Source organism: Paenibacillus sp. FSL H8-0034, assembly GCF_038000305.1.
Classification (GTDB): domain Bacteria; phylum Bacillota; class Bacilli; order Paenibacillales; family NBRC-103111; genus Paenibacillus_S.
Map to the genome: position 1 here is coordinate 5,918,560 of NZ_JBBOBS010000001.1, position 461,373 is coordinate 6,379,932.

At 46.5% G+C, this 461,373-nt stretch carries 394 protein-coding genes, 1 tRNA gene, 1 other RNA gene, 1 pseudogene and 2 riboswitches (2 of these 399 cut by a window edge); of the genes and pseudogenes, 107 read left to right on the forward strand and 290 right to left on the reverse strand.

What is annotated here, in order from left to right; genetic code table 11:
* Positions 1-353 carry the 5' portion of a DUF1499 domain-containing protein gene (locus tag NST47_RS26725; RefSeq protein ID WP_076229203.1) on the reverse strand. The gene continues 34 nt to the left of window position 1, outside the view, so 353 of the gene's 387 nt are visible here — the first part of the coding sequence; its start codon is at positions 351-353; the stop codon falls past the left edge of the window.
* Between the two features lie 266 nt (positions 354-619).
* Between NST47_RS26725 and xylB the strand changes: the two genes are divergently transcribed.
* Positions 620-2,152 carry a xylulokinase gene (xylB, locus tag NST47_RS26730; protein WP_341157847.1) on the forward strand — a complete coding sequence of 511 codons (1,533 nt, stop codon included), beginning with the start codon at positions 620-622 and terminating at the stop codon, positions 2,150-2,152.
* 167 nt (positions 2,153-2,319) lie between these two features.
* Here xylB and ssrS read toward each other — a convergent pair.
* The 3 genes from ssrS to NST47_RS26745 all read right to left on the reverse strand — a co-directional run bounded on the left by ssrS (position 2,320) and on the right by NST47_RS26745 (position 5,197).
* Positions 2,320-2,500: non-coding RNA, 6S RNA (ssrS, locus tag NST47_RS26735), on the reverse strand.
* 77 nt (positions 2,501-2,577) lie between these two features.
* Positions 2,578-3,444, reverse strand: a complete 867-nt coding sequence (locus tag NST47_RS26740; protein WP_341157848.1) for a YesL family protein — start codon at positions 3,442-3,444, stop codon at positions 2,578-2,580.
* 127 nt (positions 3,445-3,571) lie between these two features.
* Entirely contained in the window at positions 3,572-5,197 is a 1,626-nt protein-coding gene (locus NST47_RS26745; protein WP_076229201.1) for a DEAD/DEAH box helicase, read from the reverse strand.
* A gap of 293 nt (positions 5,198-5,490) precedes the next feature.
* Between NST47_RS26745 and NST47_RS26750 the strand changes: the two genes are divergently transcribed.
* The 4 genes from NST47_RS26750 (at position 5,491) to tatA (ending at position 7,601) form a co-directional block, all read left to right on the forward strand.
* Positions 5,491-6,024 carry a DUF4178 domain-containing protein gene (locus NST47_RS26750; RefSeq protein WP_341157849.1) on the forward strand — a complete coding sequence of 178 codons (534 nt, stop codon included), beginning with the start codon at positions 5,491-5,493 and terminating at the stop codon, positions 6,022-6,024.
* A 48-nt stretch (positions 6,025-6,072) separates the two neighbouring features.
* A complete protein-coding gene (locus NST47_RS26755; RefSeq protein WP_341157850.1) occupies positions 6,073-6,939 on the forward strand; it encodes a DUF4247 domain-containing protein in 867 nt (288 codons plus the stop codon).
* 124 nt (positions 6,940-7,063) lie between these two features.
* Positions 7,064-7,258 carry a hypothetical protein gene (locus tag NST47_RS26760; RefSeq protein WP_076229199.1) on the forward strand — a complete coding sequence of 65 codons (195 nt, stop codon included), beginning with the start codon at positions 7,064-7,066 and terminating at the stop codon, positions 7,256-7,258.
* A gap of 118 nt (positions 7,259-7,376) precedes the next feature.
* Positions 7,377-7,601, forward strand: a complete 225-nt coding sequence (gene tatA, locus NST47_RS26765; RefSeq protein ID WP_076229198.1) for a twin-arginine translocase TatA/TatE family subunit — start codon at positions 7,377-7,379, stop codon at positions 7,599-7,601.
* 72 nt (positions 7,602-7,673) lie between these two features.
* Here the strand turns inward: tatA and NST47_RS26770 are convergent, their stop codons facing one another.
* On the reverse strand, positions 7,674-8,831 hold the full coding sequence (locus tag NST47_RS26770; protein WP_341157851.1) for an MFS transporter: 1,158 nt from the start codon (positions 8,829-8,831) through the stop codon (positions 7,674-7,676).
* Between the two features lie 131 nt (positions 8,832-8,962).
* On the opposite strand from NST47_RS26770, the gene NST47_RS26775 reads away from it, so the two are divergent.
* Positions 8,963-10,159, forward strand: coding sequence for a putative glycoside hydrolase (locus NST47_RS26775; RefSeq protein ID WP_341157852.1), 1,197 nt, complete (start codon positions 8,963-8,965; stop codon positions 10,157-10,159).
* A gap of 664 nt (positions 10,160-10,823) precedes the next feature.
* Here the strand turns inward: NST47_RS26775 and NST47_RS26780 are convergent.
* On the reverse strand, positions 10,824-11,498 hold the full coding sequence (locus tag NST47_RS26780) for a uracil-DNA glycosylase (RefSeq protein ID WP_341157853.1): 675 nt from the start codon (positions 11,496-11,498) through the stop codon (positions 10,824-10,826).
* A gap of 25 nt (positions 11,499-11,523) precedes the next feature.
* Positions 11,524-12,069: an NADPH-dependent FMN reductase gene (locus NST47_RS26785; protein WP_341157854.1), complete on the reverse strand. Its 546-nt coding sequence runs from the start codon at positions 12,067-12,069 to the stop codon at positions 11,524-11,526.
* Positions 12,070-12,294: 225 nt separating this feature from the next.
* Between NST47_RS26785 and NST47_RS26790 the strand changes: the two genes are divergently transcribed.
* Positions 12,295-12,738, forward strand: a complete 444-nt coding sequence (locus tag NST47_RS26790) for a peroxiredoxin (RefSeq protein ID WP_341157855.1) — start codon at positions 12,295-12,297, stop codon at positions 12,736-12,738.
* 82 nt (positions 12,739-12,820) lie between these two features.
* Here NST47_RS26790 and pfkA read toward each other — a convergent pair whose 3' ends face one another.
* From pfkA to NST47_RS26810, 4 genes are all read right to left on the reverse strand, one after another.
* The gene (gene pfkA / locus NST47_RS26795) at positions 12,821-13,789 is read right to left on the reverse strand and encodes a 6-phosphofructokinase (RefSeq protein WP_341157856.1); all 969 of its coding nucleotides are present in this window, start codon (positions 13,787-13,789) and stop codon (positions 12,821-12,823) included.
* A gap of 29 nt (positions 13,790-13,818) precedes the next feature.
* A complete protein-coding gene (locus NST47_RS26800; protein WP_341159760.1) occupies positions 13,819-14,844 on the reverse strand; it encodes a tetraprenyl-beta-curcumene synthase family protein in 1,026 nt (341 codons plus the stop codon).
* A 43-nt stretch (positions 14,845-14,887) separates the two neighbouring features.
* Positions 14,888-15,490, reverse strand: coding sequence for a hypothetical protein (locus NST47_RS26805; protein WP_341157857.1), 603 nt, complete (start codon positions 15,488-15,490; stop codon positions 14,888-14,890).
* Between the two features lie 123 nt (positions 15,491-15,613).
* Positions 15,614-15,931: a hypothetical protein gene (locus NST47_RS26810; protein WP_341157858.1), complete on the reverse strand. Its 318-nt coding sequence runs from the start codon at positions 15,929-15,931 to the stop codon at positions 15,614-15,616.
* 169 nt (positions 15,932-16,100) lie between these two features.
* On the opposite strand from NST47_RS26810, the gene NST47_RS26815 reads away from it, so the two are divergent.
* From NST47_RS26815 to NST47_RS26840, 6 genes are all read left to right on the forward strand, one after another.
* Positions 16,101-17,444: a multi antimicrobial extrusion protein MatE gene (locus NST47_RS26815; RefSeq protein ID WP_341157859.1), complete on the forward strand. Its 1,344-nt coding sequence runs from the start codon at positions 16,101-16,103 to the stop codon at positions 17,442-17,444.
* A gap of 5 nt (positions 17,445-17,449) precedes the next feature.
* A complete protein-coding gene (locus NST47_RS26820) occupies positions 17,450-18,619 on the forward strand; it encodes an MFS transporter (protein ID WP_341157860.1) in 1,170 nt (389 codons plus the stop codon).
* Between the two features lie 203 nt (positions 18,620-18,822).
* Complete coding sequence (locus tag NST47_RS26825) at positions 18,823-19,515, forward strand: ABC transporter ATP-binding protein (RefSeq protein WP_341157861.1); 693 nt, start codon at positions 18,823-18,825, stop codon at positions 19,513-19,515.
* Positions 19,512-20,909: an ABC transporter permease gene (locus NST47_RS26830; RefSeq protein ID WP_341157862.1), complete on the forward strand. Its 1,398-nt coding sequence runs from the start codon at positions 19,512-19,514 to the stop codon at positions 20,907-20,909. The genes NST47_RS26825 and NST47_RS26830 overlap by 4 nt, the downstream gene beginning before the upstream one ends.
* 12 nt (positions 20,910-20,921) lie before the next feature.
* Positions 20,922-22,016 carry an efflux RND transporter periplasmic adaptor subunit gene (locus NST47_RS26835; RefSeq protein WP_341157863.1) on the forward strand — a complete coding sequence of 365 codons (1,095 nt, stop codon included), beginning with the start codon at positions 20,922-20,924 and terminating at the stop codon, positions 22,014-22,016.
* A 127-nt stretch (positions 22,017-22,143) separates the two neighbouring features.
* Positions 22,144-22,791, forward strand: a complete 648-nt coding sequence (locus NST47_RS26840; protein WP_341157864.1) for a nitroreductase family protein — start codon at positions 22,144-22,146, stop codon at positions 22,789-22,791.
* Positions 22,792-22,953: 162 nt separating this feature from the next.
* On the opposite strand, the gene NST47_RS26845 is transcribed toward NST47_RS26840, so the two are convergent.
* The 3 genes from NST47_RS26845 to NST47_RS26855 all read right to left on the reverse strand — a co-directional run bounded on the left by NST47_RS26845 (position 22,954) and on the right by NST47_RS26855 (position 24,851).
* Positions 22,954-23,694, reverse strand: a complete 741-nt coding sequence (locus NST47_RS26845) for a YebC/PmpR family DNA-binding transcriptional regulator (protein WP_076229183.1) — start codon at positions 23,692-23,694, stop codon at positions 22,954-22,956.
* Between the two features lie 148 nt (positions 23,695-23,842).
* Positions 23,843-24,040: a cold shock domain-containing protein gene (locus tag NST47_RS26850; protein WP_076229182.1), complete on the reverse strand. Its 198-nt coding sequence runs from the start codon at positions 24,038-24,040 to the stop codon at positions 23,843-23,845.
* A gap of 109 nt (positions 24,041-24,149) precedes the next feature.
* Positions 24,150-24,851 (reverse strand): class I SAM-dependent methyltransferase, encoded by a 702-nt coding sequence (locus NST47_RS26855; RefSeq protein WP_341157865.1) that lies wholly within the window; start codon positions 24,849-24,851, stop codon positions 24,150-24,152.
* Positions 24,852-25,162: 311 nt separating this feature from the next.
* Between NST47_RS26855 and NST47_RS26860 the strand changes: the two genes are divergently transcribed.
* The 6 genes from NST47_RS26860 (at position 25,163) to NST47_RS26885 (ending at position 31,974) form a co-directional block, all read left to right on the forward strand.
* On the forward strand, positions 25,163-25,354 hold the full coding sequence (locus NST47_RS26860) for a hypothetical protein (protein ID WP_341159761.1): 192 nt from the start codon (positions 25,163-25,165) through the stop codon (positions 25,352-25,354).
* A 261-nt stretch (positions 25,355-25,615) separates the two neighbouring features.
* Positions 25,616-26,413 carry a TerC family protein gene (locus NST47_RS26865; RefSeq protein WP_341157866.1) on the forward strand — a complete coding sequence of 266 codons (798 nt, stop codon included), beginning with the start codon at positions 25,616-25,618 and terminating at the stop codon, positions 26,411-26,413.
* A gap of 102 nt (positions 26,414-26,515) precedes the next feature.
* Positions 26,516-26,695 carry a hypothetical protein gene (locus NST47_RS26870; protein ID WP_076229178.1) on the forward strand — a complete coding sequence of 60 codons (180 nt, stop codon included), beginning with the start codon at positions 26,516-26,518 and terminating at the stop codon, positions 26,693-26,695.
* 339 nt (positions 26,696-27,034) lie between these two features.
* The gene (gene pepF, locus NST47_RS26875) at positions 27,035-28,825 is read left to right on the forward strand and encodes an oligoendopeptidase F (protein WP_256711191.1); all 1,791 of its coding nucleotides are present in this window, start codon (positions 27,035-27,037) and stop codon (positions 28,823-28,825) included.
* 82 nt (positions 28,826-28,907) lie between these two features.
* A complete protein-coding gene (locus tag NST47_RS26880) occupies positions 28,908-29,252 on the forward strand; it encodes a LapA family protein (RefSeq protein ID WP_341157867.1) in 345 nt (114 codons plus the stop codon).
* A gap of 175 nt (positions 29,253-29,427) precedes the next feature.
* Positions 29,428-31,974 carry a beta-propeller domain-containing protein gene (locus tag NST47_RS26885; RefSeq protein ID WP_341157868.1) on the forward strand — a complete coding sequence of 849 codons (2,547 nt, stop codon included), beginning with the start codon at positions 29,428-29,430 and terminating at the stop codon, positions 31,972-31,974.
* Between the two features lie 90 nt (positions 31,975-32,064).
* Here the strand turns inward: NST47_RS26885 and NST47_RS26890 are convergent, their stop codons facing one another.
* Positions 32,065-32,922 (reverse strand): DUF92 domain-containing protein, encoded by an 858-nt coding sequence (locus NST47_RS26890; protein ID WP_341157869.1) that lies wholly within the window; start codon positions 32,920-32,922, stop codon positions 32,065-32,067.
* Positions 32,923-33,037: 115 nt separating this feature from the next.
* On the opposite strand from NST47_RS26890, the gene NST47_RS26895 reads away from it, so the two are divergent.
* Positions 33,038-34,234, forward strand: a complete 1,197-nt coding sequence (locus tag NST47_RS26895) for an HD domain-containing phosphohydrolase (protein WP_341157870.1) — start codon at positions 33,038-33,040, stop codon at positions 34,232-34,234.
* A 26-nt stretch (positions 34,235-34,260) separates the two neighbouring features.
* On the opposite strand, the gene NST47_RS26900 is transcribed toward NST47_RS26895, so the two are convergent.
* On the reverse strand, positions 34,261-34,890 hold the full coding sequence (locus NST47_RS26900; RefSeq protein ID WP_341159762.1) for a fumarylacetoacetate hydrolase family protein: 630 nt from the start codon (positions 34,888-34,890) through the stop codon (positions 34,261-34,263).
* A gap of 199 nt (positions 34,891-35,089) precedes the next feature.
* Between NST47_RS26900 and NST47_RS26905 the strand changes: the two genes are divergently transcribed.
* The gene (locus NST47_RS26905) at positions 35,090-36,013 is read left to right on the forward strand and encodes an AEC family transporter (protein ID WP_341157871.1); all 924 of its coding nucleotides are present in this window, start codon (positions 35,090-35,092) and stop codon (positions 36,011-36,013) included.
* On the opposite strand, the gene NST47_RS26910 is transcribed toward NST47_RS26905, so the two are convergent.
* A complete protein-coding gene (locus NST47_RS26910) occupies positions 36,007-36,912 on the reverse strand; it encodes an AraC family transcriptional regulator (RefSeq protein WP_341157872.1) in 906 nt (301 codons plus the stop codon). The two genes, NST47_RS26905 and NST47_RS26910, sit on opposite strands and share 7 nt — an antisense overlap.
* A 277-nt stretch (positions 36,913-37,189) precedes the next feature.
* Here NST47_RS26910 and NST47_RS26915 point away from each other — a divergent pair, with 277 nt between their 5' ends.
* The gene (locus NST47_RS26915) at positions 37,190-39,373 is read left to right on the forward strand and encodes a family 78 glycoside hydrolase catalytic domain (protein ID WP_341157873.1); all 2,184 of its coding nucleotides are present in this window, start codon (positions 37,190-37,192) and stop codon (positions 39,371-39,373) included.
* 54 nt (positions 39,374-39,427) lie between these two features.
* Complete coding sequence (locus NST47_RS26920) at positions 39,428-40,435, forward strand: LLM class flavin-dependent oxidoreductase (protein ID WP_341157874.1); 1,008 nt, start codon at positions 39,428-39,430, stop codon at positions 40,433-40,435.
* Between the two features lie 20 nt (positions 40,436-40,455).
* Here the strand turns inward: NST47_RS26920 and NST47_RS26925 are convergent, their stop codons facing one another.
* Positions 40,456-42,003: a CapA family protein gene (locus NST47_RS26925; RefSeq protein ID WP_341157875.1), complete on the reverse strand. Its 1,548-nt coding sequence runs from the start codon at positions 42,001-42,003 to the stop codon at positions 40,456-40,458.
* A gap of 281 nt (positions 42,004-42,284) precedes the next feature.
* Here NST47_RS26925 and NST47_RS26930 point away from each other — a divergent pair, with 281 nt between their 5' ends.
* From NST47_RS26930 to NST47_RS26950, 5 genes are all read left to right on the forward strand, one after another.
* Complete coding sequence (locus NST47_RS26930) at positions 42,285-43,061, forward strand: ABC transporter permease (RefSeq protein ID WP_341157876.1); 777 nt, start codon at positions 42,285-42,287, stop codon at positions 43,059-43,061.
* Positions 43,058-43,849 carry an ABC transporter permease gene (locus tag NST47_RS26935; RefSeq protein WP_341157877.1) on the forward strand — a complete coding sequence of 264 codons (792 nt, stop codon included), beginning with the start codon at positions 43,058-43,060 and terminating at the stop codon, positions 43,847-43,849. The genes NST47_RS26930 and NST47_RS26935 overlap by 4 nt, the downstream gene beginning before the upstream one ends.
* Positions 43,850-43,887: 38 nt before the next feature.
* On the forward strand, positions 43,888-44,856 hold the full coding sequence (locus NST47_RS26940) for an ABC transporter ATP-binding protein (protein ID WP_341157878.1): 969 nt from the start codon (positions 43,888-43,890) through the stop codon (positions 44,854-44,856).
* Positions 44,857-44,981: 125 nt separating this feature from the next.
* Complete coding sequence (locus tag NST47_RS26945; RefSeq protein WP_341157879.1) at positions 44,982-46,229, forward strand: MFS transporter; 1,248 nt, start codon at positions 44,982-44,984, stop codon at positions 46,227-46,229.
* Positions 46,230-46,386: 157 nt separating this feature from the next.
* Complete coding sequence (locus NST47_RS26950; RefSeq protein ID WP_076229163.1) at positions 46,387-46,572, forward strand: hypothetical protein; 186 nt, start codon at positions 46,387-46,389, stop codon at positions 46,570-46,572.
* A gap of 141 nt (positions 46,573-46,713) precedes the next feature.
* On the opposite strand, the pseudogene NST47_RS26955 reads toward NST47_RS26950, so the two are convergent.
* From NST47_RS26955 to NST47_RS26965, 3 genes and pseudogenes are all read right to left on the reverse strand, one after another.
* Positions 46,714-47,220 (reverse strand): annotated as a pseudogene (locus NST47_RS26955) (MFS transporter); the annotation flags it as partial.
* A 10-nt stretch (positions 47,221-47,230) separates the two neighbouring features.
* Complete coding sequence (locus tag NST47_RS26960) at positions 47,231-47,746, reverse strand: VanZ family protein (protein WP_341157880.1); 516 nt, start codon at positions 47,744-47,746, stop codon at positions 47,231-47,233.
* A gap of 410 nt (positions 47,747-48,156) precedes the next feature.
* Entirely contained in the window at positions 48,157-48,792 is a 636-nt protein-coding gene (locus NST47_RS26965; protein ID WP_341157881.1) for an O-methyltransferase, read from the reverse strand.
* A 244-nt stretch (positions 48,793-49,036) separates the two neighbouring features.
* Here NST47_RS26965 and NST47_RS26970 point away from each other — a divergent pair, with 244 nt between their 5' ends.
* Positions 49,037-50,188, forward strand: coding sequence for a THUMP domain-containing class I SAM-dependent RNA methyltransferase (locus NST47_RS26970; protein WP_076229155.1), 1,152 nt, complete (start codon positions 49,037-49,039; stop codon positions 50,186-50,188).
* A 48-nt stretch (positions 50,189-50,236) separates the two neighbouring features.
* The gene (locus NST47_RS26975) at positions 50,237-51,586 is read left to right on the forward strand and encodes a TrkH family potassium uptake protein (RefSeq protein WP_341159763.1); all 1,350 of its coding nucleotides are present in this window, start codon (positions 50,237-50,239) and stop codon (positions 51,584-51,586) included.
* A gap of 98 nt (positions 51,587-51,684) precedes the next feature.
* Here NST47_RS26975 and NST47_RS26980 read toward each other — a convergent pair whose 3' ends face one another.
* The 11 genes from NST47_RS26980 to thrC form a co-directional block, all read right to left on the reverse strand.
* Positions 51,685-52,599: an exopolyphosphatase gene (locus NST47_RS26980; protein ID WP_341157882.1), complete on the reverse strand. Its 915-nt coding sequence runs from the start codon at positions 52,597-52,599 to the stop codon at positions 51,685-51,687.
* Between the two features lie 207 nt (positions 52,600-52,806).
* Positions 52,807-53,103, reverse strand: coding sequence for a hypothetical protein (locus NST47_RS26985; RefSeq protein WP_341157883.1), 297 nt, complete (start codon positions 53,101-53,103; stop codon positions 52,807-52,809).
* Positions 53,104-53,188: 85 nt separating this feature from the next.
* A riboswitch (cyclic di-GMP riboswitch) is annotated at positions 53,189-53,281 on the reverse strand.
* 225 nt (positions 53,282-53,506) lie between these two features.
* Complete coding sequence (locus NST47_RS26990; RefSeq protein ID WP_341157884.1) at positions 53,507-58,846, reverse strand: carbohydrate binding domain-containing protein; 5,340 nt, start codon at positions 58,844-58,846, stop codon at positions 53,507-53,509.
* A 271-nt stretch (positions 58,847-59,117) separates the two neighbouring features.
* The gene (locus NST47_RS26995) at positions 59,118-61,325 is read right to left on the reverse strand and encodes a beta-galactosidase trimerization domain-containing protein (RefSeq protein WP_341157885.1); all 2,208 of its coding nucleotides are present in this window, start codon (positions 61,323-61,325) and stop codon (positions 59,118-59,120) included.
* On the reverse strand, positions 61,312-62,994 hold the full coding sequence (locus tag NST47_RS27000) for an extracellular solute-binding protein (protein ID WP_341157886.1): 1,683 nt from the start codon (positions 62,992-62,994) through the stop codon (positions 61,312-61,314). The genes NST47_RS26995 and NST47_RS27000 overlap by 14 nt, the downstream gene beginning before the upstream one ends.
* A gap of 56 nt (positions 62,995-63,050) precedes the next feature.
* On the reverse strand, positions 63,051-63,926 hold the full coding sequence (locus NST47_RS27005; RefSeq protein ID WP_341157887.1) for a carbohydrate ABC transporter permease: 876 nt from the start codon (positions 63,924-63,926) through the stop codon (positions 63,051-63,053).
* A 13-nt stretch (positions 63,927-63,939) separates the two neighbouring features.
* Complete coding sequence (locus tag NST47_RS27010; protein ID WP_445667401.1) at positions 63,940-64,917, reverse strand: ABC transporter permease; 978 nt, start codon at positions 64,915-64,917, stop codon at positions 63,940-63,942.
* A gap of 259 nt (positions 64,918-65,176) precedes the next feature.
* Entirely contained in the window at positions 65,177-67,450 is a 2,274-nt protein-coding gene (locus NST47_RS27015) for an AraC family transcriptional regulator (RefSeq protein ID WP_341157888.1), read from the reverse strand.
* Between the two features lie 144 nt (positions 67,451-67,594).
* Positions 67,595-67,816: a DUF1450 domain-containing protein gene (locus NST47_RS27020; protein WP_076229152.1), complete on the reverse strand. Its 222-nt coding sequence runs from the start codon at positions 67,814-67,816 to the stop codon at positions 67,595-67,597.
* A gap of 37 nt (positions 67,817-67,853) precedes the next feature.
* Positions 67,854-68,156, reverse strand: a complete 303-nt coding sequence (locus tag NST47_RS27025; RefSeq protein WP_076229151.1) for a heme biosynthesis protein HemY — start codon at positions 68,154-68,156, stop codon at positions 67,854-67,856.
* Positions 68,157-68,245: 89 nt separating this feature from the next.
* Positions 68,246-69,529 carry a threonine synthase gene (gene thrC / locus NST47_RS27030; protein ID WP_341157889.1) on the reverse strand — a complete coding sequence of 428 codons (1,284 nt, stop codon included), beginning with the start codon at positions 69,527-69,529 and terminating at the stop codon, positions 68,246-68,248.
* Between the two features lie 175 nt (positions 69,530-69,704).
* Here thrC and NST47_RS27035 point away from each other — a divergent pair, with 175 nt between their 5' ends.
* Positions 69,705-70,592, forward strand: a complete 888-nt coding sequence (locus NST47_RS27035; RefSeq protein ID WP_341157890.1) for a LysR family transcriptional regulator — start codon at positions 69,705-69,707, stop codon at positions 70,590-70,592.
* Positions 70,593-70,614: 22 nt separating this feature from the next.
* On the opposite strand, the gene NST47_RS27040 is transcribed toward NST47_RS27035, so the two are convergent.
* The 7 genes from NST47_RS27040 to NST47_RS27070 all read right to left on the reverse strand — a co-directional run bounded on the left by NST47_RS27040 (position 70,615) and on the right by NST47_RS27070 (position 79,752).
* Positions 70,615-72,834, reverse strand: coding sequence for a helix-turn-helix domain-containing protein (locus NST47_RS27040; RefSeq protein WP_341157891.1), 2,220 nt, complete (start codon positions 72,832-72,834; stop codon positions 70,615-70,617).
* A 533-nt stretch (positions 72,835-73,367) separates the two neighbouring features.
* Positions 73,368-75,005 carry an extracellular solute-binding protein gene (locus tag NST47_RS27045; protein ID WP_341157892.1) on the reverse strand — a complete coding sequence of 546 codons (1,638 nt, stop codon included), beginning with the start codon at positions 75,003-75,005 and terminating at the stop codon, positions 73,368-73,370.
* Positions 75,006-75,041: 36 nt separating this feature from the next.
* On the reverse strand, positions 75,042-75,917 hold the full coding sequence (locus NST47_RS27050) for a carbohydrate ABC transporter permease (RefSeq protein ID WP_341157893.1): 876 nt from the start codon (positions 75,915-75,917) through the stop codon (positions 75,042-75,044).
* A 12-nt stretch (positions 75,918-75,929) separates the two neighbouring features.
* Positions 75,930-76,784 carry an ABC transporter permease gene (locus NST47_RS27055; RefSeq protein ID WP_341157894.1) on the reverse strand — a complete coding sequence of 285 codons (855 nt, stop codon included), beginning with the start codon at positions 76,782-76,784 and terminating at the stop codon, positions 75,930-75,932.
* Positions 76,785-77,160: 376 nt separating this feature from the next.
* Positions 77,161-77,574 carry a hypothetical protein gene (locus NST47_RS27060; RefSeq protein ID WP_341157895.1) on the reverse strand — a complete coding sequence of 138 codons (414 nt, stop codon included), beginning with the start codon at positions 77,572-77,574 and terminating at the stop codon, positions 77,161-77,163.
* Positions 77,575-77,698: 124 nt separating this feature from the next.
* Positions 77,699-78,385 carry a PIG-L deacetylase family protein gene (locus NST47_RS27065; protein WP_341157896.1) on the reverse strand — a complete coding sequence of 229 codons (687 nt, stop codon included), beginning with the start codon at positions 78,383-78,385 and terminating at the stop codon, positions 77,699-77,701.
* A 95-nt stretch (positions 78,386-78,480) separates the two neighbouring features.
* Complete coding sequence (locus NST47_RS27070; protein WP_341157897.1) at positions 78,481-79,752, reverse strand: alpha-L-fucosidase; 1,272 nt, start codon at positions 79,750-79,752, stop codon at positions 78,481-78,483.
* Between the two features lie 135 nt (positions 79,753-79,887).
* Here NST47_RS27070 and NST47_RS27075 point away from each other — a divergent pair, with 135 nt between their 5' ends.
* Positions 79,888-80,706 carry an AraC family transcriptional regulator gene (locus NST47_RS27075; RefSeq protein WP_341157898.1) on the forward strand — a complete coding sequence of 273 codons (819 nt, stop codon included), beginning with the start codon at positions 79,888-79,890 and terminating at the stop codon, positions 80,704-80,706.
* Positions 80,707-80,859: 153 nt separating this feature from the next.
* On the opposite strand, the gene NST47_RS27080 is transcribed toward NST47_RS27075, so the two are convergent.
* From NST47_RS27080 to NST47_RS27145, 14 genes are all read right to left on the reverse strand, one after another.
* Positions 80,860-83,367 (reverse strand): beta-mannosidase, encoded by a 2,508-nt coding sequence (locus NST47_RS27080; RefSeq protein ID WP_341157899.1) that lies wholly within the window; start codon positions 83,365-83,367, stop codon positions 80,860-80,862.
* 20 nt (positions 83,368-83,387) lie between these two features.
* Positions 83,388-84,953, reverse strand: coding sequence for a helix-turn-helix domain-containing protein (locus tag NST47_RS27085; protein ID WP_341157900.1), 1,566 nt, complete (start codon positions 84,951-84,953; stop codon positions 83,388-83,390).
* Complete coding sequence (locus tag NST47_RS27090; RefSeq protein ID WP_341157901.1) at positions 84,931-86,691, reverse strand: sensor histidine kinase; 1,761 nt, start codon at positions 86,689-86,691, stop codon at positions 84,931-84,933. Before NST47_RS27090 ends, NST47_RS27085 begins: the two co-directional genes overlap by 23 nt.
* A 67-nt stretch (positions 86,692-86,758) precedes the next feature.
* Positions 86,759-87,637, reverse strand: coding sequence for a carbohydrate ABC transporter permease (locus NST47_RS27095; RefSeq protein WP_341157902.1), 879 nt, complete (start codon positions 87,635-87,637; stop codon positions 86,759-86,761).
* An 18-nt stretch (positions 87,638-87,655) separates the two neighbouring features.
* Entirely contained in the window at positions 87,656-88,534 is an 879-nt protein-coding gene (locus tag NST47_RS27100; protein ID WP_076229138.1) for a carbohydrate ABC transporter permease, read from the reverse strand.
* Between the two features lie 133 nt (positions 88,535-88,667).
* Positions 88,668-89,996, reverse strand: a complete 1,329-nt coding sequence (locus NST47_RS27105) for an extracellular solute-binding protein (RefSeq protein ID WP_341157903.1) — start codon at positions 89,994-89,996, stop codon at positions 88,668-88,670.
* Between the two features lie 253 nt (positions 89,997-90,249).
* Positions 90,250-91,092 carry a carbohydrate ABC transporter permease gene (locus NST47_RS27110; RefSeq protein ID WP_341157904.1) on the reverse strand — a complete coding sequence of 281 codons (843 nt, stop codon included), beginning with the start codon at positions 91,090-91,092 and terminating at the stop codon, positions 90,250-90,252.
* A complete protein-coding gene (locus tag NST47_RS27115) occupies positions 91,082-92,026 on the reverse strand; it encodes a carbohydrate ABC transporter permease (protein WP_341157905.1) in 945 nt (314 codons plus the stop codon). Before NST47_RS27115 ends, NST47_RS27110 begins: the two co-directional genes overlap by 11 nt.
* 69 nt (positions 92,027-92,095) lie before the next feature.
* The gene (locus NST47_RS27120) at positions 92,096-93,406 is read right to left on the reverse strand and encodes an ABC transporter substrate-binding protein (RefSeq protein ID WP_341157906.1); all 1,311 of its coding nucleotides are present in this window, start codon (positions 93,404-93,406) and stop codon (positions 92,096-92,098) included.
* Positions 93,407-93,561: 155 nt separating this feature from the next.
* Entirely contained in the window at positions 93,562-94,305 is a 744-nt protein-coding gene (locus NST47_RS27125; RefSeq protein ID WP_341157907.1) for a response regulator transcription factor, read from the reverse strand.
* Between the two features lie 342 nt (positions 94,306-94,647).
* Positions 94,648-95,022, reverse strand: coding sequence for a Rieske (2Fe-2S) protein (locus NST47_RS27130; RefSeq protein WP_341157908.1), 375 nt, complete (start codon positions 95,020-95,022; stop codon positions 94,648-94,650).
* Between the two features lie 4 nt (positions 95,023-95,026).
* Positions 95,027-96,154 (reverse strand): amidohydrolase family protein, encoded by a 1,128-nt coding sequence (locus NST47_RS27135; RefSeq protein ID WP_341157909.1) that lies wholly within the window; start codon positions 96,152-96,154, stop codon positions 95,027-95,029.
* A gap of 138 nt (positions 96,155-96,292) precedes the next feature.
* A complete protein-coding gene (locus tag NST47_RS27140) occupies positions 96,293-98,038 on the reverse strand; it encodes a sensor histidine kinase (protein ID WP_341157910.1) in 1,746 nt (581 codons plus the stop codon).
* A gap of 226 nt (positions 98,039-98,264) precedes the next feature.
* Positions 98,265-99,206, reverse strand: a complete 942-nt coding sequence (locus NST47_RS27145; protein WP_341157911.1) for an alpha/beta hydrolase — start codon at positions 99,204-99,206, stop codon at positions 98,265-98,267.
* A gap of 216 nt (positions 99,207-99,422) precedes the next feature.
* Here NST47_RS27145 and cysK point away from each other — a divergent pair, with 216 nt between their 5' ends.
* The 4 genes from cysK to NST47_RS27165 all read left to right on the forward strand — a co-directional run bounded on the left by cysK (position 99,423) and on the right by NST47_RS27165 (position 101,527).
* Positions 99,423-100,358 (forward strand): cysteine synthase A, encoded by a 936-nt coding sequence (gene cysK, locus NST47_RS27150; protein ID WP_341157912.1) that lies wholly within the window; start codon positions 99,423-99,425, stop codon positions 100,356-100,358.
* 99 nt (positions 100,359-100,457) lie between these two features.
* The gene (locus tag NST47_RS27155) at positions 100,458-100,619 is read left to right on the forward strand and encodes a hypothetical protein (protein WP_341157913.1); all 162 of its coding nucleotides are present in this window, start codon (positions 100,458-100,460) and stop codon (positions 100,617-100,619) included.
* Positions 100,620-100,669: 50 nt separating this feature from the next.
* Entirely contained in the window at positions 100,670-100,819 is a 150-nt protein-coding gene (locus NST47_RS27160) for a hypothetical protein (protein WP_240419130.1), read from the forward strand.
* 156 nt (positions 100,820-100,975) lie between these two features.
* On the forward strand, positions 100,976-101,527 hold the full coding sequence (locus NST47_RS27165) for a GNAT family N-acetyltransferase (RefSeq protein ID WP_341157914.1): 552 nt from the start codon (positions 100,976-100,978) through the stop codon (positions 101,525-101,527).
* 37 nt (positions 101,528-101,564) lie between these two features.
* On the opposite strand, the gene NST47_RS27170 is transcribed toward NST47_RS27165, so the two are convergent.
* The 12 genes from NST47_RS27170 to NST47_RS27225 form a co-directional block, all read right to left on the reverse strand.
* Positions 101,565-101,738 carry a DinB family protein gene (locus NST47_RS27170; RefSeq protein ID WP_341157915.1) on the reverse strand — a complete coding sequence of 58 codons (174 nt, stop codon included), beginning with the start codon at positions 101,736-101,738 and terminating at the stop codon, positions 101,565-101,567.
* 114 nt (positions 101,739-101,852) lie between these two features.
* Positions 101,853-103,496 (reverse strand): response regulator, encoded by a 1,644-nt coding sequence (locus tag NST47_RS27175; protein WP_341157916.1) that lies wholly within the window; start codon positions 103,494-103,496, stop codon positions 101,853-101,855.
* Between the two features lie 37 nt (positions 103,497-103,533).
* On the reverse strand, positions 103,534-104,907 hold the full coding sequence (locus NST47_RS27180; RefSeq protein ID WP_341157917.1) for an ABC transporter substrate-binding protein: 1,374 nt from the start codon (positions 104,905-104,907) through the stop codon (positions 103,534-103,536).
* Positions 104,904-106,676, reverse strand: coding sequence for a cache domain-containing sensor histidine kinase (locus NST47_RS27185; protein WP_341157918.1), 1,773 nt, complete (start codon positions 106,674-106,676; stop codon positions 104,904-104,906). Before NST47_RS27185 ends, NST47_RS27180 begins: the two co-directional genes overlap by 4 nt.
* A gap of 85 nt (positions 106,677-106,761) precedes the next feature.
* Positions 106,762-107,604, reverse strand: a complete 843-nt coding sequence (locus NST47_RS27190) for a carbohydrate ABC transporter permease (RefSeq protein ID WP_341157919.1) — start codon at positions 107,602-107,604, stop codon at positions 106,762-106,764.
* Complete coding sequence (locus NST47_RS27195; RefSeq protein ID WP_341157920.1) at positions 107,604-108,542, reverse strand: carbohydrate ABC transporter permease; 939 nt, start codon at positions 108,540-108,542, stop codon at positions 107,604-107,606. Before NST47_RS27195 ends, NST47_RS27190 begins: the two co-directional genes overlap by 1 nt.
* A gap of 72 nt (positions 108,543-108,614) precedes the next feature.
* On the reverse strand, positions 108,615-109,943 hold the full coding sequence (locus NST47_RS27200) for an ABC transporter substrate-binding protein (protein ID WP_341157921.1): 1,329 nt from the start codon (positions 109,941-109,943) through the stop codon (positions 108,615-108,617).
* 211 nt (positions 109,944-110,154) lie between these two features.
* Complete coding sequence (locus tag NST47_RS27205; RefSeq protein WP_341157922.1) at positions 110,155-113,703, reverse strand: carbohydrate-binding protein; 3,549 nt, start codon at positions 113,701-113,703, stop codon at positions 110,155-110,157.
* Positions 113,704-113,791: 88 nt separating this feature from the next.
* Positions 113,792-115,378, reverse strand: coding sequence for an extracellular solute-binding protein (locus NST47_RS27210; RefSeq protein ID WP_341157923.1), 1,587 nt, complete (start codon positions 115,376-115,378; stop codon positions 113,792-113,794).
* A gap of 87 nt (positions 115,379-115,465) precedes the next feature.
* Positions 115,466-116,338 (reverse strand): carbohydrate ABC transporter permease, encoded by an 873-nt coding sequence (locus NST47_RS27215; protein ID WP_341157924.1) that lies wholly within the window; start codon positions 116,336-116,338, stop codon positions 115,466-115,468.
* A gap of 16 nt (positions 116,339-116,354) precedes the next feature.
* On the reverse strand, positions 116,355-117,284 hold the full coding sequence (locus NST47_RS27220) for an ABC transporter permease (RefSeq protein ID WP_341157925.1): 930 nt from the start codon (positions 117,282-117,284) through the stop codon (positions 116,355-116,357).
* A gap of 36 nt (positions 117,285-117,320) precedes the next feature.
* The gene (locus tag NST47_RS27225; protein ID WP_341157926.1) at positions 117,321-118,988 is read right to left on the reverse strand and encodes an extracellular solute-binding protein; all 1,668 of its coding nucleotides are present in this window, start codon (positions 118,986-118,988) and stop codon (positions 117,321-117,323) included.
* A 327-nt stretch (positions 118,989-119,315) separates the two neighbouring features.
* Here NST47_RS27225 and NST47_RS27230 point away from each other — a divergent pair, with 327 nt between their 5' ends.
* From NST47_RS27230 to NST47_RS27245, 4 genes are read left to right on the forward strand one after another with little or no spacing between them, the layout of a single operon-like run.
* Positions 119,316-119,684 carry a GntR family transcriptional regulator gene (locus NST47_RS27230; RefSeq protein WP_076229122.1) on the forward strand — a complete coding sequence of 123 codons (369 nt, stop codon included), beginning with the start codon at positions 119,316-119,318 and terminating at the stop codon, positions 119,682-119,684.
* A complete protein-coding gene (locus NST47_RS27235) occupies positions 119,681-120,382 on the forward strand; it encodes an ABC transporter ATP-binding protein (RefSeq protein WP_341157927.1) in 702 nt (233 codons plus the stop codon). The genes NST47_RS27230 and NST47_RS27235 overlap by 4 nt, the downstream gene beginning before the upstream one ends.
* Entirely contained in the window at positions 120,369-121,043 is a 675-nt protein-coding gene (locus tag NST47_RS27240) for an ABC-2 transporter permease (protein WP_341157928.1), read from the forward strand. Before NST47_RS27235 ends, NST47_RS27240 begins: the two co-directional genes overlap by 14 nt.
* Positions 121,040-121,609 (forward strand): class I SAM-dependent methyltransferase, encoded by a 570-nt coding sequence (locus tag NST47_RS27245; protein WP_341157929.1) that lies wholly within the window; start codon positions 121,040-121,042, stop codon positions 121,607-121,609. Before NST47_RS27240 ends, NST47_RS27245 begins: the two co-directional genes overlap by 4 nt.
* A 20-nt stretch (positions 121,610-121,629) precedes the next feature.
* Here the strand turns inward: NST47_RS27245 and NST47_RS27250 are convergent, their stop codons facing one another.
* The 13 genes from NST47_RS27250 to NST47_RS27310 all read right to left on the reverse strand — a co-directional run bounded on the left by NST47_RS27250 (position 121,630) and on the right by NST47_RS27310 (position 139,561).
* Positions 121,630-123,165 (reverse strand): response regulator, encoded by a 1,536-nt coding sequence (locus NST47_RS27250; protein ID WP_341157930.1) that lies wholly within the window; start codon positions 123,163-123,165, stop codon positions 121,630-121,632.
* Positions 123,143-124,984, reverse strand: coding sequence for a sensor histidine kinase (locus NST47_RS27255; RefSeq protein ID WP_341157931.1), 1,842 nt, complete (start codon positions 124,982-124,984; stop codon positions 123,143-123,145). Before NST47_RS27255 ends, NST47_RS27250 begins: the two co-directional genes overlap by 23 nt.
* 128 nt (positions 124,985-125,112) lie before the next feature.
* On the reverse strand, positions 125,113-126,108 hold the full coding sequence (locus NST47_RS27260; RefSeq protein ID WP_341157932.1) for a glycoside hydrolase family 130 protein: 996 nt from the start codon (positions 126,106-126,108) through the stop codon (positions 125,113-125,115).
* A gap of 282 nt (positions 126,109-126,390) precedes the next feature.
* A complete protein-coding gene (locus NST47_RS27265; protein WP_341157933.1) occupies positions 126,391-127,248 on the reverse strand; it encodes a protein phosphatase 2C domain-containing protein in 858 nt (285 codons plus the stop codon).
* Between the two features lie 55 nt (positions 127,249-127,303).
* Positions 127,304-128,554, reverse strand: a complete 1,251-nt coding sequence (locus NST47_RS27270) for an extracellular solute-binding protein (RefSeq protein ID WP_341157934.1) — start codon at positions 128,552-128,554, stop codon at positions 127,304-127,306.
* A 138-nt stretch (positions 128,555-128,692) separates the two neighbouring features.
* Complete coding sequence (locus tag NST47_RS27275) at positions 128,693-130,360, reverse strand: ABC transporter permease (RefSeq protein WP_262685789.1); 1,668 nt, start codon at positions 130,358-130,360, stop codon at positions 128,693-128,695.
* Complete coding sequence (locus NST47_RS27280; protein WP_341157935.1) at positions 130,347-131,447, reverse strand: ABC transporter ATP-binding protein; 1,101 nt, start codon at positions 131,445-131,447, stop codon at positions 130,347-130,349. Before NST47_RS27280 ends, NST47_RS27275 begins: the two co-directional genes overlap by 14 nt.
* Positions 131,448-131,524: 77 nt before the next feature.
* Positions 131,525-132,586, reverse strand: a complete 1,062-nt coding sequence (locus NST47_RS27285; RefSeq protein ID WP_341157936.1) for an extracellular solute-binding protein — start codon at positions 132,584-132,586, stop codon at positions 131,525-131,527.
* A gap of 215 nt (positions 132,587-132,801) precedes the next feature.
* On the reverse strand, positions 132,802-133,869 hold the full coding sequence (locus NST47_RS27290; RefSeq protein ID WP_341157937.1) for an ABC transporter substrate-binding protein: 1,068 nt from the start codon (positions 133,867-133,869) through the stop codon (positions 132,802-132,804).
* 219 nt (positions 133,870-134,088) lie between these two features.
* Positions 134,089-135,675 (reverse strand): response regulator transcription factor, encoded by a 1,587-nt coding sequence (locus tag NST47_RS27295; protein ID WP_341157938.1) that lies wholly within the window; start codon positions 135,673-135,675, stop codon positions 134,089-134,091.
* On the reverse strand, positions 135,668-137,485 hold the full coding sequence (locus NST47_RS27300; protein ID WP_341157939.1) for a sensor histidine kinase: 1,818 nt from the start codon (positions 137,483-137,485) through the stop codon (positions 135,668-135,670). The genes NST47_RS27295 and NST47_RS27300 overlap by 8 nt, the downstream gene beginning before the upstream one ends.
* A 132-nt stretch (positions 137,486-137,617) precedes the next feature.
* A complete protein-coding gene (locus NST47_RS27305; protein WP_341159765.1) occupies positions 137,618-138,544 on the reverse strand; it encodes an MsnO8 family LLM class oxidoreductase in 927 nt (308 codons plus the stop codon).
* 144 nt (positions 138,545-138,688) lie between these two features.
* A complete protein-coding gene (locus NST47_RS27310; protein WP_341157940.1) occupies positions 138,689-139,561 on the reverse strand; it encodes an NAD-dependent epimerase/dehydratase family protein in 873 nt (290 codons plus the stop codon).
* A gap of 174 nt (positions 139,562-139,735) precedes the next feature.
* Here NST47_RS27310 and NST47_RS27315 point away from each other — a divergent pair, with 174 nt between their 5' ends.
* The gene (locus NST47_RS27315; RefSeq protein WP_240418947.1) at positions 139,736-140,107 is read left to right on the forward strand and encodes a winged helix-turn-helix transcriptional regulator; all 372 of its coding nucleotides are present in this window, start codon (positions 139,736-139,738) and stop codon (positions 140,105-140,107) included.
* Positions 140,108-140,139: 32 nt separating this feature from the next.
* Positions 140,140-141,219 carry a sporulation integral membrane protein YtvI gene (gene ytvI / locus NST47_RS27320; protein WP_341157941.1) on the forward strand — a complete coding sequence of 360 codons (1,080 nt, stop codon included), beginning with the start codon at positions 140,140-140,142 and terminating at the stop codon, positions 141,217-141,219.
* 59 nt (positions 141,220-141,278) lie between these two features.
* Here the strand turns inward: ytvI and NST47_RS27325 are convergent, their stop codons facing one another.
* From NST47_RS27325 to NST47_RS27355, 7 genes are all read right to left on the reverse strand, one after another.
* Positions 141,279-142,118 (reverse strand): MBL fold metallo-hydrolase, encoded by an 840-nt coding sequence (locus tag NST47_RS27325; RefSeq protein WP_341157942.1) that lies wholly within the window; start codon positions 142,116-142,118, stop codon positions 141,279-141,281.
* A 75-nt stretch (positions 142,119-142,193) separates the two neighbouring features.
* Complete coding sequence (locus NST47_RS27330) at positions 142,194-142,430, reverse strand: hypothetical protein (RefSeq protein WP_076229102.1); 237 nt, start codon at positions 142,428-142,430, stop codon at positions 142,194-142,196.
* 105 nt (positions 142,431-142,535) lie between these two features.
* Complete coding sequence (locus NST47_RS27335; RefSeq protein ID WP_341157943.1) at positions 142,536-143,417, reverse strand: M14 family metallopeptidase; 882 nt, start codon at positions 143,415-143,417, stop codon at positions 142,536-142,538.
* Between the two features lie 59 nt (positions 143,418-143,476).
* Positions 143,477-144,286, reverse strand: coding sequence for a glutamate racemase (racE, locus tag NST47_RS27340; protein ID WP_341157944.1), 810 nt, complete (start codon positions 144,284-144,286; stop codon positions 143,477-143,479).
* A 103-nt stretch (positions 144,287-144,389) separates the two neighbouring features.
* Positions 144,390-145,478, reverse strand: coding sequence for a polysaccharide deacetylase family protein (locus NST47_RS27345; protein ID WP_341157945.1), 1,089 nt, complete (start codon positions 145,476-145,478; stop codon positions 144,390-144,392).
* Positions 145,479-146,248: 770 nt separating this feature from the next.
* Complete coding sequence (locus NST47_RS27350) at positions 146,249-147,547, reverse strand: alpha-glucosidase/alpha-galactosidase (protein WP_341157946.1); 1,299 nt, start codon at positions 147,545-147,547, stop codon at positions 146,249-146,251.
* A gap of 121 nt (positions 147,548-147,668) precedes the next feature.
* On the reverse strand, positions 147,669-148,100 hold the full coding sequence (locus tag NST47_RS27355) for a disulfide oxidoreductase (protein WP_341157947.1): 432 nt from the start codon (positions 148,098-148,100) through the stop codon (positions 147,669-147,671).
* A gap of 76 nt (positions 148,101-148,176) precedes the next feature.
* Here NST47_RS27355 and NST47_RS27360 point away from each other — a divergent pair, with 76 nt between their 5' ends.
* Positions 148,177-149,037, forward strand: coding sequence for an AraC family transcriptional regulator (locus tag NST47_RS27360; protein WP_341157948.1), 861 nt, complete (start codon positions 148,177-148,179; stop codon positions 149,035-149,037).
* A gap of 36 nt (positions 149,038-149,073) precedes the next feature.
* On the opposite strand, the gene NST47_RS27365 is transcribed toward NST47_RS27360, so the two are convergent.
* Complete coding sequence (locus NST47_RS27365; protein ID WP_341157949.1) at positions 149,074-149,511, reverse strand: hypothetical protein; 438 nt, start codon at positions 149,509-149,511, stop codon at positions 149,074-149,076.
* A 191-nt stretch (positions 149,512-149,702) separates the two neighbouring features.
* Between NST47_RS27365 and NST47_RS27370 the strand changes: the two genes are divergently transcribed.
* The 8 genes from NST47_RS27370 (at position 149,703) to NST47_RS27405 (ending at position 156,713) form a co-directional block, all read left to right on the forward strand.
* On the forward strand, positions 149,703-150,371 hold the full coding sequence (locus tag NST47_RS27370; RefSeq protein WP_341157950.1) for a helix-turn-helix domain-containing protein: 669 nt from the start codon (positions 149,703-149,705) through the stop codon (positions 150,369-150,371).
* A gap of 241 nt (positions 150,372-150,612) precedes the next feature.
* Positions 150,613-151,272 carry a hypothetical protein gene (locus NST47_RS27375; RefSeq protein WP_341157951.1) on the forward strand — a complete coding sequence of 220 codons (660 nt, stop codon included), beginning with the start codon at positions 150,613-150,615 and terminating at the stop codon, positions 151,270-151,272.
* A gap of 60 nt (positions 151,273-151,332) precedes the next feature.
* On the forward strand, positions 151,333-152,037 hold the full coding sequence (locus NST47_RS27380; protein ID WP_341157952.1) for a hypothetical protein: 705 nt from the start codon (positions 151,333-151,335) through the stop codon (positions 152,035-152,037).
* Between the two features lie 357 nt (positions 152,038-152,394).
* The gene (locus NST47_RS27385) at positions 152,395-152,934 is read left to right on the forward strand and encodes a hypothetical protein (protein WP_341157953.1); all 540 of its coding nucleotides are present in this window, start codon (positions 152,395-152,397) and stop codon (positions 152,932-152,934) included.
* Positions 152,931-153,485 carry an accessory gene regulator B family protein gene (locus tag NST47_RS27390; protein ID WP_341157954.1) on the forward strand — a complete coding sequence of 185 codons (555 nt, stop codon included), beginning with the start codon at positions 152,931-152,933 and terminating at the stop codon, positions 153,483-153,485. Before NST47_RS27385 ends, NST47_RS27390 begins: the two co-directional genes overlap by 4 nt.
* Position 153,486: 1 nt before the next feature.
* Entirely contained in the window at positions 153,487-153,609 is a 123-nt protein-coding gene (locus NST47_RS27395) for an AgrD family cyclic lactone autoinducer peptide (RefSeq protein WP_341157955.1), read from the forward strand.
* 84 nt (positions 153,610-153,693) lie between these two features.
* Positions 153,694-155,502 carry an EAL domain-containing protein gene (locus NST47_RS27400; protein WP_341157956.1) on the forward strand — a complete coding sequence of 603 codons (1,809 nt, stop codon included), beginning with the start codon at positions 153,694-153,696 and terminating at the stop codon, positions 155,500-155,502.
* Positions 155,503-155,603: 101 nt separating this feature from the next.
* Complete coding sequence (locus NST47_RS27405; protein ID WP_445667402.1) at positions 155,604-156,713, forward strand: phosphodiester glycosidase family protein; 1,110 nt, start codon at positions 155,604-155,606, stop codon at positions 156,711-156,713.
* A gap of 109 nt (positions 156,714-156,822) precedes the next feature.
* On the opposite strand, the gene NST47_RS27410 is transcribed toward NST47_RS27405, so the two are convergent.
* On the reverse strand, positions 156,823-157,209 hold the full coding sequence (locus tag NST47_RS27410) for a YtxH domain-containing protein (protein ID WP_341157957.1): 387 nt from the start codon (positions 157,207-157,209) through the stop codon (positions 156,823-156,825).
* 14 nt (positions 157,210-157,223) lie between these two features.
* On the reverse strand, positions 157,224-157,685 hold the full coding sequence (locus NST47_RS27415) for a DUF948 domain-containing protein (protein ID WP_341157958.1): 462 nt from the start codon (positions 157,683-157,685) through the stop codon (positions 157,224-157,226).
* A gap of 178 nt (positions 157,686-157,863) precedes the next feature.
* On the opposite strand from NST47_RS27415, the gene NST47_RS27420 reads away from it, so the two are divergent.
* A complete protein-coding gene (locus NST47_RS27420; RefSeq protein ID WP_341157959.1) occupies positions 157,864-158,502 on the forward strand; it encodes a bifunctional 4-hydroxy-2-oxoglutarate aldolase/2-dehydro-3-deoxy-phosphogluconate aldolase in 639 nt (212 codons plus the stop codon).
* A 66-nt stretch (positions 158,503-158,568) separates the two neighbouring features.
* On the opposite strand, the gene NST47_RS27425 is transcribed toward NST47_RS27420, so the two are convergent.
* The 3 genes from NST47_RS27425 to thiD form a co-directional block, all read right to left on the reverse strand.
* Positions 158,569-159,180: a helix-turn-helix domain-containing protein gene (locus NST47_RS27425; protein ID WP_083689119.1), complete on the reverse strand. Its 612-nt coding sequence runs from the start codon at positions 159,178-159,180 to the stop codon at positions 158,569-158,571.
* Between the two features lie 178 nt (positions 159,181-159,358).
* On the reverse strand, positions 159,359-159,796 hold the full coding sequence (locus NST47_RS27430) for a DUF86 domain-containing protein (RefSeq protein ID WP_262685768.1): 438 nt from the start codon (positions 159,794-159,796) through the stop codon (positions 159,359-159,361).
* Positions 159,797-159,905: 109 nt separating this feature from the next.
* The gene (gene thiD, locus NST47_RS27435) at positions 159,906-160,748 is read right to left on the reverse strand and encodes a bifunctional hydroxymethylpyrimidine kinase/phosphomethylpyrimidine kinase (RefSeq protein WP_341157960.1); all 843 of its coding nucleotides are present in this window, start codon (positions 160,746-160,748) and stop codon (positions 159,906-159,908) included.
* Positions 160,749-160,940: 192 nt separating this feature from the next.
* Between thiD and NST47_RS27440 the strand changes: the two genes are divergently transcribed.
* The 4 genes from NST47_RS27440 (at position 160,941) to NST47_RS27455 (ending at position 164,012) form a co-directional block, all read left to right on the forward strand.
* Entirely contained in the window at positions 160,941-161,612 is a 672-nt protein-coding gene (locus NST47_RS27440) for a thiamine phosphate synthase (protein ID WP_341157961.1), read from the forward strand.
* Positions 161,613-161,614: 2 nt separating this feature from the next.
* Positions 161,615-162,724, forward strand: coding sequence for a glycine oxidase ThiO (thiO, locus tag NST47_RS27445; RefSeq protein WP_341157962.1), 1,110 nt, complete (start codon positions 161,615-161,617; stop codon positions 162,722-162,724).
* A gap of 114 nt (positions 162,725-162,838) precedes the next feature.
* A complete protein-coding gene (locus NST47_RS27450) occupies positions 162,839-163,120 on the forward strand; it encodes a hypothetical protein (RefSeq protein WP_341157963.1) in 282 nt (93 codons plus the stop codon).
* A gap of 265 nt (positions 163,121-163,385) precedes the next feature.
* Entirely contained in the window at positions 163,386-164,012 is a 627-nt protein-coding gene (locus NST47_RS27455; RefSeq protein WP_341157964.1) for an FMN-dependent NADH-azoreductase, read from the forward strand.
* A gap of 108 nt (positions 164,013-164,120) precedes the next feature.
* Here NST47_RS27455 and NST47_RS27460 read toward each other — a convergent pair whose 3' ends face one another.
* Positions 164,121-164,402 carry a hypothetical protein gene (locus NST47_RS27460; RefSeq protein WP_076229076.1) on the reverse strand — a complete coding sequence of 94 codons (282 nt, stop codon included), beginning with the start codon at positions 164,400-164,402 and terminating at the stop codon, positions 164,121-164,123.
* A gap of 180 nt (positions 164,403-164,582) precedes the next feature.
* On the opposite strand from NST47_RS27460, the gene NST47_RS27465 reads away from it, so the two are divergent.
* Both NST47_RS27465 and NST47_RS27470 read left to right on the forward strand, forming a co-directional pair.
* Positions 164,583-164,801 (forward strand): hypothetical protein, encoded by a 219-nt coding sequence (locus NST47_RS27465; protein ID WP_341157965.1) that lies wholly within the window; start codon positions 164,583-164,585, stop codon positions 164,799-164,801.
* A gap of 252 nt (positions 164,802-165,053) precedes the next feature.
* The gene (locus tag NST47_RS27470) at positions 165,054-167,705 is read left to right on the forward strand and encodes a CHASE3 domain-containing protein (RefSeq protein ID WP_341157966.1); all 2,652 of its coding nucleotides are present in this window, start codon (positions 165,054-165,056) and stop codon (positions 167,703-167,705) included.
* An 83-nt stretch (positions 167,706-167,788) separates the two neighbouring features.
* Here NST47_RS27470 and NST47_RS27475 read toward each other — a convergent pair whose 3' ends face one another.
* From NST47_RS27475 to NST47_RS27490, 4 genes are all read right to left on the reverse strand, one after another.
* Positions 167,789-168,556 (reverse strand): sugar phosphate isomerase/epimerase family protein, encoded by a 768-nt coding sequence (locus tag NST47_RS27475; protein WP_341157967.1) that lies wholly within the window; start codon positions 168,554-168,556, stop codon positions 167,789-167,791.
* Between the two features lie 202 nt (positions 168,557-168,758).
* Positions 168,759-169,580, reverse strand: a complete 822-nt coding sequence (gene fdhD / locus NST47_RS27480) for a formate dehydrogenase accessory sulfurtransferase FdhD (RefSeq protein ID WP_341157968.1) — start codon at positions 169,578-169,580, stop codon at positions 168,759-168,761.
* Positions 169,581-169,601: 21 nt separating this feature from the next.
* Entirely contained in the window at positions 169,602-171,953 is a 2,352-nt protein-coding gene (locus NST47_RS27485; protein ID WP_341157969.1) for an FdhF/YdeP family oxidoreductase, read from the reverse strand.
* A gap of 186 nt (positions 171,954-172,139) precedes the next feature.
* Positions 172,140-172,502, reverse strand: a complete 363-nt coding sequence (locus tag NST47_RS27490) for a DUF2294 domain-containing protein (RefSeq protein WP_341157970.1) — start codon at positions 172,500-172,502, stop codon at positions 172,140-172,142.
* A 111-nt stretch (positions 172,503-172,613) separates the two neighbouring features.
* Here NST47_RS27490 and NST47_RS27495 point away from each other — a divergent pair, with 111 nt between their 5' ends.
* Positions 172,614-173,660 carry a LacI family DNA-binding transcriptional regulator gene (locus NST47_RS27495; protein WP_341157971.1) on the forward strand — a complete coding sequence of 349 codons (1,047 nt, stop codon included), beginning with the start codon at positions 172,614-172,616 and terminating at the stop codon, positions 173,658-173,660.
* A 140-nt stretch (positions 173,661-173,800) separates the two neighbouring features.
* Here the strand turns inward: NST47_RS27495 and NST47_RS27500 are convergent, their stop codons facing one another.
* The 5 genes from NST47_RS27500 to NST47_RS27520 form a co-directional block, all read right to left on the reverse strand.
* Positions 173,801-174,760 carry a dihydrodipicolinate synthase family protein gene (locus tag NST47_RS27500; protein ID WP_341157972.1) on the reverse strand — a complete coding sequence of 320 codons (960 nt, stop codon included), beginning with the start codon at positions 174,758-174,760 and terminating at the stop codon, positions 173,801-173,803.
* Positions 174,761-174,913: 153 nt separating this feature from the next.
* The gene (gene htpG / locus NST47_RS27505; RefSeq protein ID WP_341157973.1) at positions 174,914-176,794 is read right to left on the reverse strand and encodes a molecular chaperone HtpG; all 1,881 of its coding nucleotides are present in this window, start codon (positions 176,792-176,794) and stop codon (positions 174,914-174,916) included.
* Between the two features lie 602 nt (positions 176,795-177,396).
* Positions 177,397-179,121: an assimilatory sulfite reductase (NADPH) hemoprotein subunit gene (cysI, locus tag NST47_RS27510; protein WP_341157974.1), complete on the reverse strand. Its 1,725-nt coding sequence runs from the start codon at positions 179,119-179,121 to the stop codon at positions 177,397-177,399.
* Positions 179,122-179,157: 36 nt separating this feature from the next.
* A complete protein-coding gene (locus NST47_RS27515) occupies positions 179,158-181,014 on the reverse strand; it encodes an assimilatory sulfite reductase (NADPH) flavoprotein subunit (RefSeq protein WP_341157975.1) in 1,857 nt (618 codons plus the stop codon).
* A 341-nt stretch (positions 181,015-181,355) separates the two neighbouring features.
* Entirely contained in the window at positions 181,356-182,645 is a 1,290-nt protein-coding gene (locus NST47_RS27520; RefSeq protein WP_341157976.1) for a Gfo/Idh/MocA family protein, read from the reverse strand.
* A 279-nt stretch (positions 182,646-182,924) separates the two neighbouring features.
* Here NST47_RS27520 and NST47_RS27525 point away from each other — a divergent pair, with 279 nt between their 5' ends.
* Positions 182,925-183,659, forward strand: a complete 735-nt coding sequence (locus NST47_RS27525; RefSeq protein WP_341157977.1) for a WecB/TagA/CpsF family glycosyltransferase — start codon at positions 182,925-182,927, stop codon at positions 183,657-183,659.
* A 46-nt stretch (positions 183,660-183,705) separates the two neighbouring features.
* On the opposite strand, the gene NST47_RS27530 is transcribed toward NST47_RS27525, so the two are convergent.
* The 6 genes from NST47_RS27530 to NST47_RS27555 form a co-directional block, all read right to left on the reverse strand.
* Positions 183,706-184,446: a class I SAM-dependent methyltransferase gene (locus NST47_RS27530; RefSeq protein ID WP_341157978.1), complete on the reverse strand. Its 741-nt coding sequence runs from the start codon at positions 184,444-184,446 to the stop codon at positions 183,706-183,708.
* A gap of 497 nt (positions 184,447-184,943) precedes the next feature.
* On the reverse strand, positions 184,944-185,408 hold the full coding sequence (locus NST47_RS27535; protein WP_341157979.1) for a DUF1801 domain-containing protein: 465 nt from the start codon (positions 185,406-185,408) through the stop codon (positions 184,944-184,946).
* Between the two features lie 64 nt (positions 185,409-185,472).
* Positions 185,473-185,724: a hypothetical protein gene (locus NST47_RS27540; RefSeq protein WP_341157980.1), complete on the reverse strand. Its 252-nt coding sequence runs from the start codon at positions 185,722-185,724 to the stop codon at positions 185,473-185,475.
* A gap of 18 nt (positions 185,725-185,742) precedes the next feature.
* The gene (locus NST47_RS27545; protein ID WP_341157981.1) at positions 185,743-185,940 is read right to left on the reverse strand and encodes a DUF4177 domain-containing protein; all 198 of its coding nucleotides are present in this window, start codon (positions 185,938-185,940) and stop codon (positions 185,743-185,745) included.
* Positions 185,941-186,109: 169 nt separating this feature from the next.
* Positions 186,110-187,288, reverse strand: coding sequence for an MFS transporter (locus NST47_RS27550; protein WP_341157982.1), 1,179 nt, complete (start codon positions 187,286-187,288; stop codon positions 186,110-186,112).
* A gap of 112 nt (positions 187,289-187,400) precedes the next feature.
* Positions 187,401-188,294, reverse strand: a complete 894-nt coding sequence (locus tag NST47_RS27555; protein WP_341157983.1) for a LysR family transcriptional regulator — start codon at positions 188,292-188,294, stop codon at positions 187,401-187,403.
* 294 nt (positions 188,295-188,588) lie between these two features.
* On the opposite strand from NST47_RS27555, the gene NST47_RS27560 reads away from it, so the two are divergent.
* Both NST47_RS27560 and NST47_RS27565 read left to right on the forward strand, forming a co-directional pair.
* Positions 188,589-188,903, forward strand: a complete 315-nt coding sequence (locus tag NST47_RS27560; RefSeq protein ID WP_076229279.1) for a winged helix-turn-helix transcriptional regulator — start codon at positions 188,589-188,591, stop codon at positions 188,901-188,903.
* Between the two features lie 16 nt (positions 188,904-188,919).
* Complete coding sequence (locus NST47_RS27565; protein WP_341159767.1) at positions 188,920-189,858, forward strand: DsbA family oxidoreductase; 939 nt, start codon at positions 188,920-188,922, stop codon at positions 189,856-189,858.
* Positions 189,859-189,936: 78 nt separating this feature from the next.
* Here the strand turns inward: NST47_RS27565 and NST47_RS27570 are convergent, their stop codons facing one another.
* Complete coding sequence (locus tag NST47_RS27570; RefSeq protein WP_341157984.1) at positions 189,937-191,151, reverse strand: MFS transporter; 1,215 nt, start codon at positions 191,149-191,151, stop codon at positions 189,937-189,939.
* Between the two features lie 74 nt (positions 191,152-191,225).
* Entirely contained in the window at positions 191,226-191,777 is a 552-nt protein-coding gene (locus NST47_RS27575) for a MarR family winged helix-turn-helix transcriptional regulator (protein ID WP_341157985.1), read from the reverse strand.
* Between the two features lie 190 nt (positions 191,778-191,967).
* On the opposite strand from NST47_RS27575, the gene NST47_RS27580 reads away from it, so the two are divergent.
* Entirely contained in the window at positions 191,968-192,816 is an 849-nt protein-coding gene (locus NST47_RS27580; RefSeq protein WP_341157986.1) for an Rpn family recombination-promoting nuclease/putative transposase, read from the forward strand.
* 268 nt (positions 192,817-193,084) lie between these two features.
* Here NST47_RS27580 and NST47_RS27585 read toward each other — a convergent pair.
* Positions 193,085-193,160, reverse strand: a tRNA-Ala gene (locus tag NST47_RS27585).
* A gap of 176 nt (positions 193,161-193,336) precedes the next feature.
* Positions 193,337-193,813 carry a transcriptional regulator NrdR gene (gene nrdR / locus NST47_RS27590; RefSeq protein WP_076229045.1) on the reverse strand — a complete coding sequence of 159 codons (477 nt, stop codon included), beginning with the start codon at positions 193,811-193,813 and terminating at the stop codon, positions 193,337-193,339.
* Positions 193,814-193,936: 123 nt separating this feature from the next.
* On the opposite strand from nrdR, the gene NST47_RS27595 reads away from it, so the two are divergent.
* Positions 193,937-194,161, forward strand: a complete 225-nt coding sequence (locus tag NST47_RS27595; RefSeq protein ID WP_076229044.1) for an alpha/beta-type small acid-soluble spore protein — start codon at positions 193,937-193,939, stop codon at positions 194,159-194,161.
* 41 nt (positions 194,162-194,202) lie between these two features.
* Here NST47_RS27595 and NST47_RS27600 read toward each other — a convergent pair whose 3' ends face one another.
* The 5 genes from NST47_RS27600 to polA form a co-directional block, all read right to left on the reverse strand.
* Complete coding sequence (locus NST47_RS27600; protein ID WP_341157987.1) at positions 194,203-194,820, reverse strand: lytic transglycosylase domain-containing protein; 618 nt, start codon at positions 194,818-194,820, stop codon at positions 194,203-194,205.
* Positions 194,817-195,413 carry a dephospho-CoA kinase gene (coaE, locus tag NST47_RS27605; protein ID WP_341157988.1) on the reverse strand — a complete coding sequence of 199 codons (597 nt, stop codon included), beginning with the start codon at positions 195,411-195,413 and terminating at the stop codon, positions 194,817-194,819. The genes NST47_RS27600 and coaE overlap by 4 nt, the downstream gene beginning before the upstream one ends.
* A 59-nt stretch (positions 195,414-195,472) precedes the next feature.
* Positions 195,473-196,297 carry a manganese efflux pump gene (locus NST47_RS27610; RefSeq protein ID WP_341157989.1) on the reverse strand — a complete coding sequence of 275 codons (825 nt, stop codon included), beginning with the start codon at positions 196,295-196,297 and terminating at the stop codon, positions 195,473-195,475.
* 61 nt (positions 196,298-196,358) lie between these two features.
* Positions 196,359-197,219 (reverse strand): DNA-formamidopyrimidine glycosylase, encoded by an 861-nt coding sequence (gene mutM, locus NST47_RS27615; RefSeq protein WP_341157990.1) that lies wholly within the window; start codon positions 197,217-197,219, stop codon positions 196,359-196,361.
* A 24-nt stretch (positions 197,220-197,243) separates the two neighbouring features.
* Positions 197,244-199,910 (reverse strand): DNA polymerase I, encoded by a 2,667-nt coding sequence (polA, locus tag NST47_RS27620; RefSeq protein ID WP_341157991.1) that lies wholly within the window; start codon positions 199,908-199,910, stop codon positions 197,244-197,246.
* Positions 199,911-200,068: 158 nt separating this feature from the next.
* On the opposite strand from polA, the gene NST47_RS27625 reads away from it, so the two are divergent.
* On the forward strand, positions 200,069-200,824 hold the full coding sequence (locus NST47_RS27625; RefSeq protein ID WP_341157992.1) for an HAD family hydrolase: 756 nt from the start codon (positions 200,069-200,071) through the stop codon (positions 200,822-200,824).
* Here NST47_RS27625 and NST47_RS27630 read toward each other — a convergent pair.
* The 6 genes from NST47_RS27630 to NST47_RS27655 form a co-directional block, all read right to left on the reverse strand.
* Complete coding sequence (locus NST47_RS27630; RefSeq protein WP_341157993.1) at positions 200,813-202,642, reverse strand: GGDEF domain-containing protein; 1,830 nt, start codon at positions 202,640-202,642, stop codon at positions 200,813-200,815. The two genes, NST47_RS27625 and NST47_RS27630, sit on opposite strands and share 12 nt — an antisense overlap.
* 173 nt (positions 202,643-202,815) lie before the next feature.
* Positions 202,816-203,475: a phosphate signaling complex protein PhoU gene (gene phoU, locus NST47_RS27635; RefSeq protein ID WP_076229036.1), complete on the reverse strand. Its 660-nt coding sequence runs from the start codon at positions 203,473-203,475 to the stop codon at positions 202,816-202,818.
* A gap of 18 nt (positions 203,476-203,493) precedes the next feature.
* Positions 203,494-204,312 carry a phosphate ABC transporter ATP-binding protein PstB gene (gene pstB, locus NST47_RS27640; RefSeq protein WP_076229035.1) on the reverse strand — a complete coding sequence of 273 codons (819 nt, stop codon included), beginning with the start codon at positions 204,310-204,312 and terminating at the stop codon, positions 203,494-203,496.
* The gene (gene pstA / locus NST47_RS27645) at positions 204,258-205,115 is read right to left on the reverse strand and encodes a phosphate ABC transporter permease PstA (protein WP_076229034.1); all 858 of its coding nucleotides are present in this window, start codon (positions 205,113-205,115) and stop codon (positions 204,258-204,260) included. The genes pstB and pstA overlap by 55 nt, the downstream gene beginning before the upstream one ends.
* Positions 205,112-206,044, reverse strand: coding sequence for a phosphate ABC transporter permease subunit PstC (gene pstC, locus NST47_RS27650; protein ID WP_076229033.1), 933 nt, complete (start codon positions 206,042-206,044; stop codon positions 205,112-205,114). Before pstC ends, pstA begins: the two co-directional genes overlap by 4 nt.
* A 463-nt stretch (positions 206,045-206,507) precedes the next feature.
* Positions 206,508-207,428 carry a phosphate ABC transporter substrate-binding protein gene (locus NST47_RS27655; protein ID WP_341157994.1) on the reverse strand — a complete coding sequence of 307 codons (921 nt, stop codon included), beginning with the start codon at positions 207,426-207,428 and terminating at the stop codon, positions 206,508-206,510.
* A 249-nt stretch (positions 207,429-207,677) separates the two neighbouring features.
* Here NST47_RS27655 and NST47_RS27660 point away from each other — a divergent pair, with 249 nt between their 5' ends.
* Positions 207,678-209,726: a methyl-accepting chemotaxis protein gene (locus NST47_RS27660; protein WP_341157995.1), complete on the forward strand. Its 2,049-nt coding sequence runs from the start codon at positions 207,678-207,680 to the stop codon at positions 209,724-209,726.
* Between the two features lie 74 nt (positions 209,727-209,800).
* Here NST47_RS27660 and NST47_RS27665 read toward each other — a convergent pair whose 3' ends face one another.
* On the reverse strand, positions 209,801-211,117 hold the full coding sequence (locus NST47_RS27665; protein ID WP_445667403.1) for a voltage-gated chloride channel family protein: 1,317 nt from the start codon (positions 211,115-211,117) through the stop codon (positions 209,801-209,803).
* A 193-nt stretch (positions 211,118-211,310) separates the two neighbouring features.
* On the opposite strand from NST47_RS27665, the gene NST47_RS27670 reads away from it, so the two are divergent.
* Positions 211,311-211,724: a hypothetical protein gene (locus NST47_RS27670; protein WP_341157996.1), complete on the forward strand. Its 414-nt coding sequence runs from the start codon at positions 211,311-211,313 to the stop codon at positions 211,722-211,724.
* An 83-nt stretch (positions 211,725-211,807) separates the two neighbouring features.
* On the opposite strand, the gene NST47_RS27675 is transcribed toward NST47_RS27670, so the two are convergent.
* Positions 211,808-211,996 carry a Spo0E family sporulation regulatory protein-aspartic acid phosphatase gene (locus tag NST47_RS27675; RefSeq protein ID WP_076229029.1) on the reverse strand — a complete coding sequence of 63 codons (189 nt, stop codon included), beginning with the start codon at positions 211,994-211,996 and terminating at the stop codon, positions 211,808-211,810.
* Between the two features lie 35 nt (positions 211,997-212,031).
* A riboswitch (cyclic di-GMP riboswitch) is annotated at positions 212,032-212,118 on the reverse strand.
* A gap of 252 nt (positions 212,119-212,370) precedes the next feature.
* Here NST47_RS27675 and NST47_RS27680 point away from each other — a divergent pair.
* Both NST47_RS27680 and NST47_RS27685 read left to right on the forward strand, forming a co-directional pair.
* Positions 212,371-212,490: a sporulation protein YjcZ gene (locus tag NST47_RS27680; RefSeq protein WP_262685730.1), complete on the forward strand. Its 120-nt coding sequence runs from the start codon at positions 212,371-212,373 to the stop codon at positions 212,488-212,490.
* A gap of 174 nt (positions 212,491-212,664) precedes the next feature.
* Positions 212,665-213,408: a DUF3153 domain-containing protein gene (locus NST47_RS27685; RefSeq protein WP_341157997.1), complete on the forward strand. Its 744-nt coding sequence runs from the start codon at positions 212,665-212,667 to the stop codon at positions 213,406-213,408.
* A 77-nt stretch (positions 213,409-213,485) separates the two neighbouring features.
* On the opposite strand, the gene NST47_RS27690 is transcribed toward NST47_RS27685, so the two are convergent.
* The 16 genes from NST47_RS27690 to NST47_RS27765 all read right to left on the reverse strand — a co-directional run bounded on the left by NST47_RS27690 (position 213,486) and on the right by NST47_RS27765 (position 232,220).
* A complete protein-coding gene (locus NST47_RS27690; RefSeq protein WP_341157998.1) occupies positions 213,486-214,391 on the reverse strand; it encodes an aldo/keto reductase in 906 nt (301 codons plus the stop codon).
* A 245-nt stretch (positions 214,392-214,636) separates the two neighbouring features.
* A complete protein-coding gene (locus NST47_RS27695) occupies positions 214,637-215,809 on the reverse strand; it encodes an asparaginase (RefSeq protein WP_341157999.1) in 1,173 nt (390 codons plus the stop codon).
* 186 nt (positions 215,810-215,995) lie between these two features.
* Positions 215,996-216,805, reverse strand: a complete 810-nt coding sequence (locus NST47_RS27700; protein ID WP_341158000.1) for an inositol monophosphatase family protein — start codon at positions 216,803-216,805, stop codon at positions 215,996-215,998.
* Positions 216,802-217,611, reverse strand: coding sequence for an HAD family hydrolase (locus NST47_RS27705; RefSeq protein WP_341158001.1), 810 nt, complete (start codon positions 217,609-217,611; stop codon positions 216,802-216,804). The genes NST47_RS27700 and NST47_RS27705 overlap by 4 nt, the downstream gene beginning before the upstream one ends.
* A 27-nt stretch (positions 217,612-217,638) precedes the next feature.
* Positions 217,639-218,406, reverse strand: a complete 768-nt coding sequence (locus tag NST47_RS27710) for an MgtC/SapB family protein (protein WP_445667404.1) — start codon at positions 218,404-218,406, stop codon at positions 217,639-217,641.
* A gap of 29 nt (positions 218,407-218,435) precedes the next feature.
* Positions 218,436-219,575, reverse strand: coding sequence for an ABC transporter ATP-binding protein (locus NST47_RS27715; RefSeq protein WP_341158002.1), 1,140 nt, complete (start codon positions 219,573-219,575; stop codon positions 218,436-218,438).
* 4 nt (positions 219,576-219,579) lie between these two features.
* The gene (locus NST47_RS27720; RefSeq protein ID WP_218638997.1) at positions 219,580-221,415 is read right to left on the reverse strand and encodes an ABC transporter permease; all 1,836 of its coding nucleotides are present in this window, start codon (positions 221,413-221,415) and stop codon (positions 219,580-219,582) included.
* 44 nt (positions 221,416-221,459) lie between these two features.
* The gene (locus tag NST47_RS27725) at positions 221,460-222,344 is read right to left on the reverse strand and encodes a sugar phosphate isomerase/epimerase family protein (RefSeq protein ID WP_341158003.1); all 885 of its coding nucleotides are present in this window, start codon (positions 222,342-222,344) and stop codon (positions 221,460-221,462) included.
* Between the two features lie 36 nt (positions 222,345-222,380).
* Positions 222,381-223,607, reverse strand: a complete 1,227-nt coding sequence (locus tag NST47_RS27730) for an ABC transporter substrate-binding protein (protein ID WP_341158004.1) — start codon at positions 223,605-223,607, stop codon at positions 222,381-222,383.
* A gap of 38 nt (positions 223,608-223,645) precedes the next feature.
* Entirely contained in the window at positions 223,646-224,863 is a 1,218-nt protein-coding gene (locus NST47_RS27735) for an ABC transporter substrate-binding protein (protein WP_341158005.1), read from the reverse strand.
* Positions 224,864-224,897: 34 nt separating this feature from the next.
* On the reverse strand, positions 224,898-226,124 hold the full coding sequence (locus tag NST47_RS27740; protein WP_341158006.1) for an ABC transporter substrate-binding protein: 1,227 nt from the start codon (positions 226,122-226,124) through the stop codon (positions 224,898-224,900).
* A gap of 69 nt (positions 226,125-226,193) precedes the next feature.
* On the reverse strand, positions 226,194-227,075 hold the full coding sequence (locus tag NST47_RS27745; RefSeq protein ID WP_341158007.1) for a hypothetical protein: 882 nt from the start codon (positions 227,073-227,075) through the stop codon (positions 226,194-226,196).
* A gap of 103 nt (positions 227,076-227,178) precedes the next feature.
* Positions 227,179-228,195, reverse strand: a complete 1,017-nt coding sequence (locus tag NST47_RS27750; RefSeq protein ID WP_341158008.1) for a LacI family DNA-binding transcriptional regulator — start codon at positions 228,193-228,195, stop codon at positions 227,179-227,181.
* Positions 228,196-228,321: 126 nt separating this feature from the next.
* The gene (locus tag NST47_RS27755; RefSeq protein WP_341158009.1) at positions 228,322-229,683 is read right to left on the reverse strand and encodes a sulfatase family protein; all 1,362 of its coding nucleotides are present in this window, start codon (positions 229,681-229,683) and stop codon (positions 228,322-228,324) included.
* A gap of 214 nt (positions 229,684-229,897) precedes the next feature.
* A complete protein-coding gene (locus NST47_RS27760) occupies positions 229,898-230,890 on the reverse strand; it encodes a metallophosphoesterase family protein (RefSeq protein ID WP_341158010.1) in 993 nt (330 codons plus the stop codon).
* Positions 230,891-231,020: 130 nt separating this feature from the next.
* Positions 231,021-232,220, reverse strand: a complete 1,200-nt coding sequence (locus NST47_RS27765) for an MFS transporter (RefSeq protein WP_341158011.1) — start codon at positions 232,218-232,220, stop codon at positions 231,021-231,023.
* A gap of 179 nt (positions 232,221-232,399) precedes the next feature.
* Here NST47_RS27765 and NST47_RS27770 point away from each other — a divergent pair, with 179 nt between their 5' ends.
* On the forward strand, positions 232,400-233,254 hold the full coding sequence (locus NST47_RS27770; protein ID WP_341158012.1) for a polysaccharide deacetylase family protein: 855 nt from the start codon (positions 232,400-232,402) through the stop codon (positions 233,252-233,254).
* Between the two features lie 21 nt (positions 233,255-233,275).
* Positions 233,276-234,556, forward strand: a complete 1,281-nt coding sequence (locus tag NST47_RS27775) for an MFS transporter (RefSeq protein WP_341158013.1) — start codon at positions 233,276-233,278, stop codon at positions 234,554-234,556.
* Positions 234,557-234,639: 83 nt separating this feature from the next.
* On the opposite strand, the gene NST47_RS27780 is transcribed toward NST47_RS27775, so the two are convergent.
* The 25 genes from NST47_RS27780 to NST47_RS27900 all read right to left on the reverse strand — a co-directional run bounded on the left by NST47_RS27780 (position 234,640) and on the right by NST47_RS27900 (position 268,793).
* On the reverse strand, positions 234,640-235,545 hold the full coding sequence (locus NST47_RS27780) for an amidoligase family protein (protein WP_341158014.1): 906 nt from the start codon (positions 235,543-235,545) through the stop codon (positions 234,640-234,642).
* 113 nt (positions 235,546-235,658) lie between these two features.
* Positions 235,659-236,213, reverse strand: a complete 555-nt coding sequence (locus tag NST47_RS27785; protein ID WP_076229012.1) for a DUF1273 domain-containing protein — start codon at positions 236,211-236,213, stop codon at positions 235,659-235,661.
* Between the two features lie 110 nt (positions 236,214-236,323).
* Complete coding sequence (locus tag NST47_RS27790; RefSeq protein ID WP_341158015.1) at positions 236,324-237,262, reverse strand: U32 family peptidase; 939 nt, start codon at positions 237,260-237,262, stop codon at positions 236,324-236,326.
* Positions 237,263-237,315: 53 nt separating this feature from the next.
* Positions 237,316-239,502 (reverse strand): dihydroxy-acid dehydratase domain-containing protein, encoded by a 2,187-nt coding sequence (locus NST47_RS27795; RefSeq protein ID WP_341158016.1) that lies wholly within the window; start codon positions 239,500-239,502, stop codon positions 237,316-237,318.
* 72 nt (positions 239,503-239,574) lie between these two features.
* The gene (locus NST47_RS27800) at positions 239,575-240,273 is read right to left on the reverse strand and encodes a FadR/GntR family transcriptional regulator (RefSeq protein ID WP_341158017.1); all 699 of its coding nucleotides are present in this window, start codon (positions 240,271-240,273) and stop codon (positions 239,575-239,577) included.
* A 114-nt stretch (positions 240,274-240,387) separates the two neighbouring features.
* A complete protein-coding gene (locus tag NST47_RS27805; protein ID WP_341158018.1) occupies positions 240,388-240,567 on the reverse strand; it encodes a hypothetical protein in 180 nt (59 codons plus the stop codon).
* 23 nt (positions 240,568-240,590) lie between these two features.
* Positions 240,591-241,772 (reverse strand): oligogalacturonate lyase family protein, encoded by a 1,182-nt coding sequence (locus NST47_RS27810; protein WP_341158019.1) that lies wholly within the window; start codon positions 241,770-241,772, stop codon positions 240,591-240,593.
* 7 nt (positions 241,773-241,779) lie between these two features.
* Positions 241,780-242,943, reverse strand: coding sequence for an oligogalacturonate lyase family protein (locus NST47_RS27815; RefSeq protein WP_341158020.1), 1,164 nt, complete (start codon positions 242,941-242,943; stop codon positions 241,780-241,782).
* Positions 242,924-245,281 (reverse strand): AraC family transcriptional regulator, encoded by a 2,358-nt coding sequence (locus tag NST47_RS27820; RefSeq protein WP_341158021.1) that lies wholly within the window; start codon positions 245,279-245,281, stop codon positions 242,924-242,926. Before NST47_RS27820 ends, NST47_RS27815 begins: the two co-directional genes overlap by 20 nt.
* A gap of 184 nt (positions 245,282-245,465) precedes the next feature.
* On the reverse strand, positions 245,466-247,013 hold the full coding sequence (locus tag NST47_RS27825; RefSeq protein WP_341158022.1) for an extracellular solute-binding protein: 1,548 nt from the start codon (positions 247,011-247,013) through the stop codon (positions 245,466-245,468).
* A 49-nt stretch (positions 247,014-247,062) separates the two neighbouring features.
* Positions 247,063-247,938 (reverse strand): carbohydrate ABC transporter permease, encoded by an 876-nt coding sequence (locus NST47_RS27830; RefSeq protein ID WP_341158023.1) that lies wholly within the window; start codon positions 247,936-247,938, stop codon positions 247,063-247,065.
* A gap of 90 nt (positions 247,939-248,028) precedes the next feature.
* Complete coding sequence (locus tag NST47_RS27835) at positions 248,029-248,946, reverse strand: ABC transporter permease (RefSeq protein WP_341159770.1); 918 nt, start codon at positions 248,944-248,946, stop codon at positions 248,029-248,031.
* Positions 248,947-249,230: 284 nt separating this feature from the next.
* Positions 249,231-250,313: a mandelate racemase/muconate lactonizing enzyme family protein gene (locus tag NST47_RS27840; protein ID WP_341158024.1), complete on the reverse strand. Its 1,083-nt coding sequence runs from the start codon at positions 250,311-250,313 to the stop codon at positions 249,231-249,233.
* Between the two features lie 3 nt (positions 250,314-250,316).
* Positions 250,317-253,640, reverse strand: a complete 3,324-nt coding sequence (locus tag NST47_RS27845) for a glycosyl hydrolase (RefSeq protein ID WP_341158025.1) — start codon at positions 253,638-253,640, stop codon at positions 250,317-250,319.
* Positions 253,637-256,042 carry a helix-turn-helix domain-containing protein gene (locus tag NST47_RS27850; protein ID WP_341158026.1) on the reverse strand — a complete coding sequence of 802 codons (2,406 nt, stop codon included), beginning with the start codon at positions 256,040-256,042 and terminating at the stop codon, positions 253,637-253,639. Before NST47_RS27850 ends, NST47_RS27845 begins: the two co-directional genes overlap by 4 nt.
* A gap of 66 nt (positions 256,043-256,108) precedes the next feature.
* Positions 256,109-256,969 (reverse strand): carbohydrate ABC transporter permease, encoded by an 861-nt coding sequence (locus NST47_RS27855; protein ID WP_341158027.1) that lies wholly within the window; start codon positions 256,967-256,969, stop codon positions 256,109-256,111.
* A 16-nt stretch (positions 256,970-256,985) separates the two neighbouring features.
* Positions 256,986-257,933 carry an ABC transporter permease gene (locus NST47_RS27860; protein ID WP_445667483.1) on the reverse strand — a complete coding sequence of 316 codons (948 nt, stop codon included), beginning with the start codon at positions 257,931-257,933 and terminating at the stop codon, positions 256,986-256,988.
* A 122-nt stretch (positions 257,934-258,055) separates the two neighbouring features.
* Entirely contained in the window at positions 258,056-259,624 is a 1,569-nt protein-coding gene (locus NST47_RS27865; RefSeq protein WP_341158029.1) for an extracellular solute-binding protein, read from the reverse strand.
* A gap of 360 nt (positions 259,625-259,984) precedes the next feature.
* A complete protein-coding gene (locus NST47_RS27870; RefSeq protein WP_341158030.1) occupies positions 259,985-260,527 on the reverse strand; it encodes an FmdE family protein in 543 nt (180 codons plus the stop codon).
* Positions 260,528-260,773: 246 nt separating this feature from the next.
* Entirely contained in the window at positions 260,774-261,733 is a 960-nt protein-coding gene (locus NST47_RS27875) for a helix-turn-helix transcriptional regulator (protein ID WP_341158031.1), read from the reverse strand.
* A gap of 222 nt (positions 261,734-261,955) precedes the next feature.
* On the reverse strand, positions 261,956-263,509 hold the full coding sequence (locus NST47_RS27880) for an alpha-L-arabinofuranosidase C-terminal domain-containing protein (RefSeq protein ID WP_341158032.1): 1,554 nt from the start codon (positions 263,507-263,509) through the stop codon (positions 261,956-261,958).
* A 71-nt stretch (positions 263,510-263,580) separates the two neighbouring features.
* Positions 263,581-265,086: an FAD-dependent oxidoreductase gene (locus NST47_RS27885; RefSeq protein WP_341158033.1), complete on the reverse strand. Its 1,506-nt coding sequence runs from the start codon at positions 265,084-265,086 to the stop codon at positions 263,581-263,583.
* Between the two features lie 43 nt (positions 265,087-265,129).
* On the reverse strand, positions 265,130-266,647 hold the full coding sequence (locus NST47_RS27890) for an extracellular solute-binding protein (RefSeq protein WP_341158034.1): 1,518 nt from the start codon (positions 266,645-266,647) through the stop codon (positions 265,130-265,132).
* Positions 266,648-266,917: 270 nt separating this feature from the next.
* The gene (locus NST47_RS27895) at positions 266,918-267,790 is read right to left on the reverse strand and encodes a carbohydrate ABC transporter permease (protein ID WP_341158035.1); all 873 of its coding nucleotides are present in this window, start codon (positions 267,788-267,790) and stop codon (positions 266,918-266,920) included.
* 13 nt (positions 267,791-267,803) lie between these two features.
* Positions 267,804-268,793 carry an ABC transporter permease gene (locus NST47_RS27900; protein WP_341158036.1) on the reverse strand — a complete coding sequence of 330 codons (990 nt, stop codon included), beginning with the start codon at positions 268,791-268,793 and terminating at the stop codon, positions 267,804-267,806.
* Positions 268,794-268,979: 186 nt separating this feature from the next.
* On the opposite strand from NST47_RS27900, the gene NST47_RS27905 reads away from it, so the two are divergent.
* The 3 genes from NST47_RS27905 to NST47_RS27915 all read left to right on the forward strand — a co-directional run bounded on the left by NST47_RS27905 (position 268,980) and on the right by NST47_RS27915 (position 273,384).
* Entirely contained in the window at positions 268,980-270,590 is a 1,611-nt protein-coding gene (locus tag NST47_RS27905; protein WP_341158037.1) for a response regulator, read from the forward strand.
* Positions 270,587-272,437, forward strand: coding sequence for a cache domain-containing sensor histidine kinase (locus NST47_RS27910; RefSeq protein WP_341158038.1), 1,851 nt, complete (start codon positions 270,587-270,589; stop codon positions 272,435-272,437). Before NST47_RS27905 ends, NST47_RS27910 begins: the two co-directional genes overlap by 4 nt.
* Positions 272,438-272,544: 107 nt before the next feature.
* Positions 272,545-273,384 carry an SDR family oxidoreductase gene (locus NST47_RS27915; RefSeq protein ID WP_341158039.1) on the forward strand — a complete coding sequence of 280 codons (840 nt, stop codon included), beginning with the start codon at positions 272,545-272,547 and terminating at the stop codon, positions 273,382-273,384.
* A 42-nt stretch (positions 273,385-273,426) separates the two neighbouring features.
* Here NST47_RS27915 and NST47_RS27920 read toward each other — a convergent pair whose 3' ends face one another.
* The 10 genes from NST47_RS27920 to NST47_RS27965 form a co-directional block, all read right to left on the reverse strand.
* Complete coding sequence (locus NST47_RS27920; RefSeq protein ID WP_341158040.1) at positions 273,427-274,602, reverse strand: MFS transporter; 1,176 nt, start codon at positions 274,600-274,602, stop codon at positions 273,427-273,429.
* 34 nt (positions 274,603-274,636) lie between these two features.
* The gene (locus tag NST47_RS27925; protein WP_341158041.1) at positions 274,637-275,623 is read right to left on the reverse strand and encodes an ABC transporter substrate-binding protein; all 987 of its coding nucleotides are present in this window, start codon (positions 275,621-275,623) and stop codon (positions 274,637-274,639) included.
* 208 nt (positions 275,624-275,831) lie between these two features.
* Positions 275,832-276,839 (reverse strand): helix-turn-helix transcriptional regulator, encoded by a 1,008-nt coding sequence (locus NST47_RS27930; protein WP_341158042.1) that lies wholly within the window; start codon positions 276,837-276,839, stop codon positions 275,832-275,834.
* A gap of 36 nt (positions 276,840-276,875) precedes the next feature.
* A complete protein-coding gene (locus tag NST47_RS27935) occupies positions 276,876-277,871 on the reverse strand; it encodes an ABC transporter substrate-binding protein (RefSeq protein WP_341158043.1) in 996 nt (331 codons plus the stop codon).
* A 191-nt stretch (positions 277,872-278,062) separates the two neighbouring features.
* Positions 278,063-279,082 carry a Gfo/Idh/MocA family protein gene (locus NST47_RS27940; protein ID WP_341158044.1) on the reverse strand — a complete coding sequence of 340 codons (1,020 nt, stop codon included), beginning with the start codon at positions 279,080-279,082 and terminating at the stop codon, positions 278,063-278,065.
* A 27-nt stretch (positions 279,083-279,109) separates the two neighbouring features.
* Complete coding sequence (locus tag NST47_RS27945; RefSeq protein ID WP_341158045.1) at positions 279,110-280,681, reverse strand: hypothetical protein; 1,572 nt, start codon at positions 280,679-280,681, stop codon at positions 279,110-279,112.
* A gap of 51 nt (positions 280,682-280,732) precedes the next feature.
* Complete coding sequence (locus NST47_RS27950) at positions 280,733-281,620, reverse strand: carbohydrate ABC transporter permease (RefSeq protein WP_341158046.1); 888 nt, start codon at positions 281,618-281,620, stop codon at positions 280,733-280,735.
* A 30-nt stretch (positions 281,621-281,650) separates the two neighbouring features.
* Positions 281,651-282,511: an ABC transporter permease gene (locus NST47_RS27955; RefSeq protein ID WP_341158047.1), complete on the reverse strand. Its 861-nt coding sequence runs from the start codon at positions 282,509-282,511 to the stop codon at positions 281,651-281,653.
* A 215-nt stretch (positions 282,512-282,726) separates the two neighbouring features.
* Positions 282,727-284,427: a sensor histidine kinase gene (locus NST47_RS27960; RefSeq protein WP_341158048.1), complete on the reverse strand. Its 1,701-nt coding sequence runs from the start codon at positions 284,425-284,427 to the stop codon at positions 282,727-282,729.
* A gap of 14 nt (positions 284,428-284,441) precedes the next feature.
* The gene (locus tag NST47_RS27965) at positions 284,442-285,983 is read right to left on the reverse strand and encodes a response regulator (RefSeq protein ID WP_341158049.1); all 1,542 of its coding nucleotides are present in this window, start codon (positions 285,981-285,983) and stop codon (positions 284,442-284,444) included.
* A gap of 114 nt (positions 285,984-286,097) precedes the next feature.
* On the opposite strand from NST47_RS27965, the gene NST47_RS27970 reads away from it, so the two are divergent.
* On the forward strand, positions 286,098-287,855 hold the full coding sequence (locus tag NST47_RS27970) for a sulfatase-like hydrolase/transferase (protein ID WP_445667405.1): 1,758 nt from the start codon (positions 286,098-286,100) through the stop codon (positions 287,853-287,855).
* A 15-nt stretch (positions 287,856-287,870) separates the two neighbouring features.
* Here NST47_RS27970 and NST47_RS27975 read toward each other — a convergent pair whose 3' ends face one another.
* The 9 genes from NST47_RS27975 to NST47_RS28015 form a co-directional block, all read right to left on the reverse strand.
* Positions 287,871-289,022, reverse strand: coding sequence for a serine hydrolase domain-containing protein (locus NST47_RS27975; protein ID WP_341158051.1), 1,152 nt, complete (start codon positions 289,020-289,022; stop codon positions 287,871-287,873).
* 42 nt (positions 289,023-289,064) lie between these two features.
* Entirely contained in the window at positions 289,065-290,669 is a 1,605-nt protein-coding gene (locus NST47_RS27980) for an ankyrin repeat domain-containing protein (protein ID WP_341158052.1), read from the reverse strand.
* Between the two features lie 53 nt (positions 290,670-290,722).
* Positions 290,723-290,989 (reverse strand): YkgJ family cysteine cluster protein, encoded by a 267-nt coding sequence (locus NST47_RS27985; protein ID WP_341158053.1) that lies wholly within the window; start codon positions 290,987-290,989, stop codon positions 290,723-290,725.
* Positions 290,990-291,138: 149 nt separating this feature from the next.
* A complete protein-coding gene (locus NST47_RS27990) occupies positions 291,139-291,342 on the reverse strand; it encodes a hypothetical protein (protein ID WP_341158054.1) in 204 nt (67 codons plus the stop codon).
* Between the two features lie 255 nt (positions 291,343-291,597).
* Positions 291,598-292,491 (reverse strand): peptidylprolyl isomerase, encoded by an 894-nt coding sequence (locus tag NST47_RS27995; RefSeq protein WP_341158055.1) that lies wholly within the window; start codon positions 292,489-292,491, stop codon positions 291,598-291,600.
* Between the two features lie 359 nt (positions 292,492-292,850).
* Entirely contained in the window at positions 292,851-294,059 is a 1,209-nt protein-coding gene (locus NST47_RS28000; protein WP_341158056.1) for a multidrug effflux MFS transporter, read from the reverse strand.
* A 51-nt stretch (positions 294,060-294,110) separates the two neighbouring features.
* Positions 294,111-294,911, reverse strand: a complete 801-nt coding sequence (locus NST47_RS28005) for a polysaccharide deacetylase family protein (protein ID WP_445667484.1) — start codon at positions 294,909-294,911, stop codon at positions 294,111-294,113.
* Between the two features lie 172 nt (positions 294,912-295,083).
* On the reverse strand, positions 295,084-296,031 hold the full coding sequence (gene trxB, locus NST47_RS28010) for a thioredoxin-disulfide reductase (RefSeq protein ID WP_341159771.1): 948 nt from the start codon (positions 296,029-296,031) through the stop codon (positions 295,084-295,086).
* A gap of 313 nt (positions 296,032-296,344) precedes the next feature.
* Positions 296,345-297,154 carry a phytanoyl-CoA dioxygenase family protein gene (locus NST47_RS28015; RefSeq protein ID WP_341158058.1) on the reverse strand — a complete coding sequence of 270 codons (810 nt, stop codon included), beginning with the start codon at positions 297,152-297,154 and terminating at the stop codon, positions 296,345-296,347.
* A 205-nt stretch (positions 297,155-297,359) separates the two neighbouring features.
* Between NST47_RS28015 and NST47_RS28020 the strand changes: the two genes are divergently transcribed.
* The gene (locus NST47_RS28020) at positions 297,360-298,187 is read left to right on the forward strand and encodes a helix-turn-helix domain-containing protein (protein ID WP_341158059.1); all 828 of its coding nucleotides are present in this window, start codon (positions 297,360-297,362) and stop codon (positions 298,185-298,187) included.
* On the opposite strand, the gene NST47_RS28025 is transcribed toward NST47_RS28020, so the two are convergent.
* The 11 genes from NST47_RS28025 to NST47_RS28075 all read right to left on the reverse strand — a co-directional run bounded on the left by NST47_RS28025 (position 298,184) and on the right by NST47_RS28075 (position 308,953).
* The gene (locus NST47_RS28025; protein ID WP_341159772.1) at positions 298,184-298,888 is read right to left on the reverse strand and encodes an MgtC/SapB family protein; all 705 of its coding nucleotides are present in this window, start codon (positions 298,886-298,888) and stop codon (positions 298,184-298,186) included. The two genes, NST47_RS28020 and NST47_RS28025, sit on opposite strands and share 4 nt — an antisense overlap.
* Positions 298,889-298,986: 98 nt before the next feature.
* On the reverse strand, positions 298,987-300,036 hold the full coding sequence (locus NST47_RS28030) for a galactitol-1-phosphate 5-dehydrogenase (RefSeq protein WP_341158060.1): 1,050 nt from the start codon (positions 300,034-300,036) through the stop codon (positions 298,987-298,989).
* A gap of 17 nt (positions 300,037-300,053) precedes the next feature.
* Positions 300,054-300,821 (reverse strand): glycerophosphodiester phosphodiesterase family protein, encoded by a 768-nt coding sequence (locus NST47_RS28035; RefSeq protein ID WP_341158061.1) that lies wholly within the window; start codon positions 300,819-300,821, stop codon positions 300,054-300,056.
* A gap of 128 nt (positions 300,822-300,949) precedes the next feature.
* Positions 300,950-302,290, reverse strand: a complete 1,341-nt coding sequence (locus NST47_RS28040) for an ABC transporter substrate-binding protein (protein ID WP_341158062.1) — start codon at positions 302,288-302,290, stop codon at positions 300,950-300,952.
* A 61-nt stretch (positions 302,291-302,351) separates the two neighbouring features.
* Complete coding sequence (locus NST47_RS28045) at positions 302,352-303,182, reverse strand: carbohydrate ABC transporter permease (protein WP_341158063.1); 831 nt, start codon at positions 303,180-303,182, stop codon at positions 302,352-302,354.
* Positions 303,183-303,275: 93 nt separating this feature from the next.
* Positions 303,276-304,154, reverse strand: coding sequence for a carbohydrate ABC transporter permease (locus NST47_RS28050; protein ID WP_341158064.1), 879 nt, complete (start codon positions 304,152-304,154; stop codon positions 303,276-303,278).
* A gap of 4 nt (positions 304,155-304,158) precedes the next feature.
* Positions 304,159-305,202, reverse strand: a complete 1,044-nt coding sequence (locus NST47_RS28055) for an ABC transporter ATP-binding protein (protein WP_341158065.1) — start codon at positions 305,200-305,202, stop codon at positions 304,159-304,161.
* 28 nt (positions 305,203-305,230) lie between these two features.
* The gene (locus tag NST47_RS28060; protein ID WP_341158066.1) at positions 305,231-306,310 is read right to left on the reverse strand and encodes an NAD(P)-dependent alcohol dehydrogenase; all 1,080 of its coding nucleotides are present in this window, start codon (positions 306,308-306,310) and stop codon (positions 305,231-305,233) included.
* A gap of 20 nt (positions 306,311-306,330) precedes the next feature.
* The gene (rbsK, locus tag NST47_RS28065) at positions 306,331-307,275 is read right to left on the reverse strand and encodes a ribokinase (protein WP_341158067.1); all 945 of its coding nucleotides are present in this window, start codon (positions 307,273-307,275) and stop codon (positions 306,331-306,333) included.
* Between the two features lie 32 nt (positions 307,276-307,307).
* On the reverse strand, positions 307,308-307,970 hold the full coding sequence (gene rpe, locus NST47_RS28070) for a ribulose-phosphate 3-epimerase (protein ID WP_341158068.1): 663 nt from the start codon (positions 307,968-307,970) through the stop codon (positions 307,308-307,310).
* A gap of 188 nt (positions 307,971-308,158) precedes the next feature.
* A complete protein-coding gene (locus NST47_RS28075) occupies positions 308,159-308,953 on the reverse strand; it encodes a DeoR/GlpR family DNA-binding transcription regulator (protein WP_341158069.1) in 795 nt (264 codons plus the stop codon).
* Between the two features lie 275 nt (positions 308,954-309,228).
* Between NST47_RS28075 and NST47_RS28080 the strand changes: the two genes are divergently transcribed.
* Positions 309,229-311,247 carry a phage baseplate protein gene (locus NST47_RS28080; RefSeq protein ID WP_341158070.1) on the forward strand — a complete coding sequence of 673 codons (2,019 nt, stop codon included), beginning with the start codon at positions 309,229-309,231 and terminating at the stop codon, positions 311,245-311,247.
* Positions 311,248-311,492: 245 nt separating this feature from the next.
* Positions 311,493-312,578 carry a phage baseplate protein gene (locus NST47_RS28085; RefSeq protein WP_341158071.1) on the forward strand — a complete coding sequence of 362 codons (1,086 nt, stop codon included), beginning with the start codon at positions 311,493-311,495 and terminating at the stop codon, positions 312,576-312,578.
* A 179-nt stretch (positions 312,579-312,757) separates the two neighbouring features.
* Here the strand turns inward: NST47_RS28085 and NST47_RS28090 are convergent, their stop codons facing one another.
* The 3 genes from NST47_RS28090 to NST47_RS28100 form a co-directional block, all read right to left on the reverse strand.
* Positions 312,758-313,486, reverse strand: coding sequence for a glycerophosphodiester phosphodiesterase (locus NST47_RS28090; RefSeq protein ID WP_341158072.1), 729 nt, complete (start codon positions 313,484-313,486; stop codon positions 312,758-312,760).
* Positions 313,487-313,518: 32 nt separating this feature from the next.
* Positions 313,519-314,475, reverse strand: coding sequence for a sugar-binding transcriptional regulator (locus tag NST47_RS28095; protein WP_341159773.1), 957 nt, complete (start codon positions 314,473-314,475; stop codon positions 313,519-313,521).
* Between the two features lie 230 nt (positions 314,476-314,705).
* Positions 314,706-315,860 carry a mannitol-1-phosphate 5-dehydrogenase gene (locus NST47_RS28100; protein WP_341158073.1) on the reverse strand — a complete coding sequence of 385 codons (1,155 nt, stop codon included), beginning with the start codon at positions 315,858-315,860 and terminating at the stop codon, positions 314,706-314,708.
* A 369-nt stretch (positions 315,861-316,229) separates the two neighbouring features.
* Between NST47_RS28100 and NST47_RS28105 the strand changes: the two genes are divergently transcribed.
* Entirely contained in the window at positions 316,230-318,035 is a 1,806-nt protein-coding gene (locus NST47_RS28105; protein ID WP_341158074.1) for a sensor histidine kinase, read from the forward strand.
* Positions 318,016-318,789 (forward strand): response regulator transcription factor, encoded by a 774-nt coding sequence (locus tag NST47_RS28110; RefSeq protein ID WP_341158075.1) that lies wholly within the window; start codon positions 318,016-318,018, stop codon positions 318,787-318,789. The genes NST47_RS28105 and NST47_RS28110 overlap by 20 nt, the downstream gene beginning before the upstream one ends.
* Positions 318,790-318,992: 203 nt before the next feature.
* Here the strand turns inward: NST47_RS28110 and NST47_RS28115 are convergent, their stop codons facing one another.
* The 7 genes from NST47_RS28115 to NST47_RS28145 all read right to left on the reverse strand — a co-directional run bounded on the left by NST47_RS28115 (position 318,993) and on the right by NST47_RS28145 (position 328,249).
* On the reverse strand, positions 318,993-319,778 hold the full coding sequence (locus tag NST47_RS28115; RefSeq protein WP_341158076.1) for an HpcH/HpaI aldolase family protein: 786 nt from the start codon (positions 319,776-319,778) through the stop codon (positions 318,993-318,995).
* A gap of 3 nt (positions 319,779-319,781) precedes the next feature.
* The gene (locus NST47_RS28120; protein WP_341158077.1) at positions 319,782-321,176 is read right to left on the reverse strand and encodes an FAD-dependent oxidoreductase; all 1,395 of its coding nucleotides are present in this window, start codon (positions 321,174-321,176) and stop codon (positions 319,782-319,784) included.
* Positions 321,170-323,425, reverse strand: a complete 2,256-nt coding sequence (locus NST47_RS28125; RefSeq protein ID WP_341158078.1) for an FAD-dependent oxidoreductase — start codon at positions 323,423-323,425, stop codon at positions 321,170-321,172. Before NST47_RS28125 ends, NST47_RS28120 begins: the two co-directional genes overlap by 7 nt.
* A gap of 197 nt (positions 323,426-323,622) precedes the next feature.
* The gene (locus NST47_RS28130; RefSeq protein ID WP_341158079.1) at positions 323,623-324,465 is read right to left on the reverse strand and encodes a carbohydrate ABC transporter permease; all 843 of its coding nucleotides are present in this window, start codon (positions 324,463-324,465) and stop codon (positions 323,623-323,625) included.
* 16 nt (positions 324,466-324,481) lie between these two features.
* Complete coding sequence (locus tag NST47_RS28135; protein WP_341158080.1) at positions 324,482-325,414, reverse strand: carbohydrate ABC transporter permease; 933 nt, start codon at positions 325,412-325,414, stop codon at positions 324,482-324,484.
* Between the two features lie 31 nt (positions 325,415-325,445).
* Entirely contained in the window at positions 325,446-326,840 is a 1,395-nt protein-coding gene (locus NST47_RS28140; protein WP_341158081.1) for an ABC transporter substrate-binding protein, read from the reverse strand.
* A 485-nt stretch (positions 326,841-327,325) separates the two neighbouring features.
* Positions 327,326-328,249: an N-acetylneuraminate lyase gene (locus NST47_RS28145; protein WP_341158082.1), complete on the reverse strand. Its 924-nt coding sequence runs from the start codon at positions 328,247-328,249 to the stop codon at positions 327,326-327,328.
* Positions 328,250-328,527: 278 nt separating this feature from the next.
* Between NST47_RS28145 and NST47_RS28150 the strand changes: the two genes are divergently transcribed.
* From NST47_RS28150 to NST47_RS28160, 3 genes are all read left to right on the forward strand, one after another.
* The gene (locus tag NST47_RS28150) at positions 328,528-329,562 is read left to right on the forward strand and encodes a tripartite tricarboxylate transporter substrate binding protein (protein WP_341158083.1); all 1,035 of its coding nucleotides are present in this window, start codon (positions 328,528-328,530) and stop codon (positions 329,560-329,562) included.
* A gap of 106 nt (positions 329,563-329,668) precedes the next feature.
* Entirely contained in the window at positions 329,669-330,133 is a 465-nt protein-coding gene (locus tag NST47_RS28155; protein ID WP_341158084.1) for a tripartite tricarboxylate transporter TctB family protein, read from the forward strand.
* 9 nt (positions 330,134-330,142) lie between these two features.
* Positions 330,143-331,630, forward strand: coding sequence for a tripartite tricarboxylate transporter permease (locus NST47_RS28160; protein WP_341158085.1), 1,488 nt, complete (start codon positions 330,143-330,145; stop codon positions 331,628-331,630).
* Here the strand turns inward: NST47_RS28160 and NST47_RS28165 are convergent.
* Entirely contained in the window at positions 331,627-332,526 is a 900-nt protein-coding gene (locus tag NST47_RS28165) for a LysR family transcriptional regulator (RefSeq protein ID WP_341158086.1), read from the reverse strand. The genes NST47_RS28160 and NST47_RS28165 overlap by 4 nt on opposite strands.
* A gap of 156 nt (positions 332,527-332,682) precedes the next feature.
* Between NST47_RS28165 and NST47_RS28170 the strand changes: the two genes are divergently transcribed.
* Genes NST47_RS28170 through NST47_RS28180 form a run of 3 tightly spaced genes read left to right on the forward strand, consistent with a single transcriptional unit; the run spans position 332,683 to position 335,591 of the window.
* Entirely contained in the window at positions 332,683-333,366 is a 684-nt protein-coding gene (locus NST47_RS28170; protein WP_341158087.1) for a carboxymuconolactone decarboxylase family protein, read from the forward strand.
* A 15-nt stretch (positions 333,367-333,381) separates the two neighbouring features.
* Positions 333,382-334,749: an LLM class flavin-dependent oxidoreductase gene (locus NST47_RS28175; RefSeq protein ID WP_341158088.1), complete on the forward strand. Its 1,368-nt coding sequence runs from the start codon at positions 333,382-333,384 to the stop codon at positions 334,747-334,749.
* A gap of 5 nt (positions 334,750-334,754) precedes the next feature.
* On the forward strand, positions 334,755-335,591 hold the full coding sequence (locus NST47_RS28180; protein ID WP_341158089.1) for a sulfurtransferase: 837 nt from the start codon (positions 334,755-334,757) through the stop codon (positions 335,589-335,591).
* Between the two features lie 168 nt (positions 335,592-335,759).
* On the opposite strand, the gene NST47_RS28185 is transcribed toward NST47_RS28180, so the two are convergent.
* From NST47_RS28185 to NST47_RS28195, 3 genes are all read right to left on the reverse strand, one after another.
* Positions 335,760-336,737, reverse strand: coding sequence for an ABC transporter substrate-binding protein (locus NST47_RS28185; RefSeq protein ID WP_341158090.1), 978 nt, complete (start codon positions 336,735-336,737; stop codon positions 335,760-335,762).
* A complete protein-coding gene (locus NST47_RS28190; protein WP_341158091.1) occupies positions 336,724-337,347 on the reverse strand; it encodes a nitroreductase family protein in 624 nt (207 codons plus the stop codon). Before NST47_RS28190 ends, NST47_RS28185 begins: the two co-directional genes overlap by 14 nt.
* A 120-nt stretch (positions 337,348-337,467) precedes the next feature.
* The gene (locus NST47_RS28195; RefSeq protein WP_341158092.1) at positions 337,468-339,099 is read right to left on the reverse strand and encodes an ABC transporter substrate-binding protein; all 1,632 of its coding nucleotides are present in this window, start codon (positions 339,097-339,099) and stop codon (positions 337,468-337,470) included.
* Positions 339,100-339,371: 272 nt separating this feature from the next.
* On the opposite strand from NST47_RS28195, the gene NST47_RS28200 reads away from it, so the two are divergent.
* Positions 339,372-340,256 carry an AraC family transcriptional regulator gene (locus tag NST47_RS28200; protein WP_341158093.1) on the forward strand — a complete coding sequence of 295 codons (885 nt, stop codon included), beginning with the start codon at positions 339,372-339,374 and terminating at the stop codon, positions 340,254-340,256.
* A 38-nt stretch (positions 340,257-340,294) separates the two neighbouring features.
* Here the strand turns inward: NST47_RS28200 and NST47_RS28205 are convergent, their stop codons facing one another.
* Positions 340,295-344,230 (reverse strand): chondroitinase-B domain-containing protein, encoded by a 3,936-nt coding sequence (locus tag NST47_RS28205; protein WP_341158094.1) that lies wholly within the window; start codon positions 344,228-344,230, stop codon positions 340,295-340,297.
* Between the two features lie 154 nt (positions 344,231-344,384).
* On the opposite strand from NST47_RS28205, the gene NST47_RS28210 reads away from it, so the two are divergent.
* From NST47_RS28210 to NST47_RS28220, 3 genes are all read left to right on the forward strand, one after another.
* Positions 344,385-345,488, forward strand: coding sequence for a hypothetical protein (locus NST47_RS28210; protein WP_341158095.1), 1,104 nt, complete (start codon positions 344,385-344,387; stop codon positions 345,486-345,488).
* Between the two features lie 162 nt (positions 345,489-345,650).
* Positions 345,651-346,049, forward strand: coding sequence for a BlaI/MecI/CopY family transcriptional regulator (locus NST47_RS28215; protein WP_076228944.1), 399 nt, complete (start codon positions 345,651-345,653; stop codon positions 346,047-346,049).
* Positions 346,050-346,084: 35 nt separating this feature from the next.
* Entirely contained in the window at positions 346,085-348,331 is a 2,247-nt protein-coding gene (locus tag NST47_RS28220) for a M56 family metallopeptidase (protein ID WP_341158096.1), read from the forward strand.
* Between the two features lie 459 nt (positions 348,332-348,790).
* Here the strand turns inward: NST47_RS28220 and NST47_RS28225 are convergent, their stop codons facing one another.
* From NST47_RS28225 to NST47_RS28250, 6 genes are all read right to left on the reverse strand, one after another.
* Entirely contained in the window at positions 348,791-350,593 is a 1,803-nt protein-coding gene (locus tag NST47_RS28225) for a cache domain-containing sensor histidine kinase (protein WP_341158097.1), read from the reverse strand.
* On the reverse strand, positions 350,593-351,606 hold the full coding sequence (locus tag NST47_RS28230; protein ID WP_341158098.1) for a response regulator transcription factor: 1,014 nt from the start codon (positions 351,604-351,606) through the stop codon (positions 350,593-350,595). Before NST47_RS28230 ends, NST47_RS28225 begins: the two co-directional genes overlap by 1 nt.
* A 42-nt stretch (positions 351,607-351,648) precedes the next feature.
* Positions 351,649-353,208, reverse strand: coding sequence for an extracellular solute-binding protein (locus tag NST47_RS28235; protein ID WP_341158099.1), 1,560 nt, complete (start codon positions 353,206-353,208; stop codon positions 351,649-351,651).
* A gap of 135 nt (positions 353,209-353,343) precedes the next feature.
* Positions 353,344-354,210, reverse strand: a complete 867-nt coding sequence (locus NST47_RS28240; RefSeq protein ID WP_341158100.1) for a carbohydrate ABC transporter permease — start codon at positions 354,208-354,210, stop codon at positions 353,344-353,346.
* 316 nt (positions 354,211-354,526) lie between these two features.
* Positions 354,527-355,429, reverse strand: coding sequence for an ABC transporter permease (locus tag NST47_RS28245; RefSeq protein ID WP_445667406.1), 903 nt, complete (start codon positions 355,427-355,429; stop codon positions 354,527-354,529).
* Between the two features lie 241 nt (positions 355,430-355,670).
* Positions 355,671-356,528: a cache domain-containing protein gene (locus NST47_RS28250; protein ID WP_341158102.1), complete on the reverse strand. Its 858-nt coding sequence runs from the start codon at positions 356,526-356,528 to the stop codon at positions 355,671-355,673.
* Between the two features lie 414 nt (positions 356,529-356,942).
* Between NST47_RS28250 and NST47_RS28255 the strand changes: the two genes are divergently transcribed.
* Positions 356,943-357,992: a hypothetical protein gene (locus tag NST47_RS28255; RefSeq protein ID WP_341158103.1), complete on the forward strand. Its 1,050-nt coding sequence runs from the start codon at positions 356,943-356,945 to the stop codon at positions 357,990-357,992.
* A gap of 105 nt (positions 357,993-358,097) precedes the next feature.
* Here the strand turns inward: NST47_RS28255 and NST47_RS28260 are convergent, their stop codons facing one another.
* The 3 genes from NST47_RS28260 to NST47_RS28270 are packed head-to-tail and all read right to left on the reverse strand — an operon-like array spanning position 358,098 to position 361,377.
* Entirely contained in the window at positions 358,098-358,985 is an 888-nt protein-coding gene (locus tag NST47_RS28260; RefSeq protein WP_341158104.1) for a carbohydrate ABC transporter permease, read from the reverse strand.
* Positions 358,986-358,995: 10 nt separating this feature from the next.
* Complete coding sequence (locus NST47_RS28265; RefSeq protein WP_445667407.1) at positions 358,996-359,919, reverse strand: carbohydrate ABC transporter permease; 924 nt, start codon at positions 359,917-359,919, stop codon at positions 358,996-358,998.
* A 48-nt stretch (positions 359,920-359,967) separates the two neighbouring features.
* Positions 359,968-361,377: an ABC transporter substrate-binding protein gene (locus tag NST47_RS28270; protein WP_341158105.1), complete on the reverse strand. Its 1,410-nt coding sequence runs from the start codon at positions 361,375-361,377 to the stop codon at positions 359,968-359,970.
* Between the two features lie 245 nt (positions 361,378-361,622).
* Here NST47_RS28270 and NST47_RS28275 point away from each other — a divergent pair, with 245 nt between their 5' ends.
* Positions 361,623-363,278: a response regulator gene (locus NST47_RS28275; protein ID WP_341158106.1), complete on the forward strand. Its 1,656-nt coding sequence runs from the start codon at positions 361,623-361,625 to the stop codon at positions 363,276-363,278.
* A 43-nt stretch (positions 363,279-363,321) separates the two neighbouring features.
* Positions 363,322-365,106 carry a cache domain-containing sensor histidine kinase gene (locus NST47_RS28280; RefSeq protein WP_341158107.1) on the forward strand — a complete coding sequence of 595 codons (1,785 nt, stop codon included), beginning with the start codon at positions 363,322-363,324 and terminating at the stop codon, positions 365,104-365,106.
* Positions 365,107-365,195: 89 nt separating this feature from the next.
* Here NST47_RS28280 and NST47_RS28285 read toward each other — a convergent pair whose 3' ends face one another.
* The 23 genes from NST47_RS28285 to NST47_RS28395 form a co-directional block, all read right to left on the reverse strand.
* Positions 365,196-366,323 carry a Gfo/Idh/MocA family protein gene (locus NST47_RS28285; protein WP_341158108.1) on the reverse strand — a complete coding sequence of 376 codons (1,128 nt, stop codon included), beginning with the start codon at positions 366,321-366,323 and terminating at the stop codon, positions 365,196-365,198.
* Between the two features lie 72 nt (positions 366,324-366,395).
* Positions 366,396-367,232 carry a carbohydrate ABC transporter permease gene (locus NST47_RS28290; RefSeq protein WP_341158109.1) on the reverse strand — a complete coding sequence of 279 codons (837 nt, stop codon included), beginning with the start codon at positions 367,230-367,232 and terminating at the stop codon, positions 366,396-366,398.
* A complete protein-coding gene (locus tag NST47_RS28295; protein WP_341158110.1) occupies positions 367,232-368,125 on the reverse strand; it encodes a carbohydrate ABC transporter permease in 894 nt (297 codons plus the stop codon). The genes NST47_RS28290 and NST47_RS28295 overlap by 1 nt, the downstream gene beginning before the upstream one ends.
* A 56-nt stretch (positions 368,126-368,181) precedes the next feature.
* A complete protein-coding gene (locus tag NST47_RS28300) occupies positions 368,182-369,513 on the reverse strand; it encodes an ABC transporter substrate-binding protein (RefSeq protein WP_341158111.1) in 1,332 nt (443 codons plus the stop codon).
* Between the two features lie 374 nt (positions 369,514-369,887).
* Positions 369,888-370,724 (reverse strand): AraC family transcriptional regulator, encoded by an 837-nt coding sequence (locus tag NST47_RS28305; RefSeq protein WP_341158112.1) that lies wholly within the window; start codon positions 370,722-370,724, stop codon positions 369,888-369,890.
* A 159-nt stretch (positions 370,725-370,883) separates the two neighbouring features.
* Positions 370,884-371,858, reverse strand: a complete 975-nt coding sequence (locus NST47_RS28310) for an ABC transporter ATP-binding protein (RefSeq protein ID WP_341158113.1) — start codon at positions 371,856-371,858, stop codon at positions 370,884-370,886.
* A gap of 28 nt (positions 371,859-371,886) precedes the next feature.
* Entirely contained in the window at positions 371,887-372,912 is a 1,026-nt protein-coding gene (locus tag NST47_RS28315; protein ID WP_341158114.1) for an ABC transporter ATP-binding protein, read from the reverse strand.
* A 31-nt stretch (positions 372,913-372,943) separates the two neighbouring features.
* Complete coding sequence (locus NST47_RS28320; RefSeq protein WP_341158115.1) at positions 372,944-374,329, reverse strand: xylulokinase; 1,386 nt, start codon at positions 374,327-374,329, stop codon at positions 372,944-372,946.
* Positions 374,319-375,068 carry a KDGP aldolase gene (locus NST47_RS28325; protein ID WP_341158116.1) on the reverse strand — a complete coding sequence of 250 codons (750 nt, stop codon included), beginning with the start codon at positions 375,066-375,068 and terminating at the stop codon, positions 374,319-374,321. Before NST47_RS28325 ends, NST47_RS28320 begins: the two co-directional genes overlap by 11 nt.
* Positions 375,069-375,100: 32 nt before the next feature.
* On the reverse strand, positions 375,101-376,285 hold the full coding sequence (locus tag NST47_RS28330; protein WP_341158117.1) for an aminotransferase class V-fold PLP-dependent enzyme: 1,185 nt from the start codon (positions 376,283-376,285) through the stop codon (positions 375,101-375,103).
* Positions 376,286-376,305: 20 nt separating this feature from the next.
* Positions 376,306-377,343, reverse strand: a complete 1,038-nt coding sequence (locus NST47_RS28335; RefSeq protein WP_341158118.1) for a glutamate cyclase domain-containing protein — start codon at positions 377,341-377,343, stop codon at positions 376,306-376,308.
* A gap of 50 nt (positions 377,344-377,393) precedes the next feature.
* Complete coding sequence (locus tag NST47_RS28340) at positions 377,394-378,260, reverse strand: ABC transporter permease (protein ID WP_341158119.1); 867 nt, start codon at positions 378,258-378,260, stop codon at positions 377,394-377,396.
* Between the two features lie 14 nt (positions 378,261-378,274).
* On the reverse strand, positions 378,275-379,195 hold the full coding sequence (locus NST47_RS28345) for an ABC transporter permease (RefSeq protein WP_341158120.1): 921 nt from the start codon (positions 379,193-379,195) through the stop codon (positions 378,275-378,277).
* Between the two features lie 101 nt (positions 379,196-379,296).
* On the reverse strand, positions 379,297-380,919 hold the full coding sequence (locus NST47_RS28350) for an ABC transporter substrate-binding protein (RefSeq protein WP_341158121.1): 1,623 nt from the start codon (positions 380,917-380,919) through the stop codon (positions 379,297-379,299).
* Between the two features lie 73 nt (positions 380,920-380,992).
* The gene (locus NST47_RS28355; protein WP_076228924.1) at positions 380,993-381,889 is read right to left on the reverse strand and encodes a MurR/RpiR family transcriptional regulator; all 897 of its coding nucleotides are present in this window, start codon (positions 381,887-381,889) and stop codon (positions 380,993-380,995) included.
* Positions 381,890-382,176: 287 nt separating this feature from the next.
* On the reverse strand, positions 382,177-383,328 hold the full coding sequence (locus NST47_RS28360; RefSeq protein ID WP_341158122.1) for a Ger(x)C family spore germination protein: 1,152 nt from the start codon (positions 383,326-383,328) through the stop codon (positions 382,177-382,179).
* A gap of 1 nt (position 383,329) precedes the next feature.
* The gene (locus NST47_RS28365; RefSeq protein WP_341158123.1) at positions 383,330-384,805 is read right to left on the reverse strand and encodes a spore germination protein; all 1,476 of its coding nucleotides are present in this window, start codon (positions 384,803-384,805) and stop codon (positions 383,330-383,332) included.
* Positions 384,802-385,896, reverse strand: a complete 1,095-nt coding sequence (locus tag NST47_RS28370) for an endospore germination permease (protein WP_341158124.1) — start codon at positions 385,894-385,896, stop codon at positions 384,802-384,804. The genes NST47_RS28365 and NST47_RS28370 overlap by 4 nt, the downstream gene beginning before the upstream one ends.
* 147 nt (positions 385,897-386,043) lie before the next feature.
* A complete protein-coding gene (locus NST47_RS28375; protein ID WP_341158125.1) occupies positions 386,044-387,570 on the reverse strand; it encodes an extracellular solute-binding protein in 1,527 nt (508 codons plus the stop codon).
* 38 nt (positions 387,571-387,608) lie between these two features.
* Positions 387,609-388,487: a carbohydrate ABC transporter permease gene (locus tag NST47_RS28380; RefSeq protein WP_076228920.1), complete on the reverse strand. Its 879-nt coding sequence runs from the start codon at positions 388,485-388,487 to the stop codon at positions 387,609-387,611.
* Positions 388,488-388,530: 43 nt separating this feature from the next.
* Positions 388,531-389,475, reverse strand: a complete 945-nt coding sequence (locus NST47_RS28385; protein WP_341158126.1) for an ABC transporter permease — start codon at positions 389,473-389,475, stop codon at positions 388,531-388,533.
* 29 nt (positions 389,476-389,504) lie between these two features.
* Positions 389,505-389,876, reverse strand: a complete 372-nt coding sequence (locus tag NST47_RS28390) for a Rieske (2Fe-2S) protein (protein ID WP_341158127.1) — start codon at positions 389,874-389,876, stop codon at positions 389,505-389,507.
* Positions 389,873-391,012 carry an amidohydrolase family protein gene (locus tag NST47_RS28395; RefSeq protein WP_341158128.1) on the reverse strand — a complete coding sequence of 380 codons (1,140 nt, stop codon included), beginning with the start codon at positions 391,010-391,012 and terminating at the stop codon, positions 389,873-389,875. Before NST47_RS28395 ends, NST47_RS28390 begins: the two co-directional genes overlap by 4 nt.
* A gap of 238 nt (positions 391,013-391,250) precedes the next feature.
* Here NST47_RS28395 and NST47_RS28400 point away from each other — a divergent pair, with 238 nt between their 5' ends.
* Positions 391,251-392,027 (forward strand): AraC family transcriptional regulator, encoded by a 777-nt coding sequence (locus NST47_RS28400; RefSeq protein WP_341158129.1) that lies wholly within the window; start codon positions 391,251-391,253, stop codon positions 392,025-392,027.
* A 305-nt stretch (positions 392,028-392,332) separates the two neighbouring features.
* Here NST47_RS28400 and NST47_RS28405 read toward each other — a convergent pair whose 3' ends face one another.
* The 12 genes from NST47_RS28405 to NST47_RS28460 form a co-directional block, all read right to left on the reverse strand.
* Positions 392,333-392,752 (reverse strand): Rieske (2Fe-2S) protein, encoded by a 420-nt coding sequence (locus tag NST47_RS28405; RefSeq protein ID WP_341158130.1) that lies wholly within the window; start codon positions 392,750-392,752, stop codon positions 392,333-392,335.
* Positions 392,749-393,885 carry an amidohydrolase family protein gene (locus tag NST47_RS28410; protein WP_341158131.1) on the reverse strand — a complete coding sequence of 379 codons (1,137 nt, stop codon included), beginning with the start codon at positions 393,883-393,885 and terminating at the stop codon, positions 392,749-392,751. The genes NST47_RS28405 and NST47_RS28410 overlap by 4 nt, the downstream gene beginning before the upstream one ends.
* A 140-nt stretch (positions 393,886-394,025) precedes the next feature.
* Positions 394,026-394,913 (reverse strand): AraC family transcriptional regulator, encoded by an 888-nt coding sequence (locus NST47_RS28415; protein WP_341159775.1) that lies wholly within the window; start codon positions 394,911-394,913, stop codon positions 394,026-394,028.
* A gap of 195 nt (positions 394,914-395,108) precedes the next feature.
* Positions 395,109-396,662, reverse strand: a complete 1,554-nt coding sequence (locus NST47_RS28420) for an extracellular solute-binding protein (protein ID WP_341158132.1) — start codon at positions 396,660-396,662, stop codon at positions 395,109-395,111.
* A 94-nt stretch (positions 396,663-396,756) separates the two neighbouring features.
* Positions 396,757-397,632 (reverse strand): carbohydrate ABC transporter permease, encoded by an 876-nt coding sequence (locus NST47_RS28425; RefSeq protein ID WP_341158133.1) that lies wholly within the window; start codon positions 397,630-397,632, stop codon positions 396,757-396,759.
* Positions 397,633-397,658: 26 nt separating this feature from the next.
* Positions 397,659-398,615: an ABC transporter permease gene (locus NST47_RS28430; protein WP_445667408.1), complete on the reverse strand. Its 957-nt coding sequence runs from the start codon at positions 398,613-398,615 to the stop codon at positions 397,659-397,661.
* Between the two features lie 172 nt (positions 398,616-398,787).
* Complete coding sequence (locus NST47_RS28435; RefSeq protein ID WP_341158134.1) at positions 398,788-401,061, reverse strand: helix-turn-helix domain-containing protein; 2,274 nt, start codon at positions 401,059-401,061, stop codon at positions 398,788-398,790.
* A 342-nt stretch (positions 401,062-401,403) separates the two neighbouring features.
* On the reverse strand, positions 401,404-402,186 hold the full coding sequence (locus NST47_RS28440) for a LamG-like jellyroll fold domain-containing protein (protein WP_341158135.1): 783 nt from the start codon (positions 402,184-402,186) through the stop codon (positions 401,404-401,406).
* Between the two features lie 205 nt (positions 402,187-402,391).
* On the reverse strand, positions 402,392-403,363 hold the full coding sequence (locus tag NST47_RS28445; RefSeq protein WP_341158136.1) for a Gfo/Idh/MocA family protein: 972 nt from the start codon (positions 403,361-403,363) through the stop codon (positions 402,392-402,394).
* Between the two features lie 47 nt (positions 403,364-403,410).
* Positions 403,411-404,241 (reverse strand): sugar phosphate isomerase/epimerase family protein, encoded by an 831-nt coding sequence (locus NST47_RS28450; RefSeq protein ID WP_341158137.1) that lies wholly within the window; start codon positions 404,239-404,241, stop codon positions 403,411-403,413.
* A gap of 144 nt (positions 404,242-404,385) precedes the next feature.
* Positions 404,386-405,195, reverse strand: coding sequence for a helix-turn-helix domain-containing protein (locus NST47_RS28455; protein ID WP_341158138.1), 810 nt, complete (start codon positions 405,193-405,195; stop codon positions 404,386-404,388).
* A gap of 189 nt (positions 405,196-405,384) precedes the next feature.
* Positions 405,385-406,449 (reverse strand): amidohydrolase family protein, encoded by a 1,065-nt coding sequence (locus NST47_RS28460; protein WP_341158139.1) that lies wholly within the window; start codon positions 406,447-406,449, stop codon positions 405,385-405,387.
* Positions 406,450-406,577: 128 nt separating this feature from the next.
* Here NST47_RS28460 and NST47_RS28465 point away from each other — a divergent pair, with 128 nt between their 5' ends.
* Positions 406,578-407,363 carry an AraC family transcriptional regulator gene (locus tag NST47_RS28465; RefSeq protein WP_341158140.1) on the forward strand — a complete coding sequence of 262 codons (786 nt, stop codon included), beginning with the start codon at positions 406,578-406,580 and terminating at the stop codon, positions 407,361-407,363.
* A gap of 186 nt (positions 407,364-407,549) precedes the next feature.
* Here NST47_RS28465 and NST47_RS28470 read toward each other — a convergent pair whose 3' ends face one another.
* The 10 genes from NST47_RS28470 to NST47_RS28515 all read right to left on the reverse strand — a co-directional run bounded on the left by NST47_RS28470 (position 407,550) and on the right by NST47_RS28515 (position 422,510).
* Entirely contained in the window at positions 407,550-409,178 is a 1,629-nt protein-coding gene (locus tag NST47_RS28470) for an extracellular solute-binding protein (protein WP_341158141.1), read from the reverse strand.
* A 60-nt stretch (positions 409,179-409,238) separates the two neighbouring features.
* Positions 409,239-410,096, reverse strand: coding sequence for a carbohydrate ABC transporter permease (locus tag NST47_RS28475; protein ID WP_341158142.1), 858 nt, complete (start codon positions 410,094-410,096; stop codon positions 409,239-409,241).
* Between the two features lie 12 nt (positions 410,097-410,108).
* On the reverse strand, positions 410,109-410,996 hold the full coding sequence (locus tag NST47_RS28480; RefSeq protein WP_144026532.1) for an ABC transporter permease: 888 nt from the start codon (positions 410,994-410,996) through the stop codon (positions 410,109-410,111).
* Positions 410,997-411,372: 376 nt separating this feature from the next.
* Positions 411,373-413,700: a helix-turn-helix domain-containing protein gene (locus NST47_RS28485; RefSeq protein ID WP_341158143.1), complete on the reverse strand. Its 2,328-nt coding sequence runs from the start codon at positions 413,698-413,700 to the stop codon at positions 411,373-411,375.
* Positions 413,701-413,852: 152 nt separating this feature from the next.
* Positions 413,853-414,908 carry an amidohydrolase family protein gene (locus tag NST47_RS28490; RefSeq protein ID WP_341158144.1) on the reverse strand — a complete coding sequence of 352 codons (1,056 nt, stop codon included), beginning with the start codon at positions 414,906-414,908 and terminating at the stop codon, positions 413,853-413,855.
* Positions 414,909-415,063: 155 nt separating this feature from the next.
* The gene (locus NST47_RS28495) at positions 415,064-416,638 is read right to left on the reverse strand and encodes an extracellular solute-binding protein (RefSeq protein ID WP_341158145.1); all 1,575 of its coding nucleotides are present in this window, start codon (positions 416,636-416,638) and stop codon (positions 415,064-415,066) included.
* 111 nt (positions 416,639-416,749) lie between these two features.
* Entirely contained in the window at positions 416,750-417,613 is an 864-nt protein-coding gene (locus NST47_RS28500; protein WP_341158146.1) for a carbohydrate ABC transporter permease, read from the reverse strand.
* A 14-nt stretch (positions 417,614-417,627) separates the two neighbouring features.
* Positions 417,628-418,551 (reverse strand): ABC transporter permease, encoded by a 924-nt coding sequence (locus NST47_RS28505; RefSeq protein ID WP_341158147.1) that lies wholly within the window; start codon positions 418,549-418,551, stop codon positions 417,628-417,630.
* A 267-nt stretch (positions 418,552-418,818) separates the two neighbouring features.
* Positions 418,819-421,149: an AraC family transcriptional regulator gene (locus NST47_RS28510; RefSeq protein ID WP_341158148.1), complete on the reverse strand. Its 2,331-nt coding sequence runs from the start codon at positions 421,147-421,149 to the stop codon at positions 418,819-418,821.
* A gap of 302 nt (positions 421,150-421,451) precedes the next feature.
* Complete coding sequence (locus NST47_RS28515) at positions 421,452-422,510, reverse strand: amidohydrolase family protein (RefSeq protein WP_341158149.1); 1,059 nt, start codon at positions 422,508-422,510, stop codon at positions 421,452-421,454.
* A 155-nt stretch (positions 422,511-422,665) separates the two neighbouring features.
* Here NST47_RS28515 and NST47_RS28520 point away from each other — a divergent pair, with 155 nt between their 5' ends.
* The gene (locus NST47_RS28520; RefSeq protein WP_341158150.1) at positions 422,666-423,442 is read left to right on the forward strand and encodes an AraC family transcriptional regulator; all 777 of its coding nucleotides are present in this window, start codon (positions 422,666-422,668) and stop codon (positions 423,440-423,442) included.
* A gap of 80 nt (positions 423,443-423,522) precedes the next feature.
* Positions 423,523-423,747 (forward strand): helix-turn-helix domain-containing protein, encoded by a 225-nt coding sequence (locus tag NST47_RS37225; protein ID WP_445667409.1) that lies wholly within the window; start codon positions 423,523-423,525, stop codon positions 423,745-423,747.
* Positions 423,748-423,969: 222 nt separating this feature from the next.
* On the opposite strand, the gene NST47_RS28525 is transcribed toward NST47_RS37225, so the two are convergent.
* From NST47_RS28525 to NST47_RS28555, 7 genes are read right to left on the reverse strand one after another with little or no spacing between them, the layout of a single operon-like run.
* A complete protein-coding gene (locus NST47_RS28525; protein WP_240417106.1) occupies positions 423,970-424,722 on the reverse strand; it encodes an amino acid ABC transporter ATP-binding protein in 753 nt (250 codons plus the stop codon).
* Positions 424,723-424,766: 44 nt separating this feature from the next.
* The gene (locus NST47_RS28530; protein WP_341158151.1) at positions 424,767-425,480 is read right to left on the reverse strand and encodes an amino acid ABC transporter permease; all 714 of its coding nucleotides are present in this window, start codon (positions 425,478-425,480) and stop codon (positions 424,767-424,769) included.
* Positions 425,481-425,503: 23 nt separating this feature from the next.
* Positions 425,504-426,205, reverse strand: a complete 702-nt coding sequence (locus tag NST47_RS28535) for an amino acid ABC transporter permease (RefSeq protein WP_076233626.1) — start codon at positions 426,203-426,205, stop codon at positions 425,504-425,506.
* A 5-nt stretch (positions 426,206-426,210) separates the two neighbouring features.
* On the reverse strand, positions 426,211-427,107 hold the full coding sequence (locus tag NST47_RS28540) for a transporter substrate-binding domain-containing protein (RefSeq protein WP_341158152.1): 897 nt from the start codon (positions 427,105-427,107) through the stop codon (positions 426,211-426,213).
* Between the two features lie 28 nt (positions 427,108-427,135).
* On the reverse strand, positions 427,136-428,497 hold the full coding sequence (locus NST47_RS28545) for an LLM class flavin-dependent oxidoreductase (RefSeq protein WP_341158153.1): 1,362 nt from the start codon (positions 428,495-428,497) through the stop codon (positions 427,136-427,138).
* A 2-nt stretch (positions 428,498-428,499) separates the two neighbouring features.
* The gene (locus NST47_RS28550) at positions 428,500-429,813 is read right to left on the reverse strand and encodes an NtaA/DmoA family FMN-dependent monooxygenase (protein ID WP_341158154.1); all 1,314 of its coding nucleotides are present in this window, start codon (positions 429,811-429,813) and stop codon (positions 428,500-428,502) included.
* 6 nt (positions 429,814-429,819) lie between these two features.
* Positions 429,820-430,683 carry a sulfurtransferase gene (locus NST47_RS28555; RefSeq protein WP_341158155.1) on the reverse strand — a complete coding sequence of 288 codons (864 nt, stop codon included), beginning with the start codon at positions 430,681-430,683 and terminating at the stop codon, positions 429,820-429,822.
* 183 nt (positions 430,684-430,866) lie between these two features.
* Here NST47_RS28555 and NST47_RS28560 point away from each other — a divergent pair, with 183 nt between their 5' ends.
* The 9 genes from NST47_RS28560 (at position 430,867) to NST47_RS28600 (ending at position 444,270) form a co-directional block, all read left to right on the forward strand.
* Positions 430,867-432,057 (forward strand): helix-turn-helix domain-containing protein, encoded by a 1,191-nt coding sequence (locus tag NST47_RS28560; protein ID WP_341158156.1) that lies wholly within the window; start codon positions 430,867-430,869, stop codon positions 432,055-432,057.
* A gap of 502 nt (positions 432,058-432,559) precedes the next feature.
* The gene (locus NST47_RS28565; protein ID WP_341158157.1) at positions 432,560-434,884 is read left to right on the forward strand and encodes an AraC family transcriptional regulator; all 2,325 of its coding nucleotides are present in this window, start codon (positions 432,560-432,562) and stop codon (positions 434,882-434,884) included.
* 213 nt (positions 434,885-435,097) lie between these two features.
* Entirely contained in the window at positions 435,098-436,105 is a 1,008-nt protein-coding gene (locus NST47_RS28570) for an ABC transporter permease (protein ID WP_445667410.1), read from the forward strand.
* A complete protein-coding gene (locus tag NST47_RS28575) occupies positions 436,106-436,987 on the forward strand; it encodes a carbohydrate ABC transporter permease (RefSeq protein WP_341158158.1) in 882 nt (293 codons plus the stop codon).
* 127 nt (positions 436,988-437,114) lie between these two features.
* A complete protein-coding gene (locus NST47_RS28580) occupies positions 437,115-438,647 on the forward strand; it encodes an extracellular solute-binding protein (RefSeq protein WP_341158159.1) in 1,533 nt (510 codons plus the stop codon).
* 35 nt (positions 438,648-438,682) lie between these two features.
* On the forward strand, positions 438,683-439,501 hold the full coding sequence (locus NST47_RS28585) for an SDR family NAD(P)-dependent oxidoreductase (RefSeq protein WP_341158160.1): 819 nt from the start codon (positions 438,683-438,685) through the stop codon (positions 439,499-439,501).
* 18 nt (positions 439,502-439,519) lie between these two features.
* Complete coding sequence (locus tag NST47_RS28590; protein WP_341158161.1) at positions 439,520-440,596, forward strand: lactonase family protein; 1,077 nt, start codon at positions 439,520-439,522, stop codon at positions 440,594-440,596.
* 24 nt (positions 440,597-440,620) lie between these two features.
* Positions 440,621-443,275, forward strand: a complete 2,655-nt coding sequence (locus tag NST47_RS28595; protein ID WP_341158162.1) for a hypothetical protein — start codon at positions 440,621-440,623, stop codon at positions 443,273-443,275.
* A complete protein-coding gene (locus tag NST47_RS28600) occupies positions 443,275-444,270 on the forward strand; it encodes a Gfo/Idh/MocA family protein (protein ID WP_341158163.1) in 996 nt (331 codons plus the stop codon). The genes NST47_RS28595 and NST47_RS28600 overlap by 1 nt, the downstream gene beginning before the upstream one ends.
* Positions 444,271-444,443: 173 nt before the next feature.
* Here NST47_RS28600 and NST47_RS28605 read toward each other — a convergent pair whose 3' ends face one another.
* From NST47_RS28605 to NST47_RS28665, 13 genes are all read right to left on the reverse strand, one after another.
* Positions 444,444-444,584 carry a hypothetical protein gene (locus NST47_RS28605; protein WP_179097565.1) on the reverse strand — a complete coding sequence of 47 codons (141 nt, stop codon included), beginning with the start codon at positions 444,582-444,584 and terminating at the stop codon, positions 444,444-444,446.
* A 355-nt stretch (positions 444,585-444,939) separates the two neighbouring features.
* Positions 444,940-445,206, reverse strand: coding sequence for an S-layer homology domain-containing protein (locus NST47_RS28610; RefSeq protein WP_341158164.1), 267 nt, complete (start codon positions 445,204-445,206; stop codon positions 444,940-444,942).
* 13 nt (positions 445,207-445,219) lie between these two features.
* Positions 445,220-446,383, reverse strand: coding sequence for an oligogalacturonate lyase family protein (locus NST47_RS28615; RefSeq protein WP_341158165.1), 1,164 nt, complete (start codon positions 446,381-446,383; stop codon positions 445,220-445,222).
* Positions 446,384-446,596: 213 nt separating this feature from the next.
* Positions 446,597-446,740, reverse strand: coding sequence for an ABC transporter permease subunit (locus NST47_RS28620; RefSeq protein WP_341158166.1), 144 nt, complete (start codon positions 446,738-446,740; stop codon positions 446,597-446,599).
* Positions 446,741-446,805: 65 nt separating this feature from the next.
* The gene (locus tag NST47_RS28625; RefSeq protein WP_341158167.1) at positions 446,806-447,621 is read right to left on the reverse strand and encodes an SDR family NAD(P)-dependent oxidoreductase; all 816 of its coding nucleotides are present in this window, start codon (positions 447,619-447,621) and stop codon (positions 446,806-446,808) included.
* Positions 447,596-448,378, reverse strand: a complete 783-nt coding sequence (locus NST47_RS28630; protein ID WP_341158168.1) for an SDR family NAD(P)-dependent oxidoreductase — start codon at positions 448,376-448,378, stop codon at positions 447,596-447,598. Before NST47_RS28630 ends, NST47_RS28625 begins: the two co-directional genes overlap by 26 nt.
* A gap of 9 nt (positions 448,379-448,387) precedes the next feature.
* Entirely contained in the window at positions 448,388-449,383 is a 996-nt protein-coding gene (locus NST47_RS28635) for a sugar phosphate isomerase/epimerase family protein (RefSeq protein WP_341158169.1), read from the reverse strand.
* Positions 449,384-449,407: 24 nt separating this feature from the next.
* Positions 449,408-450,175 (reverse strand): SDR family NAD(P)-dependent oxidoreductase, encoded by a 768-nt coding sequence (locus tag NST47_RS28640; RefSeq protein WP_341158170.1) that lies wholly within the window; start codon positions 450,173-450,175, stop codon positions 449,408-449,410.
* A gap of 26 nt (positions 450,176-450,201) precedes the next feature.
* Complete coding sequence (locus NST47_RS28645; protein WP_341158171.1) at positions 450,202-451,005, reverse strand: SDR family NAD(P)-dependent oxidoreductase; 804 nt, start codon at positions 451,003-451,005, stop codon at positions 450,202-450,204.
* Between the two features lie 334 nt (positions 451,006-451,339).
* Positions 451,340-451,696 (reverse strand): hypothetical protein, encoded by a 357-nt coding sequence (locus NST47_RS28650; protein WP_341158172.1) that lies wholly within the window; start codon positions 451,694-451,696, stop codon positions 451,340-451,342.
* A 77-nt stretch (positions 451,697-451,773) separates the two neighbouring features.
* On the reverse strand, positions 451,774-451,896 hold the full coding sequence (locus NST47_RS28655; RefSeq protein WP_341158173.1) for a YjcZ family sporulation protein: 123 nt from the start codon (positions 451,894-451,896) through the stop codon (positions 451,774-451,776).
* Between the two features lie 92 nt (positions 451,897-451,988).
* Positions 451,989-452,693, reverse strand: coding sequence for a hypothetical protein (locus tag NST47_RS28660; RefSeq protein ID WP_341158174.1), 705 nt, complete (start codon positions 452,691-452,693; stop codon positions 451,989-451,991).
* 70 nt (positions 452,694-452,763) lie between these two features.
* Entirely contained in the window at positions 452,764-453,435 is a 672-nt protein-coding gene (locus NST47_RS28665) for an O-methyltransferase (RefSeq protein ID WP_341158175.1), read from the reverse strand.
* A 332-nt stretch (positions 453,436-453,767) separates the two neighbouring features.
* Between NST47_RS28665 and NST47_RS28670 the strand changes: the two genes are divergently transcribed.
* The gene (locus NST47_RS28670) at positions 453,768-454,670 is read left to right on the forward strand and encodes a LysR family transcriptional regulator (RefSeq protein WP_341158176.1); all 903 of its coding nucleotides are present in this window, start codon (positions 453,768-453,770) and stop codon (positions 454,668-454,670) included.
* 22 nt (positions 454,671-454,692) lie between these two features.
* On the opposite strand, the gene NST47_RS28675 is transcribed toward NST47_RS28670, so the two are convergent.
* From NST47_RS28675 to NST47_RS28700, 6 genes are all read right to left on the reverse strand, one after another.
* A complete protein-coding gene (locus NST47_RS28675; RefSeq protein WP_341158177.1) occupies positions 454,693-455,781 on the reverse strand; it encodes a Ger(x)C family spore germination protein in 1,089 nt (362 codons plus the stop codon).
* Entirely contained in the window at positions 455,778-456,875 is a 1,098-nt protein-coding gene (locus NST47_RS28680) for a GerAB/ArcD/ProY family transporter (RefSeq protein WP_341158178.1), read from the reverse strand. Before NST47_RS28680 ends, NST47_RS28675 begins: the two co-directional genes overlap by 4 nt.
* Positions 456,872-458,317 carry a spore germination protein gene (locus NST47_RS28685; protein ID WP_341158179.1) on the reverse strand — a complete coding sequence of 482 codons (1,446 nt, stop codon included), beginning with the start codon at positions 458,315-458,317 and terminating at the stop codon, positions 456,872-456,874. Before NST47_RS28685 ends, NST47_RS28680 begins: the two co-directional genes overlap by 4 nt.
* Before the next feature lie 171 nt (positions 458,318-458,488).
* Positions 458,489-459,457, reverse strand: coding sequence for an arsenic resistance protein (locus NST47_RS28690; protein ID WP_341158180.1), 969 nt, complete (start codon positions 459,455-459,457; stop codon positions 458,489-458,491).
* 198 nt (positions 459,458-459,655) lie between these two features.
* Positions 459,656-460,828, reverse strand: coding sequence for an FAD-dependent oxidoreductase (locus tag NST47_RS28695; RefSeq protein WP_341158181.1), 1,173 nt, complete (start codon positions 460,826-460,828; stop codon positions 459,656-459,658).
* Between the two features lie 151 nt (positions 460,829-460,979).
* On the reverse strand, positions 460,980-461,373 hold the 3' portion of the coding sequence (locus NST47_RS28700) for a class I SAM-dependent methyltransferase (RefSeq protein WP_341158182.1). The gene runs 335 nt beyond the window's last position; the window shows 394 of its 729 coding nt (coding positions 336-729); its start codon lies off the right edge, out of view; the stop codon is at positions 460,980-460,982.

Consider the following 461,373-nt stretch of genomic DNA (forward strand, 5'->3'; position numbering starts at 1 on the left):
AACTGTTTGTATATTTCCAGGATGGTGCGGTAATTGGATCCAAGGTCCCCGAGCGACCCTCGAGAAGCCGAATAAATATCGATAGCTGTTTTTAGTGGGTTTATCCCGAATAAGGTTAATGTAATATCTTGCGTCCGACCTGTAACTGTCTTTTTCTCTACAACGATTTCCCCTACATTTCTTACCTCATGGAGAAGCTTGTACCCATTCATTTTCTTAAACATATTAGTAACTTCATCCCAAACTTGATCCATAGAAAGCTTATAATACCGGGTCTTTAATGCCGGATCCTTGGCTTTCTCTCCTGTCCCATCGTGACTGCGAATTAGGCCGATTAAGGTTCGCTTTAACAAAGCTTTCCCCCCTCATGAGAAGTGCAAAATATAATCTGTAAACACTATCTTTAATCATACCATTGTTTGTTCGGTTGAGAAAGTATTATTTCACACTTTAGACAAACTATGTGATTCATATTAAAATTCTTTACAATTTTATGACAGTTATTCTATTTGTATGGCACATGCAGCAGGATTTCATAAATTCATTGCGAATATATGTATAGAATCATTTGTTTATTAAATAAACAAAGTTCCTATATTACATTTCGAGGTGAACCCCATTGACTTACTTTTTAGGTATTGATTTAGGAACATCAGCAGTTAAATGTATTTTGGTTGATGATCAGGGAAAGGTCAAAGCAAGCCACAGCGAGGAATATCCACTTCTGCAGCCTGAACCCGGCTGGGCCGAGCAGCACCCCGAGGACTGGTGGAAAGGTACAGTGGCAAGTGTAGTGGCCTTATTAGCAAAAGCATCGATTGCGGGCGATGAGGTAGCAGGCATCGGATTATCAGGCCAAATGCACGGCTCTGTATTCCTTGATTCCGAGCTGCAGGTTGTACGTCCGGCCTTATTATGGTGCGACCAGCGTACAGCTGCAGAATGCGACTTCATCGAGCAGGCAGTTGGAGGTCAGGCTGAGCTCGGCCGATTAACAGGCAACAAGGCATTAACCGGCTTCACAGCGCCCAAGGTGATTTGGCTTCGAAATCATGAACCTGAGCACTATCGTCAAACCCAACATTTGCTGCTGCCAAAAGACTATGTACGTTTACAGCTGACAGGGGCTCTTGGTATGGATGTAGCGGATGCCAGCGGTACTTTATTGTTGGATGTTGCCGGGCGCAAGTGGTCTGAGGATGTCGTCAATCGTCTTGATATTCCGATGGAGTGGCTGCCTCCCTTATTCGAAAGCAATGAAGTAGCAGGTTATCTACTCGCTGAGATTGCCGAGCTGACTGGACTTAAGACCGGCACACCCGTCGTAGCGGGTGGCGGAGACCAAGCATGCGGTGCAGTAGGTGTTGGTGTTGTGCGTGAAGGAATAGCTTCTGTAGCTCTTGGCACTTCCGGTGTTGTGTTCGTTCATGATGACAGCTATCAGATGGATCCCGCATGCAGACTTCACTCCTTTTGCCATGGGGTTCCAGGAAAGTGGCATCGGATGGGTGTCATGCTTGCCGCCGGAGGTTCATTTCAATGGTGGAAAAACCATTTTGCATTTGAAGAGCTGCAGCAGGCAGAGGCTGAAGGACGCGATGTTTATGAGTTTTTAACAGCACTTGCAGAAAGTGCTCCTTTGGGCAGCGAGGGACTGCTCTTTATGCCATATTTGACGGGAGAGCGCACACCACATCCCGATCCTAAGGCGCGTGGAGGCTTCATAGGCCTGAATCTTCGTCATGGTAAAGCCCATTTAACGAGAGCTGTGCTCGAAGGCATTACATTTGGGCTGAGAGATTCCATGGAGCTCATCAAAGCCTCAGGTATTGAGATCAAGGAGCTTCGTGTAAGCGGCGGCGGTGCGCGCAGCTTATTTTGGAGACAGATGATTGCCGATATATTTGGTTATCCAGTAATTACAGTTAATTCAACGGACGGACCCGCTTATGGCGCTGCTGTCATGGCCGCCTCAGGCGTGCTTCAACAAGAGATTAGCGACCTCTGCGAACGATGGATCGAGACCGTAGAACGGGTGGATCCAAATCCACAGCGGCAGGCTCAATATGAGAAATATTATGAGGTTTATCAGACGTTGTATCCCACATTAAAAAACACGATGCATCAACTCAACGATCTCGTTTCCTCATAATCTCAACCTATGATCTTACTGTTACTCCATTTCCAAACAAACAAAAACCAGTCACAACACCATATTCGGTGTTGGACTGGTTTTTGCGTTTAAAGCAATAATTTCCGAGGAAATAATATGTACTTGGAATATTCGGCTGAATTATATGTATTTGTTAATAGGACGCAAAAAAACCCGCAAATGCCGTCCGGTTTAGCGCTTCAAACCCGCTCTCGCAGGTGGGTGTCCGCAAAACCACTTTTGAGGTCCCTTTTCGAGGGCATGTCAGCCATGGTTTAATATAGGTCTCCCAAGAAACAGTCATTGGTTCAAAACAACTTAAAACCGTAACGAACATCGCAGGATTTTTTTGTACCCTTATTATATGATTTTGAGGCATAATTGTAAACCTCAGTCTCGCATTGATTATATCCAGGTCAGGATAGTTATGGTTTATCCGTTTTGTTTTCTTCTTCCGAGTCTTTTTTATCCAGGTTAATCGTCGGCAGTAAACGGCTATCCTGATCATTCTCTGATGCTCCCAGTGCTTCAACACCCGACTCAGCATTCGCTTTACGAGCAGCCTCCTCGGCTTCCTCAGCAGCTTTCTCCTCCAAAGCCTGCTGCTTGGTTTGCAGCTTGCCGAATATGAGATTAAAGTGCCAAAACGAAATAACCGCGATTAGACTTCCCATAAAGAATGGGATTAAAAAAGTAAATTGTGTAAAGCTGATATACACCACAAATCCGTTACAAATGATCATCGACAAAGAACGAATCGGATGCCCGATCGAAATCAATACCGCATTTTTCAGGACTTGAAAAAATTTCATGTGCAAATGGCTAATGATCGAAAAGAAATGAAAGAACGAAACTCCAATTAAAGCTGTAAGCGTCAACACTAAAAATTTTAAAACTCCAAAGGTTCCTGTCTGACTACCGTAAAATTTAAAGTTCGTATACAGGATGACTGCGATTAAAGCATACACAATACCACCCAGCATGCTCTGTACGAAGTTCTCTTTGTAACCTCTGAAAAAGGTTTTTAATAAAGGTGCATCCTCTTCGCCAGTCAACCATTTCCGAGCAACGGCAAACATCGCAGCGGTCGAAGGAAACAAGGTAAACGGCGATACAATGGCAATCAGAATCAAAGTCGACATCAACTGATCCAACGATTCCGTTTGCAATAAAAGCAGACCTAACAGGAAAAAGGGAAGCGCACATATTACCCATAATACGTTAATAACAGATAACCGCATAATCCATTCCGATATACGGTAAAACCCTCCCATGATACCTCTAAATTCCAAAACAATGCCCTCCTCGTTCATATGCGTAACTGAAAAATTCGTATATCGTATATTATAGCTTATTTTAGCATTGGAAGGTAGCAAAACAAAAGGTGAAGCTTGAAACGCAAGCTTCACCTCGAGAGCATTAGTTTTTCACAAGATCTTCATTGGGACGAGCAGATGTGGTGCGGTTAAAACCACGATCCCGACCATAATCACGGCCTTCATTGCGATTGCTGCTGCCACGGTTGTCGCGACCTTCACGTGAGGAGTAGTCACGGCTTCCACCGCCGCTGCTGCCACTGCGTGGAGGTCTCGAACCGCCACTACTGGAACCAGAAGAACGATCATAAGGTCTGCCGCTGCCACCGCTGCGAGCGCCAGCTGCTGTACCGTAGCTGCCAGTCGGCTTGCGTCCGGAGCTGCGTACATCTTGTCTTCTCTTCTTGGCGCGTAACGGCTCTTCAGGAGTCAATTCAATATTGACTTCTTTCTTGTCGCCAGTTAACAATTTCAATGCTGCTGCCAACAGGTGAACGGAATCGTGCTGCTCCAGCAATTGAATAGCCAGGCCTTTATATTCATTGTGATCGTCTTTGTCCAACAGATCCAGGATACGCTCAGCTGTCATTTTTTGCTTGCCTTCGATAGCTTCAGCAATACTTGGCATTGGCTTCTTGGCGATCTTTTGACGAGTCAATTTCTCGATAAAGTTCAGGTGGTCGATTTCTCTTGGTGTAACGAAGGTGTAAGCTGCGCCTTCTTTACCTGCACGACCTGTACGACCGATACGGTGAACATAGCTTTCAGGATCCTGCGGCAAATCGAAGTTGATTACATGAGTAACACCGGAAACGTCCAGACCACGAGCTGCAACGTCGGTAGCTACCAATACATCAATACTTCCGTCACGGAATTTACGCATTACATTATCGCGCTGATTTTGTGACAAGTCACCGTGTAAACCTTCTGCTGTATAGCCGCGTTTTTGCAAGCCTTCTGCCAATTCGTCAACCCGGCGTTTTGTACGTCCAAATATGATGGCCAATTCAGGTGAGTCCATGTCAATCAAACGACACAAAGTATCGAATTTTTGTCTTTCCTGCAATTCAATGTACGATTGATCGATCAAAGGTGCACTCATTTGCTTAGGAATCACAGATACATGCTCTGGATTGCGTAAAAATTGTTGTGCCAATCTTTGGATGTTGGTTGGCATTGTTGCTGAGAACAGCATCGTTTGACGTTCCGAAGGTACCAGCTTCAGGATGGACTGGATGTCCTCCATGAAACCCATGTCCAGCATTTCGTCTGCTTCATCAAGGATAACCGTTTGTACGTCATCCAGCTTGATTGTTTTTCTGTTGATGTGATCAAGCAACCGTCCAGGTGTACCGATAATGATTTGCGGTCTTTTTTTCAAAGCACGAATTTGCTTCACGATATCTTGACCGCCATAGATTGGCAAAGAGCGAATGCCCTTGAATCTGCCAAGCTTTTCGATTTCTTCTGCAACCTGTATGGCCAGCTCACGAGTCGGGCACATAATCAAAGCGACGATTCTGTCTTCTTTAACGTCGATTTTGTTTACTAATGGAATACCGAATGCTGCCGTTTTCCCTGTACCGGTTTGCGCTTGGCCGATTAAATCGCGATTGTCCATTGCGATAGGCATAGCTTTTTCTTGAATCGGTGTCGATTCCTCAAAGCCCATCTCTGTAATGGCACGCAATACCGTTGGGTCCAAGCCGAATTCACTAAAATTTTTCAAATGTTTTCATTCTCCTTTTAGGGTGTTGTTTGTATATACCCTTAAGTGCGACTCCTATATCCTTTTTTGTATCTATAAAATGCGTCCGAAGCATTCGTAATTACATACGCAAGGCCGTACTTAAGAATATCTTTAGTATTGTACCATAAACTCTAAAAATATTCCAGAAATTTCAGATGACCATGAATAATAATAACCCGTTTGAAACCTGCACTACCTCTTAGTCGTATACATTAGTTATAATGTTGGTTAAGTTGTTATTTATTCAAGGTTGTATAAAGGAGAAATTGCTCATGTCGATTTGGAAAAGAGTCGGCTCTATTCTGAAGAGCCAAAAGGAACAACCTCCTGTGCAGGCATCCAATCCGATGGAGGACACTGTGGTTGGTGACATTGTGAATGTTGACCTTGAGGAGTATATTGTATCGGGAAAGCAGATTTATTTTGACCGCGGCTTCCCTCCCCATCGGATAGCTTATTATTTACAAAATGGCAACACCATTTCCTGCCTGCTGGTCGAGAAAGGCCGCACGTATGAATGCTTTATATGCGAATTCGTTGAAGGGGCTCTGGACAGTCCGAATGATGTTCCAACCTCCTTGGAAGTTAATGGGGGTATCACTTACACTCTGGAAAGCCAGCGAAGTGACCTGGTTCGAATAGAGGGGAACACTGATTTTCGCGGCAGTGAAGAGGTCATGCTCTGGAGATACTTTGGACCGGACGGACAATATTTCTTCCTGCAATGGCAGGATGGTAAGTTTGTTGCGATGGAAGGCACCAAAACACCGGCAGGACAAATCAAATTTATGAAAGGCAGCCGCTAGCAGGCGGTACAATACGGTACTTACCACCGTATGGAGGAGTGATGCTTTTTGAATAAAAGACGGGTTTCGTGGTTAGCTATCGTTCTCGTTTTTTCACTTATATTTCCTTTGCTCGTAGGCTGCAGCGATGCGGGTAACTTTGTAAAAGATAATTATTCGCTTGTTGATGTTCAAGGTCAAGGTAAAACCACAGCCAAGGTTTATTCCGTAGAAGGCAAGGACGTTCCTACGGTATCTAACGAGATTGCAGCCAATGAAAAACCAAAGGAAATGAGCAAGGAATCATTAGATCAAATGTTCCTTGTTTATAATAGTAGAATTATCAATGTACAAAAGGATCCTAACAAAGAAAATACCACTTTAGTTGAAATCGACAGCATTGAATACGCCAAAGAAAACTATGATTCATCCTTTCTTCAAGGGTACGTAGCAGCTTCGGTGCTGCAATCATTACTTGGAAGCGGCTGGTCTAGCGGAAATCGTTCAGGTTCTGATTACAAGGGTTACCGAACGACCCAGCGTTATGATGATTATGGCAAATATCAACAACCAGCAGCCAAGCCGCAGGCCTCACCCAAATCGACTCCTGTACCGACAACGACAGATCGCAAAGGAAGCTTTGGAACTACACCTGCTGCGCCGGCTCCATCTTCCAACAATAGCTCGAACAGCAGCCCGAAGCCAACAACGCCTGAACCAGGTAAAACGACAGCACCATCTGTATCGAATAACAAGGGCAGCTTTACAAGCCCTTCATCTTCATCGAAGTCATCTGGTTCGACATCAACAAAACCGTCTACATCATCGAAAAGCAGCAATATCAGGAAAAATGACGGCTCTACTTCATCCAACAAATCTTCAAGCAGCTCAAAACCCAGTACGAGCACACGCTCGGGGTCTTTTAAAAAGAAGTAATTTTAACCATTTCTATTTAGTTTCCTTGTGCTATAATAAAAGAGTAATCTCATTCATATCTTCAGCTTTACCTTTGTTCATCGTAAGTCAAACCTGATCTTCTCAAATAAGACGAGGAAGGGTGTTGCTTGTGGAAACAGTGAAGTTATCGACGATCGTGATGAGATTGACTCCCGAGTTGTATCCTTTCCTGACAAGGTCCGAGCTCGAATTTGAGATTGTACTTAGGAATGGGATTGAAGCGTTGGAAGCGGGAGATGCTATGGAAATCATTCAACACAGTATTTCGGAACAACAAAAAGACGCCTTTCTCCATTAAGGGGGCGTCTTTATTTTGGATTATGCAGAAATTGTTATGGTTTCGTAATAAATGACTGCTATGATATAATAAAAACATGTTATGATAGGTTTGTTAAACAAAATCGGAGGTGTATTACGTGGGAGCTTTATCTCCATGGCATATCATATTAATCGCTCTTGTTGCACTGCTGCTGTTCGGACCCAATAAATTGCCTGAATTAGGTCGCGGCTTCGGAAAAATGTTTCGCGAATTCAAAGAGGCAACTTCCGGTAACGGGTCTTCCTCAGATGAAACGACACCAACCCCGAAAAAAGAGCTGCATGAGGTCACCCAGGATTCCAGCAATCAGCATACCAAATAATGACGAATTGAATTAGAAAAAGCTTCGTTGAACGTTCAACGAAGACTTATACGACCAGCTGATTTCAAGGAATCAGTTGGTTTTTTTTGCTCTCAGCGTAATAACGTGGGTCCCAAGGAAAAGTACTGCAGCTAAAGCCGTCATACAAGCACCCAGTACATACATCCACTGCCCACCCCACATATCCTTGATGTAACCACCTACAAAACCTCCAGTAATACCTGCCAGCCCTAAAAAAACTGCTGAAAAAAGAGCTAATCCCGTCGAACGCATCTCCTCCGGCACCAATCGAACTGCATACTGCAGAGCCACAATCCAAAAAACCGCAAAAGTAATCGAATGCATTATCTGCATAAACATCAGCGCTGTTGGATCCGTAATCCAGCCGTACAGCAGCCAGCGTATGGTATACAGAATGGACACAACACCGAGCAGCGCCATTTCGTGATAGCGATTCATATATCTGCTCAGCAGGGCAAATGCAGGTATCTCGCCAACAGCAGCTATAGCCCATCCCCACCCGGCCATCGAGTCGCTCCCCCCAAGATCCTTCAAATAAAGCACAAATAGTCCGTCATTCATCCGGTGAGGAACCATCAATATGAAAATCAACAGTAAAAACCAGAGAAAGGGACGATTCTTCACGATGCTGCCTACTTCTTTTAGCGAAATTTTTTTGCCGCTTGTTTTGTCGTCTTTCAAAAACAGCAGCAAAATCAACGGCAATATCCAGGCAGCCCAATAAAGCCAGGCGATATGCTGCACCCCACCCAGTGCTTCAAGAATAAAACCGGATATAACTGCCGCTGCCGTAAATCCAATGGAGCCCCACAGTCTTACTGATCCGTACGACTTCCCATTGTGGGCAGCCCCCTTGATTGTCATACTGTCGAGCAGCGGCACTGCTGACAGCATAAAGAAATAAAGCATCAACATAAAAACAAACGCCCAAACATAAGCGTCCGTCTGAAAGATCCCTACACTAGAAGCAACCGTCAAGGCCCATAATCCGAAAATAATAAATTTGAGTGTGTTATAGCGGTCACTTAAATAACCCCACAACGGCTGCGCGAATATGGCCACGAAAGGACCTACCATCATCAGCAAACCGATTTGTGATGAAGAATAACCTTTTAAGCCAAAATAAAGAGGAAGAAAAGGCATCAGGACAGCTGAAGTTGCATAGTAGGTTAAGTTAAGGCCGCGCAGTGTCCAAATTTGTTTATTCATAACACCTATCCTTTGGGTAATATGTCACTATATCCGAAAATTCAACACAATCCGTTATTTTTCCCTATGATGCACCAAGCTTCTCTATTATAATAGAAAATATCATTCTGGCAAGGAGAGATTAGGCAACCATGGAATTATTACTAACTTCATTATTAATGATGATGAGTCAAACTGGTGCAGATCATCCTGACGTAAGCTTTGATCAGCTCGTTCAGGCATCACTTGATTCGAAAAATGCAGTTGTACAGCAAGTTTCACCACAGGCATCAGCAAATGCAAACACAACAGCTGACCGTTTGCGCCCTGTGAACAAGGTAGACCCGCAAAAGGAAGCCCCGAAGGTAAAAGGCGTATATGTTACAGCTCATAGTGCTGCCGGTGCGCGGATGAGCACGCTTCTGAAGCTGATGGATGACACCGAACTGAACTCGATGGTCATAGATATCAAAGACGATTGGGGATATATTACCTATCCGACAGGAAATCCCGAGCTTGAAGCTCTGGAATCCACTCAAAAAATTATTGCGGATATGCCGAAGCTCATGAGCACACTGCAAGAGCATCAAATCTATCCAATTGCTAGAATCGTAGTTTTCAAGGATACGGTGCTCGCCAAAAAACGACCTGAGCTTTCATTTGTAAACCCGGACGGCACCCTATGGAGTAATGGTAAGGAAAGCTTTGTTAACCCGTATAGCAAAGAAGTCTGGGATTATAATATTAACATTGCCAAAGAAGCGGCTAAAGCTGGCTTTAAAGAAATTCAATTTGATTACGTACGTTTCCCTGAGGGCTTCGAAAAACGTGCTGACATCTTAAAGTATGACAAGGATGAGCGTTCAAGAATCGATGCTGTATCCGAATTCGTTAAATATGCCAGAGAACAGCTGACTCCTCTTGGCGTGAGAGTATCCGTTGATATTTTTGGCTACGCGGCAGCCGTTCCAGCCGCTGAAGGTATCGGTCAGGATTTTGAGAAAATTTCGGAAAATGTAGACGTGATAAGTCCGATGATTTATCCAAGTCATTACAGTACCGGATGGTACGGCTCCAATGTGCCGGATGCTGCACCTTACCAAACGATCAATGGAGCCATGAAGGATACAACCAAGAAATTGGAGCCGATCCAAGCGCTCAATTTAAAGCCGATTGTCCGACCGTGGATTCAGGATTTCACAGCGTCGTGGGTTAAAGGTTATGTGAAATACGGCAAGCATGAGCTGGATGAGCAAATTAGAGCGTTAAAGGATAACGGTGTGGAAGAATATTTATTATGGAATGCAGTCAATACGTATACGGGGAATGTCAACTACTTAGGGGAATAACCCTCCCAAACCCTCCCTGCTAGGGAGGGCCCCAAAGGGCGTTGCCCTCTGGACTCCCATTGGTGGGACGCGGACTTTGGTGTTCTCGGGGCGCTTATCGTCCCTGTGGGACAAGCTTGACTTTGGGTGCGAGGGCTGGAGTTCGGACTTTAGTGTTCTCGGGGCGCTTTGGCCCCTCGGGACAAGCTTGACTTTGGGTGCGAGGGATGGGGCGCGGACTTTGGTGTTCTCGGGGCGCTTTGGCCCCTCCGGGACAAGCTTGACTTTGGGTGCGAGGGCTGGAGTTCGGACTTTGGTGTTCTCGGGGCGCTTTGGCCCCCCGGGCAAGCTTGACTTTAGGTGCGATGGATGGGGCGCGGACTTTGGTGTTCTCGAGGCGCTTTGGCCCCTGCGGGACAAGCTTGACTTTGGGTGTGAGGGCTGGAGTTCGGACTTTAGTATTCTCGGGGCGCTTTGGCCCTCCGGGACAAGCTTGACTTTGGGTGTGAGGGCTGGAGTTCGGACTTTAGTGTTCTCGGGGCGCTTTGGCCCCTCCGGGACAAGCTTGACTTTGGATGGGGTGGTTTTAGTTCGGATTAAAAAGTATGCAAAAGAAGGTCTTGCTGACGCAAGGCCTTCTTTTCGTCGTTACACACGGGTTATAGTGGATAATATTTTAATGAAATTATAAGTTCGGAAGCTGCCAATCGATCTCTGTCTGGCCTATACTTCGCAGAAAGTCATTGGTTTTCGAATAGGGCTTGCTTCCATAAAAGCCTCTGTGTACGGACAAAGGACTTGGATGTACAGAACGCAGTATGAAATGACGCTCATTCGTTATGAGCTGAGTCTTTTGCTGAGCATTACTGCCCCACAGGATAAATACCAGCGGCTGCTCACGCTCGTTAAGCTTGCGTATAATTTGATCCGTGAAGCGTTCCCAGCCTTTGCCTTTATGCGAATTGGCCTCGCCCTCCCGTACAGTCAAAACCGTGTTAAGCAGCAATACCCCCTGATCGGCCCAAGGAACCAAATATCCATTGTTCGGTATCGTGCAGCCAAGATCGTCACGCAGCTCCTTAAGCATATTTTGCAGCGATGGTGGCTGTCTCACCCCCGGTTTTACCGAGAAGCTTAGCCCGTGAGCCTGTCCAGGTCCATGGTAAGGGTCCTGACCGAGAATAACTACCTTGGCTTTTGCATAAGGCGTATAGTGCAGCGCATTAAAAATATCATGCATATTCGGATAAATCGTTCGTGTGCTGTACTCCTGCTTCAAAAATTGGCGCAGCTCCAGATAATACGGTTGTTCAAATTCAATTGCAAGCTGCTCGGCCCAGTCATTGCTTAATATGGTCATTAGCTGATTTCACCCCAAGCTTGAGTTATTGCTTGATCGAACTGAAAGTTTCGACCATTTTCACAAAATATTGCAGCGTATGTAGTACACGTTCACGTGTTTTCTGATTGGCTGGTTCACCCTCAGGTGTAAAGATACGGTTCTCACCACCAATGGAAATCCATTCCGGGCAGTTGATGCCATGTACATTACGCACGATCGTCTGCAGCTGCTGCAGGGAGCTTACTCCTACAGGACCACCAGTCGAGCTCACCGATAGCACCACTTTCCCGTCAAATTGGGCAAACCCCGTATAATCCAACGCATTTTTTAACACACCGGATGGTGCACCGTGGTATTCAGGTGTTGCCAAAATAATGCCGTCCGCTTCATTCAGACCATTTTTGAATATGGCAAGATTCGCGTCATCGCATTCGACATCGGGTGAATAGAGCGGTAACGGTAAGCTGTACAAATCTAGAAAAACAACTTGACATCCTTTATTCTCCAACACTTGTTCCAAATGTCGGCATAGCTGTGTAGTTGTTGCCTGTTTACGATTACTTCCTGAAATGATAGCAATTTTTGTCATGTAATGATATCTCCCTTAATCATCTAGTTTTCATACATTTTAGTACACTCAAATAACGAGGTCAATCTTTGGTTGCTTATTTATTTATAATCTACTATTCTAAAAAGTCCGATATATAGGAAAGTACGGCTAAGAATTTGCTTGAGCAAACGGGCTCAAAACTTGCATGTCATTTCTGTTTATCGTTACAATAGCAGAAGATCTACTTAAAGGAGATGAAGCTCCATGCTGGCAATTGGACAACAAGCACCGTCTTTTAACGCTGAGAGTACACAAGGTCCGTTGCACCTGAGCGATTATTTTGGCAAACAGCCTGTTGTGCTGATTTTTTACCCTAAGGATGAGACGCCGATTTGCACCAAACAATTGTGTGCTGTTCGCGATTCCAAAACCGAGTATGCCGAGTACAATGCATTGGTAGTGGGAGTAAACCCAGGTTCACTAGCTGAGCACAAACAATTTTCTCAAAAGTTTCGATATGATTTTCCGTTAATTAGCGATCAGGGAGACCAGGTGCGTCATTTGTATGATGTTGGTAAAGTATTTCTCCTTGGCCAGCAGCGCTGTGTTTTCGTAATCGACAAGGACGGAATCATCGTGTATGCCAAAAAGGGAAATCGGCCGACAGCGGAAATTCTGGATGCACTGAAGCTGCAGCAAACCAAATAAATAACTCAGATTGATATATCGATCATCAAACAAAAAGACAGTCCTCTTCTTTGGAAGGGAACTGCCTTTTTCGACGTATAGATTATTGGGACAAGCGCTTAGCCAGCTCGTACAACTCCATGTTGAACTGTTTTTTGGTATTAACGACTTTTTCGATATCAGTAATCGTAAGCTCACCCTTGATAATTCCGCAGCCTTTGCCGGACTCACCCTCGATTAACATTCTTACCGCAAAATCTCCAAGGCTGCTGGCCAGAATACGGTCATTATGCGTAGGCGCTCCCCCACGTTGGATATGGCCAAGTACGGTTACACGCGGTTCAATCGAATCCTTGCGTCTGGAAATCTCATTGGCAATATCTTCGCCTTTACATACGCCTTCGGCAACAATAATGATACTGTGACGTTTGCCCATTTTGAAGTTCGTTTCCATCCGATCCGAGATTTCATCCAAATCAAATGGAACCTCCGGCACCAGAATCGTTTCTGCACCGCTTGCCAGACCGGCATACAAGGCAATATCTCCGCAATAACGTCCCATAACCTCAACTATCGAAGAACGTTCATGAGAGCTCATCGTATCACGCAGCTTGTTGATCGCATCTACGACAATACTAACTGCTGTATCGAATCCGATTGTATAATCGGTAAAAGGAATATCGTTATCAATCGTTCCTGGAAGCCCCATTGTTTTAATTCCAAGCTTGCTCAGCTTATTCGCACCTTGATAAGAGCCATCGCCGCCAATGACGACAAGACCGTCAATTCCTCTTTTCATTAGGTTGTCGGCACCCATTTGCTGACCTTCAGGTGTTATAAATTCTTTACATCGAGCTGTTTGCAGTATGGTTCCGCCGCGTTGAATAATATCTCCTACGCTTCTAAGATCCATTTGACGAATATCATCATTGATCAAGCCGGCATAGCCCCGTTGGACTGCATATACCTCCAATCCATGATAAAGCCCGCTGCGCACGACCGCACGGACCGCTGCATTCATACCTTGTGAATCTCCACCGCTTGTAAGCACTGCTATTTTTTTGACTGTCATGTATGGTTTCCTCCCTAGGAAATGAACAATTAGTATCTTTTACGAACCAGTATGCTGTTTGCAAAGAAGAAAAGCCTCGTCAAAGGACTTCCCTTCATTAATTTTCGCGATATTGCCTTCACCTGTCTCTGTTTACTAACCTTCGGATCTGACAAATAGAGCGCGAGCAGTCCCTCAATTATCATCTGATGAAAAGCCGGGTTGATCAGCCGTTTGGTTCTCATTCTGGCTTCAATAACAAACGAAGCTATACGATCTACGGTTTGTTCCATATCCGCATAATAGCTGCAAAAGTTCAAATCGCCTTCAAGCTGATCCTCCTGCTGGTCAATCAAATAATCAAGTAAAATGTGTAAGCCGCAAATATAAGGAAAATAGACTTCCTGGATAATGTCAACAAACCGGAGCGTTAAGTTTGATTCTGAAGCTGCCACAAACATCATAAACACACCTAAAGTGGAGCCTGTTGCCGCAGCAAACTCATTCCAGCTAATGTCCTTATGGCTGCTCTCATACTGCCCCCACCATTCCGCCAGCGCCTGCTCTCTGAGGTCCTGCCTAATATGCTTGTACACCTGTAAATCACAATACAATCCAACCCATTTCAGCACCGAATCAGTGACCAGCGCATAGGAGGGAAGCATGCGAATACTTGCCTGGCATGTTTTGACAAGCTCATTTAAATAACCGCCATCTTCTTGTTCCGTTCGATATGCATAATAGTCATGGAGTGGCTGAGCCGGATTAACAGCATCAAGCATCGATTGATGGAGCCTGCGAAAATCCTGAGGGTCCAGCGAGGTGCTTCGATCACACAAATTATCCAGATAGTCACTGATCGTCTGAAACGCAATAATCAACGGAATTAATACATGACGCATAGGCATATTGGCAGTCGCATATGCCGCTCCGCCTTGACAATGAAATTGTTTGCTTGTCAAGCTGTCAAGTGCTTGCTTCTTTAACTCCTGGTCGGGCATAGCTTCAGCCTTATTACGCCAATACCGAAGCTGCTCCTGAACCTCCGGAAGCACATAGCGATACATACGCAGCATCAACTGCATGGGATGGCGTGGGGCGAGCCGTGTGCGGCCAGCTTCAAAAATCAAAAGCTGTTCCTCCACTCTTATCATAGCAATATTGCAGCAGGAGCTTGATTTCAATCCATTGGATATGCTGCAAAAGCTGTTCAGCATTGTCATCCCTTGCTACCGTTACCTGCTGCTGAACCAGATCGACAAAACCGTAAGGGTCCCATGACGAGCCCGAAACGAGTTTGTCCAGTCGGCCCTTCAGGTTATCGCTGCCAATGGATTCATACTCTGCATGGGATTGTCGGTAAATCTCTTTCACTTGTTGAAGTAATAGAGCAAATACAGGGTGATCCCCTACCTGACGAAACCAATATTTCGAATTGCTGTAGTCGCCCTCCATCCGATGCATGATCCCATGCCAATAGCTCCCTGTGGTATTGTGAATATCCTGCGAGAGCGTGTGTGACTTGTCCAAGCTTTCATTCAACAAGTGCAAACCCGACTGAACGGCATGTACGTAAGTTAATTGATCCGTGTTCGTGCCTTCCTTCGACAGCTTCGCAATTTTGATATCCAGCAGATCATCCCACTCCTCCGTAGGATAGAGCGATGGCCGATGTTCTTTTAACACAAGCCACAATCTACTTACTCCTTCTGTCCACGACAAAACATTTCCACCTTCCTTAACTTGATTCCAGTCGAAACCCATACCCTACATTATAATATAAAGAATCGGCAATGCCCACCATAAATAAACCGAATCGGCAAAATGAATCCTATTTACCTGCCTTCAATGATGCGCAGCGGAGGTCGCAACGTCCTGATTGACTCTAAACCATAGGTTCAATTCATTAATTGTACCCGCCAATTCGGCAATTTCGGAGTTAAGCTGACATGACAGCTTAAAGTTATCCTCTACATTTAGATGATTTTGCTTCTTAATGATGATTTGCTCCAGCCTTTTTATATGATCAGGTATCGTACCGCGTATTTCTTCCCAGCGCAGTAAAATAATCGAACGTTCTTCCTCCGAATAGTCTTCCCAATCGTTATCAAAGTGTGGCAGCGGAATACCGAGGCGTTCATCGGTTATAAAGCTCCAAGCCATACGGAACAACACCTTTCCATGCAATAGAGATGTTTTTATGTACACTAATGTACCATGAACCCCTTTCCTTCTGCCAGAGGCAATAGACAAATTTTCGCATTGAGTTATCGTAAAGTGTGCTATACTGGGAGGAATGATTTGAGAATGGGTTCAAGTAGGAGATCCTTATATGACTAACGATCCAGAAACTAATGTGTCCTTTCGACAGCTATTATCTTTTTTTATCCCGCTTGGTATTTCCGCCAGTTTGATAACAATCTCTCATTTGATCATTAACAGTACGCTGGCAAGGTCCGCACATCCTGAAATAATTATTGCCAGCTATGCGCTGCCCTTCAGTATTTTGGCTATTACCGAGCGACCTGCGCTTTTGCTAAGACAAACCTGCTCCGCTCTCGTCAGGGATCGTGTCTCGTTCAGGGCCGTATCCATCGTGAGCCTATATATCTTCTCCAGTATCCTGCTCATGGGCGCTCTCATCTCCTACACGCCTATTGGCAAATGGGTTTTTTTCTATTTGTTCGGTGTTGATGACGACATGCTTGGACCGATGATTGATGTGTACCGGGTGTTGATGTTTGTGAGCATTTTTTCCGGCCTGCGCTGCTTATTTCAAGGTGTCATTATATTTAACATGCGTACGAAATGGCTGACCATAGGCATGATCGTACGTCTGCTCGTGATGTATCTGGTTTCTTTATATTTCATTAAGACCAATGGCGTAACCAGCGGGCAGGTAGGTGCGATTATTTTCTTATCGGGTATGATGGTGGAAGCACTGATGAGCTTTCTCGAAGGACGCGTGCTTCTGAAAAAAATTCCCGAAAAAGCTCCTGAGCATACGATTGAGCGTCCAGGGCAAATTTTTCAATTTTACAAGCCCTTGCTCTACTCTTCCATTATTGCGGTCATTATTGGACCGGCGATCAATTCCTTTATGGGGAAAACATCCGACTTTCAGCTATCTGTCGCATCGTTTACGATCGCTGCTGGTTTGACTCAGCTTGTACAAAGCTTTTTCTCGTATATTCACCAGATTGTGTTGAACTTCTATAACAAGGATGCCAAGGCTGTCCTTCGATTTACGACTGCGCTGTCCTGTATACCCGTTCTCCTGCTGACGATCTTGTGCTACACGCCTATTGGCATGTGGTTTATGGAGCACGTTATGGGTGTAAATGAACGATTGATGCATGCAAGCTTAAATACATTGAAGATGTTTATGATTATGGTACTGGTCTTTCCTTGGCTCGATTATGGTAATGGCCTAATCATGCTGCGTGGTGAAACGAAGGTGATGGTATGGTCGCAATCGGCAAATGTGCTCATTACGCTAATCACGTTGACCTTGTGCATTGCTGTAAGTCCAGGAATGAACGGAATGATCGGGGCCTTTGCCCAGTCGCTCGGCATGGTAGCCGAGGCTATCGTCGTAGGGCTTGTACTGAGAAATATACGCAAATCGGGAGACCGCTCTCCCTTCCATATGAAACTTAATTCCAGAAACGAGTGATAGGGTTGAACAACGCTTTACCGCACCAGCAGCCGAGGTATGCCATCCTGCGAGGCTTCAGCTTTTCTACTTACATGACCATGGCCGTCATCGTCTCTTACTTTCCTTTGTACTTCAAATCCATGGGTTATTCCACCGTGCAGATCGGTTTGCTGTATTCAATTGGACCGATGATCGGCATTTTTTCCAATTTGTTCTGGGGCTTGATCAGTGACAAATACCGTACGGTTAAAAAGATATTAATCGTCGTTCTGTTCGGGCAGTGGATTATGGCGCTATGTGTATTTCAAAGTACTCAATTCGGCGTGCTGCTAATGCTCATGGCCGTTTTTTTCTTTTTCCAGTCCCCTATCAATTCGCTGTCTGACAGCTTGACGCTATTGACGATTCAGGGCTCTACCAAAAGCTTCGCCTCCTTTCGGGTATGGGGGTCCATTGGTTTTGCCGCAGCTTCCCTGGCATTCGGTATGGTGTTGAAGCAGTATGGTGCGGATCTGACGATTTATTTGTGCCTGGGGACCATTGGCTTGTCACTGATCATATCGACAGTTCTGACAGACGGTCGACGAACATCACATAAAAAGCTCGTATTTGCCGATTTGGCCAAGGTGATTCGCTCCAATGGTTTCCTTATGTTCATGCTTATTGTGCTGATCGCCTCAGTGGCCCACCGCTTTAACGATGGATTTCTGGCTTTGTTTCTGCAGCAATTGGGCGCGGATCAAACCATTATCGGCTGGTCCTGGTTGGTATCGGCGTTAAGCGAGGTTCCTATATTTTTTTTGCTCAGCAAATATGGACATCGCTACAAGGAGCTGCCACTGCTCGTCGTTAGCTCCTTTGTTTATGTGATTCGTTTCCTGTTCATGAGTCAAGTGGAAAATCCGTTGTGGGTCATCGCGATTCAAGCTATGCACAGTATATCCTTCGGCATTTTCCTATTCACCGTTATCCGCTATATTCAGAGTATGATTCCTGATGAATACCGGGCAACCGGACAAGCCTTGTTCGCGGTGACCTGGTCGGGCCTTGCCGGCTTATTCAGCGGTGCCTTGGGTGGCTGGTTGTTTCGCGATTGGGGACCGCATGTTATGTATGGAGTGGGCGCTTGCCTGTCAGCTGTAGCGATGGTGAGCTTTTTCGTGCTGCATTTACGATCCCGGGATGTCGGATAAACCTGTTTTTTTCAAAAAACAACAATTTCTGCAACACAATGGCCGATTCGTTCGTCTTACTATTGTACATACAAAGTCGATAGTAACGGAATTGGCTTCCTACGGAAGCTTAGTCAATGCTTACGAAGTAAGTTTTGCTACGCAAAACTCAGAGCTTAGGCTTACGAAGTTAGCTTCCTACGGAAGCTTTTAGGAGGAATCACGTGCTTGCAGTAGAAAATCTGTCTCACCGTTTCAATAATGGCGCTGAAGAAACGCCAGTACTCAACGATATTCATTTTGTCATTGATAAAGGAGAAATGGTCGCACTGCTTGGCAGCTCCGGCTCCGGCAAGTCTACCCTGCTCAATCTGATGGCGGGGCTTATGAAGCCTACCCAGGGAAGCATCCTCATTAATGGTCATCCTATCGAGAAAATGTCGGAAAATCAGCTCGCCGAGTTCCGTAGAACGCAAATCGGCTTTATTTTCCAATCCTATGAGCTTATCCCCCATCTCACTGTTCGCGAGAATGTAGAGCTGCCCTTGATATTTCAAGGTATCAAAGCCAAGATCCGCAAGGAAAAAGCAATCGCCTTATTAACTAAGGTAGGATTGGAAGAAAAAGGCGATATGTTTCCCTCCCAGTTATCAGGCGGACAGCAGCAGCGAGTCAGTATCGCACGGTCTCTGATCACCTCCCCCGCCATCGTTTTTGCAGATGAACCGACCGGAAATCTCGATACGAAAACCGAAAAGGAAATTATCGATCTGCTGATCGAATTAAATGAAACCTTGTCCATCACCTTCGTCATTGTGACTCACGAGCTGGAAGTAGCCCGACGCACACAAAGAGTGATTCAGCTGCGCGATGGCTTTTTGGTTGAAGGGGAGCCATGGGTCGGTGAAGACGAATGAATATATTTGATTATTTGCGACTCGCCTGGGATCAGCTGAAACGGCGGATCGTAGTTACGGCGTTATGTACAATGGGAATCGCCATCGGATCGGCCTCTATTATCGTTGCGCTGTCGTTCGGCGAGTCCATTAACCATTACAGCCGTGTGCAAATGAGCCAATTTATGAAGACAGACGAAATCACTATACATAGCGGAAACCCGCCATCAAGTACAAGCAGTAGAGATCCGAATGAAACCAAGGCTTATGAAATAACCAAGTCCAAAATTGATATTATGCGAACCTTTCCTAATGTCAAAGCCATTGCGACTTACCAAACACTGAATTCGATGCAATTTGAGGTTGATCACAAATCCGGTTACATCAATAACCTGTTTGCTACAGAACTGGATACATTAAGCGATTTCGGCTTCGAATTTCAGCAAGGCGGCCCAACGGATCAAGAAAACACGATTATTCTGAGCTATGGCGCGACGATGGGACTTTTTGATGAACAGCTCTCACGCTCTAATCAGCAGGCCTACCGCAATGACTCAGATTATGATGGAGGCAGTGCCGCAAGAAATATCCAAACACGTCTGATCGCTTACCCTCTGTATCAAAAACAGGTGATATTGAAGCCTAATCTCTATGGTCCAAGTGGAATAACGTCCACTAATATTCAATTTCCGCTGCGCGTGATCGGCATATTAAAAAAGCCGGAAGGCATGTCTGATCAGAATGCAAGTAATATGAAAACGGCATTCATCTCCCCGTCCTTAGGGAAGAAATTACAGGAAGCGATCACGAATGCAGCTAATGCCAGTGCTAATGGAAGCAATCAGGAACAACAGCCAGTACCTGAGTTCAACGAAGTCAAAATTAAAGTAACGGACAGTACCCATGTGAAGAATATCGAGGATGGGGTCAAAAAGCTGAAGCTCTCGTCCCAAACCAACCTTCATTATGAAGAGCAAATGCAGGGACAATTAGTTATTTTACGGTTTATATTTGGCGGCGTCGGCTTATTCATCCTGTTTGTAGCCTCGATATCTATTATTGTTGCCATGACCATGTCCACCCACCAGCGACGCAGACAGATCGGGATTATGAAGGTGCTCGGAGCCAACCTCAGTCAGATTCGAAATATGTTTATTGCAGAATCCGCGATGCTGGGGCTGCTGGGAGGCGCTTGCGGCATTTTACTATCTTATTGGGTCATCTGGGGCATTAATCTGGCTGTCATTCAATTTTCACCTTCCCAGTCAGGCAGCGATCTGGAAATTTTATTTATCAGCACGTGGATTTTACCTGTCGGTTTATTTTTTGCCGTCATGACCGGAGTGCTTTCAGGCATTTATCCGGCTATCAAAGCATCCCGAACCGATGCCTTAACCGCAATCAAACGAGACTAGGAGAATCTGAGCATGAAAAAGAAAACATGGCTGCTCGCAGCAGCCGGAATATTCATAATAGGGATAACCGTTGCGTTGTATGTATTAAGCCACACTCCCAAGCAGGCTCAGCAAAATGGATCAAAAAGTATGTCCAGCCTTACCTTTAAAGTGACCCGTGAGGATTTGGTTAGCTCCGTAGAAGTCAAAGGGAAATCATCCTATCAAAAGGAAACCTATGTCAATGCGCCCTTTTCAGCTGATGTGAAGGTATGGAAAGTAAACGAAGGCATGCAGGTAGCCAAAGGAGACCTTTTGTTTCAACTGGACGATTCCTTACTAAGTGATGAAATCGCACAGATCGAATCCAATCAAAAGAAAACCGAGATGGATATCCGTTTAAGTCAATTTCAACAGGAAAACCTGAATGGCGTGGACCTTCAAACTGCCGGTATCTCCGAAACGGAAGCGAAGCAAAAATATGCGCAAACTCAAAGCAGAAAAATGCAGGAAGACATCCATCGGCTAAATCTGGAGCATATGCAAACGCAATTAGCTCAAAAACAGGAAAAGCGCAAAGCTGCACAATTTACCTCTCCCGAGAATGGTATCTTTTTGTTCGAAAGCACCAAGGAGCCGCAGTCATTAAAAGAAAATGAACGTGTCGGCAAAATCGTTGACCTCACCAAGCTGCAATTAATCTGCCTCGTCGGCGAATACGATCTATTTCGCATTAAAGTAGGCATGCCAGCAGAAATCAAGGTCGATGCCCTTAGAAATACCGTGCTGCAGGGTAAGGTCGAAAAGCTTTCCAAATTTGCAAAGAGCAGCACCTCCAATTCAAGCAGCACCGCAGCCGCACAATTCGAGGTTATCATTTCCCTGGAGCCCAATGATCAATTAATAGCCGATCTCAGCCTGACGGCAACCATACACGCAGATAAAAAGCCCAATACCTTGTTAGTCCATACACTTGCTGTTCAACGCGACAAGGATAAGTATTATGTGATGAAGGATAATGGACAAGGCGCACCGGTTCGGCAAGACATCACGATCGGCCTGGAAACACCGGAGAAGACAGAAATTCTGAGCGGGTTGAATGAAGGAGATACCGTCGTACTGGAGTAACCTGCAGGTACAGCCATGCTTGCCATTCTTCCTGGTTGTCTTCCAGCATGAAAACCGTTATAATCATCGGTAGATCTTAGTACCAAGTCACAATTAGTGCAGGAAAGCTTAAGGGGATGAACCAATCATGCAATATGAAGATTTCAAAACAATACTCATGGAACGAAGAAGCATTCGCCGTTTTACAGAGCAGGATGTCTCTATTCAGGATATCAAGGAATTGATCGACTGCGCGCGTTATGCCCCAAGCGATACAAATTCGCAAACATGGCAATTTATTGTCGTTGTCAATCGCGAAAAAATTAAAGAAATCGAGCAAATGACCTGGGACCAGCTGCATAAAAAAGCGGCTGAGGCCGAGACGCGCGGATTGAGCCGTGAAGCCCGTATGCTGGTAAAGTCATTCGGTCCTTATGCTACCGCATTCGCCGATGCACCTGTGTTGATCATCTGTTTGGCAACTCCGTATGCATCGAAATTTCGCGATAAAATCTTCGATCCTATCCAGCTTGTCCCTGACTCCGTATGGGATGAGGAAGGCATTAAAAGCAGCTGTCTCGCTGCACAAAATTTGATGCTCGCTGCCCATGCACGTGGTTTGGCCACCTGTCCGATGACAGGCCCAGTCCTGCTTGCTGCCGAGCAAATGCGTACTTATCTGGACATCCCTGCGGAGTGCCAGATCAATATGGTTATTTCCTTGGGCTATCCGGTCGATCGACCAGGACTGATGGCGCGTAAGGAAGTAGACGATATTTTAAGAATTGTCGACTAGATCGGGATCACGAATCATCAAGTCAGTGAAATTAAGCATATATAACCTTAAAAAAGGATGTACGGAGCAGCTCCTGAGTTGAGCTTGTCCGTACATCCTTTTTGCTTCGTGCTTGTACTTGTGTGGCAGGCATCTGCTATCTAGTCTGGAAATCCGATAAGGTTAACCGATGCGGGACATTTCTTCCTCTTCGATTTCGTAGTTGGAGTACACATCCTGTACATCATCCAGATCATCGAACGAATCCATCATTTTGATCAGCTTCTCAGCATTTTCGCCTTCAACCTTGATCGTATTTTGTGGTGTCCAGCTTACCGAAGCCTCGGTGAATGCCAGTCCTTGCTTTTCCAGCTCGGTTTTCACCTTTTCAAACTCATGTGGATGCGTTATGATCTCGAAGCTTTCTTCCTCGGTCCTCACATCTTCTGCGCCAGCTTCCAATGCTTGCATTAACAGCTCGTCCTCATCCAGCGGATGCTCCTCGCGGTCAATGGTAAGCAGTCCCTTCTCGTCAAACATATACGATACACAACCGGACTCTCCCATATTACCACCGCGTTTGTTGAAAACCGCACGAACATCAGCAGCAGTCCGATTACGATTATCTGTCAGACATTTAACCATAATAGCGACTCCACCGGGTCCGTAGCCTTCGTACATGATGACTTCATACTCCACGTTGTCGCCATCGCCCGTCGCCTTCTTAATGGCACGCTCGATGTTGTCCTTGGGCATGTCGATCCGACGTGCGCTCTCGATGGCTACCTTCAAAGCAAAATTGCTATCAGGATTCGGACCACCTGCACGAGCCGCCACGAAAATTTCCCGTCCTAATCGAACAAACTGATTATTTTTCGCTTGGTCTGCTTTACCTTTGCGATCTTTAAATAACTTAAATTTCATAATATAGCGCTCCCTATGGAAAAAGTATCAAAGGTATCTTACCATTTTGCAAGGGTACGGGTCAAAGAAAATGATAAAAACAGCTGGAGAAAACCGAAGTTTTCATCAGCTGTTTGAGGTTTACTAGCTATCGAGAAAAGCCTGGATCTTATAATTTAACGACGTTAGCTGCTTGAGGACCACGGTTACCTTGAGTGATTTCGAACTCAACGGATTGGCCTTCGTCAAGTGTTTTAAAGCCTTCGCCTTGAATTGCGGAAAAATGAACAAATACGTCTTCGCCGCCATCAACCTGAAGGAATCCGTAACCCTTTTCTGCGTTAAACCATTTAACTGTACCTGTCATCAAAAACTACCTCCTAGAAATATCGCCATTCGAGAGCGAATAGGATAATTATAGCATCGTAAATGGCATAAATCAATCTGTAAAGTAGCTCCCCACGCCTCTTTACAGCTTATTTCGTTATGCATAACAGCTCCGAGGAACCGGGGATGAACGGAAGCCCAGAGGGTATCAGCTCCGTCATAAAGCCTTGTTTTTCAAGCGTTGCCCTTAACTGCTCCAGGTGCGGGTAGACGTCCCATTGCAGTGAACGAAGCGGATAAATCCGAACCTGTCCGCCAACACGGCAAACACGCAGCAATTCTTCAACAGCACTGAGGTGGAATTCATAGTCAAACTGTTCGTGATATAGAAATAAAAAATGGCTGCACAGCACAACTGAAAATGCCTCATCATCAAAAGGCAGCTGCGGAAGTCGCGCCGAGTTATATCGCCCTGTCCCTTCCTGCAAGCGGTAATCATCTATGAATTTCTGAAGAGATTGCTCCCTCTGTTTCCTATGATTGTCCAGACTACCGTAATACGTCCAGTCAAAGGAGCTTTCCAAGCGTGCCAGCTTCTCGGTCGAGGCTGCAATTTCCTGCGTTCCGTGCTCGTAGATCGATTCGGGGTTCATATCATACAGCGGGTCTACAGCCTGCGCCTGTATGCCCCTGGCGCATGCCTCTGCAACAAAGGATGACGCACCTCCAGCAACATCCAGAACAGGACCATCCTGCAGGGATAATTGCCTGAGCACAAACATGCTCTCATACTCCGCAAACGATCTGCACGTCATGGCTACACCGATTTGTTCATACCTCTGATTACTCATTTCTCATCTCTCCTCAACTATACTGTACTCAGCTTGGCTTCAAAGCCACAGCCCGCCTATGCGAGCTTAATGGAGATTTTAACACACCCATTTCATACAAACAATACCATTTTATTAATCTGTTGAGCTTTACGGGAATTGCCCTCTTACAGTGGCATATTGCTCAGTAATCATTTAAAATTGCAGGAATAATTGAAATTATGTGAGCAATGATATACACTAAAGCAACAAAAAAGATTTGAAGTGAGGGAAAAGATTTGTCTAATCATGGATTTAAGAAACACACGATATACAAAACGGATAAATGGAACATGATGACGGTTGAGGTACAAGGGAAAACATTGATTTTGCGAGAAATATCCGATCAATGGGGCGAGGAGAGCCATACCTTTTTAAGCCGACCTGAGATGATGCATTGGGCCGAGAATCGTTTCTCTGAGGAGAAATATGCAGATCGTCCAGAAGAACGGGAAGCGATACTCGCTGCCTTCAAGGAAATCTAGACTGCCATAAGCTGGACTTGACTTGGTGCTTGTCCTTCTACTATACTAAAGTTAATTACATAAGGATTTCCTCCAAAGGGGAGTAGCTGTCACAGTAAAGTCGTCATTACGGGTGTAAAAACCCCGGCTTTATTGGCAACGTAACGTTGTTAGCAAGACCTTTGCCTATTAGGTAAAGGTCTTTTATGTTTGAAATGACCTTTACCATTACGGTAGAGGTCATTTTTTATGTAATCAAACCTTATTGAGGAGATGATTCGAATGGAATGGTTGGATGCAGCTTTTTTCACGGCACTGCTAAGTATTATCCTTATTGATTTGGTGCTTGCGGGTGACAATGCAATCGTGATTGGAATGGCCGCGAGGAATTTACCCAAAGAACATCAAAAGAAGGCTATTCTCTGGGGGACTGTCGGGGCGATTGGCATTCGTATCGCGGCTACCTTAGTGGTCGTTTGGCTGCTGGAGCTGCCTGCTCTCTTATTATTCGGTGGTCTTGTTCTCGTGTGGATAGCATATAAGCTGTTAACAGATAAAAAAGATCACAATATCCAGGCTAAATCTCGACTCTGGCCAGCGATTCAAACCATCGTAGTTGCTGATGCGGTGATGGGATTCGATAATGTGATCGCCGTAGCCGGTGCCTCCCATGGTAACTTTCTGCTGGTCGTCCTAGGACTCCTGATCTCCATCCCTATTGTGGTCTGGGGAAGCACTTTATTCATCTACTGGATGGACAAATTTCCTTGGATCATGTATATCGGTGCAGGTGTGCTTGCGTTTACAGCAGGTAAAATGTTGACTGGAGATCCGTTGGTAAGCGTATGGTTCACCGACAACCCTGTCATGAAATGGACGGTTCTCCTTGTGATTACGGGTGGCGTGCTGCTTGCTGGCATGTTTAAAAAAATGCAAAGAGCTTTTGTTTCCATCAATGAAAGCGGACATTTAGCCATCCCACAGGAGCTCGTTGTGGAAGCTGGGATATCTCAGGATGACAGCTTCAAAGCTAGTCGTGATGCAAACGGCAAGCTGGTGCTTATCAAAATGAACAGCTAAAAACAAGGAGTTTGCGACAGCACGGCGAAACCATTAGGAGAGCATCAGCCGATTTCATAGACGGTGCATGCGATTCCATCGTAAGAAGAGGTGTTTTTTTAGGTGAGCAATTCCGCTTCCATCCTTACTTTTATTATTGTTGCATTTTGTTTCGCCTTGATCCTGATCTTAAAAAAGGATTCGTTACCGAGCGGCGTCAAGCGCCCTCTTGCCATTATGGCTCTGGTCATGGTCGCCTTTGCTTTCACCTTGATCGTGTACAGCTTCTTCTCATTGCAGTGAGAAGAAATGATAAGAGCGTCGCGGTCGCTCACCCAAGTTTTACTTCGATAATAAATTCTCTTTATGATGAGAGCGTTACTACCGGGAATTGCCTTCGTTCATCAGCAAAAGAAACTACCTTAAAGGCGCGGTCGCTCACCCAAGTTTTACTTCGATAATAAATTCTCTTATAATTAACTTACAATCGGGTCATACTAGGGGAAAATTGCAGGGAGCGTGAGCATAATGCGTTTTTTCCCCATAGTCATGACAGGTATTCTGCTTACAGGTACGATTCTTTCATCCCCCGTAACGGCGGACGGCAATACCAAACCATCCAAATTATCGAGGAGGGCTCCCATGAGTCAAGTTGTTAAACGTACGGATGTTCCTGTAGAACAGCGCTGGAAGCTGGAAGATCTTTTTCCTAATCAGCAAGCATGGGACACGGAATACAAGGAAGTTAAAGAAGCTTTGCAGCAAATCAGCGAATTTCAAGGAAAGCTGAACAAGCCTGCTGCGATCAAGCAATGTTTTGAATTGGAAGACAAAATTTCTGTACATATGGAACGTCTATACGTATACGCCAACATGAAGCATCATGAAGATACAGCCGAACCAACTTACCAGGCATTGTCCGATAAAGCCAAAAAGCTCAGCGTGGAATCGGGCGAAGCCTTATCCTTCATTTCTCCGGAAATCTTAAGCCTGTCGGACGACGAACTGCAAAAGCTGGTGAGTCATCCCGAACTTAGCTTTTATAAGCGCACCCTGACCGAAATGATTCGTGAAAAACAGCATATCCTTTCCAAATCGGAAGAAGCACTGCTGGCTCAGGTAGGCAACCTCTCACAGGCGCCGAGTACGATTTTCAGTATGCTGAACAATGCCGATCTGAAATTCCCCAAGGTGAAAAATGAGCACGGTGAAGAAATTGAGCTGACACAAGGGCGTTATATTCAATTCCTTGAAAGTCGTAACCGGGAAGTACGTAAAAATGCTTTCAAGACGATGTATGACACGTATTCCAAAAATAAAAATACGATCGGCGCTACACTTTCTGCCAATATTTCAAAAGATATTTTTTATTCCAAGGTTCGTAAATATCCTTCAGCCCTGGAAGCCTCCCTGTATGGAGACAATATTAACAAAGAAGTGTACACCAATCTGATTGATACGATTCATGAGTCATTACCATTGATGCATCGTTATATGGAGCTCCGCAAAAAGCTGCTGAAGGTCGATGAGCTTCATATGTATGATCTGTTCGCTCCGCTTGTAGATGAATACAAGATGGATATTACGTATGAGCAAGCACAAGGCATGGTCAAGGAAAGCTTGAAGCCTCTCGGTCAGGATTACTTGAACATTTTGCAAGAAGGCTTTGACAAGCACTGGATTGACATTTACGAAAATGAAGGCAAACGGAGCGGTGCCTATAGCTGGGGCGCTTATGGAACCCATCCTTACGTGCTGCTGAACCACAAAGATAATTTGAACAGCATGTTCACCCTGACTCACGAGATGGGCCACGCTATTCATTCCTATTTGTCGGATGAAAATCAGGAATATCGCTATGCGCAGTATACGATCTTCCTGGCAGAAGTAGCCTCCACCTTGAATGAAGCGCTGCTTATGGACTACATGCTCAAGAAATCAACAGATCCCAAGGAAAAAATGTATTTGTTGACCTACTACATGGATCAGTTCCGTACGACGGTGTTCCGCCAAACGATGTTCGCCGAATTCGAAAAAATCACTCATGAAAAAGCAGAACAAGGCGAAGCACTCACTCCTCAGGAGCTCAGCAAAATCTATTACGATTTGAACCTGAAGTACTACGGTAAGGATATGGTTGTGGATCAGGATATCGAAATCGAATGGGCGCGCATTCCACATTTTTATAACAGCTTCTATGTTTATAAATATGCGACTGGGTTCTCCGCGGCAACCAGCTTTGCTAAACAAATTCTTGAAGAAGGTCAGCCTGCCGTCGACCGCTATCTTGGCTTTCTGAAAAGCGGCGGCAGCGATTATTCAATCAATATATTGCAGCGCGCAGGTGTAGACATGTCAACACCGGAACCGATCAAGCAAGCGATGGATGTATTCAAAAGCCTCCTGGACCAAATGGAGCAATTAACCAAGTAGTTGACTCACTCAACAAGGCTGCTTACGTTCACCATGTTCGCAGTCTTGTTGGTTATTTGGCACCCAAGGAGGCTAGCTTAGCATGAGGACCCAATGGATATTTATCAGTATTTTATTTTTTGGATTGTTGACTGCCATTTTTGCTGCAATCAATACGGAGCCGGTTAATGTACATCTGATTTTTACAGATATGCAGCTGCCGCTCATTATTATCATTCTCAGCTCCACCCTGCTCGGCGGATTGATCCTCGGATTAATTGGCATGAGCAAGCAGTACAAATTGAAACGGACCATCAAGCAGCTTGAAAAGCAGCTCAATGAGGCACAAATGGCACATGCGGTTCCATCGTCAGCGACTCCAACTGATACTACCTCTCTTCCTTTAACCTATGCAGCATCGGAGAAATTGCCTTCTTCGGAATTGTAAATGTTTGCCTAAAGTAGTCGCGTCAATGCTGGTCGCTTAAGCCGTTCCATAACATGGGACGGTTTTTTTGATTTGAGCAAATTTTAATTGATAGTCATTGGAACATATTCCCTCTTGGTTACGTTAGAGTTTGTAAGAAGTACGGGAATGAAAGCATTTACGAGGAGGGTATAAAATGAAAAAAGCATTAACGTTGGCTTGTCTGCTAGCCACAACGGTTTTTTCGATCGGGGTCTCCGCACCACCTGCAGCTCCTGAAGGTGGCACAGCTATTGGCTTAAACGTAAACGGGAGCAATGTCTCCTTCAGCTCTATGCCGCTTTTAATCGATAATACCCTGATGGTCCCTTTACGAGATTTATCTGAATCTCTGGGTGTGCAGCTAGAATGGGATGAAAGCTCCCAAACTGCAGCAGCTGTTAAAGGAATACACAGTATTAAATTGACAATCGATAATAAACAAGCCTTTCGCGGGGAAACACCCGTAAATCTGGAAGCAGCGCCTCGTATGCACAATGGCAAGCTGTTCGTTCCATTGCGCTTTTTTAGTGAATCGTTCGACTTTAATGTATATTGGGATGGACTGAATAAGTCAGTCGCTATTGTCGATGCTGATAAAAGCCTGCCTACAATCGGCTCTGCAGACCATATGCTGGAGCTGTTCAAAGATTATTCAGGTGCAGGTCGCGGCAGCGGAGGCAGCGTAAGCCTGATGACGAAATCAGATATGGCTACAACGGCCGTGGTACAGGAACAATCGACCTCCAAAGAAAAATCATCGAGTAGTGCTCCTGCAGCAGCCCCCGCTCCTCAAGCAGCGGCAGCGGCAGCCAACCCGGATTATTCAGGTACCAACGTTCAGGTTGAAGGCGTTGACGAAGCTGATATTATTAAAACAGACGGCTCTTATATTTATCAGGTTAATCGCAATCGTGTCATCATTGCTTCCGCTTATCCTGCTGACCAAATGAAGGTCACACAAACCTTGACATTTGAGGATCAAAATTTCCGAGCCAAGGAGCTATACATCGATGATAAGCATATGGTAGTCATCGGTACGACATCCTATAGAACTACCGATGTTGTACCTATGGAGGGTCAAACGTCTCCTGCCATGCCAGTATCCGGACCTGCGGTCCCGCAGTCCTCTTCTTCAAAGTCGGCAGCTCAGCCCCTTTCCGTTTCACCTGTACCTGCTCCTGTTTCAGCAGAAAATATAAAGATCGTATCCTTACCCGGTGTTAATCTTTCACGAAATACAACCAAAGCAATCGTTTACGAACTAGGGGATCGCACTCAGGTGAAGAAGCTTCGTGAGGTCGAGCTCGATGGCAACTATGTATCTTCGCGCAAGATTGGCTCCTCACTATATCTCGTCTCCAATAAAGGCTTCAATGTATATCCACTGCTGCGCGGCGATGTGTCATCAACCGACAAAGCAGCAGCATTAAAAAGCTCAGCACCTTCTTACAGGGATTCTGCTGCGGGTGACGCCTTCATTAGCATTGGCTATGAAGACATTCGTTACTTTCCCACCTCGGTGCAGCCAAACTATTTGTTAATCGGCGGCTTCAATCTGAACCAGCCCGAGCAAAAGCTGAACGTCTCCAGCTACCTCGGCTCCGGTCAGCAAGTATATGCATCAGAAGCCAATTTGTTCGTTACGACCAATGAATACACACCTGCTGCCGTACAGCCCAGTACAGGTGAGGATCCACTGGCAAAACGATTCATAGTCCCAGGAGAAACAAACAGCGTTATTTACAAATTTGCTATGGATCAAGGCACCATTCGCTATACGGGCCGCGGCAAGGTTCCAGGGCGGGCCATTAACCAGTTTGCGATGGATGAAGTGAATGGCAGCTTCCGTATCGCCACAACTACCGGATTTGCCGGACGCGATGATGATATGACATCCAAAAATCATATGTATGTGCTGAACGAATCGATGAATGTGATTGGGCAAATTAATGATATAGCACCCGGCGAGCAGATCTACTCGGTCCGCTATGCAGGCAATCGTGCCTATATGGTCACTTTCAAGACCGTTGATCCTTTATTTGTCATTGATCTGCAGGAGCCGCAGGCACCCAAAATTCTTGGCAAGCTCAAGATACCGGGCTACAGCAATTACCTGCATCCTTACGATGATACCCATCTGATCGGCTTCGGTAAGGATGCGGTCGAGGTTTCAAGCAATAATGGAGCTAATGGCTCTACACAAACGACAGCTTATTATCAGGGTATGAAGATGGCGATGTATGATGTAAGTGATGTGGCGAATCCGAAGGAACTGTTCTCGGAAAGCATTGGAGACCGCGGTACGGATTCCGAGCTGCTGCGTAACCATAAGGCACTGTTGTTCTCCAAGGAGAAGAATCTGCTCGCTTTCCCTGTCACTATAATGGAGACCAAAAGTCATGCAGCTTCAAGCTCAAACCCGGCAGTGTCTGTTAATAATATTCCAAGCTATGGCGACTTTACGTTTCAAGGTGCTTATGTATACCAAGTTGATGTGGCAACCGGCTTTAAGCTCAAAGGAAAAGTCACCCATTTAACCAGTGACGATTACTTGAAAGCTGGACAGGTCGCTTACAATGGCAAACGCAATATCCAACGAATTCTATATATTGGGGATGCGCTGTACACATCATCGGAGCAAATATTAAAAGCAACTGACATATCGTCCATGAATGACTTAAAGTCGATTACTTTACCTTAATCGGTGCAAAGAAACCGTTCTTCACATCTGGCGAATTACAAATATTCGCTGATGGAAGAACGGTTTTCAATTAGGGAGCCTCATCCATTTTCAGATATTCAAGTAAATGAAACCTGCACTTACAGCACCGCCAATTCCTGAGCTGATAATATTGACCGTATCATTCGTCATCCATGAGGCTCCGCGAATACGAATTGCCTGTGTATCGTTGCAATGACGTCTTTTTTCTATTTCCTTACCGCAGACCGGACAGCGATACATGACCTGCCATACCGCTCCCAGCCAGGAGTCCGACAGCGAGCCTGCCATACCGCCAAGAGCACCTAATAAGAGCAGTCCTATAACACCTACAGCCGAAGTAACGACGATGGAAGAAGCAGCCGCGGCCCCACTGATAGGCTGTCCCCAACCCGTGCTTGTGAAAGCCCAGCCCACCACACCGATCAGCAGCCCACCGGATAAAGATGCGGCAAGTCCTGCAGCTGTTATTCCGCCAGAGGTGCCCGCTGGAACTTTTCGCCCACTCACTATGGAACGCGGCAGCGAACGGCTTAAACCGCCGATTTCTGTTGCCCATGTATCTGCATTGACTGCAGCCATAATGCCCATGAAAGCAGCCCACCACAGCGAGTGCGGCCATATGCTGTTACCCAAGCAAAGCAGCGTTCCCAAGCCTCCGTTGGCTGCTACCTGTCCGGCATCCCTCCTGCCAGACTTTGCATAGCTGCTCTCAACGACGGCTTTACGCTTATGCTTCCACTTCGTGAGCAAGGTGGAGGTAAGGAAAAAGACCATAAGAGTTCCATACCACGGCAATCCTCCAAGTGCGTACAATAAGGTCCCTACGATTACCGCGGCGATAGCTCCAGAGACAGATAAAGATTGTTTGCGCCAGGCTGCCCACGCAATGAATGAACTGCACGCCAAACCGATCAACCAGTCCAACATGAATTGTTTTCCTCCATTATTCGATAAAATTCTACAATATATATTTACAGAACTATTGCATTATAATATGATTTTCTTAGTTGAAAAAACGCAAAACCCCAGGGAGGGTATTAACGTGCATGAAGCTGATCCGTTTGGGACACCCAAAATAAAGAAAAATCTCGAGCCCGAAGAAATGCTTCTCGTTATTTTTGATTATGCAGCCAAAATAGCGAACGAGCGACGACTGGATCATTTGATTATGCTAATGGCTGATATGGGCCGCGAGATGGTTGTTTCAGATCGATGTACGGTATGGCTTATAGATAAACAAAATAATGAATTATATTCCACAGTAGCGCATGGCGTTCCCCAGCTCAGACTTCCCCGAGATGCAGGCTTGGTCGGGCACTCGATAACGACAGGGCAACCTATTTTCATAGAGGATGCCTACGTAAATACCGAGTTCAAGAGTGTATTGGAAAGTGGCGCTATTGCCATGGATCTCAAAACCGGCTATCGTACCAAAGCATTGATGGTCATTCCGTTCCGTAATAATGAGGGCGAAATTATGGGAGCTTATCAGGCTGTTAATAAGCTTACCGTAGAGGAGCAATTTTCCAAAAAGGATTTGGAGCATCTCACCTTGGCCTCCTCTTATGCAGGCAAATCACTCGAATCCGCCCTGCTCTCCAATGAAATTGAAGAAACCCAAAAAGAAATCATTTTCACAATGGGAGAGATCGGCGAGAGCCGTTCGAAGGAAACCGGCAATCATGTCAAACGGGTAGCCGAATACTCTTATATTCTGGCCAAACAACTTGGTATGAGCCACGAGGAAGCCGAGTTATTGAAAATCGCTTCGCCTATGCACGACATCGGCAAGGTCGCCATTCCCGACTCTGTACTAAAGAAGCCTGGCAAGCTGACAGATGAAGAATTTGATATCATGAAAGCGCACACCAACATTGGGTATGGGTTATTGAAAAATTCAAGTCGCCGCATTTTGAAAACGGCTGCTATCGTCGCACATCAGCATCACGAGAAATGGAACGGCCGTGGCTACCCACGGGGAATCCAAGGTGAGGAAATCCATATCTATGGCCGTATTACCGCTATTGCCGATGTATTCGATGCACTTGGCAGTGAACGGGTGTACAAGCAGGCTTGGGAGTTGGATCGTATTCTCAATCTGTTCAAGGAAGAACGTGGCCAGCATTTCGATCCATTGGTGGTTGATGCCTTTATGGCACAGCTGCCAGAGATCCTCAAGGTACGTGAGCTGTATTCGGATGCTGCCTTGGCTGAAAAGGACAAAGGAGGAATCGCTTAACAGAGCGATCCTCCTTATTGGTCTTATTACGTTAATCCGATTGTAAACTCGCCCATAGCCTCTGATCCCCACAGCAGCTCGAATTTGTCACCAGAGCTAACTGCACCGACACCAGCAGGTGTACCCGTGTAGATAATATCTCCTTTACCTAAACCATAATGCTCGGCAATATAATCAACAATGACCTGAAGATTAAAAATCATATCATTGATATTACCCCGTTGAGCCTCAGTACCGTTAATTCGCAATGAAAACTCCGTTTGTCTTACTTCCTCATAGCCTTTGAACGGACGGAATACCGTTAAGGCAGCCGAATTCAAAAAGCCTTTGGCCGGAAGCCATGGTTGGCCCTTTTTCTTAATCACAGACTGAACATCACGCAGTGTAAAATCAATTCCAAGCGCCATCGTATCGATCAAGCTGTCTATGGACATACCAGCCTCGTAATTGTGTCCGATATGCACAACCAGCTCGGTTTCATAATGGACCTCTCCTTTGTCCCCGGGTAGCGTGATCGTCTGCCCATGGATTGGGGTAAGTGCATGGGTCGGTTTCGTGAAAATCATCGGTTCATCAGGGATGTCATTCCCAAGCTCCGCAGCATGCAAGCCATAATTGCGTCCAACACAATAAATATTGCGAATCAACTCCATGATCCAACACTTCCTTCGCTCTTATCTAATCGGATACCCACGACTCAAATTATAGAACAGACGACCCCAATACTCAAATAGATATCATCATTTATCGTCTCTTCACAAATACCTATCGCAATTATAGGCTTTATCTCTTGGACAGTTATTTACTTGTAGCGTAAAGTAAAAAGTACAGTCTGTATGTGAAGGGGCTTTCATCATGCTGCAAACATTTTTTTCTACCATTTATCATGTATTTCTACCGATTTCATTACCTGTCATTGGCGGTATGCTGCTCAGACGCTACCGTGGACTGGACACAAAGGCCATATCCACACTCTCCTTATATGTGCTGAGCCCGGCATTGATCTTTGATACGCTGACAAAGGCACAACTGTCGTTTGATGATGTCTACAAAACCGTCGCCTTCAGTGTCCTGAACTTGCTGCTGCTATGGGGAATTGCAAGTATACTCGGACGTGTGCTCAAGCTTCCGCCAGCAGAACGTGCAGGTTTAACCATGGTCTCCACGTTCACGAACAGTGTTAATTATGGCTTGCCGCTGGTGCTGCTGGCATTTGGTCAACTTGGTCTGGAAAAGGCTTCTGTGTATGTAATCGGGCAAATTTTTATCGTGAATACGATTGGTGTTTATTTCGCTGCTCGGTCCCACTTTTCCGTTCGTCAGGCCATGAAATCTATTCTTACCCTTCCCTCCATCTATGCAGCTGCGCTGGCCGTGATCGTTCGCAGTCTTCATATCGGTATTCCCGAAGGTTTGGATAAAGGGATCATGATGCTATCCGCCGCATACGCTCCAGTCGTCCTGACTGTCCTCGGCGCACAAATGGTGAACAGCCGCTCGGCAGCCTGGAAGCCAGGCCTGCAGAAGGCGCTGTGGACCGGTATCTCGATTCGACTGCTGCTTTCACCTCTTCTGGCGCTGCTTGTGTTGGCCATTCTACATATCGACGGAACTTTATTTTCGGTGCTGTTCATCCTGGCTTCAATGCCTGCTGCCGTTAATGCCTTCATGCTGGCTGAGCAATTCGACGCTTCGCCCCAGTTCGTGGCACGCTGCATTTTGTGGACAACATTGGCATCATTCCTCGTATTGCCTTTTGTAATTGCTCTGATTCAATAAGGAGCAGCTGCCTTGGGAGTACCACTACGATATTTGTAGCGATATTCCCTTGGCGGCATCCCGATCTGCTGCTTGAACAATTTATTATAATAGCTCACATCACCCACCCCTACCCGCTCAGCCACGCGAATAACAGGTTCATCCGTCTCTCTCAACCATTTTAAAGAAGCTTGAATGCGAACCTCATTGCGGTATTCGGTAAATGTTTTGCCTATCGTCTGTTTGAACTTATGGGTAAAGCTGGTTTTACTCATCCCGCACATCTGACAAATTTCCTCCAGCTGAAACGGCTCCGCATAATGCAGCTCCAGAAATGCACAAAGCTCACGAATCGCTGAATGCTCAGGCCGAAACCTGATCTGTACCAGCCGCTCTTCGTAGCAGCGACTCAGCCAAACCAGCAGCTCGATCAGCAACGCTTTTATCGAAATCCGATAGCCCAATGCCTTATGGTCAAATTCCTCAATGATCCGCTCCAGACGCTGTTGAACCTCCTTAGCTTCAGGAAGTGACAATTTCAGATGGGATTCGAAATCGGCCTTTTGCCTGAGGAAGGGCTCCACATAAAAAAAGTTCATAAACGAGGAGACCTTCGACAAAGCCTGCAGCTCAGCCTCAAGAAACGACGAAATGAATAAAATATTATAAACCTTGAGCGGAGCCGTTCCAATGACCCGGTAATCATGCTCCACATCCGGCGGTATGACGAAAATATCCCCTTTGGATATCGGATAGGAGTGCCCCTTGTACAAGTGCTCGCCAAAGCCGTCGGCCACATAAACCAGCTCAATAAAATCGTGGGTATGCGGATTCATCACTCTCTCTGGCAAGGTTGGATAAGGGAATGCTGCGAATGGAAATTCCTCGCTCTCCAGGTATTTTTCCTTCGGATAGAGCATGTGCGGTCCTCCTTAAAAATCCGGCAAATACGTCCCGTTACCCTGTTACAAATTGTTCCGGGATATGCTTCTACAATTATTTGTCCGCTTTGCTCATTATTGTAGACGAGCAGCCCTGGCATAACAAGTCCTCCATTCACCTACTTGGTCCACAAGCGGTCAATTGTCCGGGTTTAGGGGTCGATATTCCAAGAAATTCTCATTAAAGTTTCCTATACTTATAAGGAGAGATCGGAGTTATAGTCTCTACAAATCGAAGGCGCAAAGGAGTATAGGAATGAACAAGCAATGGGAAGCTGAGTGGATTGCGGACGCTGCTTTTATCGGTCTGCAGCCGATCGATTTGTTTCATAAAGAAATGGAGCCGAAGGAACTGCCAGATCATCGAGAGGACCTCAAAAATCTGCATATGCTGGCCAGAAAGACTTGGGTGCTGGAGGAGGCTTTCACAGATGCCATACTGGATATTACAGCTGACGATTACTATAAAGTATATATAAACGGACAATTCGTAGGACAGGGCCCTGCTCAAGGTAATTATTTTCATTATTATTATAATCGCTTCGATATCACACCTTATTTGCGAAAAGGTAATAACGTTATTGCCGTTCATGTCTATTATCAGGGCTTGATCTGTCGTTCCTATAACAGCGGGGATTATCGCCAAGGCTTAATAGCCGAGGTGTCGGTCGATGGGCAGCTTGTAGCGAAAACCGATGATACCTGGAAGGTGACCCGAAATAAAGCTTACGTTAGCGGCGAGATTATCGGTTATAACACCCAATATTTGGAGCATATCGATAATCGCCTTCAGCCTGTAGGATGGCAGGAGCTCGACTATCAGGCAGCAGACTGGACCGACGCTTCTGTCCATACTGCAGATGATCACCAATTGCAGCTGCAGCCAACACCACCACTTGCTGTCTACACGGTCAAGCCAGTAAAGATAATCTCGCTTGCAGAGGGAAGTTATGTACTCGATTTTGGCGGCGAATTAACCGGACAGTTCCAGATGCGCGCTCAGGGCAAGGAAGGACAACAGATCGAGCTTCGCTGTGGTGAGGAGCTGCTGGACAATGAGCGTGTTCGTTACGAGATGCGATGCAACTGTACCTACCAGGAGCAGTGGACCTTGTCAGGCGGTAATGATGTGTTAGATATGTATGACTACAAAGCTTTTCGGTATGTTGAGGTGCTCGCCGAATCCGGTGTTCACGTCGATACAGATAGCTTTGCGGCTGTGGTCAGGCATTATCCGCTCAATGAGGAAGCTTGCTCCTTTGAATCGTCCGACTCCATGCTGAACGCGATTTGGGAGATTTGTACAAATGGTCTGAAATTTGGATCACAGGAAAATTACGTAGACTGCCCTTCCCGGGAAAAGGGTCAATATCTCGGTGACAATACGGTCATTACACATGCGCACACTTATGTATCCGGCGATTTACGGCTGTTCCGAAAATCACTTATCGATTTTGCCTTGTTGTCCTCGCATGTGTGTCCGGGTATTATGGCTGTAGCTCCGGGCCACTTTATGCAGGAGATAGCCGATTTTTCGTTCCAATGGCCGATTCAACTGCTTGAATATTATAAGCAGAGCGGTGACGAAGCCTTTTTGCGTGAAATGTATCCTGTGGCTGAGGGGATGCTGCGGCATTTTATAGCTTACCAGCGGGAAGACGGATTGCTCGCCCATGTAACCGACAAGTGGAATCTGGTGGATTGGCCGGAGGGTATGCGTGACGAATATGACTTTCCATTGACTAGACCGGTTGGTGAGGGCTGCCATAATGTTGTTAATGCATTTTATTATGGAGCACGGGTTGCCGTGAGGCAAATTCGCAGTATCCTTCAGGTCGAGGAGACTGACGATTTAGACAGCTTCAAACAGGCGTTCCGCCAGGTGTTCTGGAATGAGCAGACGAGGCTGTTCGTGGATGCAGAGGGATCGAAGCATTCTTCCCTGCATGCGAATGCGCTGCCGTTATTGTTCGGTCTGGTCGATACTGAGGAGAATCAGGCTGTAGTCGAATTACTGCGGAGCAAGCGTTTGAACTGCGGCGTATATATGGCGTATTTTTTATTAAAAGCTTTGGCTGCTGCCGGAGAGTATGCGCTAGTGTATGACCTGATCCGCTCGGAGGAACTGCATTCGTGGGGCAATATGGTCAAGGAAGGCGCAACAACCTGCTTTGAGGCATGGTCGAAGGATTTGAAATGGAATACCAGCTTGTGTCATCCGTGGGCTAGTGCGCCTATACCTCTGCTGATTGAAGAAATTATCGGGCTTAAGCCTGCTGCTCCGGGATGGAAGGAAGTCAGCTTTAACCCTAACGTACCGGATACGCTGGAATGGCTGTGCATTTCGTTTGAAGTGCCTGCGGGTACGATTCGATTCGAGCACAAACTCGGACATTCGAAGCTTATACTTCCTGAGGGTGTTAGCTTGAGACCAAATTGAATGCTTTGACCAACTGAACATTTTCTGTTACAGTTTAAGCTAGAGGTGAAGAAAATGATCAAGCTTGGTATTTTGGATCAATCCCATATAGGTGAAGGTAAAATTGCTTCAGACGCACTTAGAGAAACAACGCTGCTGGCTCAAGAGGCTGATAAGCTCGGCTACTCCCGTTACTGGGTATCGGAGCATCATGCATCCAAGGCACTCGCGCATTCAAGCCCGGAAATTCTGATCGCACATCTTGCTGCAGCAACGGCCAAGATTCGGCTGGGTTCCGGTGGCATTATGCTTCCGCATTACAGCGCCTATAAGGTTGCGGAAAATTTCAGACTGCTCGAAGCTCTGCATCCAGGGCGGATCGATCTGGGTTTGGGGCGCGCTCCTGGCGGCATGCCGCTCGCTACAAGAGCTCTTCAGGAAAATAAATTTGTGGATATTAACCAATACCCGCAGCAGGTTAGAGATTTGACAGGCTATTTGCATCAAGCAATGCCTCCTGAGCATCCGTTTGCCAGACTGCATGCGTCCCCTTCTATTCCGACCGCACCCGAGCTATGGCTGCTGGGTTCCAGTGATGAGAGCGCCAAGATTGCTGCAAGACAAGGTGCTGCTTATGCATTTGCTCAGTTTTTTGGTGTACCCGGAGGTGAGTCTGCGATGCAATACTATCATGAGCATTTTCAGCCGTCCATCTTAAACGATCACCCACGAACTCTAGCCGCTGTTCTGGCCATATGTGCAGATAGCGAGGAAGAAGCCAATATGCTGGCAACCAGTACAGACTTATTTTTCCTTCGCCTGGAGTTGGGTTTGGAGCTCAATACTTTTCCTTCCGTTGAAAGCGCCATGGATTATCCATACACAGAAGCAGATCTGGAGCGCATACGAATACGCCGTCAGCGGCGCATCGTAGGCACTCCAGGGCAGGTAAAGAGCAAGCTGCTGGAAATTAGTGAGCTGTATAAAACCGATGAATTGCTCGTTGTCACCCCAACTCATGATTTCGAAGCACGGTTAAAATCTTACAGACTTCTTGCTACAGAATTCGGATTGTATAGTTAGTTTGCTTACAGGTTTTAAAGCTATGGATTCACCGCTCCGGATTGCGACGGCTTGGTCGTTCCTGGAGCGGTATTTGCTTTGGGAGTCTGCGCAGGCTGCTGTGTCGATGGCTTGGCAGGCTGTGCAGGTTTTGCAGGTTTTGTCTCTCCTGTCTTCTTATCTGCAGGTTTATCTGCAGCAGGCGGTTTGGCTGGAGCTGCTGGAGCCACTATATCTGATATCGGCTGTTTGGTTGGGCCTGCAGTAATTTTGCCATCGTTCGCAACAATGGCATTAAAGGATATTCTTGACATCCGTTCAAACAGCTTTAATCCTTCCGCTTCCGGCATGCGGACGGGCTGGGCACCTTTGGTCAGTACAGGCAGCATCTGCAAATTGCACTTGCGATCCTTCGTACATTCAGCATCAAGCACCATCGTCTCCCAGGTCATCGGCTCCGCATTGGTCGTGAAGATAAAGTTACCCAGGCTGTAGGCAATCCATTTACCATTGTACTGCTCAAAGCCTTGAAGCACGTGCGGATGGCTGGCCACAACCAAATCGGCACCCTGATCAATATATTTGTGCGCGAGCTCTGTCTGTTCCTTGGCTGCAACGTCCTGGCGTTCAATACCCCAATGAGCGATGACTACAACGAGATCTGCCACCTCGCGAGCATTCGCAATAGCCTCCAAGGGAAGCTTCGTTGAATAGGTTTCGGCTACGCCAGGTTTCTGTTTGCCTGCATACCATCCGGCATCCGGCGCATTGCGGCTGAAGCCGAGAAAAGCAATCTTGATGCCATTACGCTCCATAATAACCGGTTTGTAGGCTTCTTCAATATTGCGGCCCGTCCCTACCCGCTTGATATCCACTTTGTCCAACGCATCCATCGTATCCAGCAGCGCATCCGTCCCATAATCAAGAATATGGTTGTTAGCTGTATTGACGAGATCAATACCGGCATCTTTTAGTGCAGGCAGTGCTTCAGGTGATGAACGATATATGTACTCCTTGCTTTGTGCCGTTCCCCGTGACGAGATCGGTGTTTCCAGATTGGCTACGGTAATATCAGCTTTCTCCAGATATTCCTTCATGTACCGATAAGGATAATCCCAACCGTTCTTAATTAATAATTGTTCTACATTGCCTGCAAACATCACATCGCCGACAAACGTAAGCTTAACGCTTGAACGATTCGCACTCGTACTGCCGCTCGAATTCACCGCAGGCTTGGTACCAGGTGCTTGACCGTTGACATTGCTATCGCTTGGCTTGTCCGTCGTTCCATTGCTGCTTGTGCCATTCCCAACGTTACCACTCGCTGCAGCATTTGATGGCTTAGCGACTTCCGTTTTACCTGTAGTGCCACCAGACGCCGCTACAGGCGCCGTTGCAGCTGGCGGAGCGGGAAGCGCCTTATCTGCCTCCTTGCCAAACAGCCAAACTAACAAATAACTAAAACATGCTATCGTTACTAATCCTATAATTCCGAGAGTTATCCACGTATTTCTCTTGATCTTATTGACATCGCGATGTTTGACAGCTCGAGTTTCTATGACAATCTTCTCCTTCTGTAACAGGTTCATTGGGTTTGCAAACAGAAACACCTTGCTAGTATACCAAATTTTCATTCACCGAGCATGAATCTAAACTCACAAAAAAACAGTTGCCAAAGTCAACCCAAATTTGCTATTATGATTGTCCGTCCTCTTTGCACCCTTACATAACAACCCTCTTGATATTATCTTCAACAGCTGTACTCACCCTTTACGCACGTGTCTCAGAACTACCCTTTTCAAACAGAAAGTCATTGATGTGCTTGCTGCCGTTACCAGCAGGTGCGACAACTTCATTACAGGAGGTGTGTATGCTTTTTGCCGTTTTAATAAAAAAAGCGTATGACCGCAACTTGCAGTACCGAGCCTCGCATGCAATCAATACGGTTGCCAGTGCGATCTTCGGGCTTATTTACGTCTCTATTTGGAAAGGCGTAGGGACAACTGGCGGTGCAAGCGGTTATACACTGGAAACTGTCATTCATTATGTAGCATTTAATCAGGTCTGTTTATGGATTACAGTTTTTATGACCAAAGGACTCGGTATTGACCAATCCGTACGTACCGGACAAATCGCGCTTGATCTCATGCGGCCTGTTCACCTTTTTTATCATTTAATGTGCCGGGAATGGGGACAAATCGCCTACCAGCTTCTCTATAAATCTTTACCAATCTATCTGCTCTATGTGTGGACACTGGACTTACCGGTTCCGCGCAGCGCTTCCACATGGGCTTTAACTATCACAGCACTCATTTTGGCCGCCTATATGAGCATTTGCATCAACTATATGATAGGTGTAGCTGCCCTATGGACGACCGAATCGCAATGGTTGTTCTGGGTACATATCTCACTCTCCTCCGTTTTATCCGGCTTCCTGATCCCGAATGACTGGCTTCCCGTCTGGCTGCAAGGTATAGCGAGAATGACTCCCTATCCGTATATGCAGTATGTGCCCACCAAGCTTTATCTCGGTATGGAGGGTGCGTCCGTTCTCCTGGGAAGCTTGATCTGGTCCTTATTTCTGACTCTACTATGCTTTGCCGCTACAGCGATCGTTCGCCATAAAGTGGAGGTGCAAGGAGGATGAATACATTTCGGATGTACGCCCTTCTGATCCGTGCCAGCATCGTCAGCAAGATGCAATACAAATTTAATTTTTGGTTCTCGACGATGCTTGCTTTTGTGGTCAATACGATGGAATTTTTGCTAATCTCCATCATTTTATGGAAATTCGGCAGTATCAAGGGCTGGAGTTTGTATGAAGTGGGTTACTTGTACGGGACTATTTTGTTGTCCAAAGCCATTTACCGAACATTGGCCAGTGATGTCCATCACCTGGAAAAATATCTGGTTTCCGGTGATCTCGACCAGCTGCTTATCCGCCCCATCCCGCTGCTGCTGGCGCTCATGACTCAAAATTTCCGAATTATGCTGGCAGAATACATTCAAGGCGGTATCATCCTGACGGTTTGTGTTCACGAGTTGTTGCAATCTGGACAAATTGAACTTTGGGCTATTCCGCAAACGGTTGTGGTTATTGTCATCGGAGCCGTCATTTTGTTTGCAATCGGACTTGGTACTGCCACCTTTGGCTTTTGGATTACAAGGGTCAGCGATTTGCAAAATGTAACTGAAGACGCGGCTCGCACAGCTGTACAGTATCCGATGAGTTTATATCCAAAGTGGCTTCAAGGTATTTTACTAACCGTGATTCCTGTCGGAGCTGCCAATTACTTACCTGCCCTGTACGTGCTTCGCCATGAATTCGGGTTTTGGCTAATCCCGGCTATAGGCTTGTTCGCCGCTCTATTCTTATTCGCCATGCTGCAGTTCTGGAAGCTGGGCATGTCCAGATATCAAAGTACGGGAAGCTGAATCCAACATAATAAACGATCCACTAAAGGAGCTGTTCCATGATTGAAGTATCGGGTTTAAGTAAAACATTTCGGATTCCGCTTGTTGGTCAAGGACGCTGGCAGCGGATTCGGTCTTATATGAGCGGTGCTCATCAGGAAAAAATCGCGGTCAACGACATTAGTTTTATCGTCGAACGCGGTGAGTTTGTCGGCTATATCGGTCCGAATGGTGCTGGCAAATCGACCACGATCAAAATGCTGACCGGCATTCTGCATCCCTCCTCCGGCGAGGTGTTAATCGATGGGCACAGCCCACACAAATTCAGGCGGCAGGTTGTACGCAAGCTTGGAGTCGTGTTCGGACAGCGCAGCCAGCTGTGGTGGGATCTGCCTGTGAAGGATTCCTACGATATATTGGCTGCGATGTACGGCATCGAACGAATGCAAAAGGAACGTACATTGGCTGAGCTAAGCGAGCTGCTCCAGCTTAAGGAATTTATCGATACGCCTGTCCGTAAGCTATCGCTTGGACAGCGTATGCGCGCCGATCTGGCTGCATCGATGCTGCATAACCCGGATATTTTGTTTCTGGATGAGCCCACCATCGGACTGGATGTCGTAGCCAAAAAATCGATACGCAAGCTGCTTAAAGCCATGAACCGGGATTTTGGAAAAACAGTGCTGCTGACCACTCATGATATGGACGATATCGAGCAGCTATGTGAACGTGTAATGGTCATTAACCACGGCCAGCTTGCTTATGACGGAACCATTGATGGCTTGAGAGAGAGAATCGGCTTGCCCACATTAATGAGAATCAGCTTTGCCGAGCCGATCCACGTGCCTCCTGAATGGAGCGGTGCTTTTCTGATTGTCGGCCAAACCGATAATGAGCTCACTGTTCAGTGCAATCGTAGGACTATTCAGGCAATGGATGTATTGAGGCAAATTGAGGAGTGGGGTACGATCTCCGATGTTCATATGGAGGAGCCCGATTTCGAGGAAGTCATTCATCGAATTTATTAGAATTTCATGCCTATACGGGAGATACTCGAGTCTGAGTATCTCTTTAAGCTGCTTGATGAGTTGGAGCAATCGAGTCCGTTTATGTTATACTTCAACGTACATAGCAGGAAAAGAGGAGAACGGCCGTGGCACGTTGGAAGGTTAATTTAGCTGTCCTATGTATAGGCCAGTTTTTGGTAATGAGCGGAATGACGATGATTACACCCTTTTTACCTTTATACATACAGGAAATGGGTGTTACGGATCCTCATCACATTGCACTTTGGTCAGGATTTATTTTTGCAGGGAATTTTGTTACCTCATTTTTTTTCCAGCCGCTCTGGGGACGTTTGTCGGATCGATATGGACGCAAGGTGATGCTGCTTCGCTCCTCATTCGGAATGGCCGTCGTCATGACATTAATGGGTTTTGCCCACGATCCGACACAGCTGCTGCTGCTCAGGATTTTGAATGGCGTCATCTCTGGATTCATGCCGGCAGCGGTGGCCTTGATCTCAACCAACACCCCCCGCGAGAAAAGCGGCTTCGCCATGGGTATGCTGCAATCGGGTGGGGTTGCAGGCTCGATTCTCGGTCCATTCATCGGTGGATTGATGGCGGAATGGCTTGGATTTCGTTCTATTTTTTATGTGACCGGTGCTTTGTTATTCGGTGCCTCGATGGTGGCTCTGTTTCTCGTTAAAGAAAAATTCGATTTGGCCGAGGCCAAGAAGAAAACGAATATTACGATTGTCGAAGGCTTCCGTGTATTAATGAAGGTGAAGCAGCTGCCAGCGCTGTATGGAGTCACATTTGTTATTCAGTTTTCGATGCTTGCTGCCATGCCCCTTATCCCCCTCTTCGTTCAGGATCTGCATGGGAAAGGCGAGCTGCTTGCTTTTTACGCGGGGCTTGTCGGATCGGTGACCGGCTTCTCTAATATGATAGCGTCTCCATTGCTTGGCAGATGGAGTGATCGAATCGGATCTGTTAAGATCCTGGCGGTTTGCTTGATTGGAGCAGGGCTATGCTATATTCCACAAGCACTCGTTACGAACATATGGCAGCTGTTTGCCGCGAGGTTTATGCTCGGTGTGTTTATGGGCGGTATGCTGCCCTCGGTCCAAACACTAATTCGCAGCTACACCCCTAATGGCATGGAGAGCCGCTCCTACGGCTTCAACTCCAGTGCGCTCAGTCTTGGCAACATGATGGGACCGATTATAGGTGGAGCTTTGTCCGGTTGGGTGAGCATTCGTGGGATTTTCATCATGTCCTGTATTATGCTGCTCGGCAACGCACTGTGGGTTCGTCGCACTTTGAGTGATTCACAGCTTCCAAAACAGACAATCCAAAAAGCCGGAAGCGCCCCTCACTCTGGAGAAGATACCTAATACGGCCCGCATGACTCCATACATACCGACATATCCTTAGTAAAAGCTTTTGTCGACTTGCAAGCAAACTGTTTACTGTCATACGAAATAGCCCAACCTATGCAATACCTACAACAACAGCTTGCCACAGCAAGCTATTAGGAGGTTCTCGCCCTGCATGAAGCTGGACATTAAAAAAATCCTGTTTATTATCGTTTGTGCCGAGCTGCTGCTCTGGTATCGTTCTGTGATTGAGGTAAGGAATACGCACTATGAGATTGTGTACCATAATAATGAAGCTTATCATTGGAAGACACCCCAACCCGCAAGCAATCCAGCCGTATCGTTAAAGCAAGCATCATAAAACAGCTGGTAGAGGTTGTTCAAAAAGCCCGTTTCGCACTTCAAGGTTGACGTTATAGTTAATATGGATTCAAAGAGCATATTATTGGTAGAACCCTCCTTTAGGAAATAACAGGAGGGTTATTTTTTGAAAATATAGTGTCTACGACTGGCTGGTGCCCTCCCACATATCCGGCTCTTTCTGTCTCATGATCGGAATCATGACAAACGCTCCGAGAATGAACAGGATACCTGCGCCAGTATAAATCGTTACGAGCGGGTAGGCGTCTTTCAGCGTGCCGGCGAATGACATGGAAATGACCATCGTGCCAATGAACATCGGGGACAGTACACCATTGACCCGGCCCACGATAGATTGGTGTGACCATTTCAGGATCATCGTACTGATCCCGATATGGATGCACGGGAACACGAGTCCGTTCACAAACTGCACAATCAACGTTAATGGTACATTCGTTGAGTAACCCACGATGACCGTACAGATGGCCTCCACCAGCATACCGACGGCGAGCAACAATTGCGGTTCGACCTTCTTCGCAAACACGGCAACGATGCCGCCTCCGATCAGCATTGCGGCACCATTTACCATCAGGATGTACGGCAGAAATTCCTTCGGCTGGCCGAGGCGCTCAGTTACGATATAACCATTGAAGCATATATCATATGGGCCTTCCTTTTGTTTGGAATGTAGCTGCCATAAGCTTAGCGCATACTTTGCAAACGATGAAGCCAATCAAGCCCCCACTGGAATTTAGTATAAGATCATCGACATCAAAACTTCCAATAGAGAATAAGGCCTGCGCACTTTCCAAGATTAGACTTAAGCCTAAAGAAAGTGTGAACGCGCCTATCAAAGATATTTTTTTGTTGCTTAGCATGAAACCAAGAAAAACACCGAATGGCATGAATAACGCAACATTCCCAATCATGTTAATTAGATCATGAATCGATAAAACATGAATCGATCTCGATATTTCTTTAAAGGGGATCAGATTACCCTTTTGCAATCGCCTGGCGATATCTTCCGGGTTTCCCAGACTCTGCTTAAGTTGCTGCCCAAGAAATGTCATATCGATCGCACCGAACTTTAACAGAATAATTTTGAACAATGCGTACACATATAAGACAAACAGTGCATGGATTTTAAAGTTATTCAACGTTCTCTTACGTTTCATTCCCATCTCACCTTCTGGAGTTTCCCGAGCCACAAAAAAACCATTTCTTCATCCTTAGTTTCCTCCTAACCATTCGTACACTTTCAGGATAAAGAAAACTATTTAAAAAGAAATGGGGTTAAAAATAAAATTTTTCTTAAACTTCTACATCTATTTAGGTCATTTAAAGACTGTACGAATCAAGCTGCCTTAGATTACCTTAGGCACGGGAAAGCAGGGAGTCGGTATTTGTGGTCGTGCCCTTCTCTAACGGTTGTTCCAAACTTTCATCAAAAGGAATAACTACATGCCAGGGAACAAATCAGACCGATAGTCCGGATGTAGCATTTTAAGTCCCTAACAAAAAGACCATGCTTCGACAGCCAATAATGACGGCTTGTGAGGCATGGTCTTTTTAATGGAGCTGTCTGCTAGCGTACACGTGCAATAGCCAATCCATCATATGCCGGTAGAACAACGCCCTCCAGCCGTGGATCACTTGCCATGCTTTGATTGAACTGACGCATCTTGGTCACTGCATTCCCGTTCTGCTCCGGGTCCATGGCCCGACCATGCATCAGCGCATTGTCACCCATAATAATAGCCCCTGGATTGGCCAGCTTGATCGCCCATTCCAGGTAGTTCGGGTAGTTCCCCTTATCCGCATCGATAAAAAAAACATCAAATTTCTGCCCTTCATCTGCAAGCTGCTGTAAATGATGCAAAGCCTCTCCCACCCGGTACTCGACCTTGTCCCCAAGTCCAGCCTCATTGAGATGCTGCTGAGCAACATCAGCATATTCCTGCTTAAGCTCCAGCGAAATCAGCTTACCTTGATCACCCAAGCCGCGAGTCAAACAAATTCCACTATAGCCGCCCAAAGCACCGATTTCCAAAATACGCTGAGCTCCTGTCATTTTGACCAGTAAAGTCAACAGCTTGCCATAACCTGGAGCTATGGAAATCTCCGGCATGCTGCGGTTCCGTATCCCTTCCTTTACTTGTTCCAATTGCTCGTCACGAGTCAACAATGATTCCACATATTCCTCAGCAGATAACTGCGTCATCCTATAATTCCCCCTTATATTGTATAAACCAACCTTATCACCTATAATATCAGAAGCATATGTTTTAACCGGAGGTTAAACGGACTGATATTTCAAGGAAACATACCTTTGTAACGCGGTCGCCCATCCTTGATTGACTTCGATCCTTGTTTACTTATATTATCAGAAGCATATGCTTTAACCGATGGTGTTTATAACATCATTGTATGGCTTTTCCAATAAGAGTTCAACTGGAGTGTGTAAGATGTCTGAAATTCAATTAATCGCCACTTGTCCTATGGGTCTTGAGGCTATTCTAGCTCGCGAGATACGCGATTTGGGCTATGAAAATACAACTGTCGAAAATGGCCGGGTTAACTTTACAGGTGACGAGCTGGCGATATGTCGTGCCAATTTATGGCTGCGCACAGCGGATCGCGTGTTAGTCAAAATGGGCCAGTTTGAAGCCCGCACCTTCGATGAGCTGTTCGAGGGCACCAAGGCACTGCCATGGGCAGACTGGATTCCCGAAGATGCCGAATTCCCTGCGCAAGGACGCTCTCACAAGTCACAGCTATCCAGCGTCCCTGCCTGTCAAGGTATTGTGAAAAAAGCCGTCGTCGAAAGCCTGAAGCAGCACTATCATACCGAATGGTTTCCCGAGACGGGAGCTCGCTTCGTAATGGAAGTCTCACTATTGAACGATATTGCCACACTGACGCTTGATACAACGGGTCCAAGCTTACATAAGCGCGGCTATCGCAAAATCGCTACTGAAGCACCGCTAAAAGAAACAATGGCCGCAGCTATCGTACTGCTCAGCCGTTGGCGAGTGGAGCGTCCGCTGTACGATCCATTTTGCGGCTCGGGAACCATCCCTATCGAGGCTGCTATGATCGGCTGGAACATCGCTCCGGGACAACGACGCTCTTTTGCTGCTGAGGCGTGGCCGATTATTCCCGCATCATTATGGGATCAAGCCAGAGATGAGGCTTATGATCTGGTAAAAGACGATGTGCCGCTTGAAATTATCGGCTCGGATATCGATAAGGATGCGATTGACATCGCACTCGCCGCGGCCAAGTCAGCCGGACTTGCGCGTGAGCTAAGATTCCAGGTGCTTCCAGTGGCCAAAGCCAAACCACAAGGGGATTACGGCTGTATCATTACCAATCCTCCATATGGAGAGCGTCTGGGAGATCTGAAAGAAGTGGACAAGGTTCTCCGTGACCTTGGCTTGCTGGCCCTTCATCTGCCAACATGGTCCAGCTTTATTTTGAATCCGAACAAGCAGGTAGAGCACTTCATGAGCCGGCCTGCTGACAAAAAGCGCAAGCTGTATAATGGACGGATTGAGTGCCATTTGTTTCAGTATTTTGCTCCGGGTGGATTGTACGGGCCACGTCGGGAATCTTAAGAATACAATCACCCTGATGCTTTGACATCAGGGTTTTACTATGAGGTGATTGATCTGAGTCGTATCCATTGGAAACCTATCAAGCTAAGCCCTCAACAAACACTTGCCTTGGGGTTTGCGGTCATTATCGTCCTGGGCTCGTTCTTGCTGTGGATACCAGCTGCTTCAGTTGAAGGCAGTTCGCTCAGCTATATCGATGCGTTATTTATGGCTACATCGGCAACCTGTGTAACTGGATTGATCCTCGTCGATACGGCAACCCATTTCACTCATTTTGGACAAATTGTCCTGCTAGTCATGGTGCAGCTGGGCGGATTGGGATTCATGACCATGACCACCTGGTTCGCGATCGTCGTCAGAAAACGAATCTCCTTGAAGGAACGACTTGTCCTGAAGGAATCGTTGAACCAAATATCGATCGAAGGCATCGTCCGACTGATCAAAAATGTGGTGGTCTATTCCTTAGTTGTAGAAAGTATAGCCGCCTTCATTTTTGCGATACGCTGGTCCTTTGAAATGCCCTTGGGCAAAGCCATATATTATGGAGTGTTTCACGCTGTGTCATTGTTCAATAACGCCGGATTCGAGCTAGTTGGTGACTATAGGAACCTGACGCCTTATGTCGACGATTTTGTGATTAATACGGTATCGATGATCCTCGTCATTTTGGGTGGAATCGGCTTCATCGTGATGTCCGAGCTCATTGATTATCCAAAAACACGACAGCTTTCCCTTCATAGTAAAATTGTGCTTTCCGTTTCAGGCTTTTTGGTCGTTTTTGGAGCGCTTGTCATATTTATTTTTGAATTTTCCAACACACATACGCTGGGTCCTTTACCTGTATTCGATAAGATCCTCGCTGCTTTTTTTCAATCGGTCAGTACAAGATCCTCAGGAACCAATACGGTAGACATAACGAGCTTGAGGCAGGCTACCCAGTTTTTCATGGTCCTCCTGATGTTTATCGGTGCAGCACCTGGATCAACGGGCGGTGGAATTAAAGTAACTACCTTTGCCATACTGATTGGAGCCATGATTACGATGATCCGGCGCAAAGAGGATGTCGTGCTGTTTCGCTACCGTTTGGCGCAAGAGTATACACATCGTGCTCTTACCGTAACCTTCCTTTCCCTGCTGCTCATCTTCATTGTAACCATGCTGCTGCTTGCTACACACGACTATTCTTTTTTAATGATCTTGTTTGAAACCACCTCAGCTTTTGGAACGGTTGGACTGAGTATGGGACTCACTCCGCATCTAACATTCACTGGAAAAATACTGATTATTCTGATGATGTATGCCGGAAGATTAGGACCCGTCACGCTCTCCTACGCCTTGCAGCCCAAAAATAAAAAGGAACTGTACCACTACCCTGAAGGTAAGATCACAATTGGATAAACGCAGCAAAAAAAGAATCAGGCTCACGGAGCAGCGCAACCAAACGGCGCAGCTCCGGTACCTGATTCTTTGTACGTTTAATGCCAATTCTAACTACATTATCCGTTCTGCTTCATCGTTTCAACCAGCTCATGCAGCACCTTGCCGGCATCATCATAAGGAACCTGGCACGTTCCTGCCGCCTTATGCCCACCGCCGCCATTTGCAAGCATCAAAGCGCCTACGTCGGTGTTGGAGGTACGATTGATAATGCTGTGACCGCAGGCAAACACACAATTTTGCTTATTTCGGCCATCGACAATCCAAATCGAAATATTTTGTTCCGGATATAAGGCGTACACCATAAATCGATTGCCCGGATAAATCGTTTCCACGTTGCGCAGATCGGTAACAATTACATTGCCATCTGCATATGTATGCTGCTTTAACATCGCTTTATAGTCGACGTCCAGTTCAAAATAACGCTTTGTCCGCTCTACAACATCCGGCAGCTGCATAATCTCGTCTACCGTCATTGTCGCACAGTGATCGACCAAATCCTCCATCAGCTGATAATTGCTGATTCTATAATCTCGGTAGCGTCCTAATCCAGTGCGGGCATCCATAATGAAGGACAACAAATCCCAGCCCGAAGGATTCAAAATATCATCTGCAGAAAACTGCGCGGAATCCGCTTTATCCACACCCTGCATAATGTTATCGATGTCACCAAAACGTTCCTTGCCACCATAGTAATCATATACAACACGGGCAGCGCTTGGGGCCACACGGGTCTCGCCTTTATATACGATTTCTGGTCCTGTCCGCTCCAACTCACTCGAATGGTGGTCAAACCATAAACCGCAGCCGGGTACATACGGGACATTCGCCAAAATATCATTGTCATTGACTTCAACCAATCCATCCTGCATATCCTTCGGATGAACGAATTTCATTTCGTCGATCATGCCCATTTTTTTAAAGAGCATTGCACATACCAAGCCATCAAAGTCGGATCGTGTAATTAAACGCATGGTCTTTCCTCCTATATAGTCCCGTTGAACTATAGTAATCTATCTATTATTATAAACAATGGACCTAATAGAGACAATAGCTGGAAGCAGAAAAAAGCATACCTTTGGCCGTGTCAGCTCCAAGATACACCTGCATAATCTCCTAAATATAACCAGATTCCATTTTATTTATCTACATCGCATGTCAATATTATTTCCATTCTCTGCTTAAGCGAGACTCTGCTCATTAGTACGAAAGCTTAAATAGTGATATAAGCTGACAAATAAGTCATTTTCCAGATCGCAGCGAATCGATAGCTTGACCTCTCCGCGCCAGTAGAATGTTATCAGATGACCGGTTTTCCCCATCACCATTTCCACATCCCACCATGGATTCCGCAAATCAAATATCTCACGGTTAATAAACATCTTGGGGCCTTCATTCGACAAATAAATGCCGATCATGTCGGTGCCAACCTTCGTATAAAATCCGGTTCTTGTCATCATATTTCTATTTTCGTTCATCTATGATCCACCTCTCTTATCTCTCAAACAAAAAGACTCCTGATCCATTGGTCAGGAGTCGCAGTTATATGCGCATCACAGTACCTTCGGCAGCTGGCTGGCTGGGTGCATCTTGCTTGCACCGTAAGCCCCTATAGTTTTGCGTCACAAGCTTCCACTTGCTTTGCCATTATCGAGAATTGAGCTATAATTATTCGACAAGTTTAAGCATATAAGATAAGAAGCTCATTATAAATGAATCTGTAGACCCAATTAATCAAATTATACAAGTCTAATTACCTAAATTATCATTTATGATAGATGACACTAAGACATTACAATGCCACTATCGTACTCTTTGATGAAAAAAGAAGCCTCGACCACTATAAAAGTGACGAAAGCTTCTACTAAGCTTTACTCCAAATTAAGGCTCATTTGGGGTGACCGTGAGTCTATATTCAGCATGAAAGGTTCCATATACGGCCGTTATCACGGAGGTTCCCGCACGCAGCGTGCTCACCGTTCCCTCGGCAGATACCGTTGCTACACTCACGTTACTGCTGCCATAGGTTACTCCTGTTACCCCGTTCACTACAGTGCTGTCATTGTAGCTTGCGCTCACCGATAACTGGGTTGAGCCTCCGGCCTGCACAGCTGTAGAGCCGGCAAGCGAAATACCCGACAATGCGGGACTGCGCTGCTGCTCAAACGCTTCCACTGCCTGAAGAAGAGTAATGTAAGCTGTGTTCAGCTGCGATGTGTTAACGGCGCTCAGCTTCATGGGTGAAGTGGTCGAGTAAACGACAAAGTATCCCGGACCTGTTAAAGGATTAATGCTGTCAACCTCGTCAAACACGAGTTGATCGTCGACATACATGACCAGGCGGATACTCCCGCTTACCTCTATCGCTCCAAATTTCAGTTTATGCTTGGTGCCGCTTGTAATCTGGGTATTGGGCAGTACGCCAAAGCGTGGTGTGAAACCAGCCAGTTCCCCAAACAGCATTTCCCTCGTGCCATTGACCCACTTCTGTACCTCCCACACATCTTCCTTCACAATGATCATATAGCTGCTGGCTCCTGTTCCCATCGCAATTGCGGGATTCGAGGAACGAATGGCAAAGCTGGGCCAATCCCCTTCACTGTACGTATACTGCATATTGAGCTCGAACAAATCGCTGCCAAAGGTTTGCCTCTCATAGCCTACACCTCTGCCGAATACTTCCACGTAACCATCCTTAGGCGTAATCGGAGAGGTCCATCGATCCAGATCCCGCAGCATTTCATTACTGACGGCACTTCCGGGATTCAGGCTTTGCAGGTAGTCTTCTGCCGAATCTATTGCATTCTGCAAGCCAGTCTTGGAACCTGCGGCATACTCCCCATAGTCTGCTCCTTCCGATGCATTGTCGTGCATCTGCACGGCTTCTGAAATCGTGCGCTGCAATATTGCCTCATTTACAGATATTACCTTATAGGAGTAGCCCAGCATCGCGGAGTTAAGCGCAGACAGCGCCGAATCCACCGCCTCCTGCGTGGAATTCGCAGCATTGCTGACAAGAAGAGCGGCTGCAATTGCTGTGGACAACGCCTCTCTGACCTCGCCCGTATATTGACCTGGCTGCGTTCCCTCCGAGGTAGTGCTGTACAGCTGTTGTGCCTGGCTGATGGCTGTATGCAGCCCGTTGAAATCAGCTTGCTGATTTTGCTGGTGGATGAACCAGAACGTAATAGCGCTCAGCTTGTCGAGCGCACGATAGTAGCTGTTTGGCAAAGCACCCGTCTGATTCGCTGTAACGTCCGCTTCGGAGACTGCAGTCTGGAGCACCAGCCTGGAGCCCGGCGCATACTGCCCGATGATTTCGCCTTCTACAGCCTGGGCGTGCAAATTTTGTGCCAGTAACACCGCTGCCTGCAGTGCTGCCTGATCTGCTTCAGCGACTTCAATAACCTCAAACTGGTCCAGGTAATAGGAAGCTGTGCCAGTACCCGCTGCGAATTCAAAGTAAACATAGGGCTCTGCTCTTACTTCACTGCCATTATACGAGTAAACTCCGGATATTACCGTCCATCCGTCGCTACCGACCGTTCCCTCTGCTACGGTGACGATTTCATTGGCAGGAATGGCTTGAGGCCCGAAGCCCAGCTTGATGGCTCCCTGCTTGCTACTGCCGGATTCCAGCTTCACCCGCACCGACAGCTCGTAATTCATTCCTTTTTGCATAACGATTTGCTGTTGGATATGTCCATCCTCCGCTGTTCTGTTCACCTTGGCTGCATAGACCCCTTTGAACCGTGCAGAGGCTGTCTTGGCAAAAGTGGCGTCGACGGGCAGCCATACATTGTCCTGTCTCGTTTCAAAGCTGGAATTCCGCACGACATTGTAATGCTCTGGATCAGTGAGATCGCGATATTCGGGCTGGAGGCCAGCCTGCGCAATAATATCAACAGCTTCCGAAGGCCAGATGGCGTCGGGAACCACATGCATTTGGGCAAAGGTATTATTCGTTCCTTTATCGTTGATAGCCCCAGTCGTCGTGTAATTTCCAATAAACCGGTTGTCAGACATGACCGCACGGCTCAGGTGGGCAAAAAGCGGTGCCAGCGGTTTGTTTTTCGTGCCATGGTCCTGCCATACCGGACTTTTATTTAAATCAATCACGTTGTTTTGCGCCAGCCACCAGTTGGAGTAATTGTCCGGGAAAAACACACCGCCGTTATTCAACTGGTCCCTCACATAATTGCCAGTAATCCGGTATGCAGGCTCGTCAATCGAGCCGGCTGTCCTTCCCAGCGAATAAAAAGCACCGCCGTCGTAAAGCCCCGTACCCATCAGATTATCGATATAATTGTTCTGGATATAAACATTTTTCGTAACAACAGGCTGATCTACCTCGTGATGCCAGCCGAGATGAATGGCCGTATAGGGAATATTTCTGATCTCATTAAAACTGATGTTCAAGTCGCTTCCATGAGCAACCGATATCGCGGATGCCGGTTCATACTCGATCCCGATCGTATCGATATAATTGTTGACGATATCTACATGGGATAAAAGCAGATTTGGATTGTCGGTCGCTTTTTGCGGGGTCGAGGTATAAGGTTCTTCGACATTCACCGCACTGCCGGAAATATCACGGAAGGTGTTGCCTCGAATCGTGCTGTTCTTGATGCCATTTTTCATGAACAGGCCGGTGCTTCCCAGATGCGTAAATTCATTTCGTTCAAAACCGATATTCCGGGCTGACTGTACGGTTATAGCAGACTCCGGAAGCCTGCTGCCGGCATCCCGCACCGTATTATTCTGATTGGCATGATTGCCGTGGATAAATTCAGGTCTTAGCCACCCCGCATGCTGGAAGCTCAGATTCTCAAATACAAGATCGTGGACAGGCTGCTCCGGGGAAGCTCCCTTCAGCGTCAGCAGTTCATCGACTACAGGCCGGATCACCTCAACATTCAGCATATTCTCGCCTGCTCTGGGCTTATAGTATACATATCCCGTACCACGGTTCAGGTACCACTCGCCTTCGGAATCCAGCAGCTCATAGGCATTCTCATAATACTTCAAATGGTAATCGGCGTAGAGCTTCGGTCCGGCCGTACCGACGGCATACTGCCATCTGACCGGATTCATCCGGATCGTGGCAAACCCGTCGGCTGCCGTAATTGTATCTACCTTGATCCGATGCTGCATCCAGTGGGATTGGTAGACGAACTCCAGGTCCTGCGGCCGGCTCCAGCCCGCCAGAAAGGTATCCGTAGTTGTGTGCCCGTAGTCGGGCTGGAAGGTGACTTCAGCGGGAGCCAGTTCACTCCTTGCCCTCACGGCACGCTCGCCATTAACATACAATTGGCGGGTATCGACATCGGTGCCGACAAATGCCTTGTAAATGGATTTTTGTTCATCATGAAGTGTCCAGCCGGTTATCTGCTTGCCACCGCTGATGACGGGCTTTTCGCCGGGATAGGCACGGTAAATGACCTTGTGGCCGTTAAATCCGGAATCACCGGCGTTGAAGGTAAGCGTGCTTGTTTTTATTGTGTAATTTTCATAAGTGGCCGGCACCACTCTCGATGTGTAGCTGGACGAATAATCGTACTTTCCGCCACGCAGGTATACGGTTATATCGCTGAACATGTTCGTATTCATCGTCCGCACTTCATCCCTGGCTCTTTCAATCGTCTTGAATGGCGCCATCTCGGTTCCCGCATTCGTATTGCTGCCATTGACCGGATCTACGTACAGAGCTGTTCTGGTATCATAATGGATTTCGAGAGGCTGACTTAGTACGGGACTGCCTGCCAGTCCATAATGGTCAACCGGGGTAACCTCGAACTTCACATATTTGCCGCTGTAAGCTGTGGCGACCGTCAGCGTTGCAGCATTCTGCCCCTCCAACACAGAGTAGCTGCCGTTTGCCGTATCCGCCATATGCCACCGATAAACTGAACTTCCTTCCGAATCGCCATTAGGATCGGCGTACTCATAGGTACCCGTCAGCAGTTGGCCCGGAATTGTAACGCCATACACAGCAGCATGAACAGCCGTAGGCGCAGTGTTGGTCGCTGAAATATAAACCGGAGCACTGTAAACCGCTTCTCCGACGGATGGAGCCGCACTGCTGCGCGGAATAATTTGCAGACGGATGTATTTCTCGGCATCGAGAGCAGTCAGCGTGTACAAGCTTCCTGTCTGCTGATCGGTTATCCCCGATGCGCCGGCAATTGCCGTAAGTGGACTCGCAGGCTGCTCTGACCTCCACCATTGGTAGGTCGTGCCCTGCTCACCATCTCCATTCGGATCGCTGTACGTATAATGCCCCGACAGGGTTTCTCCGATGACGAATCTTCCTGTTATAGCCGTGTTGAGCGCTGCAGGAGGAATTTCGCCTACAGCCACGGGTAAATATCCGGCAACAAGACTATCGGAAGCCAGTGTGGCCTTTAGCGTGTATACGCCAGCCGTCACGGTCGGGGAAACTGAGAGCACCCCTGCTCCGCTTATAGCGAGTCCCTGAGCAGGAGCCGACTGCAGTGACCAATTGACAGTCTCGGTCTCCATCCCCGCTGTAGTACCATATTGATTGAATACCGTCGATTGGTAAGTGATAGCGGTTTGCTGTCCTGTCTCCGGTACAGCTACCCTCACAGGCCCGGAAATCGATATGCTGGCTGGAAGCAGCAGTTCGGTTACAGATACATCATCGACATTAAAGGTATTCGTTGAATTGTAATCGGTTTCAAAATACATGCCCACGTTGACCTGCTCCAGCTGACCCGTATACGTATGCGTGCCTGTAATCTGTACCCATTGACTGCCCAGCGTACCGGTTACTGCTATTTTCGGATAACCGCTGCCACCTGATGTATAGGTGGGATCGGAGGAGGTGGGATAATCCAGTTTGATGTAAATGTACTTTTTGCCTTGGCTGGCCGGGTTGAGACGTACCCAGGCGGAGAAGGCATAGGTTACATTTTTCTTTAATACCAGCTCCTGCCTCAGGTGGCTGTATGAGGTATCACGCGGCGTGAATTTGCCTGAGGCGCTTCCGCTGTGCTTAAGCACCGTATCCTTTTCAAGCAGGGCGGGACTTCCCGGCTTAGCCAGCCACGGAGAAAGGGCAGCGTCCTCAAATCCGGGATTTTGCACGATGTTGCCGACTGTTTCACCTGCGGCATATGTCTGGGAATTCCAGGCCTGCGGCATTAGCAGGCTGCAGATGACAGTAAAAATGATTAGAAATCGAACGCTTTTCTTCATGCTTGATTAGCCTCTTTTCCTTTGGAATAAACCTTTGTGTTAACAGGAGTCAACGTTAATATCCACTCCTCTTGTCATCTTCCATGATTCCATACTGGATCTGATACTAATGAAAAGCAGATACCCCTCATCGGTCAATCCGTTTGCTGTATGTAAGCAAGTGATCATCGAATGAGGGATATCTGTTGGCATATGTACAAGCTGTGCAAAGCGGGAATCCCCGTTGTCTACTGATCAATGCCGCTATCAGGACTGCCCGGTAAGCCGCCTCTTAGGGAGTCAACGCAATAACTGCATGCTGCTTCAGACATTGCAAGCGAATACGAGTTGAGCGCCCGCCTTCCGCCCTCGTAAGCTCCACCAATCCGCCCGATGGGGAATGTGCTTCACGCCATACACCCGGAATCTCGATGGTGATTGGTCTTGTCGGTGTAAAATCCTCCGGATACATCAGCGTTTCCTTACCTGACGGCACATGCAGAAAGCTGTGCGGAACATTAAGCAGATGGAACGTAATCCGTTCCTGCTGCTGCCAAACCGTAACAACAACGTTCGCTGGAGCATCTGTCGTGAACGGCGGCGTCACGCGCTCTGCCAGCAGTGAACGGACGGCCTCACGGGTACGACGGCTCGGCTGCTCCGCGTAGCCCGCGCCGATGTTGGCAGCCATCCACACGGCCGCCCCCTTGCCCGCCTTGCGGCGTACAATCGCTTCCCCCTCAATGAGTGGGTGCGCATCTTCAGGCAGCTGGCTGTGCCGGGGCTGCGGCACGCGATATTGCCCGTAGGCCAGCACCTCGCAGCCTACCGTGCGGATCAGGGACGACGCACCGGACAGCATTACCCGCGTCGGCAGTCCAGCTCTCAAGAGCGCCTCACTGCCGGCAGCATCACGTTCAGCACCTGCGCTGCTATCGATTTCTGCATTTCCAACATGTCGAGTAAACCCGTCAGCCTCGCTTAAATCGCGCAGAGCTAGCAGTGGACGCGAAAGCTCACTATCCCGCCAGGTCACACCGAACCAGGCATCCAGCGCTCCTGCTCCGCTATCCCGCAGCTCGCCCCATTCGTCCAGGATGCCGCTAGCGCCCGTTATGAGCAGCAGTCCTCCCTGCTCGACGTAATGCCGCAGCTCAGCTGCCGACGCATCAGACAGGCAGCGCACATCAGGAAGCACGACCGCTTGATAGCGGCTCAAGTATTCGCCTGTCAGCATGTTATCGAGCAGCACCTCTGATGGCAAATGCAGCGAGTTCAGCAGATTATGCATGCCATGGACTGCTTTCCAGGTCTGCCATGTATCCGGCAGGCCGTCATTCCCGCCGATATGGGCGTAATCCTTCGTGGCTCCGGACAGCACCAGCCCTATGCAGCCAGGCTGTACGCCGCCCACATAATCGGCAATTGGATTAAGCGCTGCCGAAAGCTCAGTAATAAGCTCTGCATACTCGGTCGGGAACGCTTCGAAGCCGAAGCTGGCAAATCCGCCGGAGGCAGCAGAGCACTGGGCATGAAACAGCATGCTGGCCGGCTCGGGTTCCGGTATCGCTGCCGAGTTCTGTGCCGCGTCACGGAAATAATCCCATATTTCCGTTGGGTAATTATCGTTCAGTGCGTGTAATATTTTGTGCTGCAGCAGCACCTGGTAAGGGCGCGAGCAGGACTCGGAGGCAATCATGCCCTCCATCGGCATACGCCGCAGCGGCGATCCGCTCCGCTGATCATGCCCAATTCGGTTGAAATAATTAAAAACGACAATCGCCTCCGGCTTCCGTTGGCGAACGTAACCACTTAGCGAGCGCCAATAATCAGTGAAGTTCTCATAGCGCCATTCTATAAATCGGCGGAAGGACGGATCGCGAAAATCAATCGCGGTCGGAATCTCCCTGCCGGATTCCCGTAGGTACAGCTCAGCGCAGTAGGGGCAGCGGCAGGCCATCCGACCGCTGCTATCGCTGTGCAGGTAGCAGCCGTCAAACCAGATCCCGTCAAAACCGAGATCGCCGACAACCTCCAGGCAGTACTCCTTCAGCATTTCGCCATAGGGAGAGTTATGGCAAATAAATTGATCGTCGCGGGGCGTATTGCCTCCTTCTCTCTCCTCCCAATATACGTAGCGCCACTCCGGGTGCTGCTCCGTAAGCAGTGGGGCTGTGTTCAGGTATTCCCAGCTGAACAGGGCAATTCCGCGCAAATGCGCCTCCGATACGAGCCAACGGTATAATTCCGTATCCGCATCCTCCCTAAAGGGCAGTGTCCGGCTCTCAAACAGTGGAAACGAGCATTTGGCCGACACGCTGTACCACCATGCCTTCACTCCTTTAGCCTTCAATAGATCGAGAATCGTGATGAGCTCCTCGCGCGTATGCATGCTCCGCCTTGGACGGAACTCCAGCCTGTAGGGGGTGTAGGCATACCCACCGCCATCCTGTTTGCCAAACTGCTTCATCCTGTGCTCACTCCCGTTATTTTTGTTCATAAAGATCCTTCATCAGAATCGCCTTGTCCTTGTTCTCCTGATACCATTTATCAATAAATTCATCGACCTTCGCTCCGCCAGCCTTCTCCCATACAGCCTTGCTCTCCTGGATGAATTGATCAGCCGTATAGGCGCTGCCGCTAACGATCATCTTGTTGGCCAAATCAAGAATCGTTTTGTTGGCATTGCTGTTAATTTGCTCCAAATCCTGAGGAAGAACCGGCAAAAACTCTTTTACGGTAATACCGGGCATTGGCGTCTGCGGGTTCACGTAGATCTCACGAGCTTTTTTCAAAATTTCGCCCATATCCTTCTCCGCAGGTGTCGGGTTCAGCTTCTTGTCCAAACCGCTGCAGTTATCCGGTGCAAAATTGGCCAGCATATTCATATCTAGCGCATAGCTGACTTCTTTTCTGAATTTGTCGTAATCGATTTGCTCCGGGCAGCCGTTGGCAGCCTTGTTATAGTGGACCCCTTCCGTACCGTTGGCAATCATCGTTTCAAACGCCTCGGTCGACATAAAATCAATCGTTTTCATAACGGCGACGGGATCCTTAGCTGCAGCGTTAATACCTCCCGTAATTTGAATTGGCGTGTTCAGCATCGGACTGAACTGTCCGAACTCGGTTTTGGGCAGCGGGATCACGATAACTTCAGCATCGGGCACATTTTTCTTAAGCGTTTCATAAGCTTTTACATCTGTGCCGCCTATCGTGCCGCCACGGATTCCGACCTTACCGTTGATCCAGTCCTGGAACAGCTTCTGCCCGTTTTTATCAGATACGAAATCTTTATCGGTGTAACCCGCGTCATAAATCCTTTTCTGGTAGGACAAGGCTGCTTTCAGACGGTCCCAGTCATGAACCACCTTGCCGTTGTTCAGAACCCAGGGATTCTGCCCCGTCCCGTTCAGCGTAAATCCATTGCCGAACATAAAATTCAAGACGATGCCCGATACAAAGCTGAGTCCGATCCCCTGCGTATCCTTCTTGCCGTTGCCATCAGGATCCTGTTCGGTGAACGCTTTACCTACAGCCAGCATCTCCTCGGCTGTAGTCGGTACCGGCAGATTCAGCTTCTTCAGCCAGTCTGCACGGACATAAAGAAACTGCTGTGGATCATTATTGTAGGGACGAGCCAGGAAATACATTTTACCATCGGGCATACTTGTCGCCTTTTTAATCGCCGGGTACTGCTCCAGCCGCTTTTTGTATTCGGTGCTGCTCTTGGCGATCAGATCATCCAAAGGCATTAATTGCTTTTGGGTGTAGAGCTGGCCCAGGTAGGAACGGTCGAACTCCAGGATCAGGTCAGGTGCGGAGCCTGAGGCAAACAGCACGTTAAACTTTTGCAGCGATTCGAAGCGCGGGATCGGTACATACTTGATGTTCGCCGGCCCCTTTTCCGTCAGGTATTGGGTCCAGCGGTTGTTATCGATCGTACCTTCCTCGGCAGGCACATTACCCCGGTCATAGATGGACATAGAGATCGACCCGCGTTTCTCGGGTGCCGCCGTGCCTTCCTTCTCCCCAGCCTGTCCAGATGGCGCTTGGCTCCCACTGCAGCCTGCAGCTGCCAGAGCGGATGTCGCCAATACCGCCACTGTTAAAGCTAATCGTGTATTCATTCGTCCGGCCATTTTTCCGATTAAGCCTGATTTGATTTTCATTGGTCAAGACCTCCCATATCTGATTAAACGGCAATTAAAATTCCCAGCTCTCGAAGCTATCCTTTGACCGCCCCGATCATCACCCCTTTCACAAAATATTTTTGCAGAAAAGGATACACGGCCAGCATCGGAATGATCATGACCATAATACCAGCCGCTTTAATGCCCTCGGGCGTTACATCCAGCGTCTCCCCTGCAGCCATTTTGTTAACCTCCTGCAGCAGTGACTGGCTGCGGACCATTTGCTGGATCATGACCGTAAGGTTATACTTTTCCGGGCTGTTGATATAAATCAGAACATTGAAAAACGAGTTCCAATACTGTACTCCATAGAACAAAGCAATCGTCGCCAGCATCGGCAGCGACAGCGGCAGCATGATACGCATCAGCAGCTTCCACTCTCCACAGCCATCCATGCGTGCCGCTTCCTCAAGCTCCTCGGGAATATTTTCAAAAAAAGAGCGCATGATCAGCATATTGAACGTACTGATTAAGCCCTGCAGCCACAAGGAGCCATAGGAATCGATCAATCCCAGCTCCTTGATGACCAGATAGGTCGGGATCAGCCCGCCCTGAAACAGCATCGTGAACACGATCGCCAAGGTTAAATAGCGGCGGCCGTAAAATGCTTTGCGTGATAACGGGTACGCGGCAAGCGTTGTAAACGCCATACTAAGAGCAACACCCAGAAGTGTAATCACCACATTGTTCATAAATGCCCTTACGACCGGCGTGCCTCTAAGCAGCATCACATACGACTCCAGTGAGCTGTCGATCGGCCACAATGTCACGAAGCCGGACAGCACAGCATCCTTGCCGCTAAGCGACAGCGAAGCCAGATGCACCAATGGAAGCAGGCACAGCAAGCCTGCGGCTGCCATCAAGATATAATTAACGGTGTAAAATAACCTTTCGCCGAATGTGTCCTTCATCTCCGTTTCCTCCTCACCATAATTGACGGTTGAACCGCCGGGCTATCGTATTGGCGAGCAGGACCAGTACCAGTCCGACCAGCGATTCGAATAGTCCAAGCGCAGCCGTCAGGCTGAATTGACCTCCCTGCAGCCCGGTACGATAAATGAAGGTGCTGATCACCTCGGATACGTTGGACACGATCGAATTTTGCAGCACATACACCTGGTCGAAGCCGACCTCCATGATCCTGCCCATTGCCAGAATCAGCATCAGCACAATCGTTGAGCTTAAGCCTGGCAGCGTAACATGACGGATCTGCTTCCATTTGCCGGCTCCGTCCATGCTCGCCGCTTCATACAAGCTCGGATCGATGGTCGTTAATGCGGCCAAATAAATGATTGCGCTAAAGCCCGCTTCCTTCCAGATACCGGAGCCGAGGAAGATGGATATCCACGACCATTCATGGAACAGGAAGGCATACGGTTCTCCCCATATCGCCCCAACACCGCTGTTGACGACCCCTCCCTGCGAAAACAAAGTGATCACGATGCCGCCGACAATGACCCAGGAAAAAAAATGCGGCATATAGACGAGCGTCTGAACGGTTCGTTTAAACCAGGTTCGACGTACCTCGTTTAGTAAAATAGCCAGCGCAATCGGAAAAGGGAATCCAACAAATACCGAGAGCACGCTGAGCAGTAACGTATTGCGAATAATTTGCACCGACTGGGCCTGTGTGAATAAGTTGTCAAAATTGGACATCCCGACCCACTGACTTCCCCAAATCCCTTCATAGAACGTGTAATTTTTAAAAGCAATGACCAGCCCCAGCATCGGCGCATATTTGACGATCAGATAAAAAGCAACCACCGGGATAAACATGATCCAAAGTGGAATGTTTTGTCTAAACCTGCGACCGTGCCAAAAAGGGCGCCGCTTCGCTGCCAGTCTGCGGCTCTCGTGTCCCGTCAGCTTTACGGGTGTGCGGCTTGCCTGCTTCGCTTCCATGCAAATCCTCCTTTCCTTCATCCATGTGTCTGATTCGTTCTGCTCCCTGCTCTTGGCACTTTGCGTACTTGCTGCCTGCCCTCGCTGAACGATACCAACATAACCCCAGGTCCCGCCCTCTGGCAATAAACCGTTTTCTCGTAAGTGAATTTGACGCTTTACGGTATTCGTGTATATCCGCTGCCACGCTTTTCCTTATGGAAATAGCAAAAAGCTGCCTGGCAAAGCCTCGGCAGCCACATGAATTTCTTTGATTCTCTCACAGCCTCCGCAATTCCTGCTCCTTACGGAAATCGCCTGGCGTCATGCCAACGAGCTTTTTAAAAACGCGGATAAACGAAATCGATGACAAGTAACCCGTACGCTCGGAAATTTTCTGTACAGATTCACTCGTTTCCGCCAGTAACCGCTTCGCGTGCTCGATTCTCACCCGGGCAACATAATCGACGAATTTCTCGCCGATCTCCTCCTTGAAGATGCGGCTGAGCGTCTTGATGTTAACCTGATACGCTTCGCTGATATGGGTTAAAGACAAATCAGGTTCGGTGTAGTGGTCGCTGACATAGGAGCATACCTGTGCCGCAAGCGTATACTGCTCACGCTGCATACGCAGCGCTTGCAGCGGCTGATCCGCTTCCCGCAGCAGCGGAAGCAGCGCCTGACGCGCCGCCTCTGCCCATTCAAATTCATCTGGTATTTCATGAATACGGTCAAGCACAACAGATGCCCATACCTCCTGTTGTTCCTGCGGAAGCTCATATTGCTCCCGCTTCAGCTGTGCTTTAAAGGTACGTATGGAAGCAGTCAAATCCTGACGTGAATAGATGCCTTCAGCCAGCGTTTGAAAGGTATGACCAAGCAGCATTTCCCAATCGGCATTCCCCAGCCGGAACCATTGGGCGGCTTCCCTCATTTCCTGCAGCAGTGGGTCAATGTCTGTTCCTTCCGATAACAGCTTCAGCTGTGGATCATACACAGTCACCCGGTTCGGACCCAAGGATACCTTGCGCTCGGCTGCGACAGCAGATTGCTGAAAGGACAATGCTAAATCCGCAATATCCTTCACCAGTCCGCCAATACCAATCGTAACGGTAAATTTGAGATACTGCTCTACCCATGCCCTTGCTTTTTCGGACAAGGCTTTAATCTTGAGCAGCATATGCCGCTCACCCGCCGCTTCGCCAAAGCGGTATAACAATCCGAGTCGGTGAGGCGCCGTCCATTCTGTCCACAGGTTTTCCCCTTCCTCTTCGGCGATTTCCTGAATCGCGCTGCGCAGCGTGAACTTGAACAACGCCAGATCCCGCTGTGAATATTGCCTGGAAAAATCGGGAAATAGATCAATTTCCACAATGGCAGCCACGGCAGACCCCACAGGTCCGGGCATCCCCACCTTTGCAGCTTCCCGCTGCCACTCTTCCCTGGAAAGCATCCGCGAACCTTCCATAACCTCCTTATACAGATGGATGCGTCTGTATTGGATGCCTTCCTCCTGCTGCTGCTCGAAGCTGTTGGTCTGTTCAATCAGACTCTCGAGCGCACTGTCTATAAAAGCAAATTCGTCCTCACCTTTGCCGCGGCTCACATGGCTGTTCTTCTTCTCGGCAAACGTATGAATGCGCCCCAGAATTTGCTCCAAGGGTCGATAATGCCTATGGCTGATATAGGTCATGGCCGCGATTCCGGCAATAACGGCAGCTAGACCAAGCACGAACCAGATATAGGAAAAGGTCGATATATATGAAACCAAGCTTTCCGATTGCAGTCCGACATGCAGAGTCCAGCTCGTATAAGGTGAGTTCAGCTTCATATCTTCCGTATCTGCCAGGGAGCCATTGGCCTGCTCACCCGTACAATAACGGTCAAAGCCAGCAAAGCTTCTTCCAGTCTCATCAGACATGCATAACAAGGGACTGCCCTCCGGATTCATATCCCAGAGTAGACCGGCCAGCGAGCTTGCTCTGACATTGATGACGATCAATCCCTGTTCACCTGAATAATAAGGAACCTTCTTGATCAGCGAGACGACACTTTTGGGCTGATTCTCCTCTGCAAACAAATACAAGCTGCGGATACCGCTCCACATATAAGGACGATCATCCTTCATCACACTCTGTATAAATTCCTTATCTCCGAACTGCGGAAGCTCCGACACAAAATGGTGCATCAAAACCTTATTATCCGCAGCTCTGTACAAATAAACGGAATCAATCATCGGCAGTGGTGTCATAAAGTCACGAACAGCTCCTGTTACCTCATAATATTCATAAGGAGCTTGCCCACTCGGGCTCTTGAAATAGGAAGCTACCTTATCGTTTAACAGCAAGTTTTTGCTGGCCAACGTATCGATATTATGCAGCGTGCTATCAACAATTTGCATGACCTGTCCGGCGAACAACAAGTTTCCCCGCAGGGTTTGCTTTTTCATCATTTCGCTCGTCGTCAAAAAAAACACCAGCATCAGGCAAAAGACCACAGCGAAGAAAATGGGAATATAGGATAAGATTAATCGATAAAGCCATTTTTTCTGCATCCTGTTCCTCTCCCGTATTCATTGGACATCTTTATCCCTTCATTGTATACGGATACATCTCCAATGAACATATACGATATTCTTGCTAACCGGACTAAAGCAAAAAAGAGGGCTTTCGCCCCCTTCTTATAAAAGCACATTCAATTATTTTACATATTTCTTAACCTTTTCAATCGCCTCGTCCTCAGTAGCCCCAGTCACATAACGCCCATTAATATATATAAAAGCAAATCGTGAGCAGGGACCGCAATAAGATTTGCAGGCTACTTTGATGTCAGCGTCCGGGGCCAGCTTTTGCAGCTTGGATACGGCCGTCTTCATCTTCATATGCTTGCACTTATCACAGACGCGAATATCGTTTGCCATAACTTACAAATCCTCTCATATCCCATGAATGCACAGCTTAGTGATCGCCGTGATTCCCTTTACCCGGATTGGTGACTGCAAAGCCTTCCTCCGGTGTGTAGAAATAATCGATGCGGATTCCATCCAGTAAAGGCTCGTCCTTCTTCAAAACCACATCAATTCCTTTATCAGTGCTAACTACAACGTCATCCTCAGTCGGCTTGTCCATCCCCATACCATAATGCGCATGGTCACCATGGCTATGCGTAATATAGATGCGAACCTTTAAATCTTTGTCTTCTTCTTTTTCCAGCTCAGCCAGTAAGACTTTCGCTGCATTACGTGAAATTTTAACGTTCATTTCCACTGCCCACTCCCTGTATGCTTTTCTCCCTATTGTAAAGAAACCACTCTCGGAAATCAACCCATTATACAGCTATTTGACTGTTATTACAGTTCTGTAATAAATCGGCGCACCTCGTCCAGAGTCAGATCGGGTGTATGCAGGATGGAAGGAGCTGCTTCTGAAGATGCCAAGGTGCCTTGATACAATGCCTCTATCGCCTCCGTATCCTTCAAAATATGCCCGGTAAGCAGACACACCGCTGTGCATTCCTTATCGATAATACCGGAAGCAGCAAGCTTTTTCAGCCCTGCTACTGAAGCTGCAGATGCAGGCTCACAACCGATACCGCTGCGGTCGATGCGACCTTTGGCCAGCATGATTTCCTCGTCAGTCACCGATACGGTCACACCTTCCGTATACTTGATGGCATACTGCAGTGCCTTCTTCCAGCTCGGCGGATTCCCGATATTCATTGCCGTTGCCCGTGTATAGGGGTTCCGTACAGGCTTAAGCCGGGCATCTCCATGAGCAACCATCCGGTGAAACGGACTGGCCCCCTCCGCCTGAACAACGGCAACGCGTGGCAGCTTGTCAATCATCCCGAGCTCCTTCAGCTCGTACAAGCCTTTGCCCAATGCAGTTGCATTGCTTAATGCGCCTCCCGGCACTACGATCCAATCCGGCATTTGCCAACGCAGCTGCTGGGCAATTTCAAATACAATGCTCTTCTGACCCTCGATTCGGAACGGATTGATCGAATTGCATACATATAAGCCGAGCTGCTCACTATGAAGCTCGCTAAAACGGATTCCATCATCATAAGTACCTTCAAACGATATCACCTGAGCGCCATAGGCGAGCGTCTGCAAAACTTTATTCATCGAAATATGGTGTTGGGGAAGAAAAACATACGAAGAGCAGCCCGCCCATGCAGCGTACATAGCGAGTGAGGACGACGTATTTCCTGTTGATGTGCAGGTAAACCGTCTATAGCCCAACGAACGGCCATGGGAAACCGCAACCGCCATGCCGTTATCCTTAAACGAGCCGCTCGGATTCTCGCTCTGTGCCTTCAACATCAGCCAGCGTACACCGGCAAATTCAGCCAAGGTCGCTGATGGGTATAGGCCTGTATTCCCTTCATATCTGCTCGTTATATACTCATCCGGCAATTCCGGAGCAATCAATTCCTTATACCTCCACACACCACTTGCCCATGATGACATTCGATCGGCCAATCTGTTGTCGAACTCCAGCTTTAACCTTTCCCCATCTACGCCCCGATAATCTTGCCTGACCTCCAGCAAGCCGCCGCAATCACATAAAAAAGGGTTCCTTCTTTCCTCCAGCCTATAAGCCTTCACGCAATCTATACAAACGAATTTCATCGGTTACACCGTCCCCTTCTATGAAGTGATGCCAGCCCTTGCAGCTCGACTGTTTATCTCTTACAATAGAATAAAACAACTCATAAATATAATATTCTGATTTTATGAATTCATCAATTATATTGATGAATTCAACTAATCGCATGGAATGGTAGGAAGGGAGGAGCCACCCAGGATGAATCTGCATGCATTAAGGCTTTTTTATGAGGCTGCTTCCCGAGGCAGTGTCACCAAGGCTGCTGAAGCTATGCATATCAGCCAACCAGCCGTAACTGCACAAATCCGCAATCTGGAGCAGGAGCTTGCCCTTACCCTGTTGTCACCACAGGGACGAGGTGTATGTTTGAGTGAAGCCGGAGAGCTCGTATATACTCACGCAGCAAAACTGTTTGCTTTAGAGCTGGAGATGACCCGACAGTTTACCGCGTATCGGGACGGTTCACTGGGTAAGCTGCGATTAGCTGCAACCTATCTCCCTGCCAATCATTTATTGCCAGCCTGGATGGCAGCCTTCAAGAGCAGTCACGAGCAAATAGAGCTATCCTTGACCACATCGAACTCACGCGCGGCCTTTAACAAGCTGCTGCACTATGAGGCGGATTTGGCCTTCATTGGGGGCAGCAAAGAAGCTCCCGCAGGCTTGCTGCGCGAGGAGCTTCTGATGGATGAGCTATGGTTCGTCGTTCCGGGCCAACACCCTCTTGCAGGCAAGACGGTTTCTTTGGCTGAGATGCTGCTGCAGCCATTCGTGCTGCGCGAGGAAGGCAGTTCCTCACGGGAAACGTTGTTCGCAATTTGTCGGCAATATCAAGTTCAGTTCCCACAGATTGGCTTACAATTCAATGGCCAACACGAAACGATGCGTGCGGTGATGTCAGGCTACGGAGCCAGCTTCATATCCGCTCTGGAAGCAGCTGAATACATCCATCAGCAAGCATTGGCCAGAGTACATGTAGAAGGTATCCATGCACCCAATCCGATTGCCGTTTACCGCAGGTCTGATGACGATCTCTCCCCTGCATGTGAGCAGTTTCTGGCGCATGTGCATGCACACATCTGCTGAATTTCAATTCTTAATCATTTTCTTATTTTTTTCGATAATCGCTTGGAGAAATCCCGATCAATTTTTTAAAGGCACGAATAAAGGTAAAATAATGCACATAGCCAATTTGAACCGCGATATCCTGAATGGGCAGCTGTGTATCCTCAAGCATTTGCTTGGCGTGCTGAATGCGGATACCAGCTAAATAATCCACGAAGTTCTCCCCAAATTCATCCTTGAAGATTCGGCTTACATAGCTTTTGTTCATTCCGAATTGCTCGCTTAACAATTGCAGTGACATATCGGAGTTGGCGTAATTTTGCTCAATATACTGCCTCACCTGATAAATAAGATGACGGTTATTGCGGCTCTCACGAATCCCTTTCCAGTTCTCCTCCACCTGAATCAATACAGCGAAATAGGTTTGTTTGATTTCTTCTGCCGTTTCATAAATTTGGAGCGCTTCGGTCATCGGGCCAAGCGCTGTTTGCTTCCACATCTCCACATATTCTGCCGGAAAATCGGAAAGCTCCTTCGTAAAGGTAAAACACATATAATTGATTAAATTAATGATTTCCTTCGAGGTATGTCCGCCTTTGCCCAATACCGTAAAAAAATACTCGAACTGCTTGCGCCAATCCTCATTCCCACTTTTATACAGCTGCGTGATGGACCTCGTAAGCTCCAATAGATCAAATAGCTCAGCTTCCGTTTGACGAACTGTTTCTTTATAGACGATGACACGGTTGTTCCCAATTGAAGTCTTAAGCTGCAGCGCCTCCTTGGCCTGCTGAAAGGATTTGCGAATACCTGACAGCTGCTCAAGCATTGTACCGACGCCGATCGTTACCGTGAATTTCAGATTGGTCTCCACCCACGCCCTCAGCTGCTCCCCAATTGCGATCATTTGCGCCGACTGAGCCTCCTCGAAACGATTCTCCGAGCTAAACATAACTCCCAGCGTTTCCGCAGACATCCATTCACTCCATACCTTCAAATCCTGCTCGGCAGCCAGCTCATCCCACACATTCGTAATAACAAACTTCAATAAATATTGGTCTCTGTACGAGTAGTTATGCGAAAAATCACTCATACGATCAATTTCCACCAGGATAACGGCAAAATCCACACCATCCGTCTGCAGGCCGAAGCTCTTCATTTCCTCACGATATTCAACCTTGTCAATTTCCCGATCCCCATCCAACAACTCATGGAAAAAATGCTTCTTCCTATATAGTAGATTGGTGTCGCTTTGACTCTGATATCGATTCGCATAATCAATGATTTGATCCACAGCGGAATCGACAAAATGCAAAAGCTCCCGGCTCGTATTATCGATTTGCTGTTTACTGAAAAAGTCCGAAATTCGGTTAACGCTGGCATCAATCGGTCTGGCGTATCTTTTGGATAAATAGATAGTACCAATTGTCGCCAGCAGCACGAGAATCATGCCAGCAATGATCCAATTTGAATACAACTCAGATAGAAGTCCATATTCGTAGCCGTCCTTTAACCCGCTGCGGATCTCCAGATTGGAGACGCTTGAACGAAGCGAATACAAATCTCGTCCCCCTGCCTCATTACTCGAAGCCAACAGGTTTTCTTGCTTATCAAACAGCTTCACATAGCTGACAGTTTGCTTGGACATATCCTGCAAAAGCGCTTGGAACGCATTGATATCGATATTAATGACTAACATGCCGTACGGATTGGTGAACATGGGCAGTTTTTTGACCAGTGAAAGCACGGGAACTGCCGAGGCTTGAGTTTCAAACTCCTTATATGGTCTCTTGTCTGTCCAGTAGCTGGAAAAAGGCTTTTCGATTTCCTTAGTAATAAAATCTCGATCGGGAAAACGATCCAGCGTATGCATCGATTCGAGACTCAATATGCTTTGATCAGATATCCGGTAAAAATAAATAGAATGAATCATCGGAAAGCTCATTTTGATTTTACTGAAGCGATTGGAGATCGCGCTATTCAATAAGTACGGACTCGCATCGTCATATTTTTGAAACATATAGTTTTGCAGTTCTTTATCGCTGTTGATCTCGGTGATCGTAATTTGGTCAATATTTTCAAGTAAGGAATCCAGCCGCTGGGTTACGTACTTCGTGAAAGCCTCGTTGGACTTTACGGTTTGTTTATTGGACAGATCGCTAAGCGTCATGAAAAACAGAAAGCTAAGAGCGAGCACAACCACATAAAGAATCGGCAGGTAAGTCGTGATCAGCTTAAAAAACCAAGGATTTTTTGTCCTCATGGGGTGCCTCCTCAAAGTGTGGTGAATAAGTCCCGCTACGCGGCCAAATATCCATCCGATCGCTGTTGTTTCCATATTTTTTGATTTTATAAGAGATTTAGCGGTAAAAATACAGAAACAAAGGCGAGCGCTGACGCTTCTCCAGGATTATTTGGCCGCTCCGCTCTTTATTCACCGCACTTCTAAAAGTTTTAGAAGAAAACTTACTTCGTAAGCATAGGCTTTGTTTTCGGAGAAAGCCGAAAAAAGCGAACAGAAGCTGCCGACCGTAAATCCTGTCGACAGCCTTGTGACTCGATAGCCCCTCTTTAGAATAATAAGCGTATTCAAAAGGAATAGCGGAGGAGAAGGGGGTGCTGGAGGAGCGTAGTGTTCGCCTTTGAAATCGTGAATATACCACTCAATATCATAATCATTCTTCACGATTTCAACAGCTAAGAGTTTGCGAATGCAAACTAGCATCGTAAGCATAAGCTTGGAGGCATCCCCCTTCTCCATAGCGACCTAACTTTTTGAATACGCTCGTCAGGGAATTATTTGAAATTCATATCCAGCAAATCCTTTGGCGTAACCAATTGATCTTTATTTTTGCTGTACCAATCCTGATACCATTTCTCCAGCTTATCGCCATCTGATTTTTTCCACAGCGATTTGGCTTCCTGATCGGCCTGTTCAACGCTGTATCCGCTTCCGCTAACAATCGCTTTATTGTATAAGTCCTTAATCGGATTCGTCGTGTCGTTTAACGTTTTATTAATGAAATCCATATCGGAAGGCAGCTGCGGCATGTAGCTCCCCAAGGTGATGTTGGCTAGAGGCCGATCTTTAGTAATATTAATCTTGTACATCTCATTCATCAGATCCACAAATTCTTTTTCCATAGGCTTGCTTGTATCGAAGGATTTGATTTGCGTATCAAACTCGTTATACAAATATTGTCCGCCGAGCATCCGCAAATCGCTAAGCCAATCAACTTCTTTTTTATTTTTATCGGCATTGATGATCGTTTCTTTACCGTTCTCAACCTTATAATGCACACCCTCCTGACCAAAATAAGAAGCCTTAATCATCTCAGGTGAGCTTAGGAAATCAACCAGCTTCATCACACCCTCCTGATCCTTCGTATCGGTATTGACGACCGAGGTCATTTGCACGGGAGGATTAAACGGCGGAGTGAATTGGCCAAATGAGCTTTTCGGGAGCGGAATGACGATCAGCTTCGCGTCAGGCACATTTTTTTTCAATGTTTCGTAAGCACTGCTGTAAAAGCCACGAATACCTCCACCGGTGCCATAGATGCCTGTTTTACCTTGTACAAAGTCCTGCTGTGCCTTTTTGCCGTTTTTATCGGTTAAAAAGTCTTTGTCAATGATCCCCTCATCGAACAGCTTTTTCTTAAACTCGGTTGCTGCCTTAAGACGGTCCCAATCCTTGACCCATTTGCCATCCTGCAAAATCCATGTTGTATTCTGGAATATATAATCAACCCACAGATCATTGCCGGGATTCGTTGTGCTTAAGTTCAAGCCGTATGTATCTTTTTTACCGTTGCCGTCCGGGTCCTGATTAGCGAATGCTTTGGCGATTTGATACAGATCCTCGGTCGTTTCGGGTGCCTTCAAATTCAGTTTTTTCAGCCAATCCTCGCGTACCAGCACATAATGATAAGGTACATAACCTAGCACGCGGCCGAATTCATACAGCTTTCCGTCTTCCTTCATACCCAATTTTTTGAGCAGCGGAAACTTGGTCAATTGATCCTTGTACACGGTGCTGTATTTATTGATCATATCATCAATCGGCATAATTTGCTTTTGATTATAGAGCTGATTTCGGAACACACCATCATACTCCTGAATCAGATTGGGAGCGGAGCCCGATGCAAACAGCGTATTAAATTTTTGCACGGATTCCCCCCGCGGCACGGGCGAGAACGTAATGTTCATGTTCGTTTTTTCCTGTATCCATTTGGTCCACAGGTTATTTTCAATCGTTCCCACCTCAGGTGGTATACTACCGCGATCATACATGGACAGGCTGACGGTTTTTTTGGCTTTGGACGCGTCTCCGTCTGTCGTACCCGCTGATGGTTTGCTCTCGGAACAGCCGGCTAACGCCGTAGTCAGAGATAAGCTGATAATCGAAGCGACATAGATGGTTTTTTTGTTCATGAATAGTTGCCTCCTCATTTTTCTGATGCCTGTGCTCTACCCTTTCACCGATCCAATCAATACCCCTTTAACAAAATATTTTTGCAAAAACGGATAAACAATTAACATGGGTACGGTCATTACGAATACACCGGCCGCTTTGATCGATTCTTCTGTAACCGAATTCAAATCCTCAGGCGATTGATTCGCTACATCCTGAAGCACCGTCTGGCTTTGTATCATTTGCTGCACCAATACGGCTACGTTGTATTTGGCGGTCGAATTAATATAAATCATCACGTTAAAGAATGAATTCCAGTGCGATACCGCATAAAATAAGATTAACGCTGCCATGACCGGCATCGATAATGGCAATATAATCCGCACCAGCAGGCCCACCTCGCTGCAGCCATCCATCCGCGCCGCTTCCTCAATTTCCTCCGGCAAGCCCATAAAAAACGAACGCATAACGAGCATATTGTACACGCTGACCAGTGCCGGAAGCCAGAGCGCCCCGTAGGTATCAATTAACCCCAGCGATTTAACGACCAGATAGGAAGGAATCAAGCCTCCGCTAAACAGCATCGTGAAGATGATCGCCAGCGTGAAAAACTTGCGGCCATACATAAATTTTCTGGACAACGGATAAGCACAGCAAATCGTAAAAATCATGTTGAGTACCGTACCGACAATGGTGATAACCAAGCTGTTCTGAAAGCCGCTCAAGATCCGGGTGCCGAAAAAAAGCTTATCATAAGATTCAATGTTCCAGCCAATGGGCCAAAGCGTCACACTGCCGGACACAATAGCCGCGTTGTTGCTGAGCGATAATGCGAACAAGTGCACCAAAGGCAGCAGGCAGCTTAACCCGATTATAGACAAAATGACATAGTTAAACGCGTAAAACCACTTTTCACCTAAAGTATCCTTCACGATACCACCCCTTTACCACAGTCCTTGATCGAATCGTCTAGCAATACGGTTGGCCATAACCACGAGGAACAAGCCTACAAAGGATTCAAAAAAACCCATCGCCGCAGCTAAGCTGAAACGTCCACCATTGATGCCGACCTTGAAATTCCATGTGGAAATAACCTCGGACACGTTGGAAACCACTGAATTTTGCAGCACATACACTTGGTCAAACCCAACCTCCATGACGTGACCTACAGAGAGGATAAACATAATGATAATGGTCGGTCGGATTGATGGAAGCGTAATATGCCATATCTTTCGCATTTTCCCTGCTCCATCCATAGAAGCCGATTCGTATAGCGCCGGATCAATTGCAGCTAGAGCAGCTAAATAAATAATTGCGTTCCAGCCTGCGCTTTTCCAAATACCTGAACCTACAAAGATCGTGATCCATGAAGTTGGGTTATACAGAAATGGAAATGCGCTTCCAAGCAGCGGCGCTAGCCAGTGATTCACAATCCCTTTTTCCTGTGAAAAAATAAGGATAATCAAGCCCCCGATAATAACCCAATGCAAAAAATGAGGTAAATACACAACCGTTTGAATGATACGTTTGAACCACATCTTTCTGGCTTCATTCAAAAAAATAGCGAGCAGGATCGGAAACGGAAATCCGACAATCACCTGCAGAAAGCTTAATACAAATGTATTGCGAATGATCTCAATCATCTTCGGTTGGGTAAATAACAGTCGGAAGTTATCCAGTCCTACCCAGGGGCTTCCCCAAATGCCATCATGAAAGTTATAGTTCTTGAAGGCTATGACAAGCCCTGCCATAGGTGCATAACGAAAGATGAGAAAATAAAGGACAACCGGTGCAAACATAAGCAGGATCGGAATATTTTGCCGGAATCTCTTTTTATCCCATTTCCTTGAGCTGGAACGCACTTTGATCGATTCTGATTGTACTTGTGATTGGATGACTTCCACACTCCTTCCTGTGGGATCGTGTTGAATCGGCTGCAGCCTATCTTCAAGTTAGCGGAACAGCTTCATTTATTCAATTCACCATTTTCCATATGCCCCACATATCTTTACTGAAGCCTTATGGAGCGCATAATCACCTATTTTGCACACCACACGTTTCTTGCTTTTGTGGGCGCAACAAAAAGAGAGTACCCTATCCTGTACCCTCTGAGAGCAAGCTTATTATCAAGTTATACGGCTGTAAGTAAAGGCTTTATGTATCACGTGCACCTTGTTATGACGAATAATCATCCGTGCTATACACATAAAACCCTGACACTCTATTCGCGGCAACACCTGCCCAGCTGTGGAACAGATGGCTGTCAAAAGGGTGTCCTACGAGCCATGGAGCCGCTGCGATCTGCAAGATTAAGCCAGCACCCAACATGAGCCAAACGAGCAGAACTTGGTTGGCCTCAGTAATCTCAGCTGGCTTACGAACAAATCTGTAATAAGCTGCAGAACCAAACCCATACAATAGAACAGCCAGCACAGCAAAGGGTATCGTGTAGGAGGACGAATGTTGTCCTGTCTCTCCCCATAGACTATCGTTATAATAACTCCAAATAGAACATAAACTCAGGTCGATGAGTAGCAGTGATTGTGCAGACAGGGTTGCCTTCAGCTTGTAGGCGATAGGATTGCTCATCTCCCGCACTCCTTTATACATTTCGATGAAAGTAAACTTTTCATCTCTTGTGTATAATCATAGCTTTCTTAACTGAAAGCCTTCTGAATGTGGACTGAATAAGCAATGAGAGTTCGCCGTTAAGCTACAAAAGCGCCCCTTGATTATAAGCCAACACAAACGATTCGTATCTTCGTGGCTCAGGACAAACGGTCAAATCGCCAAAATGCCGATGTATAGCCAGAATTTGCGATTGATGCGCCCGCAGTGCTTCAGCCTTCATTGCCCAATGAGGCAAAGTATCGATAATCAAAGAAGGCTGATAGCCATCCTCAGCCAATTTTGCGGTAAAGTAGTAATACAACTGTTCCACGGAAGGACATCTTCCGCTTAATACTGCCGCAGTCGTTATTTGGGAAATAGCGACATGATCCGGGTGGTAGTTACCACCGTCCTCAGGAAAGCTGACAATAACCTTTAGCTGATGCTTGTTAATAAAATCAACAACCGCATCAACGAATGGAGCGGTCTCCACTTCCTTTAGCTTCCCATCCGGGTAACCCAAATGCTCGACAACAGCCAACCCAAGAATTTGTGCGGCACGCTCCATTTCCTGCGTTCTTACTTCCGCAAGCTCTTCAGTCGTCGCATGTGCGAAAGCCCCGTTTTTCTTACCAGCATCCCCTTTGGTTGCCAGCAGCAGTACAGGCTTCTCTCCACGATCTGCCAGCTCTCGGATTAGACAAGCACTCAAAAAAGTTTCATCATCCGGATGTGCATATATAAAACCGACCTTGTGCCATGATTCCATAGACATCTTCCCTTCTCTCATACATCTGCTCCTTTTACTGCTGTAAATGGATCAAACAAATGCAGACCCAGTATATCAATCTTTGGATCGACTTGCCAGAGGGTCGGATTCGTCCTTTATTCAGTCACATCCTCACCGAATTCCAGCTTGATAACCAGCACTTCATCTGTGATCTCGTTAATGGGCAGATTACGGATACGCAAATAAGCACGTTCCTGCCAATACCATGGTAGCAGCTCCACGCTCGACTCGAGTTCTTGACCATTATTGAGCAGTATAGCCCGCTTAGGAAGCACATCGAGCGGCTTCAAGATCACCGTATTGCTCTGAAGGTCGCGATAAGCATGAACATAAACGGTATTGCCCTTGCGCGTCAACAAGACATGATCCCGGAACACCCGGCTCTTCACTTCGTTAGCTGACTCGATCTCATCCTTGCCTCCCATGTACGAAGCCGGTACAGCTCCCTCAAAGGATTCCCGAATCTTCTTGTACCACTGCCCGATTCGTCGAAGCGTGTTTGCGTTCTCACTAGTGATCGTACCGTCAGGCCTGGGTCCCACGTTCAGCAAGTAATTGCCTCCCATAGCCAAAATTTTGTCAACACTCTGCATCAGAAATTTGTCAGAGTAATAATCCTCGTTCTCGCGATAACCCCAGCTTTCTCGTCCAATCGATTGGCAAGCTTCGGTAGGCGTAAGGAAAGAACCTCCTTCGGGAACATGCCGCTCAGGGGTACTGTAATCGCCTTCATCAGGACCGCGGTTATTAATCAAAATACCCGGCTGTAGAGATCGAACCAGCTCATTCAGTGAAGGATCATGGTATTCAGCGACGTTAACATCCCAGAATAGCTGGTATATAGGCCCATAGTTCGTTAAAAGCTCCCGTAATTGCTTGGTCACATATTCGTAATATCGATTGATATCGGGCTCATCTCCTGGACGGGGACCGAACATCTCGTGATGTCTGCCCATATTCGGATAATTGGGATGATGCCAGTCCGGGCAAGAATAGTAAAGACTCAACGGAAAATTACGTTTTCGGCAGGCTTCTGCCAGCATTGCTAATACATCCTTACCATACGGTGTATGGGTAATCTTATAATCCGTATGTGAGGTGTCCCACATGCAGAAGCCATCATGGTGTTTGGTGGTAAAGCACAGGTACTGCATCCCTGCCTCTTCGGCCAGATCAAGCCATGTCTCTGGATCAAACTCGATTGGGTTGAATTCATGAATCAGCTTTTCATAATCATTCCGCTTCACATTACCTCTCCACAATATTTGTTCGTGCCAGGCAGGAATAGCATATAAGCCCCAGTGGATGAATAAACCAAAGCGCATATCGAAAAATCTGTCGCGTGCATCGTTAAATCTTGAAATCATCGTCCATCCTCCTCAAATCGAAATAGTAGCTCGGTTCACCTTTATCATAATCGTTCCATTTACAATGAACATCTGGTTTGTTAACCTATTTGTAGTAAATAGTAACTATCATTTCACTAAAGGTAGGTACAATCCATGCATAATCCATCGAATGATTCCCTACGGACTTTACTATCCAATCTCCAGGTAGATGTCATTATCGCAAATGTTCAAACGGTCGATCTGGACTGGAAGCGGGAAAACTATGTGCACAGCTTTAACCGATTGTATTTCATTATCGAAGGGGAGGGCCAGATTGAGGTCGATGGTATTGTCTACTACCCTAAGCCTGGCCAGCTTGTTGTTATGCCTTGCCATGTTTTGCAGTCCTATTCAACTATTAATGACTATCCGTTTCATAAATATTGGTGCCATTTCACAGCGCGTGTAGGCAACAGGGATTTATTGGAGATGTACCGTTTTCCCGTGTGCATCGACGTCCTTTCAAGCTCCGAGGTTGAGACCTTGTTCAGCCGAATGATCAGCGAAATGAAGAAACAGACGCCCTCATCTATTCTTAATATCCAGGCTTCGATGCTTCAATTGATAGGTTTATTCATTGATCATGGCTTTGAACAAACGGCAGTCCCTTCATCGACCACGCAAAAGTTGAGCCGCGTGTTTCAATTTATCGAACAAAATCTGGAACATAAAATAACGATCGAGCAGCTTGCCAGCTTGGTCGATTATCATCCGAATTATTTCATACGGGCATTTCATTCCGTGATGGGCTGCTCTCCCATCCAATACATCAACCGGATGAGACTTGACAAGGCCAGGCAAATGTTATCTACCGACATGAGCATTGGAAGCATCGCCCGTGCGGTAGGTATCGAGCAGCATAACTTTTCGACGATGTTCAAGAGTTACACCGGATTTTCACCCAGAGACTTTAGACAACTGCTCATGCGATAGCTCGTATTGGGCACTGTGGTATCATCCGTACGGGAATGTACACACAACGCAAAAAGAGGACATGGAAAATCACAAATTCCATGTCCTTCTTCAGCATGAATTTCAGGCCCAACCTCAAATTAACGGTTGACATATTCCCTACAACAACTGACGTTAAACGTTTATCGCCGATACCTTTAAAGCATCCAGTGACACCTTGTCACCTCGTGGATCACGAATATGAACCGTTGCCTGCTCACCAGGCAGCAGGTCAAAGAAATTGTCGCTGAAGCGGACGTTGCCCTGCGGCAGATCAAGCTTCACCATTCGGGCCAGTGAGCCTTCGGCTGTAATGGTCACGGTCTGCTTATTCGCGTCGACTTCAACCTTAAGCGCAGCCGCGGACAGATTCAGATCCTTTTGGTCACGCAGATAGTGCAGATTGTCTGGAGCCTCGAAGTCTACTGCCGTAAGCTTGACGACAACCTCTTCTGCAGCTCTGCCGTTCAATATCTCAGCCTCGGTCAAACTTCCCAATTGGACAGCCCCGTTGCTTGGCACATCAGCTTGTAATAAGGTGCTGTACACTTCACTACCGTTGAAATCATAGACAGCTACCCGGACTTGTCCTTTATAGGCTTCAACACGGTCATTTACAACCCATATATGCAGCGATTGTCCAGGCTCATGATCAACCGAGAGCAGTAGTGGATGATAAAATTTCTTCGCATAATAGAAGGATGCCTTAGGAAGCAATTCATAATCAATCAGTGACCAGCTTGTGCCCGGCCAGCTGTCGTTGTGCTGCCATACGAGCGATCCGCTGATCCGCTTCTTGTTGCGGCGATAATGCTCAATCCCGTATTTCAAGCCTTCGGCCTGCGTCAGCATCGAGAAATTCATATATTCCTCAATATTTTGCGGAATGCCTGTGTAGCCTTCCATCAGCAGGATGCCTTTTTGATGATTCGTATCCTTGTTGCGGTAAGCCATTTCCACGCTGCCCCAGTAGAACTGTCCATCCGGGATATTTTTCTCCAATGTGTAACGGTTGGCTGACGCATGCATACCAAATTCACTGCTGAATAAGGTGAAGTCCTTTTTGTAATTCTTGAACGTAACGCCTTCGATGCTGTAATCAAGCAGCGGCACGTCTCCGAACTTACGCGGATATACCGAGCCATGCCATACCTGCCAGTTGTGCCGGTCTCCGACATCCGGATCATTGGCATCATTACCGCCATAAGGTGATGAAGGCCAGTAAGGACGATTGTCATCCAACGCCTCCAACACTTCAGGAATCAGCTCATGATAAATCTGTTCACCGTAAAATGGTGAAGTAATGTCACCGGCAGCGGATTTCATATCATACAGCCAGTCGATTTCATTATTACCGCACCAGAGTGCTAGCGATGCATGGTTACGAAGTCTTTTGACGTTATACATGACTTCCTCGCGCACGTTATTCATAAAGTTCTTGTTGAATTCAGGGAACAGCGCATTGGCAAAAGCAAAATCCTGCCACACCAGCACACCGCGGCGGTCACATTCCTCATAAAACACATCTTTTTCATAAATACCGCCAGCCCAGACACGCAGCATATTCATATTCGAATCCACAGAAAGAGCGATCAGGTCACGATAGCGCTGATCCGGAATCGCACCGATGAAATTATCCGCTGGTATCCAGTTCGAGCCTTTGGCGAATAGCTTGACTCCATTGATGATAAAAGCAAAAGCATGCTGATCGGCTTCATCCTTCAGCTGCAGCTCAATGGTACGAATACCGAAAGGCTTGCGATAACGGTCTACCCGCTCATCATTGGCAATCAGAACAACCTCCAGCTCGTACAAATAAGGCTCGCCCAAGTCATGCGTCCACCATAGCTCTGGAGATAAGACTACCAGTTCCACAGAGCCCTTATTTTGCTTAATTTCAAGCTGCTCGGATACCGCCGTATGCCCATCCTTCGTCAACAGCTTCACTTCACACAACAAGTCCTGGTCCTTCGCATAAGGCGTCACTTCCGCATCAATATGGATGATGGCTTCTCCCTCATCAACAGATATTGTACGCGCATAGACACTTTCCAGCTTCGCCATGCGATTGCTTTCCAGTCGTACCTTGCCCCAGATTCCGACCGTCACCATCCGCGGACCCCAATCCCAGCCGAAATTCATCGCTGCTTTGCGAAGCCATGGGCGTTCCTTCGTATAGGATGACCATTGAAACTGCTCTTTGTCCCGATTGTGCAAATAGAGCGGATCGAACTTGACGGCAATGCTGTTTTTCCCATCACGCAAAATTTTCGTGACATCAAACGTATGCGCCATCAGCATATTGTCTGTCGTACCGATCTCAAGCCCATTCACATAAACTGTTGCAAATGTATCCAAGCCTTCAAATATCAATTGGTGCCGTTCGTCACTGTTTGCTTGCTTCACATAATCGAACTGCGTGCGGTACCACCATTCCTTTTGCTCAATCCACAAGCTCTTGGCATCATTATGTCCGAAGTAAGGATTATCGATAATATTTCTTTCAATTAATGCTGAATGCACGTCGCCCGGCACTTGAGCCGTAATCCAGAACCGATCGTCCAGATTAGGCGAAGCCATCTCCATCGGTCTCTTCTGCCCCACATCAAAATGCTGAATTCTCCATACGCCCTTAATTTCCATGACTTGGTTCCTCTTTTCCTCTATCCATTATTAGCGGATGTCTCACGAAATTCGCTCGGTGTTTTGCCCGTGTACTTTTTGAAAATTTGGCTAAAATACTTAACATCCTCGTAACCGACCCGAGCCGCAACCTCGCTGATTTTGGCTGGTGAAATCGTTAATATTTCCATCGCTCGTTGTATCTTCTGCCTCGTTACATAATCGCCGAAGGTAATTCCGGTCTCTTTCTTAAATACCTCGCTCAGGTGATTCGGATGCAAATGCACGTGCCTTGCAACCTGCTGCAATCCCACATCACTGCCCAGATGCTCCTCAATGTAAGCCATTGCCTTCTGCGCATGAGTCGCTTGTCCCTCGCCCAGACGATTGTGATACAGTTTCATCACGGAATTTAAATATTGAAACAGCGTGTCCTTCGGGGTAACACTAAGCTTAAGCTGAAAATGCTTCGGGCTCTCCTCCATTGTACTCTCGCGTCCGGTTGCCGACATAACCCGCTCCAGCCAGCGATGAGCCGAGATCGCAACCGAATGAACCAGAGCCTCCAGCGATTCAAGCGTCACCTGCGGATCCTCCAGCTGTACCTGAATAAACCGCTGCACCCAGCCCTTCAGAGCCACCGAATCATCCTCCAGCAAAATAGAAGACAGCTCCAGCTCCTCATCGTGAGTACAGACTGTTTTACCACCCTTGCGTTTGACAATATCCTCATACAGCCAAATGCTCTCATTAATTAAAGTCTTATAGTTAAAAGCATCGTTAGCTGTTGTATACGATTCATGCATATGCTCATGCTGCTGAACGGGGGTACCAAAAGCCGCGTACAGCTTGCATTTCAACAGCCGCTCTATCTTTTGAAAAATAAACCGGAGGTGCTGCATCCCGTTATCGCTGCCATTACCCAAACGGATCGCTGCAATCACTCTTTTTTTCTCCAGCAGTGACTCGCAGTTCAACAAATCCTGCAGCATATTGTCAACTGCAAACAAAAGCAGAGACGCTGATGAAGGCGAATCCTCCCAGCCCTCTGCCGTTACAATAAACACCTGAAGCTCGCTTCCGGGCGTATCACTTTCACCGAACAGTCCGGGTAAGTAGGTATGGAGTAAATGACGGTCAATCGGTCCCGCTTCCCCACTCTTGATCCAACGTTCAAAGGTACGATTACGCGCTTCCTTATTCTTATAATGATCCTGACTATGCGCAGCCCATTTATCTTCAATTCGTTGTCTGGCCTTTAACACGGTCTTGATGATTTCCTCCGGCCTGCTCGTTTTCAACAAATAATCGCTCACACCTTGCCGAATGGCCTGCTGCGTATAGGCAAAATCGTCGTACCCCGAGAGCACAATGACTTCCAGATCCGGGATGATCTGAATCGCTTCTTCAGCAAGCTGGAGTCCTGTCTTGCCCGTCATCCGGATATCGGTCAGCAGCACGTTGGGACGCTCAAGCAGGATCCGTTCAAGCGCTTCCTCCGCTGAGGATGCTGGCTCCAGCAGCTCCATACCGAGCTCATCCCATTTAATCACTTTAGCCAGTCCGGTTCTGATGATAACCTCGTCATCGACGATCATTATTTTCATGTTGTCCCTCCAAAACCGGGATCGAGAATGAAATGCGTGTACCCGCGTTCAGCCGACTTTCAATAATCAGACCTGCATCCAGCCCGTAATGAAGCTGCAGCCGTTCATTCACGTTTCTTAATCCGTAGCTTGCATCGGGATATAGCCCCCCATCCGGCGGATTCAGATTGTTTGTGATCAACTCCAATTGCTCCTCGGTCATGCCGACTCCGTCATCCAGCACCATAAAGCTCATCCGGTTGGCCTTGTGCTCTACGTACACCGATATCATCCCCTTTCCCTCTTTTTTTTGGATACCATGAAGCATGGCGTTCTCAACCAGCGGCTGCAGCAGCAGCTTGAGCATATAACGATCCTGCAGCTCAGGATCTACCACGATATCCATATCAAATTTGTCCGGATAACGAATCGATTGAACCTGCGCATAGTTTTTGATGTGGGCAAGCTCCTGATGAACCGGGCAAAATTCCTTGCCTTTATTCAGACTGAATCGCAAGAAATCGCTCAAGGCACCAACCATATCTGCAATCCGCTTCTCCTCATTCATCAATGCTATCCAGTGAATCGAGGAGAGGGTATTATACAGAAAATGCGGATTAATCTGGGCCTGAAGCGCCCTCATATCCGCTTCCTTCTTATGCGCTTCGTTGCGAATCACTTGTTTCTTCAGCTTCTCGATATGCTTGCCCAGCATGTTATAGCTCTCCGCGAGCTTGCCAATCTCGTCTGATGAAGCAACTGAATACAGCGGTAGCGGTTCTTCCGGATTGACCTTGGCGATTAACCGGGTCAGCACACGCAGCGGATTCGTGATCCGTTGAATGAGGAACAGAATCAAACCTGCTGTAGCCACAATGGAGAGTGCGACCGCGACACCGGTCAGCTGTAAAATATATCGGTTCTGCGCACTGTACAGATCAAACGGAATCACGCCTATTAATACCCACCCGACTAGCGGTTCGCGGAAATACAGGATCGTCTTTTTGGCCCGGCCTTCGCCATGATTCACAACGCCATACAAAGCCGGATTTAATTCATTCAACAGACCAGGCATCAGGACATCCAAGGACTGGGAAAGCCAGCTTTTATCCGTGGCTGAAAGCACGATCCCCTGTTCGTTAAGAAGCGCGACGCTTCCCTTCCCATCACCCAGGTTGGGCTCTGACCAGTACCTGGAGATTACCTTTTCATCCAATGAAATCGTCAGCCAGCCGAGATTCCGATAATTATCAGTGCTGCGCAAAGGTCGAATGAAGGAGATCACTCTCTGGTTGCCGGCATAATTCTGCACGTTATACAGGGTGGTCCACATCTTGCCTGTCACCTCCCGCACATTAACAAGACGGTCCAGATCAGATTGATACAGGCTCGTCGTAGACAACGGCGGATTCGAGTTGGCCGGAATAATCTCAACATTCGAAATGTATTCCTTGGAGCTGATTAGATTGGTCATAAAGCTGCGAATACGTGTCTGAGAGCCTACATCATCATCCAGGCTGTTAACATACTGCTGAACATTGCTCTGACCAATCAAAAAAATGGACATGTTCTCCACGTCCTTGATAATAAAGCGCAAATTGCCATCCATCTGACGAAGGGTATCAATGCCCGCCTGTTCGGTTTTTTCTTCCGTAATTTTCGACGAAATGACATAGGCAAATCCCCCTAGCAGCATAAGGGGAATCAGTGTGGTTATGAGCATAATAACAGTCAGCTTGCGCCCTAAAGAATTTCCCATCCATCGCCACACCGGCATTGATCATCCCCCCTGCTGCATCGTCCTAAGAACACTAGCGAGAACCGGCTTAGCCTTTGACTGCACCGGCCGTCATGCCCTTCATTACCTGCTCCTGAAACACCAAATATACGAGGATCGTGGGAACTACAGCGATCGTCATGGCAGCCAGCGTCAGACTGTAATCCGTTTGAAAGCCGTCCGCGAAGGTCGCAATACTCAGCGGCAAGGTTTTGAGTGTTGATTTGCTAATAAACACGAGAGCAAAGGAAAAATCGTTCCAGAAGTGCAAAAAGCTTAAAATCGTTACTGTCGACAAAGCTGGTGTCGAGATGGGCAGCATAATTTTCAGAAATACACCCCAAAGCCCTGTTCCATCAATAAAAGCCGCTTCCTCTATTTCCTTGGGTATCGAAGATAAATAAGCAACCAATACGAAGATAGCTGTAGGCAGTGCAAAGGCCGTGTAAGGCAAAATAAGTGCCCAGTACGTATTTAATAAGGAAAGCTGCTTCATTAAAATAAATAACGGCACCAAGGTGCTATGAATCGGAATGAGCATGCCAACTACGAAGAAGCCCAGTATCCAGCCCTTGAACCTGAACTGCAATCTGGCTAATACGAAGGAGGACAATGCAGATACGAATAAGGTAATGGCCAATGAAGCCAGGGATACGATCACCGAATTCACAAAAGCCGTACCCATCTTGGACGTACTCCAGGCTTTGACAAAGTTATCGATCTGCCACGTTAACGGCAAGCTAAAAGGACGGTTCAGAAACTCGGCGTTCGTTTTGAAGGCACTGATGAACAGCCAAAATAAAGGGTACAACGTTAAAATACCATAAACCGTCATGAGAGTCCAAAAAATAGCGGGCCTCCATTTTTTCGCGGAAAATCCGGACTTGGCTGGAGCTGCTTGTGAGTATGGAGCCATAGTTTTGTTCATTATGAATGGACCTCCTTTCTATGCGTTCTTTGACTTTCTGCTTGTCAGCCATTGGCTGGTTCCGATAAAGAGCAGACTCAGAATAATAATCGAGGTGGAGATTGCACTTCCGTATCCATAACGATAGGAGGAAAAGGTCGAGTTATACATATAAGTAGCCAGCAGCTCCGTGGCATGTGCCGGTCCGCCTTTGGTCATCACATACACAAGGTCAAACGACTTCAGGCTTCCTGAGATACATAGCACGATGGCAACCTGTATCGTTGTCCAAACCATTGGCAGCGTAACGGAAATCATTTTGCGGGCGCCTGTGGCACCATCTATGAGGGCTGCGTCATGAATTTCACCGGGTATATTTTGCAAAGCCGAAATGAAAATAATTAAATATAAACCGACAAAGCTCCAGGTCAGCGGAGGAATTAGCGCGTAGATCGCAATATTGCTGTCGGAAAGCCACTGCATTTTCCAGCTGCTTAATCCCAAATAATCGAGCAGAAAGTTAAGAATACCGATTTGCGGGTGGTAAATATATTGCCAGATCATCCCGATAACGACCGAGGACATGACCATGGGCATAAACACGGCGGATCGCAGAAACCGCTGCAGCGCATTGTTTTTGAACAGTACAATCGCCAAAATCAAAGCGAGCGGCAGCTGACCGAATACCGAGGCAAGTACAAATATAATATTGTTTTTGAGTGCACGCCAAAATATAGTATCGTGAATAACTTCCACGTAGTTTTTCAAGCCGATAAATTTGGCTTCGCCAATGCCCTTCCATTCAAAGAAACCGTAATAGGCAGACCAAATCACAGGTACAAATACGAATAAGGTATAAATAAGTATGGATGGCAGTAAGCCCATAACGATAAATCTACGCATGTTTAGTGTCTTCATCTCTCTCACTTCCTTTCCAAATAATCAGCCCTCCACCAGGGAGGGCTGATTCGTACCGATGCTCGTTGTGCTCAAATATCTGATTGGTTTAATAAACTTGTTGTCTTGATTGAAATTATTGAAATTATGGTCCTTATTTGCCAAGAGCGCCTGCTTGCGCATCCTGCACTTTTTTGGCGACAACCTCTGGGCTTGTACCCATCAACAATTCCTGAAGTCCGTTGTTGATCACTTCAACTGCAGCAGAGCTTAATTTGGAATCGTAAACCGGGCTGATTTTTACATTTTTCGAAAATTCGCTCAGCTCCACGAACAAAGGATGTGCTTTGCTTTTATCTACATCAATCTTATAGCTGACGAGTGTGCTGCTGCCCAGCGTCGCTTTTTGACCTTCAGGACCGGACAATGCATAAAATAATTCCATCGCCGCATCTTTTCTCGCGCCTGTCAGCTTCTTGCTAACGCCTAAGCCTGTTCCAACTACACCTGCTGTGGATTGCGGATCGCCTTTGCCTCCATCAATTGCAGGAATGATTGTAATGTGTGTTGTATCCAAAACTTCCTTTGGTGCATTGTTTACCAAATTCGCTGTTGCCCAACCGCCATCCATGAACATCGCGGCTTTTCCCTGGAAGAACAGCTGCATCATTTGATTTTCGTCGATACCATTAAAGCCATCCTGGAACGCCTTGGATTTGCCCAGATCCTGAAGAACTGTCAACGCTTTGATAAATTCAGGATCAGTAAATTTGGCGCCATCTTGAGCAGAGGCCTTCAAGAACCAGTCCGTACCGGTTACACGATCACCAATCGTGCTAAATATCGTGGATTGCGCTACCCAGTTGGCTTTGTTGCCCAGTGCGACTGGAATGATATTGTTTTTGTTGAACGTGTCAATGGCTGTTTTCAATTCATCCCAGGTTTTCGGTACCTTCACGTTATATTTGTCGAAAATAGCCTGATTGTAGTAAATAAATGAGCTCAGAGCGAGGTTCATCGGTACAGAGTATACTTTGTTGTCTATCGTGTATCCATCGAGAGCATTCGGAATAAAGTTATTTTTCCATTCCGGTTTGCTGTTCAAAAATTCATCAATTGGCTGCAGCAGCTTGCCATTCACGAATTCCTTGGTCATCGCATCCGGCCACATTACGAACAAGTCCGGCATTTCATCAGCAGCCGCTACTGTACGCAAACGGGTTTTCAAGCCGTCTGTCGGCAATCCCTCTGCTTCGAGCTCAATCTCGGGATGCTGCGTTTTGAAATCATCAAGGATTTTACGCATGGCAATACCTTTGGCGTCCTGGCCTGTCCAGTTATGCCAAATCGAGAGCTTCACTTTTTCTTTATTAGCCCCACCGGCCGCCGCACCCTTATCTTCAGTTGTTTGTCCCCCTGCACATCCGGCAAGCATGGACGCTGAAACCATTGTAGTTAGAGCAATCTTGGTTATTTTTTTCATTTGTAATTCTCCCCTCTCGTTCTATTGTTCATTCTACAAGCTTCATTCTCATTCGGTAAGGGGAATATCATAAGCACAGGGGTAGAATAATATCAGATTGGTCAAGAGCATTGTCATTCTTTACACATAGAAAAAAGGATGAAGCTAGTTAGCTTCACCCTGTATGGAGATAGAATTACCCGTCAGTCTGGAATTCATTCCGATAAACTTCAATAAAAAAGAAGTAACGGATGCCTCATCTATGTGCGTAACCTTATTTCATCCCCGTCATCGAAATACCTTCTATGAACTTCTTCTGAGCCGAGAAAAAAACAGCCAGCAGCGGAACCGTAGCGACCATAGAAGCAGCCATGATAAGATGTCCTTTGGTTCCTCCTTCATCCGTGAACATGGATAATGCCAACGGCACTGTGTAAAGATCACTGGAATTCAAGTAGATCAAGGGCTCGAAAAATTCATTCCAGCTGTGCAGAAACGTCAATATGGACAACGTAGCGATGGCAGGGGTGGCCAATGGCAGCATTATGCTCCAATAGATTCGAAACGGTGTACATCCGTCTATTTTGGCCGACTCACTCAGTTCATCAGGTATGGTAACAAAAAACTGTCGCATTAAAAAGACTCCAAATGTCCCGCCCGCCCCAAGAATCGCCGGAACAATCAATGGAAAATGGGTGTCAATGACCCCGAGCTTACCGAACCAAATGAATAGAGGGATCGCGGTTGATTCTGTTGGAATCATCATGCTGCTAAGCAAAACCAGAAAAATAACGTTCTTGAACGGAAACGATACTTTGGCTATCGCATACCCGGCTAAGGATGCTACCAGACATGTTCCAACAGTCACTAAAACTGCAATATATAAGCTGTTGAAAAGATAAAGATGATACGGGTAACGCTGAAATAGCTCCACATAATTGCTCCACATGACTGGACTCGGTATCCATTGCGGGGGAACTACAAAAACCTGTGAATAATCTTTGATCGATGTGACGGCCATCCAATACATCGGTACAAGACTGATGAAAGCAATAACGGATAATACGATATATTGCGGCAAATAGCTCAGTATTCTGCTGCGAGAGCTATTCTTCATAATGGACCCACCTCTTTCTCCCGTACCATTGAATCAATGTTAACAGCAGAATAATAAAAAACAGAATAAATGAAAGTGCTGAGCCATAACCAAACTCATTAAATTTGAAAGCCTGCTCGTAAATATAAAACACCATCACATGCGTACTCGTTCCCGGGCCACCTTTGGTCATAATATAAATTTGCCCGAACACTTTCATCGAGTTTATCAACGTAATCATAACGACAAGAAACATCGTCGGAGAAATCAGTGGAAGCGTCACATGCAGGAAGGATCGCCAACGGGAAGCTCCGTCAATCCTTGCTGCTTCGTAGTACATAGCAGGAACACCATTCAATGCAGCCAAAAAGATCGCCATATTCATCCCCAAGCTTTTGAGCAAGGTAACCGTAACGATAACCGGAATCGCCAATTCCAAATTATACAGCCAGCTCGGTCCGGTAATTCCAAATACCTTCAATGTTGCGTTAATCAGCCCGTTATCGGTTTGAAAAATATACTTCCAGACGATAGCCCATACCACAATCGAAGTCACTATTGGGGAGAAAATAGCCGTCCTGAAAAAGCCAATTCCAGGGATTGCTCTTTGTGTTAACAGGGCTAAAGCCAAAGTAATCATGATATTAAGCGGGACAAAGAGCAGGGTAAAATATAATGTATTCCATAGGGTCTCCAAGAAAACCGGGTCCTCGAAGAAGGCCATCCGGTAGTTGGCGAGTCCAATAAATATCAAATCGCTTATTAAATTCCAATTGGTGAGGCTCATCGCAAATGATCCGATGATCGGGCCTAATAGAAATAGAACATACCCTAGCAGCATCGGCAAGGTAAATGCGTAACCATACCATTTCTCTCTTCGGTTCAATTGCCGGTTGCTCCGCACAATTGTCCGCCCGTTGCTTTTAACCTGTTGACTTGCATTGAGTACGCTCATGAATATTCCACCTTTCGTCCTTATCACCAAAATCGTATAGGTCAGCGATAAGGACGTGAGTCAAATTTCTTACTTCAAGAGAGGGCTAACCTCTTTTTCCATTCGTTCCAAAACCTGTTTGACCGTAGCATTCCGGGTATACAGCATATCAAGCAAGCTTTGCATTTTCGTATCAATTTGCTGCCAGTTGGACGGAGTAGGTATAACACGCCCTCCGGCAAGCATCGGTTGGGACATGGCCTGCTTAATCCCTTCAGCAGAAGGCTGTGCATTCAAATTGGCGAATTCGGCGGATTCCAGCACCGATTTACGAGTTGGCGGGAACGTCGACTGCAACGTCTTCATCCCTTCCTTGCTGGTAAAAAATTTGAGCAGTTCGAGCGCTTCCGCCTTATTCTCCGAATCCTTCATGACCGAATAACCGGATACCCCATTATAGAACGGAGCATCTGCCTTAGGCCCTTTCGGCATTGGAGCAATATCAAATTCGAGCCCCTCTGCTTTACGGGCGCTTGCGGAATAACTGAAGGGACCGCGGTACATGCCTATTTTCCCGGATTCGAATGGAATTTGGTCGCCCGGCTTCGGATGAATGAGATCTTTAAACATCATGTCGTCATACATTTGGAAAACTTGAGCACCCTCCGGCGAATTCAATAAAAATTGGGATGCATCTTCATTGAAAATATCTGCACCGTAAGACCAAATCGTATCGGTTAATGCATCCTTCCAGTTACCCCCATCGCCGATCTTCACACCATAAACCCCCTTGGACGGGTCTGTTATAGCCTTGGCCGTTTTGAGAAATTCATCGTACGTCCATTTACCTTCTTTCACCAACTCGTTCGGGGTTTTCAAGCCTTTTTCCTTGAACAATTTTTTGTTGTAATACAAGATTTTTGGACCGGCTGAAAACGGGATGCCGTAAAGTTTGTCGTCTTTACGGTAAATATCCATGTTCGACGGATAAATATCATTAAGATCGTAAGCCGAATCTTTCGCCAAATCTGACAAATCCATTAGTTGATTTGAATCACGTAGTTGGGGAATGATCGCATCATACAACCAGGCTATATCGGGCACTGTCTTACTGGCGACCATGATGGACATTTTCTTCGGATATTCTGCGTAAGGAATTAGCATCACTTCTACCTTGATGTTGGGATGGGCCTCGGTGAATTTTTTTCCTAAATCTTCAAACACTCTCTTGCGGTTATCATCCCCCCAAATACTCACCTTGAGGGTGACTTCTTTCTTCGCCTTGTCCATTGTACCGCTCGATTCATTGCTGCTTGATTTGACATTCGCACCGGATGAACAACCTGCCACAATCGACAGAAACATCGCCGTTGCAACGAGAACAGAACCTGCTTTTTTCATGCTCTAGACCCCTTCATTATTTTATTTAGCGTTTGACTGAAGCGCTTACAGTTACTAATTATAAAGATTCTCCTGAGAGTCAGAAATCACCAACAATTGTGAAAAGGTGCGAGATTTTAACATAATCTTATGTAGGTACCAAGTGAATTAGCGGCTCATCCATGATTGCGGTAATCGGAAGGAGTCGTTCCTACTCTTTGCTTGAATACGTTCATAAAATGCTTGGCACTCAAGTACCCGGTCATATTAGATATTTCATGAATTTTCAAGTTAGTTTCTTTTAGAAGCTGCTTGGCTTTGTTCATCCTGCTATCCGTAACAAAATCGGAATAGTTTTGTCCTGCCTCTATTTTGAACAGCTTCGACAAGTAATGATGGGTCAGATTGACCTGCTCGGCCACTCTTTGCAAGGAGATGTCTTCGGCCAAATTCTGCAGCACGATTTCCTTGACTTTACGGATTGCATATCGTCCTTCTTTGGCTTCATCTGTAAGTTCGCTGTCTATCGAGTACGGCTGTCTATGATCATCCATCTTATTTTTGATTCTTTGTAGAGCCTCAGCCAATTCCACACGATTCACAGGCTTCAATAAATATTCCGCAACCTCATATTTGATTGCCTGTTTGGCATATTCGAAATCTCCATACCCGCTCACAATAATAATAAATAATTTCGGGAAATTGCTCCTGACTCTCCGAATCATTTCAATCCCGTTCATTTCCGGCATGCGAATATCTGTAATGAGAATATCCGGAGATGTAACACTGATTAAATCTAACGCATCCTTTCCGTTTGCCGCTTCCGCTATGATCTTAAATCCGCCGATGACGGCTTCTATCGTATTTTTCAAGCCTTTGCGTATATGTTCTTCATCCTCGGCAATCATAATTTTGTACAAACAAACCCCTCCATTCAAAAAACAGGTATGATTAAAAAGAAATGACCAACAAGGAGATGCAGCAAAGGTGAACACTTCGTTTTTACAAAAGGGTCCGCTTTCTCCGCTCGGTACTGTATTTCTTTTGTTCATCTTACTAGCCTTCGGTTCAATTGAATATACACGACCAGCAAAAAATCCCCTCCAAGTAAACTTAGTGTGGGTTCTTAACACTGTCTACTTAAAAGGGATCATTCAAATCACCGAACGTTATGAAAACGATCACACGAAATAACCATGGAGCCGAGAATTCCCGCTATGCAACAGATCGGTAATGTGCTGATATTTTCCATGACTACCTAATCATATTTCAACATAAACTTTTCCTTGGTCTATCGATACATCGAACTTCTCTACGGTTACGTCGTATGTCATTGTCCGCACTTTACGATCCACGACCATACAACCGGTTTGGAGGTCAAACTCCCAACCGTGCCAAGGGCAGCGTACGATTTCCCCTTCCTTATCATACTGGAACTCTCCCGGGCTTGAGGAACTGATCCATGATGTGACCGGTCCTTTGCAAAGCTCGGCTCCCTGGTGCGGACAATAGTTCAACAAGGCGTGGAACCGGTTGTCGCTTAACCGATAAATCCCGATATTGCGGCTATTGATCTGGATCAGCTTGGTTGCTCCAACAGTAAATTGTTCGGTTGTTCCGATAAAATGTCGCGTCATGACTTTATTCCTCCGTAGATTCATGCAGTGGCAGTCCATACAACTTGGCTGCATTGTTGTAAAAGATGTTGTCCGACATGGCTTTGTTCATCTTCGGGAATGTCAGCTTCGGCGAATCGAAATCCCAGTGCGGATAGTCGCTGCAAAACAACATCCGCTCTGAAGCAAAAGACGCCTCCATCATAAGGTCGAACAGTGCCTTATTCGGCACTTCTTCCAGTGGCTGCGAGCCGTAGTACATGTTCGTTTGCAAATATTCGCTCGGCTTCTTCTCCACCCAAGGTGTCTGTGGACGAAGTGCCCTCCAATCCTGATCCAACCGCCAGAAGTAAGGCGCGATCCAGAAAACGCCCGCTTCGATGAACAGCACCTTCAACTGGGGATATAGCTCGAAAACACCCTCAAAGATAAAGCTCGCCATGTGGGCCATGAATACTTGCGGTCGGGCCGCGCGGCCTTCGATATAATAGGAGGGATAACCTGCTCCCGTTGTCGATGCATTGCGCCCTGCTCCTTCGCCGCCGACATGAATGGCGAAATGCAGATCATGCTTCAAACATGCTTCATAGATCGGATGATAGTTTCTCTGGCCGTACGGATGCGCCGCTCCGCCCTGAACATAAGCCTGAACCATCTGCGGATGAGAGCCAACCCGTTCGATTTCTTTGACAGAGGCGGCAATATCATGGTAAGGGATGTTGATGGAGCCGCGCAGGCGCGAATCCTTTTCCAACCAATGCTCGATCGTATAGTCATTGTAGGCAGAACACAAAGCAGCCGCATAATAAGGGTCGGACACCATCGTGCAGCCTACAAATTCGCCGGTCAAAATGCCGTATTTGACGTTGTACTCTTCAAAATGCTGTTTGATCATGAAATCCAGATCGGACCCTGCCTGTTTCTCCTCATTGGGGAATGCATCGTATCGCCGCCCATGGAGACCCCCGTTTAACCCGAACCCTCCATGAAGCGGGCCCCAGATTTCAATCTGCTCCCTGTACTTCCTGGGTAAATAAGGGAATATCGCTTGGATATTCGGGATATTGTGATGAATGTCGCAGTCGATCACACCGATATTTTTTTTATCGGCAACAGATCCGCCTTTCTTTGTATTTTCTTCGAGTAAACTCATGATCACATTACCCCCCGTTTTTATTCATGATAAGCGCTTTCAAGTTCTGATTATAATGGTTCTCTTCATAATCAGAAATCACTGGGAATTGTGAAAAGGTACGAGATTTTAATATTTGTACCTCAGTAGCGCCCCAATTTATACAGGTATTTTAAGCACAAACGATGAACCTGCTTTCACATCTTTGCCGATAAATAGTCCATAGCTGTCACCGTATAAAATTTTCAACCGTTGATTCACGTTTCTAAGACCGAACCCTTTTCTCACAAGCCCAAATTGATCACGCTCGTGCTCCACCGGATGCTTACTGTTTATTTGCTGCTCGACTTGTTGAATTTGCTGCTCTGACATTCCAACGCCGTCATCGTTCACTTTTATAAACAAATCATCATTGTTAAAATAAGCTGTCAACAGAATCGTTACCGTATCTTTTTTCAGCGCATGCTCGATCACATTCTCAATTAACGGCTGCAGAATCAGCTTGGGCACCAGGCAATCTTCATAGGACGGTTCAATGTCGATTACCGCATGAAGCCGGTTTTTCAAACGAAACGATTGGATCTGCAAATAATGGTCCACAAATAAAAGCTCATCCTTCAAGGTTACGGGTCTCTCCATTTTCGCCACCGTATAGCGCAGCAGCTTACCCAAGCTTGTGACAATATCGGAAATTTGCAACTGCTGATTGTGAAGCGCCAGCATATTGACCGTCTCTAATGTATTGTACAAAAAATGCGGATTGATCTGACTCTGCAAGGTGAAAAGCTCCGCTTCACGTTCTCTGATTTGGGTCTCATATACTTCACGTACCAAGCGGTTCAATTCATCCACCATGTTGTTAAAGGCAACTGTCAACTGTCCGATTTCATCGTGGGTGACAACTGCTGCTTTTACTTGAAACGCCCCGCTCTGCACCAGCTTCATGCGGCTCTGCAGATGGCGGATTGGTTTGACTAGACGATTGGATATAATCATCGCAACCCCATATGCGGCGATTAATGAAATAATGGAGATAATAATGGTAAACGTAGTCAGCTCTTGGGCGTCCCTGCGTAAATCATCAAGTGGAATATGCCCAACCAAAGACAACTTGCTGTAATTTGAAAAAACAGTAGAAACGATAGTGTCCGGAGCGTCATGGGTTACTTGTGCAAATGACCGCTCCGGTTGATCGCTAAGCTCAAACGGATAAAGCAGCACCTCATCACGGTTATAAACAAAAAAACGACTGTTGGGTGTAAAATCGACTAACGACAGCACCCGCTGGAACCCTTCCATAGTAAGATCTACTTTGATAATTCCAAGAGGAACCTTGGTCTCCGGATGAATAATTACCCTTGAAAGGGACACGACTTTAAGAGGCTGTAAATAATAATTTGCTGTATGAGGAGGAACGATTTCAAGTCCTCCTCCTCTTTTTTCAACGTCTGCCATCCAATCGTTGTGTGCGGTATTCCAATAAGATTTGATACTATTTACCGTACTGCTGAATATTCCACCGTCATTCGTAAAAATCATAATGCCTTTGATTTCCGTACGTTCGCTTGTAAAAGAGGATAAGAACAGGTTGACCTTACCATGCTCCTCCACAGATAAATAAAGATTCGGGTCATAACTTCCGCCATGATTTGAAAGAATGCCCAGCAATCCCTGATCATAGAGAGGTGCCTGCGTCAACCGGTCGATTTCTTTGACATAGCGATCCAGGTTCAAGTTCATTTGTTCCATAATTTTCAAAGTGGAATCCCGTGTGTTGCGATCGACATCCGAAGAATATTTATGGTAAGTAAAGACCCCACTAATACAATAAGGAACAGTAATTAGCAAAATAAAAAAGATGAAAAATTTCATATGCATTGGCATAAAATAACGGTGTTTGGCCATAGTCAATCTTCCCTTTCCGGATACATAAGTCATTTATAACTTTTGTATATTCTACACGCCATCGAACATCGAGGGAAGGAAAACCACGAATAGCTTCTCAAGATTCCCAGCAATGTTAATAGAATTCCTATGGTATAGTGAAAAATGAGCATGGTAAGTAACCTTCCATACTACTGAGGTGGAAGGTTATTTAATATTTTTCTGTTATCCATAGCTCTGTTATATCTCAGTAAGATACTCGTAGCACTTGCTGCTCCAGCCACTTCAGCACATCGTGGGTAACCTCTTCACGGTTAATTTCATTGAGCATTTCATGCCTGCCATCCGGATACAGCTTGCAGGTAACCTGCTCGATGCCAAGCTGGTCATACATCCCCATCAGTTGAGGAATTCCTTTGCCCATACCTCCAACCGGATCCCGATCACCGGCAAATATGTAAATCGGCAGCTGCTTGGGGATGCGTTCCATGTTGCTCTGAAGGTGAATATCAACTAATCCACGGAAGAAGTCCCTGAAAAATCCTGCGGTAAATATACCACCACAATAAGGATCTGCTATATAACGATCAACCTCCGCATCATCGCGGCTCAGCCAATCGCAACCCGTCCGGTTGGGGCGAAATGGCTTGTTATAGCTGCCCAGCGACAGCTTCATCAAAAGTGGACTGCGGTGCTCACTGCCTTGCAGGGAAGCCAGCAATTGTGCAAGCATGATCCCAACTCTAAGGGTCGGTGGATGCTTGCCGTTTGTTCCTGACAGGATAACGCCCCTAACCTTATCGCTGTATGTATACATATATTGCTGCGCCAGGAACGAGCCCATACTGTGACCGAGCAAATAGACAGGCACACCTGGATGCCTTTTTGCAATAATGTCAGTCAACTGCGCCATCGCCTCCGTCATTTTGGCAAATCCCTCGGTACCCGTAATGCCCACCTGATTCGGATGTCCTGCTGTAAGCCCATGTCCCCTATGATCATTGGCATATACTTCGTAGCCCGCTTGTACTAATGATCGAGCAAATCTCTCGTAACGTGCTGCCGTCTCCGCCATGCCATGAGCAATTTGAATAATGGCCCGGGGCTCTTGTCGATCTTCAAGGTTCCAATGATAAACGCATATCTCCAACTGATCGATATCCTTAAAAGTGAAAGTTTCCGTGTGCACAAGTCATGCCCCCGCTCTTACTTCAGCTGCTGCTGTTCGATTAAGTTCATTATAAAGGAACGTACTTATATTTGCCTTATCCTATTAAAAGAAATCGTTATTCACATCAAAATAACTGATTTGTCAGACAGGTAATGCTAATGATAAGGTTTTAATAAAGTTATCCCACTATGCATAGTGGAGAATGAGGAATATATACAAGGAGGAAATCTACCTATGTCTCGAATTGCTGCAAACTTAACGGACTTGATCGGCAACACCCCTTTGCTTGAGCTGTCGAATTATAACAAACATCAACAGCTTAACGCGAAACTTATAGCCAAGTTGGAGTATCTCAACCCAGCAGGCAGTGTCAAAGACCGGATCGGCTATGCGATGATCCAGGCTGCAGAGGAGCAAGGCCTTCTAAATAAAAATTCAGTCATCATCGAAGCCACCAGCGGCAATGCGGGAATTGCACTCGCCTTCGTAGCTGCCGCCAAAGGATACAGGTTAATTATTGCTTTGCCGGAAACGTTCAGTCTGGAGCGAAGAAAGCTATTGACAGCTCTGGGTGCGGAACTGGTGTTGACATCAGGATCGGAGGGTATGCCAGGAGCGATGCGAAAAGCTGCAGAATTGGCTGCCCAAATACCGGATTCCTTCATGCCTCAGCAATTTGATAATCCGGCTAATCCGCAAATTCATCGTGCCACAACAGCAGAGGAAATTTGGCGGGATACAGAAGGCTCTGTAGATATTTTTGTCTGTGGAGTGGGGACAGGAGGTACGATTACAGGTGTTGGCGAGGTGCTGAAATCCAAAAAGCCATCCGTGCAAATCATCGCAGTCGAGCCTTTTGATTCCCCTGTTCTATCTGGCGGTACCAAAGGCGCGCATAATCTTCAAGGCCTTGGGGCGGGTTTTGTCCCTTCGATCTACAATCCGTCGGTTATTGATGAGATCATGACAATCAAGAGTGAGGATGCCTTCGTAACAGCACGTTTATTGGCCAAAGCGGAAGGACTCGTTGTCGGAATTTCCTCCGGAGCAGCGGTTTACGCGGCTACCCAGATGGCCAGACGTCCTGAGCATACAGGCAAAACGATTGTAACCTTACTCCCGGATTCAGGAGAGCGCTATTTATCCACAAGTTTATTTCAAGAAAAATAGTACGGACTTGGCTCACCTCCCCACCATTCGCCGAGACAACCTGTCAGCGTCCCGAATACTGTAATGGTAGATTCGTTTAAGCCATAAGGAGGTCTACAAGTGAATCGGTCCGAGGTGAAATCATACCGCTACCGTGTTGGAAAAAACCATTTTCTTGTTATTCACATTCATCAAACGGCGACGGCAAGCTCTGTACAAGGCAACGTTCTGGCAAGTAATGCCGTTAATGTGCACATTTCAAAAAAGCAAAAACGGCGTTGATTGGCAGAACACGGATAGGGATGTACCTCTGGAAGGAGGTGAGCGTTACTATGCAGCGTAAAACAGCAAATCGTCAAAAATGGGCCAAAGGAAACACAAAAGTCATTGTCAAGCAAGGTGCCAGAGCTACAATTGGTCAAGGTGGCAATGCTTTTGCAATCAATGCATCGGAAGTAGCTGTGGTCAGAGTTCGTCCTTAGCGGTGATTATAGAATGGCTGTCTTCTAGTCTCGCTCAGACTAAAGACAGCCATTTATATGCTGAACTACATGCAGTTTATTCGCAAAGGATAGCCTTTCGAATTTGGGTTCCATCCCGTATTTCTGATATGATAGAGGTCGGAGGTCGACATACGGATGGAATATCAAACAATCGATTATTGGGACGAACAGATTTGGAACCAGGCGGCACCGATTTACAGACAAGGCTTTGACCCCGAGAACAGCAAACCGACAACAATTATTCGCCGCTCCATTGAGAGAAAGCTGTGCCAGCTGCATATCGCCAGCAATCAGTCTGACATCATCGCCATGGCGTTAACGGGTAAGCTGGAAGGCATCAACGGACTGCTTATCGATTACATGGCAGTTCGTGAGGATTCGCGCGGCCAGGGCATAGGCAAAATGTTTTTGGATTATATCATCAGCTGGTCCAGGTCTGCGCTGCAAAGTACAGGGGCTGTTATTGAAATCGAGTCCGAGGATAATGCTACCAATATACAACGTCTTCACTTCTGGCAGCATTACGGGTTTACACTAACCAGCTATGTTCACACCTACATTTGGGTTCCGGAGAAATATCAGGCCCTGTACCTGATTTGGCAGCCCGGCAGCCAGATTCCCCAAGACGGGGAGATACTATTCGAGCATATCTCACATTTTCACAACAAGGCCTATGCCAAGAAATAAGGCAGCTCATTAATTCAAAATTACAGGTTTACAACTACTACCTGTTCATTTGATCTGCATACAGGTAAAAAATATAGTCAGTGGGCACACCCTTATGCCCTAACTGGCGCAGCATCGCCGTTATATTGCCACGATGATACGTTCCATGATTGACAACATGCTGAACCAGCTCTACAAGCGGGACATTCAGCTTATCGTGCAGGATGCTCACAGGAAATCAGCTTGTCCATGTCCTCCTGCCCGGCAAAAAAAGGCACGGTATTGTTCAGTCATATTGAGGTACATAGCTCGCTTGAATAAGCAGTGTTGAGTGCTTTAACTTTTCTTAATGCTCCGCCTCCATCTGGACCGTCGTCCGATATTCAGATGGCGTCATACCAATCATTTTACGAAACACCTGTGTAAAATATTTGGCGTCCTGATAACCTACCAGGGGCGCTATCTGGTATACCTTGACATCCGTATTGCGCAGGATCGAGCAGGCCCGTTCAATTCGCAGCTTGGTCACATATTCGAGAAACGTAACTCCACTCTCCTTCTTAAATAACACGCAAAAGTGGCTGCAGCTGAGTCCGATGAACTCGGAAACCTCATCAATACTCAGATCATGATGAAACCGTCCGGATATATATTCGATGGCTTTCTGGATGGTACGGACTTCATCCTCACGAGCGGACACCCGCAGGGTTCGGCCTGTGTGCTCCAGCAATGATTGTTTGAGCAGCAGCTCCAATTCATCAAGTGTTCCGCAAAGAGGAATATGTGAAATCAATTCCTTGATACTCATCAAGGGCTCCTCGCTTAAATCGCTCAATCGCCGGGAGATGCCAACAACGAGCTCTATCATCATCGCTGCGGCATCCTCCTGGCCTTTGCTTTTATTACGAAGCTCGTTAATGAGCTCCTCCAGCAGCATGGAAATTCTGCTGCGATCAAAGCCGGCAACCGCTTCGGTCAATCGCTGCTCCCAATACAATAACGCAGCGGAGGCTGACCGATCAGCAAAGGCACCTTCGGCTTCCGCTTCCTGTAACCATGCGGAGGCCGCTGTCGTGTCGGCATCCACATACACCCGCTCCCGCCCACCAGTAAATCTCGCTAACAGCGCCTGCTGTGCGCTGCGATAACAAGCAAACAACGCATCCAGTCCTGAATGCTGTCTGCTGATTCCAACCGAGCAGGACAGCTTCGTGCATATTTTCACCAGCGTGATGATTTCTCCCGCGGTTTGCTCGGTTTCCTGCATATTGCTGTTTTGCAGCAGCAGGACCCATTCCCCGCTTCGAAACGGAAATACGGTCAAAGCACCGCGCTTCCCTCCGTATTCGCTCAGCACATTGCCAACTGCAAAAAACCACAGTCTGCGGTCCTCCTGGCTCCAGCGGTTCACCTCCAGCGTATCATCAAAGCCAACGACAAGCATCACATAAGGATGCTCCAAATCCCAGCCCTGCAGCCAATAAGTCGGATTGTATGGCTTGCTGTTTCCCTCCAGCATACTGCTGATCAGCCGTTCTCTAAGCAAGCTGGATAAAGCCTGTGCAGAGCGGGTCAAGTAATCTTTCTCCGATTGGCGTTCAGCCTCCTGCTCCAGCCTGCTCCTGGCCTCACGCATAACGGTCTCAAGCTCTTCATGATCGACAGGCTTCAGCAAATAATCTGATGCGCCATATCGAAGAGCTTCTCTGGCATATTCGAATTCCCCATATCCACTGAGCAGGACGAAAACTAATGAGGGCTGCTGATGCAGTGCTTCTTTCATCATCGAAATCCCGTCCATGACCGGCATTCGTATGTCGCTGATCACAATGTCCGGCTTGTGGGCTTGAATCAGCTGCAGTCCCTGCTCACCATTTGCCGCTTCTCCTACGATTTGCATCTGCATTTCCTCCCAAGGCAAAGCCACCTTCAAGCTGCGCAGAATAATCGGCTCGTCATCAACAAGAACTACCTTATAGATGCTGGACAATGGAAAACACCTCCTTTGGACACACTCTTGTTACGGGTTATTTGCCAATCAGCTCATAGTACTGCTGCAGATGGGCTTCCAGACTTTGCAGCGCTTCCCGTGCCGATACATTGCCTGCAATCAGCTGCTCGGCGACCTGAAAGAACGGCTCCTGCAAAGCAGGTGGCAGCGCATTATCATACGGAACAAACGCTGTAGGCGATGCCTCCAGCAAATCGACAATTTGTTTGAATACCGGTCCGGTCCGGCGATAATCAACCGCTATTTTCATAGCTGGCAGCCGGAAGCTTTCATATACAATACGCCTCTGCACATCCGGAGCATAAATAGCCTTCACCAAATCGAGCGCAGCTCGGCGCCGTTCACCCTCAAGATTGGCCGACAAGCCCAGACCGAAGGTGTAGCCTCTGGCCAGACCAACCGATGCCTCCTTCGGTCCCGACAGTACAGGGAAATTGAACACCCCTACCTTGTCGGCAAACCCTGGTGTGGAATTTTCACCCTGAAATAAATCAAGCTCCCAGCTGCCGCTCAGGAACATCCCGGCCTTGCCATCCAAAAACAGCTTCTCGGCATATGCAATACTGCGTGTATCCGACATCGTCGGGAATGGATTCAGCTTGGCGAATTCAAGAAAACGCTCTGTCGCCTGCTCATAATCGGCATTCATGAAGCTGCCTTTTCCTTTCACAATCTGATCTATCACCGCAGACCCTGCAAAGCGCTGCAGGAAATAATGATAATGCATGGCCCCCGGCCAGCGCTCCTGATTTCCCAACGAAAATGGAACCAACCCTGCTGCTTTCAGCTTGGTGATCACCTGCACAAGCTGGTCCCAATTGGTGGGAACAGACAGACCCAGCTCGGCAAACAACTGCTTGTTATAATAAACCGGCTCAACAAAACCTTCGATCGGGAGACCGTACACCCCACTGCCAAACTTCCAAAGGCTCAGATCGTAAAAGCCATCGTCCATGCTGTTCTCTTTCAGAAAACCAGACAAATCCAGCAGCCGCCCTGCTCGTGCGTAAGGCTCGATTTCAGCGCCGCTGAACAACACGAAAATATCCGGTGGATTTCCTGTCACCATCTCACTCTTCAAGCGCTGCTCGCGATGAACGGTTTGATCCAATCCTTCAAAGTCAACGCGCACGTTCGGATGGTCCAGCTCAAATTGCTTAATGACTTCAGATACGATCTTTAACATCTGGGCGTTGTGCTCCTGAATCCAGACATGACGAAAGCTCAGCTTGATCTTCTCTGTCGCCTGAGGCTGTGGTTCAGAGGAACAGCCCGCACCTAGAGCGACCAGAATACTTATAAGTATTCCAGCCAGAAGCGCGCGCATCCGTCCTTTCATCGTAGAGCCGTTCCACAGCCCACAACACTTGTTGTCAAGGGACTTGTTCATTGGCCCGCACCTCCTCCCTGACCATCCGCTAATATCCGCGGCATCCGAATCCGTACAATCGTGCCTTCACCACGAGTCGAGCAGACCATAATCCCATAGCTGCCGCCAAAACGAATCCGCAGTCGATCATGCACATTTTTCATGCCTACACCGCGATGCTTGGTCTTGTCCGTGCTCTGCTGCCGTCCGGCAAACAGCTCCTCCAGCCTGCTGGGTTCAATCCCGTGTCCGTTATCCGCCACTTCCACAACAAGATCGTTCCCGACCTCCATGACACGGATACGAATAACTCCTTGCTCCTGCATCGGTTCGATTCCGTGATAGAGCGCATTTTCCACAATGGGCTGAACGATCAGCTTCAGCGTCAGGTGTCTTTTCCATGTGTCCGGCAACTCCATTTCATAATTCAGCTTATCGCCAAAGCGGCACATCTGGATAAACAAGTAATGCTTGACATGCTCCAGCTCGGTAGCAATCGGAACCAGCTCCTGTGTCTCACTGATACTGATCCGCAGCAGCTTGCCGAGTGAAATCACCAGTCTGCTGATTTCCTTATTACCTTGAAGCACGGCCATCGAATTGATCGTTTCCAGCGAATTATATATAAAATGCGGATTGATCTGTGCCACAAGCGCCTGCATCTCCGCTTCCTTCTTCCTCTCCTGCTCCACTTCGACCCGCCGGATCAGCTCCTGAATTTGACCGCTCATCCGGTTAAAGCCCCGCACCAATAACCCTGATTCGTCACGGTACACCTCACTGCCCTGTCTGATCTCCGTGAATTTGCCCGATTCTGCCAATCGCAGCGCTTTCACAACTGAAATTATCGAATGCACCAGCTTGCGAATGAACAGAACATCAAACAATATCACACTGAGCAGGGCAAAGACGAGCAGACCGAGCGCCAGATTACGGATCCCAGCGGTTTCTGCGTACATTTGATTAAGTGGTGTCAGCGCAACCAAATACCACCCGGAAATTTGGGAGGGATAATAGGTGATAAAGGTTTGCTCTCCTTCGTAAGTGTCGACATAAGCATGGCGCTCCTCATGAGACTGGAGAAATGGAAAAGACATCTGTTTCCCCAGATGCTGGCCCGACTTACTGAACAGCACCAAGCCCTGATGGTTCACAACCATCATCTCGCCTTCCTTAATCGTCCCCGCTTCCCAGAAAACATGATCGACTGCATCGGTCTTCACCGTCAATACGAGGGTTCCGATGTCATCGAGTGAATAATAGTCCTTAATCGTACGTACATGGGTAAGCTGCTGATCGGTGGCTGTTGAATTTTCAAAAGGGCCTAGCCACAATGGCCGTCCATTCAAAGCTCTCATCTGCCCATACCAGGGCTGCTGCTTCAGCATCTCATAGGTTGCCGCCGGAGCCGCTCTGGAGCTGTGAACCAGCTCATTTTGATTATATAAGGTCAAAGACGTTATTTTCGGATGGGATAAAAGCAGATTGTTCAACTCGGTAAGCAATTGACGACTGGCAGCTCCTTCATTCTCCCGAAGCTCTCCCGTATACTTGCGCTTCAAAAATTGCTGAATAACCGGTTGGGTAATACTCAAGTCCGAGATCACATTCATTTCGTTCAGCGCATACTGGATTTTGCGGTCCGTTTCCAGCAGGCTGTTAGCGTAAAAATTCTCCGTTTGCTTTTCGATAGCACCGTTAAACAGCTTGTAGGTAATGCTGCCCATCAACACAATCGGTATAAACACAAGCAATATAACGCCCAGCATAATTTTATGGCGCAGCGACATAATGAGTCCTCCAGAGTTGTAGCATACCGTATTTACATATTCTCACCGGAGAGGGGATTATCCTGCTGCGCCGCTTGTGGACCTTTCAGCTTTTTACAGCTCCTGAAGTTAACCCCGATATAAACCAGCGGCTAAATAGCGCAAATACGATTAATAAAGGAAGTGTTGCGAAGAACGTAGCTGACATAATCATGCCATAGTCAATCGAATCGTTGCGGCTGAACAGCTGCTGCAGCGCAATCTGAATCGTAAAATTCTCATTGTTCTTAAGTACAACCAACGGCCAGAAAAAGTCATTCCACGTATTTAAAAAAGTGAAAATACCAAGTGTCGCCAATGCGGGTACGATGATCGGCAGCACGATCCGCCAATACGTATTGAAATATCCGCTGCCATCGATCCGGCTTGCTTCCAGAAGCTCCGTGTGAATACTCGATATAATATATTGCCGCATCCAGAAAATCCCAAACGCTGAAACCATACTTGGCACAATAATTGCTTTATACGAATCAATCCACGACAGCTTCGCCATCAAAATATAGTTCGGCAGCACACTCAGCTGCTGAGGGACGAGCAGAGTCCCAAGGACGAGCACAAACAGCAGCTTTTTACCGGGAAATTCAAATTTGGCAAATGCAAAGCCCGCCAGTGAACAAAAGAACAGTACAGAAACGGTTGTCGCACCTGATACGATAAACGAGTTCCAGAGTGCCCTGAAAAATATAATCCGCTCCAGTGCATGTGTGAAATTGGCGATAAGCTCCGGTCCGGGTATAATGGCGGGCGGGATTTGGTATACTGCATCTCTCGTCCGGGTTGAGATCACCAGCATCCAATAAAAGGGATAGGCCGAAGCGAACGCTCCTGCAGCCAGCAGGATATAAATAATGATTCGTGAAATGATGTTTTGTTTTTCTCCTACCGGCATTACGCTTCCCCTCCCATTCTTTTGGACAACCAGGTATTCAGCAATGAAAAGATGACGGTGAACATAAATAAGATGACGGCCGTCGCAGCCGCAGTGCCAAAGAACGAATTACGGAATGCTTCCGTATACAAATAAATCACCATCGTAATGCCCTCCGAGCGGGTCGAGCCTGAGCCTCCCTGACTTAAGAACACATAAGGCTCGGTAAATAGCTGAATACTGCCAATCGTTGAAATCAGCACGGTAAATAAAATAAACGGTTTAAGCAGCGGGACTGTGATATGTGTAAACAACTGACGACGGTTGGCTCCATCGATACGTGCAGCTTCGTATAAATCGCCGGGGATGCTTTGCAGGCCCGCTAGAAATATAATCGCGTTATAGCCGGTCCAGCGCCATATAACCATCGTCGCAATCGCCGTCTTGAGCGGCCAGTTCTGAATATTCCATGCATAAGGTCCCATTTCCAGAAAAGAAACCAAATAATTGGCCATGCCTTTATTGGCAAATGCTGCGCTAAAAATCATCGTAACCGCAACAATGGAAGTCACATTTGGTAAAAAATAAATAGCTCTCAGCAGCTTCGTTCCTTTAATAAAAGCGGAATTCAAGGCCACAGCAAGAATGAGTGCCAGAATGAGCTGTGGAATCGTACCCATGCCACCCATAATAAACGTATTGCCGACTGAGGTCCAAAAGGTCGGATCGGTCAAAACAAGCTCAAAATTTTTCAAGCTGACAAACTTCATATCCCCCATACCGTTCCACTTGTACATCGACAAATAAAATGTAAAAAAGATCGGATAAATTCCAAAAATAGCGAACAGCACAAAAAATGGTGATATAAACAGATAAGCCGCCAATCGGCTTCTTCGCCGCTCGGTAAGCCATGGACGCGCAGCATCGACGACGGCGGGTGCGGCAGCATGGATGTTCATTTGATCACTCCTATAGGGGAGCAGATTCACCTGATACGATGAACCCGCACCCTCCAGATATTCGTCCAGCAATTAACTGCGTTTATTCAATTCTTTGATCTTCTTAATCGCACTATCCCACTCGGCTTGCGGATCGCTGCCTTTTTGCTGGACATTGCTCAGACTTTCTTTGAAAATGCTGTCTGTTGCATCATGCAGCTTGCCATAGCGGATCGGTTTGACACTTTTCGTAGCTTTGGCAAATTCAACGGAAATCGCTTGATTGTTGTAGAAGGAATCTGTAAGCTCTTTAAACTTGGCTTCTTCATAAACTGCAGGAATCGATGGCATCAGGCCATTCGAGATATACGATTTAAGCTGTCCTTCCTTACTGTCCATCCATGATATGAATTCATAGGCTTCCTTGGCGTTTTTCGATTCCTTGGGAATACTCAGGAACGAACCGCCCCAGTTGCCAGCGCCTTCAGGCATTTGGGTAATCATCCATTTACCCGTTGCATCCTTGGCATTTCCTTTAATAACGCCACTCATCCATGCCGGAGCCAGCATGACAGCAAATCCGCCATCATTGGTTTCTTTTGCCCATTCCGGTGTCCAGAGCACGTTTTTGCCAACCCAGCCTTCTTTAATCCCTTTTACTGTAAAGTCATAGGCTTTTTTCACTTGCGGGTTTTTATCGCCAATGAATTCATCATTATTGTTATAAAAGATTTCGTTGCCTTGATCCCGCACGCCATTAAACAGCAATCCAGGTATATCTACAAACGTTTTTCCAGTTTTTTGCTTGAACTTGTTTGCAGTTTCAGCGAATTTATCCCAGGTTGCAATTTCTTTGTAAAATTCTTCGGGTTTGCTCGCAATACCCGCCTGCTCCAGCAGGTCGGTGCGATAATAAACGACAGTTGGACCTACGTCCGTTGGCAAGCCAAGCTGGAATTTACCGTCCGTGGAGGAAGCCTGCTTCCATTTCCAATCCAGATAATTTCCTTTCAGGCTGCTTGCGCCAAGATCATTCAAATTATTGAACTTATCCTTCGCCTCCATGAATTTTTCCAGGAAAGCAATTTCGACCATGAAAATATCCGGTGCACCCTTATTCGCAGACAGCGCCGTTAACATATTATTGTGATGAGCCGTTTGGTCGGCTGTGTTTTGAATTTTGATCGTGACATTAGGCTTAACGGCCTTATATTCTTCAGCCAGCTTCTCGTAGCCGTTAGTGCCCAAAGACCAAAATGTAAGCTCCACAGGTTTGTCTGTTTTGGCTTCGGTCTTGGCGTCTGTGGCACCTGTTGATTTGGCTGGCTCGGCGGCAGGCGTAACACCGCTGCTGCAGGCGGCCATCGAAGCGGCAAGCAGCAGCGCTACCCCTGCTGTTGACATTTTTGTAGCTAATTTCATTTGAATATTCCCCTTTCAATCTAGTGATCATCTTGACCTCTTTATCGTAAGGGAAACGCGATTATTTGCCGAGGTGGCAATCCTTCGATCTTAGGTTGAAATTAAGATGATGGAAAATAGGAATTCGGACATCACATTAAAAAGAACCAGCATTCCACCTCAATAAAGGGGAAACACTGGTCCTTGATAGCTTAACGTCAGAAATACATAATCAATTGACTCTGGTTAGCATGATTTTATCATTAGCCAAAGTATAATTACCGCTGCTTGGATCTTTACCTGTAACTTGAAATTTAAACTGCTTGTTTCCTGCAGAGCTGAACGTCACATTGCCTAATCCAACGACCGAATAGCCTGGAACACTTTGATACTGGTCTACAGGATTCCCCTGAACAGCACCATCGATATACAATTGCGCCGTGCCGCGGTCGGGATGCTTTTTAACCCGCGCACTTACTGTGTAGGTTCCGGCTGTTGGAACATTGACCGTGTATTCCACCCAGTCTCCCACTGCGTTAAAGTTGCCGTAGCTTAATGCTCCACCGCTGGCGGCGGAATCGCTGCCAATTGCCGTGGTATCTCCTGCTGATACGGTTGTGGTCAAGCTCTCGAATTCATAATTAAGCGGTTCCTTGGTAAGCGAAATATAGTCGGTTGCCAGGGTATAGCTGGCACTGCTTGCATTCTTGCCTGTGACCTGAAATTTGAATTGCTTGTTTCCTGCTGAGCTGAACGTCACATTGCCGAGATCCACTGCGACATAGCCCTGTGCGCTTTGGTATTCATCGATCGGCGTGCCCTGTGCGGTGCCGTCGATGTACAGCTGTGCCGTACCCCTGTCGGGATGCTTTTTGACCTGCACTCTCACCCTGTATGTTCCCGATGCAGGAACATTCACCGTATACTGTACCCAGCCTCCCACGGCATTGGCATTCGCGTAGCTCAATCCACCGTTGCTGGCGGCTGAATCCGCTCCATAAGTAACCGTTGCACCGGTTGATGCCGTCGTGGTCAAGCTCTCTGCTTCATATTTGACGGCTTCCGGTACCGCTGGCGGAAGGATAACATCAGGTGATTTATAGGTAAGCCTTATCGTATCCGTAGCCAAGATATAAGAGCTGCTGCTGGCATTTTTCCCTGTGATCTGGAATTTGAATAGTTTATTGCCAGCTGTTGTAAAAGCGATATGGCCAAGATCGACCTCGACATAACCTTGAGCACTCTGATACTCGTCAATAGGCGAGCCTTGTGCTGCGCCGTCTATATACAGTTGTGCCGTACCTCTGCTTGGGTGCTTCTTAACCTGAACCTTTACATTGTAGGTGCCCGGGCTTGCCACGTTTGCCGTGTATTGGACCCAGTCGCCCACTCCATTCAGATTCCCGTAGCTGAGCGAGCCATTGCTGGCTGCTGTGTCGGCTCCATTCGCAACGTTCGAACCTGATGATGCCGCTGCTGTCAGACTCTCTGCTTCAAGCAAAATGCCGGAACCGAGCGTAACGCTGCCTGTACCGCCTGTGCCAATGACGACGTCGCTGGTAATGGATTTATTGGCGGTCCGGTCAAATACAACCACCTTACCCGTGGTTCCTGCAGTTCCGGTAACATTGACCGTCAGGCTCGATGTGCCGGAAGTTTGCGTGAAGGATGCAATCTTCTCATCTGCATATAGCACCTGCATGGCTGCCGCATTATCCTCCTGAATCCAGAACGCCTTACTCTTGGATGTGTTATCGGCCAGGTTCACAGGAAGTCCTGGCGATTTCAGCTGGCTGCCTGTGAATTTGCCTTTATAGCTGTAGGAGCTGACACCGCTATCGTTCATCGTAATATCCTCAACCAGGTAAGTTTTGCTGCTGTCGAGCCACCTGAGATTGAGGGTCAGATCGTCTGGAACAGCCGTTACATTCGCAGCTGTGGCAATGACCAGCGCCTTACTTTTATCTTCAGACGCATACATCCATGCGTAGGAGCCTGACGTATCAAAATCCGGACCGGCATAAAGCGGCCTTGTCGTTTGCTCCGTTAATGCCTTGATTCTCGGACTCTTCCGCCAGTTGTTGAATTTTTTCAGAGAATCCATACCTGCATTCGTCCAACCGGAAGGGTCTGTATTGAATTTGATCACTCTTGCCAGCATATAGGAATAGTAGTCCTCGACTTTGCCTGACGGGTTACCGCCGTAATAAACGGAATTCATAGGCAAATAGCCAAAGCTGTCCATGCCGATTTTCATGCTGGTGCCCACTCCGCCGTTAGCGGACAGAAATCCGTTATCGGAGATATGCAGCAGTCCGTTGTTTCTGTCACCCTGAGTAGGATATATATCCACTTCGCTGGTCAGCTTGCCAATGAAGTCCGGGTGTCGTGACGTCAGATCGTTCATATAGTTTTTCACCAATACGTTTTTTCGATAAACGCTGTCGCTTGGATGCGAGGTTGAGGTCGCCGCCGTATTGGGCCAAAATTCGGTCAAATCAATCATTTGATGCGATAAATGATATTGAGGAATCATCGTATCCTCAACCTGACTTCTTTTGAACTCAATGTTGGCAGGGTCAGCCAAATCCCTTCCTGCATTATGGTTGTCGCCTGTCATGCTGAACCATAATCCGAAGCGCAGGCCTTGTCCTACAATATAATCGGTCAGGGATGCCATATTGCTTGTAAAGCTGGTCTTCGCTGTCGTGGTATCTCGGGTCGTATTCCATAAATCGTCGATCATCACCATATCCAGACCTGCCTGTACAGCCTTCGGCACGACTGTATTTCTGAAAAATGCATCCGTGCGTTTCCCTATATAGTCCCAGTCGTTGGTAAGAAACAGGGAAGTCACGTCATGATATTTGAAGCGCTTTCTAAAATGCTCCTCGACTGCCATTTTTCCATCAAGGATATCCCCCTTGAATACCGTCATATTCACTGAAATATACTCGAATTCCTCATTAGGAAACAACACCAATTGCAGTGCATCGGTATTGGTGGATAGTTTGACATTCGTGATCCCGCTCCAGGCATTAATGCTGGCAAAGGGCGGCAGCATGCCAGAGGTTCCCTCGGTCTTCCAGTTCATTTCCGGCTGCAGGCCCCAGCCATCACCCGTATTATAGACTGTTATCGCATTTTTCCCTGCATTCGGAGCCAGCGAGCCCGATGTACTGTACCAGGCCATATTCGGTACATAATACAGCGTGTGTGCATCATTGGGCAGGTTCAGCGAGATGATGTCCGAGTTCGTAATCGTCTTCTGGGCAGCCGCATTATTTTTAATGGAGTTGCTGTACTTCAATCCGGATTTCCCGTTATAAATTTCAAATTTCAGATTAATGGTTACATTTTCTGGGGAAGTTCGGGTCACCGGGATAGTAAGCTGCTTACCCCAATTGGTGCCGAATTTGGTAATGTCGGTAATCGTGGCAGTACCCAGCGTCCATCCGCCATCATTGGCATAGAGGTCGCTTCCACCATAGTTATAGTAAAACAAATATTGGCTTCCACTCCCGGTGAGATACTCCTTTCCGGCCTCTTTGTTGTAATAGCTTGTCAGTTGAATACTTCCACTTGCAAAGGACACAACTGACTTCATCACATCATTTTCCAGTGTCCACACATCACCACTTCTGACTACGCTCGAATTAGCGGCATACGCTGTCTGAATGCCACTTGTTGGAACAAACGGAATGCTTGAAAACAGCATACCGAGCACGAGGACGAAACACACGACCCCCCGAGCCATACTTCGGGCTTTACCTTTACCCATTATTCATCACCATCCTTAAAATATGTATGTAAAAAGGTGATATTCGGAAAATTCCCATATCACCTCTACACCCTTCACTTATCCGTTTTTATTTACCTGCCTTATTCATGTAGTCTACATATTCCTTTTCGGCATCGGCTGTAGCCGGATTCCATTCCTTCTCCAGGAAGTCCTTGAACTGCTGCAGGGTAATACTGCCGAGAATATACTTCAATTCCTGGTCGTCCTTTTTCTTGACCATATCGGGAATCGTGCTGTTCAGATTCAGAATTTTGGGCGACCTGACAGCAGGAACATTGATAACGTTCATCTGCTTTAATGCACCATCCAGCTGTGACTTGTAAGCGTTAAGTCTATCCAGGGTATCTGCTCCTTCAATGATGGCAGCGTTTCCATCTATCGCGTTAGCAAGCGTCATGTACGTGCTTGTCACGGATGCAAGCTTGGTAGCCTGATCGGGAGTCCGGGTTATATTCTTCGTAGCCGGATCATAATTGTCGTAGGTCACGCCCTTAATACCAAGCTGGAACAAGGTATTCGCTTCCGTTGTATTGCCCCAATCCAGAAATTTCAGCACACTGTCGATATTTTTGGAATTTTTGGCTATCATCCAGCCGCCCCACGTTGCAGGTGTGACCCAATCGGATGCAACGCCCTTGCTATTTTTTAACACAGCCTGATAGGTGTACTTTTTATCCGATTCCTTATCCTTTGCCAGATTGGCCATAACCGCATATTGATGTGCGTAGATGATACCGACCCGGTTCTGGTTCATTTTTTCCTGATCTACATAGATCTTGTTAATCAGAAACTCGGGATCAATCAGCTTCTCATCATTTAACTGCTTCAGATAGGTCAAGTAAGGAATATAGCCCGACATTTTTTCTCTTATTTTATACGTTCCGTCTGTATCCTTGGCTCCATTCACGATAGGAAGATCAAATGCGGAGGCAAGAAAATTGGAGGCATTCCAGATTGTATTGGCGCCCAGCGTCGGATTGGAAAAGCTTAGGCAATACGTATCCGGCTTTCCGTTTCCGTCAGGATCGTTATGGGTAAAGGCTTTGCATACATTCGTGAACTCGTCCAGAGTCGTAGGCGCTTTGAGATTAAGCTTATTCAGCCATTGCTGATTGATCATATAGCCCCAGTGGTTGACTACATTCGTTCTTGGAATGATATAGGTCTTTCCATCATTAACAGATTTGACCCCATCCCACATTTCTTTCGTAATATTTTTTGTCAGATTCGGATAATTTTTAATTTTGTCGTCCAACGAGGCAATCAGATCATTCTGCGCCCACTTTTCCATATTGGCATCTGCGCCACCCCAATTGTAGATGAGGTCTGGCAGGTCTCCTGACGCCATAAGCACCTGGAGCTTATCCACATAGTTATTGATGGGAGGAGCTTCAACCGATAGCTTGACATTGGCCAGCTTTTCAACCTCCGCTATAACCGGATTATTTTCTACAACGACCGCTGCATTCACTCTGTTAAACATCTTGATTGTGGCAGGTGCTGCTTTGGCTGGGGCTGGCGCCGTAGTACCGGGTGTTGGCTTGGTGGTGGCTGCTTCTTTGTTGTCAGTATTCGGACTGCATCCCACCACGATGGAGGAAAGCAGCGCAATGCTCACTGAGGAACTAACCAGCGTTTTGACGGACCCTTTCAATATAAACATCTCCTTTTTAATTACCATTTATTAAAACTGCAAACAACTGCAGATTTTAATCGTTCGGATGAAGCATAAGAAGCCCTTTTATCCCTTGATTGAGCCTACCAGCACACCCTTCATAAAATACTTTTGCAGGAAGGGATAAACGAGCAGAATAGGTAATGTTGCAAAAATGATGATCGCCATTTTAATCGTAAACACGGTGACCCCCGTATTGTTCATGTCCATCGCATCCTTGGTAATGCCTCCATCGTCAACAACCATTTCGCGTAAGATCAGCATAAGCGGCCAGAGGCTTCTTCTCGACGTGTAGATAATGGCCGAAAAGAACGTATTCCATTGGGTTACCGCATGAAAAATGACAAAGGTGGCTATCGCCGGCTTACACAGGGGAACGATGATCCGAAACAGCACCTTAATTTCATTGGCCCCATCGATAAAAGCCGATTCTTCCAGACTTTCGGGTATCGCACTGACAAAGTTTTTCATCAGAATCAGGTTATAGGCGCCAAGAGCACCAGGTAAAATCATCGCCCACAGTGTGTTATAAATATCCAGGGCTTTAATGAGATAAAAATTCGGTATTAAACCCCCATTAAAAAACATCGTGAACGTGATTAACACCATAATCACATTTCTGCCCTTTAAATCCTTCTTGGAGAGCGGATAAGCCGAAATGATCAGCAAAAAGATGTTGATTGCGACTCCCACAACCGTGATGATGATCGTATTTTTGTATCCGGTCCACATCAACGGCATCTGAAGAATCTGCTTATAGGCGGACAGCTCGATATGACTCGGGATGAGCTTTAATGGATTTTGCAAATATTCCGAATAAGGGGTCACAGAAAAGGATGCCACATAAAAAAACGGGAATAAACAAGCTAATGCGAACAAGGTGACGACTGTATAATTAAAAACGTCAAACAATTTATCTCCGAATGATCTAATACTCAAGCTCTGCTGCCTCCTTTTACCATATCCCGTCCTCTTTCAGCCATTTGGCAATCTGGTTGCTTGCCAGCAGGAAAATCAATCCGATCACTGAGGTGAACAGCCCAACCGTAGTTCCGAAGGAAAACCGGCCACCAATTAAACCGACCCGGTATACGTAGGTTTCAAACACCTCGGAAACACCCAGATTCAAAGGATTCTGGAGCACAAAAATTTGTTCAAAGCCGTTGCCCATAATTTGACCGAGCCGCAAAATAAGTAAAATCACGATCGTTGATTTAATACCAGGCATCGTCACATACCGCATTTTCTGCAATCGGTTGGCACCGTCGATACTGGCAGCCTCGTATAATTCGGTATTGATGCTAACCATGGCGGCCAGGTAAAGAATGCTTTCCCAACCGGACTCCTTCCAAATACTGCTAATAATGACCAAGGGTCGGAAATAATCATTGTCCGCAAGAAAGAAAATAGGTTCCATCCCGATCTGTTTGAGGAAAATATTTACAATTCCCCAGGAGGGTGACAGGAAGTTGACCAGAATACCTCCGATGACAACCCAGGATATAAAGTGAGGCAGGTAAATAATGGTCTGCGTTACCCTTTGGTACGTGCGATTTCGCATCTCATTTAAAAGCAGGGCCAGCAGGATCGGAAAAGGAAATCCGAAAACCAGCCTAAGCATGCTGAGGTAAAGTGAGTTCCAGAACACCGTGTAGAAATCACTTAACCCAAACATGTATCTGAAATTGTCGAAACCGATCCAGGGACTCCCTACAATACCTTTGGCAAAATTGAAATCCTTAAAAGCTATGATGACGCCATACATCGGAAAATAATTAAATATTAGAAAATAAATCACACATGGGATTAACAAAATGTACAAATATTTTTTCCTGTTCAAATAACGCAAGGCATCCTTTGTAGTTTTGGCCCGTACGGTCCCCATCCGTTTATTCACCACCTGATTATCAAATTCTGACTCTTATTTGGTTTGAAGCGCACGCTGCTCTTTGAAAATATCGTAAATATCGTTAGTCCAAATCGTTTTGTCCTTATCGTTGGCATAGAAGCTCCTGTACCAATCGTCAACCTGCTTGCCTCCGGCTTTTTGCCATGCTGCGATTGCATCCTGTTTGGCCATCTCCGGGCTATAGCCAGGCGTCAATATCGACTTTATCCAGATATCGCCCTCGCCGACACCGACCTGCTTCGTCGTGTTGGTCAGAATCTGCTGCAGTTCCTTTGGCAGCTGAGGCATCTGTTCAGAATGAGTCGGTCCCGCTACCGGTAGATCAAAGCGAATAAAGGACGAATTCGCTTCAAACATCTTTTTCACCTGATTTTGAAGAACATCCCGGGCATCGAGCTTTTCCGTACCAAAATAACATTTGCCCGCTAATGTCGGGGAAGCCAGCATAGCAAAATCGCCTGCACCGAAATTAAATTCAGTTTTCCATTTATCCAGATTGATCACCTGCGGGCATGTACCCGGCTCCGACTTGCTGTGCACGCCTTCAAAGCCGTAATACATCGTTTTCATAAAAGTATCGGATGCGGCAAAATCAACGTATTTCATCACCGCTTCCGGATCTTTGACTTGAGCGTTGACAACAGCCGTCATCTGGATCGGATTGACAAAAATCGGGTTAAATTGCCCTACCGGAGTTACCGGATACGGAATGACTGTAACTTCGGCACTCGGAACATTTTTTTTCAATTTCACATAATAATCGTTATAAAAAACAATCGGAACGTTAAACTGCTCCATATATATCCCGATTTTACCGTTCAGGAAATCCTGCTTCGCTTTTGAGCCATTCTTGTCGTTCAAGTAGTCCTTATCAACCAGACCTTCACTGTAGAGTCTTTTTTTAAACGCCGTAACCGCCTTAATGTGATCCCAGCCATGAATAAGCTCGTTGTTTTGCACAATGAAGCCCGGGTAGGTGACGCCAAACATTTCATCCAGAATAGCTCCGGAGCTATAGGACATCGCGATACCGTAAGTGTCCTTCCTCCCGTTTCCGTCCGGGTCCTGCTCCGCGAAAGCTTTGGCTACCTGATACAGCTCCTCAGTCGTTTTCGGGATGTTCAGGTTCAGCTTTTGCAGCCAATCGGTACGGATAAACAAGCCGCGCTGCGGAATCGTTTCATTGATACGCCCGAACTGATACAGCTTGCCATCAGTTCCTGTTCCCGCTTTCCTGAGTGATGGATATTTCTGCAAAAGCGCTTTATATTCCGTACTATACTTGTCGATCATGTCGTCAATCGGACGAAGCTGCTTTTGGTCGATCAGCGGATTTTTGATCTGCGGCGCATATTCCAGAATCAGGTCTGGTGCTCCTCCGCCTGCGAATAACGTGCTCAGCTTTTGCTCCGATTGTGTCCGGGGTACAGCTATGAACTTGACTTGTACCGGTCCTGTTTCGTTAATCCATTGGGTGATTTTATTGTTTTCAATCGTGCCTTCACTGGATGGAATATTGCCACGGTCATAGATGGTTGCCGTAATCATCCTCCGCTGATCGGACTTAGACACACTACTATCACCATTCCCGTCGATCACGGTCGTACAGCCTGTTATCACGAAGATCCAAGCTGCGGAAGCCAGCATCGGAAGGACTACTCTTGCTATTGGATTAGACATTGTGGTTCCCCCTGTTCATTTACAATGTCTATCATACCATCTTCATCTCACCGCACCTTCCATATCTTGTTGTTTGTCTATATAGCTAATTGTAGGGAAATAGGGAGAGAGCAACATCTACGATTTATGGGGAAAAAGATAAAATTTTTAGATCAAATGGAAATCGATAAATGAACGAACCACCGCAAAAATGCCAATACCAGATTGGGCAGCCATAACTTCCTGCTCAGCCCATTTTCGTGTCCATCATTGACATTAAGCTTTTCTATGTGTTACTGTGTTAATTAAATAATACAGTAATACAGATTGTGGTCGATGGAGGAAGCGATGGAATTTAATCAGAAAGAACCGATTTACTCCCAAATTATCGACGAATTTCGCATGAAATTCATCCAAGGCACCTATACACTGGGGCAAGAAATCCCTTCGCGGCGTGAGCTTGCCAAAACGTTGGGAGTCAATCCCAATACCATTCAACGGGCATACAGGGAAATGGAGGACATGAATTTGATTATTACCGTCAGGGGTCAGGGAAGCTTTATGACAAGCGATCGGGATATGCTGGAGTCGATTCGGAAAGAGGCGTTGAACGAGACAGTCGGGCAAAGCGTAGAATTGCTGCGGTCTTTCGGTAAATCCGACCAAGACATTTTGGACACGGTGAAAAAGTATTTGGAAAGGGGAAAAACGCCATGATCAATGTGGAGCATGCCATAAAAACGTTTAGCCGTAAAAAGGCGTTGGACGATATTACGTTTACTGCGGATGAGGGACAAATTATCGGAGTGTTGGGAACGAACGGCGCAGGGAAGTCGACGGTCCTTAAGGCGATAGCAGGTCTTTTACGATTGGATGGCGGCCAAATCATGATTGACGGGAAATCGCCATGCCTATCGACCAGGGGGATGATGACCTTCCTTCCTGATGTGAACGTTTGGTACCCTTGGATGAAACTATCCGACAGCATGAGGTATATGAAAGACATGTACTGGGACTGGGACGATAATAAAGCACGGCATTTGCTCGATTTTTTCGAATTATCGGCAGATTCGTTGATTCATCATGCATCAAAAGGAACGCGGGCCAAGATGAAATTACTGCTCGCTCTAAGCCGGCAGGCAAAGTATATGCTGCTGGACGAACCTTTTTCCGGCATAGATCCTTTCGCAAGACAGCAGATTGCCCAAGCGATCGTAGAAGATTTCATGGAAGAAGGGCAGACGATCCTCGTTACGACGCATGAAATATCGGAGATCGAAGTGATGCTGGATGAGATACGTTTTATTCACGAGGGTAAGCTTCTGCTGGCTGGTAATGTCGAGATGCTAAAACTGGAACGAAACCAATCGTTGATGGAAATGTTGAAAGAGGTGTATGATCATGCACGCGTTTAGGCGATTATTCTTGACCGATCTGCGAAATCGAAGGAATACGCTGCTCGCTACGTTGGCAACAACCGTTCTTTTGAATGCGGCGGTTTCCATCCTCATCTTTTATTTGCACCTGCCTCAGGAAGGACTTGGTCTGATTACGATGCTTGATGTCATAATTTTTGCCGGCCTGCTGTTGATGACGTTTCTTCACTGCTTCTCTACATGGCAAGAGGAGTGGAAGCAACAAGCGATTACCCATTTGTTATCCCTTCCGGTACCCAGAACTTATATGCTGATGTCCAAATATATTGTGATTTTATTGGAGGCACTGCTGATAACGGTGGTTATGATTGTGGGTATGTGGGTACAACTGGGGATGAGCAACGGACAATTGTTTCGAGTCGAACCTTTGCTTTTATTCGATTGGTCGAAAGTTTTGCTCATCGTGAAATGGATTTTCTCTGCGACTGGGCTTATATTTCTATGTTTTACGAGCATATTTCTTGGAAAATGCAGCCGTAGTCATTCTATCCTGATCACTTTTTCAAGCTTTACTGCGGGACTGCTCGTTTGGATCGTAGCCTTTGCCAATTTCCCGTCCTTTCTCACATTGCTCATCTTTTGTCTGGCATATTTTTCAGCAAGCTGCTATTTGCTGGATAAGAAAGTAGGAATCGAATGAAACAGCCGTCGATTTTCGGACAGTTTATACGCCATTCGGGTCAGGTAGGCAGTTTGGTTCCCAGCTCGGTTTTTTTAACCCGCAAAATGCTTCCGCCCTCCTTGCCATGGCACAAGATGGCCCAAATCGCGGAGTTGGGCCCCGGCACCGGTGTATTTACCCGGTATATCAAACGACATATGGATCCTCGAAGCCGGTTATTTTTGTTCGAACAAAATGATTCTTTTCGTGAAAATTTGAATATTCAATTCCCTGATCTCCCCATTCTGAACGATGCATTGAGATTGGGGGAAATCGTTAATGAAACTGGCAGACCGTTCGACTTGATCGTTTCGGGTCTTCCTTTTGCTAATTTTTCTTCCGAACTGAAAGAAAGACTATTTCTATCCATTGAGAACGCATTGGCAAGCAATGGAACGTTTATTGCGTTCCAATATACACTGCTGCTCAAAAAAGACTTTCAGACTCACTTCCCATCTATCGAAACGGGGCATACATGGATGAACGTACCGCCAGCTTGGGTGTTTAAATGCAAAAAAGTGAGGGGAAAGTATGACCCAGTCTAAGCCTGCTGGATGCCGCACAATCAGCTCTGATAAAGCTTGCGGTAATCTTTAGGGGATAGACCCGTGGATTGCTTGAACAGCTTGGCAAAATAATTCGGTAAATCGTAGCCGATTGTGCCGGACACCTCGGTAATTTTCATATCCGTATTGCACAGCAGCTGCTTGGCTTTTTCCATGCGCAGCTCGATTAAATAATCGATAAAGCTGCGTCCGGTTTCTTTCTTGAATAAATGGCTGAAATAGGCTGCATTCAAATGCACCTGCGAGGCTACCTGCTGTAACGGCAGCGGCTCAGAGTAATGCTCCTCCATGTAGCGTGCAGCCTTTAAAATCGCATTCTCGCTGTATTTCTCCTGCCATCTCGTGAAGTTATGGAAAAAACGCTCTGTTTCCGTTTGCATCCAGCTATAGATCTCGTCCTTGCTGCTGCATTCATGCAGCTTGCTGATTCGATCCGTCAAGATTTGAGGCTCATATATCTGCTCAAACTGCTTACGAGCCGTATCCTGAAGCGCAAAGCTCAGCGATAATGCCTCCATTTTCCCGTTTTCCAGAGACATTCCGCTAGCTACTTTCATGAAATGCTCCAGATACTGCTTCAAAGCTTCCATCTGTCCAGATACGATAAAAGCGACCGTCTGCGCACTGATCAGCTGCTGACGCGCCCGATTCATCGGCAGCGTGCCCTCCGTGTCCGTCCCTTTATCCGTATGCTCGGCTATTCTTGCTCCTTCCATACCGGCTTCATAGAGATCGGCGAGCTGCGTCAGGCTGTGGGCCAGGCCGGCATGATGCGTTGAAACCGATAAGCCCAGCAGACGAGGGATCGTTTCACATACCGCAACACAAAGAGCCTGTACCTCGGCAGCATCATCCATGAGCAGAGCATAGCGGCCGTATTCAATAAGCAGCAGCTTGCCTGCTATCCCGTGTGTGTCCAGCAATTCACTGATAATGTTTAAAACAGCAAACTGCAGTAACGGAACATCTCTACGCGTATATTGCTTGTGAGCAGGATAATAATCAGTAATTCGGAACAAGATCAGCTTGCACCCATGCAGTCCTTGCTCCAGTTCTGCTACTGCCTCCGTATGATAAGGAAACCTCAGAAAAATCGCCCTTAATGTATTTTCCAGCAGCAGCTGATGCTCGGTTTCCTCCTTTCTGAGCCTTGCCTGTTTGTCCAGTACAAGGTCATTCACTTTATCCAGCGCGTCATATACATCCTGTTTACTGCAGGGCTTGATAAGCAAATCGAGTGCACCGAAGCGAAGTGCAGTCTGGGCATATTGGAAGTCCTGAAAACCCGTTATAACGATAAACTCAATATCCGGGAACCTGCTTTTTACACGCTTCAACAGCTCAAGGCCATTCAATAACGGCATTCGAATATCCGTGATAACGAGGTCAGGCAGCAGCTCCGCTATCAAGCTCTCCGCCTCTTGTCCATTCTCCGCTTCCCCACATACGCTCCAGTTGGTCGTGGAACCGGTGATCATTTTCGCAAGACCTTTCCTGAATAAAGGTTCATCCTCAACCAGAAGCAGCCGATTCATCTGCTGCACCTCCTTTCATAGGCTGGTAAGCTTCACACGGCAAAATTAAACGCATCATCGTTCCCTGCTGCAGCCGCTGGATATCCAGCCTGTATGGCTCGCCATGCACCAGGTAAATACGTCGTGTAACGTTGCGAACGCCGAGGCTCTCCCGTTCTCCATGCTGATCGTGGACGGAGCGATCCTTCATAATGTGATGGATTGTATCTGCATCCATCCCGCACCCGTTATCCTCGATTTCAATATGCATTTCCGTATGCTGTCGAAAAGCGCGAATGGATAGGCGCTTATTAGCCGTCTGATCACGAAACGCATGAACAAATACGTTCTCAACGAGAGGCTGCAGCAGCAGCCTTTGCATACTACAGCCGCTCAGCTCCTCTTCAGCTTCAATACTGACATGCAGATCTTCCCCATGCCGTGCCTCCTGTATCGTAATATAATTACGGATTTGCGCCAGCTCATCCTGTAAGGTGCTTGGGGTCGACACAGATGCCAGGGAATATCGGAGCAGCTCCGACAAGCTGGTTACGAGAGAAGCCGTTTCCTCATCCTCGTAAAGCAGCATGATTTTCCAATAAATAGAGTTAAGCGCATTATGCAAGAAGTGGGGATTCAGCTGCGCCTGAAGCGCCTTTAATTCAGCCTCCTTCTCACTCAGCTTGCTTACATACACCTCCTGAATCAAGGATTGAATATCGGCTGCCATCGTATTAAAGCTCTCCGCGAGAAAAGCAAATTCATCATTCGACGTTTTGGCAATTTTCACACGCAAATTACCTTTTCGCAGCTGCTGCATAGCCGCTACCAATCCTTGGAGCGGCTGAAGCAGTCTGCCGCTGAAGAAGGAAACACAAACCGCCATGAGCATCACACTGACCAGGCCGGAAATTAAAGCTACCTGATAAACACGCCGTCCTTTTGCCTCGATATCCACCAGGGAAATGCCGCTTACCAGAGTGAACGATCGCGGCTCAAAGACACTTTTGACAAATAAATAATCATTGCCGTCCTCCGTACGCTGGGTAAAAATCCCCTCCTTCTTTTCCCAATCCGGTACGAATCCAGTACTGCCTTCTGGCTCCCGGCTAAAAAGGATGCGGTTATACTGGTCGTAGAGATAGGCCCCTGTAGTTCGACCTGCCATCAATGTTTCGAGAGGGGTGGCCAGAAACGATTCGTCAATGATCATAATAATCATGCCATATACCGTTTGCTGTTTGGTTGATTTCAGCAGCCTCGCGGCCACAAGATGGCTCTTCTCACCGGACGGATCCGAAGAATCCTGAATAAGCATCCGCTGCCACACCAGCTCAGCGGACTCGCTTTTCAAACCGCTTTTGACCCTATTATAAAATTCGGGAAATTCAATCTGCAGCGAAGGACTCATATGACTGAAGTAGCTGTTAGTACCCTGCAAGTCAACGATATACAAGGCGCGAATTTGCGGTGTTTCATTTTTTACAGGAAGCAATATATCTGCCAGATCCCTCTCCAGTATAAAACTGCGATACTCCGTGCTTTCTCCTTCCGCAGGCTCGGCATGCATGTTTTGGACGATTTGCTCTACAAGCGGATGGAAAAAAATAAAGTCAGTGATCCGGTACATATCCTGAATTTTGAAGCCAATCTGCTCAATCGTTTGTTCGCTCGTATTGAGATACTGCTTGCTGATTTCGCTCTCAAACAGGTTCAAATAAATCCTGTAGGAAACATAGCCGGTAACCATGGAACACACAATAATGATCACGGAAAGAATCAATATTAATTTCACTTTAAAATGTTGATTGATGTATTGGAGAACATGTCTATGCTTCATCGCGATGAACTCCCTCTGCAATCAAAGCTGCTACTACTATAAGTAAATACAAATAAAGTAGAGAAGCTGCTGTTACACAGAGCCTCCCTACACCATAAGCACAGTACGTAAACAATGAAAGCCTATAGTTACTTGTTAAGGCACAGTTGAATTAAATCATCAACATGGGCAGTCGCCAAGCATTCCACCGTATCTGCCGCCCCATAATAGATTTTCACCTCACCATCGTCCTCCAATATCATTCCCCCGGGGAAAATGACATCGTTACGGAAGCCGCCATCCGTTTCGTAGCTCACTTCCGGAGCCAGCAAGGGCTCTTGACACATACCGATGATCTTGTACGGATTGTCCAAATCCAACAGCATGATCCCGGCTGAATAACGCTTCTTCCAATACGACTCCCATCCGTTTCGACCACGGGAAGGATCTATATCTACCGCATGAAACAGAGTCAGCCAACCCTTGGAGGTTTTTATTGGAGGCGCTGCCGGTCCAAGCTTATCATTGGCGTACGGTACCTGCTCCAAACCCAACAGCAATTCCGTATTCCCCCAATATTTCAAATCAGGAGAATCAGAAATCCAAATATCAAAGCTGTCTTTGCCCCCTTTACCGTAGACGGGAAATGGCCGCTCCAACCGAATATATTTACCTCCGATTCGTTCAGGGAATAACACCATGTTGCGATTATCCGGTGCAGACATGCTTAGAACCTCGAAGCTTGAGAAATCGTCCGTAACGGCTACACCACCACGTACGCCATGCTTGGTATCAACAGCAAAACAAACATAACAGCGTCCATCAATGACGGTCAGCCGCGGGTCGTAGGTGCGAATAATCTCCTCGCTCTCCATGCCAAAGCAGGGCTTATCCTGCACATTCCAATGAATGCCATCCTGACTGTACGCAAGCCCCAAATTCGTCGTATGAATAGGCAGCAGCGTTTCATTCTCGACGTCGCCATAATCGTTGCGGAACATCATGACATACTGTCCTTCATATTTAGTAACACCCGCATTAAAAACAAGTGCGGGCTTATAAGGCACATCGCTTGCAGTCAGAACCGGATTATTCGGGTGACGCGTAATTATTGGACTGGATTTAAGAATTCCACTTATTGACATCGAAGTTTTCCTCCATAATATACAATATTTCCAACCTTTTCGCTCCATTTTTTAATCACTCAGCAGCGAGCGGCTCGAATCCTCATACAGCCAGTGTAAACCATCCGCACTTATCCAACATCTATAAATCATTGAAAAACAGATACAATTTTTAGAAATCCGGTAAATCCGTCTCACTGTGCGGTGAATTAACACAAAAAACTGCTGTCAAGAAACGAAGCCTCACAGCTCCGTATCCTGCAGCAGCAGCGAATACAGTGTCATTATTCATGTAGGAAAATCTTATTCAAAATGAATCGATATCCCTGTCTTGTCATCGGATATTTTGAAACGCGGATACCTTTGGCAGTCCTTATCCTCCGACTCCAGTTTAAACAGCCAATCCGCATAGGCGGTTAAAGAATCACTTTGAATCCTTGCAGTTAGCTGATGAATCATATCCTCTGGTTCTCTGCCGCTCTCTGTATGCGGGAACAATCCGTCCGTGACAAGCAGCAGCGACTTTAATTGGATTCGGTTTATTCTGCCATACTCAATAAAATCAGCCAGCTCCGGTTCACCGCTCAAAATCGAGTAGCCTTCCATCGTGTTCATTTTGGATTTATTACCCAAAATCACCGGCTTCACAAGCTCCCATAGCTCCTCGCGTTTGGAGATTCCGCGGCCAATGGCCTCTTCCCAGATCGCCTTGGATTGCTGATCGATATGAGCCACCTGATCACGGGAAACGGTACGGATCGTATCGTCCTTATACACAGCTGCGATCATGCAGTCTCCTACCTGGGCGTAATCCACATAATGGTCTGTAATACGAATGAGAGCCAATGCACTGGTCCATAATGCCGTCTTGTCTGAAAGCTGAATTCCGGCCTCAACCATTTTGTCACGCAATCGAATATTCGCCTGAATGACCAGCTGCTTCAAATTGGTGTCTCTGACATCCTCCTCGGCCAATGATTCCAAATATTGTTTAATAATTTGTGAGGCCAGATAACCTCCGGTTTCGTTATTGGGACCGCGGTAAGGATGCAAGGAGGTAGCTCCGTCCAAAACTCCGAATAGCTGTAAAGGCTCATTGATAATCAGTGCATCCTCATTCCACTCCGTAGTCCCCTGCCGCGATAACATCTCCAACTTCATGTTTCCCTTCCTCCTTCTCAACTCATCTGCATCTATATACGGCACATATCCTGCTTTATTTTCCGTTATGGCTTCCATAAATCTCCTCTATTTTCTTATTCAGATTAACGTCCTTATTTTGCTCCAATTGTTCAACAAGGGTTGTCATGCTTACCCATCGTTCATAATCATCTGCTGAAGGCGGTTTCACTGCCAGCATACGGGCCGAATCCAGAATCATTTTTTGCCGTTGACTCCATACATCCTCTTCCTGCAGCTTAACCAGCACATCCGATCGTGACGGAATGAGACCTTTGCTGCGCCATAATGATGCTTGTGTCTGCTCAAGAAGCAAATAAGCTATAAAGCTTTGGGCAGCCTGCACCTTGGCCGGAGCTGCTTGCATAAGAACCATGCCATGAATTTCGGGAACGATCCCCTGCTGTGCGAGGGTCGGTATACGTCCTGCATCAAATTGAAACTTGCCTCCTATATATCTTTCCACAGTAGGCAGCATTTCGGAGGAGCTGAGGAATACGCCGATTTTTCCATTAATGAAATCACTGGCAGCCCTACGGTGAACAAGCGGCTTCATAATCCCTGAGCGATGAATCCAGTCACTCCATGCAGACAATGCTGCATATACACGGCTGCTTTTAACAGAGAAATCCTTTGCACCAGCAGAGTCAGATATAAAGGAAAGATTATCGACAAACCAGGGCAGCTCATTATCAATAGCCAGACCCCAGTGTCCATTGCCACCGAGCTCGGAGCCTTCGGATAACGGTTGTTGGGCCGCTTGAACGATCTGATCCCAGCTGGTAAAGGTCTTTTCCTGCGGATGCTTTAACAGCTCCTGACGGTAATAAATCAACGGTAATCCGCCGCCGAATGGAACAGCCCAGTCGTTCCCTTCGTAATGAAAGGGAGCCGTGAATGTTGGATGCAGTTGGTTCCCACCCTCTATCAGGGCGTGTTCGACGGGAATAACCGCTTTGGTGTCCACGAGCAGAGACAGGCCATAATAGCTGTGCAGCTCGGCTAATTGTGGTGCCGCGTTGGCAGAAATAGAAGCTGTCAGCTCCGTAAATAACTGCTCGCTTGAACGAAAGTTGCGTACATCTACATCTATATTAGGATGAAGCTGTTTGAATTCATTTACATACGTTTCCCAGCCTTCGCTGTACAGCCAGATTGAGATCGCTGTAGTACGATCAGACTCGCTGTTCACTCCGCTGGCTTGATTCATATTCATGCTATAAAAAGCCCCAACCGTAAATATTAACAGAGCGGCTATGCCCCATAATGTCCATTGCTTTAAGCCCATATATCCTCCTGACAGGTCTGCGTCGCCATATCACTATTCCTATACTAACATTGCAGCAAGGCTTTTCCTATATAGCAGGGTGACGCGGCAGCCGACCGAGATTAAGAGAGGGACTTATCAAGCATCCTCCTTAAATGGTTACAGCTGCAGTCCCTTTTTACTCAGCTTGTTGGCAACTATCAAAGAGATCAGCGTGGTAATCGACAAAATCGAAGCAAGTGCTGCGCCCGTACCGTAGTTGGCCGTAAATACTTCACTGTATATCGTAACCGAGATCGTCGCTGTGGAGCCGTAGTAGAGGACAATGGTGGAGCTTAACTCATTAATGGTCGTAATCCAGCTTAGAATCGCACCGGACAGCACACCGGGACCCATCAGGCGCCCTGTTGTTTTGAAAAAGGTTTTCATCGGTGGTACTCCCAGACTGATAGAAGCCTCCTCCACACTGCGATCCAATTGATATAAAATCGCTGTGCTCGAACGAATGGTATAGGGCAGCTTGCGCACCACATAAGCAATGACAAGAATAACCCACGTGCCTGTCAGTACGACCGGCGGTTTATTGAACGCAATGATCATACTGATCCCGAGCACCGTACCCGGCATAACATAGGGAATCATGATCAACCCGTCCAGCATCGCGGTCAGCTTCGATTTTCTACGGACGAGCACGTAAGCAATCAGCATCCCCATCACAACCATGATCACTATCGAGATCAATGAAAAGCTGTACGTATTCAAGATAGCCTTGGGCACACGGAACAATATTTCCTTGTAGCTGTTCAAGCTGAAGCCTGGATGAAATACAGGGCCCTTCGTTTTAATAAAGGAAGTGACAATAACCGTCGCTTGCGGAATAATCGATACACAAGCCACCAGCAAAGCTCCCGCAGTTAACAGCCATTTGGCAAGCGGCCTTAACGTCTGGATCTTCGGTGTGCGCATCCCCGTCATGGTGTAATTTTTACGGGCGACAAAGAAGCGCTGCAGGAATAAAATACTTGTCGAGCATATGATCAGGATAACGCTGAGCGTACTGGCCATAGCCGGATTGCCGCCCATTTCACTAATAAATTGCTCGTAGGCCAGAATTGGCAATACTTTAAAGCCTTGCCCCAGCAGCATAGGTGTACCGAAGTCGGCAAAGGATGCCATGAAGACCATCAGAGCTCCAGCCGATAACGTTGGAAAAATCAGCGGCAGTGTAACCGTGCGAAGCCGATGAAAGCTGGAGCGTCCCAGACTTTCCGCAGCCTCCTCCAGTGAAGTATCGATCGTTTTGAGCGCACCCGAGACATACAAATAGATATGCGGATAGAACTGAAGGGTAAAGACGAAGACAATTCCCTTCCAACCGTAGACTGAAGAGAATGGAATGCCAAGGTCATGCAGAAAACGGGTCAAAAAACCGTTGTTTCCGAGCATCAGAATCCAGGAATACGCACCAATAAAGGGAGGGGAAAGCAAGGACATAATGACCAGAATTTGAATAAGTCCTTTACATTTCACATTATAGCGTGCCGTTACATAGGCAAGTGGAACACCGAGCAGAATGGAAAACAAGGTGGCAAAGGCGGATACCTTCAAGCTGTTCCATAGCGCGCCGTAAAAGTATTTCAGCTTCACGAAGTTCGCATAATTGTCCAGCGTGAGGCTTCCCTCATCGTTATAAAAGCTGTTGAACAGCAAGGTAAATAAGGGATACACAATAAAGGCAAACAGGAATACATAGACAATCAAGGTGACCCAGGACCAGAAGTCCCATTTTTTAAAAGAAAATAGTCGGCCCTTCTTAGTAGGTTGCACGATAAACTACCTCCTTGCCGCCTTTGTCGAACATCGTGGATTTTTCCAGCTGCAGATTCACCTGTACGGCTTGCTTCACCTTACGTAATTGATGAGGCTCTACCGCATGCTCCTGCACGTCGATCACAGGCCCGTTCTGAAGACGGACAAGATAGCTTACCTTTTCCCCCAAATACGTGACATTCTCTATCGTTCCCGGAATGAGAGGTAGTCCATGACCTTCTGTTTCCAAGCGGATGCGCTCCGGACGCAGCGACATCACGACCTTGCCTTCATACGATTTGGCAAGCGGCAGCTGATACGAGGCACCGAGTAAATCGATCTTTGCGAGCCCTGAGCTATCCATCCCTCCATGACAATGAGCTTCGATAAAATTGGAGGTGCCGATGAAATTGGCTACGAACTGATTCGCGGGATAAGCGTATATATCTTCCGGAGGAGCGATTTGCTGTATTTTCCCTTCACTCATAACTGCAATTCGATCGGATACGGCCAATGCCTCCTCCTGATCATGGGTGACGTAAATCGTCGTGATATTCAATTCCTTTTGCAGCATGCGTATATCTGATCTCATCTTGATTCGTAGTTTGGCATCCAGGTTGGACAACGGCTCATCCATCAGCAGTAAACCAGGACGAATGACAATGGCCCGAGCCAATGCAATCCGCTGCTGCTGACCGCCGCTCATATCGGAAGGAACACGATCACGCAAATGCTGAAGCTGTACCATCTCCAATGCTTCCATGACACGCTGTTCCGTTTCTTTCTTGTTCACTTTACGTGCTTTCAGCCCATAGGCGACGTTCTCAAAAACCGTCATATGCGGGAAAATCGCGTAATTTTGAAATACCATCCCAATGTTTCGCTCATGCGTAGGAATATCATTGATTTTGCGCTCCCCGAAGTAAATATCCCCTTCTTCCTGACGATAAAAACCGGCTATCGTGCGCAGCAGGGTCGTTTTCCCGCATCCACTCGGACCAAGCAGGGTAAAAAATTCCCCTTCCTGGATGGTCAGATGAGCGTCATTGACTGCCTTGGAATCGCCAAAATATTTGGTCACATGATCGAATACAATTTTTTGCATAGCTATAACCCTCCATTATCTAAAAGAAAGGTGCCTCCATCGTTCAAGCAAGGCACCGTTGATGGTTTTAAAATGTCTTATTCCTGTCCAGTAACAATTTTACCAAAACGTTTAATGTTGTCGTCTTTCTTGGTTGCCGCCCAGTCAAAATCATAATCGACGAGCTTGATATCTTTTGCCTCAGCAATGCCCTTCACCACTTCAGCATCCTTACGGACGGATCGGCGCTTGAATTCCTTTTGGATCAACGACTGTACATCCTTGCCTACCAGAAAATCAATAAACTGCTTCGCTTGCTCCATGTTTTTGGCACCTTTGATTACTGCGGCGGCATCAGGAACAGCCGAGGTTCCATCCGTAGGGTACATAATGCCTACCTGTGCACCACCCTCGACATAACGGAGAGCTGCATCCTCCAGCGTAACACCGATTGGAAATTCCTTATCCGCCACACCTTTATATACTAAAGCCGAGCCGGACAATACTTTGCCATCGAGGTTTTTAACAAACTTTTTAACGTAATCCCATCCGTTATCTTTGCCGTTCACTGTCAGCATCGTGACCAGCTGTGTATAGGAGGAGCCGGATTTGGCCGGATCCGCGTAAGCAATTTTGCCTTTCCACTTCGGATCCAGCAGATCGTTCCAGCTCTTCGGCTCTTCCCCGACCTTCACCAGCTCTTTGTTATACATAAAAATCATCGGCAAGGCCGCAAACGGTGTCCAGACATTGCTTTTATTCAAATATTGCGGAGCGAGATTGTCGAACTCCTTTGTTTGGTAAGGCTCGAAGTATTTATTGTAGGCCTCCAAGGAATCAGCACCTCCAGCCCAGAATACATCACCAAGCGGATTAGCTGCTTCAGCCTGCACACGCTTCAGCAAGTCTCCTGTACCTCCTGAAATCAGCTGTACCTCAATGCCCGTACGATCCTGAAACTCTTTTAGAATCGGGTTGTTCACCTCGGCTCCATTAGGAGAATACAGATTCAGCTTGCCGCCCGCCTTGGAAGCTGTCGATGGAGACGCAGGCTGAGGCGCAGCTCCCTCCTTCGATTTCGGGGTTTCCGACGTTCCACAGCCCGCCAAAGTTCCTACAAGCAACAGTGAGGCAAGAACACTTGTAAACATTTTTCTCATTGTGTATCCTCCAGTTAGTAAAAGCAGATTTGATTTCTACTTCATACTATAATGTTAGATATACTAACTTTAAATGAGATGAAATTTCTAAATTGTTTAAATTATTGTCGAAACGTCCATAAATATAGACGTTTCGACCTTTAACGGTTATGAATCGTTAGTTTTTTAGAATAAAGTTTCATTAAATGTTATATACATGTTAATTATAATGACTGTTATTCCTGTCCAGTAACAATTTTACCAAAACGTTTAATATTGTCGTCTTTCTTGGTTGCCGCCCAGTCAAAATCGTAATCGACGAGCTTGATATCTTTTGCCTCAGCAATTCCCTTCACAGCTTCTGCATCTTTACGGACAGAACGGCGTTTAAATTCTTTTTGAATCAGCGCCTGTACATCCTTGCCTACCAGAAAGTCGATAAATTGCTTGGCTTGCTCCATATTTTTGGCGCCTTTGATCACCGCTGCGCCATCAGGTACTGACGAGGTGCCTTCAACCGGATAAATGATTCCGACCTTGGCTCCACCTTCAACATACCGCAGCGCCGCTTCTTCCAGAGTCACGCCGAGTGCAAACTCCTTGTCCGCTACACCCTTGTACACAAGACCGGAGCCGGACAACACTTTTCCATCCAGGTTGGTCACAAATTTCTTAATAAAGCCCCAACCATTGTCTTTCCCGTTTGCTGTAAGCATCGTAATAAGCTGTGTGTAGGAGGAGCCGGATTTGGCCGGATCGGCAAATGCAATTTTGCCCTTCCATTTCGGATCTGTCAGATCCGTCCAGCCCTTCGGATCCTCGCCCGCTTTCACCAGTTCCTTGTTGTACATAATGATCATCGGCAAGGCTGCAAACGGTGTCCACACATTCGTTTTATCCACATATTGCGGAGATAAATTATCGAATTCCTTTGTTTTGTACGGTTCAAAATATTTCTTGTAGGCTTCCAGCGAATCTGCACCGCCTGCCCAGAATACATCCCCGAGTGGATTAGCCGCTTCTGCCTGAACGCGTTTCAGCAAATCTCCCGTGCCTCCAGCAATCAGCTGCACTTCAATCCCCGTACGGTCCTGAAATTCCTTTACGATCGGGTTGTTAACCTCTGCTGCATTGGGTGAATACAGCGTCAGCTTACCGCCTGTTTTGGCAGTCGGCTGCTGTGCGGCAGGTTGAGGCGCTGCTCCCTCAGCCGGTTTGGCCTTCGGTGTTTCCGTTGTGCCACAGCCCGCTAATGAACCGACCAAAAGCAGTGATGCCAAAATACTGGTTACCATTTTTCTCATTGTGTATGACCCCCTATTAGTTTGAAAGCGTTTTACTTCTAGTACTACTATATCCACTGATGAAAGTGCTTTCAATGTGATGAAATTGCTCAATTGTTGAAATTTTTGACCACTTCATTCGCCGTACATCCACTCTTTCCGTCTAGCGTTCCCCTTATAAAACACAAAAAAACACAAAAAACCGGCCCAAGGGCCGGACATAGCCTATATAGGCGGTTATTACAACGGTAAACTCTCAATCCCGAGCCGCTTGCGGAACTCTGTCGGTGTTTCTCCGGTATATTTACGAAAAATTTGACTGAAGTAACGTGAATCCTGATAGCCTACCTGAACGGAAACCTCGTATATTTTCAATCTCGGATTCGTTAACAGCTCCTTCGCATGCCGCATCCGAATCTGCGTTATATATTCCAGAAAGCTGGTACCCACCTGTTTTTTAAACAATCGGCTAAAATAGCTTTCACTCATATGATGGCGTTCTGCGATGCTCTGAAGGGTAATATCTTCGGCATAATGTGCTTGAATGAAAGCTTCAATTTCCTCGAATCCGCTTTTCTTATGCGTGTCCGACTGCTCGGTATATTTGCGGTTCCATTCGAATAATGAAGTATTCAGCCGTTTCAGTGACAATTCCAGCGTCTCCTCCACCCGCTCAGCCGAAGCCAGCGAAAAGCTGCTGTCCAGTACGATGCCACGAAGCTCTGAATCTCGCAGCAGCAGCGAATACAGTGTCACCGTATATTCAAAAAAACGCCTTCTGGCTTCCAAGCCATCCGTATGACGATGAATAAGCTGGCTGTACCAGAGCTCTGTCATTTCCTTGATGGATGCAGGATTTCCCCATTTGACCAGATCGATCAATTCCTCCAGTCTCGTATAATTGGCACGAAGAGGTTCCTGCTGCCGATCCATATCCTCAAACCAGATCATGCGCTTCTGACCGACAAATACCGTTTGATACAAGGCGCTCATCGCCTGTTGATAAGCAGTCGGAAGCTGATCGATATCGATACAGGGCTCGCTTGCGCCCAGTACATGGCTTTCTGCAATAAAGGGCAGGAGTGGAGACAACTGATCCAGCATTTCGGTAAGCGGAGTACGGTCTGTAATTCGGTTAACGACTAAGGCATAGCGGTTTTCGTGTATTCTCACTGCAGGCAATGTCGACAGCACGGCTATTTGCTCTTTAATCCCCTGCTTCAGCTGTTCTCCAGCTGCCCCGCTCGTATGCAAGCCATCAAGCTGCAGCAGCAATACCCGGTAGGAGGAAAATTCCTCCGATGAGGATCCCCCGTACTCCAACAGCCACTCCTTCTCCATCGTTCCGGCATAATCCAGCAGCAAATCATAGAGCATTTTCTCCAAAATCAGCGGATGCTCCCAGCTGTAGCGCAGCTCCATACGTTCCTGCAGCGATTGCCGCTGCTTCTCCTCATCCAGCTTGGAGGTGATGCGTCCGATGACACGAATCAGTTCATCTGCATTGGTTGGTTTAAGCACGAAGTCAGCGGCCCCCAGCTTTACTGCTTTTTGGGCATAAGTAAAATCATCAAATCCCGTAAGAAACACGATTTTCATTTTTGGCCACAGCTGGGCTGCTTTTTCGGCTAATTGAATCCCGTCCATTGCTGGCATCCGAATGTCCGTTAATAATATATCGGGCTGCTCCTGTTGTATAACCTCCAGACCCGTCACCCCGTCACTTGCCTCACCAATGATCGTGCAATGCATGTCCTCCCACGGAATCGTCAGCTTCAATCCTTGCAGAACAAGCCATTCATCCTCAACAATGACCACTTTATACATGACGATCCTCCCCTGCTGTGCGCATTACAGGAATTTCAATAATGACCTTGGTCCCCTGCAATGCCTTACTTTCGATGTCAAAACGATAGTTGGAATGGAAATAAAGCTCCAGCCGTCGCTTCAGATTATGCAGTCCGATTCCCGTATTATGCTCATCATTGGATTCGAACTTGCCGTGTAGAAGCAGCTCCACGGTTTCGGGTGGTATACCTACTCCATCGTCGCTCACTTCAAGGCGAACATGCTCTCCCACACGTGAACCATGAATCCGCAGATGTCCCTTGCCCGGCCTAAGCTCAAGACCATGGGTAATCGCATTCTCCACCAGCGGCTGAATGAGCAGCTTCAGGGTATAGAGCGCTTCAATGTCTGGATCGATAATTAATTCCGCTTCCAGCTTTTCGCCGTAGCGCATTTTTTGAATGACCAAATAATTACGAATCTGCTGCATATCCTCTTGTACCTGAATAAAGGGCTGTCCCTTGCGTATACTGAACCGCAGCAGCTCGCCAAGTGAAACCACGGTCTGACTAATATCGTTGATCTTGTGAATACGGGCCATCCAATTAATCGAATCCAGTGCATTATACAAAAAATGCGGGTTAAACTGAGCCTGAATCGCCTTGATTTCAGCCTCCTGTACCATGAGCTGCTTGGTATACACCTCATCGATCAGCTGTTTGATCCGCTGCACCATTTTGTTAAAGCTGATGCCGAGCTGTCCGACTTCATCTCTGTACCTGGACCGAAAGGAGACCTCCATATTGCCATTCTCCACCAGATACATCAGGGATCTCAGCTTCCGGAGCGGATGGGTAATGGTGACAGATAGCACATAAGCGAGCCAGCATGAGACAATACCAAGCATAATGACTATAAAATACGTCAGATTACGGATGCTGCTGCTCTCCTTGGTCAGAACAGCTACAGGAACAACACTAACCATCTTAAATCCGGTAATTTCCGAGGTATCATAAATGACCATGGTTGCAGGAGCATTCTTGCTGTCCAGCTCAAAAAAACCTTTGTTTCCGGCAAGCACATTTTCCAAATAAGGCTCGTTCAGCTTCGTCCCGACGATATGCTTGGATGGGCTGCTGGAGATCACATAGCCGTTGCGATCCAGCAGCAGCATTTGTCCACCGGGCTGGAGTTGAGCCTTATTGTATTTGTCCGCTAGGGCGTCCTCCATAATATCGACGACCATGTAACCAAGCGGCTGGCTCGTCTCGATCTTTTTTAGCAGTCTGCCGCTGCTCAGTACAATACCGAAATCCTCGAGCTTTTTCATACTATAGTGCGTGTCCCAAATGATATTGCCGCCCGCCAGCCGCATCTTGCGAAACAATCCCCAATTTACATTGTAATCATCATATTGGTTCGGCAATAGCTTGCCGGTAAAATAGCGGTCTCCATTGGAGCCAAGCAAATATATCGCAATATTCCAGCTTTTAAAGCCCAGGAACGTGTCCAGAATATCGTTGATCCGTTTCTCATCCTGATGCTTTTCTACCAACGAGCGCTCACCGTCTTTGGAGAGCACATCCTGAATTTCGCGGTTGCTGTAAATGTACATCGTAAGCTGCTCGATATCCTTGACAAAATAGTTGAGGCTGTAATTAACTTGGGATAAGCTTTCCAAAATCGTCTGGCACACTTGCTTTTGAACGACCTGCGAGGATTTATAGTAAGAGAAGGTTCCCAGAATGGATAACGGGATTATGGAAAGCGGAAGTATCAGCAGAATCAGCTTCTGTTGGAGACTTGTTCCGAGCAGGTAGTTCTGTATCCGGTTCAGCACTTGCGCCATTTCGCACCCTCTCTCGCTTCTTATTACACATCATGCCCGATGCAGGTTGCGGTTAACAGCTGACCGAGCATGAATTGTAACTATTGTAATGCGGAGAGTCTGACAGCGTCAATTTATAAAATGATTGTTCATCTATAGCACAGCTTCGGCAAGCAGCTCAAAAGAACGCAGCCGATGTTGATAGTCAGGTATAGGGGTAACGACCAGAAACTCGTCCACACCGTATACTTGTCCAAGCTGGTCCAGCTCGATTTTGATCTGCTGAGGCGTTCCGACCAGCAGCTTGCGCTTGGATGCAGCACTCACTTCCGCACTCTGCCCGGCCTGGTTGAACGCTTTGACCGCCTGAAGGGCGAGCTGTCCGGCCTGTTCTTCGGTCTCTGCACAGACTACGCCTATGGCAACAATTGCACGTGGTTTCGAAGAAAGAGCGGAAGGCACATATTGCTGACGATAGACCGAGAGCATCTCGACCCCATCATTGTCGCTCATAAACTGCCCGAATACATATCCCGTACCATATTGTGCTGCGTAAGCGGCACTCTTATGGTTCGTACCGAGCATCCACACCTCAGGAGCTTCTGTTGGAATTGGTCGTGCCAATACAGGTTCACCGTCTTGCCGATAGGTATGGGTCAGCAGCTCCATTAAAGCTTGCAGCGAGTCAGGCAGCTGTCTAAGATTGTCCAAGAAATTACCGCTTAGAGCCATAGTCACATGTGCAGAACCCCCCGGTGCCCGTCCAATCCCCAGATCGATCCGTTCGGGATACAAGGCTGCCAGCAGATGAAAGCTCTCTGCCACCTTAATCGGCTTGTAATGCGGCAGCAATAGCGCACCGGAACCAAGCCGAATTCGCTTCGTCAACGCGCCAATATGCGCAAGCAGCACCTCGGGGGATGTACAGGCCAAGCCGACCATATCGTGATGCTCAGCAACCCAATAGCGATGGTAGCCCAAGCGTTCAGCGGTTTGAGCCAGCTGCAGCGCTTGCTGTAGAGCAAAGGGCGCACTGACCTCCCCAATTACAGGAACAAGATCCAACACACTCAGCTTGATGTCACCCACTTCTCCTTTCGTAACGAAGTCAGATCAGCAAAAGGGCCACCCCTATTGGGAAGACCCTTCATCTGATTGTGTTCACCTTTTAATTTGCATATGGACCCGATTTCTGCTCCAATGAAGATACATCAGCAGTTCCTTTTACAATTGATCCATAAAATAAATCTGCTGCTCCCAGCCGAGCACCTGCTTGATTTTAGCATTGGACAGCAAGCTTACACGCCCCTCCAATGGAACACGAATATCCGTAACCTCTGACAAATGTGCAGCTACCAGCTCCTGTGTATCCCGATCCGAAGAAGTATCGTCAGCAGCCAGGATAAGCGCTTGCACGCCAAGTCCGTCTTTTTCTATCGCAAGGCGACAAGCACTGGCGACATCACGGGCATCAATATATGACCACAAAATCCGTTTTCTGCCTTCCGTATCGGCGAATTTGGCCTGAATCGTCGCATAGCTTTCAGGAATAAGAATATTGCCCAAACGAAACGAAATGACCTGCATCCCTGTACGGCGATGGAAAGCTTCGGCTGTTACCTCATTCACAACTTTGGACAAGCCGTAGCTGTCCTCAGGAAGCTGTGGATGCGCTTCATCGACAGGCAAATACTGTGGTGCAAAATATTCACTGGCAAATACCATACCGTAAGAAGACTCGCTTGAGGCAAGTACAACCTTTTGAATGCCCAGGTTCGCTGCTGCTTCCAGCACATTATATGTATTCATGACGTTATTGCGGAAACAAACATCATTTGTATGCGTATAAGCCTGTGGAATAGCTGCAAAATGGACAATACCTTCGACTTGGCTGCGGTTCGTGCCACTGAATGGTGCCAGAGCATTATGAACCTGACCCAAATCATTCAAATCTATAATTATCGTACGGCACAAAGGCTCTTCGGGAAGCTTCCAGTCCAGATTGATAACCTCATAGCCCTGCTCTATAAAATGCTTTACCAGCCAAACACCAGCCTTGCCGCTGCCTCCGGTAATAATAATCTTTTTTTTGCTCACAATATGACACTCCTTTGATAGTTTACAGATTCGGTTCCATAGGAACCTGGCTGCTATTGCTATTTTATCCATAGTTCTTTAAAATGGGAAGTAGTGAATTTTTATTCATATTATTACAGGAAATATACCTAGTAACCTTGAGGTAATCCCTTAATAACAGGAAGGATGGTACATATGTCTCTCTTAGAAAATGAAACCAATAATAAACTCACAGAAGCTGGAAGCAATTATATCCCCAAACAACCTGTGTACATCGACTGCTCCATTGAAAGAACGCTGGATGCTATTGGCGGAAAATGGTCTTTTCTTGTGCTGCGTGAATTATTCGGCGGAACGAAACGTTTTGGTGTACTACAAAAGAAAATCAACGGCGTCAGCCCCAAATCGCTCACCGAAACCTTGCGTCATCTGGAGGAGCAAGGCGTATTGGAAAGAACCGCTTATCCGACTGTACCTGTCACTGTCGAATACACCTTGACACCAAAGGGCCATGATCTCCACCAGATTTTGAAAGAAATGAAGCTTTGGTCCGCCAAATGGACTTAATCCCCTATTCCCCTGTATGACGAGGTGACCGGATGATAGCGTTTTACCAAAAATATTGGAAAACCGTTTTTGATATTGCTTTGCTGCTCATAACCATTTATTTGTTCATGCTGCTGTTCAGTTATTTGTATCAGATTGCGGCACCGATTTTTCTCGCCTTTATCATTTACCTGATTATTGAGCCTTTGGCTCGCTTTTTACATAGACGTGGTTTAAGCAAAAGTATTGCCTCCGCCATTTCAACGGGATTGTTTATTCTCGTCATTCTCGGTGTCATCGCCGGTGTCGGAGTCATTTTTACGAGTCAAATTCTGAGCCTTAAAGCCAGCTTGCCCGAATATTCAGCGATTATGCAAAAGCAGCTGATCCTGAAAACAGAATTTCTGCGCAACAGGATGGACGCACTGCCGGATGATGTGATACATAAAATAACCCAGTACTCGACAGAGATTGCAGATAAAGCTTCTCAGCTGGCGGGACAATTACTCACCAGTACATTCTCGATGCTGACCAGCTTTTCCACCTTTGTCGTCAATTTCGTGATTGCGATTATATTGGCTTACTTTTTAAGCATAGAGATTGAAACCTGGAAAAGAATGGCCCGTGATAAAACACCGAAAACATTCAAAGCCGCGTTTACCTTTTTGCGTGAAAACGTACTGCTCGGAATCGTCGGCTACCTGAAAGCTCAGAGCAAGCTCATCGGCTTAACGTTTATCGTTATTTTTATTTCGCTGCTGCTGCTCGGAGTGGACAATGCCTTTTCGATTGCTCTGCTGTCAGCCGTTTTTGATGTGCTGCCGCTGCTCGGCGTGTCTACCCTGTTCATCCCGTGGATCATTTATTTGTTCATTGTCGGACAGACGACGCTTGCGATCTGGTTATGCATTATACTCGGTGTCGTCATCATGGTCAGACAAATTATGGAGCCCAAAATCACAGGAGACTCGCTTGGCGTATCTGCCTTTACGATGCTGTCCTTCATGATCATTTCTCTCTCCTTGTTTGGCATATCCGGCCTGATACTTTCTCCGATCCTCATCATCACCATCAAAGCATTGTACGCGCAGGGATACCTACAGCGCTGGATTCGCTGGCCTGAAGGTGAATAAAACAATAAATAAAGAGCCCAGTGAGCATAAATCGCCGGGCTCTTCGTATATCCAATTCTTTACCGCTCTGTCAAATACAGCATCCGCTCACCCGGGGTCAGCATCTTGAATTTTAACATTGGGTAATAACGCAGCAGGTAATCGACAAAATAAGCCGGGTTTTCCGTGTTGCTGGCGAACATATCATAGTGCATCGGAATGATCATCTCCGCTCCGATTTCAGCTGCCATATCTGCGGCTTCACGAAACGTCATATTACCGTAAATATGATTGCGCAGACGCCGCCAGTCATGACCGTTGATGGGCATACAAGCGATTTCGATCTGATGCGGCTTCAGCGCATCCTCCAGCTCCTGATCCGCAATTGCATCCCCTGCATGATAAAATACAAGTCCATTAAAATCAATCACATACCCCAAAAAGAAATGGTTGCCATCAGCGTCGGTTATGTACTGCTCGTGCTTGCAAGCAACAGGGGTAACGGTGATGCCGGAAGCCAGCTCGAACTTGATGCCCGCCTGTGCCGGTATAATCCGTTCACGGCCAATACCCGCGTCCACAATTCGCTCGATATGAGGCGCCGGACAAATAAACATCGCCTGCGGGGAGCGGACCGCAAGATCTTTTAAGGTTAACGGATCCAGATGATCCGAATGATGATGAGTGATGATGACATAGTCCGCGTTGTAAATCTCCTCCGGCTGGATTGGAGGTGCAAAGGATCGCGCGGGTGAAGCTGACAGATAAGGATCAAAGTAGATGATTAGTCCTGATTGTTTGACAACCAGGCTTTCCTGTCCTAACTGCCATATTCCGATACCATCCTGTGGAACCACAGTTGCATCCATTTGCTCTAATAATTGTTTGCCTGTTTTGCGGATGACGATTTTCTCATTCATAGCTTGAATCCTCCTATTGGCTGTGAATCACTAAGGCGATAACGCCTGCATGAGCTTATTCCATTATACTACAAGCTACTTCACAGCGTACTTGCGTTCAACGCGATCCGTGAAAAAATTCATCAGCAGCAAGGAAACTGCGATATCATCAACCGGCAGGAAAGGAAGCAAATCAGGGGCAACCCAGTATACGACAGCGGGTATGACAAAGAGCAGCTTTTCTCTCAGCGGTACTTTACTGGAAAATAGGAGTGGTATGATTCGTTGGAATACATGACCCCAATTTCGAAATGAAAGCAAACGTCTCCACATGGTATGGTCCCCCTTTGATATGATCCAGGCTGCTGGCTTCAACTACCGTAGGCTTGCCAGCCTGTATACTTCATATACGCAGCAGCCGAATCGGGGTTGCAGGAATTACAGTTTGAGTGCCTCTACCATAATTTTTGAAGCTTTCCCGTACATATCGTCCAATTGCGAGTAAGGCAGTGGGTTGATTCCGAGGCCCGTTTCTACCGTGAAGCCTGGCCTGCGAAATTCCTGAATGAACCAATCCTTATATCCGGCGTCACTACCCGTCAGCTTCACTGCCCGATAACCGCTTACCTCGGCAAAACGCTCAGCGATAGCTTCCGATTCAACAGGCTCATAATCATTGTAATTCCAGTAAATTTCCTCGCCTTGCGTATGAAAGGCTATCACCATCGCAAAGTCCCGTTCTCTTGTAAATGCCTCGATAGCTATCGCTTCCGGCTCGGATAAGGGAGAGCTCCCACTATAGTCCCGGGAGGACGGATTGGCTACTTGGCGACGCGCCCGCTCCAATTCCCAGTTAGCTGGAAACTGATCATTCAGATCAACGCCGTGAATATTGGCCTTCCAGCCTGAGAAATCGGTAGACCCGCCGTTCCATTCCAACAATTCGTGTCGCTGCTGATCCTCCGGCTTGGTTAAGACAAGCTCTACCCCATCCGGATTCACCATCGGCACGACCCATAATGAGGTTTGCTCAAACATTTGCTTGGCATCCACTCCCTGCACCGAATTACCACGCGCATAAGCTTCTGCATATTCACGAATAAACCGAATGAGCAGCGATGTCGTAATCCATTCATTCGCATGAAAGGCCCCATTAAAATGTATGTGTCTGGTACCGCTGCCGATTCTTAGTACCGGAATGTCCCTGTCTTCGACACTGCGGCCGATCGATCCGACCTCGAGAAAAGGATAGTGCTGTTTCAGCTGTAGAATGTCCATAACCATCCCGGCATAATCAAGACCTTTACCATATTCGTTCATCCATATGCACCCTCTCATTAAGAAACGATCCGAAAGCTTATGGCTCCCGAATCGCTGTCTCATAAAATTGTTGGAGATCGCCAAATGACGGGCATGACTCCAATTTGATCATTCAACCAAATTTGTGCTATTTTTTTGAACATCCATGGATCTCCACTGCAAAAAAATTGATGTACTGGCATTTCCTCCGTCGTCGCCAGCATCCCTTTGTGGTACAAAATCGCGCTGATCTCCCTCGCCGTTTCATCTGCGGAGCTAATAAGTGCTACCTGTGGTCCCATCGCTTCCGAAATCGGTTTAATCAAAAAGGGGTAGTGCGTACAGCCCAGAATCAGACAATCCATCGGTACCGTACTTAGCTCCTGCAAAGAGCTTTTAACTACAGCTGCCGTCTGCTCGGCCTCGAACAAGCCCTTTTCCACTAAAGGCACAAACAAGGGACAGGCTTGGCTCGACACCTGAATATGCGGTGATATTTGGCGCAGAGCCAGCTCATAGGCTTTACTTTTAATCGTGCCTTCAGTTCCAATAACGCCGATCTTACCGCTTTTCGTGTTTTTGATTGCAGCACGGGCACCGGGATGAATAACGCCCACTACGGGAATCGATAGGCGGGAACGGATTTCGTCCAATGCTACGGCTGTCGCTGTATTGCATGCGATTACGACCATTTTCGGATTAAAGTGCATAAGATAATCGACAATCTGATGTGTAAACTGAATAACTTCCGCTGAAGATCTGGGTCCATAAGGTGTGCGTGCGGTATCGCCAAAATAGCAGATTCGCTCTTTGGGGAGCTGACGCATCACTTCTCTGGCTACGGTAAGCCCACCCACTCCGGAATCCAGTATGGCTATCGCTTGCTGCACGAATATTCGCTTCCTTTGTATATGAATATATACCGCATACCTCTAAATAAAGTATGTTGCAGGAAGCCAAAACGTACCGCCAGGATGACCCTGTCCGCTCCTATTATCTACCTGGAGGCTGAATATCGGTCAATAAGGCAAGCTCGTAGCCAGCTTTGCGTATCCCTTTAATAATCCGATCCAACGCTTCAATATTTTCAGGGGAGCCTTGATGAATCAATACAATATTGCCATCATGGAGATTTCCCATAATATCATTATATGGATCATCTGCTCCATTAGCACGCGGTACCCAGTCTTTCATTGCCGTGGACCAGAATACCGAGGTATAGCCCATATCCGACACCATGCTTAACAAATGCATGTTATAGCGACCGTAAGGAAAACGGAAGTACGGCTGGATCTCTTGGCCCGTCACTTCTTTATACAGCTTTTCATAATCGTGGATTTCCTTCTTGACCTGCTCGTCCGTCTGTAAATTCATGTCCGTATGCGTCATCGTATGATTGGCAACGAGATGTCCATCCTCGACCAATCTACGGACGAAATCAGGATCTTTTTTGACGTTATATCCGGCAATAAAAAAGTTGGCTTTGGCATTATTATCCTTCAGCGACTTGATCAAGAGCTCTGTATCGCCCATCGGACCGCCTGTATCAATCGTTAAGTATACTTTCTTACCGGTTCCAACCCATAAAGCCTTCATGTTATACGTGTACTGATTGATTTCATTAGGAAAATTCGGGACCTTCCCCTTCGGCTGCTTCATATAGTACCATGAATAATCCTTACGATCATTTGTGATGGGCTGACGCGGTTTATATGTATTCGCAGCTACGGTGCTGCTGCCAGAGGCTCCGTATCCGCTGTCTCCCCCATTGCCTACAATGGCGGCTGCAGGATTACTCGGCTGCTTGAGCGGCGGCTGCGCAGGTGCTTCAACTGGAGCAGCTGGCGATTCCACTGGTGGCTGTATAGGTGACGGCTCCACGGGTGCTTGTACCGGCTCCGGGGCAGGTGTAGGCTTCGTATCTTTAATCGCATCAGCCCCGGAAGGTGTTGGCTTGCCAGTTTCGGCTTGCTGCTGCGCCGACTCCTTCGAACCGCTTGTCCCTGTGCAAGCTGCAAGCAAGGTTCCGCACAGGATTACCGTTAAAGCTGCAGCGCCTGCGCGGCTTCGTTTCTTCATCATGAGGTTCGCTCCATTCGTAGGTTATTCGCTTTCATTTATCATAACATTCCAAGAGTAAGGCATAAAGAAATTGTTGTAAAAAACAGCTTAAAGGCACACGTTCCATCGAAATTCGGTATATGTCCCCGTTCCATTGTTCCGTTCTTAGTATTTATTAAATCAAATGCGGCTCCATACATATAGAGGACTAATGTCATTTTGACAAAATCCCATCAGATTGCGAGTGATGCAAATGGAGGCGCTATATTGTTCAAAATGTAATGAGAAGATCGTTGAGGAACACCTTCCTTGCAAGTATTGCGGAACGTTCGCCAGTCGTACTGAAGGAAATGCTTTAGTCAAGGACAGCACGACCAAGCCTCAAAAAAGCAAGCTGATTATTTTGATCGTCTGCCTCGTTATAGTTGTGATAGCTGCTTTCATTTTTCTGCGATAGCAAGTAGTCTTCTGCACTTTGCCGTGCCCTTTAATGTGCCAAAAGGACCTTCCGATTTCTCTCGGAAGGTCCTTTTCGTTGTTAATCTTTTCTCTTCCTACCCCAAGTGCGGTGAATAACAGCAGAGCGGCCGTAGTGTTCAAAAAGGATAGCGGAAGGGAAAGGGGTATGCTGTAGGAGCGTAGCGTTCGCCTTTGAAATCGTGAATATACCGTAACCCTAAAATTCAAAATTCACGATTTCAACAGCGACCGGAGGCATCCCCTTTCTCTGGAGCGAACTGCCTTTTTGAGCACGGCCCTGCAGCGCCCCATTTTCACCGCACTTCATCTCTTCACACGAATTTCGGCAGCCAATTACCGTGCGCTTCAATCAGATCGTCACACATCGCTACGATATCATCCATCGACAGCTCGGCAGCCGTATGCGGGTCCAGCATCGCCGCATGATAAATATGTTCTTTTTTACCAGTAATCGCCGCTTCCAGAGTCAATAATTGGGTGTTGATGTTCGTGCGGTTCAAGGCAGCCAGTTGTGGAGGCAGATCGCCTACGTAAGTCGGAGTTACCCCACTTGAATCGACCAGACAAGGCACCTCAACGCAAGCCTCACGAGGTAAATTCGTGATTAAGCCTGTGTTCATCACATTACCGCCAATTTTGAACGGATTGTTGGTTTCCATAGCCTCCAGCATGAAGGAAGCGTATTCCTTGGAACGATTATGCTCCAAATTTTTGTTGTTAACGAGCTCTTCACGCATCGTTTTCCATTTTTCGATTTGACGGATACAACGACGTGGATACTCATCGAGTGGAATATTGAAGCGTTCGATCAGCTCCGGATAATTTTTCTTAATAAAATATGGATGGTACTCGGCATTATGCTCGGAGGATTCAGTTACATAATAGCCAAAACGGAACATCAGCTCGTAACGCACCATATCCGTATGCTGTTCTTTTTGTTTTTCTTTGGCACGGCGTTTAATTTCCGGATACAGATCCTTACCGTCCTTGGTCACTTCCAGAAGCCAAGCCATATGGTTGATTCCCGCGATTTTGGTTTGTACGCCTTCCGTATCGATCTCAAGCGTCTTGAACAAATGCGGCATGCACGCCTGAACACTGTGACACAAACCTACCGTTTTGACACCGCCATACGTATTCATCCCGTTCGTCAGAACAGCCATCGGGTTCGTATAGTTCAAGAACCAGGCATCCGGGCAAACCTCCTGAATGTCCTTGGCAAAATCCAGCATCACGGGCAGTGTCCGCAGATTACGGAAAATCCCGCCTATTCCCAGCGTATCTGCTATCGTCTGACGCAGGCCATATTTCTTGGGAATTTCAAAATCTGTAATTGTGCAAGGATCGTAGCCGCCAACCTGGATGGCATTAACTACATATTTGGCTCCGCGCAGCGCCTCCTTGCGATCCGAATACGCTTTCACATTGCATGTGCTTCCGATCGATTGCTTCAAATTATTGAGCATGTTCTCGGAATCCTTCAGACGCTCGGCATCAATATCGAATAAAGACAATTCGAAGCCTTGCAAAGCAGGTGTCATCATACAGTCACCCAACACGTTTTTGGCAAACACGGTACTACCTGCACCTAAAAATGTAATCTTGGACATCGTAACAGCCTCCCAGTTCATTGAATAAGTTCATAACCTTAACTAGAACTATACGTCAAGAAACCGGGAATGCATATGGAGACAAACCATTTTCACATGGATAAATGTAGTACGTTTGTCGTTACCCTTTACGAACTGCTGACCATAGAGCAAGTTGAATAATTGTAATTAATGTAAAAGCCATAAAAGCCAGCACAGGAATTGTAATAAAACCAAGCCAGTTAATATAGTCAACATCACACGGAACAGGCCCACACGTAGTCGCTGCTTCCTTGAACCAGGAAGTCTTTTGCATCAGGATATGATACAGTGAAATCCCCATTCCCCATATACTTAAAGGAAGTACATAGATAAACTGCTTCGTATCCTTGCGAACAGCAGCAATCCCAAGTATAATCGCCAATGGGTACATCAATATTCGTTGATACCAGCACAGCTTGCAAGGTAGATAGTTCAGAATCTCTGAAAAATACAAACTTCCAAACATAGCCATTACGGCAACAATCCAAGACATATGTAGTCCATTTTCTTTAATAAACCGATTCCAACCCATGGTTCAGCGCTCCTTGTTTTCCTTCTAATATAGGTATGTACACTTCATCATATCAAAATCAATCGAGGTGTTCCACATGAGTTCATATCATCATCACGTCTCATTTAATCCGCATCCCAGCAAAGGGGAATTATCTGTACTGTTTAGCGGTCATGCCCAGACGAATCCGCTGCACAAGGTAGGTCCACAGGTGCTTGACTACTACTTGGTGCATTATGTGGTATCGGGTGAAGGAACCTTTCGCTGTATGGGGCAGGACTATCATCTGGAGCGTGGGGGCAGCTTTTTTATATTTCCCGGGGAATTGGTCAGCTATGAGTCGGATGAAATGAACCCGTGGAGCTATCGTTGGGTAGGCTTCAAGGGCAATCGGGCTGATGAATATTTGCACATGCTGGGTCTTTCACAGCACCGACCCGTGAATGTGACCAAGCAGCACCGAAAGCTCAATGCTTTATTTTATCAACTGGATCACAAGCTGCAGGCGCGGCTTCCCAATAGTGATTTGCAGTCCCAAGGCTATCTGCGGCTGATCCTTGCCGAATATGCTCAATCCCATCATGAGACTAATGTTCCGAAGGAAGAGGCATCAGGGATTCAGCAGCAAATTGAACAGGCGATCCGTTGGCTGACCCTCCAGCACAATCAGCCGATATCCATCGAACAAATGGCACAAAGCCTTGGGTATCACCGCACTTACTTATCAAAAATGTTCAAGCAGCACACCGGAATGTCACCCATGAATTTCCTGCTGAAAATACGGATGGAGCGTGCACGACTGCTGCTGCAGGATACATTGACTGTGGAGCAGGTCGCTTCATCTGTCGGCTTCGGAGATGCACTGTACTTTTCCAAGCAATTTAAAAAGTGGTTTGGCCGCTCACCGTCTGAATACCGGCAGGACCAAACCACCAACCCTTATGATTGCAATGAGTAACCGATCGGCATTTTGAGATCATACAACCCTGTACGTTCATTTACGCTTCCTGCCATGCTTCACTAGTGTCATTCGCCGTGAATGCCGCAGCCAGGAATAATACGCTTTCAAATCGCGAAGCTGAATATCTTCCGACAAACGTCCCAAAAAGGTAACAATAATCATTTTATGCAAAGGTTTGCCCGTGATATCCGTTTCATCCTTGAGCACCATAAATTCGGATACCACGGCCAAATCATCATCGATCAAATATACTTCTTTTTCATTTTCGTAATAGGGCTGCATCCGATTGTTTTTCAATACCTCCCATAAAAAGGTGCATATGTGCTCGAAATTGCCTTGATCGCTGTCAATTCTTTCCGACCATCGGGACAGGGCGTGGCTGGTAACGACAATATCAGCAATTTTGTATCCGTTAAACTCAATAAAAAAGGGTTCATAGGTGCTCCAACGCTTCATGCTTTTGTCCTTCAATATGTATCCCCCTCCCGATTCATGTATGGCTCCCCCTGTGATAAATGTAGTATTTATACTACATAACGTCAAGGTTTACTTTAATTTACTGGCAGTATGTGAGAAAATAAAAATAACTTCCAACATTTTCGCATCAACCTATTTCATTTCTATACAGGCTCACTTACAATAACGATTAAGAGGTGATTTTAATGGGACAAGCTATCCCTAATTTTGGCAAATTTCTTGAAAGTCTGCGCGGTTCCATCTCCTTAAGAGAGGCAGCCAAAAAAAGCGGATTATCGCATGCGTATATACGTGATTTGGAATTAGAAAAAAACCGTTCCACCAATGAAAAAATAACGCCTTCCCCCGATACCTTACAAAAGCTGTCCAACGCATACGGCTACCCCTATAAGGAACTGATGATTAAAGCCGGGCATCTTGAGGAGCACGATCTGATGCCTGACGCGGCTACCCCTGATATTGAGGTGGATCTGGGCCAAGTCTATTACATCGAAATTGGTATGAGAGATATTATATATGCGGATCAGCAAGCCCGATTAAAGAAAAGCATTGATTCATTAAGAGACTTCAGCGATTTCCTGGATACCTTGGAAGATAATGGATTCAAAAAGATTGATTCTGATTTATATGTAAATTTTCATAATATCCGCAAATACGATGAACGCAATGGCTTCTTATATTTTGATGCCTCCGGTGAAGGGGTTTGTGTCACGATATCAGCTACCCGCCAGCGCAAATACCACGAGCTTATTGTACGTCATGTAGCCAACAACAATCAGTCAAGCCTTGAATTCTCATTTGGCAAAACAAGCGGCAAAGAAGCATCAATCTCTCCAGCCCGTAACAAAGGCTAAGCAATATGATTATTGAACTGGCTGCGGCCCTATTGGGTGCAAATTATTACAACTTCCATACCGCTGGATTACATATCAGTATTACCTCCTAATTTATTCAATCAATTTCAGCCTTGAAACGATTTTGTATTTTGCCCGTGTCGGTTATTATTAGTGGTTTGCCATGATCAGGGTAGCTTATCGTAGGGAAGCTATGGAATTAATAGCAACGAGGTCCAAAATAATCAGTCGGGGGATCTATATGCTTGCTATTGAACAAGTTCTGGAATATCTTGTCCATTTTCTGGTCTGGCCTACTTTTTTTATGTTAGCCCTAGCATTATTCCGTATGCGATTAAAGCAGTATGTGATACCAATTATTGTGTCGACCTGTATCATGGCCCCAGCTGCCGCCTTATTGCAATCTTCAGAATTGATTTATTTGATAACCATTATTCAACCATTGGTTTTTTTATTCTGCCTTATGGTCGTATTTCACTTCAAATTTATTCATAGCATCATTATGATAGGTTTAGTATTTATTTATGATGTATTCGTAGAATACAGCTATAATATTGTGGTAGCCCAATTTAACTACGAGCAGTTTTTGCTTATTACTCAAAATGAATACATCATGCAAGCTTTTTGGGTAACCTTCATTAATTGTTTAACCATCTACATTTTAACGAAATCAAGATGGGGATTCACATTTATTTCTCCCCGAAGCATTAAAGCCCGTTCCGAAACATTGAACATTCAAAAAAAGCTGTATGTAAGTGCTATGATTTTTATTTTTCCTTTTAGCATGATTGGTTTATGTATTTTTCTGTGGAACGAATTGTTTTTGGTAGTGCTTTCTGTTGCTTCACTTTGGATCGCCATTGTTTTGCATTATTGCTATAAAAGAGAGTTGCTTGATTAGACCGGGAACTTATTCGTTTCGTGATTACAGCTAAAAAGAAAGCTTCTTGTCTAGTCAGGTATGGCTGTCAAGCTGAAAACTATCGCCACAGGAGGTGGAAACTTTATGTTTGCTAATCAACAAATACTGGAATATTTGATTTATTTTCTGGTTTGGCCTTCCTTATTTGTACTGGCTCTCGCATTATTCCGTATGCGATTAAAGCAGTATGTGATACCTATTATTGTCAGCACCTGCATAATGACGCCTGTTGCCGCTTTGCTGCAGTCTTCGGAAATAACTTACCTATTAACAATCATTCAACCGTTAGCTTTTTTATTTTGCCTGATGGTTGTGTTTCGTTTCAAATTTTTCCACAGCGTTATGATGATCGGTTTGGTATTTGTTTACTCTATAGCTGCAGAGTTTGCTTACAATATGATTGTAGCTCAATTCAACTACCAGTATTTTTTGGATATTCTTCAAGATGAATATATCATGCAAGGGTTTTGGGTGTCGTTTATCAATTACATGACAACCTACTTGATTATACGTAGTAGGTGGGGCTTTACTTTTATATCAGCTAGAAACAGTAAAATTCATTCAAATGCCATGATTATACAAAATAAGCTTTACTTGAGTGTTTTAATTTTTCTTGCTTCGTTTAGCATGATCAGTTTATCTATTTATTTGTGGAAAGACATGTTTTTGTTCATCTTTACATCTACGTCTACAATTCTTGCTGTTGTTCTTCATTATAGTTATAAGAGAGAGTTCCTTGATTAGATTCACCTGCTGCTGAATAAATCAATAGATGAGTATACAACTTTTAAAAGATCGCTTCTACATACCGTTTTAAATAAATTGTATGTATTCAGTGATGATTTAAGGTTTATAGTAGTATGAAAACGCTCTATTCGACAAAATTCTACTTGTTATGTAATCGATAGTGTATTAATATATCCATATACTATAATTTGCTAATTTGACTTGACACTAATGCAAAGGGAGCACGTTATGATACTTCTCACAAGAACAGTTTTCACAGTAATCGAGTTCACAGCAATGCTCCTTTTTTGTCTTTCTCTGTTTCGAATTTATTTTCGATATTCTCTGCATAAAGTAGTTGGAATCGCTGTAGTTATGTCATCAATTTCGGTCTATATTAGAGATTACTTAGAATTAACTGACTTTTCATTAATACCTGTTCTTGTAACCGGCGTTGTTATGATTACGATACTCTTCCAACTTCCCATTATTTTTTCATTTTTAGTGTGCGTACTCGGTTTACTTGCAACTGCAACATTTGAAGGACTTGTGATCTATCTGGGCTCTTATTACGATGTTTTTACCGAACAAATGCTCAAAGCCTCTATAATACAATTCAGTATATTCGAATTGGTCAATGCAGCTATTTTACTTTTAGTCATGTACCCCATACAGAGGTATAAACTTGGTTTTCACACAACAAGTAATGATGCGTTAAAAGCTTATAATTTTTGGTTGTCTGCTATTTTAATCATAGCCATCTTCACTATGCAGGTTGCACTTGTCAAACTCTCTACGATCCACATAGTAATTCCAATCATATTAGGTTTAATTTTATTAACTGCCGTTTATCTTGCTTATTTACATAACAAAAAGCTATGGAAAAACAGAAGAGAAAGGTTGTCCAAGCAATGAATTTCATCGATCGATCTGCTGAATCCATAGCCAAAAGCATTCGGAGGAATTATGATAAAGCAGGATCTGAAGCTGTTCTGAAATATTCATTAAATCTTGTGATCAATACGCTTACAGCCATAATGATAGCATTTTTATTTTGTACTTTTACTGGCCATTTATATCAGTTCCTGATCGCCTTTATATCTTTTATTGCTATTCGTTTTGTATCTGGTGGCATGCATATGTCTTCTTCACTTGCTTGTTGCATCATGACAGCAACTATATTTGTACTAACTTCATTTATTGATTTTAACTATAAAGCAATATTTGTAGTTCTAGATATAGCTTCAATCGTTATTTTCCTCGTTACAGTACCTAATGACATACAAGGTCTTAGCAGCCTTGATAGTAAATATTATCCTTTATTAAAACTTATTGCAGTATTATTTGTATCTAGTAATTTTATTATTCACTCCACGGTTTTAACTGCTTCCTTTATTATACAAGCCTTTTTAACTACACCTATTGCTTATAAAGCTAGAGATTTACTAGAAAGGAGGTGTCTATAGTATGAAAACCAAATTTGCTATTATTGCGAACAGTGCTCTAATGGTTCTTGCAACGATTTTTGTAACTACAAATTCTGTCCTCGGTCACCGTCCAGAAACTCCACAAGAGCTTTTAAAAAAATAATGTGTTATTGTAACATGTAGGGGCTGCGCTTTGCCGCGGCCCCTATTGTGCTATCAAATCCTTCTCTTATGGAGCTGAGTCTTTATGCAGAAAATTCCCGTCACGCGAGATGGCAAGAGAGGGTCAGAAATACTGATTATTGATTCGAGCGAAGTTGTCAAAATCGACAAAATTCGTGATCGTGAAATTGTTATTCATACCCAAGAACATCAGTATTACCTTGACTTCTCATTCGACAATTTAGAGGAATGGCTGTTTGAGGATGGCTTTCGATTATTGGATAATGCCAATATTGTCAATATGAATCATGTGGCGGAATATGACAATAAGAAAGGCATCGTCTATCTCAACAAGCAGGACCGTAATAAGTACAAAGTAGCTTCTGCGGCCCGAATTCACCGCGAGCATGTGGAGAATGTGATTCAGCTCATTCGTACATCGGATCCAAGCTCTGCTGAACACAACCCCAAAAAACATGATCAATTGTTTGAAAAAATCATCAGCGAGACTCAGGATGGCCAACTGCTTCGTTCTTATGCAACGATCCGTGCCGTGAACGAACGCAAGCGTGCAGAGGAAAAGATCGTACATATGGCTTACCACGATGCTCTCACCAACTTGCCCAATCGGTTGCATTTTGATCAGCGACTTAAAAGGAGCTTCGCCGAAGCAGAACGAACCAGTGGTAAAATGGCTATTATTTTCTTCGATTTGGATCGTTTTAAAGTAATCAACGATACACTTGGGCACCATGTTGGCGATCTGCTCCTTCATGCTTTATCCAATAAGCTTAAAGATTATGTTCTGGATAAAGATCTTGTTGCACGCTTCGGTGGAGACGAGTTTATTGTCTTATTATCTAATATTGCCAGCATGGATGAAGCCACTCAATTTGCCAAAGGGATTCCGGAGCTGCTCAAGGAGCCTTTTATTTTCGAGGATCAGGAACTGTTTGTAACAGCCAGCATCGGAATCAGTCTTTATCCGAACGACGGTACGGATGCTGAAACCTTATTGAAAAATGCGGATATCGCGATGTATCGTTCCAAAGAGAAAGGTGGGAATTCATACCATTACTATCATCCGGAAATGAACAAACGCTCTATGCATAGATTGAGTCTGGAAATTAATCTGCGAAAAGCACTGGAGCGTAACGAATTCCACGTATATTACCAGCCCTTTGTCGATTTGAGCCATGGTGAAATATTCGGTATGGAGGCGCTCATCCGCTGGTTTCATCCGGAATGGGGAATGGTCTCTCCTGCTGAATTTATACCGCTGGCCGAGGAAACCGGTCTTATTATTCCGATAGGCAATTGGGTGCTCCGGCAAGCTTGCATGCAAAATAAAAAGTGGCAGTCGCTTGGTAACCATCCACTTCGTGTTTCTGTCAACATCTCAGCCATACAATTCCATCAGCCTCAGTTTGTTCAAATCATTGAAGACACGCTGGAGGAAACGGGCCTTGATCCATCATTGCTCTGTCTGGAAATTACAGAAAATGTCGCTATGACGAACGTCCCTTATATTATTGAAACGATGCAAAAGCTGCGATCCATGGGTGTCTTTATTTCGATTGATGATTTTGGCACCGGCTATTCATCATTCAGCTATCTGAAGCGATTTCGAGTACATACGCTCAAAATCGATCAATCGTTCATCCGAGATGTGACCTTTGATGAGGAAAATGCCGCTATCGTCACGGCACTTATCGCCATGGCTCAACAATTAAAAATCAAATCCCTTGCAGAGGGTGTCGAAACAAAGGAACAGCTTGATTTTTTAATTATGCGAGGCTGTGATGAAATTCAGGGCTATGTGTTCAGTAAGCCGATTTCGGCTGATGAATTTGAAATTTTGCTTAGAGAAAATAAACAGCTGTCGATCATCTGAATCATAGAAAAAAGTGTGCGGTCTTGTACTGAAACTTTTTTCTATTTTTTTTCGTCTACTAATTAGTGAACTTAGTATAGAGATAAGGAAAGGAATCGAACATGGCAGCAACAACTGCATTAAGGGGTGTCAAAAAGAAAGTAAAAAAGAAAAGCCGATCTGTTATCCTCACATTAACCTTGTATACCTTTATCGTGCTAATGATGTTTGGGATGATGTTCAGCTTATGGTTCTTTTTGACAGAATCAGGCTCCAATCTTCGTTATATGATGGCTGACACGCTAATTTCTACTCAGCATCGGCATTGGGCCGTCTATTTGATTGGTCAGGAAGAGCTTAACAAACGTGTCGACAATTATTGGAAGCAATTTGATAAATTTGCCGAAATCAAGGATCAGAAGCTTGTCCAGGTGAACAAGCCTGTGGAAACCAAGGTTGTCGAAAAAAAGCCGCTTGTCCAAATCGAACCGATCGAAGGGAAAAATTTTAAAGGTAAGCTGTTGATTGTCAACGACGCCAAAAAGCTTAGAATAGGTGTTCCCGGTAAAGCAGGCAAAGGCGAGAAGGTATCCTCCATGGTCGAACGTCTTGGTGCGGTTGCTGGTGTGAATGCAGGCGGCTTCGTCGATCCGGAATGGAAAGGAAATGGCTTTCAGCCAACCGGGATTGTCATTTCAGGCGGTAAGATTTTTTACAACGATGGCGGCATGAATACAGCAAATCATATCGTGGCGATCGATAAGGAAGGTCGGATGATTGCTGGCAAGTACAAGCCAAGCGAGCTGCTGCAAATGGGCGTTCAGGAGGCAGTTACGTTTGCGCCGCGGTTTATTGTTAACGGTGTAGGCCAGATTAAGAGTCAAGCTGACGGTTGGGGCGTTGCACCACGGACCGCGATGGCACAAAAAGCAGATGGCACGATCATGTTTGCCATTATTGATGGTAGACAGCCCGGTTACAGTATCGGTGCCACGCTCTATGATATTCAACAAATATTTCTGGAAAAAGGTGCGGTGACAGCGGCTAATCTGGATGGTGGCTCCTCTACGGTTCTAGTCCATGACAATAAGATTGTTAACCGTCCTTCCAGTGAATATGGCGAACGGTATTTGCCTACGGCATGGCTCGTTTTCGATAACCCCAATTCGGCCCCGATACGCAATATTTGGGAGGGTCTGGACCCCAGTAAGATTGATGCCTCCAAATGGTGATTATAGCGCTTAACAACAAAAGACACGGGTACGGCAACGAAGTGGCGCTGCTGGAACCATGTCTTTTTGTTGTGGAGGTCAACCAGGCTTTGCTAACGGGTTTGTGTACCTAGCTTACTTTAGACTCGTCCTGAGTCGTTAACTCGTTCTCCGTGGATCCTTCCGATGTCCCTTCCGTAAGGGTCAGTGAAGCTTTATTTTTCCAGGACAATGCCGTTTCCTTTGCTTTTTCGGACCATTCCGATGTATGGCGGCTTACTGTTTGCGCGGCTAGCTGTGTTTTTTCATTTAAGGTACCAGCCAGCTGCTTTGTTTTATCGGCAATCGACTCTGCAGCCTGCTGGGTCTTGGTTGTAACCTGCTGCACACCATCCGCAATATCCGTTCTCAACTCCTTGCCTGATTTGGGAGCAAAGAGCAGTGCAGTCACAGCTCCCAATACAGTACCTACTACCGCTCCGATCAACAAATCCTTGTTTCTGTTATTGGTTGTCAAACTGATCATCTCCTTCACTGTTGTTCATTCGCAGGTGAGCTTGGTTTGGAAGATTTCCGAGATTGCCATTTGTGCCACAGCTCCGCACCCATAGTCGTCATGGCGATAAGATTACGCACCGTATCTTGCTCATTTTGAAGAGTAGCACGGGCCTCTGTTATCGAATTGGACAATACCCCCGATATCCCCTTAATAGACTTGGATAGACTCGCAGAGGCTTCACCCGTGCTCTGTATGGCCTGCATAATTCCATCTGCTGCATGTAAGCGGCGTTGGATATCAACTGTCAGGCTTTGCGTGGTTTGGATTAGCTGTTGAGTGTCCTCCAGCGTGCCCTTCATCTGTGCCTCCATCCGCTCCATCATCGCTAACGACCTGCGGATGGCTCGACGAACCTCAATCCATAAGAGAACGGCAATTCCAATCACCATCACGCTGGTGAGCACGGCTAAGCTAACGATTAATGGCCAATCCATGTATCCGGACCTCCTTCCCAAGCAGCTTCCCAGGACGAACGCCTATGGAATACTACATTATAGGTAGCAGCCCAGCGATTTGACACACATTTCTCAAATTTGTTTGGTGGAGCAATAGCCTGTTCGTGCAAAAGGTGGCATAATAGACTCATAACTTGTGGATGAGGTGGATGGTAGCATGAATCGTGAACAAGGATTACAATGGATTGAAAAAACGCGGATTATAGCGATAGTTCGTGGTGTTGAGGAACGTCATATTAACGATCTGTCCCAAGCGCTGTTGGATGGCGGGATCCGAGCTATGGAAATAACATTGAATACGTCCGGGGCCTTGTCGATGATTACCAAGCTGCAGACGCAGTTCGGCGAACACATGTACATAGGTGCGGGAACCGTACTCGATATGGAAGACGCGAAGCAAGCGATTGAGGCAGGCGCCTCCTACATAGTCACCCCGAACACGGATGAGGATGTTATCCGTTATGCTGTAGAGCAAGGGGTTCCGATTTTCCCGGGAGCGATGACGCCAACTGAAATCGTCAAGGCATGGAAAGCAGGCGCAACCGCGGTGAAGATATTCCCGGGAGCCAGCCTCGGATTAGCTTATATCAAAGAGCTTCAAGGACCACTTAATCATATCCCGATGGTAGCCGTAGGCGGAGTGAATGAGGCCAATATTGCGCAGTTTATTCAAGCGGGCTGCTATGGTCTGGGAATTGGCGGGTCTTTGATCAATTTACAGGAAATTGCCGCAGGTAATTTCTCATGGATTCGTGACAAAGCAGCAGCGTTGACAGCTAATGTGTGGGTGAAGTAACCAGACCGTCATCATATCTTAAAATAAAAACGATCTCCTGCGCGGGTAATGTGCGGGAGATCGTTCCTATTTGGCTTGTATCGAATACGAGCATTTGAGCCCGCCTTTGACCAAGCATTCCGTTCGCTTGACATCGGCACCAAGCAAGGTCTCAAACATCATCAGCTCGCAGTGACAAGCATGGTTATACTGATTGGCTACCTGAGAAATCGGACAATTGTGCTCATTGATGACAAAGGTACCATCCTCGTCAGCAGACCAATTTACCATGTAGCCATTTGCATTCTGAATTTCCGCCAGCGCCTTAACCCGATCCCCGAGCTCTTTGCCTTGCATTTGCTCTTCATAGCGATCAATCATCTTTTCCTTACGACGTTCAAATAACAGCTGTACCTTGGCCTCGCCTGCTTCTTCCACAAGCTCACCTAACAGATCCAATGTCAAATTATAGTAATTCTTCGGAAATAATTCATCTGCACTTTCCGTCAGCGAATATAAATTTGTCGGTCTTCCCATCGCTTGGCGTACCAGCTTCGATTCGATCAGACCATCGCGTTCCAGTGTATTCAAATGCCGGCGTACAGCCATTTCCGTAATTCCGAGCTGCTTGGCTATTTCGCTGACAGCCAAAGGTCCTTTGGTTTTCAACATGGTCAGTACGACTCTACGTGTCGACATATCAAATTCCTGGGTCACTTAGTCTCACCGCCTTATTGTTTACTGTCGTGTTCACCTGACAATCCTGCTCATAAATTGATTGTATATGAAAATCAGCTATAAGTAAATTATTATACTAAAAAGTATCATAACTTTCCAGTTTTCTCACAAGATCTGCGGCAGCAGTTCCTAAGGATTCTTACACCAGCTCACGGCTAATAAACGCGGGAACCACAGCTTCAAAAATGGCAAGTGCAGATGGGAGCGCACCGATCAGCGGGTGAAGAGTTTCTCGGGGATAGCTGGCATACTCCTGCGCTAGCGACTTCCGAAGCTGTACCAACTCGCGAAAAACAACGGCTGTATCTGCTTCAAAAACACGCTCATCCCTTAGAATCTCAATAATATCCTCGTAGCTGCTGGCATCCCGCATCATGAACGCATCAATTAACAAGCTGCCGACGTCGGTAATGGTCTCAATCGATAAATGCAAAATACGTTCCTGGGCCAGATGCAGCAGCAGCCTTTCGGATGATGGTGTCAGCTCCCAGACTTTCTCCAGCTGCTCACATGCCGCGATTAGTGTAGGAATAAACTTCAGTCGCAAATCAATTTGTTCATGATTGACATAATACATGGGTTTTATCTCCGTTTCTTATTTCTCCATTTGGACCACAGCATGATAGCCGGAAAACTGGCCAGCATCAGAATGATTAACATGGCTGCCTGCATCAAATATTCATAGCTCATGATTTCCCTTGCTCCTTTGCCTGCAAACCCGAATGAGCCTGTGCTTCGCGCCAATAAGCCCAATGATTCGTAGGTCCGTGTCCGCCACCAATACCAAGCTCGTGTCGAATTGCCAGTGTGATGAAGGTTTTGGCTGTTTGTACCGCCTCAGTTAAGGTCTTGCCTTTGGCAAGCTCAGCCGTAATTGCAGCTGAGAATGTACAGCCTGTTCCATGGGTATGGCGTGTCTCATAACGTTCTGCGGTGAAAAAATGAAACTGCTTTCCGTCATATAAGACATCGGTGGGATCGCCAATTCGATGCCCTCCTTTAATAATCGCTGCTCCTGCGCCAAACTGTTCAACAATTCGAACCGCTGCTTCCTTCATGGCATCCAAGGAGGATATCTCCATCCCGATAATGACCTCTGCCTCCGGAATGTTCGGCGTCACCAGCGCCGCTAACGGCAGTAGTCGCTTGCGCATCGCATCCTGTGCATGCTCAGCCAATAGCGCAGCACCACCCTTGGCAATCATTACCGGATCGACAACGAGCTTACTCAGCTTATGCTTGGTCACCAGATCTGCGACCAGTTCAATGACTTCCGGCTGCGACAGCATACCGGTCTTAAGCGCATCAACGCCAATATCCGATATAACCGACTCAATTTGCTTCGCTATGCCTTCAATAGGAATATCATAAATACCATGAACTCCGAGTGTATTTTGTGCGGTTACCGCTGTAATCGCTGACATTCCATAAACCTCAAGCATTTGAAAAGTTTTCAAATCAGCCTGAATACCCGCTCCACCACCGCTGTCCGAGCCTGCAATGGTTAGTGCTTTAAAGACTTGGTCCACATTTATTCTCTCCTTCTAGTGCGTGCTCATAAGGTCTGTTGTCACAACCAATAGCTTCTATTACAGGTTAACATGTCTTCCTCTTATCATAAAGTGTATAGGTCTGTTTTCCCACCGTCAAGTCAGCAGCTTATTGAGCATTTTATGACAACTTTCTCAAACGCTTTGACGGTCTGCATAGGCTGCGTTATGATGGTCCTAAATCGATTGCCGCCAAAGGAAGTGCTTCCCATAAGAAAGCATGAGCTTCATGTCCTGACTACAGCTCAGCAGGAACTTGACGAAGTAGCAGCCATTGCTTCCAGGTGCCCGACTGAGCTTATTGATATGTTTCATTTACGGGAAAAACAACGCAGCGCTCACGAGCTGACAGTATGGTACACAACTCTTAAGCCGTTATTCGCCCAATCTGCCATTTATATCAATGATCGGCTGGATGCGGCGCTCGCCGTACAAGCCCCTGGCGTTCAGCTTGGATTTAATAGTCTGACCATTCAGCAAAGCCGCCAGATAATGCCCGCAACCGTCCGTATAGGCCGCTCTGTCCATTCAGCCGAGGAAGCGGTACACGCAGCCAAGCATGGAGCCGACTATGTGTTTTATGGTCATGTCTATGAATCGAACTCCAAGGCCGGACTCGCCCCCCGCGGCGTTGCCACCCTGGCTGCTGTTGTAGCTGCCAGTCCGATCCCTGTCATTGCAATTGGTGGCATTGAAGTGTCCCGAGTTGAGGAAGTGCTGTCGACAGGATGCAGCGGAATTGCCCTGCTGTCTTCCATCCTGCTGCATTCCGAGCCCGCTCAACAAATCATCCGTTATCGAGAAGCATTGAATGTTTCCCAATACAGCCCAAGGAGAGGTTAATATTGAACACCAGGTCTACATCCGCAATCATTATCGGCGGCGGTATTATAGGTTGCACGATAGCATGGGAGCTTGCCCGCAGCGGAATACGCTGCACCCTAGTGGATAAAGGGGCATTAAATCAGGAAGCCTCAACAGCTGCCGCAGGCATGCTGGGAGCACAGGTAGAGACACATCAGCCTGGTGCCTTCTATGAGCTGTGCCGTCTGAGCCAACAATTATATCGCAATTGGAGCGAGGAAATTCATCAAATCAGCGCGATTTCGCCACAGTACATAGCGCAAGGAATTTTGCGTGCCGCACTTCACAGCGACGACGAGCAGGAACTGAAAAGCCGCCTCCCCTGGATTCAGAATGCCGAGTGGTTAGACACATCTGAGATGCTTGCTATGGAGCCAGGTATTTCCCCCCACATTCTGGGTGGTCTTCGCTTTGCGCAGGACCATCAAATTCATCCCGTACAGCTCGCCAAAGCGCTGCAAGCAGCCCTTCATAAGCTTCGCTGCGAAATTCGTGAATGGACACCTGTACTTGGCCTGCTGGAACGGCAGGGTCGCATCGAAGGGGTGCGAACAGCCGAGGGCTCCTTATACGCCGATCATGTCATCATATGCGCGGGAGCCTGGGGATCATCCTTAATTGAGCCACTTGGTCTGAAGCTGCCGATATTTCCAGTTAAAGGGCAGTGTATATCGGTGAGAACCGAAGCGCCTGTCCTACAAGGTACTGTATTTACACAAGGCTGTTATATCGTACCGAAGCTCGATGGAAGCATGATTATTGGAGCTACTCAGGAAGAAGCAGGCTTTAACAAGCGCTGTCATGTGAATGTGGTAAGTGATTTATTCGGCAAAGCCGTCAAGCTGCTGCCATCGTTAGAGCAGGCCGAGCTTGTGGGCACCTGGGCAGGTCTGCGTCCGGGTACAAGAGATGGCCTGCCGTTTATGGGAACATCTGCGCAGGCTCCTGGCTTAACGGTTGCCATGGGTCACTACCGCAATGGGATCTTATTAGCCCCCGCTACAGGCAAGCTGATTAAACAACTGATTCTGGGCGAGCAAACCACAATCGATCTGAGCCCTTTCTCACCCGACCGCGCGAGAGCTGTCTAGCGCAGACCAATCGCTGTGAACGACTTACATGCAGGAGGACTTTGAGCGCTCCATAGCGAATAACTCCAAGTAACAAAATGAATGGATCGAGACCGACTCAGGAGGAGCAGCTTCATGAACGAAATGAACGAACAACAAGCCACTCAGTGGCGCAAAAGAAGAACCATGGGCAAAGGCAAGTATGTGATGTATTTTGGTATATTAACCTGGGGAATCGCAGTAACTGCCATAATTACAGGAATGGAATGGCTGACACAGCATACCTTTCAAATGTCCTGGTTATACATTCGGCTAATCGTGTTTGCTTCAATCGGATTTTTTATATCCGTGCTGCGCTGGGAAGCCCGTGAAAGAAAATTCAAGTCTTATCTGATCAAAAAAGGAGCTTCGGAGTAATCCGATCAGCTCTTTTTTTAGAGTTAAGAATTATACGTTTTCAGCGAAGCTGAGCGATTCTTATCTCGCAAGAAAAGTTACATGTAAAACACGAATGTATCTTCGTCGAATAGGCTCCGATCAGGAGCTTTTTTTATTGTTTCCAAAAGATTATTTCAAAAATCCTTCGCAAATTATTAATTATTAGTCACTTGACAAACGTAAGCTAATTTAATATCATACTAAAGTAAAGTAAGTTAATTTAATTTCAGGAGGCATCATACTTATGTCAAAAGTATTATTTATTAAAGCTAATGGACGTCCGGTTGATCAAGCAGTAAGCGTCAAATTATATTACGCATTTTTGGAAAGCTACAAAGCAGCTAACCCCAATGACGATATTGAAGAATTGGATCTTTTTAATGAAACATTGCCATACTATGATGTAGATACGTTGACTGGCCTCTTCAAGCTTGGCAAAGGTTATGAATTAACAGGAACCGAGCAGGAAAAAGCCGACAATGTTAATAAATATTTGGAGCAGTTCCTTGCAGCTGACAAAATCGTTGTTGCTTTCCCACTCTGGAACTTCACGGTTCCTGCACAATTATTGACGTATTTGACGTATGTTGCACAAGCAGGCAAAACATTTGCCTACACAGCTGAAGGCCCTAAAGGCTTGATTAGCGACAAAAAAGTTGCCTTGCTGAACGCACGTGGCGGAGTTTACAGCGAAGGTCCTGCCGCTGCAATCGAAATGTCCCTGAATTATGTTAAAACGATCTTTAATTTCTTTGGAGTTCAAAATCCGACTACTGTTGTTGTCGAAGGACATAACCAGTTCCCGGATCGTGGTCAATCCATTATTGAAGAAGGCTTGGAAAAAGCTAAAGCTGCTGCCGCTTCTTTCTAAGAATTTAACGAAGAATCATCATAACATAAACCTAAAAAACTCCCGCACACCTATATATTTAGGGACGCGGGAGTTTTTTGTATACATTTTAACAGATGCAAAGACGACTCAAGTACTTTTCTTTCTCATAATAATCAAAGTGAACAGCAGCAGCACTTCAATGTTCACAAATGCAATACCATAGCCTGCCAATCCAAAAGTACGCGGAAATCCGACAAATAAAGAAGCCCACCATAAACTAGCTGCTGCGAATATAATCAAATTGATAGCTAGCGAAACCACTGAAGACATGAGCAGCTTTTGTGTCTTCCACATCAGCCCCACCCCTGCCAAATTTGGAATAATAAATCCGATACCCATAATCAGCCAATAGTAAAAATCGTAGGACAACGTACTCACTCCCGAATGGGTCTATTGTTTGCAGCAATCTTTCATTAGATTACCAAAACGAATTGTCGAACACAACCGATTCACCGTAACGTTGCAAAAATGTCAAACTCTTTCGTTACAAAATATCATCAAATTTAGTATACTAGTAGAAGAATCATTCTTAATGAAGGAGGTGCCATGATGGCACTTAGCAAAGCCAAAAAAATTCGTCAAAAGCAGGCACGTGAGGGGAAATACAATCCCGAGCTGAATCGCTTAAGCTGGAATGGACTTGACCCTGCAGCACGTATAACACCTACTCTGAGAGAACATAAGGAAAAGTTGCAGCGCAAACATAAATGGAACCATTCCCTGGACAGCAGAGATGGTTCCATTTACTTATTATATCGGAACATATGATGATATCCAGCCATTGGAAACTTTGAAATTCAGCTTTTATACCCATCGCTTTTATGATAGAGTTAAGCTTGGAATTCTAACTATTAAACGGTTTAAATATGTCGTTCAGTTCGATGCAGGCTTCAAGGGGAGGTATTAAAGTTGTTCAGCAAAGTAAGATTCAATTTAAGAACAAAAATTATACTGGGCTATCTTATTGTACTAATTGGCCTTAGCATATCCATACTTTTAATCAATGACCGTGTTATGTCAATGAAAGTAGACAGAGAATATATCACGGGACACGATTTCCAGGTTCATAATCTTAGCAATGATATTGAAAAAAACATGCTGGATATGGAGGATAGCCAGCGCGGCTATGTCATAACCGGGGATGCCAAATATTTGATCCCCTATAATAATGGATACAGCAGCTGGAAGGAAAACTATAATAAGCTTCGACAGTTGATTATAGATAATCCCAGACAGGTGCAAAATCTGGAAAAGATCAAAACCAACATCGAGCTTTGGATCGCTGAAGCCGGAGATCCTGTATTATCGATGAAAAAGGACAATAACAACACGGGAATCATTGAATTTTACAAATTAGATGTCGGTAAAAAATATACAGATCAGCTGCGCTCCCAGCTTGCAGCCTTTCGAAGCACCGAGCTCTCCTTAACCGAGGCGCGGAGTCAACAGCTCATCCGTGATAATGAAGTACTTCTCTCGATATTAAACACCATATGGATTGTAGTGTCCGCTATCTCCGTGCTGATCGCTCTAATCACATCCAGCTCCATCGTTAATACAATCAAGCAAGTTACAGGCTCGATCAAACATATTGCGACCTCCAAGGGTGACTTATCCATGCGGGTTGAAGTGAAAACAAAGGATGAGGTTGGCGATCTCGCCGAGATTACCAACGAGCTGTTGTCCAAGCTTGAAGAACAAAATTGGATCAACACCCAAATTACGGACATGGCAACAAATTTTCAAGGTGTGACCGAAATGAAATTGCTAACTCAATCCTTCATCAATAGAATCGCCGGTTTAGTCGAAGCCCACTATGGAGTCTTGTATTTACGCAAGATCGCGGATAAAAAAGACATGTTGCTCCGATACGCCTCTTATGCCGGGCAGGCGGATGGTGTGGGTGTAGAAAGCTTCCGAATGGGTGAAGGTCTGGTTGGTCAAAGCGCATCGGAAAATCGAATTCTGATATTGAATCAATTACCGGACGATTATATTAAAGTCACGTCAGGCTTGGGCCATACAACACCAAAACAAATTATCGTAGCACCCATTATTTTCGAAAAAAATGTGCTTGCTGTCATGGAGCTGGCTAGCTTGAACGAATTTACCAAGCTTCAACGAGAGCTGCTTGAACAAATTGTCGAGCCGTTTGGAGTCACACTGCACAATGCGGCCAGCCGTACGGAAATCGAAAATCTATACAGTGAGTCTCAGACGATGGCTGAAGAGCTGCAGGCACAGACGGAAGAGCTGCAGACACAAGCCGAAGAATTGCAGGTGCAAACAGAGGAGCTGCGTTCCACAAATGAGCATCTGGAAGAACAAAACCTGTTTGCCGAACAAAAATCGTTTGAGGTGGAGCAGGCCAAGAAAGAGCTGGAGCTGTATGCCGAGCAGTTGCAGCAAAGCTCTCAATATAAATCGGAATTTTTGGCTAATATGTCTCATGAGCTGCGTACACCGCTCAACAGTCTGCTTATTTTGTCCCAATTTTTAGTTGAAAATGCCAATGGTACGCTAAATGCCGATGAACAGGAGTACGCAAGAATTATTAATTCCTCCGGGAATGATCTCTTGTCGCTGATTAATGATATTCTTGATCTATCCAAGGTTGAGGCTGGAAAGCTTGAGATCGAGATTGCAGCTGTCAATCTGACAGAGCTTCCTCATGTTATGGAGCGCAGTTTCACACCAATTGCCAAGCAGCGCAACCTTCAATTCCGTATTATTCAACATCCTGGACTTCCTTCTTTGATTTTCTCGGATGAACAGCGGCTGCAGCAAATACTGAAAAATTTGTTATCAAATGCCTTCAAATTTACCGAAAGTGGAGCTGTCACTTTGTCCATTCGAAAAGCAGATCCGCTTGAAGCCAATATTTCGATGCCGGATGCAAGCACAGCCAATGTCATTGCCTTTTCAGTATCCGATACAGGCATCGGTATTCCTGTTAACAAACGTATGCTGATCTTTGAAGCGTTCCAGCAGGTTGACGGGAAAACAGAACGGAAATACGGGGGAACCGGACTCGGCTTGTCGATATCCCGTGAATTTGCCAATTTGCTTGGCGGCCGCATCGCTTTGGAAAGTGAAGAAGGTAAAGGAAGTACGTTTACACTTTATGTACCCTGCCTGCACAACCCTTCATCGATGGAGATGGTTACGATGTATGCTGAATCCTCGGCTACTGCTGTCAGCGCCTTGGAGCTGTCTGAAGCTCCTTCTGAAGCCCCGCCTATCGATAACCTGATCATTCCTGAGACCAAGCCTGCCGTGATCCATCAATCGATATTTGGCGGTAAGCAGGTACTTGTCGTAGACGATGACGTCAGAAATATATTCGCTTTGACCAAGGCACTCGAAATGCAGGGCATGCGTGTACTAACCGCTCATAATGGAAGGCAGTGTCTGGATATGCTGGATCTCCATAAGGAGATTGATATTGTATTGATGGACATAATGATGCCTGAGATGGACGGGTACCAGACGATGAGACATATTCGTCGGGATCAACAGCTGAATGAGATGCCTATTATTGCGCTCACAGCCAAAGCGATGAAATATGACCGCGAAAAATGTCTGGAAGCTGGCGCCTCCGATTATATTAGTAAGCCGATCAATTTAGAGCAATTATTTTCTGTTATGCGCGTTTGGTTAAGCAAATCCTAAAATCAAAAAGAGTACAAAAAGAAGCCACCGTTGATCACAACGGTGACTTTTTTTGTAGCTGTTATATGGAAGTTTGGATTCGTTTATTTCGACCACTGCTCTTTCATAAATCTCAGAGAAGCCGGCAGCTCCTGAGCGCGATCCTTGACCGTACATTCAGCCGACACCATACCGTTATAGCCTGCTGCCTTCAATTGCGCCACAAATTGTTCATACGGATATTGACCTGTTCCGGGAGACAGACGTCCGGTGTCGGCAATATGAATATGGGACAGCCAATCCTTATGAGCGACAATGGTTTCCAATGGCTCAGACTCTTCATCCATATGATAAAAATCGGCTAGTACTCGAATAGCAGGATCATTAATTTGCTTGGCATAATGCACACCTTCAGCTACACTCGTGATCACATTCGATTCTTTGGTGTTTAGAGGCTCGATAACCAGCGTAAGGTTAGTACCCTTAACCTGCTCGGCAATGATCCTTAGCAGCCTTAATAACTGCTCCTCCGCACGCGCATGCTCCCAACCCTCTGGGATGCTGCGTGATCTTCCACTTCCGAATACAAAAATGGACGATCCTGCTTGAGACATCGTATCTACGGCTCTGGCCAAATAGTTCGTGATGATCGTTTCATTAGCCTCTGGACCTACGACTTTAATATCTCCGGGAAATAGCACATTCCAGGCTTTAACCGGAAGTGGGCTATTGATATACAAAGGTAACGCTTTCTTGAAAGCCTCTTCATCTTGACTCAACAAGGGAGCAATCGAACATTCAATATAATCATATCCATATCTTTGAAGCTCCTCAGCATGCTCGATCTGCATGCACCAACCAAATGCGGTCATTACAATACCTCCTTAGGGTATGTTTATCACAAGAAGACGGAAGGAACCCCCGAGAGTGCAGGATCCGGTTAACTCTCATCGCCTACGTTTAATTTTACAGTAAATATATCATCGTTTCAGGACATTTCTTGTCGATTTTTTCAATTAATCAACATATCTTGACCTTGACATCGAACACATCATTTATTTCGCTGAAGAAAATTTAATTATCGATTTCCAACCGTTCCGAATGGGTATACACGTTAAAGGAATGCCCGCGAATAAAGCCGATTACGGCAATACCAAGGTCATGAGCAAGCTCCAGCGCCAGCCCTGTCGGGGCCGACTTGGACAGCAGGATGCCGACGCCAATCTTGGCCACCTTCAGCAGCACCTCTGAAGATACTCTTCCACTAAAAACAATAACCTTCCCTTGAAGCAGGGTGCGATGTCTGATGCATTGTCCAAAAATTTTATCCAGTGCATTATGTCTGCCTATATCTGAACGAACAAGCGAGACAGGCGCTCCAGTGCTGTCAGCACTGCATAAAGCCGCATTATGCACGCCTCCGGTATGATGAAATTCAGCGGAAGCTTGCTGTAGCTGGTTCATTAGCTCCAGACAACGTACAGCACTAATACGAGTCCGTAATGGAATCGTCTTGGCTGTTCTCGCATCATTATGAAAATAAAACTGCCGACTCTTCCCGCAGCAAGAGCCAATGAATCGCTTATTATACGAATCCTTGCTGGTGTTTTGCTTAACCGTGAGCTCGACATCGACAAAACCGCGCTCCACATTCAGCTTTAAGGTACGGATGTCCTCGATGACGCGAATAACCCCCTCAGAGGCGAGAAAGCCAATCGCCATATCCTCCAGATCCGAGGGACTGCATACGATGGTGGCAAACTCCTCTCCGTCTATTCGAATAGTAAGCGGATACTCAGAAGCTACTACGTCTTCTTGCTCATTAAATTGACCGCTGGAATACTTCAATATGCGCCATGTGGCCGTTACTGGCTGTTCTATTGGAGAATCATTCATAAAGTCCATTCCCATTCGGCTTCACCCCATTTCCGTTTCCAGCTCCAGCACTCGTTTTTCCACGTATTTGGTGTCTTTAAGGGCATGGAACGTTTCTGCCTTTTCTACAACTGCAGCTGTATTATATTCAGGTATGCCTGCGTGAGCTTCATAGACACCTTTAGGGATCAGGCTGTTGCCTTCAGGCCAATGAACCTCAATATTACCTTGTTGAATCGGAACCGGCTTCGCCCGCCCATGAAGTAATCCGTATTGGTTATATACTACGATAGCATCACCCGCTTTAAGCTGCAGTGCCTTGGCATCCTGCGGATTGATCAGCACATCGTAACGATCGGCTCCATTAAATGGATCAGTGGCACTATAGATCATGGAATTAAATTGCTTGCCGCGGCGGGTCGTGACACGGAAATGCCCTTCCGGCTTGCGAAGCTCAGGTTGTTCGATGGGGATCAGATTACCGCGGCCATCTGCAGTCGGGCACACTCCATCCTCGCAGAGCCAGGCGCCGCCCCATTGAAATACATCACCACGCTCGGATAAATGCTGAATACCATCATAATACGCAGCGGCAGCCGCAATTTCACGCCGAATATCCTCTGCACTCTGAAAAGCGACCAATCGTTTATACTCTGGATTTACTTTGGCTGCAAGCTCGGCATAGATCGCCCACTCCGCTCGTGCCTCACTGACTCTCGGCCCCTTGATTTCCGGTGAATAATAGACCATCCGCTCTGTGGATGTCGAGGTTCCACCTCCGGGCTGCTCATAGCGAGTCATCGCAGGCAATACGATCACGGCCTCCCTCGCTTCAGCAAGCGTAGACGTATTCAACACAATGTCCTGATGCACCCGAATATCGACATTTTCCAGACATTTGCGAACGAAATCGGGGTCAGGCATCGTTTCCAAAAAATTTCCTCCTGATGTATAGAAAAGCTTCAGCTTACGCTCGTGGTCATCAGGAAGCATCGAATTCTCCAATGAGACTCCGACAATATCCCCCTGCCATTTGGGCAGCTCGAAGCCCCACACCCGTTCCATGCGCGCAATACCATCCGCACTGAATTCGCCGCCAGGCAAACTGAACGGATCTGCACCCATTTCTCCTGATCCCTGTACCCCGCTGTGTCCTCGGATGGGCATCAACCCGCAAAACTCACGGCCCAGAAATCCTCGCAGCAGGGCCAAATTCGCCACCTGTGAAATATTGTCCGTACCAAAACGATGCTGCGTCAGCCCCATGCTCCAGACGAATACAGCTGACTTCGCCTTAGCCAGCAATTGGGCAAATTCCAGCATGCGCTCACGGCTCAATCCTGATGAGCGTTCCAGCAGCTCCCAATCCTGCTCCCTGACATGAGCCTTTAGCTGTTCATAACCGTTCGTATGCGCTTGAATGAAGGCATGATCCACCGCAGAGCCTGGACTCGCTTCTTCCATCTCGAACCAATGCTTCATCACACCGTTCATAAAAGCGATATCCCCACCAATATGAACCTGATAAAAGTCATCGGTCAGCTTGGTCCCAAATAACGCAGACTCTGGGATAGAAGGGATCCAATATTGATCCATCGACGGCTCATGATAAGGGTTAATGACGATAATCCGGGTGCCTTTACGCTTGGCCGCGTACATATATTTGGTCGATACCGGTTGATTATTAGCGGCTACACTGCCCCAGAACACGAGCACATCAGTGCCAATCCAATCCTTATAATTACAGCTGGAAGCTCCGATTCCGACGGAACGCTTGAGCGCTGTTTTGGATGGGGAGTGGCAGATTCTGGAGGCGTTGTCTATATGGTTCGTTCCCAGCAAGCGTGCAACCTTGCCTGCAGCGTAATAGGATTCATTAGTGATGCCACGTCCGGTCAAATAAAACGCAAGCTGCTTGGGATCGATGGCTCGAATTTTTGCGGCGATCAGCTCTAGAGCCTCATCCCATGGAAGTCTGGAAAATCTGTTCTCCCCAGGCCTGCGTATCAGCGGATACGGAATTCGGCCCAGCTTGCGTAGGGCTGCACTGTCCATAGTGCGCAGCTCTGCAATATCCTGATGCAGCACCTCCGGTCTGATCTCCGGCATCGTATTGAGACGCAGAACGTTAAGACGGGTCGTGCAAACATGCGGCCCTGCAAGCGTCCTGTCATACAGTCCGGATACACCAAGTGCACAGCCATCACACACACCTTGTGTCAAAATTCGATAGGCATATGGCAGTTGATCTTTATTCTCCCAGGCAATCTTCAATGATTCTTTAATATGATGTGGCTTGACTTGCCCCAATCCGAAGGGAGCTTTACTCACCCACAGCTTCGGGTCCAGTCGTTTGGGGAGCTTAATGGGTCCTGTATGTTGTGTTTTACCCAACCAGATTACCTCCTTGGTTTCATGCAAAATAATCAGCAAAACCCATACATTTACAAAAAAAGCCGCAGCAGTCCCTCCGTTTTTTGTTGGTACAAAAATAAAGGTTCTGATGCGGCTGTTAGTCTTGAGCAGGATCGCTGCCAAGTGCCAACGGCACATGTATGCAATTATGACGGTTTCAACTATTTATTGTAATGAAAACTTGCTTTCAATATCCTGATCGAACACAAATATCGACATCCCAAAATCCTTTTCCAGATCGATATCTACGAACAGCTCGACAAATTTGGCCCCCAGCAGCTGTTCCATTTCTATCGGCGGATGATTGCGATAAATATCTTTCACCATTTCGGTACGCGCTGTGCGCAATACCTGCTTGCCTTCCGTTCCTGAGGCGATGAACTTTTCCACCGGCGACAAGTTGCCTTCCATCTCACAAATTGCCCACTGCTTGCAAAAGGTGGTCCGAATTTCCCGCGGTCCCTTGCCCATATGTCGTTTTCGAAACGCTTTCACTAAATTGCTGAACTCTGCTTCCTTTTTGTTCATACCGAGAATCCCTCATTTTCGGGTCTATGAAGCAAATTTTATCATGGTCCTGTACAGAGTTCAATCCCTAAGCAAATTAAGCTATAATACGAATAATAAGTATTTCAGTGAATGGTGGTGAGCACACTGTCCAGTATTAAAGATATAGCCAAGCTTGCACAGGTTTCCCAAGGTACGGCTTCACTTGTTTTGAATGGAAAGGGAAACGCACTACGGATCTCGGCGGCAACCCAACAACGGATTTTGGAAGCAGCCCGGACGCTTAACTACAGTCCTAATATCTCGGCTCGTCGTCTGCGCAGTGGTGGAGAAACGGTCGCTCCGATCATTGCGTTATTTTGGACCATGGATACACGCGCTTCACTGATCGGTCGATATTTAAAAGGAATTCAGGAAAGTATGCACGCGCAGGAAACCGAGTATGAGCTGTTAGTTCAACCTTATGTCGGAGGCCGGATTCAAGACGTCAAAAGCCTTGTCACCGGTACCCGCTTCAATGGAGCGATTATTGCGAATGCTACGGATGAGGATGAGGCCTTTCTGCAAACGACACCGCTTCTGGTTCCTGTTGTGCTGTATCAGCGGTATTCCGATAAATTTTGTACGGTTAATGTAGATAATGAGCATACAGGGCAGGAGGTTGCCCGTTTGTTTACAGGCAGAGGTCATACTCATGCAGGTGTCATCGTTCCGAGAGTATCCTCCAGAGCCATCCAATACCGCAAGCAGGGGTTCATGGATAAGGCAGCGGCGCTTGGACTTTTGATTAACCCTGATCATATAACGGAGGGGGAGTTCTCGGAGGAAGGCGGCTATCAGGCGGCACAAGCACTGCTGCAGGCTTCTGAAGATCGGCCTACAGCTTTATTTGTACTTAGTGATCAAATGGCTGTTGGTGTACTTGCAGCCCTGCGAGAAGCAGGAATAGGCGTTCCTGAGGATATGGAGCTTGTTGGACACGATGACAATGAAATCGCCCGCTTCACTGTTCCTCCATTAACCACGATTCATTTTCCGGTCGAGGAAATGGCCAAGGCTTGCTTTCAAATGATCGTCGATGTCCTGCATCATCAGGTTGTTCCACCCGCCGCACGCATGTTCGAGCCTCATCTGGTCATCAGGCAATCCTGCGGAGAATTTACAACAGCCAATCGATAGGTGCTCATGCAGCTGATGCCAATGTTCCTGATAGATAGCTGCAAAACAAAAACAGCAGTTCCGTCATCAACGGTTCTGCTGTTTGCTTTTTCCGATTATGGCATTTCCTTGGATTTAGAATGATTGCTGCCCTACTCAGCCTACTTCGCTATAGAATTCGCAACAGCAGCCTGCCCGTTCACGAATAAGCCTAACCACTGATCCAACTGCTTCATCTGGTCCATAACAAGTCGCTCTTTCGTTATAAAATCTTCCTGATTCCTCGCACGGCATTGAAGCGTAAAGCCCAGCCCCTGCTGCTGCAAGTAGTATTTGGCATTCAATGGATACAGCTGATGCTCAATCATCGAGGAAACTCCCAGATAGCTCTGCACCAGAGCTGCTTTGTCCGTATCCTTGCTCCAATTGTTAAACAACCATGCATATAGATCCGGATGAAAATTCGCCATAATCCCGCTAAATCCTGCCGCGCCGATCTTTAGAGTTTCCAGCAGGGTTGCTGAATTCGCATTGAAAATTTTGAGCTGACTACCTTTAACTGCATCTAATTTGGCTTGAATTTGCTCCACGTCGCAGCAGGTATCCTTCAGGAACAAAAATCTCCCAGTTGATGCGCACCAGGCAAGCAATTCAGGCGACATCAATCTTTTGTAAGGAAATGGACATTCGTAAATGCCGAGCGCTACGTCTGGCACAGCCGCCAATATAATCTCCGCATTGCGCTTCCATACGTCATCCGACTCATCCTGTGCTGCCAGTCGGTTGCTCACCATTACGAAAGCATCGATTCCTACCGCAGAAATCGCTTTAATTTCCTCGATCTGATCCTGTATGGAATCGGATACGTGACCGGAAGCGATCACCGGCACTCTGCCAGCAGCCTGCTTCTTGACGAATACGGCTAGCTGCACTCTCTCCTCCAGGGAGAGCTTGAACATTTCACTTGACTGACATACGGCGAATAAGCCGTCTACCCCTTTGGCAATATACCATTCAACGAGCTTTTCCAATGCATTGAAATCGATTTCATTTGACTCCGTAAAAGGGGTAACCATAGTCGGCCACACACCATCAACGATAAGATTTGCAGGCTGCTCCATTTAAGTATCCTTCTTTCTGATTGGTTTGCTAAAACGTTATTCCTAATATAGATTATATTTTCAAATCTGTGAACTGTCAATTCAAAAGATATGATCCCCCTGAATATGGACACAAAAAAACGGCATCTCTGCCGTTTCATTGTTACACACCTATTAAACCATAATTTTGCAAATATCGTTTGTGAACTCCACCGGATCCTGAATCGGCAATCCTTCGATAAGCAAGGCCTGATTGTATAATAACGCCGTATACAGGTTCAGCTTCTCCTTATCCTTCTCATAGGAGTCCTTCAAGGATTCAAACACGGCATGGTTCACATTTATTTCCAATACTTTATCTGCTTTTACATTTGGATTGTTCGGCATCGCTTGTAATATTTTTTCCATCTCAATTGTGAGCTCGCCTTCTGTAGACAAGCAAACCGGATGCGTTCTGAGCCTTTTGGATGCTCTGACATGGGTTACTTTACCGTTCAACAAGCTTGTCATATGCTCGAACAAAGCTTGATTGTCGTTCTTCTCGGCATCTGTATCCTTTTCGTTCTCATCCACTTCAATACCCAGATCGCCGCTGGATACGGATTTGAATTCCTTGTCTTTATATTTCATAATCATTTTAATCGCAAATTCATCGATATCGTCAGTGAAATACAAGATTTCATAGCCTTTATCGGACACAAGCTCTGTCTGTGGAAGCTTTTCAATTCTTTCATTCGATTCACCGGAAGCGTAATAAATGTATTTTTGCTCCTCCGGCATTCTTGCTACGTATTCATCCAGAGTTACCAGCTTTTTCTCCTTCGACGAGTAGAACATAACCAAATCCTGCAATACGTCCTTGTGGCTGCCATAATCACTGTAAATTCCGTATTTGAGCTGTCTGCCGAACGATTTGTAGAATTGCTCATACTTCTCTCTTTCGTCCTTCAGCAAGCTTTGCAGCTGGCTCTTGATTTTGCTCGAAATGTTCTTGGCAATCAGCTTTAACTGGCGGTCATGCTGCAGCATTTCTCTGGAAATGTTAAGCGACAAGCTTTCGGAATCAACCATCCCTTTGACAAAGCTAAAATAATCTGGAAGCAAATCGGCGCATTTGTTCATGATCAGCACGCCGTTGGAATACAGCTCCAGCCCTTTTTCGTATTCCTTGGAGTAGAAGTCAAAAGGCGTGCTCTCGGGAATAAACAAAATAGCCTGGTACACCACCGCTCCATCCGCACTGATATGAATATGCTTGAGTGGCTTATCGAAGCCGTAATGCTTTTCCGCATAAAACTTGTCGTAATCCTCAGGTGTCAGCTCGCTTTTGTTTTTTCTCCAGATCGGAACCATGCTGTTCACATGCTGCTCTTCCTGGTAGTCCTCGAACTCGCTTTCGCTTCCTTCTTTCAGCCGTTTGCCACTCACGTCCATCTTGATCGGGTAGCGAATGAAATCGGAGTACTTTTTGATAATTGCTTTTAAGCGGTATTCTTCTAAGTATTCGTCGAAGCTCTCATCCTCTGTATTGTCTTTGATTTTCAGGATGACCTCCGTACCGACGGAATCCTTATCGCACGCTTCAATTGTATAGCCCTCAGCACCAGTCGACTCCCACTTATAGGCGCTATCCTCATATAAAGACTTACTGATGACGGTAACTACATCCGCCACCATAAAAGCGGAATAAAATCCAACGCCAAACTGGCCGATAATATCATGACCGTCTTTGGATTGGTTTTCTTTTTTGAAGGCAAGGGAACCGCTCTTGGCAATGATCCCAAGATTATTTTCCAGATCTTCTTTGGTCATGCCAATTCCGGTATCGCGGATCGTTAGTGTTCTGTTCGCTTTGTCGGCCGTAACCTTGATATAGTAGCTGTCTTTATCGAAGACCAGTTTATCGTCTGTTAATGCTTTGTAATAAATCTTGTCGATGGCATCACTCGCGTTGGAAATCAACTCTCTGAGAAATATCTCTTTTTGTGTGTAAATGGAATTGATCATCATTTCCAATAATCGCTTGGATTCTGCCTGAAACTGCTTTTTTTCCATTTGAATCTCTCCTTTGAGTATCGAACAAAAATAGATTAGCACTCTCAGCCTTTGAGTGCTATTCTCTATTTTTATATCATTACTCGCTTTTAATGTCAATATAGCATAGAAGTTATGTATAATCGTAAATTGTCAAATACACACCTTAAGGCGTCATTAATGTGCGATTTACTTTGGTGCGTGGGGAGGGAAGCGACTATGGGATTCCGACCGCTGTCGAAGCCCGTGTTCCATGAATTTAGGCTTGCAGCGGTTGGAACACGAGCTTCAAAGGCGGACGCTGCCGCTTCTCCACCCCACAGTCGTTCCCTCTCTTGTTCTACTCTGAGCTTGGTGCAGCTTACTTCAAAGTCCGATGAAAAAGTTTCTGCTGCGCGGTCAAATATCCTTCCAATCGCTGTTGTTTCTGTATTTTTCTGAACCTATAAGACATTTAGCTGTACAAATACGGAAACAAAGGCGACCGCTGCGCTTCTCCAGGATTATTTGACCACTCCGCTCCTTACCCACCGGACTTTTAAAACTTTAATATGTAAATATGTTTAAAAGACCAGAGCCGAATGTCTCTGGTCTTCTTGATATATGGTTTAAATTAAAGCCAATTAGTCGTGAAAATTCAATCCTGAAGTGACTGCTTTTACATAGCCGGTACGGATAACAAAATCTCCAAAATGCTCGCCTTGCGTCCGTTCTTTCGCATATCGATGGAAAATAGGCTTGAGTGTATCCAGAATTTCAGTCTCACCGATATTTTCCCGATACAGCTTGTTCAGCCTGTCTCCGGTAAAACCAGCACCCATATACATATTATATTTGCCTGGCGCCTTACCAATAAACGAGATTTCACCCAATCCAGGTCTTGCGCACCCGTTAGGGCAGCCCGTCATCCGAATCACAATCTCTTCCTCGCGCAAACCAACTTCATCAAGGATCAGCTCCAGCTTACCCATCAAGACTGGCAAGTAACGTTCGGCCTCAGCCATGGCCAGCCCACAGGTTGGCAAGGCCACACAGGACAAGGAGCTTCTGCGCAATGCAGATTGGTGAGCACCATCAGACAGTCCATACTGCTCGACAAGCTCCATGACTTTACGCTTCTTCGGCGTCGTTACGTTGGCAATGATCACGTTCTGATTTGGTGTCAACCGGAAGTCACCTGTATGAATCTTGGCGATTTCGCGCAGTGCCGTCATCAGAAGGTAGCCCTCTTGGTCTTGAATCCGTCCACTTTGAACGTAAAGCGTCAAGTTCCATCTGCCGTTGCTGCCCTTCACCCAACCATAGCGGTCGCCGTTATGATCAAAATGATACGCACGCGCAGCTTCCAGCTGCCAGCCTAATCTGTTATGCAGCTCGGTTACAAACCACTCCAGACCATGGCGGTCGATCGTGTATTTGAAACGAGCATTTTTGCGGACAGAACGGTTTCCGTAATCGCGCTGGATCGTAACCGTCTTCTCTGCTACATCAATCACTTGCTCCGGTGTGCAGAAGCCAATAACACGACCCAGTTGCGGGTAAGTGCTTGTATCGCCATGAGTCATGCCCATTCCGCCGCCAACCGTAACGTTAAACCCAAGCAGCTTTCCATTTTCAACAACGGCAATGTAGCCCAGATCCTGAGAAAACACATCTACGTCATTGGAAGGTGGAACGGCCATACCGATTTTAAATTTACGCGGCAAGTACACCGGACCATAAATCGGCTCTACTTCTGCCTGGCCTTCTGTGCTGTCGAGAACCTTTTCGCCATCCAGCCATATTTCGTGATAAGCCGGTGTCCGCGGGGACAAGTGATCGCTAATCTTGCGTGCCCAATCGTAAACCTCAGCATGAACCTCAGATTGGTAAGGATTCGGATTGCTCATTACATTACGGTTTACATCACCACAGGCAGCTAATGTAGTCATCAGCGTGTCGTTAATGGTGCGAATCGTCTTTTTCAAGTTCCATTTGAGAACCCCATGCATTTGAAAAGCTTGACGTGTTGTTACGCGCAGCGTTCCATTACCATATTTTTGAGCCAAACTGTCCATAGTCAGCCATTGGGTTGGTGTAGCTACGCCGCCTGGCGCCACTACGCGCAGCATGAACTGGTAAGAAGGCTCCAGCTTCTGCTTTTCACGCTCGTTACGCAAGTCTCTATCATCCTGCATGTAGCTCCCATGAAATTTTAACAGCCGATTATCATCCTCGGGCAAACCGCCGGTTATCGGGTTTCCTATCGTTTCTACGAGCGCTCCACGCAGGTAATTGCTCTCGCTCTTAATATGCTCAACTTCGCTTGGCGGTCCGCCTACAGGCTTCACCAATTGATCATTCGCCATAGTTGCTATCTCCTCTCGCACTCAATCCATCTTCTATTAATACACGTCGCGCTGGTAACGCTGCTGCTGCTGCAAATCGTCGAGATAAGCGACAGCTTCTTCAGGACTCATGTTGCCTTCCTGCTGGAGGATAGTGACCAACGCAGCATGGACGTCATGTGCCATATGCTTCTCGTCACCGCAAACATAGATATGTGCACCTTCTTGAAGCCATCCGAAAACCTCGCTACTTTTTTCGAGCAAACGATGCTGTACGTAGACCTTTTCTTCCGTATCGCGAGAAAACGCAACATCCAGACGTGTCAGCACGCCCTCTTTAAGCATACGCTGCCAATCGGTCTGATACAGAAAGTCGGTAACAAAATGCCGATCGCCGTAGAACAGCCACGTTTTTCCTTGTGCACCAAGCTCCTCGCGTTCCTCCAGAAAAGACCGGAATGGAGCGACTCCCGTACCTGGCCCAATCATAATAACAGGGACATCCGGGTTCGTTGGAAGCTTGAAATTCGGATTATGCTGAATATAAATGGGCAAGGTGCTGCCATTCTCTAAACGCTCTGCACAATGAACGGAGCATACGCCATACCGTTCCCGACCATGGGCTTCATAACGAACTGCCCTGATTGTAACATGCACCTCATCCGGGTTAGCCTTAAGGCTGCTGGCAATCGAATAGAGACGTGCGGGTAATTTCCGCAAAATAGCTGTAAAGCTGCGAGCCGAAACTTGACCCGGTGAGAAATCCTCAACCAAATCCAGCAAATCGCGACCGTCCAGATACGCCTTAAGCTCCTGCTCATGTCCTGGCGCCAACAGCTCGCTCAGCTTAGGGTTGGAGAACAACTGCGCAGCCTGCTCCAATAATGGCTTTGTCAATACCGTAATTTCAAGATGATACAGCAGCGCTTCGCGTAAAGGATGCTCTTCACCCTTCTTGTTCACCGGAACGGACTCCTCAGGATTCCAGTTCATAGCCTTAATCAGTGAATCTACTAATTCCGGGTGATTTTCCGGATAAATCCCTACGCAATCGCCAGGCTCAAACTGCAAATTGGAGCCCTCAAGCGACAGCTCAAGATGACGGGTTTCCCGATCCGAGCCGCGGCCATTCAGATTCAAATTTTCCAGAACCTCGGCTTTAAAAGGGTTCGTACGGGAATATTCAGACTGCTCTTGCCCGATGGTGCTAACCGATACTTGGGCAGCATTCGATGCCGCTGCAGATGTATGTTGGCTTCCACTTAAAGAACTTAGAACATGCTCAAACCATTCTGCTACCGGTTCGTCATAATCCAGATCACAATCAACGCGCGGAGTCAATCGTTGACCGCCAAGCTCCTCCAGACGAGTATCGAAATCCTTGCCGGTTTGGCAGAAAAACTCATATGAAGTATCTCCCAAGGCAAGCACGGAAAAACGCAGGTTTTCTAATTGAGGGGCTCTTTTGCTATAAAGGAATTCGTGGAAGGACCGGGCGTTATCCGGCGGCTCACCTTCACCATGGGTACTTACCAGTACCAACAAATTCTCAACCTTCTTCAAGCCATTCGATTTGAAGTTGTTCATGGAAGACAAGGTTACCTGAAACCCTTGCTCTTCGAGCTTACGGGACAAGCTGCCAGCCAGACGCTGACAATTACCGGTTTGGGAACCAAAAAGAATCGTCACTTCACGGGAAATAACAGGTTGACTGACTGTAGGAAGTGCTTCCACAACTGCGACCGCACTTGCTTGCTGATCAGCGACGATCGGTGCCGATGCTGCCGTTCTTTGTAGGGCGGACAAATACCCGCTGATCCATACCTGCTGTGAATCTGTTAAGGTTGGCAGAAGGCGATTAAGAAGCTCAACTTGCTCCTGATTAAAAGGACTGTTCGTTACCTGAAGTTGCAACAATATCCACCTCTCATAAACATAAAATCTTTTTTTCTATCCAAATTGACATTTCATCAAATACTAACCTAACATATTACAACAAAACGATCAACGGAGACATTTCATCCTGATAAATGATTTTATTACATTAATATCCATTTTAAACAAAAAGACATAGAAATCGGGGTGATTTGCCCTGATTTACCCCATTTCATTATTAAAAATGATAGTTTTCATTAGAAAAAATGATATAGTCTTTTCGCAATATGAACTGTAAAAACAGCTGTATCATAGAAAAACCGCTCGGGCTGTCACCCCGGGCGGTCCAATCGCAGAAGGCAAATCCCACTTAAAGAGCTCTATTTCAATTCGAGTGTTACCAGTTGGTTAAGACGTCTGGATCGTTCCGCTGCAAAGCCGATCCGGTGACCATCTACCGATTGTTCAAGTGTAGTGGAGGAGATAGAGGGCTGTTCTCCGCCCAACGCACGCACGAAATCCTCCACTAATAGTAGATCACCCCCGCCATGACTGTCATCAGCTACATCGACGGCAATCTTGTGCTCCTTGTATTCCCGCCCTTTAACCGGGTCTGGCTGACGCAAATAGAAATAGCCGTCCTCAAGAACCCCTTGAATCTCCCCATGCGTACCGATGATATGCAGGATGCGACAAGATCTTGAAGCGGTACCTACCATATTGTGGGATGCTGTTGCCAAATTATCAAATTCAATAATGACAGACTGGTGGTCTACAACATCGTTATCGCAATGCCATACACAGCGGCCGTAAGGATTATCCGTACGCAACGATTCCAGCTTATCCTCCTCACTCATCCGCATACCCAGGTGATAGTTATTCCACACATAAAAGCCCCAGCGCTCCATATTCAAATAATGCTTACGCGCTGAGTACATACAGGATTCTTCAATGCTGCAATCGGTCAGACAGCGGCTGCCAGCTCCCACAGGTGCTTTCTCCGGTCGGAATTGCATACGACTGCCGAAGCTGCTTACTTGTTGAGGCCGGGCCTCCCCCATCAGCCAGGACACCAAATCCAGATCATGGCAGCATTTGGCCATCAGCATCGAGGACCCGCATTGGGCTTCGGAGCTCCATTTGCCGCGGACAAAGGATACCGCCATATGATGATAGCTCACATGCTCCGAGGTATGCATCGTCAAGATTTCGCCGATTTCGCCGTCAGACACCAACTGCTTCACTTTCTTGTAAAAAGGCGCATAACGAAGCACATGGCATATCATCACAATCCGGTTATATTTGAGCGCAGCAGCTTCCAGCTCCAGCGTCTCCTCCTCCGTCACACCAATCGGCTTTTCCAGCAGCACATGATACCCGTGTCCAAGCAAGGGCAGGGTTGTTGTGACATGAAGCTCGTCCATCGTACCATTAATCACTGCGTCCGCCAGTTGAGCATGGCCTAACAATTCCTCTACGGAGGCAAACGTGTTGTGAGCAGAAATTCCAAAACGCTCCGCAGCCAATTGTCTGCGCTCCGGGTCCGGCTCCACTACACCTTCAATCTGTAATTGGTCGGGATAACGTTCTGCGTAGGATGCATAGACGAGACTGCGTTGTCCCGCACCTACAATGATTACGCTTACAGGCTTGCTTGCATTTGAACTCATTTTGACTCCTCCTCTACCATCTTCAGCATTCAAACGGATTCATGACAAGTCTGACATTATGTGACGAGCTGATATGGCAATCTCCGTATCACCTTGATTATATCGTGAATTCGAAAAGTAACCAGTCCCTAATTTCACCTTTTTCTACTGTTTGTTGTCATCGTGAACCCGTTGCGCATTGGCAGATTCATTCGTATGCTTCTTGGACAGCAGTGTAGCCCCTTAGCTTAAATCGTGTTAATATATAGGGATATCTGAAACGAAGGTGGAGTTTCTTCAATGGATAATGTCGCCACAATCATGGGCATTCCTTTTCCCAAAATGACAATGGACCAAACCGTACAAGTACTTGACGAGGTCATCGATCAACATAAATCAGAGCTTTTCCATGTCGTTACAGGGAACCCGGAAATCGTAATGTCCTGCCAACACGATCAATCGCTGCGTTCCATTGTTGATGAGGCCGGTCTCGTTACGGCTGACGGTATTGGCATCGTCATGGTTTCCCGCTTGAAAGGTGGGCATCTTCCAGAAAGGGTTACCGGATGTGACCTGCTCTTCAAGCTGCTGGAGGCTGGAAATCACAAAAAATGGTCGTTCTACTTTCTCGGCGCAGACGATGCAACAAGTAAAAGAGCAGCGGAAGTGATTAGTCAAACCTATCCGAATGTATCCATACTGGGCAGGCACCACGGTTTTTTTAAACAGGAGGATGATGCAAGGATTGTTCAAGAAATTCAGTCCTTGGCACCTGACTTCTTAATCGTAGCACTTGGGGCTCCATACGCTGAACGATGGATTCATAAATATAAATCAAAGCTGAATGCCAAAATCGCTATCGGTGTCGGAGGCAGTCTTGATGTTATTGCAGGTAAGGTCAAACGGGCACCCGAGGTATGGCAGAAATTACATGCAGAATGGTTGTATCGGTTAATTAAACAACCGTCGAGGTGGCGAAGACAGCTGATTTTGCCTCGTTTTGCCATAAAGGCGCTATTGTTTAGAGAGCATTAGTGTGAAAACAGGGATCGCCTGAACATCGGCAATCCCTGTTTTTGTATTATTTTTTGGTCGCCACTACCATAATCTCCACTTCATCGAGGTTGATCTTTCTTTTCCCCCATCGTCCTGCTGTACCACCCCAGATGCTATCAACGTGAAATCCTGCGTTGTCAAACATCTGTTGAAGCTCTGTTGGAAAATATCTGCGTTCCTTCATCTGTATGTTCTTCTTTCCCTCCGGCAAATCCCATTCAACGACGCTTTGCTCAATCATCGTTACCGGATTAAAAATACCTTGTTCGACCTCTTCTTGAGTAAATTTCCTAATTTTTGAATAGGCATTTAAAGTGGTCAAAATAAAGCGAGCCTTCGGTTTAAGCGCATGACTCACATTGCTGAGGATTGCCATATCATGCTCAAGGGGATCATCATCTTGACCCACTAAACCAAAGGCACCTTCACACAGACAAATTGCAGCGTCATAAGATTCGCTTCTGGTGAATTTTACTGCATCACGATGAATCCACTCGACATGAACCTTTGCTGCTTTGGCTGCTGTCATAGCTTCTTCCAGCATACCGGACGATATATCTATACCTGTAACCTGATACCCACGCTGTGCAAGCTCAATGGAATGTCTTCCTGTCCCACACCCCACATCGAGAATGAAGCTACCAAAGGGAAGTTGCAATTCGTCAAGAACAAAATCAACTTCGGCAGCCGTATTTTTAGTAAAACCATTATTCATATAAAAAGGAGCATGCGTATCAAAAAAAGCTTCCCAGTTATTAGCGCTCAATTTCTTATACCTCTTTTCATACTGCATCGCTCCCTTGTATTCGAATATGTAAAGTGTAGTATATGATTTCCGATCATACAACGGATTAATTCGTTATTAACGATATTGTACAAATCTGCTGTGCATGTTGATAGGCTTATGTTTAAATCCGTTTACAAAAGGCACACTAATTATGGAAAGCTCCCATTTCAATCATTTAAGCTCCTTCGTGACGATAAGTGTGTCTTTCGATCAAAACGTGATATCTGATACATTATTTTATTCAATAATATGATAAGCTAATCGAGACTACTTCAAAGGGTGTGTACAGATGAATAATCAAGGAATAACCAATGAAGAATTGACGTTGTTACTATCCAAGGATGTTTCCGACAAGCCTGAAGAGGGTCCTCTATTTATTCCAAGATCCAAAAAAAGACGAAGAAAACATAAATTGTTTTCCCGCCTATTATTCTTTTCGCATAAATGAAAGCAACCGTCACACTCATGCCAATGTATTACTTTGTTATTGGTTTCACTTCATTCTCATACTTCCTGAGGTAATCCTCTAAGGTTATCTTCTTGCACAGCTTTGCTATCAAGTCATAAGGAATGCTCTCCATCTTCTTAAAACGTATGCATGACTTTCCCATATCAAGCTTTGTATGAACATGCTTGGGATATTCCTGCTGTAACCAGGCTAAAACCTCTGGAAATATATAAATTCCCATATGATAAAGCGCCACATAGTTCTTCTGGGAAGCTATACTTATAAAGGGTAGAGGCTCCTCAGGATTAACATGATACCCAGACGGATACATACTATGGGGTACGACATAACCAATCATTCCATAGGATATGGTTTCTTGAAAGCCTGTTGGAAGATTCTCCTTGATCGTATTTCTCAGCTTGTCCATCGCTTGCTTCCTGTCTTCAGGTAGTTGGCTGATATAGGCTTCTGGACTATTTCCCTCGAACTTCATTGTATCGGTCAGCTCCTCACAATCTCATGAGTACTCATACTAATATACCCACTATGACACTGCCCTAATTGATGCCTCCATGCAAATGATGGGCCAGACTCGATTTGATTCCTAGAATCACAACCTTTTGCTTTCGTATAGTCCTCTTGTAATGATCGATTTGTTGGACATACAGCGCATAGGCTTCCTCAGCTTCTTTTAAAGCAAGTTCAGCCTCAATTAATCGGACCCTCAGCTCTTCTCTTGCCAATTCTTCTTCTTCCATTCCGTAGCTTCCCCTTAAATTCAAGATAATTTGATCCCCAATTGATTTCAAAATCAAATTCACGAACTTTCACTTTTTTCTTTTAAATACGCAAATAACTTCTTTGGAAGAGCCTTGGTGTTGGCTTGTATCAAAGCAAGAAATTAGCTCCCAACCCTGGGAACCCATGAGATTCAGTTCGCTATCAAATTCATCCAAATCCAGCTTTCCCCCTGTGAAAAAACCTTTTGTAAAAAATTTGAGCGTTTGATATTCCCATTGTTCCATCGTAGTTATCGTCCTTTCATTTCAAATACATTCTGCCTACCCTTTCATTTATCATACCAATGTTGACCAAATTAGTATATGATCACACCAGCCGCGTGGCTTCTTCCCATTCATATACAACAAAAAAAAACGACATTTCTGTCGCTTTAATAGTAGACATGTCTTCCAGTTAATTGGCCATACGAGCGGTTCGACGGTGAACCATGAAGTAATAAATGAAAGCCGATAACAGCACGACAACACATGCAACAAGAAACATGATGCGGTAGTTCGCAGCGCCAGCAATCAGACCAAGAATAAACGAACCCAGCCCATAACCAAAATCAAACAATAAAAAGAACGTTGCCGTAGCAGCACCGCGCCGCTCACTGGAAACCGATTGGATGGCGAGTGTCTGAAAGGAGGGAACCAAAGCTCCATGACCCAGTCCAATGATAGCACCGGCAAGCAGCAGCACAAAGCTCGAATCGGCTTGACTCAGTATCAGCATACCTATCGCGAAGCAAAGAACACCCGGATAAGTCAGATAGTTCCCACCGTACCTGTCAAATATTTTACCAACAAGCGGTCTGGAAATAATGATCATCACGGCAAATACGATAAAAAACAGCCCTGCCGCATTGTCTTGATGGAGTTCTATACTATAGGCTGTAATGAAAGAAGTTAAGGAGCTGTAGGAGAACGCAAGTACCATTCCCGAAAACGCGATCGGCAGCGCTTTTTTCTCGATCAGATTCCGCCATGACATTTTTTCTGCTGCCTGCGGAATGGATTGGCGCTTAGTATCCTTTTTGACAAGCATAGTGAATATCAGAGCCAAACACGAAATACCCGCGCTGATGGTGAACAATACAGCTTCACTGTCGAATTGATTCCATAACATGATCCCAAGTGCCGGACCAACAACCATGGCGATGCTCATGAACATGCTAAAATAACCAATGCCTTCTCCTTTGCGGGATTCCGGAATAATATCTGTCGCCAATGCGCTCGTCGAAGTAGCCGCGACTCCAAAGCTTCCGCCATGAATGGCACGAATGACCAATAATAATAAAATACCGGATACCCCAAAGTACACAAAAGATGCCGTTACGAAAACGGATAATGATATTACAGACAGCTTTTTCATGCCGAAGCGATCAACCCATCTCCCTGAGAACAGGCGCATCAGTACGCAGCCAAGAGACCATAGAGTAATGACCAATCCCATTTGCTGCTTGCTGCCATTCAGTACCTCTTTCACGAATAACGGCAGCGCGGCAGCAAGCATATAGAAATTTAGAAAAATAAAAAAACTGCTTATACATATAACCATAAAATCTTTGGTCCAGATCCGGTTGCTATTCAATCAGCTCATCTCTCTTTACTCATGATAAGCTAAATTATAACGAATCCCACTTATAATAATAAATACATTTAGTTGTATATATTCATAGGTTTAGAACTATATGAAACGTGAGTCATGGATGAGTGATTTTGATTTGTTCAAAATGGTCAATAACAAAATCGATAAAATTGTGCACGGTGGAGGTAAGGTAATGCTTCTTATTCAATAATAGCCCGATGGTTCTGAAACAAGAAGGCTCTTCAATCCGCAATTTGACAGTATCTGAAGAAGCGGAGTTAAAGGATGTAATCGATGGATAAAAAGCGACTCCGAGTCCTCTGGCCACTAATTTCTGCGTAATGCCTGCCTCGTCCCCTTCAAACGCGGTAAAGGGTGTGAAGCCGGCTTCCCTGCAAAAATCCTCAGTGATGTCTCTGAACCCGTGACCGGCTGGCATAGCTATGAATGGCTCGGATTTCACTTCATCTAGTCTGATGCTTGTGCGATCCGCCAAACGATGCCCTGGTGGAACCGTCAGCAATACTTCTTCCCTTAACAGCGGAATCCATTGCAAATTCTCACTGATCAGCTCCACCGTTGAAATTCCCAAATCAATCTCAGCACTTTCCAGCTGCTTGCTCATCAGTGCTGACGATGACTGATACTGTCTGAATCTGACCTGAGGATACAAGTTTTTGAATCCGACTATTAAATCCGGCAGGATGCTTGGAATGGTTACTGCGATTGCGATTTTCTCATTGTTTTTCCGGCTAATCTCTTCCATTTCCCTAAGCCCTTCATTTAACTCCATAAAAACATTTTCGATTCTTCGAAGATAGGCTTTGCCGCATTCATTTAATTCAATTTTTCGCCCATTGCGCGTAAACAATTGATATCCCAGGCTCTTTTCCAGACGTGAAATCGTTTGGCTCAGGGATGGCTGAGCAATTCTTAATTCCTCCGCTGCTCTGGATAAATGCTCATATTTGGCTACAGTTTGAAAATACTTAAGCTGAAGTAAATCCACTCTCAACACCTGATCTTTCTGTTATTAGTTAACATCATACTTCGCGCCATTCAATTGTACAGGATTCATCGATTTCATTGAAGCGCTTGTACCCAGGCTTCTTTATTATACTGTTAAGATTGCTGACTTTTGGACCGCAACGGTAGAATGAATGCTCATCTTTGCTGCAGACTTAGCCATTTCCTGTCCAAGAAGGTTCACTGATTTTTCTTCAAATCTGCTTGTTTCCTTCCATTACTCTTGAAATATACTAATTATATCTAGTATACTATATATACCAAGGTGGTGATTGTTATCGACATTTGTCCGTATTTAGAATACTCGTTTCAGATATTGGGTAAGAGATGGAACGGCCTAATCATACATTACCTTTCCCTTTGTCCGAATGGAGCGGCACATTTTTCTGAAATTAAAAGGGATCTTGCTGATATTACTCCAAGAGCACTTTCATTGAAATTGACTGAGCTTGTTGAGCATGCCTTAATCGAGAAAAAAGTAACGACAGGCTCCAATGTGATCATTTCTTATGAATTAACGGAAAAAGGACGATCTCTCACAACTGCACTACAATCCGTCCAGAAATGGGCACAAGAATATAAGAATCTGTAAGGAAGAGGCGATTCTAATCCCTAACAATAAGATGATTTGCGATTTAGAAACAGGCGTATGCGGTACTGCAGATGAAGAGTCCATACCATTTATTGATCTTAAGCCGTCCAAGAAAAAGGTTGACCTCTACTATATCACTGACCCGATCTGCTCCCATTGCTGGGCGCTTGAGCCCGTATTACGGCGTTTTGGGGAGCAATACGGACATTATGTCAATTTCCATACGGTGATGGGTGGTTTATTGGAAGGTTGGGATGGATTTGCTGACGTCAAGAATGGCATTGGCAGTCCAGCCGATGTAGCCGGTCACTGGAAAGAAGTTGGCGCACATTCCCGTATGCCGATTGACGGCTCATTATGGCTTCATAATCCAATCCTTTCTTCATATCCTCCTTCCCGAGTGTTTAAAGTGATCCAACAACAAAATGAGCACCTGGCTACAGTTTTTCTGCGCCGGGCAAAAGAAGCTGTTTTTGCACATAATCAGAACATCGGGGAAAACCTGGTGCTGATTGATATCGTAAATCAAATGGGTCTTGATGGGGAAACAATCGTGGATCATGCAGAGCTTCCGGCCGCCCAGCAATTGTTAGAGCAGGACTTTGACCTTGCCAGATCGCTCGGCGTACGCGGGTTCCCCACGATCATTATGACCAACGGGAGTAATCAAGGCGTCAAAATCGTCGGTGCACGCCAACTGGAATACTATGTAAAAGGACTCGAACAAGTACTGCCGACAGAAACACTTCAAGTCAAACCGTTGCCAAAGCTTGCCCAGCTTCTTGAAAAAGAAACTTGTTTGTTCGCAAAAGAGATTGAGATTATGTATGATCTTGAGCGCAATCAATTTGACTCCTTTCTGCAAAAACACCTTCTGCCCGAAGCGTACACACTCCACGAAATACTGGGTGAACACTATATAGAAGGCAGCTTCAGAGCAAACAGCCGATCCTAGCAGGATCGGTTGTTTGTTTAAATGGAGTTTTTTTGGGACAACCCAAGGTTACACGCAGCCTACGTGCCTTGCCCTGATCTATTTCTGATCAGCATTCGTATCTTCCGGTTTATCTCTGTGAGCAAAACAAGCTGCCAGCAAACCGACACCAAGAACGAGCGCCAGCAATAAAAATGTAACCAAGTAGCTGCTCCATTTCATTAAATAAATCGATACAATCGGACCCAGACTTGTTCCAGTAAACAGGATAAACGTATAAACCGATACGGCAATCCCCCGCGATTTGCCGCCCAATTGACTAATAAGTGAAACCAGAGACGGGACAGCCAACGCAATTCCAGCCACAAATATCAAACTCATGCCAATCACAAGAGGCAAGCTGGGGAACAGCCCTAAGGAGGCCAGACCTGCAATAGCTATGCAAAGTCCACCGCGCAACACGTTGCGAACTCCAAACCGTTTAGCCAATTTACCAGCGAATGGAGATATTAGCATACCCACAACACCGATCGATCGAACAAAAAGGATTTCATTTGTACTCAGTCCAAAATCAGGACCACTCAAATAACTACCCAAAACGGTGTACATACTGACGAATGACATCAACAATACCAACGCAACTATATAGTTTAAAATAAGGTTTTTTTGCGTTAATAAGGTTCCAATTTGCTTGAGCGGAGACCAAATGCTGGCGTAAGATTGATGAACCTCATCTTTGGGCAACAGACGTAGTACCAGAAGTGTAGTCACGGCATAGACGATGGTTAACAGATAAAATACGGCATTCCAACCATATTGCTGACTAATCAGACTGCTGATAACCTGACCAACGATTCCTGCTATCAGAAATCCGGTGCTGATAAAACCGATTGTGGTCACCCTCCTTTCAGTTGGGAACATGTCTACGGCATAGGCAAGCGCAACAGGCGAGAACGTAGCTGCGGCAGCGCCCTGCAATCCTCTAAGTACAAGGACCCATGCGAAATTATCCACCATACCGAGCAGCAAAGAAATCATTGTTAAAGCAATAAGTCCGATAAAAATCACTTTCTTGCGGCCATACTTGTCGGATAACGCTCCATAAATCAGGCACCCCATCGCAAATCCTAACGAAAATACACTGCCTGTCGCTGCAGCTTGAGTGAGAGTGATATTAAAAATATCAGCGAACATCGAAATTAGTGGCAAGGTAACATACAGACTTGACATGACCGCCATGCCAGACCAACAAAGAATAATTGTCATAATTGAATAATTTGGGGAACCAACGGATGGTTTAATGAATCGTGACATGCAGCACCTCTTTTATATACTTTTATCAATCACAAGAAAATAGTAAGACTATCTAACTATATACCCAAAAAAATTTATCTCCCTACCCCCAGCCGCTTCTCTATACTCTCATTTAACTTCATCACTATCTTTTCGAATACCTTTCGTTCATTCGGATCCATCTCAGTAATTAACGAGGAGCATGTAGTCCAGAAAGCGGGTAATACTTGATCAACCATAGCACGGCCCTCAGGCGTAATGCTCACATGAATCATGCGACGATCCATGGGACTTGGCTCGCGAACAATCCAATTTCTCTTTTCCAGCCAATCCAACAAAGCCGTTACAGAAGCTCTCCTAATCCCTAACCTCTCTGCAAGCGCGGAAGGCGTGACAAGCTCCCTACCCTCATGCAGCGTAAGCAGCAGCAGCAAGTCAAATTTGCTCTCGGTAATGCCAAATTGCGATAAATTCAAGTCCATAACATCCAAAATATTATCCCCAAGCCAAAGCATTAATAAGCCGATATAAGCCGATTTTCGGTCCGTGTCCTTCGAAGCGGTTTTGTCCATCAGATTGAGATAAGGCTTGGATCCTAACTTTGGCAGCTGTTCAGATGTATATTCCTTATTATTTTTTTTGCTCATGGGTTCGCACTCACCTCCTAAAAAAATTAGTTAGATTAACTAACTATGAATCAATTTAACCTATTCTTCTCGATAATGCAAGTGTAATTGCAACAAGCAGATTCTCACGCCCATCTATTTAAAGCACAAGCTACCTACAAAAGCGTACTCAAACCATGGTATAATAAAAAGAAATGGAGTTGATGGTCAGATGCCGAATTTGCTTGACCCCCGGAATGATTTCGTGTTCAAACGAATTTTTGGCAGTGAGGACAATAAAGATGTGCTGCTCGCTTTTTTGAATCGAACGTTCGCCGAGTCGGGTGAGTCCCCGCTGACAGAGATCGTTCTCCTGAATCCATACACCGATAAAGATGCCCCACTCGATAAGCAGTCCATTTTCGACATATGGGCCAAGACAATAGAGGACAAATTGATCAACATCGAGATGCAGCTTTTCAATAAATACGATATCGAAAAGCGTACGCTTTATTACTGGAGCAAGCGCTACTCCAGCCAATTGCAGGAAGGGCACACTTACAAGGAACTGAAAAAATGTGTCACCATTAATATCTTAAACTACTCGTTTATTTCTAACAACCGTTATCATAATGTGTTCCATCTGAAAGAAGATCATACTGGTCTTGAACTGAGCGACGATATTGAGATTCATTTTATGGAACTGTCCAAGCTGGACGATCAATCTGTTCCCGTCGAAGGGGGGTTAATCAACTGGTTGTTGTTTTTGAAGGGTGCTGACAAATCGAATTGGGAGGTGCTGAAGATGAATGAACCAACATTGAAGAAGGCGATGGATACGCTGGAGTTTCTAAGCCAGGATCGGGAAGCTCGCCGCTTATATGAGGAACGGCAGAAGTATTTGCATGACGAAGCTTCCATGATTGAATGGGCTACTGAAAAAGGGATGGCTCAGGGAGAACAAAAGAAAGCCATTGAGATTGCTAAAAATATGCTCTCGATGGGAATCGCAGTTTCAGTCATTGTCAAAGCAAGTGGACTATCCGAAGCCGAAGTTGAATCACTAAAGCCTATTCAATAATTGCAATCAACGGTCCACTTTTCAACATTAACAATGATCATCCTGCCCCATGAATAAGGGTAAGTCGATCATTTTTTACTTTAGTTATCGATTCAATACTTCATTTGATCGTGTAATCAATGATAGTATCGACTCCCAAACATTTCACCAAATCTATACTGTGGAGCTGCATATCCCCGTAACTTTTGCCCCAAAGGATTTGGCAAGTCGACACACGTGGAATCAAAACAAAAAAAACGACATCTCTGTCGTTTGAGTTTACATGTTTTGGTGGAATCAAGGGGGATCGAACCCCTGACCTCTTCGCTGCCAGCGAAGCGCTCTCCCAGCTGAGCTATGACCCCAAGTTGATAATACTCCGGAAAAGGTAAGTCATTATGTTTGTCCGTACTTGGGTTAGAATCCATGACCTGCTTTTGCTTCTGGATGATCTAAAACCGCAGTACGTTTGGCGACAAAAATGATCATACCATAGGTACTTTCCGCTTGTCAACAGTCTTTTCTCAACTTATGGTTGTATCTATTTAGTATCGTCACCAACATGATTTTTAGACAAAATTTCGGTGAGCTCTCTCATAAACATATTAATATCTTTAAATTGACGGTACACGGACGCAAATCGAATATAAGCGACCTCATCGACTGGATAGAGCTGTTCCATCATGATCTCTCCAATATCGCGGCTATTGACCTCCGCGTGGGCGGTATTGCGGATTTGCTTCTCCACCTCGGATACAATCATATCGAGCTGCTCAATCGATACAGGTCGCTTTTCACAGGCCCGAATCAAGCCTCTCAACAGCTTTTCACGGCTGAACTCTTCGCGACTGCCATCCTTTTTGATCACAATAAGCGGCGTTTCCTCGATCATTTCGAAGGTTGTAAAGCGCTTTGTGCATTTTTCGCATTCTCTGCGACGTCGTATCGATTTATTTTCATTGGCGGCTCGGGAGTCAAGCACTTTGGTACCATGGTAGTCACAATAAGGACATTTCATCGGGTAACGCTCCTCTTGTTAAACGGAATTAAAAGCTAGGATGTAATTGGCAACGAATACCTGTAATGAAGTTCGCAGAAACGCACATAATAGGTTTACCAACTACAAGGAGGTGAAACACACATGGGCGCAGGACAATCTCGTAGCAGCAACGTTCTTGTAGTACCTCAAGCAGGTCAAGCATTGGATCAACTGAAATACGAAGTAGCTCAGGAATTGGGTATCTCCATTCCTCAAGACGGTTACTACGGTAACATGGCTACTCGTGACACTGGTGCAATCGGTGGACACATTACACGCCGATTAGTACAAATCGCAGAACAACAGCTTGCTGGTCAATTTAAATAACAACTGATTTGATGATGAACAAGAAGTATGGGAGGCCACTTTTACTTAGTGGCTTGTCCTATACTTCTTTGTTTTTCAGCCGGAATGCCCCAGTCCTCTGCATACAGCTTATGATACTTATTATAATAATACAAAACCCGCTGAATGTAATGTCTTGTTTCACCGTAGGGTATGGAGGCAACATTTTCCAGAGTTCCGTCCCACTGCTCGTCATTCAGCCAATGGCTGACATTCCCTTGTCCGGCATTATAGCCGGCTATCGCAAGCACTGCATTTCCCTTGAACTGCTTATGCAGCCAATTTAAGTACCATGAGCCCATTTGGATACTTACAGCAGGATTATGTAGATCATTCTTATATGAAGGTGAAAAGCGAGCTGTATCGACTATCCAATCCGATGTATCCGGCATGAGCTGCATCAGGCCATAAGCCCCTTTTTTGGATTCAATATGGGTCTGATAGTTGGATTCTACCCGAATGATAGCTGCAATCAGAAACGGGTCCAGCTGATAAGCTGCTGCATTTTTTTGAATTTCAGTTTGATATCGAATCGGATATAACATCTTGCTAACTGAACTGCTGGTCAAAAAAAGAAAACATACAAAGGTAAAAAAAAGCAGGGCGAATACCCGTTTTCTCCGCCAAAAGCTGACGCTCATAACAGCCCCCTTTCCCTGAGGAACCTGTCCACCTGACCTTCCGTTAGGATCAAGTCACCCTGATTATCGATAACAATGTCAGCCCTTTCCTTTTTCAATTCAATATCCATCTGTGCCTGCAATCTCTGCTCCGCTGCCTGCAGGGTCATCCCGTCGCGCAGCATTAATCGTTCAAGCTGAACGGCTCTGGGAACGTACACCACCATAATGGCTTCATATTCTGCTTCCAGCCCCGATTCATACAATAAAGGAATGTCAGCAACGACCAGCTTGTCCGGATATAAGTTCTCATATTGCTCCATCCGCTCGCGCATTAATGCCCTGATCGAAGGGTGCAGTAAATTCTGCAGATCCTTTAATGCTTCCGCATTGCCGAAAACCGTTTCTCCCAGTTTCTTGCGGTTCAATGTCCCGTCAGGAAATAATATTTCCTTGCCAAACCGGTCCACTATCTTATCAAGAGCCGGCATTCCAGGCTCTACAACTTCTCGCGCGATCCGATCGGCATCAACCAGCATCGCGCCGCGCTGCACCAGCATATTGCTAACGGTGCTTTTGCCGCAGGCGATGCCTCCGGTTAACCCTATGTTCATGGTGGCTAGTCTCCTCCGAGTTTTGCTTTAGCAAAACTAACTTCGTAAGCATTTGCTTATTATAACAGCTTCATAATTCCCATCACAATCAATACAAAGCCAGGAAAAACAGATAAGCTTCGCATCCATGATAAATCGGCATATTTATAACCAACCCGCAAGCCTGCCGCCAAAAACACCCCGCTTGCCATAGCGATAACCATTGAGGTCAGCCATGGCGTAAAGCCGATCAGGGCCGCGCCAATCCCGGCTCCAAAAGCATCCAAGGATAAAGCGATACCGAGCAGAAAAGCTTCATAAGGAGAAATATTTCCAGATCGATCCATATCCGCCATAGAAGGTGTTCGCAAAATTTGAATGACCAAACCAAAGCGTTTAAGCTCGATGTACAATACTTCCTTGGCGCTTGGCTGTACGTCTGGAGGATCGTTCACCACTCCAGCGGAGGTTTCCATGTCTTGCACCACAGATGTCTTATGACCCGTCTCATCTACAACAGCAGCACGTTCTCCATAACTCGCACCCAACAACACAACCTCATCGCGTTCTTCTGCAACTGCAGCGGGTTGAGTCGTTGCAGGCATTGCTGCCGGTACTGCTTCTGTTGATTCCTGTTTACTTCCCAACACCTGATATAATGCCCACATGCCGATACCGATCAGGATGATGCCACCGATGCTTTTTGCAAAAACCGGATCGACATACGAGCTAATCCAGACACCAATCTGCATCGAAGTATAAATAATAATACCGGAGCAACCTGAAATGATAGCAATCGATACCAAGGGCATCCGAATCTTACGCAGGCCGTACGTCACACCTACGCCAAAGCCATCCAAGCTAACCGCTAAAGCCAGCAGCATTAAGGAGATAAAAGGAAGCATGGCATTCCCTCCCGACCATTTTACCCTACTATATGGCGGATAGGGATGGAGGGTGCAGCTTTTATATAGGCTTTATCTTCTTGCCCCTTGCAGGCTTCAAAGGCTGACATTGTGGACAATAATGGGTACCCCGTCCAGCAACAACGCTTTTTTCAATGGGCTGTCCGCAGGAATAGCAAGCTTCCCCCTTACGCCCATACATCTTGAATTGATGCTGGAACATACCGATCTCACCTTGTCCATTCACAAACGATTTGATCGATGAGCCGCCCGCGGCGACAGCTTCACTCAATGTCTTCACTATGGCTTCGTGCAGAGCGGCAAGCTCCTTGGATGTCAATGAATTGGCTTCACGCTCAGGATGAATTCGAGCGAGATGCAGCGATTCATCCACATATATATTCCCGATTCCGACGATGTATTCCTGATTGAGCAGCAGCGGCTTTATTTTCGTGGAACGATGGGCAATCCTTGCCCGAAACGCAGCCAGATCGAATGCCTCTTCCAAAGGCTCCAGACCGAGCTTTTTGAGCGGCTGCTCCTCAAGCTCCCTTCCCTTGGGAAACAGATGCATCGTCCCGAACTGGCGCACATCCTTGTAGCGCAGTTCACTGCCGTCCGTAAAATGAAATACGACATGCGTATGAAGCTCTAAAGGGTCGCTGCTATCGTACAATCCGTATCTGCCTTCCATACGAAGGTGTGATACAAGAGAGTAATCATCCAGCAGAAAACGTAAAAACTTGCCTCTTCGTTCTACGCTAAGAATCGTTTGCCCAGCCAACTGTATGCAGAACTCGCCGACTTCTTCAGGCTTGATAATAATTCGATTCAAATGAACACTAACATGATCGATCTGTTTACCGATGACCAATTCGTTTAATGTTCGTCTGACGGTTTCAACCTCCGGCAATTCCGGCATGATGTCCTCACCTGTCCTATATGATTATTTCGCTTCGTACCAATTGGAGCCTGTGTCCACATCCACTTTGAGCGGAACGTCCAGCTTGAGTGCGCCCTCCATAACTTCCTTTACGGTTGTCCGCATCACTTCGATCTCGTTCTCAGGCACCTCGAATACCAATTCATCGTGTACCTGCAGCAGCATACGACTAGCCAGCCCATCACGCTTCATACGCTCGTCCATCTGGACCATTGCCAGCTTGATGACATCAGCCGCGGTACCCTGAATAGGAGTATTCATCGCAGTACGTTCAGCAAAGGAGCGCAAATTGAAGTTGGAAGCAGAGATTTCCGGCAAATACCGGCGGCGCTGCAGCAGGGTGGTCACGTAGCCATCCTTACGGGCCTTCAGCACGATATCATCCATAAAACGGCGTACCCCTTGGAATACGACAAAATATTGCTCGATGAACGAAGCGGCATCCTTACGGGAAATATTCAAATTTTGCGACAAACCGTAATCGCTGATTCCGTACACGATCCCAAAATTAACCGCCTTGGCTTGTCTGCGCATATTGGAATCGACAGCCGATTCAGGGACACCGAATACATCCATCGCGGTTTTCGTATGAATATCCATATCGTTCAGGAAAGCTTCCATCAGATTCTTATCCTGTGAGATATGGGCAAGCACACGCAGCTCGATCTGCGAGTAGTCAGCGGTCAGAATCGACCAGCCAGGCTGTGATGGGACGAATACCTTACGGATTTTGCGTCCCTCCTCCAAACGGATCGGGATATTTTGCAAATTCGGAAATTGTGAGCTTAGACGGCCAGTTGCAGCGATCGTCTGTCTGTAATACGTATGCACTTTACCGGTTTCCGGACGTATTTCCTTTAACAAACCTTCGACATAGGTGGATTGCAGCTTGGCAAGCGACCTATAGTTCAGAATATGGCTGATGACCGGATGATAAGGCTCCAGCCTTTCCAGCACCTCAGCATCCGTCGAATAGCCGGTTTTTGTTTTTTTGTAAGCAGGCAGATTCAGCTTCTCGAATAAAATCTCCCCAAGCTGCTTGGTCGAATTGATGTTGAACTCGCCGCCAGCTGCTTCATAGATCGATTTCATGATCTTGTCCAATTGTGCAGCAAGCTCCACACCGTACTGCTTAAGCCCTTCAACATCAACCTGGATACCTTTTTGCTCCATAGCAGCCAGGACGTTCGCAAGCGGCAGCTCCAGATCGTAGAACAGCTGATCCATATCTTTTTGCTGTAGATCCTGCTTCATGAGTATCAAAAGGGTGTGAATCGCGTTAGCCTTACGGCACAGGTGGTCCGTAACGATTTCAATCGCCGGAACCTTGAACTTGGCCCCCTTGCCGAATACGTCCTCATCCGCTTTGAGCGAAGGCAGGCTGTATTTGACCAGCAGTCCATGCAGGGTAAGCGCTGATTCTGTAGGGTCGAGTAAATAAGCCGCCAGCAACACATCGAATGTAGTCCCCCGAAGTGCAATCCCCTGCCACGACAATGCAATCTCGGCACGATGCTGGTCATACACAGCGACAGACTTATCCGGTGATTCCAGCCACGCTTTGAGCTTATCCACCTCAGAGCTATTCTCCTTCAACAGCTCGAATGGCACATAATAACAGGCCTGATCCGTATGAAACGAGAGTCCCAGCACATACCCGACGTGAGGATTGTCACCAATGACCTCGACATGCATCGATTCGACCTTGTCCAGCACATCAGTCAGCTCTGCAAGCTGCTCCAGCTTTTGGATAGCTATCGCCACTAGCTCTGCCTGCGGCTGCTGATCTGCCAGCTTCACATCTCCGCCGGTCAGATCCATTTTTTCCATTAAAGACTTGAACTCCAGCTTGTAGAACATCTCTGCCAAGGCCTGCTTCTCATACCCGTTATAAGCCAGCTCGTCCCAAGGCGTACCGATAGGAACCTCGCGAAAGATGGTTGCAAGCTCCTTGCTCATTCTCGCGTCATCTGCGTGCTCAATGACCTTTTCCTTCATCTTGCCCTTCAACTGATCCGTATTGGCCAGCACACCCTCGACTGAACCGTACTCGTGCAGCAGCTTTAATGCCGTCTTCTCCCCAACTCCCGGAATACCTGGGATATTATCACTCGTATCGCCCATCAGTCCCTTCAGATCAATGATCTGATTCGGGGTCAATCCATATTTTTCCATAATATAGGGTGGGTCGTACAGCTCTACATCACTAACCCCTTTTCGTGTCAAAGCAATCTTCACATGCTCGGAAGCCAGCTGCAGCATATCCTTATCACCGCTAACGACGATGACCTCGATATTGCCAAGCTCATCTGCCATACGCGTCAAGGTTCCGATAATATCATCCGCTTCATAGCCCTCCAGCTCAAACTGGGAAACGCCGAATGCCCGGATCAAATCCTTGAGTACCGGAAATTGCTCGGACAGCTCGGGTGGAGTCTTGGCTCTGCCGCCTTTATAATCCTTATAATTCGAATGTCGAAACGTCACCTTACCCGCATCAAACGCAACGAGGAAATGGGTAGGCTTGTGTTCTTCCATTAGCTTCAAAAGTATCGTAGTAAAACCAAAAACAGCATTCGTGTGCAAACCACTTGAATTACTTAGCGGTGGAAGTGCAAAAAAAGCACGGTACGCAATACTGTTGCCATCAATGACGATCAATTTGGACATTATAGCACCTCATTTTCCATACTACCTCCATGATAGCATAGGACAACGCAATATAAAAAGCTTAATCCCACATTCCAGTACATAGGTGTGACGCCAGACATTCGAGCATAAACATAGGATATCAGGGTGTGCAGTAAGCTTGAACGGAGGAGATACCATTGACAGGGAAAGTTTACAAGATCCCAGGAAAAAAAGCGATTTGTTTTGATCTGAATGAGACGTTAATTCACCAAGGCATTCACTTTGAGCAGGCCTTTCGCTCCGTCTGCAGTGAGTACGCCGCTCGCGGCTTACAGCAGGATCAAGGTGAGGTGGATAACCTATGGGATCGATACCAAGCCAACTGGCAGCTCAACAAAAAAACGAGGGGACCGTCTGTATCGTTTGATCAGCTTCAGGAGCAGTGCCTCCAGCAAGCGATCCAGGAGCAGCAGATTCCGGTTCATCAAGGATTCGCGAAGGATTTTTTTCGGCTCGTGCGACAGAGACGCATGGAGGGCAAAGCTCTGGTACATGGTGTAGAAAACACGCTTCGCGAGCTTTCCCGGCATTTCAAGCTGGCGATTATTAGCAACAGCCCCCATAACGAGGTCATGCATCTGCTCGAGCGCTTTCAGCTTCACGCTTTTTTTCCGTCAGAACGAATATTTACCGCTCATAAGTTATCCGAGAAAAAACCGGGAAGCTCTCTGTTCAAAACAGCTCTGCAGACGCTGGAGCTAACCCCGCGGCAGGCTGTTATGGTCGGCAACTCCTGGAAACACGATGTTTGCGGTGCGGTTAAGGCGGGACTTGATGTGATCTGGCTCCAGACTAGTCAGGAAAACACAAAAAAAATTTCCCGACAAAAGCTCGGGAAACGCAATATTTATTGTATTCAGGAAATTAATCAGCTGCTCGAGCTATTCCAATAAATAAGACTCCATATCTGTTTTGCCTGGTTCCGCTTCTGTCCATTCAGCCAAACCAAGGTACGTACTGCAATACACGCTTCCGATACTTGCTTTGGACAGTTTTTTCAAGGTTGCAGCGGATTGAGAAATCTCTTCAAGGTTGATCGGTGTCTCGGTTTCGCATACTATCAAAGACAAGGAAATCGTCAATCCGCTCGTTTCAATCCGATTTCCTTTCCGATCCTCCACATAGGTCCAGTCATCGCCTTCATAAAATAACGGTACGCTCTGGTCGAACCGGCGGATGATTTCCTTGCACATCCGATCCGGCTCATCCGTAGATGTAATCATGATAAAATCGTCGCCTCCGATATGACCAACAAAATCCAATGGCTTGCCGCACAGTACGATGGCATGCTGGAGCACATCTGCCGTGAACTGAATCAGCTGGTCACCCTTTTGAAATCCATACCGGTCATTAAACCATTTAAAATAATCAAGGTCTGCATACACAACCGCGAAAGGCTTCTTCTCCATCAGCCTTCTGGTCAGCTCACGCTGAATCTGGATATTACCCGGCAGCCCTGTCAGCGGGCTTGCTACCTTGGCATTTTCCATTCGGGTATTTGTGATGCACTCCAGGATCGCCCGGATGGAAGAGGCGCCAGCCATCTTGCCCTGGTTCGTTATGATGACAAAATCATACAGATTCGTATCCCGCGAGGTCGCCAGCTGGGAAACGGTTTCAATCGGAGTATCCTTGTCTACAATCAATGGCTTCGGGTCCATCATTTGATCAATCGAGCGATTCCAGAACAATGAAAAGCCATACTGACCTGCCAGCTTCTGAAACAGACGCTCCCGCATCATTAAGCCAACAGGCTCGTCATTAGATACGATAACAGCTCCCTGTGCCTTGACATTGCTTTTAAAAAAATTAGCAACCTCGGATATAAGCGCTTTGCTGTCGAAGATTTGAATCGGTGCAATCACATCACCAATAGTCAATGTCCCGCCGCCTGTTTCACGGATTTTGCGGTGCTGAACAATTAATTCAATCCACTTCGGATCAATTACCGCAATCTCTGCCGCAGGTCTGCCCAACAAAAAACCTTGAACATAATGGATTCCCATACGCGTCAGCAGCTGCAGCTCTTCCTGCGATTCAATGCCTTCAGCGATCAAACTGATATTCAGCTTGTCAGCGAACGAAACGAATGTTTCCACAATGTATTCTTTATTTTTATGAAGATGGATATGGTGTACCAGAGACCGGTCGATTTTAATAAAATCCGGCTGCAGCTCTGCAATTGCCTGTAAGGAGGAGTAGCCGGCTCCCGCATCGTCAATGGCAATACGATAGCCTTGGTTCCGATAATGGTCGAGTATACGTTTGGTCGTGGTAAAATCCTCAATGGAGCTGCGTTCCGTAATTTCAAATACGATGTTGCCGGGCTGCAGGCCGCGTGCCTGAAGCAGCTCAAGGGTTTTACCAGGAGCAAAATGCGGGTCCTGTAAAATAGCTGCAGAAATATTAATAAACAGCATTTCATTGTTGCGTGAGAAGAAGGCTCCTTTGATCGCCATTTCCCTGGACAATTTCTCCAACGTGTATAAAAATCCTTCTTCCTCGGCAAAAGGAAACAATTTCATCGGGGAATGGAACGGACTGCTCTCCGGACCGCGTGTTAACGCCTCGTAGCCGAAAACGGTACCATCCTTCAATGAAATAATAGGCTGATAAACGGAATGAATGAGCTTGGCTTCCAAAATATTACGAAACTGCTCCTTGAGGAAATCATTATCCGAATGCGCATTCGCAAGCTGGTGAGTGTCCATATTGATCCCTACTTTGAGTAAGTTGCTATATACCCATAACTATAACAGACAACCTTCATCCCTATGTCAAAAATGACCAGGGTTTTGTTAAATTTGTGTAAAACCTTCGTTCAGCGGATATGCAAAAAAGAGCCGTATATAAGGCTCTTTGCTCACGATGCCGGTTGCTTCTATTACACGTTCAAATCTTTTCGCTTGCCGGTAACCATATAAATCACGCCTTCACCAATATTAGTCGCATGGTCCGCAACCCGCTCCAGATAATGAGCTACAAACATCAGATGGGAAAGCTGGCGATTACGTTGGAAATCACTGCTCATCAGGGTAATGATTTCATTCATCAAGGCACTGTACAGCTTATCGATTTCATCATCCTTTTCGGCAAGCGCTGAAGCACGGTGAATATCCAGCTCCATGTAGGAGAGCAGGCTTTCCTGCAGCATATTTCTAACCAGCATGGCCATCCGAGGAATATCCTCAAGCGGTTTGATTAGCTCTTCCCCGGACAATCGAATCGAGATCTTGGCAATATCGACGGCGTGATCACTAATCCGCTCCAAATCCGTGGCAATCTTCAAAGCCATCCCTATGATTCTCAAATCACTTGCCATAGGCTGCTGTAAGGCGATAAGCCTTAAGCAGCGCTCCTCTACCTCCAGCATCAAATCGTCGATGATATCATCCTGATTGACAGTAGTAACGGCCAACTTCTCATCCAGCGTCGCTAACGACTCGATAGCCTTCGATATCGAATCCTCGACCAATGTCCCCATCTTGAGTAAAACCTTCTGCAGCTCCTCCACCGAATGATGAAAGTTATGGCGTGTGTCCATGTTTGGTTCTAGTCCCCTCTAGCCGAAACGGCCTGTAATATAGTCTTCAGTTCTTTGGTCCGACGGAGTTGTAAAAATTTTATCCGTTTGATCCGTCTCAATCAGCAATCCATTCAGGAAAAATGAGGTATAGTCCGAAATCCGTGCTGCCTGCTGCATGTTGTGCGTTACAATGATGATCGTATATTTTTCTTTCAAGGTCTGCGTCAATTCCTCAACCTTCAAGGTGGAGATCGGGTCCAACGCTGAGGTAGGCTCATCCATCAAAAGAACGTCGGGCTCAACTGCCAACAAACGGGCAATGCATAAACGCTGCTGCTGACCGCCGGACAATCCGAGCGCTGACTTGTTCAATCGATCCTTGACTTCATCCCACAATGCCGCTTGCTGCAGGCTCTTCTCTACAATCTCATCGAGAACCGATTTTTTCTTTGTTCCATGAATTCTCGGACCATATGCAATATTATCGTAAATACTCATTGGAAACGGATTTGGGCGTTGAAATACCATGCCTACTTTTTTGCGAAGCGATACGACATCTGTGTCTGAACCATAAATATCCTGGCCATCCACATAGATGCTTCCGTTAATTCTTACAATATCGATAAGGTCATTCATACGGTTCAACGTTCTGAGGAATGTCGATTTCCCGCAGCCGGAAGGTCCGATTAACGCTACGATATTATTGCTTTTAATATCCAATTCCACATTGTGCAGTGCTTGGTTATCTCCATAAAACAGGTTTAGTTTTTCTACTTTGATTTTATGTTTCTCAGCCACGATTATTTCCCCCCGGTCAGTCTTTTTTGAATCATTTTGCTTGGAATGGCAATACATAAGTTGAATATCAAAACTACGATAAGCAGAAGCGCTGCGCTTCCTTGGGCAATCTTCTTGGCGTCAGGAACAATGGCCTCAGACTGCACGTACCATAGATGTGTAGCCAGTGTCTCACCCATAGCCAGAGGACTAAAGTCTGGAAAATGGCGGGAAACCGATAAGCCGGCTGTATAGATCAGAATCGCCGATTCGCCCAAAGCTCGTCCGGCAACTAGCGTAATACCTGTAATCAGGATAGGCATAGCGGCTGGCAAAAGCACCTTGCGAATGGCTTGCCAACGCGTAGAACCCAGCGCGAGCGAAGCTTCCCAATACGATTCTGGCACGGAGCGAAGCGATTCTTCCGTTACCCGGACCAATACAGGCAAATTCAGCAAGGATAGTGTAGCGGCACCGCCGATAATCGAGAATTTCAAGCCAAGCAGATTAACGAATAGCAGGAAACCGAACAATCCAAAAACGATGGATGGCACCGAAGACAAAGCCTCAACAGATATCCGAATGAAATCTGTAAACCGATTTTGCTTGGCATAGATCGATAAGTATACACCTGCACCTATCCCGATTGGCACGGAAAACAGTAAGGATAAAAACAGAATATAGAAGGAGTTGAACAGCATCGGGCCAACCCCGCCGCCTGCCATCACCTCTGAAGGTTTCCCCGTGATGAAGTTCCAGGAGAGCTGAGGAAGTCCATCCCCTAAAATACGAACCAGGAACCAGGCCAGCAGCAGCATAATGACAACACCGGAAGCCCAGAAAAACAAAGTGGCCGCGCGGTCCGTTGTTTTGCTCGTCATTTCACTTCACTCCTTTTGGCAACGATCCGGATGGCGATAATCATGAACAAGGAAATCAACAGCAGCACGAGGGCCATCATGTACAAGGCATTGTTCCATACTGTGCCGTAATTCGTGTTACCCATATCCTTAACGATAGCTGTCGTCAGCACCGTTGTTGATTCTAATAAAGAACCCGGGATTTGCGGCGAGTTACCGATGACCATGAACACAGCCATCGTTTCCCCGATCGCTCTTCCCATGCCAAGAATAATACCCGTAATTATACCGGGACGCGCCGCTGGTACAAGCACTCTCCATATCGTCTGCCAGCGTGTTGCTCCCAGCGCCAATGAAGCCTCTTCAAGCCGACTTGGCAGCGCACGCAGCGCATCCTCAGAGATGGAGAGTATCGTTGGCAGGATCATGATGGCCAGGATGATAGCCGCTGGTAAAATTCCGTATCCAATCGTTCCCGTAAGCTTGGCAAGACCCGGTACCACAACAGTCAAACCGATCAGACCATACACAACGGACGGAATTCCGACAAACAGGTCCGTTGCCGGACGCATAATTTCACGAACCCATCGAGGTGCGATTTTGGCAAGGAATACAGCTCCTGATAGTGCTAATGGAACCGATAGGACTATCGAGATCAGCGTCAACAGCAGGGTGCTGTACAAAAAGGCGAAGATTCCGAATTCCCCTTTGGTCGGTGTCCAATCTGGAGAAAAGAAGAAGGTCCAGGGCGTTACGTCATTAAATGTCTTAACGCCTTGGATTCCGACGAATGCGATGACGGAGAAAATAATGGCCGATACAATAATGGCGCTTCCGACAAAAATTAGTTTCATCATCTGATCGGTCCGATTTTGCCGTTTGGTCCATTGGCTTACTTGTTTGTGTTTTAAAGCAGCTCTTTCAGTGAGTTGATCAGCGAAAGAATTCACAGGATGGTTCCCCCTCAAATAAATTAGCATACGAGCCTTCAAGAATAACGCACAGTGAGCTCGGCCTGAATGTTCTTTAATCATCATAGAGGACAATTGTTAATGCCATACAATTCAATTGTTAAGGGAATGTAAAAAGTATCGGAAATACGGTAAATAAGTGGCGCTGCAGGGACGAAATGTTCTTCCGATCGCTGTTGTTCAAGGATTTCTTCATTATATAAAGGATTTAGTGGTGGAATTTCTTGAACAAAGGCGAACGCTCCGCTTCTACAAAACAATTTCGTCCCCTCCGCTCTTTATTCACCATACTTCCGGGCGTAGGATTAGAGAGCCTGGAAGCATTGCGTTGCTCGCTTCCTTGAGGGCATGGGTAGAACAAGGGCATGGGCAAAACAATAGCAAGCGCACAACACAAAAAGGACACGGAGATCGCTCCGCATCCTACTTGATTGAGAAGTACTTATTTTTTCAAAAGATCGGCTTGTAAGAATTTCAATTCTTCCACTCTTTTGCCTTGGAACTCAGAACCTGTGATGTAATCCAGGAATGCTTTAACAGCATCTTTGGCTTCGCCTTTAGTATACATATGCTCAACACCGTAAAGCGGGTATTTACCGTCTTTAATTGTATCTTTGCTGAAAGCTACATCATTGAATTTCAAAGCTTTAATAGTATCGTTCAGGTAAGGCGTGTCCACATAACCGATAGAGTTTTGAGTAGAGCCTACAGTTGTTGCAACTGCACCGCTGGACTCTTGAGTAACGCCATCTTTAGTGAAGTCTTTGTTGTCAAGCACGATTTGCTTAACAAGTGTTCTGGAACCGGAGCTGTCTGGACGGTGAACAACTACGATTTTGGCATCTGTCTTGCCATCGATGTCTTTCCAGTTCGTGATTTTACCCATGAAAATGTCAGCAGCTTGTTGTTTGGTAAGATTGTCTACAGGAACATTTTTGTTAACGATCAGTGCGAAAGGAGCAATTGCCGCAACGTGGTCAACCAGGTTTTTGTCTTTGTACTCATCGCCAGCAGCAACGTCGGAGTTACCGATATCGGAAGTGCCGTCTGCAACGTTTTTCAAGCCTGTGCCAGATCCACCGGCAGTTACGTTAACGGTTACTTTAGGATTTTTCTCCATAAATTCAGTTGCAGCTTGTTTAACTAATGGAAGAAGTGCGCTGGAACCGGAAGCTGTTACGGTGCCTGTTAATTCTTTAGGAGTTTCTGCTTTAGCAGGAGCTGCCGGTGCTGCTGCATTAGTAGCTGGTGCTTTTGTATCCGTAGTTGGAGCCGCCGTTTGAGTACCACACGCTGCGAGTACCCCCATTAATAATACTGTCATCATTGCAAGACTGCCTTTTCTTGAGAAATGCTTCAACATCTTTGCATGTCCTCCCTTTTATCCTCTAGTATTTTGTTTACTTGAACATCTTAACAAGCGAGTGTAAAGTCTAAACCCTCGAAACGTTAACGGAATGTAAAAGTTTTTAATGTCGAGTTTTAGCTAAATTTAATGATTTTTTTACAAACTATGGACTTGTATTTAATAATCAACTCGCATAATAGGAAACAAATCACAACTACCCACTTGTACCGTTTGGCCTATTGATTTTAATAATGGAGGGATTAAATGAGTATTCTAATAAGTAAGAAGACAATTTCACTTCCTGCGTTGTCCCTAAAATTAAAGCTCATGCTTGGTTTTGCCGGGATGCTGGTATTGTTCCTGGGAATGGCGCTTTATAATTTGCAGCAGGTTAACGACATCAAAATTCAGCTCAGTCAGCAAAATGATAAGGTAGAGCTCAAGCTGATGGCACTAGAGCTTAAAGAGATGGTTCAGGAGCTGAATATTATCGCATCCGGACTCGAAATTTCCAAGAAAGCTGATTACATACCGAAGTATAATGAAAAAAGAACCATTTTTGACAAAATGATCAAACGTGTCGGCGACACAGCTACTACACCTGAACAAGCCAAATGGCGCAGCAAGCTGATCTCGCTGACAGTCGATTATACAAATACATTTGACGTCGCGGCCAAGCTGGTGCAGGAAAACAAGCTGACGGCGGACGATCTTAACAAAAATATGGAATATTTATACAATGAATCTCAAACGCTCATGGGCGACATCTTCGTCAATGTGGATCAATTCTATGTTGCTTATTCAAAGGATGCCGAGAACGCAGTCGCCAATACCCAGCATTTGCTTAACAATACAGTAACAATGATGCTTATCTGCTCCATAATTGTCATTATCTCCAGTATTGCCATCGCATTCTTGCTGATCAGTTCATTTGTTAAACCCATCAAAAGGCTGCAGAATGCGGTACATGCTATGGCTAATGGTGATTTGCGCAATAAAATCAACAGCACCTCGAAGGATGAGCTGGGAGCTTTAAGCAATAGCTTTGATCACATGACTGATCAGGTCCGCAGTATGCTCGCCCATACCCAAGTCATTGCACTCTCGTTATCCGAGCATTCCAAGACATCTCAAGGTTTCTCAGGCTCGACAGCAATTGTAAATGCAGATATCGTGCGAGCCATTCAGGAAATATCGACAGGCGCCGAGCAGCAAGCCACTCATTCCGAACAAAGCACTCACATCATTGCCGAGCTAGGCCAGGAAATCGAGCTGATCTCCGGATTGTCCAAGGCCGTTCATGAAAGAAGCAACGAAGCTGCCTTCAATACACATACTGGCTCCAGCTCCATGGAGGCTCTCCGCAGCGCTTCCCAAATATCTGAAAGCATACTTGATAAAGTACATACAACCATGACATCGCTATCGGCCAGCTCGGTACAAATCAACAAGATTGTCAATACGATTACCGATATCTCTCAACAAACCAATGTGCTTTCTCTGAATGCTGCAATAGAAGCGGCGAGGGCTGGCGTTCACGGGCGAGGCTTCTCGGTTATTGCCGAGGAAGTAAGGCAGCTGTCTCTGCAGACAAATGATTCGTCCAAATCAATTGCCTCGATCATACATTCGCTGCTGGCACAAACGAAAGATTTGGAACTATATATAGAAGAAGCACGTAAATCGTTCATTCAGCAAAATGGTAAAATGAATGAAAGTGTCGAGGCTTTTCAGGAAATCCGCAGCTCGATGGATGCACTCTCACTGGATATTAACCAGATTCAGACCCAAATTGGCCTTGCCCAGAAGAAAAATGAAAGCCTGATTGATTCTGTACAAATCGTTGCAGCCATCGCTCAGGAAACAGCAGCAGGCGTTGAAGAGGTTACCTCGTCATCTATCCAGCAAAATGCAGCCATTCAGCAAATTGCATCACAAGCCGATGACATGATGCTGTTATCGCAAAAGTTATTTAAAGAAGTGAACCGATTTCAGATTGGAGATCTCGGAGATCTCGGAGATCTTGGAGATATCGAAGAACTTGGTTCAGGTCGAGCTGATGAGGTCTTAAGTGAAGAGGAGGTTGTCGCTAATCTTCATAAATTGAGTGAGCTTGAAGCCACCGACCCGGAGCAGGAGCAGCTTCCACAGACAGCAGCCGTCAAAGAAAGCAGCCAAGATTCAACAGAAAAAATAGCGAAACCGGCAGTTGAACAAGCAGCTTCGAAAACTGCAGATACTTCGAATGTAAATTCTATCGAAAATGAAACTAAAGAAGAGGACAAGGAAAAAAAACTCATACCTATTGGTTAACAGAGAAAGCCCCGCACCGGATATCCAATTCCGAGCGGGGCTTTTTGGAAATTAGCATAGAACAACGTCACTCTTTATTGCTTGGACTTTAAAGTGCCAAGCGTTGTATGTTCATCTATATCTTGAAGCCTGCGTCCCTTCGCAACTTTCAACCTCTGAGCCGTGTAAATGCCCGTATGTCCAGAGCATAAATAACTGATCACAACAGCAACAAACATGTAGATTGCCGCCTCGGAGCCAAACAGCTCAATACCCAGCAGAAAGCAAGCGATCGGAGTATTCGTTGCTCCGCTAAACACGGCAATTAAGCCAATTCCCGCCAAAAATGGACCATGCAGCTGCAATAGAGTACCCAGCGTATTCCCCAAAGTTGCACCTATCACAAACAACGGCGTCACCTCTCCACCCTGGAAACCAGCTCCGAGCGTAATCGACGTGAAAATCAGCTTCCATAAAAAAGCGAAAGATGCCGTTGTTTCATGAAAGGAGTCATTGAGCAGCGGTAATCCCAGTCCGAGATAATCCCTTGACCCGATAGCCAATGTCAGCACGATGATCATACAACCGCCGACAAAGGATTTTAATGCAGTATTTTTGAATAGTCGTGTAAATGTAGCTTTCAGCTTATGGGTTAGCTCACTGAACAGCCGGCTTGTCAAGCCAAATAGGATCGCCGCGGCCGCAACCTTCAGCAGTACGACCGCACTGAGCGGCGGCACTTGCCCCATCGAGTAATGAGCGTGCGTCACTCCCCATCCTAACGTCACCGCATGTCCAACCAAACTTGCAATCAGGCATGGAAGTAAAGCTTCATAGCTGATCAGACCGATGATTAACACCTCCATACCAAAGACAGCCCCGGCAAGCGGGGTACCGAACACCGATCCGAAGCCTGCGCTGATACCGCACATTAGCAAAATTTTACGGTCCTCCGGATGAATACGCAGCAGCTTTCCCAGATACTCGGACAAGCTGCCACCCATTTGAACCGCCGTCCCTTCACGGCCTGCCGAACCGCCGAACAAATGCGTCAACACCGTGCCGATCAGCACAAAAGGAGCCATACGCAATGGTATCGTTTCACGTCCATCATGAATTTGCTCTAAAATCAGATTATTGCCTTTTATACTGCTGCTGCCATAGGCATGATACATCCAGCTGACTAACGCACCGCCAAGGGGCAGTAAATATAACAGCCACGGATGCTCATATCGCAAACTTGTAGCCGTATCCAGACTTAACAGAAATAGCGCCGAGGCTGAGCCCGTCATAACGCCCACTACACCCGCCACCACTAACCACCACAGTACATACTTGATGAAAGCCAAGTACTGAAACCTCCGACTGCTAGAGAAAACCCGCTCTCCCCATTTTATCCGCAAGTTGTTCATATTCCTTGTCCACTCCCCGAACACTCTTTCACGTAATAATACCTCTCATGACATACAGGCGCAAGAAATTAATCCGGCTTAGGGCATAATTGATATGACGAATCCCTATCAAACTTTAGCAGGATGTGCTCAATTACCTTTTTATTCCATATAACTAGATGTTAAAATATTACTATGCAAAGGAGGAAGAAAAATGGATGACACTTCTGATCTAAACCCCATCGACTATGCTCAAATCATTATAAAGATTAACGCTTCGATACAGCCTGCAAGCAAGTTCGTCAAAGAGCTGTATGAACATCCTGATAAGAAATGGGATCCCGATAAACGCATTCTGAATTTAAAGGAAGAGTTAATTTCATTGGTGCATTGTCAACATGAGATTTTAGCATTAAATGTGCCTGATCTATTTTTAGTCGAGCACGTACAACTAATGTCGGCCTATCAAGATATAACTAACGGAACTCAAGAAATGATCCATAGCTTTGATGCGAACACAGGTGTACTGAACTCAAATCGTTATGAATCCGGTTATGCATTACAAAAAGAAGCTATCCATAAAATCATACCTGTTTTACAAACCATCATCAGAAAACTAACTCCATAAAGGCACATAGACCCTTAGCACACGCTCATTAAATGGCATCAAAAAAAGAGCTGCATGTCTACAGCTCTAGCATTTATAAGTATTTAATTTTGATATTTAATAAATTTATTCAATTTTCGATCAAGCATTACACTAAGTTGGACCAAGAGAGGGTCATGTAAACTTTCCGTTTGATCATACACATTGACCATGCAATTTTTTAAGGCCTCAATCTCTGCAACAAGCAAAACCAATCTTACTTTTTGAAGCTGTCGACTTTTAGTAAGCTCCATACACATTCCTCCTTTGGTTTTGAAAAAGAGAGTATTTCGGTAACTGGCTGGCATAGTCGAATTGACTTTAGCCCCTAATAGTTTTGCGTCCCCATTTTTCAATGGCTTTGCCTTTTTCGATATTGCGTATGCGATTCTATTATACTACAAATATCGCTATTTTTTATAGAATTAAAGCACTAAATCTTCGACATTATTTGCGTTTTTATTGAATTTTTTGTCATTTATTATCATACTATTTCCTTTATTTAAAGAAGTTTAATATTGGGAGGACTTGCTCTTTTCAATGGCTATTACCCATTTTTGCATCTGTCCAATCACGTATCCGCTGACATTCATAACATGCACTATACAAGGCGCGAGGAGGGATCAACATGGGTGCACTCGGAGTTGGCGGAAGCTGTGCAAGTTGTGCAGGTTATGGTCTTGGAACTACTACAGCTGTTATTCTGGTTCTCTATATTCTGCTTGTTATTATTTTAAGAACATTTTAAAGTAGTGACCTAACCACCTCCCAATCAACTCGGGAGGTGGTTACTGACTACCATTTCGGCGTCTGGACATAAAATATCAGGGTCATCCTCAAATTTTTACTATTTGGCTTCCTAAATAGTAATCGGCGCTATATAATGGTTAATGTTGTGAAATAATAGATATGTGGGGTACATATGAACAAAAAATGGCTGTTATTCGTAATATTGAGTTCTGTTATCATTTTGTTAAGCGGTTGTGTTAAAGGGGATTTTCATGTAACGGTGAACCGGGATCAGTCTGCAGAGTTGGATTACAAATTAGCCTTAAGCTCTCAGCTAATCGGATTAATGAGTATGAATAGTGCAAATAAGACGGATATGTTAGGTGAATTAAAAAAGAATTTTGAAACGGATGGCTATCAGGTCTCGCAGTATAAAGATGGAGATTACCAAGGTGTACAAGCCAAAAAACATGTTAAGGATGTTAAGGAAATTAAAAATGTCGGTGTCAATCAAGGCAATATCAACGCCGAAAACAAGATTGACATGACAGTTGATAAAGGCTTCATCTTTAATACCAATCATGTGATAGGTAATTTTGATTTAAGCAGCATGAAAGCCGATGCCAATGATACGATGGGCTTGCAAAAAATGATGATCAGTCAGATCGATTTAAAATTCACGCTGACACTACCGGATAAAGCGGAGCAGCAAAATGCATCCAGAGTACTGGACGATGGCAAGACCTATCAATGGGATCTGCTGGCAGGAGCCAATAATGAAGTCAAGCTGGACCTTAAAACCCCGAACATGGTGAATGTATCGATCCTGGTAGCGGTTGTTGTAATCCTGATTGCCGCTGTCATTTTCTTATTATTAAGAAGAAAAAAACGCGCACAACCCGTCGAGCCCCTTGCTATAGAAACCCCTATCGAATAATTGAAGCCTCCAAGCACACATTAGAAAAATGTGGTTTGGAGGCTTCTTTATTCAAGCTCATGAAGACAGTATCCCTCTTATTTAACAAAATCAAAATCCGCTGCTCTTGCATTGGATTCCACCTGCTCCGGACTTTTGCAGCCTGGGATTACACTGGTCACCGCCGGATGCTTCAAGCACCAGGCCAAGGCCCATTCTGCCATATTCACGCCTTCCGGCAGTTCATTTTGTTGGATATCCTGTACCTTTTGCAGCTTGATCAAGGTTTGCTCCTTATTATGTCGGGATCGCACGTCGTTATCAGCAAATTCCGCACCAGGCTTGTACTTGCCACTCAAGTACCCGCTTGCCAACGGCACACGAGCAAGCACACCCAGATCCTGACGTTCGCAGGATGGAAACACGCGATTTTCAGGTGTTTGATCCAATCGATTGTATACGACCTGAATCGCTTTGGCATTCACTTTCGACGCCGCATCTGTCTGATGTAAATTATCGTTGCTGCCGATTGAAATGCCGAGATTTCTCACTTTTCCCGCCTGTACCTGCTTGTCCAGCATCGTCCACAGGTCATCGTTATCAAACACTTCATCAGACCCAGAATGAAACTGATACAAATCGACGTAGTCGGTTTTCAAAGATTTCAATGAATTCTCTAATTGAATAAGCACTTGTTCAGGCGACCAGTAATTGATCGTTGTGCTTTCTCTATCTGCATGGTTATGGCCGAATTTGGTTGCGATTACCCAATCTGACCTGCTTTTTCTGCGTGCGATATAATCTCCAATAAAGCTCTCCGAAAGGTGATGACCATAACATTCTGCCGTATCGATCAGATTGATCCCAAGCTCTGCCGCTTTATCGAGAATTGCATCGACTTCATCCTGTGTAAAATCCTTCCCCCAGGCTCCACCAAACTGCCATGTGCCTACGCCTACCACGGAAACCTGTAGCTCCGTCTGTCCAAGTCTGCGGTATTTCATGTAACGTCAGCTCCTTCGAATTGAATGCTAAGTAACAATACCCATTATAGGGAAGTTTCCAAACCTCAACAAGAATGGAAAAAAAGGTGCGCTAGTGAATCTAAAGTAACTGATGGGGCTAATATGCTAGCAATCTCGTCTACAATCAAGCAGCCATGACTGCGCCATCAATGAAAAAACACCCCTTCGAGCCGCAAGAACAGTTAATGTCCTTGCTGCCCAAAGGGGTGTTACCATCCACTATGTTATTTAGCTGGAATCTCAACTTGACCGGAGCCATACGTATCAAACCAGCCTTTAATCGTGTCAAAATCACTGCTGAATGACAGGCTAAGCATTAATAGAATTCTTGCATGTGCCGCGTTCAAGCTGTCACCCGCAATAATACCATCGCCTGTTGTGTAGTTGCTGCCCGAACCAGTGCGAGTGGTGGCCACGAAGATCACGCCTTGCTCCTTGAAAGCCTTCGTCCGAGCATCACCCATAGCCTTGGATACTCCGCCTGCACCTGTACCGGAGGTAACAATCCCTTTGGCACCGTCCATCACAAAGCCTGTAATAGCGCCTGCGCCTGCATCCTGATAAGCATAAGCAATTTCTACCTTCGCCAAGCTGGTATCATCAATTTTTTTCAGATCAAAAGGTGTTTCCCATTTGTCCGCACTCATGAGCGATCTCGCATTGGCGCGATACACACGAATGTTTTTCTCATCGATATATCCAAGCATGCCAAGCTTCGGAGTTTCAAAAGTATCGGTCCGATACGCATTGGTTTTGGTTACGTCTCTTGCCGCATGGAACTCGTCATTCAGCATCAATACGGTACCGTAGTATTTGGTTTTGCCGCTTGCAGCAAGCTTAATCGCATTATACAGATTCGCTTGAGCATCACTCCCGATTACCGTCCAAGGACGCATCGAGCCTGTGATAATAACCGGCTTAGGGCTGCGAACCGTCAAATCAAGGAAATAAGCGATTTCTTCCATTGTATCTGTACCCGTTGTGACAACTACACCATCCTGGGTTTCGAGCACTTCATCTACTTTTAAAGAGAGATTGTATAATTGCTGCATCGTATAAGAGCCGGAGCCTGCATTACCAAATTGAAAGGTGGATACATCCGCGATTTGATCTTTGTTCGGTAGCGCCTTAACCATATCCTCCATCAATAATGTTCCAGCCTTGTAGTTCTGGAAGCTGGTTTCGTCAACAGATTTGCCCGCAATCGTTCCTCCTGTAGCAATAACCTGAACCTTAGGCAAAGCAGGTACCGATGGGACTGGCAAGGTTTGCTCTGCTACTGCTTCAGCCGCATAAGCGCTGGAAATCGGAAGTACCGAAACTGATGGAAATAACAAAGTTAGCGCAAGTCCTGCTACAAAAGTCGTTTTAATCCATGAAGATGGTGTAAGTATCATAAAGCAAACCTCCTAGTTGTATGTATTTTCATTTTTAATGTTATTAAACATAACATTAAATGATGAACACTAAGAGGATTATAGATGTATGTTAGGTTTTATACAAATATATAAACAGACCAATAAAACGCTTTATTGGTCTGTTTTATCGTTATAACCTTAATTTTCGCTGAATATCTCTAATTTTTAAATTCCTATCGGTTTCAAAGTTTCTAATAACATGTCATGAATACTTCCATTAGATCCAACCACATGTTTAACTGTTAGTGAGTATGGACTTCCCAGCGTATCACTGACCTTGCCACCGGCTTCCTCAATAATAAGCACACCTGCTGCAATATCCCAGGCATTGAGGCCATATTCCCAGAATGCCCCCAATCTTCCTGATGCGACATAAGCCAAATGCAGCGCAGCAGAACCAAGCGAACGGATCGAACGACATTGAGGAGCGATACCTTCCAGACTGTCCAGAACGGCTTGACGCATCTTCGTGTTAGAGGGAAATCCAGTTGATACGACGCTTTGTCCTAATGAATCCGCTGCCGACACTTGAATAGGCTCTCCATTCAGAAAAGCACCTTTGCCTTTTTCAGCCCAAAAAATATCGTCTCGGCAAGGATCATAGATGACCCCTGCGATAAGCTCCCCATAAGACGCCAGCGCAATGGAGACCGTAAAACCAGGAATCCCCTGCACATAATTGTTGGTACCGTCAATCGGATCAACAATCCATACAAACGGCTCTGATTTGGCCAGCTCCAGCCTTCCCTGAAGTTCTCCTGTATGAGCAAACGACTCTTCTTCACCCAAAAAAGCATGGTCAGGATACGCTTCAGCCAGACGCTGCCGAATAAGCTGCTCCGAGGCCTTGTCGATTTCGGTAACGACATCGAAGCTCGAGCTTTTTGTCTCCGTAATAAATCCGGTACCCATATGCGACTTAATCATCGCACCCGCTTCTCTCGCTATTGCTTTCGCAGTTTCTATAACACTCATGCCAATTCCCTCCTCTTTTCCGAAAATTCGGCAATGATAGCCGCGATCGCATGACTCTCGTGGTGAACGGTTACCGCATCGGCAACCTGGGTCAGCTGTGAATTGGCATTTTCAACCGCATATCCGCGATCTGCCTCGATAATCATGGTCAAATCATTTAAATTATCGCCTACAGCTACCGTATACAGTTCATCTACCTGCAGGATGCGGATCAGTTCCTTTAAGGCAGTTCCTTTCGTAGCATGCTGCGGTAAAATTTCTAGATAGTTGGACTCGGAATATACCATTTCGCACGGAACGCCATCGTCCAAAACGGCTTGCTCCAGCCTTTTGGCTTTATCTAAATTCGAATTAATAATCATTACCTTAGTCACAGGCTCTGATAATATTCTGTCTTCAAAGGGCAGGCATTGAACGCCATCCTTGCGTTCGTGCTTTTCCAGCAATGCATTTCGCAGAGGTGCGAATACCTGACCATTCTGATAGACAAGCAGGGTGATTTCATCCGATAAGCTCTCCATCAAGACACTCCATAGTGCAGGCGGGATCGTCAGCTGCTTCTCATACAGCACGGTATCGGTGAGCGGACAATAGATTTTGGCCCCATTGTACAGAATCACCGGCAGGTCAATTCCGAGCTTATGGATAATGGGCAGAACAGCTGCCTCCATTCTTCCCGTCGCCAGGGTGAATAAGCCTCCTTGCTCCTTGAATCGTCGGATTGCCGTTTCATTCTCTATACTGATTTGTTGTTGTCTATCCAGTAAGGTTCCATCCAGATCGGTAACCAGCAGTATTTTGTTCAAGTTCTCCAACCACCCAGCCTACTTAAATTATGTGGATAATGAATGCTCTTTTGATGCTTGATTCCTTGTAGAAATATGATGCGACTCCAACGAAAGTACCACGTCCATGGCGGCGATACGTTCCAATGCAGTGGCCAGCTTCTCCTGCTTTTGGATTTTCAGACTGAACTGCATATGCATGGAAAGTGCCGATGTATCGCCACCTGCTTCTTCTTCATGGGGAATCATTTTTAAGTTAACGATTTGTAAATCATACTCCCCGAATATCGTCGCGATCCTGCCCAGGGAGCCGGGATTATCGATAATCTGAATGTCCACTTCCTGGTATCTGCGGTTTCCCATTAGGCTCTTTTCCCATTTATTGAGCAGATACAAGCTGATCAGTACGAGAAAGGTGCAGAGCATGGCTCCCATATAGAAGCCTGCTCCGACACTTAATCCAATGGCCGCCACCACCCATACTGAAGCAGCGGTCGTTAATCCCTTGATCATATTGCCATTGCGCAGAATTGCCCCTGCACCTAAAAACCCGATGCCGCTGATCACTTGAGCCGCGAGGCGTGCGGGGTCCATACGTACACTACCCTCATTAACAAATTGCGAAAACCCGTAGCTTGACAGAAGCATGATCGTAGCCGAGCCGAGACAGACGAGAATATGGGTACGAAAGCCAGCCGCATGATTACTCCATTCCCTTTCAATCCCAATCAAACCGCCAAGCACTACCGCCAATATCATACGAAGCGCCAGCTCCAGATGTGTGATTTCCCAAACACTTGCCGTTGCGAATGACAACCCGGCCCACCCCCAATCTGTTGGATCCATCATGCGTATATTTGCTTAGGAGCAATTGTAGAGGTGTCGATCGGCTCCCGGTTCACCAGAATACCAGTCTGCTTATCATACACATTGACTTTATCCAACGGGAATGTGACCCATACCATCTTGCCAATCTCATAGTCCAGTTCCCCGATTACCTTAACGAGAATCAGGTTTTCACCATTGCTCGTCGTTTGAATTAACGTTTCCGAGCCCGCAGGCATGACCGAATAAATTCTTAGTGGAATGCCGTTCTCCACCTTTTCCGCGGAAATACGAATGTCTTCGGGATAGATGGACAAAACAACCTTACCGGAAGGAGGCTGCGTGCAAGGAATCGCCAGCTTGCCCAGCTCTGATTCCGTCATCAGCATCCCATTGTGGTACGTGCAGTCAGCATCCACGAAATTGATCTTTGGATTTCCAATAAAATCGGCAACTCTCAGGTCAGCGGGATGACGGTATATATTTCTCGGCGTATCGACCTGAACGAGATTTCCTTCGAAAAAGATTGCGATTTTGGTTGACAGCGTCAACGCTTCGACCTGATCATGCGTGACATAAATAATCGTTGTTTTCAACTCACGGTGCAGCCTTTTCAGCTCCGCTCTCATTTCCAGACGCAGCTTGGCATCCAGATTGGATAAGGGCTCATCCAGCAGCAAAATCTTCGGCTCGGTCACAATAGCGCGTGCTATCGCTACCCGCTGCTGCTGGCCGCCGGATAATTCAGAAGGGTACCGATCCTTATATTTGGATATCCGCATTTTTTCCAGCGCGCTTTCCACCTTGGAGCGAATTTCCGATTTGGGCATTTTGTTAATGGCAAGCCCAAAAGCAACATTGTCAAACACGGTCATGTGCGGCCATAAAGCATAGCTCTGAAAGACGAGATTCAAGCCGCGTTTGGATGGTGGTGTGTAGTGGTTTTTGGCGCCGTTGATCATTTCCTTGCCATTGATCGTCATGATGCCTTCCTCTGGATTTTCCAACCCGGTGATCACCCGCAGCGTTGTCGTTTTGCCGCAGCCGGAGGGACCCAGAAGCGTCATGAAGTCTCCTTCCTCAATCGTCAAATCGACATCCTTCAAAATATGGTTTTTATCAAAATATTTATTAATCTTCGACAGTCTGATTCCACTCATATGTTTAGCCTCCTATGCCTTTTGAAAGATCTGCTTTTCCCCACTTCGTTGCCACAAAATGCGTTATCATGATTAATGCGATAATAATAATGACGATAGCGTCCGCATACTGCTGATAGCCCTTCTCTGCGTAGCGGAACGTAAGTGTCGTTAAGGTGCTGGTCTTCGGCGTGACGAGCAGAATGATCAGATCCAGCTCCTTCATCGCACTTATAAACAAGAGCAGGAACGCACTGATCAAGCCCTTGCGGCTGAGCGGCAGCATAATCCTGAAAAACCGCAGCATGAACGATGCGCCGTGCAGCTTGGCTGCCTCCTCAAGCTCTCCGCTGATCTGCAGCATCGTGCTGGTTCCCGATCGCGTGGCGAATGGCAGCTCCTTAACTATCGTGATCAGAATTACGATCGACAGGGTTCCATATAAAGCCGGCAGCAGAAAGTGAGGCTGAGCAAACATGGACAGATAGATCGCTGCGAAGGAAATACCCGGAATCAGGTAAGGCATGAACGATAATTGCTCAACAAGTCTGGAGGAGAGCGCCTTTCTTCCCTTCGAAATCACATAGCCGAATATAAGTCCCATCACCGAGGCAACAGACGCAGCAGCCAATGCGATAAGCAGTGAATTTTTTAAGCCCAACAGAATCGAATCGCTCTTCAGAATACCTACCTCGCCGGAGGCAATCGAGAAATCCGAATCTCCAAACCAGTAGTGCGTGGTCAGGTTGCTCAAGCTGTAGTTGCCGTCCTGCAGCATAAACGTTTGCCAGAACAGCAGCAAGAGCGGGAATATACCGGCAAGAAACATAAACAGAAAGACCAGCATGACCGAAGGAATTTTCCATATGCCAAGCGGGTTCAGATTTTTCCGTGAATCCTTGCCGCTTATCGTCGCATAACTCTTTCTTTTGCCAATTGCACGCTGATTAAAGTAAATCGTCAATGCGGAAATAATGATCAGAATCAAGCTTAAAACATAAGCATCCGAGATCATCCGGTTTTTCATACTGCCGTACAGCATCGTGGCAATCGTATAATATTTGACCGGAAGTCCGAGAAATGCGGCGGCGCCGAAAGTACCCATACTTTTGGAGAACGTTAGAATCAATGCCGATAAAATGGCCGGAAGCACGAGCGGAAATGTAATTTTGCGCAAAATCGTAAACCGGCTCGCTCCGAGAATATCGGCTGTTTCCTCCAGACTGCTGTTGATGGAGCTAAGGGAAACCGCAATAAGCAGGTAAAAGAACGTATAATAATGACCAACCAGCACGATCGAAATCGGTAAAAACCCGTAAGAGATCCAATCCGGTGGATTAATACCAAATACATACTGCAGCATCCCCTGTGTGCCGCCAACCCGGTCATTTTTGAAAACGATCAGCCAGGCAAACGACTTGATCCACGAAGGAAGCATGTAAGGAATGATGGCCAGAAACGCAAACGTTTTTTTGAACGGCAGATCTGTCCGGGTTACAAGCCAGGCCAGCCCTCCCCCAATGACCATGGAGAAAAATGAAACGAATACAGCAATATTAAACGAATTCAACAGCGGCTTATAAAAAATCGATTGACTGATATCGCTGTACAGCACGTGAAGCCAATGATTAAGCGTAAGATTGCCGGGTACGGCTTGCGGATTGGCCCGGATGTCCTCAGGATGCCAGGTCATGGTATGGGACACGATCTCCCACATCGGAATAACGATCGTATAGCCGAGAAATAAAATCGCAAAAATGCTAATTAAATGCAGTGGATTTGTAAAAATACTTTTGAGAATATTAACAGCTCGAGTCATCGTAAACCTGGAGGCAGGTCTCGAATATTCTAGTTTGCTCACTGGCTATGCACCCCTTCTCAGCCATGGGCTGATCCTATGTCGTCTCATGATGTGGCCTCTTTCAATCTGTGGACAGATGCCAGCACATGCTCACCGAGAGATTGATCCTGATCAAATTTGTTCATGGTCAGCTCCAGATTGTACAAGCCTGAATAACCGACCCGCTGAAGGGCATTCACGTACAGCTCCAGAGGCAAGCTCCTGCGGTCTGTCAAAGGATTGTGAGTTCCCGTTGCTCCAAGTCCGTGAATATGCGTGTGGATAACCTTTTCCAGAAAAGCATCCGGCGGAAGCTGCTCCAGATAGGTTTCCGGCGGAAGCTTCAGACCGTGCGTATCCATCAAATTCGAATAAAAATGCCCCATATCCCACGTAATGCCTACATGTGGACTATTCACCTCTTCAACAATTCGCAGCACACCGTCTATCGAATCGCCCGGGTCTACCTTGCTTGACTTCTTGCGGTTATTTTCCACAGCAATTCGCAGAGGAAGCTGCTCGGCATCGATTATCGCCACCCATTCATGCAGCAGCTTGACAGTTTGCTGATGCAGTTCCTCTTCGACACCAGTCTTGGCGTCAAAAGCATGAAGCGCCATGGTCAAGCCGGTTTGGTATTTAGGGTAATTGGTTAATACGTAGCTCATCGACGGATAAATCTCGGCAAAACGACTGCCCGCGAAATCGCCCGCCACATGCCCATGAATCGACAGCTGCAAGCCGGCATTCCAGATTAACTGGATCACTTCCCGATAAGCCGATTCATCGGCACCGCGAGGAAGGATGCGAACCTCAATCGAACCCACACCTGCGGTCTTTAAAACATCCAGCAGCTTCTCTACGTTGTCATAATGCGCAATCAGGTCATTCGTGCTGTCCTTGCTTGCCTTGCCCAAAAATACGGGGGCCTGAATTGAAAATCCCAGCATATTCCTTCATCCCATCTCTCTTGGTTTTTGATCTTCTTATTGATTCTTGATCCAAAAGTTCACAACATCCTGATATACCTTGTAAAATTTCTCGCTATCGTACTGCCATACGTTCAGCTCATTAATATTTTTGCTATTCTTATGCTGAACATCGGTGCGTGTCATCCAGGAGCCTACCTCGTTAAACGGTACCGTTCCTTCACCCTTGCCGTCGGCCTCACCAGCCATCCAGCGGACCAGCAGCTTCGCAGCATTAGGATGCGGTGCCTTGTTGCCTACAAAAAGCAGCCCTTCATCCACCACCGACAGCTTTGGCTTCAAATCCCATATAATGTCTGCCTTCAAGCCTTTTTCCGACATCTTCCGAATATCGCCGGATACCCCGATAAATACAGGAGCCGGTTTGTTAGGTGCCGCTTTACCCACTGCATCCTGGCCGTCCCCGCTGCTTTTGACCAAAATCACGTTCTTATAGAACTGCTGCAAAAATTCATAGCCTGCGTTTTTGGTGCCATTCAGCACGATATCCTTGCCAAATTTTTCTTTGTACGCCTTGGCCATATCCTCTGAATTGACCACAAAGGCAACGAACATATCCATCTGGGCAGGAGACTGGAGCGGATCGACCATCAGCACTCTGTTTTTCCATTCCGGTGTGGTCAGGTCCCACCAGTTGTTGACAGGAGGCGTTTTATTTTGCTCGGTGTTGTAGAACAACGTACGGAATTCAAAGTAGGGCACGAAGGCGATCCCTTCGCTTTTATAAGGCTCAATAATTTTGGCTGCGATGTCACTTGGCAAATACTTGAACAGCATCCCCTTCTTCACCAGCTCCTCTTCGATCGCCCCGCCTACTTCCTTCGTTAAAACGAGATCGGCATTAAAAATTCCGGCTGCCTGCTCGCGAATGACCTTATCCATAATGACATTGGATTTTAAATCGAACGTCTCGACATCAATGCCTGGATATTTCTTTTCAAAAGTTTTTTTAACGTCATTGATTCTGCCAGAGGTGGAGTATACCGACACTTTCCCTTCCTTCTTGGCCTTTTCATACAATTCTTCGACGGTTTCTGTTTTGTACAAGCCGGCGCTTTCTGCCCATTCCGATTTGGGAGCTGCTGCGGAAGCTGCTGGGGCTGCAGAGGCTGCTGCGCCTCCGGCTGGTTTTTCATTGTTGACTACGGGAGCTGTATTGCTGCAGGCGGCTAGCGCGATGGTGAAAGTCATTAATATGGGAAGAGCATTTCTTGTTATCTTCATGAAATTATCCCTGCTTTCCATTTTTTCATCCTTAACCCTCACTGCATCTTCAACCAAAACTCACGAAACTTCACAAAATTTTTATAAAAATAATCCGAGTCATAATTCCATACCTTCAGCTTGTCGATTGATGGTTGATCAGTTCGGCCATTATCCGTCCGGGTTGACCAGGAGCCCATGACATTAAAGGGCTTGAAGCCATCGGATTTGCCATCCGCCTCGCCTGCCATATAACGAATCATTAATTTGGCTGCATTCACGTTCGGTGCTTTATCAGCAACATACAGGTACGAAGGACCAACAACCGAAATTTTCGGCAATACATCATATGTGGCCGCAATACTGAGCTTCTTTTCAATGACATCTCGTAATTTACTGGATGCCCCAATACCGATTGGCGGCTTTCCCTGCGTCGAGACACCAACGGCTTCCACAACCTCATCGCTGGATTTCATCAAAACAGGATCATTTTTGAGAAAACGTTTAATAAATTCATATGAGGCGTTTTCCGTTCCCTCCAGTACAATATCCTTGCCGAATTTCTCCTTATAGGCCTGCTTCATCTCATCCGAATGCTGGATCATGGCCAAAAACAAGTCCATCATATCCGCAGAGTCTATCGGATCATTCATCAGCACCTTGCCCTTCCACTCCGGCATTGTCAGGTCCCACCAGTTCGTAATCGGCGACGTTTTATATACATCCGTATTGTAGAAGATCGCCCGCAAGCTAAAGTAAGGCACCAGGCCGCTGCTGTTGCTTTTATAAGGCTCAACCATGTTCTCGGACAGATCCTTGGGAATGTACTTATGCACCAGCTTTTTCGTTGTCAGCTCGGTCGTAACCGCTCCGCTGGCATCCTTGACGAATATCACGTCCGCGTTATAAATTCCCGCTGTCTGCTCACGAATGACTTTTTCCACGATATCATTCGTTGACATATTAAACGCTTCCACCTTGATGCCTGGATACTTGGCCTCGAATGTCGCCTTTACATCCTTAATCCGGCTGGATTGGGAGTAAACCACGACCTTGCCTTCCTGCTTTGCTTTGTTGTAAAGCTCATCGACCGTTTCCGTCTTGTTCAAGCCGTTGGTCTCAGCCCATGTAACTGCCGCGCTGACATCGGTTTTTGCTGAAGATTTATTGGCTGTATCTGCTGCTTTGGTGTCTGTAGATTTGGGGTTACAAGCAGTAAGCGCTATCATTAAGGATAAAGCAATCAAGCATGAGCCATAAGACTTTCGCTTTTTCATGTATACCTTACCTCCGATTGATTAACGAACCGATTTACTGCTGCATCAACCAAAAATCACGTAATTTAGGAGAATTCTCATAAAAGAATACCGGATCGTACTTCCACACATTGAGCTTTGCCAACGGCAATTCCTCCACAGGTGTAACATCGGACCTTGTCGGCCACGATCCTGATAAATTAAACGGCTTCAAGCCTGCTGACTTGCCATCCGCTTCCCCAGCCATCCAGCGTATTAACAGCTTGGCTGCGTTGGGATGCTTCGATTGGTCGCCGATATACAAAAGCGCCTGCTCAACCTGCGATACCTTAGGCTTGACATCATACGAAACACCGAGCTTGAGCCCCTGGCTTTGTCCTTCCCTAAGCTTGGTGGAAACCGCTAAACCGATAGGCGGCTTGGCCTGACCTGTCTTACCGACCGCTTTTACAATATCTCCACCGGAGTTGGTCAAAATCAGATCATTTTTGGACAATCGTTTAATAAATTCATAGCCGGCATTAGGGGAGCCGTTTAATTCAATTTCCTTGCCGAATTTCTCTTTGTAAGCCTGCTTCATGTCATCGGCATTTTGAATCATCGCCAGGAACAGGTCCATCGTATCCGCTGATTTCATCGGGTCGCTCAGCATGACTCTGCTTTTCCATTCCGGTGTTGTCAGGTCCCACCAATTCGTTACAGGCGGTGTCTTGTATACATCGGTGTTATAGAAAATCCCTCTGACTTCGACGTAAGGCACCAAGCCCTCGACTTGACTCTTGTAAGGCTCTGGCATTTTGGCTACCAGATCGCTCGGCATATACTTGTGCACAATCCCTTTCTTCAGCAGCTCCAACGTGAACGTACCGCCCGTATCCTTCGTAAAAACGACGTCAGCATTGTAAATGCCTGCGCCATGCTCCCTGATCAGCTTCTCCAGCATATCGACGGAGCTGACATTGTACGCTTCCACCTTAACGCCGGGATATTTGGCCTCAAACGAATCCTTCGTATCGCTGATCCGGCTTGACATGGAGTAGATGACTACCGAGCCTTCTTCCTTGGCCTTGGCGTACAGCTCATCTGCTGTTTCTGTTTTATTAAGCCCTGCCTGTTCCGCCCATGCGGACACAGTGCCTGCCTGGCCTCCCGTTGCACCTTTGTCAGAGCCGCTGGCTGCCGGATTCGCTGTATTGGAGCCGCATGCACTTACCATCAATACCGTACTGCACAGCATCACCGCTACAGCCGATTTGACCGTGAATCTCTTTTTCAAATTCATTGTACTGCCCTCCTTTTAGGGTTAAGCGCTTAATCTAAATGTATTTACAATTCCATATAATAGGCTCTATCAGGAATTCGTTTCCTCAAGCCATTGTGACCACGATTTATCAAATTGATTACCGACATGCTCTGAACAATACGTATAAAATGACTTCATGAATGCCAAACGTTCCAGTGCCGCGCCATACTTATAGGTTTCACTCGGATCCATTCTTTGAAAATCCCTGCCACCGATCAGAACTTGACGTTGTGTTATGGTCTCGAAATCTGCCGTATCGGCATTCCTCAGCATATCGTACATACAGAAGAAGGAACTGGCTCTCCCAACCCCGCCTCTGCAATGAAAATGCAGCCATACATCCTTGGGCAGTGTCTTCACCCACTCCACATAACGGTCAACTTCCGCATCGGAAGGACGGTGATGATCCGTGACGAAAAATCGCTTGTAGCCTACCCCCTCTTGCTCTGCCAGCTGCTCTTCACTCATAATCAGCTTAGGCTCGTGCACAGGTCCTCCGATATCTACCGATTTCCCTTTGACCTGATCAAAGGTTATGGAAGGCTGTGCTCTCAAATCGTCCAGCAGCTGCTGCTCCTTGGAGAGTACTTCCTCATTACTCATCCCTTTGTTGGCTCCATTATGCAGGCCGAACCAGTTAACAGCCATTCCGTTGACGAAGCCGTGATTTTCCTGACGCAAGTCAACAAGTATAATGGGAACGTCGCCAATGCTCTTTTTCATCGTTTGCAGCTGTCGCTGCGAATACTGACCACTTGCAGACGCTTTCAATTCAGTAAAACCTTGCAGGTCAGGAAGCATGTTATCGTCTCCGCTGATCTCTGAGGTACACATCCGAAATCTTTTGGGCAAATCGTCCTTATCATTATCCCTCTCTACAACTAAATAAACACCGTATTCCTCTGCTTGCACATTTGTATGTTCAGGCACGAGCATTCTCCTCTCATGAATGTATTTCTTCTGAATCCTCCAACCAAACCACAAGTAAGCGTTCTCATTTCGAGCAAATGAGGGGGTGCCCTCCGGCACCTTATTATCTTGAGCGGACTTGAGCTTCCGAGCAGGTTTGCCGGATAACCAGATTTGTATCCAATAAAATGGATTCCGCTGTCAATTCGTTGGAAAGTAACATCTCCATTAGCAGTTCTGCCGCTTTCCTTCCCATTTCCTTACGAGGCTGGGCAACCGTGCTGAGCTTAATCCAATGCAGGTTTGCTACCTCAAGATTATCAAAGCCAATAACGCTGATCTGTCCGGGAACGGAAATGTTATGCTCAGCCAGCCACTCCAATGCGCCGATTCCAAGCAAATCGTTGGCTGCGAACACGGCTGTCATTGATGGGTATTTGTCCATTAAGCTGTCCATCGCACGGTATCCGCACTGCATGGTCCTTCCATCAAAGGTCACGCCTCTCGGATCAGCTTCAAGTCCGCGCCTGTTCAAGCTATCCATGTAACCACGATATCTTTCTTTACCTGTGAAGGAATATTTTGGCATCCCTATAAACCCGATTTGGGTATGGCCCAGTGAAAACAAGTAGTCCATTGCATGGCAAGCACCTTTGTAATGATCAACGTCGACAAAAGGCACATTCAAGCCCTGCGGAGGTCTTCTGCGAAGAAAGACAACAGGTATGTTCAAGCGATGCAGCAGTTCAATAGCTTCTTCATCCAGAAAATCCGGGGTTACAATAATACCATCCATCTTCCGTTCCAATACGCTGATCAGAAATCTTTTCTCCTTCTCAGGACGTCTGGACGTATTCACGTAGACCACTTGATAACCACTATCTGACAATACTTCTTCAACATCATGCGCCATTGCCGAAAAGAAAGGGTCCGTGATGTCGGGGATCATTAATCCGATCGTATTCGATTTTCGCTGGATTAAGCTTCTAGCTACAGCGTTAGGTGTATAGTTGAAGCGCTTCATCGCGTCAAGCACTTCCTGCTTCGTCTCCTGACGTATATCAGGGTGATTATTTAATGCTCTGGATACGGTAGAGACGGAAATCCCCAGCTCTTTTGCTATGTCTTTTATCGTCGGCATCATCATTCACTTCCTTTTCGGTAACGTTTCCGGTAACGTTACCGAAATTGTAAAACAGAACCCCGTATTTGTCAATTAAAACTTGATTTGCACTTACACCTAAGCTGTACGGACTTATAATTCCACTCAAAATGGATGAGTTCGGGCCGGCAGCGTATTCTCTGTTTGCATAAGCCTCTGCAGCAGCTGCCAAATCAGCTCGGCCTGAATATCCTTATAATCGGGCTCGCCCCATACATTGTTCAATTGCAGCGGGTCTTTATTCAGATCATACAACACACCCTCCTGCCGGCTGCTCCACAGGGTTAAGCGGTAATCCTTGCTGCGATATGTTTTTTCAAAAACTTCGGTCGTATTTATGCGTGAAATCTCCATATTGATTTCCACCAAGGCGAAGGGTGTACGCTCTTCATCCAACTCCCCCCTCAGCAAGGGCAGCAACGATCGGGCCTGCATCGATTGCGGCTTCATGCTGTTCGTTAAGTCGCAGATGGTTGGAGCCAGATCGAACAGTTGAACGACATCGTCAATAACACGCGAATTCCCCTTCATATCCGGAGTTCGAATTATCATTGGAATTCGTATGCTTTCATCCTCCGATCTGCCCTTGCCCCAACGGCCCCAATCACCGAGAAACTCTCCGTGATCGCTCGATAACATTACTGTTGTATGCTCTGCAAGTCCGGATTCGTCCAAATAATGAAGCAGTCTTCCGATACAATCATCAACATGGGATACCAAAGCATAATAAGCGGCTTTTTTGCTGCGTATAGCAGCCTCGTTCTCTGGAGTAACCTCACAGTTTCTGGGTAAAGACAGGCTGTTAGGATCATATTTATTGGCCCAATCCGAAGGTACGATAAAAGGTGAATGGGGATCAAAAAAGCTCGCCCACAGCATAAAAGGCGTACCGCCATGCTCGCGTAAAAACTCGATTGAGGTGTCACTCACCCATCTGCTGTGTGAGACTTTAGCCGGAAAGCTGCCTTCTGAGGACAAATGATCCGTTCCATTTCTTACTCTCGAAGCACCAGGCTCAATTCGAACAGCCTTGGCATATTCAGGGTAGTGCCGTTCCACCCATTGGGTATAGGGATCCCGATAGGTCCCTCGCTCATCGGTCACCTGAAGCGTTCGATAGCCGTAGCTGGGATGCGGGGAAGTATGATCACGATAAGTATGATTCTGCACATGCAGCTTGCCAATATGCGCGGTATGATAGCCACGCTGACTTAATATTTGGGGAAAGGTCACTTCCTGCTCAGATAGTCGCACACCACCTCCCCGGACACCATGCGCATGAGGGAATCTTCCTGTCAGCAGCGATGATCGGGCAGGCATACAGGCTGGCGCATTCGTAAAAGCATGAGTGAAACGGGCCCCTTGGCTGCTGAGCCGATCGATATGCGGAGTTTCAATTTCATGATTGCCGGAGCAGGATATCGCATCCCAGCGCAGTTGATCAACTGTTATAAGCAATATATTCATGGTGACTCTGCAACCACCTTTCATATGAGCGAAGTGCAGCTTTTCACACTCATCTCGGAAGCAATAGCCCAGTATTTAACTGGATTGAAATATGTAGAAATATATAATTGGTAACGTTACCGGAAACGTTACCAAAATCGTAAACCAAATTCCCTTTTTTGTCAATTTACTTTTATACGTTATTTTTCCCACGCGTTTTATGATTTGCTAGTAGTTATTCCTCGCCTTTTTCATTTTTCTCAACTGCTGCTCCCAATGAACGCTTACCGAAACGGTCTATGCCTTCAGGAAGATGTACAGGCACTTCGCTCAGCACACTGCCGTCATCCAGACGCTGCCAGGTTTCAAAGCTGCGCTCTCCTTCGTGAAGCTTGATCACCCGCGCTCCCCGTGGAAAATCCTCAGGAGCTTTGCCGCTGAACCCGCTCAGTCGTGAATAACAAAGCCGAATGCCATGCAAATCCCCATAAAAATCATTGAGGTGGTCATGTCCGACAAAGGTACCCATCACATCGCCCATTTCTACCATGGCTGCAAACAAGCCTGAATTGATTCGAGGACTGTCTATGCCTTTGTTCTGGCTTCCATAGCAAATCCGAAAATCCCATATTTCGTTGTATTCGGGAAGTGGAATATGAAAAAAAGCCAACGCTGGCAGCGGACTACCGCCATTCCTCTCGGTCATTGCCGCTGATTGCTGCAGGTACCAGTCAATCTGATTTCGGTGGACCCATGTCGCACCTCCAAAGGGCATCTTCGTCTTGGCACCTGTATCGAGCAAGTACAACAAGGCGGAAGTTGCCTCAGACCGACTTCCAAGGATAGGCAGCACATAATTGGATAAGCCCTGAATATGTGAGGGTCCAGTCTCGAACAAGCTGTTAGGGAGCTGCTGTAAAATATCAACCAGCTGATCAGGCTCCACCTCCGCCTCCAATTCGTGATTGCCAAATACAAATGCCCAAGGTATCCCGCTATCAGTTATCGCTGATAACGCCTGTCTGAATGCGCTCAAAGGCTGAGGCGTTTCTTTCTTGTGAATAACATCACCGGTTATGACGATAAGGTCCGGCTTTTCTGCAGCAATAACCTCACGTATTAAGGCATCCGAGCGCCAATCGTTAGCGCTTCCATCCTTCCAGTGGATATCGGTGAACTGAACGATGGTAAAACTTCCATCCTGACGAAATTGCAGCTGTGTAGACATGATTGTTTCCTCCTAAAAGTTTTGAGTAGCTTAACTGACTTCGCAAGCTTCCAGATCCAAGTCCGGTGAATAAGTCTCCGCTGCGTGGTCAAGGTGTTCCTCCGATTACTGTTATCTCCAGATTTTCAGATTATTTCGTAAGCTGAACCCCACTCCTTTCCTTGAAAAAGCACATGCCACCCATCACCAGAACTGAAACTGCGAGGCAGAGGCTCCACGGCAGCAGCGGCATGCCTCTGGCTTGCCCCAAATCATAGAACCAGCCGCCAAGACTCGTACTGAGTGCTCCGCCAAGTGCCATCGAATACCCGTTAAAACCATAATAGGAGGCAATGAGCCGGGGTGGAGCAAACATTTGCACCACATCCAGCATCAGGGGAGCAGAGATCATCGTGCCAAGCGCAAATAACACAGAGGCTATACAGAGCATCAGCAGTCCCTTCGATAAGCCAAACAGCATAAGTCCGATTCCCATCAGTAGAGCGCCCAAGCCAATCAAAATAAATCGGTTTGGATAGCGCTCAAAATAACGGGTCACAGCCAATTGAAAGCATATAACGGCTCCTGAAACCGTACCATAGACATAAGCGACACTGGAGGGATCTCCAGTAACAGATACCGCAAGCCTCGGAATGGTGAGGAATAGCTGCATATATAAATAAAAATAGCCGATCAAAATAAGGGTATAGCCAACAAACGGCGCATCTCTGAGAATACTGCCGATATCTTTACGAAAATGACTTTTTGTGATTTCAATGTCCAACGCGGGCAGCACGATATAGATGTATATAGCTAGAAACAAAAATACCGAACCCGCAAAAATCCCCAGATAATGAAAATCTACCGCAAGCAGCATGCTGCCCATTAACGTAGAGGCGATGATGCCGATATTAACAATCATATTTTTCAATGAAAAAAGCTGCTTGCGATGTGCCTCAGGCGCTAATCTGGCAAAGGCAGCCTGGATCGCAGGCTCAAAGAGGGCTCCACCCAAGCCCGCGACTATAGCGGCGGCAAAAAAATGCCACGGATACAGACTAACCGCAAAAGCCATAAATCCAATGGATCGCACAGCCAGACCCAGAACCATCGTTTGCTTGCAGCCCCACCGATCAGCCATCAATCCTCCCATAAAGGTCATCCCCTGCTGGGAAAACTGGCGCACGCCGAGCATAACGCCTGTTAGTGCCATCGACCACATCAAGCTGCCTGTCAGGTATAGCGTCAAATAGGGAATTAGTGCATAAAAGCCCATGTTCATCATAAAAATCGTCACATACAGCATCTTAATCTCTCGTGGTGCAATCGCCCATATTTGAAACAATGTCATACGCGGATTCCATTCCTTTCCCACAGCCTGTTCCAGAAGGGTAGAACCATCTATTATCCATATGCTAGCAATCTTTCTAGCAATGAACAACTATTATATGAGTTTTTATTTTAGTAAACGACATTTTTCTCCAAATCTATTATAATGGTGATATAAGGTTTAAGAAAGAAGATGATTTCATGCAACCTAAGATTATTGCCATAATTATGCTTATGCTCTTGCTCGTACTTACCAGCTGTGGACACCCTGTTGAACCTGCTCCAGCTGCTGCGGTTCCTGCGCCCATCGCGGAAAATCAGCCTATTGAAGGGCCAACACCTGTCTCCGCATCAGCACCGACACCCACGCAAGCCCCTGTTGTCATTGGCCCAGCACTATCCGTCAGCCAGACCTACAACATTAAGGAGCATGTAACTTATTCGGGTGCCCGCAGCAACCAAAAGAAGGTCGTAGCCCTTACTTTTGACGATGGACCTGATTCGAAGTATACGGATCAAATTCTCAATCTATTAAAAAAACAAAATATAACAGCAACCTTCTTTGTCATAGGAGAGCATGCTGCTGCTCACAAAGACGTCATGAAGCGAATCATTAGCGCTGGACATGAGATTGGCAATCATTCATGGAGTCATTCAGACCTGACCAAGCTCGATGAGCGGCAATTGGAAGCGGAAATTGACAAAACCGATGAAATCATCCAAAGCTTAACGAATCAGCCAACAACATTACTCCGACCTCCATATGGAGCATTATCGCAGCAGGTAGTCGAATACGCGGAAAAATCGCATAAAATCGTTAACTGGTCGGTGGATTCCAGAGATTGGGAGGGTATTTCCACGGAACGGATATTGCAAAATATAAAAAAAGAAGTGAAGCCCGGCGCGATTATATTACAGCATTCGGCTGGTGGTAAAAATGGCAATCTGTCCAACACGGTCCAGGCGCTGCCGCAAATCATTGCTTATCTAAAAGAACACGGCTATCAATTCGTGACGGTCTCTAACCTGATTTCACAGAACGGGCCTACCCAATAACAAAGGAATCCAGGTGACTTGATGAAAGCTGAATACAAGGTTCTACGGAATAATATTCATAATAATCTGTGGAACGGAATTGCCTGGTCAATCGGATTCAACTGTGTGACTCCATTCATTGCCGTGCTTGCTGCCCGTTTAGGCGCCACAAACAATGATTATGCCCTGCTTTCTTCCATTCCTGCCTTATTTACCATTTTGCTTGTTATACCAGCTTCCATTATTATCGGGCGCTTTCACAAACAAAAACGGATCATTGCCAGTATAATCATGATCTGCCGTTTGTTTTATTTTTTGTTAATATTCGTCCCCTACATGGGTGTGTCCTCCATAACGGCATTGATTTTATTGGTTGGCCTCTACAATGCTACCAATTCGGTTATTGCCGTAGCATGGCAATCGATGATGGGCGAGATTATTCCCGCCAGCTACCGCAACCGGGTATTTGCCCAGCGTAACATGTGGACGGGATTGTGCGGATGCCTGGTTGCTTTTATTGCAGGCTGGGGCATCGATAGTCTTACTTATCCTTTTGGTTATCAGGTAGCCTTCTCCGTTGGCTTCGTATTTGCCTTCGTTGAAACGTGGTATTTTATGAGACTTCGCATACCGAGTGAAGAAATCATTCCCCACAATCAAATTATTGAACAGATCATCCCGGATAAACAGAGTCTTCAGTCCAATAGCTGGATCGATCGGTATAAGCTGAATCAGGGAAGAACCTACTATTTGTTCTGTGGAAGCGCGATCGTATATATATTTGCCTGGCAGGCGGCTTGGCCGATCTACGCCAAAATCAAAGCGGATACGCTGCTCGCCACCAATACAATGATCAGCATCGACGTCATTGCAGGGGCACTTGGCGCCCTGCTCGGCTATCGCTTATTTGCCCGTTATGCCGATCGCAGAGGCACGGCCTGGACCGTATTTGTCTCAGCATTGGTGCTTGGACTTACCCCTTACTTCTGGCTGCACGCCCCCAATATGAATTGGGTCTATCTGTATGATTTTATAGGCGGGATTGCAACAGCCGGCTTTCAGCAATCGGTCTTTAATCGGCTGCTGGAAATTGTCCCCGAGCAGGGCCGACAAAGAGGCATCGCGATTTATACGACGTTATCGCAGATTTCAGCTATATTTGCTCCAATTGTTGGTATGAAGCTGTTTACTGTGGTTAATTATGACACGAGTATGACCTTAATAGGCACCTTCCGTGTGCTTGGCTCCTTATGCTTTCTACTGATCGTCACACCCAGGCTTATGCGCTGGGCAGGTGCCGGCAGAGCAAAAAGTGTGGAATAAGCAAGCTGAAATAGGTAACAAAAAGAAAGGACCCATCCGTCTTTATATGACGAACGGGTCTATTTTTTTACCATTTATTTACATTAAAATATTTTGCAGATAAGCCTCCACCCCTCTGCAGGTGGTTGAACAACATATTTGGACAGCTTGCCCCCATTGGTTTCTATCGCCATTAGAATCCCGTCAGCTACAGGCAGCACATGATGGATTTCCCCATCCGGTACAAGTTCATTGGCAAGAGTAGTTAATGCGGGAATCAGCGCTTCGTCAAGCCAAGTTCTTTCTTGATACCATCTTGGTGGCGGAATAGGTGCCGGATAACCCTTAACAGGAGCCTCAAGTTCAATTGCCAAGCTGTGCGGATCGCGGGAAAGCTTACGGTCAGCACCTATCGCTGCCACGAACCTTAAATAAAGCTCAATCGTATTGAGGATCTCCGCGTAATCCATCGTCCCATTAGCATAACGAATTTCCACAGTGCCGATATCAAACCAAGCTGCTGTATTGATTCCAGAGCGATGAGATTGTGGACGTCCCCGATGGCGAACTGCCTTTGAACCTGGATTTATAACAAACTCATTTCGCATCTCCGAAGTAAGCGAAGGGCAATACAGCAGCCGATGCTCGCTGGTACGCACTATTTTTTGAATAGCCTGCTGATACAGCAGCGCTGCGTCGATTAGCGGCAGCACAATGTCTTGTCCCCATGGCTCCAAACCAATATGAACATGAAAACCACAGCTCCAATTTACTGTAGCACCTTGCTGCTGCAGCCGGTTCAACATGATTCGTATTTGGTCTCTATCCTCCCACAGGATCGGTGGTGGTTTAAGTTCACTGCCTGACTCAGATCCTGTCTCGTCTATCTGAAGTTCATCCAAGGATATAACCCAATCAGGTAAAAGCTCCAGGCCTTCCGGATTACCACCTACAAACTCAATCTCAATGCCAAATTTCAGGGCTTTCCAATCCACAGATTTAGGCCACATCGCTGTCATCCTCTCCTTATCTTATTGAACAGGTTACAATAATATATAGAAGAGGTGGACCACGAGATTAACGGGGAATTTTTTCTCTAAGCATCGCCATTCCTCCTGACTTATTAATCATATCGATTCTGTTCGTCCTCTGCGATACTTTGCAAGTCAAATGCTGTAATTGTATAAAGTGTATACGCATTGGTTTTTGCCGCCTGGTTTAATGCCTGTTCCCTCATATATTTGGGCGAGCCTTCTGTCTCTTCATCATAGAGCAGTATCATACCATCGGAATTACGTAGTAAAAACCTGTTTTTTTCCTTAAACTGCCACGGTCCCTCGTACTTCGTTTTCGTTACACTATTGACATAATCGGCGTGCTGCAGCACATGATTATAAATTTCTTTTTTATCGTCGCTCCACTTTTCCTCTTGCTCCAGAAATGGGGTGATGACTGCCAGCTGCAGATTGGGATGCTGCTGCTTGAGCTCAATCACCGCTTCAGCGGCCCACACCTCGACACCCCATTGACCACTAACGATGACCCACTCCAGACCTTCGTCCATTAAAGCCGTCACTTGTTTGGCGATTGCTTTCTTGATAATGGCAATTCCCGGATGCTTCTGCGAAAAGATACCCAGCTCCGTTGCCTTGTACCCTGTTATGAGCACCCTTTTCATGGCTTCCACACTTCCTTATCTAAGGGTCTTCTCCACAAAACGCAAACCACATTTTGCCGGTCAGACTCCTAATAACACCTTAGCATAAAGAAGGTAACAATGAAAAGACTCTACGGCCTGGGGGGAATCGGAATTCCCAAATCTGCTGCGCCGAGATCGGAGGATATCAAATCCGGTGCATACTGTTTAAGCAGCTCAAGGCCCATATAAGCTCTGCGAACACGCTCCCGGCATAAATTAATGTTAATCTGCTCCAGATGCTGCCCGCTTGGGTATACATCCGGATGATTACGCAGACCAAACTTGATATATACCGGTGATAAGACACGAATGAATTCCGGTATCTCATAATGACGAATAAACCCACCCAAGCCGTCCGGTGCTTCCACGTAGAGATCCAGCGGAATATCGACAGCCGGACGGATGGAGGCCAGCTTGGGCAGTGTCAATGCGGTAGGTAAATTGTACGTATCTGCGCCAATATCCTCCATCAGCTTGATCGAAACCGGATTCGCCGCCATCATTTGCACCGATACCTTGACGACAAAATCCGCTGCGATTAAGCCCTGCTTTTTCATTTCCTTGGTCAGCAGCAGCAAGCCCTCATCTGCGACCAACGCCCCCCGTACTCCCAAACGGTTAGCCCGCTGTAAATCCTCCATAGCATAAACCAGCTGATCTATACCCTCATGGCGCAGCGCAACGACCTTACCCGCGGGTGTTAACGGCAGCGCGCTAATATCCCATGTTCCACGCGGTCCGACAAATAAGCTGAGCTCAACGCCGCGTGCTGCACAGAGCACGACCATTTCAGAAATTTCCGCGTCGGTAAGCAGCATAATGCCACTCCCTTGAGATACGCGATGAATCACAATCCCGTAACGGTCCGCTTCCTCAAAAACGGCCTTTAACGCCTCCGGCCCTTCAACACTTGGAATTTCCACACGATACTGCGCACCATCGGGAAATCGCTTGGGCGAATCCGGCAGGTCATAAGCCTCCCGCTCCAGAAAACCTAATGATTTTAATAACGCTCTCGATTTATCCATCTAATTACATTCCCTTCCCTTGCTGATTTATTCATTTACTTGCCTGGCAGCACTTACTGATATTGCGCCTCTTGCGGCATACTGCTGTGCGGCCACTTCATGTCCGCATCCAGTGCCACCCCCATCGGTACAACCCCACGTGAAGCATCCGTACAATCTCGCAGACGGTTGGATGCCGCTACCATCCGCTGTCGATGACGTAATCGATCCAATCTTGCCATACCCAATTCCTTACGCTGCACATGAAGCTCTCCTTGAAAATGCGCTACTTCTCCAGTAATGAAGGCTTCAGAATCTAGCAAATCAATTCTTTTGCTGCGGAACTGCAGATGGAGCAGATCTCCCTCCTGCATATACAGCAGGCCTCCCTCATGATAAGCCTCCGGAGTCACATGACCAACCGCTGCTCCAAAGGTTACACCCGAATACCGTCCATCACTGATTAAAGTAGTCAGGCGTCTTAGCCTGCGGTCTGCATTAATATGCTGCATCGGCGTCATCATTTCCGGCATACCAAATGCCTCAGGCCCTTGTCCGGATATAATGACAGCCAACCTCAGCCATTCCTGCTGAATCATCTGATCAAACAGCTCATCATAATCCATGTCCTTCAACTGATCCAGGGGAACCGCTGCGTTATGACAGGCCATTTGCCGCATATGCTCCAAACGGAATAACCTGCACATTTTCAATCCATCCAGCAGGTTCACATCCAGCAGATGATGATTAGCCTCCTCTTCATTTTCGTAATACAGCACGAATGCAATTCTTTGATCAAATAAATCCAGCTGCTTGGTCGGCATACCGCTAATCTTCACGACTGCATTGTTAAAAAAGTTGCTGCTCAGCACATCGACACCGCTAAAGCTTCTTCTTGGTGTACTCAAAATAATCTGATTTTCCTTGACGCCATCCGCACTTAGATTCGTTGTGTCTGACAGCCGCTGCCGCCATGTTTGGCCCGTTACTGTAGGTGCATCCAAATCCATGGGGACTCCATTGCGTGACAGCTCATAAATCAAAGTCTCCATGCCTCGGATTTGCCCTGAGCAGCACTGCTGCGCCAAGGTATAGATGTCCCTGCCCTCTGTCAGGCTGTAATCAAACAAATCGGGAATGGGATGGGAGTTCACAATTGCTTCCAGATCACTCAAGCAAAAATCGTATCCAGCATAAATCATCGCACCGACAATATGCATCATCAGGTTCGTCGAGCCGCCTCCGGCACTGTGCAGCTTGATCGTATTGCCAATATTCGCCCGTACCAATTCACTCACACTGCATTCCGGCCGCTGGATAATGGAAAATAATTGTTCAATCGCTTTATCGACCTGTACCTGGGTAGGCGGCTCAACCAGCAGCTCCAGAACAGGGCTTACGATGCCGAAGCCTGCGGTAATATCCCGCGAGCTGTTGCCTGTACCATGAAACGCACAAATCCCGCCTGCGGAATCACAGGTGTTAACGGCCAGTCTTTTTTCAAAATCAAGGTGCTGCTCTACCGTCATAAGCCCACGCTCCACAGCACGTTGAAACACGCCCTGAAAGGATGTATTGGAGGAGCATTGCAAAATATAGCTGACAGCCTCGCGGATATCAGCACCTATATCGTCAAATCCTGCGGTGTCGGCCTGTGATGCCAGATCCGCCAGCTCCCGCTTCAAATCGTCGGGAATCGTACCACCCTTCAACACATGGGAAGGACTAAAGGTTGCAAATACATGATGCTCCCCACGGTAACGGCGAACCCGATCCAAATGCGCAAGCCCGCTTAAAATACCGAGAGGCTGTTTATCGCAGCCCTGTATCACAAAGGCACCATGATAAGAATGCGCTTCCATCTGATTGACAACGATCTCAGCTATTGCGTTGCGGCTTTGCAGCGAATACGACATTCCGATATTGTTCTGGGCTGTTCCGTCACAAAGCACCGGGGTGCTGAAATAAAAGGGCACACCGCCCTCCTGCCAAATTTTTAAAGCAGCCTTGAATACGGTTTCGTGATCCAAAATGTGCGCCGGATGGTCGGATGACCCGCCAATGATGGCGATTCTCGGTGCATTATGCTCCAGACGATCATATATATGTTCCAGCGTCCAATCAGGCTCACCGCCCCCGTAATAACCATCAAGCCCCCGCCTGGCGCGATCCAGCAGCCCTGCAACGGTTATCGGTTCATTGGCTTTTCCCTGCACATTGCCCTGATAAGAATTGGCCTTATTCTGAATTGTTATTTTCATATCGCTTCCCCGTTTCCGAATCATCTTCAAACAGATCCCTGACCCATGCATGCATAAAGCCTAAACTTCTTTTTAAGCTTGATGCTCTCCTTCCAAGCTTTCCTTAAGCTTCATACTGTCCTGCTTCACATCCTGCAGGTGCGACCTCATCATGTCCTTTGCCAGCTGAACATTTCTCTGCTCAATCGCCAAGGCAATCAGCATATGAAAGTGCGCAGCTCTCTCCGCACTGCCTTTGATACGCGTAGTCTTTCTTCGGCTTTCCAATAGCAGCTCCGAGATTCCTTTCATCACACTGGCCATCACCACATTGGAGCAGGCCTCCGCAATATGATCATGAAAAGCAATGTCAGACGCAAAATAATCCTCACCTGAGGCCAAGTCTGCGATCATTTGAGCCGCGGCGTCTTTAATATTGCGAATTTGCCCGGGTGAGCCTCTTTCTGCGGCAAGCGCAGCCATCTCAGGCTCCAGTACACAACGAAATTCCAGCAGGGAGAAGAGGTCCCCGACAGGAAGCGAGGTCAGATCGAGCGAGTTGTCCTGCCTCCAATGATTACGGCTCCGTACAAACATTCCCCGACCATGCTCAATCAGCAAATAACCCTTATTTTCCAATATACGCAGCGCTTCCCTAACGGTGGAAACCCCGACCTGTAATTCCTTGGCCAATGCCGCCAAAGACGGCAGCTTCTCGCCCGCTTTCCACACCTCCTGATCGATGCGTTGTAATAATTCATTCAATATTTTCGTGCTCGCAAGCTCTTTCAACGTAGTCACCAACTCATATGATATGTATATAAAGTTATAATAACACTTGAATTTCAAGTTCACAATATCCAATTTAAGTTCAATACGGACAGTAGAATTCACCAACCTAGCTACTCAACAGATCGAGTAAATAATCAGCTGCAGAACCTGTCCATGACAAAGACTGCCGTCCACAGGACGGCAGTCGGCAATAACAAACATACAGCAGCAGTTGGATCGATGTGATCCAGCAAGCTGTTGAAGTCGAATGGATACGATCCGACCAACCGCTGCAGTTGGTTGTATATGATTCAAAAAACGGTGCAATTCGATTAGGACTACCGGGGCTGGGCACCCGCCTGAACCTCGGCAAGCAGCGGAAGCTCGTCTACACTGCCGACCTCGACCAGATACAGGTTGGCGTATCCGCCACGGTCCGAGGTATACAGCACCTGACCCGCATCCGCCGTGAAGCGTGGATGCACATGGGTGGCGGCATTGATGCCCATGCCGCCATGATAAGCCAGCACACGCGGCTGGTCAAAGCCCGCTGCCGTCCGCTTCCAGAGCAGCACATGAGGGTTAATCATCCGCTGGCCGTCGCCAACGATCAGATCCAGATCATTGCTGTGGAAATGCTGGCTGTGAAACGGGAAGTCCAGTTCGATCTGCTCCGTGTTATCGTATTTGATGGAGCCGTAATAGCCGTGTACCTCACCATTCGGCTCCGACTTTTTGCCATGATAGCCGAGGTGGATGCCATCGGTAAACCAATATTCGTGACCGACCGTTTTGACAGGGCTTTGATCGGTAACGATCCGAACTGCCTTTCCGCTGTCGGTGTCCAGCATCCATACACGGTGATCGACATGGTGCCAAGGTCCTTCATGACAAAAGGTCAGCAGGTTCGGCACCGTTGGCGACATATTGACATGCTTGATCCAGTAATTCTCCGCGTATATGGTTTCTGATTTGCCGCTTTCAATATCGATTCGGACTAACCGTGTCTCGGGAAACGCCGCCCAGGTCTCATAGAAGCCGCCTTCGAATTCACGGTGCACCTTGTTTTCCGTAATCGAGACCACCACATACCGCCCGTCAGAGCTCGGCGAGCCTGAGCTCAGATAATAGCCTGCCGGTGTATCATATAGAACACGCTGCTGCAGTGTCCGCAGGTTTAACGCCAGCACCTGACCCAGATAGAACATATATATTTCCTCGTTGCCTTCATGCACATAAGAGAGCAGCAGCCGGTCAAAATAGCGGTCATCATACACCGGCTGCGGCAAATCGGTTAGCTGCTCGATATTCATCGTATCCATACGGAGCCGGAATAAATTGCTCGCATTATCCCGCTGCGCCTTGAAAATCACATCGCCTTTATAAAACGTTTGATTAGTAAAATAGAGATGATTGCTGTGGGCAAAATAATCGGTCAGCTGCAGGATGCGGCGGCCGGAAATTTGATCCCGATACTCGCGGTATTCCGGTTTATAAATGGTGCCTTGCATATCCGTCATTCCTCTCTTAGTCCTTCGCCTGCACGTCAGCAAGCTTCGGCAGATTGTCTGTGTCTCCGATTTCGACCAAATACATATTGGCATATCCGCCACGGTCCGACGTATACAGCACATGCTTATCGTCCTGCGTGAACCGCGGATGAACATGCGAGGCCTGCAGGAGCGAGATTCCGCCATGATGAGCAAGCACACGCGGCTCGCTGTATCCGTTCGCTTCGCGCTTCCACAGCAGGATGTGGGGATTCGTTATTTTTTGCCCGTCTCCAACGATCAAATCCATATCGCTGCTGTGGAAATGCTGGCTGTGAAACGGGAAATCCAGCTCCACGCGCTCCGTGTTGTCATGCCGAATAAAACCGAAGTAGCCATGCACCTGACCGTCTGGCTCCGTTTTTTTGCCATGATAGCCAAGCCGGACCCCATCGGCAAGCCAATATTCGTGACCCACGGTTTTTAGCGGACTCTGGTCGGGAACAACCTTCGTCGATTTGCCCGTTTCGGTGTCGAACAACCAGACGCGGTGATCGATTTTGTGCCAGGGACCCTCGTGGCAGTACGTCATCAGATTGGGAACCGTCGGCGACATATTCACATGCTTGATCCAGTAGTTTTCCGCGTAAACCACTTCGGATTTGCCGGTTTCAATATCGATACGCACAATCCGCGTTTCCGGGAACGCCGCCCATGTTTCATAAAAGCCGTCCTCGAATTCACGGTGCACCTTGTTCTCGTTGATTGAAGCGAAGACGTACTTCCCGTCGGCGCTCGGCGAACCGGAGCTGAGCTTGAAGCCTTCGGGCGTTTCATATAGTACGCGAAGCTCCAAAGTGCGCAAATGCAGCGCAAATACTTTGCCTAGGTAAAACATGTACGCTTCCTCGTTGCCCTCGTGCACGCACGAATGCTGCATCCGGTCATAGAACCGGTCATCCAGCGGGGTTTGAGGCAGATCCGTCAGCTGCTCGATAACCATCGAATTCATATGCAGTCGGTACAGGTTGCTCGAATTGCCACGCTGCGATTTAAATATGATATCTCCCTGAAAAAACGTATGATTCGTAAAATAAAAATGATTGCTATGTGTGAAATAGTCGGTCAGCTGCCGGATGGTGCGGCCTGATACCTTATCCTTATATTCGCGGTATTCCGGACTAAATTTTGTTCCCTTCATCGGTTTCGCTCCTTTGAGTATGGGGAAGCGGGTCCGGTTCCATGGCAAGCCGCTCTGGCGACGATTGCACCAGTTCGCGAAAATGACCGGGCGTAACCCCTTCGACTTTTTTAAAATGACGGGAAAAGTTCGGGCCATTGTGAAAACCGACCCTGCCCGCGATCTCGGCTACAGACAGCTGAGTCTGCGCAAGCAGCTTCCTCGCTGCCGTATGGCGGTAACGGGATAAATATTCGGAGAAGTTCATCCCGGTCTCCTTGCGGAATATACGGCTCACATACACCGGATGATAGCTGAGCCGGTCAGCACACATTTCCAGCGTCAGGTCGGAATCGTAATGGATCTCGACGAGCTGCTTGACTTCATCGGAAATTTTTTGAAAATGAACCTTGCGCTTTTCCTCCAGGATATGAATCAAGGGTCCGACCAGGCTTTCCTGGAACCAGACTTCGATTTCCTGCGCCGACTGCAGCTGGAACAGCTGCTCGAAGAGCAACAGCCGGTCTCCTGCCAGATGCTGCGAGCCGCCGACGGTTTCCTGCGCTACATTAAGCAGCTCTGCCAGCAATCTTACGAAGGAAACCCGGTACACTTGATGATTGACCTCATCACTGACGATCTGCGTTATGAACAGGCTAAGCTTGTCAAATGCCACCTTGTGGTCCGCCAGCTTGATCGCATCGACAAGCTCATCCAGCAGCTGACGCGGAAATATGGAAGCCTGCGACTCAGCGGGTACGACCTCGGCATAAAGCAAAATCGCTTCATTTCCAAGCCTCAACCGGTATTTAAGCGCTTCAAGGGATTCAGTGTATGCTTGACCTGCATGCTGCAGCCGAAAAAAAGGCGAGCTGATTCCCAGACTGACGGAAAGACCCCAAAACTCGCGGACCTTCATCTGCACCAGCTTTGCAAAATAGGACACATCCTGCTTCCATTGGCTCGCTGAATCATTCAGACTTCCAACGATCGTCACCTGCGATTGATTAATGACTACAGGATCAAGTCTATAAGGCTTATCGATCAATTCCCCGACCATATTGTTGATCGCAAACAGCAGCAAATCGCGGTCACGCTCCTCGAAGCGCGTATCTGATAACGAATCGATCTGGAGCACAAGCGCGTGATAGCTGGACGCCTGGAGATCGAAGCCCAGCTCGGACAGCTTTCCTGCAGCCTCGACCGCATCACCGGAGAACAGCTTAAGCAGGTAAAATTCTTTGAGCTGCGGACGCTGCCTTTCCAGCTTGGCAGAGAGCTCATTGCGCAAATGCCATATCGAATGGTAGCGCTCTCCAATAACATCCAATTCGTCGCGACGGGGATGCCGTTCCTGCTGCCAGCTCTGACCGAGCACAGCTTCGTAAAGCTTGCGGACAGGACGGTATATCCGGTTGGAGCCAAGCAGCGAAAGACCAACAGTCAAGAGAGCCAGCGCAGCACAGGTGTAAAAAGTGTACCATCCGATATCGCGGGACTTGGTTGTAATTTCCCGGATCGGAACAAGCGATACATAAATCCAATCATTGTAGGAAGCCTTGCGGTAAATAACCGCGAAGTTCCCTTGCGGTGCGGATAAAACAAAGGAGCCTTCCGCATCCTTGTAAACGCTTAATTCAAGAGCAAGCCTTTGCCTGATTTCATCGTTTTCAATGGAATCCCCTCCATTGGTAGCAACTGCCTGATAACGGTCGTCCAATATAAATGTCGTTCCGGCAAGCCTGTTGTCAGCCAGCAGCGTCTGCAGGTCCGGGACTGAGACCGATACGACCAGAATGCCCAACGGCTTCGGGGCATTTAGCGGCAGCTTTTTCACAAGCTTGATCACACCGTTAGGGTGGTTATCCTTACGGTTAGCCTGCTTGTGGGCAAACCAGAATGAGCTGAGCGGCGTTTGCAAATAGGTATCCAGCTGCTCCTCCTGCAGCTTGGCACTTCCTTGAATATATACGGAGCTGGCGCCGATCACCCAATCCTTCTCCAGACTGTACAAAGAAACATCGCGGATGCCCAACTCGTAGGAGTTGAACAGATTAAGGCTCTGCTGAATTTGATGCACAGCCATAAAATCCTGCTCGGAAATCTGCTGCCTGAGCGTAAGGTTGACCACGCTGGATATGATCAGATTATTGGCCATCTGGTCGATCAGCTTCAGTTCCTTCTCGATTCTCATTTGCGTTTGCAGCAGCACCTGCATATTGCTCTGGACCACCTGCTCCTGGATCACGTTCGCCGACTTCCAATACGCAGCCATACCAAGCAGAAGCACCGGAATGGTGCTAAGTAAAAGTACGAAGCTGGTTACTTTCAGAAAATAGCCCGAAAAAGATGTTCGCATGGTAACCCTTTCTCAAAAAGTAATGTCAGCATCAGTTTACCACTACTCTTGGAAAAGCAGAACATTTCATCCCTGCCTAAAAGCTTGATTTCGAGCGCGAATGCGCCAGATTCGCCTATAGCTGATCACGGTCATCTAACTCGACACCGCACATGGGGAGCTGCGCGCGGTGTAAGAGACAATACTATTTTTTGGACGCGCTGTACTGGGCGTTATATTCCTCTGTAATTTTATCGCCACCGCTTTTACGCCAGCTGTCGACCGCTGCTTTCCACGCATTTTCATCGGCAGCCCCGAGGATAAACTGGTTGCGCACATCTTCGATTTTTTGCTTGATCGAGCCGCCGACTTCCGCGTTCGTTTTGGAATCCAGTGCCTGCGACGGGTTGCTAACGGCAATGGCCGAGCTGTCTGCACGCATAAACTCCGTTCTTTCCGTTATCGGATCGGTAGTCATGATTGGAATCGCATTCGTACGAAGCGTCATCAAGGAGGCGCCGTAGGATTCCCATTCATCAATATATTTTTTGCTGTCGAGAACCTGCGCTTTGCCGTTATCCAGCTTGTACTGAGTGCCCTCCACACCCCATTTTAATATATTGACTCCTTCCTTGCCTGCCGTCCAATCAAGGAACTTGAGCATGTTTTTTAAATCTGCCTCCGTTTTGACACTCGTTTTTGGAATCATCACAATACCTTCATGCCCAGATCCGCCCACCGACCGTTCACCCTTCGGTCCATTTATACGATTGACGAAGGCCACCTTCGCACCCGGATTGAGCTGTACCAGATTTTCCTGCATTTTTTCGATATCATCGGCTGCTCCGATATATAAGCCCGCTTTGCCCTTGGCGAAATTGTCCTGCATCTGGACCTTATCCACGAGCAGAAAATCTTTATTAATCAACTGCTCCTGATACAAGCGGCGCATATATTTCATCGCCTCCAAATATTCAGGGGCTACGTAATCCGCAGACAGCTTGCCATTATCATCCGCCCAGCCGTTGGGTCCGCCCAGCCAGACAAGCACATTGCCAAAGGTCGTAATCGACTTCCAATCCGTAAAGCCGTACGTATCCTTTTTACCGTTTTTATCGGGATCATTCTCTGTAAATGCTTTGGCTGTATTATATAATTCGTCCAGCGTTTTCGGCTCCTTGAGTCCCAGTGCATCCAACCAGTCCTTACGAATGATGATCGCATTGCGGGATAAATCGCGGTCACGGGAAATCCCGTATATTTTGCCATTGAACTTGATGTTATTGGCAACAATCGGGTTCATCGTTTTCAGATTCGGATAATCGTTCAAATAAGGCGTCAAATCCCAGAATACTCCTGAATTTACGGCATTGGATATAACCGGATTTCGCAGATTCGCCGACAACACGACCAGCAAATTAGGCAAATCCGAGGAAGCGATTGAAGCCGTCAATTTGTCTGCGTAGGTACTGGCCGGTACCCAGTTGATCGTTAATTTGGTATTGGTTAATTCCTCTACCTTCTTGATCAGCGGACTGTCTGCTTTTGGCGGCTCCGGCTTGTTCAGCGCTGTCATCATGGTGATTTTAAGCGGATCGGCTGCCTTCGCGCTGGCATCCTGACCTGCAGCCGGCTGTTGGCCGGTTTGGGGATTGCTGCTTGAGCAGGCGGCAAGCAATGCTCCACATAGCAAGGTTAAGCAGGTAAAGCTGCTGTAATAGCTGTAATTCCGTTGATTGGCAGTTGTTTTCATATAGGCCTCCTGTGATGATGGTATCCATCCATATATTAAGATGATCGGATCATCCTTTAACCGAGCCGAGCATGACGCCTTTCGTAAAATGCTTTTGCAGGAAAGGGTATACGAGCAGGATCGGTACCGTAGCAACGACGATCACGGCCATTTTGACCGTTTGCGCCGGAGGCATCGCCCCTTCGTCCATCACACCGGAATCACCGAAGTTCCCGCTGGACATCAGAATAATTTGGCGAAGCAGCACCTGGATCGGCCACAGCTCGGAATTGTTGAGGTACAGCACGGCCTGCATGAAAGTATTCCAGTGGGCCACTGCATAAAACAATGAAATCGTTGCGATGGCTGGCATGGACAGCGGCAATACGATTTTGTACAAAATTTGCAAATCATTGGCCCCGTCGATTTTGGCGGACTCCTCAATACTGTCCGGCATCTGCTGAAAAAATGATTTCAATATGATCAGGATAAAAGCTCCGACCAGCCCCGGCAGCATAAGCGACCAGAGCGAATTAAGCAGGCCCAGCTGCTTGACGAGCAGGAAGGACGGAATCATGCCCCCGCTGAACAACATGGTGAACAGCACCATTTTAAGTACAAAGCCGCGTCCAGCCACATCCTTCCGGGCAAGCGGATAGGCTAGCAGAGCGGTAAAGACAACATTCAAAACCGTCCCGACGACCGTCACGTATACGGTAACGCCCATGCTTCTAATCAACGTGCTCGTTGAAAAGATATAACGGTAGGCATCGAGAGAATACTCGGAGGGAATCAGCACGAAGCCTTTGCGCAGCAGTTCTGCGCCTGTTGTGAAGGAACCGGCGACAATATGAATGAACGGCAGGATACAGACGGCCGCATACAGCGTGATACCTACAATGATAACGCTATCAAATATTCGGCTTGATAGGGAATGCTGGCCCACAATGAATCAACTCCTTAACATTTTGCGGAGCAGGATTTGCTGTACCAACGCTTGCAGTGAAGTAACCATACTTCTGGAGCGTTGTTGGCTTCAGTATATACCTTCCTCGCCAAGCATCTTGGCGAGCCGGTTGGCAGCAACGACCATAACCAGTCCGACTGCCGACTTGAACAGCCCGATTGCTGTGGAATAACTGAACTGGCCCTGCGAAATACCGGTCAAATAAACGAACGTATCGAACACATCCGCCACTTCACGGTTCATCGAGTTGACCATCAGGAATACATGGTCGAAGCTGAGGTCGAGCATGTCACCGACCTTCAGGATAAGCAGAACGACAATCGTGCTTCGAATGCCGGGAAGCGTAACATGCCACATTTGCTGCCAGCGGCTTGCCCCATCCATTCGTGCCGCTTCATACAGCTGCTGGTCGACGCCTGCAAGCGCTGCCAAATAAATAATGGTGCCCCATCCTGCTTCCTTCCAGATCGTTTGTATCGTGTATACCGGACGAAACCAGCCTTGGCTGAGCATGAAATTGACTGGCGTGCCGCCCCATTTGACCAGCAGCTCATTAACAATCCCGCCTTCTGTCGTAAGCATGATGTATGTCAAAGAAACAACAATAACCCATGACATGAAATGCGGAATGTAAATCAGTGTTTGCACCGCCCTCTTAAACAGCAGGCTTCTCAGCTCGTTCAGCATGAGTGCCAGCAGGATCGGAATTGAAAAGGCAAACGTCATGTCCCAAACAAACAGCATCAGCGTATTCTTGAACAGCAGCCAAAAGTCGGGCGACGAGAATAATCTTTCAAAATGCTTCAGGCCCACCCATTCGCTGCCGCTGATTCCGAGGAAAGGCTGGTAATCCTGAAACGAGATAACGACGCCCCACATCGGAACATACTTGAATACAACGAAAAACAAAATACCGGGGGCCATCATCGCATACATCCAGCGGTTCATGACGAGCTGTTTGCACATGCCGGTTATCCGATAAACCATAACGGATGGATTATTCTGTTTGATGGAAGTCCCTTTTGCGTTCAATATTGCATCTCCCTTCTGCGTTGATATGACTGGATCATAACGCTGTCCTTTTGTACTGTCCATTGTCCATGATTATCCATTGCACCTGAATGGGCCAGTAGTGTCTTTGCTTAACCTGCTGTGTCCCTGGCAAACCTGCAGCTTTTCTGCGTTGTGCGCTTGCAGGGCTTCCGGAAGGGTATATGGGACAAAAAGCTCCCGGGTTCCAAGGACCCCAAGAGCTTGTCAGACGTGCTTCCCTACACCCGGTTCAGTACCCGGTTCATCTTTTCCTCGTCGGTCTCAATGCCGAGCCCGTGTCCGTCGGGGACACGGATGAAGCCGTTGGCCACCACGAACTCCTTCGGAACAAACTGCTCGCGTACAGCATCCTTCTCGATCGAGTACTCGTAATAGCTGTTGCACTCCGGGGTGCTTGCGGCCAGATGAAGAGCCGCTGCAAAACCGACTCCGCGCGTCGTATTATGCGGTACATAGTGGATTCCGAAGGCCCGGCATAAGGTTGCAGCCCGTTTGGCCTGCGAAATACCGCCGCATTTGATCGGGTCGGCCGCATACAGATGGCAGGCGCCCTTCGCAATAAAATCGCGGAAGGTAAATATGTTCCAGTCCTGCTCGCCAACATGAATCGGCACAGGCAGCGTCTGGCATAGCTTGATATAGGCATCCACATCGTAATAAGGGCACGGCTCCTCATAATGGTGCAGATTGTACCGGCTTATTTGGTTATAAAGCTGTACAGCCTGAATGTACGTATAGGAGCTGTTGCCATCCACCATCAAGCGGCAATCCGGCCCAATCGCTTCCCTTACGGTTTTGACCTTCAAGGCGTCCGCATTCAGATCGACCGGCAGTCCGGAGCCGAAGCGCGGGCCCACCTTGATCTTGACGGCTTTAAAATCAAATTGCCGGATGCCTTCCAGCAGCTTGGCCGCTTCTTCTTCAGGAGCGAGATCCCGGCTCATGCTGGAGCCGTACAGGGGAATTTCTGCTCTGTATTTGCCGCCCAGCAGATTATATAGAGGCTGCTTCAAAAAGCGCGCCTTCGCGTCCCACAAGGCGATTTCGACGCCGCTGAACGCCATCGCCAGCAGCTGCCCCGATATTTTGTAGCTTTTGCGCATAATACTCTCTTCGATTTTCTCAAGATCGAACACGCTTTGGCCTATCACCTGCGGCTTAATCACGGTTTGTATAATGGGGAGTATAGCATCGACCTGCATGGGGCTGCATTCTCCAAAGCCGGATACCCCCTCGTCCGTCTCAACCTTCACATAAAACAGTCCCTTGGCAAAATAACAAACGATATTCGTTACCTTCATTGTTTATTCCCCATCCTCATCCGATTTGAATTCAGCTGACTCCCTTACCTCATGCCGTGCATAATCAAAATAAGTGCCATCCAGTCTGAAACAGAGCGGATTGTCAACCCTCAGCTCAAGCAGGTTGCTGCCGGGAGCAAGCCATTCCGATTTGCCTGTCCATACGTAAGGAGTCCAAGCCCGTACTCCCAATGAATGGCCATTGAGAACCAATTCGGCGCAATCATGAAAGTGAGGGCTTAATCCCGACAGCGATAATTCGAATTGGCCCGTTAAAGCCGCTTTTGGCGGGAATTGCACCTGTTTGCGAAATATAAAGGTTCCTGAATAGTGCGGAAAGCCTTCAAGGACAGCATTATTCGGATCACCCTCTGTTGGGAGGGACGTAATAACCGGATGCTTCTGTGCTGTAAAACGCACGCCAAACGGACCGCTCAAATAAAGCGGATCAACCACTCCGTCATACGGACGCTGGATCACGACCCGAATCATGATCGTGTTGCTTCCGAGGATAGGCGTCACTCTGCCTCCATCCCACTCCGTACCGTTAATGAACAAGCGGTATTCTCCAAGAATCGCTTCCCGGTCCATCCGCAGCTCGCATAATTCCGGCAGCTGCTCGACGTCAAAACCTGCCTGGAACCAGACAATGACCGGATAGGCGACTTTAACCTGAAAAGGAGTACCGAACCAATGGCTGCTGTAGCTCAGTGTGTGCGGAAGCTCATCCGCAAGATCTGCACATTGACTGATCCACGTTTTCGCATCCACCTCATACCATTTGACCTGTGGGTTCAATGCTCCCTGACCCAGCTGCCATTGCTGCTCCAGACCTTGATCCTCCAGGTCCAGTGCCATCAGAAATCGCCCTAGCCTGAGCGTGTTGGGCTCTGCCGCTTCCACTGCCCAGCCACTGCCCATTTCTGCGTGAATATGTGAAGTAGGCTGTTCCCGCTGATCAGAGCACTCGGTCAGACCGTCTTCAGCAGGAGCGATTGATGGGCTGTTTCGGCTAATCTCAACCAAATGCGACTGGTAAGGGGCAAATACGAGTGTCGCGGTTCTTCCCTTCCCGCTGACCCCGGAAGATAGCGGCCATGTCTCTCCGTTCTCCAAATCACGGATGCTTAAGGAATAGCCCGGATCGGCATAGGAATCCGCAAGACGAAGCTCGATCCGTTTCTCCAAGCCCTCATGGTTGGCGATAAAAAGCAGCTCTTCCCGGTCGCTAAGCTGCCGATGCTGCATGAGCAGACAATTCGTGCTTCCATCGTCGGAAACCAGCTCCGCCCGGCGGGGAAGCGTTTGGTTCAAAAGCTCGATCAGCAGATTCCTTCCGTTCACACGGGAAGACTCAGGTCCGTAAGGCACAAAGAAAGCGTTTCCCTCCATGCTGTGAATCCAGCCTTGGTCCGTCTGGTTGTAATCGGTATGACCGCTCCAATAGGAATCCGGAGCTGGAGCCTCCGTTCCGAACAGTGCCGACATCCCGAGCACAGCCTCGCTGCCTGGCTCAATAGTCTCATAGGGCAGCAATCCGACGCTGATGACAGTGCCACCGTCCCGCACAAATGCCTGAACTCGCTCCCAGGCCGCAGCCTCCAGATTGGTGATTGGCGGGATGATCAGTACCTTGTAGCTGCCAGCCCCGATATGCAGGGCGCCTTCGCTGATCCTGGCCTGCATCAGCATTTCCGGGTCCAGCGTATCATAATCACGCTGATGGATCAGCAGCTCGGTCTGAATTCGAATCCAGTCCGTCTTCATCCGCTCCAGCCGACGCTTATCTTCTTCGCTGGTTCCGGCAAATTTAAACTGATGGAACGGGTTGCCCATTTGCGTCCACAAAGAGGTCGTGGGATCGAGCACGGCAATATCGATCAGGGCGCTCCCTTCACTCATCATATAGCTCAAGCGTCCGATGTAATCCCCCAGCTGCCCGAAGTGCCTCCAATAAGGATTTTGCTCAAACTGCGAGGGAGCGGCATCATGCTTGCGCAGCCCGTCAATCGAATAAAAAAAGGCGTGAAAGTTGAACATATTCGTTCCCAGCACTGCCATCCAATCAATCATCCAACGGGCATCCTGTAGAGTCATCGACCAGCCGATGCTGTGGAAGCATTCAATTAAAGCGCGTTTTCTGCCTAGCTGGCGGGATAAGGAACTGCCCATTTTGGGATTATGCCGCAAACTGTGGGCATATTTTTCCATGATCGCGGACAGTGGGCTGCCCAGCTTCTCATGGGCGCTGTCTCCACCGGGAATATGGCTGTGCAGCTGTGTCGTCATACGCACGCCCGGCACTTCTGCTACGTATTCCATCTGGCCATCCTCGCACCAGTCGGCAATCCTTTTATGAAATTGATCCCGCAGCATCAGATGGATGCATTGATAAAAGTCATAACGGACCTGTGCCGTGTCTTCTCCGGCGTCTTCATATAAATGATGCAGCTTATCCAGCAAGCTATAGCCGCAGCGCTCTTCAAAAAAAGCTGGAATCATCGGCGACCACGGAATCTTCCCTGCCCTCAGACCGATTTCGTCCGTGAACATGCCTTTGATCGTTTGCCCGAAATATTCGCCCATCTCCTCGGTATAGCGTTCATGAGTCAGACGCATAAAGGCATTAACCGCTTCAGGATGGAGCGGATCGACAAAGGTGCCAAAATATTTGAAATCGTCGACCTCCTGCTCGGTAATGACCAGAATCTCCCACTGCTTCACATCAACGGGAAGGCTGTACTTGAGCTTTTTGACTGTGTGATACGTAAAATATCGCTTGCGGCTGTAAGGACTTGAGCCTGTTTGCTGAAACACCGTTTCATCCTGAAAGCTGCCAATCCATCGTGAAATATCTTGTGCATGCGGCCAGTCCTTTGCCCCGTCCGGAGATATCGGGACCGCCTTGGCCAACAGAACCCTGCCCCAGGGCAGATTCAGATCCAGATCCTCTCCTGCTTCTGCGCTTACGGCAGTTCGGGAGAGCATGCGCTGCTTCGTTTCCGGGTGCTCGAGCGTAACCTCCCCGCCGGCAATGCCGCTCGGGTACGGATATTCGTCATACAGCCAGACGTTCAGGCCTGCTTTCCCTGCCGCCTCTACAGCGAACCTTACCCTGTCAAACCATAGCTGCGATAAATAAGGAATCGTCATCCCCTGCCTGGCGCATATAAAAAAACCGCCAACTCCCTTGTCCTTCATTTCGGCGATTTGCCGTACAATCTCATCCTCTTCCATATCCCCGTTCCAGAACCAGAACGGATGCATCCGAAATTCCACAGGAGGATTGCGGAAATGGTCGTCGTTGATCAATGCTTCCACCTTCATTCCGATATATTGTTATTCCTGCCGCCAGTCGACTCATCCCTGCTGTTCTCTCTGTAGCGGCTCGGGGTTACTCCGACGTGCTTTTTGAATATTCTGCTGAAATAGCTGTGCTGGTAGCCGACGCGCTCTGCCACCTCATTCAGCCTCCAATCCGTGTGCAGCAGCAGCTCCTTGGCTTTATTGAGCCTGATCTCGGTTAAATAATCTATAAAGTTAAGACCGACCGACTGCTTGAACATCCGGCTGAGGGTGTAGGAGCTAAGCCGCTCCGATTCGGCAATAGCATCGAGGGACAGCTCCTCCATATAGCTATCCTGAATTTTCAGGACAATACGGTCAATAGTCTGCTGCATAAAGGCATCCTGCTTGCGTTTGCTTTCGTGCATGAAAGGCAGGATAACCCTGGACAGGAACCACTTCTCGATTTCCTCCGGCTCCTTTAGCTGGCACAGCTGGCTGTACAGATTGGCGCCTTCATAGAGCGCATTCAGATTCATTCCCATCTGCATGATCGAATGCTGCACAGATCCGAGCAGGTGAAGCATTCCTTGCTGCACCCAAAGCTCCTTTCCGGCATGGACCCGAAGCTCATGCAAAAAGCGGCGAACGGCGTCCACCGTTTCCTCCTCCAGTCCCATACGAAGCCCATGGATCACTTCTTTTTCCAAATGGAACGGGAAATCGGAGGTTTTCTCGCCATCCGTCACCCATTCCCGCAAATCGATAATCTGATTATCCTCCTGTAGATCGCGAAAGCGCAGAGCCTGCTTCGTTTCCTCCAGCATGGCCGGGATTTCCTTAAGCTGCGCAGCGGGCCGTCCCAGCCCAATCGCTACTCTCATGTGCAGCAGCAGGTTCAGCCTGTTCGTCAGTTCGTTCAGCAGCCGGTATATACGTTCGCGGCACTGCTCTAAAGGCTCCAAAGCGTCATAACCAAGCAGGAGACCGATAGTAAGATCGTGAAAATTGATCGTGTCTGCCTGGTCAAAGGCATTTGCTGCCAGCTCCTGGACAATGTTCGAGGCCGCAAATGTCACCAGCACCTCATCCCCTTCGGAAAACCGCCCCTGCAGACTGGAAAATCCAAGCAGCTGTACATAAACGACATTAAACCTGCTGCTCTTGACCTCCCAGCCCAGATTGCCCATCCGCTCCTGCAGATCCGATTCGGACAAATAATACAGGTAGCCCTGCGCCAGCTGCAGCAGGAATCCTTCCCTGACCTGCGGCAGCTGGCTTTCAAGCCGGGTTTGGAGCGTTTGGCTTTCTCTTGTGACATGATTCCAGACACTTTCGATCATCTCAAACTCATCACCGTCCTCCGGACGTGATGCGGCGCTTTTCCCACCCAGCAGCTTGACAAGCCGGGCCACAGGCGAATAAAGACGCTTGGAGGCAAACCACGATAGTACAACTGCCAACAGCAATCCGAAACAGCTGAAGCCGACAATCAAGCGGGAGATGAACACGACGGGTTCGGTCAGCGCTTTGAGCGGTGTCGCTGAAACATAGACCCACTCCGTACCGAGACGGTTGAAGGCTCCGCGCGAAACCGAATAGGTCTCACCCTCCCATTCAAAAATAAATTGTTCGTCTGCCGTATGTTCCTGGGTAATCCGTTTTCGCAAAGCCTCGTTCAGCGCCGATGCTTCGCTGTTTTCACCAAAGGGAGCAATCCATTCGCCGTCCTCCCGCAGCAGGAAGGAGGTTCCTTCGTGACGCGGCGTCAGGACGTTAACGATTTCTTTAAGCTTGCTCTGGTTGACGGATACGAGGAACATACCAAAGGGCCGGGGGCTGCCGCCCGGAATTTTATGAATCAGCGATAGCGAGTAAGTAAAGGTTGTATCCTCCGCACCTTCCACGTTTATATCAAAGTCGTTCCATACAGCCTGATTTTGCTGCATGAGCATGCTGTGATACTGTTCATGCAGACCTTCAGGCACACGGTGGTATCCATCCTCAGTAAACAGCAGCGGGTACGGCTCCTCGATGTACAGCTGCACCTGTTTGATCATCGGATTGAGTTCTCTCATGACCAGCAGTGTTTTGTAAATATCCTGCACTTGGGTGTATCCGTAAACAAAATCCAGTCTTTTCAGCTTGTCATCAAACTGCGGATCGAAGGCCCAGTGGGAAAGTGACGTTTCCAACGCAATCAACTGGTCGTCTATGCTTTTTTGCGTTTGTTTCAGCTGCTGCTGGTGAAGCCTGTTTGTTTCATCGGTAATTTGCCCGCTGCCAACCCAATAAATGCCCGTTCCGATCAGCAGCCCCGGCAGGCTGGCAATAAGGATGACCATGACGAGGCTGCGTCGGAAAAAACTGCCTCTCCGCGGCAGCGAATATTGGCGGTGAACCCATTTCATGATGCCATTAATGATGCGGTTATTCGTAATCACAAGTGAAGCCCTCCCCTACTAACCAATTCGGGATCAGACCCTTTGTGTCCTTCCACCGAAGAAATTTCAACCTTTTACAGAACCTACCATAACCCCCTTGGCAAAATGCTTTTGCAGGAACGGATAGATGCACAGGATCGGTACCGTGGCGATAACGACGGCTGCCATCTTCAGCATTTGTGCCGGGGGCGGTTGTATCAGGGGATCGGTTTCCGCCAATGGATTTTCCGCCAGCATGTTTTGCAGCAATACCTGTATCGGCCATTTCTGGTAATCATTCATATAAAGCAGAGCCGAGAAATACGTATTCCAGTATTCGACCGCATAAAACAGCCCGAATGCCGCTATAGCAGGGAGTGACAAGGGAAGCACGATGCGAAACCAGGCGGTAATTTCATTGCAGCCGTCGATCGCTGCCGCTTCGTCGAGGCTTTCCGGTATGTTCTCGAAAAAGCCCTTCATCAGTACCACGTACCAGCCGCTGGACAATACGGGCAGAACAAGCGACCAGATGCTGTCGATCAATCCCAGATTCCGTACCAGCATATAGTTGGGAATAATGCCCGGACTGAATAAAATCGTAAATACGATAAGCATCAGGGCCAGACGCCTTCCGAGCAGCCGTTTTCTGGAGAGCGAATAGGCCAGCGACGAGGTAACAATTAGGCTGCAGGCCGTTCCTGCAGCGGCCAGCAAACCGCTGATGCTTATGGCCCGAAGCATCGACGGATTACTTAATAAATAGTGATAGGAATCAAACGACCATTGTGTCGGAAAGAGGATAAGCGGCTTGGATAAATATTCACTCGTCTCCGTGAACGATATGATGAATACGTAATAAATCGGAAATACGGTGATTAAGGAAACCGCAGCCAAAATGACGATATTGACGATATGAAACCAGCGGTTTTCTCCGGTTTTCTCCATTGCAAGTTCACCTTCCTCAGTAAATGCCTTCTTCGCCGAACCTTTTCGACAGGCGATTTGCGATAATGACCAGTGTCAGTCCCACTGCCGATTTGAACAACCCTACGGCTGTGCTAAAGCTGAACTGACCCTGCTGGACGCCCAATCGATACACATAGGTGTCGAATACCTCGGCAACATTGGATACGGCCCCGTTGTACATCAGAAAGACCTGCTCGAATCCAACATCCATCATATGGCCCAGTCGGAGAATAAGCAGAATAAAAATCACATTGCGAATCGCGGGCAGCGTAATATGCCACATTTGGCGCAGTCGACCCGAACCATCCATGCGTGCTGCTTCATACAGCTGGGGGTCCGTTCCGGCTATTGCAGCCAGAAATATGATCGTTCCCCATCCCGCTTCTTTCCATATCGTCTGCACCGTCAAAAGAATCCAGAACAGGTCCGGATCATTCAGAAATTGTACCTTGTCCATGCCCAACGCCGTTAACGCCTCGTTGACAAATCCGCGTGATACGGAGAGCAGCATGAAGGTCAAACCGGCAATGATGACCCAGGACAAAAAATGGGGCAAATACACAATGGACTGCACTATTTTTTTGTACAGCTCGCTGCGCAGCTCATTCATTAATAACGAAAGCAGGATCGGCAGCGGAAAGAAGCATACGAGACTCATCATATTAATCATCATGGTGTTTCTGAACAAAACCCAAAACTGCGGATCGGAAAAAAAACGTTGAAAATGCTGCAAGCCCACCCACGGGCTGTTCGTTATGCCGGCGATAGGCGAGTAATCCTGAAAAGCGATAACGACGCCCCAAATCGGGATATATTTAAAAATCAGAAAAAACAAAGCTCCAGGTACCGCCAAATAATACAAATACTTATCGCGCCTGAGCCTTTTTTGCAATCGATAAAGCCTGCTTTGTCTGCCTGATGATGCTAAGGCACCGATATACATCTGCTGATCGGCCATTCTGCGGCCACCTCCTTACTTCCCTGAAACCTTAAGCAATGCCGGCTCTCTTCCGCTACTATGCATCCCCTCTCCCTAACAGGAAAGGGGACAACCATTCGGGTGCTTTACTTGCCGGCGCTGCGCTGCTTATAGGAATCATTGATTTCCTGCACGATTTTTGTCATTTGCGGATTGCTCTTCAATTGGTTTACATAATCGTCCCAAGCCGTTATCGGCACTACGCCAAGGATGACCTTGGTCTTCATATCCTGTGCCTGCTTGGCAAGCTCAGGTCCGTAGGATTGGAAGGTGTCCGAGTAAAGTCCGACACTGGCATCGGCACTGCTCGTTTTGGCCCGCTCATCCTGCAGCTTTGTGTATACGTCAATACTGTTCTGCGGAAAATTGCGGTGCAGCGAGTTGGCATACGGATCGGCGACATAAACGATTTGATTATAGTTATCGATGCCTGATGCCGTATACTTGTCCTTCAGCAGTTCCTTTTTGCCGTCCTTGACCGTATAATGCGTACCCTCGATACCCCAGGTCTGGAGATCAAATACTTCCGGGGACATCCATTTGTCGATCATCGACAAGATGGTGTTCAGCTTGGCTTCGGGCACTCTTTTGGAAATCGCGAGCATCCCTAGAAAGCCCGGACCCTTGGGGTTGAACTGATTGATTGAGGTAACGGGATAAAAAGCCTGATGATCATGAACCGTTGTATCGATTTTGCCAAGCTTGCTGATCATCTCCTGCATATTGCCCGTTTTATCGGCCAACATCCCCGCTTTGCCAGAAGCGAATATTTCATCAACCTGGCTTGCTTTCAACGAGGCAAAATCTGCAGGAATCAAACCTTCCTTATACGCCTTGTTCAGAAATTCAAGCGCTTGCCTCGTTTCCGGTATTAAATCAGTATAAACCAGCTTGCCGTCCTGCTCCTTCCAGTTGCCAGCCGCTCCGGTAAAGCTGTTCACGATAACACCCAGCGTGCCCATATCGGTTGCCGTTACATTTCCTGTAAATCCGATTGTGTCGGCTTTTCCGTTACCGTCAGGGTCCTTTTCCTTAAATGCCTTCATTGCCGCATAAAGCTCATCAGTTGTAGTCGGAACCTTCAGGCTCAACTTGTCCAGCCAGTCCTTCCTGAGCACAAAATAACGGGCTCCTTCAGCACCGCGAGGTCTCGGTATACCGTAATTTTTCCCGTCCTGCATTTTGGTTGACTCCCAAGCTACCGGTGCCACCTGCTTGCTGATATTGGGATATTTGCTGTACAGCGGGGTAATGTCCCAGAAAGCATCCTGCTTCACCATCGTACGGAACATTGAAGAAAACGGATCATCAATCATAATTACATCCGGAATGTCTCCGGAGGCCAGACTGACATTCAATCGTTCTTTGTAGTTATTGGCGGATACCCATTGAATCGACAGCTTCGTGTTGGTTGCCTTTTCGATCGCTTTTTGTACCTCTCCGTTCGGATCGGGCGGATTTGCGCTTGTGAACGCACTCATGATTTTCACTTCCACAGGCGGTCCTCCGGCCTCGTTTCCCGATGCAGCTGGCTTCTGCCCTACCTCCTTGGCGGCTGGCACCGCTCCACAGCCGGACAGTGCAATGGAACATACCAATGAAGCGGCGATTGCCGCCGGATATATCCTTCTTCTTTTTAATTTCAAGCTTTCCATGTACATCCTCCCGTTTCTTTTCTTGATAAGATTGATTTGTTTAGCATAGAGGGCGTCAGGGCCGCTCCTGTAAATTGAACTTTAAGGGAAGACGTATTTTCCGACAAGCTGATTTTTTTGTGAATGCTGTTTTTTGATCATTAGCACATTATTGCAAATACCATTTTGCTGCAGAACCACTCCCTCTAACCACCTCCATCCATTAAGCAATCATGTGGATTCAGTAGCAGCATGACGCTATGGATTGAGCTTATTTGGGTAGGCTGATGGTCCAGCATCTAGCAAAAAAATAAAGGTGTCGTTCCCTATACTTACTCTCGGGAAGACACCTTTTTTGGGTAGATATGGGTTCGCCTTAAATCAGATTACCGAGCTAAGACGTTTTATTGTGAGCAATTCCTCTGTAGACATAGCCAATGCGCGTTCACATAGCTCCTTTTTCAGCTGGTCAAGACGCAATTCATCATTCTCCGTCCTCGTGCCAGCCCGGCCTTTTTCCAACAAATCATAAAACTCCAAAGGCAAAAATCCGTCGTTCAACGATACTTCCACGGAATCGCCCCCCGATATAGTAATAACAAACGTGTAGGATTGGGCACGGTGAGGATCGTACTGCGCTACAGGATAATTAACATCAACAGTTAAAGTTCCATGCGTCGTCGCTCTTGTCACATATTCGATCGCATCACGAAATCCTGGTCCTCCATGGCCGGACATGATGGTGATATCTTTTCTTAGAGGCGCCTGATCACCGCATAATTCTTGAATCCCTGCCTGCAGTATTCGAAATGCGACAGCAATAGCCATTAAATATTGACCGCAATGATATTTCTCGATATCCTCAAACCTGATTTTTTTATGATGCTCACCTGTTCGTCCGTCCCGAATATGAATTTCCAACATTGCCGTTCCTCCCAAGTAGATATAGATTCTATTAATAATGATAATCAATTATGAATTTAACATATTATTGTTTACTAAACAAGTCTAATTTTATTTAAATGATATCAAATGATATTAAATTAACAATTATATTTCATTTTAATTAATGTCATTAATTATTTTACTGCCATGGATAAGCTAAAAAAGACACCTTCAACAAGCTGTGGCTTGTAAAGTGTCTCCTATGGGACTTGCGGGCTGCCTTCCTTAAGTTTCCAGCATAACCGTACCGGTTTGCGATATATCGGTTCCAGGTATAACACGTAACTCATTCAAAAAGGCCTCGGAATTTAAAATTTGCAGGAGCGCCTGGATCCACTCGCGATTGTGAGGTTTTTTTAACATCACGAGATCTACCCGCTCTTCGATCAATTTGACAAAATCGACATTATCCATCATCGCAGCCGTTTTCTCATTTCCGATCCCGATGTCCGCTTCTCCTGAGGCAACTTTGGCTGCTACCCCGATCGGATTCGACTCCTCTTGATCATACCCGATAAGCCGCTCCGACTGTATACCATGAAGGCTCAGCTGCGCATCCAGCAGCACACGGGCCCCGACTCCTTTCTCACGATTCACCAGCCGCAGGCCAGGACGCTTGAGATCTTTCCAGCCGTGGAGATCAAGAGGATTTCCTTGGGCAACCAGAAATCCGCACGGTCTGGAAAGCAGGTTGACAACAAGATAAGATGATCCGGTAAATATTCTGCGAATGTAAGGCAGATTATACTCACCTGTCTCCCCATCCAGCAAATGCGTACTGACAACATCGCATTCGCCTCGGTACAAAGAGATCAGGCTGTCCAAGCTTCCCACATAAGCGCGTAGCGGCCGCATTCCCGCAACATTTTTCTCGATATGCCTGGCTAATATGTCGATACTGATATCCTGGCCTGTGATGACGATGGTACGCATACCATTGGCAGCAGCCACCGCTGGATAAGATGGGGAGCGATCCGCAGGACGATCCGTGAATTCCTCTTGAAGGTTCGGTGATAAGCCTTTCTCACGTTTCTTGTAAGCGTCAAGGTCAGCAGCATCCACCCGCATTTGTTTGCCCACTCGATACGAAACCAGATCACCTTTCTTAATCAAATCATAGACGGTGACCTTGGAAATCCTCAAAAGCCTGGCGATTTCCTCGACTGTGTAAGACATTTCGGACATTTAAATCCTCCTTGCAGCGTTTCGTTATTTCTTAGTATTGTAGCACAAAATACGGATGCTGCCTTTTAACTGTCCTGAACAATTTTCTGAAATCCAAACGCCGAAAAAGCAAAGTCCCCTATTCCACTTTTGAGCGGTATAGGAAGCTTTGCTTTGGGCAAATGATGGTCTTATATTTAAATCATGCAGCAGGTTTGCACCTTCCGCAGAAATCGCGGTCGCTCACCCTTGAATGGCATCGGAAGACGTTTTCTTACATTGCAATAGCACTACCGTATGTGCCGGAACCTTCCATGTCCGCAGCTCCTGATCGTCCACAGCCGTCAGAACGGGCACTACATTCCCAAGCGCGTCTACCGTATTAGCCGCATAAATATCTTCATGAGTCAAGGTCCAGACGGTCGCCAGACGGTAGCCTTCAGGCAGCTCAAGCTCTACCTCTGCCTTTTCTTCCTGATGACGATTCACAACAGCAATATTCAGGTCGCCATCCTCACGAAGGACGGCAACAGCATCCACATAGGCTTCGTCGCTTGGTTCGTGTATCGCTTGAATCTTCTCATTCATATCCGGACCGTTGATTTGTGGTGCGGGTATGCGTATTGAAGGCGAGCTCACATTCACCCGGACCGACTGCCCGGTCATCCATTCCGCATATTGCTTGAATACATAAAACAAAGTCGTCTTGATGACTACTTCCTCTGTAACCGAAATGACCCCATTTCCGTTGATCAGAAATACATAGTTGGCCATTCCGACCGAAGGACTTAACCGGATCATCGCGTTGAATACCCCGGCTACGAATAACGCGTCCTGCAGATTGCGGGGACTATTGCGGTTTAAGCGATAATGCCCAATGTTCTCTGGATCGGGTTCATAATGACGGATATTCCACTCGTCCATAGAAATACGGATCTGCTGAGGGAGCTGAAGCTTATGATTCACTATGGTGGTCCTGATCGTGTCGATCATCCTGCGCAGCTGCTTCTCGAAGAAGACAGGCGTAAAAACAACCGGATAATATTCATTTCCGCTCTCCCGATCCACCGAGCTTCCATACAAATGGAAGGTTAAATAGTCCAAATACTTACCGGCCTGAACGACAACCTGACTATCCCATTCGGGGTCATTGCCGTAATGGGAGCCTACCCCAAGCAATTGAAGCGAAGCGTCGTATTTCTTATAAAACTGCGCCCAATTGGCAAGCTTGTGTGCATATTCCCGCGCACTCAGCTGACCGGCCTCCCAGAAACCCCAGGTTTCATTGCCGATACCCCATAGCTTGACATTGTAAGGCTCGGCATGTCCGTTCGACTTGCGCAACTGGGCATCGGCGGTTTCTCCGGCTCCATTGCAATAGTCGATCCACTGCAGTGACTCGACCAGCGTCCCTGTGCCCAAATTGACATTGACATAAGGCTCCGTGCCTGCCTTCTCGCACCACTGCAAAAACTCATCGGTCCCGAACTGATTGGACTCCAGTCCGCCCCAATGCCAGTTAACGCGCGTCGGCCTTGCTTCTTTGGGACCTATACCATCTCGCCAGTTATACAAATCCACATAACAACCGCCAGGCCAACGGATCACGGGAACACCAAGCTCCCTTACCGTTTCAATCACATCAAGCCGAACGCCGCTTTCGTCTGCATGCGGGGATTGATCATCCCAGACAGAAGGATAGATGCAGTTCCCCAAATGCTCAAAATATTGGCCGTAAATATACGGATTCACCTCACCCAGACGTTCTTCCGAATACACCTTCAAGTATGCCTTCATCGATTTCTCCAGCTCCTGTTCCTTCTTTAATTAGCGAGGGACTTTCCGGTCCCTCGCTCCACGATCAAGCTTTATGATTTGCTGCCACTCACTTGATCAGCAAACGGGTTGTGATGACTTGCCGTTCCCCCTGAACCGTTCTCTTTCGATAAACGCAAGCCAGGGTCTACCAGCTCTTCAGCTTCATCTGTAATTAAATATTGGCCTTGCTCCATAAGCAGACTTCTCAGCAGCTCCACGTCGACCTGACGTGTGGTCAGACTATTCGCAGCAGCCATGGCTGCTGCCGTACCTGCTCCCTGTCCTATACCCATAGCCGTAGCCATCACACGAACCGAACCAAAAGCAGTATGCGATGCGGAAATACAGCGACCTGCAACGAGCAAATTATCGAATCCTTGGGGCAGCAAGCAGCGATAAGGAACCTCATACACGGCTTTACCCGAGCCTGTGAACACCTGCTGCTCGCCTTCCGGAGGATGAATATCAATAGCAAACGTTCCGCAGGCAATTCCATCCGTGAACGATCGGCTGTTCAATACATCCTGTTCTGTCATTGCGTAATCGCCAACAATATGTCTCGTTTCTCGTATGCCTACCTGAACACCTGTATCAAGAATATACGCATGCTCAAAGCCTCCAATAGTACGCTTCATAAACTCGGTCACAGCCCAGGCCTGATAGCGTGTCTCCACCTCAGCCCGTGTCAGATCAAATACATTCGTTCCATCAATACCCTGCAGCCTCGTGCAGTTAATGGCAAATTGCCCATCTTGTGGAAGCTCATACATCAGTATTCGCGGAGCTGCGTCCTTCGGATATTCACCACGCTCCATCGCTTCCTTAATAATTTCCTTCATACCGAGAAAGGCAAGTGCACTCTGTGCATCAATCTCTTCGTCTGTAGGGGAATCCTTAAGCAGGTGACGGTTTGCCTTCATCCATGCTTTCAAATTGGACATGTTGACTCCGGCCACTCTGTAGAAAAGCGTAACCGGCTGCATCGCACCATCGGATTCACGTCCTTTCACAAAGGGTGCACCGACTCTGGCTACAACATCTGCATCCGCAGAGCAGTCAATGACCAACTTGGGGCAGATCGCTTGCCGCCCGGATTTATTCTCCACAATAACCGTTGTGACCTTACCGTTTCCGTCCGAGTATGCATTTGCGAATGTAGAATGGAGCAGCAGCTCCACTCCGGCCTCCTGAAGCAGTTCAAACAGCACCAGCTTCATCCCTTCCGGGTCAAACGGGGACATGGAAGCATTGTCAAACGTCAAATCCGTTACATGTCCTGGCGATACGGTTTTCGCTACGAGCCGATCCACAAGCTCTCCGGCAATTCCTCTGATCACCTGCTTGCCGTTCACGTCATGAAAGGTAAACATGGGATTGACCATGGCAACGGTTAAGTTGCCCCCTACGAATCCATATCGTTCCACCAATAATACCTTGGCTCCATTACGAGCCGCCGCAACCGCAGCACCGATCCCCGCTGGTCCACCACCAATAACAAGTACGTCAGGCTCAGCCACTACAGGCACCTGCATAGCCGGTTCATTGTAAACATTCATGATATCTCCACTCCTATTTAATAAGATTAGCTGGACCCTTGCCTTACTTCTTGGTAGTTTTATACCATTCATTGACCGCTTTCACTACATCGTTGCCTCCAGAGTTATCCCAATCCTTAATGAACTTATCAAAATTTTCGATCGACTCTCCACCCAGCAGAAGCTTGATAAAATAGTCGGTTTCTTTTTGTGTCAGGCTTGCCTGATTCTTACCAACAACCTCAATCGGAGGCATGAAAGCAATCGGATTCTTTTTTGCATACTTGTCAAAATCCTTGTTAATCGCATTGAAAGCCTCAAACAGCGTTGGAGTACGGCGCAATCTGGCTAACCACATATCCGCGTACTTGACCTCCTGAATTCCATCCAGGAACCAATAAGCATTTCCCCGTTTTTCAGTGAAAATAGGCATGATGGGACTGTATACACCGTTCTCTTCATTGAAGGTGGTACCCTTTTCACCAAGTGTCAGGAAGGTGAAGGTATCCATCTGCAGCTTCGCGTCCATGAACTTGATCGCATCCTCGGCATGCTTGGAGGACTTGGGAATGGCATGCACATACAGCAGCTTATCTTCCATTTGTACGCCTGCTTGTCCGTCAGCACCCTTGAGAGGAAGCATATAGCCCATCTTCCCGGTTGGTACATTTTTCGTAAAGGCCGCATTCATGTTGGAAGCATCATTCCATGTACCCGGAATCATAAATGATTTCCCGCTGACGAATTTCTCCTGTGCCTGCGCCGTCTTGTTCACAGCCCAATCCTTATCCAGCAAGCCTTCGGTGTACAGCTTACGCATAAAAGCCATATAATCCTTCATCGCAGGCTGCTTAATTCTTGGAAGAAGCTGTCCATTCACTTCAGACCAGTCTGTATATAGATTGAATCCGCTATAGATCATAAACACGTCCATATTGTTGCCGGTTAATGGAATCATGTCCGGCTTTTTCTCTTTGACTGTCTTGAGCGTCTGATATAATTCATCGAGTGTCTCCGGGATCTTAAGACCAAGCTCGCTCAGGATGTCCTGCCGAAGAATCATCGTTTTCTCAATATTGGCCCTTTCATTTTTTTGCGGCACTCCGTACAGCTTCCCGTTGTATTTGCCAAGCTCCCACGAGGACGCCGAGATCGCCTGCTTCATATTCGTGCCGTTCTTGTTGACAAGCTCGTCTATAGGCTGCAAGGCTCCCTGAGCGACCAAAGTATAAAACTGGGAGGGTGTCAAATCCAGAATGTCATATTCCGTACCTGAAGCGATTTCAATATTCAGCTTCTCCTCGGGTTTATCTTTGGGCAGCACGGAATAATTCACTTTGTACCCCGTGCGTTCTTCCACATCCTTGGCCACGGGATCGGTGTTCGGATCGAAGGCCACATTGAATCCCAGCACCTTAAGCGCCGGTTTGGGTTTGTTGGCGTCAGTTGAGGTACTGCTTGCTCCAGACTTGGGATCAGCCCCCTTGGTTTCCGGATTTCCTCCTGCTGAACAGCCTGCAAGTAAGGATAGCGTTAAAACAGTCGATATCAACGTGCTCATCGTTCGTTTAGTTCCATTCATGCCGTGTAGCCTCCCTTATCATCTTGTAATCTATTTTAAGGCATTGCCTCAAAAATTATCATCTATAATTTCGTGTTCAAAAAGTCGACTTTTCAGCACCGAGAAGGTTGCACGAAGGTAAAGAAGGAGGAGCGGAGTTTAGGCAAACCTAAATGAGCACCGGACTTCGAGCCTGAATGCAAGATTCGATGCCGAGTAAGCTTCTTGAGAGTCTTCGTGATCAAAAGGGGGCTTTTTGAACAACCTCTATAATTGCTGGAGCTGGATTTATTACCCCTTGACCGAGCCAACCGTTAAACCATGCACAAAATATTTTTGCAAAAATGGATACACCAGCAATATAGGAAGAATCGTCGCAATCACGGTAGCTGCCCTGAGTCCTTCTGAAGACAAACGTAACCGCACATCCTCAGGCTGCTGGGTCAACACGTCCTCCGTGTTGGAAATCGTATCATATAAATAGATTTGAAGCGGCTTTAAATTCACAGCGTTAATATAAATCAAAGGATGAAAATAATTATTCCAGTAGCCCACCGCATAAAAGATACCGAGTGTTGCCACAACAGGCAGGGAAATAGGCAGAAGGATCGAAACCAGTATCCGAAGATTGGAGGCGCCATCCATCTTGGCCGATTCCTCTATACTTTCCGGCAGGCCTTCAAAGAAGGTTTTGCAAACAAACAGATTGAACGGGACGACCAGCAAGGGAATAATCATCGCCCAAACCGTATCCAACAGACCCAGACCCTTCATCAGGATATAACCCGGAATAATCCCACCATAGAACAGCATACTGAACACATACAGGAGTACAATAAGCTTACGTCCCCGAAACTCCGGCTTGGACAGCGGATAGGCGGCCATGATCGTAATGGCCATGCTCAGAATCGTGCCTACGATGGTGACGAACAGCGTCACCTCCAAAGCTTCCATGTAACGCGATTTGGTAATGACAAATTCAAATGCACTCAGGTTCATGCCAATCGGATAAAAGGAAACCTTATTGGCCATCACTGAGGCCTGATCGCTTAATGACTTGGCAAGCACATGGAGGAAAGGCAGTATACATACGATTCCGACCATGGCAAGAAAAGCAACATTCAGTGCATCGAACCAGCGACTTCCCAAGCTTCTACTCTTCATGCTTTAACTCCTCCTACCATATACTTCTTCCCAGATAACGGCGACTGATCGCATTGCTGGACATAATCAGAATGAAGGCAACCACCGACTCAAACAGTCCAAGCGCCGTAGACATGCTGAAATCGAGCTTTCCAAGTCCAATTCGATACACGTACGTCTGGATAATATCCGCTACATCGTATACGGCGGGATTGTACATCACAAGCACCTGCTCGAAACCGGCATTGAGCACTTGCCCCAATCGAAGTACAAACACCAGCAAGATGACCGGACCGATACTGGGTACCGTAATATGCCACATTCTTTTGAATCGTCCGGCTCCATCCACGATGGCCGCTTCATACAGCTGCGGATCAATCGACGTCATCGCTGCAAGAAACAGAATCGTGTTCCAGCCTGTGTCCTTCCAGCCATCCGTAAACACGAGCAGCGTTCGAAACCAGCTGGTGTCGGAGAAGAAGCTGATACTTTCAAAGCCAAGTGCCCCCAAGAGCTGATTCACCATTCCATACGAGCCCATCATCGAATAAAATAATCCGAAAATAATGACCCATGACAGGAAATGCGGCATATACACGATCGTCTGTATCCAACGCTTCATCCACTGCAGACGCAGCTCATTGAGCAGCAGCGCAATAAGGATCGGAACCGGGAACAAGAACAGCAGCTTGTACAAGCTGATCATTAGCGTATTGGCAATGACTTGCAGAAAAGCCGGCTCATGAAAAATCCGCTCAAAGTGCTTTAAACCCACCCAGGGACTTTTCATCACAGAATCCACGATGTTGTCTCCGATAAATAGATTAAAATCCTTGAAGGCCAACGTAAGTCCATATAGCGGAATAAACTTGTATACCACCAGAAACAAGATGCCGGGAATGGACATGAGATATAAATCGATATTTTTTCGAGCATAGCCCCAGAAGCCTGATTGGCTTGCTCCTGTCTTGCGAGTCTTCTCCCCGACTGAAGGCTGTCCGGGTAACGCGGTCGTTTTACTCATCCAACATCATTCCTTTCCGAAAAAGGGTTTACACCGCATTCTCTTTACTCTTACAATAGATTTGGGTAGAAGAAGCTTCTGTATGTATTGTATAGGGATCCTGTTATTGAATACAGAGGAGCGGATTACGATTTCTGGTGTTGCTTTATACACATTCGTGAAATTGGATCCAAGGAGGAATTTGGTATGTATCGTGTACTCATTGTGGATGATGAAGCATCTGTGCGTTCCGGTCTGCGGGATTGCGTGGATTGGGCAGCACTCGGTCTGGAGGTTGCCGGCGAGGCGGAGGATGGAGAAATCGCGCTTTCCTTGGTAGCGTCAAGCTCCATCCATATCGTGTTGACGGATGTCAGAATGCCCCATATGGACGGAATTGCTTTGGCCCAAAAGCTGAGGGACATGCATCCAGCCGTCAAGGTTGTCATGATCAGCGGCTTCGGGGATGTCGATTACTTAAAATCGGCCATTAAATTGGAAGCCGTAGATTATATACTGAAGCCGATTCGGCTTCAGGAGCTGCATGAGGTGCTTACGCGTGTGGTCCGTCTTCTGCAGGAAGAGGATCAGACCAGGCAGAGCTGGCTGGCTCAGCAGATCAAGCTCAATCAAAGCATTCCTTTATTGCGTGAAAGATATTTAACCACACTGGTAGTGGATGGAACTCACTTAACTGAAATCCTTCAGGAGAAATTTCAGCTGCTTAATATTGATCTACCGGTAAAAGCGGCGCGATTGGGTGTTTTTGTCATCCGTATTGATGATTATTCAACCGCTTTGAGCGAGATGTCAGAGAGGGAAAAGCAGCTGCTCTCGTTCGCACTGCTGAATATTAGCGAGGATATTGTGAAGCAGGGCTACTGCGGTCATACCTTTGAGACCAAGCCTGGTGAATATGCCGGAATTGTTCACTTCCATACCGATGACGATGAAGAGCAGCTATTTATGACCCTTGAGGAATGCAGAAACCAAATCAATCGCCTGCTCAAGCGGAATGTAACGATTGGCGTCGGCTGCACGGTCCGGGATTGGAGCTCACTCTCCCAATCCTATCGAATTGCCGCAGATGCAGCAGAGCATCGATGGTTCCTCGGGAAAAATCAAATCATTACCATGGACAGTCTGGCCAGCGTCCCCGGACCACACCATCATACCCTGCAGTTGGATGTACGCTCCTGCATATCCGTACTCAAAGCACCCAACTGGGAAACTGTTACAAGCTTCCTGAATGAGGCCTTTGGAAAAGGCAAAGGAGCCGCATCGGTTCAGTACGGACGCATTATTAGTATGTATATGATTATTGCGTGCTCCGAGCTGCTGCTTGAGCTGGAGGCTTCCGTCACCGCAATCCAGGAGAGTGAACAGCGTCTGATGAACAAGCTGGCCGGATTTGAAACCGTTTCCGAGCTCATGTCTGCGCTGCTGGAGCATGTCCGCTTGACCTATGATGCAGTTGCCGTCAAGCGGGAGCATAAGACACGTAATGTGGTCACATTGATTAAAGGCTATATTGAGGAGCATTACGCCAAGGATCTGACGATAGCTGAAATCGCCGCTACGGTTTACCTGACAACGACATACATCTGCTTGTTGTTCAAGCAGGAAACGGGTATAACGATCAACGATTACGTTATTGAAGTGCGTTTGCGGGAGGCGAAGCGAATGCTGGCCGATCCACAGCATAAGACCTACGATATTTGTTATGCGGTCGGCTATAAGGACCCCAGCTATTTCAGTAAGCTGTTCAAGAAGCATACAGGTCTCACTCCCAGTGAATTCCGGGAGATACCCTTATGAGAACCCGTCTGGCCTTCCTTCTGTCCGGCATTTCCAAATCCAGCATCATCAAGAAATCGCTGCTGATTTATTTGGTTCTCATCCTGCTGCCCAGCTGCTTGCTTATGTATGGCTACTACCGTAAAACATCTGCCATTCTCGAACGTGATATGAGTACCTCCATGCTCCAGACACTCAAGCAAGCCGAATATAACATTTCAGGACGACTTGATCTCATCGAAAACATCTCTGATGGATTCATAGCCAATCCGGATGTGTTTGGCTTTTTATCCAGTCTCGACAAGCCGTCCTACCTGCAATACGATGACTTTCAAGTATTGGAAAAGCTGGTGAGCAGCGGTGAAAGAAACCGCGATATTCGGCAGATCCGGATATTCGTCCAGCCTGAGCTGATCTATGCGAATGAAGACATGCATTTCTTTTCGCTTAAGGATATTCAGGACTCTGGCTGGCTGGGTAAGGCTCGTTCGAGGAATGGCGCGATTTATTGGGGAAGCACCCATCTGCAGTCCTATATTGGAAGCGAACCCGTTCATGTCGCTTCTGCAGCGCGCATCTTGCATGATCCGAAGAATTACGACCGAATAATTGGTGCATTGGTCATTGATGTGAAGGAGCAATTATTAAGACAAATTCTTGATCGTATTGAGCTTGCCCCCTCACAGGAAGTATTTATCATCGATAAGGAGGGAACTATTGTTTCCTTCCTTGACGAATCCAGAATCGGGAGTCATTCCGAGCTGTCAGCGGAGCAAATGAACACCATATGGGATCAGGAGGCCGGTTATTTCCAAACAGGCGACTCTTCGGACTTCACGATATTGTATCGTCATATTCCTCTCTCCGATTGGACTATCGTAGCCAAGCTCCCATCGGTTGAGGTTTCCGGAGAAAGTATTGCCTTGACCAAAATTTCGGCTGTCATTATTCTCGCAGCTTTCTCTATCGTTTTCATATTTATTCTGGTACTCGCCTTTGCCTATGCAGCTGAAAGGTTAAACCGCAGGCTCCGGGAGCTGATCCTGGTTCTGAAGACGGAAGGTATCGACCGGCTGGATTCTCAGAATAGCGGCGACCTCAGGAAGCTCGAACAGGGTGTAGCCCGTATGGTACAGACCGTACATGACCTCACCGCTGAATCGTATCAGGCCAAGCTATTGGAGCGGGATTCGCAGCTCAAAGTGCTGCAATCCCAAATCAACCCGCATTTTCTTTATAATACGCTCGATAGTATTCACTGGATGGCCGTCAGAAGGAAAGCTGATGATATCAGTGATATGATCGAATCCTTATCTGCTTATTTCAGGCAAAGCCTCAGCAAGGGCCGTTATATCGTAACGCTTGAAGAAGAGCTGCAGCTGATCCGCTCGTACATGCATATTCAAAACAAACGCAATGATGATGGAATCGAGATGGTCTACCTTATTGAAGACGCTGCATGTTATTGCGACCTGCCCAAAATGATTATTCAACCATTGGTTGAAAATGCCGTTCTCCATGGTATCAATCAGAAGCGTCCCAAGCATGGTACGATCACGATTACGGCCTCCATAAAAAATTCGCTGCTGGCAATTACGGTGCTCGATGATGGCGTAGGCATCCCGCCAGAGCGTCTTGAGACACTGCTTGAACCACCTGCGGAACCAGCCACCATCCAGAGCTTCGGACTTTACAATGTTCATGAGCGTATCCGATTATATTCACAAAATGAACCATCCAGCGGTATGGTGATTACTTCCGAGTGGGGACACTGGACACGTGTGGACATTGTTATTAAAATAACCCGACCTTCCGGTGGTGAAGCAGCAGAGCTGACAGAAGTAAGCTCGGGTCCCCACAATGATTAACAGCAAGCTGAACAGAGCTCATATGCAAAGTCACTTGAATAAAAGGTTTAAAAAGGATACAGTTTAATTATCAAACAATCTTTCCACTTTACAAGGAGTGATAGGGCTTGAGTTCAGTTATTTGTATCACTGGTGCATCATCAGGAATCGGATTGGCTACCGCGATTAAATTCGCAGACAACGGATGGACTGTATATGCCGGAACCCGCAATGTTGAGCGCGATCAAGAGCTATATGCACAGCACACGAAGCTTCATTTTCTGAAGCTGGAAGTCACACAGCCTGAGTCGCTGCAGGCTGTCTTTGATCGGATCGAGCAGGAGCAGGGTCACCTCGATGTTTTATTATGCAATGCCGGATTTGGCTTTTTGCGATCCTTGGGTCAGGCTACATTTGAGGATATACAACGTGTATTTGACACGAATGTGTACGGGGTCATGCACTCGATTCGAGGTGCGCTGCCACTCCTCAGGAAAGCAGCAGCGCCGCATATTATTGCTACCTCCAGTGTTGGCGGGATCGTCGGACAACCTTTAAATGAAATCTACTGCTCCAGCAAATTTGCCGTTGAAGGCTTACTCGAAAGTATGGCGACCTATTACAAGCCATTGCTTAATATCGATATTACACTGCTTGAGCCAGGAGCCATCGGAACCCATTTTAACGAGACGGTATTTAATCATGTAGCCAAAACCGGTGGTATTCTTGAGGATGAATACAAGCCAATTATTGACAGCTTTATTGAAAGCTTTTCCAAAAGAAATACCGTTCCGCAAACTCCCGAGTCCGTAGCGGATGTGGTGCTGCAGCTTGTTGCTATGGAAACCAAGCCGCTGCGTCTGCGCACCTCGGAGGCTGCCGAAGCATTTGTCAGCACGAAAGTAAGCAACGACCCTACGGGCCTCGAAAGCATGTTGAAAGTGCGCAAGCTGCAATTAAATCTGTAAACGTAATTAATGGCAGCAAACAGAAGCCCGATGCAGACTCCATCAGGCTTCTGTTTGCTGTACACTCCTTTTCCTGAGGACAAAAATACCAGACAGGCAGATGATAAGCACACCGAACGAATATGGAAAAACCATATGAGCGGTATACAATGACGTACCTACAACAGGTCCAAGGAATGATCCGCCACCTTGCACAGCCGCAATAAAGGCAGCAACTCCTCTCTGCTCATGGTCCTGCACCGCCAGAGACGCGCCCGAGCTGTATCCAAGCAGCGTAAAGCCGATACCAATTCCCAATATTGCAAAATCTATATAGGCAAAACGAATACATGCTAACAGTCCCAGCAGCCCCAATGCGACAAATAACAATCCGACGCGCAGCACCGTCCTGGGCTGCCATTTCAAGTATTTACTGATCACAATTTGTGATGCGACGACCATAACGCCGGAAATGGCCAAACCAAGTCCGATCAGCTGAGTCGCTTCCCGGGTATCGTAACCAAGCGTATCCTGCACATAAAATCCGATGGTCACCTGAACGATGTTCAGTACAAACGATAGCGCAAGCCCGATCCATAAATAGAGGCGTATTCGCGCATCATTCGGCGATAGCGCTGAAGCTTGCCGATGAATTTCCTGGTTCGGCTCGTTTGGAATGAAAGCCAGAAACAGGATTGCCATCGCGAAAAGCAATATCGCAGCCGCATACATCGGCGCCGTAAGACCTACCGACGCCATCCCCCCACTCAACGCTGGTCCCAATACGAATCCGAGGCCATTGGCAGCACCAAATAGTGCCATTCCCCGCGTACGTGTTTCCTGTGTCGTCCATCCCATCACGTAGGCTTGCGCTTTCGCCGGAATACCCCCGAAGAAAAATCCCGCAATGGCGCGCAGCACTATAAAAATCCAAAACAGAGCTGATGAGTACAATGCATGAGCTTTTGCATAATCGGCAAGCAAGGCAAATACGATGAGTGTCACCAAGTAGACAAGCATAATCAACACCAACATCTTTTTTCTGCTCATAAACGTCATTTTTTCCCAAAAATATCCACCCAGGAGCCAGCAAAGTCCTGTTACCGACACCAAACATCCCGACTGGATTTCACTTAATCCCAAATTACGCGAAAGCGGACCGATGATCGGGTTGAAGGCGGCGATTGAGATCATTCCACACAATACAATAAGGAACATAATCATAAATCTGTATTTCACAACCCATCCACTCCTCTTCTCTATATTGCGTCCTTTATTTCGCCAGCGCCTTCATGATTTCTTCAATACCGTCGATTTTGGCAAGTGCCATCGGGCCGGGAAGTGAAGGATCCTTCAGTTCATAAACGCGATTGTTTTTCACCGCATTCAAGCTGCCCCATACCTTGCTGCCTTCCAGCGCTTTCTTGACGCCTCCCTGAATCGGGTTCTGCCAATTGTTAATAATGAAAAGATGATCAGGATTTAATGCAGCCAAACTTTCCAAGGACAATTGTCCGTCTGTTTGCACACCAGCTATCGGCTTCAGTCCAAGTCCTTTATAAAATGGATCAAACCGCCCGTCATTCCAGGTTACGAACTGCTCCTTGCCTCTGTACATCGCGAACATTACAGACTCATCACTTCGAAATGCCAATTTTTCTTTATACTCTTTAGATTTGCGATCAAATTCGGCAAGTACGCTTGCGGCTTTATGTTCTTTGCCGATCACCTTGGCAATTTGCTGAAGTGTCTCACGCCAGTCCCCTGCTTGGGGAAGTATAACGGTTCGTGCAATTTGACTTAGCTTCTCATACTGATCCTTCATATCATCCGCGGCGATAATCAAATCGGGCTGTGCGACCAGCAGTTTCTCCAGATCGACCTCCATACCAAGATCCATGATGTCTTTCCCCGCCAGACGTTTGCTCAAACTTGGAAAATTCCGTTTGATCGTTTCAACCCCTTGCGCAGCAATCGGATATTCGTCCAAAACAGCGAGGTAATCGACAAAAGCAATATAGGGTGCGGCTATTTTAACCGGTTTTGCCAGGATCACGGTCTCCCCCTTCAAATGGCTGATCGTTCTCGGAAACGAAGAGACAGCCGTGTCACCCTTGTTTGTTGTATCCGACTGCTTATCCACTTCCTTGCCGGCATAATTCGAGTTCGTCCCGGTACAACCTGCTGTCAGCCAAATCGTAATAAGGATGAGTAAAAACGAATACGTTCTTTGACCCCACATCTTTTTCCACTTCTCCATTTGCTTGCTCCTTGCCGTTATAAGCCTGGAAGGCTACAACTTTAATTTGATATATTGTAATTGAGATTCATTATCAATAAGCTAATGATACTACGCTTGCAAGGCAAGCTTCTACCTGCAGCCGGATTACTTTGCTGGTTAATGGGAACCGACCTACAACAAAAAAACTACTCGAAGGAGCAGTTTCAGGTGCAATTCTATTCACCTATTAATAGGACTCACGCAATGCGGAGGAGCTTCGAACAAAAACTCCGGGATTGACCCCATACTTCTCTCGGAATACTTCCGAAAAGTAACTGGAGTTGGAATAACCGACCGCAAATGACGTTTCGCTCACGTTCATCTTGCCCTGCTCCAGCAAAAGAAAGGCCTTTTCCAACCGCTGCTCGCGCAAATACCCGAATACGGTCGTTCCATACATTTCTTTAAAACCGCTCTTTAATTTAAAATCATTTAGACCAATCATCCGTGATAATTCGAGCAGTGTGGGCGGGTCTACCATACGGTCCAATATAATATCCCTCGCACTCTGGATTTTGTGCATATCACTCTTGGACAACTTAGGAGAATCCGGATTGCAATCAATCAGAAAAGATCGAAAGGCCAGAGATAAAAGCTCCAGTACACTGCACTCCAGCTCAAAATTTCGGGTATGCTGTGCAATAGCAGCTTGCATCATTCGTTTCACAACAACGGTAGCCGCTGGATGAATCGTTTCCTGAAAGATGCGATAGGACCGATTGCCAAGAAGCTGAAAAAAATCGACCGATCTCTCCCCGCCAGCCTCCTCCATAAAATGATGAAAGGTCGAAACCGGGATTCCGATACCGAGCATTAGAAAAGGCTGATTGCCATCGAATTCGAAGCGTACATCCGCATGATTCATAAATTGCAGGGTACAATTTCCCGGAACAAACTCATGGCGCATTCCTGCAACACTCACTTCTCTTGCCCCTTGTAAGCAATAATTAAGCTCTACCATAGCGGTTTCGGTGAAAAGCTTCAAGGCGTGATTACGATGTAAGGTGTAGTCAGAAATAACCACTTCGATATCGGTACGAGGGATAAAGCGACGAATAACCCCTTCCCCCATTTGTGAATGGAACGTCATCTGCTCCGTATGATTGACATTGTTCCTCTGCAGCTCGAACCCGTCGAAAAAAAGATTAAAGTTTTGATGAAAGTCTGACCTATTCTTGTATTCTGCTTTTGTCATACCATCCTCTTTCTTATTGCCTTGGTATCATCGGTCTTACCTTTTGCCTGGTTTCGTTATATCGCCCGCAATCTGCTCCATGACTGCCTTCTTCCCCATTGCAAAAAAGGCTTCGTTATAATTTTGCCTGCTTGTCATCCGGTATACATGTCCAGATTTGACAGCTTTGAGGCTGCTCCAGATTTTGCTTTGTTCCAGCACATTTTGCTCTCCGTCTGTGAGTAAAATCAAATGATCGGGATCATACGTGGAAAGCCCCTCCAGGCTCATCACCTTACCACCCCACGGATCGGGTTCCGGCGTCCCCGGAGCTTTGGGCAGTCCAAGATCATTAAAAACGATATCAGCCAATCCTGTGCGGGCATAAATCCGAATTTCCTTCTGCGTAGATTCGATCACAGCAAACGTTTCCTGCTTGGTGACATCGGTAATTTGATCATGCAATTGTTTGGCGCGTTGATCATACGCCTTCAGCCATGCCTCCATCTCTCCCTTCTTATCGAGTACCTCCGCTACAAATGCAAATCGTTCCCGATAAGCGTTAAAACCATACGGCACTCTCACCGTTGGAGCAATCTTTACCAGTTGATCATATATCTTCTCTTGTGTAGGTCCTGCCAGTATCAGATCGGGATCCGCTGCCATGACGGCCTCTATGTTGATTTCGGTTTGAAACCAGCCTGCGATACTAACGTTTGTCTGCAATTTGCTGGAGAGAAGCGGCGTAACCTTCCCGGGGTTCCCCATGTCGGTATTGCCGGTCAGTACAGGTTGAAATCCAAGCAGCAGCAGTTCTTCGGTGGAACCGGAAATATCTGCGATTCTCGCGGGGTTGGCTGGAATGACTACATTTCCCTTAGCGTCCTTAACGGTACGCGTCTGCGGTGTGGCTGCTCCATTGGAAGCTGATGGGGAATTCACGGATCCAGACGAAGCTTCACCTATGTCATGGTTCGGACTGCCACATCCGGACAACACAAACACCAGCAACACAGCGACACCAGCAAGCGATATTCTTTTAACGCCTAGCATATTCACAACCCTTTCCATTATCTCAGTGATAACCATTCTCAATGTAATACAGTTGATTATACTTCATCACAAAGAGCCAAACCACCTGTAGACGGATTACTTGGCGGTTTGGCGGATTATATTTTTAGATGTAACCGGATCATACTGCTGCCTTTTACATTCAACTTAACGAGGTAAACCCTTGCCAATTTTTATGAATTCAGCACTTGAAGGTAATCGTCATAGGCCACCCGTTCCTTGCGGTGAATGGATTGGATGACCGTATGTGCCATAAGATGGCTCTTAATATTGTCCATCAGATCGGTATCGGGTCTCGTATCATGCCGTACCGAATTGATGAACTGGTGCAGCGAATAGCCTTGACTGCTGTACTGCATTTGGGGTAAAGGAAGTTCCTGCCTCTCTCCACCTTTCCCGCTCAAATACGGAATATCATTACATAGCTCGACTGCGCCTTCACTTCCAGTTATGCGGATCTCACCGTTCCAGGTAGTGGAAGATCCGAAATCGGACAAGCTTCCGAAGTAATTCATCAGTACGCCCTTAGGAAATTCGAAGATGGCGCCGCCCACTGTAATGCCTTCACACCAGCTCCAGGATGGACGAATTCCATGTGCGGTGACATACTCTGGCTGACATTCCAGTAAATATCGGATTAGATCGAAGTGGTGAATGCTGACATCAGTGAACAAAAATTCCCCGGAATGTACGCGCCATGTATCAACATTCGAATTGTGCAGCCTTCTGAAGTTATAGTCGATATACCCGATGTCTCCGATGGAGCCGTTCGCAATTGCCTGCTTCATTGCCTGAATCTCGGGTGTCCAGCGATAGTTCTGATTAATCATCACTTTCTTGTCATAGCACTTATACTTGCGAACGAACTCCACTGCTTCCTCGAAGGAATAAGTCAGAGGCTTCTCCAGAAATATATGAAGGCCTGCTTTCATCACATCAAAGGCAATTGTCATGTGCGTCTGTGGTGGCGTAATGATCATGACTGCATCTGCCTGTACGCTGCTCAATGCCTCATTATGATCGTGGAACATCGGTATGGCCTTGTCTTGTAAAAGCTCTCCCGCATACTCCAAATTTTCATCGGCAACATCCACAATAGCTACCAGATCGACCTCCGGTTCCTTAAGTACAGTTTTCAGCCACGATCTGCCGAATCCCCCAACACCGATTTGAATTACTTGTAAGGGTTCCAAAGCCGCCCATCCTCCCCCATCAGCATATTACTTCTTGAAGTTCTCCTCGTATTTCTTCTGGGCCTCTTCCATTACCTTGGAACCGCCCGCTTTTTTCCACTCTTCAACATATTTATCAAAGTCGCTGACAGGTCGCTGCCCGGTAATCATATCAATAAAATATTTTAGCGTCATTTGATCCAGCGTATCGCTATTTTCGTTATATGCGGGTATTTGAATCGGCTGTAAAATATCATATTTGCCTTTACCTATGTGTTCATTAGCCCTGCGGATCGGCATCATTTCGTTAAGGGTCATGTACGGAGTCTGAAATTCATAATCGTTGAAAGATTTACCCAGGAACGTATACTGCTGTCCAATCCCGAACTTGATCTGTTCCTCTTCTTTATCATACGGAGGCAGATAAATAAAATCGCCTTTATCACCCTGTTTATAGGTCTTGCCTTTTTCTCCGTAAACGATATTTTCAAATGTCTCCGCATCGAAGGCAGTCGCATCGGCAACCTGCAAATATTTGGCCATTTTCCCCTTATCTTTTTCCATATGCTTGCCAAATTGTCCGCCGGAGCTTGCAATCGGATTTGCCTGCACGCTACCCTGCTGTCCGTCCGGTCCCTTCGGTCCCGCAGTCAATAACCAGCTCGCATTCGGCACATTAGCACGAAGCTTATCATAATACTTGCCATCAAAAAAAGCAGCCCGCTGTAAAAACTGATACCAGGGAGCGGTGACAATTCCGACTTTGCTGGAAATGACCTTATCGTCCACATTCTGGCCTTTATTCAGCACGAATTCGGGATCGATCAGCTCCTCCTTGTACCATTTATTGAGCAGCGTAAGCGCCTGCTTGGCACCGGGTTCGATCTCACCACGGACAATCTTGCCATTCTTATCGGTGAACGTACCGGGGAACACACCGAATGCGCCAAATATAGGGCTGAATATATCTTTAACACCTGCAGCTTGACCTGTCCATCCGTACGTATCCTTTTTGCCGTTCTTGTCGGGATCATTGTTGCGGAATTTGCGCATGGCCTCTTCAAATTCTTCCAATGTCTCAGGATTTTTCGTAATCCCTACATTGTCAAGCCAGTCCTTACGGAGACTTACGACAGCACGGTCGGGACCCAGCGTCTGGATGATCGGCATCGAATAGTTTTTGCCGTCTCTTCGGTACAGCTTCAACGGATCATCACCCAAGTGCTTCTTCAGCCAGGCCCAATAACGCGGGGCGTTTTTCTCGATAAGCTCCTGGGGAATCTCCGCTACTGCGCCCTGATTGACAAGCTTTTCGTATTCGGGAAAGCCCAGGTCCACCCATACATCCGGAATTTCCCCGGAAGCCACCTTCAGCAGGAGCTCATCCTTGAAATTATCCTTAGATCTTGGAAGCTGCTCCACTTCGACGTTGAATTTTTGCTGTACATATTTAACGGCATATGAATCCTTGACCGTTTTATCAAAATTTTGATTCAGATAGGTCAGCTTGTATTTTTTGTCTGCCTGGGGCGCTTCGGTTTTTTCCCCGCCTGTGCTTGTTTCCGAACTGCAGCCTGCAAGAACTGCTCCCATTAAGACTGCACTCAACGTCAACGGCATTATTATTTTCATAAAAACCACCCTTTCTTTAGTCGTATTCTGGAATCTTATTCACCCTTTAACCGCACCGATCATGATGCCTTTGACAAAATACTTTTGCACAAAAGGATAGATCACGAGCATCGGCAGGACCGAGAACATGATGACTGTAGCCTGCAGCTGGCGTGTGGAAAACATATCCTTCTGATCGAACTGATACAGCATCGTGTTCAGCTGGTCCATATTATTGTCCACAATGATTTTTCTGAGCACAACCTGCAGTACCTGCCTTTTCGAATCGGTGATATAAATCATAGCATCGAACCAGGCATTCCAATGGTTAACCGCAATCCACAAGGCCACGGTAGCCAGCACCGGTTTGGAAAGCGGTACGATAATTTTGCGAAAAATAAAGAAGTACCCGGCACCGTCCACACGTGCAGATTCCTCCAGGCTGTCCGGTATAGACCTGAAAAAGTTTCTCATTATTAGTGTATTAAAGGCACTGATCATACTTGGCAGCACGAGCGCCCAGACCGAATTAAAGATACCCAGCTGCTTAACGAGCAAATAATTAGGAATCAAACCTCCGCTGAACAGCATGGTGAACAAGACGAACGAGGTGATCGTGCGATTGTACGGCAGGTCCTTTTTGGATAAGGGATAAGCGAACAGCGCAGTGAAGAACAGACTGAGACCTACGCCGAGGACCGTACGCAATATCGTATTTCCATAACCGGTCCATATCGCTTTATATTGAAAAATCACATGATAGCTTTCAAAGGAAAGCTTGCTTGGGAGAAGAAGCATACCAGTTGTGTATAAGGTGCTTTCCGCACTGATCGACGTAATCACTTGGTTCCAAAACGGATACAAGGTGATGACCGTGATCACGATCATGAGCAAATACAACGAGAATTCGCCTATCTTCTCTGCGGACGTTTTTTTCGTTTTTATCATAGTCTGCATGCCTCCATCAGATACGCTGAATTACCAAATGGTATGATCCTTTCCTCCCATCATATGTACTGCTTTATTGACGAGCACGATGAGCACAAGAGCAACAACGGATTTAAAAAGGCCTACCGCCGTCGCGTAGCTGTAGTTCGTTTCCACCAATCCTTTTCTATAAACGAAAGTATCCAGTATGTCCGATACTCCATATACTTTAGGATTATACATGTTGAAAATTTGATCGAAGCCTGCATCCAGCACGTGCGCCATCCGTAAAATGAGCATGATGGAAATAACGGGTAACAGCATCGGTATCGTAATATAGATCATTCTTTTAAAACGGTTGGCTCCGTCCATGATAGCTGCTTCCTGAAGCTGTGGGTCGATTCCGGCGATGGCGGCAAAATAAACGATCGAGCCCCAGCCGAAGCCCTGGTATATGTCCGTGAGGATCAGGATTGTACGGAAATAACGGTCATCTGCCATAAACAATACCGGATCAGCACCAAACAGCTTGATTATGGCGTTGACAGGACCGTTCAATGAAAAAATGCTAATAAAAATACCTGCCATAATGACCCAGGACATAAAATGCGGCAAATACGAAATCGTCTGGACCAGCTTTTTAAACCGCTCACTTGTAATTTCGCTTAGCAGAAGGGCGAAACCAATTGGAATGGGGAAGGCGAACACGATTTTATAAAGGCTGATAATAAGGGTATTATTCAAGACTCGATAAAAGTTCGGATCGGCGAATACTTTGTAAAAATGCTCAAGTCCGACCCAAGGACTGGCCATAATACCCTGCATAATTTTAAAATTTTTGAAAGCGAGGACAACACCGTACATCGGAACATAATGGAAAATAATAAAGTACAGCAGACCCGGCAGCAGCATAAAGTAGAGAACCTGATAATTTTTTAGCTTCTTTCTGAACTCACTTTTCGTCCTTGAGACGGTTTCAGTACTCTGATTGGCTGCTATAATTCGTGCAATAATAATCTCTCTCCTTTCCAGCTATATAAGTTATGAATGCGCATTCATTCCTGTTTAATTAATATAGCACAGCACCATTTTATTTTAATTATCAGATTTTTTTGAAAACTATCGTTTTATTGCTTTCTATATTTGGGAATGGTCATAATCATCGCAGTCCCTTGTCCATATTCACTGAATACCGTAATGCCATACTCTTCACCGAACACGAGCTTGATCCGCTCATTCACATTTTTTAACCCATAGCCCTTGGATTGCTGGATCAAAATATTGTCCTGTATTTCCTTTGGGATGCCCGGTCCATTGTCTTCGACCACAAACTCGATCCATTCCTTATGGGCTCGAACGGTGATTATCAGCTGCCCTCTGCCTTCTTGTTTCTGATCGATCCCATGCAGGATCGCATTTTCAACAAGCGGCTGAATCGATAAATTCACCGTATCGTATTGATACACCTCATCATCGATATGATAGCTCACATCAAAGCTATGATCGTGCATCACGGATTGGATTTCCACAAACGACTGGGTGTTCTGCAGCTCATCCCTGACGGTTGTCATGCTTTCTCCCCGGTTAAGAGAGGTTCTGTAAAATCGGGACAGTGTAGTCACGACATGGCTAATATCGGTTGCGCCAATCTTCAGCGACTTCCAGTTGATGATAGATAACGTATTGTACAAAAAGTGAGGATTAATTTGAGCCTGCAGCGCTTTAAACTCTGCTTCCTTTTGAATAATTTTGTTTTGATATACTTCTGTCACCAGTTCATTAATACGAAACAGCATACTGCCGAAGCGATTCGTTAATTCACCGATTTCGTCCCTGTTCTCGCTGCGTATGTCCAATTGCATATTTCCGTACTGAACTTGTTTCATCAGTTTGTTCAAATGATAAATCCGTTTGATCATGGTGTGTGAAAATATCCAAATGAGCGCGAACAATATGGCGATACAGGCAACAAGGAGTATGACTGTTGCCTTGACAATGCTGGTTGCATCCATCGATATGTCCTGCTCCGGTATATAATAATGAAGCATCCAATCGGAATGATGCAGGGGAACATTAATTACAATATATCGAATGCCCTCGATATCGGCTGTATTCTCAGGCTGTGTTGGCAGCTGTATGATTTGGTGTTGAAATATGGCAGCGTCACGGTGGTTGGAATAGACGACGTTGTGCTGCCCATCGGAAATAAAAAGTCCGTCACGAGCCGAATCAACCGAAGAAACCGACGAAAGCGACTCAAAAAAAAGCTCCTTGTTCAATTTCAAATACAAAATACCTTCCATATTGTTATAAAGTATTGTCGGAAATTGTCGATACACAACGAGTTCGTCATTATTATGATACCAACCTGTCTGCTTTTGCTGCATGGCGGCGTTATACCATAGACTATTACCCTTTAGCCTGTTCAGGGAAAGGATGGAATCGCCATATTCCGGCATAGTATCGGGCATATATACGGTGAGCTGCAGCATGTCTTTATTCAAGCTCTTGAGCATGCTGAAATAAGGGTCCACATACTTTCTTAAATCTTCGGAAAGCAGTGTGAGACTTTTATATTGGGTGCCAAAAATACGCTGAAGTCCTGTATTCATCACAACGGAGTCGACCGTTCGCTCGTATTGCACTGTCTTTTCGTTCATGCCTCTTGCCATCGTACCTACCGTATCCTGTAAGCCTTGGACGGCCTGCTTGCGAAGAAACAGCTTGGACTGGTTATAAGAATAAGTCCCCAATAGCGCTATCGGAATTAAGCTTACGATCAAATAAGATAAAATGAGCTTTTGCTTGAAACGCATATTTCTAAACATGTGCAGCGGGTGACTCATACGGTATCCCCTTCCCTGTATCTGGCGGGGGTTTTGCCGTAATAATTTTTGAATATGGAACAAAAGTAAGCGAAGCTCGTGTAACCCACCTCATTGGTAATATCGGCAATTTTCATATTGGTGGTTCGAAGCAGCTCACCCGCTTTTTCCAGCCGATAGCTGGTTATATACTTGATGAGACTGGAGCCGGTTTCTTTCTTGAACAGATGGCTTAAGTAGCTTGGAGACAAGCCTGCTTTGTCCGCCAGGGAATCCAGACCGATATCCTTGTGATAATCGCGGTGAATCCATTTAAGCACCTCGCCAATCACCTTTCTGGAAGGCTCGACTGCTGGCTTCGACCTCTCCTCAACCAGCTGGATCATTAGATCCTTGAGCTGCATCAGGCTGCCTGCCTTAAATATGTGATCGGCAAACCATTGAAATGACATGTTCGAGTCACGATTGAAGCTATCGACATATTTTTTGGCAATTTCAGCACATATGTATTTTACGTAAATGGTAGATAATTGATTATTGAGGTGCAGCTCTGTAAACAGCTTCTCAATCGCGTCCAGAATCAAATGAGACTCACTGTAGCTGATATACCGTGATATTTCCTCAAGCATATTGTTGAGGTCCACTGGCACATCCTGCTGGGATGCACACATATCCTCTGCAAACAATACAGCCGAAGCAGACAAGAAAAATTTGCATTCCAGTATCTTCTCCATCTCCTGATATTCGGCAGGAACCATTTGAAGATCTTTCAATAAGCCACTGAATACGATCACACTATCGACCTCGTAATGTGCTATGAGGAACTCCTGAAGCTTCTTTCCGTATGGCTCCAGCTGCATCTTGTCCCAATTCCCCTCCAAACGCACGAAAAGCACGCTTTGATACTCATTCAAGTTCAAATACATACAATCCCACGGGAGTACACTTGTTAATTGCGATTGTAATCCTTCCGCGACTGTATCGAATAATTTCTTCCTTGTATCCAAGAGAAGGAGCCGAAATGCCGTGGCTTCCTTTAGCCAGCCTTGATGATTCCGTGCAGTTCCTATATGGTCTGCAGACTGGGTTCCATGAAGTAAATCAAACAGCATTTGCTCCTGCACATAACGATTCCCGATTTCGTACACTTGCTGCAACTGCTGCGATCTTGCCCTCTGCTCACGATCCTCATCACATAAACGGACAACCTCCGTCACCACCTCAAGAAACTCGGATACTTCAACAGGCTTCAACAAATAGTGGACCACCTGAATATGGATGGCCTGCTTAGCATATTCAAAATCGCCGTATGCGCTTACAATAATGACCTTAAGCTTGGGATAAAGCACCTTTGCCTTCGCGGCCAACGCTAACCCGTCCATGAACGGCATACGGATATCGGTGAACAATATGTCTACCGCATGCGTTTGTAAATATTCCAGCGCTTTGATACCGTTTTCCGCTTCGTTAGTTTCCAGGGTCAGCTCTAGTTTTTCGATTAAAAACTTGACGCCCTCCCGCTCGATTTTTTCATCATCTACGATCAAAGCCTTATACATCGAATCACCTTCGCTTCCAGTTTGAACTATAGTACTGTGCAGGTTCCATTCATCTATCTTCATAGGACAAAAGCATGCCGCATATTACTTAGACATGACATAATGACGGGGTGTATGATGACACGTACCAGGAACATTCAGAAGCCTAATTTTCTTGTTATACTCGTTGATGAACAGAGGTATCCCCCTGTATATGAGAACCGCGACATCAGAGAATGGCGTGCACATAATCTCGTTACGCAGGAGCTGCTAAGAACGAACGGACTTGAGTTCAATCGGCATTATATCGGAAGTGCTGCCTGCTGTCCCAGTCGAGCAACATTGTTTACCGGACACTATCCGTCCCTTCATGGTGTCAGTCAGACTAATGGAATCGCCAAGGAAGCCTCCGATCCGGATATGTTTTGGCTTAACAGAAACACGGTCCCAACAATGGGCCATTATTTCCGGGAGGCAGGCTACCAAACCTATTATAAAGGGAAATGGCATGTTTCCTACGAAGATATTATTATCCCCGGCACTCACAATGGCCTATTAAGCTATGATCCCGTAACCGGTATACCCAATAAGCAAAAAGTAGATTTATATCTTCATGCCGACCCTTTGGATGACTTCGGATTCTCCAGTTGGATTGGACCGGAGCCGCACGGGAATAATCCCCGAAATTCCGCTTCTTCAGCTGGAATTGGAGTCAGCGGCAGAGATGAGTTCTATGCTGCAGAAGTGGTTGAGCTTATCGAAGCACTGGATCACAAAAAACACGACGACGGGCATCTGGAGCCTTGGCTGCTAGTTGCCTCCTTTGTGAACCCGCACGATATTGTATTGTATGGAGCACTGACAGCCCATAATCCTATGTTTGATTTCGCAGTGGAACCGATGCCGCAGCCTGGCCCTCCGCCAACCATTCACGAGCCTCTACATACAAAACCCCAATGCCAGGCAAGCTATCGTGATGTATATCCACGGGCGTTGCAGCCTATATTTAACCAGCCTCATTACAGTAAGCTGTACTACCAGCTGCAAAAGAATGCCGATCAGCAAATGCTCAAGGTTTTCGAATCCCTCACCAAATCCTCATTTTATGACGAAACGATTGTGATATTCACCTCGGATCACGGAGACCTGCTCGGCGCTCACGGCTATCTTCATCAGAAATGGTATTGTGCTTACGAAGAATTTGTTCACGTGCCTTTGATCATTCATAACAAACAATTATTTGCCCAAGAAGCACATGTCGATAAACTGACAAGTCATCTGGATATCATTCCAACCATGCTTGGATTGGCCGACGTTGATCTGGAAAAGATACAAAATAGATTGCGCCAAAAATTCAGCGAAGTTCATCCCTTTGTCGGGCGTGATCTGTCATCCTGCCTGTTCGGCGTTGAGTGCGAACGAGTGGATGAACCGATTTACTTTATGACCGATGATGATGTGACGCGCGGTCCACATCAAGTAAATCCACTGGGTATTCCCTATGCTTCCGTTATTCAGCCCAACCATATCGAAACCGTAATTGCCTGTATCACAAGAAATGATAAGCAGCAATTGTGGAAATTTTCCCGTTACTTTGACAACGATCAATTTTGGAGCCATCCCAGTATCCGGGATGAGTCTTTCACTCCTGTTGGGAGTGTCTATCCGCATCCCGAGGGTGGCTACCAGACTTACAGCATCTCTATCAAAACAGAACCAGTCGCAGATGAATATGAAATGTATAATTTATCTGAGGACCCTCTCGAAACTCGCAATCTCGCCCATAATGCTTTTGCCACAGAGGAAACGAAATCTATTCAGGTGTTGATGGCACAACTTCTGAATGAGCAGCGGAAACAAAAGCGACTGATTCCGCATCAAACCAAATCGTAATTGTAAACCATTTCTCTACTCCAACGCTCCATAAATGACAGCCCGTAGACGATTATGAATGTAAGGCTCCAGACTCGGCAGCATCTGCTGCATGTAAACGACAGATAATTGTTCCTTAGGGTCGATTAACACCCAAGACCCGGCTAGACCTGCCCAGCCAAATTCACCAATCGAGCCGTTAAGACCGCCCTCTGCCGGGTCGATCAAGACTCGAACTCCCAGACCATAACCAAAGCCCTTCATCTGCAGCCAATTGAAATCCTTAAGCTGCTGGGGTCCCAAATGATTGGTTGCCATCAATTGTACGGTTTTCCGTCCAAGAATCCGCGCCCCATCCAATTCTCCGCCCCTTGCCAAGGCCTGCGCAAATCGGCTGTAATCACCTATCGTTGACAGCAGCCCGCTTCCACCGCTTTCGTGAATACATCCCTGCTGATAAGGGGCATCTCGCTCCGTATTAGGGGTTAGTGTCCCGTCTTCTGCCCGGTTATACATCATGCTGAGACGATCTCTTTTGTCATCTGGAATCCGAAATGAAGTATCCTTCATCTGCAGCGGCTCGAAAATTTCCTTTTGCAGAAACTCTCCGAAAGAAACACCGGACCATACTTCGATCAAAGCAGCCAGCACATCGTGGCTTGTACCATACTTCCAATGGGTTCCCGGATCAAAAGCGAGTGGAACCGTCGCTAGCGCTTTGGACAGCGCTCTCATATCCATCGTAGCGGTGGCATTTTCCATAACGATTCGTGTTAGCCGTTCGGTTTCTGTACCATCCCCGCCGTAGGTAAGCCCCGAGGACATGGTGAATAAATCCTTGATCCGTATCGGTCCTGATGCGGGAGATATCGATCTTAATCCAAAATCGTTATATCGGTGCACCGAAGGATTCTTAAATTCCGGCAAGTAATCCTCCAGTGGATCGTTTAGCATATAGATTCCTTTTTCGTAAAGCATGAGAGCCGCGGCGCAGGTCAGCACTTTGGTCATTGAGTAAATTCGATAGATCGTATCTGAATCAAGCTTCTTTTTCTTGTCCAAATCTGCATAGCCAAAGCTTTCCTGATACAATACCTCTCCACTTCTGACAACTGTAATGGCGCAGCCTGCAGGTCCTTTTTCCATAAAGCTCTTCAGCAATGGCGTCAAGCGTTGTAAACGTTCCATTTCATTAGCCCCTTTCGAATTGGCATTCAATTAGTAGTGTCATTATTTTCCGAGAATCTTTAGTAAATCAGCACTATTCTCACATCTGTTCACCAACTTGACAGCATCCGTAACTGGCAGCTTGTCCCCATCTATGGAGGCATAATAAGAAACCAATTTCGCACCGTTGGCAGCTAAAAATGAAGTGCCTGCAGCATCGCATTCTATAAGTGTTTTTCCCAATAAACTATGTGTAACATACGAGTAACTGTATAAACCATTAATGTCAACACCGGAGCGGATTAGATACTGGGCTGCATCAAATTTTTTATTTTGTATAGCGTAGACAATCGGTGTATATCCTCCTGCCTCTGAACCAAATCTGAGTTTGGGATCAGCACCATTCTCGAGCAATGCTCTTACCAGTTCTGCCGTACCTTTTACTAATGCAATTCCGAGAGGTGTTCCATTAAATCCATCAAAAGCAGACAAATTTATGTTCACGTTAGCTGCTTTAACTAATTGAGGTACTTCCTCGACTTTTGGCAGGGAGAATAATTGTAAAGCAGCCATATCGTAAGAGGTTGCATATTCTCTCAGGAAGTTTGCAATCTCCGTAAACCGTTTACGATCATCATTAGCATTCAAGTAGGCTGCGACAATATAAGGAGTATACTCATGTATCCGTAACAAAGGATTCGCACCGATCAGTATCAATTCCTTCACCATCGATAAATTACCAGACCGGATTGCCTTGATCAGTGGGGTAGGATCGCCAGCCGTAGCTGCAAAATCGGGCGATTGTCCGCATTGGGTAAACTTGTTAACCATATCCTTACGATCATTTCCAACAGCCATCAAAATGTTGTAGTCCACATTATGATCCGTTATGCTGTAGCCTTGATCTGTTAACCGGATACCTTTACAGACTGGTCTATCTAAGGGATCTTCATAGGTGTAAGTGATGATTTTTACAAATTGAAAGGTATGACTAGTAAAATTATATTCATACTGTGCCTCTCCAAAAAGGCCCGAGTGATAAATTGACTTATAATTTCTAATAAGCGAGCCTCCCGAAATATCTGCTCCGCTGAATGGATTCAAATCAATATCTTCCAACTTATGATCAGATATAGTTCCCAGCAATTCCGATGGCGCGTTTTGATGCGTGAGCGATTTGGGCTGTATTGTGCTAAAATCTATATGCTTCATTGACAATTTCCCATCGATTCGAACAAGCGTAGATAGAAAAGAGTCCCCTCCAGAGCCGCCACTTATATTGTGCAGAAGCAATGCATGCTTCCCTTGTGACGAGAGCTGTACAAAAGAACCATCTATTCCAGCAACCTCTTCTTCAAGCTTCTCACCGTTGGAGAGCGTTATGGAGAAGTTACGTTTATAGCCTTCTGTTCCATTGATAACCGCCACGGCATCAAATGTTTTACCATCAAGCGTGACTTTGTAATGGTTAACAGATGGATCTTCAGTTGTGCTTGGATTGAATGTAGCAGCAGATGTGATCCCAGCATCCGCAGTTGTGCTTTGTGTATTTGCTAGATTTGGAGTCTCCTTACCAATTCCGTTGCTATCAATCGGCTTCGCCTCACAAGCAGCAAGCAAAAATACAAATACGACGGCTGCCGCAAACCGTTTGACAGACTGACCCAACAACAGAAATCCCCCTCGTTCACAGTATGCTGCCAGCAGCACCTGATCTATGTCTATTTTATTGATGCTGGAGTAGTTGCTTGCTCGAGTTCCGATAAAATATGGAAAGCCTCTTTGTTCGTAAATCCACACATATCTACGGAAGGTTGTAGACTGCTGCACACAGCCGGGCGTTCGGAGGAACCGAATAATTTGCATGTATTTTGATCGGAAAGCTGTATACATCGGACTCCTGCCGGCTTTCCATTAGGCATTCCAGGGATTGAGGAAGAAATTGAAATGACTATGCAGCAGGCCGCACAACCCAATCGGCATTCCAAAGCTTAACCCCCACTCTTTTCCATTTTTCCTTATTATAGCATATCACACCCCTAAGAGAACCCAGACAAAAAAGACCCTCATTCCATTTCCTCTCTTCTCTCGAAACTGGTTATTCGATGCCGGAAAGATCATGGAGTTGAGGGTCTTTTTATGCTGATGCATGAATATTGGGCGTAAAATTTATACAATCGTCAAGTCTATTAATTTTGTTCTCTAGTCGCAGCAGCAGTTCATCCAGTTGAGCCATTTGGTTGCACAGCTTCGTATGTTCTACCTTCATTGTCTGAATCATCAAAGCTTCTTGTTCATTGTTGAGTTTCATCTCTGTCAAGGTGCTCGTGTTAGTTATCATATGTCCTCCTCCTCGAAATGAACCACATGTATATAGTTCTCCTTTAATGGTTTATTTAAGTGGGCTCTCATGTAATTAATCCTTTTATTCCAATTAGATGTCTCCACATTATAGCTCTGCACGGGTTGTCCTTTCAAATGCAGCAAGCCTGCTGCTTGGATTCAAACCCAAAAAGACGGCAACCGAGATTTCCTTGTAAAAGGAGCCTGGTTACCGCCTGCGGAATCACTTGATTGTGCTAACTTTTACTGATGGTTAGCTGGTCAAATAGTTCTCGATTGAAGCTCCCGCTTTCTTTTCCTCAAGCCAGCTCGAAGCTTTATCTGAAACCTTTTGCTTCATCAATGTCGTATGAATTTCTTCCTTCTTTTCATCCAAGGTTGGTGTAGTTGCCTGTTTATGATCGGTCACTTTAATAATGTGATAGCCGTTTGTTGTCTGAACTACGTCGCTGACGGCTCCAGTCTCAAGCTTGAAAGCTGCTGCTTCAAACGGTTCCTCCATCTCGCCTTTAGCAAAGTAGTTCAAATCCCCGCCATTGCTTTTGGTCGCTGTGTCCAGCGATTTATCCTGAGCGATTGTGCTAAAGTCCTCACCATTCTTCAACTGCTGCTCTATGGCATCGGCCTCTTCTTTAGTGGCAACCAAGATATGTGAAGCTTTCACTTGCTCCGGTGTTTTTAAGGTTTCCAGATTATCTGTATAGTATTGACTAATTTCATCATCGGTCACTGTTATTTCTGGCTCCAAAATCTTTTCAATCAGCAGTTCTGTTTGTATGCTTTGCTTTAGCTGATCGGATGTCATTCCGTAAGTGTCCAACGCCTGATTAAATTCGTCTTCAGAAGCAAATTGTCCTTTGGTTGATTCAAGTGCGCTATCGATATCCGTTTGCTGCACCTGAACGCCTGCCTTCTTGGCTTCCTGCTGAATCAATTCCTGATCGATTAAATTTTGCAGCGTTTTTTCGCCACTCGAAGCCAACACTGCATTGTACAGCTGTTCCTTGGCTATGGAAACTCCATTTACTTTGGCAACCGATTCTTGCCCTTTACTTACCGGAGGATATAGAAGCATATAGGTGACAAGGACGATTAACAATAATAAAGTTGAGGTGATCCATTTATAGTTCGTTTTTTGGGTTATCATAGTCAACTTCCTTTCTCTGGTTGAGTTTCTTCTTAGATGAGGTTATATATGACGATCAATAAGGTGATCATTATGAGAGAACGCAGTGGCAGCGAGTATTGGGAACTATAGGTTCTTAACATGAATACACCTCCTTGATGGATGCTTATCTCTGTTACGCTATGAATTATAAATTGTCCACCTGAATAAGAGCTGACCGTTAACTGAATGAATCCTGAATACAGAATAAACCAATCTTCCAAACTGGAGACATGACAAAAAGCACCGCAAAGGAAAATAGTTTCTCCTTTAACGATGCTTTATACGTCAGCCGCGGCAGACGATGCTTCTTTAAGTTACAACCATCAGCAGAAGTCTCCTTATGCAGCGAGCTCTTTCCTTGGCCTTCTTACGAGACCGAGATAAGCAAGTAAAGCAATTACACTCGTAGATAGGATAATCACGCCCAAGGGAACAGCCGTATGCTCACCTGCGATTCCGACAAGAGGGGAAACCACCGCACCCAAGATAAAGGGAATTAAACCAAGCAGTGCCGCCGCGCTGCCCGCGACATGACTTTGATGCTCCATGGCCAATGAAAATGATGCTGTTGCCGTCATCCCGATCGAGGCAACAAAGAAAAAAAGCGGGATGACAAGTGCCCATAAAGGACCATGAACAAGGGCTGCAATTAATACGGCCGCGCTGGAGCATCCAGCTAACAGCAGTCCTGTCAGCAGGAGGCTGCGTTCTGAGACCCTGTGGGTCAGCCTACCCACGATTTGAGAGCCGATGATTAAACTGATTCCATTCGAGCCGAATAAAATCGCAAACAGCTGAGGTGATGCTCCATAAATATTTTGGTAAATAAATGGCGTCCCTGATACATAAGCAAATACTCCGGCAATCATAATACCTTGTGCGAGTGCGTAGCCGGCGAACTGAGGGTCTTTTAACAGAGATTTGAAATTTCTTAATACCTGCATAAAGTTGCTGGGAACACGCTGCTCCACAGGTAAGGTTTCATCCAGCTTCCAGGTAGTCATGATGCTCAAGAAAATGCCGATTAAGCCCAATACAACAAAAACGCCAACCCATGTTGTAAAGGAGATGATGCCACTTCCTACCACAGGTGCAACGAGCGGAGCCAAATTACTTACGAGCATGAGCAAGGAAAAAAACTTGGTTAACTCATGACCGTTATAGACGTCGCGAACAATGGCTCTCGAAATGACGATACCGGCAGATGCAGCAAAGCCTTGAAGAAACCGGACGACGATAAAAAATTCAATGTTCGGTGCGAGGGCACAGGTGAACGAAGCTGCCAAATATAAGATCATGCAAATCAGCAGCGGCTTGCGTCTTCCATGTACATCGCTTAAAGTTCCCATCACCAATTGTCCCAGACCGAGTCCTAACAGACATGCCGTTAAGCTAAGCTGCACCAGTGAAGCTGTCGTACCGAATTGTGCTACAATTTCAGGAAATGAAGGCAAATACATATCTATGGTAAAAGGCCCCAGAGCTGAAAATGTACCCAATAGCAATGCAAATCGCAGTTGATTTCGTTTCTTTTTCTCTATATTCATCGTATGATTCTCCTTGTTATCCACCCTAAGTTTATTGCAGATTGCTAATGGTTACGCCAGCTTCACAGTCGCTCCGGCTGCGATCTCTACCGACTCACCATCTACACCAACACACACGGATAATGCCGTTGGGTTATGTACAATCGTGCCCGATACCGAAAAGCGAAGCTGCCTTGACGCTGTCATGTAAGCCACAATCTCCGCATTCGTTGCATACCAGATGTCCGGCTGATTCCCGATCAGCTGACCGAACTGCTCCATCCTTTCCCAGTTATTATCATTCTCGAATTCATAGCTGTGACCCCACACATACAGTAGAGACTGCCGTGAATATTTGGGCTGGTGCGCGAGAAACTTCTCACCATACTCCAGCATCAGCTTGTGATGACAGGTTGGCGACCATAGCAGCCAATTATCCGGCATCGTAAATTCGCCATGACTCTGAACCGTTCGCGCATATTCAATGCCTAATGAAGGAAGCATAGTAACAACCTGATCACTCCAGGTGCCAAACGGGTATGACATGCCCCGAACCGGATAGCCTACCAGCTCTTCGAGCGCCTGACGGTCTTCTACAAGCTCCATCACGATTCGCTCCGGTGGAATCAGCTCCAAGTGCGGATGATTCACGGTATGAGCCGATACTTCATGCCCTGCGAACAGCGCTGCCGTTTCTTCTGCTGTAATATACGAGTCCTGACCGAGCTTGCCCGAATTCAAATGGAACGTTCCTTTGAGGCCATGGCGGTTCATAATGTCCACCAGCCTGCGATCATGGATTCGCCCATCATCATAGCTTAAAGTGACCGCCTTCATTCTGCCGCCTGGAAAGCGATCGAAACGAACTTTCATCATAACATCCCTCTTCACTTGTGGAATCGAATAGCTGAATGATCATGTCTATCCTACCCTATCAATTCAGGGATGACAATATGAGACGAATGGTTTATATGTAAAGATGGATGAGACCCAGCGATATTTACCAGAAAAAAGAGAGGCTTATGCCCCTCTTCTTGTAAAATGATTAGCGAACAGCTTGCAGATGCTCACTTTCTACAGCTTCCAGGAAACGTTCGCAATCCAATGCCGCCATGCAGCCGGTTCCTGCCGCACTGATCGCTTGGCGATAACGGTGATCCTGAACGTCTCCGCAGGCAAATACGCCTGGGATATTCGTTTCAGTTGTACCTGGATTCACCAGCAGATAACCTTGCTCATCGGTTTGCAGCTGATTATCTAAAAATTTGGTGTTAGGCGTATGACCGATAGCGATAAAGATGCCATCTGTTTCAATAACCTCTTCTTCATTCGTGCTGTTGTTCGTAACTTTCAAGCCGGTAACACCACGATCATTAGTAAGAACTTCAAGCGGAGTTTTGTTCAAGCCCCAGCTGATTTTTGGATTTTGGCGTGCCCGATCCTGCATAATTTTGGATGCACGAAGCTCGCTGCGGCGATTGACCACCACTACCTCGGATGCAAAGCGAGTTAAAAAGTTGGCTTCTTCCATAGCCGAATCACCACCGCCGACTACGATAATCTTTTTGTTGCGGAAAAAGAATCCGTCACAAGTTGCGCAGGTGCTTACACCGCGGCCAACATTTTCTCTTTCACCCTCAATGCCCAAATATTTGGCTGAAGCGCCTGTGGAGACGATGATCGTCTCTGCTACAATATCTTCCCGACCTTCAATGGAAATACGAAATGGGCGGTTGGAAAAATCAATTTTGTTAACCCAGCCTGTCTGAAATTCAGCACCGAATCTTTCCGCTTGCTTACGCATATTGTCCATCAGCTCAGGTCCCATGATCCCTTCGGGAAACCCGGGGAAATTCTCGACCTCTGTTGTTGTCGTCAGCTGACCACCTGGCTCTGGACCTTCAATAATCAATGGCTCCAGATTGGCTCTGGCCAAATAAATAGCTGCTGTTAGTCCTGCTGGACCTGTTCCTATAATGACTGATTTATACACGGATGTACTCATGGTAAGCTCCCCTTTATTTACGATTATGATTGGATTGGGTGGTTCTTCGATATGTCTATATTACCAGAATCCAAATCCTGCCTCATGAAGGTATCGTGAAATTCGCATGAAGATCCGATGAAATACGAGGAAATATGGCAGTTGGCCATTTTAATACATAGAAAAAAGCACCCGCCTTATCCTAATCAAAGGAACTAACGGGTGCTTATCAGATATATAGGATAAGATTAGCTTATACACAGCCAGGGAACAGCATGCTTCCTTTCGTATATCGGTTCGTCATCAAGTCAATATCAAAGTGTTAATGAGGATACACATTTTGGTGCTCGATGCCGCACGGTCCCCCATCGGGATTGGCCTCCAGCTCCACCGTCGTACCGTCCTGCCGGAACAAAGGGTGGTAGTGGCTGCTAATGCTGGTTGCCGACTGATTCGCATAATGGCAGATAAAAGCTCTGCGGAAGCGATCCTTCGTTTTGTTACGGTATGAGCCATGAATCAGATTTCCATTGAAAAACAGCACATCGCCTCTGTCCATAAGCACTGGAATGGCTTTCTGATCCTTCGGCGGCTTCACATAATGAGTTGTAAAAGATTCGTTCTCGTCGGCCAGATCCGGACACACAATCTCGTGCTGGTTCGTCTTCGGTACAATCAGCAGGCCGCCATTATCCTCATCCGCTGCATCAATGGCGGTCCAGGCCGCAATACAGTTTCCGGGATCGACTTTTAAATAAAAGTTATCCTGATGCAAAGCCTGCCCACGTGATCCAGGCGGCTTATAATAAAACATGCTCTGAGCGGCGAGCGGCTCCTCCTCATACAAATCGCTCAGAACCTCCAGTACCGGCTGATGCAGCATATATTTTTTGGCTGTCTCGTTAAATCGGTGGGGGTGCATGACCCGTGGATATCGTTTCAACGGATCTGTTGAACCCTCATTCAGATCGGGTTCAAAAAAACCGGAAATCGTTTGATAGCTGATCTCTTCAAAGGTGCTGTCGATTTCCGCGAGTTGGCTTTGCCCAAATAATCCTTTTACGACGAGATACCCTTCTGTTTCAAAATGATGTTTCTGCTCCTGTGTTAATCTGTGCAATTGTAAGTCCATCGCCTTGCCTCCTATAAGCTGTATTTGTATAAGCTTATCGTAAGCGAATTACACTCCAGCGAACAGTAACAATGATGCTAAATATTCATATAATCCTGCTATATAGGTAGCGCAATGAATGGATTTGTTATATGCTGTTAATCAGAAATTAATCCTCTATCATAAGCCAAACTGTTTCTATATCTCAATCGAAAGCTGGGTTTGCATGGAATCTGGACCAATGGGCAAATATAAAAGCTATACCTACGATACGGTTATCGCCGGACATTTTCAGGAAACCGAAACCTACTTCATCAACAGGCCGCATGGCAGGAATGATTGGTTAATCACATTCACGCTGGAGGGTGAAGGCTATTTTAAAGTTCCAGGACATGAGTTAAACTGCCAATTTGGAGATGTGAGCTTGCTCAAGCCGGGTATCCCTCATCAATACGGTACACGACGCGGATATACATGGCAATTTGTATGGGCCCACTTTCCCTCCAGTCTTATTGAAACGAGCCTGCTGCCCAACGATAATTTGATTATGCAGTCTATAGAAAATGAGTCAGCCCGACAACGCATCCGCCATGCCTTCACCCGAGTGATTTCCGATTCCAGAGAGCGTGGGGAATACTGGAATGAACTGTGCTGCAATGCACTACGTGAGATTATTATGCTGCTGGCTCAAAAGAAAAGCCACGTTATGGATGCCCGGATCGAAGAAACGCTCTCTCTGCTTTCCCAGCGGATGAGGGAGCACATTCGAATAGACGACTTGGCCCATGCGGTAGGGTTATCAGCTTCACGATTGTCCCACCTCTTCAAAACAATTACAGGACAAAGCATTGTTGATACACTGAACAGAATGCGTGTTCAGCAGGCTGCGCTATTGTTTGAGCATACCGAACGCAGCGCCTCCCAGATTTGCTTCGATGTCGGGTTTCAGAACTACAACCATTTTACGAATCAATTTCGCAAATGGTATGGCGTCAATCCAAGTTCATATATGAAGCACAATCGATCGGCATCCTTACTGCTTGGGGACGACTAATTTGCATGTTCTGCTGCTTGTCCAAGCGGACTCGTTAAGCTGCGGCCAGATTCCATATAGAGAATAAAATCATAGGATTTAATTTGATCAACTGCCAAGAGCAGCTTGGTCTGTTCCTGCACCTTCAGGTTGAAAATAAATTGAATGGTAGGTCTCCCCTCCGAATCGATGGTCTCCTTATCCGAGATCATTTTGACATTGATGATTTGAATACCGTGCTCTCCGAATTTAGACGCTATGTGACCAAGAACCCCCGGGCAATCCAATGCCCTGATGGACACTTCACTGCTTCTTCGATTTCTAAGCAGATGCTTCTCCCATTTGTTTAGCAGGAAGAGGCTGACCAATACCATCAACGTGGCATAAAAAGCGGCGTACAAAAAACCAGCTCCCACACACAATCCGATTGCAGCAACTACCCAAACGGAAGCAGCCGTCGTCAGACCGCTAATGACTGGGCCATTACGAAGAATGGCGCCTGCTCCCAAAAAACCGACTCCACTAATAACCTGAGCAGCAAGACGGGCAGGATCCATTCTTACATTGGCTTCGTTCACAAATTGGCTGAATCCATAGATCGACAGCAGCATAATCGTAGCCGCACCCAGACAAACCAAGATGTGGGTACGGAAGCCCGCAGCATGGTTGTTCCATTCCCGCTCCATGCCAACCAGCCCTCCCAAGACAGCGGCAAGGACCATTCGGAGAAGCAGCTCCCCGTGTGAGATGTACCATATTTGTGAAATGTTATTCACGAATTGCACTTCCTTTTATATGACCGGAATGTATTAATAAATCCTTATTGGTGAATATACATCACTTTAACGGAAAACTCGCTGCGATCCCGAATCATCTGCAAGGCATCCCCAATTCCTTCTATGGGCACGCGATGCGTTATTAAAGGATCAAGCCGAAGCTTTCCCGAGGCAATAAAGTTCAGCACCAGCTGCCACTCGTTAACCGGCAAATTCGCATAATACGAGTTCCAGGTACCGATAAGCGTAAGATTGTTACGAAGAATCTCCCAGTAGCCCTTCTGTGTCAGCTTCATATCACCAGCTGGATTGCCCATAAGTATAACTTTGCCGAAGGGACGTGTCGTATGCATCGCATTCTCAAAGGAAATTGAGCTGCCTGCGCCCTCGATCGTTACGTCTGCACCACGCCCGTCCGTTTGTTCATGTACCCAGGCTACTGTGTCAGTCACGGCAGCATTACACGTGTTCGTAATACCTAACCTTTGCGCGAATGCCAGCTTCGCTTCATCGATATCGACGAGCAGTATACGGCCTGCACCCCAAATCTGAGCCCACAGGGCGAGCATCATACCAATCGGGCCCGCTCCATAAATGAGTACCGTATCACCAATGTCCACACTTGCTTGTCGGAGCGCATGCATGGCTACAGCTGCCGGCTCAACCATTGCCGCTTCTTCATAGGACACACCTTCGGGCATTAACAGCAGGTTCCATAAGGGTACCGTGATATATTCGGCAAAAGCCCCATCGCATCGCGAGCCCATATAATTGTAATTCTCGCATAACGCAAACTGTCCAATTTCGCATGCGCTGCAGCTTCGGCAGGGCATTAATGGAAACACCGCGGCACCGCGGCCGACTAGCGACTCATCCCCACCTTCGCCTACTTCTACGATCTCACCGGAAAATTCATGTCCAGGTATCGTCGGAAACGAGTAAGTTCCCTTCGAGTAGATTCGGGGAATATCGGAGCCGCAAATGCCGCACGCACGCACCTTCAGAAGAACCTCCCCTGAACCCGCATGCGGTTTCGTTCTGTTCTCCAGTCGAATGTCTCCGATGGCATACAAAGGCCAAGCTTTCATCTTCATCTTTCCTTTCTGACTGACTACCGAATGCCACCCATTTGCTGGCGAATATGCATAGCTGCTTGTGGATCGTTGCAGGTTAGCAAAGTAACACCGCATCCCAGTGCATAGTAAACCTGTTGCTCATTATCCGTACTCCAGCACCCGACAAGAAGACCCATTTCCTGAAACTCTTTAACTATTGCAGGGGTTAACAATTTTAAACTGATACCTATCGACCACATTTTAGAGTAGGTACCGTCTTTGCCTGTAACGAAGTTTGACATAAGCTCTTCAGGAAAGCCTTGTGTTTTCAATTCGTAAGTATCGTAGATATAAGTAATGATCTCGGCGTCAAAACAAGTGAATATACAGCGAGAAAGAAAACCATACTCCTTAAGCTTAGCGATTGCTAAATCCGCAATCTCTTTGGCATGAACACTTGATTTAATTTCTACATTTAAAAGAACATCGGGGTATAAGGCAAGCAGCTCGCAAAGCTCTTCAAAGGTTGGTATTTTGAGGCCTTCAAATTGTTTACCTAACCATCCTCCGGCATCCAATTGTTTAAGCTCGGCCATGGTATAGTCACTCACTTTACCAGATCCGTTGGTTGTACGGTCCACTGTTTCATCATGTATAACCATAATTATTTTATCTTTAGAAAAACGGAGATCAAATTCAAGCACGTCCACGCCCATTTCCAACGACTTATGAAGCGCAAGCAGTGTGTTTTCCGGGTAAGCAGATTTATATCCTCTATGTCCGACAATATTAATGGAAGGACTATTTACAAGACGTTCTAGCATGTGGGCTGCATTCCTTTCTTTTATGATCTAGCTATAGCTATTTAAGCAAAGAGAAAGCAGACGCCGAATGGATAAGCTCCAACTCGGTCTGTCTGCTTTCCTGAAAGGCCTTGTGGGTTCTGAAACGGTTACTTAGTACTCTTCAAAAGTTTTTCGGCTGCTGTTTTGAATGTAGCCAAAGTCGCATTAATATCTTTGCTATCATACATGATCGCTTGCATAGCAGAACGGAACTCTTGAATAATTGGCGTCCATGCCAAGTGCTTATTCGTGTCAATGCCGTATTGAAGCTGATCGTACGCGACCTGACGATTCGGTTCTTTCGCAAACAGCTCTTTAATTTCTTTGGACTCTACCATTTTCTTCGTGAAAGGCAGGTAACCTGTGTCAATTACGAACTGCTGTCCACCTTGAGGATCTGTCATCAACCAGTTCAAGAACTCCCAAGCTGCTTCTTTGTTTTTGGAAGAAGCAAACATCGCAACGTTCGCTCCACCTGTTGGAGTGGCGAACACTTCATTTTTAGGTAGGAATGCGGTTTTATATTCAAATTTCACATTTTTTTGCAATCCGCCGATACTTCCGGTTGATTCAAACAAAATGCCAATTTTACCTTCCGTGAACATCTGTTTAACGATATTACCTGAATCCTGAGTCGGTGGGTAGAACAATGCTCCTGTGTTTTGAAGATCTTTCAGGTAACTAAATACTTTGTTTCCTACTCCGGCATCAATAAATTCCATTTTAGTGCCATCTTCACTAAAGAATCTGCTCTTAGACTGGGTTATCATTGCTTGGAGATACCAATCATCAAACGGCATAGATATACCTTGACGTTTATAGCCGCTGCCATCTTTAATGACAAGCGCATTGGTAACAGTTTTCAATTCCTCCCAAGTAGTAGGAATCTTCAGTCCCATTTCATCCAGCATTGTTTTGTTTACGTGCATGATCGGAGTGGAACGGTTCAAAGGCAGGGTAACTAATTTCTTGTTGAAGGTAGAGTGACCCATCAAACCGCCAACAAAGTCATCCGTGCTTAAATTGGATTTTTTCATATACGGTGTCAGATCTTCCAGCACGTCCGCATCTGCAAACAACTGTACGAAAGAACGCTCCAGCATAGTAACATCCGGTGCTGAACCCGCTGCTGCTGCCTGTTGAAGCTTGGTAACCACTTCATCATAAGCGCCTTGGAAGGTTCCAACAACCTCAATATTGGGATGGGAGGCATTAAAACGCTTGATCATCGCATCTGTAAATTCACCGTTGGCTCCTCCCATGGAATGCCAATATTGAATCGTCGTCTTGCCTGCCTTTGCCGCTGGCGCTGCTGCAGGTGCCGGAGTAGTTCCCGTAGTCCCGGTCGTTCCGGTTGTTCCAGTTGCTGCAGGTGCTGAGCTGCAGCCTGCAAGTGCACCAATCAGCATCGTGGATGCCATAAGCATTGTCATATTTTTCTTCTTCATTTTTTTCTTCCTCCCTTTTTGCTTTCAATATTATTCATTATTATTCAAAGGAATTAAATGATTATTTAATCCCGGAATAAACAAATGCCTTGACAATCTGTTTGGAACAAATCAGGTAAACGAGCAGAATAGGAAGTACCAAGACAACGTTACCCGCCATTATCGTATGCCAGTTACTAATGCCTTCTGTCTCTCTAAGCATAGCGATTCCAAGCGTCAACGGACGAACCGGGTTCGAATCAGTCATAACAAGCGGCCAGAAATAATCATTCCAATGACTCACAAAGCTGAACAATGCGATCGTTGCCAGTGCTGGCATGGACATCGGTATCATGATTTTCCAAATAATCTTGAACTCCGTAGCATTGTCCAATTTAGCCGATTCAATAATTTCTTCAGGAATCTGCATGAAATATTGACGTAAAAGAAAGATACCAAATGCGTTGGACATGAAAGGAATAATTTGCGGTAATAAGGTTTTGATCAATCCCCAATCAGCGAGCATGATATAGACAGGGATGAAGGTTACTTGACCTGGAATCATAAATGCCAGTAGTACCATTGCGAATAAGAATTCTTTACCTACAAATTTATATTTGGCAAAAGCATAGGCAGCCGGTATCATTACAGCAAACTGCAAAAGAATGACGGAAAGCGTGACGATAATCGAGTTCTGGGCATAAGTCAAGAATGGCCCCGAACTCATGGCAACCACAAAATTATTCCATTGAGGTATTGCCGGAATCATAGTCGGAGGTATCGCCAAGGTCTCCTGAATGGTCTGCAGCGACGTGGAAATCATCCATATGAATGGAAAAACAAACATTGCGAGAGCTACTAGCTTAAGTATTGTATTTATTGTCGTCCATAGGTGCTTAAGTTCAAATGTCATGAATCGTCAAACCCCCTTTCTCTGGGTAAACCAGGTCTGTTATTGATAGTGTCTTATTTGATAGTTCTTGGTGATGTTCTTAGTGACAGTTTCTTATTGATAATGAACCTTTTTAGACAGCAAACGGAAGTAGACAAAGGTAAGTATTCCAATAATGGCCATCAACACAACTCCCGTTGCGGAAGCGAAACCAATATTCGTCGTTCTAAAGCTATAAATATAATAAACAATTGTACTGGTTGCGTTATTAGGACCGCCGCCAGTCATGATTCTGACCGTATCAAATACCTTAAAGGAACCGATCGTCATGATGATCAGGATGAAAAACAGCTGCGGTGAAATTAAAGGTAACGTGATTTTGAAAAACACCTTTAACTTCTTCGCATTATCCAGTGCAGCCGCTTCATAGATGCTTGGCGGTATGCTTTGAAGAGCAGCCACAATGATCAACGTATAATAGCCTACACTGTGCCATACAGATACAATAATGACGGATATCATGGCACTCTTCGAGCTCTGCAGCCATTGTGATGTCGGTAAACCCAAAGCCTTTAAAACAAAGTTCAGAAAACCGAGATTGGGTTCCATCAGCCAGAGCCACACAAGAGCAATAGACACAATGGAAATGATATGCGGTGTGAATAAGCCCGCTTGTACAATACTGTTAAACTTGCTCTGTTTGCTAAGCCATATTGCAAACAGCAGAGAGATAACTAACGTCAATATAACAACACCAATGGTATAAACAAACGTATTGCCCAGTGATTTATAAAAATCTTCACGCATGAAGACCTCTTTATAATTGTCTAATCCAATGAATGTGCTTTTGGCTTTATTCATCAGGTTATATTTAAAAAGGCTTAAATAAACCAAATACAGCATGGGGTAAATGACAAAGGTAAAAATACCGATCATCGCAGGTAACACCATGAGATAAGGACGGATTCGACTCAATATTGGTTTTTTATCCATACGCTCAACCTCTTTTCAAAGCTTCTAAGTAGTTATTGAAGCGTCCATCTTCCTCACCAATGCGATTTCCATTTGCCTCAAAGAAAAATATTTTATTGGCTGCGACTTCCAGACATACTTCTTGATCCACGCTGAAATTATCCTCGATACATTTAATCATATAAGAACTGTTATTGTGTTTCACTTGATAGACCGTTTCAGATCCAAGCATTTCCCTCGTCGCAATGAAGCCACGGATAGAGTAGTGCTGTCCAGTAGGCGCATTGGATAAAACGGCACTTTCCGGACGAAATCCGTATTTGATTCCATCAACACCCAAATCATCAATATTCATCGGTGGAACTCCAATGAACTCAGCAGCAAACTTGTTGCTTGGCTTCCGATACATAACATCGGGCGGCGCTTCCTGTTGAATAAGTCCTTTATTCATCAAAACGATTGTATCGGCCATCGACATGGCTTCTACTTGGTCATGGGTAACATACACAAAAGTTGTACCCAGTTTTTTGTGCAGCTCGATCAACTCAATGCGCATCTGCACTCTCAGTTTGGCGTCCAGATTGGACAAGGGCTCATCCATCAGGAACACCGATGGCTGCTTAACCATAGCGCGGGCCAGTGCTACACGTTGGCGTTGACCGCCGGACAATGTGGACGGTTTACGATCGAGGTATTCGGACAATCCAACCGTAGCGCTGATCGATTCCACCAAACGGGTCCGCTCTTCTTTGGGAACCTTATTATTTTTCAAGCCGAATTCAATGTTCTCCCTCACCGACATCGTAGGGTAGATCGCATAGTTTTGGAACACCATGGCTACACCTCTTTGGCCAGGAGGAATCTTCGTTACGTCCTTGCCATTAATCAGCACCTGACCAGACGTTTGGGGATCGATTCCAGCGATCATACGCAAAAGTGTCGTCTTGCCACAGCCTGACGGACCGACCAGAACCGTAAATTTGCCATCTTCAATCTTTAAATCCAAGTCTTTAATAACATCATGTTTATCAAATGATTTCGTAACCTTCACAAACTCAATAGATGCCAATTTGACCCCTCCTCATAGTTGTAAAATTTTAGCCGTTATTGCTTTTTTCCAAATCTTCTCTGTCTGGATAAATCATAACCTTGATACTTGTATCCTTGTGGATTCTTGCTACATCGATAGCTTGCTGAATATCACTAAGAGCAAACTTGTGGGTAATGGACTGACGCAGGTCAATATCACTATTTTTGAGCGCTTGTATAGCTGCCGGGTACGTGTTGGCATACCGGAACACACCATACACATCTAATTCCGAATCAATTAACAGGTTCATATCCATAGGAATTTGATCCACTGTCGGCAAGCCAATATATACAATGCGTCCCCCGCGATTAACCAATCCGATCGTATCGGAGATCGCTTGGCTGTTGCCTGACGATTCGATGATGACATCGATGCCATCACCCCCAGTGAGTAGGGAAAGCTGCTCAGAGATGTTGTCCTGCAATGGATTGATTACAGCTGTTGCACCAAGCTTAAGTGCCATTTCGCGTCGGAACGGCACAACGTCGGAAGCAATGATCTCGGTAACACCGAACAGTTTCGCTGCTTGAATGGCCAATAAACCTATTGGACCCAAGCCAAGTATCAGCATACGATCGGATGGCCCCACCTTCCCCCTTCTCATCGCATGAAAGCCGACAGATAGCGGTTCCAAAAGAGCTCCTTCTTCATAACTCATGTCCTCTGGCAGCATGAACAAAAAATCGCTTCGAATGGCAACGTATTCAGACCAAGCCCCGTCTACAGGAGGTGTAGCCATAAATACAACCTCTGGACATAGATTGTACCTCCCTGACTTGCAAAAATTGCAGCGGCCGCACGTAACGCCTGGTTCAACAGCTACCCGATCACCGACAGCGACATTCGTGACCTGATCACCGACCTGAATAACTTCACCTGCAAGCTCATGACCTAAAATAATCGGGCTGTCCACGATATATCTTCCAATCTTTCCATGCTCATAATAATGAATATCCGAGCCGCACACACCAATACAATGAACCTTTATTAAAGCATCATTCGGACCTGGAACAGGTCTTTGTACGGTTTGAACTGCTATGGACAACGGTTTTTCCAAAACTGCGGCTCTCATCATCGCTTCACTCATATTTATGTTCCTACTCCTTTTTACGAATGACTCAGGTAATGTCGCAGATTTCTTGAAGCGCAAAATTCATTGACTTCGTCCATCGTTGGAATACCGTCCTGAGCATCTAATTTTGTCACCTTTAAAGCGCTTACAATCGTTGCAAATCTCGCAGCGCTGCCCAAGGCTTCACCGTCAGCAATCGCACAAGCCAACGCACCTGCAAACGCATCTCCCGCTGCCACGGTATCAACGGGATGAACCTTAATGGCTTCCACATACTCCCACAGCCCTTTTGTATATACAAGTGATCCCATCTCAGCCATTTTGATAATGGAGCTTGTCACGCCTGCCCTTTGTTCCAAAAACCTTGCCGCTGCAAGTGCGGATTGGATGTCTATCACATCAATACCCGTTATATATTTGGCTTCCTGTCGATTTGGAATAAGGATATCGGCAAATTTCAAAACATTCAAGTGAATACCCTCTGCAGGTGCAGGATCCAAAATAACGGTCACCCCGTACTCGCGGGCTTTAGCCATTGCAGAAATCGCAGTTTCTTCAGGAATTTCCAATTGTACAAGCAGCACCTTGCTCTTTTTAATCAGTTCACTGCAGCTCTCCACGTCTCCAGCATCTAATTCCCCATTGGCGCCTCTTACAACTAGCATTGTATTCTCTGCGGACTCATCAACGGTTACGAGCACTGTCCCGGTACGCTTGGATACAGACCTTTTGATAAAGCTTACATTCACATGGTTTCCGTGCATAGTTTCAATCAAGCGGTCACCAAACGTGTCTCTTCCAACGCACCCTACGATTACGGCCTCTTTCCCCAATTTGGCGCAGGCTGTCGCTTGATTGGCTCCTTTTCCACCAGGAGAAAACCGGATTTCATTCCCGAATATCGTGTCTCCGTGACCAGGATAATGATCGGTTAGAGCTACAATATCCATATTGATGCTTCCCACTACAGTAATCGTCACCTCACACTTCCTTTCCCTATAGATCTGAACGGCTATTTATGGCAATACTCCCTCAAATCCGCGACCGCTTGCTCCAATCTCACACCCCGCATGAATAAACTTGATGTTCCGCATACAAGCATGTCAGCCCCCTTTTCCATAACCTGAGGAATCGCAGCTAAGCTGATATTTCCATCAACCTGAATCGATATATCCATATTGGAGGCATTAATTTTTTGTCTCAAATCGGCTATTTTCTCAAGCGTACTTGGAATAAATTTCTGGCCTGCAAATCCCGGGTTAACGGTCATTAAACAAACATAATCTACAGTATCCATCACATAATCCAAAATACAAAGGGGAGTTGACGGATTAAGGGCTATGCCCGCTTGGAGATTTCGATCCCGAATGGATTGAAGTACTCTTTGCAAATGGATTTTGGACTCTGCATGGACGGAGATCATATTGGCCCCCGCATCTGCAAACATGTCTATAAATCGTTCCGGTTCCTCAACCATCAGATGCACATCAAACGGTTTGCTTGTATGCGGACGCAGTGTTTTCAGCATATCGGGTCCCATACTAAAATTCGGAACAAAGCTTCCATCCATAATATCAAAATGAAAAAAATCAACATTTCCCTGATTCAAAATTTGCACAGATTCTATTAAACGACCCAGATCTGCACACATTAATGAGGGTCCTATCATTGCCATCGTTCACACCCCATTTTGTCTGTTTCAAAGCACACAATTTTTCATTTCAACAAATGATTCTTCGAAATCAACTCAATAGAAAGATTATATACTATATATTATTTGTTTTCAACATATTTTTTACTGAAAAAGAAACCAATCACAGATTAGTTTCTTTTTTATACAGAATTATATGAAGCAGGCGCTGCTCAGCTGACTACTACGACATTGATGTCACTTGAATCCATTTCCTGCAGGGCTTCAACTGGCATATGATTGTCGGTTACAAGCGTGCTTACTTCCTCCAGCCCTATTAATCGGACTAAGGATTTTCTTTGAAACTTACTGCTGTCTGCTAATAAAATCAGCTGGTCCGAAATGGAGGCAATGCTTTTTTTTAATTGTACATGTGCTTCATAGGGCTCGCTGATCCCTCTTTGCAAATCAAAGCCCTGACAAGAGAAAAAGAACTTGTCCACATGGTATCCATCCAGCATTTTTTCGGCTGGAGTACCGGTATTGCCTAACGAATGCCTATCCAGATAACCACCAATCAAAAATATTTGGATATTTGTTTTTTTGATCAGCTCGTAAGCTATGGGAATCGAGTAGGTGATGACAGTAATCTCTTTGTTTGGAAAGTACTTGGCCATTTGCAGGCAGGTCGTACTGGCATCAAGGGCTATCACTTCCCCGTCCTTAACCAAGGATGCCGCGTACTCGCCTATGGATCTTTTTTCTTCCGCTTGCACCAATTCCCGCTGTAGTACAGGGAGCTCTGGGCCTTCTTTACGGTTAAGCACAGCGCCGCCATGTGTTCGAAGCAGTGATCCTTCATTCTCAAGCCGTTCCAGATCACGGCGAATCGTTTCCTCCGTAACACCGAATCTTTTGCTCATATCAGATACACGGACTACACCCAATTCTTCCAGCAGATTCACAATTTCTTTTTTTCGATCATTACCCGCTAAGGTCTCCACTCTCTTGGATGTATTGTTTTCCACATTTACCACCTTACCCTATACTTGTTATTGTGATATCCCATCAACAAATCTTTATTTTGTGAGTTTTCATGTCCGTTTTACAGACTCCATTGTTAATCATTTTACTTCATCTTTGTATGAAGGGCAATGCCACAGCAATTGAAATAAATTAATATTTAGTAAATTTGGACATATGTCCACATGCAAACATTTGATTGGACATCTTTTGGGGTTTGAAGTAGAATGAAAATGCTTACAAGTTAGGAGTTGAAAACCAAATTTGTCAGGAGGCCAAAATGGAACATTCATGTGTACGAACAGAACAATCGATGGTAACCGAGGTGTCAAGGAAGCAGCGTTTTATTGGTAAAAGGCTATTGCAGGTTCTTTCGATTTTTCTTGCAGTAATGATGTTGTCGATTTCTCTATTAACAATCGGAGAAGGTATTGCACAAGCTTCAGTTCCAAATAAGTTCGATTTATCAGACGCCGCAGAGCCCTTGTTTACAAGCAAGGCACTGACGGACAACACGGTACAGCAATCCTTTGCGTTCGATAATACGAATAATTGTATCTATGTCGTGCAGGTTACAGCTGGAGGACAACAATTAGGAACAGAAACCCGAACCTACACGGCTGCTGAGAGAGCCCTTAATGGGGATTTAACGGTTACGAAGCTCAGTACGACCGGAACCGTATTGGGGAAAATGTATTTGATGGGGTTTGGACACGGGCTTTCGATCGGTGCGGAGCCAGTTGGCACGACTACCTATTTGTGGACCGATGTCGATGCTTTCCAGGATGATTCAACCGATGCGAATAGCTACGGCACTCAGTTAGCCAGATTCGCATTTGTGAATAATCAGGTATTGGTCCATACCGATTCATCGATTACTAAATACTCGCCAGTCGCAGGTGCTGATCGGACGACAGTCAATGTAGATATGGCTAACGGCCTGTTGACCGTGCGTTACCGCACAGGCGTTGTGGGAAGCCGCTCGTTCCATTACAGCGTTTATGACCTGGCCAAATTCAAGACGGGTACCTTTACACCGCTCGCTACAGTAGATCAACCGTCGACTTTGGGTTCCTTTAAAGGCTTTGTATCTTATGGCAGCTATCTATATGTACTGGATGGGAATGCCTACAATTCGTCCACCAACCCTACCGGCAACACGTATATAACGACGGTCGATTTTAATTCGGGCGCTCAGGTGGATCGGTCATTGACGAATGCAGGCAGCTCACTTCTATTCAGAGAGCCGCATGGCATGTCGATTCAGACTGCAGGTACAGATGTCCGATTATCCTTTGGTTTTGCATCCTACAAATCGTCTACGGATACAGGCAAGAATTCCAATATCTTTTATAAAGATGCTTTTGTATCAAAAATGTTCGATTTATCCGATCCGGCGGAGCCCCTGCTTACAGGTAAAGCACTGACAGACCCCACGCTGCAGCAAGGCTTTGCAATAGATAATACCAATAATCATATTTATATGGTACAGGTTACAAATGCAGGTCAGCAATTAGGGACGGAAACCCGGACCTACAGCAGCGCAGAGAGGGCGCTCAAAGGAGATTTAACAGTTACGAAGCTGAGCTCAACCGGTACCATACTCGGAAAAATGTATTTGATAGGTTTTGGACACGGGGTTTCCATTGGTGTGGAGCCTGTCGGTACAACCGCCTATTTGTGGACGGAGGTCGATGCTGTTAACGATGGATCAGATGGAAATGGTTATGGCACTCAATTAGCCAGATTCCCTTTTGTCAATAATCAGGTGCTGGTCAATACGGACTCATCCATTACCAAGTACGCCCCGGTAGTGGGAGCGGACCGGACAACCGTCAATATCGATATGACGAACGGTCTGCTGACGATGCGCTATCGAACAGGTGTTGTGGGAAGCCGTGCCTTCCATTATAGTACGTTTAATCTGGCCCAGCTTAAAGGAGGTACCTTTACACCGCTCGCAACCGTGGATCAACCGACAGGATTAGGCACTTTTCAGGGGTTTGCCTCTTATGGAAGCTATCTTTATTTACTGGATGGGACAGCTTATGACGCAACTACGAATCCAACTGGCAACACTTATATTACTACGGTGAACTTAAATACGGGTTTACAAGTGGATCGTCAATTGACAAATGCAGGAAGCTCCTTGCTATTCAGAGAACCGGAGGGCATGTCCATTCAGGTTGTCGGCACAACTGTTCGATTATGCTTCGGATTTGGTTCGTATCGATCGTCGACGGATACAAAAAAGAACGCCAACATCTTTTATAAAGATGCTCTTGTAACAGGAACCTGATTTGCTAAGAAAAGCATCTAAATCACGCTATGTGTTGACGGAAATATCTGTGGCTTATAATTAGCTTTTCTTCAAATTCCAGAATTATTCATAAATGCTAAAAACTTAAGGTTTATCATCAAACAAGAGGAACAGCAAGCGATCCATCGTTGCTTGTTGTTCCATCTTTCAAGCTTTGCAGTCGCATAAAGTGTTGGCAGTCGGAAGTCATATAAGGGAACTAAAAATTGTTAGGTGGCATATTAATGAAATACACACAATCAGAGAAATCGTTGGAACAAATGGTGTTAAAGAAAAATTCTATTACACCCAAAAAAATATTTATAACCATTGTATTGGCACTGGCATTTATCGCGCTAGTAATTGCTCTGCTACAAATTGGAAAGGACAATTCACAAATTCCAATTTCAAAAAAATTCGATTTATCAGACAATGATGAAGTCCTGATCACTGGTAAAGCGCTGACAGATCCTACGCTTCAGCAAGCTTATGCAATTGATAATACGAATAATCATATATATGTGGTACAGATTACAAATGCAGGGCAAAAATTAGGAGGGGAGACCCGAACCTACAACAGCGCTGAGAGATCTATCAAAGGTGATTTAACAGTCACTAAGCTCAGCACAGACGGTACGATATTGGGGAAAATGTATTTAACAGGTTTTGGACACGGGGTTTCCATTGGTGTGGAGCCTGTCGGTACGACAGCCTATTTATGGACAGAAGTGGATGCTGTTGCAGATAGGCACGAACCGAATAATGGTTTCGGAACAAAGTTAGCAAGATTCCCGTTTGTGGATAATCAAGTATTGGTCAACACTGATCCGTCAATCACAAAATATGCGCCAGTGGCAGGTGCCGACCGGACAACCGTCAATCTAGATATGGCCAACGGCTTGCTGACAATGCGTTACAGACTCAATGAAACCTTATTCCACTTTAGTGTGTTTAACCTGAGCGATGTGAAAGCAGGCAATTTCAAGCCTCTTGCTACGGTAGACCAACCGGCGGGTTTAGGTGTCTTTCAAGGATTTACATCCTATGGCAGTTACCTATATTTACTGGACGGTACCGCATCCAATGCAAACACGAATCCTAACGGTAACACCTATATTACGACAGTCAACTTAAATACAGGTTTACAAGTGGATCGAGCAATGATAAATGCAGGCAACTCACTGCTATTCAGAGAACCGGAAGGTATGGCTATCCAAAGTACAGGTTCATCCGTTCGATTAACCTTTGGTTTTGGTGCGTATAGATCGTCTACAGATACAAGAAAACACGCCAATATCTATTATAAAGACGCGCTTATATCAGGAAAATAAATGAATAATGAATAAATCAATAAATACATCTATATTCTTAGCTAATATTAAATAAAAACGGAACAACAAGCATCAAACGCTTGTTGTTCCGTTTTTATTTAATATGAACATAATAAGAAACCTTTATCGAGGCCATTCAAGGATGAGCGACCGTGGTTTAAATGTAGGAAGAAATAGTGCTATACGCCTACATGCAGCTCGGGATGGTTGCGATAAAATTCGGCCCAACGCTCCAGTTCATTTGTCGTGATCAGATCCGTTGGGTATTTGGCAGCGATAAGCTCCATATCCGCTAACGTATCTACGGGCCAAGGCCCGGAAATGATGCCCCGTTCCTGCATCATTTGTGAATATTGCGGTGTCATGAAGCGAAGCTGTACACCCAAAAAGTCACAGTCGATTTCTTCCATAAACGGAAACACGTAAGGCATACTGCCACTAGCGATAATGCCCAATCTAATATCTTTATCCAGCTGTCTTGTCTTGGCAATTGAAAAATGGTCGAAACCAATGATTCTGCATTGGTCCAATGTGTCCGTTTTGCGTATAATCTCCAGTGTCTTTTCTTCCACTCCGGAATAAAATTCGCCACATTGCTTCACTTCTACCAATATCGATATTTTACCCTTAAGCAGGTTCAATGCTTCTTCCAGGGTCGGGATCGTTTCTACTTCCTTAATGCGGAAATACTTAAGCTCATCCAAGGTATAATCACGGATAAAGCCTTTACCATCCGACATCCGCTCAATCGAATAATCATGCATAAGGACCGGAATACCGTCTTTACTCAAATGAACATCAAGCTCCAGATGCGTAAAAGACAAATCAACTGCAGCTTGAAAGGAGGATAGTGTATTTTCCGGATACTTGACCGGATAGCCCCGGTGAGCAACACCTTTAATTTTCACAGTAATATCTCCTTAAACATCAATTTATTGGATTATTTGAGCTCAAGTACCTGCAATGCCGTTTCTTCCGTTGTAATCAGCACATTCAGCAGCTTTCCTTGCAAAGCACCACTTATAGCTCGCACCTTGTGTGCGCCTTGCGCCACGCAAATACGCAGCTCGATATTCATCAAATCTTCCGTTGAGGTGCCTACGACCCTTTCGCTGATGCGTGGAAGGGAGAACTTGCCCTGCTTGTCATAACAATGAAACAGAATCTCTCCTACAGAGGCTCCACTTAACTCCTCATAGGTTAAGCCGGATACCAGATTTAACGACAATAACGTGGAATCCTCACCAGCATGGCCTATACTGAACACAATCGTTTCCATTTTGCGGATTTCCAACATGATCTCCTGTATGCTCGGATCCTGCATAAAGCTTTCCTTGCTTTCAGCGCTGCCGGCAATCGCAGGTGCTGGAAACAAATGAGCTTTGCCCCGAAGCGCTTGAGCCCACATCTGAATGATCGAGGAGGCAGGAATCTGATCTTCCTTGGCGCCAAAACCGCCTATCAGCTGATAAACCTTCAGTCCCGGACGCGAATCGCACAGATGCAGCTGGGTGCCGATTGCGTTCAGCGTCTTCCCCCACCCAAGCCCAATGGCCCCGTGTGAGGGCAGCACGGAATCCAAATATTGAGTCGCCATTGCCTCAAAAGGGTTCGCACTTTGATCACCCCGAAACACTACGCAGTCCTTCAAGCCATACAGCTTGGTAAGTTTGCGTTCCAAGGGCTCATGCCGACAGCTGTCCAGGTCGGAACGTATTTGGATTTGTACGATTCCTCTTTCCCTTGCCTCATTTAAAAATCTGGAAACCGAAGATCTTCCAATATTAAGCTGCACAGAGATCTCCTGCTGGCTCATGCCAAGGACGTAGTACATTCGCGCTACCCTCTCCAGAAAGCTCTCTTTAGACAAATGCTCATTTTTACTATTTCCGCTCATATGCTTCAAATCGGCTCAATCCTTCAACAAAACATCCAACTATAAGATAATTGTTGTCCGATTGTACCGCCTCCCAGTCCCAGAATGCCTTTCGAATATCCATGATCTCCAAATCAACCTAATCATACGTCCATGTTTGCACAAATGCTCAAATATACGATCATTTTATCATGTCAGCACAACGATTACAATATTGTGTTAACCACATAGAAGGTATATGATTTCGCATTTTATATCGGCTGTGTCAATGTTTCATAGTGATGTATAATCAGGTCGTGAACAGGATGTCCAATCGGTATTCCGGTAAAATGAGCAGCAGCCTGATGAATCCCCACAGCCTTGATTTTCGCTTGAATTTCTACAGATTCCTCGTCCAAACTGTAATCAAACAGCAGTGCCGTCGCTATTACCCTTGATAAATGATAAGGCTCTATTCCCAAATGAAAGGCTTGAAGCGCAGGACGCACCAATCGGTCATTCGGGGAAAGCTTACGGATCGGTGAGCGACCCACACGGACAACCCCATCAGATAAATAAGCATTGCCAAAACGGCTCATAATTTTTTGGATATATTGTGTATGCTCTTGCAGATTCAGACCATGCTTCTTAACAAGCAAGGAGCCCGTTTCCTCCAGTACCTGCCTGACCTGAATAGAGATAGCCGGATCAGCCATCGTTTCATGGATCGTTGCATAACCGTTCAGATAACCCAAATAAGCGGCACAGCAATGTCCGGTATTGACGGTAAAAAGCTTGCGCTCGATGTAGCTCTCCAACTGATCAACATAACCCGCCCCCTGTATCTGGGCAGCTCCCGGCGGCATGCCTTTACGATCGATCAGCCATTCATAAAAGGGTTCGACGGTTACCTCCAACGGATCATCATGACTTTGAATGGGCACGATCCGATCCACAGCCGTATTAGTAAAAAATACAGCTTCATCCGCCTTGCTGCATGCTTCCCGGCTTAACCGTTCGTACACCTGCTTCTTCAACAAGGAGCTTGCACGAATAGCATTCTCACAGGCTATGACCTGAAGTGGACCGGACGCGCTGTTCTTCATCCTCTGTTCTATGCCTCGCGCAATGACATCGGCAATCGATCCAAGCAAATTCACCCCTACTGCTGTAGTTATCAGATCGGCGCTGGCGATTTGCTGGATAACCTGTGCAACCTCATTACCGTTAATCGCTGATACTCCATTGACCTCCACGCTATCGTGAGACTCGGTTGCCAATGAAACCGTATAGCTCCCTCTTTGACGAAGCAGTGATACTACCTTTTCATTCACATCCACAAAACAAATCGTATAACCTGAACGGGAAAGCAGCAGTCCGATAAACCCTCTGCCAATATTGCCTGCACCAAAATGTACGGCTCTCATGATCACACTCCTCTTGAAACATGTAACCCCGGAGAGCTTGTTACTTCCCAGTTTTTTTGACGAATGAAATGAATCCCAAAGTTCAATTGCGATGTATGGGTGTACAACCACTTCCCAACACGATTCATATTTTGAGCAAATGTCCAAAATATAGCATTTGACCAAGTTGAAATCATTGTATCACACACAAACGAATTGCCGCAATACCGAAATGGAAGCTGCTGGAGACCGTTGTATAGTGAAAATACAAAAAAGCAACGCTGGAAACTATCACAACACTGCGTAAAAAGAGGTATAATTAAAGGAGAATTGCGACGGCATATACAGCTGAAACGGCTGACAATCAAGTGATTCAGATTGGGGTGAGCTATGAACATATCGAATCGTTGGAAGGATAAATTAATCTGGAAAATTGCATTAAGCTATTTGACGCTTACCGCAGTCCCCTTCATCATTTCATATGCACTGACTTCGACATACTGGTGGAATTCGTCCATGGAATCGTCCATCAAACATTCAGAGAAAATTTTGCAGTATTCCAAGGAGCTTGTTGATGTACATCTGAAGCAAATGGAAAATTTGACCCTGTCGCTTTATTATGAGCCGGAGCTGGCCTCCCTGCTCGGAAGTCCCGATTTAACAACGAACACCCAGATCCGCAGTGTTGTTACACCTTTATTTGAGAAGCTGTTCCACAATATGTCGCACTCGCGGCCTGACGTATTTAACTATTATTATTACGATCTGAAGGGCAATCTGATTTACGTATACCTCAACGGGGTGTGGATTGATTATATGCCCCAAACCAATTACAATCCGGTTCATGAAGCCTGGTTCAAGGAAACGCTGGCCACTAGCGGCAAAATCAATATCATACGAACGACACTGCCCATTCAAAAGGCGACTGATCCGCTGTTCTCCATGTCACGATTGATCAAGCTGTCCACCGATCCGATAGGTGTCGTTTTGATGGATTTTAACTTTAATGTCATGAAGGATGTCATCGGCAAGTCCTCTTTTGACAATAACAGCGTCTTTGTGATCAGTGATTTACAGGGAAATATGATTTACAATTCGGACCTTCAGACAGCGCAAAATAAAACCTTGCCCACAGATATCCTGCAAGCGGTTAACAGTCAATCTACCGGTTCTGTGAAATTAAAGCTGGAGAATAAAGACTATCTGATCGTTTACGAGACACTGGATCGTTTTTCCTTAAAATTAATTCATATGATTCCGATTTCCTACCTGATCTCTGAAAATATGAATTACATGCTGATCATAAATTTATCGATTTTCATCTTGATGCTGCTGCTGATTATCCTCTCGATTTATTACTTCAATCGCAAAATGGTCCCTTTGGAGCAGCTGAACCAAGTCATGGATCGCAGCGTGAAGGAACCCTTTGATACGAGAACAACAGTTACGACCACTGATGAAATTGGCCGTCTGGGCCTCAGCTTCAATAAGATGATGAGCCGACTGCAGGAGCTTTTTGAAAAAGATTACAAAAATAAAATTGATATGGTGGAAAGCGAGAAAAAAATGCTGGAGGCGCAAATTAATCCGCATTTTCTGTACAACACCTTGGATACGATCCGGTTCACGGCCTTACAGCAAGGCAATAAGGAAGTAGGCAAAATGCTGTATGCTTTATCAACCAATCTGCGCTATACCATATCCAATACGAGCAACCAGGTCACGATTAAAGAAGAGGTTCAATGGCTGGAACGATACATCTATTTGCAGCAGCTGCGTTTCAAGGATCGTTTTGAAGTGTTTTTCCAAATCGATGTAACCATTTATCACTTGAGTATTTACCGCCTGATTCTGCAGCCGTTTATCGAAAATGCGATTATTCATGGTTTTCAGGATACCGAAACCGGTGGAATTCTCCACATTAATGGATATTTGGAAAACAAAAGGCTGCTGTATTTTGAAATCGTCGACAATGGCAGAGGGTTTGCCGAAAAGCTGGATCAGCTTATAACCATCCACAATGTTCAGGAAATCAATCAGCATAAGATCGGGATGTATAATGCGCTCTCCCGTTTATTTCTTTATTATGGGGATCAATGTACGGTTTGTTTAAGCAGCACCCCAGGGAAGCGAACCGCGATACAAATCAGAATTGAGCTTGATGAGGAGGCCGCACATGAGAATCGTACTGATTGATGATGAGGATGTAATCCGTAAAGGGATGATTTATTTGCTGGAGCAGCTGGATATGGATATTACGGTAGTAGCTGAGGCGAGGAACGGGCAGGATGGTCTCAACAAAATCGAGCTGCTGCAGCCGGATTATGCCTTTATCGATATTCGAATGCCTGTTATGGACGGCCTTCAGCTGGTACAGGAGCTTCATGAGAGGAAAATATCACCCAAAACCAAATCCGTGATCATTACCGCACATTCAGAATTTGAATTTGCCCAAAAAGCGGTAAGATACGGAGTCAGCGATTTCCTGTTGAAGCCGTTGGACGAAGAGGTGCTGCTGGATTTGTTTCTAAGATTAGGTGCGCTGAAGCAAGCCGAGCCGGTCATAACCGCTACCATTGGAGTCGATTTGATTAGACAGATTATAAGCAGGAAACAGGTTACCAACCCTGTTATTATCGAAATGATGCTGTATATCGGTAAAAATTATATGAAAAGCCTGAAGCTGAGCGATTTGGCCGACGCCTTTCATGTCACTCCCAGCTACATCAGCAGCCTGTTCAAAAAAACTCTGGACGAAAACTTCGTCAATTTCCTGAATGATATTCGAATTGAGCTGTCCAAACGGCTGCTGGAGCAGGGGCAGTATAAAATCAACGAAATTGCATTTATGGTCGGCTACAATAACATTACTTATTTTGACAGGGTGTTTAAAACGAGAACGTCCATGACGCCTAATGAGTATATGAGTAGTTGGATGCGGGAGAGGTGAGGTGAAACAGTTCCGCTGTGCGGCCGTAGTGTTCCTACGATTGCTGTTGTTCAATCGTGAACAAAGGCACCGCTTCGCTATCTACAGAACACTACCGGATAAACACCCTTATGCTGGACACTACACCTCTCTGTTGAAGGGTAGAAAGAAAAAACGTTCGATCCCCTCCAAATTACAGGGATCGAACGTTTTTTTAGGGACGGCTAAACCCCTTCCAACCGACTACTCGACGACAGACCTTTTCTTAGCTCACCATACACATTTTCCAAAGCGATCCGGATCGTCCTTGTCGTACCGGTTAATAAGAACCGAACACCCAAGCCGGTCCATAGACGCACATCCTCCGTGGAAAATGCCGTTGTGCCTACAGGCACTTTGCCGCCAACCTGTTCAAGCACCTGTCGGATGGCTTCCCGCACCTCAGGCGCGTTGCGGTCCTTCACACCGAATGATTCCGCAAGGTCGTCCCGGCCAATGAAGATCATATCCACGCCCGGGATATCGGCGATTTCTCCCGCATGTCTGATAGCTTCCACTGTTTCAAGTGTCAGCATAAGCAGCATATCGCGGTTCGCTGCTTCGACATGCGCTTCCCTGCTCAAAGAGCCGTAGCCCGAAGCGCGTGTTGCCATCGAAAATCCGCGATTGCCGATCGGCTCGTATTTAACTTCCTTTACCAGTGCCCTTGCCTGCTCAGGGTCGTTAACCATAGGGATATGGATGCCTCCTGCCCCAGCATCCATCGCCGGAAGAATAAACCCCCGGTCATGGTTGGGAACACGAACGATTGGCGATATCCCTGCAGCATTGGCCGCCAGTATCAGATTGGGCATATTATACGAAGCAAAGCCATGCTCGCCGTCAAGCATTACATAATCAAAGCCAGCCATGCCGCACATCTCCACCAGCCAAGGTGAGTCAAGCTGGAGAGCTGCGCCAAAGACGATTTCGTTATTGTTTAATTTTTGTCTGATCCGATTGGGAAGCATCTATCATCCTTCTCTCTGAAACTTTCTTCTTCCAATACCCTGCCCCAGCTCGGCACCCTGTGCGACCAGTCTGCACTGCAGCTCGACAATGTCGAGCTCGCGAACTGCTTTGTTCTGCTCCACGCACATCGCAGCCGCCAGACCAGCCGCTTCCGCCTGTCCCATCTGAATCGGGATGACGCGGGTTGAGGCCATCGCCTCATGCGTCGCCGAAATCGGTCTGCCAGCTACGATCATGCCCTCAAGTCCCTTGGGCAGCAGGCAGGAGAACGGAATTTCGTACGTTTCCACCTGAGTCGAGTCGATTGTCTTCGACGCGCCGGGAATATGAATATCCATATGATAGCCACCAAGACATACGACGTCGTCGAACATTTTTCCGCTGACCAGATCCTCACCTGTCAGTAAATAATCGCCGACAATGTGGCGGCTTTCACGAATACCGATCTGATGGGCGGTATCCAGCAGCTCGACATGCTCAAAGCCCGGTGCGTAATTTTTCAGAAAATCAAAAATCTCCTTCATTTGCAGCAGCCCTGCAACCTCGCCGTTGGAATAGCTGCGGTTGTTATTAGGATTCACATTTTCCACACGGCTGGATACTACGATCATCTGACCGAATTTGGGAATACATACCCCTACCAGGTTGGCTCTCGGGTATTCCACACCTTCCTCGATGGCGCGTTCAATGTATTTCTGGAAGCCGCCCAGCACAAAAACCTCCGCGTCATCCATCTGCTCAAGCAAATTCGCTACAACCTCATCGCTCATGTCCCACGGACGGATCTGGGTCGGATTTTCTTTGAAAAACTGAACGAGCGGTTTGAACTCGATATTTCTGACACGGAATACGAGCGAGGACACCTGTGTTTTATTATCCACTGGACGTCCGTACACATAATCTGCGCCACCGCGTACGGCTGCGTCACCATCACCGCTGCAATCGATCACAACCTTGGCCGACAGCAGCTGCTGGCCTTCCTTATTCTGAATGATGATCCCCTTCACCACGCCGTCCTCGACAACCGTGTCAGTCAGCATACTGTGCAGGAAGAAATCCACACCGTCATCCTTCAGCATTTTGGTAACCAGATATTTGAACCAATGTGGATCAACGCCGAGCACATCGCTCGTAATCGGGTCCATATAAAATTCTGTGGCAGCCCCCATTTCCTGCAGCTTGCGTGCGATTTCATAGGCAATTCCCTTAACAATCAGCTCGCCCTTGTTGTTATGATAACCGAGCAGCGGTAAACCCGGGATCACATTTCCGCCGACAAATCCGTTGTATTCGACAATCGCCGTTCGTGCGCCCGCTCTGGCGCTTGCCATCGCTGCCACAATGCCTGTCGCCCCTCCGCCAACTACCACTACGTCGTACCCGTATTGTTTTAACATTGCGTTAGCTCCTGTCTTTGGCTGCCTGTAACGCTGGCATGCATATGAATGTTGTATAACAGCTCGCAAAACTCTTCTCTTGTCGTATAAAATAAAGCTTTTGCCCCCAGGTCCTGCTTCCAGCTCGCCGGAAGGTGCTCATGCTCTATAAGCTGCTGCCATTCCACGGTATCAGAACCAGTGTGCAGGAATTCATTGCGGAACCTGACCTCGTCATGGCTGTGGCTGCTGCCAGTATGGCGAATGGAATGATCTCCGACAGTACGGCTTGGGTTATTCCCAGATTTCAGGCTTTCCAGGTATGCATTGGCTCTGACTGCCCAGTTAAAAGCATCCTGTCTGGAAAGCGCCGCTCCCGGATAAAAACCGTCCGATTGCTGCCACGTCCCGATAATTCCCGCTGCACCCAGCTGTTGAACCCAAACAAAATCAGGATGGGAGGCGCCGATATCCGAAAAACGAGGTGCTTCATCAACGCGGGCCTGCTGCCAATCGACACCCTCCAGCTCCATAAAGGCACTCAGCCAGCGAACCGCCTCCGACCGTGTAACCGGATCATAAGGACGCGCATAATAGGTCGTGAAAAAGCCTTTGGTGGCAAAATACTGTATACCGTTGTCACGGCTGATAGCCGGGCCGTCCTCGTGATTAGGGTCCAGCTTTGTCCGCTCTCCCGGTCTGTTCAAAATCCACCATATCGGATCAGGCTCTGCCGTATCGTGAAAGAAGGAAATAACCTGCCCCTGCTCCAGCAAAAGCTTTTGCAGCTGTTTCACGGATACGTCCGCTGGCTGGCTGCCGTGCAGGAGTGCGAGATGGGCTGCCGTCCCCGCGGATTGTCCAAGCGCCATCCAGGGCGGCTCCATCCGCAGGACGCTGAAACCGAGATGTGTCGCTGAAAGCGCTCCGGGTACAAGCAGACTGCCAATCTCTTCAGGCACGATCACACCGTATGGAATTTGTGCGGGTTTGGAAATCGGCCGCAAATACACATGGCCTTCCATCTGCGGCCAGCCTGGCTGCGGCCTTTGCACAATATGGGAATCGACATGATAGTCCCCGACGGCGACGGAATCTTCGTGAACAGGAGTCCGCTCGCTGCCTGGTGCCAAAAAGGCATCCAGTGAAGTAAAGGTTTTCTTCCCGTAAATTCTTCTCGCTTCGCGCACATAGAACTCATAAGGAACATGGCCGTTGTCGGCGAATTCATCGCTGCAAAATCCCCATGTCAATACTTCCTCACGCAGCGCCTGCGAAATATCGGGATCATTTTGCAGGAACCAGAGCAGTCCCGTCATATAGGAGCGGTACCGCTTGATAATTGCTTGACGCCCTTCCTCGTCAGCTTCGGGATACTGTGTGTTTTCAACGGGCAGATCAAGACTGACTGCAATCGGACGGTTATTGCCGTTGAATTTGCCATTCGGAATCGGCGCGAGCCGGATAACGTCATTCAGGCCCTTCAACTTCCCTTCCCGGTACAATGCGATTAAAGGCACATACTCGTCACGGTTATAGGATTCCGGCTTCTGCGGGAGCACACGAATATCGTCCCGGTTCGTCAGACATAAACGGTAATTATAAGCCTGGATCAGCTTATCACCTTCCCCCGTGCTGCCTTCCAGCACCTGCAATCCAGGGTTTTTCAGAAAAATAAACCCGGCATACGGCTCATAATGCTCTTCTCTGCCCTCGCGTCCCACACGATAGCGCGCTCCGGCTGCCGCTGCCATGTCGCCTTCGTAGCTGCCGTCGATGAATATGCCGGCATGATAGATCGTGCTCGCTCCCGTGGCCCGATCCAAGACCTCAATGCTTTTAAGCTCGCCCGCTTCCTTGTTGACTCCGGCCAATCTCATGTTGCGCACAATCGTGATCGCAGACTGCTCGGCAAGCATTTGCTCAAAAATCATTTCCGCCACGTGCGGCTCGAACCAGATCCCGTCGTTGCTGTCCTTCACCTGCTGCGAATCCTTGCCATAGTGTTCTGTGTAATAGGCAAGCACCCGGCCCGACAGCTCCTTAAAAATACCGCCGAACGCATGTGGAAACCGCAAATCGGTAATACTCAGCCCGCTCGCCATCATGCCTCCGATGTGCGAGCCATTGGCGATTAATGCCACCTTCCTGCCGTATCTGGCCGCCGCCAATGCCGCTGATATCCCGCATGGGGTCGAGCCGTATACTACGATGTCATATGCGTTCTGCTCTTTGTTTGGGTCTTGCAGTTGCTCTTTGCTTGTCGTCATGTATATTCTCCTTAATTTTATCTCTTCTTCTCTTCTGTCGTTCTTTGTCTTGGGTGTTGCCTTTGGCTCCATCAGTAGCCAAAGGCCCTTGACAGGGCCCGCCTATACTCCGAGGAGTCTGTCCGACGGAGTGCACTTCATTTCCCGAAATAACCTGCACAATGAATCTAATCAGGGCTGCTCTGATTTAAGCACTCCTAGCCCTTAACAGCTCCAACCGTAATCCCCCGAGTAAAAAACTTCTGAAAAGCAACAAAAACAATAATCATCGGCAGTGCCGACAGCGTAGCCCCGGCCAGCAGCTGACCGTATTGAATCATATTTTCCTGCTGCAGCCCGGCCACGCCAAGCGGCAGTGTTTTCATTTTGTCCGAGCTCACAATGATCAGCTGCCATACATAATCGTTCCACGACTTGACGAATTCGAAAATCGCCAGCGCCGCAATAGCCGGAGCGGACAGCGGAATCACGATCCGCCAAAATGTTGAAAATTCATTGCAGCCGTCGAGCTTGGCGGACTCCATCAGCTCGCCCGGTATCGCTACCATAAACTGACGGATTAGAAATATCCCAAAAGGCACGGCAAGCTCGGGAATAATTAATCCCGTATACGTATCGAACCAGCCAAAGTCCTTGATCATGCGGAATAAAGGAACCAACAATACATATTTGGGCAGCATCATCATGGAAATCATAAAATAAAAAATCGCATCACGGCCGCGAAATTGAAGCTTGGCAAAAGCATAACCAGCCATACAGCTGAGCGTGCACACGAGCAGCATCGTACAAACCGATACATACAGACTGTTCCAGAACCACTGGACCGTTTTTGTTTTCCGAAACAGCTCCACATAATTGTTGAAGGAAAAGTCATGCGGAAACAGCTGCGGAGGCATTTCGAACCATGCCTGCTCGTTTTTGAAGGAGCCGGTAATTCCCCAGTAGAAAGGAAATAGCCATACAATAGCGCACAGGATCAAAAAGGCATGTCCGGCAATGCTCAGGGACAAATCACCTGCACTGGTTTTTTTTGTATTCACAATAACTCACATCCCTTTAATACTCGATCTTGGCTGTCGTAAACCGGAACTGAAAGTAGGAAATGATGCCAATGACGACGAACAGCACGGTGCCCATAGCCGAAGCATAGCCAAAGTCAGTATAAACAAAAGCATTCTGATACAGCTCATAAATAATCGTCGTCGTTGTGCCGTAAGGCCCGCCTTTGGTCAGCAGGTTGATCACCGCAAAGGTCTGGAAGGCATGAATCGTCGTAACCACAAGAATATACAGCGTCGTCGGCTTCACGAGCGGCCAGGTAATACTGACAAACTTGCGAAATCTGCCTGCCCCATCAAGCGAAGCTGCTTCATAATAATCGTTCGATATGCCGCCCAGCGCAGCTGAATACAAAATGATCGGCTGGCCGACGCTCCAGGAAATAATGACGAATACGAGACTGAAAAATGCGGTATTCGGATCGGCAAGCCAGGTGACTGGCGCTATGTTCAATAACGACAGAAAATAATTGAGAATCCCGATAACCGGCTCGAATGCGGCTCCCCAGACCAGCGATACGGAAACGACCGAGGCCACAACCGGGATATAAAATACACCCCGATAAAATGCAGCCGTTTTTTCGCTTTTATGCTGGATGAGTACGGCGATCAGGATCGAAAAGGCCACACAAATCGGGACAATGTAAATGACATACTTGAAGGTGTTGCCAAAAGCAGTAAGAAACGTCTCATCATAAAACAGCTTTCTAAAGTTATCCAATCCGATAAATCGGCTTTGTTTCATATTTAATTGATAAAAGCTGATCCGCACCGCTTCTACGGCCGGATAGGCCAGGAATACCAGAAAACAAATTAATGAAGGAGCGATAAACAGATAACCGGGTATATCCCGTTTGAGATTTTTCCACCAGGTCGCATTCACTTGCAGCACCTCTTGCTGTTTGGAAGCAGAGCCCATGTAAGCAGGCACAGACTCTGCTCTGTATATTTTTTGAAGTCTACTACTTTTTCAGCTTTTCCCGTTCTTCGGCAACCGCTTTATTGCCTTCGGCTTCAAATTCCTTCAGAGCCTGCTCTGGCGTCAGTACGTTGCTGAACATCGCCTGCAGCTTTTTGGAAAATATCGCTCTTTGCTTGTTAAAACCCGGAGCAGCCAATCCGCCGTCAACCGCATACTTGGATACTTTGGACGAAAATTTCGTATTCTCATCCGTGCTGTCCTTGAACAGATCGGCCTGCGATTTGCGTGACGAGAGCGATTCCGATGCTTTGACCGCTGCCGCATTTTCCTTGCTTCCAAGAAACTTTGCGAACTCGATAGCCCACTTTTGCTTATCGGCATCTTCATTTTTGAATACGCCGTAGCCATAGGTCGTCATAAAAGAGGTCGGTGTTTCACCTTTTGCATATGGAGGTGTCGTTACGTACATGTCGAATTTGTTAATCTCACCCTGCGCCATTGCATTGACCGCACGGGCATACTGAATGGTTGCGCCCTGGATTGTCGCTACCTTTTGCTGGTTGAACAGCGTCAAGGCATCCGCCTGTTTGATCCCCGCTGCGCCTGGATTTGTAATCTTGTCGTCGACCAGCTGCTTGAGGAACTTCATGCCCGCAATTCCTTTATCGCTGTTCAAGGTGATTTTGTTGTAGGTCGGATCAAAGGTTCTTGCGCCAAAGCCCCAAAGCCAGTTCAACAGGAACGCATCACCGGAGGTCGTGTCTCCGAACATACCCACGCCATATACATTTTTCAACTTGGAAGTAAGCGTACGAATGGCCGTATCATATTCGTCTATCGTCCAGGTGCGATCTTCGTTCTTCGGAAGCAGATCCTCAATGCCTGCCTGCTTGAACAAGGTGCGGTTAACCATCAGGATTTGCGGGGATATGCTCCACGGCAGGTAATAGTATTTGCCGTCGCCAATCGTTGTCTGAGCCCACACATTCTCATAGTAGTCTGCGATATAGTCCTTATCCAGGTGGTCGCCGATCGGCACCATCAAGCCCTTTTGCGCGTACTCGAACAACCGGATATCCGAATCTCCCAGCACATCGGGCATCGAGTTGGACTGAATGGCGATAGCTACCTTTTCCGGGCCGCCCTTGGCATTCAAGAACTCCGTCTCAATCTTCACATTAGGGTGAGCCTGCATAAATCTTTTGGCAGCGTCCGCTTCCCAATCGCCCAATGTACCGTTCGTTTCCTTGCCGGTAATTCCGTTCCATTTGGGATAGGACCAGAATTTGACCGTCACGGCTTTTTCTTTTTTATCCGCTGTCGGACTTGACGCACCAGTCGTTGTGCCGGTACTGGCTGCACATGCAGTTAAACTGAATGCCGTTACTAAAGCCACACTTGCCGTCAACCACTTCTTGACCCCGTTTGTCATCATCGTGTGTTTCCTCCGTTTACGTATAATCGCTGCTTACCTATCTAAATTAACATGAGCCTGTTGTTTATAAAATCATACAATCTTATAGTTCTTATACTATTTTATCGTATTCGCATTGAAAAGAGAGGTATTGCTGCCCTCTTCTCCCCCTCTGAAGTATCGATTCTTTTCTAATGTAAAAGGATCTTCTTTTGTTGGTGTTTGTTGACAACAAAAAAATAGGGCTGCATCAGCCCTATTTTAGGAATGTATTACCTTATCGGAAGCCCGCTCCGGTCAGGATTAGCTTTCTTCAGCTTAGCAGCTGATCATCCAATTAACGCCCTATTTATCTTCTGCTTGCCCGTACATGCCACCCCGGAATACCGGCTCGAGCGGATAGATCACCGTGCCGCCTGCCGCGAGGTTATCGAACGCTTCCCGGCCTTCGGCTCCAGATTCAAACTTCAGATTCAGGCTGATACCGTTCCCCTGACTTAGGTTTATCAGGAATGGTTGTTCACTTTACTGTGACGGCTCAATATTTCATTGCTCTGCAGAAAGCGATGGATTTGCTCGTTTTCCTCCGATGTAAATTGTCTTAATGGCTGTCTGGCTGTAGGCGTGCTGATAATCCCCTGCTTGTATAATACATATTTTTCATATGGTATCACGTCATAATTCACCAGATGCGAAATAACAACGTTGGCTTTACTTTGCAGGGAGCGTACTTCCTCCCATTGTCCACCCTGTATGGACGTATACATGTCCGTATACAGACTGGGCATCATGTTCATCGTACTGCCCACAGCACCATCCGCTGCGATTAAGGCACCCCCTGCGAAAACCTCGTCATGACCGTTCCAGATCAGGAAATCGTCCCCACACCTGGAACGAATCTGTTCCATTTCGAACAGGTTCAGCGAGGTGAACTTCACTCCGATACATTGCGGATGCTTCGCCATCTCTTCATAAAATCCGAGTGAAAGCTGGACACCTGTGGCACCGGGGAAATGGTAAATAATCATTGGCAGCTTGGTGGCAGCCATAATCGTTTCATAATGCTTCTGAATTTCTCTGGCTCCTACTTTATAGTAAAAAGGCACAACCGCAGAGACCGCTTCTGCTCCCGCCGCTTCCGCATGCTGGGCAAGCTCAACGGACTCCATCGTACTCATACTGCCGATGTGTGCAACAACACGCGCCTTGCCGCCAGTCGCCTGAATGACCGTTTCCAATACCTGCTTGCGCTCTTCCCGCGTCATCAGGAAGCCTTCTCCCGTACTGCCTCCAACATAAAACCCATGAATGCCATGCTCGATTTGATGCTGCACCAATTTTACCAATGAGGGATGGTCAACACCTCCGTCCTCATGCATAGGGGTAACCAACGCTGTGAAAATCCCGTGAAACCGTTTGCTGTTCGCCATTTATTATTGCTCCTCTCGTTATCTTAGGTATTATCGTACAGGATGTGGGATCTCCCAGGTGTTCATATTTTCTAATAAACCTCTCATATTTTTAAGAATTCGATTTTTTCGATAGTATGTATTCATTTTTTCATCTTTACTTATTCGTTCACGACCAATATAATCTGAGTAATCCGAGTAATATACAGTGAATTTATTTTCGGGATGCAGCAGAACTACTCAGTCTCGTTGCATTCGATTAATAAATGATGATGTCCGGAAAAAGGGAGGAAAAGAAATTGAAAAGAACATTTAATCTTGTATCTGTAAGTTTATCCATTGTATTGATGACGGTATTGAGTGCCTGCGGAACCAGCACCGTGTCCACAAGCCCTTCCCCAAGCAGCGCGACCCCTGCGACGAGCGCTGGTGCCCAGCCTGCCGCAGGAAGCGATTATCCGACAAAATCGATTCAGATTCTGGTACCCTTCTCCGCAGGTGGAGCTACGGACTTATCCGTTCGCGCACTTGCTCCGAAGCTTGAGAAGGTGCTTGGCCAAAAGGTTGAGGTAATTGACAAGCCGGGCGGGGCTGGCGCGCTCTCGATGAATGAAGTTATCAAAGCCAAACCGGACGGATACACCGTCGGCTTTACCTCTGTCGGACCAGGAATCATTACGCCTCTGACTACGGAAGTTGGCTATACAGCCAAAGATTTCGATGCTGTTGGCGGTTATATGGACAACCCTTATGCATTGGCTGTATCCGCAGACAGCAAATATGCCAAGCTTCAGGATCTCGTTGACGATATCAAGGCTAATCCGAATAAGGTCAGAATCGGCACCACCGGCCCCTCCTCCCCATCATTCATTGGTCTCCAGCAATTCGCCAATACCCAGGGATTGAAGTTCCAATTAATACCTTTTAACGGGGGAGTTGATGCTGTCAACGCCTTGCTCGGCAACAACCTGGAAGCCATTGTAAATGTAGATTCAGAGGTTCTGTCTTATATCAATGACAAGAAATTCAAGGCGCTCGCCATTGTAACCAAAAAACGCTCGGCGATATTGCCTGATGTGCAAACCTCCGACGAGCAGAATTTGAAAGGCCTTACGTTCGCACCGCCTCCAGGAGGCTTGATCGTTCCTAAGGGAACACCAGCTGCTGTCGTTTCCAAGCTGGAAAACGCATTGAAGCAGGCTACACAGGATGCTGACGTCAAAAAAAGCTTTGATAACATTTTTATCGAACCTATTTTCTCCTCAGCAGTAGAATTCCGCAAGGCCTATGACGATACGAATGCGTTCTACGGACAAACTCTGAAGAAACAGTAAGCCTACTGCGAAAAGACAAGAAAGAAAACAAGAGCAATGGGGAGGACAAGAAGTCTGTCAAGCTTCCTGCCCTCTCCCCGATTGCCTTTCAGAAAGGGTGCTTTTGTTGAAAGCTCATCGTTACTACTCCGCTGCCATTAAAGTGGTTCCATTCATTCTGGGACTCTTTTTTTTCATTTATTCCAGCCGCATGTCATTCGGGACATGGAACAATCCGGGCCCAGGGCTGTGGCCAACGTGTTTGAGCGTGCTCATTATGATCGTATCGGTCATGCTGTTTTTTACGGACAAGAGTGGGGAAAGCCATGAGGATGAGTCATTCACCAAGGATTCCCGCTATTCCCTGTATGGTGTACTGAGCCTCGCACTATTTATTGTGCTATTTGAACAAATCGGGCTTTCACTGCCCTCCGTCGCCTTGTTTCTGTTCTGGACACGCTTCCTCGGTATGGAACGGTGGATCACTTCCATCCTGGTGTCATTGGGATTAACCGCTACAATCTATATGTTATTTGCATGGGGACTGCATATTCCTTTTCCTGAGGATCAACTGTTCCTGTTATTTAAGTAGGGGGTCAACATGAGTACTATAGACGCAATGCTGTCCGGCTTTCAACTTGCTTTATCGGGACACAATTTAATTTACTGCCTCATTGGTGTATTGCTTGGCAATATCATCGGAGTGCTGCCCGGACTCGGTCCTACGGCGACCATTTCGCTGCTGCTGCCCTTTGCTTTTACACTGCCACCGGAAAGCTCGATCATTATGATGGCTGGTATTTATTACGGCGCTATGTATGGCGGCTCGATTACTTCCACGCTGCTTGATCTCCCTGGTGAGGCGGCATCGGTAGTCACGACTTTCGATGGCTACCAGATGACCAAGCAGGGTAGAGCTGGAATTGCGCTTGGCATTGCAGCCATTGGTTCATTCATCGCAGGCACATTTGCCGTCATTGGATTAAGCTTTCTTGCACCAGGTCTCGCAAACTTTGCAGTACGTTTCGGAGCGCCTGAATACACGGTACTGACTTCGCTCGGTATCCTATTGGTCGCTTATTTGGGAACCAAATCGTTTGTGAAAAGCGTCATCTGCGCGGCACTTGGCTTATTGATCGCAACGATAGGTCAGGACCCGATTACCGGATCGATCCGGCTAAATTTTGGCACCAATCATTTATTGGGCGGGATCGATTTTGCCGCTATGGCAATGGGCGTATTCGGCGTCGGTGAAATTCTCCACAATCTCGAAAAGCTGTCAAAAGGAACAATAGTTACGACAAAGGTAGGCAGAATTTGGCCGACGCTAAAAGATTTTTCGCAGGCCAAATGGGCTATCGTACGGGGAACGGTGATCGGCTTCATGATTGGGCTGCTGCCCGGAGGCGGCTCGATTATTGCAACTGTGGCGTCCTATGGCACTGAGAAGCGGCTATCCAAAACACCGGAGAGATTCGGTAAAGGAGCGATTGAAGGGGTTGCCGGTCCGGAGTCTGCCAATAATGCCGCAGCGGGGGCTGCTTTTATTCCGCTGTTGACGCTTGGTATTCCATCGGATGCCGTAATGGCACTGATCTTCGGAACGCTGCTGCTCAACGGCATTACACCGGGCCCTCAGCTGATCGCCCAGCATTCGGATTTGTTCTGGGGAGTCGTAGCCTCGATGTACATCGGCAATGCGATGCTGTTAATTCTGAACCTTCCATTTGTCGGATTGTTCATTCAGCTATTGCGGGTACGAAGCAGCATACTGATGGCATTTGCGGTCGTTCTGACGATGATCGGCGTATACAGCTTGAGCAACGACAGCTTTAATATGTGGGTTGTGCTGTTTTTTGGAGTGCTGGGCTACATCATGAGAAAAGCAGGCTTTGATCCGGCTCCCATGGTGCTTGCCTTTGTGCTCGGCAAAATATTGGAAAGCTCCTTCCGGCAGTCCATGCTAATGTCCAATGGCGATTTTGCGATCTTCATCACACGACCGCTCTCCGGAGGGCTGCTCTCTATCGCCTTTTGTTTATTGCTGTATACATGCATTCAAATGATATGGAAAAAACGCAAGACTTAAATCTCAGCACGATCGAGCAGCTTAAGCTCCTGTCGGATAAAGGATGCAAGCTTACGGGCAGCCGCGCTGAGCAGCTTGGTATCCTTTTTAATCAGCAGTCCGGTTATAAGTCCCGCGTCCAGATTTTCCAGCTTTCTCACAACCGTTCCCTCCAAAGGCGGAGTCACGGTGATCTTCGGTACGGCCGCAATGCCATACTGCACCTGAACATAATATTTTAAGGAAGCCATATTGCCGATTTCGATTTTCCGATAGGGCGTTCCCCCATTCTCGTGCAGCGATATTTCCAGCTTACGGCGAAACGGGCAGGTAGAATTTGTCAATAAAACCTGCTCGTTCTGCAGGTCTCCCAGTGTGATATGTTTTTTCTTCACCAGGGGATGCGACTGCGGCAGCAGCAGCACAATCTCTTCATTGAACAGAGGCTCAAAGGTTGTCCCAAGGCCGCTTTCCGGTGTTGCGCATACGGCAAAATCGACGGTTCCATCGCTGACCATCTGGTTGAACATATGGCTGTTATGAATTTTGATGTTAATTTCGACATTTGGATATATGCTTGTAAATTTCTTGAGCAGACCTGGAATCCGGTAGCTCGCAGTTGGCTCCATAATTCCGATGCTGACCGTGCCCTTCTCGCCATCGTTCAAATCGGTCATCGTTTGCTGAAGGTCATGATAGTTGCGTATGAGCTGATCGGCTTTTTCGATAAATACTTCTCCGGCATGCGTCAGGCGAATTTTCTTTCCCCTTTCCAGCAGCTTCACACCCAGATCGCTTTCGAGGTTCTGTATTTGCTTGGTGACCGTGGATTGTGCATATTTCAGCTCTTCTGCCGCTTTTTGAAAGCTGCCTGTTTTGACAATAATCTGGAAGGTAGCGATATTTCGAATGTCCATGATGGGATGTCCTTTCTAAGGTTAATTCGAAAAAAGGAAATGAACGCATTCCGTATTTCAATTATACAAAATCATCTAACGATGCTATTATAGCACTAATGTATTACTAAACACACTATTTTACTCGGATATAAATTTATAATAAGGGAGATTATCATGTCGATATCCAACGAAAGCTTATATCTTAGATCTAATTATGCCAAATATGCAGCGAAATTCGTTCCGTTTGCACCAGAAACGTTCAAGGCATTCTCCGAATTCAACAAGCTTGCCCTGCAGGACGGCGCACTGTCAGGCAAGTTCAAGGAGCTGATCGCGATTGCCGTGGCGCATGCAACAGGCTGCCCTTATTGCATCGATATTCACGTGACAACCGGACACAAGCTTCAACTGACAAAAGAGGAAATTTTCGAAGCGATTGCGGTCAGCGCTCTTGTTAAAGGTTACTCCGCTTTTTATCATGGCGCTAATGCGCTGAATGCGCTGCGGGACGACCGCGACGACGAGCTGTACAGCAGATCGAACCTTACTGGTATTGAGCAGTTTGAATCTATTAACGAGCAGCTGTATACATCTGTGCTGGAATTTCGCCGAAATGTCCTGGCAGGTCAAGTCGTCAGCAGCCTTGAAAAAGCGCTGATCGCAGTCGCGATTGCTCATATAACAGGCTGTGCCTACAGCATTGAGGATTTTACCGTGCTTGCGAAGCAGGAAGGCGCAGCAATTGAAGAAATCGCCGAAACCATTCTGGTTGCTACTGCACTGAAGGCGGGCTCGGCGCTGGCTCATCGGGTCAATGCGTACAGTGCATTTATACGGGAAGATGAAAATAATTCATAAGGCGGGCGAGACGATATGTCCAACAAACAAATGAAACTCGGCGCAGCGCTCCTCGCAACAGGAGAGCAAATGGCGTCCTGGTTATACCCGGGAACACCGGCTGATGGGGCTATTAATCTGGAGCATTACAAGCAGATGGTTCAGAAGTCGGAAGCGGGCAAGCTCGATTTTGCCTTTATCGCCGATGGCTTGTTTATCAATGAAGTCACGATGCCCCAATATTTGAACCGGTTTGAGCCTGTAACCGCAATCTCCGTGCTTTCCGCACACAGCTCGCATATCGGTCTTGTCGGTACGGTCTCCGCTACCTACAGTGAGCCGTTCACGGTAGCACGCCAATTCGCCTCACTTGATCTGCTGAGCGGCGGCCGCGCCGGCTGGAATCTCGTTACCTCCGCCCTCGACGGGGCTGCACTTAACTACAGCCGCAATCAGCATCCATCCCATGCAGACCGCTATGAGCTGGCAGATGAGCATTTGAGCGTGGTCAAGGGATTATGGGATTCCTGGGAGGACGATGCTTTCAGCCGCGACAAGGAAAGCGGTGTATTTTTCGATCCAGAGAAGATGCACCGGCTTGATCATAAGGGCAAACACTTTTCGGTTCAGGGGCCTGTCAATATTGGCAGATCTCCCCAGGGCTATCCGGTCATTTTTCAGGCGGGCTCCTCGGAGGCGGGTAAAGAGCTTGCCGCCAAAGGAGCGGACGCCGTATTCACAGGAATCGGAGGCGTTACTACGGTTGCCGAATCCAAACGCTTCTATGATGATGTCAAGGCCCGTCTCGCCAAATATGGCAGGACTCCTGATGAGCTGCTCATACTGCCCGGTATCGCGCCGGTCGTGGGTGCAACTGAAGAGGAAGCACAGGCCAAATATGAGCGTATTGCCGGCTTGATCAGCATTGAGACAGCCTTGCGTTATATGGGTCGCTGGTTTAACCATCACGATTTTACCCAGTATCCGCTGGATGAGCCCTTTCCTGAACTGGGCGATACCGGCAGTGAGAACTATAAAAGTGTAACTGATCGTATTAAAAGAATAGCCAAGGAAGGCAATCTCACGCTTCGTCAGGTGGCGATAGGCAATGCAACACCCAGAGGTCCGCTGGTCGGAACCCCTGTACAGATCGCCGATGAGCTGGAACGTTTCTTCCGCGCCGAGGCTGTGGACGGATTTATTCTACTCGGACATGTACTGCCTGAAGGGATCAACGACTTTGTCGATCATGTCGTTCCGATTCTGCAGGCGCGTGGCCTGTTCCGCACGGAGTACGAGCATACCACGCTACGAGGTCATCTCGGCCTGGAAGTGCCTGTTAACCGATACGAGAAGCATAGACAGAGCGCAGCCGAGGTTAGCCAAACAACCGGGAGGAAGTGAACAGCTTGAAGCATATTGTATCTATAGCATGGTTGCTGAGTCATCTGGAGGACACCAACCTCGTCGTCGCCGATTGCCGGTTCCAGCTGGGTCAACCGGATGCGGGACGTCAGGCGTTTGAGGAAGCCCATATTCCGAATGCTGTATATTTGGATTTGGAGCAGGATCTGTCTGCTCCTGTTGGGGAGCATCGAGGACGGCATCCTGTGCCGGATATCGATACGCTGGCCACGAAGCTTGGGCTGGCAGGGATTCATGCCGACTCCACTGTCGTCGCTTATGATGACCAAGGCGGAGCGATGGCTTCCCGTTTATGGTGGCTGCTGCATTATTTGGGTCATGACAAGGTGTATGTGCTGGACGAAGGCTTTTCTATCTGGAAAAAGGCAGGACATCCTGTTAGCTCCTTGCTGAAAGCAGCGGTCCCAACCGTGTTCACTGCCCATATTCGGACCGATATTGTTGCCGATGTGACAGAGGTTCAAGCCAAGCTTGGTCAGCCTGGAACCCTGCTTCTCGATTCCCGGGAAGCTCCCCGCTACCTGGGAGAAGTGGAGCCTATTGATAAAGCAGCGGGTCATATTCCGGGCGCGATCAACAAGTTCTGGAAGGATGTCCTGGACGAGCAGGGCCGATTCAAGGACGAATCTGCAATAGCCGAGAACTATGCACACCTTCCGCAAGACAAGGAAATCATCGTGTACTGCGGCTCCGGTGTAACCGCTACGCCGAATATTCTGGGGCTTAGCGAGGCCGGCTTCAAGAATGTCAAGCTTTATGCCGGAAGCTGGAGCGACTGGATCAGCTACACGGACAATCCGATCGCGACAGGAGAAGAGTAGGCCGCGTCCAACTGGCATTTGGCGTACAGACCACTAGAGTCTGTATGCCTTTTTTGTTGTTTTCAAATGGCTCCGAATCAACAAAGATTCAACATTTGCCGCAAAAAAAAGAACCCCTCCCCAAGTAGATTATTCTACTTGAGGACAGCCTCCTTAGATGCCTGTCATTCACTGCTTGGTTGTCAGCATTTTCACTGTTTCATCGATTATCAATGAATAAGCCGTCGGTCCAAAACCCTGGAACCACAAATCATATTGAACAGGATGAATGTGATTGTTCTTCATAGCCTTGAGTTGGCTCCAGATGGGGCTTTGCTTCAATTCCTCGTACTTCTCATTGCTCTCGATCAGAATGAAGATATGATCCGGGTTGATTTCGGGCAGCTTTTCCAATTGCAAAATAGCAAACGTGCTCTTATTATCCGGAAATGATGCCGGTGTCTTCAAGCCGAGATCTCGATACAGAATGTCATAATTCTTGGCGCCATAATAACGCAGTTCCTTATCGGTTACCCGTAGAAACATGACCGTCTCATTGCCGATCGCTGATCCGATCTTCTCTTTCGCTAGCTTCACTTTGCTGTCGTAGGTTTCAATCACTTTCTTAGCTTCTTCTTCTTTTTGCAGGACGCTTGCTAAGGTCATGAATGTTTGACGCCAATCCTTGGCTCCGTCTTGCGTTTCGTCCGGCTTCAATACAATGGTTGGCGCAATCTTGCTCAACTGCTCGTACCCTTTACCCATGCTGTCATTAGCAATAATAAGATCGGGCGATACCGCTAAAATGGCTTCGAAATTGGTCTCTGACTGCCAGCCTACATTTGTCGTACCAGCCAGCTGATCCTTTAAATACCACGAAAAATCTTTATTATCGGGTCCTGCCGGAACCGCCGAACTTGGCTTCACCCCAAGCGCCAGCATGAAGTCCGTAATCCAGGGGTTAAGCGCAGCAATGGCTTTGGGTTTACCTGTCAGGACGGTTTCACCCGAGATATGCTTGATGGTTCGGGGCACTGCTGCTTCCTCAGTTGGTGGGGCGGCCGCACCGCTTTCGACGGGCTCATTTTTGCCACAAGCGGAAATCAGGAGCATGGGTAGGATGAATAAGAGCATCATCGGAATATAGCTGCGTTTAGTTTGTTTCATCGTCGGCACGTTCCTCTCTTACAGCTGTCTTTCCAAATATGTGCGTTTTGACTTCTGCCGGTGTACGCGGCTTCTTGGGGGGCGGAACCTGATCATCCTCAAAATGGCCCAGATGCAGCATCCCTGTAATCTTCTCTCCGGACTGCACACCGAGTCTCTCCCGTACGGCGGGGTTCCAATTGTGATCATTGGTTTTCCAAACAACGCCAAGCTTACGCTCCCAAGCCAAAAGCTGGAAGTTTTGAATCAGCGCCGCAGAGGCCATCAGATCTTCTTCCCATTGCTTATCGTGTGTATCTTTGTCAGGCATGATCACAATTAAAAAGGCAGATGCCTGAGCATGCAGATAGGGTCTCATTTTCTCTTGTTGAGCCGTGTCAAAAGCAGGCATCAAATGCTCAATGAAAGCCCCCTTCTGCTCGGAAGGAACAAATAAGAATCGCCAAGGCTCTCGAAGACCGTGATTGGGAGCCCAAACAGCATCATTCAAGAGCTCCATGACCAGCTGTTCGGAGACAGGCTCATCGGTGAACGCTCTCAGCGTCCGGCGTGAACGAATCGTGAGGGCAATAGCACTCGATGAATTTTCCATATGTATTGGCTGCTTCATTAAAACCCACCTCTAGATGCTTAATTGATAATCATTATCATCAGGATTAATCGTAAGCGATAGCCAACCTTCATTCAATGGATAAAATCTTCCGAAGAGATGGACAAAATTCAAATTCTGCTAAGAGGAGCGCGACGTCAAATAATTGACCATCAGATCCATCGACATGAGATGCTGCATAGGAGCGTGCATGTTGAACCAACTCGGTACCTCTATCACTTGATTGCTTTGTACGGCACGCAGGGCTGACCATGTCCCACTTTGCTTCAACTCGTCGGTTAATTGTGTACTGAAATTGCAGTTGCAGGTCGAGAGAATGAGATGATCCGGGTTCAATCGACCCAAATCCTTTTGGGAAACAACGGTGTAGTGGCTTAAAGAAGATATGCCGAGGGGAGGAGAAAGCCCTAAATCTCTGTACAAAATATCCCCAAGTTGACGCTTCCCTCCATAAACGCGCCATTCATCGGAAGCGGCAATAAGCACCATAACCGTCTTACCTTGCTGATCGGCTGTTCGCAAGCGGGCTCTGGCTTCCGCCACTCGGCGATCATACTTGCGCAGCCAGTCCGCAGCTTGCTCCTTTTTCCCGAACAGACCGGCCACATCATAGAGCGTGCTTCGCCAGTCATCCTTCATCCATACCGTAATGGTTGGAGCCACATTGCGATAGCTGTCCATTATCAGATTATGCCAATTCGCGCCAAGAATAAGCTCAGGATCAGCACGCAGCACAGTTTCCTTATCCGGGCGGTCCCAGCGTCCGACAATTTTGACATCCTTCAGGTCCTCTGCGATATGCGGCAGCAGCCCTCCAATTTGATCGTTGCCTGCGTAAGAAAGGGTGGCAAAGGGCCGGAGATCAAGCGCAAGCAAATAATCATTTAATTGCGGGAAAACAGTCATTAATTTATCTTCGGAATGATTTTTGGAATACAGAGTGGGGGACACACCAACAATCTTCTTGAAGGTGCGGCTAAAATATAATTCATCGCGGAAGCCAACTTTAGTGGCCACCGTTTTGAGTCCCTCGCGGGCGGCCAGCGATGCTTTGGCATGTTGGATTCGCAAATGGGCCAAATATTCGACGGGGCGCATGCCGGTTTGCTTTTTGAATATGCCAGCAAAATTACTGGGACTGATCCCCTGCTTCTGCGCCAAGGAGCGAATCGAAATTTCATCCATATAATAGGACTCCATATACGCAATAGCCTTCTCAACGGCAAGCTGGGTCCCCCCCTGCTCGTTGGCCATCTGCATATCCATCAGGACGGTATGGAGTAACTCTTGGAAAATAAGCTGCTGCTTCCAGCGTGCTAACGGCTCATCGGCATCCTTCCGCACATGGAGCTGTTCCAAACAACGCAGCACCGCTGCACCGTCCTTCAAGCTAATAAGCCCTTCCTGTTCAAATAGCAAATCTTCGGAATCGGCGCCTGGAGGGTTCGCCACCTGCAGCGGACTGTTCCAACGGTAGTGAAAAGCTTGCACAATTATTTGCACAGGATGCTTCTCGCTAACTCTAGCTTCTATCAGGCTGCCGGGATGCAGCAAGAACAGCGCATTGGGCGCTGCCACATATTCCTTTCCATTTATAGAAAGGGTTCCTTCTCCTTCTTTTATAAACACCAGATGATAGCTCGTAATAAATCTGCGTTTAAAATGTGCCGCTGCACTGCATCGTTTGACGAGCACCTTTTGCAAAGTGAAACTGACCTGTCCCATATATGCGATTAAGTTGTGATTGATCATATCCGAATTTAAGCATCCTTTCCGTATCTGACAATAATGATAATCATTATCACTACATGCGTCCAGTAGGAATTTCTTCCCTCGCCTACCCCATTCTTTCCCGTTTGAACTGAGAACCCTATGAACTTTATAGATATATTTATTTTGTATGTAACTATAGGGTCTGTCAAATATTTTGCTGACTTGATCATCAACTCGTCTATTATTAACCTCTCATATTTTTAACCGGGAATTTGTTTTATAATGAGGCTACGAGTAAAGGAGGCCGCTCCATGTATCCCGACTACCTGTTTGAATATCCGAACCGCCAGACCCTCTTTCCCTTTTACATGAAAAAAAAATCGTATCAAGCGGTGGCTCCGCATCGACACGACTTTATTGAGCTTTCTTACGTTGCCGCAGGCAGCGGTCTCGAAATCATTAATGGAAGCGAGCATCCGATGATTCCCGGAACCTTTGTCCTGCTGCTGCCTTTTCACATACACAGCTTTCGATCCACCCCTGGTGAATCACTCACCCTGTATACCTGCAATTTTCCTATCGATCTGCTGACGGAAGGAAAGGAAGCCGAGCTTGGTCTGGCGCATCTGCTTACCGTTCAGGAGGATAGCTCTCGCTCGTTTGTAATGGTTCCTGAAAGCGACAGGACCCGTGTATGCCATTTACTTGACGAGGCGCTGAGCGAATTTGAAGCGGATATTCCCTACAAGCATCTGGTTCTGAAAGGAAAGCTGCTTGAAGCGCTGGCACTGTTTCTTCGTTACCGCTCATTACTGTCAGCAGATGATCCAGCTGTTCCTCCCTCCGGCATATCTGCAAAAGCCAAGCTCGTGACATCCATCGTTCAATACATGTACCAGCAGTACATGGAGCCGATGTCGCTTGCACAGGTAGCCCGGCATTTTCACATCACTCCAGCTTACCTTAGCGATTTGTTTCATAAACAGTACGGTATCCACTTTGTCGATTTCCTCCATGAGCTGCGTGTTCGGCATGCCTGCAGTCTGCTGCTTTCCTCAGATATGCCGATCGCAGAGGTATGGGTGGAAGCGGGCTTCGGCTCGTATCCAAGCTTCTGCCGCATTTTCCATAAAGTAAAAGGAATGGGCGCCAGAGATTACCGTGACAGCCAGCACAAGAAGCGGCTGCTCCCTTAAGTGTAGCCTTCTCTCATGCTGCTGCGCCCCCTCCTCATTTAAGGAGCAATGGTCACTACATTCGACGCCGGACTATCCCCCATATTGTTGTTGGCGACGATCTTATAGTAATAAGTGGTTCCGCTGACCACACTCGTATCGGTGTACCCGTTGGATGTAGTCGTTCCCGCTCCGGTAATGATCACGTTGTAGGTCGTACCGTTCGTAGATCTCAGCACCTTATAGCTGTCCGCTGCTGCCGAGGCGTTCCACGACAGGTTTACCTTCCCGCCGACTGCTGCTGCCGTCAACGAGGCTGGTGCCGCTGGCACAGCCGTCGGATTGCTGATCGTCGTGTAGATGACTACCGGATCCCGGGTATCAGTGGTCCCTTCGAGACCAGCGACTTTGACCGCGATTCCGCCCGTTTTATTCGTCAGCCGGAGGCTGAGCACACCGTCCGACTGGCTTTTATAGAACGGTGTAAGATCAAAGGTCACGAAGCTGCCCGCCGTAATGGGTGAAATCACTCCCAGAGCAGCGTCCGTTCTTGCCCTTTCGGGCTGATTATTAGCGGTAATCGTAGTCGGAACCCACGAATCATCGAGTAGACCATGCAGCTGTAAATCCCCACCCGCTCCGGCAGAGGTGACGTACAGCTTGAGCTGCACCGTATCGATACGGTCACTCAGGGCTGGCAAATTTATTTTATAATACCCGGCTCTCCGTTTGGTTCCGTCTCCTTTAATTTCCATCGTAGCTGCTGCACTATAATTCGTGTCGGCATTGGCAGCTGTAATGTTATCCACATACGTATCAGCGGTAACCGGCAGATTGGTTTGCGCTGAAGCGTTGACCTTGAGAGTTAAGGGCGGCGATGCTGCTCCATCGTATGCAGCCGTTACAATCGAGCTGCCCATGGCTGCTGCTGTCACCCATCCACTCGTGGAAACGGTCAGCACCCCCGGACTGCTGCTTGTAAAGGTTGACCCTGCTGTTACGTCCTCCGTAGACAGATCGGCATAAGTAGCGATAACCTTAAGCTGCTTCGAGGTGCCGCCCAGCGCAATCTGTACAGGAACCTCCGAAGCTACAATTCCCCTCATCGCGGGTGTTGATACGCTGACCGTATTGCCGCTCATGACCGATTTATTCGCCTGGTCCACAGCCTCTACCTTGAACGTATAGGTGGTTCCTGGCTGCAAGCCCAAAGCCTCATAGCTTGTTGCATCTCCAAGGGTCGTATCGATTTTCACATTATTCCGATAAATATGGTAAGCGGCAATTCTCGTATCATCTGTCGCTGCTGTCCAACTGATAGCTGCATGACGAGGTGCGATGCTTGCCACTGAAACCGGAGTCGAGCCGCTCCATGTCGGATTGGCCGTATCTGCTGGCAGACCCGCTGCCGAGTATTCGTCGGCTCCAACATCAGGGATACCAGTCCTCGGCTCACGATCCATATCCTCATTGACATAAGAATACGTCCCTCCGCTGCCATAGCTGCCTGCGGATGCGTTGATGGCCGTACTTGCCGAGCCGAGCTTTTTGTACGCAATCGTTCTCAGCCTGGTATAGCTGGATGAGGTCCACAGCCAGGCGTACTGCTTGGCATCATGCTGCAGCACCTCATCCTTCAGCAGCGGGTAAGCAACATTAACCTCGGATGAGGTCAGTGATGCCGAATTGCCGGTTATGAGCGGCACATTTTTTTGCGGAAACATGATGTTGCCCAACCATGTCAGACCCGGAATGGGGGTCATGATCTTGATCAGCTCTTTTTGTGAGCCGACTACGATGTTATTGGCAAAGGTCAGATTTGTGGGAGGCAGCCCATAACGAACGAGCCCCAGTTCAATATTGGCATAATTGTTGACCAGCGTGTTATTGGCTACCACGACATTTTTGGCTATGTAATGCAGAGCCGGATAAGTGGGATAATTCGTCATCAAATCATCCTTATCGCCAGTTGTAAACGTGATGGCCGCGTCGAAGCTGCTGCCTGTCAAGCCTTGAAAATAGTTGTTGTACACCTTATGGTTCTCGCCATAAATGCGGATGCCTCCTGTCCCCAGATTTTCACCGTAGGGGTCGGGGTTAAGCTCTGTACGACCATTACCGATGAACATATTGCCGTAAGCGCTGGAGCCGTTGCCAGCCCGAAATGACAAGGAGCCTAACGATTCAATAAAATAATTGTACCGTATGATATTCGCGCCACTCTTGACCGAAACAATCTCGGGATCGCCATCGCAATGATCAAAGATGTTGTATTGAATCGTCGTATGGGCGTCCAGATGCACCAATGTCGATACCCCGATCCGAATGCTCTCCGATTCGTTCTCCTGGCGTCCAAGCGTGTTGCGGAAAATGTTGTACTCCACCATATCGTATTGGGTAATTTCCTTGGTTGCAGCACTTGCCGCTGAAACACCGTCGAACAAAATAAATTTTCCTGTATCCAGCTTATTTTCCATTAAATTATGGTCAACCCGATTATGATGGCTGCCGGCTCCATCTATATAGACCCAATCGGTTTTGGGTCCGGTCGCGCTGCTCGTGGCAGGCGAATGAAAGTAGTTATTGGACACACGTATATGATGGGAGCCTGTCAAACGAATCCATGTAGAAGCCGTCATCGTTAATTCACAATCCTGCAGCGTAACATAAGAGCTCGTGGTGAATTTAAGTCCAGTCGATGTAAACTTCGCCATCCCTTTGTTACGGGCCGCAATGACGATTGGATTGTCTGCGGTTCCATTCACGCCTGTGTAGGATGCACCAGCATAATTGCCATTTTCAAGTAAAATGATGTCTCCCGGCGCTGCCGATGCGAGCGCAGCGGTAAGCTGGGTTGTGTTGGTGACCGTTGGTATTGTAACCGTTTTCGGAATGCCGGATACGGAAGGTGTACTGTCACTGCCCTCTCCAGTCGTCGTAACCGAGCTGACTACAAAATAATATGTCGTCCCCGTGGTCAAACCGGATTTCGTGTAATTGGTAGCCGTAACCGGTATGCTGTTCTGCTTCGTAAAAGGACCCGCCGGGCTTGTCGCCATCTTTACATTGTAGCCGGCTGCGCCATCCACCGGATCCCACGATACTTTAACCGCTCCCGTGCTCGGATAAGTCGCCGTAATATGATTGGGAGCTGCAATCACGGCCGGAGAGGTAGGTGAGCTGATGGCAGCTGCCTGCACATCATCAAAGGCGATCGTTCCCGCATTGCTGTACAAGCCGACCTGGCCTGTCGCATAAGGCGTTGTGTCCGTCCCGGACAGCACGAGCGTAGATGCGTAGTACCCTTCAAGCGTTAAGCTGGAATCGGCATTTTCAATCACCTTGAGCTTGAGAGGCAAATAGCCAAAGCTGTCAAAGGACGGGTTCAAAATCGTGTTGGTTACCGATACCCCGCTGGCGTTAGGTGTACCGGAAGTCTGCGGAACGCTGATTTTGGAGGTACCCGTAACCTTTTCCAAATAAAACTGATAGCTGGACGAATTTTTCTTCCACGTAAATCGGTAATAATTAGGCGTACTCCCGGATACGGAATATCTGGCTACCAACCCCGCATACGTGCTGTTCGCACCGGTAATCTTTGCCTTGGCAGACAGCTCCATGTTATCGGTCGTAAGCTCCGGGTTATTGCTGCCCCAATAATTGTTGGTCACCACATAGGCGGAGGTCGTTGTCGTATCCGTCTGATTCAGCACATGATTGCCAGTTGTACCGGAAGCAATCTCTCCCACCGACCAGTTCGTGCTGCCTCCAACAGCGTTTACCCACGGCTGGCTCGCGCTGGCAGTAGGTGCAATCGGAGATGTATACCCCGACGCTGTCGTTCCGTAGCCTTCAAAGCCTTCCTGCAGGGGATACGGCAGCGCCGCTTCTGCCAAATCGGGTTGAATCCAAGGTGTCGATACCGAAAGCAGCAGCGCCAGACAAAGTGAAACGCATATCAGCTTAGCTCCTTTTAACAATCGCCTACTGTTCAACTATAATCACCATCCTTTTACGAGAATATAGTGAGTATAGCTGTAGGACTTGTATCCGCAAATGATCTATTTTACACTGACTTGTGATTTATTAATCGTTTCATCATCATGACCTAGATCTGTTACACTAAGCATCAACAAGGGGGCAACATGCATGGAGAAAAATAACGAGACTCATAGGCGTCCAACGGTCGCTTTAACGGGGGCGGACGAATATATAGGATATAACCTGCTCAAGCAATTGTCAGGACAAGCCGAGGTTATCGCATTATCCAGACATGCCGACAACCGAGAGCATAGGGAATACGTGGAGTGGCGGTCCTGCGACTTTTTCTCTATGGATGACGCGGAGAAAGGTCTTGAGGGTGCGGATTACGCCGTATATTTGATTCCTTCCTTGCTGTCGACCGCCAGGCTGACACAGGCCAAATTTGAGGATATGAACGTCATTCTTGCTGAGCATTTTGGGCGCGCGGCTCAAAAGAATAGCGTGAAGCAGATCGTGTATTGGAGTGGCCTTGTACCACCTGATACGAAGAAGAGCGCACTTTCCCGCCATATGCGTAGTCGGCTTGAGGTTCAGCAGATCCTTGAATCCTTTGGGATTCCAGTGACGTCGATTCGTACAGGTCTGATAGCCCGGCCTGAAGGCTCATCGCTCTCCGAAGTGCTGAACGCATTAAAGCACAGTATTGGCAACGAAGAGCTGTTCGGAAAAACGATGGATATCGGAGAGCCTGATGTCACGACCTATGAGGAAATGCTCGAGCAAACAGCCGAGGTGAAGCGCTTAAAGCGGAAGCATACGATAAAATCCGATGTACGTTCTGTTCAGCGCATCCTTGTACCGGAAGGTAAGAACGCCACCTGGGCCGCCGCCCATTATTTGTCCTGGCTGTCGAGCTTCGCCAAGCCCTTGCTGAGGACCGTAATCGATGACTTCGGGGTATGCCGTGTTTATATTGTATTCGACCGTAGACCGCTGCTGGAGCTGACTTATTCCAAACAAAATAGCACAGCATCATGTGCTGTATATCAGATTACCGGCGGCATGTTCGCGAATACCAAAGAGTCGCCCCAAGGAAGGCTCGAGTTTATGCAAATTCCAGGCACACAGGAATGTATCGTTGCGATTCACGATTATGTGCCCTCCTTGCCTTGGTTCCTATACAGCTTCACTCAGGCCAAGGTACATATCTGGGTGATGTACGCCTTCAGGAAAAAGCTGCTTCGTCTCATCCTCCAACCTAACCTTTGACGCTCCCAAGAGTCGCATCTGCTGCGGCTCTTTTTTCGTTGTATCCAGACATTCCTATCCCATTCCAACAGTTGACATTTTTCATTTACACTTGTAATATCAAATTCAACAGGTTATATTTACATTCGTAAATGAAAGATCATCAGAAAGGATGGTTCCATTATGAGCACGATTCCCAAAATATCAGAATCCGAATGGGAAATTATGAAAGTCATTTGGAAAAGCAGCCCGATCACCTCAGAGCAAATCCTGCTTCAGCTGCCCGATGAGATCCAATGGAGCGAGCAAACTGTTCGTACGTTTGTGAACAGGCTATTGAAAAAGAAAGTAATCGGCTTTGAGAAATCAGGAAGAGGTTATAAATACCACCCCCTATTTTCCGAAAAAGAATGCGTTAAGGCGGAAAGTCAGTCTTTTATAAAAAGAGTTTTTGGTGGTGTTGCAGGCAGTATGGTTACCAATTTTTTGGAGGAGGCACATTTGTCCGATAAGGAGATCGAGCAGCTGCAGAAGATCTTGACGGACAAGCAGGATAAAGCCGATAACAAACCACAGGCATAATGAAGCTGCCCAAGTACATGTAAAGAGGTAAACCTATGGATATTGTATGTAACACTTTTGTCTGGTTTGTGTATTCGACCTTTGCGGCAAGTATTGTTGCCTTGTTGGTGATATCGATTCAAAAGTTATTTCACCGTTACATGAATGCCCGCATTCGACATGCGTTATGGTTGATTGTGTTGATCCGATTGCTGCTGCCCGTTTTTCCAAACAGCGACGTCAGTATTTTTAATATGGTGCCGTTCGCAACCGAATGGAGTAAGGCTGCTGCCGGTATCGTTTCTTTTGTACAAAGCGATCTATCTAACAATGGAACAAGAATTAACCAACAAGATGAATTACTTTCCCATGATAACAGCAGGTCAAGTCAGGATTACGTTAACAGGGAGCCTGCCCTATCTGCACAAAGGATGAAAGATCCTGAACCTGCTACTGTACAATCACATGCTCTCGGTTTAAAAATCTTGGCGTCTGTATGGCTTATAGGCGTAGTTGCCATCCTGACCTACTTGGTCTATTGCATAATGAAGATGCGACAAAGATTCCGTACCCTCCGATTGGTAACCGATTCTTCGATCATGCAGGTTATGGAGGATTGCAGAGCGAAATTCGACATTTCGTTACCGATTCCAGTATACACAGGCAATTATGCGATAAGTCCCTATATCTCAGGGGTGATTCATCCTTGGATCTATTTACCGGAAGCAATCGGCAAGGAATTGAGCACCTCGCAGATTTCACATGTCTTGTCCCATGAATTAGCCCATTATCGAAGAAAAGATATGATTTGGAATACAATCGGAAGCTTTATTCTTGCGATCCACTGGATGAATCCTTTGGTCTGGATTTGTATCAGAATGATGAAAGCTGACAGAGAACTCGCTTGTGATGCTTACGTATTGGAGATTCTGGGAGAAGCAGAGGCTGTTCCGTATGGGTTGACGATTATTGAATTTCTTAAGCGATTTTCTGCCAAACGAAATCAGCCAAACCTGCTGTATTTTCACGAATCGAACAACCATAACCAAATCGTTAGGAGGATGACAATGATCAAGTCTTTTAAAAAAGGATCGTATAAAATATCAGCGATTGCGATCATAGGCATGGCGATCCTGGCTGCTGTGACATTAACGAATTCTCATAATCCGATTCTGGCGATCAGTACGGATAACACGCTCGCAGCAACCGATTCGGCAATGAAAGATCGTATTCTGTTTGATTCCCCATTCCGGGACTATAATCGTTTGGACAAGGCTGCTCGAATTGCCGATTTTAAGTTTAAAGTCCCTGACTTTGTGCCCGAGGACTACAAATTTGAGAGTGTACATCTGAAATCGAAACAACCTGAAGAAAGCAAGCTAACCCAGGCCTCATTTTATTACGAAGCTCGTAAAGGAAACCAACATTATGGAAATTTTGAATTAAACGCGGTGTATGGTGGAAACGGACTGGAAGCCGCTTATGCGAAAATTGAGCAATCCGAACAACAGCTTAAAATAAGTGAATTTGAATTTGAAATAAAGAAAGAACCCCTGATCATTAATCAAATGGACGCTTTGAAGGTGACAGTAGGTTCAGGAAAGCGTGAAAAGCTGTACTATATATGGCAGGATCAGGATATCCAGTACCAACTTCATGGGAGCGTTTCAAATCAAGAGCTCCTTATGATGATAGAATCCATGAAATATCCTGATGAACAGATGAATGAACGTTATACAAGCGACTATATGTTGAACATTCAAATCTATGATACGGATGATTTACAGCAGGCTCCGGAATTAATCGGATTTACACCTAAATTTCCGCTGCAGCTATTCGGACAATTTCAAGCAATGAATGCTTTTGTCACCAAAAAGGTCAACTTCAGCTTTCCAATAGACGATGAGGATAAGAATACAAGACTTCTCAGTATTAGATACCAAAAGACTGACAATAACAATCGTAATGCAAACAGTTTTAATCTCAAGCAAATCAAAAATGGTCATACGTATCAAGATATCAAAAACAACGGATATGTTGACTTCTATCGTATAGACGGGCAGAAGCATGAAGTCAAGGTAAGCCCCATAGAGGTAGCAGGAATGGAAGTGCTTCAAACAGAGAAGTACAAAATCGACGGTCCATTAAGTAATGCGTATGAGGCGGATTTGGTAAGCTATTTCTGGATCGAACATGATGTGTGCTTTCAAGTGATGTTTAAGGAAAATGAATCACAACAAAATGAAATTGTAGCTTACTTGATACAAACTAAGGACGAATCGAAAAACCAACTAACCCGTTAGCCATACTTCGATTAAGGTTATGGGTAAGAATTTCGGGCGAAGAGGAATTCATGATCTGATATTGCAGCTGTGCCCCGTCCCTTTGCCTTAAAAAATAATTCCCTGGCGGCAAAGACACACCCTTGTTATCCTTACCATCCCAGGTCCAGCTGGGTGATTGGAAGCCCCAAATGAAATTACTATTTATACCAGGAAGCGGCAGACCATCGAAATGGCTTGGAGTTTCTTTATCAGGCGAATGCGTTATCGAGCCTACCCATATAACCTCCCATTTCCGGGTCGAATCGAGCGTGACTCTGCTTTGCTCATCCGTCGCACCTTGCTCGAATCCGACCTGATGCCCAAGCTTTTCACTCCTTTTCGATGTTTGTGATTTTAGGGATTTACTTTATAAACGCTTCTGAGCCGTCCGAAGTTGCAAAAAAACGTCCAGTGCTCTACACAAGAGCATTGGACGCTTCACGTTGCCAGATCAGGAAAACGAATGAACAAGCGGGTACCCTTACCCTGCTCACTCTCCATACATAAGCCGTATTTCTCTCCGAATACCAGCTGAATTCTGCGGTGCACATTCATCATGCCAATCCCGCCATGCCCCTTGCCACCAGACAGATTGGATTCAGCCAGTTGGTTCGTATCCAGCTGACTCTGCAGAACAGCAAGACGATCAGGAGCTATGCCCACTCCGTTATCCTCAACTACCATCACCAAATCATCGCCCTCAATCCAGGCATCCAGCCGAATAAAATGATGCTCCTCCAAACCATCCGCAAACGCATGCTGAAAAATATTTTCAATTAAAGGCTGCAGCGTCAGCCTGACTGTTTTCTTCAAAAAGAACTGTGGAGGTATCCGCACATCCAGCTCAAACTCCCGACCGATGCGATGCTTCATAATCGTCATATAATTGAGCACATGCTTTAGCTCATTCACGATAGCCGTCTCTTCAATATCGGTTTGTACGGAATAACGAAACATGGAGGCAATGGCATCGACAATTTCGGTGATTTCTTCGGATTGCTGGATCACAGCATAGCAAATAATATTTTCAAAAGTATTGTACAGAAAATGAGGATTGATTTGCAGCTGCAGGGATTGCAATTGCGCCTTTTGATGCTCCAGCTCGGCGTCCTTTTTACTTAATTCAGTCCGGTATAACGTATCCATCAGCTCGGATAAGCTCACAACCATCAAATTATATCGTTCAATCAGCTCATCCAGCTCATTACGAGTTCGGAGCTGCGGGATCTTGACCCAATTGCCCTGCTCGGTTTGGCGCATGCCTTTTTTCAATATCTGGATCGGCTTGGTAATGTTCCGGCCAAATCGATACGATAGCAGCAAAGCAATCAGCAGCGTAACGCCTCCCACCCAGATGGAAGATATCCGAATGCTCGAAAGCGGCTCATTAATATCCGCAGTCGGCAACGACACCATCAAATTCCAGCCGGAGTATGCCGACTTCAAACTGACCACCATTCGCTCCTCACCACCGGAGGCATCGATGAACGATTCCAGAGGGTTCGACTCCAGCTTACTCAGAAGCTGCTTGTCAACAAAGCTGCCAATCTGCTTCTTATCCGGATGATAGACGATCCGTCCCTCATTATCGACAATGGAAAAGAACCCGTTGGGTCCAAGGTTGATCCCTCGCCATAGCGTTGAAAATTCATTCGATTTGATCTCAATCGCCAATATCCCTTTGAATTCGTTAAACACCTCACCGTGAATCTTGCGTGCCAACGTAATAAATTGATTGCTGCTCCCGGCAAAGACGCTATTGTTAATAATCGTCAGATTTCCCTGCGCATCGGCCTCTTTATCCAGCTCCTCCAATGTAACCTCAGGCAGCGGATCGGCAATCGGCTTCAGCGCCGGATTCTCATAATACACCCAGTTATGGTTGTAATCGATCAAATATACTGTCATGATCTCGGGAGATTTGATGAACAGCGGATCAATCACATTAACCTTCAGCTTATTCGTAAACTCATAATACTCATAATCTCCCTGTGGAGGCGCATCGAGAAATTTTTTAACGTCCGTATTGGTGAACAGAGATAAATGGGCCCGCTCATACAATTTCAAATACAAATCGGTATGATTGACCGCATTCGAGACAATTTCCTTAAGATGCTGCTCATTCTGCTCACTAAGCTTCTTGGACGAAATATGATAGGAGAAAAATCCGATCGAAGCCGCGGTGATGATGACAACAGATGCAATATAGGCAAAAATACTTCTGGCGAGCGTTGGCTTCATTATTTGATCCCCATCATATGTCGGTATTCCAAGGGCGACAGTCCGGTGACCTTCTTGAACATGCGTGAAAAATGCGGATAATTCTCGTAGCCTACCTCATAAGCAATATCGTTGGTCCGATAGTGCGGAATTTCCAGCAGCTTTTTGGCCAGCTCGATTCGTTTCGTAATCCGGTATTGAACGAAGTTTTCCTTGTGCACCTTTTTAAACAGCAGGCTTAGATAAGGCGGGGTAATGCCGAGATATTCAGCCACGTCCTCAAGCGACAAGTCTTTCGTAATATGAGAATCCATGTAGTACTTGGCCTTTTGCATCAAATCCTGTCCACCCCGCTGTAGGGTCAGCTCATCAATCATTTTCAGGATCTGTATTTGAAGCTGTGCAAAATATTGCAATTTATCGGCAGCGTCCGAGATTTCCTCACCCTGCGGGTGAAAGCCTTTGACAGATAAACGTTTCTTAAGCATCATCAGGCAATCCTTCAACAGCTGAATGAAATCCGAATCGGAGGTCGAGGCCGTACTGCAATACGACCTTAACTGCTCCAAATGCAGCTCAACCTCCTCAATCCGCAAGGACCAGATCGCTTCGACAATTTTGTCGATCCATTCCTCATATCGAGATATGGAAAATACAGCATGATGGCTTTCATATACAAGCTTATCCAGCAGGCTATGAATTTTGGAGGGGATAAACGGCTTCAGCACATATTCCTTAACCCCATAAGAGATGCAGGCTTGCGCATATTCAAAATCACTGTATCCGGATATGATCACCTTTTGAATCAAAGGGTATTTCTCATGAACCTGCTTGCACAGCTCAAGACCATCCAGCTTGGGCATCCGGATATCCGTAAACAGCAGCTGAGGCATCGATTCCTCAATCATTTGGAGCGCTTTCAAGCCGTTACTGGCTGTTCGAATGGAATCAAAGGAATGCGAATGCTGCTTCAGCATGACAACAAGACCTTTGAGTATAAGCGGCTCATCATCTACAACCAGAATATGCTTCATGTGCCGTCCTCCATTTTGTGCAGGGATCAACGTCTGGATGTATTAGTCTCCCATGATGACGCCGGATTTCTGATTATAACGGTCAGTTGCTTCTTTTATGATATCATTCCCGCCCTTGGATTTCCATTCCTCCAGCACCTTCGGCCAATCGGAAATCGGCTCCTTGCCGTATACCATTTTCAGCATATGATCCAGAATAACCGGCGGCATATCCGAGAACTTGATACCGGCATCCGTATATTTGGCGCTGGCTGCGAGCTCAGGCTGGAATGCAATTCCACTACGACCTTCCTTCGTTACAATGGTATCGAACTGCTGAACCAGCTTTTTACCATCCTCTGTCGTGTTGAGCAGGGTCCGATTCAAGGCCGTATCCTCAACCAATCTCAGCATAACGGAACGGAACTGCTCCTCCAGTGTACCTTCCGGTGTGGTCGGCTGCTTGTAAGCTACCTTGCCATCCTTCATCGTGTACGTGTCGCCCTCAATACCAAAGTTGAAAAATCTGTCGCCTGCTTCGGTAATCATATAATTGTGGAATTTAACGATCGCTGCCGCCTTTTCTTGGCTGACCTTGCTGTTGATGTAAGAAAGTCCGCCCGTGTAGCTGTATTTCATCATGCCGCCTTTGCCGTCATCTCCTACAGGTGAAGGTATGATGATGACCTCGGATTTGGCATTCGCAGGTTTTGTGGTATTAATCCAGTTCAGCAGCAGATTGGCATTATGATTCCAGACACCCGATTTACCGGCATTAATATTATTTGTCCATTTGTTACCGTCCAGACTGGCAAAATCCTTCGCCATCAAGCCTTCGTCATACATCGTCTTGTACACCTGCAATGCTTTTTGCATCGCTTCGACCTTGAAAAACTTCGGAACAACCTGATCGCCGATTTTTTCAAACATCGTGCTGTAAGGCATCACATCATAAGCGCCGAAAATCACATCGGAATATACAAAATCTTTGCGGAAGGCAAACGGTTCAGCAACCCCGTTCTTTTTCATGGCACGCAGTACATTCAGAAGATCATCGACAGTTTTGGGTGCGGGCAGCCCCGTCTGATCGAGTAGATCCTTACGGATAAACGTTGCACGACGCGTGGAGGATGATAAGTATTCCGGGATCGCATAGATTTTACCGTTGTACTTGACCTCGTTCCAGGCTTCCTTCGGAATCGCTTTCAGTAAATCCTGTCCATATTCCTTCAGTAGATCATCCAGCGGCATAAACAATCCGCCTTTAATCGCTCCGCTCATATCGGGTCCTTCCGGGAACATGCCTTGAATGGTGTTCATCACATCGGGAATATCGTTGCTGGCAAACATCAGGGCTGTCTTGGGCTTGAACTCCGCATGTGGAACCAATCGGATATCCAATTCGGTATTCGTTAGCTCTCCCAGCTTCTTGACCCATTTGTCCTTGTTGATATCCGTACTAGCGAGTGCATACTTGTTTAAGGAATCGCTCATCGAAATCGAAATCTTGACCGGTCCCTGCGGTTTGTTGTCTGCTGCTTTGGGCGCAGCCGGGCTGGAGCAGCCCACTATTGTAACATATGTTAGCGATGCGAGCATACCTGCTTTTTTCCAACGTTTCATTGTATATGTTCCCCCTACGAGTTATTGAGTGGCTTCGACATGATCTTAACGCGAATGCTGTAACTGGAACATCGGTTTTTTTAAGCTCTGTTGATCTTTATTATAAAAGTACACGGAATGATCCATCCTGCACGGTTATGATTTAATCGATCCGATCAGCATCCCTTTAATAAAATGCTTTTGCAGGAAAGGGTATACGAGCATGATCGGAATCGTTGCGATCACGATGACCGCCATCTTCAGCCCTTCCGGTGAGAGGTTGGCGACATCATTGGCCGTATTCGCCAAATCCGATGAGTCGGTAATAACGAACTCTCTCAGCTTGACCTGCAAAGGAAACAAGGCCCGATTATTGATATAATACATCGCATTGGAATAGTTATTCCACAAGGCAACCGAATAAATAATGCTCATCGTCGCCATTGCCGGCTTGGATAGAGGCAAAATAATGCTCCAAACGGTACGCAGCTCCCCGGCTCCATCGATTCTAGCCGATTCGATCAATTCATTGGGGATGGAAAGGAAAAACGAGCGCATCACGAACAAATTGAATGCACTGATCGCCCCAGGCAGCATCAATGCCCATAGGGTGTCCAGCAAGCCTAACGAGCGAACGAGCAAATAATTCGGAATTAACGGCGCGTGAAATATCATCGTAATCAAAACCATCAGCAAAATATATTTTCGTTCCCTATACTCATGTCTCGATAGAGGATAGGCCAGGCTCGCTGTCATAATCAGATTGATCAAAGTCCCACAAACGGTAATCATTACACTAATCCCAAAAGCTCTCCATATCGCAGCCTGATGTAAAACGGTTGCGTAGTTCGCCATGGTAAATTCCACCGGCCATAGAATTACCTTACCGGTGCTAAGCGCAACCGAGCCGCTCAATGATTGCGCGATAATATTCAGAATCGGCAGCAGCATCGTCAAACTAATCAGTAATAAAATCAATGGATTGAGCAGCGCCAATCGGCTTGTTTTGTTGGATGGTGACATGGTTTTATCTCCTTAGCAAACTGACTTCTTATTTATGTATGATCTGAACTTTATATTGTAGTTAATTGTCCAAAGAACACCTTGGACAATCTCCTTCCTTCCTAATCTCTACTCTGTCTTAAAGGCCCGGTGAGCATGCAGCGGAGCGGCCGTGGTGTTCTGCAGAAGCGGAGCGTTCGCCTTTGTTCATGGATTTCAACCGATACATCTCTTATCCAATCAGGAAATCCATGAACAACAGCGATCGGAAGAACACTTCGGCCGCGCAGCGCCCCCCTCACCATATGCTCCTCACCACACACTCCTCACCGAACCTTTAATACAATCCCTCACCTGTTGCTCGCTTACTAAACGTATTCGCCGTAACAATCAGCACAAACCCAATCACCGATTTAAACAACCCAATCGCCGTCGTATAGCTGTACTCCCGTTGAATGAGTCCCACCCTGTAAATGTACGTATCGAGAATATCCCCATTTGAATTCGTCAGCGGATTCAAAAACACAAATACCCGCTCAAAGCCGAGATCCAGAAAATTCCCGATCTGCAGCAAAAACAATATTGTAATGGTCGTCATAATCGAAGGAATCGTAATGGAGATCGTCTGTCTCCACCGAGTCGCTCCATCCATTTGCGCAGCCTCATACAGATCGGGGTTGATACCGCTCATGGCGGCCAAATAAATGATCGTGCTCCAGCCCGCATCCCGCCAAATCCCAGAGCTTACGATGATCGTTCGAATATGGGAGTCCTCGCCCATAAAGTAGATCGGCTCCTGGCCAAACCAGGCAAGGACGTGGTTCACCACACCACTGGTCGGTGACAAGATTTCTATCACGATCCCCCCAACAACAACCCATGATAAAAAATGCGGCAAATACACAGCTGTCTGGACAAATCGCTTATAGAGCTGATTACGCAGCTCATTCATCATTAATGCTAAAATAATCGGAATCGGAAACCCAAAAACCAGCGTGTAAAAACCGATAGCCAATGTATTTTTCAAAATTCTCCAAAAGTCTGCGAACTCAAACATACGCTGGAAATTAGTCAGACCTACCCATTCACTTTTCCAAATACCCTCAAAAATGCTGTAATTCTGAAACGCCATCATCGAGCCTGCCAGTGGAATATACTTAAAAACCACAAAATAAAGTATTCCCGGAAGCGATAGCAGATAAAGAATTTTATACCGATTGTAGTAGGCTAACAAACTCACATTCACACATCCCATCGTTGTTGTTATATGTGAATCTTACAGCAGGGGTCTGAATAGAGGGAGTCTGTAATTTAAACATACTTATCTTTTTTTAAGATGGGTGTTAAGAAATTAGGGGGGGGAAATTGCATGCGGTAGAATGAGTGAATGAATCGCAGACAAAATTCAGGGGCATCTCCACTGGTAAACTGGACGTTCAATGCCCAATTGTACAGGAGTACCCCCGAACGAATAACATACTTCAACTCAGCAAATCCTCGGGAATAAAAGCCATATAAGTCAGCTCCGGATCAGACGATTTCATATAAAACAGAGCCACCTTCGTACCATTCTCGTCCATGTATAGAACGCCGTTATCATTGGTCATTCCATCCAGCACTTCTGGAGCAGGGGCTTTTCTTGCTTGAGAGGATATCAATACCTCATCGTATTTATCCGTAATCATGACAGTACCCTGGAGCGCCGGATCGACAGTATCCAATATGGATTGTAATGGGGCCGCCTTGAAGACAATGACTATCGTTGCATCCGGTCCGGTTGGGTCCGTCAACGGCAGCGATTGAAAAAGAGCCAACCCAGTACCCTTAAAGCTATCCTTGGAGGTCTGTCCGATATGAAGGTAGTTCTTGTTCTGGTACGATTTGATAAGCTGATGCCAGGTTGAATACTTCATGGAGGTGTACAACCGGGTGGAAAAGAACTGTTCAGGCGTATCCACAGCTTGTGTGCTCACGATTGCGTGATTGCTTTTGACGTACATGTACAGATCCAGTATAGAGGGGTTGGCAGCTTTATACCTGTTCAAGCTTTTCATCACAAGCTCGTCGGCGGGCTTCTGACTGACCGGTGAAGGCTCCTGAGCATACAGATAGTCCCGAACATTCGGGTCTGAAGCAACTCGCAGGTATACCCGATTCATCTGCTTGATTTCATTGTCCATGGTCTGCTTCACTTGCTTGAGCGCTCTCATCGTTTTCTCTTTTTTTTCATATTGCATTATCTGAGAGGAAACGAAGTGAACCGCGCCGCTAACGATCAGTAATAGGAGACCTAATCCTCCTAATAACAGCATCAGCTTCAGTATTGGTTTGTTTGACAACCTGCTGGCCATGCGCATACCTGTTTACGATCCCCTTTTTTGAAAGCGTTATCAAAACGAAGCTTGATTATTGCACGATCAAACGATGCTGGTCATCCCTGGATGTGGGGTACGATGATTTCTTTGATCTCTAACACCGCACTCTACACCACTGCACACCGCTCTACGTTACATCGAAGTTAGTTACTTCACAATATATTGTAGAACATTATGAGTACTCTAGCAATAACTAGTTCATTATCCTTGGTACCAGATTGTGGCATTAACATTTTCTTAAAAATTGTTCAAACTTTATTCACTTATTATTGTTTAGATACTATTTACAATTCAAACACAAAATGATATATTTCGTACAGAAACATTTCGTTAACGAAATGTTTAATGAAAAACTATAGAGATAAGGTGGAGTTAAAAATGAAAAACAGAAAACCATGGATGGCTGCAATACTTTCTACTGCATTATTATTTAGTGGTGCCCTTTCTTTAGCCCCAAAAGCATTCGCGGATGACGATGACTATCCAGTCATTGAAAGAGTAAAAGCACCTTTGGATAGACAGCAGTACATAACAGATCGTTTAAACAAGCTGATTACGATGACAGTAGCCTTTTCGGATAAAGATTATGTAGATGTGCAGGATGCTTTGCTTAATGGACAGTCATTAGCTCAAGCTTCCAGTATGGACAGCTCATTACTGGGTGAAAAGCTGAGAGCATGGATAGATCAGGATCTATCCAGTACTTTGCAGAACTATTCAATCACTAATGAGCAGTTAGCAGAATTGAAATCCGATTTGTACAATAGCATTCAAGTCGCTCTTTCCACACCAGGATACCAGGTGGCCAGTGTCAAAGGCGGATTTAATTATGATGCTCTTATGAATACATTTATGAAGCAATTGGAGAACAAGGCGGCAGCTATTTCAGATGAAGATTATGTGGATGTTCATGACCGTGTACTTAAAGGAAGCTCGCTCGCAGAGGCTACCCTTCTCGACCAAAGCTTTTTAAGAGATGCATTGGCCAGTCCGATTCTGCAAGAGCTTGATAAGGCGGTAGCCGCCAATCTGCTAACAGCTGATGAAGCTGCGAAGCTGAAGGATCAGGCAAACAACTCCATTTTATCTGCCGTTTCCTTGTCCAATGGGATTGATGTAAAGAAAGAATCCACATTTGATACACAAGCACTCATTAGCAAACATTTAGCATCCATCTTTAACGATGCTTTCCTGGTTACCAACACTGAGGATCTTGAGTATAATGAACTGAAAAGTGCCTATAACCAAGGTGGCAGCCTGACAAGTCTTACTGCTACATCAACTGATGAGCTCGCAGCTCGTATTTTGAACTTATGGAACAATGATATGCAGGCTGTTTCAGATAACCTATCCGCACAAGAATCGGCTGAATTCCAACAGAAAGTGACCGATGCCATTAGAGCAGCTGTTAACGCTGCCGGGAAGTAATCCACAAGCTGACAAAAGCCGAAGCATCCTTTAAAAAGTAAAGGGGCTCCGGCTTTTTTTGAACTATTTGTCCTGCTGTTTCCTGCCATTGTCTTATGGAAATGCTTAGCCTTTTACTGCACCCATCGTAATGCCTTGGGTAAATGCCTTTTGGAACAATAAAAAGATCGCGATCATCGGAATAGAGGCGAGCGCGGCTCCAGCCATCATAACTCCGTAATTCGTTGTAAATTCGCCTTGCATGGTAGCAATTCCAAGCGGAAGTGTCATCATAGGCGTTGATCGCGTCATAATCAGCTGGCTGAAATAATCGTTCCATGCACCTATAAAGGTGAAAATTGCGAGTGCACCCAACGCTGGCTTCAGCAAAGGAACAATTATCGTTGAGAACATGCGGATTTCCGAGCAGCCGTCTATTTTGGCAGCCTCCATCAGCTCCCCCGGTATCGTCTGGGCAAACTGCTTCATCAGGAAGACACCGAATGGCCAGCCAATGGCAGGAAGAATGAGACCATGATACGTATTGATCCAACCGAAACTAGCTAACATCGTAAATAAGGGGACAAGAATAACCTGTTTGGGCAGCGCCATGGATGAAACAAACATCGTGAATATGATTTTTCTTCCAGGGAATACTTTCTTGGCAAGGACATATCCAGCCGTTGAAGCAACCAGACACACGGCCGTCATTTCGCACAGGGAGATAAAAAAGCTGTTGAAGGTCCAGCGCCAGACCGGATTTTTAAATAAATCGCTCCAATTTTGCAGCGTCGGTGTGAGCGGAAACCATTCGGGCGGTATCGCCGTGGCTACGGTCTGAATTTTGAAAGCACCCGTAACAATCCAATAGAATGGAAATATGAATACGATGGTAGAGAGAATCAACAGACACACGGAACCGATCCGTGAGATGCTGATTTCCTGGCGTTTAGCTGATCTGAAATTCGTAGGACAGCTCTTCTCGTACCTATTTAATTGAGCATGTGATTTCATGATGTTCCCCCTAATACTCTACATCACTGCCAAAGTATTTGAATTGAATGACGGAGATAATCCCGATCATAATAGCCAAGCAGACACCCATCGCTGAAGCTAATCCGAAGTTACCAAGCAAGAACGCTTGCTCATACACACCATACATAACAGTAGAGGTGCTGTAGATCGGACCTCCGGAGGTCAACAGCTGGATTAAAGCAAAGCACTGGAATGTATTAATCGTTGTTATGACGATAATGTATAAGTTAGTTGGCATCAGCATCGGCCATATGATGTTCACAAAAATTTGCCAAGGGGTTGCCCGATCAATTTGTGCAGCTTCAATATAGGATGTCGGGATATTGCCCAGCGAAGCGACATATAGAATAATCGGCTGTCCCACCGAGGTTGTAATCAGAACCGCGATAATCGCTAACAAAGCCGTGCGGGTATCTCCAAGCCATGAGATGGGCTCGAACCCGAATAATCCTGTCACATAATTAAGAATTCCGTAGTTAGGATGATAGATCCAACCCCAGACAACCGTAATACTGACAACCGAGGATACAGCCGGTAAATAAAATACGCCTCTAAAGAAAGAACGAATAACCTCTTTGGTCTTGTAAATATTCATCGCCACAAAAACGGAAAACACAATGACGATCGGTACAGCGATGACAACAAGTAAAAAGGTATTGCGTAACGATTTAAGAAAGGTTTCGTTATGAAACAGTGATATATAGTTATGCAGCCCAACAAATTCAAAGCTTCTTAATGAATAATCAAAGAAACTGATATAGACCCCTCTTAGCATCGGATAGGCGACAAATAAGAGGAAAAACCCAAATGCAGGCAATAAAAATAAATAACTCATCAGCCAATCGCGTAAAATATAATGTTTGGACTTGCGCACAGCTGCCAGCAACTCCATCTCCCCTTTCCTTATGTTCATAGAAAGGAGCAGCGCACTTGCAACGCTGCCCCCATGCCATACCTGATGTTATTTGGACTGGGTTGGTGTCTTTGCCTTGGCAATTGCCTCGTTAGCTTTGGTCGCGAAATTATCGAGTGCCGCTTTGCCGGATACGCCCCCGATTAAGGCATTCTGCAGCTCAGGGAACCAGAAGGTGCGAATCTCTGCATAACCATCCGCTATCGTCGGCGGGTCTGTGATGAAGCTGCGAGCAAGCTCGGCATATTTATACTCGGAATCATCATACAGCCCTGTAACGGACGTCCGCGCCGATAAACCACCGGTTTGGATCAGGTTCTTCTTCCCATATTCAGGATCATTGGCAATAAAATCAATCAGCTTCTTGGAAGCGGCGATCTTGTCTTTGTCATTGTTGTTAAAGATCGCCATTCCGCCGAGGTAAGGCTCCAGCTTCGGTTTCGATCCGTCCAGTGTCGGGAATGGAAGCAAAATATCGTCAAATTTCACTTTTTTGTTCGGTACATTTTGCGCTTTAAGAACTGCGGAATAATTGATCGTGAACGCCAGCTTGCCTTGCAGGAACATATCGTTCACATCTGCGGCTGCTAAGGACGCTGCGCCCGGTACAACCAATTTATCCTTGCTCGCTTTGACAATCCAGTCGAGTGCCTTCGCGGCGTTGTCCGTATTGATCGCCACCTTGCTGTAGTCCTCATTCAAAAATCTGGATACACCGAGGTTAGCTATGTAAGCACGGGTTCCTTGATCTCCAGCTGTACTTTTGGCATAAAACCCTGATGGGATGACGTCCGGCGCTTTTTCCTTGACCGCCTGCAGTGCTTTTTCATATTCGGCTACGGTCCAGGTTCTGTCCGGCTTGCTTAACGGGAGTAAATCCAGCGCACCAATCTTTTCAAATACAGTTTTGTTCACAGCCATCATGAACGGCGCCGTATTGATCGGGTACATATAAATATCATTGCCAACCATGGATTGCTTCCACAAGGCAGGTGAAATATCAGCCTGCACTTCTTTAGTCACCATATCATTCAGTGGAGCCAGCAGCTTCTTCTTGCCCCAATCGATAATTCGACCCGGAGCATCATAGATCACATCAGGGGCTGTATTGGAGGCAATGGCGACATTCAGCTTTTGGGGGCCGCCTTCAAAGGTGATCATTTCCAGATTGACTTTTATGTCAGGATTTTTTTTGTTGAATGCAGCAATAATCTGCTTTTCGTATTTGCCAACCTCTCCATCTAACGGCTGAAAATTCGGGAAATTCCACCAAGTGATTTCAACAGGCTTGGCTGCCGGCTTCGCGGTGTCACCAGAGGCTGCTGGTGCCGTACTTCCGGAGGCTGCCGGTGTGGTGCCGCTCTTGGCCGGTTCAACATTACTGCTGCAGGCTACCAACTGCGTTCCAACCATGGTCACACCCAATATCGTCATCAGGCTTTTCTTTAAAGCTCCCATTCAATTACCCCCCAGTTATAGTTAGAACGTGAACATAAATCGTTTTCATTACTTCCCTTATCATAGGGGATATAAGCTAACATGAGAATCCCCCTGATTTTACTTTCATGGTCCTTTTCTGACCTGTTCTGAATATTAAGAGTTTTCTACCTATTATTCCTGTGACGAATGGTTCGAATCTAGTATAATACGGTTATCTCTTAACAAATCCGCGATAACGCTGTCACAATTTATGGGGGGATATCATGTATACATTGATGGTAGTCGAAGACGAACCCCTGATACGGGCCGGATTAAAACAATATTTCGATTGGGCGGAGCTGGGTATCAAGTCGATTGTAGAAGCAGATAACGGTAAGCAGGGACTGCTTACTGGACTCAGAGAACGGCCGGATCTGGTCATCACGGATATCCGCATGCCAGAGATGGACGGACTTGAGATGATTGGACAGCTGCGTGCTGAGCTTCCGAATACTGTATTTGTCATTTTAACGGGATATAACGATTTCAAGTATGCCCAACAAGCGATTCGCTTAGGCGGTGTACATGCTTTTTTACTGAAGCCATTGCAGTATGAGGAAAGCTTGGCGACCATCCGCGAGTGCATACAAAACCTCGATAACAAGCGTCAGGAGGCTCAGGCTCGTCTTGCTCTGCAGCTTGAAGCGGCAGAAAGCAGCCAGCTCAAGCGCAATCAGCTCATCAAGTATGTACTGGAGGAGGAAGAGCCCGCTCTGACAGAGGAATCCCTCCATCAGCTATACGGATTTAAAGGCACAGCCTGCTGTTATCTAACCTTTGTTGCAGCCCGTGTGCCCCATCCATCAAGTCTGTCCTATTCCATTACAAACCGCTGGCCCAGCCCCGAAGCCGATCAATTGATTACGGAACTAGTCAACATCATGTTCACATCAAAAAATATACGTCAACCACTTACTTATATCTCCAAGTCAAAATTGTATGCGGTCATCATCATTGAAGCTCAGGATCACTCTGATTTCACGTCTTGGGATGAGGAAACCTTGGACACGCTGCTCAAGCAAGTAAGCATGCAGGGCAATGCCTCCGTATTTATGGCAATGGGTCCCATGACAGCGGAGCTGGCGAAGGTTGGGATGTCCCTGCGACTCGCAGAAAAAGCTTTGGTACGGCGTTATTTCCAAGCGGGTCGTCATCTGCTCCAGCTTTCCCCTGCTGAGCATGCTTTTCCATATTCCAGGGACTCGGCACTGCCTTTTAACGAGAAGGACAAAAGTCAGATGTTGAGCTGCCTGGAGCTTGGTGACGACATACAAATCAAGCTGCTGATGAGACGTTTGAGTCAGGAAATGAGTACAGGTCGTTCCGAATATCCAACAGAGCCTTGGCTTGCCTTTCTTCAGGAATTGATAACGGTTACTTTGCGTTTTGCATACAGCAATGGCATTCAAATCGAAGGCGTGTATAGTGACAAGCTGCTATCGCTTGCTTGTGTGGATGACTTCCAGACCAGCGAGGCGCTATTTGATTGGCTTGCTGACTGGATGATTCGTCTCAGTTCCGTTTATCAGCAGCAATCGTTGCCTGCAGTCCAGCAGGAGAGTCTTATTTTCGATCAGATTGAAATCTATATCAAGCAGCACATCGATCAGGATATTACACTGCAAATGGTCGCTGATCGCTTTTTTTATAATCCCTCTTATTTAAGCAGACTTTTCAAAACGAAGCTTAAAAAGAATTACATGACCTTTGTAACGGAAATCAGAATTCATTATGCACAGGAATGTCTGATGCAGCCTCATTACCTGATCACCGATGTATGTCAGATGTGTGGTTATAAAAGCTACAAGCATTTTGTAAAGACATTTAGAGCTGTCACCCAGATGACGCCCACCGAGTATAGAAAACAGGTAAGGTCGTGAAGCCGTGAACCATCTTTGGAGGCACTTTTCCGACAGGGTTCGGATGAGGCATGTCAATACCCAAATATTCGTACTGATTATTGTCACAATTACGATACCGCTCATGGTGATTTCAGGCATTATTTATGTCTACTCGTTTCAGGCTGTCAAAAATGAGTATCAGGCCAGCTCCATACTCATTCTGAATAATTTGTCATTCAATATTGATCAGTATTTGCAAAGTATAGAAAAAGGTACGCTGAATGCCCAGACCGAGGATCAGCTGCAGCATGCGCTGGAAAATTGGTCCCAATATCAGGCAAAGGAAGCCGAGGATCAAAAGATCAAATACCAAAAAGTCATTGAAAATTTTATCAGCTCCATTGAAATGATTATCAAAAATGTCGACAGTGTGCAGATTTACGCAGGTGACCGTGTATTTTACTCCGCTAACTTCAATCGGTCTGACTATGATGTCAACGAATTTACCAATGAGGATTGGTACAAACAAACGGTTGCCAACAAAGGAGGTGTGGTTCTGTTTGGCACGCATCCACCGTTTCATCGCATTAACCCGCATGAGCCCGTTATCTCTATCGCCCGGGTCATTAATAAAATCGGGAGCAAGCAGCAGCTTGGCGTCATTCTGGTCGATATCCGTCTGGATTCGCTGCGCGAGATCCTCAAGCTGTCCGAGAACAGCAAGCGGAATTTTGTGATTGTCGATAATCATGGCGGCATCATCTACTCATCAGACAATGATCAACCGGGTTCAGACAAGCCGAATGCGATCAGCAATCTCGCGCTGCAAACGGTTTTGAATAGCGAAACAGGAAGCTTTTACTCCCCCATAGCCGGGCGGGATTCCTACATTAATTTTGTAACCTCGCCTTATTCAGGCTGGAAGGTCATTCAATATATGGATGAAAAGGAGATGACCAAACAGGCCGAGCTGCTCGGTAAAATTATTTTGGCCTTGGCCCTCTGTTCGCTGGGAACTGCCGTATTGTTTATGTTTATTTTGTCGACGCGTGTAACGAAGCCGATCATCTTATTAAGCAGACAAATCAAATTACTTGGGATGGGCAGGTTTGATGTCAATCTGAGCAGCGACCGGCAGGATGAATTTGGCGTGTTGTATCAGGGGATACGTAAGATGGTCGAGGATTTGCAAAGCTATATCGAAAGATCCTCCATGGCCAAAGCCCAGCAAAAAATAGCACAGTACGGAGCGCTCAAAAGCCAGATCAATCCCCATTTCCTCGCCAATGCATTGGAATCGATCCAGATGAAAGCCGTTATCAACGGACAGCGGGATATAAGTGAAATGGTGAGCGTGCTGGGTCTGTTATTTCGGATTCATACCCAATCGGGCAAAGAAACCGTTCCCTTGATTGAAGAGCTGGAGCATACCCGGCTGTACGTGAAGGTACAACAGATGCGTTTTGGAGATAAGATTGCATACAGGGAAAGCATGGCTCCTGGCACAGAATCGATATCGGTCATCCACTTTTCATTGCAGCCGCTGATTGAAAATGCTTTTATCCACGGATTGGAACGAATCACCGGACAGGGACTGCTCGAAGTGTCAGCTGCAAAGACAGGCGACGAGCTTATAATTAGCATAAAAGACAATGGGGTAGGCATGGACGAGGATACCTTGTTAGCCTTGCAGCATCGGCTGAGTCAGCCTTCAGACACTCTGGATCAAGAGCACATTGGCATTAAAAATGTACATGACCGGATTCAATTTTATTACGGAGAGTCCTACGGCATTGAGGTGCAGAGCCATATAGGTACAGGGACGACCATAACGGTTAGAATGCCAGCCAACAACGTCTCCCCATAAATGAACAAGTGATAACAGGTAAGGACCCTCGATCAGCAGCTTCAAACTGGAGATCAGAGGGTCTTTACCTGTTGTCGTATCTGCCTTGCTTAGGATTGGGCTGTTGCCTTTGATTCTGTAATCTCTTTCACATGTACCTTCCTGTCTTCCTTAAGCGATAGCGTAAGCGCATCGGCTGTTGCAATCGCAGCTCTGGCCGCCGTCCCATCCAGTAAAGGTTTGAATTCCTCCTCGACCTCAGCTCCCTGCATAATACCGTGGAAATACGCCATTTCTTTCTGCATAATGCCTTGCAGCCATAACGGTGGTATCGCACTCGGTTTACCATACATAATCGCTCCGTCTATTTCCAGACCTTTATAAATCCGCGTGCGATCCTCATCCACCTCTCGTGACTCGTGAAGCAGGAACTGTTCATCACCCTGAGGTGTTTTCAATACGACCTTCACATCCTGCATATCGATCAGAATCGCGCCCAGACTCCCTTGAATTTTGACAAAATGATCGCTCCATCGGAAAGCTGAACCATACTGCAGGGTCGCATATCGATTATTGGCAAATTCCAATGAAATGAACAGCATGTCATCCTCATCGCCGAATTGTTCCCCTTGGTGGGCCACATTGCCCCCCGTCATACATACCTTTTCCGCGGGGCCCATTAAGAATTGAATAAAATCCAGCTCATGGATATGGTGATACAAATGCCCGCCCGATATCTCTCTTTTCTTTTTCCAGCTGACAGCTGCCTGAGCTTCCTCCCAGCCATTGCGTTCTGCATGACAAAATAAGATATCTCCAATTGCACCCTCATTGATTAATCGTTTAGCGGTGCGGACCCCATTCATAAAGTTCATCACATGTCCCGCCATGAAAACAAGTCCGTTATCCTTCGTTTTTCTGATCATTTCATTACAATCCTCATAGGACAAGGCAATCGGCTTTTCACAAAATACATGCTTTCCATGAGCGGCCGCGCACAATACAGGGTGTTTATGATAACCGTTCGGAGACGCTACGAGTACCGCATGCACATCCGCTCTGCTGCATAACGATTCGATATTGGGCTCCATATCACAATGTAATTCCCGGGCTACTGCTTCTGCATGCTCAGGATCATAGACAGCTACGACTCGCGCTCCTTCCAATTTATCGATAATTCTCGCCAAACCCGCACCAAAATAACCTGTTCCCACAACTGCATAATTCACTGTATTCATTTGTAAATCTCCTTCCAAAATCCTATGTTAGTTTCTTTATCTAAATATAGATTTAACTGTTGATTTGACCCGTTATTTGACGGACCCATCCGATAATCCGCCGGCGATCTTCTTTTGGATCAGCATGAAGAACACAATGGAAGGTACTATAACAATGACCGAAGCTGCCATCATTTCTCCCCAATCGAGGATTTCTGAACCTGTTAACGAATAAAGCGCGACTGAAATCGGCATTTTGGCAGAGCTATTAATTAAGAGAAGTGCAAATAAAAATTCATTCCACGTATTAATAAACGTATAAATAGCAGTTGCTACGACACCCGGTGCCACAACCGGCAGGACAATTTGCACAAACGTCCTCATTTGCCCCGCTCCATCCACCTTCGCTGCTTCTTCAATCTCGACAGGAACTGTCTGGAAAAAGCCGGTCAGCATCCATATTGCGTACGGAATCGAGAAGGATAAATACGTAATGACAAGTCCTGTCCAAGTATTCGCCAAGCCCATTTTGATGATCAGGATGGAATACGGAACTGCCAGCAAAATAGGCGGGAACATGTAGGTCGTAATCAGGAGCTTCGTCATTTTCTTCCCGGCCCCAGGGAAAAACCGGACAATTCCATACGCGGCAAATGCAGATACTACAATTGTGACCAAAGTTGCCGATAAGGAAACGAGCAAGCTGTTCAGAATGTTGGTCGTAAAATGCAAATTATTTAAAACTCTACTATAATAATCGAACGAAAAGGCTTTGGGAAGAAAGGCTAACGGATGACTGGCCATTTCGCCTGATGTCTTAAATGAAGACAAAATGATCCATAGCAAAGGAAAAACCGACGCAACTGCCAATAGTGAGAGAAAACCATACAACAAGGAAATCGTAAGCTTGCTTCTACCTACGGTATTCATTAGCGATCCTCCCTCTCCCATTTGTTCAAGAACCTGAAATACAGCAAGCATACGGCGAGCAAGAACACCAACAAAATAATAGTGATGGCGGACGCGACCCCAAGCTGCTTCAAGCCCCAGCCTGCTTTATAAGCAAATATCGGCAGCGTGGCCGTTAAATCCGATGGACCTCCACCTGTCAATAAGTAGAGAAGATCGAAATTGTTGAAAATCCAGATCGTTCTGAGCACCAGCAGAAGCCCGATGACTCCACGGATATGACGAACGGTAATGGACCAGAATGACTGCCATGAGGTGGCTCCATCCATAACAGCTGCTTCGTATTGTTCACTCGGAATGGTTTTAAGCGCCGATAAGATATTGACCATAAATAAGGGATAACCAAACCATATATTAATGACAACGACCGCAGTAAATACAAAATTCGGATCGGCAAAAAAGTTAATATTGCTCGCTGTAACGCCAAGCGTCGTTAATAAGTTCGGTACAAATCCATACACATCATTAAAAATCCACTTCCAGGCAAAGGCGATAACGATAGCTGGAAATGCCCATGGAATAATCAGCAGCGTTCGAAACAGGCCGGAGAATCTGGGAATTCGGTTCAGTGCCAAAGCACTGGCGAAGCCAACCAGCAGCTGCCCTGCTATGGAGTAAACCGTCCATCTAATAGAGTTGACGAAAGCTCTATAAAAGTCAGGATTGGTCAGAACAAACGTAAAGTTATCCAGACCTACCCAGGCGTAGTTCGCTCTGATGAGGTGTTTGGACGTAAAGCTGAAATAGATGCTTGAAAATATAGGATATACTAACAAAAGGATGACAATTAGTACAGCAGGCAAAATAAATAGCAGGCCTGTTGTGTTAATCCGTTTCATCTTATTACTATTCATCCGCTACACTCCCCTCCTGTCAGATTAGTAGAAGGGGGAGGCCCCCCTAAGTAAATCTATTTGGCTGCCTTAAACAGCGTATTTAATTCTTTCTCAGCCTTTTTCGCAGCTTCTTCCACCGGCTCGTCCTTAAGCACAATGTTTTGGAACATTTTCTCGATCACGCTTTGACTTGTGATAATGCCTGATTGCAGCGTCGGTTTATATTCCATCCCTATCGCTGTGCCTTTATCCACGGCCTGACTCACGACTTTAACAGCATTGCTGAATTTCTTGATCGTCGGATTATCCAGAAACGCCGGGTCCTCAGCAATATCCTTCATGGCTGGCAGCATACCTGCAGGTACGGAGTGCAGGAATTTAATATACGATTCTTTTTCATACAGGCTTTCTACAAATGCTTTTGCAATTTCAGGATGCTTGCTATTTTTCCATACGACAAGAGGAATATTGGACGTTTCGATCCCTTGATCAGGATCATTGGCATTGATTTTGGGAATAGGCGCCGCTTCGATTTGATCCAGCAAAGCAGGAGAGTTCGTTTCAACGCCGCCGATATGAAACCCGCTGTTGAAATCGAATGCGGTTTTCCCTTGGTAGAATAGGGTCGACTGATCCAGCACCTTGAAATTGACCGAACCCTTTGGTGAAACCGCTTTGTACAGATCTATCCAGTATTTAATCCCGTCGATAGCAGCTTTACTGGTCAGATTAGCGCTGCCATCCTTCGTAATGAGTGTCTCACCGGCTGAACGCACATAGAAGTTCAAGAATCGGGTCGCCATCATATCACCCGTACCCATAGGAACCGACAAACCATACAGGTCGGGCTGATTATTCACTTTCTTGGCTGCATCCGCAAGCTCAGCCCAGGTTTTGGGAACTTGTACATTCGCCTTTTGCAGCAAATCCTTCCGATACCACATGACTTGAGCGTGTGAGTATAAAGGAATGGAGTAATTTTTACCGTTTACGCTGCCCTCTTTCAAAGGAGCATCATAGAAACGTTTTCTGCCGATTGTATCGATCACATCATCAAGCGGAATAATCGCCTGAGCATCCATCATTTCAACAACATGATTCGGCAAAGCCGTGCTTACGTCAGGAACTTGCCCTGCCTGTAATCCTGTTGTCCATTTGGTATAAAATTCAGACCAGGCAAAGGTTTCTATCTTGATCGTGACCCCAGGATTTTTTTTCATAAATGCATCTGCTGCCTGTTTGATTGAATCGTTTCTTGCTCCTTGTGTAAAGGAATGCCACAAAACAATTTCACCCTTGAGCTCCCCGGTGTTCGCCGGAGCAGCCTTTGGCTCCTCTGCAGTATTACTGCAACCAGCTGCTAAGATCGTTGAAGCAAGCACAACCAATGTCCATTTTCTTTTCATTGTTCTTGACCCCTCTCACATGATTGAAATGAATAAACCTTACGTCATTCGTAATCAAAAAGTGCTATTCAGGAAATAAAATCCACTGCGCATGTATGCGCTAACTATTTTGGGATTAACTAGCAGCATCCCTATCTATTCATCGTTGTTACACCATTAACAATATCTTAAAAGCATCTGCACTTGAATATAATAAACCGACAATAAATAGCACAAATCGATTAAACCAAGAAAATTTTCAACTCATCTATACATGTAAAGGAACAGCAGCACATAACAAAAAGACAGTCCGATACATCCAGACTATCCAGGCTTCCATCATATGATAGTTCAATCAAGCCTTGCTGCAGACGAGGAGGTTGGTAGGTCGAAAGCTAATCTCTTGCTAACTGCCTGTAAGCAAAGGGTGTGACCCCATAATGTTTTTTGAACATCCTTGAAAAATAATTAGGATCCTCGATCCCGACCTGATAAGCGATATCCGATATACGCGCATCCGTTTCCAAAATGCGTTTAGCAGCAACGACCATTTTTAATTCAGTCAAAAACTCACTGGGCGCCTTGCCGGTATGCTGTTTAAATAATCTTCGCAGCGACGAGGAGCTGAGGTTAACCATCCTGCTCATCTCTTCGATGCTCATATTCGTCTGATAGTTATTCAGCATGTACGACACAATGTTTTCTACACGGCTATCATTTTTATTGTCCAACTTGATCGTTCTCGGTTTACTGGATCTCGTCTCGAAGGCTTCGGAGCTATTAATCAGATAACCTACGATTAACTCCAGATAACCTCTTAACATAAAATTTTTGCCTTTTTTAGCCGAATCCTTCTCTCGGATGATGCAGTTAAAATAATATTTCATCTGAGGATCATCACACCGAATTTTAGTATCCACTCCAAAAATTTCAGACCATACTTCACTATTGATCAAGGGAAAAGCAGCGGTAAACCGAATACTCATAAAAGAAAAGTCATCCGTTGTCGCTTCGCAAGCAAGCGTGCTTCCTTGGGGAATATAAATAATATCATCTTCCTCCAGATGATACGTATTTTCATCTATTATGAAGGTGGCGTTGCCCTTGTGGATAAATCGAATCATGGAATAAGGAATTTCGGATTCATAATATTTCCATTCCTTCGGAAAATTAAACTTCTCAGCGTATAAATAATTGAGGCGGAGTGCCTGCAATATAGGATTATCCGACATGCCACCCCTCCTCACCAACCGAATGTTGTTCCTTCTTGTTCACTTTACATGATCAGGCCGTCTTGTTCAACAAATTGCATAAGCTCGGAACATACCAAACAGTCGGTCCTTGCTCGCACTTTGATTGCGATAGGACCGACTGTTGTTGATCACAGCTATTTAATGATTCAGGGGATAATGACAGGCGGTAAAGCGGCCCGCAGCGATCTCCTTAAATTCCGGTTCAACAGAGCTGCACAATGGCTGCACATAGGGACAACGAGTATGAAATTGACAGCCTGAGGGTGGATTGGCCGGACTGGGTACATCCCCTTTGAGCAGGATACGGGTCCGCTGTTTCTGTGGGTTAACTTCCGGTATCGCTGATAAAAGTGATTCGGTATAAGGATGAGCCGGCTGTTTGTATATACCGTCCACCGGACCCAATTCGACCAACTTACCGAGGTACATGACACCCACTCTGTCAGCAATATGATGGACGACGCTTAAATTATGCGATATGAACAAATAGGTTAACCCGAATCGCACCTGCAGGTCCTGCAGCAGGTTCAATACCTGGGACTGGATGGATACGTCCAAAGCGGATACAGCCTCATCGCATACGATCAGCTTGGGATTCAAAGCCAAGGCACGGGCAATGCTGATACGCTGTCGTTGTCCTCCTGAAAATTCATGCGGATAGCGATCAATCTGATCCTCATTCAGGCCAACTACTTCCATCAGCTCTTTCACCCGAAGCAGCCTCTGGCGGCTATCTCCGATCTGATGAGCAATGAGCGGTTCTGCAATAATATCCTTGATCTTCAGACGCGGATTCAGCGAGCCAAAGGGATCCTGAAAAATAATTTGCATATGCTGGCGAATATGCCGCATTTGCGCTTTGGAGAGCGAGAATATATCCTGCTCCTGAAAGGTCACTTTGCCTGCAGTGGGCTCCAGAAGCCGCAGTAATGTTCGACCGGTTGTGCTCTTACCGCATCCTGATTCACCTACAAGCGCAAGCGTCTCTCCGTCGATAATATCGAAGGTTAATCCATTCACCGCTTTAACCGGGTTAGCGGGCTTCTGAAACATTTTGCGCTTCACTGGAAAATATTTGGTCAGGTTTTCCACGCGAAGTAACGTTTTTTCCATTAGGTTCACCACCTTGAAGAGGTTTCGCTCATTGAGATTGTTCCAATTGATCCGCTTGTTCACCTTGTACACGTGCAGGATCAGCAAGCTCATCATACTTCCAGCAGCTGACGCGTCTGCCTGAGCCTTGATCTAGAAGTACCGGCTCTTCTCTGGAGCAGCGATCGAATGCATAGGGACAGCGCGCATGAAATCTGCAGCCGTCAGGCATGGCGTGAGGAGAAGGAACATGGCCTGGAATGGAATACAACTTTTCACGGGTACCGCCTATTTGAGGAATCGATTTCAACAATAGCTCTGTGTAGGGATGCAGCGGATTCGTAAATATTTCCTGCGACGGCCCCTGCTCCACAACCTGACCCGCATACATGACAATCACTTTCTCGCATACTTCGGCAACAACGCCAAGATCATGCGTGACCATCAGGATTCCGGTACCTTCATCCCGGTTTAATGTTTTCATAAGCTCGAGAATTTGTGCCTGGATGGTCACATCAAGAGCTGTCGTCGGCTCATCGGCAATGAGCAGCTTGGGGCTGCAGGATAAAGCAATCGCGATCATGACTCGCTGTCGCATCCCCCCGGACAGCTGATGGGGATATTGCTTCACTCGCGTTTCCGGCATCGGGATGCCTACCTTCTCCAGCATGCCGACGGCATGCTGCATAGCTTCCTTGCGTGACATCCCCTTATGCTGACGAACCGTCTCCGCAATCTGCTCGCCCACTGTCAGCACCGGATTCAGAGAGGTCATCGGCTCCTGAAAGATCATCGACATTTCCTGTCCTCTGACAGAGCCCATCTCCTTCGCCGTCTTGCCAATCAATTCTTCACCCTGGAACAGAATCGAACCGCCAGCAATACGGCCCGGTGTCTTGATCAATCCGAGAATGGATAAAGAGGTAATACTTTTGCCGCTACCGGACTCTCCAACCAAACCTACCGTCTCACCATAATCAATATCAAACGAAATACGATCCACAACATGAAAGGTTCCCCGGTCTGATGTAAAATCGGTAACCAATTCTTTCACTTCCAGCAGTTTCTTCTTCATCGTATGGCGGCATGAATACCCTGAAACCGTTTTAAGGACGGAATGGATCGCGCCTTCCTCCTTTCATCATTTGATTGTGGCTTTCATATCGCCGATGGATAGCTTCGCTCGCCTGGCTGCACGGTTCAATCCTGTGGACAACCCTTACCAGCCGATCCGAAATATCTTTCCAATCGACCTCAGCCTTTATATGCTTGATGACGATCATGGCTGCGCCCAATGTGCTGTCGCCTCCTGCCGTTAACAGGACCGGAAGCTGGAATAAATCTGCAATATCCTGCATCCAGGTTGCGCTCAGCACCCCCCCGCCAATTGGACGAATTTCTTCAAATCGTCCTTGAGCGACGAGCGGTTCCATCAAGGCATACAAGGTAAACAGGATGCTATCCAGCACCTCCTGCAGCTGCAGGGCATGGTCTGATGGTTGGGTAGGATCACCAGTCTTGCTATCCGGTAGTGAATGGATGGGCAGCAGCTCTGAAATACGTTGTCCCGCCCCTTCAAGCCGAATCCCCTGCAAATACATATCCCAGCCAAAATGCTGCCGGAAATAATGGTCTTCCCCGGTGTATGACTCCGTACCCTTCGCCCAAAAACGTGTTACAGCCGTGGTGCCAAGCGATATGCACAGCTGCTGCCCAGTGACAGAACCACTGGACAAATTGGCCGCCGGTCCGTCTCCTGTCCCTACGACGATGGGAATCACAGCCGATAATCCCAACTCGTGCATCGCCTCCTGCAAGAGTGCTCCGGCTGAGCGAACGGGATCACATACTTGCGGTAATTGTTCAAGGACTAGGCCAACAGCCGACAGCATATCCGGCCACCAAGCCTGCTGCTGCTGATCGTACAGCTGTGTAGTGGATGCGGATGCCGGGTCGGTCATCCAATTGCCTGTCAATCTCCATAACAAATATTCTTTGATACCGCCTATATAATGTGCCTTCGTCAAGATGTGCGGTTCCTCAGCCTGCAAGCATAGCAGCTTCGTGGAAGGATAAATCCCGGATAAAGGGCAGCCTGTCTTCGCATAAATGTCGGTACCCTGCAATCTCAGGCTAAGCTCCAGAACGTAGTCAGCTCCCCTCTGATCGACCCCGAGAATAAAGTCGCGCAGCGGCTGTCCTTCACGATCAAGCAGGACCAGTCCTGCCATTTGTGTGGTGATGCCCATCCCTATACATCCACTCAAATCATGTCCGTTCTGGCGCAGCAAACCTACCGAATCAACGAAAGCCTTCCATAATGGCTGCGCTCCAATCTCTACTCGATCACCATTTACAATGCTTGGCAGAGCAACTTTACAGCTCACTACGATACTGCCGTCAGTTCCAATACAGGCAGCTTTAACAGACGAAGAACCGATATCAATGGCAAGGATCGATTGTCCCTCGGCCTTCATCGAATTATTCCCCAAACAAGGCAAGAACACGGTGATAGGCTGCCGTCAGCTTCTGGATATCGAGATCGCCTGTTTCGGGATTTTTCAATGAACCGTACAAATGCGGCATAATGTAAGAAACACCCGCATCCAGACATACCTGTACGATCTCCGCGACATTGTCTGGCGTAATGCCACCTGTTGGCTCGATCATCATACCTTCTCTGGCGACAGCTTCAGCCACGGCGCGCACTTCATCCAATTTGGTGTTTCCTTCTATCGGGAAAAATTTAATGGACTGCACACCCATTTCCTTCATTATAGCTAACACGTTCTCAATAGCTGCGTGCCCTCGCCCTATTCGTTGGCTAAGCGGGCCTGTGCCGATATCAACGATACCAGGCTGACCTGTAGGCCTTACCATGGCGTTCACTATCGTTTGCGCATCCTTGGAACGTAAAGCATAGTGAGATAAAGCCGCCGCTGGGAAAATTTGATTCAGATGCAGCGGATGGGTTTGGAGCGCGAGCTGCAGTGCATGCTCCCATTGATCGGCACTGCCGTCTCCTAATCCCGCAGAAACTTGCACATGGTGCTGATGCAAGGCTTCAATATAATGAACGCCATCCTCCAGCCTTGGATAGTCTTTGGCCATGACACCGACAATAACGGCGCGTCCGAGCAGCTCGGTTGCTTGTACGGATGCTTCGACTGAACGTGTCTGAATATTTAGTAGAACCTTTCCGCCTATTGCTTGCTGCATCAATGAATTCATTATGGTCATTCAACTCCTCATAGATTCCTTGGTTATCCTTCCCAAATTCGCTGTATGACTTGTGCGATAATTCGGGTTTCTTCTATTTTTAACTCACGCGGATCAAATTGTATCATTCCTGCATCCGCGGAATGGTTTCTCGTGCGTATCGAGGGATTGTTCTGCTCCAATCGGCCGATCAGTTGTTTCGCTGACATCGCCGCATTCTGTTCCACGATCAGCTGCAACCGCGGTATCGGTCGTGTTGCATCCCAGGCCATCTTGGTACTGATTCCTGTCAATCCACAGCCCCTAATATCCGCTTGCAGTTTCTCCACGATTTCCTTTAATCGGTCCGCCATTTCCTGGGGATCTTCCTTTAAATAATAGGTCAAGGCGGTGTAAAAGCCCATAATATTTTCCTTGCCGATTTTCATCGCCCGTGCGTAGCCTTTTTCCTGAAGCTGGCAGGCGGCAATCAGATCCTGGCGTCCTATAATAAGACCTGAGGTAGGTCCTCCTATCGCCTTATGCCCACTGTATACGGCCAAAGCAGCACCTTGCGCCAAATACAGCTTTAAATCAACCTCAGCAGCCGCGTCCACGATCACCGGAATATGATGCTTGCTGGCAATGGCCACTACCTCCGGCAAGCTTAACATCTCATTGGAAACAGCATGGTGCGAGACCACATAGACAATGGCTGCTGTCGCTTCCGTAATTGCACCTTCCAAATGATACGGCTTTACACCATTAACGGTACCGATTTCTTTGGCAGTCGCTCCAGTCATCCGAATCATTTGGGTCAGATTCGCCCCAAAGCTTACGGCATGGCCCTTTTGCAAAATGACTTCATGCTTGCCGCCCTTGATTTCCGGTAATGCTTCGACTTTGTCCAAATCCGTTCCTGTCAGGACAGCCGCTATGGAAACGATAATCCCTGCGGCTGCGCAAGATGTAATGCAAGCCGCTTCAGCACCCGTAAGCTCTGCCACGCGAAGCTGGATGGCCTGCTTCAATGCCGCCATATCGACATAGCTTTGTGAAGCTGCAGACATGACAGAGGCTACCTCAGACCGCACAGCTGAACTGCCCAGGTAAGTCATTTTGCCTGCAGCATTAATCACTCGCGGCAGCTGCACAGCCTCAAAAGGATTCATGATCTGATCCGAATCTATTGGGTCATCCATATTTGCCTTTACTTTCGTATTTTCATTGGCGTCTATATTTGCATTCATCAGCATATCGCCTCCCGTCATTAGCCTTTGACCCATCCGTCAAGATGCATCGTTACCGACATATATAGGAAATTCATTAATGCACGATTGATCTCATGGCTCGTTCCGTCATTTTTGGGATCAACGTAAGCTGTTAATCCGTCTATCGCCCCTGCATCCACCAGACGATCCGTAATCCGGATCACATCAATGGCGCGAAGCACTTCTGGTTTGCCGGCAAGTGCAGCAATCGCGGCGGCAAGCCCGCATGCTCCCCAGTTCGAAATCACGGAGGCGATAAGTATATCTACTTCTGTTGCCGGGGCTACGGCTTCCCCCCGATACAAGTGAGCGGCAATGGCACTGCGGACATTCCCCATACCCAGTTCATTGCCGCCATCACCAATTCCAATAGTAGCAATCCCGCGTTTACGTGCTTCACTAAACAAGAGATCGGCTTTAATCACAAGCTCGGAAGGCACCTCCCGTGCTGTTACATTATGATATTTCCGTTCTGCATTAGCACCTGGAAGCTCCACGGAAATCATCGCTTTAGGCTGGATCTGCTTCAGAAGAGGATCCACGGCAAGGCGTCCCTCTTCCCAGCTGGTCGGAAAATCTATGACCGCAGCCACAGAGGCTGAAGGTGGACCCGGCTTGGATTTAAGCGCTGTTTCCAAATCACTGACGATTAAGCCTGCCGCACGCAGCGCAACTTCACCGAAAGGAATCAACGATTTCTCCATGACCAATATCGGTATAACGCCTAAAGCCTGCTCCAAGGCTCTTGCCAACACTGCAGCCCCAACCGGACCATCGGTTTCAGTCAAGCCTTTGATCAACCATGAACGGGATGGCCAGCCTGTAAATATCAGCACGCGATCCCCTTTGCCGACATGCTGCCGCAAATGCTCGGCAGCGGCCATTGTCAACGGCAGCCCTGTTTGTTCCCTCGCCGCATCATAGAGCTCATGCGAAATTCCCCTAGCCGTAAAATCTTTGGATACCAACGCATCAATGACTTCTCCCAAACGCGCGTATTTGGCTTCCAGCTGCAGTTTTGTCTGAATAGGATTCATGACTGTATCTTCACTCCCTGTTGTGTTCGATTTCTATTTGTTGTTCATTCCTATCTTTTTTTCGAGTCCATATAATCACGTAAACCGTCACCCAGCAAATTAAAGCTAAGAATTAACACAGCAATAGCTAAACCCGGAAAAAACATCAAATGCGGCGTCTGTGTGAAATAAGAACGACTTCGGCTGAGCATCGTGCCCCATTCCGGATCAGGAGGCTGTACACCCAGCCCCAGAAACCCTAGTGCTGCTGCAACCAAGACCGCCTCACTGGCCATTAAACTCAGAATAACCATACTGGACCCGAGAATGTTGCGAAGCACATGATGCACCATGATAAATAAGGTACGGCTTCCCGCTGCTTTGGCTGCTGTGATATACTCCATTTCGCGAATTTGAAACACAAACCCTCTTATATAACGTACAAGCTGCGGCGCCTGTGTAATCATAACCGTAATAATTAATCCGGTTTTGCCCGTACCTATCATCGACACGATAATAATGGCTAATACCAATGAAGGAAAGGTCAGAATCGATTCAGAAATCGTTGAGATTTGACGATCAATTCTCCCCCCGTAATACCCGGCCGATAGGCCAAACGGCAGCGCCAATAGAAACGCCAACAGGACACCACCAATAGCAATCGACAAATCAATCCTGCTTGCATAAATGACCCGCGAAAAAATATCTCTACCCAGCTCATCCGTGCCGAACCAATGCTGACCAGATGGTGTTAATAAAGCCGCCATCAAATCCTGCTCTTCTGGACCGTAGCGTGTTATCCAAGGAGCCAATAAGCTGCACAATACAATAATTAATAGTAATAAGGCTCCTACCGCCAGAGTCGATTCCTTAAGCATAGGTTTGAGGAACCGGACGACGAAATTGCTTTTCTTCTGAATAACCGATGCGGAAGCCATCTTCCGGCCACCTCCTAATCGTAACGAATCCGCGGATCGATCCGCCCATAGAGCAAGTCGACAAATAAATTAATGACCAGAAAGCTGCCTACAAAAAAGATCGTAATCCCTTGCATGAGTGAATAGTCGCGCATGCTTTGGGCGGATAATAGCAATTGACCCATGCCTGGATAGGAAAACAAATTTTCCACTACAACCGATCCCCCAAGCAAATAACCTGCCTGCAATCCGATCATGGTGATGACAGGCGGAAGCGCCGGACGAAGCGCATGCTTGATGACAACCTTCCATCCCGGAATCCCCTTGGCCTCTGCCGTACGGATAAAATCCTCATGAAGGACCTCCATCATAGCCGTCCTCGTCATCCGGGCAATCAAAGCGATTAATCTTGCGGAAATGGCAATTGCCGGCATAACCAGCGCAAGTGCGCTGCCATATCCAATAGCGGGCAGCCAGTTCAGCTCCACAGAGAATAGTTGAACCAGCAGCAATCCCAGCCAGAAATTAGGCACAGCAAGGAAACCAATCCAGATCAACAATAACGACCGACTGCTGAACGCACGAGGACGGAGTCCCGAAATAATGCCCGCTGGAATGCCAACTGTTATGGCAATAATGATGCTGACCAGCATCAGTTGAACGGTTGGCCATATGCGACCCGATATCACCTGAAGAACGGGCATATTATAAGATATCGAATCACCGAGATTGCCCTGCAGCAGGTTAGCTAAATAGTCTACATACTGCAGCAATATCGATTTATCCAATCCCATAGCATGCCGTAATCGGTCCACTTCATCCTGTGAAGCGTTGCCGCCTAATATCAGTGAGGCGGGGTCGCCCGGCACCAAACGGAATAACACAAACATTAAAGTTAAAAGCACAAATACTTGTATAATCAAATAGAAGAATCTGCGGACAATGTAACCTGCCAATGTCTCTCTCTTCCTTTCCTGCCGTATGAACAGGGAAAGCACCTAGGGTTGTATAGGTGCCATCCGTTGGCATTTCTGAATTTTCATCGATCAAGAACTGATTATTTGGCTTCGTGTACCAAGGTAAACACTACCGGAAGTACTTTAATGCCATCTACACTTTTGGCTTTGGCCGCTATGTTATTTTTGGCATACAGCCAAATATAGGGGGCGTCGTCCCATATCATTTTCTCGGCCTGACCCATCAGCTGGGTCCGTTTTTGCTGATCAACCTCTTTGTTAGCATTCTGTATCAGCTCATCCACCGCTTTGTTGCTGTACCAGTTAAAGTTCCACTGCGGCGGGTTTTTGGCTGCATCCGGATTCGTCGCAAACAACGCGTCCAGCTGAATGCCTCCATTGCCGTGAGATGGGTTGTAACCAAACAGAACCATATCGAAATCCACCTTTGCTTGTGGAACCTTGATTCCATCCCAGAAGGTTGATTTCTCCACCTTGTTGATTTTCACGTCGACTCCGATGGTTTTGAGCTGGCTTTTCATGGTTTCGGCAACAATGACGTCGTTTGGATACATCCCATCCGGCGTTCGCAGATTAAAGGAAAGCTTCTTCCCCTCCTTCTCCAGCGTCCCGTCAGCTCCTGCTTTCCAGCCTGCATCAGCTAATATTTTCTTCGCTTTCTCCACATCAAAGCTGTATTCTCCAGACTTCACATACCCGGTTGTATTAGGAGCAAGGGGGCTTGTCAGTACCGTTCCATATCCTTTGAACAAGGTCTTGACGATAGCTTCCTTCTGAATCGCCATATTCAGCGCCTGACGAACATTTTTATCCTGAAGAATCGTATTATTCTGATTGAGGCCGATGCCGAATACCTGTAGTCCCGGTACATTAATCAGATCTACATTCGGACTCGATTTCAGATCATCGGCTTGCTCCACGGGAACCGCGTCAATCACATCCGCCTGACCGCTTTTCAATGCTGCGATACGTGAAGATGCATCTCCGACATATTTAAATGTAATTTGTTTATAAGCGGGCTTCCCGCCGTAATAGTTATCGTTGGCTTTCAGTACAACCTGAGTACCCGGTTCAATCTTATCGAGAATGTAAGCCCCGGTTCCAACCGGATGCAATCCGATATCCTTGCCATATTTCTCTAAAGCTGCTGGACTTGGAATAAGTGCGGACCCATGAGCAAGTGTGTTCAACAATCCGCCATACGGCTCTTTGGTCAAGATTTGTACATTGTAATCATCTACCTTGACAATTTTATCAATCGGCGCCCACAGGGTAGAAGCTCCGGTATTATACGTCTTATCGAGCATTTTGGTATATACGCTGACGACTGCATCCGCATTAAACGGGGTTCCGTCCTGGAACTTGACGTCTTTACGCAAACTAAAGCTCCACGTCTTCCCATCACTGGAGGTCATCCATTTCTCTGCCAGGTCTGGTTTAAATTCCAGCTGGTCATCGAATTTAACCAAGCCGTTATATATCGCAAAGGCCGCTTCATAACCGGAAGGGTAGCCCTGGGGCTGCATCCCTGCTGTATCCAGTGAAGTGATGGCTACACTTTGCGCGTAAACAATGGAATCTTTTTTGACGCTTGCTCCTCCCGCAGCATTATTCGCAGGTGCAGGTGCAGATGTGCTGGTACAGCCCGCTGTCAAAGCAATGGCAACAACTAACGTTAACATTTTGAATGGATTCTTCTTCAAAACTAATAACCTCCCGATAGGTCCATTTGCAAGATGAACCTAATTGTATATTTGTTGACACCTGTTCAACCCATTAACCCTTTTTGTGCAGGTCCTTCATATGATCTATTCGCATTTCCGAGGTCACTTGCCTGACTTGCTCGTAATTTTTAATGACTTCCTCATATCTGGTTAAGGCCACATTGACAAAAAGAGAATCAAGAATCGCACTTTGTGCAATCCGCGAAGCCATCGCCTCTGTGCGAAAAGCGGTTTCACGGGAAGATGTGAACAGCACCGTATCAGCAACCTCGGTTATAGGAGAATGACCGAATTGGGTTACCGCTATCGTTTTGGCTCCTTTGCTTTGAGCGATATCGAGTGTACGAATAACATCACGGGTGCGTCCCGAATGTGAAATGCCTATAACAACGTCACCCTCACCGAGAAAAATGGCCTTGTTCGTCTGGCTGTGACCATCCGTAGCATAATGGCAGCTGATCCCGAGCTTGGAAAAGCGGTAATACGCATCTAAAGCGATGACGCCTGAAGCGCCAATACCAAAAAACGAAATGCTTCTAGCCTCTTTAACATACTCAATAGCTTTAATCAGATTGTCTACAGATAGCACGGACTCGGTATCGCTTAACGCCTGGGCAGCGGCTTGAAATACCTTCCGCATCGTTTGCTCTGCCGTATCCTTCAAATCGACCTTTTCGTGAATCTGCTTCACAGGTGAAGAAACCAAATCCTGAGCTAGTGCCACCCTCAATTCCTGATAACCCCGCAACCGAAGCTTTTTGCATAAACGGACAATTGTGGACTCGCTGCTGTCGCATTTCTGAGCCAATTCGGTAATCGTCATCCGGATAATCTCATCACCGGATTGAATAATAAACTCAGCCACCTTCTTCTCCGCCAGTGTCAAGTTATTAGCGATTTCCCGCAGTTTTAGAAATATTCCTACATTGAGCTGAGCTTCTTCTTCCAAATTTTCACCCCACCCTTAAAGAAATTAATTTTCTGTAAACCGATTATATAATAGATGAAAATTTTCTTCAACATATTTTTAATTTTTCTGGTTGTAATTTTCAGGATATAAATTTCATATAGGATTCTTTGGGGTTGCATCCATCACCGCTCGATTTGATTACGCTTTCATTCAAGGTGTTCTGAAGCAAGGAAAGACCGTGAGCAGGCCTGTCTGCAATCGGAATTGCATAGCTGCTTCATACGGTCTTCTCACCTCAACATGCTGTAACGATGTGCTTTTGTAAATTAACGCGCCTTACCTTTGTAGGTTCCTGTGTTGGTGAGGGTTACGCGAACATCGATTTTGTTCAAGGTATCTTCTTTTAATACCAGCTGGTTTTCATCCATTAATTTTTTCCAAATTTTATATTTTTTTTGATAAAGTTCTCCCAGCAAATTCAGAATATCTGTCTGAGTCGAGATGCCTTTGAGATAGGTCGCTTTGATTTCTTGGCGAACAACTGCTTCCGCTTCCTGTTCCATCTTCTTTTTAGATGCGTCTTGGACTATTTCATCTACATAAGCTTGGACCTCAACGGCGATATTAAAGCGCAATTCCCCATTTTCAAGGTAAGTCTCTATACGATGTTTAGGCAGCTTCAGAACTAAGGCCGCGATCGGGTCCCCTTTATCGGGAATATTAACGACCGCACGTTTCATTTTGTTATATAGCCATCGAGCCCCCTTAAGATCGTTTTCGGAATACCAGCCTTTTGTTTCTTGATTGTTGATCATGTAGGCGCCGTCCACTTTAAACATTGATTTTTTATTTTTATCCTCCGTCCAGCTATCATCTACGGTGGAAAGCGACGGAAGCATTGCCGTCCTTCCGGGTTCACTCACTTCTGCGATAAGCCTGTACCCGTATTGGGGAGGAATAAAGGACCTTTGAGAATAGCTATCTTCGGGGGTATCCATGATGCTCTCTAAAGGTGAAAAATTAAAAATTGATTTTTGTGTAAAGATCTTGAGCATGGGCTCTTTCGTGCCGTATACTAGAATGTTATATCTAATCTCACGATAACGGTTTATCGCGTCATAGGCTTGCCTAACCGATTCTGTCGCATTAAGTATTCCATCACTGCAAATGATCGCTCTGACATGTCCCCAGTATACTCTCACCTGTGAGGTTGCATAAATCGATGATAAAGCTTCGCTGACCGTTTTCCCCTGTCCTCTGCCTATCCACACAGGTACATTTTTACCAATTTGGAAATTTTCACTCTTCGCCACATTGCTAAAATTCAGCGTCTGTACATGGACGATATAATTGCCTCCCTCATAATCCAGGCCAATAGCTGTTACATAGACCATATTTTGAATGGGCTTGGAATCCCAGCAGCCAGACTCCAATAGGAGTAAAGCCAGGATGAGAACCCATTTTATGCTTACAGCCACGCTAATCCTCCCCTTGTCGGTCTGAATCTATGGTGTGTAAGGATTGAGGTCTTTTTTTATATTTGCTCCAGGGAAGTCGAAGAATAGCGCCTAACATATCTTTAAAATGCGGAGGGGAAATCGGCGCCATATAAGGCACACCGAAGGAACGAAGCTGGCTCATATAACCTATAATCAGCAGCATCCCAAGGATGAGTCCGTACATGCCAAGTAAAGAAGAAATCATAAACATCAAAAACCTCATAAAACTGACGGTTGAACTTAACGATTGATTGACTAAAGTAGTTCCTGCAACTACTGTAATGGCACCAACGACAACAACGCTTGGAGAAACCAACCCGGCTCGAATAGCTGCATCACCAATAATTAATCCGCCCACAACGGTCAATGTCTGTCCAATTGAACTCGGTAGTCGAAGACCCGCTTCTCTGAATATCTCTAATAGCACCAATAAAATTAACAATTCTGCTTGTGCCGTAAAGGGCAAACCAATTCGTGCTGATGCAACGGTTGCCATTAGTCGAAAGGGAATCTGATCCTGGTGAAACGAAGACAAAGAAACCCAGATACCAGGCAGCAAAATAGATATACAGAAGCTGAATAAACGTATCAAACGTGCAAATGATACATTTTGGAAACTTAAATATAGATCTTCAGGTGATTTTATTAGAAGCAAAAAGGTCGTCGGTCCAACCAATACCATTGGATTTCCATCAACGATAATGACAAATCTCCCTGCCAATAGACTGCTTACCGCTTTGTCAGGCCGACCGCTGTAATCGAGTAAAGGAAACATCGAATATTTGGCGTCGACAATCATTTCCTCAAGTTGGTTTATACTATAAAGTCCATCCACATCAATCTTGTTAAGCCTTTTTTTCACTTCATTCAATACTTCAGGAGAAATAATGTCATCAATGTACAGCAAACCAACTCTTGTTCTTGTTCGTCTTCCCAGTGTAACGGTTTCATAGCAGAGGGAATTGCTGCGAATCCGTTTGCGGATCAGTGACACATTCACTATGATGTCTTCTACGAAGCCATCCTTGGGACCCTTGATCGATATTTCTGTACTTGATTCTTCGGGAGTGCGCTCAGAACGATGACCGATACACATTCTAAATAAAGCAGAGGTTTGAGGAAACAGCAGCAGGAGATCTCCCTGAAATAATAATTCGGCTACTTCTACAGGTGTGGCTTTGGCTTCTATTGGATGTATAGGCAGGGTACCGTATACATTGTCCCCTTGCAGGTCAGTAAAACCATGCTGGCGATACATATTTTTAAGCTGTGGCAGAACGACCCTGCCAATTTGAGTCGTATCACACAAGCCCTCGCTATAAATGAGAATAACTTCGGAGCCACCATCATCCTCTAATCGAAAATTATGAATCTGGACGTCCGCCGAGTGAGGAAATAACGCCTTGAATTTAGATTCGCTCCAGTTCTCCGACGATTCAAGCTTATTTCCTTTCATGCAGCTTCCTCCTTTACCTTCCTGGAAATGAGTGCAATCGCCATGCATACGAGTGATATGAACAAAGCCACTGTGAATGAAATCGGCATGTAATATCGATACATCCATAAATATACAGAATAGCTTTCCAAAGGAAGCATCGTGAGCATAATATAACTGATCGAAATGGATACAATTAGCACAGTTTTCTTTTTCAAGCCTCGAAAAGGTAACAGCTCTCCTATTAATAGCTGTGAAAAGCTGACTCGTATCACCGCGCCGGAAAGCCATTGGAATTCGGATAAAAAATCCACATGCTCGATATTATTACCGAGTTTTACTAATCTCCATTGCTCGTAGGGTGATTCCATCTGCTTGGTGGCTTCCCTATGACCAAATTCCGTAATTCCCCCTATAATGGGACCGACTGTGATGTACACCATAATAGCTGCAAGGATCATCAGCTGCCATGGCCGAACACGGGACTTTATTCGATGCTGAATCGCTATGATCATAATCAGCTCTATGAAGCCGCCTCCCGCATAAAGCATGCCATGGATAACAGGCTGCCATCCATACTCCAGAACCGGCTGCAACAGGGTAAAATCTTTTTTGGGCATATTGGCAAAGCTCACAAAATACCCCAGTGCAATTACCATGGGCAATAAGATGCCTGCACTAATCGCTATCATGCGAATGCCAGAAATGGCGTAATACAAGCTGACCAGACATAAGGTGAAAATCAAGGCAAACCTGGGCGTACCCGGCAGGTTGTTAATATTGGCCCATGTTGCGGTGTGTATAACCGTCGTCCCCCCGATGAGATACAATTGCAAACAAATCGGAATGACAAGCAGCCACGAGATGGTGGAATTTGTCTTGCTCGCTAGCCAAGGCTGAAGCTTCTGTTGACCTGATTTTTTCATAAAAATAACCAGAAGGGCACACCACGGCAATAACAATACTCCTGCCAATAAAGCGGAAATCCAGGCATCCCTGCCGGATGCCTCCAGCAGCATAGGATTCACGACCACATGAGTCATAAGTCCATTCATCAGCATCAAAATCATGCACACCTGCAAAAAGTTAATTTTACCTATACTTTTATCCATGACACTATTCACCATCCGTCTGTTATAACGGTAATAGATTATCCAGATGTTCGAATATTATGCATATCCATCCATTTTACCAGCATCATACAAACAAGCTGACCCCGGTCTAATACCGTTGTCAGCTTGTGCTGTGTGCTATAAATTTTACTTCTTCAATTCCGCTTGTTCCTTGTTGTAGATAACCGTTGCTTGCTCAATCCACGTGCTTCCGCCTTCAGCTAAATATTTTTTCTTAAAGTCCGTGTAGAGTTTATCCAGATCGCCCTTCGATACGATGGCAGAGGTTCTGAATTCGAGCTCCATGTCGTCAAGAACCTTCTTTTTGTCTCTTTCAATATCAGGTACCCCAAACAGATAAGCATCGGGTATTGGGCTGTTATACGACAATTCAATCCCTTTGCGCGTCGTATCATTCATCAGCTGAAACTCCATTCCGTCCAGACGTTGAATAATAGCAGAATAGGCGAAGCCGCCCTGATTTCTCAGCTGAACGGCGTCATCATAAGGCTTGATCCATTCGAATTTGCCGTCTTTCATGGAATAGGTGGTTCCTTCAATTCCAGCCCATGTCAATCGGTCGCCTTCTTCGCTGATCAGAAAATCAAGCACCTTCATCGCAGCCTCAGGGTTTTTGGATTTACTGGAGATGTGTGTCCACGGACCTTTATCCTCACGGACAAAACGAACATTGCCGCCTTGACCATTCGGTCCCTTGAGCGTAGTATACACAAACTTCGGTTTAGGATTTTCAATATAGCGGGTCATCCAGTTTTGTGTGGTACCTGGAGGATTAAACTGAAAGGCACCCATCTTCCCATTCCATAGCTTTTCATATTCCTGCATCGCTGGAACGGTTGCAAAGTCAGGCTCAAGCAGCCCTTCCTTGTACAGCTTATTATAGTATTTGACTGCATCCAGATAACCCGGGGCTAGTGCCCACGGAGTCACTTTACCGTCAATTAGCACACCCCTCTTAAGCGGCACCCCATAAGCCGCGAAAACATGCTCGAATGTCTGATCAATGGATACGGACAATCCAAGACCGATGGTATCATTCTTGCCATTACCATCCGGGTCCTTGGTAACAAAGGCTTTCAGAACATTTTCATATTCATCCAAAGTTGTCGGTACCTTGAGCCCAAGCTTATCGAGCCAATCCTGACGGATGGCCAGTCCGTTACCGAGTCCGTAAGCATTCGGAATCGCATACGTTTTGCCGTCGATATAGCCGATGCCCTTTAAATATTTGCCTTTATTCTCACTAATGTTTTTTCCTGATTTCTCTAATAAAGAATCAAGCTCAAGAATGGCTTTATTATCTACCAGATCTTTGATCTTAGGCTTGCTGTAGCTGTTGAATATGTCAGGTGGGCTGCCGGAGGCGATCATCGCATTCAATTTATTTTCATAATCCCCAAGATCCACCGCAATGACCTGCACGTTGGCTCCTGTTTTTTTTCTGATTTGATCTATAACCGGATTGGTCTCAGGGAAATTCGTGCTCTTGCTCATAAGAATCGTAACGGTTGGTGTTTCTCCAGGCTTGGTTTGCTGCTGTCCCGATGAGTTGGTGTTCGATCCTTGCGCACCTCCACTGCAAGCGCTTAAACTTCCAACCGCAATAATTGTTGTCGTTGCCCATACGATGGATTTCCAAGATTTATTAATCATAGCCAGCCCCCTAATTTTTTGTCCGAATTCACATTTCATTATCCTTTCACTGAACCGATTAATACTCCTTTTACGTAGTACTTTTGCAAAAACGGATAGATGAGCAGCATAGGCAGTACCGATGAAATGACCGTTGCCATCTTGACCGATTCCTCGGTTACCATCCCGATATTGCTGGCAAAAGCCTCTGAGCCCTGTACCTGCTGCAAAGAACTGCTGTTGAGCATCGTCCGCAGAAACACCTGCAATACTTGTTGGCTCTGTGAGTTGATATAAAGGATGGCGTCAAAATAGGAGTTCCAATGCGCGACTCCGTAAAACAAACCGATCGCAGCAATTACCGGCATGGAGACAGGCAGTATAACCGAAATTAACACCCTCATGGGCGAAGCGCCGTCTATGCTCGCAGATTCTTCGAGCTCAGGAGGAATGTTCTGAAAATACGTTTTCATAATCAGCAAATTCCAAGCACTGATCGTACCTGGAATAATGAGCGCCCAGATACTATCCAATAGTCCCAATTCTTTAACGAGCAAATAGCTGGGAATCATACCGCCGCTAAACAGCATCGTAAAAAAGATCATCAGTGTGATCGCATTTCTGCCGATAAAACGCTTCAGGGACAACGGATAAGCAAGCATTGCCGTGAATAACAGATTCACACAGGTTCCCACAACCAGCCTGATCAAGGAGTTTCCGTAGGCTGTATAGATCCCCTTACTGTTCAATAAAATTTCAAACGACGACAGTGACCATCCCCGCGGAAGAAGGAATATGCCTCCACCCATCGATAGCTTGGGATCACTTAAGGCATACATCAGGACATGCCAGAAAGGATACAGCGTGCATAGGGACAATAGTAATAAAAATCCGTTTAACAGCCAATAAATGAACTTCTCCCCAAACGTCTCCTTCATGTTGGCCTCCTAAAAGTTTTGGTACAAAACTCGCATCGTAAGCTTAAATAATTCCGCTGTCCCGGTCGATTTTTTTGGCAATATAGTTAGTGAACAATACGAGTATCAAACCGATGACTGACTTGAACACACCCGTAGCTGTCGACAAATCATATTTGGCCTCTTCGAAAGCCAGCTTGTAAATAAAGGTGTCCAATATTTCGCTGACTTCATATACCTGCGGATTATAAAGCGCATACACTTGATCGAGCCCGGCGTTGAGGATATGGCCTACCCGGAAGATCAGCAAAATAACAATCGTTGTTCGCAGCCCCGGAAGCGTAATATGCCAAATTTGATGCCACTTTTTCGCTCCGTCCACCTTTGCCGCTTCATATAATTGGGGATCAATCGATACGATGGTCGCCAAGTAGAGCACAGTTCCAAACCCTGCTTCCTTCCATATATTCGAGACGACCAGCAACGATCTGAAATATTCCTTACTGCTCATAAAATTGATCACAGTTCCTTCATAACCAAGCCAAACGGAAATCTCTTTGATAACGCCCGTAGACGGGGAAAAAAAGGCATATAATATGCCTGTAATGATAATCCACGATACAAAATGGGGTAAATAAATGACGGTTTGCACAAATTTTCTATACAGCATGTGCCTGACTTCATTCAGCATAATCGCAAGGATGATAGGAGCAGGGAAAGCAAACACCAATTGGTACAGGCTGATAATCATCGTATTGTTAAGCGCTCTCACAAAACCACTCATTTGAAAAAGCTTGATAAAATTATCGAAGCCTACCCAAGGGCTGCCGGCAAAGCCTTGGTATACGTTGTACTTTTTGAAAGCAATCAATATTCCATACATCGGAACATAATGAAACACAATAAAGAATAAGATGCCTGGTATCGCTAATAAGTACAGATGCTTGTCTTTTTTAAGCAGAGTCAATGTTGCTTTAATTCCTACCACCGCCATTTCTGTAGGGATCACCCTAATCTCCTGCTGTTAGCTTCTGGATGTTACATGTGGACGAATACCTGCTGTTCATCTACAGAAACATCAAACCGCTCTACTTCTACATCATACGTCTTGGTTCTTACCTTCGGGTCCACCATCATTTGACCTGTCTTAATGTTGAATTCCCAAAAATGCCACGGACATCGTGCAATCTCACCCTCATGCTCAAAGCAAAATTCACCGGGTCCCGTGGATGTAACAAACGAGCTCGTAATGCCCTCGCATAACCCTGCACTTTGATGCGGACATAAATTCCGAATCGCATACAATTCGCCGCTCAGGTTGTACACACCAACACTGCGTCCGCCAGCTTGAATAATTTTTTTGGTTCCTGGTGTTAATTCTGAGATGCTGCCTACCAAATACCGGGTCATGCCAAAGCCACTCCCTTCGACGCTTTTCTTTGTGGCAAGCCGTACAGCTCCGCTGCATTCTGGTAGAAGATTCGATCCCACATATTCTCTTCCAATTTCGGAAAGGCATGTGTCGGGGAATCAAAATCCCAATGCGGGAAATCGCTTGCAAACATCAGATTCGTCTCGCAATGGATGGCATTCATCATCGGCTTGATCATATCGGTTGTCGGAGGAAGCTCCAACGGCTGCGAGGTGATCCTAAAAAATTTGCGGTAATATTCACTTGGCGGTTCCTTGACCCACGGTGTCTGGTGACGCAATGCTTTCCAATCCTGATCCAATCTCCAGATCAGCGGAGCGATCCACAGCATTCCCGCTTCCATCATCACCACCCTGAGTGTTGGGAACTTCTCAAATACCCCTTCAAAAATAAAGCTTGCCATATGGGCCGCCATAATATGAGCACGAGCTGCACGGTATTCAATATAGCTGGTAACATGCCCGGCACCCGTTGTCGGATTGTTGATGCCAATACCCTCCATGCTGACGTGAATGGTAAAAGGCAGGTTATGGCGAACGCAAGCTTCATAAATAGGATGATAAAATCGGTGCCCGTAAGGCTTCTGTGCTCCGTTGGAGACCACGACCTGAATCATATCGGGATTGGAACCAACACGATCAATTTCTTTGGCGGACAGGATGGGATCCTGCTTAGGAATCAGGATTGAGCCTTTCAATCTGCTTTCTCGCGACAAATATCTCTCCAAATAATAATCATTGTGTGCCGAACACACCGCCGCCGCAAAATCGGTATCTACCGCTGCATGAACCTCATAACCTCCCCCAGTCAATATACCATACTCAATATTGTAGGTGTCCAGGTGGTTTTTCCGTAAATAATCGAGATAAGTGTCTTCGTTCTCACTGTCTTCAGGGATGTTCACATCCTGCATACTGCCGTTGGTTCCACCATTCAAAAACATTCCGCCTTGTGCAGGCAGACGCCAACCAAAGGTAGCAATCTGTTCCCGATAAATACGCGGCATATACTTCAGCATACCTTCTCGTGGAGCTCTTCCATGAATATCCGTGTCAATAATGGAACGCTTCAACTTGGACTTGCTTTCTGACCCTTTGATTTGTGTTGTCTCCATTTGAACCACCCCTTTATCGTAAATGTCATCTTGGAACTACGTAATGTTCTGATTTCACTATTATCATATCATCGTAAAATACGGATTGTAATACACGCTTTTGCCATTTCTCTTGCACTTTTTTGCGTAGTTGGAGAGAACTAATATTCCAATCCCAATCTTTAATAAATGCGTTAAATATGATATTCTCAAATTAAAAGCCAGCCTGGTTGATCTGGTGACAGGAGGGGAATGCGCGATGCTTCAAAGCCTGATAAATGTAGATGGATATGTATATGCGGGACCCCAGCCTGGCTTCCAGCTGCCCGAGGATATATACAGTAATCATGTAATCCTTGGCGTAGAAAAAGGTGCGTTTGACTTCGATGTCGGGGAGTTGAACGGACATGCGGTTTTTGGGGATATCGTGATTTGTCCGCCCCATGTCGTGTTAAAGCGCAGGACACCTAATGAAATTGCCTTTCATATGATTCGTTTTACCGTACCCGAGGAAATACAGGATTCATTTTTGCGTCCACCTGTTGGTAAAATAACGATTCACGATGTGGCCCGGCTCTCCTCCACTTATACTTATTTGCGTAAGACTGAGCTCAAATACGGCGTCTCCTCTCCTATTCTGAACCATCTGGTTGCAGACCTCTTATTTTTATGTGATACGGAAAAAAAATCCGTTTTTAATCGTAAAAAGCAAATTGATCCCAGCATGCAGAAAGCAGCGGGAATCATTCACAAAAATGTGTTCGGTGAGCTTAGCATGCACGAAATTGCGTCCAGTCTCGGAATCAAGCAGCCTCAGTTTACAAGGCGGTTTCAGGCAGCCTATGGCGTGGCTCCTTTGGAATTTGTTACCCGTCTGCGATTGGAGGAGGCCAAGCGGCTGCTGCTGGAAACGGATGACACCATGGAATCGATTGCGACCCAATGTGGATATGAGAACGGCTCCTACCTGAGCCGAATCTTCAGCTCCAAGATCGGGACGAATCCTTCGTCGTTCAGACAGCATTATCGTGTCTAAACCCATACTTAGGTGCGTTGGTGAGGACTTGGGTATGGGGTTGCAGCCGTTGTTGAAGTCGTGTTCCATGGATGAGATTGGGCGGTGGGAACACGACTTCAAAGACGGCTCATAAACTTTCCACCCCACACCCATGTCCTCTCTCCTTCATATGTGCAGTCTTCTACTTCTTAACCCCAAGCCGATCTTCCATCCGGCATTCATAACCATGATCCTCTTATATATGAACAAAGAAGCCTCCCGCTCACTGGATTAGTGAACCGAAGGCTTCTTCTATTATTAATTGTATTGTGATGCTCTGCATGCTATAGATGGACAATCACCGCTCCATCTTCGACGGAAACCCCGAACATTTCCACTGTTACCTCATAGGACTTCGTTCGCATCGCCGGATCAACAATCATACATCCGGTTTTGATATCGAATTCCCATTGATGCCACGGACAACGGACGATTTCCCCTTCACGCTCATATTCAAAGCGACCCGGACCCGAGGAGCTGACAAGCGGTTTGGTCAGCCCTTTGCATAGCTCTGCACCCTGATGCGGGCAGACGTTGCGCAGTGCGTAAAACTGCCCATCAATATTGTAAATGCCGATGCTGCGGTTGCCGGCTACCACAATCTTATGAGTGCCTGGAGGAATTTCCGACACCTGGGCGACGGTGTGCATCTCAGCAGTTGGTGGCTTCTTCTGCGGGACTTGCTGTTGTGTAGACTGTGTCATGACTGCTTCCCGTCTCTTTCCGCCTTACGCGAAGGCAGACTATAAATATCGGCAGCATTCTGGTAAAATACACGATTCCACAGATCATTATCCAATTTCGGCAATGCTTTTAGCGGGGAATCAAAGTCCCAATGTGGATAGTCGCTGCAGAACATCAATGTTTCCTTTGCGAAGATGCTGTCCATCATCTGATCAAACACTTCCCGATTCGGCGTAATCTCGATCGGCTGTGTCGTAACTCGCACATTCGTCCGGAAGTACTCGCTTGGCTTCTTCTTCACCCATGGCGTCTGCACACGCAGCGCCTTCCAATCCTGATCCAGCCGCCACAGGTATGGGGCGATCCAGAATACACCTGCTTCCTGAAGCACAACCTTCAACGTAGGAAACCGCTCAAATACACCTTCGAAGATGAAGCTGGCCAGATGTGCCATCATAACCTGCGGACGCGCAGCTCGTGATTCAATATAATGAGTCACATGGCCTGCGCCTGTAGGAGCCGCATTCACTCCGTTCCCCTCTCCGCCAACATGAATGGTAAATGGCAGGTTATGGCGCACACATGCTTCATAGATCGGATTGTAATAACGATTTCCATAAGGAAAGATCGATCCGCTGGAAACGATTACCTGCGCCATATCGGCCCGTCCACCTATGCGATCAATCTCCTGAGCCGATAGATTCGGCTCCTGCTTTGGAATAAATACTGAACCTTTCAACCTGCTGTCCTGTGCCAGCCAGTGCTCAATGGTATATTCATTCACTGCGGTGCATAAAGCTGCCGCGTAATCATGGTTGATCGTACCATGCATTCCCATGCCTTCACCGGTCAGGATACCGTATTCCACGTTATGGGGATCGAGATGATGCTCCTGCATGTAAGCCAGATCACTTCCTGCGGGACCTCCAGCTGGTGGAAAAGAATCGACCATCCGGCCGCCAACGCCTCCATTAAAATGCATACCTCCAGGCAAGGCAGCTCCATACGTATCAACGAGCTCGCGATATTCACGAGGCAAATATGGTTTTATTACATTCATCCCTGTGTAGTGATGGATATCACAATCAATGATCGAATGCTTTAGCTTTGGACGTTTAACTGTCATTTGCTGTCCAGCTTCTGTCGCCTTCATTCGCTTCTCCTCCAAGTTAACGATTTGTCCTGCAGTTGCTTGACAAGATCAATTATATGATGAAGAAGCGAAATAAGATTGCCGATGTTTGACACGTTTCTAATCAATAATTGACCAATCTGATGAAGTGCTGCCTGCATTTATTCGGCTGCAAACAAACGCTGGCGGTATGCGGAAGGCGTCTCCTCGGTCAGAGCTTTAAAATGACGGCTGAAGTGAGAGGAGGAGGGAAAACCGATCATATACGCGATCTCCGAGACAGACACATCCGCAGACTCACGCAGCAGTCGCTTTCCTTCTGCCACCCTTTGCAGCAGCACATACTGGTAGAAGCTGATATCCATCTCCTTCGTAAAGCTTCGCGTCAAATGCTCTTCGCTGACCGCGAACCGCTTGGCAACCGCTTTCAATGATAATTCTTCACCCAGATTTCCACATACATAATCCAAACAAGCCTGCACAAGATCATTCTTTTTCCCCTTCATCGGCAGCATCGTTACGCGCTCCGAATCTGTCGTACTCCTTTGCAAATAAGCTGTGATTTGCAGTACAAGAGCCAATGCCATCCGCTCCCAGCCAATTTCCCGGACCCCCAGCTCGTGACTCAGCCCTCTGCACATCTCCTCCACTTTCTGGAACTGCTTAGGACTAAGCGAAAAGCTCAGGCACGAATCATCCGGTACCCAGGCAAAATCAATGAGACGGTGCAGGCTAGAAAGCATACCCTCATCCTCATTACTGAAGTTGACACAGATCACCGCACGCTTATAAGACGACTTGGAAATCATCTGGTGCGGCACGGTTCCACGAAATACCAGGACAGAACGGGGGGTTTGCAGCAAGATTTGCCTGCCTACAACCATCGTTCCCTCTCCCTCTTGAGTGATATGTATCTCCACACCAGGTTGATAATGAAAGTTGGTTCCCTTGGTCCACTCATTAAATCGCAGCAGAATAGGGAACCGATTTAAAGTTTTCTCGATATCCACAAGCCATTGAAGCTTGTCATTATTCATCAAGTCCTTCATGTCCACGTCTGCACTCTCCCTTATCTGTAGGAACAAAACTATCAGAACTATAGAGAGCGTTTACAATGCGGCCTCCGTAAATGCTATCTATTACCAAACTATACTACGTTTTTAGATGACTGCAAAAGATCTTTTTTGAAAATAGAAAAGAAGGCGCGCTATTACTCCCCAACACGCCTCCATCCATGCACAAGCTTACTTTTTATTATACTTTAAGTACTCTTCAGTATACTCTTTAATAATCTGGGTTCCTCCACCGCTCTTCCACTGTTCAATCGCTTTGTTCCATCCTGCTTCATCCAATTCACCGATAATAAATTTCGTCCGGGCATCGTTAATGATCTTGTCGATTTGCGTTCCTTTTTCAATATATGTATTGGATATGAGCGACTGCACTGGATTGGGTACAGCTATCTCAAGGTTCTCCTTCTGCACTTTCTTAAACTTATCCACAATTGGAGGCAGTGTACCTGTTGTCGCCTTCGAACCGTCAGCATAACGAATCATATCCAAATCAGAGAAATCAGCAGTGAACTTGGCGGCATCGCTCCTTACAAACTTCCCATTTTCCACCTTGTAGTGTGTTCCCTCGATACCCCACTCAAATAAGTTTTCAATCTCAGGATCGGACATTTTGTTCATGAACGACAAGACCTGCTTCAATTCTGCTTCTGTCTTAAGGCTCGTCTTCGGGAATACGAAAAGCGTAGGCAAAGTACCCATCGTATGAACTCTTACACCTTTAGGCCCTTCGATGCGGCCGGTCAAATCGAGCTGTGCCTGAGGGAAACCTTTGGCCAAATCTCCGAAACGTGATGCCGCATCATCAAGAGGACCCAGATACATTCCTGCTTTGCCTTTGTTAATTAAATCAAAGCCATTAGTAACTACAGGAAAATCCTTATTCATAAACCCCTCGTTATAAAACTGTCTGTAGAGCTTCATCGCTTCCATGTATTCTTTTGCATAAAACATCGGTATCATCTGGCCATCTTTAAATTCCCAGCGATTGGGCCCGCCAAGATAAGCGACAAATAAACCGAAACCTGATAAACCATTCGAGCTTCCAAATGCGAAAGTGTCGTCCTTGCCGTTCTTGTCTGGATCCTGTTTAACGAAAGCACGCATGACATTGAGTAACTCATCCACTGTCTTGGGTTCCTTAAGTCCTAGTGCATCAAGCCAGTCTTTACGGAATATAATTCCGTCCCGGGCAGGCGGGAAATATTTGCGAATCCCATACAGCTTACCATCAATCATAGTATTAGCCTGCAAATCAGGCAGCATTTCATTCAAATTCGGATAGTCCTTTAAGTAAGGCCCTATTTCCCAAAACATACCGCTTCTTAAGGCATTAACAAAGGCCGCATTATTGTTCGACCCTGTACGCGCCATCACAATTTCCGGCAAATCCTGTCCAGCGATGGCTGCATTTAGCTTGTCATTGTAGGCTGAGCCTGGAATCCAAGTCACCTCAAGCTTTGTGTTCGTGTATGACTGAATTTTCTTAAGCGCTTCCAAATCTGATTTTGGTGGTTCCGCATTAAAGTATGGCGTCATGAATCTAATCGTCTTCGGCTTCTGATCCTGTGAAGTCGCTGCAGCCGGTGCTGCGCCTTTACCTGCTGGCTCCACACTGGAGCAGGCGGATAGTGCCATACTTGTTGTTGCCAAAGCTATACCGCAGGTGACCCATTTGGAATGTTTTGTTCTCTTGTTCTTGTCAATCATCTTGTTCTTGTCAATCATCTTGTTCTTCCTCCCTTTATTGTCCATCTGTTCTTGTATGATAGCACCTTTGATTAGAAGGTGTGAATCATTCTTGTCATCTTGCTAATGTCTGCTATCCTTTAACAGAGCCAAGCAGTACCCCTTTTGCGAAATGCTTTTGCAGAAATGGATATACGAGCAGAATAGGAACGGTGGCCACGACAATCGTTGCCATCTTCGTTGTTTCTCCCGGTGGAACATAGCTCTCGCCCATCGACGAGGCATCTCCGACACTTCCCATTGAAAGAATAACGATTTGCCTTAACAGCACTTGGATCGGCCATTTATCGGAATCATTAATATACAAAATGGCTTGAAAGAACGTGTTCCAATGGCCTACAGCATAAAATAAAGCAAAGGTCGCAATAGCTGGAAGTGATAGTGGTAATACAATCCGCAGCAGGATCATCAGATCGTTGCAGCCATCGATTTTGGCTGATTCCTCCAGCCCGTCAGGCAGCTGTTGGAAGAAGTTTTTTAGAATAATTAAATTAAAGGCACTGATCGCGCCTGGAATCAGCAAGGACCAGTACGTTCCAAGCATGCCCAGCGATTTGACAACAAGGAACGATGGTATCATCCCTCCACTGAATAACATGGTAAATACGATCATCATCATGATCGGTTTACGCCACATCAATCCGGTACGAGCGAGCGGATAAGCCATTAGGGCAGTAAACACCAGATTGATAAAGGTACCAGCAACCGTAATAAAAATCGTAATCAACAAGCTGCGGGTCAGAACCTGGGTTGAAAAAATATACGTGTAGGCTTCCAATGAGAATTGAGTAGGAAATAACACAAAGCCTTTCTGCAGCAAAACCTCCGAAGGCGTAAACGATGCGCTTACCACATAGATGAACGGAAGCAAGGTTAACAAAGCAAATAGGGATAGAACCACGATGAGTATAATGTCGAACAACCGACTCGACCATGAATGAACATGCATCTTGTTACTTCTCCTTTCAGAATCAATTAATAAACGCCCTCTTCACCAAACATTTTTGCCAGACGGTTGGCCGCCATAACTAGAATTAATCCTATAGCGGATTTGAATAGACCAATCGCCGTGCTGTAGCTAAACTGTCCATTAATGATGCCGATGCTGTACACATACGTATCGAACACCTCGCCGACATCCCGATTCGTCGCATTTAACATCAGGAAAATTTGTTCGAATCCGTTATCCATAAAAGAACCTAGTCTTAGAATGAACATGATCACGATGACCGTACGCAGTGCTGGAAGCGTGATATGCCAGAGCTGTCTCCAGCGGTTTGCCCCGTCCATACGTGCCGCTTCATACAACTGCAGATCGACACCTGAAAGGGCTGCCAGAAAAATGATCGTGCCCCATCCCGTTTCCTTCCATATCACTTCGGCGGTAATCATAGTGCGAAACCACTTCTCACTGGACAGCACATTGATCGGTTCAGCACCAGCGGACTGGAGCATTAGATTGACCACACCACCTTCTGTTGTGAAGAGAACATAAGTGATTCCAACTACCGCTACCCAGGAGAAAAAATGGGGAATATAAATGACGGTTTGTACAAAACGCTTGCACCATTGCACCCGGACTTCATTCAACATCAAAGCGATGAGAATCGGCATAGGAAAAAAGAATACCAGATTATAAATTGCAAGTATAAATGTATTTCGAAAAAGCTTGGCAAAATCCGGATCGGTGAAAAGGCGGACAAAATGCTTCATGCCTACCCATTCGCTGCCGGAAAACCCGAGGAATGGCTGATAATTTTTAAATGCGATCAATACCCCCCACATGGGCAAATATTTAAAAATGATAAAAAATAGAACGCCAGGCAAAAGCATTCCATATAAATAACGGTCCCTAATGAACAAGCGCCATCTTCTCTCGCTCGTCAGGACTTTATCCGCCGTTTTCCCGGCAGACATGCGTGCTTCCTTCAAGTTGATTCCTCCCTTGGTGAATTGGTTATAGATTACACCCTAAAACAAAAGACCGGTAACCGTCTATAATCATGACGGAACCAGTCTCTTTTGTAATCAAATAATCATCAGGGAACTATACTCAGTAAAGCATGCATCTACCAGCCAAAGGCTCTCAAACGAACCGCTATGACTACTCCGCTGACTTACGGAATTGGCCGGGCGTCACACCTTCCATTTTGCGGAACTGACGGATGAAATTTTGCGAATTTTGGTACCGAAGCTTGCCTGCAATCTCGGCAATAGGCATGTCCGTATTAACAAGCCATTCTTTGGCCGTTTTCATTCGGTGCATCAGCAAATAATCGCTGAAATTAATACCTGTGCCTTTACGGAATACCCGCTTTATATAATTGGGATGATAATTAAGCTGGGCTGAACATACCTCTAAGGTTAGATCGGTATCAAACTTTTCGTGAATCATATCCACCATGACCTCGGCAATTTGGGTATATTGCGTTTCCCTCTGGCTTTCCAACCTGCGGATGAGGGGCACAATCATGGAATCCCACAGCCATTGCCTGATTTCCTTCATGGTCTTTAATGCATACAAACGATCAAAAGGTATCCCGCTGTCCTTCCCGCCTTCTACCATCCAGTCAAGTGTTTCCCCAGCATTCTCAGCGACCTTCATGATATCCACCAAAAGCCTGACGAACAACAGCTGGTATTCACGAGGACTAAGCGCCTGCTGCTGCAGTTCCTCAATAAATTGATCCAGACTTGAGGCTGCTTCATCCAAATTCGCCATTCGAATTTCGTCGCATAGTTCGCTGGCTGGAACCAGTGGATATTGTGGCTTGGAAACTGAATCCGGCACTACATCCTCAATATTCAATATTAATTCCCGATCAAGCCGGATACGATATTTCAACGCCTCTGACGCTTCCTCATAAGCCATGGCCGTCTGTGCAAACTGTAGGTAAGGACGACTAATACCGATGCTCACCGGCAGCTTGAGAACCTCTCGGATCTTTCCTTGAATGTACTCTGCATCTCTATATACTTGCTGGCGGAAATCGGTTATATCTTCGTCCTGTGTGTAAAACAGGCATACCTGAACCGCTCCTAACGGAACTGCGAATAACCGTCTGCTTTCAGGGATCAGCTCGCTGACGATATTATTAGCCGCATACATCAACAACTCCATATCCTCCGTACGATAGGTAGTCTCTTCAAGCCTATCAGCCTGCATAGCTAGTAAACATAAATGACGCCAACCGGTTCGGGTATACCCAAACAATTGTGCCTTCTCTTCTGCTTCTCTGGCACCCACGCCACCCTGCAGCAGACGCATCAAGAAATAATCCTCTACCTGTCGGATCTGGGTCTCGATTTGCCCGGCCATCTCCGAGTTGGAGTTGACAAGCCGCTGCATACTTTCCGCCATATGGGCAAACTCATCGTTAATTCGAATCGGTCCTTTGCTTTCACTCCTATCTGCCATATAGGCATACAGCTTACGAACAGGAGAATAAATTCGGCTTGAGCTAAGCAAGGAGAGGAACACCGTTATAACAAATATGCCAAGACATATGTAAAAAGTCAGCCAACCAATATTCCGAGAATCCTTAACCATCTCATCGATGGGAACCAGGTACAAATAGATCCAACCGTTATAGCTTGACCGCCTATATACAACACCAAGTCCATTCTTATTATCAGAGGACAGGAAGTACCCGCTTCGAGCTTCTTCTCGCTGCAACCGTTCGATATCTGATGCATTAAGCAGGATATCGTTCATTTGTTGGGGCTCGGAATGTGCCAGCACTTGAAATTGCCCATCCATGATCATCATCTTTCCAAGCATATCATCAATTGAATCGAGATTGCTAAGACCAGGAATCGGGATTTGCACTACAATCAGACCGTGTGGTGAAGCAGAAACAAGAGGAAGCTTCTTCACTAGACTAATATAAACCGTACCATTAATGATCTCGGGAGCCCAGAATGACCGTTTATCCACCTTGGCATACTGGTTGTACCGTTCCCGTCCAAGCGATTCCTGATAGGTGTGCAGTCCATCCTTATCGATGACCCAATCTTTCTCCATATGAACAAGCTCAACATTTGTCACATTGAATTCTAAGGTCTTCATCCCGTTTTGCGTGCTCATAAGTTCCTGAACGATCTGGAAGTCATGAACACCCAAGCTCTGATTGAAAGCATTTTTAACTAATGAGGTATTCAAATACTGCATAACCACGTTATCTACAGACATAAGCTCCTGCTCAATCCGTAATTGGGTTTGTTCCAAGAAGTTCCGGTTAGCAGCTTGAACCTTGTCCTGAATAATAGAGGATGACTTGTAATAAGAGTACAACCCGAGAATGATGACAGGGAGAGTTCCCAAGACCAGACTATAAACAAGGATCATTCGGAAATATCTAGAAAATCTTAGGCTCATGGTATCCTCCTTGTAACCATTCAGGATCATCTATGCAACAAGTATCGTTGTAATCTCCGATTTTCCATCCAATCATAACCGTAATTTCTACCACGTACAGTTATTATTCTACTTGCTAGTCCTATATACGGCAAGGCTATCCCTAAATTTATTACACTAAATCATCTTTAGCATGCTTGTAAAAATGCAAAATAATCATTATGGAACGATAATCATTGGGGCGCTTCCACTGGCGATTTCTCCGTTATCGAATACGATAGATTTAAAAGGACAAATACCCCTTGGAACAGGGGATTCATACAAGCTTATCCTTCTTGTTCCAAGGGGTTTGATAATGAATCATTACTTGCTTACGATTTCACGAGTTTCTTGATGCAGTGCTGCAATTTCATCTGCAGACAAGCAGCGATCATATATAGCCAAACCACCCATTAAGCCTTCATAAAAATTGCCCATTTCTCCAGATCGATTGACACCTGCAACCGTAAAGTCTGAACCACCGACACCGCCGTTGTGTAGCTCCTTCGGATACGAATACGGATTGAAGGATTCCCGTTCATCAAGCTGTCCGTCCAGAAATACTTTGGCATATTCTCCGTCGTAGGTGAACACAGCAAAATGCCAATCGCCAAACGAAACCTCTGTCTGCCCTATAGCTGCCGACATACAATACTTATAATCAGGAGTAGGCCCGCCTTCAGCAGAGACATGTCCGCATAGCTGCTGAGCGCTTTCCCAGATCCGCAGATTCAGGAACATGCAATACTGGCGATGCTTATCCGTTTCATCCCACATACCAACGACCGCTTCACATTTCGTTGATTCATAATCACCCGAACGCTTGAGCCAGGTGCATATGGTAAACGCTGTTTTGCCATGGAAATCAAGCGAAGGGCAATCGTTACGGGCAATTCGGTACCACTGACCATTGAGAATGTTAGCCGAGACAGGCCCGAAAACGCCTTCATTTCCTTTGAAGATCGCACTGCCACCTTCTTCAAGTACATACTGTTCCTTCCCCTTAGAAACTGGAAGCTCTCCTTGCGGCTCCTGAAAATCCCAAAAAGTAACCAATCCCGGTACATTGAGCACAGCGCTTGCCGCACGGTCACCTGCTTGTGTCACACTATCATCTCCCAATAATAAAATATGAATTGCACCTGCTGTCGCTTATCCTCCGGCATTTTTTATTATACAATGCAAAACGTAATTTCACTACATTGACCCTCATAGAGCAAGTGATGCCAATCCTCCCAGGTAATTCCGGACTCCTCAACAAAAAAAACCAAGCCGAATGTGATCCGGATTGGGATGATGACCATAATGAAAGTTAACTTTCTCTACTCTTAAGAAAAACAGATTGTCCCGAGGTCGCAGAAGCATTCGCCGCCAGTGTGACCTCCAGCGTTTTCATGGCCTCGCTGTAATCAGCAAGGATCAAACTGCGATCACCAGTATGAATCGCTTCAATGAACGCATGATCCTGAGCTTTATAGAAATCATCATCCCCTTTATACACCGTCGTTTGTTTGCCTTCTATTATAGTCAAGGTTCTGCCTTCAATTGTCAGAAGATACCCAGGGCCCATTACTTCCAGATAAGCTCGTTCGACAGGCTGCGGAAAAAACGTGGTGTCGATATGTCCGACTGCCCCATTAGCAAAAACGAAGTTCGCGGAAGTGACATCCGGGATATCGAAGCCCCCATCCTTCATCACAAGCAAATTCATATCAGCGGATACCTTCGTGATATCTCCAGCCAGGCAGCGCATCATATCCACATTATGTGTGGTCATTTCAACCAGCTGCCCGCCGGATTTGTCCATGATCGGCCACCAGGGCATTTGGGGTATGCCGCTTATGCGCAGTGCCCGCACCATCGCGATTGGCTTATCCGACAAATACGCCCGTGCTTTTTGCAAGGCTTCCATATAACGCAGGCAATATCCGGTGCTGACGATAATTCCTGCCGCCTGCATCACTTCTGCTTTTTTCCTAACTGCATCCATATTGAGGCCAACCGGTTTCTCAACTAATAAATGAATTCCACGATTCGCTGCGACCTCTTCCACATCACCATGAGCGAAAGGAGGGACACTGATAATCAAGCCGTCCGGCTGCTCCCGATCCAGCATTTCCTCATAATGGGTGTAGGCTCGCCCCCCGTTTTTATTAACCATTTTTTGTGCGTTTTCGAGAATCACATCACAGATCCCTACGATCTCTACCTTGGGATGAGGCTTCAAAGCTTTCATATGCTCGGCAGCAATACCGCCTGCACCCATAACAGCGATTTTCACCATACTATATACCGCACTCCTTCGGAATTTGATTGGCCAAGCACGCTTAGTTAATTCGGTTTGTCGCCCATGATCACACCAAGATGCCTCGCCGTATCGAAGATGAGCTGCTCCGGAGCACTTGTGTAAGCCGTCAATTCCGCAGTCAGCACATCGTTATAGCCGATCTCGTTCAATGCAATTCGTACTGCGTTCCAATCGACATCGCCTGCCAGCAGCGGGACAAAGCCATTCATGTTCCCTATAGCCAGCTTAAAATCCTTGACATGCACCTTGCGGATTCGGTGACCCAGTATACGAATCCATTGCTGCGGATAACCAAATAGCAGTGTATTGCCTACATCAAAATACGCGCATACCAAAGATGACCCGAAGTCATCAATGTACTTGGCCATTTCAATTGGCGACCACATGAACTTATTCCATACGTTTTCGATGCCCATATGGATATGATTGGCCTCCAGAGCCGGCAGCAGCTTGGCTAGCTCCGTCCGGCTGCGTTCATAACACTGCTCATACGAAACTTCCTCGTTCACTCTGCCGGGAACAACAAGAATCGTATCCATACCAAGCCATGCGGCAATTTGTATTTGCTTCTGCATGGCCTTAATTCCAAGATTGCGAACTTCCTGATCGGGTGAAGACAGCGGATAACGTCCCATGATTTCTGAGGAAAGTGAGCGCAGCTGGATCCCGTGATGCTCAGCGAGCCGCCCAATGGCTTTGGCTTCCTCCTCCGTGGTGTCCATGGTCAGTCCCACACCACCAGGTGCGTACAGGTTCAGTTCAACTTCATCGAAGCCCGCTTGACGACTCGTTTCAAACACATTCGCTAATGAAGTACCATTTGGAAAACACCATTGATTAATTCCTTTGCGCATCTACTTTTTCTTCCTTCCCGCCCTGCTTGTGACGCATGACTAACCGCATGCTGCCGTTTTTCGGGGTACACTAGAAGAATAATGCATTTCGAACCGCTTGTATTTATTGAAATCGAAACACAATTTACACAAAACGCCATCCGCTTAAATAGAAAATTCATCTGTCTTTCTTTGCTGCATTTTACGCCACTCCGATGGGGGGATTCCTTCCACCTTTTTGAACCATAACGAGAACGAATGCAATCTGGCAAATCCGATCTGCTCGGCGATTTCATTCAATTCTTTATTCGAGGAGCTGAGCAGCCATTTGGCCTCGACCATACGACATTGCTGCAAATACTGCTTGGGGCTCATATCGTAGATTTCATCGAACAAACGGCGAAAACCAGCCTCGGTCAGTCCTGCCAATGCGGCCAAGTCTGCGATTTGCACACCTTGACTCAAATTTTCACGGATATAATCCGCCGCCTTGGTGATCGTTAAGGCATGCTGAACCGATTGCGAATGTTCAAGCAGGAATAGAACGATGACCTCTACCCATGCGCTGTATGTTCTCATTTGCTTCTTAAGTGGACTGGACAATATGCGTAGAAATTCGCGAAAAAGCCATTCCAAGCGTTCTTTATCGAGACGGGATAGTGCTATGATAACTGGCTTGGAGCCGCTTCCAAAATCAGATAAATGCTCCATAATCCGAGCCGGTATATTTTCCAGATGCATGACCCCATAGCGATTCCACTGCTTCCCTTCAAACCGGTGCGGAAGGGCAGGCGGGATGATAATCACTTGCCCTGCCTCCAGATTAAGCTTACTGTCATTCCATTCGAATACGCCTCTACCTTCCAGCAAAATACTGATTTCCAACGTGCGGTGCTGATGAAAGCCGTCATCCGCCCAATCTATATTCGTAGTAGCCACAAAACTCCGGACATGAAACTCCGGTTTGGTTAACATCTCGCCTCCACCCAACTTGTTCACACCCCTCATCCTGTAGGACTTCCCCGCAATTAACTGGCAACCACCCTTCATGATATCACTGTAACCGGAACATATGGATAAAATCAACGCAAAAATAGTAAAGAACCGTTCGGCTCCTGTCCGGACGGTCCTGCTCTAGTACATAAGCCTATTTTAACGATAGGGCTACAGTCTATATAGCTTTTTGGCATTTTGATAAAAAATCTTTTTTCTTGCTTCAAGGCTCAGACGTTTGAGAATCGCATCCGGGGCATCAAAGTCCCAGTGGGGATAGTCGCTGGAAAACATCAAAATATTTTCCGCATCCATCATGTCAAACAATCTGATCAAATCTTTGGGATTATCCGGCTCTTCAATCGGCTGTGTGGACAGGAAACAATGGTCACGGATGTACTCACTTGGCAATCGTGTCAACCACGGCACCTGGGCGCGCAAAGCTTTGTAGTTTTTGTCCAGCCTCCACATCAGATGGGGCAGCCAGGCAATCCCCCCTTCCAGCATGACCAATTTCAAATTCGGGAACTTCACGAATACCCCTTCACAAACAACACTGGTCAATTGCGCCATAAACATCTGGGACAAATTCGTGTGCCATTCGATATATCGGGTAGGATAACCAGCTGAGGTGGGGGCGCCAGTGCCTCCTGTACCTTCGGTTCCGGGATGTACAGCTATTGGCAGTCCGTTCCGCTCTGCCGCCTCATAGATCGGATGATACATGCGATGCCCAAGTGGTTCGCGGGTTGCACTGGAAATAATAACCTCGATAATATCCGGGTGTCCGGCGATACGGTCGATTTCACGCGCAGCGAGCAGAGGATCCCCTGTTGATACGACCATTGCCCCCTTGAATTTATCGCTCCGCGGAAGCCACTCCGCAATCAAATAATCGTTATATGCAGAAGCAATGGCTGCCGTAAAATCAGGATCATGTGTTGCTGAAATATTATAAAGAATACCGGTCAGAACGACATATTCCATATTGTACTCTTCCAGTAGCTGCTCAAGCATATAATCCGGGTCCGATCCTTCCACCCCTCCGCCTGGTGGCTTGGTGTCCTTGCGCATTCCTCCCACTGGCGACCAGTACCCGCTCCCCATCATACCGATCCCGGAAGCAGCAACCCGGGTTTTCCAGGGCTCCGGTAAATAAGGAACCAGATCCTGCGGTTTTTTCAACTCATTATGCACATCCACATCGATGACCTTCAATATCTCACTCACTTTCATTACCTCCCTTATGTCCTATGTTTATTGTAATCAAAGAGACAAGGGATCACGATAAGTGATTCAACAATTTATTGAGAGATTCTCCGATTAGTATGATAAAATGAAGTCATTGGGAGGGGAGCAGGCTCGTGAAAATAACATCGGTTTTATTTGATTCTCAAATGGGCAAAAACTGGAGCATATCGAGGTCACCAACTAAATATGATATATTACTGCTTGTTATCAACGGAAAAATCACTTATACCTTAGGAGATGCCGTAATTCCTTTGCAGCGTGGAGAGGGTCTCTATATATCAGCGGGTACTATGCGATCTGCAGTCACAGACCCTGCCGATCCCCATCAGATGTTTTCGGTACACTTCAACGATTCTACGGAAGTGGATATACCTCTGCTTGCTGGAGAAGACCACCGTTGTATTCGAACCATCAGCTTCGATTACCTGAAGCAGCGGTTTTCTTTGCTTTATGATTGCTGGATCGGGCAAATGCCGTGTTATGAAATTATTTCCAAAGGAATTATGCTGGAAATATTGGGGATCGTCCAACGGGAGCTGATGTCCAAGCAGCATCCTTCCTCCAAGCAAAGCCTGGCTATGCACATTCAGCAATATATCGTCAAGCATTACCGGGAGCCGATTCGTCTCAGTGAGCTTGCTCAACACGTTGACCGGACTCCGAATTACATTTCGAGTGTATTCAAAGAAGTAACAGGCCGCACACCGGTCGAATACCTGCATCAGGTGCGCATTACCTCTGCCCGCGAGATGCTGCTTAATACCGATATGACGATCAAGGAAATTTCCGATTATCTCGGTTATTGCGATCAAACTTACTTCAATTATATTTACAAAAAAAATATAGGCTATCCTCCTACATCTACACCCAAGCGTGGCATGAAGCAGGCGGCGGAATAAGAAAAACCATCCTTGTCTAAACCCATACGTTGGCGCGTTGGTGAGGACATGGGTATGGGGCTCCAGCCGTTGTGCTGTCTGCCAATTCTAAGCCACATCATGTTTAAGAAAGACCGTCCAGCAAGCTCGCCGGACGGTCTTTTCGTGTGCACGTACACTTACGTGCGAAACTCCAAATGAATAAGCTTATTTCCCATAAGTGCGCTTGTAGGCTGCATTGTACATTTTCAGCAGATCGTCCACGCCCTGCTTCTTCGACTGGTCAATAAATTCGGCAACGGTTTGATCATTGATCGGTGTTTTTCCAGTTACAAATTCGGTTAGCTTCTGATCAAAATATTTGTTCAGGTTATTCAGCTTCGATTTTTCGATTTCCTGCTCATCCGCATTTTTAACGATCGATTTGGGTGCGTCAATAATAAATTTGGCATAGGAAGCATTAATTTCCTTGTTTTTGGCGTCCAAGCCTCTTTCCCATGCAGCACGCGCTATCGCGTTATTGATCGAGACGTTAGGAAACCACACGCCCCAATCACGACGCAATGGAACATAGGGACTGGTACCGAACTCTTCCATATATCTGGGCTTGCCATCCACCAGTTTATAGGTTTTGTTCAAGATGCCGAGCGACATCAAATTCGTGCCTTCCTCGCTGTATAAATAATCCATAAATTTGATCGCCGCATCTTTGTCTTTTACATTAGCGGAAATCGCAAGGCCGCTTGTACCGACGGCAGGCCGTGCGTATTGATAGTTTTTGACACCTTCAGCAGCGAATTGCGGGATGACATTCATATCAAAATCTTTATTGTTGGGGTTGGCTTTACGGGCTTTTTCAACTAACGGGTCCATGTCAGCCTTCCAGAAGTAGGTAACCATTGATTTCCCCGTCAGCAGTCGCTCCTCCCATTGGGCAGTAGTCAACAGCGCGAACTCCGGTTCGAGCAGCTTCTCGGCATACAGCTTATTCATGTATACCAATGAATCCTTGAACCCTTTATGATACCCGGCGAACTCATATTGACCGCCGCTTTCTGGTGTTTCGTTAATGAACCCTTCAACGCCCGTGAACGCTCTTAAGAATACCGTAAAGATCCCGGTCAGGTTAGGGCTGCTGACAGGTGTGCGAAATGTGAGCGGATACGAATCCGGGTGTTTTTCTTTCAACGCTTTCAGATATTGGTAGAACTCATCCACAGTAGTCGGCGCCTTCAAGCCGTATTTGTCCTGCAAATCCTTGCGAACGTACCAGGCGTAGTTAAAGCCTTTGGTGCTGGGATCACTTTCCAATACAGGCATGGAATAATATCCGCCATTCGCTGCTGTCGCCTGAGCCTTTGCTTCCGGGTTATTGTCAAAAAACTTCTTGATATTCGGCGCTTTGTCCAAATAGTCTTTTAAATTCAGGAACACCTTCTCCGGTCCAAAATCCCTTCCATCCTGATTAGGCACAAGTATAAAGTCGGTGACTGTATTCGTCGCAATCATTATTTTTCTTTTTTCCGGGAGTGCTTCCTCACTGATCACCTGAAAATCAATTTTGGCGCCCGTTTTCTTCTCAATTTCCTTGAAGGTTTCCCAATCCTGCTTAACCGGTCCCTCCACGCGATTAGCTGCCAACCATGTGAACGTTACCGCTTTGGGCTGCTGGCTTGCCGCTGGGGCTGGCGTTGTCGCTGATGGCGGCGCCGTTGTGCCACCTGTATCCTTTGCTGGCGTTGAAGTGCCAGCACTGGGTCCCCCGCTGCTACAGCCGGCAATCATGCCGCCAAACATAATAGCTGTAAGCGTCGCTGCATATGCTCTCTTTTTCACCCTAATACCTCCCTTAATGGTTCATATATAGGAACAGATTCCAGGGGAATCTATGGCTATCTAGCCTTTCACGCCGCCAATCATGCTGCCCTGCACAAAATATTTTTGGATAAAGGGATACACGCACAGGATCGGCAATGTCGCGATTACGATCAATGCATATTTCAACGATTCGATATAACTTTGATCACCCTCACCCTGCGGGTTGTTGCCGGCTATAAGGACACTGCGAAGCATAATCTGCAGCGGATGCATCTTGCCGTTATTCAAATACAGCAGTGCATCAAAAAAAGCATTCCACTGATTGACGGCTGTAAATAATCCGATCGTCATCATGACCGGCAGCGATAAAGGAACAACGACTCTCAGCAGCACCTGCATGGAGCCGCAACCATCCATAATCGCGGCATCCTCAATTTCCTCCGGCAGCCCTTCAAAAAACGTCCTCATAATGAACAAGTGCCAGGTGCTAATCAAGGATGGCAGCACGATAGCCCAAATCGTATCCAACATGTTTAATTGCTTGACAAGGAGAAAGGTTGGAATCAGTCCTCCATTGAATACCAAAGTAAACGCGGCCAGTATCAGAATCCACTTTCTACCAATCAGCCATCTTTTGGCCAAGGGATACGCCATAGCCGATGTTGCTATTAAAGTAAGAACGGTTTGCACCACGGTATAACGAATCGTGTTCCAATAGCTGATCCACAGGTTTTCATCGACGATAATTTTTTCATATGCGGCAAAATTGATGCCTTTGGGCCACAGCAGAACCTGTCCGCTGGCAACCATCGCATTATCACTGATCGAGGCCGCAAATACAAACACCATCGGATATAACATGATCATAATGACGACTACCATGATCAGCGTATTGACGATATCAAACAGCTTGAAGCCCAAGCCTTTTCGTTTCATGCTGTCCTCCCTCTACCATAAACTGGTCTGCGAATATTTTTTCACAAGCCGATTGGCCGTAACGACTAAGGTAAAGCCAATCACCGATTGAAACAGACCTACAGCTGAGGCGAAGCTGAAGTCAGCATTCAATACTCCTCTTCGATAGACGAAAGTATTGATCACATCGGACGTCTCGTAGTTCATCGGATTATAGAGCAGCAATATTTTTTGAAACCCGATCTCCATAAAATGGCCGAGACTGAGTACAAATAAAATCGTCATGACCGGAATCATCCCAATCAACGTAATATGGCGTATTTGCTGCAGACGATTGGCACCGTCCATTCGTGCTGCTTCATACAAAGCGGGATCGATGCCGGCAATAGCCGCCAAATAGAGGATTGTCCCCCAACCGACCTTTTGCCATATTTCCGAACTGATATATATGGTTCTGAACCATTCGGGCAAGCCCAGAAACATCGTCGGCTCGATGCCAAACGCTTTATGCAGCAATATATTGACGATACCGGTAGACGGAGATAAAAAGATGACCAGAATTCCGGCGATCACCACCGTTGACAGGAAATGCGGCATGTAGCTGATGCTTTGCACGATTCGTTTGAATGTTTTATTTTTGATCTCATGAAGCAGCAACGCCAGAATAACCGGTGTCGGAAAATGAAACAACAAATCGTAAATATTCAATAACACGGTATTGCGAATCAGCTTCCACGAATCAGGCGTATTATAAAAAAACTCGACAAAATGCGCCAGCCCGACAAACTTGCTCCCCAGCATGCCTTTTCCAATCGAATAGTTCTGAAACGCAATAATAATTCCGTACATCGGCACATATTTGAAAACAATATAATAGATGATGCCTGGGAGCATTAATAAATATAAGGCTTTATGCTTCATTAAATAACGTTTGGCACGTAAGCGCTTTCCAGTTGTGATTTGAGAAACGACGCGCTCACTCGTTCCTTTATTGACTCCGCTATTGGCTGACAAAGCACCCTCACTCCTTTTGTATTCACTTCGCTTGGTACTTGACAATGCATTCTCCTGACCTAAAGATAGGTGCTTTGGCAGCAATCGTAAAGCGTGCATTTTTGTGCTATGTAGCTATTTGTGTATCGTGCCCTTCTTATATCCTATTCCACGCTTCCCGCAAAAATAGCGACACCTACAATTATAGCTACGTATAATGAGCCTGCCGATGCCGCTGAATACCAAAGACCCGCTCCCTGTCATTATGACAGTGAAACGGGCCACATGGAGTGATATGCCATTGTTATTGATGATGAATCATTCGATATTTGCCGGGCGTAATGCCTTCATATTTGCAAAAGGTTCGGATGAATGAGGTCCGTCCCAAATACCCGACTTTTTCAGAAATGACGTCGATGGTCATGTCGGTCTCAAGCAAATATCTTTTGGACATCATCAAGCGATGCTTTGTAATATATTCCACGTATTTTTCCCCAACCGTTTCCTTGAAGGTCCGGCTAAAATGGCTTACCGACATGTTTAATTGCTGAGCGAATTTCTCCACAGATAGTTCTTCTCCGTAATGTTGATGAATATAGTCCAATATTTCTGCAAATTGCACGCTCCGGTCGCTTGGCTCCACCAATGGAAACATAATCGTATGGATATGCTCGAAGCATTGCTTGATTTCATCCCAGGTCGCACTGCGATTCAGCCTCTCAAACAAGCTGTAGTAAAAAGGAATGTTCAAGTCTTTACGTTCCGTCTCTACGGCGCGAATCCACGTATTCAACACGTCCGAGCATAGTCCCTTTACCTGATAAGCACTTGCGTTTTTTACGACTGCCACATCCAACAGGTCAAAGACCGATTTCAGCAGCTTGGCATAATTCCGTGATTTGTATATATTAAAAATCCGATTGACTTCATCACTGGATAAAAAGCTGTCAAGCTGCGTTCGATCTTCCCAAGCATTCTCTTCACTTAAAATCTCCACTCTGGAGTGAAGGCTTTTATGCTGCAGCATGGCCAAGGCTGAATCATAGGACAAGTACAGCTCACCGATATCGTGAACCTTTTTCCCGACTCCAATCGCAGCTTTAAAATACGGATTAAATTGCTGAAGAATCAGCGACACAACCTCTGATACCTCCTTAGGGCCCATATGTAAAAAAAGCGAATGCTGGACCACACACGCCAGCATATCCGGCTTCGTCTGGCACAGCCAAACGGTTCCCGATGCTGATTTGAGAATACGTTCCTTTAATTCCACCATCATAAACGTTTTGGACGTTTCCGAAATTTGCTCAAGCACCCACGAATAGTACTGGATTTCAATACATAGAACGGTTCGTGCTACATTCCGCTCATAAACAAAATCGATCTCTCTGGCATATAATTCGATCGATAAATTGTCACGGTATTCGCCGGATAGCATCTTCGCTATAAAATCCTCTTGTACAATCGGAGACATCCCACTCACCAATTCGGACAGCTCTTTATTCTCGGATATTAATAGCTTCGAGAACTGCTTAATAAAATCGTAGTCATTTCCTTTTTGCTGTACAGGCACAACCGATTTACGGAGGTGCGACGTCAATCCACTTTTGATTTCGAGGATCGGCTTGTATAACCTTTTACTTAAATAATAAGAGACCAACCCGCCTAGAACCAGGAAAAATCCGAGAAATACAAGGTTGAACATCCGGATCCTGTGTGCTGGCTTCAATAAGGTTTCGAGATCGATCAGACTGACATAATACCACGCGTCATTAAAGCGGGATTTCACATAAGATAACGCTTGCAGCTGGTCGTCTGAATAAAGTGCTCCTTCGGAATGAGAACGAGCTGCGTCCAGCAGCTTTTGCGGATTAACAATGGATTCGCCAGCCTGAGTAATCACGTTGCCCGTCACATCAACAATAGCGGTCCCTGCAACCCACTTCTCCTGAATACGAATATGCTTGCTAAGCTCACTCAGCTTCATGTTGACGATCAGATACACATCAGGGTGGTCACTATTGAACGGATAGCTCATCACTGCCGAAATACTGGAGCTGGACGATACAATATCATTCGTGAACAGTATTTTTTGATGCAAGGTATATGGCTTTGTAAAATGCATCATTTTTTTACCGGAAAAGTTGTTCAGGTATTCTTGCTTTTCCTGATCACTGATCGGATAAAAGTATTGAAAAAAATTTTCTTTGCTTGTTTCTGTGTTAAACCCTATAACAAGGTCGTATTTGGCAAAATAAAAGTAGGCGTTGGAGATAATATCGCCCGTATCCAGCGTATTTAACTGATCCATCAGATAATGGGTAATTTCAAAATAGTCGGGGTCTTTGACAGGCTCGTCGAACAGCTTCATAGCACTTTTAAGGTTAGAGGTACCCAGGAGATTAATCATGTTAGCCTGAAGAGAAGAAAAGGCGGTGTCGGTTTGGGTGGAGAAGTTGCGGATCGTGATGTTATTCGAATTCTCTGCCTCCTGCTCGATCAGCTTGACTACGAACACATAAGTAAATGTACAGGCTATAATAACGGGAATGAGAAAGAGAATAAAATAGCTTGCAAAAAACTGCCAAAACAACGCTATATTAAACGAGCGGGAGCCAAAAAACCGATTCACCTATCACACCAATCCCCTTCCAATTATTTGTATATTCCTATTTTCACACATCTGCTTAGGGGTTGGCAAGGTTCGAAATGAAATAAACATTCCCCGTGATCGATGACAAAATCCGCAGGGAATGTTGGATTGGAGCATGGTGGAAATCACATTTACAGGTTATACAGCTTTCTGGCATTTTCGTAAAAGATTTTATGGCGTGCATCGGGATTCAGACGCTTCAATATTTCCATCGGGGCATCATTATCCCAATGCGGATAGTCACTGGAGAAAACAATGAAGTTTTCAGCGTCAATCATATTGAACAAATCGATTAGATGGTTCGGATTATCGGGCTCCTCAATCGGTTGGGTAGAAAAGTAGCAATGATCACGAATATATTCGCTCGGCAGCCTCTTTAACCAAGGAACCTGAGCCCTCAATGCTTTGTAGTTTTTATCCAACCGCCACATCAGATGAGGCAGCCAAGCCAGTCCACCCTCCAGCATGACAAATTTTAATTCAGGAAACTTCTCAAATACACCTTCGCAAACGAGACTTATCGTATGGGCCATATAGTTTTGTGATAAACCGGTATGCCATTCCAAATAACGAGTCGGAATCCCAGCTGCTGAAGCATAGGTTCCCCCCGAGCCTTCAGCACCGGGATGTATGGACATGGGAAGGCCGTTGCGTACGGCCGCTTCATAGATCGGGTGAAATTGACGCTGACCGAGCCCTGCACGTTGAGCACTGCCCATGAGAACCTCCACGATGTCGGGATGACCGCCAACCCGATCAATCTCCCTGGCAGCCAGCAACGGGTCCTGACCAGCAACCAACATCGCCCCTTTAAACGACTTATGAACCGGCAGCCATTCCTTAATCAAATAATCATTGTATGCCGTACAAATAGCAGCCGCATAGTCAGGATCGGGATTTACACATATATTCATCGCGTCACCCGTCAGGATCGCAAATTCGATATGATTCGGTTCGATCAAATTCTCTACCAAAAATTCCGGGTCCGAAGCAGCCGGTCCTCCGGTAGGAGGCATACAGTCCTTGCGGAACACACCTATGGGCGACCATATTCCATGCCATGGATTTCCAATGCCGCTGCCTGCAACACGCGATTTCCATGGTTCGGGCAAATATTCAACAAGATCTGTTGGGGTTCTAAACGTGTTATGCACATCGGTATCAATGACTTTCTGCACTGAACTCATTTTTCTAAAAGCCCCCTTACATTTGATACATACATTGTAAAATGCAGGGTGTTGATTTGCGATTAATAATACTACGTTATATTCAGTAATTCTACGATTTCGGGAAAAACCCCCTATCCACGGATAAGGGGTTGGTCTAGAGGAGCTATATTTGCTTACTTGCCACCATACGTCCGTTTATAGGCCGTGTTGTACATATTGAGGATATCATCAAGTCCAAGCTTTTTTGTCTGGTCTATAAACTCTTTAATGGTATCATCATTGACTGGTGTCTTGCCAACAACGAATTCAGCCATTTTTTGGTCCATGTATTTGTCCAGATTACTCAGCTTCGATTTTTCAAGCTCCTGCTCTTCTTTCGTTTTTGCATATCCTCTTGGGGCTGGAATAATAATCGGTTCATAGGCCTCATTAACCTTCTTCGTTCTTGGGTTCAATGCACTTTCCCAAGCTAGCCGTGCAAGCGCAAAGTCGGAGCCAATGCCCGGGAACCAAACGCCGTAATCCTTACGTAGTCCGTTAAATGGAGACGTACCAAAGGATTCCAGGTAGCGAGGTTTTCCATCGACCATTTGGTACGTTTTTCCTTCGATTCCCAAAGAAAGCAGCTTCTTGCCCTCATCGCCTATCAAAAAGTCAAGTAATTTGACTGCTGCTTCTTTATCTTTAACCTTGCTGGATAGAGCGATCCCGTTTACGTTAACAACTGAACGAGCAAATTGATAGTTCTTCACATTCGGAGCGGTGAATTGCATAAAACCTTCCATATTAATCTCTGTATTTCCGCTTGCTTTGCGCGCCTTTTCAGCAATGTCTTCAAGGTCTGCTTTCCAAAGGAATGAAACAAACGATTTACCCGAAATAAGGCGTTCATCGTATTGTGCACGAGTCAATAGCGAATATTCGGGATCAAGCAGCTTTTCGCTATGCAGTTTGTTTAAATATTGCAAGGTTTCCTTAAACCCTTTCTGATACCCGGCGAATGTATATTGATCGTTCTCCGGATTCAGATTGATGAGTCCCTGAATGCCGGTAAACGCTCTCAGAAACACCGTATACAGTCCCATCTTCTTCTCGGTTGCAGGCGGGAACATGGTCAATGGATAAGAATCTGGATTGTGCTGTTTAAACCCCTTCAATACCTGATAAAATTCATCCATATTGGTCGGAACCTTAAGACCATATTTATCCAATAGATCCTTGCGTAAATACCAGGCATGGTCAAATCCTTTACCGCCAACATAGGAATCCAGATTCGGTACGGTGTAAATCCCGCCATCCGCTGCGGTTGCAAGTGCTTTTGCCTCCGGATTTTCTTCAAAATATTTTTTGATATTAGGTGCTTTGTCCAGGTATGTGTTCAGATTGAGGAATACGCCTTCAGGACCTTGCTCGCGTCCCTCCTGATTGGTGATGTGCATAATATCAGGTACAGAGTTTGTAGCGATCAGAATTTTCTTCTTCTCCTCCAGGGATGTAGCAGGTACAGCCTGAAACTCAATTTTGGCACCCGTTTTTTTCTCAATTTCCTTGAAAATTTCCCAATCTTGGCGAATCGGTCCTTCAATACGATCTCCTACCAGCCATGTATAAGTAGCCGGCTTGATCGCACTGGTCCCCCCATCTCCCGATGCCTCAGGTTTGTTTCCAGCACTGCTGCATCCTGCTGCTACTCCCGTAAGCATTACTGAGGTAAGTGCCATCGCTATTGTTCTTTGTTTGTGCTTCATTACTTAACCCTCCCAATTATCGTTCGTTAACTTGTTTGTATATAGTAACAGATGAACAAACCATCTGCAGCTACCAACATTACCCTGGATCTACTTGCATACCCAGGATCTTTAGCCCTTCACGCCGCCGATCATGCTGCCTTGTGTAAAGTATTTCTGTAAGAATGGATATACACAAAGGATGGGCAGTGTCGCAACTATGATCAAAGCGTATTTCACCGTTTCCATCGTTTGCAGGTCGCCTTCACCCTGAGCCGGATTAAGTCCCGCAATCAAATAATTACGAATCATAATTTGCAGCGGATACATCGTATTATCACTCAAATAGATGAGCGCGTCGAAGAATGCATTCCATTGACCTACTGCCGTAAACAAACCAATTGTCGCCATAACCGGCATTGATAACGGAATGACTATACGAAGCAGTATCTGAAGCGATCCACAGCCGTCCATCGTGGCCGCGTCTTCAATTTCCTCGGGAAGCGCCTCAAAGAAGGTACGCATAATGAATAAATGCCATGTACTGATCAATGATGGGAGCACAATAGCCCAGATCGAATTTAATAAATCCAACTGCTTGACAACGATAAAGGTTGGGATCAGCCCACCATTAAAAAGCATCGTGAAAGCGGCCATGAGTAGTATCGTTTTGCGTAATGGCAGCCATTTCTTGGCAAGCGGATAAGCCATAGCTGAGGTTGCCAGAAGCGTCAGCACCGTATGAAGAACCGTATACCTGATCGTATTCCAGTAACTGACCCATAGCTGGTTATCTGTAAGTATCCTTTCATAAGCTGCAAAGGTCACCATTTTGGGCCACAGGAATACTTTACCGCTTGCAACCATTGCATTATCACTAATGGAAGCCGAGAACACATACACCATTGGATAAATCATGATGATGATGAGAAAAATCATAAAAATCATGTTGAATGCGTCGAATATCGTTGACGCCAAGCTTTGTTTCAAGCGCATGCTTGTCCTCCTTTCTACCACAGACTGGTTTCGGAATATTTACGTGCTACACGATTGGCTGTAACGACCAATACGAGGCCGATAGCCGATTGGAACAGGCCGACTGCCGAAGCGAAGCTGAAATCCGCGTCGAGAATCCCTCTTCTATATACATAGGTATTGATAACATCTGCCGTTTCATAATTTAATGGATTATACAATAAGATGATTTTGTGGAAACCAATTTCCATAAAATGTCCCAGGTTAAGTACAAACAAAATGACCATAACCGGAATCATACCAATGAAGGTAATATGGCGAATTTGCTGAAACCGGTTAGCACCGTCCATCTTGGCTGCCTCATATAGCGCAGGATCGACTCCGGCAATAGCTGCTAAATAAAGAATCGTTCCCCAGCCTATTTTTTGCCAAATCTCAGAGCCAATATAAATTGTCCGGAACCATTCAGGAATCCCCAGGAACATAATCGGCTCTGAGCCTAACCACTTCAGTGCAAAGTTAACAATACCGGTTGTCGGAGACAGGAAGATAACCAGAATGCCTGCAATAACCACCGTTGATAAGAAGTGCGGCATGTAGCTGATTGTTTGGATGAACCGTTTGAAGTATTTGTTCTTAATTTCGTTAAATAAAAGAGCCAGTACAATAGGTGCCGGAAAGTGAAACAAGAGGTCGTAGGAGTTAAGAAGCACCGTATTGCGAATCAGCTTCCAGGAATCCGGCGTATTCACGAAAAATTCAATGAAATGCTTCATCCCAACAAACTTGCTTCCAAAGATCCCTTTTCCCATGGAGTAATCCTGAAATGCAATGACAACCCCATACATAGGTACATACTTGAAAATAATGTAATACAAAATACCTGGCAGCATTAAAAAATAAAGCGCTTTATTTTTTCGGGCAATCTGCCAACCGGCCTTCCATTTACTTACAACCATCTTATCACGCTCCTGATGTTGTCCTATAAGTTTCCGCGTGTTCTGCAAATCGTACTATGACATGTATCACACTCGTTAACGCATAGCCACAGCATACGGATTATACAAGCATCTGTAAATCGCGCATTTTTTCGTATCATCTTTTTTTGTTTGGCACTTTGAGACTGCTCCATATAAACGAAAAAAAAGCCAGCCAATGGCCGACTTTTCTGCGTATTTACCAGTGTTTTTACCCCTTTGCAAAAAAAGCACACTCTCAAAAAAGGCCTATTTTACACTCCTGTACTTTCCTGGTGTGATTCCTTCATATTTACGAAACATGCGGATAAAAGCGTTGCTCCCCAGATACCCTACACTTTCAGCGATCTCTTCAATTTTCATATCGGTTTCATTCAGCAGCTTCTTGGCCATAGATAATCGATACTTGGTTATATACTCCATATACTTCTCTCCGACTGCTTCCTTAAATGATCGGCTAAAGTGGCTCACCGACATATTCATTTTTCCTGCAAACCATTCTATAGATAATTCCTCCTGGTAGTGCTCTTTAATATATTCCACTACTTCCATAAACTGATCATTTCGATTTACCGTAGAAGGAGACAGGAACAGCAAGGAATGGATATGTTCAAAGTGCCGCTTAAGCTCATCCCACGTCTGACATCTGTTCAACAACTCGAATAAACCGGAATATAACGAAATATTGAAATCATTGCGCTCCGTCTCCACAGCACGAATCCATGTATTGAGCACATCAGAGCACAAACTTTTCATGTGCATGGCGCCTGCCTGCTTGCGTTCCCCCAATTCCAACATTTGGAGTACAGACTGAAGCATCCGATCATACTCTTGAGTTTTATGCAGGTTCACAATACGGTTCACTTCTTCAGAGGATAAAAAACTGTCGAATTGCGCCCGATTCTCCCATGTATCGTCTTCACAGCAAATTTCCACCTCGGCGTTGAGACTTTTTTGCTTTAACATCGCAAATCCGTATTGATAAGAATCGTGAAGGTTCCCTATCTCATGTACTGTTTTGCCAATCCCTATCGTGGACTTGAAATAAGACATGTATGGCTCCAGCACCAGCTTGAGTTGGTTGGAGATCTCTAATAAATCAAGGGCATTCTCCAAGTCATGATGCACAACGCATGCCAATAAATCTGATCTGGTTTGGCTTAACCACATCTTGTCTGATACCTGTTTCCAGATTTTCTCCCTCAATTCTACAAGCAGGAACGATTTGGACGTTTCAGATAGCTGTTCAAGCACATTATCATAATAATGATATTCAATAATCAGCACTGTGCGTGTAGCATTAATTACAACAGGAAAAGCAATTTCTTTGGAATAGTACTCAATGGAAAGATTATCTCTATATTCACCGAGCAAGATTTGGGTAATAAAATCCTCTTGTACAATAGGAAGAGCACCTTTAACCCATTGCGACATCTCCTTATGCTCGGTAATAAGTAATTTGGAAAACCTTTTAATAATATCGAAGTCATTGCCATCGGGTGAGTCATCGGCTGCATCGGGTGGGGAAAGGGATTGGTGCGCTTGTAAACGATTCCGTATTTCCAGTATCGGGGTATACAAACGCCGACTCAAATAATAAGATACAAAAGCACCGACCAGAAGAAAAAACAGTAGGAACCCGATGCTCAAAAAACGCAGCGTTTCTGCAGGCTTCATAAGCGTATTTATATCAATCCAACTGATGTAGTACCAGGAAGAATCATATTCGGAACGGACAAAAGAAACCGCTTGTTTGTCATTATAAGGAGAGAAGGCTCCTTCCGACTTCGTAAGAATGGCCTCATTCAAAGAATTTTTATTCAGCTCCGCTGTATCCGATTGGCTGATCACGGTTCCATCTGCGTTGATGATCGCTGTTCGAAAAATCCAACTTTCCTGAGTCTGGATCAACCTTTCCAGTTTGTCCTTCTGAAAATGAACCTCAAGATACACTTCAGGCTTAACGGAGTTAAAAGGATAGCTCATAATGACAGAAACGTTGGAACCGCTTGTTTCATTGTTACTGGACATATTACTTCTAAGATTGGCAGGATACGGCTCAGTGAAATGCATCATCTGTTTGCCTTTAAATTGAGTGATCAGCTTCGATGATTCCGACTCATCCAACGAATAATAATTTTTAAAATAAAACGATTTGTTTGTATAAATATTATTATCGATCACCAAATCAGAATTTACGAAATAGAGGAATGTACCTGATACAAGCGGCTCTGAGATGATGGAGTTTAACTGTGCCATCATCGCGTAAATCATATCTGTTTGTTCCATGGAGACTGGAGTTTTGCCAGCATTTTTCAGAATGCTTTTCAGATTGGATGAACTTAACAAATTGATCATATCTGCTTGAAGAGAATGAAATTTCTCATCGGCTTGATGAGCATTATTTTTCATGACAATGTGACTCGATTGCTCTGCTTCATTCTGGATCAGGCTAACAACAAACAGGTTCATAAACGTGCTTGCAACAATGGCAGGAATGAGAATAAGCATAAAATATTTGGCAAAGAACTTCCAGAACTGCTTGTTATTAAACGATTTTAGCTTGAAGAGCAAGGACATCCGTTTTGTCATCCCTTCCTGAGTACATAACCTGTTGAAATATGCTGCGGCGTCCGCCTTTTAATTATAACTGCAATTATTGAAATGTGCGATTGGTAATCATACGGCTTTTTGAGTGATTCATCGATTTGTATCAGGGACAGAAACACATTCTGCAAATAAAAAACACCACTTCGTCAGGTCAATGTGAACGTGATGAACATTCACTAACCTATTGAAGCGGTGTTTTTTATAGGATAACGCTGATTTTCCCACCTTCAACCTGTACTTTGTAGCTTCTTGTTCGGCACAATCAACTCCTCCTAAAGCTTGTACAGTTTCTTGGCATTGTCATAGAAGATTTTTTGTCGAGCTTCTGGGCTAAGCCGTTTTAAAATTTCCGTTGGAATGTCATTGTCCCAATGCGGATAATCGCTCGAAAACATAAGGAAGTTCTCGGCATCGATCATATCAAATATCGCGATAAGATCCTTGGGATCCTCCGGCTCCTCAATAGGCTGCGTCGAGAACATGCAGTTGCTGCGGATATACTCGCTTGGCATCCGTTTCAGCCATGGAACCGATGAGCGAAGCCCTTTATAATTCTTATCGAGACGCCACATTAAATGCGGCAGCCAAGCAATCCCGCCCTCTAAGCAAACGAACTTTAGATGAGGGAATTTTTCGAAAACGCCTTCGCAAACAAGACTCGTAATATGCGCCATATAATTCAGTGATAAACAGGTATGATATTCAAGATAACGAGTTGGATAACCGGATGGTGTCGGAGGTGGTGTTCCACCGGCGCCTTCGCCACCTGGGTGAATAGCGATTGGCAGTCCATGCCGCTCTGCGGCTGCATAGATTGCATGATATTGACGCTGACCGAGCGGTGCCCGCTGTGCGCTGCCCATAACGATTCCCACCATCTCCGGGTGCTCCGCCATGCGATCTATCTCTCTCACGGCAAGTATCGGGTCCTGTGTGCCAACAACAATGGATCCGCGAAAGGATGAATGCTTAGGCAGCCATTCTGCTACCAAGTAATCGTTATACGCTGAAGCGATTGCAGCCGCATGATCCGGGTCATGCATCGTTGAAACGTCCATTAAGGAACCGGTCAGAATACCATATTCAATATTGAAGGGTTCGAATAAATCCTTGACGAGATAATCAGGATCCGAAGCTGCCGGTCCCCCTGTCGGCGGTAAGCAATCCTGACGCAATACACCTATAGGAGTCTGATAGCCCCGATCTGGCATTCCGATCCCGGAACTTGCAACGCGGGTCCTCCACGGTTCTGGTAAATAAGGTAAAAGGTCTTTTGGGCTTTTCAATTGGTTATGCACATCAACGTCAATGATTTTCTGATTGGAAAACATAATCTTACACTCACACTCCTGCTGGATTTGATGTAATATGAAGATAATTCTTATATATATTGTAGCTGCATTCATTTCAGAGTACGATTGGTAATCATTCGTTTTTTTGAATGATTCTTTGATTTTCTTCTTGAACAAGGAGGTATACAGACACTATGATCATTGATAATGTAGCATTTCAGCAGGCTGTTCTTGGAAACTGGAAGGTACCGTTGGCTCCCACTCGACATCATATCCTCTTCCTTGTGACCAAAGGAGCCTGCATTTACCGGTTTGCCAATCAAACCCTTCAAATCAGCAAGGGAGAAGGGTTATTTATTCCTCAGGATACGATGCGTTCAGCAGAAACAGACAGCTCGAATCCGCACCAAATGTATTCTGCTCATTTTAGGGAATTAAACCATGAAGATCTTTCTTCATTTATAGACGAGCCATTCAAGCTTATACAACCACTCAGCTATGATTATCTTAAGCAACGCTTTTCGATGTTGAATGAATGCTGGATTGGTAAAATGCCAAACTATAAACTCATTTCTCGCGGTATCCTGCTGGAGATCTTGGGAATCACTCAACGTGAACTTACTATTGGAACGCATTCTCCAACCCGACGAAATCTGGCGCTGCGCATCCAGCAGTACATTATTCAGCATTTTCGCGAGCCGCTGCGGCTCAGCGAGCTTGCGCAGCATGTGGACCGATCACCAACTTATGTCTCTACCGCATTCAAGGAAGTGACAGGCCGAACACCTGTGGAATATATGCATGAGGTCCGTATTTCAGCAGCCCGTGAACTTCTAATGACCACCAACATGACGATCAGGGAAATCTCCGAATCCTTCGGTTATTGCGACCAGACTTACTTCAACTACATGTACAAAAAAGTAGTCGGCCATCCACCCTCTCATACGCTAAAGATTAGAAAACCTATATGAGCTAAGTGCACGATGGCTTAAAACTCCGTCTGCGCACTTCTTAAAGATGTGCACCATAAGTAAGCGTTTTCAGTCATTGCTTGTTAAGCCAATCTGACGTATCCAATACGTGCAATGATGCAAGTGCAACTGGACTTTTTGCTGCAATCCCTGGCTGCCCAGAAAAGCCTGATCACAGACCACCCATCGCCGATAAAACTGGGTTTGCCAGCGACAATTACTTTATTAAAGCATTCCGAAGGACAATCGGGTGTACGCCGACGGAATACCGAAAATCGAATACAGCTGCCGCCAGCAGATTGTGAAACCTGTTGTTGTCGCACCGAATAAAAGAGGATTTCAATCAATCGACTAAAGACGAATAAGGGGCAAATTTAAATGGCGGACTTCAAATAATCAGTCCATAAAAGTAACAAGAAGCCTCTGCCAGAGACTTCTTGTTGTTATTATTCCATTTACTATGATCGATTTACCTATGCATAGTCTATCTGAAGCTTGGGGGAATTCGGCAGTCTTCTTCTGCGATTTTATATGGAGTAATTCAGCTCCGGTCGTATCCGTTTGAGGAATTGCTTCGTTCGCTCTTCCTTCGGATCGCTGAACAGCTCATTCGGCTTGCCTTCCTCGACAATTACGCCTTCATCCATAAACACAACATGGTTTGCAACGTCCTGCGCAAAGCCCATCTCATGAGTTACGATGATCATTGTAATTCCTTCTTTGGCAATTTTGCGAATGACTGACAGCACCTCGCCTACCAGCTCCGGGTCGAGTGCTGAGGTCGGCTCATCAAACAAAATCACCTCGGGGTTAAGTGCCAACGCACGGGCGATGCCTACCCGCTGCTGCTGACCGCCGGATAATTGCGACGGATAAGCATCCAGCTTGTGTTCAAGACCTACTTTTTTCAACAGCTCGACGCTCAAATCTCTGGCCGCTTCCTTAGGAAGCTTCTTTACGACCAAGAGCCCTTCCATTACATTCTCCAGCGCGGTTTTATGCTTGAACAGATTATACTGCTGGAACACCATCGCCGACCTTTGGCGTAGCTGGTGAATTTCCTTCTTGCCTGCACGCTTACAGTCGATAGCGAAATCCCCGATGGTGATGCTGCCCTCGTCCGGCTTTTCAAGATAGTTCAAGCAGCGCAGCAGGGTGGTTTTACCCGAACCGCTGGGTCCAAGAATAGCGACGACCTCACCCTTGTGCACGGTTAAATCGATGCCCTTCAGCACCTGGTTACGGCCAAAGGATTTTTTGATCTTTGACATTTGAATCATGCTGCGCCACCTCGATTATAGAATCCATACATCTGACTTGCTGCTCACGCGGCCATTCTCTTTTCATGGCGGCTGTATCGGGTCTCCAGCCATACAAAGAGCCTCTCGCAGATCCAGCAAATAACCCAGTAAATAATAGAAGCATCAAAGTACATTTCCAGGTATCGATAACCGTCACCGGCGACGATTTTGGCTTGGGCCATCACCTCGATAACCTTGATTGCAAAAGCAAGCGAGGTGCCTTTAATCAGATTAATAAAAATATTTCCCAAATTCGGAAGCGCAACGGCAAATGCCTGCGGAGCAACAATTCTTATTAGCCCTTGGGATGTCGTCATCCCGATTGAATACGCCGCCTCCATCTGACCCGAATCCGTAGTGAGCAGCGCCCCGCGGATGACCTCCGACTGGTAGGCGGCCGAATTGATCGTAAACGCGAGCAGTGCAATAGCGAGAGGCGACATTTCCTGAAGAGGCAAATGCCAGCCCCACTCCCGGTTCAAGGTATCAACAAGCAGCGGCGTACCATAGAACACCACATATAGCTGCACCAACAAGGGAGTCCCCCGGATAAAGGAGACATATAATGCCCCCAGCCTATCCAGCACAGGTACTCTATAGATCCTGCACAGAGCGATGATCAGTCCGATAATCGTACCCAGCAGCATCGAGATAACCGCTACAATAAGCATGGAGGGTACACCCTTCAGAACCTCCGGGAATTTCTCAATAGCGAAGGCCAAGCTAAATTCGGCCAATGCAGCTCCCCTCCCTTTCTTCCTTATCTTGCAATACTGACATGGCCTTTCTTATAGCTTTTTTCCAACCGTCCAAAGCCCTTTTCAATGGCAATGCTCAGAACCCAGTAAATCAACGAAACGAGAATATACACCTGGAACGTATTTGCTCCATAATTATTTCCGAGTATGATCTGTACCTGCCCCATAATGTCAACAATCCCGATGGAGAAGGCCAGTGACGTTTCTTTTAATAAAATAATCACGTTGTTGCCCAGATTGGGGATCGCAATACCGAAGGCTTGCGGCAAAATAATTCGCCTGAGTGATTGTCCGTAGGTCATGCCCACACTGTAGGCAGCCTCCTGCTGGCCGCTTCCGACCGCCAGATAGGAAGAGCGGATAACCTCGGAGAAGAAGGCTGCGCTGTGCAGCGAGAAGGTGATTACGGCAAAGATGATCTTATCCCAGTCGTTCACATCCACGCCTACCAGTATCAACAGCTGCGGCAGCCCGTAATAGACCAGAAAAAGCTGAACGATGGTCGGGGTGCACCGCATGAACGACAGATAAAACGTGGCAAGCGCATAAATGATTTTATTCTTTTGAATTCTGGCCAGGGCGATAACCAACCCCAGCAAGAGTCCAAAAACAAGGGATAAGAGCATGATCGTCAACGTAATCGGCAGCCTCTCGGCTATTCGCAGGACCAGATTCAAAGTCGTTTCGATTCCGGCGCTGTTCATTCTCGTTAATCCTTCCGGAATTTATAGCCCTGCTGCACATACTCCAGGCTTTTAAATACATCCACCTTGAACCATTTTTCCGAAAGCTTCGGCAGCGTGCCGTCTTTAATTAACTCAACAGTTGCCGCGTCCATCTTTTGGGCAAGCTCTGTCTGATTCTTGTTGAAGAGCAAATATACCGATTCCTTCGAGATGACGCCGCCGATCTTCAGGTTCAGATTTAATTTCTTCACGGCATCTTCAAAATGATTGATGTTGAGCAGATGAGCATCGTATTTGCCCGATTCAACAAGCTTCAGATCGTCAGCAGGGGTCGTCTTCTCTACATCTTCAATTTTGATTTCCTTGCCAGGATGCTTGAGATTATAATCCTTCAGGATGTAGCGGAAGCCGGAAACCGGGGTCATGGGAACCAATTTCTTGCCTACCAGATCATCCAGGGTTTTGATATCGTTGCGGTCCGGCTTAACAGCCAAGCCTGTAATGGAATAGCCGAACTCTTGCTGCGGATACAAATATTTTTTCTCCCGCTCCGGGTTTTTGAACCAGAAGTTGGCGGCAAATGCGTACTTGCCAGTGTCGGTACCGATCAGTTGCCCTTCGTTATCCACGGATTCGTACTCAAATTTATATTCCGGAAGCTTCTTTTCCAGCTCCTTCAGGTAGTCGATCATAAATCCTGCCGGTTGGTTTTTCTCATCCAGAAAGCTGAATAAAGGTACGGGAACTGTGTTTAGTGCGGATTTAATCACTTTAGGTGCCGCTTTGGCAGTTGAAGCTGCTGCGGGCGTTGCTGAAGCCGGGATCGAGCCGCCATCCGCAGCAGGGGCCGTTTTGCCGCAGCCTGCCAGAATGGTAAGCAATACGACTGTAAATAGTAAATGAAAACGAGTTTTTTTCATGAAGTTATTCCTCCTGATAAATGGTTTGTTATTTGGATGATGGCGTACTGAGCGCAGACCAGCGATTAACCGGTGGTGTCAATCCCAGATGATCACGCAGCGTATTACCCGTATATTCCGTGCGGTAGCGGCCACGTTTTTGCAATATCGGAATGACGTGATCGACAAACTCCTCTAGGCCTCGCAGATAGTGTGAGGGCATAATGTTAAATCCGTCGCAAGCCCCCTGATCCAGCCAATGCTCCATCAGATCAGCCAGCCGCTCCGGTGTGCCTGCGAACGTATGATGCCCGCCGGCGGATACCACGTGCTTGCTCATCTGCCTGACCGTCCACTGTTCACGTTGTCCCAAATCCTTCAATAGCTGCAGACGGCTTTTCTTGTTATTGTTCGCCTCCGGGTTAATTTCCCAGTATGGGAACGGACCGTCCAGAGGGTACGAGGATAAGTCGACCTCGATGGTGCCAGACAAGGTTTTCACGGCAATTTCCGGCAACACCAGCTCATTAAAGTACGTTTCGCGTTCTTTGGCCTCATGCTCCGTAGAGCCCAGAATCGGTGCAAGCCCCGGCAGTATATGAAGCTGTTCCGGTCTGCGTCCATGGGACTTCAGCATCCCCTTCAGATTGGCATAGTAATCCAAGGCGTCCCGCAGGTTATCCTGAGCGGTGAACACAACCTCAGCCTTCTGGGCCGCAAACTGCAGGCCGCTGCCGGATGAACCTGCCTGAAAGAGCACCGGATGCCCCTGAATCGGGCGTGGAATATAGGAGGTTCCGTTGATCGAGAAATAAGTGCCTGTATGATCGATATCATGTACTTTGGTTGGGTCGAGGTATTGGCCCGAGCTTTGCTTGCTGATCAGTGCATCCTCTTCCCAGCTATCCCACAGCTTCATCGCCACATCAACGAATTCGTTCGCGCGTTGGTACCTTAACGCATGGTCCATATGCGCATCCTTGCTAAATTGGGAGGCGACACGCGGGTCCTGTGAGGTGACCATATTCCAGCCAGCCCTTCCACCGCTCAAGTGATCAAGTGTTGCAAATCTGGCCGCGACATGATAGGGATCGTTGTACGTCGTGGATAACGTAGCCGTCAAGCCGATCTTCTCCGTTACTGCTGCCATTACGGATAGCAGGGTCAGCGTATCCGGCGTCGGGATCGAGCGTTCCTCAGCTACCTTCCCATTCTGTTCGCCAATGGCGATTTGCTCCAGCGCCAGAATCGTATCGAACAACCCTCTCTCCGACAGCCTCGCAAAGTCTTGATAGAAAGACAAATCGAGCAGCCGGTCAGCGTGCGTTTCCGGATGACGCCATCCGCCTACATGCTGCCCGGTGTTTAATAGAAAAACACCGAGATGCAGCTGTTTTTTGGTATTCCCCATCGTTATCCCTCCTTGCTTATTCGCACGCTGACTGGAGCTTCCAGTCCCAGATGGTCCCGCAGCGTAGTTCCCGTATATTCCGTTCGGAACAGCCCTCTTCGCTGCAGCACGGGAATTACTTGTGCAACAAATTCCTCCAATCCCCCTGGCAGCAGCGGAAGCTGCAGGTGGAACCCATCACTACCGTATGCTTGGTACCAGTCTTCCATCCAGTCGGCAAGCTGCTCGGGTGTCCCAACAAATACTTTAGTTCCGGTAAGCTTCACAATCTGAGAGCTAAGCTCACGTAGTGTTGCCGCTTCGATTCCTGAAGCTTTGACCGCCTCCCACAAACCGGGAATAGCAGGAAGGGGTTCGTCCAGCGAATAACCCGTCAAGTCCAGATTCAACAGATCGGATAGAATGGCAATTCCCGTCTTTGGATCAGCGAGCTCCTGCAGCTTGGCTGCTTTATGTCTGGCTTCCGCTTCGGTTGCTCCTATTATCGGGGACAAGGTGGTAAGCACCTTGACTCCAGCAGCAGAGTACCCACTCACAGCCCTTCGTTTCTGAAGCTTTTGATAAAAGTCAGCCGCCGTCTCTATCAATGGTCGGGAGCTTATTACAAGCTCTGGCTTATCCAGATCGCCCTCATTCCTGTTACCCCAAGTAGAGCTTATACCGATGCGAACCGGGTGCCCCTGTGGAGGCCGTGGTATGCTTAAGGGACCGCGCACTTTAAAATGCTGCCCTGTATGATGGATCAAATGCACCTTGTCAGAGTCAATATAGCGCCCTTCTCCTCTGTCAATGATGACTGCCCCATCCTCCCAGCTGTCCCATAAACGCGCTGCGACTTCGATAAACTCCTGCTTGCGCTCGTTTCTCTGTGTGAGGGAGAGCTCGGGTGGACCACCGAGACGACGTTTTGGTTCATATAGATCGACCGCACTCGCCAGCCATGCCGTCCTTCCGTCACTGAGATGATCCAGCGCGGCCAATTGCCTGGCAACCGCAAACGGCTCGATAACGGAAGTAGATACAGGAGCTCCCAAACCTATATGCTTCGTGACGGAAGCCAACGCTCCCAGCAAGGTGAATGGCTCAAGCGGCAGCCCGGGTTCCCTGCCTGCTGCACGGAGACGTTCACCGATGGAAGTCTGGTCCAGAAGCAGCATATCGAATTTCCCACGCTCGGCCGTTTGCGCCAGACTGTAGTAATAAGCCGGTTCATGCAGCTTTACATTACTAACGTCAGGATGACGCCAGCTCCCAGGGTGATAACCAGTGCCCTGTACAGACAAAGTAAGATGCAGCTGTCCCTTTCTTCTACTCATGTTCGTTCAATGCTCCTTTCCACGCCGCTCAGCTTTTCCAATCCCTGTCTCAATCGGATTATCCGGGTAAGATACCCAATCGCTCCAGCTTCCGCCATACAATTTGACGTTCGTAAACCCAGCTTCGGTTAAGGCCAGAACATTAGGGCAGGCTGTAACACCTGATCCGCAATAAACGATGATTTCCTTGGATGCATCCAGCTCATGAAAAATTGCTTTCAATTCTTCCGAATCCTTCAACTCGCCTTCAGCAGTATAGGCATTTTTCCAAAAATGGTTCACTGCTCCAGGTATATGTCCAGCTATTCTGTCAATGGGCTCTTCCAAACCCAGATATCTTTTTTCCTCTCGGGAATCGATGAGCTGAGTGTCCAAGCGACCCAATCTTTGCTTCACCTCTTGGGCGTCCAGCAGCAATCCTTCCTGAAGCTGCGGGACAAACGTGCTGCCTTTAACGGATGAGACTTCTTTCGTAAGCTCATAACCTTGGCTTTTCCACCGGGATAATCCACCATTCAGCAGATAAACCTGTGGATGTCCGTAATACTTCAAAATCCACCATAATCGTGATGCCATAGCACCACCTTGATCATCGTAAACGACGACGATCTTGGACTCATCGATTCCCGCATCGCCAAGCTTCGCTGACAATTGATTCGTATCCGGCAAAGGATGCCTGCCTCCGTGGCTGCCAATCACATCCGACAAGTCCTGTTCAAGATCGAAATAAACGGCTCCGGGCAAATGACCAGCCTCGTATGCCTCTTTACCTGCAGCAGGTTTGCCAAGAAGAAACCGGCAATCTGCAATCACGATCTCTGTATGATTCAAGCGTTCATGGAGCCATTCCGCGCTAACTGTATTCGCCAAGCAGACCCTCCCCCTTCTTTTACAAAAAAATGATTGTAATATATCTATTCATATCGATATACTAGGATTAATATAAGTTAGCATGTGCAATTTTTTTAGTCAACATAATGACAAATATAAAAGATTACTGATGATTATTGACCAAAATGACCAATAATTTACAGTTCAAGGGGGTCACATCGCATGATTAAAGACCAATTTAATTTAATCCACATCAGTGAGGTCATGGATCAATTGGATGTTAGCCGTTCGACGATTGACCGTTGGCGAAAAACGAAGCAGCTGCCCAGCGTAAAAATAGGAAAAGAAATATATTTTGATAAAAATGAGGTTATGCGCTGGTATAGGCAATTTGGCCAAGTACGACAATCCTCGCCTGTTCTTACCGCCAATCAGACTATAACCATTGGATATACGACTGTTTCCACGCATATGTGGGGTCCGTTAATTATTAAGGAATTCGGATTTCTCGAACAAGAGCTGAGGCGTATCCGTCCCAAGGACCGGATCGAAATCAAATGGCACAAGGCCAAGGACGGAATGGAATTGATAAAAGGGATGATAGCAGGCAATATTCACTTTGCTACCTTTGGAGATTATGCCCTGTCGGTCAGTCATATGATCAGCACAATGCTGCCCGATTACCGCCCGATTCTGCTTGCCGCCGGAGGAAAATCCGCGAAGGGCGACGGGTTTGGGATGGTCGTCCCAACAGATCTGACACTTCAGAGTATTGGCGATCTCGCCACTCTGCCTATCGCCACCACATTCCGCACCAATGCGGAGTACCGCTTGAGAAAGATGCTGGAATCGCATCATATGACGGATTTGAACATTATTCATCGTTCTATTGAGGAAAGCATGGAAAGCCTGCGTCAAGGCAGACTGAGCGCATCAATTATGTGGGAGCCCTTCCTGAGTCTTGCCCATCATCAGCAAATCGGCAAATCGATTTTCAACCAGGAGCTGGGACTTGGTTTTATTGCTAACGTGGTCGCTGACGAGCATTGGGCACTCGATCATGAGGATTTGGTAGTCGCTTACTTAAAGGCCCATATGCAGGCCAATCGACTGATACGGGAGCAGCCCCATCAGGCAGCCAAAGTTTTTGCGCTGGAAACTGGATTTCCTTTGGAAGTTGTCAGCCGCTCCATATCCAAAATTCGCTGGGATGCGGCTCTGTACGATAATGACCTGAAGATGCTCAACTATTTTGACCCCAGCAAATATTTCGGCCCATCCACACCCCCGTTAGTCAGTTCGGAAATCCGGTACAATATTAAATATTTGCGTATTGCCGCGCAGGAGCTGAAGCTCCCCAATCTTCCCGCAGCTCCCATCGACGGCGCTTGGCCAAGAGACATTCAATATTGAAGCATCTGTCAAGACCATATTTAGGGTACGACAGCTCAGAGAGGCCCGCAGCATCGGATTTTATTATCCATTGCCGCGGGCCTCTTATAAGTATCTGGCTAACCACGATCACAATCAAATTCCAAGTTCTTTATATTGAACCATGTTCACAAATTGTTATCTATACCTTATAATTGTATACATGTGCTGATAGTGTTCTCCAAGTATGCGTAACAATCGGACGATTGTATTATAAGGCCAATTTGCGTTGCCTAACCATAAGCAGTTCGTGATGCTCCTTTTGTGCGCTTCCCTGAGCCCGTCACAGAAGGAGCATTTTCTTGGTGCGATAACCAAAAAGCAGTGAATACACAGCATTTTATTAACAAATTATATAGCGGAAAAACGTAAATAACTAACCTTGAAGTAAGTGTAAGCGGAATGGACAATTGTAGTTTCCATGCTGTATGTATGCTAGAATTGACTGCAATATCATTTTAAGTATGACTTGAGGAGGAACAACTTGAAAATCAAGCGGATTTTTGGGAGAAAGACTACCTTGCTTCAACGTATGATCATGTTAACCTTGGCTGTTGGTATTCTGCCCACCTTAATCGTAGGCATCAGCAGCTATCTGTTCTCCGCTTCAACCTTGCAAAATGAAGTCAACCGTGCGCATGTTCAGCTATTGGAGAATACCTCCGCAACCATCGACCGGGATTTGCAAAACATACAGGACAGTACGCTGCAGCTGCTGTTTCATCCTCTTTTTGGCAATGAAGCGCTGCAGAGGGGAATTAAAGAAAATGAATCCGAATTTAATATGCAGGTCGTACAATTTTTCTCAACCTTTCAATCCAATCATAAGCTTATTTTGGATATTTCGATGTATGTGAAGGATAACTACCTGCTGTCCTCTTCCTTCGGCTTATTTAAAATAACCCCTATCTACGACCGTAACAGGCTCAATGAGGTGATGACATTCCCCAAGGAGTTTCAGTGGAAAAATACGGTATTTCAAATCCGGGCGAATGATGCAGCCAAAGGGGTAACCTTCATTTGCAGACTGCCGCTGCAGGCCCTGAGTCCGGTCGGTCTGATGCTTGTCCGTATTGATGAGAAGCTGTTCCAGGATGCTCTCCAGCGTTCGGTAGCTTACCCCGGACAAACGATTGCAATTGTCGATAAAGAAGGGAAAACGGTCGCCTCCTCCTCCATGTCCGCACTTCCTTCCCAACTGCTTGAACAGATTCAGCAAAAAAACGTATCTGAGCACAAGCTTAATTATAATTGGAATAACCGTGACTATTTAGTGACAACGCTTACATCATCCTATACCGGATGGAAATATATCGATTTGATTCCAGTCGATGAGTTAAATGCCAAATCTGCCGGGATTGGGGTTATTACGGCGGTTGTGCTTGCCGTTGTGCTGTTGATTGCACTCGTTTTCACATTTTTGGGTACCCAATGGGTGTACCGGCCAATTGCCAATCTGATGATCCATATGAAACGGGATTCTGCAGGCAGTGAAGCAGACGAGGATGAGATCGGTTATGTCAAGCAGACCTGGCTTGCGTTAAAGGACGAAACGAGACAGCTGCAGGACCAATTATCCCAACAGCTGCCCATTATTCAGGAATCCTTCGTGATGCAGATGCTGCAGGGCAATTACTTGCATTATGCACCAAATGAGCTCGGTAACCTGTTCGAGCGTTATGCCCTGCCCCAGCAAGCCCAATTTGCCATTTTCATTGTAACCTATGATTCAAGCACCCCTGGAAAAGGTAAATTTTCCGATCAGGATCGGGATCTCGTCATCTTTGCGATGAAAAACATCATTACAGATCTCGTCCATGCCAATGAACATGTTTTTCTCGGAATCACGATCAATCTGTTGAATGATCAGATCGCCGTACTGCTTTGGAATCATATAAAGGTTGACAACGAATTTAACAGCGCAATGATTGCAGAATGGAAAGTATTAGTAAAGGGATTTGTGGAAGAAACCAGAAGCGTATTGTCGGATTATTTGCGGCTGCCGGTAACCGCAGGCCTTGGAACAGTAACTAACGAAATCCGCGATCTGCCCCAGGTCTACCATCAGGCGGTTTCTGCTTTATATTCCCGGCTTGTGGTAGGAGGAGAGCAGGTTATCGACCCCGAGAATGATTTCTTGAAAGTGAGCGAAAGCTTTCGATATCCGATTGAGCTGGAGCAGCATTATGAGGAATCTTTAAAGCAAGGAGACCTCGAAGAGTCAAAGCGAATGCTTGATGAGTTTTCCAACTATGTCGTAAGTGCAACCCATGTGACCAAAGTCATTCAAATGTCATATACACAACTGCTCGGTACTACGATTCGGACCATGTACCTGCTTGATATCGATCTGGATACGCTGTATAAAGGCGAGGAGCCCTATGAATATTTGCGCAAGTTTCAAAACATGGATGATTTAAATCATTGGTTTCTGGATAAACTCATTACCCCTATCGTGACATTCGTGCACAATAAAACGTTTGTGAAGCACGAGCATATCATTGACAAGGTAACCGCCTTCATTCAGGAAAATTATCATTTGGATATTTCTCAGAATCAATGTGCGCACAGCTTTGGAATCAGCCGAACACATCTCAGCAAGCTATTCAAAAAATTCCAGCACATCTCATTCAGCGATTATGTTACCCAGGTTCGAATTGAACGAGCCAAGAAGCTGCTGCGCGACACAGATATTCCAGTTGCCGATATTTCAGAAAAGGTAGGCTACCTCCACACCCAAAATTTTATCCGTGTATTCAAAAAAAATGTAGGGCTCACGCCTGGACAGTTTCGTGATGAAGGAGAGTAACTACATGTACCGATGATCCACCCGTATTCCAAAAAAGGATAACACCTTGCTGAATACGGGTTTTTAATTTGTCACGTACAGATACTCATTTTGTGATTATCCTTAAATACGGCACATGAAGAGCATTCACAAATGGCTTATTGTTGGCTCAATAAGAACCGCATACAATTCAATTATCAACACAGATGCCCCATCGAAACATGGACAGAAAGGATGAGCAGATTGCCTAATCAACAAAGAGCAGCTCTATCTCCAGAACTAACGGATTTGCCCGAGCCGAGGAAGAGCACAAAGTCCAACCGCTCATTTCTGCTTTGGTTAAAGAGCTGGAAAAGGACGTTTCAACAGGAAAAATATTTGTATCTACTTGCACTGCCGGGCTTGCTGTTTTTCATTATTTTCAAATATGTCCCCTTATGGGGATTGACGTTAGCTTTTACCGAATACTCCCCTTACCTGGGACTGCTCAAAAGCGAATGGGTCGGACTTAAACATTTCCAGAGCTTTTTTACGAATCCTGATTTTTGGCTGCTTTTCCGCAACACGATTGCCATTAGTTTTCTCAATATTGCCTTCTTCTTCCCGATGCCCATCATTATTTCACTGCTGCTGAACGAGCTGAAAAATTTGTCATTCAAGAAGTGGGTTCAAACTGCCATTTACCTGCCGCATTTCCTTTCCTGGGTAGTCATCGTCGGTATTTGCTTCCTGACGCTGAGTGGAAGCGGAATCGTTAATAAGCTGATCGCGGAATCCGGTGGGCAGCCGATTAATTTTCTGACCAATGCCGATACCTTCTGGGCGATGCTGACGGCACAAACCATATGGAAGGAAACAGGCTGGGGGACAATTATTTTCCTCGCTGCTCTGGCGGGCATTAATCCTGAGCTCTATGAAGCAGCACGTATGGATGGTGCAAACCGCTGGAGACAAACGTTGTCTGTGACAATCCCCGGGATCAAAGGAACGATTATTATTTTACTAATTCTTCGACTGGGTCAGGTGTTGGATATCGGCTTTGAGCATATTTACCTGATGTCCAGCTCCACCGTGACGGAAGTTGCCGATGTGTTCGATACCTATGCCTACCGGGTCGGCATTCAAAACGGCCGATTCAGCTTCGCCACAGCAGTCGGGATATTCAAATCCGTTGTTGGTCTGATTCTCGTCGTATCCGCCAATCGGTTGGCCAAAAAGTTTGGAGAAGAGGGTGTCTACTAAATGAAACAGCAGCTTGGCTCACGGGTGTTCGACACCTTTAATTACATCATTCTTGCCGTCATCTCCTTATCAACCTTTTTGCCTTTTCTGTATGTCATTCTTGTATCCTTCACCGATCCAATCGAGTTTCAAACCCGGGCACTCGTCATTATTCCTGAGCATTGGAGCTTGGCTTCCTACAAGTTTATTTTATCGACCCGAACATTTTTAAATTCACTCAGCATCAGTTTTTTTCTCGCTGTGATCGGAACCGTCTGTAGTCTGATCCTAACCAGCGGACTCGCTTATGCCTTATCCCGTAAAAAATTCAGACTGAAGAAAATCCTCATGATGGGTATCCTGTTCACGATGCTGTTCAATCCGGGAATGATTCCGAACTATTTGCTCGTCAAGGAGCTTGGACTCATTAATACGGTATGGGCGCTTATACTTCCTGTACTGACCAGCGCCTGGTATGTCATTTTGATGAAAAGCTTTTATCAGGAAATTCCCGAGGAGCTGGAGGAATCAGCCAAAATGGACGGCTGTACGGACATCGGTGTGTTTTTTCGGATTATCCTGCCTGTTTCTTTGTCGGCAATAGCAGCCTTTGGACTGTTTTTCGCTGTTGCCTACTGGAATACGTATTTTAATGCTGTACTTTATATCAATAAGGATACACTTCGCCCGATGCAGGTTGTGCTGCAAATGCTGCTTATTCAGGCATCAACCCAGGTAGGAGATCCTGCGGTAGCGCAAATGCTGCAGAGCGAACAGATGCTGCCGCCGGAAACGATCAAGATGTCCGCTGTGGTCGTCGCTTCTCTGCCTATTATTATCGTCTATCCGTTTCTACAAAGATACTTTGTTAAAGGGATGATGGTCGGTTCCGTTAAAGGCTGACACATACTGCATGGAAAGGAGTGAGGCATATCGAGGGGATCAGGTTATAAGCTGCCGGAGTATTCCGGTGGTACATCCAAGCATCACATAAGAAAAATGCTTCAACATTTGAAGGAGGTCCATGAAGATGAATAATTGGCTGAGAAATACGAATATAGGTGCAATGGCAGCCGTTGTTTTGCTGGCAGGCTGTAGTTCCACAACAACAACTTCGAGTACTTCGGAAGCACCGGCAGGCGATAATGGCTCGAAAGCACCGATAGAAATTAATATACTGACAACGACCTACAATTCTGCACCCAGCAATGACCTGGAAAGCCTTAAACAATTAAATGCCAAATTCAATGTCAAAATCAATGTGACTTACGTTCCCGCAAACAATTATCCAGATAAATTAAATGTCATGCTAGCTGCCGGCGATCTTCCCGATGTGACCCTGGTATGGGATATCAACACGCAAACCTTCGCCAACGCGACTAATCAGGGTGCATTTTGGGATTTAACCCCGTACATTAAAAACTATCCAAATTTGGCTGCTTATCCACCGCAAATATATAAGAATGTTGCCTTTAAAGGAAAAACGATGGGAATTCCCCGCGTTCGACCCATTGACGGACATCAATCGTTGCTGATTCGCCAGGATTGGTTAGACAAGCTGGGCCTTAAAGCTCCGACGACGATGGATGAGTTTTATAATGTGATGGAAGCGTTCACCAAAAATGATCCCGACGGTAATGGAAAAAATGATACGTATGGCTTTGTCGGCCATGGGACACCTACCATATCTTCTTATTTCATATCGATGTTTGGCAATGGCCTGCAGCATTATGTGGATGATAGTGGGCAGTTGCAGCCAAGCTTCTTTAATCCCAAAATGAAGGACGCGCTGGCATTCTGGAACAAAGTCAACAAGAATGGCGTTATGGTTCCGGATCTGCCACTTTTGCAGGTCAGCCAAATTCGTGACTTTATGACCCAGGACAAAGCGGGCATGGGCTTCACTAATACCTATGACGGTCACCTATATACAGACGACCTCAAAAAGGTGAACCCAAAAGCTGTGATCGTACCTTACCTGTTCCCAGCCGCACCGGATGGAAAAGTTTATATGGAAGCCGCACCGGGTTCATTTGGCATCTTTATGATCAATAAAAAAGTGAACGAAGACAAATTAAAGAAAATTCTTGAAATCTACGATTACACGGCAACCCGGGAAGCTTACAATCTGGTCGCCTACGGTATTAAAGGAACCGACTACAATGAAAACGCAGCCGGTGATATTACCCAGACAGAGGAAGGCAAGAAAAAAGGTTATGCATTTGATACATCCGCACAATGGGTTTCCAGCTATTATGATAAATATGTCAAAGCAGATTTGCCAGGGATGACACCTGAAACCAAAGAATATAATCACAAGCTGGTCGATAAAATCGCAACGGTCTCCGTCCCTAATCCCGGACTTGGTCTTGTTACTCCGACGGCTTTGGAAAAAAGCGCAGACTGGAACAAAAAGATTAATGACATGGAAACCAATGTGATTATCGGTAAAAACAGCATGGAGGATTGGGATAAGTTTGTAAAAAGCTTCAAGGATGATCCAACTTATCAAAAGCATTTGAAAGAATTAAACGAGCTGTATAAAGAAAAGATTAAAAACTAACCCGGATTCATCAAACCTGTAGGAGGAAATCAAACATGGGAACAAGATTAAAGGACAAAATCGCTATGATTACAGGATCATCGTCCGGTATCGGAAGAGCAAGTGCCGAGATATTTGCCGAGGAAGGTGCTCATGTCATTGTTAATGACGATGGAGGCCGCGAAGGTCTGGGTCAGCAGGTCGCTGACGGGATTATTGCTAATGGAGGTTCGGCCAGTTATTTTAAGGCAAACGTATTTAAAAGCGAGGATTTGAAGCAGCTGATCGAGCATGCTTATGAAACCTATGGCCGACTGGATATCCTGATGAACAATGCCTATAAAGGGCATACGGCTTCTGTTCTCGAGCAGGAGGAGGAAGACTGGGATCAGGTCTTCGCTTCTTCGGTCAAAGCCGTATTTCTGGGCAGTAAATATGCACTGCCAGGCATGATTCAGGCAGGTGGAGGCTCGATAATCAATACAGCCTCCGTACATGGGCTTCTCGGCGGCAGACGGCATGCTTCTTATGATGCCGCCAAAGCCGCCATTATTAATCTGACCCGACAGATGGCTCTGGATTACGGAAAGCATGGCATTCGGGTAAATTCTATCTGCCCTGGCAGAATTGTGACGGAAGGGAAAATCGATTTTCTGGAAAAATATCCGGAAGAGGTTCGTCGTCAAAAAGCCGTTTACCCTCTGGGCAGACCTGGAACGATGCGTGAAGCCGGATTGGCCGCACTCTTCCTTGCCTCCGACGATGCATCATTCGTTACGGGTCATGCCCTTGTTGTAGATGGTGGTCTGACCGCCCAGCTGGCGGATAGTGTATCCGAATCTCTCGAAGAAGGATTAGGCATTCTCAAGTCATAATAAATGAGGACAACGATTATGAGGTCACAATCAACCATTTATGCTTACATCGGGACGCAAACCGATAGCACAAGCGAAGGTATCTACGTGTATCGAATGAATCCGGCTACCGGTGAACTGGAGCATATCAGTACGACAGCCGGTGGTATCAATCCGACTTACTTGGCTATTGGTCCGTCGCAACGGTATCTGTATGCGGCGAATACAATTGAAGGCGAGGGCCTGATTAGCGCCTTTGCCATAGATCCGCATACGGGGCAGCTGACCTTTCTCAATCAGCAGCCCTCCGGCGGCTCCAAGCCTGTCCATCTGATTGTGGATCGGACAGGAAAATTCGTGCTGGCTGGCAATTTTGGTGATGGCAGCGTGTGCGTCCTGTCTATAGAAGCAAACGGCCAGCTGGGAATGATGACCGATTTCGTCCAGCATACAGGCTCCAGCATTCATCCAATACGCCAATTCGGTCCACGTGTCCATTCCATAACGCTCGACCCTGCCAGCCGCTTCGCGGTTGCCGCCGAGTATGGGGCCGATCAATTACGGGTTTACCGTCTGGACGCCGATCACGGGGAATTACAACCCGGTATCGTTCCACGGATTCCAATCGAAGCCGGCTCAGGTCCTCGTCATTTCGCCTTTCATCCCAACGAACGTTGGGCCTATGTCATCAATGAGCTGAGCAATACGTTGATGAGCTACGACTATGATGCGGACGAAGGCATTCTCAGTCTGAAGGAAACCCTCTCCACGCTGCCATCCGACTTTACAGACCGCAGCAACTGTGCGGATGTGCAGGTAAATGCTGCAGGTACGTTTGTGTACGGTTCGAATCGTGGGCATAACAGCATCGTCATTTATGCAATCCAACCCGATACGGGTGAGCTTAGTCTCGTTGGCCATGAACCAACGCAAGGAAAAGCGCCGAGGAGTTTTGTCATCGACCCGACAGGCAGTTATGTATTCGTCGCCCACCAGGATACAGACAATGTTGTGGCATTTACTGTAGACCGTCAAACCGGACTGCTGCAGCCTACAGGTCATAACATCAAAGTGCCGATGCCGGTTTGCATCAAAATGATCTCACTGCCCCAATAATAAGAATCAAAGGAGAGAACAGCTTTGTCAAACGATATTTCAAACCAGGAAACTCTAACAAAAGTCGCCATTATATACGATAATCGGGATCCTTTCACCTCGCATACCTCCATCATTTGGGCAATAAACCACTTGACAGCAGCTTTGGAAAGCCGTCAGGTGAGTACCGTTCTCGCCAATACTTCTGATAACGTTCCTGAGGCTGCCGTGAAGATCGTCATGGCCGGCCCGGAATCGTCACTTGTACATTCGGCGCTGAAGGCTGCCAATCTGAGCTTGCCTGCTGAAGCAGAATCTTTTGCGATTGCAGCGTCAGGTGGCGTACTTGTTGTATCTGCTATGGACGCTCGCGGTTTGATCTATGCCATACTTGAGCTGACAGACCGTATCCAGCACAGTTCCCATGTCATTGAGGAACTGCTTTCCATAGAGTCCTTTGCCGACAAGCCAGCAAATGCGATCAGGAGCATCACCCGGTTATTCTCATGTGAGCCGGAGGATAAGCCATGGTTCTATGACAAATCATTTTGGGATGAATATTTGACCGAGCTCATTACTCAACGGTTCAACAGATTCAGTCTTGCGCTGGGCATGGGCTACGATTATGGACATGACCCGGATGTTCACGATAATTATTTGTGCTTCAGCTATCCCTTCCTGCTTGACGTTCCTGGCTATGATATCAAGGTTACGGAGCTACCGGACGAGGAAAGACAGCGCAATTGGGAAATGCTCCGCTATATCGGAGATGAAGCCAAGCGCAGAGGCTTGCATTTTCAGCTCGGCTTGTGGAATCATTCCTATATATTCACGGATAGCCCCAATCAGAACTATACAATTGAAGGAATTACTCCTGACAATCATGCCGAGTACTGCCGCGAAGCGATTCGGGTTCTGCTGAGGGATTTCCCGGCCATCGATGGACTTACGTTCCGGGTCCATTATGAGGGAGGTATTCCAGAGCCCGCTTACGAATTTTGGCGTGTGGTTATGGAAGGAACGAAGGATGCCGGACGTCGGATAGAAATCGATATGCATGCCAAAGGCGTCAATGATGAGCTGCTGAAGGTTGCTTTAAGTACAGAGCAGCCGGTTTACTTGTCCCCCAAATATTGGGCTGAGCATATGGGACCTTCCTATCATCAAGCCGCAATCCGCGACGCCGAATTTTTCCAGCCGGTTAACCAGACGATGAGTATGTCATCCATTACACAGCTATCACGCAGATTTACACGATATGGCTATGCGGATTACTTGCAGGAGGATCGTCAGGTCGGTATCTTGTTCAGGCTCTGGCCCGGCACGCAAAAGCTTCTGCTGTGGGGTGATCCGGCTATCGCTGCCGGTTATGGACGCTATTCCAGCTTTAGCGGCAGCCAGGGCATTGAATTATGCGAGCCATTAACGTTCAAGGGCCGCAAAGGATCGGGCCGTGAAGGTGGACGCGAGCCTTATCTGGACACGGAGCTGCAGCTGCAGGGCCGCGATTGGCTTAAATACAAGTACACGTACCGTTTATGGGGACGTTTATTGTATAACCCGGACGCGAACCCTACCTCCTGGCAGCGCTACCTGAACAGTGAGTTTGGCGAGGCAGCCTCTTCCTATGAGCAAGCCCTTGCGCATGCCAGCCGAATTTTGCCGCTTGTTACCGTAGCGCATCTTCCGTCTGCCGCGAATGTTATTTATTGGCCGGAAATGTATACCAACCTGCCGATAGTGGCAAACGAGACCAGCAGTTACTACGATTTTGACACTCCAAGGCCGGGAACCTTCGGTACGGCTAGCCCGCTCGATACGGCGCTGTTTTATCGGGTTGACGAATTTGCCGATGACATTATCCAAGGCTTCCGTAAAGGGAAATATTCGCCTCTAGAAACAGCCGGGCGTCTGGAGCAGCTCACAGACACTGCTGAAAAACACTTGTCCCAGGCTATCCGTGAATCACAGGAGCCGGAAGCACCTTCCTTTCGCCGCTTTGCGGTCGATGTGGCGATACTGATCGATCTCGGCCGTTTCTTTGCCAATAAATTCCGTGCTTCTCTGGCCTATGCGCTCTACGAGCGAACACACGATAGTACACAGTTGGAACAGGCATTGGAATTGACCCGATCCGCTACACTTACTTGGAAGCATCTGGTCTCTATTTCGAAGGATATTTATAATTCCGATATTACCTTTGGGTTTACACCTCATGTCAGAGGGCACTGGTCCGATCGCCTGCAAGCTATGGAAGATGATCTCACTCTTATGGAATTGAAAGCTTCCGCGATTCACGGGTTGGCAGTGAATACAGAGGATACAGAAAAAATGAAAGCCGCCTCCCTCTTCTTGCATGCAAAAAACGAGGCGGAACGGATCACTGTCAGCCATCAATCTCCAGATAAGCTTCGTAAAGGCGAAGCCTTGAATTTGCACCTTGCCGCTTCCAATGCATCAACTGTGTATACGATTAATTTGCATTACCGTCACGTCAATCAAGGGGAGCATTATGTTATCCTCGGGATGGCTCGGCAAGCTGATGGCTTATTCTCAGCTAGCATTCCTGCCGCCTACACAGACTCGCCTTATGGCTTGATTTATTTCTTTGAAATTCATGATCATGAGGGCGATGTGTGGATGCATCCGGGATTGAATGCCGAGCTTTCCAATCAGCCATACTATTTGGTTTCTTTATAATGGACAGATTATTGAATGTAGCCATTATCGGCTGCGGCAATTTAATGTATCACTTTGTGTATGACTGTATGAAGCGGCTCCCTTTCAGACTTGCCGCCGTAAGCCACACGGATGAAGCGGAATTAAATAGATTTACAGACAGGTATCACGTTCCGAAGATTTACCGGGATTACAAAGAAATGCTGCACTATGAGCAGTTGGATGCCGTGATTTGTTTTCCGGCAGATGTGCATTCCCATTACAGCATGGCCAAGGATTGTTTACTGGCCCAAGTCCATGTTTTTATGGAAAGACCTCCGTGTTTTACTAGGTTGCAGGCACAAGAACTACTGGAATTACAAATCCGTACGCAGAAATATGTGATGACCCGGTTTAATAAAAGATTTACAACCGCTTATATGATGGCCAAAGAACTTATCGAGCGGGAAGAGTTTGGTCCGGTCACGATGTTTTTGTCCAAATTTCAAGGCTCAGAGAGCGCATCGGATGAGCTTTTCCTCTTCAATCATGTCAGCCATCATATCGATCTGGCCAGATACCTGCTTGGGGAATTCAAATCTGTTCATGTGGATAAAATTAAGGTGAATGAGCATATGGTAGGATTTAACATTTCATTTATCGCTAATTCCGGAGCCATTGGCGTTATTCAATCAGGTTCCCTGCAAAAGATCGAATACCCGATGGAAAGAGTCGAAATTACCGGGATAGGCAGCAATGTGATCGTGGACAATATTCGCAGTGTCGAGTACAATCGACCCGCTCCAAAGAGGGACGGGTTTCAACTGGAAAAACTGGCTGATGGGGGCGATACGCTCCTATGGAACCCGAATCACGGCAATATGTCCAATTATTCTTATTATGGCTTTGAGCAGCAGATGTTTCATTTCATAACGAGCATTTTGAACGGTGTCGCTCCCATGCCTCACATGGGAGATACGATTCACACAATAGAGCAGCTTGAGCTCATCCATTCTTTGATTCAAGAAGAAAGCTAAGCACTATGGAAATTTCCCCCTGCGTATGGGATATTACAGCATCACAATTTCATTGTCAGCCACCTGCCAGGGTGGCTTTTTGACTAACAAAAAACCTCGGGGAGATTCTCCCCGAAGCTGCGTCTGATTGCTGTCTTGCTATTGAAAATTGCGTGCTTCTTCAGCACTTGCGATCATTCACTCGGTCTGACCGGGCCATCTAATTTTTTATCGAAGCCCGGGGAGCGCGGGTCCAATGGACTTCTAGCCCGGTCGGATTCAGGTTTACCCGGTTTGGATGGTCCTTCACTGTTGGTTCCCTTGAATTCAGTCATGTAAATTCCTCCTGTCCTGGTAGATTCTTTCCTATTTAATATGTCCTCTCAATAGCGTTTTATCCCAACATAGAATGATTGCTGCGCCCGCTCATCATATACTGCTCTCACAATCAATATTCAGCGCCAGAATTCGCCTATTGACGTTGATATGCGCTTTGCCCAAAACGCCTGACCGTTATAATTCAAAAACAAAGCTGCCTTAAATTTGACTTCAAGGCAGCTTTGCAAGAGGTTCATTTATTAGCCCTTGTACGTAAACATTTTCAGAAGCACCGTAACTACCTCTGCTCTTGTCGTTTATCATTCGGAGCAAATGCGTTTGCGCCTTTGCCCTCGATAATGTCAAGCTTTCTCATGGCTCCCACTGCGAATTTCGCCCATTCCGGAATGTCCTTGTCGTCTGCAAAGCCCGTTGTCGTCGACGTCTGAACTGACTGCCCATAGCTCTGGCGATCATCACTGCCATTTCCTGGCGAATAATTTCCGCATCCGGACGGAATATGCCGTACTCATAACCGCTGACAATACTGGCATGCACCGATTGCGCCACTGCATTCTGCGCCCAGCTGCTTATTTTTCTCCATATCGATGAATGGTCCACAACGAGCAATCGCTCCACTCGATGCCCCTGCTCAGCTTTGCTCCGTCTCTACCACATACACGGCACGCACGCCGTCCCGGTTTGTCGTGTAGTACACGGATCTATCATCGTGGCTAAAAACTGGATGCGGGTGGCTGTCCTGGGAGTCCCAGTTCGAGCCGTGCGGGCACAGGGGGCTCCAACGGATCGTCCCTTGCTCCCAATCCACGTGAAGCACACACAACCAGTCGCCGCCACCATGCCCGCTGGTCTCCCACCCTTCCGGATAGTAATAACCGTCCGTTACCAACAGGTCTGTGTACCGGTTACCCACGGTGAAATGACCGTATTTGGTGTACCCGGCAGGCAGCGCGATTTCCCAAACCCGCCCGTCATCCAGCCGATATTTGCCGATATAGTTGGATCCCCCGTCCCGGTAAGAGCCGTGGTAGATGACTGATTCTCCGTCCTTCTCCCACATCTCGTGGCATGTCCAGTCCCCACGGCTGCGTCCGGGCGCTTCTTCGCGAACGCGAATGTGGCGTTCGCCGTCCCACAGCCAGATGCGGCGGATCCCGCAATCCGATGGCCATTCGTGGTTGTACAGAATCAGATTCCGGTTCACCGGCGAAAATTGCACATGCGTGATCCAGGCACCCTCCACTCTTTCGGCGGAGAGCTGCTCTCCCGTTGTAGAATCGTAAACGCGCAGGTACGAGCTTAACCCCTCATTCCTGACGCGGGCGTCTATATCATAATCAGGCCTGCCGTTCTTCAAGGTAGCATACTCCAACGCGCGCTCATCCGTAGTCGGGACACACAATCGAGTACCGTCCGCGCTGACATGCGTGAATGCCGTAACCTGCCCCTCCGGCAGGCGGTTCAACACACGGGATTGTCCTGCCAGATCGACGCAGCGGATTTCATCGCCTTCGATGTAATACACGATCCCTCTGGCCGGGTCGAGACTGATGCTCGCTTTGCCCAGCCCTCTCCCCTCAACTCCATCGAAATACACATACTGCTTCAAATAACCGGAGCGAATTGACGTGAGCTGGCGAACCTCTCCGGTGTCTAACTGCTGTACGAACAGGTTCGGATAACCGTCCCGGTCGCTGATGAATACCAATGATTGATCGTCTTCCGTCAGACTTGATGAAGTAAAGTATAGCAATTGATCGTTAGATTGACCTTGCGTGATACGAACAGGCTCCACTTATTATCACTCCTTATTGGAACTTCTCCCGATATTAGGTCGGTGTCATGCCGAAGTATTTCTTAAAAATCCGGTTCAGAGCAGCCACCATCATCGGTGTGTTTTCCTTGTTGCCTCATCTCTTTTCCCTCCCTTTCATTAATAGTACCTAATTTGATTGTTTATGTGAATCATTCCTTTATGGAGCCAACCCTGGCACCATTTGCAAAATGCTTAAAGAATAAAGAAGATGTTCTTAATCGACGGCAGTGTAATGTTCAGCACTTGTTGAAACCGGCTGGCACCGTCCATTTGCGCCGCTTCGTACAACTGCGGATCTACTCCTGAATTGTAAGATAGGTAACACCATGTATACACAAAATACCGACTGCACCTGGCAATCGGCTTTTGAATCCATTATTGTAAAATCGAATATCCCTTTGCTACGATAATTTGAATCCAAGCCCCCCGTCTACAGTGAGCATTTGACCTGTGATTTGTCCTGCATGAGCAGAGCATACGAACAAAATCGCCGCCGCAATATCGTCCTCGGTTTGCAATCTGCCGAAGGGCATTTTGGATGCATGCTGCTCCGGCCAATTATCTTCTTCTCCATTAGCCTTCATCAGTGCCCTCTCTCCGTGAGAGGCTACCCAGCCTGGATGCACACAGTTGACACGGATGCCGTGCTTTGCTAAAGCGCGGGCTAAATTCCGGGTCAGCGTCACAACACCTCCCTTGGATATCGCGTATGCAAACAACTCTTCTCCTCCTACGGTCGAATGCAGCGAGCCTATGTTCACGATACATCCCCCGCCCTGCCTGATCATCAGGGGGACCGCCGCTCGGCACATCAGGTAAACACCTTTTAGATTGATATCCATCACACGATCCCAGAAAGTCTCATCTGTTTGCAGCAAATCAGCACGCGGAAAGATTCCAGCGTTATTGACTACAATATCGAGCCTTCCGAATTGCTGCTCGGCAACCGAAACCGCATGATTCACTTCGACTTCCCGGGACACGTCGCATTGGACATACACCGCTTCTTTACCTTCGCTCTGCCACTGCTTCGCAGCTTGCTCCCCGTCCGGGGAAGCGTCTGCTATGATGACCTTGGCTCCATTTGCCAGAAACTGCTTCACAATGGCGGCTCCGATTCCTCTGGCTCCGCCGGTTACCAATACGATTTTCCCATCAAAGTTCAAAATGGCTTCACCCTTTTCCTTATTCTTATTTCCAGCAAACGATCGTTTCACCAGTTAAATAATCTGCTTGCGGACCGCAGAGAAACATGACGATTCGGGACATATCCTCAGGTTGGGCAATCCGCTGCAGTCTGGACAAGCCTTCTTCATTGCTCACCGTACGTGTAGCTGAAAAGCGTGCTGTGTAGGTCGGTGCCGGTGAAATACAGTTGACATTCACATCATACGGCCTCATCTGCTGGGCCAGATTTCTTGTATAATGGGAGATGCCCAGCTTGGCAGCAGCATAAATGATGCCTGACGTAACGGGCACATGTCCTGCAATTGAGCCGACATTTACAATTTTGCCACTGCACCGTTCACGCATATGCTGACCTGCAAATTTGCACGTGTACATCGTAGACAGCAGGTTGCGTTCGACAACAGACCGGATATCCTCAACACGAATATCCAGGCAATCGTTCGGCTCCGGGCGTGGGGTATTGAAGCCAATGTCACCACCCGCATTATTGACGAGGATATCTATGGAACCCAGCATTTCTATCGACCGTGCAATCAATTGCTCAACCTGTTCAGGATCGGTGAGATCGGCAGCAATAAACCCGGATTTCACACCCAGCTCAACAGCTTCCTCAGCCACTGTAAAGCCGGAAAGTGCTTCGTTGAATTCCATCGATTTGGTTTCCGTTTCATCGTGAATAATTACATTAGCACCGGCACGGGCTAGATCCATTGCGTACTGTCGGCCAAGACCACGGCTGGAGCCGGTGACTAGCGCGTTTTTACCCCTTAAATCAAAATCTGCCATGACTGCACCTCAACTTTTCGCCAAATTTTCATGAGCGCGGAACTCCCGGATCAACGTTTTCAAATAGGCAAGGGCTGTATTCATTTGCGATTGTTCATAAGTAACTATGGCTGCGGGCGATTCGCCTTTCTCAAAGGGTGTTCTCCAATCGCCTGTTGCCTTAGCATGGTCATGTACATACCTCAGCAGGCGAGTAAGCTGTCTAGCAGAGCGCTCTGGGTATTCCGTCCAATAGTCCTCTTCAAGCACCCTAACGTTTCTTGCCTCCAAAGCTCCATGCTCCACGGACATCGTTACCTGAGGAGCCGCTACCGAGAAAATTCGCAGCAGTTCAGGGAAATCTACCACGCCTTGACCAAGCGGACTCCTTACCAGCCGATACCCTTCCTCATACCAATACAGGTAATAATCCTTCAAGTGAACATTTTTTACATAAGGGGCTACCCGGCGAAAAAAGTCATTGGGCTCTTCAGCGGTTGCCAGCGGATTACCCGTATCGAGGTTAATACCAAACCTGTCCGATTTGATGGTTTCGCACAGCCAGAGCAGTTCCTCAGAGGCCAAATCCTGATGATTTTCCACGGCTAGATTGACATCCGTTTGCTCCGCAGTTTCAGCCACTGCCTGAAAGGACGTAAGAAGCTGATCCAAAAATGGCTTCCACGTACCGGCCATATGTCTGCGATCGCCACCAAATTTGGCTCCGCCCACCACGGTCCGCACCGTTATTGCCCCCACCCGCTTGGCAAGCAGCAGCGCTTCCTTTAATGATTCAGGATCATAACCGCTTGCTGCGATATTCACGAACATCCCTTTGAACCGCGCGTAGTCTGCCACTTCATCGAGGTCATGTTCCTTCAATATTGGATAAGGGATCTCTATCCCTTCCAGTCCATAGCTTTCCGTAATATCCATCAGCTCTATAGGCGTGATTGGTTTGATGCCCGATTGCGGATGGATGCCCATTCCATAGGTTGTGCCATAAACCGTGAGACCGTATCTCAAGCGCTTCAGCCCTTTCTGATCGTATTATTGTGCCGTCCACCCTCCATCGATGACAATGGAAGATCCCGTCATGAAGCTGGATGCCTCTGAAGCCAAATAGATCAATAAACCTGTCAGTTCATTCGGATTACCCCAACGTTTAAGCGCAAGGTGATCGAGGAAAAATTGATTAGCCACTGGATTGTCGATCACCACCTTGTTAAGCTCGGTAGCGAATGGCCCCGGACATATGGCGTTAGCCGTTATATGGTGCTCAGCCCATTCCAGCGCCATAACTTTGGTTAGTTGAATTAATCCGCCCTTGCTGGAGCAGTAAGCAGAGCGTTCCGGGAGCGCGACGGTGCCGAGCATCGAGGACAGGTTAATAATTCTTCCATAGGCTTGCTTGATCATAAAGGGAACTACAGCCTTGGCGCATAGGAAAGGAGCCTTCAGATTCGTGCTTTGCACCAGATCCCAGCTCGCCTCATCATATTCCAGAATCGGCTTGCGCACGTTGATGCCTGCATTGTTGACCAGAATATCGATCCGTCCCAAGCTCTGCACCGTCTCGGCTGCCATACGCTGAACCTGCTCGCCATCCGTAACATCCACGGCTAATCCTATTGCCTGTTGTCCGGTTTCCTCACGGATTTGCCTTGCGCCTTCAGCGGCTTTCGCTTCATCCCTGCTCGTTACTGCCACACTTGCTCCAGCTTCTGCAAGCGCCTTGGCAAAAACTAACCCCAACCCTTGGCAGCCGCCAGTAATCAGGGCAACCCTGCCATCCAAATTAAACGTACTTAAACTCATTTTATTCCTCCTTCGAGTTCAGATATCTAGGCGTTCAGTTCATTCGCTGCCCATTCATAAGCCATTCGCGGCACTTGAGTCGCCAGCTTTCCTCCGCTAATATCGATCATGGTTCCGGTTATATAACTCGCATAGTCGGATGCCAGGTAACAAATCAGGTGAGCTATTTCCTGTTTATTGCCCCAACGCCGAAGCGAGAGATTGTCCAGCAGCTCCTTTTGCTCCTTAGGAGAACGATCCGCAAACCGATTCAAATCGGTAGGAATGACTCCAGGGGCATAACAATTCACCGTTATATTCCATGGCCCCAGCTCCCCGGCAAGCACTCGAGTAAAATGCACTATCCCTGCCTTGGATGCGGCATACGCTGCCCCACCCAAGCTCGGGATAATCGCGGCGAATGAGGCAGTATTCAGGATGCGTCCTGATTTTTGCCTTTTCATTATCGGCAGCACAGCCTTACACATAAGGAAGCTGCCCTTCAGATTGACATCCATATTGAGATCCCACACCTCCTCAGGTAAGCTCTCCACCAGACCACCGCTTGCAACACCTGCATTGTTAACAAGGATGTCGATTCGACCGTATTGGTGCTCAACCTCTTGAATCACCCTCTCGATCTCCGAGTATTCACGAATATCGCACAGCTGTTGAAAGCCCTCGAATTGATGCTCAGCGAATACTTGATGCAGCTCTGCCAAATGATCCGGATTCACATCCATGGCGACCGTCCTCACGCCTTCACTGGCTAAAGTGAGTGCAATCTCCCGGCCAATTCCCCGCCCCGCTCCTGTCACAAGAGCCACCTTTCCACGTAAATCAATATGCACAATCTATCCCTCCCATTTCTTCGACTATTAGCTTCTAAAGTTCATTAAATTATGTAAACCCTTACATATAGAAATAATACTCTTTTCCTCATACACCGAAGATCTTCAGCAGAAAGCAAACTTCATATCTAAAATATATGTACGTTTGTCCGGAAGGAGTACAGCGATGGGAAGAAATCATAAGCAGCACCGTAGCCTCGTCCTGGTTAAAATAGCAGCTTCCAGAGCTGCACAAAAAGGCCTACCGCGTACTTTTCGCGAGGCCCTATTGTATCTGTACATTATTCGTTTAAATATATATAACTCTGCAGCCAAGCTGATGAGTTCATGGAGTCTATTTCAAATCCTTGATCGATCCAAACGATTCAACGATTGCTTGTACCTGTTCTTCTGGCAAATATCTATAATCATCAACTGTCACATAGCTTTCATTCAATTGAATTCTGAAAAATCGGTTTCGTGGCAAGTGATCCTTGCCGTTTATCCATTCGCCAATTTTGCCATCTGCTAAATCAACCTTTTTAATGAGTATATCCTTTGATTCGCTCCAGATTTTACTGCTTTGGGTAATCTCCATATATTTATAAAATAAAGTAACTGAATGATCATTGACTCCGACATTCATAAAAGCGTTATCCTTAACCGCTACCTTCGGTATATATACAGTCGGTAGGCCTGCTTGATGGGCCATTTCTAATATGCTGCCTAATTGCTACTTCCCTTATTCCTGATTGTTTTATGTATCCTCCACGCAGGTGGAGGTGTTATTTAGATAAATGCGCGGCTGATAATAACCAACAAAATAAATAGTACAAGAATTGCACCCGTAGTCGTACCCAAACCATATCCTGCACAACTAGCGCAACTTCCGCCAACTCCTAATGCACCCATATGTCCCCCTCCTTCCGCCTTACATATTTGTATATTATGAACACCAGCGGAGATTGGATTGGACGCTTTGAAAAAAACATAATCAGATGTCTCTATTGATCCTGATCCTGGATCAAATCACCCAGCTTCACTTGATCCGTAGCTTGCAAAATCATGGACTGTTTCATCGTATCATAACGAAAATGGTAAACATCAATGAAGTCCTGTCCTGCCCCATAACCTCCTGTCACAATGAGTTCACCATTAGTTACCTGAAATGGATGATGCGGCAGCTGGCCTATATGCGTCCAGATTTGTTCTGGCTTCATCTCCAGCGTTATCGGAAAAGCCTTCCCGCCGCTTACTCCAAAAAGAAAAGTCTCAAGCGCATGACAGTCCGTATACCGCGGCACATAGGCATAAATATCGGTTTCTCCAAACGTATATTTCTTTATTTCGACAGGTGTCTCCTCAGGCTGTACAATTTCAAAATCAACAGGGAATGTCATTACTGTGCGCTGTGACCCATCCGATTGGGATTCCCATACCATGGCGTAATCTCCTGACCAGCTTAAATCAGTCTCCAATCCGTAACAGCTTGGTGCTCCCAAAGGAGCCGAGACTGCTTGGCCAGCAGGTTGCACGAGCAATTTTCCGTCAGCATGCTTACCCATTGCCCTGACCGAGTTATCCTCTTTCTTAACGTCTTTGTTATCTTCCGCTGCAGGAAGAGAGTTAAGCTTCTCTTCGCTTATGCGGTTTGTACAGGCAGTGAGTACAGCCCAGAGCAGCATCACCAATATCATCTTTTTTCTCATCCGCTTTGCCCCTTGAGTGAAACTTGTTAACCTATCTTATAGACGAAGGGCAAATGGATAAAGTTACCTATCAGCTGCTAACAATCCCCAATACAAAACCATCGTAGCCTTTACTGCCCACTGTCTGAATCGCTGTAGCCGAAATCCTTGATTGCTCAGCCAACAAGTCATAGAACTGCCTGACGCCTTGTACACGAGGGTCCTGGCTATTTGCATTAATGACCTCACCATCACGAATGACATTGTCTCCTATAATGACAGTTCCAGGGTGGGAGAAATGAAGTGCCCATTTTAAATAGTTGGGATTATTAGGTTTGTCAGCATCAATAAATATGAAATCAAAAGGTTGTACGCCTTCATCTTTCATCTGGGCCAATTGAGCCAAGGCATCACCTACCCGAATCGTTATAAGTCCATCCAGCTGTGCAAGGGTTATGTTAGCCTGTGCTACCTGAGCATGAAGGGGGTCAAGCTCCAGGGTGATCAATTGTCCATCAATCGGTAGTGCTCTCGCCATCCAAATGGTACTGTATCCGCCCAGTGTGCCAATCTCCAGAATACGACGTGCGCCTTTCATTTGGACAAGCAGGTTTAATAGCTTACCTTGATTCGGCGTTACATCAATTGCTGGCAGCCCTGCCTGATGATTGGCAAATAACACTTGTTCCAGCACAGCATCATGTGGAATCAGACGCTCTATAACATATTGATCGACCTTATCCCAAGTTTTCGCTTGATTCATATGGATCACTTCTCCCTCATTCATTTTAGAAGTCCGTTGAATACATCTCGCTGCGCGGCCAAATATCCTTCCGAGATGATGCTTACGAAGCCAGTTTGCCTAAGCAAACTCTTAGCTGTTGTTTCCGTATTTTTTGATTCCATAAGATATTTAGCGGTAAAATTACGGAAACAAAGGCGAGCGCTTACGCTTCTCCAGGATCATTTGGCCGCTCCGCCCGGTTTTCACCGACCTTCTAGTTCTATTGTAAATGAGTTATAATCATAAATATAATATATCTTTTAATAAGATCGATATTTTAAATATATAAATTAAAAAGAGGAGCCGTTCAAATGAATCTGCATGCATTACGTTTATTTCATGTGATCGCCTCAACCGGAAGTGTGACACGCGCCTCAGAATTATTAAATATCAGTCAGCCTGCTATTACCGCTCAAATCAAGAAATTTGAAAAGGAATTGCTCCTCACCCTTTTGAAGCCTCAAGGAAGAGGCATAGCCTTAACCGATGCCGGTGAAGAGCTTGCTATACTGGCAAAAAGACTCTTCGCAGTCGAGCAGCAAATCGAACAATTTGCTCTCGATTACCGCAATGGCACCAACGGATGTATTCGATTAGCCGCTACGTATTTACCCGCTCATTTCCTGATTCCGACCTGGATTGCCAAGTTTAAACAGCAGTATGAACAAGTTGAGATGATTATTACGACGACCAATTCAAGTGACGCCTTGAAGCAGCTTTTACATGTGGATGTGGATATGGCTATCTACGGGGGATTACCAGAAGAATATGTGGATGAGATTCAGACCGAGGAATTGTTTCAGGATGAGCTATGGTTTGTTGTTGCACCGAATCACCGATACGCCAATCAGCAAGTAACCTTGCCGGAAATGATGAAGGAGCCTTTTGTCATGCGCGAGGAAGGCAGCTCCACACGTGAGCGATTATTTTCGTTATGTCGCACCTATAATTCACCGGCGCCTACAATCTCCCTGCAGTTTAATGGTCTGCATGAAGCTATTACAGCTGTTATCGCCGGATATGGTGCAAATTTCGTATCGTCATTGGTTGTACGCGAATATGTGAATCGTGGAGAGCTATGTCGGGTTCATGTGGATGGTATCCATCTCACCAATACGATTGCCATTTGTACGCGTAAAAACGAATCTTTATCTGCTTCTGCGACGAACCTCATTCAGATGATCCGCCATAATCCTTATAAGTATTCACTTTAATAAAATTAACTCGTTACTTTAGTTATTTCAACATCTGAAGTCCCGTATTTCTCAGCCTGGACACAATTTTCATTTCAATTGCTGCATGCTGGTACATTTCCGCCCAATCCTGGTTAGCAGCCAGCGTACCTCGAAAGCGATTTCCAAAACCAAATATGTCGGACTTTTTCTGCTTCGTTTGTTTAAATACTTTCTCAGCTCTCTCTTCAAGCTCCTTGCTGACTGACTTCTCAATTTCTGTTGTACTGTTCTGCGCTGACTGTGAAGAGTCCATTAGCGTCATTGTTAATAAGGTATGGATGCGAATGACTGGCTTGCCATCGATCATTTTCGAGGAGATCATGGTATTATTTTTGAGGATTTTCACATTGGCCCCTTCTGTCGTTTCAATTTCAAAATCGCTCATCTTTTGGGTAATGATTTCATAAATAAGTGTTTCTTCAGGTGTGAGCTTACCCACCATCTTGTCCTCTACAAAGAAGGCACTTCCTTTTAATTCAAACATATTCATATTACTTCTCACCAATAATGGCACGATATTTTGTTCCAAAGGGTTGTACATACGACTGAACAAGCGCCAAAGCGACACCTTGTTTTTTTGGGGAGTTCCACCGGCATAGGATTCAAAAAAAAGCTTGGTATAAATACCTGATAATTCTCCTGTAGGATTTGGTTTTGAAAATATTGGCTCCATACTGCCCGAAATCAAGGCTACCACCGTGCTTAACGGAAGGGTTCGATCTCTCACCGCGAATTCCAGGTAAGGTTTTACTCCCTTTTCGGCTAATTTCTGATCCAAAAAGATGGCTCTTGTCTCAGACAAATCAAGCGATTTGGGCAATCTCAATCGCAGCTTGTCCATTGCATCTACAACCGTATCTCCCTTTTGCTTGGCCATAAAATAGCTTTTATCGATTCCGCCTCCCCCTGACTGTGCCGTTTTGGTTATTGGAAACCGCACCAAAAGCGAAATTTTATTATCTTCGGTATGTTCGATTCCCAGGACGGCGACCAGCATTCGATTGTCTATATCCTTGACGTCCCAGCATCCTTGCAAGAGCATGCATAAGATCACGATACCACCCAGGCGGAGAAGTTGTGTTGGTTTCATGGCTGATGCTTCTTCCCTTTCTGTATCCGATATTTGATAAGGATAGCTGCCGGAATGACAAATACGACATATAAACGAAGTGGGGTTGCCCAGATAGCCGCTTGTTCTATCCAGTTCCATGAAGGTACAATTAACGCCAAACCATATGTCAGCACACCCGTGATTACATACAACAAATTTTCCTTAAACTTGGGAAGCAAGGTACGGATTCCGACGACGAAGCAATGGATCATTAGAGCCATGGCCAGTATGACATATATCATAGATACGGAAACAAACACAGCCGTTAGATTTTCAATGACCAGCCAGTAGTGACTTATCGAATCCATTTTGGTTATGTACGGGAAGGTAAGGCTTCTCGTTAGTTCGGGACCAAAGGTCAAAATGGGAAAGTACACGGCCCCAAATATAATTGGCAAAAAAAAGACTGCGGCTATTCCATACGGTTTCCAGAGCTGCTTGGGCTTATGCGTATAGGCACCCGTAACTGCAAAATAAATAAAACCTGTCCATATATATGAAGAGGCATAAAATGAGGCATGCTGTAAAAAATCACCATTACTAGGCAGCCACGGTTTTCCCAGCTGAAGCTGTATGTCACTCAGACTTAACAGGGTTAGTGCAATAGATAATGGAACACTAACAATCACGAATACGCCCGCTGTACGAACAATCGAAATAAGTCCACCAGATGCCAAAAATGCGGAGACAAAAACGACCCCGCTTAAAAACCATTGAGGTGTTGTGTGCAGCATGGTCATGGAAATCATTTCACCATGCGCACGAATCATCATAACAATGGAGCTCCCGACAAACGAAAGCAGAGGTATAATGAATATTAAACTTCCCATCATGCCAAATTGATGCATACAAATAGTAAAAGCATCTTTTCCTGGCTCCAAGGCCAACATACAGCTATACAGCCATGCACCAAACATACCGAGCAGCATCCAGATGACGATAATCATCCAATAACTCTCGTTCGTAGCTTGAATGATAAAATACGGATACAGAAAAAATGAAGTACCCCCAAATATCATAATCTGCAATACAAAATATTGGCTAAAGGAAATTTGCAGCTTGGATGGGTTCAAGTTCCCTGCCTCTTCTCTTTCCACAAATTCATGAGAAATTTAATTGAAAAAGGATGCATTTTTGCAAGCAGACCGATCCCCCGTGAGCGAACCCGAGCTTTGGGCCCAATAGGTGTCAGATACGACACACCAAAGGATTCAATACGGGAAAGAAAAATAACCATGATCACAAAACAAATCACAATGCCCAAAACTCCGATTATACTGGCCCCTAACAGAACAAAATATTTTAATAGTCTTTGTACAAGCCCCATTTGATAATCGATTACAATAAAATTTGTAATGGCCGTAGTTGCAGCTACGATCACCAGCAGATTGCTTACTATATTGGCTTGAATAATCGCTTGGCCGAGCACGACACCACCTACCATGGTCACTGTGGAACTGATTGACTTAGGCAGACGAACTCCGGCCTCTACTATGAAATCCAGAATCAATAACATGAGCATGGCTTCAATCAAGACAGGATAGGGCACGCCTTCTCTGCTCGCTGCAGCGGCAAGACTAATCTCCAACCGATTGACATCAATGTTAACTGAGGTTATCGCCACATAAAAGCCCGGCAAGAACAAATTCATCATTAAAGCAGCAAACCGCAGCACCCTTAGAAAAACAGCAACAAAAGGAGAGAGATACTTGTCCTCGGCTGATTGCCAGAAATCGACGAAAGCGGTTGGTGCAATAATGGAGAAAGGCGTCCCTTCAAGAATAATAATAACTTTTCCATCCAAAAGGGAAGCTGCAGCTCGATCCGGGCGTTCTGAGGTAATAGCAATAGGATACAAATTAAAAGTAGAATGGTTATTCATTAATCGTAGAAGCTCTCCCGAGTCCTGAATACCATCTACATCAATCTGGCTGATCTGGTCGCATATATGTTGTACCAGACTGGTTTCTGTTACATCCTTCAGGTAAACGACGCCCACCCTGCTATGCATTACGTTACCTACGGTAGATTCCCATATTTTTAAGCGCGATGTTTTCATTCTTTGGCGCAGTAAGGCAACATTTGTTTGATAATTTTCATTGAACGCATACATCGGCCCTTGGATCACACTCTCGGTTTGAGGTGACTGCACCGCACTTTGATGCGGATAATACGTCTCCAGAATGATTCCATTGGATGAATGTGACATGCATAATACGGTCTTCCCGCTACATATAGAGCTCTCGCATGTATCGAAGTTTCCTTCTGCATATTTAGTTCCATAAAAGCTTTCCAACACCGTATGAAGCTGGTTTTCTTCCATCGAAGCCACATGAAAACCTAAATGATCGGAACCAACAAGTGTCGATAAATAACAAAGATAGACCTTTTGGGACTCCATTTCACCAATGCAGACGACTTCAAAATCCGCTGCATCCTGGAAAGCTTCTTGCAGTGAGGTGAGAAGGAAAGTATGATTCGCTGACTTTAACATCTTCAGAATAATCGGATTCATTTTATTACCAATCGCTATCACCTCAATCATTCGATTCTGCACCAAGTCCCTAAAGATTAATATTCCAAATATGGGTAATATCTATACCCCAACCTGAGTAAAGCCATCTTTCCTGAACACGTACATCCGAGAATGTGGAAAAGGACCACCAGTTGGCAGTCCTTTCTCAAATTATTGCTTATCACGAATCAGATAACCTGGAATTACACGAATATAAATGAGCTCACCTGCCAATTCCACGATCGTTTGAGTGACAATAACCGCAGCTACCAGCCCATCTAACGGATTCGGTAATGCATAAGCAAACGGTAAGACAACCAGTGAGTTGCGTGTGCCCCCGCTAAAAACGAGCGCACGGGCAGCCGAAACGTCCAATCGAAACCATTTGGCCAGCTGAGCTGCGACAAAAGGCATAATGACCATAAAGGCGATATAAATTGGAATTGCGTATATGATGACTTCATAATATTCATAGATGCGGCTGATCTGGGACGCTACAATCACAAAAAGTGTTAAAGCCATAAAGGGCACCGGAAGCCATGCGGCACCATCTAACATCAGTTCTCCCATTTTACTGCGGGCCGCCCATAGCTGTGTACCCAAAGCAAGCAGAAGTGGAATCAGAATAAGTCCAATGAATGCTTCAAAAAAAGGCTCCAAGTGGATAAATGCAACAGCTTGAGCTCCGATAAAAAGCCATAGATACAAGGGCAGAAATAACATTTGGGTAATAAAAAGAAAAGGTGTCGAGATCAGCATGAGCTTTTCGTTGCCTCGTCCAAGGTGAGTAAAGACGATAACATAGTCAATGCAGGGGGCTAAAAGTACAAGCATAACGCCAAGTAATAGTGGTGGTTGATTAGGTAAAAAGCTCGTTAGCAGCCAGACTAATAAAGGAACAGCCGCATAGTTCGTAACGAGCAGGGCATAAATAAATCTTCGATTGGATAACGTTTCTTGTAAACGAAAAAAGGGAATTTGAGTGAACATGCTAAATAGTAGAATGGCAATCACGATTGAGGTTATATATCCAAATGTCGAAGAAAAAGCTGGCCACATCAACCCAATAACTGCAGCAACGATTAGGGTAATCGCATAAATCAAAATTTGTTTTTGCTCGAGCGTCTCTCTGGTAATCATAGTCTAATAAACGTCCCACCCCGATGTTAAAATTTCCATTTTATCATAGCAACTGCTGAACACATGCTGTCCGATGGAATCGCTAGTTTACAGCATACCATAAATATCCTGGGGATTGCAGCCAACCTCCAAATCTACCATTAAAGCAGGAGCTGGAGGTTGTTTGCTCTGTTCATAATTCATGATCAATAGAATAAATCATTTAAGTTCAGCCTGCTGATGATATTGATCAAACATTTCCTTCAATTTGGTTGCAGCGTCATCGGAGAAAATAAGCTGGAGATTCTTATCTGATTCCTCGGCTGATTGGGATGAGTAGACGTACATCTTCTTCTCGTATACGCTGACCGCTTCATCGAGATCGTCATAGTGAGCGAGGGCTAGCGCCAGCTCTGTTGCATCCAGCATCGCCAAGTTCACGCCTTCTCCGGCAAATGGAGACATCAGATGCGCAGCATCACCAATTAACGTGATACCCGACTTGAAGGCCCATTTCAGACCGACAGGCAGCATATAGATGCGTCTTGGGATCATCTTGTCGTTAGCGCAGTGGATATACTTCTTCAGCTGTTCATCCCAATCACTATAATACTCTAGCAGTTGCCTCTTCGCTTCCTTGGGCTGATTGAATGGAATGTTGCACGTATCCAGCCAGTCACGTTCGGCTCTAAAGCTTAAATATACCTTGATACGGCCATCTCCATTGAGCTGAGCAATAATCGCTTGATGATCGCCAAGACCAAACATCTTCCCACGAGCGTTAAAAGCGGCGAGTTCAGGATGAGCAGCGGCTGCATTGTCCACATTAAGCTCCACCATACTGAGTCCGCTATATTCGGCTTTGGCATCCGTGAGAAGAGAACGTATACGGGAGAAGGCGCCGTCGGCACCGACGACAAGATGGACGGTATCTACGTGCCCATTCTCAAAGCGAAGCTCATGCATCCCATTATCCAAAGGAATGGCTTCAATTAATTTATGCCCATAGTGAAGGCATTCAGGGTCGAGAGCGTTCAGCAGCAGATCACATAGGGCTCCACGATCAATTTCGGGACGTCCCCCGGTATCATCGATGCCAGCCACCTCATCCATATAAATATTGCCTGTTTTGTCAAGAAGCCGGAAGTCTTCTCCTTCATAGCGGGCAATCGCTTTAAATTGCTCGTAGAGGCCTGCTTCTTTAAGCGCAATTTGCCCGGTATCTTCATGAATGTCCAACGAGCCGCCACTCTCGCGGTTTTTATCCGAATCTTCGCGTTCATACACGACGGCTTTTATGCCGTGCCGCTGCAAAATCAGGGCTAACGTCAATCCGCCGGGGCCTCCACCTATAATTGCGATACGTTGTTCTTTTGCTGATGCTCCTGTCATCCTTTTCAGCTCCTCAAAGTTAGTTTGTGAATGTCTTAACTACTTTATAACATAACGAACATAGTTCGTAAAGAACAATGTTCGTTAAAACAAAAACCTCCTTCTGGTATGCTACCAAATGGAGGTTCAGCCTGTGTCTTATTAATAGGGATTATTGTTTTCGTGCTTTCACAATTAGAAAATGCGGGTTCTTCGAAAGCCGATCAAACCATCGCTTGTACCAATCCATGGATTCAGGTTTATCTTTGAACTCTATATCGGGCTGCGGCTCAACGATTCGGTCAATTACAAATTGTGCTGAGGTGACGTTAAGTATTTCCTGAAGAGGTCTCCTGTAAAATGTAACCTCTACGGGTCCGGATTCCTTTTTGTTCCAGGTTTCCTTCAGTAGCTCATGGGCAAAGTAATCGGGTCTATCAAAATGTTTAAAGTCCATAAAAGGATGATGCACAGAGAAAATCAGGCAGCCTCCCGGTTTCAGGATACGATGGAATTCACGAAAGGTGGGTTCCCAGTCATCGATGTAGTGAAGGGTTAATGAACTT

Excerpts from the sequence above, each read along its gene's own strand:
- NST47_RS27825 (WP_341158022.1), bottom strand. The coding sequence starts at position 247,013 with ATGAAAACAACTGCCAATCAACGGAATTACAGCTATTACAGCAGCTTT.
- NST47_RS27465 (WP_341157965.1), top strand. The coding sequence starts at position 164,583 with ATGGCACTTAGCAAAGCCAAAAAAATTCGTCAAAAGCAGGCACGTGAG.
- NST47_RS28490 (WP_341158144.1), bottom strand. The coding sequence starts at position 414,908 with ATGAGTTCAGTGCAGAAAGTCATTGATACCGATGTGCATAACACGTTT.
- fdhD (WP_341157968.1), bottom strand. The coding sequence starts at position 169,580 with ATGAATGATTCTCCAATAGAACAGCCAGTAACGGCCACATGGCGCATA.
- NST47_RS27900 (WP_341158036.1), bottom strand. The coding sequence starts at position 268,793 with ATGAGTAAAACGACCGCGTTACCCGGACAGCCTTCAGTCGGGGAGAAG.
- NST47_RS27910 (WP_341158038.1), top strand. The coding sequence starts at position 270,587 with ATGAGAACCCGTCTGGCCTTCCTTCTGTCCGGCATTTCCAAATCCAGC.
- NST47_RS26970 (WP_076229155.1), top strand. The coding sequence starts at position 49,037 with ATGTCTGAAATTCAATTAATCGCCACTTGTCCTATGGGTCTTGAGGCT.
- NST47_RS28365 (WP_341158123.1), bottom strand. The coding sequence starts at position 384,805 with ATGAAAGGAAATAAGCTTGAATCGTCGGAGAACTGGAGCGAATCTAAA.
- NST47_RS27060 (WP_341157895.1), bottom strand. The coding sequence starts at position 77,574 with ATGAGCAATCCTATCGCCTACAAGCTGAAGGCAACCCTGTCTGCACAA.
- NST47_RS26940 (WP_341157878.1), top strand. The coding sequence starts at position 43,888 with ATGATTGAAGTATCGGGTTTAAGTAAAACATTTCGGATTCCGCTTGTT.
- NST47_RS27295 (WP_341157938.1), bottom strand. The coding sequence starts at position 135,675 with ATGTATAAAGTGGTCATTGTTGAGGATGAATGGCTTGTTCTGCAAGGA.
- NST47_RS28575 (WP_341158158.1), top strand. The coding sequence starts at position 436,106 with ATGAAACAGCAGCTTGGCTCACGGGTGTTCGACACCTTTAATTACATC.
- NST47_RS28215 (WP_076228944.1), top strand. The coding sequence starts at position 345,651 with ATGAGCACGATTCCCAAAATATCAGAATCCGAATGGGAAATTATGAAA.
- NST47_RS28400 (WP_341158129.1), top strand. The coding sequence starts at position 391,251 with ATGCTTCAAAGCCTGATAAATGTAGATGGATATGTATATGCGGGACCC.
- NST47_RS28690 (WP_341158180.1), bottom strand. The coding sequence starts at position 459,457 with ATGATTACCAGAGAGACGCTCGAGCAAAAACAAATTTTGATTTATGCG.
- NST47_RS27005 (WP_341157887.1), bottom strand. The coding sequence starts at position 63,926 with ATGAAGGACACATTCGGCGAAAGGTTATTTTACACCGTTAATTATATC.
- NST47_RS27905 (WP_341158037.1), top strand. The coding sequence starts at position 268,980 with ATGTATCGTGTACTCATTGTGGATGATGAAGCATCTGTGCGTTCCGGT.
- NST47_RS28410 (WP_341158131.1), bottom strand. The coding sequence starts at position 393,885 with ATGAAGGCGACAGAAGCTGGACAGCAAATGACAGTTAAACGTCCAAAG.
- NST47_RS27890 (WP_341158034.1), bottom strand. The coding sequence starts at position 266,647 with ATGAATGGAACTAAACGAACGATGAGCACGTTGATATCGACTGTTTTA.
- NST47_RS28080 (WP_341158070.1), top strand. The coding sequence starts at position 309,229 with ATGGAACATTCATGTGTACGAACAGAACAATCGATGGTAACCGAGGTG.
- NST47_RS28095 (WP_341159773.1), bottom strand. The coding sequence starts at position 314,475 with ATGAGCGGAAATAGTAAAAATGAGCATTTGTCTAAAGAGAGCTTTCTG.
- NST47_RS28295 (WP_341158110.1), bottom strand. The coding sequence starts at position 368,125 with ATGAATAGTAATAAGATGAAACGGATTAACACAACAGGCCTGCTATTT.
- NST47_RS26885 (WP_341157868.1), top strand. The coding sequence starts at position 29,428 with ATGAAAAAAGCATTAACGTTGGCTTGTCTGCTAGCCACAACGGTTTTT.
- NST47_RS28640 (WP_341158170.1), bottom strand. The coding sequence starts at position 450,175 with ATGAGTTTAAGTACGTTTAATTTGGATGGCAGGGTTGCCCTGATTACT.
- NST47_RS28675 (WP_341158177.1), bottom strand. The coding sequence starts at position 455,781 with ATGAAACCAACACAACTTCTCCGCCTGGGTGGTATCGTGATCTTATGC.
- NST47_RS26775 (WP_341157852.1), top strand. The coding sequence starts at position 8,963 with ATGGAATTATTACTAACTTCATTATTAATGATGATGAGTCAAACTGGT.
- NST47_RS26855 (WP_341157865.1), bottom strand. The coding sequence starts at position 24,851 with ATGAGTAATCAGAGGTATGAACAAATCGGTGTAGCCATGACGTGCAGA.
- NST47_RS27655 (WP_341157994.1), bottom strand. The coding sequence starts at position 207,428 with ATGTTGAAGCATTTCTCAAGAAAAGGCAGTCTTGCAATGATGACAGTA.
- NST47_RS27385 (WP_341157953.1), top strand. The coding sequence starts at position 152,395 with ATGTCATCAATTTCGGTCTATATTAGAGATTACTTAGAATTAACTGAC.
- NST47_RS27090 (WP_341157901.1), bottom strand. The coding sequence starts at position 86,691 with ATGGGAAATTCTTTAGGGCGCAAGCTGACTGTTATTATGCTCATAACC.
- NST47_RS27100 (WP_076229138.1), bottom strand. The coding sequence starts at position 88,534 with ATGAAGACACTAAACATGCGTAGATTTATCGTTATGGGCTTACTGCCA.
- NST47_RS28005 (WP_445667484.1), bottom strand. The coding sequence starts at position 294,911 with ATGAAAGTTCGTTTCGATCGCTTTCCAGGCGGCAGAATGAAGGCGGTC.
- NST47_RS27440 (WP_341157961.1), top strand. The coding sequence starts at position 160,941 with ATGGTCCTAAATCGATTGCCGCCAAAGGAAGTGCTTCCCATAAGAAAG.
- NST47_RS27300 (WP_341157939.1), bottom strand. The coding sequence starts at position 137,485 with ATGGCGCAAGTGCTGAACCGGATACAGAACTACCTGCTCGGAACAAGT.
- NST47_RS27455 (WP_341157964.1), top strand. The coding sequence starts at position 163,386 with ATGTCAAAAGTATTATTTATTAAAGCTAATGGACGTCCGGTTGATCAA.
- NST47_RS28105 (WP_341158074.1), top strand. The coding sequence starts at position 316,230 with ATGAACATATCGAATCGTTGGAAGGATAAATTAATCTGGAAAATTGCA.
- NST47_RS27820 (WP_341158021.1), bottom strand. The coding sequence starts at position 245,281 with ATGCGAACATCTTTTTCGGGCTATTTTCTGAAAGTAACCAGCTTCGTA.
- NST47_RS28665 (WP_341158175.1), bottom strand. The coding sequence starts at position 453,435 with ATGAATCAAGCGAAAACTTGGGATAAGGTCGATCAATATGTTATAGAG.
- NST47_RS27945 (WP_341158045.1), bottom strand. The coding sequence starts at position 280,681 with ATGCCGTTGACGTTGAGTGCAGTCTTAATGGGAGCAGTTCTTGCAGGC.
- NST47_RS27055 (WP_341157894.1), bottom strand. The coding sequence starts at position 76,784 with ATGTTTGCACCGGTTGTCCTTTATTTTCTCATCTTTCGTTATGCACCT.
- NST47_RS27360 (WP_341157948.1), top strand. The coding sequence starts at position 148,177 with ATGAGTTCATATCATCATCACGTCTCATTTAATCCGCATCCCAGCAAA.
- NST47_RS27395 (WP_341157955.1), top strand. The coding sequence starts at position 153,487 with ATGAAAACCAAATTTGCTATTATTGCGAACAGTGCTCTAATGGTTCTT.
- NST47_RS27495 (WP_341157971.1), top strand. The coding sequence starts at position 172,614 with ATGGTGGTGAGCACACTGTCCAGTATTAAAGATATAGCCAAGCTTGCA.
- NST47_RS28460 (WP_341158139.1), bottom strand. The coding sequence starts at position 406,449 with ATGAAAGTGAGTGAGATATTGAAGGTCATCGATGTGGATGTGCATAAT.
- ytvI (WP_341157941.1), top strand. The coding sequence starts at position 140,140 with ATGATAGCGTTTTACCAAAAATATTGGAAAACCGTTTTTGATATTGCT.
- NST47_RS28040 (WP_341158062.1), bottom strand. The coding sequence starts at position 302,290 with ATGAAGAAGAAAAATATGACAATGCTTATGGCATCCACGATGCTGATT.
- NST47_RS28545 (WP_341158153.1), bottom strand. The coding sequence starts at position 428,497 with ATGGGGAATACCAAAAAACAGCTGCATCTCGGTGTTTTTCTATTAAAC.
- NST47_RS27205 (WP_341157922.1), bottom strand. The coding sequence starts at position 113,703 with ATGGGTAAAGGTAAAGCCCGAAGTATGGCTCGGGGGGTCGTGTGTTTC.
- NST47_RS28190 (WP_341158091.1), bottom strand. The coding sequence starts at position 337,347 with ATGAAGCAGCCAATACATATGGAAAATTCATCGAGTGCTATTGCCCTC.
- NST47_RS28570 (WP_445667410.1), top strand. The coding sequence starts at position 435,098 with ATGAGCAGATTGCCTAATCAACAAAGAGCAGCTCTATCTCCAGAACTA.
- NST47_RS27470 (WP_341157966.1), top strand. The coding sequence starts at position 165,054 with ATGAAAGTAGACAGAGAATATATCACGGGACACGATTTCCAGGTTCAT.
- NST47_RS27040 (WP_341157891.1), bottom strand. The coding sequence starts at position 72,834 with ATGAGGACAAAAAATCCTTGGTTTTTTAAGCTGATCACGACTTACCTG.
- NST47_RS28495 (WP_341158145.1), bottom strand. The coding sequence starts at position 416,638 with ATGAAGCACAAACAAAGAACAATAGCGATGGCACTTACCTCAGTAATG.
- NST47_RS28525 (WP_240417106.1), bottom strand. The coding sequence starts at position 424,722 with ATGATTCAAATGTCAAAGATCAAAAAATCCTTTGGCCGTAACCAGGTG.
- NST47_RS28235 (WP_341158099.1), bottom strand. The coding sequence starts at position 353,208 with ATGAAACGTTGGAAAAAAGCAGGTATGCTCGCATCGCTAACATATGTT.
- NST47_RS28260 (WP_341158104.1), bottom strand. The coding sequence starts at position 358,985 with ATGAAATCACATGCTCAATTAAATAGGTACGAGAAGAGCTGTCCTACG.
- NST47_RS27345 (WP_341157945.1), bottom strand. The coding sequence starts at position 145,478 with ATGATGAAGAAACGAAGCCGCGCAGGCGCTGCAGCTTTAACGGTAATC.
- NST47_RS27380 (WP_341157952.1), top strand. The coding sequence starts at position 151,333 with ATGGCTGTCAAGCTGAAAACTATCGCCACAGGAGGTGGAAACTTTATG.
- NST47_RS27085 (WP_341157900.1), bottom strand. The coding sequence starts at position 84,953 with ATGAAAATAATGATCGTCGATGACGAGGTTATCATCAGAACCGGACTG.
- NST47_RS27000 (WP_341157886.1), bottom strand. The coding sequence starts at position 62,994 with ATGAAAATCAAATCAGGCTTAATCGGAAAAATGGCCGGACGAATGAAT.
- NST47_RS26925 (WP_341157875.1), bottom strand. The coding sequence starts at position 42,003 with ATGAACCTGTTACAGAAGGAGAAGATTGTCATAGAAACTCGAGCTGTC.
- NST47_RS27330 (WP_076229102.1), bottom strand. The coding sequence starts at position 142,430 with ATGTGGAGACGTTTGCTTTCATTTCGAAATTGGGGTCATGTATTCCAA.
- NST47_RS27105 (WP_341157903.1), bottom strand. The coding sequence starts at position 89,996 with ATGAAAAAAATAACCAAGATTGCTCTAACTACAATGGTTTCAGCGTCC.
- NST47_RS27110 (WP_341157904.1), bottom strand. The coding sequence starts at position 91,092 with ATGAAGAATAGCTCTCGCAGCAGAATACTGAGCTATTTGCCGCAATAT.
- NST47_RS28605 (WP_179097565.1), bottom strand. The coding sequence starts at position 444,584 with ATGACTGAATTCAAGGGAACCAACAGTGAAGGACCATCCAAACCGGGT.
- NST47_RS27315 (WP_240418947.1), top strand. The coding sequence starts at position 139,736 with ATGTCTCTCTTAGAAAATGAAACCAATAATAAACTCACAGAAGCTGGA.
- NST47_RS27370 (WP_341157950.1), top strand. The coding sequence starts at position 149,703 with ATGGGACAAGCTATCCCTAATTTTGGCAAATTTCTTGAAAGTCTGCGC.
- NST47_RS27095 (WP_341157902.1), bottom strand. The coding sequence starts at position 87,637 with ATGAACAAAACTATGGCTCCATACTCACAAGCAGCTCCAGCCAAGTCC.
- NST47_RS27490 (WP_341157970.1), bottom strand. The coding sequence starts at position 172,502 with ATGAACAAAAAGGAAGCAGAGTTCAGCAATTTAGTGAAAGCGTTTCGA.
- NST47_RS27930 (WP_341158042.1), bottom strand. The coding sequence starts at position 276,839 with ATGACAAAAGCAGAATACAAGAATAGGTCAGACTTTCATCAAAACTTT.
- NST47_RS26815 (WP_341157859.1), top strand. The coding sequence starts at position 16,101 with ATGACTAACGATCCAGAAACTAATGTGTCCTTTCGACAGCTATTATCT.
- NST47_RS27875 (WP_341158031.1), bottom strand. The coding sequence starts at position 261,733 with ATGTCCGAAATGTCTTACACAGTCGAGGAAATCGCCAGGCTTTTGAGG.
- NST47_RS27130 (WP_341157908.1), bottom strand. The coding sequence starts at position 95,022 with ATGACGCGACATTTTATCGGAACAACCGAACAATTTACTGTTGGAGCA.
- NST47_RS26865 (WP_341157866.1), top strand. The coding sequence starts at position 25,616 with ATGGAATGGTTGGATGCAGCTTTTTTCACGGCACTGCTAAGTATTATC.
- NST47_RS27785 (WP_076229012.1), bottom strand. The coding sequence starts at position 236,213 with ATGAAAAGGGTGCTCATAACAGGGTACAAGGCAACGGAGCTGGGTATC.
- NST47_RS26995 (WP_341157885.1), bottom strand. The coding sequence starts at position 61,325 with ATGAACAAAAATAACGGGAGTGAGCACAGGATGAAGCAGTTTGGCAAA.
- NST47_RS28630 (WP_341158168.1), bottom strand. The coding sequence starts at position 448,378 with ATGGCAGATTTTGATTTAAGGGGTAAAAACGCGCTAGTCACCGGCTCC.
- NST47_RS27885 (WP_341158033.1), bottom strand. The coding sequence starts at position 265,086 with ATGAATGTTTACAATGAACCGGCTATGCAGGTGCCTGTAGTGGCTGAG.
- NST47_RS28200 (WP_341158093.1), top strand. The coding sequence starts at position 339,372 with ATGTATCCCGACTACCTGTTTGAATATCCGAACCGCCAGACCCTCTTT.
- NST47_RS27895 (WP_341158035.1), bottom strand. The coding sequence starts at position 267,790 with ATGAAGAGTAGAAGCTTGGGAAGTCGCTGGTTCGATGCACTGAATGTT.
- NST47_RS27035 (WP_341157890.1), top strand. The coding sequence starts at position 69,705 with ATGAATCTGCATGCATTAAGGCTTTTTTATGAGGCTGCTTCCCGAGGC.
- NST47_RS27675 (WP_076229029.1), bottom strand. The coding sequence starts at position 211,996 with ATGGAGCTTACTAAAAGTCGACAGCTTCAAAAAGTAAGATTGGTTTTG.
- NST47_RS27770 (WP_341158012.1), top strand. The coding sequence starts at position 232,400 with ATGCAACCTAAGATTATTGCCATAATTATGCTTATGCTCTTGCTCGTA.
- NST47_RS27970 (WP_445667405.1), top strand. The coding sequence starts at position 286,098 with ATGATGACACGTACCAGGAACATTCAGAAGCCTAATTTTCTTGTTATA.
- NST47_RS27140 (WP_341157910.1), bottom strand. The coding sequence starts at position 98,038 with ATGGCCAAACACCGTTATTTTATGCCAATGCATATGAAATTTTTCATC.
- NST47_RS27520 (WP_341157976.1), bottom strand. The coding sequence starts at position 182,645 with ATGAGTTCAAATGCAAGCAAGCCTGTAAGCGTAATCATTGTAGGTGCG.
- NST47_RS27715 (WP_341158002.1), bottom strand. The coding sequence starts at position 219,575 with ATGAGTGGAATCAGACTGTCGAAGATTAATAAATATTTTGATAAAAAC.
- NST47_RS27670 (WP_341157996.1), top strand. The coding sequence starts at position 211,311 with ATGGATGACACTTCTGATCTAAACCCCATCGACTATGCTCAAATCATT.
- NST47_RS28375 (WP_341158125.1), bottom strand. The coding sequence starts at position 387,570 with ATGATTAATAAATCTTGGAAATCCATCGTATGGGCAACGACAACAATT.
- NST47_RS28120 (WP_341158077.1), bottom strand. The coding sequence starts at position 321,176 with ATGTTAAAACAATACGGGTACGACGTAGTGGTAGTTGGCGGAGGGGCG.
- NST47_RS27250 (WP_341157930.1), bottom strand. The coding sequence starts at position 123,165 with ATGAATCGGCTGCTTCTGGTTGAGGATGAACCTTTATTCAGGAAAGGT.
- NST47_RS28045 (WP_341158063.1), bottom strand. The coding sequence starts at position 303,182 with ATGACATTTGAACTTAAGCACCTATGGACGACAATAAATACAATACTT.
- NST47_RS27960 (WP_341158048.1), bottom strand. The coding sequence starts at position 284,427 with ATGTTTAGAAATATGCGTTTCAAGCAAAAGCTCATTTTATCTTATTTG.
- NST47_RS28265 (WP_445667407.1), bottom strand. The coding sequence starts at position 359,919 with ATGAACATAAGGAAAGGGGAGATGGAGTTGCTGGCAGCTGTGCGCAAG.
- NST47_RS28225 (WP_341158097.1), bottom strand. The coding sequence starts at position 350,593 with ATGAAGCCAACGCTCGCCAGAAGTATTTTTGCCTATATTGCATCTGTT.
- NST47_RS28425 (WP_341158133.1), bottom strand. The coding sequence starts at position 397,632 with ATGCATGTTCATTCATGGTCGAGTCGGTTGTTCGACATTATACTCATC.
- NST47_RS26890 (WP_341157869.1), bottom strand. The coding sequence starts at position 32,922 with ATGTTGGACTGGTTGATCGGTTTGGCGTGCAGTTCATTCATTGCGTGG.
- NST47_RS27630 (WP_341157993.1), bottom strand. The coding sequence starts at position 202,642 with ATGGACACTCACCAGCTTGCGAATGCGCATTCGGATAATGATTTCCTC.
- NST47_RS27290 (WP_341157937.1), bottom strand. The coding sequence starts at position 133,869 with ATGAGAAAAATGGTAACCAGTATTTTGGCATCACTGCTTTTGGTCGGT.
- NST47_RS26790 (WP_341157855.1), top strand. The coding sequence starts at position 12,295 with ATGCTGGCAATTGGACAACAAGCACCGTCTTTTAACGCTGAGAGTACA.
- NST47_RS27225 (WP_341157926.1), bottom strand. The coding sequence starts at position 118,988 with ATGTCTAATCCAATAGCAAGAGTAGTCCTTCCGATGCTGGCTTCCGCA.
- NST47_RS28330 (WP_341158117.1), bottom strand. The coding sequence starts at position 376,285 with ATGAATGCAAATATAGACGCCAATGAAAATACGAAAGTAAAGGCAAAT.
- cysI (WP_341157974.1), bottom strand. The coding sequence starts at position 179,121 with ATGGCGAATGATCAATTGGTGAAGCCTGTAGGCGGACCGCCAAGCGAA.
- NST47_RS28280 (WP_341158107.1), top strand. The coding sequence starts at position 363,322 with ATGAGGCATGTCAATACCCAAATATTCGTACTGATTATTGTCACAATT.
- NST47_RS28140 (WP_341158081.1), bottom strand. The coding sequence starts at position 326,840 with ATGATGACAAACGGGGTCAAGAAGTGGTTGACGGCAAGTGTGGCTTTA.
- NST47_RS26860 (WP_341159761.1), top strand. The coding sequence starts at position 25,163 with ATGATGACGGTTGAGGTACAAGGGAAAACATTGATTTTGCGAGAAATA.
- NST47_RS26810 (WP_341157858.1), bottom strand. The coding sequence starts at position 15,931 with ATGGCTTGGAGCTTTATAACCGATGAACGCCTCGGTATTCCGCTGCCA.
- NST47_RS26830 (WP_341157862.1), top strand. The coding sequence starts at position 19,512 with ATGAATATATTTGATTATTTGCGACTCGCCTGGGATCAGCTGAAACGG.
- NST47_RS28275 (WP_341158106.1), top strand. The coding sequence starts at position 361,623 with ATGTATACATTGATGGTAGTCGAAGACGAACCCCTGATACGGGCCGGA.
- NST47_RS27860 (WP_445667483.1), bottom strand. The coding sequence starts at position 257,933 with ATGTATATCGGTGCCTTAGCATCATCAGGCAGACAAAGCAGGCTTTAT.
- NST47_RS27965 (WP_341158049.1), bottom strand. The coding sequence starts at position 285,983 with ATGTATAAGGCTTTGATCGTAGATGATGAAAAAATCGAGCGGGAGGGC.
- NST47_RS27790 (WP_341158015.1), bottom strand. The coding sequence starts at position 237,262 with ATGGATAAATCGAGAGCGTTATTAAAATCATTAGGTTTTCTGGAGCGG.
- NST47_RS26960 (WP_341157880.1), bottom strand. The coding sequence starts at position 47,746 with ATGAAACGTAAGAGAACGTTGAATAACTTTAAAATCCATGCACTGTTT.
- NST47_RS27115 (WP_341157905.1), bottom strand. The coding sequence starts at position 92,026 with ATGAGCGTACTCAATGCAAGTCAACAGGTTAAAAGCAACGGGCGGACA.
- NST47_RS27245 (WP_341157929.1), top strand. The coding sequence starts at position 121,040 with ATGAAACAGCCGTCGATTTTCGGACAGTTTATACGCCATTCGGGTCAG.
- NST47_RS27600 (WP_341157987.1), bottom strand. The coding sequence starts at position 194,820 with ATGAGCGTCAGCTTTTGGCGGAGAAAACGGGTATTCGCCCTGCTTTTT.
- NST47_RS27500 (WP_341157972.1), bottom strand. The coding sequence starts at position 174,760 with ATGGAGCAGCCTGCAAATCTTATCGTTGATGGTGTGTGGCCGACTATG.
- NST47_RS28560 (WP_341158156.1), top strand. The coding sequence starts at position 430,867 with ATGATTAAAGACCAATTTAATTTAATCCACATCAGTGAGGTCATGGAT.
- NST47_RS27415 (WP_341157958.1), bottom strand. The coding sequence starts at position 157,685 with ATGGATTGGCCATTAATCGTTAGCTTAGCCGTGCTCACCAGCGTGATG.
- NST47_RS28210 (WP_341158095.1), top strand. The coding sequence starts at position 344,385 with ATGGAGAAAAATAACGAGACTCATAGGCGTCCAACGGTCGCTTTAACG.
- NST47_RS27165 (WP_341157914.1), top strand. The coding sequence starts at position 100,976 with ATGGAATATCAAACAATCGATTATTGGGACGAACAGATTTGGAACCAG.
- NST47_RS28335 (WP_341158118.1), bottom strand. The coding sequence starts at position 377,343 with ATGAATCCTATTCAGACAAAACTGCAGCTGGAAGCCAAATACGCGCGT.
- NST47_RS27975 (WP_341158051.1), bottom strand. The coding sequence starts at position 289,022 with ATGGAACGTTTACAACGCTTGACGCCATTGCTGAAGAGCTTTATGGAA.
- NST47_RS27730 (WP_341158004.1), bottom strand. The coding sequence starts at position 223,607 with ATGAAGATAACAAGAAATGCTCTTCCCATATTAATGACTTTCACCATC.
- NST47_RS27420 (WP_341157959.1), top strand. The coding sequence starts at position 157,864 with ATGAATCGTGAACAAGGATTACAATGGATTGAAAAAACGCGGATTATA.
- NST47_RS27880 (WP_341158032.1), bottom strand. The coding sequence starts at position 263,509 with ATGAAGGCATACTTGAAGGTGTATTCGGAAGAACGTCTGGGTGAGGTG.
- NST47_RS26950 (WP_076229163.1), top strand. The coding sequence starts at position 46,387 with ATGAAGCTGGACATTAAAAAAATCCTGTTTATTATCGTTTGTGCCGAG.
- NST47_RS28325 (WP_341158116.1), bottom strand. The coding sequence starts at position 375,068 with ATGAATTCATTGATGCAGCAAGCAATAGGCGGAAAGGTTCTACTAAAT.
- NST47_RS28085 (WP_341158071.1), top strand. The coding sequence starts at position 311,493 with ATGAAATACACACAATCAGAGAAATCGTTGGAACAAATGGTGTTAAAG.
- NST47_RS26980 (WP_341157882.1), bottom strand. The coding sequence starts at position 52,599 with ATGCGTTTAATTACACGATCCGACTTTGATGGCTTGGTATGTGCAATG.
- NST47_RS28290 (WP_341158109.1), bottom strand. The coding sequence starts at position 367,232 with ATGAATACCGTAGGTAGAAGCAAGCTTACGATTTCCTTGTTGTATGGT.
- NST47_RS28455 (WP_341158138.1), bottom strand. The coding sequence starts at position 405,195 with ATGTTAACCAAACCGGAGTTTCATGTCCGGAGTTTTGTGGCTACTACG.
- NST47_RS27545 (WP_341157981.1), bottom strand. The coding sequence starts at position 185,940 with ATGGAACAATGGGAATATCAAACGCTCAAATTTTTTACAAAAGGTTTT.
- NST47_RS26845 (WP_076229183.1), bottom strand. The coding sequence starts at position 23,694 with ATGAAATTTAAGTTATTTAAAGATCGCAAAGGTAAAGCAGACCAAGCG.
- NST47_RS28475 (WP_341158142.1), bottom strand. The coding sequence starts at position 410,096 with ATGAAACGAAAAGGCTTGGGCTTCAAGCTGTTTGATATCGTCAATACG.
- NST47_RS28160 (WP_341158085.1), top strand. The coding sequence starts at position 330,143 with ATGAGTACTATAGACGCAATGCTGTCCGGCTTTCAACTTGCTTTATCG.
- NST47_RS28340 (WP_341158119.1), bottom strand. The coding sequence starts at position 378,260 with ATGGCTTCCGCATCGGTTATTCAGAAGAAAAGCAATTTCGTCGTCCGG.
- NST47_RS26770 (WP_341157851.1), bottom strand. The coding sequence starts at position 8,831 with ATGAATAAACAAATTTGGACACTGCGCGGCCTTAACTTAACCTACTAT.
- cysK (WP_341157912.1), top strand. The coding sequence starts at position 99,423 with ATGTCTCGAATTGCTGCAAACTTAACGGACTTGATCGGCAACACCCCT.
- NST47_RS28030 (WP_341158060.1), bottom strand. The coding sequence starts at position 300,036 with ATGAAGATGAAAGCTTGGCCTTTGTATGCCATCGGAGACATTCGACTG.
- NST47_RS27845 (WP_341158025.1), bottom strand. The coding sequence starts at position 253,640 with ATGAAGGTGGAAGCATTGATCAACGACGACCATTTCCGCAATCCTCCT.
- NST47_RS28165 (WP_341158086.1), bottom strand. The coding sequence starts at position 332,526 with ATGGACATTCGAAATATCGCTACCTTCCAGATTATTGTCAAAACAGGC.
- rpe (WP_341158068.1), bottom strand. The coding sequence starts at position 307,970 with ATGGCAATGATAGGACCCTCATTAATGTGTGCAGATCTGGGTCGTTTA.
- NST47_RS27760 (WP_341158010.1), bottom strand. The coding sequence starts at position 230,890 with ATGTCTACACAGCTGCAATTTCGTCAGGATGGAAGTTTTACCATCGTT.
- NST47_RS26930 (WP_341157876.1), top strand. The coding sequence starts at position 42,285 with ATGCTTTTTGCCGTTTTAATAAAAAAAGCGTATGACCGCAACTTGCAG.
- NST47_RS28125 (WP_341158078.1), bottom strand. The coding sequence starts at position 323,425 with ATGACGACAAGCAAAGAGCAACTGCAAGACCCAAACAAAGAGCAGAAC.
- NST47_RS28050 (WP_341158064.1), bottom strand. The coding sequence starts at position 304,154 with ATGGATAAAAAACCAATATTGAGTCGAATCCGTCCTTATCTCATGGTG.
- NST47_RS27815 (WP_341158020.1), bottom strand. The coding sequence starts at position 242,943 with ATGAAGGGAACAAAATTTAGTCCGGAATACCGCGAATATAAGGATAAG.
- mutM (WP_341157990.1), bottom strand. The coding sequence starts at position 197,219 with ATGCCGGAATTGCCGGAGGTTGAAACCGTCAGACGAACATTAAACGAA.
- NST47_RS27660 (WP_341157995.1), top strand. The coding sequence starts at position 207,678 with ATGAGTATTCTAATAAGTAAGAAGACAATTTCACTTCCTGCGTTGTCC.
- NST47_RS28480 (WP_144026532.1), bottom strand. The coding sequence starts at position 410,996 with ATGAAGCATAAAGCCTTATATTTATTAATGCTCCCAGGCATCATCTAT.
- NST47_RS27195 (WP_341157920.1), bottom strand. The coding sequence starts at position 108,542 with ATGAACATCCATGCTGCCGCACCCGCCGTCGTCGATGCTGCGCGTCCA.
- NST47_RS27045 (WP_341157892.1), bottom strand. The coding sequence starts at position 75,005 with ATGAACAAAAAAACCATCTATGTCGCTTCGATTATCAGCTTATCTCTG.
- NST47_RS28240 (WP_341158100.1), bottom strand. The coding sequence starts at position 354,210 with ATGTCACCATCCAACAAAACAAGCCGATTGGCGCTGCTCAATCCATTG.
- NST47_RS27865 (WP_341158029.1), bottom strand. The coding sequence starts at position 259,624 with ATGGAAAGCTTGAAATTAAAAAGAAGAAGGATATATCCGGCGGCAATC.
- NST47_RS27690 (WP_341157998.1), bottom strand. The coding sequence starts at position 214,391 with ATGAAATACCGCAGACTTGGACAGACGGAGCTACAGGTTTCCGTGGTA.
- NST47_RS26850 (WP_076229182.1), bottom strand. The coding sequence starts at position 24,040 with ATGACAGGTACAGTTAAATGGTTTAACGCAGAAAAGGGTTACGGATTC.
- NST47_RS27725 (WP_341158003.1), bottom strand. The coding sequence starts at position 222,344 with ATGCTGGGATTTTCAATTCAGGCCCCCGTATTTTTGGGCAAGGCAAGC.
- NST47_RS28025 (WP_341159772.1), bottom strand. The coding sequence starts at position 298,888 with ATGGTCCTTGCCGCTGTCTTGGGAGGGCTGGTTGGCATGGAGCGGGAA.
- NST47_RS27135 (WP_341157909.1), bottom strand. The coding sequence starts at position 96,154 with ATGAGTTTACTCGAAGAAAATACAAAGAAAGGCGGATCTGTTGCCGAT.
- NST47_RS26750 (WP_341157849.1), top strand. The coding sequence starts at position 5,491 with ATGTCGATTTGGAAAAGAGTCGGCTCTATTCTGAAGAGCCAAAAGGAA.
- NST47_RS28415 (WP_341159775.1), bottom strand. The coding sequence starts at position 394,913 with ATGAAGGACTTGATGAATAATGACAAGCTTCAATGGCTTGTGGATATC.
- NST47_RS27855 (WP_341158027.1), bottom strand. The coding sequence starts at position 256,969 with ATGGAGAAAACCGGAGAAAACCGCTGGTTTCATATCGTCAATATCGTC.
- NST47_RS27925 (WP_341158041.1), bottom strand. The coding sequence starts at position 275,623 with ATGGAGAAGTGGAAAAAGATGTGGGGTCAAAGAACGTATTCGTTTTTA.
- NST47_RS27120 (WP_341157906.1), bottom strand. The coding sequence starts at position 93,406 with ATGAAAAAAGCAGGTTCTGTTCTCGTTGCAACGGCGATGTTTCTGTCG.
- pepF (WP_256711191.1), top strand. The coding sequence starts at position 27,035 with ATGAGTCAAGTTGTTAAACGTACGGATGTTCCTGTAGAACAGCGCTGG.
- NST47_RS27265 (WP_341157933.1), bottom strand. The coding sequence starts at position 127,248 with ATGAAGTTGGAGATGTTATCGCGGCAGGGGACTACGGAGTGGAATGAG.
- NST47_RS28445 (WP_341158136.1), bottom strand. The coding sequence starts at position 403,363 with ATGGTGAAAATCGCTGTTATGGGTGCAGGCGGTATTGCTGCCGAGCAT.
- NST47_RS27755 (WP_341158009.1), bottom strand. The coding sequence starts at position 229,683 with ATGAATATATTGCTTATAACAGTTGATCAACTGCGCTGGGATGCGATA.
- NST47_RS28145 (WP_341158082.1), bottom strand. The coding sequence starts at position 328,249 with ATGGCGAACAGCAAACGGTTTCACGGGATTTTCACAGCGTTGGTTACC.
- NST47_RS28195 (WP_341158092.1), bottom strand. The coding sequence starts at position 339,099 with ATGATCAATCACAACTTAATCGCATATATGGGACAGGTCAGTTTCACT.
- NST47_RS27840 (WP_341158024.1), bottom strand. The coding sequence starts at position 250,313 with ATGAAGGTAACGAATATCGTTTGTTATTTTGCCAAGGGACTGTTTTAT.
- NST47_RS27390 (WP_341157954.1), top strand. The coding sequence starts at position 152,931 with ATGAATTTCATCGATCGATCTGCTGAATCCATAGCCAAAAGCATTCGG.
- NST47_RS28520 (WP_341158150.1), top strand. The coding sequence starts at position 422,666 with ATGATCATTGATAATGTAGCATTTCAGCAGGCTGTTCTTGGAAACTGG.
- NST47_RS28655 (WP_341158173.1), bottom strand. The coding sequence starts at position 451,896 with ATGGGTGCATTAGGAGTTGGCGGAAGTTGCGCTAGTTGTGCAGGATAT.
- NST47_RS27230 (WP_076229122.1), top strand. The coding sequence starts at position 119,316 with ATGGAATTTAATCAGAAAGAACCGATTTACTCCCAAATTATCGACGAA.
- NST47_RS26800 (WP_341159760.1), bottom strand. The coding sequence starts at position 14,844 with ATGCTGCGTATGTATCGCTATGTGCTTCCGGAGGTTCAGGAGCAGCTT.
- NST47_RS27010 (WP_445667401.1), bottom strand. The coding sequence starts at position 64,917 with ATGGAAGCGAAGCAGGCAAGCCGCACACCCGTAAAGCTGACGGGACAC.
- NST47_RS28660 (WP_341158174.1), bottom strand. The coding sequence starts at position 452,693 with ATGAGAAAAAAGATGATATTGGTGATGCTGCTCTGGGCTGTACTCACT.
- NST47_RS27025 (WP_076229151.1), bottom strand. The coding sequence starts at position 68,156 with ATGAACGTTAAAATTTCACGTAATGCAGCGAAAGTCTTACTGGCTGAG.
- NST47_RS27285 (WP_341157936.1), bottom strand. The coding sequence starts at position 132,586 with ATGAGAAAAATGTTTACAAGTGTTCTTGCCTCACTGTTGCTTGTAGGA.
- NST47_RS27610 (WP_341157989.1), bottom strand. The coding sequence starts at position 196,297 with ATGCTTCCTTTTATCTCCTTAATGCTGCTGGCTTTAGCGGTTAGCTTG.
- NST47_RS28300 (WP_341158111.1), bottom strand. The coding sequence starts at position 369,513 with ATGAAAAGAAAATGGACATTGGTTGTGCTTGCTTCAACGATCTTAGCA.
- NST47_RS27740 (WP_341158006.1), bottom strand. The coding sequence starts at position 226,124 with ATGAATTTGAAAAAGAGATTCACGGTCAAATCGGCTGTAGCGGTGATG.
- NST47_RS28390 (WP_341158127.1), bottom strand. The coding sequence starts at position 389,876 with ATGACCCGGTATTTGGTAGGCAGCATCTCAGAATTAACACCAGGAACC.
- NST47_RS27780 (WP_341158014.1), bottom strand. The coding sequence starts at position 235,545 with ATGTGGCCTAAATCTGTGGATTGGAAAGCCCTGAAATTTGGCATTGAG.
- NST47_RS27065 (WP_341157896.1), bottom strand. The coding sequence starts at position 78,385 with ATGAGAGAAGGGAAGATGTCTATGGAATCATGGCACAAGGTCGGTTTT.
- NST47_RS28450 (WP_341158137.1), bottom strand. The coding sequence starts at position 404,241 with ATGCGCAAAGGAATTAATCAATGGTGTTTTCCAAATGGTACTTCATTA.
- NST47_RS28255 (WP_341158103.1), top strand. The coding sequence starts at position 356,943 with ATGAAAAACAGAAAACCATGGATGGCTGCAATACTTTCTACTGCATTA.
- NST47_RS28035 (WP_341158061.1), bottom strand. The coding sequence starts at position 300,821 with ATGCTAGAACGTCTTGTAAATAGTCCTTCCATTAATATTGTCGGACAT.
- NST47_RS27570 (WP_341157984.1), bottom strand. The coding sequence starts at position 191,151 with ATGTCACGATTCATTAAACCATCCGTTGGTTCCCCAAATTATTCAATT.
- NST47_RS28670 (WP_341158176.1), top strand. The coding sequence starts at position 453,768 with ATGAATCTGCATGCATTACGTTTATTTCATGTGATCGCCTCAACCGGA.
- polA (WP_341157991.1), bottom strand. The coding sequence starts at position 199,910 with ATGTCCAAATTGATCGTCATTGATGGCAACAGTATTGCGTACCGTGCT.
- NST47_RS27870 (WP_341158030.1), bottom strand. The coding sequence starts at position 260,527 with ATGTTGGAAATTCATATTCGGGACGGACGAACAGGTGAGCATCATAAA.
- NST47_RS28585 (WP_341158160.1), top strand. The coding sequence starts at position 438,683 with ATGGGAACAAGATTAAAGGACAAAATCGCTATGATTACAGGATCATCG.
- NST47_RS28305 (WP_341158112.1), bottom strand. The coding sequence starts at position 370,724 with ATGTCGGATAATCCTATATTGCAGGCACTCCGCCTCAATTATTTATAC.
- NST47_RS27280 (WP_341157935.1), bottom strand. The coding sequence starts at position 131,447 with ATGCAAAAAATTGTATTCGATCATGTGACCAAATATTTTGGCGATTCC.
- NST47_RS28220 (WP_341158096.1), top strand. The coding sequence starts at position 346,085 with ATGGATATTGTATGTAACACTTTTGTCTGGTTTGTGTATTCGACCTTT.
- NST47_RS28100 (WP_341158073.1), bottom strand. The coding sequence starts at position 315,860 with ATGAGAGCCGTACATTTTGGTGCAGGCAATATTGGCAGAGGGTTTATC.
- NST47_RS27075 (WP_341157898.1), top strand. The coding sequence starts at position 79,888 with ATGCATAATCCATCGAATGATTCCCTACGGACTTTACTATCCAATCTC.
- pstA (WP_076229034.1), bottom strand. The coding sequence starts at position 205,115 with ATGACGAGCAAAACAACGGACCGCGCGGCCACTTTGTTTTTCTGGGCT.
- NST47_RS27080 (WP_341157899.1), bottom strand. The coding sequence starts at position 83,367 with ATGGAAATTAAGGGCGTATGGAGAATTCAGCATTTTGATGTGGGGCAG.
- NST47_RS28015 (WP_341158058.1), bottom strand. The coding sequence starts at position 297,154 with ATGGACTTACAATTGCACAGATTAACACAGGAGCAGAAACATCATTTT.
- NST47_RS27405 (WP_445667402.1), top strand. The coding sequence starts at position 155,604 with ATGGCAGCAACAACTGCATTAAGGGGTGTCAAAAAGAAAGTAAAAAAG.
- NST47_RS27235 (WP_341157927.1), top strand. The coding sequence starts at position 119,681 with ATGATCAATGTGGAGCATGCCATAAAAACGTTTAGCCGTAAAAAGGCG.
- NST47_RS27685 (WP_341157997.1), top strand. The coding sequence starts at position 212,665 with ATGAACAAAAAATGGCTGTTATTCGTAATATTGAGTTCTGTTATCATT.
- NST47_RS28685 (WP_341158179.1), bottom strand. The coding sequence starts at position 458,317 with ATGAATCCGATTATTCTGAAGATGTTAAAGTCAGCGAATCATACTTTC.
- NST47_RS28370 (WP_341158124.1), bottom strand. The coding sequence starts at position 385,896 with ATGGATAAAAGTATAGGTAAAATTAACTTTTTGCAGGTGTGCATGATT.
- NST47_RS28270 (WP_341158105.1), bottom strand. The coding sequence starts at position 361,377 with ATGGGAGCTTTAAAGAAAAGCCTGATGACGATATTGGGTGTGACCATG.
- NST47_RS28110 (WP_341158075.1), top strand. The coding sequence starts at position 318,016 with ATGAGAATCGTACTGATTGATGATGAGGATGTAATCCGTAAAGGGATG.
- NST47_RS28395 (WP_341158128.1), bottom strand. The coding sequence starts at position 391,012 with ATGGAGACAACACAAATCAAAGGGTCAGAAAGCAAGTCCAAGTTGAAG.
- NST47_RS27935 (WP_341158043.1), bottom strand. The coding sequence starts at position 277,871 with ATGCTAGGCGTTAAAAGAATATCGCTTGCTGGTGTCGCTGTGTTGCTG.
- NST47_RS27375 (WP_341157951.1), top strand. The coding sequence starts at position 150,613 with ATGCTTGCTATTGAACAAGTTCTGGAATATCTTGTCCATTTTCTGGTC.
- NST47_RS28060 (WP_341158066.1), bottom strand. The coding sequence starts at position 306,310 with ATGAGTGAAGCGATGATGAGAGCCGCAGTTTTGGAAAAACCGTTGTCC.
- NST47_RS27325 (WP_341157942.1), bottom strand. The coding sequence starts at position 142,118 with ATGAATGAGAAAATCGTCATCCGCAAAACAGGCAAACAATTATTAGAG.
- NST47_RS26910 (WP_341157872.1), bottom strand. The coding sequence starts at position 36,912 with ATGCTCTATCCGAAGGAAAAATACCTGGAGAGCGAGGAATTTCCATTC.
- NST47_RS27950 (WP_341158046.1), bottom strand. The coding sequence starts at position 281,620 with ATGATAAAAACGAAAAAAACGTCCGCAGAGAAGATAGGCGAATTCTCG.
- NST47_RS26835 (WP_341157863.1), top strand. The coding sequence starts at position 20,922 with ATGAAAAAGAAAACATGGCTGCTCGCAGCAGCCGGAATATTCATAATA.
- NST47_RS27355 (WP_341157947.1), bottom strand. The coding sequence starts at position 148,100 with ATGGGTTGGAATCGGTTTATTAAAGAAAATGGACTACATATGTCTTGG.
- NST47_RS27735 (WP_341158005.1), bottom strand. The coding sequence starts at position 224,863 with ATGAAAAAGCGAAAGTCTTATGGCTCATGCTTGATTGCTTTATCCTTA.
- NST47_RS26935 (WP_341157877.1), top strand. The coding sequence starts at position 43,058 with ATGAATACATTTCGGATGTACGCCCTTCTGATCCGTGCCAGCATCGTC.
- NST47_RS28540 (WP_341158152.1), bottom strand. The coding sequence starts at position 427,107 with ATGAAAAAAACTCGTTTTCATTTACTATTTACAGTCGTATTGCTTACC.
- NST47_RS28580 (WP_341158159.1), top strand. The coding sequence starts at position 437,115 with ATGAATAATTGGCTGAGAAATACGAATATAGGTGCAATGGCAGCCGTT.
- NST47_RS27835 (WP_341159770.1), bottom strand. The coding sequence starts at position 248,946 with ATGGTTTATCGGATAACCGGCATGTGCAAACAGCTCGTCATGAACCGC.
- NST47_RS27220 (WP_341157925.1), bottom strand. The coding sequence starts at position 117,284 with ATGGGGACCGTACGGGCCAAAACTACAAAGGATGCCTTGCGTTATTTG.
- phoU (WP_076229036.1), bottom strand. The coding sequence starts at position 203,475 with ATGGACACACGCCATAACTTTCATCATTCGGTGGAGGAGCTGCAGAAG.
- NST47_RS28435 (WP_341158134.1), bottom strand. The coding sequence starts at position 401,061 with ATGAGCCTAAGATTTTCTAGATATTTCCGAATGATCCTTGTTTATAGT.
- NST47_RS27020 (WP_076229152.1), bottom strand. The coding sequence starts at position 67,816 with ATGGCAAACGATATTCGCGTCTGTGATAAGTGCAAGCATATGAAGATG.
- pstB (WP_076229035.1), bottom strand. The coding sequence starts at position 204,312 with ATGTATTGCCATTCCAAGCAAAATGATTCAAAAAAGACTGACCGGGGG.
- NST47_RS28310 (WP_341158113.1), bottom strand. The coding sequence starts at position 371,858 with ATGGAAAAAACGTTACTTCGCGTGGAAAACCTGACCAAATATTTTCCA.
- NST47_RS27795 (WP_341158016.1), bottom strand. The coding sequence starts at position 239,502 with ATGAAAATAACAATTCAGAATAAGGCCAATTCTTATCAGGGCAATGTG.
- NST47_RS28695 (WP_341158181.1), bottom strand. The coding sequence starts at position 460,828 with ATGACAGGAGCATCAGCAAAAGAACAACGTATCGCAATTATAGGTGGA.
- NST47_RS27425 (WP_083689119.1), bottom strand. The coding sequence starts at position 159,180 with ATGTCGACACGTAGAGTCGTACTGACCATGTTGAAAACCAAAGGACCT.
- NST47_RS26915 (WP_341157873.1), top strand. The coding sequence starts at position 37,190 with ATGAACAAGCAATGGGAAGCTGAGTGGATTGCGGACGCTGCTTTTATC.
- NST47_RS27255 (WP_341157931.1), bottom strand. The coding sequence starts at position 124,984 with ATGAAGCATAGACATGTTCTCCAATACATCAATCAACATTTTAAAGTG.
- NST47_RS28550 (WP_341158154.1), bottom strand. The coding sequence starts at position 429,813 with ATGAGTAGAAGAAAGGGACAGCTGCATCTTACTTTGTCTGTACAGGGC.
- NST47_RS28510 (WP_341158148.1), bottom strand. The coding sequence starts at position 421,149 with ATGTCCTTGCTCTTCAAGCTAAAATCGTTTAATAACAAGCAGTTCTGG.
- NST47_RS28650 (WP_341158172.1), bottom strand. The coding sequence starts at position 451,696 with ATGGCCCATCAAGCAGGCCTACCGACTGTATATATACCGAAGGTAGCG.
- NST47_RS28380 (WP_076228920.1), bottom strand. The coding sequence starts at position 388,487 with ATGAAGGAGACGTTTGGGGAGAAGTTCATTTATTGGCTGTTAAACGGA.
- NST47_RS27995 (WP_341158055.1), bottom strand. The coding sequence starts at position 292,491 with ATGATAACCCAAAAAACGAACTATAAATGGATCACCTCAACTTTATTA.
- NST47_RS27595 (WP_076229044.1), top strand. The coding sequence starts at position 193,937 with ATGGGCGCAGGACAATCTCGTAGCAGCAACGTTCTTGTAGTACCTCAA.
- NST47_RS27580 (WP_341157986.1), top strand. The coding sequence starts at position 191,968 with ATGCCGAATTTGCTTGACCCCCGGAATGATTTCGTGTTCAAACGAATT.
- NST47_RS27680 (WP_262685730.1), top strand. The coding sequence starts at position 212,371 with ATGGGTGCACTCGGAGTTGGCGGAAGCTGTGCAAGTTGTGCAGGTTAT.
- NST47_RS27775 (WP_341158013.1), top strand. The coding sequence starts at position 233,276 with ATGAAAGCTGAATACAAGGTTCTACGGAATAATATTCATAATAATCTG.
- NST47_RS27955 (WP_341158047.1), bottom strand. The coding sequence starts at position 282,511 with ATGCTGCTGCCGGGTCTGCTGTACTTTATTATTTTCCATTATGTTCCG.
- NST47_RS26920 (WP_341157874.1), top strand. The coding sequence starts at position 39,428 with ATGATCAAGCTTGGTATTTTGGATCAATCCCATATAGGTGAAGGTAAA.
- NST47_RS28420 (WP_341158132.1), bottom strand. The coding sequence starts at position 396,662 with ATGATTGACAAGAACAAGATGATTGACAAGAACAAGAGAACAAAACAT.
- NST47_RS28315 (WP_341158114.1), bottom strand. The coding sequence starts at position 372,912 with ATGAAGAAGAAACTGCTGGAAGTGAAAGAATTGGTTACCGATTTTACA.
- NST47_RS28285 (WP_341158108.1), bottom strand. The coding sequence starts at position 366,323 with ATGAATACAGTGAATTATGCAGTTGTGGGAACAGGTTATTTTGGTGCG.
- pfkA (WP_341157856.1), bottom strand. The coding sequence starts at position 13,789 with ATGACAGTCAAAAAAATAGCAGTGCTTACAAGCGGTGGAGATTCACAA.
- NST47_RS27270 (WP_341157934.1), bottom strand. The coding sequence starts at position 128,554 with ATGGGCTTAAAGCAATGGACATTATGGGGCATAGCCGCTCTGTTAATA.
- thrC (WP_341157889.1), bottom strand. The coding sequence starts at position 69,529 with ATGAAATTCGTTTGTATAGATTGCGTGAAGGCTTATAGGCTGGAGGAA.
- NST47_RS27525 (WP_341157977.1), top strand. The coding sequence starts at position 182,925 with ATGGATAATGTCGCCACAATCATGGGCATTCCTTTTCCCAAAATGACA.
- NST47_RS27750 (WP_341158008.1), bottom strand. The coding sequence starts at position 228,195 with ATGCCGACGATAAAAGACATAGCAAAAGAGCTGGGGATTTCCGTCTCT.
- NST47_RS27700 (WP_341158000.1), bottom strand. The coding sequence starts at position 216,805 with ATGAGTGTTATAGAAACTGCGAAAGCAATAGCGAGAGAAGCGGGTGCG.
- NST47_RS27575 (WP_341157985.1), bottom strand. The coding sequence starts at position 191,777 with ATGAGCAAAAAAAATAATAAGGAATATACATCTGAACAGCTGCCAAAG.
- NST47_RS27185 (WP_341157918.1), bottom strand. The coding sequence starts at position 106,676 with ATGTCGCTGCGCCATAAAATTATGCTGGGCGTTATATTGCTTGTGTTT.
- nrdR (WP_076229045.1), bottom strand. The coding sequence starts at position 193,813 with ATGAAATGTCCTTATTGTGACTACCATGGTACCAAAGTGCTTGACTCC.
- NST47_RS28590 (WP_341158161.1), top strand. The coding sequence starts at position 439,520 with ATGAGGTCACAATCAACCATTTATGCTTACATCGGGACGCAAACCGAT.
- NST47_RS28230 (WP_341158098.1), bottom strand. The coding sequence starts at position 351,606 with ATGAAGCATATTCTGGTTGTAGATGATGAGCCGCTTATACTCAAAGGT.
- NST47_RS27160 (WP_240419130.1), top strand. The coding sequence starts at position 100,670 with ATGCAGCGTAAAACAGCAAATCGTCAAAAATGGGCCAAAGGAAACACA.
- NST47_RS28020 (WP_341158059.1), top strand. The coding sequence starts at position 297,360 with ATGGAATCTGGACCAATGGGCAAATATAAAAGCTATACCTACGATACG.
- NST47_RS27535 (WP_341157979.1), bottom strand. The coding sequence starts at position 185,408 with ATGAAGTTCGAGGGAAATAGTCCAGAAGCCTATATCAGCCAACTACCT.
- NST47_RS27190 (WP_341157919.1), bottom strand. The coding sequence starts at position 107,604 with ATGCCGGTAGGAGAAAAACAAAACATCATTTCACGAATCATTATTTAT.
- NST47_RS27240 (WP_341157928.1), top strand. The coding sequence starts at position 120,369 with ATGCACGCGTTTAGGCGATTATTCTTGACCGATCTGCGAAATCGAAGG.
- NST47_RS27665 (WP_445667403.1), bottom strand. The coding sequence starts at position 211,117 with ATGAACAACTTGCGGATAAAATGGGGAGAGCGGGTTTTCTCTAGCAGT.
- NST47_RS26985 (WP_341157883.1), bottom strand. The coding sequence starts at position 53,103 with ATGAACGAAAATAGAAATATGATGACAAGAACCGGATTTTATACGAAG.
- NST47_RS28515 (WP_341158149.1), bottom strand. The coding sequence starts at position 422,510 with ATGTTTTCCAATCAGAAAATCATTGACGTTGATGTGCATAACCAATTG.
- NST47_RS27335 (WP_341157943.1), bottom strand. The coding sequence starts at position 143,417 with ATGAACGAATATGGTAAAGGTCTTGATTATGCCGGGATGGTTATGGAC.
- NST47_RS27990 (WP_341158054.1), bottom strand. The coding sequence starts at position 291,342 with ATGATAACTAACACGAGCACCTTGACAGAGATGAAACTCAACAATGAA.
- NST47_RS27475 (WP_341157967.1), bottom strand. The coding sequence starts at position 168,556 with ATGACCGCATTTGGTTGGTGCATGCAGATCGAGCATGCTGAGGAGCTT.
- NST47_RS27070 (WP_341157897.1), bottom strand. The coding sequence starts at position 79,752 with ATGATTTCAAGATTTAACGATGCACGCGACAGATTTTTCGATATGCGC.
- NST47_RS27350 (WP_341157946.1), bottom strand. The coding sequence starts at position 147,547 with ATGTCCAAGATTACATTTTTAGGTGCAGGTAGTACCGTGTTTGCCAAA.
- htpG (WP_341157973.1), bottom strand. The coding sequence starts at position 176,794 with ATGGAAAAAAAGCAGTTTCAGGCAGAATCCAAGCGATTATTGGAAATG.
- NST47_RS28535 (WP_076233626.1), bottom strand. The coding sequence starts at position 426,205 with ATGAACAGCGCCGGAATCGAAACGACTTTGAATCTGGTCCTGCGAATA.
- NST47_RS27260 (WP_341157932.1), bottom strand. The coding sequence starts at position 126,108 with ATGTCAATAAGTGGAATTCTTAAATCCAGTCCAATAATTACGCGTCAC.
- NST47_RS27015 (WP_341157888.1), bottom strand. The coding sequence starts at position 67,450 with ATGCAGAAAAAATGGCTTTATCGATTAATCTTATCCTATATTCCCATT.
- NST47_RS27400 (WP_341157956.1), top strand. The coding sequence starts at position 153,694 with ATGCAGAAAATTCCCGTCACGCGAGATGGCAAGAGAGGGTCAGAAATA.
- NST47_RS28115 (WP_341158076.1), bottom strand. The coding sequence starts at position 319,778 with ATGCTTCCCAATCGGATCAGACAAAAATTAAACAATAACGAAATCGTC.
- NST47_RS26880 (WP_341157867.1), top strand. The coding sequence starts at position 28,908 with ATGAGGACCCAATGGATATTTATCAGTATTTTATTTTTTGGATTGTTG.
- NST47_RS28000 (WP_341158056.1), bottom strand. The coding sequence starts at position 294,059 with ATGAATATAGAGAAAAAGAAACGAAATCAACTGCGATTTGCATTGCTA.
- NST47_RS26990 (WP_341157884.1), bottom strand. The coding sequence starts at position 58,846 with ATGAAGAAAAGCGTTCGATTTCTAATCATTTTTACTGTCATCTGCAGC.
- NST47_RS28185 (WP_341158090.1), bottom strand. The coding sequence starts at position 336,737 with ATGAAACAAACTAAACGCAGCTATATTCCGATGATGCTCTTATTCATC.
- NST47_RS26780 (WP_341157853.1), bottom strand. The coding sequence starts at position 11,498 with ATGACCATATTAAGCAATGACTGGGCCGAGCAGCTTGCAATTGAATTT.
- NST47_RS28505 (WP_341158147.1), bottom strand. The coding sequence starts at position 418,551 with ATGGTTGTAAGTAAATGGAAGGCCGGTTGGCAGATTGCCCGAAAAAAT.
- NST47_RS26840 (WP_341157864.1), top strand. The coding sequence starts at position 22,144 with ATGCAATATGAAGATTTCAAAACAATACTCATGGAACGAAGAAGCATT.
- NST47_RS28405 (WP_341158130.1), bottom strand. The coding sequence starts at position 392,752 with ATGACACAGTCTACACAACAGCAAGTCCCGCAGAAGAAGCCACCAACT.
- NST47_RS28175 (WP_341158088.1), top strand. The coding sequence starts at position 333,382 with ATGTCCAACAAACAAATGAAACTCGGCGCAGCGCTCCTCGCAACAGGA.
- NST47_RS26905 (WP_341157871.1), top strand. The coding sequence starts at position 35,090 with ATGCTGCAAACATTTTTTTCTACCATTTATCATGTATTTCTACCGATT.
- NST47_RS28170 (WP_341158087.1), top strand. The coding sequence starts at position 332,683 with ATGTCGATATCCAACGAAAGCTTATATCTTAGATCTAATTATGCCAAA.
- NST47_RS27765 (WP_341158011.1), bottom strand. The coding sequence starts at position 232,220 with ATGACATTGTTTCAAATATGGGCGATTGCACCACGAGAGATTAAGATG.
- NST47_RS27695 (WP_341157999.1), bottom strand. The coding sequence starts at position 215,809 with ATGATACTTACACCATCTTCATGGATTAAAACGACTTTTGTAGCAGGA.
- NST47_RS27430 (WP_262685768.1), bottom strand. The coding sequence starts at position 159,796 with ATGTATTATGTCAATCATGAACAAATTGATTTGCGACTGAAGTTTATT.
- coaE (WP_341157988.1), bottom strand. The coding sequence starts at position 195,413 with ATGAACATAGGGTTAACCGGAGGCATCGCCTGCGGCAAAAGCACCGTT.
- NST47_RS27200 (WP_341157921.1), bottom strand. The coding sequence starts at position 109,943 with ATGAAATTAGCTACAAAAATGTCAACAGCAGGGGTAGCGCTGCTGCTT.
- NST47_RS28500 (WP_341158146.1), bottom strand. The coding sequence starts at position 417,613 with ATGCGCTTGAAACAAAGCTTGGCGTCAACGATATTCGACGCATTCAAC.
- NST47_RS26785 (WP_341157854.1), bottom strand. The coding sequence starts at position 12,069 with ATGACAAAAATTGCTATCATTTCAGGAAGTAATCGTAAACAGGCAACA.
- NST47_RS28600 (WP_341158163.1), top strand. The coding sequence starts at position 443,275 with ATGGACAGATTATTGAATGTAGCCATTATCGGCTGCGGCAATTTAATG.
- NST47_RS27450 (WP_341157963.1), top strand. The coding sequence starts at position 162,839 with ATGAACGAAATGAACGAACAACAAGCCACTCAGTGGCGCAAAAGAAGA.
- NST47_RS26965 (WP_341157881.1), bottom strand. The coding sequence starts at position 48,792 with ATGACGCAGTTATCTGCTGAGGAATATGTGGAATCATTGTTGACTCGT.
- NST47_RS27180 (WP_341157917.1), bottom strand. The coding sequence starts at position 104,907 with ATGAACAAGTCCCTTGACAACAAGTGTTGTGGGCTGTGGAACGGCTCT.
- NST47_RS27810 (WP_341158019.1), bottom strand. The coding sequence starts at position 241,772 with ATGACGGATATGCAAGGCACCATTTATAAACCGGAATACCGCGAGTAT.